This is a genomic window from Paenibacillus sp. J22P51 (assembly GCF_059692215.1).
The window spans coordinates 403,700-865,072 of the sequence record NZ_JCAUAZ010000001.1 but is presented as its reverse complement, the minus strand read 5'-3'; the positions used below and the strand labels follow the sequence as shown (position 1 = coordinate 865,072).

389 protein-coding genes, 2 tRNA genes, 1 other RNA gene, 4 pseudogenes and 2 riboswitches (2 of these 398 only partly in view) are annotated in these 461,373 nt (G+C 44.6%); of the genes and pseudogenes, 268 read left to right on the top strand and 128 right to left on the bottom strand.

Annotated elements, in window-relative coordinates:
- The 4 genes from AC58QC_RS03345 to AC58QC_RS03330 all read right to left on the bottom strand — a co-directional run.
- Window positions 1-421, bottom strand: the 5' end (the start) of a protein-coding gene (locus AC58QC_RS03345) for a Ger(x)C family spore germination protein (protein ID WP_497413776.1). Its footprint begins 686 nt before the window's first position; the window shows 421 of its 1,107 coding nt (coding positions 1-421); the start codon lies at window positions 419-421; its stop codon lies beyond the left edge, outside the window.
- Complete coding sequence (locus tag AC58QC_RS03340; RefSeq protein ID WP_497413775.1) at window positions 418-1,524, bottom strand: GerAB/ArcD/ProY family transporter; 1,107 nt, start codon at window positions 1,522-1,524, stop codon at window positions 418-420. The genes AC58QC_RS03345 and AC58QC_RS03340 overlap by 4 nt, the downstream gene beginning before the upstream one ends.
- Complete coding sequence (locus AC58QC_RS03335; RefSeq protein ID WP_497413774.1) at window positions 1,521-2,852, bottom strand: spore germination protein; 1,332 nt, start codon at window positions 2,850-2,852, stop codon at window positions 1,521-1,523. Before AC58QC_RS03335 ends, AC58QC_RS03340 begins: the two co-directional genes overlap by 4 nt.
- A 193-nt stretch (window positions 2,853-3,045) precedes the next feature.
- A complete protein-coding gene (locus tag AC58QC_RS03330) occupies window positions 3,046-3,867 on the bottom strand; it encodes a helix-turn-helix domain-containing protein (RefSeq protein ID WP_497413773.1) in 822 nt (273 codons plus the stop codon).
- Window positions 3,868-4,028: 161 nt separating this feature from the next.
- Between AC58QC_RS03330 and AC58QC_RS03325 the strand changes: the two genes are divergently transcribed.
- Window positions 4,029-5,315: a Gfo/Idh/MocA family oxidoreductase gene (locus AC58QC_RS03325; protein ID WP_497413772.1), complete on the top strand. Its 1,287-nt coding sequence runs from the start codon at window positions 4,029-4,031 to the stop codon at window positions 5,313-5,315.
- A gap of 21 nt (window positions 5,316-5,336) precedes the next feature.
- Window positions 5,337-6,377, top strand: a complete 1,041-nt coding sequence (locus tag AC58QC_RS03320) for a dienelactone hydrolase family protein (RefSeq protein WP_497413771.1) — start codon at window positions 5,337-5,339, stop codon at window positions 6,375-6,377.
- Between the two features lie 79 nt (window positions 6,378-6,456).
- Here AC58QC_RS03320 and AC58QC_RS03315 read toward each other — a convergent pair whose 3' ends face one another.
- Entirely contained in the window at window positions 6,457-6,834 is a 378-nt protein-coding gene (locus AC58QC_RS03315) for a YmaF family protein (protein ID WP_497413770.1), read from the bottom strand.
- A gap of 206 nt (window positions 6,835-7,040) precedes the next feature.
- Between AC58QC_RS03315 and AC58QC_RS03310 the strand changes: the two genes are divergently transcribed.
- From AC58QC_RS03310 to AC58QC_RS03285, 6 genes are all read left to right on the top strand, one after another.
- A complete protein-coding gene (locus tag AC58QC_RS03310) occupies window positions 7,041-7,670 on the top strand; it encodes an SLOG family protein (RefSeq protein WP_497413769.1) in 630 nt (209 codons plus the stop codon).
- Between the two features lie 1,156 nt (window positions 7,671-8,826).
- Entirely contained in the window at window positions 8,827-10,896 is a 2,070-nt protein-coding gene (locus AC58QC_RS03305) for a bifunctional aldolase/short-chain dehydrogenase (RefSeq protein WP_497413768.1), read from the top strand.
- Window positions 10,897-10,922: 26 nt separating this feature from the next.
- A complete protein-coding gene (rhaI, locus tag AC58QC_RS03300; protein ID WP_497413767.1) occupies window positions 10,923-12,143 on the top strand; it encodes an L-rhamnose isomerase in 1,221 nt (406 codons plus the stop codon).
- Window positions 12,137-13,639 (top strand): rhamnulokinase, encoded by a 1,503-nt coding sequence (gene rhaB / locus AC58QC_RS03295; RefSeq protein WP_497414065.1) that lies wholly within the window; start codon window positions 12,137-12,139, stop codon window positions 13,637-13,639. Before rhaI ends, rhaB begins: the two co-directional genes overlap by 7 nt.
- 9 nt (window positions 13,640-13,648) lie before the next feature.
- Window positions 13,649-14,410, top strand: a complete 762-nt coding sequence (locus AC58QC_RS03290; protein ID WP_497413766.1) for a DeoR/GlpR family DNA-binding transcription regulator — start codon at window positions 13,649-13,651, stop codon at window positions 14,408-14,410.
- Between the two features lie 140 nt (window positions 14,411-14,550).
- On the top strand, window positions 14,551-15,048 hold the full coding sequence (locus tag AC58QC_RS03285) for a metallophosphoesterase family protein (RefSeq protein ID WP_497413765.1): 498 nt from the start codon (window positions 14,551-14,553) through the stop codon (window positions 15,046-15,048).
- Window positions 15,049-15,125: 77 nt separating this feature from the next.
- On the opposite strand, the gene AC58QC_RS03280 is transcribed toward AC58QC_RS03285, so the two are convergent.
- Window positions 15,126-15,989 carry an aldo/keto reductase gene (locus AC58QC_RS03280; protein WP_497413764.1) on the bottom strand — a complete coding sequence of 288 codons (864 nt, stop codon included), beginning with the start codon at window positions 15,987-15,989 and terminating at the stop codon, window positions 15,126-15,128.
- Window positions 15,990-16,357: 368 nt separating this feature from the next.
- Between AC58QC_RS03280 and motA the strand changes: the two genes are divergently transcribed.
- Window positions 16,358-17,155, top strand: a complete 798-nt coding sequence (gene motA / locus AC58QC_RS03275; protein ID WP_497413763.1) for a flagellar motor stator protein MotA — start codon at window positions 16,358-16,360, stop codon at window positions 17,153-17,155.
- On the top strand, window positions 17,152-17,958 hold the full coding sequence (motB, locus tag AC58QC_RS03270; protein WP_497413762.1) for a flagellar motor protein MotB: 807 nt from the start codon (window positions 17,152-17,154) through the stop codon (window positions 17,956-17,958). The genes motA and motB overlap by 4 nt, the downstream gene beginning before the upstream one ends.
- A 359-nt stretch (window positions 17,959-18,317) precedes the next feature.
- On the opposite strand, the gene AC58QC_RS03265 is transcribed toward motB, so the two are convergent.
- Window positions 18,318-20,231, bottom strand: a complete 1,914-nt coding sequence (locus AC58QC_RS03265) for a methyl-accepting chemotaxis protein (RefSeq protein ID WP_497413761.1) — start codon at window positions 20,229-20,231, stop codon at window positions 18,318-18,320.
- A gap of 259 nt (window positions 20,232-20,490) precedes the next feature.
- Here AC58QC_RS03265 and AC58QC_RS03260 point away from each other — a divergent pair, with 259 nt between their 5' ends.
- The 5 genes from AC58QC_RS03260 (at window position 20,491) to phoU (ending at window position 24,814) form a co-directional block, all read left to right on the top strand.
- On the top strand, window positions 20,491-21,411 hold the full coding sequence (locus AC58QC_RS03260) for a phosphate ABC transporter substrate-binding protein (RefSeq protein ID WP_497413760.1): 921 nt from the start codon (window positions 20,491-20,493) through the stop codon (window positions 21,409-21,411).
- 156 nt (window positions 21,412-21,567) lie between these two features.
- Window positions 21,568-22,506, top strand: a complete 939-nt coding sequence (pstC, locus tag AC58QC_RS03255) for a phosphate ABC transporter permease subunit PstC (RefSeq protein WP_497413759.1) — start codon at window positions 21,568-21,570, stop codon at window positions 22,504-22,506.
- Window positions 22,503-23,360, top strand: coding sequence for a phosphate ABC transporter permease PstA (pstA, locus tag AC58QC_RS03250; protein ID WP_497413758.1), 858 nt, complete (start codon window positions 22,503-22,505; stop codon window positions 23,358-23,360). Before pstC ends, pstA begins: the two co-directional genes overlap by 4 nt.
- Window positions 23,361-23,363: 3 nt before the next feature.
- Window positions 23,364-24,131, top strand: coding sequence for a phosphate ABC transporter ATP-binding protein PstB (gene pstB, locus AC58QC_RS03245; RefSeq protein WP_497413757.1), 768 nt, complete (start codon window positions 23,364-23,366; stop codon window positions 24,129-24,131).
- A gap of 23 nt (window positions 24,132-24,154) precedes the next feature.
- Entirely contained in the window at window positions 24,155-24,814 is a 660-nt protein-coding gene (gene phoU / locus AC58QC_RS03240; RefSeq protein ID WP_171633934.1) for a phosphate signaling complex protein PhoU, read from the top strand.
- Between the two features lie 70 nt (window positions 24,815-24,884).
- Here phoU and AC58QC_RS03235 read toward each other — a convergent pair whose 3' ends face one another.
- Window positions 24,885-26,453 carry an ATP-binding response regulator gene (locus AC58QC_RS03235; RefSeq protein ID WP_497413756.1) on the bottom strand — a complete coding sequence of 523 codons (1,569 nt, stop codon included), beginning with the start codon at window positions 26,451-26,453 and terminating at the stop codon, window positions 24,885-24,887.
- Window positions 26,454-26,642: 189 nt separating this feature from the next.
- On the opposite strand from AC58QC_RS03235, the gene AC58QC_RS03230 reads away from it, so the two are divergent.
- Window positions 26,643-28,385 (top strand): GGDEF domain-containing protein, encoded by a 1,743-nt coding sequence (locus tag AC58QC_RS03230; protein WP_497413755.1) that lies wholly within the window; start codon window positions 26,643-26,645, stop codon window positions 28,383-28,385.
- A gap of 39 nt (window positions 28,386-28,424) precedes the next feature.
- Here the strand turns inward: AC58QC_RS03230 and AC58QC_RS03225 are convergent, their stop codons facing one another.
- Window positions 28,425-29,174, bottom strand: coding sequence for an HAD family hydrolase (locus tag AC58QC_RS03225; RefSeq protein WP_497413754.1), 750 nt, complete (start codon window positions 29,172-29,174; stop codon window positions 28,425-28,427).
- A gap of 561 nt (window positions 29,175-29,735) precedes the next feature.
- Between AC58QC_RS03225 and polA the strand changes: the two genes are divergently transcribed.
- The 5 genes from polA (at window position 29,736) to AC58QC_RS03200 (ending at window position 35,362) form a co-directional block, all read left to right on the top strand.
- On the top strand, window positions 29,736-32,399 hold the full coding sequence (gene polA, locus AC58QC_RS03220; protein ID WP_497413753.1) for a DNA polymerase I: 2,664 nt from the start codon (window positions 29,736-29,738) through the stop codon (window positions 32,397-32,399).
- 53 nt (window positions 32,400-32,452) lie between these two features.
- Window positions 32,453-33,313: a DNA-formamidopyrimidine glycosylase gene (gene mutM / locus AC58QC_RS03215; protein WP_497413752.1), complete on the top strand. Its 861-nt coding sequence runs from the start codon at window positions 32,453-32,455 to the stop codon at window positions 33,311-33,313.
- Between the two features lie 99 nt (window positions 33,314-33,412).
- The gene (locus tag AC58QC_RS03210) at window positions 33,413-34,153 is read left to right on the top strand and encodes an MntP/YtaF family protein (RefSeq protein ID WP_497413751.1); all 741 of its coding nucleotides are present in this window, start codon (window positions 33,413-33,415) and stop codon (window positions 34,151-34,153) included.
- 34 nt (window positions 34,154-34,187) lie between these two features.
- Window positions 34,188-34,784 (top strand): dephospho-CoA kinase, encoded by a 597-nt coding sequence (coaE, locus tag AC58QC_RS03205; RefSeq protein ID WP_497413750.1) that lies wholly within the window; start codon window positions 34,188-34,190, stop codon window positions 34,782-34,784.
- Entirely contained in the window at window positions 34,781-35,362 is a 582-nt protein-coding gene (locus AC58QC_RS03200) for a lytic transglycosylase domain-containing protein (protein WP_497413749.1), read from the top strand. The genes coaE and AC58QC_RS03200 overlap by 4 nt, the downstream gene beginning before the upstream one ends.
- 102 nt (window positions 35,363-35,464) lie before the next feature.
- Here the strand turns inward: AC58QC_RS03200 and AC58QC_RS03195 are convergent, their stop codons facing one another.
- Window positions 35,465-35,674, bottom strand: a complete 210-nt coding sequence (locus tag AC58QC_RS03195) for an alpha/beta-type small acid-soluble spore protein (protein WP_497241099.1) — start codon at window positions 35,672-35,674, stop codon at window positions 35,465-35,467.
- Between the two features lie 111 nt (window positions 35,675-35,785).
- Here AC58QC_RS03195 and nrdR point away from each other — a divergent pair, with 111 nt between their 5' ends.
- On the top strand, window positions 35,786-36,265 hold the full coding sequence (gene nrdR, locus AC58QC_RS03190; protein WP_497264749.1) for a transcriptional regulator NrdR: 480 nt from the start codon (window positions 35,786-35,788) through the stop codon (window positions 36,263-36,265).
- Window positions 36,266-36,548: 283 nt separating this feature from the next.
- On the opposite strand, the gene AC58QC_RS03185 is transcribed toward nrdR, so the two are convergent.
- Window positions 36,549-36,737: a hypothetical protein gene (locus tag AC58QC_RS03185; protein WP_497413748.1), complete on the bottom strand. Its 189-nt coding sequence runs from the start codon at window positions 36,735-36,737 to the stop codon at window positions 36,549-36,551.
- Between the two features lie 42 nt (window positions 36,738-36,779).
- Window positions 36,780-36,878, bottom strand: a riboswitch (cyclic di-GMP riboswitch).
- An 84-nt stretch (window positions 36,879-36,962) separates the two neighbouring features.
- Between AC58QC_RS03185 and AC58QC_RS03180 the strand changes: the two genes are divergently transcribed.
- Window positions 36,963-37,136, top strand: coding sequence for a hypothetical protein (locus AC58QC_RS03180; RefSeq protein WP_497413747.1), 174 nt, complete (start codon window positions 36,963-36,965; stop codon window positions 37,134-37,136).
- Window positions 37,137-37,189: 53 nt separating this feature from the next.
- Here the strand turns inward: AC58QC_RS03180 and htpG are convergent, their stop codons facing one another.
- Together htpG and AC58QC_RS03170 are read right to left on the bottom strand one after the other, a co-directional pair.
- Window positions 37,190-39,070, bottom strand: a complete 1,881-nt coding sequence (gene htpG / locus AC58QC_RS03175; RefSeq protein WP_497413746.1) for a molecular chaperone HtpG — start codon at window positions 39,068-39,070, stop codon at window positions 37,190-37,192.
- A 778-nt stretch (window positions 39,071-39,848) separates the two neighbouring features.
- The gene (locus AC58QC_RS03170; protein ID WP_497413745.1) at window positions 39,849-40,520 is read right to left on the bottom strand and encodes a DUF559 domain-containing protein; all 672 of its coding nucleotides are present in this window, start codon (window positions 40,518-40,520) and stop codon (window positions 39,849-39,851) included.
- A gap of 179 nt (window positions 40,521-40,699) precedes the next feature.
- Here AC58QC_RS03170 and AC58QC_RS03165 point away from each other — a divergent pair, with 179 nt between their 5' ends.
- Genes AC58QC_RS03165 through AC58QC_RS03155 form a run of 3 tightly spaced genes read left to right on the top strand, consistent with a single transcriptional unit; the run spans window position 40,700 to window position 44,854 of the window.
- The gene (locus tag AC58QC_RS03165) at window positions 40,700-41,455 is read left to right on the top strand and encodes a PIG-L deacetylase family protein (RefSeq protein ID WP_497413744.1); all 756 of its coding nucleotides are present in this window, start codon (window positions 40,700-40,702) and stop codon (window positions 41,453-41,455) included.
- 31 nt (window positions 41,456-41,486) lie between these two features.
- The gene (locus tag AC58QC_RS03160) at window positions 41,487-42,773 is read left to right on the top strand and encodes an MFS transporter (protein ID WP_497413743.1); all 1,287 of its coding nucleotides are present in this window, start codon (window positions 41,487-41,489) and stop codon (window positions 42,771-42,773) included.
- Between the two features lie 17 nt (window positions 42,774-42,790).
- Window positions 42,791-44,854 carry an amylo-alpha-1,6-glucosidase gene (locus AC58QC_RS03155; protein WP_497413742.1) on the top strand — a complete coding sequence of 688 codons (2,064 nt, stop codon included), beginning with the start codon at window positions 42,791-42,793 and terminating at the stop codon, window positions 44,852-44,854.
- A gap of 350 nt (window positions 44,855-45,204) precedes the next feature.
- Here AC58QC_RS03155 and AC58QC_RS03150 read toward each other — a convergent pair whose 3' ends face one another.
- The 4 genes from AC58QC_RS03150 to AC58QC_RS03135 all read right to left on the bottom strand — a co-directional run bounded on the left by AC58QC_RS03150 (window position 45,205) and on the right by AC58QC_RS03135 (window position 48,180).
- A complete protein-coding gene (locus AC58QC_RS03150; protein ID WP_497413741.1) occupies window positions 45,205-45,657 on the bottom strand; it encodes a GNAT family N-acetyltransferase in 453 nt (150 codons plus the stop codon).
- A gap of 4 nt (window positions 45,658-45,661) precedes the next feature.
- A complete protein-coding gene (locus tag AC58QC_RS03145) occupies window positions 45,662-46,330 on the bottom strand; it encodes an NAD-dependent epimerase/dehydratase family protein (RefSeq protein WP_497413740.1) in 669 nt (222 codons plus the stop codon).
- A 150-nt stretch (window positions 46,331-46,480) separates the two neighbouring features.
- Window positions 46,481-47,293: an efflux permease Rv1217c-related protein gene (locus AC58QC_RS03140; RefSeq protein WP_497413739.1), complete on the bottom strand. Its 813-nt coding sequence runs from the start codon at window positions 47,291-47,293 to the stop codon at window positions 46,481-46,483.
- Window positions 47,290-48,180, bottom strand: a complete 891-nt coding sequence (locus tag AC58QC_RS03135) for an ABC transporter ATP-binding protein (protein WP_497413738.1) — start codon at window positions 48,178-48,180, stop codon at window positions 47,290-47,292. Before AC58QC_RS03135 ends, AC58QC_RS03140 begins: the two co-directional genes overlap by 4 nt.
- Window positions 48,181-48,338: 158 nt before the next feature.
- Between AC58QC_RS03135 and AC58QC_RS03130 the strand changes: the two genes are divergently transcribed.
- Complete coding sequence (locus AC58QC_RS03130) at window positions 48,339-48,926, top strand: TetR/AcrR family transcriptional regulator (protein ID WP_497413737.1); 588 nt, start codon at window positions 48,339-48,341, stop codon at window positions 48,924-48,926.
- Here AC58QC_RS03130 and AC58QC_RS03125 read toward each other — a convergent pair whose 3' ends face one another.
- A complete protein-coding gene (locus tag AC58QC_RS03125; RefSeq protein ID WP_497413736.1) occupies window positions 48,927-49,760 on the bottom strand; it encodes a helix-turn-helix domain-containing protein in 834 nt (277 codons plus the stop codon). It lies immediately after the preceding gene.
- A gap of 190 nt (window positions 49,761-49,950) precedes the next feature.
- Here AC58QC_RS03125 and AC58QC_RS03120 point away from each other — a divergent pair, with 190 nt between their 5' ends.
- Window positions 49,951-52,203, top strand: a complete 2,253-nt coding sequence (locus tag AC58QC_RS03120; RefSeq protein ID WP_497413735.1) for an FAD-dependent oxidoreductase — start codon at window positions 49,951-49,953, stop codon at window positions 52,201-52,203.
- Between the two features lie 445 nt (window positions 52,204-52,648).
- Window positions 52,649-53,839: pseudogene (locus AC58QC_RS03115) on the top strand (oxalate decarboxylase family bicupin).
- A gap of 66 nt (window positions 53,840-53,905) precedes the next feature.
- Here the strand turns inward: AC58QC_RS03115 and AC58QC_RS03110 are convergent.
- From AC58QC_RS03110 to AC58QC_RS03070, 9 genes are all read right to left on the bottom strand, one after another.
- On the bottom strand, window positions 53,906-56,332 hold the full coding sequence (locus AC58QC_RS03110; protein ID WP_497413734.1) for a 3-keto-alpha-glucoside-1,2-lyase-like domain-containing protein: 2,427 nt from the start codon (window positions 56,330-56,332) through the stop codon (window positions 53,906-53,908).
- A gap of 25 nt (window positions 56,333-56,357) precedes the next feature.
- A complete protein-coding gene (locus AC58QC_RS03105) occupies window positions 56,358-57,239 on the bottom strand; it encodes a carbohydrate ABC transporter permease (protein ID WP_497413733.1) in 882 nt (293 codons plus the stop codon).
- 21 nt (window positions 57,240-57,260) lie between these two features.
- Window positions 57,261-58,166, bottom strand: coding sequence for a carbohydrate ABC transporter permease (locus AC58QC_RS03100; protein ID WP_497413732.1), 906 nt, complete (start codon window positions 58,164-58,166; stop codon window positions 57,261-57,263).
- Between the two features lie 157 nt (window positions 58,167-58,323).
- On the bottom strand, window positions 58,324-59,700 hold the full coding sequence (locus AC58QC_RS03095) for an ABC transporter substrate-binding protein (RefSeq protein WP_497413731.1): 1,377 nt from the start codon (window positions 59,698-59,700) through the stop codon (window positions 58,324-58,326).
- A gap of 89 nt (window positions 59,701-59,789) precedes the next feature.
- A complete protein-coding gene (locus AC58QC_RS03090) occupies window positions 59,790-61,391 on the bottom strand; it encodes a response regulator (RefSeq protein WP_497413730.1) in 1,602 nt (533 codons plus the stop codon).
- Window positions 61,369-63,159, bottom strand: a complete 1,791-nt coding sequence (locus AC58QC_RS03085; RefSeq protein ID WP_497413729.1) for a sensor histidine kinase — start codon at window positions 63,157-63,159, stop codon at window positions 61,369-61,371. The genes AC58QC_RS03090 and AC58QC_RS03085 overlap by 23 nt, the downstream gene beginning before the upstream one ends.
- A gap of 477 nt (window positions 63,160-63,636) precedes the next feature.
- Window positions 63,637-64,050, bottom strand: coding sequence for a VOC family protein (locus tag AC58QC_RS03080; RefSeq protein ID WP_497413728.1), 414 nt, complete (start codon window positions 64,048-64,050; stop codon window positions 63,637-63,639).
- Window positions 64,051-64,133: 83 nt separating this feature from the next.
- Window positions 64,134-64,589, bottom strand: a complete 456-nt coding sequence (locus AC58QC_RS03075; RefSeq protein WP_497413727.1) for a VOC family protein — start codon at window positions 64,587-64,589, stop codon at window positions 64,134-64,136.
- A 112-nt stretch (window positions 64,590-64,701) separates the two neighbouring features.
- On the bottom strand, window positions 64,702-65,151 hold the full coding sequence (locus AC58QC_RS03070) for a DoxX family protein (protein ID WP_497413726.1): 450 nt from the start codon (window positions 65,149-65,151) through the stop codon (window positions 64,702-64,704).
- A 240-nt stretch (window positions 65,152-65,391) separates the two neighbouring features.
- Here AC58QC_RS03070 and AC58QC_RS03065 point away from each other — a divergent pair, with 240 nt between their 5' ends.
- The gene (locus AC58QC_RS03065; RefSeq protein WP_497413725.1) at window positions 65,392-65,823 is read left to right on the top strand and encodes a VanZ family protein; all 432 of its coding nucleotides are present in this window, start codon (window positions 65,392-65,394) and stop codon (window positions 65,821-65,823) included.
- A 296-nt stretch (window positions 65,824-66,119) separates the two neighbouring features.
- Window positions 66,120-66,329: pseudogene (locus tag AC58QC_RS03060) on the top strand (SDR family oxidoreductase); the annotation flags it as partial.
- A gap of 138 nt (window positions 66,330-66,467) precedes the next feature.
- Here AC58QC_RS03060 and AC58QC_RS03055 read toward each other — a convergent pair.
- Window positions 66,468-67,622, bottom strand: coding sequence for a PQQ-dependent sugar dehydrogenase (locus AC58QC_RS03055; protein WP_497413724.1), 1,155 nt, complete (start codon window positions 67,620-67,622; stop codon window positions 66,468-66,470).
- A 107-nt stretch (window positions 67,623-67,729) separates the two neighbouring features.
- Here AC58QC_RS03055 and AC58QC_RS03050 point away from each other — a divergent pair, with 107 nt between their 5' ends.
- The gene (locus AC58QC_RS03050; RefSeq protein ID WP_497413723.1) at window positions 67,730-67,993 is read left to right on the top strand and encodes a hypothetical protein; all 264 of its coding nucleotides are present in this window, start codon (window positions 67,730-67,732) and stop codon (window positions 67,991-67,993) included.
- A 17-nt stretch (window positions 67,994-68,010) separates the two neighbouring features.
- Here AC58QC_RS03050 and AC58QC_RS03045 read toward each other — a convergent pair whose 3' ends face one another.
- From AC58QC_RS03045 to AC58QC_RS03035, 3 genes are all read right to left on the bottom strand, one after another.
- Window positions 68,011-69,828 (bottom strand): ABC transporter substrate-binding protein, encoded by a 1,818-nt coding sequence (locus tag AC58QC_RS03045; RefSeq protein ID WP_497413722.1) that lies wholly within the window; start codon window positions 69,826-69,828, stop codon window positions 68,011-68,013.
- 242 nt (window positions 69,829-70,070) lie between these two features.
- Window positions 70,071-70,589: a VanZ family protein gene (locus AC58QC_RS03040; RefSeq protein WP_497413721.1), complete on the bottom strand. Its 519-nt coding sequence runs from the start codon at window positions 70,587-70,589 to the stop codon at window positions 70,071-70,073.
- 15 nt (window positions 70,590-70,604) lie between these two features.
- Window positions 70,605-70,892: a hypothetical protein gene (locus AC58QC_RS03035; RefSeq protein WP_497413720.1), complete on the bottom strand. Its 288-nt coding sequence runs from the start codon at window positions 70,890-70,892 to the stop codon at window positions 70,605-70,607.
- A 210-nt stretch (window positions 70,893-71,102) separates the two neighbouring features.
- On the opposite strand from AC58QC_RS03035, the gene AC58QC_RS03030 reads away from it, so the two are divergent.
- Window positions 71,103-71,175: transfer RNA gene (locus AC58QC_RS03030), tRNA-Ala, on the top strand.
- Between the two features lie 257 nt (window positions 71,176-71,432).
- On the opposite strand, the gene AC58QC_RS03025 is transcribed toward AC58QC_RS03030, so the two are convergent.
- The 4 genes from AC58QC_RS03025 to AC58QC_RS03010 form a co-directional block, all read right to left on the bottom strand.
- On the bottom strand, window positions 71,433-72,575 hold the full coding sequence (locus AC58QC_RS03025; protein ID WP_497414064.1) for a Ger(x)C family spore germination protein: 1,143 nt from the start codon (window positions 72,573-72,575) through the stop codon (window positions 71,433-71,435).
- A gap of 2 nt (window positions 72,576-72,577) precedes the next feature.
- The gene (locus tag AC58QC_RS03020) at window positions 72,578-74,050 is read right to left on the bottom strand and encodes a spore germination protein (RefSeq protein WP_497413719.1); all 1,473 of its coding nucleotides are present in this window, start codon (window positions 74,048-74,050) and stop codon (window positions 72,578-72,580) included.
- Window positions 74,047-75,135 (bottom strand): GerAB/ArcD/ProY family transporter, encoded by a 1,089-nt coding sequence (locus tag AC58QC_RS03015; RefSeq protein ID WP_497413718.1) that lies wholly within the window; start codon window positions 75,133-75,135, stop codon window positions 74,047-74,049. The genes AC58QC_RS03020 and AC58QC_RS03015 overlap by 4 nt, the downstream gene beginning before the upstream one ends.
- 172 nt (window positions 75,136-75,307) lie before the next feature.
- Window positions 75,308-76,069: a metallophosphoesterase gene (locus AC58QC_RS03010; RefSeq protein ID WP_497413717.1), complete on the bottom strand. Its 762-nt coding sequence runs from the start codon at window positions 76,067-76,069 to the stop codon at window positions 75,308-75,310.
- Between the two features lie 351 nt (window positions 76,070-76,420).
- Between AC58QC_RS03010 and AC58QC_RS03005 the strand changes: the two genes are divergently transcribed.
- The 6 genes from AC58QC_RS03005 to AC58QC_RS02980 all read left to right on the top strand — a co-directional run bounded on the left by AC58QC_RS03005 (window position 76,421) and on the right by AC58QC_RS02980 (window position 80,805).
- Complete coding sequence (locus AC58QC_RS03005; RefSeq protein ID WP_497413716.1) at window positions 76,421-77,473, top strand: YncE family protein; 1,053 nt, start codon at window positions 76,421-76,423, stop codon at window positions 77,471-77,473.
- Between the two features lie 268 nt (window positions 77,474-77,741).
- Window positions 77,742-78,110 (top strand): DoxX family protein, encoded by a 369-nt coding sequence (locus AC58QC_RS03000; RefSeq protein WP_497413715.1) that lies wholly within the window; start codon window positions 77,742-77,744, stop codon window positions 78,108-78,110.
- A gap of 117 nt (window positions 78,111-78,227) precedes the next feature.
- On the top strand, window positions 78,228-78,557 hold the full coding sequence (locus tag AC58QC_RS02995; protein ID WP_497413714.1) for an ArsR/SmtB family transcription factor: 330 nt from the start codon (window positions 78,228-78,230) through the stop codon (window positions 78,555-78,557).
- On the top strand, window positions 78,554-78,949 hold the full coding sequence (locus tag AC58QC_RS02990) for an SRPBCC family protein (RefSeq protein WP_497413713.1): 396 nt from the start codon (window positions 78,554-78,556) through the stop codon (window positions 78,947-78,949). The genes AC58QC_RS02995 and AC58QC_RS02990 overlap by 4 nt, the downstream gene beginning before the upstream one ends.
- A gap of 195 nt (window positions 78,950-79,144) precedes the next feature.
- Window positions 79,145-79,966 carry a glycoside hydrolase family 16 protein gene (locus AC58QC_RS02985; RefSeq protein ID WP_497413712.1) on the top strand — a complete coding sequence of 274 codons (822 nt, stop codon included), beginning with the start codon at window positions 79,145-79,147 and terminating at the stop codon, window positions 79,964-79,966.
- Between the two features lie 173 nt (window positions 79,967-80,139).
- Window positions 80,140-80,805, top strand: a complete 666-nt coding sequence (locus tag AC58QC_RS02980; protein ID WP_497413711.1) for a tetratricopeptide repeat protein — start codon at window positions 80,140-80,142, stop codon at window positions 80,803-80,805.
- Window positions 80,806-80,816: 11 nt separating this feature from the next.
- On the opposite strand, the gene AC58QC_RS02975 is transcribed toward AC58QC_RS02980, so the two are convergent.
- Complete coding sequence (locus AC58QC_RS02975) at window positions 80,817-81,878, bottom strand: acyltransferase (RefSeq protein ID WP_497413710.1); 1,062 nt, start codon at window positions 81,876-81,878, stop codon at window positions 80,817-80,819.
- A gap of 272 nt (window positions 81,879-82,150) precedes the next feature.
- Between AC58QC_RS02975 and AC58QC_RS02970 the strand changes: the two genes are divergently transcribed.
- The 3 genes from AC58QC_RS02970 (at window position 82,151) to AC58QC_RS02960 (ending at window position 84,997) form a co-directional block, all read left to right on the top strand.
- The gene (locus AC58QC_RS02970; RefSeq protein WP_497413709.1) at window positions 82,151-82,582 is read left to right on the top strand and encodes a DUF86 domain-containing protein; all 432 of its coding nucleotides are present in this window, start codon (window positions 82,151-82,153) and stop codon (window positions 82,580-82,582) included.
- A gap of 83 nt (window positions 82,583-82,665) precedes the next feature.
- Complete coding sequence (locus AC58QC_RS02965; protein ID WP_497413708.1) at window positions 82,666-83,298, top strand: helix-turn-helix transcriptional regulator; 633 nt, start codon at window positions 82,666-82,668, stop codon at window positions 83,296-83,298.
- A 445-nt stretch (window positions 83,299-83,743) separates the two neighbouring features.
- Window positions 83,744-84,997: a S1C family serine protease gene (locus AC58QC_RS02960; RefSeq protein ID WP_497413707.1), complete on the top strand. Its 1,254-nt coding sequence runs from the start codon at window positions 83,744-83,746 to the stop codon at window positions 84,995-84,997.
- Window positions 84,998-85,093: 96 nt separating this feature from the next.
- On the opposite strand, the gene AC58QC_RS02955 is transcribed toward AC58QC_RS02960, so the two are convergent.
- Window positions 85,094-85,729, bottom strand: coding sequence for a bifunctional 4-hydroxy-2-oxoglutarate aldolase/2-dehydro-3-deoxy-phosphogluconate aldolase (locus AC58QC_RS02955; RefSeq protein WP_497413706.1), 636 nt, complete (start codon window positions 85,727-85,729; stop codon window positions 85,094-85,096).
- A gap of 178 nt (window positions 85,730-85,907) precedes the next feature.
- On the opposite strand from AC58QC_RS02955, the gene AC58QC_RS02950 reads away from it, so the two are divergent.
- The gene (locus AC58QC_RS02950) at window positions 85,908-86,354 is read left to right on the top strand and encodes a DUF948 domain-containing protein (protein WP_497413705.1); all 447 of its coding nucleotides are present in this window, start codon (window positions 85,908-85,910) and stop codon (window positions 86,352-86,354) included.
- Between the two features lie 14 nt (window positions 86,355-86,368).
- A complete protein-coding gene (locus AC58QC_RS02945) occupies window positions 86,369-86,734 on the top strand; it encodes a YtxH domain-containing protein (RefSeq protein ID WP_497413704.1) in 366 nt (121 codons plus the stop codon).
- Between the two features lie 55 nt (window positions 86,735-86,789).
- Here the strand turns inward: AC58QC_RS02945 and AC58QC_RS02940 are convergent, their stop codons facing one another.
- Window positions 86,790-87,911: a phosphodiester glycosidase family protein gene (locus AC58QC_RS02940; RefSeq protein WP_497413703.1), complete on the bottom strand. Its 1,122-nt coding sequence runs from the start codon at window positions 87,909-87,911 to the stop codon at window positions 86,790-86,792.
- 117 nt (window positions 87,912-88,028) lie between these two features.
- Window positions 88,029-88,691, bottom strand: coding sequence for a helix-turn-helix domain-containing protein (locus AC58QC_RS02935; RefSeq protein ID WP_497413702.1), 663 nt, complete (start codon window positions 88,689-88,691; stop codon window positions 88,029-88,031).
- 208 nt (window positions 88,692-88,899) lie between these two features.
- On the opposite strand from AC58QC_RS02935, the gene AC58QC_RS02930 reads away from it, so the two are divergent.
- The 5 genes from AC58QC_RS02930 (at window position 88,900) to AC58QC_RS02910 (ending at window position 92,668) form a co-directional block, all read left to right on the top strand.
- Complete coding sequence (locus AC58QC_RS02930; RefSeq protein WP_497413701.1) at window positions 88,900-89,319, top strand: disulfide oxidoreductase; 420 nt, start codon at window positions 88,900-88,902, stop codon at window positions 89,317-89,319.
- Between the two features lie 90 nt (window positions 89,320-89,409).
- Complete coding sequence (locus AC58QC_RS02925; protein WP_497413700.1) at window positions 89,410-90,417, top strand: polysaccharide deacetylase family protein; 1,008 nt, start codon at window positions 89,410-89,412, stop codon at window positions 90,415-90,417.
- Window positions 90,418-90,528: 111 nt separating this feature from the next.
- Entirely contained in the window at window positions 90,529-91,338 is an 810-nt protein-coding gene (gene racE / locus AC58QC_RS02920) for a glutamate racemase (protein WP_497413699.1), read from the top strand.
- 127 nt (window positions 91,339-91,465) lie between these two features.
- The gene (locus AC58QC_RS02915; RefSeq protein ID WP_497413698.1) at window positions 91,466-92,341 is read left to right on the top strand and encodes a M14 family metallopeptidase; all 876 of its coding nucleotides are present in this window, start codon (window positions 91,466-91,468) and stop codon (window positions 92,339-92,341) included.
- 114 nt (window positions 92,342-92,455) lie between these two features.
- A complete protein-coding gene (locus tag AC58QC_RS02910; protein WP_497413697.1) occupies window positions 92,456-92,668 on the top strand; it encodes a hypothetical protein in 213 nt (70 codons plus the stop codon).
- 514 nt (window positions 92,669-93,182) lie between these two features.
- On the opposite strand, the gene AC58QC_RS02905 is transcribed toward AC58QC_RS02910, so the two are convergent.
- Both AC58QC_RS02905 and AC58QC_RS02900 read right to left on the bottom strand, forming a co-directional pair.
- Window positions 93,183-93,362, bottom strand: coding sequence for a hypothetical protein (locus AC58QC_RS02905; RefSeq protein WP_497413696.1), 180 nt, complete (start codon window positions 93,360-93,362; stop codon window positions 93,183-93,185).
- A gap of 263 nt (window positions 93,363-93,625) precedes the next feature.
- Window positions 93,626-95,872 (bottom strand): FAD-dependent oxidoreductase, encoded by a 2,247-nt coding sequence (locus AC58QC_RS02900; protein WP_497413695.1) that lies wholly within the window; start codon window positions 95,870-95,872, stop codon window positions 93,626-93,628.
- 123 nt (window positions 95,873-95,995) lie between these two features.
- On the opposite strand from AC58QC_RS02900, the gene AC58QC_RS02895 reads away from it, so the two are divergent.
- Entirely contained in the window at window positions 95,996-96,775 is a 780-nt protein-coding gene (locus AC58QC_RS02895; protein ID WP_497413694.1) for an AraC family transcriptional regulator, read from the top strand.
- A 60-nt stretch (window positions 96,776-96,835) separates the two neighbouring features.
- Here the strand turns inward: AC58QC_RS02895 and ytvI are convergent, their stop codons facing one another.
- Genes ytvI through AC58QC_RS02880 form a run of 3 tightly spaced genes read right to left on the bottom strand, consistent with a single transcriptional unit; the run spans window position 96,836 to window position 99,111 of the window.
- On the bottom strand, window positions 96,836-97,948 hold the full coding sequence (gene ytvI, locus AC58QC_RS02890) for a sporulation integral membrane protein YtvI (RefSeq protein ID WP_497413693.1): 1,113 nt from the start codon (window positions 97,946-97,948) through the stop codon (window positions 96,836-96,838).
- Window positions 97,949-97,967: 19 nt separating this feature from the next.
- A complete protein-coding gene (gene map / locus AC58QC_RS02885) occupies window positions 97,968-98,714 on the bottom strand; it encodes a type I methionyl aminopeptidase (protein ID WP_497413692.1) in 747 nt (248 codons plus the stop codon).
- A 37-nt stretch (window positions 98,715-98,751) separates the two neighbouring features.
- Window positions 98,752-99,111 (bottom strand): winged helix-turn-helix transcriptional regulator, encoded by a 360-nt coding sequence (locus tag AC58QC_RS02880; RefSeq protein ID WP_497413691.1) that lies wholly within the window; start codon window positions 99,109-99,111, stop codon window positions 98,752-98,754.
- Window positions 99,112-99,326: 215 nt separating this feature from the next.
- Between AC58QC_RS02880 and AC58QC_RS02875 the strand changes: the two genes are divergently transcribed.
- Together AC58QC_RS02875 and AC58QC_RS02870 are read left to right on the top strand one after the other, a co-directional pair.
- Window positions 99,327-99,629, top strand: a complete 303-nt coding sequence (locus AC58QC_RS02875) for an iron-sulfur cluster assembly accessory protein (RefSeq protein WP_497413690.1) — start codon at window positions 99,327-99,329, stop codon at window positions 99,627-99,629.
- Complete coding sequence (locus tag AC58QC_RS02870; protein ID WP_171633994.1) at window positions 99,629-99,850, top strand: YuzB family protein; 222 nt, start codon at window positions 99,629-99,631, stop codon at window positions 99,848-99,850. Before AC58QC_RS02875 ends, AC58QC_RS02870 begins: the two co-directional genes overlap by 1 nt.
- 57 nt (window positions 99,851-99,907) lie before the next feature.
- Here the strand turns inward: AC58QC_RS02870 and AC58QC_RS02865 are convergent, their stop codons facing one another.
- Together AC58QC_RS02865 and AC58QC_RS02860 are read right to left on the bottom strand one after the other, a co-directional pair.
- Complete coding sequence (locus AC58QC_RS02865; protein ID WP_497413689.1) at window positions 99,908-100,402, bottom strand: glutathione peroxidase; 495 nt, start codon at window positions 100,400-100,402, stop codon at window positions 99,908-99,910.
- Window positions 100,403-100,472: 70 nt separating this feature from the next.
- A complete protein-coding gene (locus tag AC58QC_RS02860) occupies window positions 100,473-101,363 on the bottom strand; it encodes a TIGR01777 family oxidoreductase (RefSeq protein ID WP_497413688.1) in 891 nt (296 codons plus the stop codon).
- Window positions 101,364-101,555: 192 nt separating this feature from the next.
- Between AC58QC_RS02860 and AC58QC_RS02855 the strand changes: the two genes are divergently transcribed.
- The 4 genes from AC58QC_RS02855 (at window position 101,556) to gloA2 (ending at window position 104,189) form a co-directional block, all read left to right on the top strand.
- The gene (locus AC58QC_RS02855) at window positions 101,556-102,779 is read left to right on the top strand and encodes an MDR family MFS transporter (RefSeq protein ID WP_497413687.1); all 1,224 of its coding nucleotides are present in this window, start codon (window positions 101,556-101,558) and stop codon (window positions 102,777-102,779) included.
- Window positions 102,780-102,895: 116 nt separating this feature from the next.
- Window positions 102,896-102,988: riboswitch (cyclic di-GMP riboswitch) on the top strand.
- Window positions 102,989-103,099: 111 nt separating this feature from the next.
- Window positions 103,100-103,405 (top strand): hypothetical protein, encoded by a 306-nt coding sequence (locus AC58QC_RS02850; protein WP_497413686.1) that lies wholly within the window; start codon window positions 103,100-103,102, stop codon window positions 103,403-103,405.
- A 139-nt stretch (window positions 103,406-103,544) separates the two neighbouring features.
- A complete protein-coding gene (locus AC58QC_RS02845) occupies window positions 103,545-103,724 on the top strand; it encodes a hypothetical protein (protein WP_497413685.1) in 180 nt (59 codons plus the stop codon).
- 69 nt (window positions 103,725-103,793) lie between these two features.
- Complete coding sequence (gloA2, locus tag AC58QC_RS02840) at window positions 103,794-104,189, top strand: SMU1112c/YaeR family gloxylase I-like metalloprotein (RefSeq protein ID WP_497413684.1); 396 nt, start codon at window positions 103,794-103,796, stop codon at window positions 104,187-104,189.
- Window positions 104,190-104,437: 248 nt separating this feature from the next.
- Here gloA2 and AC58QC_RS02835 read toward each other — a convergent pair whose 3' ends face one another.
- From AC58QC_RS02835 to AC58QC_RS02820, 4 genes are all read right to left on the bottom strand, one after another.
- Window positions 104,438-105,541 (bottom strand): Ger(x)C family spore germination protein, encoded by a 1,104-nt coding sequence (locus AC58QC_RS02835; protein ID WP_497413683.1) that lies wholly within the window; start codon window positions 105,539-105,541, stop codon window positions 104,438-104,440.
- Window positions 105,538-106,638 carry a GerAB/ArcD/ProY family transporter gene (locus AC58QC_RS02830; protein ID WP_497413682.1) on the bottom strand — a complete coding sequence of 367 codons (1,101 nt, stop codon included), beginning with the start codon at window positions 106,636-106,638 and terminating at the stop codon, window positions 105,538-105,540. The genes AC58QC_RS02835 and AC58QC_RS02830 overlap by 4 nt, the downstream gene beginning before the upstream one ends.
- Window positions 106,635-108,074, bottom strand: coding sequence for a spore germination protein (locus tag AC58QC_RS02825; protein WP_497413681.1), 1,440 nt, complete (start codon window positions 108,072-108,074; stop codon window positions 106,635-106,637). The genes AC58QC_RS02830 and AC58QC_RS02825 overlap by 4 nt, the downstream gene beginning before the upstream one ends.
- A gap of 163 nt (window positions 108,075-108,237) precedes the next feature.
- Window positions 108,238-109,383 (bottom strand): THUMP domain-containing class I SAM-dependent RNA methyltransferase, encoded by a 1,146-nt coding sequence (locus AC58QC_RS02820; protein WP_497413680.1) that lies wholly within the window; start codon window positions 109,381-109,383, stop codon window positions 108,238-108,240.
- A gap of 136 nt (window positions 109,384-109,519) precedes the next feature.
- On the opposite strand from AC58QC_RS02820, the gene AC58QC_RS02815 reads away from it, so the two are divergent.
- On the top strand, window positions 109,520-110,155 hold the full coding sequence (locus tag AC58QC_RS02815) for an O-methyltransferase (protein WP_497413679.1): 636 nt from the start codon (window positions 109,520-109,522) through the stop codon (window positions 110,153-110,155).
- Between the two features lie 755 nt (window positions 110,156-110,910).
- On the opposite strand, the gene AC58QC_RS02810 is transcribed toward AC58QC_RS02815, so the two are convergent.
- Window positions 110,911-111,744 (bottom strand): metallophosphoesterase family protein, encoded by an 834-nt coding sequence (locus AC58QC_RS02810; protein WP_497413678.1) that lies wholly within the window; start codon window positions 111,742-111,744, stop codon window positions 110,911-110,913.
- A gap of 139 nt (window positions 111,745-111,883) precedes the next feature.
- Between AC58QC_RS02810 and AC58QC_RS02805 the strand changes: the two genes are divergently transcribed.
- Together AC58QC_RS02805 and AC58QC_RS02800 are read left to right on the top strand one after the other, a co-directional pair.
- Window positions 111,884-113,152: a CapA family protein gene (locus AC58QC_RS02805; RefSeq protein WP_497413677.1), complete on the top strand. Its 1,269-nt coding sequence runs from the start codon at window positions 111,884-111,886 to the stop codon at window positions 113,150-113,152.
- A gap of 18 nt (window positions 113,153-113,170) precedes the next feature.
- Window positions 113,171-113,797: a fumarylacetoacetate hydrolase family protein gene (locus AC58QC_RS02800; protein WP_497413676.1), complete on the top strand. Its 627-nt coding sequence runs from the start codon at window positions 113,171-113,173 to the stop codon at window positions 113,795-113,797.
- Between the two features lie 76 nt (window positions 113,798-113,873).
- Here the strand turns inward: AC58QC_RS02800 and AC58QC_RS02795 are convergent, their stop codons facing one another.
- Window positions 113,874-115,061, bottom strand: a complete 1,188-nt coding sequence (locus AC58QC_RS02795) for an HD domain-containing phosphohydrolase (RefSeq protein WP_497413675.1) — start codon at window positions 115,059-115,061, stop codon at window positions 113,874-113,876.
- Window positions 115,062-115,259: 198 nt separating this feature from the next.
- Here AC58QC_RS02795 and AC58QC_RS02790 point away from each other — a divergent pair, with 198 nt between their 5' ends.
- A complete protein-coding gene (locus AC58QC_RS02790) occupies window positions 115,260-116,081 on the top strand; it encodes a DUF92 domain-containing protein (protein ID WP_497413674.1) in 822 nt (273 codons plus the stop codon).
- Here the strand turns inward: AC58QC_RS02790 and AC58QC_RS02785 are convergent.
- The 5 genes and pseudogenes from AC58QC_RS02785 to AC58QC_RS02765 form a co-directional block, all read right to left on the bottom strand.
- A complete protein-coding gene (locus AC58QC_RS02785; RefSeq protein ID WP_497413673.1) occupies window positions 116,071-116,376 on the bottom strand; it encodes a LapA family protein in 306 nt (101 codons plus the stop codon). The genes AC58QC_RS02790 and AC58QC_RS02785 overlap by 11 nt on opposite strands.
- Window positions 116,377-116,494: 118 nt before the next feature.
- Window positions 116,495-118,285 carry an oligoendopeptidase F gene (gene pepF / locus AC58QC_RS02780; protein ID WP_497413672.1) on the bottom strand — a complete coding sequence of 597 codons (1,791 nt, stop codon included), beginning with the start codon at window positions 118,283-118,285 and terminating at the stop codon, window positions 116,495-116,497.
- Window positions 118,286-118,533: 248 nt separating this feature from the next.
- Window positions 118,534-118,716: a hypothetical protein gene (locus AC58QC_RS02775; RefSeq protein ID WP_497413671.1), complete on the bottom strand. Its 183-nt coding sequence runs from the start codon at window positions 118,714-118,716 to the stop codon at window positions 118,534-118,536.
- Between the two features lie 276 nt (window positions 118,717-118,992).
- Window positions 118,993-119,634: pseudogene (locus tag AC58QC_RS02770) on the bottom strand (TerC family protein); the annotation flags it as partial.
- A gap of 263 nt (window positions 119,635-119,897) precedes the next feature.
- A complete protein-coding gene (locus AC58QC_RS02765; RefSeq protein ID WP_497413670.1) occupies window positions 119,898-120,143 on the bottom strand; it encodes a hypothetical protein in 246 nt (81 codons plus the stop codon).
- A gap of 196 nt (window positions 120,144-120,339) precedes the next feature.
- Here AC58QC_RS02765 and AC58QC_RS02760 point away from each other — a divergent pair, with 196 nt between their 5' ends.
- Together AC58QC_RS02760 and AC58QC_RS02755 are read left to right on the top strand one after the other, a co-directional pair.
- Entirely contained in the window at window positions 120,340-121,056 is a 717-nt protein-coding gene (locus tag AC58QC_RS02760) for a class I SAM-dependent methyltransferase (RefSeq protein WP_497413669.1), read from the top strand.
- 127 nt (window positions 121,057-121,183) lie between these two features.
- Window positions 121,184-121,381, top strand: a complete 198-nt coding sequence (locus AC58QC_RS02755) for a cold shock domain-containing protein (RefSeq protein ID WP_028556542.1) — start codon at window positions 121,184-121,186, stop codon at window positions 121,379-121,381.
- A gap of 174 nt (window positions 121,382-121,555) precedes the next feature.
- Here AC58QC_RS02755 and AC58QC_RS02750 read toward each other — a convergent pair whose 3' ends face one another.
- Window positions 121,556-122,176 carry a TetR/AcrR family transcriptional regulator gene (locus AC58QC_RS02750; protein WP_497413668.1) on the bottom strand — a complete coding sequence of 207 codons (621 nt, stop codon included), beginning with the start codon at window positions 122,174-122,176 and terminating at the stop codon, window positions 121,556-121,558.
- 126 nt (window positions 122,177-122,302) lie between these two features.
- On the opposite strand from AC58QC_RS02750, the gene AC58QC_RS02745 reads away from it, so the two are divergent.
- Window positions 122,303-124,534 carry an MMPL family transporter gene (locus tag AC58QC_RS02745; RefSeq protein WP_497413667.1) on the top strand — a complete coding sequence of 744 codons (2,232 nt, stop codon included), beginning with the start codon at window positions 122,303-122,305 and terminating at the stop codon, window positions 124,532-124,534.
- Between the two features lie 392 nt (window positions 124,535-124,926).
- Here AC58QC_RS02745 and AC58QC_RS02740 read toward each other — a convergent pair whose 3' ends face one another.
- The 3 genes from AC58QC_RS02740 to AC58QC_RS02730 all read right to left on the bottom strand — a co-directional run bounded on the left by AC58QC_RS02740 (window position 124,927) and on the right by AC58QC_RS02730 (window position 128,259).
- Window positions 124,927-125,574: a nitroreductase family protein gene (locus AC58QC_RS02740; protein ID WP_497414063.1), complete on the bottom strand. Its 648-nt coding sequence runs from the start codon at window positions 125,572-125,574 to the stop codon at window positions 124,927-124,929.
- Between the two features lie 151 nt (window positions 125,575-125,725).
- Window positions 125,726-126,904 (bottom strand): MFS transporter, encoded by a 1,179-nt coding sequence (locus tag AC58QC_RS02735; RefSeq protein WP_497413666.1) that lies wholly within the window; start codon window positions 126,902-126,904, stop codon window positions 125,726-125,728.
- A 20-nt stretch (window positions 126,905-126,924) separates the two neighbouring features.
- Entirely contained in the window at window positions 126,925-128,259 is a 1,335-nt protein-coding gene (locus AC58QC_RS02730; protein ID WP_497413665.1) for a multi antimicrobial extrusion protein MatE, read from the bottom strand.
- Between the two features lie 171 nt (window positions 128,260-128,430).
- On the opposite strand from AC58QC_RS02730, the gene AC58QC_RS02725 reads away from it, so the two are divergent.
- From AC58QC_RS02725 to serS, 5 genes are all read left to right on the top strand, one after another.
- A complete protein-coding gene (locus AC58QC_RS02725; protein ID WP_497413664.1) occupies window positions 128,431-128,745 on the top strand; it encodes a hypothetical protein in 315 nt (104 codons plus the stop codon).
- Window positions 128,746-128,773: 28 nt separating this feature from the next.
- A complete protein-coding gene (locus AC58QC_RS02720) occupies window positions 128,774-129,406 on the top strand; it encodes a hypothetical protein (RefSeq protein WP_497413663.1) in 633 nt (210 codons plus the stop codon).
- Between the two features lie 49 nt (window positions 129,407-129,455).
- Window positions 129,456-130,481, top strand: coding sequence for a tetraprenyl-beta-curcumene synthase family protein (locus AC58QC_RS02715; protein ID WP_497414062.1), 1,026 nt, complete (start codon window positions 129,456-129,458; stop codon window positions 130,479-130,481).
- Between the two features lie 37 nt (window positions 130,482-130,518).
- Window positions 130,519-131,487, top strand: coding sequence for a 6-phosphofructokinase (pfkA, locus tag AC58QC_RS02710; protein ID WP_497413662.1), 969 nt, complete (start codon window positions 130,519-130,521; stop codon window positions 131,485-131,487).
- Between the two features lie 302 nt (window positions 131,488-131,789).
- Window positions 131,790-133,073 carry a serine--tRNA ligase gene (gene serS, locus AC58QC_RS02705; protein ID WP_497413661.1) on the top strand — a complete coding sequence of 428 codons (1,284 nt, stop codon included), beginning with the start codon at window positions 131,790-131,792 and terminating at the stop codon, window positions 133,071-133,073.
- Between the two features lie 329 nt (window positions 133,074-133,402).
- Here the strand turns inward: serS and AC58QC_RS02700 are convergent, their stop codons facing one another.
- From AC58QC_RS02700 to AC58QC_RS02670, 7 genes are all read right to left on the bottom strand, one after another.
- Complete coding sequence (locus tag AC58QC_RS02700) at window positions 133,403-134,359, bottom strand: D-2-hydroxyacid dehydrogenase (protein ID WP_497413660.1); 957 nt, start codon at window positions 134,357-134,359, stop codon at window positions 133,403-133,405.
- Between the two features lie 123 nt (window positions 134,360-134,482).
- On the bottom strand, window positions 134,483-135,676 hold the full coding sequence (locus AC58QC_RS02695; protein WP_497413659.1) for a putative glycoside hydrolase: 1,194 nt from the start codon (window positions 135,674-135,676) through the stop codon (window positions 134,483-134,485).
- 183 nt (window positions 135,677-135,859) lie between these two features.
- Window positions 135,860-136,093 carry a Sec-independent protein translocase subunit TatA/TatB gene (locus AC58QC_RS02690; protein WP_497413658.1) on the bottom strand — a complete coding sequence of 78 codons (234 nt, stop codon included), beginning with the start codon at window positions 136,091-136,093 and terminating at the stop codon, window positions 135,860-135,862.
- Window positions 136,094-136,216: 123 nt separating this feature from the next.
- Window positions 136,217-136,411, bottom strand: coding sequence for a hypothetical protein (locus AC58QC_RS02685; protein WP_056616326.1), 195 nt, complete (start codon window positions 136,409-136,411; stop codon window positions 136,217-136,219).
- A gap of 130 nt (window positions 136,412-136,541) precedes the next feature.
- The gene (locus AC58QC_RS02680; protein ID WP_497264858.1) at window positions 136,542-137,363 is read right to left on the bottom strand and encodes a YitT family protein; all 822 of its coding nucleotides are present in this window, start codon (window positions 137,361-137,363) and stop codon (window positions 136,542-136,544) included.
- 149 nt (window positions 137,364-137,512) lie between these two features.
- The gene (locus tag AC58QC_RS02675; protein ID WP_497413657.1) at window positions 137,513-138,196 is read right to left on the bottom strand and encodes a DUF4247 domain-containing protein; all 684 of its coding nucleotides are present in this window, start codon (window positions 138,194-138,196) and stop codon (window positions 137,513-137,515) included.
- Between the two features lie 79 nt (window positions 138,197-138,275).
- Complete coding sequence (locus AC58QC_RS02670; protein ID WP_497413656.1) at window positions 138,276-138,809, bottom strand: DUF4178 domain-containing protein; 534 nt, start codon at window positions 138,807-138,809, stop codon at window positions 138,276-138,278.
- Window positions 138,810-139,095: 286 nt separating this feature from the next.
- Here AC58QC_RS02670 and cshA point away from each other — a divergent pair, with 286 nt between their 5' ends.
- Complete coding sequence (gene cshA, locus AC58QC_RS02665) at window positions 139,096-140,715, top strand: degradosome RNA helicase CshA (protein ID WP_497413655.1); 1,620 nt, start codon at window positions 139,096-139,098, stop codon at window positions 140,713-140,715.
- A 65-nt stretch (window positions 140,716-140,780) separates the two neighbouring features.
- On the opposite strand, the gene AC58QC_RS02660 is transcribed toward cshA, so the two are convergent.
- Entirely contained in the window at window positions 140,781-140,867 is an 87-nt protein-coding gene (locus AC58QC_RS02660) for a YjcZ family sporulation protein (protein ID WP_497414061.1), read from the bottom strand.
- A gap of 208 nt (window positions 140,868-141,075) precedes the next feature.
- On the opposite strand from AC58QC_RS02660, the gene AC58QC_RS02655 reads away from it, so the two are divergent.
- Both AC58QC_RS02655 and ssrS read left to right on the top strand, forming a co-directional pair.
- A complete protein-coding gene (locus tag AC58QC_RS02655) occupies window positions 141,076-141,912 on the top strand; it encodes a YesL family protein (protein ID WP_497413654.1) in 837 nt (278 codons plus the stop codon).
- A 49-nt stretch (window positions 141,913-141,961) separates the two neighbouring features.
- Window positions 141,962-142,143, top strand: a non-coding RNA gene (ssrS, locus tag AC58QC_RS02650) — 6S RNA.
- A gap of 56 nt (window positions 142,144-142,199) precedes the next feature.
- Here ssrS and xylB read toward each other — a convergent pair.
- Complete coding sequence (gene xylB, locus AC58QC_RS02645; protein ID WP_497414060.1) at window positions 142,200-143,726, bottom strand: xylulokinase; 1,527 nt, start codon at window positions 143,724-143,726, stop codon at window positions 142,200-142,202.
- Between the two features lie 326 nt (window positions 143,727-144,052).
- Here xylB and AC58QC_RS02640 point away from each other — a divergent pair, with 326 nt between their 5' ends.
- Together AC58QC_RS02640 and AC58QC_RS02635 are read left to right on the top strand one after the other, a co-directional pair.
- Window positions 144,053-145,399: an Nramp family divalent metal transporter gene (locus AC58QC_RS02640; RefSeq protein WP_497413653.1), complete on the top strand. Its 1,347-nt coding sequence runs from the start codon at window positions 144,053-144,055 to the stop codon at window positions 145,397-145,399.
- A gap of 146 nt (window positions 145,400-145,545) precedes the next feature.
- Window positions 145,546-145,935: a DUF1499 domain-containing protein gene (locus AC58QC_RS02635; RefSeq protein WP_477592161.1), complete on the top strand. Its 390-nt coding sequence runs from the start codon at window positions 145,546-145,548 to the stop codon at window positions 145,933-145,935.
- A gap of 50 nt (window positions 145,936-145,985) precedes the next feature.
- Here AC58QC_RS02635 and tpx read toward each other — a convergent pair whose 3' ends face one another.
- Window positions 145,986-146,504: a thiol peroxidase gene (gene tpx / locus AC58QC_RS02630; protein WP_497413652.1), complete on the bottom strand. Its 519-nt coding sequence runs from the start codon at window positions 146,502-146,504 to the stop codon at window positions 145,986-145,988.
- A 157-nt stretch (window positions 146,505-146,661) separates the two neighbouring features.
- Between tpx and gltC the strand changes: the two genes are divergently transcribed.
- Entirely contained in the window at window positions 146,662-147,546 is an 885-nt protein-coding gene (gene gltC / locus AC58QC_RS02625; protein WP_497413651.1) for a glutamate biosynthesis transcriptional regulator GltC, read from the top strand.
- A gap of 53 nt (window positions 147,547-147,599) precedes the next feature.
- On the opposite strand, the gene AC58QC_RS02620 is transcribed toward gltC, so the two are convergent.
- Both AC58QC_RS02620 and AC58QC_RS02615 read right to left on the bottom strand, forming a co-directional pair.
- A complete protein-coding gene (locus tag AC58QC_RS02620) occupies window positions 147,600-148,289 on the bottom strand; it encodes a zinc metallopeptidase (protein ID WP_497413650.1) in 690 nt (229 codons plus the stop codon).
- A 22-nt stretch (window positions 148,290-148,311) separates the two neighbouring features.
- Complete coding sequence (locus AC58QC_RS02615; RefSeq protein WP_497413649.1) at window positions 148,312-148,752, bottom strand: MerR family transcriptional regulator; 441 nt, start codon at window positions 148,750-148,752, stop codon at window positions 148,312-148,314.
- A 306-nt stretch (window positions 148,753-149,058) separates the two neighbouring features.
- Here AC58QC_RS02615 and AC58QC_RS02610 point away from each other — a divergent pair, with 306 nt between their 5' ends.
- Genes AC58QC_RS02610 through AC58QC_RS02600 form a run of 3 tightly spaced genes read left to right on the top strand, consistent with a single transcriptional unit; the run spans window position 149,059 to window position 152,336 of the window.
- Window positions 149,059-150,444, top strand: coding sequence for an ammonium transporter (locus tag AC58QC_RS02610; protein WP_497413648.1), 1,386 nt, complete (start codon window positions 149,059-149,061; stop codon window positions 150,442-150,444).
- 39 nt (window positions 150,445-150,483) lie between these two features.
- Window positions 150,484-151,566 carry a DUF294 nucleotidyltransferase-like domain-containing protein gene (locus AC58QC_RS02605; RefSeq protein WP_497413647.1) on the top strand — a complete coding sequence of 361 codons (1,083 nt, stop codon included), beginning with the start codon at window positions 150,484-150,486 and terminating at the stop codon, window positions 151,564-151,566.
- Window positions 151,567-151,601: 35 nt separating this feature from the next.
- Complete coding sequence (locus AC58QC_RS02600) at window positions 151,602-152,336, top strand: exonuclease domain-containing protein (protein WP_497413646.1); 735 nt, start codon at window positions 151,602-151,604, stop codon at window positions 152,334-152,336.
- On the opposite strand, the gene AC58QC_RS02595 is transcribed toward AC58QC_RS02600, so the two are convergent.
- Window positions 152,333-152,755, bottom strand: a complete 423-nt coding sequence (locus AC58QC_RS02595; RefSeq protein WP_497413645.1) for a M67 family metallopeptidase — start codon at window positions 152,753-152,755, stop codon at window positions 152,333-152,335. The two genes, AC58QC_RS02600 and AC58QC_RS02595, sit on opposite strands and share 4 nt — an antisense overlap.
- Window positions 152,756-152,797: 42 nt before the next feature.
- Window positions 152,798-154,057 (bottom strand): MFS transporter, encoded by a 1,260-nt coding sequence (locus AC58QC_RS02590; protein WP_497414059.1) that lies wholly within the window; start codon window positions 154,055-154,057, stop codon window positions 152,798-152,800.
- Window positions 154,058-154,233: 176 nt separating this feature from the next.
- Here AC58QC_RS02590 and AC58QC_RS02585 point away from each other — a divergent pair, with 176 nt between their 5' ends.
- Window positions 154,234-154,770, top strand: a complete 537-nt coding sequence (locus AC58QC_RS02585; RefSeq protein WP_497413644.1) for a TlpA family protein disulfide reductase — start codon at window positions 154,234-154,236, stop codon at window positions 154,768-154,770.
- A gap of 57 nt (window positions 154,771-154,827) precedes the next feature.
- On the opposite strand, the gene cimA is transcribed toward AC58QC_RS02585, so the two are convergent.
- The gene (cimA, locus tag AC58QC_RS02580; protein ID WP_497413643.1) at window positions 154,828-156,447 is read right to left on the bottom strand and encodes a citramalate synthase; all 1,620 of its coding nucleotides are present in this window, start codon (window positions 156,445-156,447) and stop codon (window positions 154,828-154,830) included.
- A gap of 238 nt (window positions 156,448-156,685) precedes the next feature.
- Here cimA and AC58QC_RS02575 point away from each other — a divergent pair, with 238 nt between their 5' ends.
- The 7 genes from AC58QC_RS02575 (at window position 156,686) to AC58QC_RS02545 (ending at window position 166,036) form a co-directional block, all read left to right on the top strand.
- Window positions 156,686-157,987 (top strand): DNA polymerase IV, encoded by a 1,302-nt coding sequence (locus tag AC58QC_RS02575; protein ID WP_497413642.1) that lies wholly within the window; start codon window positions 156,686-156,688, stop codon window positions 157,985-157,987.
- Window positions 157,988-157,991: 4 nt separating this feature from the next.
- Window positions 157,992-158,495 (top strand): molybdopterin-guanine dinucleotide biosynthesis protein B, encoded by a 504-nt coding sequence (mobB, locus tag AC58QC_RS02570; protein ID WP_497413641.1) that lies wholly within the window; start codon window positions 157,992-157,994, stop codon window positions 158,493-158,495.
- 67 nt (window positions 158,496-158,562) lie between these two features.
- Window positions 158,563-158,796 carry a ferredoxin gene (locus tag AC58QC_RS02565; protein WP_028556576.1) on the top strand — a complete coding sequence of 78 codons (234 nt, stop codon included), beginning with the start codon at window positions 158,563-158,565 and terminating at the stop codon, window positions 158,794-158,796.
- A 170-nt stretch (window positions 158,797-158,966) separates the two neighbouring features.
- Window positions 158,967-160,814, top strand: a complete 1,848-nt coding sequence (locus tag AC58QC_RS02560; protein WP_497413640.1) for a CHASE2 domain-containing protein — start codon at window positions 158,967-158,969, stop codon at window positions 160,812-160,814.
- A 31-nt stretch (window positions 160,815-160,845) separates the two neighbouring features.
- Window positions 160,846-162,729 carry a FecR family protein gene (locus AC58QC_RS02555; protein WP_497414058.1) on the top strand — a complete coding sequence of 628 codons (1,884 nt, stop codon included), beginning with the start codon at window positions 160,846-160,848 and terminating at the stop codon, window positions 162,727-162,729.
- Between the two features lie 27 nt (window positions 162,730-162,756).
- Complete coding sequence (locus AC58QC_RS02550; protein ID WP_497413639.1) at window positions 162,757-164,379, top strand: NHL domain-containing protein; 1,623 nt, start codon at window positions 162,757-162,759, stop codon at window positions 164,377-164,379.
- 130 nt (window positions 164,380-164,509) lie between these two features.
- A complete protein-coding gene (locus AC58QC_RS02545) occupies window positions 164,510-166,036 on the top strand; it encodes a L,D-transpeptidase (protein WP_497413638.1) in 1,527 nt (508 codons plus the stop codon).
- 160 nt (window positions 166,037-166,196) lie between these two features.
- On the opposite strand, the gene AC58QC_RS02540 is transcribed toward AC58QC_RS02545, so the two are convergent.
- Window positions 166,197-166,331 (bottom strand): hypothetical protein, encoded by a 135-nt coding sequence (locus tag AC58QC_RS02540; protein WP_497413637.1) that lies wholly within the window; start codon window positions 166,329-166,331, stop codon window positions 166,197-166,199.
- A gap of 372 nt (window positions 166,332-166,703) precedes the next feature.
- On the opposite strand from AC58QC_RS02540, the gene AC58QC_RS02535 reads away from it, so the two are divergent.
- The 8 genes from AC58QC_RS02535 (at window position 166,704) to AC58QC_RS02500 (ending at window position 174,871) form a co-directional block, all read left to right on the top strand.
- Complete coding sequence (locus AC58QC_RS02535) at window positions 166,704-168,059, top strand: ABC transporter substrate-binding protein (RefSeq protein ID WP_497413636.1); 1,356 nt, start codon at window positions 166,704-166,706, stop codon at window positions 168,057-168,059.
- 88 nt (window positions 168,060-168,147) lie between these two features.
- Window positions 168,148-169,053, top strand: coding sequence for a carbohydrate ABC transporter permease (locus AC58QC_RS02530; protein ID WP_497413635.1), 906 nt, complete (start codon window positions 168,148-168,150; stop codon window positions 169,051-169,053).
- Between the two features lie 40 nt (window positions 169,054-169,093).
- Complete coding sequence (locus AC58QC_RS02525) at window positions 169,094-169,933, top strand: carbohydrate ABC transporter permease (protein WP_497413634.1); 840 nt, start codon at window positions 169,094-169,096, stop codon at window positions 169,931-169,933.
- A gap of 146 nt (window positions 169,934-170,079) precedes the next feature.
- A complete protein-coding gene (locus AC58QC_RS02520) occupies window positions 170,080-171,504 on the top strand; it encodes a PTS transporter subunit EIIC (protein ID WP_497414057.1) in 1,425 nt (474 codons plus the stop codon).
- Between the two features lie 32 nt (window positions 171,505-171,536).
- Complete coding sequence (locus tag AC58QC_RS02515) at window positions 171,537-172,370, top strand: PRD domain-containing protein (protein ID WP_497264883.1); 834 nt, start codon at window positions 171,537-171,539, stop codon at window positions 172,368-172,370.
- Window positions 172,371-172,526: 156 nt separating this feature from the next.
- Window positions 172,527-173,624 (top strand): quinone-dependent dihydroorotate dehydrogenase, encoded by a 1,098-nt coding sequence (locus AC58QC_RS02510; RefSeq protein WP_497413633.1) that lies wholly within the window; start codon window positions 172,527-172,529, stop codon window positions 173,622-173,624.
- Window positions 173,625-173,650: 26 nt separating this feature from the next.
- The gene (gene yjbM / locus AC58QC_RS02505) at window positions 173,651-174,448 is read left to right on the top strand and encodes a GTP diphosphokinase (RefSeq protein ID WP_497413632.1); all 798 of its coding nucleotides are present in this window, start codon (window positions 173,651-173,653) and stop codon (window positions 174,446-174,448) included.
- A 3-nt stretch (window positions 174,449-174,451) separates the two neighbouring features.
- Window positions 174,452-174,871: a DUF309 domain-containing protein gene (locus AC58QC_RS02500; protein ID WP_497413631.1), complete on the top strand. Its 420-nt coding sequence runs from the start codon at window positions 174,452-174,454 to the stop codon at window positions 174,869-174,871.
- 66 nt (window positions 174,872-174,937) lie between these two features.
- On the opposite strand, the gene AC58QC_RS02495 is transcribed toward AC58QC_RS02500, so the two are convergent.
- On the bottom strand, window positions 174,938-175,447 hold the full coding sequence (locus tag AC58QC_RS02495; RefSeq protein ID WP_497413630.1) for a thioredoxin family protein: 510 nt from the start codon (window positions 175,445-175,447) through the stop codon (window positions 174,938-174,940).
- Window positions 175,448-175,622: 175 nt separating this feature from the next.
- Here AC58QC_RS02495 and AC58QC_RS02490 point away from each other — a divergent pair, with 175 nt between their 5' ends.
- The 8 genes from AC58QC_RS02490 (at window position 175,623) to AC58QC_RS02455 (ending at window position 191,858) form a co-directional block, all read left to right on the top strand.
- Entirely contained in the window at window positions 175,623-177,155 is a 1,533-nt protein-coding gene (locus AC58QC_RS02490) for an RsmB/NOP family class I SAM-dependent RNA methyltransferase (RefSeq protein WP_497413629.1), read from the top strand.
- A 5-nt stretch (window positions 177,156-177,160) separates the two neighbouring features.
- Window positions 177,161-177,913: a pseudouridine synthase gene (locus AC58QC_RS02485; protein WP_497413628.1), complete on the top strand. Its 753-nt coding sequence runs from the start codon at window positions 177,161-177,163 to the stop codon at window positions 177,911-177,913.
- Window positions 177,914-178,151: 238 nt separating this feature from the next.
- Window positions 178,152-179,360, top strand: a complete 1,209-nt coding sequence (locus AC58QC_RS02480; protein WP_497413627.1) for an S-layer homology domain-containing protein — start codon at window positions 178,152-178,154, stop codon at window positions 179,358-179,360.
- A 249-nt stretch (window positions 179,361-179,609) separates the two neighbouring features.
- Window positions 179,610-186,179 (top strand): PKD domain-containing protein, encoded by a 6,570-nt coding sequence (locus AC58QC_RS02475; protein WP_497413626.1) that lies wholly within the window; start codon window positions 179,610-179,612, stop codon window positions 186,177-186,179.
- A gap of 110 nt (window positions 186,180-186,289) precedes the next feature.
- The gene (locus tag AC58QC_RS02470; protein ID WP_497413625.1) at window positions 186,290-187,090 is read left to right on the top strand and encodes a Cof-type HAD-IIB family hydrolase; all 801 of its coding nucleotides are present in this window, start codon (window positions 186,290-186,292) and stop codon (window positions 187,088-187,090) included.
- Between the two features lie 116 nt (window positions 187,091-187,206).
- Window positions 187,207-189,021, top strand: a complete 1,815-nt coding sequence (locus tag AC58QC_RS02465) for a hypothetical protein (protein WP_497413624.1) — start codon at window positions 187,207-187,209, stop codon at window positions 189,019-189,021.
- A complete protein-coding gene (locus AC58QC_RS02460; RefSeq protein ID WP_497413623.1) occupies window positions 188,990-190,471 on the top strand; it encodes a glycosyltransferase in 1,482 nt (493 codons plus the stop codon). Before AC58QC_RS02465 ends, AC58QC_RS02460 begins: the two co-directional genes overlap by 32 nt.
- A gap of 301 nt (window positions 190,472-190,772) precedes the next feature.
- Window positions 190,773-191,858 (top strand): hypothetical protein, encoded by a 1,086-nt coding sequence (locus tag AC58QC_RS02455; RefSeq protein ID WP_497413622.1) that lies wholly within the window; start codon window positions 190,773-190,775, stop codon window positions 191,856-191,858.
- Between the two features lie 69 nt (window positions 191,859-191,927).
- Here the strand turns inward: AC58QC_RS02455 and AC58QC_RS02450 are convergent, their stop codons facing one another.
- Window positions 191,928-192,557 carry a nitroreductase family protein gene (locus AC58QC_RS02450; RefSeq protein ID WP_497413621.1) on the bottom strand — a complete coding sequence of 210 codons (630 nt, stop codon included), beginning with the start codon at window positions 192,555-192,557 and terminating at the stop codon, window positions 191,928-191,930.
- Between the two features lie 212 nt (window positions 192,558-192,769).
- Here AC58QC_RS02450 and AC58QC_RS02445 point away from each other — a divergent pair, with 212 nt between their 5' ends.
- The 9 genes from AC58QC_RS02445 to AC58QC_RS02405 all read left to right on the top strand — a co-directional run bounded on the left by AC58QC_RS02445 (window position 192,770) and on the right by AC58QC_RS02405 (window position 203,410).
- Window positions 192,770-193,051 carry a hypothetical protein gene (locus AC58QC_RS02445; protein ID WP_497413620.1) on the top strand — a complete coding sequence of 94 codons (282 nt, stop codon included), beginning with the start codon at window positions 192,770-192,772 and terminating at the stop codon, window positions 193,049-193,051.
- 71 nt (window positions 193,052-193,122) lie between these two features.
- The gene (gene queD / locus AC58QC_RS02440) at window positions 193,123-193,596 is read left to right on the top strand and encodes a 6-carboxytetrahydropterin synthase QueD (protein WP_497413619.1); all 474 of its coding nucleotides are present in this window, start codon (window positions 193,123-193,125) and stop codon (window positions 193,594-193,596) included.
- Window positions 193,596-194,276 carry a 7-carboxy-7-deazaguanine synthase QueE gene (locus AC58QC_RS02435; protein ID WP_497413618.1) on the top strand — a complete coding sequence of 227 codons (681 nt, stop codon included), beginning with the start codon at window positions 193,596-193,598 and terminating at the stop codon, window positions 194,274-194,276. Before queD ends, AC58QC_RS02435 begins: the two co-directional genes overlap by 1 nt.
- Window positions 194,277-194,341: 65 nt before the next feature.
- Window positions 194,342-195,037, top strand: a complete 696-nt coding sequence (queC, locus tag AC58QC_RS02430) for a 7-cyano-7-deazaguanine synthase QueC (protein ID WP_497413617.1) — start codon at window positions 194,342-194,344, stop codon at window positions 195,035-195,037.
- Window positions 195,038-195,066: 29 nt separating this feature from the next.
- Window positions 195,067-195,744: a response regulator transcription factor gene (locus AC58QC_RS02425; RefSeq protein WP_497413616.1), complete on the top strand. Its 678-nt coding sequence runs from the start codon at window positions 195,067-195,069 to the stop codon at window positions 195,742-195,744.
- Window positions 195,741-197,135 carry a sensor histidine kinase gene (locus tag AC58QC_RS02420; protein ID WP_497413615.1) on the top strand — a complete coding sequence of 465 codons (1,395 nt, stop codon included), beginning with the start codon at window positions 195,741-195,743 and terminating at the stop codon, window positions 197,133-197,135. The genes AC58QC_RS02425 and AC58QC_RS02420 overlap by 4 nt, the downstream gene beginning before the upstream one ends.
- 105 nt (window positions 197,136-197,240) lie before the next feature.
- Window positions 197,241-200,354 (top strand): efflux RND transporter permease subunit, encoded by a 3,114-nt coding sequence (locus AC58QC_RS02415; protein WP_497413614.1) that lies wholly within the window; start codon window positions 197,241-197,243, stop codon window positions 200,352-200,354.
- 12 nt (window positions 200,355-200,366) lie between these two features.
- Window positions 200,367-201,665: an efflux RND transporter periplasmic adaptor subunit gene (locus tag AC58QC_RS02410; protein WP_497413613.1), complete on the top strand. Its 1,299-nt coding sequence runs from the start codon at window positions 200,367-200,369 to the stop codon at window positions 201,663-201,665.
- Window positions 201,666-201,700: 35 nt separating this feature from the next.
- On the top strand, window positions 201,701-203,410 hold the full coding sequence (locus AC58QC_RS02405) for a hypothetical protein (RefSeq protein ID WP_497413612.1): 1,710 nt from the start codon (window positions 201,701-201,703) through the stop codon (window positions 203,408-203,410).
- A gap of 68 nt (window positions 203,411-203,478) precedes the next feature.
- Here AC58QC_RS02405 and AC58QC_RS02400 read toward each other — a convergent pair whose 3' ends face one another.
- Complete coding sequence (locus AC58QC_RS02400) at window positions 203,479-204,387, bottom strand: helix-turn-helix domain-containing protein (protein WP_497413611.1); 909 nt, start codon at window positions 204,385-204,387, stop codon at window positions 203,479-203,481.
- A gap of 151 nt (window positions 204,388-204,538) precedes the next feature.
- Here AC58QC_RS02400 and AC58QC_RS02395 point away from each other — a divergent pair, with 151 nt between their 5' ends.
- The 4 genes from AC58QC_RS02395 (at window position 204,539) to AC58QC_RS02380 (ending at window position 208,976) form a co-directional block, all read left to right on the top strand.
- A complete protein-coding gene (locus tag AC58QC_RS02395; protein ID WP_497413610.1) occupies window positions 204,539-205,381 on the top strand; it encodes a sugar phosphate isomerase/epimerase family protein in 843 nt (280 codons plus the stop codon).
- Between the two features lie 2 nt (window positions 205,382-205,383).
- Window positions 205,384-206,403 (top strand): Gfo/Idh/MocA family protein, encoded by a 1,020-nt coding sequence (locus tag AC58QC_RS02390; protein ID WP_497413609.1) that lies wholly within the window; start codon window positions 205,384-205,386, stop codon window positions 206,401-206,403.
- Window positions 206,404-206,589: 186 nt separating this feature from the next.
- On the top strand, window positions 206,590-207,258 hold the full coding sequence (locus tag AC58QC_RS02385) for a hypothetical protein (protein WP_497413608.1): 669 nt from the start codon (window positions 206,590-206,592) through the stop codon (window positions 207,256-207,258).
- A 335-nt stretch (window positions 207,259-207,593) separates the two neighbouring features.
- Window positions 207,594-208,976: an MATE family efflux transporter gene (locus AC58QC_RS02380; RefSeq protein WP_497413607.1), complete on the top strand. Its 1,383-nt coding sequence runs from the start codon at window positions 207,594-207,596 to the stop codon at window positions 208,974-208,976.
- A 162-nt stretch (window positions 208,977-209,138) separates the two neighbouring features.
- Here the strand turns inward: AC58QC_RS02380 and AC58QC_RS02375 are convergent, their stop codons facing one another.
- The 3 genes from AC58QC_RS02375 to AC58QC_RS02365 form a co-directional block, all read right to left on the bottom strand.
- Window positions 209,139-209,900, bottom strand: a complete 762-nt coding sequence (locus tag AC58QC_RS02375; RefSeq protein WP_497413606.1) for a MerR family transcriptional regulator — start codon at window positions 209,898-209,900, stop codon at window positions 209,139-209,141.
- 49 nt (window positions 209,901-209,949) lie between these two features.
- Window positions 209,950-211,293: an amino acid permease gene (locus tag AC58QC_RS02370; protein WP_497413605.1), complete on the bottom strand. Its 1,344-nt coding sequence runs from the start codon at window positions 211,291-211,293 to the stop codon at window positions 209,950-209,952.
- A gap of 73 nt (window positions 211,294-211,366) precedes the next feature.
- Entirely contained in the window at window positions 211,367-211,666 is a 300-nt protein-coding gene (locus AC58QC_RS02365; RefSeq protein WP_497413604.1) for a Rieske (2Fe-2S) protein, read from the bottom strand.
- 109 nt (window positions 211,667-211,775) lie between these two features.
- Here AC58QC_RS02365 and AC58QC_RS02360 point away from each other — a divergent pair, with 109 nt between their 5' ends.
- On the top strand, window positions 211,776-212,867 hold the full coding sequence (locus AC58QC_RS02360) for a threonine aldolase family protein (RefSeq protein WP_497413603.1): 1,092 nt from the start codon (window positions 211,776-211,778) through the stop codon (window positions 212,865-212,867).
- Window positions 212,868-212,994: 127 nt separating this feature from the next.
- On the opposite strand, the gene AC58QC_RS02355 is transcribed toward AC58QC_RS02360, so the two are convergent.
- The gene (locus tag AC58QC_RS02355) at window positions 212,995-213,222 is read right to left on the bottom strand and encodes a hypothetical protein (protein ID WP_497413602.1); all 228 of its coding nucleotides are present in this window, start codon (window positions 213,220-213,222) and stop codon (window positions 212,995-212,997) included.
- A 633-nt stretch (window positions 213,223-213,855) separates the two neighbouring features.
- Here AC58QC_RS02355 and AC58QC_RS02350 point away from each other — a divergent pair.
- The 7 genes from AC58QC_RS02350 (at window position 213,856) to AC58QC_RS02320 (ending at window position 222,692) form a co-directional block, all read left to right on the top strand.
- Window positions 213,856-215,175, top strand: coding sequence for an ABC transporter substrate-binding protein (locus AC58QC_RS02350; RefSeq protein ID WP_497413601.1), 1,320 nt, complete (start codon window positions 213,856-213,858; stop codon window positions 215,173-215,175).
- Between the two features lie 86 nt (window positions 215,176-215,261).
- Complete coding sequence (locus tag AC58QC_RS02345; protein ID WP_497413600.1) at window positions 215,262-216,182, top strand: carbohydrate ABC transporter permease; 921 nt, start codon at window positions 215,262-215,264, stop codon at window positions 216,180-216,182.
- 12 nt (window positions 216,183-216,194) lie between these two features.
- Window positions 216,195-217,007 carry a carbohydrate ABC transporter permease gene (locus tag AC58QC_RS02340; protein WP_497413599.1) on the top strand — a complete coding sequence of 271 codons (813 nt, stop codon included), beginning with the start codon at window positions 216,195-216,197 and terminating at the stop codon, window positions 217,005-217,007.
- A gap of 55 nt (window positions 217,008-217,062) precedes the next feature.
- A complete protein-coding gene (locus tag AC58QC_RS02335) occupies window positions 217,063-218,904 on the top strand; it encodes a cache domain-containing sensor histidine kinase (RefSeq protein ID WP_497413598.1) in 1,842 nt (613 codons plus the stop codon).
- A gap of 9 nt (window positions 218,905-218,913) precedes the next feature.
- A complete protein-coding gene (locus tag AC58QC_RS02330) occupies window positions 218,914-220,503 on the top strand; it encodes a response regulator (RefSeq protein ID WP_497413597.1) in 1,590 nt (529 codons plus the stop codon).
- A 76-nt stretch (window positions 220,504-220,579) separates the two neighbouring features.
- Entirely contained in the window at window positions 220,580-221,881 is a 1,302-nt protein-coding gene (locus AC58QC_RS02325; protein WP_497413596.1) for an ABC transporter substrate-binding protein, read from the top strand.
- Between the two features lie 121 nt (window positions 221,882-222,002).
- The gene (locus AC58QC_RS02320) at window positions 222,003-222,692 is read left to right on the top strand and encodes a metal-dependent hydrolase (protein ID WP_497413595.1); all 690 of its coding nucleotides are present in this window, start codon (window positions 222,003-222,005) and stop codon (window positions 222,690-222,692) included.
- A gap of 30 nt (window positions 222,693-222,722) precedes the next feature.
- Here AC58QC_RS02320 and AC58QC_RS02315 read toward each other — a convergent pair whose 3' ends face one another.
- Window positions 222,723-223,112, bottom strand: coding sequence for a helix-turn-helix domain-containing protein (locus tag AC58QC_RS02315; RefSeq protein ID WP_497413594.1), 390 nt, complete (start codon window positions 223,110-223,112; stop codon window positions 222,723-222,725).
- A 215-nt stretch (window positions 223,113-223,327) separates the two neighbouring features.
- Between AC58QC_RS02315 and AC58QC_RS02310 the strand changes: the two genes are divergently transcribed.
- Entirely contained in the window at window positions 223,328-223,546 is a 219-nt protein-coding gene (locus AC58QC_RS02310; protein WP_497413593.1) for a helix-turn-helix domain-containing protein, read from the top strand.
- A 234-nt stretch (window positions 223,547-223,780) separates the two neighbouring features.
- On the opposite strand, the gene AC58QC_RS02305 is transcribed toward AC58QC_RS02310, so the two are convergent.
- Together AC58QC_RS02305 and AC58QC_RS02300 are read right to left on the bottom strand one after the other, a co-directional pair.
- Window positions 223,781-228,001, bottom strand: a complete 4,221-nt coding sequence (locus AC58QC_RS02305; protein WP_497413592.1) for a S8 family serine peptidase — start codon at window positions 227,999-228,001, stop codon at window positions 223,781-223,783.
- A 45-nt stretch (window positions 228,002-228,046) separates the two neighbouring features.
- Complete coding sequence (locus AC58QC_RS02300; protein WP_497413591.1) at window positions 228,047-231,331, bottom strand: S8 family serine peptidase; 3,285 nt, start codon at window positions 231,329-231,331, stop codon at window positions 228,047-228,049.
- A gap of 281 nt (window positions 231,332-231,612) precedes the next feature.
- On the opposite strand from AC58QC_RS02300, the gene AC58QC_RS02295 reads away from it, so the two are divergent.
- From AC58QC_RS02295 to AC58QC_RS02245, 11 genes are all read left to right on the top strand, one after another.
- The gene (locus AC58QC_RS02295; RefSeq protein ID WP_497413590.1) at window positions 231,613-233,418 is read left to right on the top strand and encodes a cache domain-containing sensor histidine kinase; all 1,806 of its coding nucleotides are present in this window, start codon (window positions 231,613-231,615) and stop codon (window positions 233,416-233,418) included.
- On the top strand, window positions 233,411-235,000 hold the full coding sequence (locus AC58QC_RS02290) for a response regulator (RefSeq protein WP_497413589.1): 1,590 nt from the start codon (window positions 233,411-233,413) through the stop codon (window positions 234,998-235,000). The genes AC58QC_RS02295 and AC58QC_RS02290 overlap by 8 nt, the downstream gene beginning before the upstream one ends.
- Window positions 235,001-235,133: 133 nt before the next feature.
- Window positions 235,134-236,486, top strand: a complete 1,353-nt coding sequence (locus AC58QC_RS02285) for an ABC transporter substrate-binding protein (protein ID WP_497413588.1) — start codon at window positions 235,134-235,136, stop codon at window positions 236,484-236,486.
- Window positions 236,487-236,559: 73 nt separating this feature from the next.
- The gene (locus tag AC58QC_RS02280) at window positions 236,560-237,450 is read left to right on the top strand and encodes a carbohydrate ABC transporter permease (protein ID WP_497413587.1); all 891 of its coding nucleotides are present in this window, start codon (window positions 236,560-236,562) and stop codon (window positions 237,448-237,450) included.
- Between the two features lie 14 nt (window positions 237,451-237,464).
- Window positions 237,465-238,292: a carbohydrate ABC transporter permease gene (locus AC58QC_RS02275; RefSeq protein WP_497413586.1), complete on the top strand. Its 828-nt coding sequence runs from the start codon at window positions 237,465-237,467 to the stop codon at window positions 238,290-238,292.
- A gap of 85 nt (window positions 238,293-238,377) precedes the next feature.
- The gene (locus tag AC58QC_RS02270) at window positions 238,378-242,259 is read left to right on the top strand and encodes a carbohydrate-binding protein (protein WP_497413585.1); all 3,882 of its coding nucleotides are present in this window, start codon (window positions 238,378-238,380) and stop codon (window positions 242,257-242,259) included.
- A 328-nt stretch (window positions 242,260-242,587) separates the two neighbouring features.
- The gene (locus AC58QC_RS02265) at window positions 242,588-243,268 is read left to right on the top strand and encodes a response regulator transcription factor (RefSeq protein WP_497413584.1); all 681 of its coding nucleotides are present in this window, start codon (window positions 242,588-242,590) and stop codon (window positions 243,266-243,268) included.
- Window positions 243,265-245,121, top strand: coding sequence for a sensor histidine kinase (locus AC58QC_RS02260; protein ID WP_497413583.1), 1,857 nt, complete (start codon window positions 243,265-243,267; stop codon window positions 245,119-245,121). The genes AC58QC_RS02265 and AC58QC_RS02260 overlap by 4 nt, the downstream gene beginning before the upstream one ends.
- Window positions 245,122-245,830: 709 nt before the next feature.
- Window positions 245,831-246,190, top strand: a complete 360-nt coding sequence (locus tag AC58QC_RS02255; protein WP_497413582.1) for a MarR family winged helix-turn-helix transcriptional regulator — start codon at window positions 245,831-245,833, stop codon at window positions 246,188-246,190.
- A 191-nt stretch (window positions 246,191-246,381) separates the two neighbouring features.
- Complete coding sequence (locus AC58QC_RS02250; protein ID WP_497413581.1) at window positions 246,382-246,600, top strand: hypothetical protein; 219 nt, start codon at window positions 246,382-246,384, stop codon at window positions 246,598-246,600.
- Between the two features lie 24 nt (window positions 246,601-246,624).
- Entirely contained in the window at window positions 246,625-247,287 is a 663-nt protein-coding gene (locus AC58QC_RS02245) for a YjgB family protein (protein WP_497413580.1), read from the top strand.
- A gap of 45 nt (window positions 247,288-247,332) precedes the next feature.
- Here the strand turns inward: AC58QC_RS02245 and AC58QC_RS02240 are convergent, their stop codons facing one another.
- The 5 genes from AC58QC_RS02240 to AC58QC_RS02220 form a co-directional block, all read right to left on the bottom strand.
- On the bottom strand, window positions 247,333-248,451 hold the full coding sequence (locus tag AC58QC_RS02240) for a GerAB/ArcD/ProY family transporter (protein WP_497413579.1): 1,119 nt from the start codon (window positions 248,449-248,451) through the stop codon (window positions 247,333-247,335).
- On the bottom strand, window positions 248,451-248,774 hold the full coding sequence (locus AC58QC_RS02235; protein WP_497413578.1) for a Ger(x)C family spore germination C-terminal domain-containing protein: 324 nt from the start codon (window positions 248,772-248,774) through the stop codon (window positions 248,451-248,453). Before AC58QC_RS02235 ends, AC58QC_RS02240 begins: the two co-directional genes overlap by 1 nt.
- Complete coding sequence (locus AC58QC_RS02230; RefSeq protein WP_497413577.1) at window positions 248,771-249,511, bottom strand: Ger(x)C family spore germination protein; 741 nt, start codon at window positions 249,509-249,511, stop codon at window positions 248,771-248,773. Before AC58QC_RS02230 ends, AC58QC_RS02235 begins: the two co-directional genes overlap by 4 nt.
- A gap of 26 nt (window positions 249,512-249,537) precedes the next feature.
- Window positions 249,538-251,019: a spore germination protein gene (locus AC58QC_RS02225; protein WP_497413576.1), complete on the bottom strand. Its 1,482-nt coding sequence runs from the start codon at window positions 251,017-251,019 to the stop codon at window positions 249,538-249,540.
- A 436-nt stretch (window positions 251,020-251,455) separates the two neighbouring features.
- The gene (locus AC58QC_RS02220; protein WP_497413575.1) at window positions 251,456-252,028 is read right to left on the bottom strand and encodes a TetR/AcrR family transcriptional regulator; all 573 of its coding nucleotides are present in this window, start codon (window positions 252,026-252,028) and stop codon (window positions 251,456-251,458) included.
- 251 nt (window positions 252,029-252,279) lie between these two features.
- On the opposite strand from AC58QC_RS02220, the gene AC58QC_RS02215 reads away from it, so the two are divergent.
- The 3 genes and pseudogenes from AC58QC_RS02215 to AC58QC_RS02205 form a co-directional block, all read left to right on the top strand.
- Window positions 252,280-253,452 (top strand): MFS transporter, encoded by a 1,173-nt coding sequence (locus AC58QC_RS02215; protein WP_497413574.1) that lies wholly within the window; start codon window positions 252,280-252,282, stop codon window positions 253,450-253,452.
- Between the two features lie 33 nt (window positions 253,453-253,485).
- On the top strand, window positions 253,486-253,920 hold the full coding sequence (sufU, locus tag AC58QC_RS02210; protein WP_497413573.1) for a Fe-S cluster assembly sulfur transfer protein SufU: 435 nt from the start codon (window positions 253,486-253,488) through the stop codon (window positions 253,918-253,920).
- Between the two features lie 242 nt (window positions 253,921-254,162).
- A pseudogene (locus AC58QC_RS02205) lies at window positions 254,163-254,291 on the top strand (IS110 family RNA-guided transposase); the annotation flags it as partial.
- Here AC58QC_RS02205 and AC58QC_RS02200 read toward each other — a convergent pair.
- Window positions 254,237-254,509, bottom strand: coding sequence for a hypothetical protein (locus tag AC58QC_RS02200; protein ID WP_497413572.1), 273 nt, complete (start codon window positions 254,507-254,509; stop codon window positions 254,237-254,239). The pseudogene AC58QC_RS02205 and the gene AC58QC_RS02200 overlap by 55 nt on opposite strands.
- Before the next feature lie 416 nt (window positions 254,510-254,925).
- Here AC58QC_RS02200 and AC58QC_RS02195 point away from each other — a divergent pair, with 416 nt between their 5' ends.
- The 12 genes from AC58QC_RS02195 (at window position 254,926) to AC58QC_RS02140 (ending at window position 266,949) form a co-directional block, all read left to right on the top strand.
- Entirely contained in the window at window positions 254,926-255,945 is a 1,020-nt protein-coding gene (locus AC58QC_RS02195; RefSeq protein ID WP_497413571.1) for a LacI family DNA-binding transcriptional regulator, read from the top strand.
- A 40-nt stretch (window positions 255,946-255,985) separates the two neighbouring features.
- Complete coding sequence (locus AC58QC_RS02190) at window positions 255,986-256,810, top strand: ABC transporter permease (RefSeq protein ID WP_497413570.1); 825 nt, start codon at window positions 255,986-255,988, stop codon at window positions 256,808-256,810.
- Between the two features lie 35 nt (window positions 256,811-256,845).
- Window positions 256,846-257,877: an ABC transporter ATP-binding protein gene (locus AC58QC_RS02185; protein ID WP_497413569.1), complete on the top strand. Its 1,032-nt coding sequence runs from the start codon at window positions 256,846-256,848 to the stop codon at window positions 257,875-257,877.
- Between the two features lie 24 nt (window positions 257,878-257,901).
- Window positions 257,902-259,047, top strand: a complete 1,146-nt coding sequence (locus AC58QC_RS02180) for an extracellular solute-binding protein (protein WP_497413568.1) — start codon at window positions 257,902-257,904, stop codon at window positions 259,045-259,047.
- On the top strand, window positions 259,044-259,889 hold the full coding sequence (locus AC58QC_RS02175) for an ABC transporter permease (RefSeq protein ID WP_497413567.1): 846 nt from the start codon (window positions 259,044-259,046) through the stop codon (window positions 259,887-259,889). The genes AC58QC_RS02180 and AC58QC_RS02175 overlap by 4 nt, the downstream gene beginning before the upstream one ends.
- A complete protein-coding gene (locus tag AC58QC_RS02170; RefSeq protein WP_497413566.1) occupies window positions 259,886-260,035 on the top strand; it encodes a hypothetical protein in 150 nt (49 codons plus the stop codon). Before AC58QC_RS02175 ends, AC58QC_RS02170 begins: the two co-directional genes overlap by 4 nt.
- Window positions 260,036-260,051: 16 nt before the next feature.
- Window positions 260,052-260,816: a glycerophosphodiester phosphodiesterase gene (locus tag AC58QC_RS02165; RefSeq protein ID WP_497413565.1), complete on the top strand. Its 765-nt coding sequence runs from the start codon at window positions 260,052-260,054 to the stop codon at window positions 260,814-260,816.
- A gap of 4 nt (window positions 260,817-260,820) precedes the next feature.
- Window positions 260,821-261,636, top strand: coding sequence for an inositol monophosphatase family protein (locus AC58QC_RS02160; RefSeq protein WP_497413564.1), 816 nt, complete (start codon window positions 260,821-260,823; stop codon window positions 261,634-261,636).
- Between the two features lie 88 nt (window positions 261,637-261,724).
- A complete protein-coding gene (locus AC58QC_RS02155) occupies window positions 261,725-262,591 on the top strand; it encodes a DUF6454 family protein (protein ID WP_497413563.1) in 867 nt (288 codons plus the stop codon).
- Between the two features lie 402 nt (window positions 262,592-262,993).
- Entirely contained in the window at window positions 262,994-265,138 is a 2,145-nt protein-coding gene (locus AC58QC_RS02150) for a helix-turn-helix transcriptional regulator (protein WP_497413562.1), read from the top strand.
- Window positions 265,139-265,204: 66 nt separating this feature from the next.
- Complete coding sequence (locus tag AC58QC_RS02145) at window positions 265,205-265,864, top strand: DUF4386 domain-containing protein (RefSeq protein ID WP_497413561.1); 660 nt, start codon at window positions 265,205-265,207, stop codon at window positions 265,862-265,864.
- Window positions 265,865-266,190: 326 nt separating this feature from the next.
- Entirely contained in the window at window positions 266,191-266,949 is a 759-nt protein-coding gene (locus AC58QC_RS02140) for a polysaccharide deacetylase family protein (protein WP_497413560.1), read from the top strand.
- 3 nt (window positions 266,950-266,952) lie between these two features.
- Here AC58QC_RS02140 and AC58QC_RS02135 read toward each other — a convergent pair whose 3' ends face one another.
- The 5 genes from AC58QC_RS02135 to AC58QC_RS02115 all read right to left on the bottom strand — a co-directional run bounded on the left by AC58QC_RS02135 (window position 266,953) and on the right by AC58QC_RS02115 (window position 272,014).
- Complete coding sequence (locus AC58QC_RS02135) at window positions 266,953-267,357, bottom strand: phosphodiester glycosidase family protein (RefSeq protein ID WP_497413559.1); 405 nt, start codon at window positions 267,355-267,357, stop codon at window positions 266,953-266,955.
- Complete coding sequence (locus tag AC58QC_RS02130; RefSeq protein ID WP_497413558.1) at window positions 267,351-267,986, bottom strand: peptide-methionine (S)-S-oxide reductase MsrA; 636 nt, start codon at window positions 267,984-267,986, stop codon at window positions 267,351-267,353. Before AC58QC_RS02130 ends, AC58QC_RS02135 begins: the two co-directional genes overlap by 7 nt.
- Window positions 267,987-268,249: 263 nt before the next feature.
- Window positions 268,250-269,353 (bottom strand): GerAB/ArcD/ProY family transporter, encoded by a 1,104-nt coding sequence (locus tag AC58QC_RS02125; RefSeq protein WP_497413557.1) that lies wholly within the window; start codon window positions 269,351-269,353, stop codon window positions 268,250-268,252.
- 17 nt (window positions 269,354-269,370) lie between these two features.
- The gene (locus AC58QC_RS02120) at window positions 269,371-270,522 is read right to left on the bottom strand and encodes a Ger(x)C family spore germination protein (RefSeq protein WP_497413556.1); all 1,152 of its coding nucleotides are present in this window, start codon (window positions 270,520-270,522) and stop codon (window positions 269,371-269,373) included.
- Between the two features lies 1 nt (window position 270,523).
- Complete coding sequence (locus tag AC58QC_RS02115; protein ID WP_497413555.1) at window positions 270,524-272,014, bottom strand: spore germination protein; 1,491 nt, start codon at window positions 272,012-272,014, stop codon at window positions 270,524-270,526.
- Between the two features lie 458 nt (window positions 272,015-272,472).
- Here AC58QC_RS02115 and poxB point away from each other — a divergent pair, with 458 nt between their 5' ends.
- Window positions 272,473-274,194 carry a ubiquinone-dependent pyruvate dehydrogenase gene (gene poxB, locus AC58QC_RS02110; RefSeq protein WP_497413554.1) on the top strand — a complete coding sequence of 574 codons (1,722 nt, stop codon included), beginning with the start codon at window positions 272,473-272,475 and terminating at the stop codon, window positions 274,192-274,194.
- Window positions 274,195-274,514: 320 nt separating this feature from the next.
- The gene (locus tag AC58QC_RS02105; RefSeq protein ID WP_497413553.1) at window positions 274,515-274,760 is read left to right on the top strand and encodes a hypothetical protein; all 246 of its coding nucleotides are present in this window, start codon (window positions 274,515-274,517) and stop codon (window positions 274,758-274,760) included.
- Window positions 274,761-274,939: 179 nt separating this feature from the next.
- Here the strand turns inward: AC58QC_RS02105 and AC58QC_RS02100 are convergent, their stop codons facing one another.
- Window positions 274,940-275,101 (bottom strand): hypothetical protein, encoded by a 162-nt coding sequence (locus tag AC58QC_RS02100; RefSeq protein WP_497413552.1) that lies wholly within the window; start codon window positions 275,099-275,101, stop codon window positions 274,940-274,942.
- Window positions 275,102-275,459: 358 nt separating this feature from the next.
- On the opposite strand from AC58QC_RS02100, the gene AC58QC_RS02095 reads away from it, so the two are divergent.
- Both AC58QC_RS02095 and AC58QC_RS02090 read left to right on the top strand, forming a co-directional pair.
- A complete protein-coding gene (locus AC58QC_RS02095) occupies window positions 275,460-275,612 on the top strand; it encodes a hypothetical protein (RefSeq protein ID WP_497413551.1) in 153 nt (50 codons plus the stop codon).
- 65 nt (window positions 275,613-275,677) lie between these two features.
- Window positions 275,678-276,220, top strand: a complete 543-nt coding sequence (locus AC58QC_RS02090) for a hypothetical protein (protein ID WP_497413550.1) — start codon at window positions 275,678-275,680, stop codon at window positions 276,218-276,220.
- Between the two features lie 237 nt (window positions 276,221-276,457).
- Here AC58QC_RS02090 and AC58QC_RS02085 read toward each other — a convergent pair whose 3' ends face one another.
- Entirely contained in the window at window positions 276,458-277,030 is a 573-nt protein-coding gene (locus tag AC58QC_RS02085) for a TetR/AcrR family transcriptional regulator (protein WP_497413549.1), read from the bottom strand.
- A gap of 251 nt (window positions 277,031-277,281) precedes the next feature.
- On the opposite strand from AC58QC_RS02085, the gene AC58QC_RS02080 reads away from it, so the two are divergent.
- The 3 genes from AC58QC_RS02080 to AC58QC_RS02070 all read left to right on the top strand — a co-directional run bounded on the left by AC58QC_RS02080 (window position 277,282) and on the right by AC58QC_RS02070 (window position 280,542).
- Window positions 277,282-278,454 (top strand): MFS transporter, encoded by a 1,173-nt coding sequence (locus tag AC58QC_RS02080; RefSeq protein WP_497413548.1) that lies wholly within the window; start codon window positions 277,282-277,284, stop codon window positions 278,452-278,454.
- 34 nt (window positions 278,455-278,488) lie between these two features.
- Window positions 278,489-278,920, top strand: a complete 432-nt coding sequence (gene sufU, locus AC58QC_RS02075) for a Fe-S cluster assembly sulfur transfer protein SufU (RefSeq protein WP_497413547.1) — start codon at window positions 278,489-278,491, stop codon at window positions 278,918-278,920.
- A 689-nt stretch (window positions 278,921-279,609) separates the two neighbouring features.
- Window positions 279,610-280,542: a D-2-hydroxyacid dehydrogenase gene (locus tag AC58QC_RS02070; protein WP_497413546.1), complete on the top strand. Its 933-nt coding sequence runs from the start codon at window positions 279,610-279,612 to the stop codon at window positions 280,540-280,542.
- A gap of 306 nt (window positions 280,543-280,848) precedes the next feature.
- On the opposite strand, the gene AC58QC_RS02065 is transcribed toward AC58QC_RS02070, so the two are convergent.
- Both AC58QC_RS02065 and AC58QC_RS02060 read right to left on the bottom strand, forming a co-directional pair.
- Window positions 280,849-281,772 (bottom strand): response regulator, encoded by a 924-nt coding sequence (locus AC58QC_RS02065; RefSeq protein ID WP_497413545.1) that lies wholly within the window; start codon window positions 281,770-281,772, stop codon window positions 280,849-280,851.
- A gap of 4 nt (window positions 281,773-281,776) precedes the next feature.
- Entirely contained in the window at window positions 281,777-283,048 is a 1,272-nt protein-coding gene (locus AC58QC_RS02060; protein ID WP_497413544.1) for a sensor histidine kinase, read from the bottom strand.
- A 211-nt stretch (window positions 283,049-283,259) separates the two neighbouring features.
- Here AC58QC_RS02060 and AC58QC_RS02055 point away from each other — a divergent pair, with 211 nt between their 5' ends.
- The 33 genes from AC58QC_RS02055 to AC58QC_RS01895 all read left to right on the top strand — a co-directional run bounded on the left by AC58QC_RS02055 (window position 283,260) and on the right by AC58QC_RS01895 (window position 327,619).
- Window positions 283,260-284,525 (top strand): cation:dicarboxylate symporter family transporter, encoded by a 1,266-nt coding sequence (locus tag AC58QC_RS02055; RefSeq protein ID WP_497413543.1) that lies wholly within the window; start codon window positions 283,260-283,262, stop codon window positions 284,523-284,525.
- Window positions 284,526-284,549: 24 nt separating this feature from the next.
- Window positions 284,550-285,974: an aspartate ammonia-lyase gene (gene aspA, locus AC58QC_RS02050; protein ID WP_497413542.1), complete on the top strand. Its 1,425-nt coding sequence runs from the start codon at window positions 284,550-284,552 to the stop codon at window positions 285,972-285,974.
- A gap of 172 nt (window positions 285,975-286,146) precedes the next feature.
- Entirely contained in the window at window positions 286,147-287,721 is a 1,575-nt protein-coding gene (gene pckA / locus AC58QC_RS02045) for a phosphoenolpyruvate carboxykinase (ATP) (protein WP_497413541.1), read from the top strand.
- A gap of 215 nt (window positions 287,722-287,936) precedes the next feature.
- Window positions 287,937-289,730: a sensor histidine kinase gene (locus AC58QC_RS02040; RefSeq protein WP_497413540.1), complete on the top strand. Its 1,794-nt coding sequence runs from the start codon at window positions 287,937-287,939 to the stop codon at window positions 289,728-289,730.
- 1 nt (window position 289,731) lies between these two features.
- The gene (locus AC58QC_RS02035) at window positions 289,732-291,288 is read left to right on the top strand and encodes a response regulator transcription factor (protein ID WP_497413539.1); all 1,557 of its coding nucleotides are present in this window, start codon (window positions 289,732-289,734) and stop codon (window positions 291,286-291,288) included.
- 155 nt (window positions 291,289-291,443) lie between these two features.
- Window positions 291,444-293,309, top strand: a complete 1,866-nt coding sequence (gene iolD, locus AC58QC_RS02030) for a 3D-(3,5/4)-trihydroxycyclohexane-1,2-dione acylhydrolase (decyclizing) (protein ID WP_497413538.1) — start codon at window positions 291,444-291,446, stop codon at window positions 293,307-293,309.
- 21 nt (window positions 293,310-293,330) lie between these two features.
- Entirely contained in the window at window positions 293,331-294,239 is a 909-nt protein-coding gene (gene iolE, locus AC58QC_RS02025; RefSeq protein ID WP_497413537.1) for a myo-inosose-2 dehydratase, read from the top strand.
- 7 nt (window positions 294,240-294,246) lie between these two features.
- A complete protein-coding gene (gene iolC / locus AC58QC_RS02020) occupies window positions 294,247-295,257 on the top strand; it encodes a 5-dehydro-2-deoxygluconokinase (RefSeq protein WP_497413536.1) in 1,011 nt (336 codons plus the stop codon).
- Window positions 295,258-295,287: 30 nt separating this feature from the next.
- A complete protein-coding gene (locus tag AC58QC_RS02015) occupies window positions 295,288-296,733 on the top strand; it encodes a CoA-acylating methylmalonate-semialdehyde dehydrogenase (protein ID WP_497413535.1) in 1,446 nt (481 codons plus the stop codon).
- Between the two features lie 32 nt (window positions 296,734-296,765).
- Window positions 296,766-297,644 carry a class II fructose-1,6-bisphosphate aldolase gene (gene fba, locus AC58QC_RS02010; RefSeq protein WP_497413534.1) on the top strand — a complete coding sequence of 293 codons (879 nt, stop codon included), beginning with the start codon at window positions 296,766-296,768 and terminating at the stop codon, window positions 297,642-297,644.
- Complete coding sequence (iolG, locus tag AC58QC_RS02005; RefSeq protein WP_497413533.1) at window positions 297,641-298,681, top strand: inositol 2-dehydrogenase; 1,041 nt, start codon at window positions 297,641-297,643, stop codon at window positions 298,679-298,681. The genes fba and iolG overlap by 4 nt, the downstream gene beginning before the upstream one ends.
- A gap of 19 nt (window positions 298,682-298,700) precedes the next feature.
- Window positions 298,701-299,519, top strand: coding sequence for a 5-deoxy-glucuronate isomerase (gene iolB / locus AC58QC_RS02000; protein WP_497413532.1), 819 nt, complete (start codon window positions 298,701-298,703; stop codon window positions 299,517-299,519).
- Between the two features lie 75 nt (window positions 299,520-299,594).
- Window positions 299,595-300,608: a LacI family DNA-binding transcriptional regulator gene (locus AC58QC_RS01995; protein WP_497413531.1), complete on the top strand. Its 1,014-nt coding sequence runs from the start codon at window positions 299,595-299,597 to the stop codon at window positions 300,606-300,608.
- Between the two features lie 307 nt (window positions 300,609-300,915).
- A complete protein-coding gene (locus tag AC58QC_RS01990; protein ID WP_497413530.1) occupies window positions 300,916-303,312 on the top strand; it encodes a glycoside hydrolase family 95 protein in 2,397 nt (798 codons plus the stop codon).
- Window positions 303,313-303,581: 269 nt separating this feature from the next.
- On the top strand, window positions 303,582-304,547 hold the full coding sequence (locus AC58QC_RS01985; RefSeq protein ID WP_497413529.1) for an ABC transporter permease: 966 nt from the start codon (window positions 303,582-303,584) through the stop codon (window positions 304,545-304,547).
- Between the two features lie 45 nt (window positions 304,548-304,592).
- Window positions 304,593-305,465, top strand: a complete 873-nt coding sequence (locus AC58QC_RS01980) for a carbohydrate ABC transporter permease (RefSeq protein WP_497413528.1) — start codon at window positions 304,593-304,595, stop codon at window positions 305,463-305,465.
- A gap of 60 nt (window positions 305,466-305,525) precedes the next feature.
- Window positions 305,526-307,193 carry a type 2 periplasmic-binding domain-containing protein gene (locus AC58QC_RS01975; RefSeq protein WP_497413527.1) on the top strand — a complete coding sequence of 556 codons (1,668 nt, stop codon included), beginning with the start codon at window positions 305,526-305,528 and terminating at the stop codon, window positions 307,191-307,193.
- Window positions 307,194-307,313: 120 nt separating this feature from the next.
- Window positions 307,314-308,393: a Gfo/Idh/MocA family protein gene (locus tag AC58QC_RS01970; RefSeq protein ID WP_497413526.1), complete on the top strand. Its 1,080-nt coding sequence runs from the start codon at window positions 307,314-307,316 to the stop codon at window positions 308,391-308,393.
- A 26-nt stretch (window positions 308,394-308,419) separates the two neighbouring features.
- On the top strand, window positions 308,420-309,439 hold the full coding sequence (locus AC58QC_RS01965) for a Gfo/Idh/MocA family protein (protein ID WP_497413525.1): 1,020 nt from the start codon (window positions 308,420-308,422) through the stop codon (window positions 309,437-309,439).
- A gap of 138 nt (window positions 309,440-309,577) precedes the next feature.
- Window positions 309,578-310,525, top strand: a complete 948-nt coding sequence (locus tag AC58QC_RS01960; RefSeq protein WP_497413524.1) for a sugar phosphate isomerase/epimerase family protein — start codon at window positions 309,578-309,580, stop codon at window positions 310,523-310,525.
- Window positions 310,526-310,534: 9 nt separating this feature from the next.
- Entirely contained in the window at window positions 310,535-312,277 is a 1,743-nt protein-coding gene (locus AC58QC_RS01955) for a hypothetical protein (RefSeq protein ID WP_497413523.1), read from the top strand.
- Window positions 312,278-312,291: 14 nt separating this feature from the next.
- Window positions 312,292-314,535 carry a glycoside hydrolase family 88/105 protein gene (locus AC58QC_RS01950; protein ID WP_497413522.1) on the top strand — a complete coding sequence of 748 codons (2,244 nt, stop codon included), beginning with the start codon at window positions 312,292-312,294 and terminating at the stop codon, window positions 314,533-314,535.
- Complete coding sequence (locus tag AC58QC_RS01945) at window positions 314,529-315,284, top strand: MgtC/SapB family protein (RefSeq protein ID WP_497413521.1); 756 nt, start codon at window positions 314,529-314,531, stop codon at window positions 315,282-315,284. Before AC58QC_RS01950 ends, AC58QC_RS01945 begins: the two co-directional genes overlap by 7 nt.
- A 106-nt stretch (window positions 315,285-315,390) precedes the next feature.
- Window positions 315,391-316,236 carry a glycoside hydrolase family 43 protein gene (locus tag AC58QC_RS01940; RefSeq protein ID WP_497413520.1) on the top strand — a complete coding sequence of 282 codons (846 nt, stop codon included), beginning with the start codon at window positions 315,391-315,393 and terminating at the stop codon, window positions 316,234-316,236.
- Window positions 316,237-316,968: 732 nt separating this feature from the next.
- The gene (locus AC58QC_RS01935; RefSeq protein ID WP_497413519.1) at window positions 316,969-317,616 is read left to right on the top strand and encodes a chromate transporter; all 648 of its coding nucleotides are present in this window, start codon (window positions 316,969-316,971) and stop codon (window positions 317,614-317,616) included.
- A gap of 17 nt (window positions 317,617-317,633) precedes the next feature.
- Window positions 317,634-318,170: a chromate transporter gene (locus tag AC58QC_RS01930; protein ID WP_497413518.1), complete on the top strand. Its 537-nt coding sequence runs from the start codon at window positions 317,634-317,636 to the stop codon at window positions 318,168-318,170.
- Window positions 318,171-318,212: 42 nt separating this feature from the next.
- Window positions 318,213-319,187 (top strand): formylglycine-generating enzyme family protein, encoded by a 975-nt coding sequence (locus AC58QC_RS01925; RefSeq protein ID WP_497413517.1) that lies wholly within the window; start codon window positions 318,213-318,215, stop codon window positions 319,185-319,187.
- 222 nt (window positions 319,188-319,409) lie between these two features.
- On the top strand, window positions 319,410-321,434 hold the full coding sequence (locus tag AC58QC_RS01920; RefSeq protein WP_497413516.1) for a glycoside hydrolase family 13 protein: 2,025 nt from the start codon (window positions 319,410-319,412) through the stop codon (window positions 321,432-321,434).
- Window positions 321,435-321,727: 293 nt separating this feature from the next.
- Complete coding sequence (locus tag AC58QC_RS01915) at window positions 321,728-323,230, top strand: extracellular solute-binding protein (RefSeq protein WP_497413515.1); 1,503 nt, start codon at window positions 321,728-321,730, stop codon at window positions 323,228-323,230.
- Window positions 323,231-323,310: 80 nt separating this feature from the next.
- On the top strand, window positions 323,311-324,267 hold the full coding sequence (locus AC58QC_RS01910) for an ABC transporter permease (protein ID WP_497413514.1): 957 nt from the start codon (window positions 323,311-323,313) through the stop codon (window positions 324,265-324,267).
- Window positions 324,268-324,294: 27 nt separating this feature from the next.
- Window positions 324,295-325,173 (top strand): carbohydrate ABC transporter permease, encoded by an 879-nt coding sequence (locus AC58QC_RS01905; RefSeq protein ID WP_497413513.1) that lies wholly within the window; start codon window positions 324,295-324,297, stop codon window positions 325,171-325,173.
- Between the two features lie 46 nt (window positions 325,174-325,219).
- Window positions 325,220-326,239 carry a Gfo/Idh/MocA family protein gene (locus AC58QC_RS01900; RefSeq protein ID WP_497413512.1) on the top strand — a complete coding sequence of 340 codons (1,020 nt, stop codon included), beginning with the start codon at window positions 325,220-325,222 and terminating at the stop codon, window positions 326,237-326,239.
- Between the two features lie 78 nt (window positions 326,240-326,317).
- Window positions 326,318-327,619 carry a glycoside hydrolase family 28 protein gene (locus tag AC58QC_RS01895; protein ID WP_497413511.1) on the top strand — a complete coding sequence of 434 codons (1,302 nt, stop codon included), beginning with the start codon at window positions 326,318-326,320 and terminating at the stop codon, window positions 327,617-327,619.
- Window positions 327,620-327,697: 78 nt separating this feature from the next.
- Here the strand turns inward: AC58QC_RS01895 and AC58QC_RS01890 are convergent, their stop codons facing one another.
- The 3 genes from AC58QC_RS01890 to modA form a co-directional block, all read right to left on the bottom strand.
- Window positions 327,698-328,576 carry an AraC family transcriptional regulator gene (locus tag AC58QC_RS01890; protein WP_497413510.1) on the bottom strand — a complete coding sequence of 293 codons (879 nt, stop codon included), beginning with the start codon at window positions 328,574-328,576 and terminating at the stop codon, window positions 327,698-327,700.
- 254 nt (window positions 328,577-328,830) lie between these two features.
- Window positions 328,831-329,508 (bottom strand): molybdate ABC transporter permease subunit, encoded by a 678-nt coding sequence (gene modB, locus AC58QC_RS01885; protein ID WP_497413509.1) that lies wholly within the window; start codon window positions 329,506-329,508, stop codon window positions 328,831-328,833.
- Window positions 329,509-329,510: 2 nt separating this feature from the next.
- Window positions 329,511-330,272 (bottom strand): molybdate ABC transporter substrate-binding protein, encoded by a 762-nt coding sequence (gene modA, locus AC58QC_RS01880; protein WP_497414056.1) that lies wholly within the window; start codon window positions 330,270-330,272, stop codon window positions 329,511-329,513.
- A 193-nt stretch (window positions 330,273-330,465) separates the two neighbouring features.
- On the opposite strand from modA, the gene AC58QC_RS01875 reads away from it, so the two are divergent.
- From AC58QC_RS01875 to AC58QC_RS01865, 3 genes are all read left to right on the top strand, one after another.
- Complete coding sequence (locus AC58QC_RS01875; RefSeq protein ID WP_497413508.1) at window positions 330,466-331,419, top strand: helix-turn-helix transcriptional regulator; 954 nt, start codon at window positions 330,466-330,468, stop codon at window positions 331,417-331,419.
- Between the two features lie 12 nt (window positions 331,420-331,431).
- Window positions 331,432-331,707, top strand: a complete 276-nt coding sequence (locus AC58QC_RS01870; protein WP_497413507.1) for a transporter suffix domain-containing protein — start codon at window positions 331,432-331,434, stop codon at window positions 331,705-331,707.
- 226 nt (window positions 331,708-331,933) lie between these two features.
- Window positions 331,934-332,230: a DUF6509 family protein gene (locus tag AC58QC_RS01865; RefSeq protein WP_068669800.1), complete on the top strand. Its 297-nt coding sequence runs from the start codon at window positions 331,934-331,936 to the stop codon at window positions 332,228-332,230.
- A 396-nt stretch (window positions 332,231-332,626) separates the two neighbouring features.
- Here AC58QC_RS01865 and AC58QC_RS01860 read toward each other — a convergent pair whose 3' ends face one another.
- Both AC58QC_RS01860 and AC58QC_RS01855 read right to left on the bottom strand, forming a co-directional pair.
- Window positions 332,627-333,568 carry an aldo/keto reductase family protein gene (locus AC58QC_RS01860; protein ID WP_497413506.1) on the bottom strand — a complete coding sequence of 314 codons (942 nt, stop codon included), beginning with the start codon at window positions 333,566-333,568 and terminating at the stop codon, window positions 332,627-332,629.
- Window positions 333,569-333,711: 143 nt separating this feature from the next.
- Window positions 333,712-334,848 carry a GGDEF domain-containing protein gene (locus tag AC58QC_RS01855; RefSeq protein ID WP_497413505.1) on the bottom strand — a complete coding sequence of 379 codons (1,137 nt, stop codon included), beginning with the start codon at window positions 334,846-334,848 and terminating at the stop codon, window positions 333,712-333,714.
- A gap of 167 nt (window positions 334,849-335,015) precedes the next feature.
- Here AC58QC_RS01855 and AC58QC_RS01850 point away from each other — a divergent pair, with 167 nt between their 5' ends.
- Genes AC58QC_RS01850 through AC58QC_RS01830 form a run of 5 tightly spaced genes read left to right on the top strand, consistent with a single transcriptional unit; the run spans window position 335,016 to window position 341,458 of the window.
- Complete coding sequence (locus AC58QC_RS01850) at window positions 335,016-336,164, top strand: glycosyltransferase family 4 protein (RefSeq protein ID WP_497413504.1); 1,149 nt, start codon at window positions 335,016-335,018, stop codon at window positions 336,162-336,164.
- A 27-nt stretch (window positions 336,165-336,191) separates the two neighbouring features.
- On the top strand, window positions 336,192-337,469 hold the full coding sequence (locus tag AC58QC_RS01845; protein ID WP_497413503.1) for a metallophosphoesterase family protein: 1,278 nt from the start codon (window positions 336,192-336,194) through the stop codon (window positions 337,467-337,469).
- On the top strand, window positions 337,466-340,690 hold the full coding sequence (locus AC58QC_RS01840; RefSeq protein WP_497413502.1) for an AAA family ATPase: 3,225 nt from the start codon (window positions 337,466-337,468) through the stop codon (window positions 340,688-340,690). Before AC58QC_RS01845 ends, AC58QC_RS01840 begins: the two co-directional genes overlap by 4 nt.
- A 25-nt stretch (window positions 340,691-340,715) precedes the next feature.
- A complete protein-coding gene (locus AC58QC_RS01835) occupies window positions 340,716-340,991 on the top strand; it encodes a hypothetical protein (RefSeq protein WP_497413501.1) in 276 nt (91 codons plus the stop codon).
- A gap of 29 nt (window positions 340,992-341,020) precedes the next feature.
- On the top strand, window positions 341,021-341,458 hold the full coding sequence (locus AC58QC_RS01830; RefSeq protein ID WP_497413500.1) for a hypothetical protein: 438 nt from the start codon (window positions 341,021-341,023) through the stop codon (window positions 341,456-341,458).
- Here the strand turns inward: AC58QC_RS01830 and AC58QC_RS01825 are convergent.
- Window positions 341,390-342,430, bottom strand: a complete 1,041-nt coding sequence (locus AC58QC_RS01825) for a YkvI family membrane protein (RefSeq protein ID WP_497413499.1) — start codon at window positions 342,428-342,430, stop codon at window positions 341,390-341,392. The genes AC58QC_RS01830 and AC58QC_RS01825 overlap by 69 nt on opposite strands.
- A 144-nt stretch (window positions 342,431-342,574) precedes the next feature.
- Between AC58QC_RS01825 and AC58QC_RS01820 the strand changes: the two genes are divergently transcribed.
- Window positions 342,575-343,210: a DedA family protein gene (locus AC58QC_RS01820; protein WP_497413498.1), complete on the top strand. Its 636-nt coding sequence runs from the start codon at window positions 342,575-342,577 to the stop codon at window positions 343,208-343,210.
- A gap of 352 nt (window positions 343,211-343,562) precedes the next feature.
- Here AC58QC_RS01820 and AC58QC_RS01815 read toward each other — a convergent pair whose 3' ends face one another.
- Complete coding sequence (locus AC58QC_RS01815) at window positions 343,563-344,279, bottom strand: DUF4309 domain-containing protein (RefSeq protein WP_497413497.1); 717 nt, start codon at window positions 344,277-344,279, stop codon at window positions 343,563-343,565.
- A 266-nt stretch (window positions 344,280-344,545) separates the two neighbouring features.
- Between AC58QC_RS01815 and AC58QC_RS01810 the strand changes: the two genes are divergently transcribed.
- Both AC58QC_RS01810 and AC58QC_RS01805 read left to right on the top strand, forming a co-directional pair.
- Entirely contained in the window at window positions 344,546-345,115 is a 570-nt protein-coding gene (locus AC58QC_RS01810; protein ID WP_497413496.1) for a xanthine phosphoribosyltransferase, read from the top strand.
- Between the two features lie 80 nt (window positions 345,116-345,195).
- Complete coding sequence (locus tag AC58QC_RS01805; RefSeq protein ID WP_056615938.1) at window positions 345,196-345,522, top strand: hypothetical protein; 327 nt, start codon at window positions 345,196-345,198, stop codon at window positions 345,520-345,522.
- An 81-nt stretch (window positions 345,523-345,603) separates the two neighbouring features.
- Here the strand turns inward: AC58QC_RS01805 and AC58QC_RS01800 are convergent, their stop codons facing one another.
- Window positions 345,604-345,921, bottom strand: coding sequence for a hypothetical protein (locus AC58QC_RS01800; RefSeq protein WP_057309825.1), 318 nt, complete (start codon window positions 345,919-345,921; stop codon window positions 345,604-345,606).
- Between the two features lie 175 nt (window positions 345,922-346,096).
- On the opposite strand from AC58QC_RS01800, the gene AC58QC_RS01795 reads away from it, so the two are divergent.
- Entirely contained in the window at window positions 346,097-346,360 is a 264-nt protein-coding gene (locus AC58QC_RS01795; RefSeq protein ID WP_497413495.1) for a hypothetical protein, read from the top strand.
- Window positions 346,347-347,135 (top strand): adenosylcobinamide amidohydrolase, encoded by a 789-nt coding sequence (locus AC58QC_RS01790; protein ID WP_497413494.1) that lies wholly within the window; start codon window positions 346,347-346,349, stop codon window positions 347,133-347,135. The genes AC58QC_RS01795 and AC58QC_RS01790 overlap by 14 nt, the downstream gene beginning before the upstream one ends.
- 68 nt (window positions 347,136-347,203) lie before the next feature.
- On the opposite strand, the gene AC58QC_RS01785 is transcribed toward AC58QC_RS01790, so the two are convergent.
- Window positions 347,204-347,386, bottom strand: a complete 183-nt coding sequence (locus AC58QC_RS01785; RefSeq protein ID WP_497413493.1) for a hypothetical protein — start codon at window positions 347,384-347,386, stop codon at window positions 347,204-347,206.
- A 113-nt stretch (window positions 347,387-347,499) separates the two neighbouring features.
- Here AC58QC_RS01785 and AC58QC_RS01780 point away from each other — a divergent pair.
- Window positions 347,500-347,583, top strand: a tRNA-Leu gene (locus AC58QC_RS01780).
- A gap of 141 nt (window positions 347,584-347,724) precedes the next feature.
- Entirely contained in the window at window positions 347,725-348,378 is a 654-nt protein-coding gene (locus AC58QC_RS01775) for a Bax inhibitor-1/YccA family protein (protein WP_497413492.1), read from the top strand.
- Between the two features lie 87 nt (window positions 348,379-348,465).
- Here AC58QC_RS01775 and AC58QC_RS01770 read toward each other — a convergent pair whose 3' ends face one another.
- A complete protein-coding gene (locus tag AC58QC_RS01770) occupies window positions 348,466-348,690 on the bottom strand; it encodes a hypothetical protein (RefSeq protein ID WP_497413491.1) in 225 nt (74 codons plus the stop codon).
- A 167-nt stretch (window positions 348,691-348,857) separates the two neighbouring features.
- Between AC58QC_RS01770 and AC58QC_RS01765 the strand changes: the two genes are divergently transcribed.
- Window positions 348,858-349,139, top strand: a complete 282-nt coding sequence (locus tag AC58QC_RS01765) for a hypothetical protein (RefSeq protein WP_497413490.1) — start codon at window positions 348,858-348,860, stop codon at window positions 349,137-349,139.
- Between the two features lie 91 nt (window positions 349,140-349,230).
- Window positions 349,231-349,422, top strand: coding sequence for a YqzE family protein (locus AC58QC_RS01760; protein WP_497413489.1), 192 nt, complete (start codon window positions 349,231-349,233; stop codon window positions 349,420-349,422).
- Window positions 349,423-349,713: 291 nt separating this feature from the next.
- Here AC58QC_RS01760 and AC58QC_RS01755 read toward each other — a convergent pair whose 3' ends face one another.
- From AC58QC_RS01755 to AC58QC_RS01745, 3 genes are all read right to left on the bottom strand, one after another.
- On the bottom strand, window positions 349,714-350,658 hold the full coding sequence (locus tag AC58QC_RS01755; RefSeq protein WP_497413488.1) for a hypothetical protein: 945 nt from the start codon (window positions 350,656-350,658) through the stop codon (window positions 349,714-349,716).
- Window positions 350,659-350,774: 116 nt separating this feature from the next.
- On the bottom strand, window positions 350,775-351,779 hold the full coding sequence (locus AC58QC_RS01750; RefSeq protein WP_497413487.1) for a YqhG family protein: 1,005 nt from the start codon (window positions 351,777-351,779) through the stop codon (window positions 350,775-350,777).
- The gene (locus tag AC58QC_RS01745) at window positions 351,776-353,566 is read right to left on the bottom strand and encodes a DEAD/DEAH box helicase (protein ID WP_497413486.1); all 1,791 of its coding nucleotides are present in this window, start codon (window positions 353,564-353,566) and stop codon (window positions 351,776-351,778) included. Before AC58QC_RS01745 ends, AC58QC_RS01750 begins: the two co-directional genes overlap by 4 nt.
- 217 nt (window positions 353,567-353,783) lie before the next feature.
- Here AC58QC_RS01745 and AC58QC_RS01740 point away from each other — a divergent pair, with 217 nt between their 5' ends.
- Window positions 353,784-354,623 (top strand): lipoate--protein ligase family protein, encoded by an 840-nt coding sequence (locus tag AC58QC_RS01740; protein ID WP_497413485.1) that lies wholly within the window; start codon window positions 353,784-353,786, stop codon window positions 354,621-354,623.
- Between the two features lie 122 nt (window positions 354,624-354,745).
- Here the strand turns inward: AC58QC_RS01740 and AC58QC_RS01735 are convergent, their stop codons facing one another.
- The 4 genes from AC58QC_RS01735 to dat all read right to left on the bottom strand — a co-directional run bounded on the left by AC58QC_RS01735 (window position 354,746) and on the right by dat (window position 358,692).
- A complete protein-coding gene (locus tag AC58QC_RS01735; RefSeq protein ID WP_497413484.1) occupies window positions 354,746-355,540 on the bottom strand; it encodes an ABC transporter ATP-binding protein in 795 nt (264 codons plus the stop codon).
- Window positions 355,540-356,454, bottom strand: coding sequence for an ABC transporter permease (locus tag AC58QC_RS01730; RefSeq protein WP_497413483.1), 915 nt, complete (start codon window positions 356,452-356,454; stop codon window positions 355,540-355,542). The genes AC58QC_RS01735 and AC58QC_RS01730 overlap by 1 nt, the downstream gene beginning before the upstream one ends.
- Before the next feature lie 78 nt (window positions 356,455-356,532).
- Window positions 356,533-357,588, bottom strand: a complete 1,056-nt coding sequence (locus tag AC58QC_RS01725) for an ABC transporter substrate-binding protein (RefSeq protein WP_497413482.1) — start codon at window positions 357,586-357,588, stop codon at window positions 356,533-356,535.
- Between the two features lie 273 nt (window positions 357,589-357,861).
- Entirely contained in the window at window positions 357,862-358,692 is an 831-nt protein-coding gene (gene dat, locus AC58QC_RS01720; RefSeq protein ID WP_497413481.1) for a D-amino-acid transaminase, read from the bottom strand.
- Between the two features lie 289 nt (window positions 358,693-358,981).
- Between dat and AC58QC_RS01715 the strand changes: the two genes are divergently transcribed.
- From AC58QC_RS01715 to AC58QC_RS01705, 3 genes are all read left to right on the top strand, one after another.
- On the top strand, window positions 358,982-361,615 hold the full coding sequence (locus tag AC58QC_RS01715) for an adenosylcobalamin-dependent ribonucleoside-diphosphate reductase (protein ID WP_497413480.1): 2,634 nt from the start codon (window positions 358,982-358,984) through the stop codon (window positions 361,613-361,615).
- Window positions 361,616-361,856: 241 nt separating this feature from the next.
- Window positions 361,857-362,201: a restriction endonuclease gene (locus AC58QC_RS01710; protein WP_497413479.1), complete on the top strand. Its 345-nt coding sequence runs from the start codon at window positions 361,857-361,859 to the stop codon at window positions 362,199-362,201.
- A gap of 512 nt (window positions 362,202-362,713) precedes the next feature.
- On the top strand, window positions 362,714-363,019 hold the full coding sequence (locus tag AC58QC_RS01705) for a hypothetical protein (RefSeq protein ID WP_497413478.1): 306 nt from the start codon (window positions 362,714-362,716) through the stop codon (window positions 363,017-363,019).
- 339 nt (window positions 363,020-363,358) lie between these two features.
- Here the strand turns inward: AC58QC_RS01705 and AC58QC_RS01700 are convergent, their stop codons facing one another.
- Complete coding sequence (locus tag AC58QC_RS01700) at window positions 363,359-364,051, bottom strand: DUF559 domain-containing protein (protein WP_497413477.1); 693 nt, start codon at window positions 364,049-364,051, stop codon at window positions 363,359-363,361.
- 79 nt (window positions 364,052-364,130) lie between these two features.
- On the opposite strand from AC58QC_RS01700, the gene AC58QC_RS01695 reads away from it, so the two are divergent.
- From AC58QC_RS01695 to AC58QC_RS01600, 20 genes are all read left to right on the top strand, one after another.
- Window positions 364,131-365,108: a PDDEXK-like endonuclease domain-containing protein gene (locus AC58QC_RS01695; protein ID WP_497414055.1), complete on the top strand. Its 978-nt coding sequence runs from the start codon at window positions 364,131-364,133 to the stop codon at window positions 365,106-365,108.
- Window positions 365,109-365,276: 168 nt separating this feature from the next.
- On the top strand, window positions 365,277-365,435 hold the full coding sequence (locus AC58QC_RS01690) for a hypothetical protein (protein WP_497413476.1): 159 nt from the start codon (window positions 365,277-365,279) through the stop codon (window positions 365,433-365,435).
- A 771-nt stretch (window positions 365,436-366,206) separates the two neighbouring features.
- The gene (locus tag AC58QC_RS01685) at window positions 366,207-370,874 is read left to right on the top strand and encodes an OmpL47-type beta-barrel domain-containing protein (RefSeq protein WP_497413475.1); all 4,668 of its coding nucleotides are present in this window, start codon (window positions 366,207-366,209) and stop codon (window positions 370,872-370,874) included.
- 249 nt (window positions 370,875-371,123) lie between these two features.
- Window positions 371,124-372,077 (top strand): ABC transporter permease, encoded by a 954-nt coding sequence (locus AC58QC_RS01680; protein WP_497413474.1) that lies wholly within the window; start codon window positions 371,124-371,126, stop codon window positions 372,075-372,077.
- Window positions 372,077-372,973, top strand: coding sequence for a carbohydrate ABC transporter permease (locus AC58QC_RS01675; protein ID WP_497413473.1), 897 nt, complete (start codon window positions 372,077-372,079; stop codon window positions 372,971-372,973). Before AC58QC_RS01680 ends, AC58QC_RS01675 begins: the two co-directional genes overlap by 1 nt.
- A 136-nt stretch (window positions 372,974-373,109) precedes the next feature.
- Window positions 373,110-374,663 carry a response regulator gene (locus tag AC58QC_RS01670; RefSeq protein WP_497413472.1) on the top strand — a complete coding sequence of 518 codons (1,554 nt, stop codon included), beginning with the start codon at window positions 373,110-373,112 and terminating at the stop codon, window positions 374,661-374,663.
- Window positions 374,660-376,468, top strand: coding sequence for a cache domain-containing sensor histidine kinase (locus AC58QC_RS01665; RefSeq protein ID WP_497413471.1), 1,809 nt, complete (start codon window positions 374,660-374,662; stop codon window positions 376,466-376,468). The genes AC58QC_RS01670 and AC58QC_RS01665 overlap by 4 nt, the downstream gene beginning before the upstream one ends.
- A gap of 104 nt (window positions 376,469-376,572) precedes the next feature.
- Window positions 376,573-378,075, top strand: coding sequence for an extracellular solute-binding protein (locus tag AC58QC_RS01660; protein WP_497413470.1), 1,503 nt, complete (start codon window positions 376,573-376,575; stop codon window positions 378,073-378,075).
- A 248-nt stretch (window positions 378,076-378,323) separates the two neighbouring features.
- Complete coding sequence (locus tag AC58QC_RS01655; protein WP_497413469.1) at window positions 378,324-379,256, top strand: helix-turn-helix domain-containing protein; 933 nt, start codon at window positions 378,324-378,326, stop codon at window positions 379,254-379,256.
- Between the two features lie 84 nt (window positions 379,257-379,340).
- The gene (locus AC58QC_RS01650; protein ID WP_497413468.1) at window positions 379,341-380,897 is read left to right on the top strand and encodes a glycoside hydrolase family 3 protein; all 1,557 of its coding nucleotides are present in this window, start codon (window positions 379,341-379,343) and stop codon (window positions 380,895-380,897) included.
- Window positions 380,894-382,468 (top strand): FAD-dependent oxidoreductase, encoded by a 1,575-nt coding sequence (locus AC58QC_RS01645; RefSeq protein ID WP_497413467.1) that lies wholly within the window; start codon window positions 380,894-380,896, stop codon window positions 382,466-382,468. The genes AC58QC_RS01650 and AC58QC_RS01645 overlap by 4 nt, the downstream gene beginning before the upstream one ends.
- Before the next feature lie 68 nt (window positions 382,469-382,536).
- Entirely contained in the window at window positions 382,537-384,402 is a 1,866-nt protein-coding gene (locus AC58QC_RS01640) for a hypothetical protein (protein WP_497413466.1), read from the top strand.
- A 21-nt stretch (window positions 384,403-384,423) separates the two neighbouring features.
- A complete protein-coding gene (locus AC58QC_RS01635; protein WP_497413465.1) occupies window positions 384,424-385,104 on the top strand; it encodes an N-acetylmannosamine-6-phosphate 2-epimerase in 681 nt (226 codons plus the stop codon).
- Window positions 385,105-385,107: 3 nt separating this feature from the next.
- Window positions 385,108-386,049, top strand: a complete 942-nt coding sequence (locus AC58QC_RS01630) for an ROK family protein (protein ID WP_497413464.1) — start codon at window positions 385,108-385,110, stop codon at window positions 386,047-386,049.
- Window positions 386,050-386,294: 245 nt separating this feature from the next.
- A complete protein-coding gene (locus AC58QC_RS01625; RefSeq protein ID WP_497413463.1) occupies window positions 386,295-387,905 on the top strand; it encodes an extracellular solute-binding protein in 1,611 nt (536 codons plus the stop codon).
- Window positions 387,906-387,987: 82 nt separating this feature from the next.
- Window positions 387,988-388,956, top strand: a complete 969-nt coding sequence (locus AC58QC_RS01620; RefSeq protein ID WP_497413462.1) for an ABC transporter permease — start codon at window positions 387,988-387,990, stop codon at window positions 388,954-388,956.
- Window positions 388,950-389,825, top strand: coding sequence for a carbohydrate ABC transporter permease (locus AC58QC_RS01615; RefSeq protein ID WP_497413461.1), 876 nt, complete (start codon window positions 388,950-388,952; stop codon window positions 389,823-389,825). Before AC58QC_RS01620 ends, AC58QC_RS01615 begins: the two co-directional genes overlap by 7 nt.
- Window positions 389,826-389,865: 40 nt before the next feature.
- The gene (locus AC58QC_RS01610; protein WP_497413460.1) at window positions 389,866-392,139 is read left to right on the top strand and encodes a helix-turn-helix domain-containing protein; all 2,274 of its coding nucleotides are present in this window, start codon (window positions 389,866-389,868) and stop codon (window positions 392,137-392,139) included.
- A complete protein-coding gene (locus AC58QC_RS01605) occupies window positions 392,139-393,143 on the top strand; it encodes a zinc-dependent alcohol dehydrogenase (RefSeq protein WP_497413459.1) in 1,005 nt (334 codons plus the stop codon). Before AC58QC_RS01610 ends, AC58QC_RS01605 begins: the two co-directional genes overlap by 1 nt.
- A gap of 30 nt (window positions 393,144-393,173) precedes the next feature.
- The gene (locus AC58QC_RS01600) at window positions 393,174-393,518 is read left to right on the top strand and encodes a LacI family DNA-binding transcriptional regulator (RefSeq protein ID WP_497414054.1); all 345 of its coding nucleotides are present in this window, start codon (window positions 393,174-393,176) and stop codon (window positions 393,516-393,518) included.
- Between the two features lie 110 nt (window positions 393,519-393,628).
- Here the strand turns inward: AC58QC_RS01600 and AC58QC_RS01595 are convergent, their stop codons facing one another.
- The 3 genes from AC58QC_RS01595 to AC58QC_RS01585 are packed head-to-tail and all read right to left on the bottom strand — an operon-like array spanning window position 393,629 to window position 397,306.
- Complete coding sequence (locus AC58QC_RS01595) at window positions 393,629-394,693, bottom strand: Ger(x)C family spore germination protein (protein WP_497414053.1); 1,065 nt, start codon at window positions 394,691-394,693, stop codon at window positions 393,629-393,631.
- 23 nt (window positions 394,694-394,716) lie between these two features.
- The gene (locus tag AC58QC_RS01590) at window positions 394,717-395,826 is read right to left on the bottom strand and encodes a GerAB/ArcD/ProY family transporter (RefSeq protein ID WP_497359679.1); all 1,110 of its coding nucleotides are present in this window, start codon (window positions 395,824-395,826) and stop codon (window positions 394,717-394,719) included.
- 1 nt (window position 395,827) lies between these two features.
- Entirely contained in the window at window positions 395,828-397,306 is a 1,479-nt protein-coding gene (locus tag AC58QC_RS01585; protein ID WP_497413458.1) for a spore germination protein, read from the bottom strand.
- A gap of 465 nt (window positions 397,307-397,771) precedes the next feature.
- Here AC58QC_RS01585 and AC58QC_RS01580 point away from each other — a divergent pair, with 465 nt between their 5' ends.
- The 8 genes from AC58QC_RS01580 to AC58QC_RS01545 all read left to right on the top strand — a co-directional run bounded on the left by AC58QC_RS01580 (window position 397,772) and on the right by AC58QC_RS01545 (window position 407,215).
- The gene (locus AC58QC_RS01580; RefSeq protein ID WP_497413457.1) at window positions 397,772-397,993 is read left to right on the top strand and encodes a helix-turn-helix domain-containing protein; all 222 of its coding nucleotides are present in this window, start codon (window positions 397,772-397,774) and stop codon (window positions 397,991-397,993) included.
- A 1,013-nt stretch (window positions 397,994-399,006) separates the two neighbouring features.
- Window positions 399,007-400,305 carry an ABC transporter substrate-binding protein gene (locus tag AC58QC_RS01575; protein ID WP_497414052.1) on the top strand — a complete coding sequence of 433 codons (1,299 nt, stop codon included), beginning with the start codon at window positions 399,007-399,009 and terminating at the stop codon, window positions 400,303-400,305.
- Window positions 400,306-400,406: 101 nt separating this feature from the next.
- Window positions 400,407-401,291: a carbohydrate ABC transporter permease gene (locus tag AC58QC_RS01570; protein WP_497414051.1), complete on the top strand. Its 885-nt coding sequence runs from the start codon at window positions 400,407-400,409 to the stop codon at window positions 401,289-401,291.
- Window positions 401,288-402,133, top strand: a complete 846-nt coding sequence (locus AC58QC_RS01565) for a carbohydrate ABC transporter permease (RefSeq protein ID WP_497413456.1) — start codon at window positions 401,288-401,290, stop codon at window positions 402,131-402,133. Before AC58QC_RS01570 ends, AC58QC_RS01565 begins: the two co-directional genes overlap by 4 nt.
- A 19-nt stretch (window positions 402,134-402,152) precedes the next feature.
- Window positions 402,153-404,261 (top strand): alpha-N-acetylglucosaminidase, encoded by a 2,109-nt coding sequence (locus AC58QC_RS01560; RefSeq protein ID WP_497413455.1) that lies wholly within the window; start codon window positions 402,153-402,155, stop codon window positions 404,259-404,261.
- Between the two features lie 63 nt (window positions 404,262-404,324).
- Window positions 404,325-405,149 carry a response regulator transcription factor gene (locus AC58QC_RS01555; RefSeq protein ID WP_497413454.1) on the top strand — a complete coding sequence of 275 codons (825 nt, stop codon included), beginning with the start codon at window positions 404,325-404,327 and terminating at the stop codon, window positions 405,147-405,149.
- On the top strand, window positions 405,146-406,849 hold the full coding sequence (locus tag AC58QC_RS01550) for a sensor histidine kinase (RefSeq protein ID WP_497413453.1): 1,704 nt from the start codon (window positions 405,146-405,148) through the stop codon (window positions 406,847-406,849). The genes AC58QC_RS01555 and AC58QC_RS01550 overlap by 4 nt, the downstream gene beginning before the upstream one ends.
- 48 nt (window positions 406,850-406,897) lie before the next feature.
- Window positions 406,898-407,215: a hypothetical protein gene (locus AC58QC_RS01545; protein WP_497413452.1), complete on the top strand. Its 318-nt coding sequence runs from the start codon at window positions 406,898-406,900 to the stop codon at window positions 407,213-407,215.
- A gap of 309 nt (window positions 407,216-407,524) precedes the next feature.
- Here AC58QC_RS01545 and AC58QC_RS01540 read toward each other — a convergent pair whose 3' ends face one another.
- On the bottom strand, window positions 407,525-408,424 hold the full coding sequence (locus tag AC58QC_RS01540) for an AraC family transcriptional regulator (protein WP_497413451.1): 900 nt from the start codon (window positions 408,422-408,424) through the stop codon (window positions 407,525-407,527).
- Between the two features lie 142 nt (window positions 408,425-408,566).
- On the opposite strand from AC58QC_RS01540, the gene AC58QC_RS01535 reads away from it, so the two are divergent.
- From AC58QC_RS01535 to AC58QC_RS01490, 10 genes are all read left to right on the top strand, one after another.
- A complete protein-coding gene (locus AC58QC_RS01535) occupies window positions 408,567-409,919 on the top strand; it encodes a hypothetical protein (protein WP_497413450.1) in 1,353 nt (450 codons plus the stop codon).
- Complete coding sequence (locus AC58QC_RS01530; RefSeq protein WP_497413449.1) at window positions 409,906-410,052, top strand: hypothetical protein; 147 nt, start codon at window positions 409,906-409,908, stop codon at window positions 410,050-410,052. The genes AC58QC_RS01535 and AC58QC_RS01530 overlap by 14 nt, the downstream gene beginning before the upstream one ends.
- Before the next feature lie 341 nt (window positions 410,053-410,393).
- A complete protein-coding gene (locus AC58QC_RS01525) occupies window positions 410,394-412,757 on the top strand; it encodes an AraC family transcriptional regulator (RefSeq protein ID WP_497413448.1) in 2,364 nt (787 codons plus the stop codon).
- Between the two features lie 214 nt (window positions 412,758-412,971).
- The gene (locus AC58QC_RS01520; RefSeq protein WP_497413447.1) at window positions 412,972-414,603 is read left to right on the top strand and encodes an extracellular solute-binding protein; all 1,632 of its coding nucleotides are present in this window, start codon (window positions 412,972-412,974) and stop codon (window positions 414,601-414,603) included.
- Window positions 414,604-414,673: 70 nt separating this feature from the next.
- On the top strand, window positions 414,674-415,633 hold the full coding sequence (locus tag AC58QC_RS01515) for an ABC transporter permease (RefSeq protein ID WP_497413446.1): 960 nt from the start codon (window positions 414,674-414,676) through the stop codon (window positions 415,631-415,633).
- A 13-nt stretch (window positions 415,634-415,646) separates the two neighbouring features.
- Window positions 415,647-416,525, top strand: a complete 879-nt coding sequence (locus AC58QC_RS01510) for a carbohydrate ABC transporter permease (RefSeq protein ID WP_497413445.1) — start codon at window positions 415,647-415,649, stop codon at window positions 416,523-416,525.
- Window positions 416,526-416,676: 151 nt separating this feature from the next.
- Window positions 416,677-418,083: an alpha-L-fucosidase gene (locus AC58QC_RS01505; RefSeq protein ID WP_497413444.1), complete on the top strand. Its 1,407-nt coding sequence runs from the start codon at window positions 416,677-416,679 to the stop codon at window positions 418,081-418,083.
- Window positions 418,084-418,119: 36 nt separating this feature from the next.
- Complete coding sequence (locus AC58QC_RS01500; protein ID WP_497413443.1) at window positions 418,120-419,271, top strand: SGNH/GDSL hydrolase family protein; 1,152 nt, start codon at window positions 418,120-418,122, stop codon at window positions 419,269-419,271.
- Window positions 419,268-420,644 carry an SGNH/GDSL hydrolase family protein gene (locus tag AC58QC_RS01495; protein WP_497413442.1) on the top strand — a complete coding sequence of 459 codons (1,377 nt, stop codon included), beginning with the start codon at window positions 419,268-419,270 and terminating at the stop codon, window positions 420,642-420,644. Before AC58QC_RS01500 ends, AC58QC_RS01495 begins: the two co-directional genes overlap by 4 nt.
- 282 nt (window positions 420,645-420,926) lie before the next feature.
- Window positions 420,927-422,705, top strand: a complete 1,779-nt coding sequence (locus AC58QC_RS01490) for a hypothetical protein (protein WP_497413441.1) — start codon at window positions 420,927-420,929, stop codon at window positions 422,703-422,705.
- A 162-nt stretch (window positions 422,706-422,867) separates the two neighbouring features.
- Here AC58QC_RS01490 and AC58QC_RS01485 read toward each other — a convergent pair whose 3' ends face one another.
- The gene (locus tag AC58QC_RS01485; protein WP_497413440.1) at window positions 422,868-423,755 is read right to left on the bottom strand and encodes an AraC family transcriptional regulator; all 888 of its coding nucleotides are present in this window, start codon (window positions 423,753-423,755) and stop codon (window positions 422,868-422,870) included.
- Window positions 423,756-423,912: 157 nt separating this feature from the next.
- On the opposite strand from AC58QC_RS01485, the gene AC58QC_RS01480 reads away from it, so the two are divergent.
- Together AC58QC_RS01480 and AC58QC_RS01475 are read left to right on the top strand one after the other, a co-directional pair.
- On the top strand, window positions 423,913-426,270 hold the full coding sequence (locus AC58QC_RS01480) for a glycoside hydrolase family 38 N-terminal domain-containing protein (RefSeq protein WP_497413439.1): 2,358 nt from the start codon (window positions 423,913-423,915) through the stop codon (window positions 426,268-426,270).
- A gap of 34 nt (window positions 426,271-426,304) precedes the next feature.
- The gene (locus tag AC58QC_RS01475) at window positions 426,305-428,761 is read left to right on the top strand and encodes a glycoside hydrolase family 38 N-terminal domain-containing protein (protein ID WP_497413438.1); all 2,457 of its coding nucleotides are present in this window, start codon (window positions 426,305-426,307) and stop codon (window positions 428,759-428,761) included.
- A gap of 177 nt (window positions 428,762-428,938) precedes the next feature.
- On the opposite strand, the gene AC58QC_RS01470 is transcribed toward AC58QC_RS01475, so the two are convergent.
- Window positions 428,939-429,838 (bottom strand): helix-turn-helix domain-containing protein, encoded by a 900-nt coding sequence (locus AC58QC_RS01470; protein WP_497413437.1) that lies wholly within the window; start codon window positions 429,836-429,838, stop codon window positions 428,939-428,941.
- Window positions 429,839-430,001: 163 nt separating this feature from the next.
- Between AC58QC_RS01470 and AC58QC_RS01465 the strand changes: the two genes are divergently transcribed.
- From AC58QC_RS01465 to AC58QC_RS01410, 12 genes are all read left to right on the top strand, one after another.
- A complete protein-coding gene (locus tag AC58QC_RS01465) occupies window positions 430,002-432,599 on the top strand; it encodes a glycoside hydrolase family 38 N-terminal domain-containing protein (RefSeq protein ID WP_497413436.1) in 2,598 nt (865 codons plus the stop codon).
- A gap of 282 nt (window positions 432,600-432,881) precedes the next feature.
- Window positions 432,882-435,173, top strand: coding sequence for a helix-turn-helix domain-containing protein (locus AC58QC_RS01460; RefSeq protein WP_497413435.1), 2,292 nt, complete (start codon window positions 432,882-432,884; stop codon window positions 435,171-435,173).
- A gap of 168 nt (window positions 435,174-435,341) precedes the next feature.
- Entirely contained in the window at window positions 435,342-436,301 is a 960-nt protein-coding gene (locus tag AC58QC_RS01455; protein ID WP_497413434.1) for an ABC transporter permease subunit, read from the top strand.
- Window positions 436,302-436,316: 15 nt separating this feature from the next.
- Window positions 436,317-437,210, top strand: coding sequence for a carbohydrate ABC transporter permease (locus AC58QC_RS01450; RefSeq protein ID WP_497413433.1), 894 nt, complete (start codon window positions 436,317-436,319; stop codon window positions 437,208-437,210).
- A 58-nt stretch (window positions 437,211-437,268) separates the two neighbouring features.
- Window positions 437,269-438,801, top strand: coding sequence for an ABC transporter substrate-binding protein (locus AC58QC_RS01445; protein WP_497413432.1), 1,533 nt, complete (start codon window positions 437,269-437,271; stop codon window positions 438,799-438,801).
- Window positions 438,802-438,987: 186 nt separating this feature from the next.
- A complete protein-coding gene (locus tag AC58QC_RS01440) occupies window positions 438,988-445,761 on the top strand; it encodes an OmpL47-type beta-barrel domain-containing protein (protein WP_497413431.1) in 6,774 nt (2,257 codons plus the stop codon).
- Between the two features lie 111 nt (window positions 445,762-445,872).
- The gene (locus AC58QC_RS01435; protein WP_497413430.1) at window positions 445,873-446,184 is read left to right on the top strand and encodes a hypothetical protein; all 312 of its coding nucleotides are present in this window, start codon (window positions 445,873-445,875) and stop codon (window positions 446,182-446,184) included.
- Between the two features lie 289 nt (window positions 446,185-446,473).
- Window positions 446,474-448,054: a glycoside hydrolase family 43 protein gene (locus tag AC58QC_RS01430; RefSeq protein WP_497413429.1), complete on the top strand. Its 1,581-nt coding sequence runs from the start codon at window positions 446,474-446,476 to the stop codon at window positions 448,052-448,054.
- A 7-nt stretch (window positions 448,055-448,061) separates the two neighbouring features.
- Window positions 448,062-449,876, top strand: a complete 1,815-nt coding sequence (locus tag AC58QC_RS01425; RefSeq protein WP_497413428.1) for a hypothetical protein — start codon at window positions 448,062-448,064, stop codon at window positions 449,874-449,876.
- Window positions 449,876-450,949, top strand: a complete 1,074-nt coding sequence (gene bglB, locus AC58QC_RS01420) for a beta-galactosidase BglB (RefSeq protein WP_497413427.1) — start codon at window positions 449,876-449,878, stop codon at window positions 450,947-450,949. The genes AC58QC_RS01425 and bglB overlap by 1 nt, the downstream gene beginning before the upstream one ends.
- A gap of 54 nt (window positions 450,950-451,003) precedes the next feature.
- Entirely contained in the window at window positions 451,004-452,935 is a 1,932-nt protein-coding gene (locus AC58QC_RS01415) for a DUF8769 domain-containing protein (RefSeq protein WP_497413426.1), read from the top strand.
- A 37-nt stretch (window positions 452,936-452,972) separates the two neighbouring features.
- Window positions 452,973-453,581, top strand: coding sequence for an SGNH/GDSL hydrolase family protein (locus AC58QC_RS01410; protein ID WP_497413425.1), 609 nt, complete (start codon window positions 452,973-452,975; stop codon window positions 453,579-453,581).
- On the opposite strand, the gene AC58QC_RS01405 is transcribed toward AC58QC_RS01410, so the two are convergent.
- Window positions 453,574-454,464: a helix-turn-helix domain-containing protein gene (locus tag AC58QC_RS01405; protein ID WP_497413424.1), complete on the bottom strand. Its 891-nt coding sequence runs from the start codon at window positions 454,462-454,464 to the stop codon at window positions 453,574-453,576. The genes AC58QC_RS01410 and AC58QC_RS01405 overlap by 8 nt on opposite strands.
- A 131-nt stretch (window positions 454,465-454,595) precedes the next feature.
- Between AC58QC_RS01405 and AC58QC_RS01400 the strand changes: the two genes are divergently transcribed.
- The 4 genes from AC58QC_RS01400 (at window position 454,596) to AC58QC_RS01385 (ending at window position 458,990) form a co-directional block, all read left to right on the top strand.
- A complete protein-coding gene (locus AC58QC_RS01400; RefSeq protein WP_497413423.1) occupies window positions 454,596-455,966 on the top strand; it encodes a hypothetical protein in 1,371 nt (456 codons plus the stop codon).
- Window positions 455,966-456,703: an SDR family oxidoreductase gene (locus tag AC58QC_RS01395; RefSeq protein WP_497413422.1), complete on the top strand. Its 738-nt coding sequence runs from the start codon at window positions 455,966-455,968 to the stop codon at window positions 456,701-456,703. Before AC58QC_RS01400 ends, AC58QC_RS01395 begins: the two co-directional genes overlap by 1 nt.
- Window positions 456,700-457,491, top strand: coding sequence for an alpha/beta hydrolase (locus AC58QC_RS01390; protein ID WP_497413421.1), 792 nt, complete (start codon window positions 456,700-456,702; stop codon window positions 457,489-457,491). The genes AC58QC_RS01395 and AC58QC_RS01390 overlap by 4 nt, the downstream gene beginning before the upstream one ends.
- Before the next feature lie 335 nt (window positions 457,492-457,826).
- Window positions 457,827-458,990, top strand: a complete 1,164-nt coding sequence (locus tag AC58QC_RS01385) for a DUF4317 domain-containing protein (RefSeq protein ID WP_497413420.1) — start codon at window positions 457,827-457,829, stop codon at window positions 458,988-458,990.
- A 214-nt stretch (window positions 458,991-459,204) separates the two neighbouring features.
- On the opposite strand, the gene AC58QC_RS01380 is transcribed toward AC58QC_RS01385, so the two are convergent.
- Entirely contained in the window at window positions 459,205-460,071 is an 867-nt protein-coding gene (locus tag AC58QC_RS01380) for a MurR/RpiR family transcriptional regulator (RefSeq protein WP_497413419.1), read from the bottom strand.
- Between the two features lie 247 nt (window positions 460,072-460,318).
- Between AC58QC_RS01380 and AC58QC_RS01375 the strand changes: the two genes are divergently transcribed.
- Window positions 460,319-461,185: a MurR/RpiR family transcriptional regulator gene (locus AC58QC_RS01375; RefSeq protein WP_497413418.1), complete on the top strand. Its 867-nt coding sequence runs from the start codon at window positions 460,319-460,321 to the stop codon at window positions 461,183-461,185.
- Between the two features lie 18 nt (window positions 461,186-461,203).
- Window positions 461,204-461,373 carry the beginning of an N-acetylmannosamine-6-phosphate 2-epimerase gene (locus AC58QC_RS01370; protein WP_497413417.1) on the top strand. It continues 499 nt past the right edge of the window, so 170 of the gene's 669 nt are visible here — the first part of the coding sequence; it begins with the start codon at window positions 461,204-461,206; its stop codon lies beyond the right edge, outside the window.

Genomic DNA, 461,373 nt, shown 5'->3' with positions numbered 1-461,373 from the left:
GCAGCAACTTGCTTGCGGAATCATCCACGATGGCCAGTTTGACATTGATCGGACTATGGGCTTCTCGGTAATACGACTCCAGCGCGGGATACAAGCTTTTTCGTGCCAATCGTTTGTTGATGAGTATGAGGCGTGTTTTCCCGAAATCCAGATTTTGGGAAGCCGTTTTCTTAATTTCCATGTAAGCCTCGTTGATCGTCCTTCCTTCAGCGCCGATGATTGGCACAATGACTTCGGATTGGGCTTGTTTCTTTAACTTAATGCTCGGAAGGGATATAGAAAACAGAATCTTGCCGTTTTCGAGCAAGTCGAAGGCTTCTGCATCCTCGGTCCGTATTTCCTTCAATTCACGTTGGTCCCAGCACCCGGTCAACCCTGGAAGGAGGAGAACCAGGAGCAAGCTTACTATGTACGGCTTCATGTTCGAACTTTCCCCCCTGATAGCCATCTTTTAAGGTAGATCATCATCAACATCATTGCCGGGATCCCTAATGCCGCTACTGGCCCATAAAGGGAGACGAAGCTTTGGAAGCGGGATATTTGCGAGATATCCAGCTCCCGTTGGCCAAGCACGATCAAGACAAGCGCGCTCACGAGCAGCGCCGGAAGTTTGATTCCCTTCTTGGGACTTGCGATGGCAGTCACCGAGGACACGAACAGTAACAGATATGTAGATAATGTAGTGATAATAAACAGGATCCAAACAGCCATCACGATGATATCCGTTCGCTCGATGAGCTTAAACGATATCGTTTTGAACTGAAACAGCAGCGGATGTCGGATGAAACTGATCATTTCGGAATTGAAGATGACCGTCGAAGAGAACACGCAGAGCATATAGATGGCTGTGATTGTGATATTGCAGAAAATTGCAGTACGCAAGACGGATTTAGACGGCATCTGAAAACAAGGCGAAAGAACCATAAGAATTTCTAAGCCTATAAACGATATCATACTATGCCAAGTGCTGTAGCCGATTTTTACTAAGCCGGAAGAAAATAGAGGCATCACAAAGTGCAAATCGGCATCCTTGAGCGTATAGCAGATCAGCCCGATGAACAATGGAACGATCGCTGTGGCGAACACGGCGAAGCGGGCGAAAACACGTAGCGGATTGGAAACGAGATAGGTGCATCCGCCTATGAGCAGCAGCGCAATCATCCAAGCTGGAGTTTTCTCGTAAGCCCATAAATGCGTTATAAAAACCCAACTCGCAAGGGCTTCATAACATATGGTAAACGAATAGACGGCAAACGCCAGAATGAATAAGCGTCCTAAGTACGGACCGAGCCGCTGTAATAGCATCTGGAACACGGTTTTGCTCCTGTCTTGCTCGCTAAGCATCCAGACCAGGATCAATAGAATGGTATTCAACAGGCCGCCGAACAGGCAGGCAATCCAGCCGTCTGGCCCGGCATCGGCGTTAACCGCATGCGGGAGAGATAAGACCCCAAGACCGAATTGCGTTTGGAACAGCAGGCAGAACAACTGAATGGGACCGATGGGTATATTCACAGTCTTCATCGTTTGATGCTCCTGACCGGCAAGCTGTACGGGACGCCGTATGGTTCCAGGGCAAGGAAGTGGATGAGGATGATGACAAACACGAACATAATACCGTAAAAGCCCATGATTGTTGCCCCGATAATAAGCGCGAACTGCATTATCGTCGTTGAGGAGCGTAACTCCGTCGATGGAACCACAAACTTCGCAATCGTCGTAAGCGCGATGATAACAATGAGGATGTTGGACACGAAACCAATTTGGACGAGTGCCTCACTGATGGTGATACCGCCGACGATACCTGTCATCTGGGCAAGCGTCGAGGGCAGACGGAGAGTGGCCTCGGCAATGAGCTGGAAAATTATAATCATGAGTAAGACTTCAACTATCGGGGGGTAGGGTACGTTTTCCAGGGAGCTCTTGATGGTGTTAACCATGGAGAACGGAAGGACTTCATAATTGAAGCCGACAATCGTGATATAAAGACTTGGCAGAATTAGGCCGAACAGCAACCCAACTACTCTGACCATCCTCATCAATAACGAGGGCAAATTGCCTTGTATAAGATCGTCCGGCGTCAACATGAACGTATAGAAAGAAACGGGCAGAATAAGGCATGTACTGCTTCGGTCGCAAAGCACGCAGATTCTTCCGCGGGCCAGCAGAGCGGCCGCAAAATCGACGCGTTCCGTACTGAGGGTTTGCGGAAAGAGGGAATACTTGCTTTCCCGCAGATTCTTCCGAATAAGGCCGGGGTGCAAGTCGTGGGATGATGACATTGATGATATACGGTTAGCTGCGATATTTACAATCCCTGTATCGGCTGTTCCATCCAACCATACCATAGCGACTAGACGCTTGGCGTTCGTGCCCAGCTTGAAATAGCGCACTCTGAGTTCACCAGTGGACAGATGTTTACGAATCAGATTCAGATTTGTCTGCAAATGCTCAACGAAACCGTCTCGATTGCCCGCTAAGGAGCGCTCATTCTCTGGCTCCTCTGGGGAGCGGCTGTTTTGCTGACTGACATCGAAGCTGTAGCAGAGACCCGCTGCTTCGCTGCAGATTATGGCGCTGCCTTCGAGCAGAGCGTCAACAGCATCTTGCACCGAGAGGCAGGGCTGTACTTTAGCAGCGGTCAGCAGTTCTTCCATGCGCATTGCTACTTGCCCATCATTGGATTCACGCTGCAACTGCTTAAGAAGGCTAAGTTCAATTTTTGCCTTGTCGCACATCGTTTCCAAATAGAGAAGCACGGCTTTGTCTTCGCCCATATTCAGCTCTCGAACGATAAAATCGTCGGTATGACATAGGGCTTCTTGAATCGAAGCGATATCAACGGTTGGCATTATTTGTCCCTCCTTCTTGGCTTATGATGACCAGAATTTAGGAATTCATTCACTGAGAGGCGTACGCTGCTAAAACGAAAAAAACCCTTGATGATCATCAAGGGTTTAATCTGAACCAGATATCTGTCGCTAGCTGCCTTCAAGACGTTCAAGTCGCTCAAACAGATGACGCCGACGGCGTATCGGAAAATGGTTACAGCCCGAGATGCATCATCTTCCGGCATTCCAATGGAGTTTGCGAAGTAACTTGCTTGAAAACCCGCCCAAAGTGAGCGACATTATCAAACCCAGCTTGCTCGGAAATGTGAATGACCTTCAGCTTCGTCTCCCTCAGCAGCCGTTGTGCTTCACGAATACGGACGTTGTTCAAATATTCAACGAAGGAGAAGCCGGTCGTTTCCTTGAAGGAACGACAGAAATAACTGGGACTTATATGGAATTTCTCTGAAATGGACGCTAAGTTGAGTCGCTCTTGGAAATGTTCATTGATGAAGGTGGCAATCTCAAAAATTTTGGGATTATGAGCCTGTGGGTGCTCCTCCGATGGGCTTTGCTGATCAATCAGCCGCGTGCAGAAGACGAGCAATTGCGTAAGCAGCGCTTTACTATTGAGCTCCCAGCCGCTCTGTTCTTGCTGTTTTTCGCGCAATAAGCTAAATAGCAGGTTCTCGACGAGCGTCCGATTCGCCCCTGATAGTGAGAAGATAATCTGTTTTTGCCGAAAAGGAGTCAGTAGAAGCGCATGCGCATCTTTCCCCATCGTACTTATCCAGGCGTCGTTGAAGCTCACTAAGATGCGTTCGTGTGGAAGAGCGTTAGCATCGAGCGTTTTGTGAAGCTTATTTTTATCAATAAAAACAAGATCACCCTCTTGCATGGAAAAGGAGCGGTCTTGAATGAAATAGTGGCGTTTACCGCTGAGTAAATAATAAATTTCGTAATGGTCATGAAAATGATTCACTGTCATAGAGAAGGTTTGCTCTCTGCGCAGTCTTTCAATCTCGTACTGAATCAACCTGGACACCTCTCTAATTCTCAATCTTCTCTCTATTTTACAGCAATATATGCAAGGAAATAAAGTGATTAAGTAATATTTGATTAGAAACACAACAAATATTGTATTAATCTTGCAATATGAGATGTTAAGGTTTGTAATCGAGAGGGGCTTATTGACAAATGAAAAAAACACGTTATGCGATTGTAGGTACTGGCGGACGCGCTGAATTCTTCTATGGTTCCATGGTAAAGGATTTTCGAGATACATCAGAGCTAGTTGCGATTTGTGATATTAATCAAACACGCATGAATTTTACGAATGATTTGCTTGCTAAGAAGTATGAATATCATGCTGTTCCTACGTATAAGGCTGACCAATTCGAAGAAATGATTCGTCAAGAGAAGCCGGACGCGATTATTGTAACAACGGTTGACCGTACGCATCATACGTACATTATCAAAGCGATGGAGCTCGGCTGTGATGTTATTTCAGAGAAGCCGATGACGGTTGATGAAGAGAAATGCCAAGAAATTCTCGATGCCATCAAACGGACAGGTCGTCAGCTTCGCGTGACCTTTAACTACCGTTATGCGCCGCACAATACGAAAATTCGTGAGTTAATTATGGATGGAACGATTGGCGATGTTCATTCCGTACATTTTGAGTGGTTGCTGAATACGGAGCATGGCGCAGATTATTTCCGCAGATGGCATCGCGACAAACGCAATGGCGGCGGCTTGCTCGTGCATAAGTCAACTCACCATTTTGATCTCGTCAACTTCTGGTTAGGGACACAGCCGGAAACAGTTTTTGCCATGGGAGACTTGATGTTCTACGGGAAAGCGAATGCCGAGAAGCGCGGAGAAACGAAGTTTTACCAACGTGCAACTGGGAATGCGTATGCCAAAGAGGATCCTTTTGCCTTGCATTTAGATAGCAATCCGAATCTGAAAGGATTATATTTGGATGCTGAGCATGAAGATGGATATCAACGTGATCAAAGTGTTTTTGGTGACGGAATCTCGATTGAAGATACAATGGGTGTGATGGTGCGTTATAAAAATAAAGCCATTCTAACTTATTCCTTGAATGCGTATTTACCGTGGGAAGGCTTCAATGTGAATATCAATGGAAGCAAAGGCCGAATTGAAATGAAAGTTGTCGAGAAGTCTTACGTGAATTCTGGCGGAGACAAGGCGGATGAGGGTGCGTTGCAATCGAAAACGATTACCGTATTCCCGATGTTCGCAGCACCTTATCAAGTAGAGCTTGAAGAAGGGGTTGGCGGCCACGGCGGCGGAGATCCTGTGTTGTTGAAAGATATCTTCGATAAGCCATCCGATGATCGTTTCAATCGTGCGGCTTCACACGTGGATGGGGCGATGTCCATTCTAACTGGTATTGCTGGCAATATTTCACTTCGAACAGGGCAGCCAGTTGCCGTTGATAAGCTCGTTAAATTTTAATATTTGACGGAGGGTAGAAGTATGTGGAATCCAGACGCCAGCATGGAAAATCTATATCGTACCTTCGAATTGAAACGTGTGCAGCAGCGTGCTGAATGGGCCGAATTCACGAAGGAACAATTGAAAAAGCGTTTGGCGAGCACTTTATCGGTGCCGATGGAAGGACAGGACGAGCTTCGTCCTGTTCTTCTTGAACGTGTGGAGCTCGAAGATCATATCCGTGAACGAATTGAATTCGGCACCCTATGGGGGTTTCGAGTTCCCTGTTATGTGCTGCTGCCTAAGGGCTTGTCTACAAAGTCTGCAGCCGTGCTGGCTCTGCATGGACATGGCTTTGGGAGTAGACAGATCGTTGGTTTGAACGCAGATGGAACTGAGCATACAGGGGAACCGGATCTTCACGGAAACTATGCCTTAGAGATGGTAAGACGCGGCTTCGTGGTCGTCGTTCCCGAAGTCCTTGGATTCGGTGATCGGCGATTGGAAGCTGACCAACGAGATGGGCAGGTCGGCAATTCTTCATGCCAGACGCTGGCTTCTCATCTTTTGCTATATGGCATCTCCCTGGCTGGACTGCGCGTACAAGAAGCTATTCGGGCATTGGATTACATGGCGTCACGCGAGGATATTGATGCTAGTCGTATCGGTTGTTTCGGCTTCTCTGGAGGCGGACTTCTTGCTGCTTATACCGCTGCTGTTGATGAACGTATTCAGGCTACGGTATTATGTGCATTCACGAATACATTCAAAGGCAGCATCATGGGGATTCGGCATTGCATCGATAACTATGTGCCAGGTGTGCTCGACTTTGCGGAGCTTCCTGAATTAATCGGCTTGCTTGCCCCTCGCCCTGTGTTTATTGCTTCGGGTAGACAGGATCCGATCTTCCCCATTGAAACAGTGGAAGCAGCCGTTTCCTATTTGGAACGCGTTTACGCGGAGGCTGGTGTTAGTGAACGAATAGGCGTTCATCTCTATGAGGGTGTTCATGAGGTTAACGGGAGTCAGGCATATCCATGGTTGGTTGAGGTTTTAAAAGGGGAAATGGAAAAAGAAGCTTGAAATGAAAAGACTACTGAGATCACTCAGTAGTCTTTTATTTTTCGCGCTAAGATGTATGTGGGTAGCTAGGGTGCCGAATTTACTTCACATGCTGACGAACGATACTCTCAATGATCAATTTGTGCCCAACCACGACACCTAGACGAATGACACCTGTTGTTCTGCCGGAAATGATGTGGCGATGCCCATTTGCGATATTTGTTAAAATTTGAAAACGATGAAAATGGTTTGGCCCTACACCGATGTTGAGGCCTGTGCGACCGGAATACGAATGACGATGTCCGTCAGCTGTTGTCGTGATACCTTGGAATGTGTGACGATGTCTGCCATCCTCAGGGATAACAATATCTGATAAATTGCCGAATGAATGCCGATGATTCTGAACACGTGACGTCAAGCCCTCCATTCGATGTCTGAATTGTACGGACCCGCCTGATCCTTGTTTCATTCTTGCCATTATTCTATCATCCTTTCTAGAAGAGATGATATTATAGTATGCAATTCAGAGTGGACTGGCTTGGTCGTATGGCTAGAGTGAAGTTAAAATGAGTGCGTCTTTTTCAAGATTTGATAGTCATTATGTTAAAGGCATATTTAGCAGTTCTTCCTAATTAGATCCAACTATGCTAACCTGTTAGGATGATCAACAAGGGGGTGAGTTTCTTGAAACGAGTACTAATTACAGGGTACAAAGCGAATGAGTTGGGTATTTTCTCATTGAAGCATCCTGGCATTCCGATTATAAAAAAAGCGATTCAAAAACGACTCATCGCCTTGTTGGATGACGGACTTGAATGGGTTGTTGTAAGTGGTCAATGGGGCGTTGAACTATGGGCGGCAGAGGCCGTGCTTGATCTGAGGGAGAGCACCCATCCTGAGCTGAAACTGGCTGTGATCACGCCATTTCTGGAGCAGGAAGAGAAGTGGAGCGATGATAAGAAGGGCTGCTATTCTAGCGTCATGCAGCGCGCCAATTACGTGAACAGCATAACGAAGACCAAATACGAGGGGCCCTGGCAGTTCAAAGAACGAGACAAGTTTCTACTCCGTAATTCGGACGGTATCCTGCTTGTCTATGACGAAGAGACAGAAGGCTCACCGAAGTTTATGAAGCTGCAGGCAGCTCAAATCGCGGCGCATCATGTGTATCCGATCATGACGATCAATGCCTTTGATTTGCAAAATGTAGCCGAAGATGAGCAGGGAGATTACGCTGGCGATATGCAGGATGACATGACTGGAGAATCGAGCGGTAGTGGCAGAGATAAATGGCATTTCGATGATGATATTTAACGCGAATGGGACGTTCGTCAGGTCAATTGATCTGACGAACGTCTTTTTATTTTTAGTAGTTAGTCGATAAAATCGACTAACTTATGTGCAAGAGAGGCAGTAGGAGTCAAGTTAGTCGATAAAATCGACTAATTCATGTGCTAGCGTGGCAGTAGGAGTGGAGTTAGTCGATAAAATCGACTAATTCATGTGTGAGAGAGGCAGTAGGAGTGGAGTTAGTCGATAAAATCGACTAACTCATGTGCGAGAGAGGCAGTATGAGTCAAGTTAGTCGATAAAATCGACTAATTAAATCGACTAATTCATGTGCGAGAGAGGCAGTAGGAGTGGAGTTAGTCGATAAAATCGACTAACTCATGTGCGAGAGTGGCAGTATGAGTCAAGTTAGTCGATAAAATCGACTAACTCGTGTGCGAGAGAGGCAGTATGAGTCCAGTTAGTCGATAAAATCGACTAACTCATGTGCGAGAGAGGCAGTATGAGTGGAGTTAGTCGATAAAATCGACTAATTCATGTGCGAGAGAGGTAGTATGAGTGGAGTTAGTCGATAAAATCGACTAACTCATGTGCAAGCGTGGCAGTATGAGTCAAGTTAGTCGATAAAATCGACTAATTCATGTGTGAGAGAGGCAGTAGGAGTGGAGTTAGTCGATAAAATCGACTAACTCATGTGCGAGAGGAGCAGTATGAGTGGAGTTAGTCGATAAAATCGACTAACTCATGTGCGAGAGAGGCAGTATGAGTGGAGTTAGTCGATAAAATCGACTAACTCATGTGCAAGCGTGGCAGTATGAGTCAAGTTAGTCGATAAAATCGACTAATTCATGTGCGAGAGAGGCAGTAGGAGTGGAGTTAGTCGATAATATCGACTAACTCATGTGCGACCGTGGCGATAAGAGTGAAGTTAGTCTGTTTACTGATTCAAAAAAGAAAAGGAAGAAAAACAAAAAGAAACACAATCAAAACAATAACGGAACAGATTCGACTCATCAATACTCCTTTCTTTTATATACGACACGCGAAACGAACTGATTCTATTTCATATAAAACAAAGACAAAAATAATGATTCAAAAACAAACAAAGATGTGTTACGATGAAACCATCAAAAACAAACACATAATCATGGGATGTTAAACTTAGGAGGGTACTGAAATTATGGTTGCGAATTTATGGGAAGCATCAAAAGCGAATGCAGTCTCAAAAGGTGTAGAAGAGCTTGTATATCGTTCTAATCTACTAGGAACGGACCGTGCAGTTGCTAACTGGGGTGGCGGTAACACTTCTTACAAAACGATTGAGAAGGATTTCCGTGGCCGCGATGTAGAGGTTATGTATGTGAAAGGAAGCGGTTCTGACCTTGCTACGATGAAAGCAAAGAATTTCACAGGTCTTCGCATGGAAGATATTCGTCCATTAATCGAGCGTGACGAAATGTCCGATGAAGAAATGGTTGCTTACCTTGCAAACTGTATGATCGACAGCAAACATCCACGTGCTTCCATTGAGACGCTTTTACATGCGTTCTTACCATTCAAAAACGTTGACCACACGCATCCAGATGCGATTATCGCACTTTGCTGCGCACACAACGGACGTGAGCTTGCGAAAGAGATTTACGGCGACCGTTTCGTGTGGGTACCTTATGTTCGTCCTGGTTTTACACTTTCCAAAATGATCGCTGAAGGCGTTCGCAACAATCCAAAAGCAGAGCTTGTTCTTATGGAGAAACATGGTCTAGTGACTTGGGGCGAAACGTCCGAAGAGAGCTACCTCAAAACACTTGCGATCATTAATGAAGCAGAAAGCTTCATCGAAGCTCGTGTGAACGAAGAGAATCTATATGGCGGTTCCAAATTCGAAACGCTTAGCGTCGAAGCTCGCAACGAGCTATTGGCTCAAGTTCTGCCGATCGTACGCGGTGCAGTAAGCAACGAAAAGAAAATGATCCTCACAATTGACAGTGCAGACGATGTACTTCAATTTGTAAATAGCCGCGAAGCTGCTGTTCTTTCTCAAGTTGGTGCAGCTTGTCCGGATCACCTTGTTCATACGAAAATGAAGCCTTTATATATTGATTGGAACCCTACAACGGGTGACGCGGCTTCCTTAACTGAAGCACTTAAAGCAGGCATCGAAGAGTACAAAGAAGAGTACAAAGCTTATTTTAACCGTAACAAAAATGAAGGCGACGTTATCAATGAAGCAGCTCCTCGTGTTATTCTTATTCCTGGTATCGGGATGATCAACACAGGCAAAAGCTGGGCAATGGCGCAAGTAAGCGGCGCACTTTACCACCGTGCGATTTCCGTTATGAGAGGCGCTACAGCGCTTGGAACGTTCGTATCCCTAAGCGAAAATGAATCTTATAACGTTGAGTACTGGCCTCTTGAACTTTATAAATTAACATTGGCTCCTGCAGAAGCTGAATTCTCCCGCCAAATTGCTTTCATCACTGGTGGAGCTGGCGGAATAGGAAGCGTCACGGCTCGTCAATTCCTCAAAGATGGCGCGCATGTTGTATTGGCTGACCTGAACCTGGAAGGTGCACAGAAGCTTGCAACTGAATTGAACGAACAATACGGCGAAAACAGAGCGATTGCTGTTCGCATGGACGTAACGAAAGAAGAAGAAGTAGAAGCAGCGTTCCGTGAATCCATTCTTAGCTACGGCGGGATCGATATTATCGTAAATAACGCAGGTCTTGCGACTTCCAGTCCTTTTGACGAAACATCCCTTAAAGAGTGGAACCTGAACATGAACGTGCTTAGCACAGGGTATTTCCTTGTAGCAAGAGAAGCGTTTAAAATTATGAAAAAGCAAACAATCGGCGGCAGCATGGTATTCGTAGGCTCCAAGAACTCCGTATTTGCTGGTAAAAATGCTTCGGCCTACTCCACTGCAAAAGCGGCAGAGATTCACTTGGCTCGTTGCATCGCGGCAGAAGGCGGCGAATTCGGAATTCGCGTGAACTCCGTATTGCCAGATGCGATTCTTCAAGGCTCCGCGATTTGGAACTCCAACTGGCGCAATGAGCGTGCTGCAGCTTACGGAATTGAACCAGATCAACTGGAAGAGCACTACCGTAAGAGAACGACGCTGCTCGTTAACATTTTCCCGAAAGATGTGGCAGAAGCTATCGTATACTTCGCATCATCCAAAGCAGCTAAAACAACAGGTTGCATGATCACTGTTGATGGTGGCGTACCAGCTGCCTTCACACGCTAATTCATCTACTAGGAGGCAACAAACCAATGAGCGATAAAGCCTACGCGTTGTTCGAAGAGCAACAAGCCCTCAGAGGCATTGATATTGCAGCTGTAAAAGCGAAGCTGAAAGCCCTGAAAGTTGAGACGCCTTCATGGGGCTACGGGGATTCAGGGACGCGCTTCAAAGTCTACAAACAAACAGGAGTGCCGCGTAATCCCTTCGAGAAATTCGAAGATGCGGCACAAGTGCACAAGCTGACGGGTGTTTGCCCGTCGGTTGCGATCCACATCCCGTGGGATAAAGTGGATGACTACGCAAAGCTGAAGCAGCATGCTTCTGATCTAGGTGTATCCATCGGTGCGGTAAACCCGAACCTTTTCCAAGAAGATGATTACATCTTCGGAAGTGTTACGAACTCGAACGCAGCGATTCGCCGCAAAGCGACGGACCACCTGTTAGAGTGCGTGGACATTGCCAAAACTGTGGGCTCTGACGTGTTGAGCTTGTGGTTTGCAGATGGCTCCAACTACCCAGGTCAAGTGGATATCCGCGCGCGTAAAGCATGGATGTACGAGTCACTGAAAGAAATGTACAATGCAATGACACCTAGCATGCGTATGTTGATCGAATACAAGTTCTATGAGCCAGCGTTCTATCACACAGATCTTGCTGACTGGGGCATGGCATTCAATTTGGCTAACAAATTGGGTCCGCAAGCAGAAGTGCTTGTTGATACAGGACATCACCCGCAAGGAACGAACATTGAGCACATCGTGACGTACTTGTTGGATGAAAATAAATTAGGCGGCTTCCACTTCAACTCCCGTAAATACGGAGATGATGATCTGATCGTTGGATCTGTGAATCCGTATGAATTGTTCTTGATTTTCTACCAAATCATTGATGCAGCGAATGACAAGAACCCACGAATTCGTCAGGCTGCTGACAATATTGCTTATATGATCGACCAGAGTCATAACATTGAGCGTAAAATCCCAGCGATGCTGCGTTCTGTACTTAACGTACAAACCCAGTATGCAAAAGCTTTGCTGATTAACCTTGAAGAAGTTAGAACAGCGCAAGAGAATCAAGATGTTTTGGGCGCAGAGGATGCGGTTCGTAAAGCATTTGAATTCGATGTAACGCCTCTACTTCAAGCGGTTCGTGAGGACATGGGAGTGGCAACCGACCCAATGAAAGCTTACTTAGAAAGCGGCTACGACGAGAAAATTAATGCGCGTGGCAAGGGCGGTGCAAGCTGGTGAGTACACCATCGACAGTTCTAGCCTTCGATTTGGGAGCAAGCAGCGGCAGAGCGATCGTCGGACGTCTTGATTCTGAAGCGGGCCGGATCACGATCGAGGAAATTCATCGCTTTTCGAATGATCCGGTGAGGGTGGGTAACCACCTTCACTGGGACATTTTACGGTTGCTTCATGAGCTGAAGCAAGGCATTTTACAAACAAAGCATTTGGGCTATTCGAATATTGAAAGCTTAGCTATTGATTCGTGGGCGGTTGATTTCGGGTTGCTTGCTACGGGCGGCGAGCTGTTGGGAAATCCCTACCACTATCGTGATCATCAAACAGACGGCATCATGGGGCATGTTATGGATATCGTTGGTCGTGAAAAGCTGTATGCCGCAACCGGGCTGCAATTTTTGCAATTCAACTCCATTTTTCAACTCTATGCCATTAAGCAAAACAATCCCGAATTGCTGAACCGAGCAGCTACATTTCTGATGATTCCGGACCTGCTGCGTTACTTCCTAACGGGTGAAAAGCATAGCGAATATACCAACGCCACAACAACGCAGTTGTTTAATGCAACAAGCTTAACGTGGGACACATCACTGCTCGAACAGCTTGGGCTTCCGGAACAGATCTTCTTGAATCCTGTTGCTTCAGGAACACGAGTAGGTTCATTGAGCCCAGCCGTCTGTGAAGAACTGGATGTTCCTTCCATACCGGTTATCGCTGTTGGCGAGCATGATACAGCCTCCGCAGTCGTAGCCGTTCCTGCTCTTGATGATGACTTCGCATTCCTCAGCTGTGGAACGTGGTCATTGTTAGGCACAGAGACGAGTGCACCTGATCTCACTGAACAAGCGTTAGCCTGGAATTTCACGAATGAAGGCGGCGTGTACGGCACGAATCGCTTATTAAAGAACATCATGGGGCTATGGCTAATTCAGGAATGCAAACGTGCATGGGAAAAAGAGGGTAAAACGGCCAGTTTTGCTGAGCTTGTTAAACAAGCGGAAGCCGTAAAGCCATTCCAATTCTTCATCGATCCGGATGACGATATGTTCCTAAATCCTGCTCATATGCCGAAGCAGATCCAGCAATACTGTCGTGACACCCAGCAGACTGTGCCTCAAACCGATGGTGAGATTGTGCGCTGCATAATGGAAAGCTTAGCGCTGAAATACCGCTTTATTTTGGAGCGTACGGAGCAGCTTTCAGGCAAAACGTATCGCGGTCTTCACATCGTTGGCGGTGGAATTCAGAACGAGCTGCTTTGCCAATTTACATCAAATGCGACACAGCGTGAGGTGTGGGCGGGTCCAGTAGAGGGTAGTGCCTTAGGAAACCTTGTAGTACAATGGATAGCACTAGGGTATATCGCGAATTTGCGCGAAGCCAGGAAGCTGATTCGGAATTCGTTCCCGGTCAAAACGTATCGTCCAGAGGATGGCGCGGGTTGGCAGGCAGCGTATGCAGTGTTTTGTCAGGTGGCCTCCCGATCGACGGTGAAATGAGGGGTAACGATGCTGGTAGCGGAAAGATGGCAGAGAATCGTTCAATTGGTGAATGAAAGAGGAAGCATTCGGGTGACCGAGCTAAGCGAGTTGTGTCAGGTTACGGAAGAAACGATTCGACGTGACTTGGATCGCTTAGAAGCCGAAGGCAAGCTCATGCGCAGCCATGGCGGTGCGGTGAGCGTGAAGGAAGCGCAGACCGAAGTTCCTTTCATGGAACGGGAGACGGCTCACGCGGATTTCAAGAACAGCATTGCGAAGGAAGCTGTTTCACATATTCAGGAGGGGGACCGCATCATTCTCGACGCGAGTACCACGGCTTGGTATATGGCGAAAATGATTCCAGATATGGCAATTACCATCATCACCAACTCGATGAAGGTTGCACTTGAGGTAAGCGGCAAAGAGAAGATTCAAGTCATCTCCACGGGCGGCTTGCTTTCTCCGAAGTCTTTATCCTACGTGGGTCCTTTATCGGAGAGATCCTTGGATATGTACCATGCGCATAAGCTATTCCTCTCATGCAAAGGGGTTCACGTGCAGCGTGGGATCAGCGAATCGAATGAGCTTCAAGCATTGATTAAGCGCAAAATGATCAGTATCGCAGACGAGACCTATCTGCTGGCTGACCATAGTAAATTCGGCACGCAAGCTTTAACGCAAGTGGCAGGTTGGTCTGATATTCAACATGTCATTACGGATCGCATGACAAGTAAGGATGCGCTGGAGCGCATTCGTGATAAAGGTGTGCAAGTGCGTCAGTTGGATTAATATAAATGGCAACAGCCGTCCCACGTTGGGGCGGCTGTTTGTATGTTGACTCACTGATCCCAATAACTTATTTGCATTCCTACTTTTTCATGACTAGTATATCCTTAACGACTAATTGATGTTAGAAGGAGTAAATGGCGATGCGAATAGGTGTTATAGCAGATACTCATTTATCTTACCATGCACAGAAGCTGCCCGATGCTCTTATAGCGGGATTACAAGGTGTCGATCTTATTATTCATGCAGGTGATTGGGTGAGTAAGCATGTCATTGAGCTTGTCGAGCAAATTGCGCCGTGTGAGTCCGTGGCTGGTAATAACGATGGTGAAGACATTGTGGAGAGGTTTGGGAAGAAGAAACTATTAACCTTAGGTAATTTCCGCGTAGGACTTATCCATGGGGATGGCTTCCGGAAAACGACAGAAGTAAGAGCGCGTGAGTCATTCGAAGCTGAGCGGCCTGATATGGTCATTTTTGGACACTCGCATATCCCGTTTCTACAAAATGTTCAAGGGACGATCATGTTCAATCCAGGTTCACCTACGGATAAAAGAAGACAGCCTCGCTACTCGTATGGCATTCTCCAATTAGGGGAGCAATGGAAGGCTGAGCATTTCTTTTTCGATTCTAAACAATAGTCTATTGTGACGCGTTGGTTACCCAGTAAAACAAAAGCCCGATAGGCTCATCTGAGCTTATTGGGCTTTCACAGTTTCTACCGCACATACCACTCGCCGGAAACCCAATCCGTGGTTTTCCATTTGAGAACATCCGGGTTCGCAAGATGCATGATTTCCTTGAGAAATTCGAGCTGCTCCAGATCGGTCATAGGTGTAAAATTTTTAGCAATGGCTAGATTCTGTTCGAGCTGTTCCATAGACTCCATGCCAACAATAGCAGTTGAGATTGGCAAGGATAGTGTGTAACGGAGAGCTTTTTCGTACCAAGGTGCTAATTTACCGAGCGCCATGACCTTCATCCCGATGATGGCGATGCCTTTCTCATTGGCCTTCGGCAGAAATTCATGAGCGAAGCTATATACGAGGTGATCAGCAGCAGAGAGTGCGACGAGCGCACTATCGAACGGATAGCGATCAATAGCCTCAACTTGGACCTGGGGATTCGTATGACCACTGATCGAGATATGCTTGATCATGCCTTGTTCCTTCGCCTCAATCAGGGCTTCAAGAGCACCGCCTTTGGCGAAACACTGCTCCAGCTCTTCCATTTTCATAATATTATGCAGGCGCCACTCCTCTACATGATCCGTCTGCAGACGCTTCAGACTAGCTTCAAGTAGTCGTAAGGAACCGTCTCGGGTGCGGTCATTTGTTTTCGTCGCAATCCAAACCTCATCCCTGCGTTTATGCAGCGCTAATGCTTTACCGAGACGTTCTTCGGATTGCCCTTTTGAGTAGCTAGGCGCTGTATCAAAATAAGTAATTCCCTCATCAATCGCACGGTTCACAATTTGAATCGCTTGTTCCTCCGTGCAGTTATGTTCATCCACAATACGCTGAGCGCCAAAGCTTAAAAGTGGGAAATGTGCACCCGTCCGGCCAAAAGGTCTTTTCTCCAATTCAATCATTCCTCCTACAATGGCATGTTGATGTTATTCTGTCCTATCGTTCCCTAATTGAATACCAAGACATACCAATTTTACCACGCAAGAATTGATTTCCGAAGAGAGAGCGAATTAAGCAGGAATAGCTGCCATCGACATGTAACTTTATAGATAGAGGGAATTGTCAATATTCGACCAAATTTGATCGAATTTATGAACAACAGGGACTTTAGTCCTACTTTTTTTAATGAAAAAGGATTGTGGTAGCGCCCAAATAAACTTATTATGAATATAGAACTCATTTATTGTCGAAAAGCTTGATTGAACAAGTTCTTGTACATAACGAATGACAAGTAGATTACACGTAAAGAGGTGCTTGAAGGATGGAGAAATCAACAATCATTGGTGTTGTGTTGGCGGCAGTATCGATCGGTGTTGGCATGGTACTAAAAGGGGCAAGTCTAGCGGCCTTATTGAATCCAGCGGCAGCTTTAATTATTTTCGGTGGAACAGCAGCGGCGTTGTTCAATGCTTTTGCACTCGAAGAGATTAAGAAAATACCTAGCTTAATAAAAATAATTTTCACTGAACAGAATCATGTGCCCAAAAAAGAGTTGATTGAGATGTTCATAAATTGGGTGAGCATTACGCGCCGCGAGGGGTTGCTGTCCCTAGAGAAGCAAGCGGAAGAGCTTTCGGATCCTTTTATGAAAAGCGGCATGCGTCTGATTATCGATGGCAATGACCCTGATTTCGTACGGGATGTTCTTCTTGAGGATATTGCGGAAATGGAAACCAGACATAAGAAATTTGCTAGTATTTTTTCACAAGCAGGAACATACGCGCCAACACTTGGAGTACTAGGTGCCGTAGTCGGACTTATTGCGGCTCTTGGTAACTTGAGTGAAATTGAGAAATTAGGACACTTGATCTCAGCGGCGTTCGTTGCCACCATGTTCGGCATTTTCTTAGGTTATGTTGTGTTCCACCCCTTTGCAAACAAGCTCAAGCAGAAGTCCAAGAAAGAGGTTGAAATCAAGCTTATGGTGGTTGAGGGCTTGCTTTCCATTCAATCTGGCGTTTCTGCGAATTCCGTGAAGCAAAAAATGATGATTTTCGTTCCGAATAAAGAACGTGAGTCCTTTGAAGAAGGAGCGGAGGGGGGGGCATCCGTACGGTGAGTAAAAAAAAGAAGCATGAGGATCATGAAGAACATATCGATGAAACCTGGCTCATTCCCTATGCGGATTTATTAACTTTACTACTTGCCCTTTTTATTATTCTATTTGCTTCAACACAGGTTGATCAGAAGAAATATGACACGATCATGCGCTCATTAAACAGTGCTTTCACTGGTGGCGAAGCACCCTTCGCGATGTCGAATTTAATCCCCATTAACGACACGGCGAATACTTCGAAAAATACGGAAAAGAGCCAGAGTCCACCTAGCAAAGAAGAGAGTAAGACCGAAAGTGGGTTAGCGGCTAAGCTTCAGAAGGAAGAAAAGGATCTAACAGAATTGAAGATGAGCATGGATGCTTATATTAAAGAAAATAAGTTGAATGAGCAGCTGACAACCAAGCTGGATAATGAGAAGCTAACCATCACGATTAGTGATCGTGCGCTATTCGATTCGGGTTCGGCTACAATTAAGCAAGAGTCCCAAATGCTTGCCGAATCGATATCGAATTTATTGGGGCAATATCCTGGCTATCAAGTTGAGGTGGCTGGCCATACCGATAATATTCCGATTCATAGGGCGGATTTTGAAACAAACTGGGATTTAAGCGCCAAGCGTGCCGTGAATTTTATGAAAATATTACTCATCAACACGAAGATTCAGCCTGCGTCTTATTCCTCCGTGGGGTATGGCGAGTATCGTCCTATTTCTGAGAATACGACGACGGATGGCAGAGCGAAGAACCGTCGAGTTGAAGTGAGCATCCTTCGCAACATCAAGGCAACAGATGAGATAGCGAAATAAAGAGATCTTCGATCGACAGAAATTATTGAAAGCAAAGGAGCTAAGCGGCTTAAAAACGCTTAGCTCCTTTGTTTTTGGTCTGCTCTGCTGCCTTCTTCAGTAACTTTAGCCTTCGCTGAAAGCTGCGTTAGTCCGATATTTCCGAATATAAACGAGGATTCCTTTTTAAAAAGGACCAATAGTCAGATTCTGCCGATTTATCTACCCATTTTCCTTGCGTGAGGGTTGTTTGGGTTGATTTAGTTGGGCTATTTAGGACTAACTAAGAATTAATGACGCGGACAGTGAGATTAATTAGACAATTTCGGACTAATGAGTGCTGGGGGAGGAATCCGACCGGAGTTAGTTGTTTGCATTCGTTATTTGATCCCAACCAACTCTTTCTTCTCTATAAGCACTTCCAATTTCTCTTTCTTGATTTCATGACGTGTTGTTTGATCACGGTGTTCGAAAGCGGGCTCTAAGCTCATTTCCTCTTCAATGGCAGCAACTTGTTCCACGACGTTCTCTCCAACTATATCGCTATGTATAACCTCATCCTCAATGTCGGCTTCGGTAATTTGGAACTTACTAATTTCTGCAAATAGCTGCCGAGCAAGCTCAAGAATATCATCCGATTCTTCGGCAATACGTCGAATCGAAGCGTCCTGTTGGATGCTGGTCGAATTGACCTCTTCAACGCCAGCAGCAGTTTCCTGCGCAATGGCGGCAACAAACTGAACGGAATCGACGAGGTGGTCGTTTTTCGATTGGGCTTGCTCGATTTTCTGATGAATCTGCACAATCTGCTCTCGGATGACTAACGTCGACTTCTCAATTCTATTGAAGGAGCCGAATGTTTCCTCCACGTGGCTGCTCTGCGTCAGCGCAGATTCACGCGCATCGCTCAAGGAAAGCTGCAGCTCTTGAATCTGAGCTTGCAGCGTCCCAATGATTCCACTGATCGTCTTCGACGATCCGTTCGTTTGCAGGGACAGATCGCGCACTTCGTCCGCGATCACGGAGAAGCCGCGGCCATGCACGCCGGCTCTGGCCGCTTCGATCGCGGCATTCAACGCAAGCACATTCGTCTGCGTTGAAATTTCCATGATCGAGCGCACGATGGCGCCGATCTGCTTCGAGCTGGCGCTGAGCGTCTGCATCGCCGCGTCCACCTTCTGCAGCAGGAGCTGCGACTCTGCTGTCGATGCTTTCAGCGCCTGCACCGATGCGGTGCCTTGCTGTGTACCGACTGCAGCTTCGTCACTGCTGCGTTTCATTTCATTGGTATACGCGCTGATGTCGCGGATCTCCGCTTCCAGCTCGGCAATGAGTATCGAGCTGATCTCTGTTTTCATCGCTTGCTCATCGGCGCCTGTGGAAATCTCATGGATCGCCTTGAGGATGTCTGTATTCGCTGAAGCTGTCAGCTGCGAGAAGCGATGAAACTCATGGGAGTGAGCCGATAAAGAAGAAGCGATGCCCTTGGTAGCGCCAAGCATGAGACGAACTTGCTTAATCATTTGGTCGAAGCTGTTGCTTAACTGCCCCAGTTCATCTTTGGCGGTGGAGTTAATGGTGTGGGTCAAATCACCGGCAGCAATGCGTGCGACTGCTTTTTGCAGAACAGATATCGGACGCGTAAACGATGTAATTATAAGAAATGCAATGGCCATAGTAAGGAAAAAGACGAAGGCAGAAGCAACCAACATAATCGTACGGCTATCATTGAGTGCCTTGGAGGAGCTGGCAATAGCCTGGGCTGCACCATCCGCATAAGTGATATAAAACTTATCAACTAATCCAAAGATGTTATCTTTCAACTCTTGGGATTCACTATATAAGTACAACAGATTGATCTGGAGATCGGTTGCTTTCATATTTGGATCCTGAACCATTTTGGCCGCAGTATCGAAATTGTTAATGTAATCAACGGAGGCTTGAATTAATTGGCTTCGCCACTTTTGTTGATCAGGGGTGCTAGCCGTATTGCCGATCTTGTGAATGAAATCATTGTAGGGCTGTCGTTTACTATTGTACTTCTCGATGAATTCCGGTTTCTTGGAAATCTCAAGTCCAGAAGCAATGATGTTCATTTCCTGAACCATATTCTTAAGCTCTAGGGCCATGACCTTCAGATCTACTTTATCGTTCTGATTGGTCATATGCTGCTTAATTTGCGTCACCTGATGTAGATTGAACAGGGCCACGGCCAAGAAAATGATCAGCACGCCGCTGAAGCTTGCGATTAATTTTGCACGCATAGAGAAGTTGGACAACATCATTTTACCCATATGTATTCCTCCTATATATAGACAAGCTTAGACACCATGCGTCTAATTACTTATTAATATAGGGGGCTTCTATTAACTAAAGCGTCGAACTATGTAAACGATTTGTAAATTAAAAGTTTTACATTACGTTAACGTTTCGTGGGTTTGTATTTTACATTCGCTTGTTACCATATGGAAGTAAGGTCGTTCGACACACAAGAAGATGGGGATCGAACTTAACCAAATCCAGAACATACATTCAAAGGAGGACATGTTAACTATGTTTAACTTCATGTCGAAAAAAGGAATTACATTTACACTATCCGCGGTATTAATGATGGGGACTTTGGTTGGTTGCGGTGCAAAAACAGAGACGAACAATGCAGCAGCAACAACGGCAGCAACGACAGCGGCTTCAGCTTCTGCAAAACCGAGCGATGCTCCTAAAACAGAATTGAGCGGTACGATAACAGCTTCTGGATCCAGCGCACTTCTTCCATTAGTTAAGCAAGCAGCAACAGAGTTTATGGAAAAGAACCCGAAGGTAACGGTTAACGTAACAGCTGGTGGTTCAGGTACAGGAATTAAGAACGTAGCAGACGGAACATCCGACATCGGTAACTCCGACGTAGAACCTGCTGCTGAATATAAGGATAAAGGTCTTGTTGATCACCAAGTAGCTATCGCACCTTTCGCATTGATCGTAAACAAAGATGTGAAAGTAGACAACGTAACGAAACAACAAGCAGCTGACATCTACATGGGTAAAATCACGAACTGGAAAGAAGTTGGCGGTAATGATGCTAAAATCGTCCTTGTTCACCGTCCAGATAGCTCGGGTTCCCGTACACTTGTAAAGAATATCATTCTTGATGGTAAAGAATTTACAAAAGATGGTATTACACAAGAAAACAGTGGTGCAATGAAAACAGCAGTAGTTGGTCAATCCGGTTCCATCGGTTATGTGGATACACCGTATATCGATGACACAGTAAAAGCATTGAAACTTGATGGCGTAGCTTTCACTGAGGATAATATCAAGAACGGCACTTACAAATTGTTTGGTGTTGAACATATGTATACAAAAGGTGAAGCAAAAGATCCAGCTAAAGCATTCATCGCATACATCTCTAGCAAAGAATTCCAAGCGAAGCAAGTTCGTGAGTTGAAGTTCTTGCCAGCTGACTTGTTGAAAAAATAAGGATCCACACGAGGAGCGTCTGCATAAACATGCAGCGCTCTTTTTCTATTCATAAAAACAAAACTTTTACATTCCCTTAACAATTCATTTACGATCCAATGACATTCATATTCTATGATAATAGTGTGTTACTTGCAGAGAAAGGGGAATCACGAAGTGAATTCCATAGTAGATCAACTAACCAGCGCCAAAGCGGATGTGAAGAATCGCCCAGTCATCACCAAATGGACCCAAAGACAGCATAGACAGGATAAAATAATGAGGTGGTTGTTTGTAGGTAGTGCTGCTTTAGTTTCTGCCATAATTTTCTCTATCATTGTTTTCGTAGGTATGCAAGGCATTAAAACTTTTCAAGGTGTTAGTCCTCTTGAGTTTTTCTTCTCAACAGATTGGACGCCTGGTCAAAATAAATTCGGAGCGTTTCCTTTCCTATACAGCACACTGCTCATGACATTGGTGGCTGTCGTCATCTCCGTACCGCTAGCCTTATCCGGTGCCTTGTTTATGGCTAAAATTGCACCAAAATGGATGCGTGAGATCATGCGTCCTGCGACAGATTTATTCGTCGGGATTCCATCCGTTGTGTATGGATTGATCGGGATGACCGTCATTGTGCCTGCACTTGGCAAAATAACAGGCGGAGTGGGCTACGGTATTTTACCAGCAGCTATTATCTTAGCCATTATGATACTCCCTACTATTCTGTCCATTTCTGAAGATGCGATTCGTTCGCTTCCAGGTCGTTTGGAAGAAGCTTCTCTGGCCTTGGGAGCAACACGGTGGCAAACGATGTGGCGGGTACTCTTGCCAGCGGCTAGACCTGGTATTCTGACAGCAATCATCCTAGGTATGGGCCGCGCGATTGGCGAAACGATGGCGGTATTCATGGTTATCGGAAACTCACCTCAAATGCCAAAATCGCTTCTCGACTCTACAACAGTGTTAACAACAGCGATCGTTAAAGATATGGGGAATACGAATTACGGGTCAACTTGGAACAATGCGCTTTATTTGATGGCACTGCTTCTACTTGTCATCTCCTTATCTCTCATTCTCATTATTCGTATTGTAGCCAAGAGGAGTGAACTCAAATGACAAGTAAAACAACAGACCGTATCGCAACCATATATTTTTGGTCATCCGGCATACTCATTATCGGGATTCTGGCATGGTTTCTCGTTCGCATACTAGGTGATGGTATCCCACACCTGTCCTGGCATTTCATATTCGGTAAGCCAGAAGAAATCAAAGCTGGCGGTGGGGTAGGACCACAGCTTTTCAACTCTTTCTATGTATTGTTCTTGTCACTCGTGATTTCGATTCCTATCGGCTTATTTTCAGGCATTTACTTAGCTATTTATGCGCAAAAGAACTGGTTCACAGACCTCGTCAGAATTTCTGTTGAGGCACTTTCTTCTGTACCATCCATTGTTTTTGGTCTTTTCGGATTTCTATTATTCGCTAATTTACTAGGGCTTAAATTTTCAATCATTGGTGGCGCGGCCACCGTTGCACTGCTGAATTTACCTGTCATGGTGCGGGTTACGGAGGAAGCCATTCGCACTGTGCCTGAGTCCTATTGGGAAGCTAGCTTAGCGCTTGGTTCGACGAAATGGCAGGCTATCCGTAAAGTACTCATTCCAGCTGCTTTACCAAGCTTGATTACTGGAATTACTTTAATCGCCGGTCGTGCACTTGGCGAATCAGCGATTCTCATTTACACAGCTGGGTTGTCCGTTTCACGCTTTTTTCCGGATTTCAATCCGCTCAAGATGGGAGAGACACTTTCTGTCCATCTCTGGTATATCGGTGCAGAGTCACTTGTTCCGGATGCGAAAGAAATCGCTAAAGGAAGTGCTGCACTCCTTCTAATCGTTGTCCTAATCTTCAATCTTCTGGTTTCGATACCAAGTCGAATCTTACAAAAAAGACTATCCGGGGGGAAATAACACATGGCTATTGCGACGAAGTATAAGATTAAAGCAGAGAAATTAAATTTGTTTTATGGAGATAATCAGGCGCTTCACGACGTAGATTTAAGTATTGAGACAGGATCAATTTCTGCGTTGATCGGACCATCAGGCTGTGGGAAATCTACGTTCCTACGTACTTTGAACCGGATGAATGATCTCATTGATAGTGTACGAATCACAGGTAACGTGGCCGTGGATGGACACAATATCTATGGCTCCGACTCTGACGTTGTTTCTCTACGTAAGCGTGTGGGCATGGTGTTCCAACGTCCAAATCCATTCCCAATGAGCATCTATGATAACATCGCTTATGGTCCGCGTATTCATGGCATCAAGAAGAAGGCAGTGTTAGATGAAATTGTAGAACGCAGTCTCGTACAAGCTGCACTTTGGGACGAAGTCAAAGATCGACTGAATAAGTCTGCAATGGGATTATCTGGTGGTCAGCAGCAACGGTTATGTATTGCCCGTCTCCTGGCGGTTGAGCCTGATGTCCTGCTGATGGATGAGCCAACCTCGGCCTTGGATCCTATTTCTACATTGAAAGTTGAAGAACTAACACAAACCTTAAAAGAGAAGTATACGATCATCATCGTGACGCACAACATGCAGCAAGCAGCAAGAATATCAGATATGACGTCTTTCTTCCTTAACGGTTATTTAGTTGAAACAGATCAAACCGATAAGATCTTCACTAATCCGAATGATCAACGTACGGAAGATTACATTACGGGACGATTCGGCTAAAACACACAAAGGGAGAGATTCACATGGACGCAAGACCGGGGTTTCATCAATCGTTGGCACTACTGCAAAAAGAATTACAGCAAATGGGAGAAAGTGTAGAGGATTTAATATATAAATCTGTGGAGTCGCTCGCAAAACTGGATGAAAAGGCAGCACAGCAAGTCATCCAGAAGGATGATCTCATCGATGATTATTTAACGACCATCGATGAGCTGTGTCTACGATTAATTGCCTTACAACAGCCGATGGCGAGTGATCTGCGCATTATCGGAACGGCGCTCAAAATTGCAACGGACTTGGAACGTATCGCGGACCATGCTGTTGATATTGCCAAGATTACAATTCGTTTCGCGGGTGAAGAGCTCGTGAAGCCGCTTGAAGTGATTCCGCAGATGGCTGAAATTGCGATCGAAATGCTGCACGAGAGCCTTCTATCCTATACGGAACGTGATGTACATAGGGCGGCATCACTTGCCGAGAAGGATGACCGTGTAGATAAATTATATAGCACGGTCATGCAGGAACTAATGGGGATGATGGGAACGGATTATCATCGGAATCGTCAATTGACACATCTGCTATTTGTCGCGCACTTCTTGGAGCGTGTGGCAGATCATACTACGAATATCGGCGAAGGCGTCATTTACATGGTTACAGGGAAACGGAAAGATTTGAACGTGTAAGTTAGAAATTGAATAAGAAGGGCCGCCTCCAAAAGTAGTTCAATCTACTTTGGAGGCGGCCCTTTCATTATTATTGTGGAGGAAGCGGGAAGCGAATCAAGAAGGATGTCCCATTCGGGCTTGAGCTCACTTCGATGGTGGCATGATGCCTAGAAGCAATACTGTAGCAAATAGCTAAGCCTAGCCCGGTTCCTTCATCCTTCGTGGTGAAGAAAGGTCGACCTAGCTTTTCCAAATGCTCTGTCTTGATGCCGCTGCCCTGATCTGCAATCAGGAGAACGACATGCTCAGGCTCTTGATAGGTTTCAATCGTCAATGTTCCACCAATACTCATGGCTTCAAGTCCGTTCATACACATGTTCAGGATAAGCTGACGCATTTCTTTATCGTCAAGTAATATCTCTGGACAGTAGCCGAATTGTCCATGGACGTGCTTGCCTGACATCACAGCTTCTGCTTGAATCAGAGGAAGCAAGCTTTCGATAATACGGTTAATATTCTCAGGCCGCTGGTAAGACTGTTTATTTTTGGCGAGAGAGAGGTATTCCGTAATGATATCGTTCGCTCTATCCAATTCTTCTAACATGATGGGAATATACTCTTTTTGCATATGACGGTCATTCTCTTGAAATAATTGCAGGAAGCCGCGAATGGTCGTCATGGGATTACGAATCTCATGGGCAATACCTGCAGCCATTTCCCCAACAAGATTCAATTGGGCTAAGCGGGCCATTTCTGATTCAAATCGTAGGCTCTCCGTAATATCAACGGCTACTTGAAGTAAACAGTTTTCACCTTCAATATCGATGAACTCCGTGGAAAGGAGGGCGGTTCGAATTTCACCTGCTTTTGTTTCATAGCGGACCTTCTCATTACGAACGATGTCACCGTTATTCGTAGTATTGCCTACATTCTGCATCAGATCCATTGATACACCAATAACTTCGTCCCCATAGCCTGTATGCTGCTTCCAGCTCTCATTGACATCGATATAGACAAGATCAGGCAGACGCCGGATGGCCATCAGGGAAGGGGAGAGGATGAACATTTTTTTGAAATGCTCTTGCGAGTTCATAAGCTTCTCATGCGCATCAACCAGCTCTGAAGTTCTCTCTTCTACCCATTTCTCAAGAAGTACGTTCTGCTCTATTAATTTCTCCTCGGCTTCTGCGAGTTTGCGGTTCGTTTCTTCTAGATCTAGGGTGCGTTTATGTAAAAGCTCACTCTGAGCCTTCAGCTTCTGATGGTTCAGATGCATATTTACGAAGCCATCGACCTTCATGCGAAGCATTTTGGGATGGACAGGTTTAAATAAATAATCAATAGATCCCACATGATAGCCTCTCAACACATGCTCAATCGAGGTACTGAGGGCAGTTAAGAAAATGATGGGGATATCCTGACAAGCTTTCCGTTGTTTAATGAGTTCTACGGTTTCAAATCCGCTAAGCCCTGGCATCTGCACATCCATCAAAATAACTGCGATATGATCGGCAGGTTCTTTTAATAAATATCGAAGTGCTTCCTCCCCTGATTGTAAAGAAATAACGTCATAGGAAGAAGAGGCCAGAATACTATTCAGAGCCAGCAAGTTTTCATAGCGGTCATCTACCGCCAAGATTTTTACTTGATGTTCCATCTCTTGTCCTTTCCGCACATGATCTGCTGTATGCACCTAACAATCCATACCACACCTTTTCGAGGAAAAAGTGTAATTCCCTCTTTTTTTTTGAAAGTCTTTACATACATTTTACATAAGGTTAATCAAGCCTATCATTTGGTTTGATAGACTGTGTATACATGCAGAAATAGATGAGGGATGATGGACATGAATGCTCAGGCAGACGTTGCAGTACAGTTCCAAAAGCTGATAGAGGAACAGCGTATCTCTTCCGTATATCAGCCGATTGTTTCGTTACGAGATGGTCAAGTTATGGGATATGAAGCCTTAACGCGCGGACCCGTCGATACTCCGTTTCATTCCCCGTTAGGATTGTTTCAATATGCGGAACAACAGGGCGAGCTGTATCGTCTAGAACAGTTGGCACGTGAGAAGGCCATCCAAGGTTCCATTTTGGAGCATAGGGAGCAGCTGCTATTTATCAATATTTCATCACACGTATTAGAAGATCCCGGATTTGTACCAGGTAAAACATTGGATATCTTACAGAAATATGGGCTTAGCCCTAGTAATGTGGTATTTGAAATTACAGAAAGAAGCTCAATCGAGGACTTCTCTCTTGCCAAGAAAATTCTGGCACATTATCGGACGCAAGGCTACCGGATTGCGATCGATGACGCGGGAGCAGGGTATTCTTCTCTCCAAGCGATTGCCGAGCTGCAGCCGGATTTTATTAAAATTGATCGTTCTCTGATTGAGGATATCCATCAGAATAAAGTGAAAGCGTATATTCTTGAAACCTTCGTTACGTTTGCCAATAAAATGAATATCTCTTTGATTGCTGAGGGCATTGAGCAAATAGAGGAGCTGGCCAAATTAACTCAAATGGGTGTGCATTTTGCGCAAGGTTACCTGCTCGGAAGGCCTTCTACATCACCAACGCGGGTGCAGGACACGCATAAAATGATGATTTGGCAGTATCGCAATGTACAAGGAGGAAATATGACTTGGCATATCGGCGGGCTAAAAACACCTGTAGGTGTATTTCATACCCATGGAATGATTTCAGAGGTTGCGGATTACTTCAAGAAGAATCAAGAAGCGGTCGGGGTGGTCATCGTACATGAGGAGAGACCAGTGGGACTAGTGATGAGAGATCGTTTGTTTCAGCACTTGGCGGGACAATATTCCTACTCCTTGTACTGGAATCGGACGATTGATAGTGTAATGGATGCTACGCCATTGATTGTTGACGAACAGATGGCTGTTGAGCAAGTGTCCCTTCTGGCAACATCACGTGCAATCCACCATCTATACGATCTTGTCATTATCACGAGTAATGGCAAAATGGCGGGTACCGCGTCCATACGAACGATTCTTGAAAGTATAACGAGTGTTAGGATGGAATCCGCTCGTGTGGCCAATCCGCTGACAGGTCTTCCAGGTAATTTGCAAATTAATCGGGAACTAAACAAGCGAATTTGTGAGAAAGAGCCTTTTCATGTCATCTATGCAGATTTGGATTATTTCAAATGGTTTAATGATCGATTTGGCTTTCAAAAAGGGGACCAACTCATCCAGTACACAGCGGATGTGATGCAGCAATCGATCGCATTTTATGGGACGCCGCACGATTTTGTAGGGCATGTTGGGGGAGACGATTTTATCGCAATCTCTACGAGCTTATCGCCGAAGCTGCTTTGTCAGGAAATCATTAATCGCTTTGAAGCGGGTGTAAGGCTGTTCTATGAGGGAGAAGAATGGGAGCATGTAGTGGATCGGAGCGGTACTCAGGTGAAGAGCGAGGGGGTCACGTTGTCGCTGTCGTTAGTCATTTGCAGTTGTGAGTCCCCCATTGCACTTGAGCACATTTCGCAAACAGCTGCCCAACTGAAGAAGCAAGCGAAGGCGCATCAAGGCAGTATTTATTTTTTCCAGGCCATAGGCTAGTGTAATATCCTACATACATAACGATGCTTTAACCATCAATCAGAAGGTATAAATCAATTGTTTGAAGGAACGAACAATGATTACCTTCTGTTTCCCAATTCGCCTCTCCGAAATTTTCTTAATATTCGCAGGATGTATCCAGACTGCGTCCATTCCCGCTGTAGCTGCGCCTACCACATCGTTACGCCACGAATTTCCGACCATCACACTTTGGCCTGCAGCCGTGTTCATCGATTTCAGAGCTTGCTCAAAAATCGCCGGATGCGGTTTCCGCGGACCATCATTCTCAGTAGTAAACAACCGCTCTTGATCAAACCACGAGGTCAGCTTCATTTTCTCCAAATTGCGCTGTAGTCGTTTCCGATTCCCGTTACTAATAATGGCTAGCTTATATTGGCGAGACAGCGCTTCTAATGTATCTTCTACCCCTGGAAACAAAGCAACGAAATTGTCCTCTCGTTCTTCAACTTGATTGAAAAAGGTTCTAGTTAAAGCCGTATTTACTTGCATAGGAAATGGATGGAGTGCTTTGATTAAACAAATGTGCCGCAGCTCGTCAGGCGAGATGGGGCTTCGGATGGGTGTTTTACGATGGCGGCTCCACTCGGACTTATAGCTAAGCAGTGCCTCTTGCGCGGTCAGTTTTGTATCCTCTGTTTCCCACCTTGCCGTGAAATCCTGCATGACTTCAAGAAAAGCCGAATCGAAGCATTGTCTACGATCTAGGATCGTATTATTCATATCAAAAAATATAACCTTTTTACGTGTGGGTGAGAAAAAAGGACTCATACGGAGAACCTCCTTCTGAAGACCGGACCAATCTAACGATCTGATAAACGCTCCTGTCCAAGAAAGACAGAGTAACCGTTTATTATACTAAACACATATCACCCCATCCGCCGCAGTCTAGGCTGCCCCTCAACGATCTTCCCTTCCGTCACTCCACCGACATTCCTGGCAACCGTCAGCTCCGAGTTACGGAACGAGGTTCCCCTATTCAAGTAGTTGTGGGTGAATTCGCATAGTTACGGAACATGAGGACGCTATTTCGTCCAAAAAGGTTAAAATGACCTCGGTTATTCCTGATTAGCGGAACCACGTTCCGCAACTTTCTCATTTGTGTCGTTTTGAGGAAGATAGCGGAACTGCGTTCCGTAACTTTTTCAAAATATAAGAAAGTATAAGTTTCACTCTATACAATTCTTATATTTCTCCATAAACGCTCCTGTCCAAGAAGGGCAGTGTATTCGTTTATTTCGTTTCCTTACATGTTTATGTAGGGAACCGTTTTTTTATTTTAATTTCGTATGCTATGATGAAGAAAGTATGTCTAAAATTGGGGTGGAACTTATGGATAAGCTTATAATTATTGATGGGAACTCAATTGCGTTTCGTGCCTTCTATGCGTTGCCGCTGCTCAGCAATTCAAGCGGTTTACATACCAATGCGGTATATGGCTTTACGACGATGCTGCTGAAATTAATTGAAGAAGAAAAGCCAACCCATTTTCTCGTTGCCTTCGATGCGGGGAAAATTACGTTTCGACATAAAGAATACACCGAATATAAAGGCGGCCGTGCAAAAACGCCGACAGAGCTTTCCGAACAATTTCCTTTGATCAAGGAACTGCTGAAAGCGTTCAAAATCCCGCAATTCGAGCTCTCCGGTTATGAAGCGGATGATATTATCGGTACCTTGACGAAAGCAGCGGATGCCAAAGGGGAGAAGGTTCTTCTCGTATCTGGGGATAAGGATATGCTCCAGCTGGCTTCCGAGCAGGTTACGGTTGCAATTACCCGCAAGGGGATCAGTGAAATGGATCGATTCAATCCTGAAGCGATTAAAGAAAAATACGGCCTGACGCCGAATCAAATTATCGATTTGAAGGGCCTCATGGGCGATACGTCTGATAATATCCCGGGCATTCCCGGCGTAGGCGAGAAGACGGCTCTTAAAATGCTGCACGACTTTGGCTCTGTCGAGGAAGTGTTAGCGAACACAGCAAGTCTGAAAGGTAAGATGAAAGAGAAAGTGGAAGAGCATGCACAGAGTGCCATCATGAGCAAGGAGCTGGCCACCATCTACCGTGAGGTTCCGATGGAAACAACTTGGGATTCGTTCCGTTATGATGGTTTTGACGGACAAGCTTTGTCCGGTATGTTCCGTAAGTTGGAGTTCAAGTCGCTGCTGGAGAAAATGGATTTCGGATCCGTTACGGTGGAGGCCGAGGATCTCGTTGTCGAGAGTCTGGAAGCTGTTGCGGTTACAGAGGCCAACGTTGATACGTTGATTGCTAAATTGGATGACCATGCAGCTATCCATGTGGAAGCCGTTGGTGAAAACCCTCATCAAGCCATCATGGTTGGGGTTGTCTGGTTTATTGACGATGGTGCTGGCAACACCTCGTATTATGTACCGTTTGCCCTGCTGCAGAGCGAAGCGGGCAAGCCGCTGCGCGATTGGCTCAGCGATGCTTCCAAGAAGAAGCAGCTCTTTGACCTGCACCGTGCGCAGCTGGCGCTGGCTTGGCAGGGCATCCACCTCGCAGGGGTGGATTTCGACGTGCTGCTGGCCGCCTATCTCCTCGATCCGACAGAATCGAATCTCACCTTGTGCGGCCTGTCTGTGAAGTATGGTCTGCCTTGCGTGAAGGCAGACGAGGATGTGTTCGGCAAGGGCGCGAAGTTTCGCCTGCCGGAACTCGCTGCGCTTAGCGACCACTTGGGTCGCAAAGCGATGGCGATGGCGCGCATGGTTCCCGTGCTGCGCGATGAATTAGAGAAGGGCGAGATGCATCGCCTCTTCTACGAGCTTGAGCTGCCCCTCTCCGGCGTTCTTGCGGAGATGGAGATGCGCGGCATCGCGGTGGATGCCGAAGGGCTCAAAACGCTCGGCGCGGAGCTTGGTAAGCAGCTGGACACGATCATGTCCAGCATCTACAAGCTCGCCGGCGTCGAATTCAACATCAACTCACCGAAGCAGCTCGGTGAGATTCTGTTCGAGAAGCTGGGGTTGCCAGCTTCGAAGAAGACCAAGACCGGCTACTCGACGGATGCCGAGGTGCTGGAACGTCTTGCGCCCTACAACGAAGTCGTCGGGCAGATCCTGCACTACCGTTCGCTCGCGAAGCTGCAATCGACGTACGTCGAGGGGCTGCTCAAAGAGGTGCGGCCAGAAACCGGTAAAGTGCACACCTATTACCGGCAGACGATTGCCGCGACGGGACGTCTCAGCAGCCAGTTCCCGAACCTCCAGAACATTCCGATTCGTCTGGAGGAGGGCCGTAAGATCCGCAAGGTCTTCGTCCCATCCGAGCCTGGATGGTACATTCTTGCTGCGGATTACTCGCAAATCGAGCTGCGCGTGCTAGCGCACATCTCGCAGGATGAGAAGCTGACCGAAGCATTCCTTCAGAATATGGACATTCATACGAAGACAGCGATGGACGTCTTCGGCGTAGAGGAAAGCGCTGTGGATAGCAATATGCGTCGTCAAGCGAAAGCCGTTAATTTCGGCATCGTGTATGGCATCAGCGAGTACGGATTGTCTCAGAACTTAGATATTTCCCGTAAAGAAGCAGGGCAGTTCATTGAACAGTATTTCGCCGTGTTCCAAGGGGTTCGCCGATATATGGATGAAATAGTAAAGGATGCTCGCAGAGACGGATATGTCACAACATTGCTGCAGCGTCGCCGTTATTTGCCTGAAATTACTGCATCGAACTTTAATATACGTTCATTTGCGGAACGTACTGCGATGAACACACCGATTCAAGGGACAGCCGCGGATATCATTAAGCTCGCTATGGTTCAAATGGCGGACAGACTGGTAAAAGAAGGGCTGAAGAGCCGCATGCTGCTTCAAGTACACGATGAGCTCGTATTCGAAGTGCCGGCAGATGAGCTGGAAACGATGCGTCTGCTCGTACCTGAAGTTATGGCTGATGCACTTAAGCTGGACGTTCCTCTACGTGCAGACGTCGATTTCGGACTTACTTGGTATGATGCTAAGTAACCGTGATTCCAGCTGCGTGCGCCGCACTCAACATCTAGAAAGAGGTGAACACCTTGCCAGAACTACCCGAGGTTGAAACCGTCAAACGAACGTTAAACGAGTTAATTACTGGGAAAACGATCGCCCATGTTAAGGTCAGGTTACCTCGCATTATTCAAAAGCCTGACGATATTCAGCAATTCGAAACGCTGCTCCAAGGGCAAACAATTGAAACAATTGAACGAAGAGGCAAGTTTCTACGCTTCGTGCTCACGGACTACGTGATGGTTTCCCATCTACGCATGGAAGGCCGCTATGGTTTATATGCTGGCGATGATCCGCTCGAACCGCACACGCATGTGTTGTTTCGTTTTACGGATGAGAGTGAGCTTCGGTACAAGGATGTGCGGCAATTCGGAACGATGCATCTATTCCCGAAGGGCGAGGAGCTTTCCCAGCCTCCGTTGGTAAAGCTCGGTCTTGAGCCGTTAGATGAAGCGTTCACCTTAGATGCGTTTCAAGAGGTGATTGCTCATCGTTCGACGAAGATCAAGCCGCTGCTGCTCAATCAAGCATATATCGTAGGCATCGGGAATATTTATGTAGACGAGTCCCTCTTCTTGGCGGGAATCCATCCTGAACGGGAAGCTTCCTCACTTAGCAAGAAGGAGCTTGGTTTGTTGCATGAGTCGATAATTCGCACCCTGCAAGATTCGGTAGAGGTAGGCGGCTCATCGATTAAATCGTATGTCAATGGACAAGGTGAAATCGGCCTTTTCCAGCACCAATTGAACATTTATGGCCGACAATCTCAGCCTTGTAAAACTTGCGGAAATGAGATCGTGAAGACGGTTGTGGGAGGCAGAGGGACGCACATTTGTCTCTCTTGTCAACCTTTGAAGCCCAAGCGGTCACGAAAGAAGTCTGAGAAATAGGCACGTGAAGCATACCCTCTCCATATGATATGGAGTACTTAGCCTAGATAAACAGCTCGCTGAGCTCGTTATATCGGTAAAACGCTTAGGAGGGTTTGTATGCTTCCTGTCATTTCTCTGCTCATTTTGGCATTTGCGGTTTCTTTGGACGGTTTCGGTGTGGGTGTGATGTATGGGTTACGCAAAATCCGAATACCACTCATATCAATTGGGATTATATCGCTATGGTCTGGTATCATCATTTTCACTTCGATGCAGATCGGCGTTCTTATGTCTTCCTTCATGTCCCCCTCGTTTGCGAAACGAATTGGCGCCATGATATTAATCGGTATTGGTGTTTGGGCTCTGATCCAAATGAGACAAGGGCAGAAAAACCAAGCGCAGCAAGATCAAACAGCTGCTTCACTTGATCAAGCGGTTGTCAGCAGTATACCTTACGCGGATATTCGCAACTCAGGTTATGTAGAGCCTGTAACTTTCGACACCTTGCAGAGAACGAAAGAGATCCTCAATATTGAACTGAAGCGCTTTGGTCTTGTGATTCAAATATTACGAACGCCATCCATTGCGGATGTGGATAAGTCAGGAAATATTTCAGCCTCTGAGGCTACTTTGCTCGGATTAGCTCTATCCTTGGATGCCTTCGGAGCGGGAATTGGTGCCGCCCTTATCGGCTTTGTGCCATTATTAACAGCATCAGTTATTTCACTTTCTAGCGGATCCTTACTTGCCGTTGGCTTGCGTATTGGTTTTCGTTATGCCGAAATGAACTGGATGAAGAAGCTGTCTATCCTTCCAGGATGTGTACTTATTATCATGGGACTTTTGAAAATGCTATAGTCCATCATCAATGGACGTTAGGAGAGAAGAGCTTATGAATATCGGCTTAACAGGAGGCATTGCCTGTGGAAAAAGCACGGTTAGCCTCATGCTAGTTAGCCGCGGCGCCCTTTTAATCGATGCCGATCAGATCGCTCGCGATGTAGTCGAGCCTGGCAGCCCTGTTCTTGAACAGGTTGCCGCACATTTTGGACAAGCTGTAATAGGAACAGATGGATCTCTGCAACGCAAGAAACTAGGTGAAATCATTTTCGGATCCCCTGAAGCACGAAAGCAGTTAGAAGGATTGCTTCATCCCCCTATTCGCGCAAGGATGCGTGAACAAATGACAGCGTATGAACAGGAATATCCGGGCAAGCTGGTTGTGGTTGATGTTCCTTTACTTATAGAATCGAATTTGGTCTCCATGTTCCAAGAGATTATGGTCGTGTATATTCCGCGGCACCTGCAATTGGAACGATTGATGAAGCGAGACGGCTTGTCAGCAGAGACAGCACAGCTTCGGCTCGATGCTCAAATGTCAATCGAAGAGAAGCGAAAGCTAGCGGATATTGTCATTGACAATAGCGGTACTTGGGAAGAAACCAACATGAGGGTAGAGCGGTTCTGGATAGGGAAGGGATTAGCATGACGTTCTTTCGGAAAAAGCGCATGTTTGCTCTTTTACTCATCGGATTTGTTATGATCCTCTTCATGAATAGCGCAATTATAGGAAGAAAGCTATACCCGATCTACTTTCAGCAGGAGATTAGACAGAGCGCGGCGAAACACAATATAGATCCGTTCCTAATTGCAGCCATTATTCGGGTGGAAACGAATTATCAATATCATTTAGAATCGAGAAAAGGGGCATTAGGGCTCATGCAGCTTATGCCTGACACTGCCGATTGGATTGTAGAATCTTCAAATTTAGGGCCTCATACGCAAGAAGATTTGCTTCGTGTGGATATTAACATTTATTTAGGGTCATGGTATGTGAATTGGTTGATCAAGCATTATAATGGGAATTTAGTCTATGCAATTGCGGCTTATAATGCTGGTCAAGGCAATGTGAATAAATGGAAAAACAATGGTGTTTGGGACGGTTCAGAAGCGAATATCAGCGATATTCCATTTGGTGAAACTCGTCATTATGTACAGCGAGTCCTTTATTACTATGAAAAGTATACGAAGCTTTACACGGAGCAATGGCATGGTGAGGTTGCCTAATGGTTTCCCAGATAAAACAAAGAAGCATTGGACTAGCTCCCGGGGGAGCGAAGAGTCCAATACTTCCTGTTGGGCAGAATCACGAGCTGGGTTGGTTCAAGATTACTTGAATTGACCTGCTAGAGATTGTTCTGCGATTTGTACCAGGCGACGAGTAATGCTACCACCAATAGAGCCAGTGTCACGAGAAGTCATGTTGCCATAGTAGCCATCTTGTGGGATAGCAATACCAAGCTCTTGAGCTACTTCGTATTTCAACTGATCCAAGGCTGCATTAGCTTGTGGAACGACTAAAGTATTGTTTGAACTCATGTCTGTTCACCTCCTTGTCGGTTGGTAAATCTATTGTGTGCAGAACATCAAAGTTCAAGACATGTAACATCTGGTAAAGGTATTTCCAAGAGAGAAAGGAGATGAAAGCGAATGAAATGTCCGTTCTGTGACCATTCCGGTACGAAAGTGCTTGATTCCAGATCTGCCAATGAGAATAAATCCATTCGTCGGCGCCGTGAATGCGAGAAATGCGCAAGAAGATTTACGACCTTTGAAATGGTAGAAGAAACACCGTTAATTGTGATTAAAAAAGATGGAAGTCGGGAAGAATTTAGTCGTGAGAAAATTTTACGGGGCTTAATTCGCGCTTGTGAAAAAAGACCTGTTTCCATGGAGCGGCTAGAGATGCTCGTCTCCGAAGTCGAAATGCAGCTGCGTACAACGGCTCATGCCGAAGTCGATAGCCTTGGCATTGGTGAAATTGTGATGGAGCAATTGTACCCTGTCGATGAAGTGGCCTACATTCGCTTCGCCTCTGTATATAGGCAGTTCAAGGACATCAACATGTTTTTGAAGGAGTTAACGCAAATATTGGGAAAGCATGACGCCGGCCTACTCCGGGATAAATAAGTAGCACCTGATCGAAAACAAAAGCCGTTTCGCCTCGTAAATGGATCATGAGGCGAAGCGGCTTTCTATGTTTTACTTTTTAGAAATTCAGATGGTGACACAAATTGCTTTGTTTTTTTTCGAAATGTGACAAAAAATAAACAAAAGACAGAGGAGATCCCGCTGTCTTTTGCTGCTTCATGACGGAGAAGTCAATAAACACGCCACCTCACGACTTTTGAAAAAAAATTAATCGCATGACATCAACCGACTGTATTTTTGAGAGCGATAAGGCATAATTCGTTTATTGAGTGCGTTTGTCCAGTTCACTTCGAAGAAACTGAATAAACCGGATGGCTTCCTCAGGTGTTAATACGTTGTTATCAAATGAAAAGGAGAACATGTCCAAAAGTTCGCTCTCAGGGAGATGCAAATTATCGATTAATTGCTTCACGTCTAAACTCATATTGCCGTCAATAACCATTTTATTCACGATTTATATTCCTCCTTTGTGATACTGTAATTATCGGATGGAGGCGGTATCTGGCTGACATATTGGCGAATAGGTAGTAATACCAAATTAGTCCCTCTAGCTTTGCGTCACCACTTTTCAGTGGTTTTGCCTTTATCATGCCGATAAACGTTTATATGAAAACTATATCATAGGTTAGGTTTGACTTGCTATTAATTACATTAATTCGAAGGATGGTTGAAGCATATGTCCGTCAATAGCCCACAATCCAGTAAAAATATTTATGAATTGGATATTGTTAAGGTTGCGGAGGCGCTTGGTATTGATCAAGCTCGCTTACTCGCTTATGTTTATTCTCGACCAGAAGCCATTCACGCCTATGTGGAAACTGAACCTGTATCCCCTTCGGATCCTACCTAACCGTAAATAAAAAGCACCGCAACCATGAAGTTGCAGTGCCTGCATACATAAAATTAAACCATTATTTTACAAATGTCGTTCGTGAATTCAACTGGATCCTGCAACGGCAGACCTTCGATTAGGAGGGCTTGATTGTACAAAAGCGCAGTGTACAGGTTCAACTTCTCTTTATCTTTCTCGAAGGCGTCCTTCAAGGAAGCGAAAACATCATGATTGATGTTGATCTCTAAGACTTTCTCTGCCTTGACATTCGGATTGTTCGGCATGGCATTCAAGATTTTTTCCATCTCGATGGTGACATCGCCATCTGTGGATAAGCATACTGGATGCTTTCTCAGACGCTTGGAAGCTTTGACGCTCGTTACTTTACCAGCCAGTAATCCGTTCATGTAGTCGAACAGATCTTGGTTTTCCTTTTTATCAGACTCGGAATCGTTTTGGTTATCCTCTACATCAATACCTAGATCCCCGCTTGAAACAGATCTAAATTCCTTCTCTTTGTAGGCCATAATCATTTTGATTGCGAACTCATCAATATCATCCGTAAAGTACAGAATCTCGTAGCCTTTATCTGTGACAAGCTCAGTTTGCGGAAGTTTATCGATTCTTTCCATTGACTCACCGGAAGCATAGTAAATATACTTCTGGTCTTCCGGCATTCTCGATACATACTCGTCCAATGTGACGAGCTTTTTCTCCTTGGAGGAGGAGAACATCAATAGATCCTGCAGAAGCTCTTTATGCGTACCGTAGTCGCTGTAAACACCGAATTTAAGCTGTCTGCCGAAGGACTTGTAGAATTGCTCGTATTTCTCTCTCTCGTCCTTCAGGAGGCTTTGCAGTGAGCCTTTAATTTTGCTCGAAATGTTCTTAGCAATTAATTTGAGCTGACGATCGTGCTGCAGCATCTCGCGGGAGATGTTAAGCGATAGACTTTCGGAATCAACCATCCCTTTGACGAAGCTGAAATAGTCAGGAAGCAGATCCGCACATTTGTTCATAATGAGAACGCCGTTCGCGTAAAGCTCCAAGCCTTTCTCATACTCTTTGGAATAGTAGTCATAAGGCATGTTTTCAGGGATAAAGAGGATCGCTTGGTACACAACCGCGCCATCTGCACTCACATGAATATGCTTAAGCGGCTTGTCGAAGCCGTAGTGCTTCTCATGGTAGAACTTCTCATAATCCTCAGGTGTAAGCTCGCTTTTGTTTTTGCGCCAGATCGGCACCATGCTGTTCACGTGCTGCTCTTCTTGATAATCCTCGAATTCGCTCTCGCTGCCTTCTTTCAGACGCTTGCCGGTAATGTCCATTTTAATAGGGTAACGGATGAAATCGGAGTATTTCTTAATGATGGCTTTCAGGCGATACTCGTCCAAGTATTCGTCGTAGTTATCATCTTCGGTATTCGCTTTGATCGAAAGTACAATCTCCGTACCGACGGAATCCTTCTCTGCTGGGGCAATCGTGTACCCGTCTGCGCCGTCGGATTCCCATTTGTAAGCTGTGTCGCTGCCTAAGGCCTTACTTGTTACTGCGATGTGGTCAGCGACCATGAATGCGGAATAGAAGCCTACTCCGAACTGACCGATGATGTTGTGGCCGTCTTTGCTTTCGTTCTCTTTCTTAAAAGCAAGAGATCCACTCTTCGCGATAATCCCCAAGTTGTTCTCAAGATCTTCTTTGGTCATCCCGATACCCGTATCTCGGATCGTTAAAATACGATTTTCTTTATCGGCTGTAATTTTGATGAAGTAACTATCTTTGTCAAAAACGAGCGAGTCGTCTGTTAGCGCTTTGTAGTAAATTTTGTCAATCGCATCGCTGGAGTTGGAGATAAGCTCTCTTAGAAAGATCTCACGTTGGGTGTAAATCGAGTTGATCATCATTTCCAAAAGTCGCTTGGATTCGGCTTGAAACTGTTTCTTTTCCACGGATAGATCTCCTTTCGATATGTAGCAGGGTTTATTAATAATTAGCACTCTCACGCTGTGAGTGCTATACACTAACTTTATAACATCCCTGAAATTTAATGTCAATTGGAAAGGGGAGAATTATGTGATGTTGCAGGGCGTTACACCTTGTCATGGCGTTTGAAGCCATGATATGTGGGTGAGGAGGTATGATGTGGCGTGAGGGAGTGGAAGGGGAATGAGAAGTAGGTATAGTAGAAGGAGTAGGAGTAGGAGTGCAGGAGTGCAGGAGTGAGTGGTGAGTGGTGGCGTTGCGTTGAGCAGCTAGATAGCACTGTCAAAACTGCAAAAGTGCAAAAGTGCAGTTCTGACAGTGGTTTCCCCTCATGTTTAGGAAATTGATGCAAAAAGGCAACAATTCGGAGCATTTCGAGGAGATATGCTTGAAAATCGCTAAAAAGGATGCCTATTTGCACGCATTTGCTAACTTAGAGGCTCAATGAGCAGAAAAGGTTGCCTATTTGCACTTCTCAAGGATGAAGTTACTCACCCAGCCCCAACTCACCTTCCAATTCCCACACCAACTCACCTTCCACCCATGAATCCACCAATCCCACCACCTAATTACCAATCAAATACCCGCGATCCCACTACTTATCACCCATTCACCTATCCACTTATCAATCTACGACCTCCCATCATCATCTTAGCCACCATCTCAGCACCACCAACACACCCACCACCAACATACCCATCATCAACTCAGCAACCCCCCCCCCTTCATACCTTCCACTCACAATCACCACATGCGAATGTGATCCCTTTTCACAAGCTCATAGCGAAGAATATGTTTTCCTTCAGCACCGGTGTGCGGGATAAACCAGCCTTTGTCGCATAGGGATTGGAGCACTCGAGCGGCTGAGCGGTAGTTAATATCCAGATGTGTTCTGACATCGATTGGGCGCAGAGGCTGAGCAAGCGTAAAAGCGAGCCGAACGATTTCCCGTTCCATCACTCGGGTTGGGCTGACAGGTGATGAGATTGCCTGAAATCGGCTAATCAACATACGTAACAGCGTAATACAAAGCTCTGGTCGAGAGGCAACATCGTCATAGGAAAATGAAATCACTTGATACCCCATTGCGGCCAAAAAAGTTTCCCGGTTCAGCTCATTGCAGTATTTTTGCCTGTCCATATCCCGTACGTGAGGACCGAATCCTTTGATTTCTATTATCAAATTCACCGACTTCGTCAGCCATGCGAAATCGCAGAAATACGATAATCCCCGCCAATCCAGCACCTCGAATTCTGGGTGCAATTCATCGAAATTTCCTCTCAGTACCCACCAAATGTTACGGCAAAACAGCATTTCAGCCTGCCGATGCCCACGCTCTAACCGACCTCTTCGTTCACCATTTCGCCTCTGAAGATGGTTTTGGATCCATTCTATGTGATTTTTCTCGAAAATCATGTGGTCTTCTCCTCCTTTAAAATGAGAAAAACGCCCCTGTTCCATTAATGAAAAAATGGACAGGGACGTTCTTCGTCTCTTGGAAATAAGTATAAGGGAAATGACTTCATTTAACTAGGGAACATTTCGACATTTCTCTGCCTAATATGATAGAATGTGACATATTGGAGGGATGTCACATGGATATTAGACGAATATTAGGTCTGCCTGAGCTGTTGGATGTCAAGAAAGTCGTATGCGTGCAACCGCACCCAGATGATAACGAAGTTGGGGCAGCTGGGACGTTATACGAACTTGCACAGCGTGGTTGTGAAATCGTTTACATTACGGTAACCGATGGTAGAGGCAGTGGTTCAACTGGCGAAGTGGAGCCAGAAGCGATCGCAGCGATCCGCCGTGCAGAGCGAATGGCCGCTGGGGATATTTTAGGCGTGACCAAGCAAATTGCACTTGATTATCCAGACATGGGGAGCTATACCGAAGAGGAACTGCTTGCCAAGCTCATTCCGATTATCCGCGAAGAGAAACCCGACTTGCTGATGACGGTAGATCCTTGGATGCCGTATGAAGCTCATCCTGATCATATCAAAACAGGCAAAGCTGTAGCGTCAGCCATGCTCTTTTCTTCGAATGAGATACTTTTCCCGGGCTCAAAGCCGCATGAAGTGCCGCAAATTGCATTCTATGCAACTTCGCATCCGAATACCTTCATTGATGTTTCGGCACATTGGGAAACGAAAATCGCGTCCATCCTGGCCCATAAGAGTCAATTTGTTAACGTTAATTGGCCCTTGGTTAAGGGATATTTTGACTATCAAGCCGCCCAATTGTATGGCAAGTTGAAGCAAGATCCAGAAGCAAGAGGCTATGCTGAAGCTTTTAAATTACTTACCTCTCATCAGCTGCATTTCTTCCCATCCGCACTATACAGCTAGCAGCTACATATGACTAAGGAGGCAAGTCCAAATGGTATCTCTATCCCAAAAAATCGCCTACAGCTCGAATCAAGTTGGACTTAGCGTCTTGTGGCAAGCTTTTAGTGCCATTGCTGTTTTTTATTATGTTACGGTATTGAATGTTTCCGGCACGTCGATTTCCATCGGGATGATCATTTATGGTTTCCTGAATGCCATATTTAATTTGGTTGCAGGTTATGTGAGTGACCGTACGAAAACACGCTTCGGCAGACGCATTCCGTATATCCTGTTCGGAAGCTTGCCGTTTGGTGTGCTTTTCTTCTTCCTGTTTAATCCGCCTGCGGGCAGCACGACCATGTTGTTAATTTACTTTTTCACGTTAACGTTCTTTTTTGATTTGATCTATTCGTTCATTGGACTTAACACAGGTGCGTTATTTCCAGAAATGTATCAGACCAAGAAGGATCGCTATCAAGTGTCTGCCTTCCAGCAAATGTTCAGCATCATTGGGATGATCATTGGTATTGCGCTTGCGAAGTCCTTAGGACTTTCCTTAGGTTGGGGTCTCATGGCAGGGATATTTTCGATCATTGCGGTGATTTCCTTATATGTATCCCTGTATGGTTCTTTCGAGAATCCTGCTGCGAGTAAGTCGGAACCCCTTCATTTCAAGGAAGCAACGGTCCAGACGTTTAAAAATAAGCTATTTAATTCCTACGTCGTAGCCAATTTACTTATCCAGTTGACAACGACGATGTTCGTTTCGTTAACCGCTTTTTATACCAAATACGTCGTAGTGTTAAATGGTACGCAAAACTCACTGTTCCTAGGAGCCGTGTTTATCGTGGCGATCCCGATGTCATTCATATGGTCGAAAAGCGGTGCGCGTCTATCGACTGTAAAGGTAGCGATGATTTCATCGGTGTTGTACGCGATTATCTCGCTCGGTTTCCTTTTTGCACATTCGTCCGTAACGGTTATTATCATTGGTGCCCTATTGGGGATTCCGGTTTCAGGCTTCATGCTTTCCCTGCACGTTCTACTTTCCGATGTTGTTGATTTCGATGCACAGCAAACGGGTCGTCGTCGTGAGGGCATGTATTATGGCGTGAACGGCTTTATCATTCGAATCGGAATGTCCATTCAATATGGCATTATGGGAATTTTCTTTGCAACGAGCGGATTTGATGCGGATACGGAAGTTCAGGTCACAAGCGCCATTCAAGGCTTCCGGTTCCTCATAGGAGGCTTGCCAGTTTTGATTTTAGTGATTGCATTCATTTGTCTGAGAAAATATCAGTCCTCCGAGAAGAAGCTTAGAGGCGCGAACAGTTAGGAGGAGCCCAGAGAGATATGAAGCATGTACCGATTTGGGGAGGCTCCTGCTCGGAAGGGGATAGCAGCCTGCCTGTAACGTATGATATCGCCAACGATCAGTTAATGGGCCAATTCGATGGTGTTGGGGGTATCAGTAAATATTCCGTGGCAGGTAAGTGGAAGATTGTGAAGGAAGGTTCTTGGTATGCGGGTTGGACGATCAATGGTCAACCCATGCCGCTAACCTCGAAGAAGCAAGTCGTTTGTATCGGGAAAAAGCAGCTAATCACGTACGAAGCTTTTGATGATACTCGAATGTGTGTTGAGCTGTTTAGTCATCCGAGTGAGAATGTTCTTTTTGTTGTATATGATGTTCAAAATGAAGGCACAAAGGCGACTCAGCTGGACTTGCATGTCGGCTTTGAAGTGGATATGATCTCGTATCATATGGAGAAGCTGAGACAACGCGGAGAGACTAGACAGGTTGAGGCGGCGTTCCGTGCCGTGGATAGAAAGTATTATGAGTTTCAATTGGCTGAGGATTTCATTGTTCATGTGGCAAGTAACGAAGAGACTTCCTTCGCGCTCAATGAGGAAAATCGCTTGAATTTGCATCATGAGATCACGATCCAGCCAGGAGAGACACGGCAAATCGTCTGGTTGCTTAGTGCTGCAAGTGTTGGGTACGATCGCGCTGCAGCAGAAGTCGATTTGGCGGGATGGAAAGCGTACGCTGCTGAAGTCGATAAGGCAAATGCGTGGTTGAAGGAAACCTTTCACTCAGAGGATGGCGAGTTGAATGCTTTATATGGCTATAGCTTGAATGCGTCCATTTCCTCTTATAAACAATTGGGGGAGGGCTTTACTGGGTATTTTGCAGGGATCGACTATCAAAGTCCGCCGCGGACCTATTTCCGTGATGGGTATTGGACATTACTTCCGAGTTTACCGTACCATCCGGAGCGTGTAAGAGGGCAGATCTTGACCTTGGCACAAGGGATTGGTACAGACGGCGAATGCCCGAGTGCAGTGATCTACCATCAGGAGAGCGGGAGGTATGAGCCGTTTTGGCCGGACCATTTTGACTCGCCATCCTTCTTCGTTCTAATGATCCATGATTATTTGGCTTGGACGCATGACTTCGAGCTGTTGGATGAAAGCGTGAATGGCAGAACCGTTATTGCGCATATGGAAAATAGCATCGCCTATTTACTTCAACATACGGAAGACAATGAAGGATCGTCCTTGACGAAGAAGCCGGATAATCGTCGAGACTGGGTTGACAACGTATATCGCGAAGGCGATGTACTGTATGATTCGGCGCTATATTGTCGTGCGTTGTTCGCTGAGGAGAAGATTTTTCGGGTACTTGGCGATACGACTAAAGCTGCGCAATATGGTGCTTTGTATCACGCTGCCAAAGAAAGTTTACAGAAGCTGATCCGTGAGCATGGCTATTTTAACTATAGAAATAGTAATGGCTTCGTGGAACCGAATATGTCGATCGAGCTGAGCTTATTGATTGTTTTCGATTTGTTGGATACCGCGGATAAGGCGGAGCTGCTTGAGCAGATGGCCGCACAGCTGGAAACACGAAATAATGAAGAGCAGCAGTACGGTGACTGGGGCGTCATGACGGTATTCCCGTTTTATCGCCAGGTGCACCATCAGGTGGAGAAAAGCATGGCACCCTACCGTTATCACAACGGCGGCGATTGGCCGTACTGGGATGGCATTTATGCACTTGCCAAGCTAATGAGCGGCGATGCCGAGTGGCGCTACCCGTTGACGCGCTGGTTCCAGGTTTCCATGCAAAATGGCTGGCTGACTCCTGTGGAGTATTATGGTCCAACGTATGGCAAAGGTTCCAATCTGCAAGGGTGGAGCTCCATGTCAGCAGCGGCGATGCTAATGGGAGGCCTTGGGCTGATTCCTAGCTTAGACGCGGAGAAGGTTCATCTGAAGGTTCCACCTTGGGGGAACTTCACGATGAAGCATATCCACTTCCGCGGAAGTGTGTACCACATTGCTTACCAGGATGGGGTGTGGACGATCCAGTCGGAGGGTGGGGCGAGTGAGCATCCATTTGTGGTGGGGTAGCGAGTGTGTGGTGCGCGAAGCAATGCCGAAGCAGTGGCCAAAGAAAGCCGGCGGCACTGCCCCCACGATTAACTGGAAAATATCCAGTTAATTTTGCTGATTTTCCAGCTTTTCGTGAATTAACTGGAAAATATGTAGCTATTTCAGCTAGTCTTGAGCATTCTGCAACGAATTGCCACAATTAACTGTAGGAAATACAGTTATTGTTCAGATACAACCCATTTCAGCTAAATTACCTGTAGGAAATCCATCTATTTTTACGTGCAACCTTCCTGGCTGTGAAGTGGGGATGTAATCCTAAGAAAAACCAAAAAAGCAGTGATCACATCAATGTGGTTCACTGCTTTTTATCAATTCGGAACACGTAAATCAAGATAATGAGAGGCTTTCCCCATACTTGAACAGCTGCTGAACCCAAGATTTCGATAGAACGCATCTGCTACGGGGTTATCTGTAAAAAGAATTAATGCTTTGTAATGGCTTTGTGCCTCTTGGATAATAGCTGTCATCAAAGTAATTCCAACGCCAATTCTTCGGTATGCCTTCAAAACATAGAGTCTCCGCACGCGGCCAACTTGCTCTCCATTATCGACATTAGCTCGATTGAGGCCGCATACACCTACCAATTTCCCATCAACCATAGCGGCTAAAAGTATTTCCCCACTAGCTCGAAATTGATTCTCGCCACTTTGATATTCGCGAACTAACTTCTGAATATGCCGATGTCCTTCCGCTATACTCATCTCTTCTAAGTAAAGTAATCTTTCATCGAATTCTTTCAACTCTATGATGGAGAGCCCCAACCCACTATCTCCCCGACGCATCGCGAATATCTGCGCTCTCCAGAATGGATTTTGGATATCCAGCTCGTGCGACGGAGATCATGGCGCGGCCAATCTGCTCGGAGTCAATGACGGCATTCGGGAACCGTTTTTGTAAAAGGGGGAAAATCGGGCTCAAGATGACAATAAAGGTCTGGTATAGCTTAGTTTTGGATTTGACCCCATTCTTCGGCAGAATAGCGCCTGGACGGAACATATAGGCCGACTTGAAAGGCAGCTTGAGGAGGGCATTTTCCGTTTTGCCTTTTACACGTGCCCACATGCTGCTGCCTTGCTCGGTACTATCGGTACTGGCACCTGTCACGTAGACGAAGGTCATCTTGGGCTGGATTTTGACTAACGTGGTGGCTATGTTCATGGTCAGATCGTAGGTGATCGCGTGATACTTCTCCTCGCTCATACCCACAGACGAAACGCCGAGGCAGAAGAAGCAAGCATCTATGCTGGAAAGCTCATCCGTAAGAGCTGATAAATCGGTGATATCCTTGAGGACATGGTCACGGAACTTCGGCCCAGACTGATGCGTAGCGCTGCGACCGATAGATACTACGTTGTTAACCTGAGGATCGAGCAGACATTCACGCAGGACGCTTTGTCCGACCATACCCGTTGCTCCAAAAATTAGAACGTTCATAGATAGGGTGCCACCTTTCGTAAATATTTTTCTAGTTGTGATGCTAGTATCATACTAATTTTAGGGCACTTCGTATAGGCTCTCTAGCAAAAAAACCGCCCCAGTAACAGCGTTTCGCTGCTATCAGAACGGTTTCTTACTGAACTAGCTTTACAGAGGTAAATCTCGTTTACGGAAAAGCACGATTGCCGCTGCGTAGGTAACGATGCCAATTACAGCCAATGACAACCAAGGGGAGGTCAGACTTGCCTGGCCGCCAATCACACCACTGGGATCATACAAGGAGAAATAGCTCAAGTTGCGCATCCAATCGATTTTGTCACTGAGCTTTCCGAGAAAATCAAGGCTGAAAAATCCGAACGTCAGCACCGCCGAAATCCCCAAAGCTTTTTTCTCGTCATTAGCGAGGGAAGAGACTAGAAAGGCGATCCCGCCGACTGCGAAGAAGAGCAGGAAGGCTGCAATGTTCATCTCAACGTAAGCTCCTCCGTGAAAGTCACTTAACTCTCCGATGAAAATAGCATAGCCCGCAAAGCCGCACAATGTCGTAACTGACATAATCAGAATTAGCCCAGTCACAAAAACAACGGCTTGTGTCAGCGCTACTTTCGCACGGGTCGTTGGAACGACGAGTAAGTAGGCCATTGCGCCTTGATCCACGAGCTTCGACATCAACTGTGTGGTGAATAAAATACTAAAAATGGAGAGGATGAGAACGAGTAACAAGCCATAATATTCGCCTGAAATGAAAGCTTCCACCGTTCCGAAGCCGCTGCCCAAGTTGAAGGCGTTCGTCAGTCCTTGCGGTAAATTCTTGATCATCTCATCGAGAGCCGCGTTATTACTAGCGAAGCTTGGAAATAGCCAGAACATGAGCAGAATATAGAAGGCGGAGCCGAACGCATAGTTCATCATCAATTTGATATGAATACTCATCATATGCTTATAGAGAGCTTTATTCATGCGATCGTCCCCTTCCGGTCGTAGTAGTTCATGAACACATCTTCGAGGCTTTGCGTGAACACATCCAGGTTACGGATCGCATATTGGGACGTAGCAGCTAGAAAGTGTGTGTACTCCCCTTGCACAGCCACTCTCACTCGACTGCCATCTCGCGATTCGATGGCGATACCAGAGGATTTCACAAATGTCTCCGCATCTTCTACTCGTTCGAACGTGACTTCGAAAAGCTTGCGCTGCATCGACTGCAGCTCGTGAATATCCTTCACGGTGATGATGCGCCCGTCCTTAATAATCGCAGCCCGATCGCAAGTCCGCTCGATCTCTTGGAAGCTGTGGGAGGACATCAGGAAAGTTGTACCCCGTGCTTTCTCCTCAAGGACCAAGTTGATAAATACCTTCTGCATCAGCGGATCTAATCCCGAGGTTGGTTCATCCAAAATAATAACCTCAGGTTGATGCATGAATGCGGCGACGATGCCGACCTTCTGCTTCATACCTTTGGACATTTTGCGAATCGGTGTTTTGACGTCAAATTGGAAGCGCTCGATGAGCTCCTCCCGCCACGCGGTTTGCTTCATCCCCTGTAATTCAGACATGAAATTTAGAAAGGAAAGGCCAGTCATGCCTTCAATAAATGCAATTTCACCAGGCAAATAACCGAGATAACGCTGTACGGTGCCTTGCTCGGTCCAAGTATCGAGGCCCGCAACCTGTACGGTCCCTTTCTCGGGTTTCATAAAGCCCATAATGTGCCGAATGGTTGTCGATTTACCGGCACCGTTCGGCCCGAGGAATCCGAACACTTCCCCCTTTTTAACCGAGAAAGAAACATCGAAAATACCTTTCCCATTCGGAAAGGTTTTGGTCAACTGATGAACAGTCAACATAAGCGGCCACCTCCATAATGAAAGCAATGGAACTAAGTTTTGAAATATAAATGTTTTAATATTTCAAAACCAATGTTACTCCTGAATATTCAGGCCGTCAATACTTATGAAATATATTTGTGTTATAATTTCATTATTCTAATAATCAGGTGATGCAAATGAACGGCTACGAAAAAAGAGCGCAGCAAAAAAAAGATAAAATCATGGCGGCAACCCTAGAGCTCCTGCGAACGGCAAACTCTCAGACCATGCGAATTGCAGATATTGCTGCTGCGGCAGGCGTATCCCAGGTGACGATCTATAATTATTTTGGCAGCAAAGAAGTTCTAGTGCGCGAGGTGTACGTCGCTTATATAAGAAAGACGATTATGGAGTTTGAGGCGTTCCTGACCGCTGAGCATTCTTTGAAGGAGAAGATCGAATTTATCATTTTCCAGAAGAAGGAGTCGTCACGAACGTTTGGACTTCAGATGATGAAACAGGTTTGGCAGGAGGATCCTGAACTTGCGAAATTCATCCAAGGGGAGTATATGACAAAGGGTATTCCATTGGTTGTCAAGCTCATTGAAGATGGGAAGAAGGCAGGAGAGATTTCCGAGGCGATCTCCACGTCAACGATCATGATGTACATGCAAATGATGTCTAATCAGGCAGAGACGATGATCGCCTATGCCGAGCAGCGTGGCAACATGGAAACGGTTATCGAGGAAATGGTACACTTGTTTTTCTATGGCGTACGGTCATAGTCATAGGCGGTGCATCTTGCGATAGGAGGAAGGCGTTACATGCATGCGTTTTTTGAACACACGGCTCAAATAAAATTCATTTTCAAAGCCGCATTGTCCAGCAATATGCTGTAAAGTCATATCACTATCCAGCAGCAGCTTCTGCACCTTCTGCAGACGCAGCGTGGTTAAGTAATCGATCGGCAGCATGCCGGTCGATTTTTTGAATCTGCGGGTAAATTGCACCTGTGTCAAACCCAGTTCCCTAGCAATATCTTTCATGATGCAGGTGGATGCCGCTTGATCATGCAGGCGTTGAGTGGCCACTTGAATAAGGGCATCCGTACTATTTTGGACATTGGGTGTCCAAGGAGAGCCCGCCTCCGGACTAGCCGAATAAGTCTCCTCGACAACTTGCATCCATAGGTCGGAGAGCACATGTTGACGCAGGGATGAGGCGACGGTTCCCGCATGTTGGTACCATTTTTTTAAATAGACATAATTAGAAGACAGCCGATTGAGATCCTGAATCGAGCTTTTTCCCGCAGGGATGGTGTTGTTTTCGAGGGACAGTGGACGTCCTGCCTCATCTACCCATTGCAGCAGCATGACATGAAACGATAAGGGCTGAACGATTTCTCTCCGAAAAATGACCCCTGGTGGACAGAGCACAAGATCTCCGAAAGCAGCCGTTCCCTTGTGCTCTTGGATCTGGTAGGTAAAGCTCCCATTTTCCACAGCAAATATGACCCAAAATTCATTCGAATCCTCATGGAGTTGGAAGACCGTCTTTTCCTTCCAGTACATATGGCTGAGCAGCTGTGGTTTCACCCGTGCTGCATCTTGTGGTTGCATAGCCTGCCATCCTCTCGTAGTCCGAATCAAATTATCAATGAAATATCTCCTTTAATCATAGTGGATATGCCTAGTAGAAGGAAGCTTAATATTGAAATTTTGTATAAGTTCTTGTTAAAAGCGTGCATGGATAAAAGCGCTGCCAAACCTTTAAAATTAGGGTAATCACAGATTTCATGGAGGTTATGCAATGAGAGAAGAAGTGGTAAAAAGGGATATCACGGTCATCGGCGGAGGACTCTCGGGTGTGTGTGCTGCGATTGCTGCTGCTAGACTAGGTCAGACGGTGGCTCTGATTCAAAATAGACCCGTGCTCGGTGGAAATTCATCCAGTGAGGTTCGCGTGTGGGTTTGCGGAGCAACTTCGCACGGTATTAATCGCTATGCACGAGAAACAGGAATCATGGGCGAGCTGTTCGTGGAGAATCAGTTCCAGAACCCAGATGGAAATCCATATATTTGGGATATTGTTGTACTTGAGGCCGTACGTGCTGAGGCGAATATTCAGCTTTTCCTCAACACAGATGTGCATGAGGTGGAAGCGGATGGGGATGAGAACAACCGTGTCATTCACTCTGTGACAGGTTGGATGATGGGTTCCGAGCGACGTATTCGTTTCGAAAGCGATGTCTTCCTGGATTGTACAGGAGATGGACTTATTGGGTTTTTGGCAGGTGCTAAATTTCGCATCGGTCGAGAGGCACGGGAAGAGTTTCAAGAGGAGTGGGCGCCCGAAATTGCGGATGACATCACGCTAGGGAGTACGATTTTATTTTATACCAAAGACGTGGGTCACCCGGTTAACTATCATCCGCCGAGCTTCGCCAAGGACATTACAACAACATCGATTCCGATCAAACGAGTGATCCGAAGCGGCGACTCAGGCTGCCATTATTGGTGGATCGAGTGGGGCGGCGAGTTGGACACTGTTCATGAGAACGAGCGCATTCGGGACGAATTATGGTCGGTTATATATGGGATTTGGGATTATATCAAAAATTCGGGACAATTCGATTCAGCGAACATGACGCTAGAATGGGTTGGAGCTCTACCAGGCAAAAGAGAATACCGCCGTTTCATCGGAGATTATATACTTAACCAGAATGACATTCTGGCTCAGACGCGGTTCGAGGATACCATTGCCTTCGGCGGGTGGTCCATTGATTTGCACCCGCCGCAGGGGATGTATTCGACAGAAAGTGGTTCAAAACATTTGCATGCGGACGGCATCTATCATATTCCGTTTCGCAGCTTGTACTCCGTTAATGTGTCTAACATGTTGATGGCAGGACGAAATATTAGCGCTTCTCATGTAGCCTTTGGAACGACGCGGGTCATGGCGACCTGCGCGGTTATTGGAGAGGCTGCAGGAACCGGCGCGGCACTATGTGTTCAGAAGCAAGTGACACCGCGTGAGCTGTATCAGAAGCATTGTAAGGAGCTGCAGCAGGTGCTGCTCAGGCAGGATGCATCCTTGATCGGTGTACGCAATGAGGATGAGCAGGATCTCGGACGGATGGCTCGGGTCGAAGCGTCGACTACACTAAAGCAGTTAAGTGTGTCACGTACTGTGGAACCTAGGCGATTGATCGACGATGTGGCTGTGTTGTTCCCAGTTGCACCGCAGCTGAATGGCTTTGAGCTGCTTGCCGATGTAAGCGAAGCAACGATTATTCAGGTTGAGCTGTGGGACACGGGCAGAGCGGAGAACTACGTGCCGAAGAGGATGATCCTGCAGTCTGAGGCAGCTGTGCAGGCTGGCGAACGGCAGTGGATTAGCTTTCCAGTGAGCTGGCAGCCCGACGTGGAGCAGAATGCTTTCGTCATCGTAAAGGCGAATGAGCATGTGGTTGTATACCACTCCGATCAACAACACACTGGAGCGATCGCCTTTGTTCGGGGCGCGAAGCCGATTGTTGATCCGAAGCTGGAGAATCATCAACCGGATCAGCCAGTTGTGCAGTGGAGCATGAAAAATGGCGTAGATCGCAAGCCAATATGCTTCCGGCTCACAGCAGAAACGGGTGCCTTCTCTGCGGAGAAGGTGACGAATGGCTACTTGCGTCCTTATGGTTCTCCACATCAGTGGATGTCAGAGCCAATGACTTCAGCGGGAGAAGAGTGGCTGGAGTTAAGATGGGACGAAACACACATTCTGCGACATATACAAGTGACATTTAATGATAATGTGCATGAGGACTTAATTAATCTGCACGCGTTTAGAACGAGTGATGAAGTAAGACCTGAGTTGGTGAAGGACTACCGCTTGGAGGCTTGGGTCGATGGAGATTGGGCGGTGCTGCAGCGTGTATTGAACAATCGCAAGCGTACAAGGAAGTTGCAGTTGGAGGCAGCCGTTTTCACCGATCGTTTGCGGCTTGTTGTGGAAGCGACGAACGGTTGCCCATGTGCGGAAGTGGTGGAGGTACGAGTTTATGGGTAGGTGAGCGTACTATATTTCCCTCTACTCGTGGGTGTCCCTTGGGGCATCCACTTTTTCAGTCACGCATAACTCGATTTATTCGACTTACGCACTCCATTTGCCTTGTCCGCCACGCGTAACTCGATTTATTCGACTTACGCAACTCCATTTGCCTTGTCCGTCACGCGTAACTCGATTTATTCGACTTACGCAACTCCATTTGCCTTGTCCGCCACGCGTAACTCGATTTATTCGACTTACGCAGCTCCAATAGCCTTGTCCGTCACGCGTAACTCGATTTATTCGACTTACGCAACTCCATTTGCCTTGTCCGCCATGCGTAACTCGATTTTTTCACTTGCATGGCGGTATCCACTATCCCTTATGCAGTTGCAGGTAATGAACACAGATACAGTCTCATATATCATGTAGAATAAGCAACTAACTGATGAGAGGAGACTACGGAATGGAATCTCCGAGACGGAATCAGGGTGTGTTCGGAAATGTGCCACAGCCCATCCGAAACGATGGCGCCGGCGGGATGGATACGGGGCCCCGGGATATTATGCGGGATATCGAAAACCCAGACATGTTAGTTCCACCTATAACGGATTCTGGCTTGCTTCCAAATTAGAAATTTTCGTTTTCAGACACGGCTATGAAATTAAATTACGGGGGCTGGTCACGGGAAATTACCGCCAGAGAGTTGCCCATTGCGACCACACTTGCGGGTGTAAATATGAGTCTGACTCCTGGCGGTGTCCGCGAATTACATTGGCATACACAAGCAGAATGGTCCTATATGATCTTAGGTCGCGCACGTATTACGTCAATCGACCAAGATGGTCGGAATTTTATTGCAGATGTAGGTCCAGGCGATCTTTGGTACTTTCCTCCAGGACTCCCACACTCCATTCAGGGGTTAGAACACTGCGAATTCTTGCTTGTTTTCGATGATGGTAACTTTTCTGATCTTAACACGATTTCCATCTCGGATTGGTTTTCAAGAACGCCAAAAGATGTGCTGTCTGCCAATTTCGGAGTACCCGTGAGTGCTTTTAACAACATTCCTTCTGAGCAGGTTTATATTTATCAAGACAAAGTGCCCGGTCCACTGGAAAGTCAGAAGGTACAATCCCCATATGGAACCATTCCCCTAAGCTTTAAGCATCAACTGCTCTCGCAAACACCTATTAAAACCCCTGGCGGCAGCGTACGAATCGTAGACTCTTCTAATTTTCCTATTTCCAAAAATATTGCAGCGGCGCTAGTTGAAATTGAACCTGGCGGTATGAGGGAACTGCATTGGCACCCGAATAACGACGAGTGGCAGTATTACCTGACCGGGCAGGGACGCATGACGGTTTTTACTGGTAATGGCAACGCACGTACATTTGATTATAGAGCTGGTGATGTCGGCTATGTGCCATTTGCGACTGGACACTATATTCAGAACACCGGTACTCAAACGCTATGGTTTTTGGAGATGTTCAAGAGTGATCGATTTGAAGATGTGTCGTTAAACCAATGGATGGCGCTTACTCCTCGGGACCTTGTAAGCACCAATTTGCATGTTGGGCCCGAACTATTGGATGCGCTGCACAAGGAAAAGTGGCCTGTTGTCAAATATCCGGGATTTTCCTACTATCCGAAATAACAAAAAATAAGGCTATCCCAAGTAGAATATCTACATGAGGTAGCCTTTTCGCATTTTAACCACAACTTAATTCACCAATACCTCATCAAAGCTTGCCGTTTGCTTATACGTTCGGAAACCAATCTTCCCACTGGTGAACGTACTATCCGTCACAGAAACGAGCTGCGTACCATTCACATAGCCAGTCAGTGTACTACCCGTCATGGCAAGTTTGAGCGTGTATGCGGTGTTCGTATTCACCGTCAGGGGGACTTCTTGGAGCAGGGTAAAGTTTCCCCCTGATTTCTTGTACAGCTGAGCTGATCCAGCGGTAATCAATCGGAATAAGTAATAGTTGTTATCGTCCACATACCGGCCAATGATGCCGCTGGCATTGAAGGAGAGCGCGTCATACATTTTGAGCTTCGCTTGAAGGGTGTAATTGGTCCAGCTCGCGTTGCCAGTAACAGTGACGGCCTCGCCGGATGTCGAGGTCTGCTTTAAGACTTTGGTTCCGTCGGTGACAACGCTCCAGACCCCAGTCGAAGGGATCCAGGAAGAGGCCTCGCTGTCTTCGTACAAATCGCCGTAAGGTAAGCTCTGCACGACCGAAACATTATCAATACTTGCAGTTTGATTGTAGGCTCGGAAGCCAATTTTGCCTGCGGAGATCGTGCTATCGGTTGCAGATACCTTCAACACCCCGCCAACATAGCCGGATAATGAAGTACCATCCATGACGAGCTTTAACGTATAAGCCGTATTGGTGCTTACTGTCATTGAAGCTTCTTGGAGAAGTGTAAAGGTTCCGCCTGACTTCTTATACAGCTGTACTTTTCCGGCTGTAGCCAATCTCAATAAGTAATAATTGTTATTGTCCGCATATCGTCCGACAAGACCAGAAGCATTGTTGGCGATCGCGTCATACAGTTTCACTGTTGCCTCGTAACTATAATTGCTCCATGCTGAGGTATCACCAGCTAAGGAGAGCGCTTCACCCGAAGTAGCGGTTTGTTTATAAACCTTACTGCCATCTGTGACGACATTCCATGTGCCATTAACCGGTGCCCAACCTGTTGACGTGCCATCTTCGAAGGTATAACTAAATGGATTCACTGGATCTGGATTAGGTGGAGGTGCTGAATAGGTTTCGTTGGTTAGAACGTATTTATTTTGCTTCACGATCCACTTGGTCAAATAATCTCGACCAGCGAACTGGGCGACCCATTCTTCTCTTCCCGCATAGGTGTCTTCGGAAGTAGCTTCATAGGTGTGTCCATCGGTGTGACCCGTGCGATTCTGCATATCCAGCACCATTTGGGCATGATAGGGTTCCCAATAGCTGCCCTTCTGGCTGGCTAACGTATCGAACCCGAAAGCAGATGCGGCAGCATCCATATAGGCAAAATGCATACGCCGCTTCGTTCCCCAGTCATTCCCCTGTGGATAGTAGGCATTCGCGCTGCCATCGATATAAATCGTTCCGCCAGGCGCAGCGTAAGGTGGATTGGTGAAATTGAGATCTACCAGCGAATCATACACAATATCGGCATTAAAGAGCGCTGCCTCAGGTGTTGTTTGACCTGCCAGTGTGTATAAAAGAGGGGCGTTCAAGAGTTGGGTGATGGAATTCATATAATCGGGATGAATGATACTATGGTTCACAACAGTGCCATCTTCATTCGCATTGGAGCCATGTAACCAGTCAGCTACGGTTTGGCCATGAAGGACGCGTGTGCTTGTCGTATCTGATGGGCGAGAGTAAGCGGAGATCATCAGTTCGATGTTTTTGTTCATCCATAGGCTCCAATTGGGGTGATCGGGCATCATGGCGGTTGCAAGTTGGAGCAAGGAGGAGTTCCAGGCATTTTCTTCAGCTTTCGTATCGCCAGCTGAGATGATAGTTCCGGCTTCATTGCGATAATAAGGGACAGTGTAGCTGTTAAAACGATTTGCTTCATACTCGACCATTTTGCGGACATACTCGCGATCGGTCACGGAGAGGTCATCCCAGAGCAGGTAACCAGCAGTTCCAGCAAGATAAGCCCAAAAAGCCGTCTGCCAGCCATTGCCCCAACCTGAAGTCGTATTGATTCGATGTTGGTACGCTAACGAAGCTGTAAGCTTTGTTGCAAGCGTCATCGCATTCGTTTGCGTGACACCTGTTTCTGCTGCATCATACGCACCAGTTTTTAACGAAATCGCCAACGCTAAAGCTTCACTGGCTGGGGGCCTAATATTCGGCTCATCGACACCGCCGAAGGTGAGATAGCTGCCGGTTTGTGCGGCAAAGCCTTTGTTCGTCCACCATGTGCTAAGTGCGTACTTGTTCGTATTCAGTAGAATGTCCAATACCCGTAAGGAATTGGCGTCTGTCGGGTTGCCTGCTGTGAATGAACTCCAAGCAATAGGGACAACTGCTGTGCTAGACGCTTCCGCACGACCTGTGGGAAAGGCGCCTAGAACAAGCAGGGCAGAGAAGAGAAGCGGTAACCATTTTCGTAAGGAAAGCATTGTGAAGCCTCCTTTTTTTTATAGGTTAGCCTTTCAATCCTGAGTTTGCAAATCCCTCAACAAACCATTTTTGACATATAATCACAACGATAAGAAGTGGCACAAGACCAGATACGGAAGCAGCCATCGTAAGTACATAATTGGTTCCAAATTCTTCAACGTAGCTCGTTAATCCTAATGGAATTGTAAACAAGTGCTTCTCGCGAAGCATGATGAGCGGGGTTTCATATTCACTCCAATGCCATGTAAAGGAGAGAATCAATAGCGTAACGATCGCTGGCTTGATTAGCGGCAAACTGATTTGCCAGAACGTCCGCCAGTAGCCAGCTCCATCAACACGGCCTGCCTCCAAAAGCTCGTTTGGAAGACTGCTGAAAAACTGACGCATTAAGAAGGTACCGAATACGGTGAATAAGCCTGGTAAAATAATGGAGGCATGTGTATTGATCAGATGCAGCTGATCGAACAAGATGAAGCGGGGAAGAAGTAATACTTGGCCCGGAATCATCATCGTTGATAAATAGAGCAGAAACAGGAAGTTACGTCCTTTGAAACGGATTTTTGCGAAGGCGTAGCCAGCCATGGCACTTGTGAGCAGGTTACCAGCGACAGTGATTCCCGTAATTTTGATTGAATTCCAATAGAATAAATAGAACGGATCAGTACCGGACCATACTTTCTTATAATTCTCAAAATGCCATGTATTCGGGATCCAATCGATCGGATATTTGAACACCTCGCCATTAATCTTGAATGAAGTGGATATCATCCAAAGAAAAGGAAGTATCATGACGATAGAGATAGCCGCCATAATGAGTGAAATGAAAATCTTGAGCCATATACTTCCCACGCTTGCTCTGTCAATCGAAGTTTTTCGAGTTGTTTCAATAGGTATCCTAGTTTCCATGGGGTGTAAGCTCCTTTACAATTAGAAGTGCTGTTGCCAACGTTTTTGGCTCTGCCATTGAATGATCGTGACAACGAAGATGATGGCGAATAGCACCCACGAAACGGTAGCTGCATAGCCCATTTTGTAGAAACGAAAGGCAAGTAAATAGATGTGATAGGATAATACCATCGTTGAATCAATGGGTCCGCCCTGCGTCATAATATTAATCGGTCCGAAAATCTGGAAGGACCCGATAATGAGTGTAATGGCGACGAGAAAGGTTGTTGGCGTGAGCATAGGAACGGTGATTTGGAAAAACTGGCGAATTTTCGAAGCCCCATCTATCTCCGATGCCTCATATAAATCCTTCGAGATCCCTTGTAGACCAGCAAGGTAAATGACCATCGAATACCCAATTGTCACCCATACCTGCATGATAATTATAGCGAATAGAGCAGAATTAGGGCTGGATAACCAACCAGGCGGATGTGCAATGCCGATCGTCTTGAGAGCTTGGTTTATCGGTCCATCGGAGGCACGGTACATAATGCTCCAAATAACGGATACAGCAACAAGTGAAGAAGCATATGGGAGGAAAATAAGTGTTCGCAAAGTTTGTTTAAAGAATACATATTTATTAAGAACAATTGCAAACAGCAGTCCAATGATGATGGAAGCGGGCACACTGACAAGTGTGAAAATCATATTATTTTTCAGCGCTTTCACGAATTTCGGATCATTGCCCAGCGCTTTGAAATTATCTAAGCCGACCCATTCGATGCCTGCGAACCCTTTGAGATATTCCCAATCCACGAAGACGAGGTAGAGGCTGAATAAGATGGGAAGCAATATGAAGATAAAGTACCCAGAGAAGTTGGGCAAAATGAACAGGTAGCCTGCAAGGTTTTCCCTGAATTTCGCGTTATGCCAGAAATGTCGTTTCATTCGTAAGACACCCTTTCGAATTCATGTGTTAGGCTAACTTTACCAAGTACAGAAGCGAATTCACATAGCGTGAACGTGACCTTTTCTGTAGTTTGATTGAAAAAACCTCCAGCAAGAATCTGCCGGAGGTTTCGATGAAGCCCGTATGAATTTACTCTTACTTTTTGGCACCTTTAATCGTCGTATCGGCACGCGTTTTCATCGTTTCCAAAGCCTTGTCAATCGGTTGAGCACCAAGCAGGTATTTTTCCATCTCATCTTTAAAGATGGCGCGTAATTCCGTTGGTACTGGTACGTTGTAAGAAGTAGGGAATGTGTAATTGCCAGCTAAAAGTGCCTTCAAGGAAGCTTCATCGATCAGATCTTTCGCATCACCAATAAGGATTGAAGCGATCTTAGCAGGATCTGCTTTTTTGCTAGTTGGGATCCGGCCGCCTGGCACCATCGCCATATTACCTTCTTGCAAATACCAAGAGATGAATTTAAAAGCAGTTTCTTTGTTTTTACTGTTTTTATTAATGGACATATAGTCGCCCATACCGCCGCCTGGATTAATGTTGCTGCCTGCAGTGAATTGCGGATAAGGAGCGAATGCGACTTTGAAATCATGCGGGAAGCTCTTGATATCCTTGATATAACGGATGATGTAAATTTGGGAAGCCATCATAGCAGCTTTACCCGTCAGAAGCTCATTTTGCACAGTAATTTTACCGGCAACAGCTTCGGAATATTTCATCATAACGCCCTTGTCTTCCAAACTCTTCTGCATTTCCAAGCCTTTCTTCATAGCTGGGCTATTGAAGTTGGATGTGCCGTCTGCAGCGATTACCCAGTCTTGAGGTTTGGCCGTTTGCAGAACCGTATCACCAAACCAACCCAAAGCTGGATCTAGCATTGTACCCTTCATAGCCCCTTTGTTAAGTTTGGTGGCCATTGCACTGAAATCGTCCCATGTCCAAGCGGTTGGGAGCTTCTCGCCGGCTCCTTCTAAAGCTTTCATATTGAAAAGCACAGCGCCCAAGTTTTTATTTGCAGGGAGATAATAATATTTGCCGTCTGCGAATTTTTTGATATTCGAGGCTCCGATAATACCCTCAACGTCAAAGCCTGCTTTGGCAATCAGATCGTCCAAAGGTTCTGCCATGCCAGCAGCTTGTCGCTTCGTCATATACGCATCACCGTAGTTCATGTAGATGTCGGGTGCGTCTGTATTCGAGAGCAAGGCTGTTTCCAGCTTCAGGTTACCTGGATCGTCGTTCACATACCGCGTATATTCAACCTTAATGTTAGGGTTGGCTTTATTCCATGCGTCAACCGCGTCTTGCGGTCCACTTTCTGGTGGTACACCACCCCAGAATTTAAGTGTAACTGGTTTCTGTTCAGGTGTGGGTGCAGGTGTAGCCGCTGCTGCTGTTGCAGCAGGTGCGACGGACGCAGCTGCGGAAGGTGAAGCTTCTGGTGCTTTGGAGCAGCCTGTTACGAGAACGCTTACAGCAAGTGCGATTGATGCTCCCATGCCTAGTACTTTTTTCATTTGTTCATCCCCTTTTCTTTTGGTAATTAAATCGTAATGCAATTTATCCCAAAAAGACACGGAGTATTCTTTACGAAGTAAGCATTATTCTATGATGTTCGATGACCGAAGACGAGCTTGCGAAACTCGGTCGGATACATGCCTTCCATTTGCTTAAAGCTGCGGCTGAAATGATTGGGGTCGGCATACCCGATGAGCTCAGAAATTTCGAATATTTTATAATCAGGATTCTTGAGCAGCTCGCGTGCATTTTTCATCCGGACATTCGTCATATAATCGGTAATCGTTTTACCTGTTTCTTTTTTGAACAAGATACTCAAATAATTTTCTGTGTAGCCGACGGTGCTAGCTAGATCAGCTACTTTAAGAGGCAGATTATACTTCTCCATGATTTGACGAATTACCATTTGAATCTCAGGGCGAAACTTCTCTTTCCCATGCTCTCGCTTATACGCCAAGAAGACGGGAAGCCAGCCAATGAACCAGTTGGATAAAGCCTGTAAAGTTTCGGCATTACGAATGACATGGTACGGATACTGCTGTTCGTGCAGGGTGACAGAGTAAATGTCGCCGCCCTCGGCCTTCAAGCAACGCGCAAAAATATGGAGCAGACTGAGCCACTGCTCTCGCAAGATCGCAGGAGGCACATTCTTATGATGACAGATTTCCTCCGTCCACGTGAGAATCTTCTTTTGCAGACCGGCTTCGTCGCCTTCCTCAATGCGTTTAATCCATTCCTCTTCATTCCATGGCTCCGAGAGTGTAGGCGCTGATAAGTTTAATTGATCATAGTAAACGATACATGCCTCGCCATAATAAAACCGGTAGCTTAACGCATGCTCTGCTTTCTCATAGGCTTGATGTAAGGCCAACGTGTCCTCACAGGTGGGGGATACACCCACAGCGAGCGAAATTTTCAGGAAAGCTTGAACCGCGCTTTGCATTTCTAACATCATATTGGAGTTCAATTGGCCTGTGAGTACACAAAACTTTCCAGCTGCAATCTCAACTAGCTCCCCATTACCGTACTTTTTCAGAATCTCATTAAGGACATTTTTCACCGTATAGGTCAATAGACGATCGCTTTGGAAACGGTTATTCTGCGTTAATTCCTCATACGCTACGATTTGGATCACCGCAGCGGATAGGGGAGCAGGGAAGGGTTCTAATTGAAACTCCCGCCAAGCCTGCTCAATCTCCCTTCGTGAAACGTGGCTTAACAGGAGTTCGCGCAGCCGTTTTTCCTTTACCTCGTTGCTATATTGATTCACCTTCTGTTCTAGCTGAGTTCTCGCGTGCTGGCCTTGCCTCTCAATGTTGAGCTGATTCCTGATGGCACGCAGCTTCTCCATGAGCTCGGAGGGATTGATTTCTAATTTCGTGACGTATTCGATAGCCCCTAGCCGTAGTGCTTGTTGCACATAGTTGAAGTCGTGATGATTGGATAAAATGAGACATTTGATATTCGGCCAGCGTTCACGGATTTGTTTCAGTAAGGCTAATCCATCCATCTCCGGCATTCGAATATCCGTGAGTACGACGTCACAGACCTGCGATTCTAATATTTTCAGCGCTTCCAACCCATTGGCTGCTTCGCCTATGACTTGGAATTCCTCGTTATCTCTTGGAATGATCGTTTTTAAGCCAATGCGCACAAGGATTTCATCATCAACGATCAAAATTCTCAACATCTGTATTCCTCCTTTTCAAAGGCTGCACCAGTTGTAGTCGGACGCCTTCGCCCTCCACACTCGAGATTTGCATGCCATACTGCGTCCCGAAGTGAAGCTTGATGCGTTCGTTGACATTACGTATGCCTATACCGCTGAACTTGGCGTGAGGCTGATTCAAGGATGATTCAACCTGTTGAATCATCTCGACGCTCATGCCAACTCCGTTGTCTTGCATGACAATATGTAGCTTCCCATTGATTTCTTCAGCTTGAAGATCGATGAGAAGCGGGAACCGATTGCCATGAATAATACTGTTCTCGACGGCAGGCTGCAGCGTGAATTTTAACACTTCACAGTCGAGCAGAGCTTCTGGAATGTTAGAAGTAAATGTGATTTGATCATGATAGCGAATTTCCTGCAGGGAAAGGTAGACCTGTAAATATTCCAGTTCTTCTTGTAACGTGACGAATTCTTGTTCATTCCGCATAGTGAAATTAAGTAGCTTACCTAGCTTCGTAATCATTTCACTGATATGATCAGCCCCGGAGAGCAGCGCCATCCATTTGATGGAATTGAGTGTATTTAGCAGAAAATGTGGATTAATTTGCGCTTGCAGCGCTTGGAATTGTGCTTTCTGCTTGCGTCGCTGTTCGTCATATAAATCGGAGATGAGATCTTGCAGATGAAGCACCATGCGATTGAAGTAATTGCCAAGCATGGCAATCTCGTCTTCACCTTTTATCGTGACTAATGTATTAAATTCCCCTTTACCAACCTTCGTCATGGATTTCGCAAGTTGTTTGAAAGGACTCGTCACACGAAGCATGAGAACAATGAACGCAATGGCAAAAAGTAGGAACCAGGCGACAACCCAGGTGATCGATTTGTCTTTTTCCCGACTGAGCTGTGTGGCAAAATCCTTCTGATTCATGAATTGAACAAGCCGCCATCCGAGCTGTGGGACATAAGCATCATTTAAGAAATAGACTTGGTCATTGACTTTAACTTCCTTAATCCCATTCACATTGGTACGAACGTTCAGAAGTGCTTGGCTAGCCAATAGATCTGCACCAGCATGATCACCAACTAAGAGCTTCTGGTCTTGATCGACGAGAACAGAGGTGATGCCTGAAGCTTGCTGCTTGCGAAGCTCGGTGTTCGGATAGAAGAAGACTGTGATCGGCACGCTGATGAAAAAAACACCATAATTACTCGTGTATTCCCCATTTATTTGTCTCGTCATAACAATCAGATCTTGATTATTGTTCGGTGAGGGGAGTGAGTAGGGAACCGTCCAGTAGGGAAATCCATTGCGCCCCAGGGTAGGCTCGTACCAGCTTTCCTTATAGAACGATTGGACATTCGTTGGTGTGACGGCCGACCATGTCGTATGGGTATACCCTCTATTGTCAAATAATCCAAGCTGAGTCGTGCTGTCGAGCAGAAGATCCTTGACGTTGGACATTTTTTTTTGCAGGCTCGTGAGCTTAATGAAGGAGAGGTAGTTGTTAGACCAATCTGCAGGCTCTTTCAAAAATTTTTCCGTCTCCGGATCATTAATAATTAGACTTGAAGCCGTGATCATACGAACAGCCATATCGTTCATGGCAGTGGCTTTCTGGGACACGGCGGCTTGATTGGATTGGTTAAGCTGAATTTGCACAATATCTTCAGAAGATTTATAGAAGCGGTATAGGATGATAACAACTGGGAGAATGATTAGGAAAAATAAGGAGATCAGAATCTTGCCGCGTAATGTCTTTATTGGACTGCGCAGTATTCTCATAGAGGTCACACCATGCCCTCATCTACTAGGATTATGAATCTCTTCTATCATACAACGATGAATCTTATCCTGCTAGAGAGAGTGGGGGCAAGCTTACGATTTCAAAGAATATGCCGTATAAAACAAAGAATATGCATGGTTGTGATGGTGCGATTAAAGGGTACGAAATCAACTTCTGATTCATCTTTCCTGGCTAACGGACTGGAGTGACGTTAATCGCGGAAAAAGATGGAATTTTATAATCTAATGGACTCGACGGCCGTTAATGTACCTCAAATTGTTAAAACAAGATAGATTGAAGCCGAATAACGGCGCTGAAGTCCGTAATCTCGGAATTATCGCTCCAACTAGCAATTAACGGCATCTAGGTCCGTAAAAAGTCTATTTCAGGTTGGTTTCATTATCTGTGTAAGTTATTAGGTCAATCGTAGCAAAAAAAAGAACGGCGAGAATATCTCTCACCGCCTCATGAAAAACTTATTGATTGACTGCTTTCGGATCCATCCAGAACAGTTCCCACTGATGTCCGTCAATATCTTGGAAAGTACGTGTATACATGAAACCGTGATCCATCGGTTCATTGTAGACGCTCCCGCCAGCAGCAATAGCCTTATCAACGAGTGTGTCCACTTCTTCTCTGCTTGAGAAGCTTAAAGCGACGAGCACTTCAGTCGTTTTCGTTGCATCGGCAATTTCTTTCTTCGTAAAGGTTTGGAAAAACGGCTCGACCAATAGCATGGCGAAAATGTGTTCACTGATAATCATGCAGGTTGCATTCTCATTCGTAAACTGCGGATTGAAATCAAATCCAATAGCACGAAAGAAAGCGATGGACTTGTCCAAATCTTTTACAGGTAAATTCACAAAAATTTTATCCGCTTGAACCGCCATGAATGGATCACCTCATTGAGTTATTTGTACTACTCTATGATAATTGAAAGCAAATCTGGTAGTCAAATGTGAGTGGGTCCTACTTATCCTTCGTATGCTTGCTTAAGCGCGGCAATATCGATCTTTTGCATGCCCAGCATCGCATTCATGACACGGCTCGATTTCGCAGGATCCTTGGTGTAGAGCAATTCCCCCAACGTGGTGGGAATGATTTGCCACGACAAGCCAAATTTGTCCTGTACCCAACCGCAGCGTTGAGGTTCTCCGCCTTCAGATAGCTTTTCCCACAGGAAGTCGACCTCTTCCTGCGTCTCGCAATTTACGAACAAGGAGAGGGCTGGTGTGAATTTGAATAGTGGCCCGCCATTTAATACCATAAACCGCTGCCCGTTGAGCAGAAACGTACCAGAGATGACCTTACCTTCGGGGCCAGAGCGATTAACACTTTCAATCTTGGAATCGTTGAATATCGACGTGTAGAAGTTCATTGCCTCTTCGGCATTACCGTCGAACCACAGGAATGGATTGATTTTTTGCATGTCAGCAGCTCCTAATTTTTTATTATCATTGTATCACAAATGTTGATGAGTTCATTTCATGACCATATGTCTCGAGATCGATGTCCGCAATAAGCGTAGCATTCGCAAGGCATTATCCTCCAAACATCGGCGACGCCAACACTACAGCGCCAATAAAAACAACTTGCAGCGCAATCCGAACCGATAACCGTGGCACAGGGCTGCCGCCAATCGTCAAGTTATTGCGAGCGGCATAGACGTTCGCGGGGAACATTGCAAGCAGCATTAGGATTAAACCAATAGATGCAGCTAGTGACGTCGCTGGTATCAGTATCCCGATAGCACCAGCGATTTCCAAATATCCTGTCATCGATACGATCCACGCGGGTCGCGGGAAAATAGGAGGGACCATCCGAATCAGATCTGGGCGTCTTCGGCCCCAGTGAGCGGAGGCTGTGAGCACAAACATGACAGCAACGGCGCCTTGCAACGCGGATTGCCAATCATCGAAGAAGGTCCATCCAAGAAAACCAACTCCCCGAAACAAGAGTAAAGATGAAATAAGCGCAATAAAGGGTGCCATGCGAAGACCTCCTTGTGATTTTGTTTATTCGGATGGGACTTTCAAATCGTAGATGGGGTATACCATCGCTATCCTGATTATAGTCGCAAACAAGGAGGAAATCATCTTGAAATCGAAACTACAGGAATCACTCCCTCGCGCATGAACATCAACGTGTTTGGGATATTTTGTAATTGGGAAAGATATAATATAGTTTAGTTAGGTCTTATGTATTCAAAAAGTATGATGGAGAGTAATCGTATGAGGGTATTACTGGTTATCATCTGGGCGCTAATTCTAATTGTTTGTCTATGTAATTTCAATCTGGGACAGCTTGTACGGAATCATGTCATGTACTTCGATGTTGACCAAAATCCTGATTTCTCCGAGATGCTCAAACTTTTCGATATCAGAAGTATTCATTCTCATTGGGTGATCGTAAAAATAGGACATTTCCTAGGATTCGGCATGATGTATTTACTTCTATTTAATCTATTGCAGAACGTGAAGTCGTCGATTGTCTTGTCCATTTTGTTTGCAGGAGCAACAGAAGTTCTCCAATTGTATTTCCATCGGGATGGCAGGCTGTATGACATTGCAATTGATTCTGTTGGCGTATTATTTACGAGTTTTTTCAATTCGAGGGTTTATGGATATACCGATCATAGGAATGATAAAATGTCGCTCAAGTGAGTGGCATTTTTTTGTGCATGCACACATTCGATGGGGGCTCCGCAAGAAGTGCTTCGAACCATGCCTTGGCAAAAGTAGAGGGTTAACGGACATAGGAGACACTATTTGAATGAATTCAGCCTTTCTTGTTGGCTAATGGACACAGGAGTCCCTATTGAGCTGTTTGCACGCATTTATCAAGTAATCATGATCATTTAACGTCTCTCGCGTCCGTTAGGTCTACACAAGGAAATGGTTGGAGAATTAACATCTCTGGTGTCCGTTAGGTCAAAAAGGATAGCAAGAGTATGGCTGAAGCGGTGGCACCAGGTCCCATATGGACACCATTAATCGTTTCCAGCTATTCAGCTGATTATGTGAAAACCTTCGGATTAGAAACGCCTATGAAGCGAGCCGGTCAGCCGTTCGAACTGGCTCCAACCTATATTTATCTAGCCTCAGACGACTCCTCATTCGTTACTGGTCAAGTTCTGCATGTTAATGGAGGCATCATGACGGAGACCTAACAACGTGAAAATCGACTTGAAGAGTTGGCTAAAACCCTCATGATTTCATGGGGGTTCGGAGCGAACTATTTTTATGGAGGATTCCAGCCTGTTGGGATTCTTCTAGGTAAGCCATGTGCTGGCATCCCTTACAGTCAACTAAACGATTTTCATTATTTTTCCATCCTGTGTGCATAAGTACAACTCGCCAGCTGCGTCCGTTCCGAAGGAAGCAATATGCAAGCCGGATTCGAGTAAAGTTTTGTTTTTGACAGTTCCGTCACTAGATTGAGCCAATGCCCAAATGTTACCCGAACCATAATCCGCGTATACATACCAGCCTTGAAGCTCTGGCAGCTTTAAGCCCCTGTACACATAGCCTCCTGTTACGGAGACGCCTTGATCACGACCATAGGTAAACAGCGGCTGCTCTAAGCCAGTTTTATTGCAGCCTACCTTTGGTTCGTAGCATTCGAACCCTTCTTGAATACGCCAACCATAGTTTTTGCCTTTTTCCACGATATCAATTTCTTCGAATTTGTTTTGGCCAACATCTGCTGCCCAGATCTTTCCAGTAACGGTATCGAAACTGAATCGCCAAGGATTCCGCAGTCCATAGGCATAGATTTCCTTAGCCCCTTTGATGATAAAAGGATTGTCAGCGGGGATTGCATAGAGGAGCCCATTTGCTTGTTTGTCTACATCGATACGTAAAATTTTCCCTAGTAAAGACTGCAAGTTCTGGCTGTTATTCTGGGGATCGCCGCTGCTGCCGCCATCACCAGTTGCTATGTATAAATAGCCATCCGGCCCAAATGCTAATTGTCCACCATTGTGGTTGGGGTATGGCTGCTTAAAGGTAAGCAGCACCTGTTCACTCTTCGGATCCAGAAGCGCAGGGTTAGTGGAATCAGTGTCATAACGCGCGATTATCGTATGTGTTTCCGTTGTATAATTCACATAAGCCTGACTCGGATGCTTCGGGTGGAAGGCTAATCCAAGCAAACCTTGCTCATTTCCACTATCGTTGACACGACCGGTAATATCTAAGACGAGTGTCGGCTTTTCCTTCGGCTTATTGATATTCACGCTCATGATCCGACCGGGCTGCTCGACGATATACAACAGATCCGGTTTGCCAACGCGATGCTCTAGCCCTACGGGGCGCTCAAAGGTATGCGGTTCGAAAATATGACTTAGCGAAATGCCGTTCGTTGTTGTAGAGGAAGAAGGCTCTGTATCCTTCGACCAAAAGCAAGCTGTAAGGATAACCATCAATAATAGACTCATTGAAACAAGGCTATAACGCTTCATCAGTAACAACCTCCTTAACAAGCTTAACTTATAGGAATGTCTGGCAGCTATCATTCGAGATTTTTCGCCAGCAGTGCTATACTAGAAAGAAAAAAGGGAGCTTCTACATGAAAGATTCGCATAAAGCAGTATGGCTCAAGAGAAAGCAACTAGGTCGGTCCAAATATTTGATTATGTTCGGAATCGTTCCTTGGGGAATCGGAGCAGCGCTCCTAACGACCCTCTTTGAATGGATAGCATTCCAATCTATTAATTCTGTTTGGATTCCTATTCGACTGCTGGTTTTCGCGTTCGTCGGCTTTTTCGTTGCTAACGGACGTTGGATGACGATGGAAAACCGCTTTGACCCGCCTGCACCAAGACGACCGTAAGGTCGTTTTTTCTTTTTTTAAACACTTGGCGTAAACCAAATTTCCCTGAAATCAATCCACCCTAAGTCATTGATCGTCACACCTTTAATCGAGTCATGATACGTCGTTTGTTGCGAGCGATGTAGGACGAACAGGAACGACTTCTCCGTTTGAAGCTCATCAATCAATGCATGCAAACCCGCAATTCGCTCATCGAGACTAGGATTACTAAGAATCCCCTCCATTTTCAAATCTACCCATGCCGATCGCTCTCTATTCAAATGCGCACGAACATAACTGTTACTTTGTTTCAACGTCTGAATGATATGAAGGTCATAATTGCTTTCCATACAAATGTGATACAAAATAAGATCCGCTTCATCAATCGTAGCCATTTGCATCATGTCAGACTCACTCCGAATCGTGATCTCAATGGGGATACCAATCTGAGCACACTGCCGACAAATCCACATGGCATCTTCATTGTTATTCCGATAGACATACATGTGAAGTGTTTCGCCTTTGTAGCCCATTTCATCTAGTAGTCGCTTCGCCTCTGAGATATCCGTTCTGGACTTCGCAAGTGGATCCATACTAGGCAAAAAGCTGCTTGCAGGTGCTTCTCGAAAACCGCCAAGCTCTTTAATCATAAGCTCTCGATCAATAACGAGATCAACGGCTTTGCGGAAGTTTGCATGGCACTGTGGACCTCTTTTATTTCGATTAAACGTCAACAAGCTGCAGCCCATAATCGTCTGTTCAATCTGATGCCATTCCGAATCTTTATCAATCGCTCCTACGGGATTATGAGAATTCGCTCCGCCGCGGAATACTTGAACCTTATCCCAGCTTGGCGTTGCTTCTTTCAGATCAGAAGGTAAGAGCCAAATTTCAATGAGATCCATATGTGGTCGCACGCCAAAATAATGATCAAAAGCACGCAGCTTACAAATGTAATCATCGTTTCGTTCCAGCCTGAACGGACCTGTGCCAATGGGCATTCGCCCAAAAATAGACTCATTATCCCGGCAAATTTCTTCAGGGACAATCGCCATAGACATATGCGCTAGCTGCTGAAGAAAGAGCACATTAGGCTGACTTAACTCGATAGCTACTGCACTTCGATTCAGCACCGTAATCGTCTCAATGCTCTCGGTCATCCAGCCTTGCGTGGCGGCCTGACCCAGCTTCCTTAATCGCGATAGGGAGTAGCTTACATCATGCGCTGTCATCTCTCTGCCGTGATGGAACAGCACGCCTTTTCGCAAATAAAAAGTATAATGCAATCCATCTTCGCTGATTTCCCAGTAGTGTGCAAGATGCGGCTCGATCACCTTCGTTTGTGAATTATAACGTATGAGGGTATCGAAAATTTGACTAACCAGATGAAAATCAAAGGCAAAAAAAGATTGAGCCGGATCCAGTGTCACCAGCCATTTGTAAACAGGAATGCGAAGTGTATCCTTGAAACGCTCCTCGTCTTCAACCGTCCGGTAGCCAAAAAAGCTGAACAACCACTCGATGAAGGAGTCTTGTAACGCTTCTCCTTTACCGAGTTGATGAATCAGCTCGATCGTACCTAAATAATCCCCCCGACTTGCAAGCGACATTGCTTGTTTCGAGATCATATCTTCTGATGAGACCAAAAATGTAAGCTCGGAAATATTTCCTCTGCCGCGACCTGGTTTCCAGGAAATCCAATTTTGTTCGCTCATTTTTTTTAATAAAATCTTCACATTTCGTGTTGAGCAATACAATCTTTCCGCTAATTCTTCTAACGTTATTGGCTGCGGCTTATGCTCAACACCATGCTCAAAGCCCGCACGAAGCTCTAGAAAATGAGTCAGTAGCTGCATCTTCAACGTCCTTTCTATAAAAGGGGAAATCATTGAAGTGAATTATACTCTTTTTGTTCCCCTTATTCCAGCGTAAACTAAGGGTATCAGGAAAAGAAAGGAAAGTGAACCGCATATGCAACCAACAGACCTCTATGTTTCAGAGAAATTAATGGAGTGGCAGCAGCAAGATCTGGAAAGCCAGTCCCGCGAACATTGGAAATGGAAATCCGTTCGCAAAAGAAAAGTCTACATTCTTCTAACTAGCTTGTTTTTCTCGATTTAATTCGTTTTCTTATTGCAACCACCAACACAACCAGAATGAGCGCACACAGTATACCAACTCCGTCGACGATCACATCGATGCCGTGCCCCGTTCGGTCCTTCACGAACGACTGATGCCATTCATCCGTCATTGCGTACAGCAATGAAATCAGGAAGGAGCTGAACAAAGCTATGTTCATTCTGACAGGCTTCGCTAGTAATGCTATCGACCAAAGCAGGGCAAGCACAGCGTATTCGCTAACGTGCCCTGCTTTTCTTATGAAGAATTCTATCAAATTAATGGGATCTTGCCATGAAACCACCTGATGATCGTAAGTGAACTCCACTTTGGGGATATGCTCTTTCAACTTTTCAGTGGAAAACTTCGATTCCAAGAATGGCTTCAAGCTCTGCTGCTGATACGGCTCGGCAGACTTCATATAGATGAAAGCCATCCATAGAATCGCTGCAACTAGGAACACGTAGAATACCGTCTTCGATCGTGTTAACTTCGGCATAACGGCCCCTTTCGCTCACGGATTCAATTTTTTGCGAATACTGAACAAAGCAAAGAATTCAATAACCATTAAATTCACTGCGGATACGCCATAGAAAGCCATCCCGAACATCATTTGGAACTGATCCGTCGTTACCGACTTCCACCAGAAGGCTGCTAGTGCAGTCATCACAATATTCAGCGCCGTCGTGATCCAAAACGAGAAGCCTAAGCGGTTCGTTTTCCACATCAGAACAACACCAATGACGAACGGCACCACGAAAGCGATACCCAAGAAAATCCAATACAACACTGCGTTTGACACTCTAACGTCACTCCCAAACGTTCTACTAGTTTATGCTACTAGGTTAGCATGAAAATGCGCATGAAAACAACGTTTGTGCCCCTATTGCAACAGAATCGACAAACTGCTGGATGGAAATATTTTCAAATGTAAAATCCGATGAAGCAGGTATTGCCTGACTCCACAAATTCATGTATAATACAAAAAGTCGACGCTTGTAAGCGACATCACGGGGCCTTAGCTCAGCTGGGAGAGCGCATCGCTGGCAGCGATGAGGTCAGGGGTTCGATCCCCCTAGGCTCCATACAATAGAAACGCGATCCTTCGGGATCGCGTTTTTTGTAAGGTTCCGGGGGTGAGAACCCCTCAGGGTTCGCCCGCGCGGACGGAGCACGGCTGAATCTACCGCTAAAAGTCCTCGTCGAGTAAACTTCGTCAGCCATTCAAATCAGGATTCGGACATCCCTTGTTGGGGGCACGCCCTAATTGCCCGTTAACGGAACTAAAAAAGCACGCGTATTACGCGGACTTGCTTCGGACGATGTTTGTCTCCGACACAGCCTATTTTTTAATAATTTTAGATATCCCCACATCAACTAAACCTACATTCACATCAATCTCTCCTAAAGATTCAGGCGTTAATGGTAGTGAGCCATCTTTCTTCAAGCGGTGCCATTCCTTAGGGTTGGATCGGTAGAGCGCATTGGAAAGACCAAGAAGATCCGCGCCTGATTTAAGCCCTATCAGATACGTTTTCTGAATTTGCTTTCTTATTTCTGAAGTAGCGAGATCTATTAGTTCTTTCTCCGTAGCAGGCTTTTCCTGTTCCGTAATCGAAGCTTGCGCTTTGACCTTAATTTGAAATGTTAGTTTTTCGTCTGACAGCTTGAATTCGATGGAAGGTTTAATTTTTGAGACAACCATCATCGCCAACGGCTCTTGATCAATCTGAAGCTGTAATGGGGTACGTACCGTTTTTTTCTCCATCCAACGCAGGCCTGTAATATCGTCAAGTTTAAAACATCCCTTCAATTTTTTATTTTGAATGGCGCATACCCCATATTGTTGAAGCTGTGGTGTCGACTTCTTGTTCTCTACCCAGCTATCTTCATTGATACTTAATTCGGGAAGGAGCAATATCTGTCCGTCTTCCTCCCATTTCCAAATGAATTTGTACAAATATAGAGGGGCAACCATCGAGCTTTGAGAATATCGGTCAAGCGGGTTATTTAATTGCGTATAAAGGGTAGACATGCCTTGGATAGGGGATACGCTAAACAAATCCTCGATCGGACCCCGGGTTGCCATCGTCCAAATGGTGTACCGAAACTCGAAATATCTGTCCGTTTGATCTAAAATACTATGAATGACATTTTGTCGCAGCGCTGCTTCTGTAAACACTATGGTTTTCACGTGGCTCCAGGATAGTCTTTGCTGCGCCGATTTGTAGAGATTAAAGACAGCCTCATCCACTGTCTTTCCTTCACCCTTGCCAATGGAAATCAGCTCCTTGTTAGTTCCTGCCCCGGCTTCTTTCTTGGCAATATTAGCAAAACTAATCGTTTTGGTATAAAATACGACTTTGCCTTTCACGTAATCAATTCCGATCGAATTGACATATGCAAGATGTTCAATTTCTTTTGCTCCCCAACATCCAGTAAGCATTAGAGAGACTAGTCCAAAAATCAGTAATTGTCGTATCATCCTCACGGTTGATCATCTCCAGTTTTTCTGGTGAGTTCTGGTATGCCCTCCTTCTTCCCCCAAGGCATTCGAAATAAAATCTTGGAAAGGTCACGGAAACTGATCGGAGCTATAGGACTTAAATATTTAACGCCAAACGATTGCAGATTGACTATATAAATGGCTATAAATAAAATACATATCAATAATCCGAACAATCCTAATACACCGCTAATCAGTAATACGGCTAAGCGCAGCAGACTAACTAGGCCTACCATGTTTTGATTCACCATGGTAAACGACGCTAATACCGAGATGGCTACAACCACAAGACTGCCTGGTGCCGTCATTCCCGCACTAATCGCCGCTTGTCCGACTATTAATCCGCCCACAACGGATACAGTCTGTCCGATAGTGGATGGCAAGCGCATGCCTGCTTCACGAAACAATTCAAAAAGTAAAATCATGACAACGGCTTCGAGAGTCGCCGGCAACGGAACACCTTGTCTTGACATAACAAGTGTTCCTAGCAAAGTGAACGGAAGTTGATCCTGATGATAGGTAAGCAGCGCGATCCAAAATCCGGGAAGAAATACAGAAAGAAAGATACCTAATAGCCTTATAATTCGTGTAAACATGACAAACAAATTAATTGTATAGGCATCTTCCGAAGTATTAAACAAAAAGGTAAGGTTAATTGGCCCAATGATCGCCGTTGGAGAACCTTCGACGAGAATGACAAACCTACCGTGCATGAGTGAGTTCGCCGCAAAATCCGGTCTGCCCGTATACGCAAACTTCGAGAATAAGGTATTACCGATTAGCAGCTCCTCCAGTTGTGTACTGCTGATCAGACCTTTTACCTTCACATTGGCAAGCTTGGATTGAATCTCCTCTACAACGACTGGATTAATGGCATCTTTCAGATATAGTAGCATTGTTTTCGTCTGTGTCTGCGTACCGAGTGTATATTCTTCAACTGCCAGAGCATTCGTCTTTAACCTTTTTCTAATTAATGCGACATTGGTCTTCGCTTCTTCAATAAAACCATCTCGAGGACCTTTTACCGAAATCTCCGCATTCGTTTCCTCGGTTTTCCTTTGAGGTGCATTGGCCAGATTCCATGCAAACATGGAGGCTGTGTCATAAAAACAAACGATTAATTCACCATTAAATATTTTACTCATGATAAAATCAGCATCTGGATCTTGCGGTAAGGAGCTAAGTTGGAATGGCAAGTGCTGCCTGAGTTCAGCGTCATCGGAAATGACATGGTTTTTAAACATTTCAATCAGGTGGGGAATAAAAAACTCATTAATCCGAGTAACGTCGCACAACCCCTCGCAATATACCAGGAGTAAAGTGGATGAAGTTCCATTCTTATGCGGAACAATCAGCTTATTCGTGTGTACATCGCTACAGTCTTTGAACAGTTGCCGAAATGTTTGAAATGTGTCATCATTCATAGAATCCAGCTGATCTAACGTATTGGTCATGATTTTATTTTTCTCCATCTGTTTCCGAAATGAATTAATCCAATGACAACTAGGAAATAGCACGACATCACCCAAAATATAGCGGGTACCAAAATTTCTGTTATCAGGTTGATAAATTTAGGATCGCTAAAGGGCAAACTAATCGCTATTAACTGGATTGCACATATAAGGAAAAGAAAAAACAGCTTTTTCCCTTTTTTCACAATGTTCAGAATATCGTTAATCATAAAAAGAGTCAGAGAAATTCTCAGGAATGCCCCGCTGAACCACTGGTAAATACTTAAAAAATCCATGTGTTCAATAAAATGGCCAATCGTCACGAGTCTCCACTCTTCATAGGCAGGGAACCTTAAATGTGAAGCTTGCTTAGGACCAAATTCGATGATAGCTCCGACAAGAGGACCAAGTGTAAGAACTAAAAGTATCAAGGCCAGATACACAAGCGACTTGAATGAAATGCGAGTACGAATGTGATGCTGCATAAATAATAGCAATGATAATTCGATTAGTCCTGCTTCAACATAAATAACACCATGCCAAACTGGCATCATGCCATGCTCCAAATATGGCTTAAGCAAGGAGTAATCCTTATTCGGGTAATTAGCTGTCATCACATAAAATCCAAGAATTACAACTAAGGGTAAAAAGATTGCTGCTGTATTGGCTATAGATTCGATCCCTTTATAAGCATTGAAAGCGCAAACAATCAACAAAGCAACCGCTAAAACTAAAGTTGGCGTGTTAGTTGAAATAGAGAGATGGATCCAGGTAACGGTTTCTTTTAACGTAATCGTAGATAAAGTAAGAAGGTACAAACAAGCAATCCCTCCCAGTAGGTAGGATAGCGTTGCACCGTAGGTAAGCTTTACCCATTGAAAAAAACGAATCTCTCGATTTTTAGAAATAGCCGAATAAAGCAGAACGACCCAAATCGTAAAAAAAGCGCCTGCAAGCAGCACGGAGATCCAGCTGTCGCGTTGTGCTTTATCTAACACCAACGGAATGATAATGACATGGTTTAGTAATCCAACAGAAAGCATAAACATCATGCTTGTTTGCAAGAACGTTATGGAACCATTTTTCATTTAAACCTCCGATGGTATTAGTAAATTGTTCCTGTAGTATGTCGCACTTTCTTGGATTTATACAGTTTCCCTGCAATGTAGGCTCCATATCGAACGAAAAAAAGAACATGTAACTGGACATGTTCTTTTTCGTTCTTGACCCCATTGGGGAGAAACCCCACAGGGTTTTAAGTTATAAATAGTGCATAGTTATCTCACTTCTAACTAAAAATCTTGCATTAATACCCGTCTGCCCAATTCCTTTAGATATGTAGTAAGCCCCATATTGATTTTTATGTAGACCCTTATATATCCCCATCCGAGGCAATTTACCCGAGTCTTTTATTCTAAACAAAAATGGAATATTAAATTGTTTGCCATGTAAATGTCCAGCCATTAAATATCCGTAGTATTTGTTTAAATGTAGAACGATGTTAGGATCGTGCGTAATAATGACTTTAGTTCTAGTATGATCAACATTTTGAAACGATGTTTCTATGTTGCTCTTACCTGAATCAAAATCATCTATTCCAACTAACTCAAATTGATCTAAATGTACCGATTCATTTCTTAATACATGTAATCCATACTTCTTCAATAGATTGATTAAATCCATGACATTCTTTTGCTTATAATCATGGTTTCCGAGAACACAATAAATAGGTACATGACCAATAGTCATAGCTCTTAGATACTTTTCTAGTTTGGATAGCCTTTTACGATGTTTGGTAAAATCACCTGTAATAAATATAAGGTTTGGTTTTTCATCATTGATAATAGTGGCTATTTTTGTAGGACTTATCCTTAATCGTTCTATATGCAAATCACTAATTTGTAGGATTTTTAAATTTAAATCCAGAGGATATTTAATCCGTTCAATTTTTAGCCATTGTGTAGGTAAGATAAAACTTATATAAAACAAGAGTATTAGAATCACTATGTATAAATAGATCACTTCACCATTCTCCTCACATAGAAGATTCATTTTGTTGAAGTAATATGTATTCTTGATAAATCTGGCATATCCCTTTTATGAGTAAGCTAAATTTAGGAATCCTATTACCTGAACATCAGAATCTGGTTAATTTTGGAAAAATAGAGGCGAAAATCAATCATCTTGACGAAAAATTTCGACGAGTTTTATAGGGGAATTCATAAATGCGATTCTTCGGGATCGTGTTTTTTTGTATGGATCGTGGTGGTGAGAACGGCAGCACATGCCGTTTTTTTCTTAGCGTGCAACAACGTACAAACTTCTAAGCTTAGCTCTCCATATCCTAATAGAAAGCGAGAGAGGGAGGGGTTTGTGATAAGTAAAATAAAAGTCATCGCGACGATCCAAGTGGGGAGCAAACCGTCGGATATCGCATTAAACAAAAGGACGAATTTGTTGTATGTGCCGAATAACGGAAGCAGTAGTTTATCCGTGATCAGCAGCCGATCGAATCGCGTAATCGCGACAATCGAAGGGCTCAATGGGGCCGTCGCCGCGGCTATCAACCCGCGAACGAATCAGGTTTATGTTGCCAGCTTGTCAGGTAAGCTTTTCATCATTGACGGCAAGAAGAATAAGCTGACTCATACTTTCGACGTTGGTGGAGGTTTTGCTTCCATCGCGGTAAATATCAAGTCGAATAAGGTGTACGCGGCTAATCTTGATAGAAATACGGTCACGGTCATTAATGGCAATAAGAAAAAAGTTGTTGCGACAGTTGGGGTAGGGGAACAGAATCCGAGCTTCGCGGCTCCTCATACGGTTGCCGTCAATCCGTTCACGAATCGTATTTATATCCTGAATCCGGGAGAGGATACTGCTACCGTTATCAACGGCCGCATGGATCGGGTGATGGCCACGATCCAATTAGGGCAGGGACCATCTTCGCTCGCATTTAATTTACGCACGAATCGCCTATATATCGCGATCGCAGAGAATAAAAGCGTCTCCATCGTTAATGGGCGAACGAACAAGTTGATCAAAACCATTCAGAATGTCGGCGATATCGATACGTTTGCAGTTAATCCTACAACGAACCGCCTCTATGCGCCGGACGATACGACGCAGAGCTTTAAGATCACCGTCATTTCGGGGAAAACCAATAAGATCATCGACACGATCCAAGACGGCGAGTCGCCGCGCATTCCAGTTGTCAACAGCAAGCTGAACCGAATCTACGTTGCAACAGCGGGAGAGGAAACTCCGCCAAGCAGGGCAAGTGTTATTAACGGAGCGAATAATAAAACCATTAAAGCGAACCTCCCTCTCGGGCTAGGCGTATCGGCAGGCGTTGCCAACGAGAACAACAATCGTGTCTACTTTGCCAACGGGGCTGAAGATACGATAACCGTACTTTCGGGATAGCCCCATAAAGTAAGAAGCCTTTAAACACAAGGAGTTGCGTGTGTTTAAAGGCTTTTTCTATGATCGCAAAAAGTCTTCCTCGAGTAAGCTTCGTCAGCCATTTAATTCAAGATCGGACATCCCTTAAAGCTCCCCTCCACCTATTGGTGAAGGTTTCCACCAAATACATCGTAATAATTGCTTTACAGGACACCTTATGGTGTTATATTATGAAATAGGACACTGAACGGTGTCGGATAATAATAAAATGAAAAGGAAGAGGATCCAAATGCATATTCTAACCATTGTTATTCAAAGCTGGCTGCTGTTCTCCATGGGGTTCTTTGGCGTTAGCAAGGTTGCAGGAGCAAAGCATCAGGTCGATTTGTTTGATTCAATTAAACTTCCTCAATGGTTCCGTGTTATTACGGGCTACGTACAAATTCTTGGATGCATAGGACTCATTATTGGCTATTGGTATCCGCTGATTGCCGCATGGACCGGAATATTGATCGGCATTATGATGCTATTGGCGTGCATCTCGCATCTCAGAGTGAAACATCAGATCGGCAAAATGATACCGGCCTTATTAAATCTCGTGATAGCTATTGCAGTCGTATTCTTATTTGCAGACGAACTGCCCCATCTTTTTGGGTAATATCAAAGTAGTGAAACACCAAATGGTTGCCAATAATAAAAGTGTCACTAAATGGTGTCTAATTAGGCTCTGAAATTAACGGTTATCCCTTGGTAATAATATTTTAGGGGGGGTGTTGTGAGCGAGAACAACCAGTTGCGGGATGTGTATGACGCGATCGCAGATCCAACCAGGCGTCGACTTATTCGTCTGTTAGCAGAGGCAGAGGAGATACCGCTTCATGATTTAACGGCACAGTTTCAAATGGGACGTACCGCGGTATCCAAGCATTTGACAATCCTTAAAGAGGCCGGACTAGTACTTGACCGAAAAGTCGGCAGAGAAACGCGATATAGGCTAAACGCCTCTCCCCTCAGAGAAGTTCAAGATTGGGTGGCTTTTTACAGTAAATTATGGAATACGAATATGTTTCGCTTGAACCAACTATTAGAGGAGGAAATAGAATGAGTTTAACATTATCTTTAGATTTTCAGTTCACGACATCGATCGAGAAGCTTTGGTCCGCATTAACCGAATCCAACAAGCTAGCGAAGTGGATCATGGCGAATGATTTTAAAGCCGAAGTAGGTCACCGTTTTCAATTTCGCACGCAGGCAACCGAATACTGGAATGGCGTTATTGAGGGCGAAGTGCTTATCGTAGACGCACCTACCCGGTTGTCCTATACATTTGCCGGCGGAGAGGTTCACACAGTTACTTGGACGCTGCAGGATTTAGGGGAGGGGAAGGTTAACCTTCATCTCGAACAAACAGGTATCTCCAATGCTCAGGCATTGGGAGGGGCTAAGTATGGCTGGACGAACTGGTGCGGCGAGCTTGAAAAGCTGTTGGAACAATAAGCGCATTCGGAATTAAACGAACGGTATCCATAAACTGCAACTAATCAACTTTCGTTGAGCTCCCCGATGTCATTCGGGGAGTTTTTTCATTTCTAGTCAAGTAACTTAATGGGAACTTTTGTTCTTGTTTATTGGGAGTGAAATGGTATAATTAATCCAAATGCACGATGGAATCTGGAATGGGGGTAGTGGTCGATGATACCTAGCGGCTTTCCAAGAAATGATTTGGAAAAACAGGGCTATACATTGGTGTTTAATGATGATTTTGATTCGAATGAACTCGACCGCAGCAAGTGGCTTCCGTACTATTTGCCTCAATGGAGCAATCGGGAGCTCGCTGAAGCAAACTACAGAATCATGGATAGTCAATTAATACTGCAAATAAAAGAAAACCAATTGCCATGGTGTCCTGAATTTAATGGTGGCGTAAAAGTAAGCAACCTCCAAACAGGCGTTTTTTCTGGACCTTTAGGAAGTGAATATGGTCAACATAAATTCGCAAGTCACTGTCTTGTTCGAGAAGAGCAAACTGTTGAAAAGCTGTTTACCCCGCAGTATGGGTATTTTGAATTGCGAGCAAAAGGAACCGATAATCCCAATAATGTTTGTGCGTTTTGGATGATTGGATTCGAGGAGCTCCCGCATCAGTCAGCTGAAATTTGCCCATTTGAATTAAAGGGATGGCATGTTGATAAGGATATCTGTACGCTAGGGTTTGGTATTCATCCTTTTGGTGATCCAACCATGAGCGAAGAATTTTTTGAAAAAGAATTCTCAATAGACCCTACCGAGTTTCATATTTATGGTGTTGATTGGACAGAGAGTGGAGTCGATTTTTATATCGACAACAAACGTATTCATAGTTCCAAGCAATCACCACAATATCCAATGCAGCTGATGCTGAACATTTATGAAATCCCCCAGCTAGAGAGCGGTTCAAGAACTTCACCCGTATATCCAAGTGAGTTTACTATTGATTATATTCGTTGTTATCAGAAGGATTTGGTTAGCCGATAGTTTGAGTAAAGAAATATAGCTTACAACAAGCTGTCGTCGGTACTTATCCGGAGGCAGCTTGTTTTGATTCCTCCTATGTAATCTTCTTTGTATATGGAATTATTATTGGCTTGCAGATGAACAATCACCGCATAATATGGTAGTATAAGGAAGTTGAAAAGGGGGAATAGACGTTGCTTATCAAATTATTAGTATTTGGCTTACTTTGGCGAATCGTTGGTAATCCATTTCTTGCACTGCTCATCTTACTCGTTATTCTGTATGTATTGGACAGAAGATATGTTGGCATCATGCCGAATATTTGGCGGCCGTATCAATTAAGTCGGAAGGCATCTCGCTTGCGATCTGACCTTCATGCCAACCCGCACAATACGTCAGCGAAGCTGGACTTGGCGCGAATCCTGATTGAACGCAAAAAGTATCAAGAAGCACTGCCCTACTTGGAGCAAACATTACCGATCATGCAGGAATCTGCTGACGTTCACTATGAAATTGGATTGTGTCAGCTTAAGCTAGGGCGAATTGCCGAAGGGGAAACCTTTATGCTGAAAGCAGTCGAGCTTAATCCACGTGTAAAATATGGCGAAGCCTACCTGCGCCTCGGTGAGGCTCTGGCTCCCCTTGCGCCGGAGCGAGCGGCGCAGTTTATCGAACACTTCCGCGACCTGCACTCTTCGTCGGTCGAGGCTTACTACAGGCTCGGCCAGCTGTATCAGCAGCTAGGCCGCCAGGAGGATGCCAAGCGCGCGTATCGCGAAGCGCTGGACATCTATCGCGGCTTGCCACGCTACAGCCGCAGACAGCAGCGGCGCTGGGCTTGGCTGGCGCGCATGAAATAAAAAGGTTCCGCTCATCTGCGAGCGGAACCTTTTTTAACGACTCGAGCGTAGCCGCGCGCGAGCAGCCAAGAGCCTAGCAGCCCGATGACTACGGCTGCCACGGTGTGCAAATCATAGAGCCAGACGCGCCCTTGCGCTGGCTCCGGTGTAACGCGATCCCACAAGGTGAGGATCGCGGGATGCACGAGATAGATGCCGAAGGAGGCTGCGCCTAAGGCAGATAAGAAGGCACCGCAGCGTGAGCCGCGTGCCAGCAGTTTGCGCGCCCACGGCACGCAGAGGAGTGGGATGGTCATGCAGTAGGTGAGAAGCGCGAGCTCGAACCATGTATTATCGATATCAGCGCGACCATATTGCTGAAGCAGGAGCATGCCCACGAAAGCTCCCCCGGCAAGGAGGACGGCACTCCAGATCCACTTTTTGAAACGGGAAGCCCATATCACCATCGAATTATAGTAGATGCCCATGAAAGCACCGAAGCTGAAGGTAGCTGTATAGCCAAGGAATAAGGAAGTGTATTCCGGAAGCGGAAATAACCAGTGATTTAAGGTATAGGAAGCGGCTTGAAAGCCGATACCTAGAGGAATCAGGCCTCGACGCAGCCAACTGAATCGCTTGACCGCAGTTAGCAAGAATGGGAATAGCACATAAAATTGGACAATAATGACGATGTAATACAGATGATAGCTCGCATTGCCAGATAGAAGCAGTTTCAGCAGATAGAAAGCATCAAAATGCATGGTGCCATGAAACATGAATTGGTTATACCCATAATAAAATAGCGACCATAGGACATAAGGAATAAGAATCTTTTGCAGCCTTTTTGTCCAAAAAACACGCGCCATCCCTGGCTCCCACCGGTCATAGTATGAGTAAAACAACACGAGCCCGCTTATCCAGATGAAGAGGGGGACGGTGAACAAGCTTGCTTTGTTAAGGATGAAAAAGAATGTCTGAGAGCCTGTTCCTAAGGGAAGCTGAGTCGCACCGGAAGTACCATGAATGAGGACGACAGCCATAATGGCAATCGCGCGTACAATATCGATTTCTGATAGTTTAGGTTTGGATGACATGTCGAAAATTCTCCTTCTTTTCTCTCCGTTCACTGTATCATGATCCTTGGAGGAGGGCAATGACTCTATTAATGAAGCCCGCGTAAGCTTGACGCTCACATCTACGAGAGATAAACTGTTGATAGCATGTACAATGAGAACAATCAAGAGGGTGAATGAACGTGAGTTATGAATATCTGATGCAGGCAGTTTTGCTCATATTTTTGGTGATAATCACTTTTTTTGCTATGTTGGTATGGACGAAATGGCGAAAAAGAGGACGGAGATAGATCATGTATTTTATTAATCATGAACAAATTGATGGGCGTATTCAGTTTCTGGCCGTTTTGGCTGAGGCAAGTGAGCAGTTAGAAGCTCAGTGGGCAGAGGGCCGCAAGGATCTCGTATGGCAGCTAGCTCAAGAACGTGTATTGCATTTAGCGATTGAAACCGTGACGGACATAGGTAGCTTGCTCATTGATGCTTTTATTTTACGAGATGCAAGCAGCTATGAAGACATTGTGGAAATCGTGCATGGAGAAGGGGCCTATTCGGAGTCTTTGACCGAGACGCTGCTGCAATTAGTAAAGCTTAGAAAACCGCTAGTTCAGGATTATGCGGATTGGAATCGCGAGTCGTTACATCCGTTAATTCCGAAAATCCCAGCGGCTTTTGAGGAATTTACTGTGAGTGTACGGGCATTCATTAAGAGCGAATTGGCATAACATACATAAGTGTTTCATAATTTACTTATTGCTTGTGATGCTGTAAAATGAGTCCTAAATGAGGTCCGAGGGTAGGTGAGAGCGTGAATCAAACACTAGAGACATCAACACGTAAAGTGATTCTTTCCATGCTCAAAACGCAAGGACCGTTAAGTGTTCAGGATTTGGCTAAACAGCTTGGGATCACGGAGATGGCCGTTAGAAGACATATTCATTCGATGGAAAAGGATGATTTGCTCGAGGCTAAGCTCGTTAGGCAAGCAATGGGGCGTCCAACAAGCGTGTATACCCTTGCACCGCAGGCGGACGAATTATTTCCGAAGAAATATTCGCAGTTAACGTTGGATTTATTAGACGAGCTATTAGAAGACGAAGGCCATGAGAAAATTGAACGGCTGTTTGAAGGCAGGCAGGGTAAGCTCGAAGCTCGTTATCAATCGAGGATGCAAGGCAAAAGCTTAGAAGATCGTGTGGCTGAATTAGCGCTCATTCAGAATGAGAATGGCTATATGGTTGATTGGTCTCCGCAGGGAGAAGACGCTTATATTTTCAATGAGCATAACTGTCCAATTGCGATGGTGGCCAACACGTTTCAGCAGGCCTGCCAGTGTGAGCTATCCCTATTCCGTAATTTGCTAGATGCAGATGTAGAGCGTACAGAGTGTCTTGCCAAAGGTGCTAACAAATGTGTGTATATCATACGTCAAAATAAATAGCTTTTAATAAGGAGTTAAGCAGAATGAAATCTGCTTAACTCCTTTTTTTTTTTGCCGTTCGGAGCCAGAGGGGCCACCTTCATGATCTGTAAGCCTGAAAAACATCACTACAGAAGCATAAACCCCGTCCGCGAACTCTGTAACGTTGAAATACATCACTACAGATCACCATACACACAACCACAGCCCCTTTCACACTCTGTAAGCGTGAAAAACAACACTACAGCGCCAAATCCTCCATCCGGGCACGCTGTAACGTTGAAATACATCACTACAACCCTTCCCCGTCCCCTCACACTTCCCAATTCCCGACAAACCTTCAGTAAACTTTCAGCTCACATTCATACCGCTATCAGCCCAGTTTAAGTAACACTTCAGGTTAGCGTTCTATACTTGATCTATCAACAAGAAAACAATTTGAAGGCAAACGAGAGGCGGTAATCGTATGAATGAAGATATGAACAATAACATGAATGTGAATGATATAAAGGTTGAAAGCAAACCAAACAGCTCCAGAGTGAAGCCCATTTTTGCGGCATTTATGGCAGGTGCTGTAGTTGTAGGCGGTTTGATGTTTACTTCGGATAAGTTAAACCTTTTTGGCTACGATGCTCAAACAGTACAGTCAAATGTCACAGCTGCTTCCGGAGCTAACACGGCGGCTGCCGGTGTCCAAACAGCATCGCTAAACAGCTCGGGTACAAATAGCATTCCACAAATTACGAAAGCGTCGAGCCCAGCCATTGTGAAAATTGAAACGAAAGTCAAACAGACGAACACATCAGGGACGCGAAGAAATCCTCTTCAGCAGGGAACGGAAACGGGTGACACCGTCCAAAATGGTATCGGATCGGGCTTCATCTTTGAAGATAGCGGCTATATTTTAACAAATGAGCATGTCATTGACGGTGCTGACGAAATCGAAGTTTACGTACAAGGCTATGATACCCCATTTTCAGCAACGCTACTTGGGAGCAGCTATGATTTAGATTTGGCTGTGCTCAAAATTCAGGGAGACAAAGCATTTCCAGCTCTGAAAATTGGAAATTCAGACAATGCGGAAGTAGGAGAATGGGTGGTTGCGATTGGCAACCCATATGACTTCGATTACTCGGTAACGACGGGCGTTCTTAGCGCTAAGGAACGGACGATCAGCATTGATGATGAGCAGGGCACACGCAATTACAAGCATTTATTACAAACAGATACGGCCATTAATCCAGGTAATTCCGGCGGTCCTCTTTTGAATTTAAACGGTGAGGTCATTGGAATCAATACGGCTGTAAACGCTGAAGCGCAAGGGATGGGCTTTGCGATTCCGGCAAGCACAATTAGTTCTGTCGTGGAAAAGCTGAAGAATAACGAAGAGATTTCGAAAGATCCAGCCCCTTATATTGGCGTAGCTTTGCAGAATATTTCAGATGACATGCTGCAAGACTTGAAAATTAACAGTACAAATGGTGCTGTTGTTGCTGAGGTGCAGCAGGGCTCACCAGCGTTCGAAGCTGGCATCCGCCAGTATGATGTCATTTTGGAAGTGAACGGTGGCGCGATAACTAGCACTGCGGACTTAACCAAAGCTGTGCAAGCAGCGGTAGTGGGAGATGATCTGAAAGTGAAAATATCGCGTGATGGTCAAACGAAGGACGTGTCCGTTAAAGTCGGAGATAAAAACATCGTGCCAAGCTATCAAGGTTAATGAATGACTTGAATTCACAGCGTCATACAATCTTATCACGTAAAACAAAAACGGAGTCGCGAAAGTTCGCGAGCTCCGTTTTCTTTTTTTTACAGCTTAAGCTCGCGAAGCCGCAAGCAATTGAACCGCTTTGTCCGTGATCCAGCAGAAATTCCCTGCTTCGATCTCTTTCAGGTTGATCAGTGAGCCGCCAATGCCTAAGCCATAGCAGCCGATGCTCAGAAATTGCTTGATGTTGCCCTCTGTAACGCCCCCAACAGCCATCATCGGGATGTTGTCCAGAGGTCCCATCAGTTCCTTGATGTAAGGCAAGCCTAAGCTTGCGCTTGGGAATATTTTAACGGCCGTAGCCCCGGCTTTCCAGGCTTTCACAACTTCGGTCGGAGTCATAGCACCAGGGAAGATCGGAATTCCTTCCTGCCGCGACCAGCGAATGACCTCTTCATCCAAGTTCGGTGTGACGAGGAATGCAGCTCCAGCGAGAACAGCTTGTTTGGCATCCTCCAGATCCAAGACTGTGCCAGCTCCGATGAACATCTGATCTCCCCATTGTTTCTGGAGATTACCGATCATGGTCAGCGCGCCTGGTGTATTTAAGGTGACTTCCATAACGGTGACGCCGCCTTTGTGAAGGGCTTCAGCAACAGGGAGGATATGTGCCTCCTGTACGCCGCGGACGATCGCGATAATACGTGTACGCTCAATTTCTTGTAGGCCTTGTTCTCGGTTCATTTCTAGATTCCCCCAACTTTGATCCATGCTTTTGATGTTTATTATGACAGGTTCCAGAAATTTTTCCAGTCAGTTTGTGTCAAAACAAGCCCTACCTATCTATACTGTAGTAATTCATAGGCATTCGTCTAGAAGCCCCATCAGCCCTCACAGCTTTCGCTCACAGGAGGTGACCCGCATGACGTGGAGTGAGATCAGTATCGTCAGCTTGGCTGTAGCTTGTTTAGTGCTCATTGCGTTTACCGTTCGTATGTTCATCACGGCTACACGAACTCTCCGCTTGTTAGGGGACACGGTTGTTGAAGTTAAACAGCAGATTGGTCATACTACAGAACAAGCGGAGAATCTAATGAAGCAATTAGGGCAGCTTACGGAAGAGGTACATTTACAACTCCTTGCGTTAGAGCCAAGTATCCAATCGGTTGAAAAGGCAGGGGTTGCTGTCGGGGAAGTCGCTTCCTCGCTGCGCAAGGCCTCACGTATGATGAACGAGTCAATACTTGGTGCGGAAAAGGTCGTACATACGCACCAGAAGCGTATCCACGACGTCATGGAATGGGCAACGACAGGGTTTGAGCTGTGGCAGAGATGGCAGGCGCATCGGAATGCGAAATCAGATCATTAAGGAGTGGATATCACATGTCCAATGGAAAAAAAGGGAAAGATCTTCTTATCGGGGCTGTCGTAGGTGGTTTAGTTGGAGCTGCAGCAGCATTGTTGTTTGCACCGAAATCCGGTCGTGAGTTGCGCAGTGACATTGCTGAAGGAGCGACAGTGGTTAGCGATAAAACAGTTCAATTAGCAAGCGCGGTGAGTCAAAAAACGCAAGCAGCTGCCAAAACAGTGAGTTCCACAACAACGGAACTTGTTGGTAAAGCCAAAGACACGGCAGCAAGTGTTGTCGAGACGGTTCGCTCTTGGAAGGATTCGCAATCAGGCGATGAGCTCCTTGATGATATCGCAGCTTCAGAAGCCGCTGAAGACTTAGTCATCGTAGGCCGCTAATCTCCTATACAAAGAAGCCGAGCGCTCCAATATGGAGCACTCGGCTTCTTATTTGTTACCATTTGGACGGATCAATTTTGCTGATATCCAGCCCTTCCCATACGTTCTTAATGACTGCCGTTTCTGGGTTATCGAAGAGGAGCCATGCAGTAGGAAGGTATCTTTCTCCGTATTCACTCGAAGGTTTATTGATGATGGCATTATTATGGACAAGCACCGTTGAAGCGCCCCCATCTAGGTTCGCCGCGGTGATCGCCCCGTGGGCTAAGAAAATTTCCTGAATATCATATAGCGTTGCACCTATACTGTGCGTTTGTCTGCCGTCGATAATAGCAAACAAAATAGAACCGTCCTTGGTTTGAGCCATGCACGTACGCGGAGCAATGCCCCAGCCGTCCGCTTGACCTTTGATTTGCCCAACACCGTTAACGATGAATCGAGGGCTAAAGGAAACAGCTTCCTGTACGCCCATCTCGAGCAGCTCGGATACTTTGTATTTCCCAGAAATCATTCGGCCTTGCTTATCAATTCCGACGATCTGTACGGTGCCGTTCATGCCTTTGTCATTATAAAAGATTTTACCTCCAGAAATCACAACACCTTCCGGCTGAAAGCCATTGCCTTCCCAATTCGGGTCGATAAATCCGCCGCCGTTAACGCCTAGGATAGCGCCGGTACGTTTGACCATCGAGGAAACCTTCTCCCCTTTACCCGCTTTCTCCGGCACGGCAATACGAAGTTTCGTAGGGTCAGTAATCGTAACGAGCTTGCCTTTGAAGTTGGGACCGGAAATGTTCTCTATCGTCACTAAATCTTTCTTGATGGGCACTTCAACGGGAGTATAGGATGGAATAGGTGCAATTTCAACGAGTCCAAGGTCCTTCTCTGTACCCATTTCATCAAATTTTTTCGAGTAAGCAGCAACCCGTTTTTGTAATTCGGACGTACCAATCAAATATTTGGCCCAATCCCGATGCTGAGTTGTGATAATGGTATCTGCCATCATGAAGCGCAGACTCGAACCAGAGGCAGTTAGGAAAAACCATCCTAAACCTATGGTTGAAAGTATGGTAAGACTAAGGATGGTAACCATCATAAATCGCATTCCCGCAGATCGTTTGTGCTTCACGCGCGCTTGCCTGGTTGTCTGTGGGGTAATTGTTTGTTGAACCGCCATGGTAAGGCATCTATCCTCTCTAACGCAATTCAAGCCATACTGTTATCTATTAAGACGAAAAGAAAGGAGAATAAGTTTCAGATTTCCCTGAATTATTCTCCTTTCTTTGTAAAATGTTTAATTATGTCGTTGGACGGTTGAAAAACGAGTGTCCCCCATCCGGTTTTTATCATAGTAAAATTCAAGATCGTTCCCTGAATGTTTGGCTACACTGCGAACGATGAGATCATGGTATTTCTTTTGTCGGAAAGCCGCAATGGTTACACATAGACTCACACCAAGCGGGTCAAAATAAAGCTTACCTTCATGTGCATCATACTTATTAACGTGAGACAGATTGACGAATAAATCCGTATCCATTTTCTTAAAGCCGTGCTCTTCTAACTGATCTAGGAAATGACTGAAATCCAGCAGTGACTGCATAGGGATCCTGCGCTTACCGATCCGCGTATGATACATCATTTCGGTGGAACCAATTTCTATAAAAAGGATGTCTGTGAGTGGAAGAGTCAAGGTTGTAGTTTGACTATCCTGGCTCTCTTTTTCAAGATAGCCAGCTTTCTCCATGAGATCTGTATACGAGAACTTATAGGCGTCCGACAGTTTCTTTAAAGTGACAGGGGATGGTTTGATCTTTTCATTCGTTGAACGATTTCTTTCTAATTCGAGATCTCGAATATAAGCATGGGATAGTCCACTCTTGTTAGCTGCTTCACGTAAGGACATTTTCCCTCGCAAGCTCTCCAAAAATTTACCGAATCCTTCAAATTGCTTCATCATAGGAATCCCTCCATATGTTAATTGTAATAGAATTGACCGGAAATAGAAACGTTAATAGCTCTTAATGGTACTAATTACCTGAGTTGTTAGCAGACTTCTTATACTGTTCGTAAGCAATTTGCTATTTTAGTAGGTCGAGAGAATCAATCCCGTGACTTCTTTCTTCTATTTTTTTATAATAGGGAATTAGAAAGGGGGCGATATTAACATGTCAAAAAAATGGCTGCGAGATAACGGCATGCATCTATCTTGGTTCATCGCCTTAGTTGCCACGCTAGGAAGCTTATATTTTTCGGAAATCATGCATCTGGCACCTTGTAAACTATGCTGGTATCAGCGCATTCTTATGTACCCATTGGTCATTTTTCTAGGTATTGCAGCTGTCCGTAGAGATTACAAATTAACGATTTATGTGCTGCCTTTAACGATTTGGGGCGCGTGCATCTCGATTTATCACGTGTTATTACAAATGGGTGTTTTCAAAGAAACAGGTACAGGTTGTGGTCCAATTGCCTGTGATACCGATTATTTAAACTGGCTGGGTTTTATTACGATTCCCATGCTAGCTGGAACTGCGTTCATCCTGATTACCATTTTACAATTCTTAACCTATCGAGCTACAAAATAACCCCCATACACCAATGTTTAGGCAGGTAATTTGTCATTCACTGTCGAATAGGCATGGTAGAAGAATCCAATCCTATCCGAGGTGTAACTCATGACAAAACGTACCCATAAAGCTGCATTTCTGATCATTCTGAGCGTCACCTTGGTCGGTTGTGCAGACATAAGCCTGACAGCCCCTGTAGGCAATGAAGCTGCTTCCAAAGTGATGCCTTCAACTTCCGCTAAAGCTTCTCCAACACCAACACCTACCCAATTGCCAACACCATCACCAACGATAATACCCAAAGCTACACACACAACGACGCTGCCAAGCGCGACACCAAGTACGTCTGCCGCCACTGCGGCGCCAAGTGCAACACCCAAACCTGTATTGACGGCTGATGCTTCCAAACCCAAAGCGTTGCCTACGGATCGGACGCCATATTCTTGGTACTATATGAAGAAGAAAACAGGCCAGGTTCCTGATTTTCCGAAAGAGACCAAATCCTTTAGCAATGACCAGAAGGCAGTCTGGGTCGGAACGGGGAAAAAGGTTTATTTAACGATTGACGCAGGAGGACCTTTAATCGAGGTTGATCTCATGTTGAAATCACTCAAAGAAAATAATGTCAAAGCAAATTTCTTTATCACTGGAAACAACATCAAGAAGAACCCGGACTATTTAAAAAGAATCGTGGCAGACGGTCATTATGTAGCGAACCATACGATGACACATACGGATTTTAATGAGTTGTCCGACGATCAGATTCGTAAGGAAATTACGGATTTTGAAGTCGTATATAAGCAAATAACCGGGAAAGAAGTTGGGAACTATTTCCGTTTTCCTTACGGTCACTATAATCCTCATAATTTAAGCTTGGTATCTGAGATGGGCTATACCTCTGTGTTCTGGTCTACGGCAATGCGTGACTGGGAGCCCAGAGCGAATGGCGCTGAGGATCCATACAACGATATTATGAATAACCTGCATGAGGGTAACGTGATTTTGATGCATCAGGGGTCCATTGAGAACATGCAGGCGCTTGATCGTATTTGTAAAGAAATCAAGAAGAGAGGCTACGAATTCGGGCTCGTGACGGAGCTGCAGCCTAAGAAGTAACGAAGATTTGGTCTAAAACTGTGTGGTACTCTTGGTACCTTTAAGCTTGGCCGCACATATCCTAACCATGTGGTTTATGAATTCATCAACCGGCAAAGGAAGCGGATATGTGTGCAGCAAGCGATAGCCGTACTGGACTCCGGAGTCGGAGGATTAACTGTTGTAAAAGAAATTATGAGACAGCTGCCGCATGAGAAAGTCATCTATTTTGGAGATACGGCAAGGAGTCCATACGGACCCCGACCTGCGAATGAAGTGCGTCACTTTACTCGTCAAATCGTAGATTACCTACTTCAATTTAATCCCAAAATGATTGTGATTGCCTGTAATACGGCCACTGCTGTCGCGATAGAAGACATTCGTGCTCGTGTCTCAATTCCTGTTGTAGGTGTGATTTCACCGGGGGCTAGAGCAGCAATCAAAACGACTCGAAGCGGTATGATCGGTGTCATAGGCACTGATGGGACCATACGCAGTCAAGCCTATGAAACGGCGTTGAAGCAGATTTCGCCGGACATCCATGTCTATAGTGAGGCTTGTCCGTTACTAGCTCCATTTGTGGAGAGAGGACTTTTTAGTAGTGATAGTGCGCATACCGTTGTGGAAAAATCCTTGAGTCCATTAAAAGGGAAGCCTATCGATTGCTTAATCTTGGGCTGTACCCATTATCCTTTTCTCATGGAATCTATTTCTAAGGTCATGGGTCCGGCAGTAACTTTGATTTCTTCGGCAGAAGAGACGGCCAGAGATATTAGTACGATCCTGTTTCAGAGAGGGATGGAATCCATATCCCAAGAAATGCCCGTTCATCAGTTTTTCTGCAGCGGCGCGCCTACGATATTCCGGCAGATTGCCGAGAACTGGCTCAAGGAATATATTTCCTTTATGCCTGTTGTGTGGCAGGTACCGACTATTATCTAAGCGATTCAAATAGACCCGTTTGGGTCTATTTTTATTTCCCTTGCTGTAGCCGAGATACCGCATGATTCCCGCAACCTAATCATAAGATTAGCCATACGAAAGAAGTAAATGGCTGTGAGGTGGTCTTGTGTTAGGGTATGGGTATGAGACATTGGGGAACGAGCTGAATCGTTTAGGCAAAATATATCCCTTTTTGCAAATCGCTTGTATCGGCGAAAGTGTGATGGGAAGGGACATACTTGCGCTTCGAATCGGTCACGGCTCGAAGGAAATCCATTTCAATGCGGCTATGCATGCGAACGAGTGGATAACTGCACCGCTGCTGATGCAATTTGTTGAAGATCTAGCATGCTCCTATGCCAGAGGGACGGCTTGGCAGGGTCGCAATATAAGGCGTATTTTATCGGAGTACTCGCTGTGGGTCGTGCCCATGGTCAATCCGGACGGTGTAGAGCTTGTGCTGCACGGGCTGCCTGAAGAGCATCCTCATCGAGAAGCTTTAGTGGCATGGAATCAAGGTTCATTGTCTTTTTTGAACTGGAAGGCGAATATACGAGGAGTGGATCTCAATGATCAATTCCCTGCACATTGGGAAGAAGAAAAGTTGAGAAGAGAGCAGGAGGGACCTGGCGAGCGCGATTATGGCGGAGAAGCGCCGTTATCTGAACCGGAAGCCGTGGCGCTAGCTCAATTTACCGAGAGCCACGACTTCGAGCTCGTCGTTGCTCTACATACACAAGGTAGAGAAATTTATTGGAATTATCGAGACTATGAGCCTGCTGAATCCGAAGCACTTGCAGAGCGCTTGGCCTTAGCCAGCGATTACGCGGCGGTGAAACTTTCGGGTAGTGATGCGGGGTACAAGGATTGGTTTATTCAGCAATTTCGGAGACCTGGCTTTACCGTCGAGGTTGGGTTAGGCGTAAATCCGCTGCCCGTAGAAACGTTTGCTTCCCTTTATGAGGAAGTAGTTCCTATTCTTTTGACAGCCTTGGAATTGTAAAAAGGGATCGTAGAGATCTTAAGACAAGTTACGCCAACTTGCATGTGCTCGCCACGAACCGATTAGCCCAGACTTCATATACTGAAGTAAGGAAGCTGTTGGGGAGGCGTGAATATGGCACCACCTAAAGGTAAAGGCAAGGTTGTTAAGAAGAAAAAGGAACTTTCGTCCCGTGCGCAATACACCATGAGAATGGTCGAATCGGCCACGTGTGCGGTGTGCAAAACACCTTGCGCAAGGGGAATGCGCTATTTAGAAATGATGTCTAAGCCTGGCGCAGTGGGAAGAGGAGTTCCGTGTATATTGACCCGTAGGAAAATCAATTAAATAGGACCCGAAGTTCCGCTCCCATTTTGAGGGGGCGGACTTTTTGTTCGCAGCTCATAAGGCCCGAAAAGGGCCTTAAGGAGGAGCCAGAGCATCTTTGCGCAGCTTTAACGCCCCAAAAGGGCGTTAAAGCCAAAGAATTCAGCTCTGGCAGGCAAAAGATCAGCTCATAAGGCCCGAAAAGGGCCTTAAGGAGGAGCCAGAGCATCTTTGCGCAGCTTTAACGCCCCAGAAGGGCGTTAAAACCAAAGAACGCAGCTCTGGCAGGCAAATGATCAACTCATAAGGCCCAAAAAGGGCCTTAAGGAGGAGCCAGAGCATCTTTGCGCAGCTTTAACGCCCCAAAAGGGCGTTAAAACCAAAGAACGCAGCTCTGGCAGGCAAATGTGTAGACGCAACGCTCCAAATGAGTATCACGCGAGATCGGCCCCTCAATAGTTACCTCGCTCGATCCACCAGGACACAAAATAAAAAGCCCCGCGAGCTTAACTCGCAGGGCCAATATGTGTATGAATTAATGGTGAGGTGTGAGCAATTTATCTGCTAAGGATTGTTTAAGCTTCTTGATTGCGTCTGTTTCCAATTTGTGGTTTTGATTGAATTTCGTGCCTGTCAGTGCAAGCGCTTCCTTTACCGTCATTTCAACACGAATCAATTCTTCACCATGCGGAATTTGTACGAAATTGTTGGACATTTTCATCACTCCTATGTCAGCTTTTAAAAGCGGAAACCTTGATTCTACGCACTTTTAATATAACACACCATGTAAGGTTAAGCAAGGGGAATCGGCACCTATTTTTCAAATAATTAGGGGGGGCATGTCCTAGCTTCTATTTACTTTGACAAGCAGTCAAAAGGGGATAGACAGCAAGTTTTTTTCCATACTAGCAAGAGCAAAAAGAACCGATTAACCACGAATGACGTGGCCGTATCGGTTCTCTCCATATACGTACAATTTTAACGATAACAACGTAACTCTACGATCTCAGCACGCCCTGAGCCATTCGTTGATTCAACTACAACACGCAGACGGTTCGTTAATACGCTGCTGTTTAACACATGAACATGATGCCGTGTATGATTGTTCAGCACCTCAGCAATCGTTGACCACGCTTCACCAACCCAAGCTTGCAATGTATAATCTTTGACTAATTCAGGAATGATCTCGAATTCGGTACGATGGTGATGCAAATTAATTAGATCCTCGTTTACATCATCATTGAACGTCACATGCACTTGCCCAATGCTCTGAACCTCAGACCAGCTGGCTTCTAGCCATTCCTCAGTACCACTGTCTCCAACGGAAGACCACAGATGCGGACTGCCATAAGGCCGTTTGTATCCATCTCCTGCTTTCTCAGCCGCATAGGCGGAAGTAGGAGAGAGGAGTCGGAAGCAAATTGGCTTCCGAAGGAAGTTTTTTGGACTCCAGTCAATCACCGGCTGATGATGGTACATATCCCCGAAATCTACGGTATCCGCTGAAGCCGCATCATGCTTAAATGATAGCACGCCAGATTGCGGACGATCCGACAGATGAACGGACAAAGCAGGGTTGCTTCTAAGAATGATGAAAGCATTCTGTGCATGCTCAGGCTCCCATTTCAATGAAGCCGTGACCCATTGCTCAGCTCCCTCACCTACAGGCACTACAACAGACGTTACAAGCGTATGAGGAACGTAGTTCTGAGGCTTACCTGTGTGCCAAAGCTCGACAGTAAGCTCTGTAGCGGCACTGGCATCCAATAATAGCTCTATGCCATCAATAAACGGATCTACAGGCACTAGAAGCGCTACATGCGTCTTCAAAGGGTAAACACCAGCCGACTGCTCCAAAGCAAGCTCTGTCAGCGTGCTGGAGGCCGTCAAAGCCGCGCTGCGCACGAGATCAGCCTCGTCTCTATTTGCCACGCCGAGAATCGACGCATCCTGCCGCAACAGCGTCTGCTGCAGCTCGCTCAAGTGCTGGCTATGCAGCTCCCGCGGCGAGATCCCTTTCGCTGCGCAAAGCGCGGCGCCTGTACCTGCGGCTTCGCCAATGACCGCACATGTCGCCATGACACGTGTCGTACCGAAAGCAACGTGGGACGCGCTGATATTGCGTCCACCCATGAGCATATTCGACACATTGGTCGAATAGAGGGAACGGAATGGAATATGGTAGGAACCATCCATATGCATATGTTTGGAGCCTTTGGCAGTCGCATACATGCCTTGCGGCGGATGCAAATCAATCGACCAACCGCCGAAGGCGACGCGGTCCTCGAACAGCTCCTGCGCAATCACATCATTTTGATTCAGCACGTAATCCCCGACGAAACGGCGATACTCCCTTTTCCCTGGAATCGACCCAATCCATTCCAAGGTTAAATTGGCGCTGTCAAATTTCCCAGAGTTTTTGATATAGTCCCAAATCCCATAGATAACCGAAGAAAGCTCATCACGAATTCGCTCATTATCATGAACAGTGTCATGCTCGCCACCCCATTCAATCCACCAGTATGAGCAGCCATTATCGCCACTGCGAATGACTCGCTTCATAGGAATCGACGTTTGTGTGATATCTTTAGCGAAGCTTGGCGCTATATATTTGACTGGGCGGCCAGCATCCTTGGTGTAGAAGAGAAGCGTGCTTCCCAGCGTGATATCATCCGAGACAAGAGGCGCCCATTCCTCGTTAAATTCCTCATGAGCTTCGCGACCGATACGGAACTTAGCACCAGCAAGAAAGCCCACTAGACCATCCCCCGTACAATCGAGGAAAACACGACTCTCAAAACGAATTCGTCGTTCAGAGCCCATCATCCAGCCTGTAACCGCATGAATGGTACGATTATCGTCATCACCTGACGCATCGACCTCGTGCACATCGGTGTTCAGGAATAACGTAATATTCGGCTCGGCTTTTACCTTCTCAAGTACAACCAAATCCCAAATATATGGATTGCCATCGATATTCCGATATTGATTCTCTACGAAAAGTTCTCCCATGATGCCGGTTTCTCGGGCATTGCGATGGACACCATGTGAAGTGGCGCCGCACACCCATACACGTATTTCACTGCTTGCATTTCCGCCAAGTACAGGGCGATTTTGGACAAGTGAGACAGTTTGACCCAATCGTGCTGCAGCGACAGCTGCACATACACCAGCCAAGCCTCCGCCAACGACAGTAATATCGGATGTCACGATTTCATGTTTCATTTATGAGCACCTCACTAGGAATGGAATATCTCTGTTTTCATCGTATAATAGCTGATATCCATTTAACATACAGTGAGTTACAATGAGCATACACTTTATTTCAAATATTTTGGAGGTGAAACAATGACGTATCGCGATCCTGCCTTGAAGCTTTTATCTCATGTGTATTGGCATCAGAAGAAAGAGTTTATGTTCGAGCGAGATGACTATGCTTGCTGGACTTTGTTTGCTGTTGAAGAGGGCAGCTTCTTCTATGAAATCGGGGAGGAGAAAGGAGAGGCGAGATTCGGAGATCTTGTCCTATGCCCCCCGCGTCTCGGGTTTCGAAGAAAAACGCTGGAGCCGCTTACCTTTCACTTTATACAGTTTATTGGGGAGCCCCATATCGAACACGATGTTAACTGGCAGGGAAAGCTGTCGTTACTAGATCTACCGCGCCTTTCATCCAATTATCGCTACTTGCGAACCTTGCAAGGTTGGGATGAAGAGAGCACCCAGCATAAGCTGCATCTTGTGAATGATCTAATGCGCATGGTGTACATGGACCAAAATATCCGAGACAGACTCTCGCCCACTGTCATAGATGAGAAGATGGAGCAAGCACGAAACTATCTGACGGATCATGCTTTTGGCCAGCTTTCCATGTTGAAATTGGCCAAGTCACTTGGCGTGACACCTGTTCAATTTACCCGCAGGTTTCGTAAAGCCTTTACCCAAACGCCAACGGAGTTTATTAACGACCTGCGTCTTACACGAGCTAGACATCTATTAGAAACCACGACTTTAACTTTGGATGTGATTGCGTTACAATGCGGGTATGAGAATGGCTTCTATTTGAGCCGCGTGTTTACTCACAAAATCGGCAAGGCCCCTTCCATTTATCGCAGCATGTATCGGGTATAGCATAGCAAAAGCCCCCGCTCTTGATAGAAGAGTGGGGGCTCTGTTCTTTACATAATTCAGCTATTTGCCGGTATACGGCAGCTTTCCTTCGGTATATTCGTTCTCAGGCTTACGAATCCAGCGCTGTAAATATCCTTGTGTATGTAAGGCCTTAATTAGAATGATCAGAACCGGCGACAGGATAACCCCTGCAACACCAAAGAGTGAAAGGGAAACGATCATGAATGCTAAGGTTGTAAAAGCCGATACACCCAATGATTCACCTGTGATTTTGGGCTCCATAATTTGTCTAACAAGAATAACAACAAGGAGCAGTGCACTTAGCCAAATCGCTAGTGTCGTATTGCCAACGATGAACAAGTAGATAATCCACGGTATGAATAAGGTGGAAACACCGAGCAATGGCAGGACATCGAAGATCGCAGATAGAAGCGCGATAGAGAATGCATTGTTCACATTTAGTACAAGCAAAGCAATAAAAACAACGATGAAGGTCAATGTGATGAGCTTGGCCTGTGCTTTTATGTAAGAAACAATACCCTTAACGACATTTTCTTTTAAGAAAAAGAAAGCTGATTTAAAGGTATTTGGCGTTTGTTCACTTGCGATCCGTTTCCAAGATTCAATTTCGATGCTTAAGAAGTATGCGAGAATGATGCCGACGATGAAATTGAACATGAACGTGGAGAAAGAGGTCAGGGAAGCGACCAATCCAGATAAAAAGGCAACAAGGAAGGTAGAAGCTTTTCCGGCAAATTGTCCAGCATAATCTTTCGCTTTGCCCGTTACATCATCAGGTAAAGCTTGGAAGCGATCATTCAGCTCAGCTATTCGATTAATGATCTGGTCATTAAATACCGCAGCATAATCATCGATTTTATCAACAAGACTCATGATCTGACTTGTGAAAATGACGACGGCCCCTGCTAATGCCCCAAGAATGATTAGGACGAACACCAAGGTTGATATCGCGGAAGCTAATGATTTGCTCATCCCTTTGCGATTCAAGAAGCGGGCCAGAGGCTCGATCATCATGAAAATAATCAAGGCCAGAAAGATTGGCGTGGCGATAGCGTACAAATAACTGAATAACAGCATGAATAAGTAGACGGTTAATGCGATGAGCCCAATGTCAAATACCGTTCGCCAATATTTCTTGTAAAAAGAAAGCATCCCTGTTCCTCCAGAAAAGTTATTGTTCAGTTAGAATAATCGGTCCATTGCTTGTAATCGCAATCGTATGCTCGTACTGTGCAGATAAGCTGCCATCGTACGTTCTAGCTGTCCATCCATCCTGGTCTACTTTGGAATGATACTTACCGACATTGAGCATCGGTTCAATGGTGAATACCATGCCTTCCTTAATGCGCGGCCCTTTGCCAGCAGGTCCATAGTGAGGCACTTGCGGTTCCTCGTGCATCTCGGATCCAATACCATGACCAATGAAATCTCTAACAACGGAGAAGCCTTGAGATTCCGCATAGACTTGAATAGCGTGAGAAACATCTCCGATTCGGTTACCGATTACGGCCTTTTCAATCCCTTTATAAAGGGATTCCTTCGTAACTTGGAGCAGCTTTTCAGCGACGGGAGAAATGTTGCCGACCGCGTATGACCAAGCGGAATCGGCTAACCAGCCATCGATGCGAACAACCATATCTATCGTCACAATGTCACCATCATTCAAAGGCTCCTTCTTCGGGAAGCCATGGCAAATGACGTCATTAACCGATGCACAGGTTGCATACGGGTAGCCATGATAACCTTTCTGCTCTGGAGTTGCACCATGTTTAGCCAAAAAGCCTTCAACGAATTGATCGATTTCCCATGAAGTAATGCCTGGGCGAATCATTTTTGCAATTTCTTTATGGCAATCGGCAAGGATACGGCCTGCTTTCCCCATGGCTTCAATTTGTTCTTTTGTTTTGATTGTAATCATCAAGTTCCTCTCCTCTACAAGTATCCCTAATTAGTCATTATGTCCATTTTGCTGACCAAAGCTTCATCTCTTTTATAATTTGATGCAAATCCTGCCCTTTTGGTGTCAACGTATACTCGACGGTAACAGGAACGGTTGGGAATGCCATGCGCTCCAGAACCCCATGCTCTTCAAGATGGCGCAAAATATCCGTGAGGGATTTCGGACTAATACCCGTAATTTGACGCTGCAGTTCGCCGAAACGCTTCGTTCCACAGAACAATTCACGAAGGACTAGAAATGCCCATTTACCGCCAATGACCTCCAGTGTTCTTTCCACCGAACATTCGATTTCTTTAGGGATTTTGGGAATATAATTGCTGAGCGGAGTTATTTTTTCATTTTCAAGAGTTGACACGAGATCGCTTCCTTTCATCAAAATCGAGTAGGATACTTACTTTTAGGTTAGTAAGTTAACATTTTGTAATAAGGGATGATTAGTCATACTACTATGTATTTTAAAGTTCCTTATGGAATTTGGCAATAGAATGGCAGGTTTAGGACAAGGTTGATTTCGTGCCGTAGATTCTTTACAATAGAATTAAAATTTATTGTTTCAGGAGATGTGTACATATGAAAGTCAAAATTTCACGCAATGCAGCAAAAGTACTTCAATTGGAGCTTAATAAAGAAGAAAACAAAGATTTGTTGGTTCGTGTACAAGTGACACACAAGCATGGTGACCATGCTCACTATGGTTTGGGTCTTGACGATAAAACGGCAAATGATGTTGTAATTAGTACTGACAAAGGAATTGATGTTTTGTTAGATCAAACAGAGCCGCTTCTAGACGGTATTCGTATTGACTACTTCTACACACCAGAAGAAGGCTTCATGATTACGAATCCAAGCAAGGGGAACCACGGAGACCACTAATGCGGAATGATATTCGCATTTGTGATAAATGCAAACACATGAAGGTGAAATCGGCGCTTGCCAAAATAAGTGCCATTGCACCGGACACCGAAGTCAAGGTTGCGTGCAAATCGTATTGCGGTCCATGTTCACGGTTCGCATTTATATTTATTAATGGCCGTTATATTACAGGCGCAACGGAAGACGAAGCCATCGACAAAGCCAAGAAATATGTGAAATAACCAAAAAGCATCCGTCCAATTGGACAGGATGCTTTTTTTCACCTTGGAAAGCCAAAATTAAGCGTGAACTGGGGAGTGCTCTAGTAGTTTTTGGATCTGACGTTCAATTTTGCGCGGCGACGTAGTTGGGGAGTAGCGTTTGATCACATTGCCGTCTTGATCCACGAGGAACTTGGTGAAATTCCACTTAATGCCTGAACCGAATAGACCAGATGCCTTGCTCTTCAAATATCGGTATAGCGGATGAGCATCCGCGCCATTCACGTCGATCTTGGAGAACAGCGGGAAGTTGACTCCGAAATTAATCTGACATGCCTGTTCAACCTGTGCGTCATCACCAGGCTCCTGATCCTTGAATTGGTTGCATGGGAAGCCAAGAACGCTGAAACCTTGATCTTTATAGGTGTCATGAAGTTCTTGCAGTCCTTTGAATTGAGGCGCAAATCCGCATTTCGTTGCTGTATTGACAATGAGCAGGACTTGGTTTTTGTACGAGGCAAGGGATTTATCTTCACCGCGAATCGTCTTCACTTGAAACTGATGTATGCTCATAAGGTCACAACCCTTTAATGTTATTATTTTACACAATTTAATTTTACACAATTTTAATTCAAAAAGGAAGCTATTTTTTCAACAGATTGCCAAGTGCGCCTGCAAGCAAAGGAAAGCGCCATTCAAATCCATGCCGCTGCAGTACGCGAGGAATCACCTTCTGACCTTCTAGAAGCAGAACAGACAGCTCACCGAAAATAAGCTTCATCATGAAAGCGGGAACGGGGAATAGATTCGGTCTTCGCATAACCGTCGCAATCGCGCGTCCGAAATCTTTATTCGTGACAGGATGTGGTGCGGTGGCATTTACGGGACCTGAAATGGTATCATTTTGAACGCAAAAGTCGATCAACCTCACCATATCTTCGATGTGAATCCACGAAAGCCATTGCCTGCCACTCCCGACTGTTCCGCCTACACCAAGCTTATAGGGGAGCGCCATCTTGGGGAATGCGCCTTCTTTATTATCCAAAACAAGTCCAACCCGAACCTTCACGACACGTGTGCCTTGGATAAGATCAGCAGCTTCCTCCCACTGCTTGACGACAGAAGCTAAGAAGTCTGTATTACGATAGGGACTCTCCTCATCAAAGGTTTCCGTTTCTGAAATACCGTAATACGACATGCCAGAAGCATTCACAACAACCCTAGGCTTAGAGTCTAGCTTCGCAACAAGCTTGGCTACACGCTCTGCTGCCTGTAGTCGGGATTGAACAATCCGCTTCTTGGCCGCGGCTGTCCAGCGTTGACTGATAGATTCACCAGCCAAATTCACAATGGCATCAACACCTTTAAGGAGCTCCGTATTTCGCTCTAACTCGTCCCATGTTATCGTTCTGACACCTGGTACCTGCTTCGAGGATGAGCGTGATATATTTATGAGTTCATGTCCTTGTCCCATCCAGAAAGCAATTAAACGTTTTCCAATAAAGCCGCTGCCGCCTGTGATCGCTATTTTCATTGCAAGCACCTCCATATCGCCATTATAAAACCTTCACCCAATAAATACCATCTGAGCGCAGGGATAGTTAATAAGGGAAAGTTCCCAGTTCGAAATTACGACACGTTTCCTCCATTTCGTGTATAATTGGAATTCGGTGTCTATTAATTAACCATAGGGTAATTCGTTTATCTGCGAGAGGAGTCATCGACTATGAATCGTATACGTTATTTTTTACAATCCTATCATCCTATCGTACATACGCTACTCTTAGGTACGGTCATGGCTCGGGCAGCGTCCTCCATGAGTTTACCTTTCCTAGCGATCTATTTGGCTAAGCACTCGAACATGAGCCCAGGGCTCATTGGGATCGTCATTGGCATGGGGGCTCTAGCTGGTACATTCGGCGGGTTTGTCGGAGGCACCTTGTCAGACCGTTTTGGACGTCGCGTAATTATGCTCGCGGCACTCTTCGGGTGGGGATTCGTATTCCTCGGCTTCGGAGTAGTGAAGTTACCCGTCCTATTTATGCTGCTTAATATGTTGAATGGACTTTGCCGCTCGTTCTATGAGCCTGTGTCGCAAGCCTTAATGGCAGATCTAACAGAGCTGTCCAAGAGGCGTCAGGTATTTTCACTTCGGTACATGGCGATTAACGTGGGTGTAGCTGTAGGACCCTTGCTGGGAGCATTTTTTGCTACGATGAACGGAGCCCTGCCATTCCTGCTAACCGGGATTATTTATTTAATCTATGGAGTGACACTCTACGCTCTTCTCATTAAGTTCGGCATTAAAAAAATCGAAGGCGAGAAGAAAGCGATCGTTACTTTCCGTTCGGCATGGGACGTTATTCGTAAGGATATGACCTTCCGTTTGTACATTATCGGTGGAATTATCGGAGCTATCGGATATTCTCAAGTTATGGTGACTTTGTCACAGTATCTTCAGAGGGATTTTGCCGACGGGGGCAAAATGTTTGCGATTCTCATGAGCGCCAATGCCATTGTCGTCATCGCCATGCAGATTCCGCTGGGGAAATGGGCGGAGAAGTATTCACCATTAACAGCCATTGTTGTTGGAAATTTGATGTTTGCATTAGGGGATATTGGCTTCGCTTTCTCGCACTCGCTTATATGGCTCATTATTTCGATGGGGATCTTCACGTTCGGTGAAATTCTGAATTATCCTGCAGCGAATATGCTGATTGATAAGCTGGCGCCTGAACAAATGCGAGGATCCTATTACGGTGCTCAAACGTTAACGAACATTGGTCACTTTATGGGACCGTGGATTGGCGGCTTTTTGCTAGTCTCCTATGGGGGTACTACGTTGTTCCTCATCATCGCCATTTTATCGTTAGTTGGATCTATTTTCTATTGGAAAGGCACAAAACGTCAAAATATGGTGAAAATTTCGTCGAAAATGCAAACTTTTTGATGGATTTCGTAAAAATAGTTCCTCCGCACTATTCGATTTCAAATCATCATCCCTTATTCTTGAGAGTATAGGATATACCGTTTAATCATCAACAACTACACAGATCCTGCACGTCATCTCGACAAAGGCAAAGCTGGCGAAAGCCAGTGACGCAAAGCTACAGGGGCTTACTTCTCCTGCAAAGGACAAGCAGCCAGCCAGCCGCCGAACGATTGGGAAATTCACTTTAGAACCCCTCTAGTCGGTTCACTACAGTGGGGTTTTTTCTCTGTCATAGCGAAACAAAATTGAACAAATTGCACTAAGGAGGCCCTAGCGGCATGAAATCGGACAATCAATTGAATGAGGAACAGAAAGCAACTTCATTATGCGGCAACCATGTTGCACGTTTGGTGCCATCCACGGATGGTCCTAAGCTCATGATAAACCGTGAAGAATATGCACTAAACGAAGCGTGTTGGGATGTCGAAATGTTTCACGGAAGAAACAATAGTATTCTCATTTTCTACTGGAAAGGCGAAGTTAAGCTTTCTGTGAAAATGCCCCCAATGGCACAAATCGAAGGCTTTTTAACAAGACTTTTCCAATGTTTATCATCCAAATTGAGAGCGGTTCAACCTATCTAGGTGAATTGCTCTTTTTTTTACCTTCGGAAATAATTAAAAGGCCTTGGTTAGTGATTTTCTCATTGCTGCCAATCGACACTATCTGACATAATATCTCCATCTTTAGTTCTTTAGGGCTATATATAGGGAGATGCATAGCATGAGATTGATCACACGTTCTGATTTCTATGGCAATCGTACAGCACAAACGAACATTGGCGATCTTATGCTCCAAAATGGTGGAGGCGGGCACCACGCCGCAGGAACTTGCCAAGTGGAATATGCGCAAGCGGATGAAGTTCTAAACAAAATTGTTGAAACGATGCAAGCAGCAGGATAAAATAAGAAGATAAGCCGCAGGATGGGAGCAGCCCAGCATGCGGTTTTTCTTTGTAGGAGGTGTCATCGAATGGAACTAAAGCAGATTCATCACGTTGCGATTATTTGTTCGAATTACGAGCGTTCTAAGCATTTCTATGTTGATTTACTTGGACTCACTGTCATTCAGGAAACGTATCGCACCGAAAGAGACTCGTATAAATTGGATTTGCGCATTGGTCAAACGGATCAAGAAATTGAATTGTTTTCATTTCCGAATCCGCCATTACGTGTCAATCAGCCTGAAGCGCGTGGCTTACGTCATTTGGCCTTTGTTGTTGCTGACATGGAGCAAAGTGTACAAGAACTAGAAAGTAAGGGTATCGTGGTTGAGCCCGTGCGAATTGATCCAATCACGGGAAATCGTTACACGTTTTTCGCCGATCCCGATGAGTTGCCGTTGGAGTTGGTGGAAATTGTGGAATAATGGCCGGTTCCAGCGGACAGAAGAGGAACCCAAGCTAGCTATGGCCAAAGGGTGCCTCTGGAGCGTTCTACTGTCTATTCCCTTGTGGGCGCTGTTAATTTATGTAATTTGGAAACAATAAATCCCTCAAAGTGCTCGGTCTGACTGCGAATGAACGGCAGAGAGATGAGTGGTACTTATGAGGGATTTTGTTTGCTTAGGTTGAGCTACGCAGAGGCAGATACGGGTACGTGGTGATACTTAAGTTGTTAGTCCAATACGCCGGTGTTTAGAATATTGATCTTAATGTCTGGCTTGATAGTAATCTTCGGATATTGCTCGCGCCACCAGTCCTTGCCTTTAAACAGCTTCGGATGAAAGGCAGCAACCTCTTGCCCAAGCTGTAAGCTATCGCAATTGGCCTTCTGCATGGTTGCAATCATGTTAGATGTCTTCGCGGTTAGATCATCTGCAATTTCCTTCTCCAACTCCGTGAGCATCTTGTTCGTGTGTTTCTTCACTTCAGATCCATCTTCGATTAATTTAAGATCTAGTTTTAACGAGATGTTAATTTCGCTAAGACCGTCATCATGATGGATAATATGGGCTTTCTTTTTGGCACGCTTGACCAGAGCCGTATAACGCTTTCCGCCAATGTTACCAACGAGTGGCTGGGATCTGCCCCATTCGCGATAAATCAGAACGGCTAGCTGTGTTTCCTCATTATTCAGATTGACGCCTGTATACTTTCCGTCTTTAAACAAAGCGGTACCTGCAAGGCGAGCACCGTTCCCATAAGGCTCGAACCGGTTGAGTGCGAAGTCGTCCATGAACCGCCCTCCCCCAAGTATATAATCGAGTAAATAGTTTGTAGGGATTATTCCTCTCTTTTGCTCATCTTCCATTAAGCCTACTAAAAAATCCGCTGCGGTCAGATCTTCTTTGAATTTTTTCGTAGCCAGCAGCTTGGAAAGATCGCCGTCATACACCGCTAGATAGCCGTATAACGGATTGTTTCTAAATTGACCAGTAATATTCAGATAGCTCAACGGCTGATCTTTGGCGAATTGGGTGCTGATTAGAAACAACCTGGTCTCAAGTACAGAAAGGATGCCAGGCATTTCTCTGTTTGTATTATTCACGGCGTCATAGATGTTATCGCCTCTTGACGCAAGGTATAAGTTATTCGCGGAGCCTCCTCCCTGAGATACATTTCGAAGCGAGGAAATAACAAAACTTACCTTGAGCTGCTTGCCGTCACCATCGTAATCGAGCCCGATAATGTCGGCAAAAAGCTGCTTCTTCAGTTGAGTCTGATCCCAGCATCCTGTCAGCAGCAAGCAAAGGATTAGTGCTGCAGTCACTCTCTTCATATCTCGCTCCTCCCAGCGCCTCGTAGTCTAGAAATCAAGAGCAGTACGGCAGGCAGAACAACGATCATAATGATAGAAATTACATCCTGAATCGAGCCGAATTTCAAAATGGATAAACGTTTTATCAGGAAGAAACTTCCTATGAAACAGACGCATACAATAGCCCATACCCAAATATGCTGCTTACCAAAGCCCTTACTGCGTAGATGCAGGAATGCTTTAGCCGCCATAAAGAAATATACATAGATCGTTGCCGATACAACGCATACATAGAAGATGAGGAACAAAATATCAATACTCTGTAAGATGTCAATCTTATAGTTCTTTAGAATAAAAACGATAGGCTCCGGAATAACGGAGAGCTGTTCCAAGCTGAACTTCATTGAGCAGATCAGGCAAACCCCAACATAGAACACGGCAGTGCTGGCGTTCGCCAATATCATCACAAGAAGCAGCTTCTTTTTGCTTGATGTCTGCACGTACGGGTAGGCATACAGAAGCAGATCATAGCCTATATAAGCGCTAAATGCGGTATAGACTCCCTTCATTACCGGTAACCAGCCGCCAGGTAAAACTGGCAGCAAATTTTTCACGTTAAGTCCGTAGATTCCGGATAAAACGATAAGCAAAAAACTGATGTAAGCGAAGATCATAAAGGTTTGCGATACATGAGCAAGCTGCTTTAGCGATGATGTTGCCGCATAGCCGCACACGATTAGAAGCATTAGAACGATGATCCATCTAGGCGTCTCCACAAACAGCCATCTTCTTAATATGTCGGCATAAAGCACTGTCAACAAGAGTCCAGAAAGGGCGTAATAGATTCCATATACCAAATTGATGCAAGATCCGATCGGTTTGCCGACAATAAGCGGGATATAGGCAAACAAGTTACGTGCCGGATATCGGCTGCCAAGCCACCAGATCAGCACGATGCCTACCTCTGCGACCAGTCCGCTTAGCAATACCGCCAGCCAAGTATCATGACCGGCCGTTCCAGCCAACACATGGGGGAGGGATATTACTTCGGTTCCGAGCTGAGCCATGATCACGAGCGAGATCAGCTGTCTTCCAGTGATGGTTTCTTCCTTCCTCAACGCTTCCAACTCCTTGGATTCCGTATCCTTGTTCGATTGTTCGGCGCCGTTCCTCCTGGCCGGTTGCGCAGGCTCCAAAGAGGAGCACGAAACAGCGTATCCTTCATATCACTAAAGGAGAAGGGCGGCGTATAGTAAGGGAGCCCCATCGTAGTCATTTGGCATATGTGTATACAAATCATCATGATGAAGAAGGCGAGACCAAATAAGCCGAACAACGAGGATAGTAGGAGTGCAGGATAGCTTAGCAGGCGAACTGCGCTGCTCATCTCGTACGATGGCAGGACGAAGGAGGCCATTCCGGTTAAAGCAGCAACGATAACCATAGTATTGGACACCAAATTGGCCTGAACGACCACCGTTCCGAGGACAATACCGCCAACTACGCCGATGGTTTGAGCGACGGGACTCGACAGCCGAATCGTCGCTTCTCTTAAAATTTCAAGCACGAGCATCATCACAAGCGCCTCTAAGACTGGCGGAAATGTGACGTATTTCAGCGAGCTCTGCAGCGTATTGACGAAATTGATCGGCAGCAGCTGGGGATTAAAGGCACTGACCCCCACATACAGGGCAGGCGCCGCAAGTGTTATTAAAAAGCAGCAGATTCGCAATAGTCGAAAGAAGGTGCCTAACAGCCAACTGACTTGGTAATCATCTGGACTTTGGAAAAAAGACCAGAACGATACCGGCAGGATGATCGTATCCGGTGAACCTGCCGTGCCAATGACGACCTTCCCCTCCATGAGATAGGCACGCGCACGGTCAGGCCGTTCCGTAATGAGCAGTTGTGGAAACAGGCTGAATTCCTTCTCACGGATCATTTCATCGATAAATCCTGGCGCTTCGACATAATCAATGTCAATGCTTCTAAGCCTTCTGTCCACTTCCTCATAGAACTCTGTCTTAGCAATAGATTTTATGTACATGACAGCTACCTTCGTCTGCGAGAGTCGTCCTAATGTATACGTTTTTACGATGAAATCCTTAGAGTTGATCAGCTTGCGCATCAGGTTGATGTTGGTATCTAAATTCTCAATGAACGCTTCGTTCGCACCGCGTAAAACCCGCTCATTGGTCGGAATATTGATGGAGCGCTCCTTCTTTAAATCCACCCCTAACAGGTAAAGTTTCTTCTCGCCCCCGCGATACAGCACAACTTTACCGTACATAATGGCTTGAACCGCTTCCTCCATTTGTTCGCTTTCGGCATAGTCTAGAATCGAAACGACGTCGCGGATCGCGTCCTGAGGACGGAGGAGTAGTGGTTTCAGAATAAAATCTTGTACGAGGGAGGTATCGATCAACGTGTCGAAATAAAACAACCTGTGCTCCGTTCCCCCAAAGATCAGCTTTTTCGATTGAAAGTCGCTTTGTTCGGAGAATAGCTGGTTGAAATAGTGATCTATCACTTCAATCGATGAATTTGTTTTCATATGGTGTCCTCCCTTCATAACCGATGTCTTACTTTTACCCAGAATTTTCAAAATTATGTAAGGGTCATGTGGGAACGAGTACGAAGTTCCAAATAGTGGCTAAAAAAATCCCCTAAGCAGATTAACTGCTTAGGGGATTTTTTATAATAGTTTAAATTTCAATTTATTGCTGTCTACGTGGAGGTAAAGGACCCAGGTACTGGAACAAATTACATTCGATCCGACCGTTAAATAACTTGCGCTTCTTATCAGCGCGGCGGTTCATATAATGCTCGAGCTGGGTGCTCGGGCTGAGTATAAACAGACTCCACGACGGCATCGGTCGTGTTAATGCACCGAGCTCACGCAGCGCCAGCTCGACATCCGGTGCTTCACCAAGACGCTCGCCGTACGGCGGGTTGGTGATCAAGCAGCCATAGTCGCCGCGCGGGCGCGCCTTGGCGATCGGCTCAACCTTCAGCTGGAATTGCTTCGTCAATCCAGCTGCCTTGGCGGCCGCCTCCGCCACTTCGATGGCGGCAGGGTCAATATCGCTGCCGACGATGTGCAGCGGCACGTTGTCTTTCACCGCGTCGAAGGCTTCGTCGCGGGCTTTGTCCCACAGCTTGCGGGGAATGTTCCCCCAAGCTTCACTAGGGAAGCTGCGCCGCAGGCCTGGCGCAATGTTCCAGCCGATCATCGCGGCCTCGATCGGGATGGTTCCCGACCCGCAGAACGGGTCGTAGAGCGGCCGATCAACGTTCCATCGGCTCAGCAGAATCAATGCTGCCGCCATGGTTTCCTTCAGCGGCGCTTCGGTCACGAGCTTGCGATAGCCGCGCTTGTGCAGGCTGGGACCGGTCGTGTCGATCGTTAATGTCGCGATATCGTTCAGAAGGGCGACTTCAATCACGTAGCGTGCCCCATTCTCGGGGAACCACTCGGTACCGTAGCGTTGCTTCATCTTTTCAACGACAGCCTTCTTGGCGATTCCTTGACAAGCTGGAACGCTCGATAGCTGTGACTTATGGGAGCGACCCTCGACAGGGAATTCGGCATCGTTCGGGATCCAGTCTGGCCAAGCGAGAGCTTTGGTGCCTTCGAATAGCTCATCGAAGGTAGTTGCTTTGAATTGCCCCATAAGCACGAGGACGCGATCTGCCGTACGCAGCCAAAGATTGGTGCGACAGATAGCCAATTCGTCACCAAAGAAGCGGACTCGTCCATTCTCGACGGTCATTTCCTCATAGCCGAGGTCACGGATTTCACGGGCAACGATTGCCTCAAGTCCCATCGGGCAAGTGGCGATTAGTTCAATTTTTTGTGGCATAGGTATAGTCCTTCCATCCGGGTTGTACAACGCTCAGAAAACTCATACAATTAACAAGTATAGGACAAATAGGTTACACTTACAAACGGGTAATGCAAAGACCATACATTTGCTGCGAATTTAGGAGGACAAATACATGGAAACTATTACAGCAGAAAGCTATATGGAAGGGTTATATGAAGAAGATGCCGTACTTGCAAGGGTCAAGGAAGTCATCGTCGCTCATAATATGCCTGAAATCTCCATCGCGCCAGGTTATGGCAGACTATTGACGATGCTGGTCACTATGATTGGCGCGAAGCGGGTGCTAGAGATTGGTGCGTTAGGCGGATACAGTGGAATTTGCTTGGCGAGAGGGTTAAAAGAGGGCGGCAAGCTCATTTCTCTGGAGCTTAAGCAGGATTTCGCCGATGTAGCGAAGCAAAACGTGACCGAAGCTGGACTTGGCGAATTCGTTGAATATCGCATAGGCGAAGCACTTGATCACTTGAATGATCTGCTGGAGCGGGGAGAGCGCTTCGATTTCTTCTTTATTGATGCGGATAAGGTGAATTATCCGAACTATTTGGAACTAGCGATCAAGCTGGCGAACCCTGGCGCAATTATTGCGGGAGATAACACGCTGATGCGCGGCAAAGTCGTTGATGAGAAGCAAACCAAGGCTTCCGTTCAAGCGATGAGAACGTTTAATCAGCGGATCGCGACAGATGAAAGGTTGGAGAGCACAATCCTCCCGGCGTACGACGGGTTGGCTCTAGCTCGCGTGAAATAGAACGTTTTGTGAAAAAAGAGCGATCGACTGCTGGGCAGCTGATCGCTCTTTCTCTCGTGTTAGGATGCTTTTTCGCGAATATGTAATTCTGACTCTATTTTTATTTGTGGTTTAACCTGCGAGATTGGTAACTGATCTTGTTGAGTGGGGGAGAGTCGGGTCGTTTGTTGTTTCTTGAAGCTCATTGTGCTTAGGCTGTTCCAATAGATAAACAAACACTCAGCACACACGATAATCAGTATGATTTTACGCCAGTTTAGCTTCATTCGTTACCATGCCTCACTTTCCATCATTCACCTATATTAGCATGAAGTGGAATTAATTTCCATCATTATTCATCCAAAGGTAAAATAGTGCTGAAGCGATTGGCCGACCGATTGAAAGCGTAGACTGAATTCATAGAACCGATTGATACCCCAGAGCCAATTGAAATCGCATCACCGATCAAATAAATGGAAAAAGTCCATCTAATCTCACTGATTTTGAACTGAAATAAGGAATAAATGGAAAAAATCCATCTAATTTTCATGCTTTTCGCGTAACGGGGAGTTGAGGGGAAATTAGCTACATAAAATCCAGTTAGTTGAGCAAATGAGAGGTTTTCGCTGAAATTAACTGGATATTTTCCATTTATCTGCGGTGGCGTACTGTGAAGTGGTGCGTGTGACCCCCAAACAAATTCCAACAATAGTCAGTTAAAGCACGTCCTGCTAATACACTCGAATCCTAGCCTCGCCACGCATCTGCCAATAAACTCAATTCCCCAAATGCACTAAACCTGTTGTAATCTCCAACTCGTACCTTCGACTATCCGGCATCTGTACTTCATAGGCCATTTGTACAGCTCTCGCGACATCATATGGTACACGCACGAATTGAAGTGCAAACCCTGATGGAATCAAGGGGGCCGCCTCACCTTCGATTACACAGTAACAAGCCTGAGGTATGCCATCATATGGAACACCGACGCTCCCTACGTTGAACAGCAGCAGCCCACTGCGCTCCGCAATACTTGCACTCTGCACAGCCTGGTCATTCTGCAGAAGCCCTGCACTTCCCCCATCACTGGCATTCCTCTCCGATGGATTGTTCAGAGTCAGCATATACGGGATATGAATATCCCCATAACCAACAATATCAGGCTCATTCCCATCAGCGGGAGTTCCGGTCATTTCCGTATTTACAAACATCGCTAATCGCTCTTTCTTGGAAGCTTCACGCTTCAAACGATGAAAAACACTTTGTGCTGACGCGTGGAACAACCGAACATGCTTCCCGCTGAGCTTCATATCGATTGAGAAAGGAAGCTGCTTCAAATAGGCTAGACGCTCATCGCCTAACGATTGCTGCTGCCACAACCCAGCAGGCAGCTCCTGGGGAAGCGTAATGCCTAAATCCCAGTTGCCTTGTACTACAGCTTCACAGGTTTGCATAATGAGGTCTACCACTTCAGCTGAGCTAGGCCCTTTGCCAACAAGATCGCCTAAACAGAAGATACGTGTGATGCCTCTGCGCTTAACATCGTGGAGTACTGCTTCTAAAGCAGGTAGGTTTCCGTGAATATCTGAAATAATGGCGATTTTCTCCAAGCGACTCGTTTCCTCTCTTTTCCTATGCAATGCTTCTGTTATACCACAAGGTAGACAATCTGAAAATGTGAGTCTCTCCCTATTACCCAACGATGTCGACATCTGTTATAATTTGTAGGGGGAAAGGGGAATGTTTTAATTGGAATCCAGACAAGAACGTCACGGTAAATCGAAAAAAGATTCAAACCCGAGCAAAAAGCCTTCACTTAAAGTGTTGGGTGGCTTCACAGTTGCAGCGGTTGCTTGTTTTGCCATTGGAATCGGGGCTTCCTATTGGACCTCCAATTATAATAATGGGGAAGAAGACGGAGCTGCTTCAACACCTATGGCGATCATTTCGCCAAAACCAACGACGTCCACTCCGAATGGCAATTCGGCTGTGCAGGTTAGTCCCAAGGCTACTACCGACGTTACCTCGACACCAACACCTTCTGCAAATGCAACAGCGGTTAATCAAGAGGGAACAGGCGCACAAGTGAAGTTAACTTTTGTGGGTGATGTAATTATGGCCTCCAAAGTGGAAGATATCCTAAAGCAAAAAGGCTATGATTACCCGTATACGAATGTAAAAGATTTCTTAACTAAAGCTGATTTTACAATTGCAAATTTGGAATCACCGATAACGACTCGAGGAACTGTTCAGAGCAAAGAGTATGTGTATCGTTCTTCGCCTGAGGCGCTGCCACCGCTTAAACAAGCTGGGGTCGACATTGTTAACTTAGCCAATAACCATGTGATGGATTATGGGACTGAAGGCTTGTTGGATACGATGAAAGCACTGGACCAAGAAGGCATTAAGCGGGTGGGAGCCGGCAAGGATAATCTAGAAGCCTATCAACCTGTGATCGTGGAAAAAGACGGCCTGAAGATTGCTGTGTTTGGTTTCAGTCGAGTTGTTCCAGAAGCTTCTTGGAAAGCTGCTCCTGGCCATCCTGGCGTTGCAGAAACTTACAGTTACAAGCTGCCTGTTGAAGCGATTCAGAAAGCCAAAGCATCCGCTGATCTTGTAGTTGTTGTGGCTCATTGGGGTGTAGAACGCGATGACAATCCGGATAAAAATCAAAAGGAGCTCGCGCATAGGTACATCGATGCAGGTGCTGATCTGATTATCGGCGGACATCCGCATGTTCTGCAAGGCTTTGAGCAGTACAAAGGCAAATGGATTGCTTACAGTTTAGGCAACTTCATCTTTACGACAAATGACACCCCAAAAACCTGGGAAACTGTCATTTTGGAAGCTGCCTGCACGAAGGATAAGTCCTGCTATATTCACCTTGTACCGATTTTGACCAAATCAGCACTGCCGACTCCGATGAATGCTGAAGATGGAGCCAAGCTTTTTCAACGTTTAAGTCAAATCTCAATTGGTGCGCAAGTGGATGCTCAAGGAAATTTGATTAAGAAATAGAATAGGAGTTCATCTAACATGACAGCTACGATCCGAAATATTTATTGCGTGGGACGCAACTACCGCGCACATGCCGCAGAGCTTGGGAACGATGTTCCTGATCAACCGATGATTTTTACGAAACCAACACACGCGTTAGCAGATATTGATGGCAGCGCCATATCTCTACCTAGTGACCAAGGTGAGATTCACTTTGAAACTGAACTCGTCCTACATATTGCGAAGCCGTATACTGAAGGTATTAAAGTCGATGAGATCGTGGATCAATACGCACTTGGGATTGATTTCACACTCCGTGATGTACAGAATGTGATTAAGAAAAAAGGCCAACCTTGGCTGCCTGCCAAAGGCTTTCTGAAGTCCGCGCCAATCACGGCTTTCCGTCCGTTCCCAGGAGCTTCCGAATTAACGAAGTCGAACTTCCAGCTTCGTCAGAACGGGCAGGTTGTTCAAGATGGCAACATCTCGCTCATGATCTTTGATCTTCAGACGATCATCGACTACATTGCGAAGCACTATGGATTGGGTCCTGGCGATATCATCTACACAGGAACGCCTGAAGGTGTAGGTCCTGTCAAAGACGGCGACCGGTTGGAGCTATTCTGGGATGAAGAGCAATTCGGAGCTTTTACCGTTAACGTATAGCAAAAAAAGGGCAGTCTCCAAGGTCGCCATCGACCTGAGAGAACTGCTCTTTTTCCTTTGTACATTATGTACTATGTTATGTTTCAACTGGATTGGCCAAGGCAGCATCCGAGTATTGCTCTCTTACACGGAGAATTGCCGGTAATTGTTTGAAAAAGGCATCAACCACATCAGGATCGAAATGCTCTCCGCGTTCCTCTTGAAACAATTGCAGGATCCGATCGAGCTCCCAAGCTTTCTTGTAGACACGATCACTGCCCAACGCATCGAAGACATCGGCAATGGCTGTAATACGTCCGTAAATATGGATCTCATCCCCTTTAATGCCGCGGGGGTAACCACGCCCGTTCCATTTCTCATGATGTTCATAGGCAACAATAGCTGCTGTTTTGAGAACATGACGGGTCGAATTCCGGAGTAGATTATAGCCGATCAACGTGTGATTTTTCATGAGCTTGAACTCTTCATCCGTCAGCTTGCCGGGCTTATTGAGCACTGCGTCAGGAATAGCTACCTTGCCGATATCGTGCATTGGAGAGGCGATTTTCAATAGCTCTGCTTCTTCTTGATTCATGCCTAACTCAAGCGCTAGCAAATAAGAATACTCAGCAACACGCTTCACATGATTTCCTGTTTCCTTAGAGCGACTTTCGCCAATTTCGCCCATACGGAAAATAATTTCTTTCTGCGTTTCTTCAATTTCCATGGTTAGCAAGGCAGATTCTAGTGATTTTCCTGCGTATGAGGATGCTAGTGTTAAATATTCCATGTCTTTATCGGAAAACTGCTCGCTCGCCGTTAGCTTATTAATCGCTTGATAGGCCCCCATAATCTCACCTTGACTATTCTTGAAAGGAATAACCATCAAGGCTTTTGTGCGGTATCCTGTTTGTTGATCCGTGCTCAAGGCGCCATTTTGCAGATAAGATTTATATTCCTCATTGGTATAAGCATCATGAATGAAAACAGCTTGATCATTGGTCACCGCGTAGCCGACAAGGCCGGCTGAGCTTGGAATCCGAATTTCATCCAGCCCATGAGCCACTTTGGACCAAAGCTCATTCTTTTGTGTATCGAGCAGCCAGACGGTACAACGATCGGAGACAATCATCTCACGGCCCATATCCGCCATCAGCATAAGTACATGTTCAAGAACTCGTTCATTCGCAATTTTGGAAGCGTAGTCGAAAATGACACGCAGCATTTCTTCGGGCTCCAGGTCTCTTTTGAAACGGGAATGGGGTATGAATTGTTCTTGCTCCATGTCAGCCTCCTATCGCTTATCCCTTTCATAGTATCATATAATTGGTTGTTTATGGTTAAGAATCTGCAGAAATAACCGAATGTTGTCGAATTTAGATTACAAAGTAGGACAATAAAGAGATTTAAGTGGTCTATGATACAATATACATAATAATTTTTGCGCAAAAAAAAAGAGAAATGAAAGGGGAGAATCCTGATTATGCCGTGGGTTTATGGATTTGCTGGAAGCGTGATTATAGCAGGCGCAGCCTATTGGAAAAGATCCTTATCCTTATCCGGGCTGATTGCAGCAGTGCTGCTGGGAACGACGATGTATGCGCTCGGCAGCCTAGCGTGGTTCGGCACACTTATCGCTTTTTTCATTTCATCCAGCTTGCTGTCGAAGCTGGGGCATCAGCGTAAAGAGGCAGCGGAAAGCGGCTATGCCAAGGGTGGAAGACGAGATGCAGGACAAGTCGCTGCTAATGGGGGCCTTGGTTTACTTCTATGTATCGGAAATGCCATCTGGCCAAATCCTGTCTGGTGGTTTATATATTTGGGCGTTATGGCAACAGTCAACGCGGATACATGGGCAACAGAAATTGGTGGGATGAGTAAGTCAATTCCCCGGTCTATCTTGAGCGGGAAGCGGGTAGTTGCAGGAACTTCAGGCGGGATTACGGGACTAGGATTGATAGCCTCCTTGCTCGGTGGGGCGTTTATTGGTCTTGTTGGGGGTATTTTCAACCAGCTTGCGGAGTCACCTGAGGTGAATAGCTCTATTTTTATTCTGGTCTTGCTGGGTGCAATTGCTGGATTAGGAGGTTCACTCTTCGATTCCTGGCTCGGGGCAACGCTGCAGGTTATGTTTCAGTGTGAGGTTTGCGGTAAAACGATTGAGAAGCAAGAGCACTGTAACCGCAAAGCAAGGCAAATCCGTGGTCTCCGAGGGATGAGTAATGATGTGGTTAACGCGGGATCCTCATTCATCGGAGGGTTAATTTGCCTGACTTTAAGTATTTTACTAACGTCTATACACTAGGCTCGTTCTGTTCTAGGTTTGATCCCGGAGACGGTACGGCTGCCGGATGTAGAGCTTCTTGAAGCTGCTTCTCCAGTTGCTTTACTTTCCGCTGTAGCTTGTATTGGCGAACCATACCGAAGAGACCTACAATTAATCCGCCTAATAAGGTTGAGGTTAAAATGACGAGAATGAGAGGCGTGGATGTCGTCGTGAACATAAAGTTCACTTGTACGGGGTCCACATTGACGACAGCAAAAACCGCAGTAATTAGAGCAAACACTAAAGCACTGATTAGAATCCATTGCATCTTCATGTAGCCATCATCCTCTCTTGTTTAAGAAAAAGGTTGAAAGCCTCTGCTTTCAACCTTTTTCTTTACTTGCTATCCGCCCTCGACTTTCAGTTGGAGGGAGGTTTCTATCCTTGTATCGCTACTTCGTAAGCTCTTCCATTTGATCCAGCAACGAGCTGAATACGCTCATAGCTTGTTTGATCGGCTCAGGTGTCGACATATCCACACCGGCCTTTTTGAGAATGTTCAGCGAGTAGTCACTGCCGCCGCTCTTAAGGAAGCCGAGATAGCGATCAACCGCAGGCTGGCCTTCATCCAAAATCTGCTTCGCAAAGGAGGTAGCAGCAGAGAAGCCTGTCGCATATTTATACACATAGAAGCTGTTGTAGAAGTGAGGAATACGAGCCCATTCCATCTCGATATCTTGATCCACGACCATATCGTTGCCATGGTATAGCTTATTCAAGCCATAGTAGATTTCACTGAACTCTTGTGGTGTTAGGGAATCACCTTGTTCGGATTTCTCGTGTGTAATCATTTCGAATTCAGCGAACATGGTTTGACGGAATACCGTCGTCCGGAACTGATCTGCATAGTAGGTAAGCAAATACATTTTTTCCTTCGGATCGGTTACACGTTTCAATAGATAATCCATGAGCAGGGCTTCATTCAGCGTTGACGCGACTTCAGCTAAGAAAATCGTGTATTGTGCATAACGATATTCTTGGTTCTCATCCGACAAATAGGAATGAATCGCGTGACCCATCTCATGTGTCAACGTAAACATGCTGTTTAAGTTGTCTTTATGGTTCAACAGCACGTAAGGATGAGTGCCGTAAGCGCCCCAGCTGTAAGCGCCGTTTCGCTTATTCTTGTTCTCATACACATCGATCCAGTGGTTGTCGAAGCCGTCTTGAAGAATTTTCAAATAATTTTCGCCTAGTGGAGCTAAGCTTTTCTTGATTTCTTCTTTCGCTTGCTGGTAGGTAATATCCATTTTGAACTCTTCAACAAGCGGTGCAAATAGGTCATACATATGTAACTCATCGACCTTGAGCAGCTTTTTACGGAGTTTGAGATACCGCTGCAGCTGTGGTAAGGATTCGTGAATGGTAGAAATTAAGTTCGTATAGACTTCTTTCTTAATATTATCCCCGAACAGCGATGATTCAAGAACAGAAGGGTAATGACGTGCTTTCGCATAAAAAATGTTTTTGTTGATGTTCGCGCTTAGTGTAGCGCCAATCGTATTGCGATTGTTGCGATACGTTTCATAAACGGCTTTGAACGCATTTTTTCGAACCTCAGGATCCCGGCTTTCTAAGAACTGAATATAGCTGCCGTGGGTAAGTTCGACTTCTTCACCTTTTTCGTTCTTCACCTTCGGGAACTTCAAATCTGCATTGTTCAGCATGCCGAAAATGGTGCTAGGCGCTCCAGCCATCGTACCCGCTTGAGCAAGAAGAGCTTCTTGTTCTTTGGATAACGTATGTGGCTTCTGACGAATCATTTCTTCGAGTGTATCTTTATAAAAAGATAAGGAAGGATCACTCACAAGCTGCTGAAGCTTCTCGTCTGATAGGCTTAGAATTTCAGGAGAAATAAAGGAAGCCGCTTCGCCTACCTCGACACTGAGTTTCTTTGCTTTTTCCGATAAGGCCTGATAAACAGGTTCTGCTGTATCTTCATGATGCTTCATGTTGGAATAGACATATAATCTTTCCATTTTCACAGAGAGTTCATCTTCCAATTGGAAAATTTGCTTCACGGAAGCAGCATCGTTAAGTTTTCCTTGGAAGGCACTGACTTTGCTAAGCGAGCTTTTCACTTCTTGAAATTCCTGATCCCAAGCCTTCTGATCGGCAAATAAATCCTCCAACTGCCAACGGTGCTCGGCCGGTACTTGCTTGCGTTCCAATAATTGAGTCATCGGAGCCCTCCTGTCCTTGTTCTGAGATTGGGGTAAGCTGGTATCCTTTGCGTGTAAATCAGCTATGGGGATTGAGCTTAGAAGAATTCCCATTGCAGCCGTTACATAAATCCAACGCATTGCGGTCACGCTCCCGGCATGTTCCCATGAGGGACGTTCTAACTGAAATCCCATATCATGGTTTTCACCTAGTATGACCGATTGCGTGTTCAATTATGATTATATGAAAAAGCTGGAAGGAAGTAAATTCAAGTTCCTGCTCGGAAGAAGCTAAGCAAGATCAGAACGAAGGATATGGAGACCATAACAATCGCCAGTAAGGCCAGATAGCGTTTCATTTGTGCCGGAAGGCTGTCTTTTTTTATAATCAAAATGATCGCCAGGCAAAAGGATACAATTACAAATGTGAGAATAGATCCAGAATCGGTCATCGAAAATCATCCTTTTTCCTATAGAGTATGATACTTGCTTCGTATCATACTAATTTTCGCTACGATGGGTCAAACACCTTTTTATCCGGCATGCTGCATAGTGTCTCTCGTCGTCTCCTCATCTTCCTCTTTAACGAGAATGAACTTGCCGCGCGAATCCATTTTGACAGTGTAGCGATCCTCTGGGGATATCTGTGCTTCTTCACTAAGCTCCTTGGGAAGTGTTAATTGTCCGCTATCTCCGACGTGCACCTGATAACCAATCATTTTCGACCATTTGCCTGCTCCAAGCACAATAACGATGAGTAGACCAATGAATAACCATTTGCCTAACGGGTTGGACTCGAAGAAGGGGGATAAGAACTTTTCTCCCGTAATCATTTTTCCTGCGGTAAGTGCAAGTACACCCGCACCGATATAAATAATGGATGGAAACCTTTCGATCCACTTAATGAATAAGGTGCTGCCCCAGACGACGATAGGGACACTGATGAGCAGACCGATGATCACAAGCAGGAAATTTCCATGTGCCGCACCAGCGACTGCGATGACATTATCTAACCCCATGACGGCATCTGCGATAATAATGGTTCGTATAGCCGCCCACATGCTGTCCTTCGCTTGCATATTCTCATGATTTTTCTTCTCGCTTAGAAGTTTATACGAAATCCATAGCAGCAGGATCCCCCCGATTAGCAGCAGGCCGGGTATTTTGAGCAGTGTGACAACAATCAGCGTGGCAAGTGCACGAATAATAATGGCACCGACCGTTCCCCAGAGAATGACCTTCTTTTGTGTTTCCTTTTTTAAATTACGTGCAGCCATCCCGATCACAATTGCGTTGTCCCCTGCCAGCACCAAGTCAATCAGAATAATGCTAAGCAATGAGATGAAAAAGCCTGTTGATAACCAATCCATACGCGAACACACTCCTTCAGGGTTTTTGGATGCAAAAAGAGCCCAGCACCTTTTGACCGGTGAAGGCTCTAATTCATCAAAAAAGACCTTCACCAATGAACATGGCAAAGGTCTTGCTAACAACGTTGTCGTTGCCAATAAAGCCGGGATCTGATGAGGATCCGAATTGACGACTTTACTGTATCAGCTACTCCCCTTTGGAGTGTTACTATTAGATTATACGTTTATTATATGCTTAGCGTTTCAAAATAGACCTCATTTTTTTATACGTTTTTAAACGCATCCATGATCGCTTGCCATTCTTCTTCGGTGCCATCGAACTTATCTTTGGCAAAACGCTCGTTGGCCCAGTGCAACATGGCAGGTCGTCCAATAAATGTGTGACATTCTTCGCCCCATTGGTCGGTGATTTCGGTCAAGACGATTTTCGTACCTTGAACCTCGACATTGAGCATATTCCATTTATCTTTTTTATAAATCGTATGTCTTTTGAAAGGTTGATGTGACATAGCTGTTCCTCGTTTCTGTAATAAGCTTATAGATGTCTTTAATCGTATCATAAAATGCTGTTATTTCCAAACAGGCCTACCGTTTTTTCGTTGTATTACGTTATTTTCATATTGCGGTACAGAAACCCTCATGTTAGAATTTTCCTAATCCTTTCCAGAGGGAACGGGTTATGAGCTGAGATGAGGAGAGATGAGCATGGAACAGAAGCGTGTTTATGAGCAAGTTGGGGTTGCTATGACCTCGAGATCGTATGTGGAATACGAGAAAATGTTTATGTTACAGACAGCCGATTTAATTGGAAAACGTGTATTGGATGTCGCCGGTGGCGCATCGTCGTTTACAACAGAAGCAAGGCAGCTTGGTATCGACGCAGAAGCGGTTGATCCGTTATATGAGAAGTCGCCAAGTGCAATTGCTGAGCATGGTCGGCTAGAGATTGAACTTGTCGCTGAGAAGATGGCGAAATTAGTAAATGTCTATGACTGGACGTTTTATGGTTCTGTCGAGCAGCATAAAGCAGGACGCATACATGCTTTACAGCGATTTATTGAAGATTATTCAAGCCCGGAAGGGGCAGCAAGATATCATCAAGCTTCTTTACCTTCGCTACCGTTCGAAGCGGAGAGCTTCGACCTCGTGATGTGCAGCCATTTTTTATTTCTATATGAAGAGCAATTTGATTTTGCATTTCATTTGGCAGCAATTAGAGAATTGCTTCGTGTGTGCAAACCAGGCGGCGAGGTTAGATTATATCCGCTGCTTAGTTTCCGACAAGTGGAATATGCTCAGCTCCATGTCCTAGTCAGCGAATTGGAAAGGGACAGATTTACCGTTCAGAAGAGAGAAGCTAGTCTACCTTTTCTACCGAATTCTCATCAATATTTAAGCATAAAAAAAGAGCCCACTGCATAGTGGAAAACCTTGGTACATCAACAAATTTCAGCTTATCCACCTCGGAATTTCCGTTGATTTTTCACCATGCAAATGGTATAATTTCCTTATTCGTCATAGATGGCGATATTTTTAGGAGGTTGTTCATTTGAAGGGTACAGTGAAATGGTTTAACGCAGAAAAAGGGTACGGTTTTATTTCTGTTGATGGAGGCGACGATGTATTCGTTCACTTCTCCGCAATTCAGGGCGAAGGATTCAAAACATTAGAAGAAGGCCAATCCGTTGAGTTTGATATTACTCAAGGTAACCGTGGTCCTCAAGCAGCTAACGTCACCAAATTATAAGATACTGGGATTCCCTACTTATAAATAGTGTCATAGCACAAGCAATAAAGACAGTTCTCGGGTTCACTCGGGGCTGTCTTTTTTGTTCCCTTTAAATGGAATCATTCATGAAAGAAGCAAGCTCAGCAATGCCTTGACAGGGAGATTGCATAGGATTGCTTCTTTAACGTTGACTCATTTCGGCGGGTATAAGCCGTGCCATAGAATGTCGATAATTTGCTTAGCGGCTTGCCCCTCATGAGGAAACATTTTATCTCCATCTCCGTCGCGCGCATGGCCCATCATGAGGAGCGAGGTATAGGCGCGAGCTATCACGCGAGGATCTACAGGACCGATTTCACCGGACTCGATCGATTTCCTGAATTCATTCTCCAGCGCATCCAAGATGCCCTGCTCGGATTTACGCATGGCCTTCATTTGCTCCTCGGAAAGTGTAGCTTCCATTTTGCGCATGAAGGAATGCAGATCAAAATCGATCGCTTTCAGATGTCCTTCTGTAATTCCGAGCAGCCGTTCACGAAGCGATACGGGCTCGCTTAATCGTTGGATCGTAACGCGTTTTACATTATCCATCAATAGGACCATTGAGGCTGTAAGCAGGTCCGATTTGGAAGGGAAATAATAATAGACCGATGCTTTTGTAACCTGGCACTCTTTGGCGATATCGTCCATAGAGACAGACTCGAAGCCACGAGATAGGAATAGTGGAATGGCTGTCATTAAAATTTTTTGATTAAGAGGGATTTCTCCCTGTGAAACGCGGGGTCTGCCAAGTGGTTTTGATTTTTTCACCATAAGTTTGTGTCACTCCTGAGACGAATCTAAATAAAACTTGATTAATTAACTATGTAGTATATATAATTAATTCGGTTACAAGAATAATTATATCACTATTTCACATTTTGGGAGAGAGGCTACACGATGCATGAAAATCCTTTATTCAGTAGAATTGGCAGTATAGTTGCAGGTCGCCGCAGCAAATGGGTGACATTGGCCATTTGGATTTTACTTACAGGCATTTTATCTGTCTTTCTACCTAACGTCAACTCACAAGAAAATAATACTGCTCGGCAACTGCCAACGGATTCGTGGTCGCTTGAAGCCGCTGCCCTGGTGAAGGAGCAGTTTCCAAGTAATGAAGGCGTTCCTGCTCTAGTTGTTTGGTATCGTGGAACAGGTTTGATCGATTTGGATTTGGCTGCTGTTCAAAAGGTTGCCAAGCAGCTAACAGATGCCCCGTTAGTCGGGCAGAAGGGATTGCCTCCGCTGCATACCATGCCGGTGCCAGTGCTAAAAAGCATGGTATCCAAGGACGGTAAGCTCCTGGTTCTACCGATTTCATTCAACGAAGGAACGGAAACGGAAGTCCTCCAGGAAAGCATGGTCAAGCTGGAAGAGGTCACGGTCAGTCAATTAGGGAGTGATCCCTTCGAGGCTAACGTAGACGAAGACGGACTGCATGCCCGAATTACGGGGCCGGTCGGCATTCAAACGGACGCAACGGCGCTTTTCAAAGGAGCAGACTTTACGCTGTTGTTAGCAACGGTACTGCTTGTACTGCTGCTGCTCATTTTACTGTATCGCTCGCCAATTCTGGCCATCATTCCATTAGTAGGCGTAGGATTTGCCTATGGGGTTATTTCACCTCTACTTGGATTTATGGCTAAGCAAGGTTGGATCACGATAGACGCACAATCGATCTCGATTATGACAGTACTGCTCTTTGGTGCAGGAACGGATTATTGCCTCTTCTTCGTTGCCCGTTACCGACAAGCGCTACTGGAGGAGAACAACAAGTATAACGCACTTCGTACATCATTCGGAGGTTCAACCGGCGCGATTGGGATGAGTGGACTTACCGTTATTGTTTCCTTGCTCGGCTTGTTATTTGCACACTATGGTTCGAATCACCGCTTCGCGATTCCGTTCAGTGTCGCCATCTTCATCATGGCATTAGCCAGTCTTACACTGGTTCCAGCGCTGCTTGCCATCATCGGCCGCGTGTCGTTCTTCCCATTCATTCCATTGACGGACGAAATGAGAGCAGAGAAAGAAGCGCGCAAAGGGAAGCGCATTCGTGAGCAAAAGCCTGTTGGTGCAATGAATGCCGCGCTTGGACGTGTGGTCACAGAAAAACCAAAAAGTGTGCTGGTCATTTCTTTAATCATTCTTATTGCGCTTGCTGCTTTTGCCCCACAGATGAAGTTCACGTATAACATTTTGGAATCGTTCCCCTCCACGATGCCGTCACGAGAAGGCTTTACCTTACTATCGGAGCATGTTTCACCAGGCTCACTAGCTCCTGTTAAAGTGATAGTGAATACGGAAGGCAAGAATGTAGATGTTCAAGGAGCACTTGCGAATCTGTCTTTTGTAGAATCGGTAAGTAAACCAGAGGCAAGTAAGAAGGACACCAACTACAAGGCATATGAGTTGATTTTCAAACAAGATCCCTATGATCTGGAGGTTATCAATCGGATTCCTGAGATTCGGAGCACCTCGGAACAGAAGCTGATAGAGGCGGGCGTAGCTTCACCGCAGGTGTGGGTTGGTGGTGAAACGGCTACGCAATATGATACGAAAACTGTTGTAGAGCGCGATACGAAGATTGTCATTCCTATTGTTATCTCCGTGATTGGGATACTCTTACTTGTATATCTACGTTCTATTGTTGCAACCGTCTATCTAATCGCAACCGTGTTGCTTTCCTATTACTCGGCTTTAGGTGCAGGATGGCTCATTTTGCACTATTTCATGGATACGGCGGCTATCCAAGGATTAATTCCGCTGTATGCGTTCGTCTTCCTCGTAGCCTTAGGAGAGGACTATAATATTTTCATGATTTCGAGCATTTGGCAGGCAAGGAATCGGTTGAAACTAAAAGACGCCATTCGATTGGGCGTAAGCTCAACGAGCAGCGTTATTACTTCAGCAGGTTTGATTTTGGCAGGCACATTTGCGGTTCTAGCCTCGCTGCCGATTCAAGTGCTTGTGCAGTTCGGAGTTATCTGTGCCGTTGGTGTCATTCTAGATACGTTCATTGTAAGGCCGTTCCTCGTACCTTCGATTACCATGCTGCTTGGGGATGCTGTTTTCTGGCCAAGTAAAGTGAAGAGAGGGTCACAAGAAGCTTTATCCGACAATTCATTTTAGGTAAAAAAAGAGGGTTTCCCAAAAGCCGTGTGTTTGGCTAGGGCCCTCTTTTAGCAATTATTCCCCTTGTAGTTGTGAATACACGATGAGTCTTGAAAAATGCAAAAGTGCATCCTTTTTTATCGAAGTAACCTCTCAATCTGGAATGGATGCAAAAGTGCAACAATTTTTCCCGGGGCTCCTCAATTTGGCACCTTGTCGGCCCTAAAGGATGCGCTTTCGCACTAATTTATAGATGTTCGGCCGATTTCCACGAAAATAAGTGTATTTTAGCATCATTGATCAATTTGCGCTTACACAAGTCGTATTTACGATTTGCAATAAACAAAGGAGCTAAGCGTAAACACGCATTAGCTCCTTTTCCGTTCAAATATTAGCTTTTCCAGATAAGGTTAGTCGATAATTTGAAGAATATCGTCAACTTCCTTGCGGGCCATTTTCCCTGGTCTTTCCTTCGGATAGCCAAGAGAAATCACCATGTTGATTTGATATTCAGCCGGAATCTCCAGATATGCTCTGATTTGATCCTGTGCTAACAGCACGGGGCCTGTCATAGGGCATGTTGCTAGGCCTCTAGCGTGAGCGGCAAGCATCAGGTTCTGAGAAGCTAGGCAGGAACTCTTGATGCCTTCTTCAGCCCAAACATGGTCATCAACCAATTGAATGGGGTCGAAGATACGATCACGGAACTTGGATTCATACGGTGTCGCCAAGCAAATGATGAGAACAGGCGCATCCGAGAAGGCCGTCGCGTAAGGTCCGAAGGATCTCACGAGCATGCGTGCTTCTCTGGATAGCCCCTTCTCCTCAGCGTCCGCGGCACGCAGATGGAGCTGATCCCAGGTCAATTGCTCAATATGTTTGATCTTTTCTGTATTTCGAATGGCGATAAATTTCCACGTTTGGGAATTCGTATCACTAGGAGCGTACCGCGCACAGTCGATTATTTCTCGAATATCTTCAACTGCGACTTCTTGCTCTGTAAAATTACGAATGCTGCGTCGTTCAAGAACGATGGCTTTGAAATCTTCATACATCATAGTAAATGTGTACCTACCTTTGCTGCTCATATTATTCTGTGTGATTTTATTACTTGGTACTAAGACTATATCATTATAGGGGAGATCAGCTGGGAGTACAACTACCGCGACACCGAAGCTAGTAAAGCTGTTAGAAGTGACGACTTCTTTATCATCGACTAGGAAGGGCATCCTCATTCTTTTGAAACAGATATGTACACAGAAAACCGATGGCTGACGTAGTCGATAAGCAAGCGGCTATTAGATAAACGGTACTGCCGCCAGTCTCATTATAGATCCAACCGCCTGCCATGCCGCTTATCAAGCCAGCGATACTGGACCAGGCAACTGCGAATATGGCTTGGCCAGAGGAACGATACTCATCCGGAATAATTTGGCTCAAATATCGATTCGCTGTGAATAAGAAAACGCCGAAAGTTAAGCTGTGGAGAAGCTGAATGCCTATGATCCAAGTAGGATCTTGGATAATGCTCATCATCACGAAGCGGAAGGCGTAAATCACACCAGCAAAGGCAAGTAAGGGAAGCTCCTTAAAGCGATGCCCATGCTTGCTCAGATAGAAAAATACAGGAATCTCGCTAAGTGCCGATGTCATCCAAGCATAGCCAATGAGCGAATCGGAAGCGCCTAACTGACGCATATAGAGTGCTAAGAATCCATCATTGAACCGATGGGAAACCGACATGATGATCACGAGTGTAAGGAACCAGATGAATTTTTTGGAGCGGATGATTTTCACCATACCTCCGAAGGCCATCTTCTTGCCGCCTTGACGCGTATCTTTCAATAGAAAAAGTATGATCAATGTACAGCCTATCGTGATAAAAAGCAGGACAGGTGTCAGTCCGGTGCCATATGCTCGCAGTAATAAGCCGAAGCCGCCAGCAGCAAGCGCGAAGCCGATAGAGCCGTACGCGCGGAAGGAGGCGTAGCTTTTCCCGCTGGAGCGGATATGCAGCATAACTTGGCTGTCATTCAAGGAGTTAACCGGCTGCTGGAAGAAGAAAAAAGCCGCCAAGCAGACATAGAGCAAGGAGAACCAGCCTGCTGTAAATACCAGGACCGCCGTTACTAGCTGACCAAGGATCAGAATGATCATGATCTTCTTTACGGTTTGATACCTATCGCTCAGGAAACCCCAGAGCAGGTTGGTTGCTATACCAATCAACGGCCCGATGGCATATAACAATCCGATTTGGATTTTGGAATATCCTTTGTAATCGAAATAAAGCGGGAAAAAGGTAACAACAATTCCCATCGTCATAAAAAAAGAAAGAGTAAACATTTTAAGCAATCGATCATTCATATCGATCGAATTTGATTTGGACAAGCGTAATCATCACCATTTCATTACTTATTTTCTTGAGGTTGGCCAGGTTGCTGGACGTCAGCAGTTCGTTTGAGGACATAGATAACGACAAGCAGCTCTGCTAGCATGCCCATCGATTGCGCTAGCGCGCCAATCATTCCGTTCCAGTCTGGAACAGTTGCAATGGCAACGAATAAAGTGAATACCGTAATAGTAGCATTCGCAGATTGCGAGAAAACCATGATTTTTGTTTGGCCCCGCAGCATGATAATGCCATTCATATAATCAAGCCAAGGAAATACAATCGTCATAATCATGAAAATTCGCATGGCGCTCAGGCTGGCTTGTCTTAACTCGGCATTCACACCCATGACATGTGTCATAAACCAAGGGCCGATCGGAGTATAGGCCAGTATGGCAATGAGTGTTCCTGGAATGAAGCTCAGCAGGAGAATGAATTTTTTTACTCGTTCAGCATCCTTGCGATAAAAATTTAGAACGATTTGATGTATGTACGAGAAAAAACTCATCACTAATTGAGTTAAGGATCCAGCGATCGCAAAGGACGAGATGGCGAGATGGATATGTGTTGTTTTGCCTAACATAGCATTAATAGATGGCCCAATAATAACGGCAATAACAGATGAATATAATAGCGGTTTATAAAAGCTGAAAATTTGCTGCTTCGTCTCAATCGGATGGTTGGGTGCTTTCTCTGGAATGACACGCTTCAGTAAGCTTGTACCTTCCCAGATAGCAACAGTAGCCTCAATGATCATACCGACTAGGAAAATAATAGCACCAACGCGGCCGCTCGACACATTATCCGTCATGATGAAATATAAGGATAGTAAGTACATTGCGATAATCCTGACACCCATACCGATCGTTAGCCATTTGGTACGCATGTTGAAAATAATAATCCCGTGAAATAAACAACGCAGCCCGGAGAAGATGCTAACGTACATGAGAATGCGATATACACTGAGAGTAGCGGCAAGTATTTCGCGTTCCACACCGAAAAAATAAAGAAACACCCATTGGCCAACCGGTGTATAACAGAGTATGAGACCAAGTAATATGATACAGGCAAATACATAAGAGCTGACAACGCCCATGGCGCGGAACGAAACCCGATCCCTGACGAGTGCAGAGCAAGCTTGTCGTAGCAATACAACGGGTCTCTCAGTCAGTCCTAGAAGACTTAGGGGAATGGCATAGGTGGCGATGACGAGCTCGGGATTATCCGCCCTAGCCAAAGTACTATTGATAATAACATGCGAGAGGGTTACAAGCGTTGCAGACAGTCCGAGGGGGAGGAAAAAGGAGATGAGCTGTTGCCATGTGATCGTTTCTTTTAATGCCTTAGCGGTCATCCAAATCGCACTCCTTCGTATATTGCAAAACATTTCTTAAGTATATCAGAAAATGAAATCAGGTTGACATACAATTTTAACTGGAAACCCAAGGTTTGAAGTGATACATTTAAAGGTAGAATGTTTCTTGAACAAGACAGACTGTTTTGCCTGCAAGGAGGTACATAAGGAATGAACAGTTATTTTCAGTATGATGAGAGGCTTGGTATCGAGATTCCCGTTTTGGAATTGGAATGGGAAATGTATGATGCTGCCGTTCGCATCAATCTCTTGTTACGGTGGGAGCAAATAAGAGGCATTATCCCAGATCGTATTATGAAATTGGAAGCACAAATAATTGAAAAGCAAAATAAACTCGATAAGGAAGACGATTTTGTAACATCCTGTTGTTTGAATTCCGATATTGCTGACTTGGCTTCAATCATAAATGATCTTCATCTCTGGTTCCGTACTAATCAGGATTTGGAATCAAAAACCCACCATTAATGGTTGTCAATGAAGGGAGAATGACTGCATGCATAGCAATAAAGATGGGATTAACTGGCTTGGGACGATAGCAAAACCTCTTCTGGAGCATCTCCCAGCGCTTTATCCGATTGAAGAGTGGGATGTCGCGATGGATTCACGTATAGAAGCACTCTCAGCTGCGCTAATTACAGAAGGAAGTCCTGAGCAGCTGCCCTATGGTCAAGCCATAAAAGCAGGTCTCTTTCTCCTAAATGAAAGTCTGGATAAATCGCATGATATTTCGCAGGAAATTACGAATGCTACGGGAAGCTACTGGCATGCGCTTATGCATCGAATGGAAGGCGACTATAGTAATGCGAAATACTGGTTTAATGATGTTGGCCATCATCCTATTTTTTCTAATCTTATCCAATGTGTAAGAGATAATTTATCGCTCAAGGATTTTGTTGAATTGGAAAATGATGCTCTTCGTCATAAGCTTGAAGTGCTTGTAACATCGCCAGTTTGGAATCCATATGTATTTATTGATGTCATTGAAATCCAAGTGTCACTCGTGCAGAATCCTACAGTGGACAGTTGGTTACGTCACATACAGCGAGCTGAAATGCAGCTATTACTTCAATTCTGCTATGAACAAAGTTGTGGAGGAAGTTTGCTTGAAGCAATTGGACAGAAGTAGGATAAGGATTAGGAGCCATGCGAAGGTTCCGCAAGGACCTATTCGGTTGATGATCAGTGTGTATCGCTATATTTTACCAGATGTCAATGAACAGCTGATCCGCTGGAAAAGTAAAGCTGCGAATATTCCCGATGAAGAGCTTCGTACTCAAGCATTAGCAAGCATTGCTGCGAAGCAATTCCATTGTCAAGGAGGAGCTGTGTATGCAGCTGCTCATTTATCGATGCGTCATGTGCTCATTCCACTTATCGTAGCTTTCCAATCCATTAGCGACTATTTAGATAATTTATGTGATCGCAGTACGTCACTGGATCCATTGGATTTCCGCCAATTACATCAATCGATGCTAGATGCGGTTGATCCAGCGAAGCCTCAGCATGATTACTATGCTTACAGAGATGAGAAGGATGACGATGGATATTTAACTGAGCTTGTCCAGCAATGTCAGACTTCGATAAGTCAGATGCCATCGTATTTGAAGGTAGCTGACCAAGTGAAAGAGTTCGTTGGCTTATACTGTGATTTGCAGGTGTACAAGCATATACGTAAGGATTTGCGTGAAGCTCAGCTGCATCAATGGTGGAATAACCATCACCATAAGTTTCGTCAAATTGATTGGAATGAGTTTGCTGCTGCTACGGGCTCAACCTTAGGCATGTTTATGTTGTTTTTGGCTGCGTGTGATCCCATTCTGACGGACAAGCAGGTGGATTCCATTCGGGAAGCTTATTTCCCTTATGTTTGTGGTCTACATATCCTGCTTGATTATCTGATTGATCAGGAAGAAGACAGGGAAGGCGGCGACCTGAATTTCTGTACCTACTATGACTCATTGGATACAACCGTAGAGCGAATCGCTTTCATTGTGCAAGAGGCGAGGAGTAAAATTTTGTTCTTGGAACATCCGAGATTTCATCGTATGATAATCGAAGGTTTGCTTGCTCTCTATTTATCTGACCCTAAGGTCAACAGTCAACACCAAGTGAAGAAAATTTCAAAGCGTCTGATGAAAAATAGTCCTTTAACAAGGCTCTTTTTCTGGATAAATAGCATGTATATCCGTACGACATCATGAGTGTCATTCACAAGAATTAAGAAGGAGGAAATTAAAAATGTCTGCAGTAAAATCAATTGCCGTTTTAACCAGTGGAGGAGATTCTCAGGGGATGAATGCAGCCGTTCGGGCGGTTGTTCGAAGTGCATTATTCCATGGGCTCGAAGTGTATGCTGTTCAACGTGGGTATCAAGGTCTTATTAATGATGATATCCGTAAAATGGACTTGCGTAGTGTAGGTGACATCATTCAACGCGGAGGGACGATCCTTCAAACGGCTCGTTGCAAAGAATTTATGACACCTGAAGGACAACAAATCGGAGCGGATAACCTGCGTAAACGCGGAATTGACGGCCTAGTTGTCATCGGTGGGGATGGTTCCTATCAAGGAGCGAACAAGCTAAGTAAGTTGGGGATCAAAACGATGGGTCTCCCAGGCACCATTGACAACGACATCCCTTTCACTGACTTTACAATTGGATTTGATACAGCAGTTAGCATCGTTGTGGATGCGATTAACAAACTACGCGATACTATGACATCACATGAGCGTTCATCTGTTGTTGAGGTTATGGGGCGACATTGTGGTGAAATCGCGCTTTATGCGGGACTTGCCAGCGGTGCTGAAACCATTATTGTGCCTGAGGTGGATGTGGATATCACAGAGGTAGCTAATCGGATGAAGGATAATTTCAACCATGGTAAGCGTCACAGTATTATCCTTGTGGCTGAAGGGGCAGGAACTGGCGAAGGAATTGCCAAGAAAATCACGGAAACGAACGGTATTGAGCCTCGTGTTACCGTTCTTGGTCATATTCAACGCGGTGGAGCACCTACGCACAACGACCGTATTTTGGCAAGCCGTCTAGGTGATTTCGCTGTTCGTAAACTCATGGATGGTGATTCTTCCAAAGCTTGCGGCATCATCAAAGGTGAACTAGTGGCAACGGATATCGATCTAGTTGTGAACACGAAACGTACCTTTAACATGGAGCTTTATGAATTGGCTAGCCGTTTGTCACAATAAGCCTAATTTCATCAATGAGTGTTGATCTTCATTCGAATTTCGGCTATAATTGCGAACAACATATACATCGACATCATGTCTATGAAGAGCATCCAACTCGGAGACGTTCATGATCGGAAAGGTCTTAAGGTCTTTCTCTAAATAAACCGGCACCGCCCGTTATCGCGGAACCAAGCGGATGAATGGCAGATCATGTCATCATCAAGTTGGGTGGCACCGCGAGCAGAACGCTCCTCGTCCCAATCGGACTGAGGGCGTTCTTTGTCTTTTTCACACAATCGAAAAGGAAGCGGTGACGGGAAATGTTGGATATCAAATGGATTCGTAACAACCAAGAGCAAGTGAAAACAGCAGCTACTCACAAAGGAGTAGCATGCCACGTTGAGGAACTGCTCATCGTCGATGAGAAGAAAAGAGAATTGATGGGGCAAGTAGATCAGCTTCGAGCAGAGCGCAATCGTGCCTCGGAGCAGATTGCGACCTATATGTCGCAGCGGAAGGCTTTAGAAGCAGAAAGCTTAAAGGAGCAAGTTCGCGGCTGGAATCAGAGCTTAACGGCTTTGGAAGCGGAACTGAACGAATATGAACAAAGGTTCAAGGAGCTCATGCTGAAGATTCCAAATCTTGCTTCGCCGGACACGCCAATAGGGGCGAACGATCAAGAGAACGTAGAGATGAAGGTCGTTGGTGTAAAGCCGACTTTTGAATTCGAGATGAAAGATCACCTACAGCTTGGTGAAGCGCTAAATATGATCGATGTCGTTCGTGGTGTCAAGGTTGCAGGCAGCCGAAATTACTATCTCAAAGGAATGGGGCTTTATTTGCACAGGGCTGTCCAACAGCTTGCTATAGACCTGCTAACAGATCGCGGTTTCACAGTGATGGATGTACCACTCATGGTGCGGGAGGAAACCCTGCTGAATGCCGCATTCTTTCCAGCAGGAAAAGATCAGACCTATGAGCTTCATGATGACAATGCATGGTTAGTTGGAACTTCGGAAGGTCCATTGGTTTCGTATTATGCTGGGGAGATTGTCGATCTAGCGGAGGGACCGATTCAGTTAGCCGCGGTGTCGAATTGCTTCCGCAAAGAAGCGGGTTCGGCTGGCAGAGATGTGAGAGGACTCTATCGTGTTCATCAATTCGCTAAAGTGGAACAAGTGATCCTCTGCGAGAATAACGCAGAGGAGGCTGATCGCATGCTGCAGCAGATTACACAAAATGCGGAAGATTTACTTGCTCTTCTGGAACTACCGTATCGTGTTGTAGCGGTGTGTTCGGGGGACATGGGGGCCAAAAACTACAAGCAATTCGACATTGAAACTTGGATGCCCAGCCGCGGGGCTTATGGCGAAACACACTCGTCGTCGAGCCTGCTGGACTTTCAAGCAAGGCGGAGTAATCTACGCTATCGGGATAAGGACGGCGTGTTGCGCTATTGCTACACGCTTAATAATACAGCCGTTGCATCGCCGCGTATCTTAATTCCATTGCTTGAAAATCATCAACAGGCGGATGGTTCGATTTATTTGCCACCTGCGCTGCGACCGTATATGCGGGGACTCACTGCAATTACGGCTCTATAATTGAAAAGCACCTTATCCTAAGTAGTACAGTAGGATAAGGTGCTTTTTGTTGATGGCGGCGACTTTGCGTTGTGAGCGTGAAAACAAGAATCAGGACTAACCGGGCTAATGGGATGAGGGACTATCGGACATAGGAGACGCAATTTGGAAAATTGTGAGGTTTTGAAAATCTAACGGACACCGATGATGCTATTCAGCTGAATTGGCTTTTCATTAGCGTTATTTTGCAACAGTAACGGCGATCGTGTCCGTTAGATCAAGAAATTTTCAATTTGAGTAGAAATAACGTCCATCGTGTCCGTTAGAGGATTCAAGCGCCCTCCATCAATCTAATAACCTTCCGTCAAGTCCACGACATTGATCATATTTCCACCATCCAGCATCGCGCGCAAATTGTGATAAAAGATTAAGGATACGCGATCTGTATAATGTTCGGATGACCCCGCGATATGAGGGGTTAGGATCACATTCTTCATGTCCCATAATGGAGAAGTGGAGGGTAACGGCTCTTGCTCAAAAACATCCAAAGCTGCGCCAGCAAGCTTACCTTCCTGCAAGGCTTGGATCAATGCTGCTTCATCGAGGACATCCCCGCGAGCTAAATTAATGAAAAAGGCACTCGGCTTCATAAGCGCTAGATGCTCTTTTTGCAAGAAGCCCCGCGTTTTCAATGTACTTGGAAGCAGGACGACGATGAAATCGCTTTGTGACAGCAGCAGCTGAAGACCATCCTCACCGTGAACGGTTGTATCGAAGGCGGCTTGTGGTGTGCCCGAACGATTCAGGCCGATGACCGACATATCAAATGCTTTGGCTTTACGAGCTACCGCTTCGCCGATGGCACCAGCCCCGATAATGCCTATCGTCTTGCCGTGCAGCTCTCCAAAGCGGACTTGATTGTCCCACACGTGCTGCTGCTGGTTATCGTGAAGTAAATTAGCTTTCCGAACCCATTGCAGCATGAGGCTCAGCGCGAATTCACTCATTTGAATGGTATGTACACCCCTGGCATTCGTGACAATAACCTGACGTTGATCCAGCTCCGCGAGAGGTAGTTTATCAACGCCAGCAGATATGGTTTGCACCCATTTCAGCTTGGTTGCTCGCGTGACGATGTCAGGGTGTAAGCGACCTGCTGTGATAATTACATCAGCATCAGGAATCAAGTCTCCAGCATCCTTAGAAGATGAAAACCAATGAAACTGTGAACGTTCCTTCAAGTCTTGCGGCATTTGCTCTTGCATAGAAGTTAAATTCATGCCTGTAATAGCTACAATTTTCAGCACAGCAACACATCCTAACTAATTTTCAAAATGAATACTACAATGATAAATGAAATGGAAAGGGAAAGTAAACTCTGACCAAATGTAAAAATACCCTGAAAGCGAAATGCGCTCTCAGGGTGACTATTAATAGCTTACATTGGCGGTATAGTTATTGTTGGCATTCCATAATAGATACTCATTAATGCCGTTTTCTTTCAGTGCACGAATTTGCTCATCTAATTCATGTTTGCCATATTTAATATAACCAGGCACCCATGATGCGGTGAAATCCTGTATCCAAGGACGGATAACCGGCTTCCAGCCCTTCTTATCAATCTCTTCAAGCTTCTTATTCGTATCCTTGGAAGCGCCATTGATGGTGGCGTATGGTGCTGCATCGGGAACTTTGGAACCGAACCAGCCCGTGCTGTAATGACTTGGATAAATCATTGGAGCAATAACATCGACATTCTGCGAGATTTTCTCGAAATCTTGACCAATACCTTCGGCAGCAGGGACAGAAGCCGCATAGCCAAATATATCGACTGAAACGCGAACGCCAAGCGGTGTTAATTGTTCTCTTGCATATTTCACGAAAGAAGAGACAGCATCAATCCGTGAACGCTCATCTTTGGTGTATTTGAGAATATCCGCCCTTTTCTCGAAGCCTTCCGGGAAACGAACATAATCAAATTGAATTTCTTTGAAGCCAGCTTTAACAGCTTCTTTGGCAACGGCGATATTGTAGTCCCATACCTCTTTGCTGTACGGATTAACGAAGCTATCAGGAGGGTTTTTTCCGTTCCCCCACAATGTGCCATCTGGATTAATGAAAGATATTTCCGGTTTCTTCTTGGCAAGAATCGTGTCTTTGAAGACGACAATACGTGCAATTGGATAAATGTTATGTTCTTGTAGTGTAGTCATGAGGCTAGGCATATTACCAATGATTTTCTGGGTTGTTCCCATTGCATCAAGCTCGGCATTTCCAGTTTCCCATGTGATGTAACCCCAGTCATCTTTCACATCGATAACCATCGCATTCAAATCCGTATCATCAAGTAGCTTTACAAGCGTATTGAGTCGCGAACCGCCTGCACTATGGGCAGTTGCGTAGATCCCTTTCACAACAGGGGCATCTTTCTGTGGATCTTGCTTGTTGACAGGAGCGAGTGGATCCGTTGGGTCAGTAGGTGTTGCAGGCGTTACGGGTTGAACAATAGCAACAGCATTCTTCGCATCAAGCGAAGCCTGCACAAGCTGTTCAAAGCTTGCCTCGGGGTTTGCGGCTGTAACATTACCCCAAATGAGGGCAAGTGAAGCGAGTAATATTTCCATGATGTATAAGTCCACTCCAATCATTGTTTCTAGCTTTCATTATAAGGCAAGCGGGAAACTACGCACAGAGGAAATTTGTAGGCTTTTGTAGAAGCTTGTATGAGTATTTTGACGCATGAGGAACACGGCCTTTTGTAGGAAATAAGAAAAACACTCAGAAGCTGAGCCTCCGAGTGTTTAGATTTACTTATTAACTTGTCCCGACTCACTATTCGTGACTTCAGGGTTAATTTCTTTCCGTGCGATAGTAGGTTGATCATCCGTGGATGAGTTGTTACCGTTCCCATTCGTTGCATCTTTGAATTCGCGGAACATTTTGCCGAAACCACGTCCAAGTTCAGGCAATTTATTTGGCCCAAACAAGAGTAGGGCAACGATCGCAATAAGAATGATGTGCCAAGGAGATAAAGCTCCCATACCAGACACCTCCAGTAAAGTTTATGTAGCTTTATTATATCATGGACTTATCATAACCTATATAGCTTAATTATTACAATTTTAATAATATTGACAATGGATGCGATGCAAAAAAAGACACCCTTAATGGTACAGGGTGTCCTTATGATGTTCCGAAATGCTGAATTGAATAATTTCCATGACATCTTCCGCTGCGAGTGCCTCTATACCGAACCGTAGCACGATCTCGGATTCCAACTCATTGCTGGTTAAAGAGGGATACAACTCGGGCGTTAATTTCATTACAATCCTGGATAATTTGACTGTCTCCACAAGCATCACCCTTCCAATCAGAAGATTAGAATAAGAACTACGCCTGAACCTACCATCGATGAAAACCAGAACTATATGAAATTACATTCATTATAACACAATTAAAACTGGAATAAAGGGGCAGTTGGCTGATTTATTACTTGGGCTTTCGAAATTCCCCAACAACACCGACTGTTTCCACAATATTCACGAACGCTTTCGGATCAATCTCTTTAATAATTCGCTTTAATTCTACGAGCTCAAATCGCGTCGTAACCGTCATGAGCATATCATGCTGCTGTTTCGTATAAGCGCCTTCTGTTTTAATCAAGGTAACACCTCTGGGAATCATAAGCAGCTTATTAATAATAGCATCCTTATGTTTGGTGACAATGAACGCGGTCACTTTAATATGTGGGATATGTATCATATCGACAGTTTTCCCGCTAATGAAAATAGCTAACATAGAAAATAAGGCGAGATCCCAATTATCTTTAAAATAGCCGAGCGCGACGATGACGATTCCGTTCATTGAAGAAAGGATGGTCCCAAGAGGGAAGTCGTATTTCCGGGTTAAGATCAGGCCAACAATGTCAAATCCGCCGCTGGAGCCCCCAATACGAAGCGTGATCCCACTCCCGATACCGATAAGTACACCGCCAAACACAGCGCCTAACATCGAATCTTTGGCAACGAAGTTCATGGGAATAACTTGCATCAACCACGTTGTTAATACGACAGATACCACGCTGATCATGATAAAACGTTTCCCAATGGAAACGAGACCCCAGATCATTAATGGCATGTTAAATAATAAATAAAGAAATCCAATATTGTAGTCTGTGAAATAACCAATAATCATGGCAATTCCTGAAACGCCCCCGCTAAGCAGCTGATGGGGAATAAGGAACATATTGAAGCCGACTGCGACAAGCAGTGCGCCAACTAGAATGATTAGAACATCAAGCGCCTTTTTCAAAACAAATCACCTCTAAAATAGTATGCAGCATATTGCAAGTATAATTCATTCTTATAAAACTGCAATCATTATTTAACCAGTGTTCGAATGAATGAAAACGCATGAAAAAAGCTGTATCCAAGTTATGGACAACAGCTTTATATGAGATCTTAACGGCGCTTGAAGGAGCCCGTTTTTTTGGTCGTGCTTGGCTTGCTTGTTGTTGGCTTCGTTACTTTGTTTGGCGTTGAGCCATCATTCTTACGGGTATTTGAAGAGCTGCCAGAGCTCGGATTCGCTGCGCCACTCGTGAAGCCTCCCGTTCGATCAGACGTAGTTGGCTTCGTTTCTTTAGAAGTACCCGTAGCTGGCGTTGTGGCTTTTCCTGACTTGTAATACGGTGTTTGCGTATAGCCGCGATAATCATAGGACCCTCTATTGTTATACCAGCTTCCACCAAATAAGGATTGAAGCAATGTGGCAGTTAAGTAGCCTTGTAAGAATGAGGAGTCATAATGGCTCTTGGCATATTCGATACTATCTAGCTGAACTAATGTATTTTTATTATCATTTGGATCCTTCTGGATGTTGATTACCTTGTCCTTATACACAAGGAACATCTGATCCTCAGATTCCTTACTCTTCTCAGTAGGTGTTTCTTTGGCAGCTAGTTCACTCGCGACTGTAGGCACGTTCTTGCCTTCAACAGAGTAAACCTTGGACATATTGCTTCCCTTGCCATCAACGCTTACTAACGGATATTCATCTTTAATATAACGTCCAGCATCAGCGCCACATGCGGTTAGAAGAGCAATAATGATGATGAAAGAAAGCCATGAAGTCCATCTCTTCATTTTCTAGTAGTCCTCCTTTCAGGGTACATCGGAAACCTGCTTCAATGATAACATAGGTTCATCGTCATCAGTGTCAATTTCAAAAATTTTTCAAAAATTTGATTTGATTGCCTGGTGTGCGCTCTCCCTCGAGGGCTACAAATTTACCATCCTGCCATTGTAGGAAAAAGAAGCGCTGGTCCGGTCCAAAATAACGCCAGAAGATGATATCATCTCCACTTCGGAAGTCCGTGTTTCCTTCTGTGCGTGAGACATCATTACGATGAAATTCCAAATCGAAAGTGACATCTCCATCCAACTCTAATCGTGTAGGTACATCATTGGGGTCATCTAATGCCCCTTCAATAAAGCTGCACAAGAAGCAGTCATAGGTTCTGCCTTTTTCCACAATCAAACACTGAATATTTTTGCCGCTTTGTAGATAATAAGCATAACGATGTGGAGCAAAGCCGCGGTCAAAATATATGACTTTACCGGAAATCACATATTCCTCCAAGTCTACATTAACAATATCGCCAACACGTGCATCTTCAAGCGGATTGCCGAGAGATGCGGTTGAAGGTACTTGCTTTTGACTGCGAAGAATGTTGCTGACACGTTTGAAAATAGACATAAGAAACTCTCCTCTGTACGATTCCGTTTTATTGTTCTCCCCATTAATACGAGTTACTTATTCATTCGGTTTCGTTGGATTGTTTAAAAGTAGCCACTGGCAATGTGTACATCACTTGTGCTATAATATTTTAGATGTTCTTAAGGGCGGCCAGTTGGATCATGGAAGATGACGAATCGAAAGTGTATTCCACCAAGAAACTATAGAGACGGATAGGAAGTCGTACTTAAGGGTAAAAAAGATACAAGGCATTAGCCTGCCCTGTACAAAAGGAGATTGAATTTATTTGAAAACATTTCAGGAGTTTGGTTTAGACGCATCGGTATTACGTGCGATTACGGAAATGGGCTTTGAAGAGTCCACACCAATTCAAGAGAAAACAATACCATTGGCCATGGAAGGCCGTGATTTGATCGGGCAAGCACAAACAGGAACTGGGAAAACAGCAGCGTTCGGTATTCCACTAGTTAACAAAATCAATGTAAAAGAAGAGCGCATTTCGGCTTTAATCATGTGTCCAACACGGGAACTTGCCATTCAGGTTGCGGAAGAGATTGAAAAACTCGGTCGTTTCAAAGGCATTCGTTCTTTGCCAATTTACGGTGGACAGGATATCGTGAAACAAATCCGCGCTTTGAAAAAGAAACCACAAATCATTATCGGAACGCCTGGACGTCTTCTTGACCATATTAACCGCAAAACAATCAAGCTTGATGATGTTCAAACGGTTATTTTGGATGAAGCGGATGAAATGCTTGACATGGGCTTCATGGATGATATCCAATCCATTCTTAAACTAGTTCCAGCTGAGCGTCACACGATGTTGTTCTCTGCAACAATGCCGACAAACATTCAAAAATTGGCTCAACAGTTCCTTACGAACCCAGAGCACGTATCCGTAATTCCTAAACAAGTAAGTGCTCCTTTGATCGAGCAAGCTTACATTGAATTGCATGAGAAACAAAAGTTTGAAGCACTTAGCCGTTTGATTGACATGGAAGCACCAGACCTAGCTATTATCTTCGGACGCACGAAGCGTCGGGTAGATGAGTTGGCAGAAGCTCTACAAAAAAGAGGTTATGCTGCTGAAGGTCTTCACGGTGACTTGTCCCAGAATCAACGTGATAACGTAATGAGAAAATTCCGTGATGGCAGTATTGATGTGCTTGTTGCAACTGACGTTGCTGCACGCGGACTAGATGTATCTGGTGTAACACACGTTATTAACTTTGACCTTCCGCAAGATCCAGAAAGCTACGTTCACCGTATCGGCCGTACAGGTCGTGCAGGAAAAGAAGGTACAGCTTGGACTTTCGTAACGCCAAGAGAAATCGATCACCTTCACTTTATCGAGAAGGTTACACGTCATAAAATCAACAAAAAACCTTTGCCAAGCGTAGCAGAAGCTGTTGAAGGCAAACAAAAAATGACAGCTGAGCGTATTTTGGATATGCTTCAAAAAGAAGAACATTCCGAATTCAAAGGCCTAGCTATTCAAATGCTTGAGCAATATGATTCCGTAAACTTGCTTGCAGCTGCGATGAAGCTTCTTACAGGTGACAAGAAAGATCTAAATATCGAATTGACACCAGAAGATCCGATTCGTGCAAGAAAGAAAAAATTCGATGTTCGCAGCTCAGGTAGACGTGTTGGCGGTGGATACGGTTCAGGATCAGGTTCAAGCGATCGTCGTCAAGGCGGCGGTGGATATGCTGGATCAGGTTCAGGCAATTCCTCCAGTGGTGGCTCGCGTTACCCACGTAAGGATAGCAGAGACTATGGTTCAAACAGAGAAGGCGGAAGCAGTTCAACTTCGAGAAACCGTGAGTACGGAAGCAATAACTCCGGAAACCGTGATCGTTCCAGAGCGCCGCGCAAAAGTGAAGATACACTTGTAAACAAATAAAATATGCTACTTAAAAAGGCGAAGATCCTCAGGATCTCCGCCTTTTTTTTCAATTTGTATATAGATTAGATTATGAAAGAGCTAGTGATGATAACTAACAAGATAAATAGCACCAAAATTGCACCTGCGGATGTTCCAACTTGATGAGACATAGTATCAACCTCCTGAATAAAGATATGGGGGTGGTGCGATTAGACAATACTATATTATGTAAAAGAACCTATAACGACTAGACGTCTACCTATATGAACCAAAATAGGCTATAATTAAGTACATATACAAATAAGACATGTTTATCGTCATGTCAGCAGCAAACAACGTAGAAAGTTTCCAGATGGAAACGCTAAGGAGGAAGCAGTTTTGGAGTTTAAGGGAGTTATGGGAGGACTGTACAGAATATCGGAGTGGATTATGCGGTTCTCCGTTATTAATTTGCTTTGGATGCTTTGCTCGATTCCGGTATTCTTTTTCCTCTTTATGGGGTTGGTAAGTCAAACGCCGGACGCGTTGAAAGCAACGCTGCCGATTCTTGCTATTTTGGCACCGTTTACTTTATTTCCCGCAACGACCGCTATGTTTGCAGTAGCTAGGAAATGGGTGACCGGAGAAGAAGATGTACCGTTGTTAAAAACATTTTTCCGCGGATACAAAGAAAACTACTTGCAAAGCATGCTAGGCGGTATATTTTTTGTGTTAATCTTCGTCATTATCGCGGTAAACTATTTCTTTTACTTGAAGCAAGGAAGCTCGTTGAAAGTACTAGCCGTTCTTTTTATTGCCTTCACGGTTATTATGATCATTGCCTTGTTTAATTTCTTCTCGATTATTGTTCATTTGCACATGAAAATCTTTCAAATTATTAAGAATTCAATCTTAATTACAATTGGTAACCCAATCAATTCGATTGTTTTGCTCATTTGTAATGGCGTTATTGTTTACATTTGCTTAACGAAATTCAATTTCTTCTTAGTTGTTTTCTTCATGGGAGCTATTGTTGCAACGTTCTCGTTCTGGCAGTTTAACCGAAGCTTTACAAAGCTTCAGACGAAACAACAGGAGTTGGAAGAGAAGGAACAACAGAGACTGGCTGAAGCGGAAGCAGCTGAAGCTGGAAATGATGATGAAGACGAGAGAGTAGAATCCAATTCTCCGATTAGCTTGCATAAAAAAGATGGAAATGACAAGACTAAAGACTAATCCTACCAGTTGATAATCAGCGAGGTTGGATCTATAATAAGAAAACAGAAGAAATCTGCGATGCTCGTAACGGTTTTAAGTTGTTTTAAACCAATGACTGTTTCTAGGGAGACCTATATTGAAGTGTGGCTGACATGCCCTCGAAAGGGGACCTCAAATACACCTCTGCGGACACCCACCTGCGAGAGCGGGTTTGAAGCACCAAAACCGGACGGCATAGGCGGGTTTCTTCGAATAAAAAAGAGGTTGAACAGGTATTCCATGCCTGCTCAACCTCTTTTTTTATTTCACTTATCAGATTGCTCAGCAAGATCCGTTAACTGATGGAAGGTGCTTTGCAGTGTAGGGTAAAGGCTGCGATACACGTGATAATACGCTTCATATTTCTGCTGGTTAGTTGGATTAGGTTCTACGCGATCTGTGATTTCAATCCAATCTTCGCATAATTTCGTAATATCTACGTTCAGAACGCCTGAGGCAGCCATAATCGCTGCACCATAGGCAGGTCCATCAGTTGAATTAACGGTAACGACCGGTATGCCGAAGATATCAGCAATCATTTGACGCCAGAAGCGGCTCCTAGCTCCTCCGCCGTTAACACGAAGCTCTGTCACTTCAATGCCTGATTCCCGAATCAATTCCATGGAATCACGAAGACCGAAGGTAATGCCTTCGAGAACAGCGCGGGTTAAATGTGCTTTCTCATGTCTTAGATTGAGTCCGATAAATGCACCGCGTGCCTTCGGATCGGGATATGGCGTTCGCTCACCTGATAAATAAGGGAGGAACAACAAACCTTCGCTGCCGAGTGGTGCCGTAGCCGCATCAGCTGTCAATATTTCATAGACGTCTTTGCCTTCTTGCTGCGCGCGTTCAAGCTCTTCACTGGCAAAGTGGTTACGCCACCATTGGAACGAGCCGCCGGCTGCCAACATAACGCCCATGCGGTGCCACTTGCCTGGCACGCCATGACAGAAGGAATGAAGGCGGTACGCTTCATCCACTTGATAAGTTTCGTCGTGGACGAAGACGACACCGGAAGTGCCGAGCGCCACCGAGGCGATGCCTTGGCGGACGACGCCAACACCAACGGCGCCGCAGGCTTGGTCGCCGCCACCGACAACGATCGGCGTGCCTGGGGCTAAGCCGGTTAGCGCTGCTGCTTCAGGCAGCAGGTGCCCGGCAATGTCGCCGGACTCATAGAGCGGCGGCAGCCATTCGAGCGGGATCTCTAACCGCTCCGCGACGGTTTGCGACCAGCTGCGATTGGCTACATCGAGCAGCAGCGTGCCGCTGGCGTCGGCCATGTCCATGCCGAACGCCCCCGTCAGGCGCAGTCTGACGTAATCCTTCGGCAGCAGGAGATGCCGAACGCGGGCGTAGTTCTCCGGCTCATGCTGCCGGAGCCAGAGGAGCTTGGGCGCGGTGAAGCCGGTCAGCGCCCGATTGCCTGTGAGGCGGCCGAGCTCGGCTTCGCCGACGGTCGCCTCGATGTAAGCGCACTGCTCCGCGGTGCGCTGATCGCACCAGAGCAGCGCAGGCCGGATGACCTGCTGCGCCTCGTCAAGAAAGACTGAGCCGTGCATCTGGCCAGAGAAGCCTATGCCTGCTACGGCATCAGATGATACGCCCGTGCTGGCTAAGAGCCCTTGAATGCCTGCGATGGTGGCGTTCCACCAATCTTCAGGATGCTGCTCAGCCCAACCTGGATGTGGTTGTTGCAGCGAGTATGGAGCAGAATGTGAACCGACGACAGTACCGGCCTCATCCACTAGAATGCATTTAATTGCAGATGTGCCTAAATCCAAACCCATAAAATAAGACATGAGGATCACCCTTTTATAATGAAGTATGTCATTGCTTCGATATTCTTTGTTTGTTTATTGAATATACAAAGGTAACTGATTTATTGTATTCGTCCCAAGCCTTCAAATATCCTTCTTTTCTCTTCATTTTTCTGATGAATTTTTGATGAGTAGTACTTGACTGTGAAAACTTGTCTAAAAACTTTCCTGAGGGAAAAACAATTTCATAGGAACATAAATGTTTACCTGTAGCATAAGATGAGGATGTGTAGTATAATTCAATTAAAAGTTTCCCTAGAACAACATTATTGGTCTTGTGAAAGAAGGGTAAAGCGATGGAGATTGCAATGAAAAAACCAGATCAGGAACCAAGTGGGTGGCGTAAGGATGCCTCCATGCCAAGTCTACCTGAAGTTCATCATAGTATGAAAGTACCTAAAAAGGCGGGATTCTTCCGAAAGCTTTTAGCCTTCGTAGGACCTGGATATCTCGTAGCTGTCGGTTATATGGATCCTGGAAACTGGGCGACGGATTTGGCGGGCGGTTCACAATTTGGATATACACTGCTTTCAGTTATTTTAATTTCTAATTTAATGGCCATTCTCTTGCAGGCTTTGTCTGGTCGTTTAGGCATCGTGACAGGTCGAGATTTAGCGCAAGCGTGCCGTGATCATTATAGTAAGCCAGTCTCTTATGCGCTTTGGTTTTTATGCGAACTTGCCATTGCTGCATGTGACTTAGCAGAAGTCATTGGGGCCGCGATTGCGTTGCAATTATTATTCGGGTTACCGCTCATCTATGGCGTGATTCTGACTGCGTTAGATGTTATCCTGGTGCTTATGCTCCAGAAGAAAGGCTTCCGTTACATTGAAGCGATGGTTATTAGCTTGATTGCGCTTATTATGGTTTGTTTTATTATGGAGCTTATTTTCTCCCAACCTGAATTTGCAGCTGTCGCTGCAGGCTTTATTCCAACTACTGAGATCGTAACGAATCCGGCTATGTTATATATTGCACTTGGAATTCTGGGTGCGACTGTCATGCCGCATAATTTGTATTTGCACTCATCCATTGTTCAGACACGTAAAATTGAACCAACGATCGAAGGAAAACGCGAAGCGATTAAATTCTCGACCATCGATTCAACAGTTGCCTTAATGCTCGCTTTATTCGTTAATGCAGCGATCCTCATTCTCTCAGCGGCAGCCTTTCATTCAGCTGGGAAAGAAGTTGCGGAAATTCAAGATGCTTATCATCTTCTTGGGCCTATGTTAGGCACGGGAGCAGCAAGTATATTATTTGCAGTTGCACTCTTAGCATCCGGTCAAAACTCAACACTAACAGGGACACTTGCCGGACAGATCGTCATGGAAGGCTTCCTGAACATCCGATTGACGCCTTGGCTGCGTCGATTAATTACACGTTTAATTGCGATCATTCCCGCGGTTATCGTGATTGGTATATATGGGGAAAGCGGAGCGACGGATTTGCTTATTCTCAGCCAAGTTATTTTATCCTTACAGCTGTCTTTTGCAGTGATACCGCTTGTTACCTTCACATCGGATCGGAAAAAGATGGGCGAACTCGTTATACCGAAGTGGATGGCGGTTTTGAGTTGGTTTGTAGCCATTTTAATCGCTGGATTAAACGCATATCTGCTGTATAGTACTTTTTTTGGATAAAATTGTATAGGATCGTTCTAAATCGGGAGAGAGATCTCCTGATTTTTAATTTCCTCTTTTTCTAAAGCCTAATCAATGGTATTATAGAGAATAGTGTTGAAATGGCAAGTGGTCTACATGCACTTCATTGAAGGGGGAAAGGGCTTTTGCTAAAGAGAACTTTAATCGGATTAGTACGTAGTCATGAAACGACAGGGGAAAAAGCTAGAGATCCTTTACTTAAAACTAGATATTTCAAACTGCCGAAAGAGCAAGTTTGGGAAGAGGTAACGGCTGTTTTGAAGAAAACACCAGGTTACAAGCTGCTTCACGAGGTTCCGAATGTAGGAGAAATCCTTGCTGAACGTAGAACGGTGACAGGGAGAACCCAAGACGTAACATTGACATTGTTTGCCATCAATCCTGTGAAAACGGCAGTTGATATTTATTCAGCTTCACGTGGTTCCATGGGTGATCTTGGCTCCAATTATCGTACAATTCTAGATATTTATAAACAATTAGACCGTAAGCTTGCTTCATATAAAATCGATGGATAACAAAAACAGCAGGGAAGCTTGGCCTCCTTGCTGTTTTATTTTGTGGTATATTAAACTAATTTCTTAACAGCTTCTACAGCTGCTTCGTAGTTCGGGTGAGCTGTCATTTCGCCAAGGTACTCAACGTATTGAACAGTGTCATTGGCGTCGATAACGAAAATAGCACGCATATCCAATTGAAGTTCTTTGATCAATACGCCATAAGCTTCGCCAAAGGATTTTGTTTTATAATCAGACAACGTGATCACTTTGTCGATACCTGCAGCGCCACACCAGCGAGCTTGTGCGAAAGGAAGATCAACACTGATTGTTAGAACAGTAACATTGTCGCCTAGGCTTGCTGCTTCTTCATTGAAACGACGAGTTTGTGCGTCACAAACGCCTGTATCCAAGGAAGGAACTACGGAGATCAATTTCACTTTACCTGCATAATCAGCAAGTGTAACTTGTGTTACTAGATCTTTATTAACTGTGAAATTAGGGGCTTTGTCACCCACTTTGATTTCGGGTCCTACTAATGTGATAGGATTGCTTTTCAGGGTAGCTACACCAGTACGTTCTTGTGCCATTGAATTATTTCCTCCTTTATTATCCATGCTAAATAACAACTCACTTATTATAAGCTTTTTGCTGATAAGTTGTCCAATGGTTGCTATAGAGCAATAATCGGAGTCATCGAAGGAGTTCGTTTCGTCATTAAGTAGTTAAGTCGGGGGATTTACTTACGTGGAATTAAGACAATTGCAATATTTTGTGAAGGTAGCTAGGAAACAACATGTGACACAAGCAGCGGAGGAGCTACATGTGGCACAGTCTGCGGTAAGCAGACAAATCCATTTGCTCGAAGAAGAGTTAGGTGTTGATTTATTTGTGCAAAAGGGGCGGAATTTACATTTAACCTCTGTTGGGCATTTATTTCTAAGTCGAGTTGAAGGCATCCTAACTGACTTGGAGCGTGCAGTGGGTGAAGTCCGCGAATTACTCGATCCAGAAGCAGGCGAGATTCGTATTGGTTTCCCGCATAGCTTAGTCATCAATTTACTTCCTGCGGTTGTTGCGGCTTTTAAGAAAAATCATCCGAATGTGAAGTTTAGATTGCGTCAAGGTACATACACCTCATTGATTCGTGATGTATCGAGAGGGGAGATTGATCTCGCCTTTATTTCACCCTTCCCAGAATCGCACGAGCATGTGACAGGTGAGATTTTATTAACAGAAGAGCTGTACGCCATTATTCCTTCTAATCATATTCTGGCAGACTATACGTCGATTAGACTCGAACAGTTGAAGAATGAGCCCTTTGTCATGTTTAGTGAAGAATACACGCTACGAACGATTGTGATGGAGGCTTGTCACAAGGCAGGATTCGTCCCAAAGATTGAATTTGAGGGCGAAGAGACGGATACGATTCGAGGTCTTGTTGCCGCGGGGATGGGCGTCAGCTTGCTTCCGGCGATGGCTTTATTGGAAAGTGGTCAAATGCAGCCTGTCAAGATTCGTGTGACGGATCCGCAGGTTACAAGGACGGTTGGATTAATTTGTCGCAAGGATGTGAAGCTGCCGCTGGTGGCTGAAGTGTTTCGACGTTTTCTATATGACTATTTCAAATGAGAAAAGCTCTCCCTACAGGTGCCGAAGCAACCGTGTAGGGAGAGCTTTTACTTTTAATCATCGTTATTGCGACCATTGAATATCATAATGTATTTCAGAAGCTCAAGAACGGAGATCAACGCAGCCGCCACATAAGTTAGCGCGGCGGCATTCAAGACTTTTGCCACGCCGCGTTCTTCTTCATTAGAGATAAACCCTTGCGCAACCATCTCATTACGTGCTCTGGTACTGGCGTTAAATTCAACAGGTAACGTAACTAATTGAAAAGCTACGGCTACAGCGAAGAAAATAATACCGACTTCCAGTAACCAAGGGATACTTTGAAAAAAGAACCCAGCAAGAATAAGGATTGGAGCCACGCCTGAAGCGAAATTAACAACTGGGAACATCTTGTGTCTAGCAACAAGCATTGGATAATGGACTTGATGTTGGATAGCATGACCTACTTCGTGACACGCAACAGAAACAGCGGAAATGGAGCTTTGAAAGTAGACGGGTTCCGATAATCGTACTGTTCGAGCCATTGGATCGTAGTGGTCTGTCAGCGTTCCGGGAACAGCTTCAACCGGTACATCATATAGGCCGTTAGCATCTAACATTCGTCTTGCGGCTTCAGCTCCCGTCATGCGAGAGTAGACGGGTACATTGGACCATTTGTTGAAGGTTCCTCGCACTCGAAATGACGCCCACATGGAAAGGCCGAATGCAATGATAATTAGAAAATCCATCGGGTGAAAAAACATAGGGCACTCCTCCGTAATTCATTTATGAGAACGGATTTTTACCTAGAAGAACAATAAGTGCTTCGATGCAGGCAGCGGTCGGTTGTGTCAGGATGTGATACAGCTTTTTTAGCTGTTTAGGCTTCAATTGCTGGACGAGCGGGCTAAGCTCTTTGGCTTCCTTCATTAATTGCTCAAGGTGCAATTGGAGGGATGTGAGCTTATCTGTCACCGTTTCATCGGAGGACACTTTACTCCATTGTTGTAAATTTACTTTGATTTCCTCTAAGGTATATTTCTCATTCTTCATTGATTCAATACGTTTGAGTCGATGCAAGGTTTCATCGCTGTATAGGCGGTAATTCGTGTCCGATCTTTTCTCGGGTTCAATTAAGCTCAGCTTGGTGTAGTAATCAATGGTACGAGGGCTGATTTCGGCAAGCTTCGCAAGCTCTCCGATTTTATAAAGCTTCTCATTCCCCATGCTAAATTCACCTCTACTTCACTGGTTTGAGTTTCTTTCTTCTATATATAAACATGATAACTGATTATAAACCGTACAGTCAAACGTGATGCTTCTCAAACCTGACATTGGATTTTGATGTAAATAGCATGTTTTTTGAACGTCTATGAGCCGAAACACGAATTATGCCTGTTTGATGTCAGGTTATTTTTCGCTTTTATCAATTTTTCGAAGAAAATCCTATTGTCAAACCCAAATAACCTGTATATAATGACATTAAGAGTTTCATTACATGTTACTTAATCTAACATTAAAGGAAGTGGTCGTATGGTTAAGAAATTGTTGTTAGCTTTCGGCGTTATGTCATTATTGTTCCCTACACTCGCATTTGCAGCGGATGAGGCGACAGTACCTCAACTTCAGAGTGCTATTGATGCAGTTTGGGTTATGTTGGCAGCAATCTTAGTCATTTTCATGCAAGCTGGTTTTGCACTTTTAGAAGCGGGGTCAACTAGAATGAAAAATGCCGGTCACGTAGCCGGTAAAACGATTTTAACTTTCGGACTATGTGCCATTGCTTTCTGGGCTGTAGGCTTCGGTTTCGCCTTCGGTGATGGAAATGCATTCTTCGGAGAAACGGGCTTCTTCGTAACAGGATTAGAAGATCAAGCTTCTGCAGCGTTCGCTTCTCTATCCTTCTCTGATGTTCCGATCGGTATTAAATTCTTGTTCCAACTAGCTTTCGCTGGCGTATCCCTTGCGATTGCTTGGGGTGGATTCGCAGAAAGAGCGAAGCTTCCAGTGTACTTTATCTTCGGAATTTTGTTCACTGTAGTTATTTATCCAATCGTAGCGCACTGGGTATGGGGCGGCGGCTGGTTGAGCAAATTGGGTATGCAAGATTTCGCAGGTTCAACTGTTGTTCACTTACAAGGTGCAACTGCAGCATTAGTAGCAACGATCTTGCTTAAACCTCGTATTGGCAAATATAATAAAGATAAAACGCCAAACTTGATTCCTGGTCACAACCAAGTATTGTCTGTTCTCGGTGTAATCATCCTTTGGATCGGTTGGTTCGGTTTTAACCCTGGTAGTACACTAAGTGCAATGGGTGATGGGTTCTTCGGTTATATCGCATTGACAACGAATATGGCTGCTGCGGCAGGTGCTGTAGCTGCACTTATTATCTCTTGGATGTACTTCGGTAAAGCGGATATTCCTAGCATGTTGAATGGTGTTCTGGCTGCACTTGTTGCCATCACTGCAGCATGTGCGTTCGTAGACGCTTGGGCCGCTCTTGTAATCGGTGCGGTGGCAGGTATCGTAACATTCTTCACAGCACAATGGTTCGAAAGAGCTGGAATCGACGATCCAATCTATGCTTTCTCTGTACACGGTATCGCTGGTATCTGGGGAACACTTTCGACTGGTTTATTCGCAACGCCTGAGCTTTCTGCTAAAGTAGGTATCGGCGGTGCAGGTTTATTCTACGGCGGTGGCTTCCACCAACTAGGTATTCAAGCGCTTGGCGTATTCGGAGCTCTTGCATTCGTACTTGTTCTTTCCTTCATTATCCTAGGTATTCTTAAAGCTACAATCGGTCTTCGTGTTACAGAAGAAGAAGAAATCATTGGTCTGGATCTATCCGAACATGGTTCTTATGGATATCCAGAGCAAATGAAAAAAGCAGCTCAAAACGGCGTGTCCGTTTAATAACACATATACTTTCTACTAGAGCAAAGGGGATGCAACATGAATCATCTCTCAATGGAACGGATCCTGGAACGCATCTATCAGTCGGAGCAATTCGATGAGATGCGAATAACCAGAGATCAGGTGCATGAGATGTTTCGGGAGCATCTCCTTTTTTCCTATACTTCGGAACTAGGGCAGCAAATCAATCAAGTTCATGACGCGTTGATACAGAGAACGGCTCAGATTGCTGAACATTTACTTGAGGATGAAGGGTACGGGAAACCGCCTGTTGCCTATGCATTTATCTTATTAGGCAGTGGAGGTAGAAGGGAACAGACACTTTGGAGTGATCAGGATAATGGACTTATTTATGGACATAGCGTAACGCATACGCAAGATGAGTTAGATGCTTATTTTGATAAGCTTACCTCGTATATTCTTCGCGGCTTGGATGTGTTGGGTTACCCCCCTTGTGAAGGGAATGTCATTTCGAGCAATCCACAATGGCGTAAGTCACTGCAGGGTTACACGGAGATGATGATTGGCTGGTTTAAGGAACCGGATTGGGAAAATGTGCGTTACCTGCTCATTATGGCGGATATGCGCTGTATTCATGGTTCTGAGGCATTGGTGACGAAGCTGAAGCAATCTTTTCTGACTTATATCCAAGAGCATCCAGAGCTATTGAAATATTTGCTATCGAATACGTTGCATCACAAAATTTCTTTAGGTGTATTTGGACATTTGATTACAGAAAGATATGGCGAAGATGCGGGTGGATTTGATATCAAATATGGCGCTTATATTCCGATTGTAAATGGGATTCGGCTGCTAGCTATTCAAGCTGGTATTCTAGTCAATTCTACCTTAGAGCGAATTAAACAGCTTAAGGCGCAAGGGATTGTTTCTGAGCAGTTAGCCAGTGATTGGGAAATCGCGTTTTCTATTGCACTAAAGCTGAGGGATAGTACGCCATTCCAATTAGATGAGGAGAAGTACACGACTAGAGGTAAACTTACTGCTGATCAACTTAACAAGGAAACTCGCTCGCGATTAAAGCGATGTCTGCGGACAGGAATTGATTTGCAGAAATATGTCAGTAAATCCATAGGATCACACATAGAGAGAGAAAAAGGTTAGAAAATCGGAATCGAAAATAGGGAGAGGTGACTTGCGTGAAAGATATGCGTCCAGCAGGTCGGATGTGGCATTTATATAAAATGGGTGGATTAACACCTGCCCTAACCTCGATGTTTGATGCACAAAGTGCGCAGCAAATGGCCTTCATTCGGTCGATGCTGAAGGAGCAGCGGAAGGATTCTTTGTTTGAGATTCCTCTGCATTCGATGGAAATAGTGGTGTTTGATCTGGAAACGACGGGCTTCTCTCCTTATAACGGTGATGAAATTATTTCATTCGGCGCTGTCTCCGTTATTGGCGGCGAAGTGCAGACGCAAGAAACCTTTTATAAAATGGTGAACCCCAAGCGTAAAATTCCAGATGAAATCGTGAAACTCACCGGAATTACAAATGAAATGGCGAGTGATGCGCCAGATTTAATAGGTGTTTTAAGTGATTTCTTAGAATTCGTCCAGCAGAAAATCTTAGTTGCACATGCCATAGGACATGATAAAAACTTTTTGAACTCGGCCTTGTGGCGTACGTCCAAAGTAAGCTTATCCCATCGTGTGCTAGATATTATGATGATTGCGAAATGGCTCATGCCAAAGCGAAAAAACTTGAGCTTGGACTCCCTTCTTCATGCGTATGATATTCCTGTTACCGTTCGTCACCACGCGCTGGAAGATGCGCTCATGACAGCGCAGTTATGGTCGCGTTTCATGGAAGAAATAAGAGCTAGAGATGTGGATACACTCGGCGATTTATATGCTTTACTAAGCCATCATTAACCGATGACAAACGAAAGTTTGTGATATGCGGTAGTGGTGGTTTTTTTTAACTGATAGACCTGAAGATCAGGACTTCCTGGGCGTTGCAACGATGAGATCCAGTAGGTTGGAATTGTGTGCCAGAGCGTAAGGAGATCCTCGGTTGAAGGGACGGGGGAGGCTGTTGGATGTGAATGAAAGATACCCACGATTGAACGACTGCTATCTTTGAGATATGGGAGCATGTCGATTGGATTAATGGCGAATTGCCGTGTAGGATGTAGGGCGTGATTGTTTAGAGGGATAAATGTGTGTATTTGAAGCTCATTTATCTGCAATGAGGCTTCTCCTAGAAGGATCCCGCATGCTTCATTGGGGAGCGAGCGCAAACTGTGCGAGATCATTTCATCATATAAAATCTTAGTTAAATGTATGCTCACCGGCGATCCCTCCCTCACTTCGCATCGAATGAGGTTAGTATATCACGTTTGTTCTTTCAATTCTGCTTTAGGTTTAATGAAGAAAAATACTAAGGCAAGCATGAGAATAGACAATGAAGCGACGGTAATGAAGAGTGTCTTGTGCGATATGCTCATGAGCCAACCGAATAATGGGGGGCCGAAGGCGACTCCGATAAACCGTAAGCTATTATATAACGAAGTGATCATGCCGCGTTGCTCGCGCTCGACCGACCCGGTTATGAGTGTATTCAGGCAGGGGAGAAGGAGTCCTGTCCCTATCCCGCTGAGGGATAGTAAGCCAATGAAGACAAACAGGTTCCCATTTAGGAATGTAGCCAATGCGAGAGAAACGAACATGAACATGAGACCGATATTCATGAGCCAACGCATGAGCTTGCCGTTTTGTTTGATTTTAGCTCCCGTGGTATAAGAAGTAATGACAAGGCAAAGTAAAGGGATGGCTAGGACGAATCCTTTACGTAAGCCTTCGATATTGTAGGGCTTCTCTTCTAAGATCTGTGAGAGGTAAAAGAGTACGCCGAATAAAATAAATAAGCTGATTGAGCCGGCGACAAAAGCGGGTATCAGCCAGTGACCTTTGCTCCCCAGAATGGTTTTAATTTGTTTCAAATATTGTTTTAGGGGTTCGGCTTCTTTCTCTTTGGCAGGTTCTTTGATCATAAAAATAACGGCGAGCAGAGCAAGCAAGCAAAAAAGTGGGAAAGCAAAAAAAGGCGCGAACCAAATAATTAACGCGAATAAGGAACCTAAAATGGGACTAACAACCTTTCCGATTCCGTTGGAGGCTTCGATGAGGCCGAGTGCTTTGCTGGCTTGGGGTCCCTTGTAGATGTCTCTAACTAGAGCCATGGCTATAGAGGCTGTACCTGCCGCTCCAAAGCCTTGTATAGCTCGGGCAGCTATAAGTATAGGGTACGAGTTCCACACAGCGCCAAGTCCTGCGAGAACTCCAGCAGCGCCGTACACAATGAGTGATGGGATAATAACAGCCTTACGGGTGAAACGATCGGATAAATAACCGGATACCGGGATGATGATACCAGCTGTAAGCGAAAATAAGGTGATGACGAGCGAGCTCTGGAAGCGAGAGATGCTCATTTTCTCTTGCAAATCGGGCAGGATTGGGACAAGCATGGAATTGCCAAGTACAAGTACTAAGGGGATGGACGCAAGTGCGAGATATTGCCATACGCTTCCTTTTTCGCTGGAGTCTTGCTTTTTTTGGTTATCGGAAACCCCTTCGTGTTCGTACATATTCATTTTCTTTACCGGTGCTTTACCTTTATGTTTGATAGCAGCTTGCTTCATTCGAACATTTCCTTTCATCGCAAAGAGTAGGATTACTTTTCCCAAATTGGATGAAAGCATACTAACGGATTGTATGTTGGAATTTTCGCTAATTTGGAGATAATATAGAGGGAGTGGAGGTTGATGCTGTGAAGAAGAATCTCATCGTGATCGCTTTCGTCGTGTTATTGGCGGGCTTTGCGATTTATCAAAATGTGCGGAATGAAGATAAACAAACGCTGATGCCAAGCGAGCAAGCGGCAAAGGTGAATTTCTTAGCTCCTTCTTTTACCTTGCAAGGATTGGATGGGAAGGATTATTCCGTCGGCGGACCTCGTGAAAAGCCGATGTTCGTGAATTTCTGGGCTTCTTGGTGTGGTCCATGCGAGGAAGAAGCGCCTGATCTCGTGAATTTGTATAAGAAATATGAAGGAAAATTTGATCTTTATGCGGTGAATGTGACGCCTGGGGATAAAATGGACAATATTAAAAAATTTGTGGACACGTATCAGTTTCCATTCCCAGTTTTGCTTGATAAACAAGGGACGAATGCCGATACCTACAATGTTATTGCGATTCCTACAAGCTTTCTTATCGATAAAAATGGCGTGATTCGGGACATTATCCATGTGCTTTCCCCGAAGGAGCTGGATAAGAAGATGGCGAGTCTTCTGAAGGAAGAATGAGTATACATGCAAAAAGCTGCAAGAGCTAATATGCCCTTGCAGCTTTTTCACATTGGATCAATGATTTACTAAGCCTAATCGTTCTTGTTGTTCTGTTTTTGCAGGCTCTACACGTTGTCTGCTGATTAATGCGTAGCGCAAGCTGTCTACGAGTGCGTACCAACTTGCCTCGATAATGTTGCTCGATACACCTAATGTATTCCAAGTGGTGTTAAAGTCTGTGGATTCCATCAAGACACGAACCTTACCTGCTGTCGCGCCTTTCTCATCCAATACACGCACTTTGTAATCGGAAAGATGAACATTCTTAATATCCGGATAGTACTGAATGAGTGCTTTCCGTAAGGCATTATCAAGTGCATTGACGGGTCCATTGCCTTCAGCCGCGGTATAGATCGTTTCGCCATGTACTTTCACTTTGACGATAGCTTCTGAAACGACGGCGTGATTGGCAGTTTTCTCAACGAGCATTTTGAATGATTCAAGGGTGAAAATTTCTTCAAGACCTTCGAATGCTTCGCGCAGCAAGAGTTCAAGCGTTGCATCTGCGCCTTCGAATTGATAGCCTTGATGCTCCATGTCCTTGATTTTCTCGATCACTTCTTTGGTCTTCTGGTGTTCTTTGTTGAAATCCAAGTTAAGTTCTTGTGCCTTGACAAGTACGTTGCTTTGACCTGCGAGCTCGGAAACGAGCACGCGTTGTTTATTTCCTACAAGCTCAGGCTTCGTATGCTCATACGTACTTGCATCCTTTAGGATCGCAGAGACATGGATGCCGCCTTTGTGAGCGAATGCCGCATTCCCAACATAAGGTTGGTTGACAGGCATATGCATGTTGGCAATTTCGCTGATATATCTTGAAACGGATGTAAGTGATTTTAATTGATCGGTGGAAATAACATCATAGCCCAGCTTCAATTGCAAGTTAGGGATAATTGAGCTCAGGTTAGCATTACCACAGCGTTCTCCGTAGCCGTTGATCGTTCCTTGAACTTGTCTAGCGCCGGCTTGTACGGCAGCAAGTGAGTTCGCTACGCCTAATTCACAATCATTATGGGCGTGAATACCTACTGGTGTAGATACGTGCTGTGTAACTGTTGTTACGATCTCTGTAATTTCGTTAGGTAAGGATCCACCATTCGTATCACACAGTGTAATCCAATCAGCTCCAGCGTCCTGCGCCTTTTTGATGGTTTGCAACGCATAGGTAGGGTTGTTTTTGTAGCCGTCGAAGAAATGCTCGGCATCATAGATGACTTCCATCCCGCTGCTTTTTAGAAACAGAACAGAGTCATAAATCATATTCAAGTTTTCTTCAAGCGTTGTTTGGATGGCCGTAGTCACATGAAAGTCCCATGACTTACCGAAAATCGTAGCGACTTGAGCGCCTGATTCAACCAGTCGGTTTAAGTTAATGTCATCAGCGGCAAGCGAATCTTTCCGTCTTGTGCTGCCAAACGCAGTGATTTTGGCATTCTTGAAAGTCATTGTACGAGCCCGCTCAAAGAATTCAATGTCTTTGCTGTTGCTGCCCGGCCATCCGCCTTCAATATAATGAACCCCAAGCTCATCGAGCTTACGGGCAATTTTGATTTTATCCTCGACGGATAGGGAGATTCCTTCTCCTTGCGTTCCGTCTCGTAGGGTGGTGTCGAAGATTTTGACTGATGTTGGCATGGGTTCCTCCTTCAAAAGCTAGCAAAGTGACTTCGGTATTAAGAGTTGTGAGTAGTTTCGCTTGCTTTAAAGCGCTAATGTATAATTTACGATTATAACATAAATGTACAGCTAAAGACATCATAACGTAAAATTACGTTAGCTTGAATGATTATTTTTTTGACATCTCAAGATGTATATGTTTCACTCGAGTAGACGGCTCTGAAATCTCAATCAATCACACTGGGAGGTAATCAATATGGTGTCCATAGAACATCATTATCCCAAGCAAGGCAGAGTCATTTTACATATAGATATGAATGCTTTCTATTGCTCGGTTCATGAAGCGGTAGAGCCTGACTTATACAAAGGGAAGCCTCTTGCTGTTGCTGGGAGTGTAGAGCTGCGTAAGGGGATTATCGTTACTTCATCATATGCAGCACGCAAGCTAGGGATCAAGACAGGGATGCAAGTTAGGCAGGCGTTGAAGATTTGTCCCGATCTCATCTTAATTAGACCTGACTTTGATCTCTATCGTAATTTCTCGAGGCGGTTTATGCAGATAGTCTATGGATATTCACCGATGGTAGAATCTATGTCTATTGATGAATGTTTTGTAGATATCACAGGATCCAAACAGTTCGGAACGCCACTTGAAATTGCTAATAGTATTCAAAGTAGAATAATGAAAGAATTGAAGTTGCCCTGCTCCATCGGAGTTGCCCCGAATAAGCTCCTGGCGAAGATGGGCTCAGATATGAAGAAGCCGAATGGAATTACGGTTTTGCGGCTTCGGGATGTACAATCAGTGTTTTGGGACAAGCCTTGTAATTACTTATATGGTATTGGCAAAAAAACAGCGGAAAAGCTTTCTAGGCTTGGTATCCATACCTTAGGGCAGTTAGCAGTGGGGGACGACGCCCTGTTAAGTAAGCACTTTGGCGTGATGGGCGCGCACTTGAAGCGTTCTGCCAATGGGATTGACCCATCGGCGGTGAATCCAGAACAAGAGCAGAGTAAGTCAATTGGACATACGACGACATTGCCGCGTGATTACACGGATCGCATCGACATTCATCGGGTCCTGCTGAATTTAGCTGATCAGGTAGCAAGGAGGCTGCGTAAGCAAGCGCTCATGACTTCAACGATTCAGATAACGATCCGTGATCCTGAGATGAGGACGATTACGAGATCCCTTACGTTGCCAACGCCAACTGAGCATATGGACGATATTTATCGGACCTCATGCCAGCTATATGATCATCAATGGGAAGACGGAAATCCAGTGCGACTCTTAGGGATTACACTGCAGAATTTGATTGCCAAGGAAGAATCTTACGTTCAGCTTGATTTATTCGATTACGAGAAACAGCCGCGCAGAGAGAATCTGAATAAAGTTATGGACGGACTACGTGATAAATTTGGTGAAGGTGTGATTCTTACAGCGGGGATGATGAGTGACGATCCGTCTTCCTTAATTCGAAATCATAAAGTGAGAGGAACATCCTTGCAGATGGATCATTTGCGAAATAATCCTCTTCATAAAGACATGGAGGAGTGAGGTAGTGGCTCATTGTTTGGGCTTTGCTGGATATTCCAATAGTGGGAAAACAACGCTGGTAGCTAATCTTATTATTGAAATGAAGCATCGCGGCTACCGAATCGCAGTAATGAAACATGATGCACATGGACACTATAAAGAAGCGAAAGGAGCGGACTCCACTGTTTTCACCGAGTCTGGCGCTGAAGTCGTAGTTACACTTTCTCCAGATGCGATTCACGTTTATGAGAAAAAGGAGTCACCGAGCCTAGAGGAGCAATTACTAGCGTATGCCCATCTTGATTATATTTTTATCGAAGGATTCAAGAGGGAAAAGCATCCAAAGATTGCTGTTTATCGTACAATAGAACAGAGAGAAATGATCAAAGCGCTAGCTCCTTTTCCGATAGCTGCTGCGACAGATTTAGCCTTGCAAGAAGATGATGTTAATTATCCGCTGTTCAATTTGAATGATATTAGCGGAATTGCAGACTTTATTGAGCAGTATTTTGTTGATTGTCAATTTTAAGGTTTGAACTTTGTCCGTATTTATATTATATTTTACAGTGAGGATAATTTGAGGAGGAGTAGAAAACATGGCAAAGTATACATTCGTTGATAAAGATACCTGCATCGCTTGCGGCGCTTGCGGAGCTACAGCTCCAGATATCTATGATTACGATGATGAGGGTCTGGCAGAAGTGATTTTTGATGGAGATGGAAACAAAGGGGTTACTGAAATTCCTGAAGATCTATTTGATGATCTACAAGATGCTCAAGATGGCTGCCCAACAGACTCCATTAAAGTTGCGGATTCACCTTTTAGCTAATCATAAGTTAAGTTTCATTTTGTGGAAATATCACGAAATGTCGAAAGAGCTCGTTTCCTGAAAAGGAACGGGCTCTTTTTTTTGATGAAAAACGGTGAAATTTGTAACAATTTATTGCCAATTCCTACATAGCAACTTACAATGAGACTAGTAAACTCGGGGAGGATTATATGGGTAAGAAGAAATGGATTAAGACTTTAGTAGTAGGACTTTTGTTGATGGTATTTTCGACATATTTCTACACCGTGAACTCGAGTGGTTTGTTTTACTTTGTTGAAGGTCCTCTCCAAGATATTTTGCGTGGTGCAAAATCGGTCGATGAGCGTCAGCCGGATGATCGAATCAAGATTGTTAAAATCGATGAGAAATCACTTTCAGCCATCGGGAAGTTTCCGTGGGATCGAAGTACATATGCGCAAGTCATAGAGAAGTTGGAGCAATCCGGTGCCGCGGCTATTGGGATAGACGTTGTGCTTGCAGAGCCTTCGAAGAACCCAGCTGATGATAAAGCATTAGCTGATGTGCTAGCGAAGTACTCCAATATTATATTACCAGTACAAATCAATTACCCCTCTAAACAACAGTCAGCAGGAGAACTAGTTCCTGAAAGAATTGATTACCCCTCCACAACCCTAACGACCAAAAGAGATCAGATGGCACACATCAATGTGTTTGTTGATAAGGATGGCAAAGCTCGTAAGCTGCCGGTCGGTTTGCCTGATGAGAAAGGTGCATACATACCCGCGTTCAGTGTTGCTCTTGCTAATTTAGTTTTGGATGATATTGAAAAGGTTAAGCGTGATCCAGGCACTGGAGAATGGATGCGCGGAACTGAAGTCGTGCCAACCAACGAAAGAAATCAGGTGACGACAGAGTTCTTTACGCTGCCTAGACAAAAAGTGGATGCAACGACTGGATATGAATTGTTGTCATTCGTTGATGTTCTTAATAGTACAAAACCGTTGCCTCTGAAGGGAAGCATTGTGCTGGTGGGTCCATTTGTAACAGCCATGCAGGATGAATACCCGACACCAATCTCTTCTGTCAAAATGTTCGGAATTGAAATTCATGCCAATATGATTCAAACCTTGTTAGAAAGTGTTTTCTATAGAGATGCTTCAAAGACAGCTGGTATCGCTATTATTCTACTTATTTCGTTGCTTGCCATATTCTTATTTGAAAAATTCAATGGGAAGACTGCGCTATTCATTTTCCTAGGCATGTTCGTGTTCTATGGCCTTATTTGGTTAGGGTTCTATAGCATTGGCTCATTGTTCTTGCCGCTGGTATATCCGCAATTTGCGCTGGTTACCATCTATGTGTGGTCATTGGTTAGCCATTACTTGGAAGAGCGAAAGGAACGTAATCGGGTAACGGGTATTTTCGGGCGATTCGTTTCCAAAACGGTTGTGGACGAGCTCCTTCAATCCGGTGAAGATGTGAAGCTAGGTGGAAGCCGTAAGGATATTTCATTGATATTTGTTGATATTCGCGGATTTACACCGATGTCAGAACGATTAGAGCCAGAACAAGTTATTCAGGTGCTAAATGAGTATCTGGATGTATGTACGAAAGCAATCTTCAAGTTCAATGGAACGCTGGATAAATTCATTGGTGATGGCGTTATGGCGATGTTTGGGGCGCCAATTGAATATGATAATCACCCTGAAATGGCCGTACGCGCTGCGATCGAGATGAAGTCTCAGGCAGACCTTCTCGAGCAGAAGTTGATTAAGAATTATGGTATTGGTGTGAAATTTGGATTGGGAATCAATAGTGGCCCAGCGGTTGTAGGTAATATTGGGTCCGAGGATCTTCGATTAGATTATACCGCCATCGGGGACACCGTTAATTTGTCGGCACGTCTTGAATCCAATGCGAAGCCAGGACAAATTTTAATTAGTGAACAGACATATGAGCGAGTCAAAGGATTATTCGAGATCGAATCCATTGGTGAGATCAAAGTAAAAGGGAAAGAAAAACCGGTTGCTGTCTACGAAGTTATCGGGCATTTGTAAATAGAGTTGCTGGGAGGCATGCAGAGTGGGAATGACAAAGAAATCATATATTTCAATATTATTAAGCTTTAGTTTGGTGTTTAGTTTAGTGTCATTGCTGTTAGTTAAGCCGGTGGATGCGAAAACGGTCCGCGTTGCCATTATTTCGGCATTATCTGGAGACGTGACGATTAAAAAGGGCGGCGGCTCTAAAACGTATGATGCTTATGAGAACATGAGTTTAAACCAAGGTGACACGGTTTATACAGGGGATAGCTCTTCGGTAACACTGAACTTAGCCAGTGGTGACGCCGATGTTACATTAGGTGACAATGCTGAGCTGAATGTATCAGATCTCAATTCTTCAAATGGAAATAAGAAATCCAAGCTTAAGGTTTGGGCGGGCTCCATGTGGGTCAAAGTAAAATCGTTGGCCGGGGCGGATGATGAATTTGAGGTTGAAACGCCAACTGCTGTAATGGGTGTACGTGGAACACAATTCTATGTTTTTGTTGATCCAGTAAGTGGAAAGACGAAAATGGCTGTAGGGTCAGGTAAAGTATCTGCTTCGACGGTTACGTCAAATCCTGATAACACGCAGACGACAAACATTACATATTTGAATCCGACGCAACAAATTTCGTTGGATAAGCGCGATGAAACAACTGATTTGGAATTGAAAGTGGAGTTTTTGGATCTAGAAGATTTTATCAAACAGGCTTCTCCGGAAATTATTAAAGAGTTAATTCTAAATAAAGCTGAGATTGATAAAGAAAACGATGAGTTTATCACGAAGAAGCAAAAAGAAATTGATGCGGGGCTTGTTGTGGGTGATCAAACTTCTCTGAGCATCAAAAATCAATCTGACTTAGATAAAGTCAAACAAAACTTAAATAATTTGATCGGTAACATTGCGAAAGAAGCATTGGCTGAAAATAAAATAAATAAAGATTCGCTCAATAAAGTGATTGAAGAGGCAAATAAAAAGATTGATCAAACAGAAAGGAAGCTGGATCTAGATAAAGTTAAACCACTTGATAAAACAGCTGGTGTTGATCCAGAGTTAGAGAAAAAGAAACAAGAAGAGTTGAAAAAGCTAGAAGAACAGAAGTTGAAAGCGAAGCTGGAAAGCGAAAAAAAATTAGAAGAAGCTAAGCAAAAGCTAGCTGCAGCATTGAAAAAGTTAGAAGAAGAAAAGAAGAGGATTGAAGAAGATAAGAAAGCTGCTGAAGCGAAAGCGAAGGCAGATGCGGAAGCTCTGTTGAAGAAAGAGATGACGGAACTAGAGAGGAATAAATATGATGCAGATGCGAATCCGAAGGGGAATACGCCACCTGCGAACACAGGAGGTGGTTCGGATTCGGGAAGTTCAAATCCGGAAGCACCAAAGCCAACTGTAAGTTTGGATATAGAAGAGGTTGACTTTGAAGATCTAGTCACACCACTAACGCTGATTAATCCGGAAGTACCAAATATGACGCCAATTAATTCGATATTTTATTATCTAAATATTAATCTAGCTAACTTTACTGAGTTAAATAATAGTGATATTTATGCTGTAGAGGTTCATTTGCTATACGGTTCTCAAACAAACCATTTTGCCTATTCACCTCTAAAAAATAAAAATATATTCCACACAACAACTGAAGGTGGAACGAGTGCTGATTATATCAAGGCATATGTGTCGGAGTATGCAAGTGAAGGCAGTAATGAACTCGTTTATGCTGTTACCAATTTTGGGGATGCCAAGAATGTTCCAGTCTCCGCAAAAACGAAACTAGTAAGTATTCCGATGGTAACCCATGGAGATGATCAGATCAGTGTGGGTAAAATTGTGATTGTTAGGAAGAATGGTCAATCCGTCGAGAAGATTAGTATCAACAAAGATGAGATTGACTCAGCATTCATTGACGGACCTGAGCTTCCAGAAGGCTAATGTCTAATAGATAAAAAGGAGATTCCAATGAAACCATTACAACAGATATTTGTTTCAAGTATAATCGTTGCTACCTTGCTTGGAGGCTCTTCGGCTATGGCTGCTGGTTTAGAAGTGGATGCTTTGAAATCCAGTACGGGTCAGATTCTCTCGGATGTGTCGACCTTAGCAGGTATTGGCGAATTTGAAGATATTAACGGGGCTGCTTTACAAGCGGGATTCCGTGCTCCTGGTAGTGTGCTTCAGCTTGCTGATGGAAGTCTGCTGATTGCGGATACACGGAATCACGTCATTCGGAAATTGAAGGATGGCCAAATAACCACATTTGCAGGTCCTGAGATCGCGGTATTGAAGAATAACCAAGGCTTCCCGATAGGTGGACTCCTTGATGGGAAAGCATCTGAAGCCTTTTTTAATGAGCCGACGGGGCTTGCCTTGGATGCCAAAGGGAATGTCTATGTAGCGGATGCTGGCAATCACGCGATTCGTAAAATAGATGTGAACGGGATTGTTTCGACAATTGCAGGTAATGGCGTACCTGGAAACAAAGACGGGAAAGGTGCAGAAGCTAGCTTCAATCATCCAAGTGATATTGCAATTGCTGCAGATGGTTCCGTTTATGTGGCGGATTCACTCAATCATGCTATACGTAAAATCGCTGTGGATGGACGGGTGACGACGCTGTCAGCACCTGTTACTCGCGTTATTCAAGTGCGTCCAGGTGAAGCTTCATTCGCAGGAGATTATCGCGACGGTAGCCTTTCTACGGCTTCATTCAATGAGCCTACAGGACTAGCGCTAGATAGCAAAGGAAATCTTTATGTAAGCGATACGGGGAATCAACGTATCCGTCATATTGACTTTGCAACAGGTCTTGTATCAACGATTGCGGGATCAACTCCAACTGTTAGTACTTCGACGATTTATGGGAAAAATGAGTTGTATGCAGAAGGTGATTTTGCAGATGGTGAGGCCTTGAAAGCGAAGTTTGATTTCCCTAAAGGAATTGCTGTGACCTCCGAGGGTGGTCTGTTAATCGCGGATAGCTTGAATCATTCGGTTCGTTATTTGTTGAATGGCCAAGTAACAACTATCACAGGTACACTCCAAACAGGTGAAGCTGATGGGGTAGAGCAGTCGGCTGAATTCTATAATCCTACGGATGTGCTTGAGACATCGCAAGGTAATTTAGTCGTAGCGGATGCTTCAAATAACAAAATTCGTAAAATAGCGCCATATCAATTGCCTGCGAATGTATCAAATGATGGGCAAGTGAAGGTAGTTAGTGGCAACAAGCTAATTAGCTTTGATGCTCAACCTGAAATTCAAGATGGGCGTACAATGGTGCCTGTTCGTGCGATCAGTGAAATGTTTGGTTATAAGGTAACCTATGCCCAGCATGCTGGTAAATCAATTGTACAGCTGTCCAAAGGTGATTTGACTGTGGAGTTGACGATTGGTGAAACCGGTATTGTTCGTAAGCAAGCTGGCGTGCCAGATCGTAAGCTAGAGACGGATGCAGCGCCTTACGTGAAGCAAGATCGTACTTATGTCCCAATTCGTTTCTTCGCTGAACAGATCGGGTTGGATGTACAGTGGGATGCTTCGCGTCAAACGGCCATTTTACGTGTGAAATCCTACTTGAAATAGGTTTGTAATCCAGTAAGGCTTGGCAGGGATAAACCCTTGTCCAAGCCTTTTTCTTATTTGACTTCAGCTTTGTGCTTCTATTGCCGATAAAAAACGGAGAGTAGTATGAAGCGGATTGGGGGGCTGAAGTTTGAAGTCGAATAATCGAAACGATCAATTGGAGCGATTTTTCCAACATAATCCGATCGAGGATCCTCAGTATCTCAAGAAATATGTCAAAGAGCATCCTGATCATAAAATGGCTTGGTATTTGCTTGGCAGAGAATACACAGCTCAAGGCAAAACGGGAAAGGCAGCGTATTGTTTTGCACAGGCTGGTGAAATATATGAAGCTTTCGAGGAGCGAAAAATAGTGTTGGATGGGCCTGTGCCTACCAGCTTAGCAGCGTCTTTTTTAAACAAAGGGGTAGCGCCTGTAGAACGTCAATCCAAATCACGTGGTAGACGGAGATGGCTGCTATACCTTGTCATGTTTGTTCTGCTGGCTCTTCCTGCGGGAATGGATCTAGCGAAGTCGGATGTGACGGAGGGGGTGGCGGCAGAGCAGCCAGTTGTCGAAGAAGTGGCGGTAATCACGAGCATTCAGGATGAGAACCCTGGCTTAAAGTTGTTTTTCTCCGATGGAGATTGGGGGAAGAAGCTGCAACAGATTTTACTGCCTCCTGTTAGAGGGGCAGGAGAATCTGTCATCATGGATGTTCCTACAAGTAAAGATGGGCAATGGAATGAATGGCATCGATCGGTTAGTCCGCTTCTTAGTGTTGAGCATACAGGAACTAGTGGCAATGAGGCCGTTTTGAAGTATTATCAGTCTCAAATTTGCTCCTGTCAGGTTACGGATAGTTCCAAGCTGGTTCCTATCATTTCCGCGTGGATGCATGAACGTGAAGAAGCCATTATTTTGCAAAGTGCGATTCAGGCTTACCAAACCAAAACGGGGGTATTACCGGAGAAGGCACCGCAATTGACGAAGCCTTATCCTGATAATCTATTGCCAGGACTTACACCACAAATGAAAGAAGCTTTCCCTGAAGCCTTGCGACGAGTGGCCGAGCTTACGAAAGTAGGAACTGCACAAGTACCGAAACAGTCTGGGAGTACGAAGGGTGAGCAAACAACACAGCCGAATGAAGAGAAGGCAATTGCTGCGAGCAGCTCTCAATCCATAGCCTCATCTGAACCGTTCGTAGAGCCTCTCAGGATTATCATTGATAGCGAACAGCATCAACTGGCTGTAGTGAGTGGGGATTTTATTCTAAGACGCTATCCGGTTGGTTTGGGAGGCGCTAAGACACCGCAAGGTGATTTTATTATCAGTGAAAAAGTGCGTAACCCGAACGGCAGATCGAATGGTGAGTTTGGCAGCCGCGGGATGACTTTGTCCAATACGCTCTATGCGATTCATGGGACGAATAAGCCAAAGAGCATTGGCAAAGATGAATCTCATGGCTGTGTTCGAATGCTGCAGGCGGATGTGGAAGAGTTATATAATATGGTCCCTCAACAAACGAAGGTGACGATTGGGAAGGGCGTGTTACCACCTTCAGGAACTGGTGAAGGAATTGGAGTTGGGGGCGGCAAACCTCAGCAAGCGATCGGCTTGCCATTGGAGACGAAGGATAATAATCCTGGTAAGGTGTATAGATGGTTGGATTAAAAAGGAGAGGGCCAGTACGAAACTGGCCCTCTCCTTTTTGTGTTTTTCTTGAAATCAGTGGTATGTAAGTCATTTGATGAAACTGCAAGATTTCTTCTTGACAAGATTGCCGAAAGCGATTACAATTCGAAATGTGAAGTTTTCAATCACTTTAATTCAATCATTTGTTCAAAATGAGCAGTAAAGTCATTAAGAGGATAACAACTAAGAAAATCGATCCTGTCCAGTAGATGGCTTTCATATTCACTTCATTTTTTTGTTTGCGAGAAGCGGCTACTGGTTTGCGTTTGGCCATAAGAATCACCTTTTCCATTAGGATTAAACGAGATGATTCTATCATATCATAAGTAAGCGCATTCAACGAATAAGAAAAAATGAGCGATTTTTTTAAAAAAAGAAGTATTGACGTACATGTCATTTTATTGTAAGATTTAATCACACAGAATACCTAAAATAATTGAATATGTCAGTTTTAATAACATGTTACCGCAAGGGCATTAGTTATTAGAAGAAATGCAAGTCTTCTTCTATAACTATGCCCTTTTTATTTTGCCAATTTATGAATTATGAAAGGGGTTGGTAGCGCAACTATTGGCAAGTTAAACTATCGGGTACACGCTTCACCAATAAATAACTAGATGAATTAAAAAAGGGAGAAGATGATCACATGGACATGAAGAAATGGTCAACGATGGGCTTAGCAGCATCAATGGTACTCGTAGCAGCAGGTTGTGGCAAAGCAACTCCAACTGAAACAACAAAACCAGCTGCGTCTGTGGCTCCAACTGCAGCAGCTTCTGCAGCTCCGACTGCAGCGGCAGCGAAAAAACTAACTGGTGATTTTGAAATTCAATACTTCGTCGGCGGATATGGCGACAAATGGTGGAAAACAGCTATTGCTGACTTCCAAGCAGCAAACCCTGATTTGAAAATTAAAGAAAGTGCGGGGCCGAAAATCAACGAGCAAATGAAACCCCGTTGGATCGCAGGTAACCCACCTGATTTCGTATACATCGATGGACCTGAATTGTTCGACCGTCAATTGGTTACTGATGGCCAACTAGATGATTTGACAGACTGGCTCAAAGACGCTAAAAACGTTGATGGCGAGAAAATCATAGATTTGCTTGCACAAAAACCACAAGAATTTGATGGCAAAATGTATAACATTCCTTTCGTAATGAGCGCATGGGGTATTTTCTACGATAAAGCCCTGTTCAAAGAAAAAGGATGGGCTGAGCCAAAAGACTTCGAAGAATTCCTAGCTGTAAGTGAGAAAATTAAAGGTGCTGGCATTAATCCTTTCATCCACACTGGTAAATATCCATACTACATTAATGGTGGAGTGCTTTATCCAGCTATCGTTTCTGCAAACAATAATGACTACAAATTGCTGCAAGATATGTCCACAAACAATCTTGAGGCTTGGAAAAACCCAGCAATTATCAAAGGTCTGAACAAAATCGTTCAAATGCGTGATAAAGGCTACATCGACAAAGCATCCGTACAAATCAACCACACGGATTCCCAATCCTTGTTCCTTCAACACAAAGATGCATTCATCCCGAACGGTCTATGGTTACCAAACGAAATGGCGAAAGACGTTCCAGGCGGCTTTGACTTCGGATTCATTCCATCCATCACGCAAGATAAAGGTGGAAAAGTTGTAGCTAACACGTCCACAGCTACTTTCGCTATTCCGAAAAAAGCGAAAAACAAAGATGCTGCTAAAGCATTCATGCAATTCGTATTCTCCAAAAAACAAGCTTCCCAATGGGCTGAGCTAAGTGGCGCTCCTTCCAACGTTAAAGGTGACATTTCTTCTTCCAAAGCTCCTAACTTCGTTAAGGATGCTGCGAAATTCTTGTCTTCCCCTGACACTGTAGTTGTACCAACGGTTTCCTTCGCTGCTGACGTTGATAAAGCCATGCAAGATGCGACAGTTGCTTTGACAATCGGAACAATTACACCAGAACAATGGGTTACACGTGTAACTGAAGTTGTTGCTAAACAAAAGAAATAGGAACTGAATGAAGCAGTGCGGAGAACATCATAGGCAAAGTTGCCTTTGGCGTTCTCCGCCATTTTAATAATAGGACGGTGACGATAGAATGAAGACCAACGCGAAAAAACTGAAACGGAATTTGTTCATCGCTTCATTCATCATTCCGACTTTTCTATTCTTCTGCGTATTTACGATTTACCCCGTTATACAGGCTTTACAGAAGTCGTTCTATGATTGGTCAGGAATGTCTGAAAATAGCGAGTTTATTGGGTTTGACAATTACGTTGAACTTTTCAAAGATCCGATAATACTAAGAGCAATTGGCAATGACTACTTCCTAGTTGTAGGTAAAGTAATTGGGATTATGATCCTGGCGACTTTCTTCGCCGTAGCCTTAACGAGATTTAATTTGAAGGGTTCAGGTTTCTTCCGGGCCATCTTCTTTATCCCGAATGTCATTTCGGTCGTTGTTATCGGCGTGCTTTGGAATTTCATTTACAATCCGCAAATCGGTTTCTTGAATGCATTTCTGTCTCTTTTTACCGAGAAAAAAGTTGATATTACTTGGTTAGGATTTCCACAGCATACGATCTGGATGCTACTACCACCTACAATTTGGGCTGGTATCGGCTTCTACATGATCCTCATGATTGCTGCAATCGTGAATATTCCTGCTTCCTACTATGAGGCAGCTAATATAGACGGGGCCGGTCAATGGTCGCAATTCCGCCATATCACCATGCCACTCATTTGGGAGCAGATTAAGGTTTCCATTGTTAACATCGTAATTACTACACTCAACGGATCCTTCGTTATTGTTCAGTTAATGACTAACGGCGGACAACCGGATAACACAACGCAAGTTATGGGTTCTTATCTGTATCGGATGGCTTTTCAACAGTATCATTTCGGTTATGGAGCTGCCATTGGTGTCATGATTCTCATCGTGTCACTTATTACAACACTTATCTTGCAACGTATAATGCGCCAAGAGTCAATCGAAATGTCTTAAAGTCATCATAGACAAAGATACTGAAGGAGGGAACCGTCGTATGACTATCAAAAATCCATTAGCTAAAATGCTAGTTTGGATCATTCTAATCATATGGAGTGTTGCCGTGCTTTATCCCCTTATGTGGACACTGCTCGATGCGCTCAAAAATAATGAACAATTCTTCTTAAATGCCCCATGGGCATTGCCTAAATTCCCATTACTATGGTCGAATTTCTCCTACGTATGGAGTAAATACAATTTCAGTACATACTTCCTAAACTCTATTGTGGTTACGGTAGGAAGTACGTTGCTCGGGATGATTCTTGCCGCGATGACCGCATATATTTTGGCGAGATATGATTTTAAAGGTAATAAAATTATCTTTTCGATCTATGTCTCCTCCATGATGATTCCATTTGCGCTTGCCTTAATTCCATTATTCTTCTTGTTGAATGATCTGCATCTCATCAATACATGGTTGGGATTAATACTTGTCTACGCGGCACTCAACTTGCCTTTCGGAATCTTTTTGTTAGTTGGCTTCTACAAGTCGCTTCCTAAAGAAATTGAAGAAGCTGCGATTATTGATGGAACTTCTCACTATGGCACGTTCTTCCGTGTTATGTTACCATTGTCACAGCCAGGTCTAATCACGGTTATGATTACGAACATGCTGAACAACTGGAATGAATACTTCCTTGGGGTTGTTCTAACGAACGAACCTACGAAGTATACACTGCCGATTGGTTTGGCTGTCATGCAAGCTGAAATGCAATATCGTGTTGAGTGGGGTCCATTGTTCGCGGGATTACTGATCACAACATTACCAACTTTGATCGTGTATATTATATATCAACGCCAAATTGCAACTGGTATTACGGCTGGAGCTGTGAAATAACTGTATATGGAAATGCATAGAAAAAACACCTTAACCAAGAGGAATTTATCCTTTCGGGGGGGTGTTCTTTCTAATATAATGGGGATAGGTAAAAGCAAACAAGGAACGGCCAAACTTGTGGGCTATAGGTGAATCAGATGAGTGTAATGTACGCATTTCAGAAGATGGGGAGATCATTAATGATCCCTATTGCGGTGCTGCCGGCAGCATCCATACTTCTTCGAATTGGTAAAATGTCGTTTAATGATCCTTTCCTCGTTCATGTAGCTCAGATATTTGAACTTGGAGGAAGTGCCATTTTTGATAATTTGCCTCTTATATTTGCCATTGGCATTGCCATTGGGCTTACATCAGGGGATGGCATTGCAGCGCTAGCTGCTGCAGTAGGTTATTTGGTTTTTGACAATGTACTTAAACATTTCCAAGCCGGTTCAGGTGGATCAGATCCACTGGATACGGGCGTACTTGGAGGCATGCTGGTAGGGATGCTTTCAGCCACTTTCTTCAATCGATTTCAACATATCCGATTGCCGAAGGCGCTTGGATTTTTCGGTGGAAAGCGATTTGTTCCACTCGTTACATCGTTAGTTATGGTGTTCCTTGGTGTATTGATTGGGTTTATATGGCCTCCTGTGCAGCGAGGGATCAGTGTTATCGGGATGTGGATTGTCGACAACGGAAACATCGGAGTTTTCATTTACGGGGTGATGAATCGCCTGCTTATTCCAACAGGGCTTCATCATGTCATTAATAATATCGCTTGGTTTCAAATTGGAGATTTCGTCACACCTGCAGGCAAAGTGGTACATGGGGATATCACGCGATTCTTCGCTGGGGATTTATCAGCCGGGATGTTTATGACAGGGTTTTATCCTGTGATCATGTTCGGTCTGCCAGCAGCTGCCCTTGCCGTTGTTCGCAGCAGCTCTTCAACCACAAGGAAATTTGTAGCACCTGTGATGCTAAGCGCAGCACTGACAAGTTTCCTAACCGGAATTACAGAACCAATTGAATTCGCATTTATGTTTGTAGCCCCTGGACTTTATATTATTCATGCCGTATTAACCGGCTTTTCGATGCTGATCATGAATATCCTACAAGTCAAAATGGGATTTGGCTTTTCGGCTGGATTTATTGATTTCGTATTAAACTGGCATTTGGCTACGAATCCATTTTGGATACTTCTTATCGGTGCAGGGTACTTTATTTTATATTTTGTAACCTTCCGCGCGTATCTACATTTCTTCCCAATGAAAGTTTCTAGTAAGGACGATGTTGAACAATCGGAAACAGTAGAAACTGAGGTTAACAATACGATAAAAGAAGATCGACCTTCAAGCATTCTCAAGTATATCGGCGGAGCTTCTAATATTATATCCATTGATGCATGTATTACACGACTGAGATTACTTGTGAAAGAAGAGTTCCTCGTCAAAGATGGAGAGTTGAAGGAACTTGGTGCCATTGGTGTTATCCGGCTAGGAAAAGGCAATGTACATGTTGTTTTTGGGACGGAGTCGGAACAAATTCGTGAAAGCATTAAACCTTTGCTAGGTACAAAAGAGAAATAATCAGGACAAGCCTAAGAACGCGGAGGTGTCTTATGATTGATCGGACGATCATACATGTTCTATCCCATAACGTCGTGATGGCGCATTTGAGCTCAGGGAAAAATTCCATCGCATTTGGAAAGGGAATTGGATTCAAGAAAACGCCGGGCATGATGATTAATGAAGGTGAAATTACACAAGAGTTCTTGCTACATACATCCGAAGTGTTGAAAAACTATGAACAAATTCTCAATGCCGTTGACGTGAAAATTATCGGAATTACCGAGGAAGTTATTGCTTACGCGCAAAGTATGCTGGAGGGGGATTTCTCGGAAACGATCCATGCATCGCTCGTAGATCATATTAACTTTGCTGTTGAGCGGCAGAAACGTGGGATTTTCATTACGAACCCATTTGCCTATGAAATTGGTTACATGTATCCCGAGGAATATAAGGTCGCGAAGAAAGCCGTTGAATTCCTAAATGAGCATCTGGATGTGAAATTACCGGAAGATGAGGTTGCCTTCTTGACAATGCATTTCAACAGTGCGCGTAAGAAAGAGCAAGCTTCTGATTCTCTCGCGGTGGTTAGAGTGGTTTCTCAAACGATTGAGTCAGCGAAGGAGCTGGGTTTTAACTTCGATGATTCATTCTCAACGCTTCGTTTTATCAGCCACTTAAAAGGGGTAATTGAACGGGTCAAGCAAAAGAAAACACTTCAAAATTCACTCCTTTCCAAAATTAAAGAAGAGTACGGCGATACGTATGTGAAAGCTAAGGTTTTGTCGTTAATGCTGAGTGACGCATTACAATTAGAAGTACCTGACGATGAGACTGGATACTTAACGATGCATTTGGAACGCTTGCTGCAACGTACCGAAGTGTAGGCAGAAATAAATAAGCTTGAAGTATTCCCTTGCAACCTTTGTGGAGCAGGGATTTTTTGTGTGAATACGAGGTTAAAGACCTCGAGTGGATTGCATATTTCTACATTGTCAGCTAAACTGACTGTTAGAGTACTTAGAGAACGGAGTGCATAGGACATGCTGTATAAGAAGTTAGCCAAGCCCTTTTTGTTCCGAATGGATCCGGAAAAAGCGCATCATTTGACGATTGACGGCCTGAGTGTTGTAGGGAATTTACCAGGTGGAAAGCAATTACTGAAATCCATGTATGGGGTGCCAGATGCACCGGAATTAACACAGGAATTATGGGGATTACACTTTGGTAATCCAGTAGGCCTTGCTGCAGGGCTTGATAAAAATGCGAAAGCAGTAAAAGGATTTACACAGTTAGGCTTTGGTTTTATGGAAGTGGGTACGATTACGCCTAAGCCACAGCCAGGAAATGAATTGCCACGCTTGTTTCGTCTTCCTGAGGACAAAGCACTCATTAATCGAATGGGTTTTAACAATGTAGGTACAGCTGAGATGGCACACAACCTGGAGAAAACAGGTAAACGTGCGATTCCAGTAGCCGTAAACATAGGTAAAAATAAATCAACGCCAAACGAGCAGGCCGAGGAAGATTATCGGGCTTGTATTGGAGCGTTATATACATACGGTGATTTCTTTGTTGTCAACATAAGCTCACCAAATACACCTGATTTGCGTAATTTACAACATGGTGATGATTTGAAACGCTTGTTGTCTACAGTGCGAGATGAAATGCAAGTGCAGCACAAGAAGCATGGCGGTGCCGCGAAACCGGTGCTTGTCAAAATAGCCCCAGATCTGTCGGACGATGAGCTTGTTCTTACCGTGCAGATCATTAAGGAAAGCGGTATTTCAGGAATCATCGCAACGAATACCACATTGAGCAGAGAAGGCCTACGTCACGCCAATCGCGAGCAAGCGGGTGGTCTGAGTGGGTTACCATTAACACAACGCTCAACGGATGTCATTCGACGTGTATATCAATTGACGGAGGGCAAGCTGCCGATTATTGGGGCTGGTGGGATTTTTACCGCGCAGGATGCATATGACAAAATCCGTGCCGGGGCAAGCCTTGTTGAGGTATATACGGCATTAATTTACGAGGGACCGGGTCTGTTAGGTCGCATAAATAAAGGGCTTCAAGAGTTGCTGAAGAAAGATGGCTTCACACATATTTCCCAGGCAATAGGGGTAGATTCGCACTAACTTCATTCTGGATGGAGGATACATGGATGGATGGACGAGACTGGAAGAAATTTCTACTGCCTTATGAGCAAGCAGTGGAAGAGTTGAAAGTAAAGTTCAAAACATTACGTGGCGAGCTCAAAAGTCGTGAAGAGTACGCACCGATTGAATTTGTAACGGGACGTGTCAAGAAAATATCAAGCGTGCTGGAGAAAGCGAAGCGTTTGAGCGTACCTATGGATCAGTTAGAGTCAGGCATTGAAGATATCGCCGGTATTCGTATTATGTGCCAATTCGTAGAAGATACCGAAACACTTGCTGAACTCATCCGCAGCAGACAAGATATGAGTGTTGTCTACGAGAAGGATTATATTACGAATAAAAAGCCAAGCGGTTATCGAAGCTTTCATATAATTATTGAGTATCCCGTTCAAACCGGATTAGGCATGAAGAAAATTCTCGCAGAAGTGCAGATCCGGACGCTGGCTATGAATTTCTGGGCGACGATTGAGCATTCTTTGAATTATAAATATAAAGAGCAATTACCTGTTGAGGTTCGGGCAAGATTGAGTAAAGCAGCAGAGGCGGCTTATCTATTGGATCAGGAAATGTCTAGTATTCGAGGCGAGATTATGGCCTCCCAACGGATGTTTGAAGATAATTCAAATCTAATCAACCGTGTTCTGAGCAATATACAAGAATTATATTTCTATCATCGTGTACGAGAAGCCGCCCAATTTCAATTGCGCTTCAACGAAATTTGGGAGACGGAAGAAGGGCTCAGTGATTTATCTGCCGATATTGAGGCTGCCATTGCAAGGGCCAAAAAAGGAGATAATAGCTAATCTATGAGCGAATATGACCGATTGTATGTCGCTTTTCTGTACTATTTTAACGATCAGCGAGATTATTTCGAATGTCATGAGGTCATGGAGGAACTTTGGCTGGAAGAAGGCCGAAATCCGCTATATCAAGGCCTGCTGCAACTTGCAGTAGGCCTTTATCATCATTCGAATGGAAATGCGAGCGGTTCAATCAAACTGTTTAGCGCGGGATTAGATAAGCTGTCTCCTTACCCTGAACAAGTGCTAGGTATTGATCTTGGTCTCTTAGTGAAGGACAGTCAGGTATATTTGGAGAAGCTTCTGAGATTGAAAGAGGAGCCGTTTCTCCCTTATGATTTGGACATCACGATTCTTGATCAAGAGCTTATGGATCTTCTGGATGAGTTGAGGTTGGATCCACCGCGTAGTGATGATCACGATTGATATGAAAAAAGGACTTCTCACCAAATGGTGAAGAAGTCCTTTTGTGGCTGAGATTAATTAACTACATTAACCTTTATATTTTTGGAAAAAGGCTTTGAATACTTCTGGGGTATTGCCGACTGTAGATCCAGCTTCTGGAACTCCGCCAACAATGCTGTCAACTTTTACACCATTTTTGTAATATACAAGGGTTGGAGTTGATTCAATCCCGTACTTCTGCCAACCGTCTTTGAACTCTTCCAAATTAAACTGCTTAACGTCGATACCGAGTTCTTTCTGTATGGGAACTAGAACTGGTGTTGTTACTTTGCAATGTGGGCAAGTTGATGCATAAAAGTACTGGAAGAATGTTTCTTTGTTCTTCAATCTTGCATCCAAATCTTTTGGTAAAATCAAGTTCTGATAGTTGGGGTCGTTTAACTGTTTCACAGTCTCTGGATTTAACTTGGATGCGGCAACACCGTAGGGATTACCTGCATTCGCTTTATCCGAAGATTTGGTAGATTGCTGATTTACGAAGTATAACCCACCGAAAAGAATGACTACAATGCCTAAATAAATAAGCAGCTTCTTCATGCATGCACCTCTTTATTATGTCTACTTTCTACTATCTTCTATAAAAAGTATAGCATATCCTGTAGGATTTCGTAAAAAAATTGGCTGTTTCGTGACAACTCAGCTATAATACCGTTAAATTGAATTACATAACCGCCTGATCATAAGGATTATATATAGAAAGCGAAGATGTCGAATGGCGAAGCAGCTACCTCCCCTTTTTAGGGAGAAAATGATTGATTTACTGGGTGAAGAGGAATTTGAGCAATTTCTTGCTTCCTATGAGGAACCACGAGTATTCGGATTAAGGCTAAATACAGGGAAGGTGGAGCGCGCTGATTTCATTGAGATGAGCCCTTTCAACCTTAGTCAAATACCATGGGTGCCTGAGGGGTTTTATTATCAAGAAGGTGAACGTCCAGGCAAACATCCCTATTACCATGCTGGGCTTTACTACATTCAAGAGCCGAGTGCGATGGCACCAGTGGAGCTGCTAGGAGTAAAACCAGGGGAGCGCGTTCTTGATTTATGCGCAGCGCCTGGGGGGAAATCGACGCAAATTGCCGCGAAGCTGCAAGGCGAAGGTGTGCTCGTAGTGAACGATATCCATTCAGATCGGGTCAAAGCTTTGGTTAAAAATCTCGAACTGCTCGGTGTAAGAAATGCCGTTGTTTTGAATGAAAAGCCAGAACGCATGTTGGCCGTGTTCGAGGGCTATTTTGATAAAATATTAATTGATGCGCCTTGCTCGGGTGAAGGGATGTTCCGCAAGGAAGAAGAAATGATGGGACAGTGGGAGCGACATTCTGTTCAGGAGTTTGCCGCTATGCAGCGGGAATTGCTGGGACAAGCCGCGGTTATGTTAGCCCCAGGAGGCAGAATCGTGTACTCGACGTGTACATTCTCGCCGGAGGAAAATGAGGCGCAGATTGCGGAGTTTTTGGACAAGCATCCTGCTTTTGAAGTCGTGCCTATTGATGGATTCAGTCCAGGTAGGCCGGATTGGTTGCGGGAACCTTGGTGTGAGACTGATGCATATAGTTCAAGGGCAAAGGCTGCGGTGGCGGGGACGGCGAGGTTATGGCCGCATCGGTTGCGGGGTGAGGGGCATTTTGTTGCGGTTTTGGGGTTGAGTGTTGGGGGAAGTGCGGGTGTGGATGCAGGGGAAAGAGCAGGTGCAAAGGCGGGGGCTGCCGACTTTGTGGCGGCAGCTGGAAAGCGTAGCGGCCGTCAGGCGCTACGCGGGAAGGGCCGTGCTGAGGCACCGCCTAGCACGGGGGTGAGCTTGGAGCCGCTGGAGGCGTTCTCCGGTGAGCTGCTGCGCAGCGAGCCTTTCGCCCAGAGGCGGCTTGTCTGTTACGGCGAGCACGCGTATGCTTCGCCGGCGGGCTTGCCCGAGCTGCACGGACTGAAAGTCGTGCGGCCAGGCTGGTACATCGGCGCGCTGCACCGCGGCCGATTCGAACCGTCCCATGCGCTAGCCATGGGACTGCGTTTGCGCGAAGCCAAGCGAGCGCTGAGCTTGGCTTCGAGCGACGAGCGAGCCCTTCGGTACCTGAAGGGCGAGACGCTCGAAGTCGCGGAGAGCGAGATACTCCGCGATCCGGAAGAGACCAAGGCAGCCAAAGGCTACTGCCTGGTCTGCATTGACGACCATCCCGTCGGCTGGGGCAAGTGGCTCGACGGGATGCTGAAAAATGAATATCCGCCAGGTTGGAGGTGGACCTAACGGTCATGAAACAAACACAACGACTCGATAAAATACTCGCCCATGTTGGCGTTGGCACACGTTCTGAACTTAAGCGCCTCGCCAAAGAAGGCGCCATCTATGTAAACGGTGTAAAAGTAAAAGACAGCGGTATGCAAGTGAATCCGGAATCTGACAACATTACAGTGAACGGTGAAGTAGTCACTTACCGTGAGTTTGTTTATCTCATGATGAACAAACCACAGGGGGTTGTTTCGGCAACCGAAGATAATCGGGACCGCACGGTTGTTGATCTTTTGGACGAGGCCTATGCACCGTTCGAAGTGTTCCCTGTGGGACGATTAGATAAGGACACAGAGGGCTTTCTTTTGCTTACCAATGACGGTAAACTAGCCCATAACCTGCTCTCCCCGCGCAAGCATGTCCCCAAAACCTACTTCGCCAAAGTCGAGTGGGAGGTTACCGAGGCGGATCGCGAAGCATTTGCCCAAGGGGTTACTTTGGACGATGGATACGAGACGCAGCCAGGGATATTACAGATTTTAAAAACAGGAAATGAAGCCTCTGGAATCCCATCCGAAATTGAATTAACCATTATGGAAGGTAAGTTCCATCAGGTGAAACGAATGTTTCAAGCCGTTGGCAAGCAAGTTGTCTTTCTGAAAAGAATTTCAATGGGCCCACTTGCGCTGGATCCTGATTTGGACTTGGGTCAAGTGAGAGAATTGAGTGCGGATGAACTACAATTATTACGTAGTGCACATGAATTCCAAAAATAACGATATGCAAAAATACTAGAATATGGTATTTTAATAATTAGTTTATAGATGTGAGCGGAAGAACCGCCCAGGTATTGCTCTTTGAGAGCGATGTTTGGGTGGTTTTTGCTGTTTTTAGTGTAAATAGGTAGACATTTACAAATGTGAAATGGGATACTACCAATAATTGGATTTTAGCATTAAAGGGTAACTATTAAGAGAGGTATTTATATGCATTTTTAAAAAGGGGAGATTTATTTTGAAAAAATCTTTTATTCTACTTTCAACTGTATTTTTATTCACCGCTTGCCAGTCCTCAACTTCTGCTGCTGATTCACCGTTACCAACTCCGAGCGCGGTTACAGCGATGAAATTAAACGACGTTTCTGATCATTGGGCTAAGTCTGCAATAGAAGGTGCCGTTAAAAAAGGATATGTTGATGGATATGAGGACTTCACATTTAGGCCAGAGAATAATGTTTCTCGCGCTGAATTTGTCAAAATGGTCATAACCGCGATAAAAGAGCCTGTAAAAAGTGTTTCATCAGGATCGGATTGGTCATCTCCCTATGTAACTGCTGCCCTAAACAAAGGCATCCTTAGAGAATCGGATTTCTCTTTAGATAAAGTAAATGAACCAATTTCCCGTTTAGAAATGTCTCGTATTGCACTACGTGCCACTGATGCGTCTCTTCAGAATAAAGCAATCCAAATGGATAATGATTCAGTTATGTATAACGCCACACAAAAGGGACTTATCCAAGGTATGGCAAATGGGGCCTTAGAACCAGATAACTCGACTACACGTGCTCAGTCAGTGACTATAATTGAGCGTATACTTAAACTGAATCAAGGCGGGACGCTTGAAGTTGATAAATATGCAGTTGGAAATGCTGAACTAGAACTTAAACACACTAATATATTTACGGTAATGCCTCAAATATTCGGTGGGGAACAGATAGAAAAATGGAATCCTGCAAATCTTACACTTGAAACTGGTGATGGTCTGTACAAAGGAACCATGGATCAGATTGTGGCCATCGATCTTGAAGATCCGAATGATCCAAACTTATATCTACTCGGAGATATTAGTAAATTAAAATGGCATAATTTAATGAGCGTAAAAACTAGTAAATATGTAAAAGACGGATACATGAAAAGCTATGTACTTTATTTCAAGGGGCATGTTGATTACAACAAGGATCCATCCATCTATAAAGAGAAACCTCAGCCAAATTATGGACTATATGGATTTATAAATGGTGATCCGCAATTGATGATAGATGGGGAACTGAATACTCCTACCCATTTGTTTATTAATCAATTAGGCGATATACCTGCGATGATTATATCCAAAGATAAGAGTGTAACAGATACCCACGCTGGGTTATCTCTTAGTGCTCCGGCAATACCGCCTTCGCCAAACTATAATAAGAAGATTTTCTTTGGCTTGATCCCCAAAAAATAACCAAATGAATCTATAATACAAAATGGACACCCGTTATCAGATTAGGATAGTAGACTTAATGAGGAAGTTCACATGAGGGAATCATTTATAGTTGCGATAGGTCGCAACTCCCGATAAGGTCTGCCAACTGAAGCATCTCTTGAAAGAGATACAACGTGAATTGGTTGAAAAGATCGCCGCACTGCAGATACCGAAGAAGAGCTTGTGTTCGACACATCCTCGATAGTGAATAGAAAATGGTGATAAAAAATGCGCTGTAAAGTAAAGCATATAAGCATACTTATGCTAATACTGTTAACAATCCAGACAATACCGATTCAATATATTGATTTTATTTGGCCTTCTGCAAATGCAGCGACCCCAGATGAAACAAGGGACATGACATACACGGGAAACTCGCAAGCTGGGTTTCAAGCTGTATATAGCGATGCTAATAGTACAAATACAAATCCTTTTTCTGTAACAGCACCTGCTGGCAAAGTTATCAAAGAAATAGGTTTTTACATAAATGGGGAAACACAACCTGTAAAGAAAATAGATTCTGCTATAGGTCTAAAAAGTTGGGGTACATCAGGGATAAATTTTACAGGGATCCCTGTAGTTGTTGAATCCAAAGCAAATGATTCTGCTCAAGGGTATTTCGCGTGGTATCGTTATTCCCCAGGTAGTTCGGGAAAAACATTAGATTGGTATCAAGATGGAGCACTCGGCTGTGACACTCACTCAGGACGAGACTACACTGATAACGTTAATGGATCTATGATGCCCAAAAGTCCAAATTGCGTGGGAGCAGGTTTAACTCTAACAGCAAATAGAACAGAAGGTTATACGATAGTTGGTAGCGGAACTCCAATACCTTCAACGGTAGTTAATACTTCTGATATTACAGGTACAGCAACAATAATTAATGACTCTGTTCCAGGTCCTGAAGGAGTTCCTGATGGTGTAACTGTTGCAGCTAAAACGAATTATAATAGAACAGAAGGTATAACAGGAGATCCAGATCATTTTGTGGTTTTTTATAACCAAGACTTAAACTACGAATCTGACTTTGTGAAACAATTGGGATTACCTGGTGCAAAAGTAATGGTATATTATGCTGCTTTTACAGTTAATTTAAAATCCAAGACATATAAATACCCAGATCATATTGGGATTACTTATGAAACTGCAACTGGTCCTCCTAATTTGGGCAATATTTTCCTTGATGAAGAAGGACAATGTATTGAAGCAAACAAATCAACAAATTTCCACTTCTCATTTACAAATGCAGGTGGGACGGATGTTTCAACTTCATTTAATGTTAAAGTCTTGGTTGACGGGGCGATGTTTCAGACCTTAAATTACTCAGGTATCAACGCAGGTGAGAAAAAGACTGGCACGTTTACCAAGTCTTTTGCTGGAACTTCTCCCTACGCAATCGGTATCGTTATCGATACTGTATCCGGTGAGACAATAACCTCCGACAACAGCAAAACCATTATGGTTACACCCCAAGCTACCTGCGCAATAACCCCTCCAACAGAAGTAATTTCTGCCAATTTCAAAATTGAAAAACCCTCAATAGAATTCGGATCATATAACGGCATTATAGCAGATGCGATTTCCGTTACTGGCGGAAATGGATGTGGAGTTCAAGAGATCGCCTATACGGTCTCTCAAAATGGAAACTCAAAGGTGTATTCTTCTACCAGTGCTTTTTCATTCAATGTTGGCGGTCTACCACCAGACCCAGGTTGGATGTCAACGGGGTCTTCTGTCAGTGTCACACTGAAAGTTACATCTACATGTGGCGGACAAGCAGCGGCAGGACCGAAGACATTTCAAGTGACTGCACCAGCATCTTGCACATCATCAAATAACCCGCCAGTGGTACATGTGGGCTGGTTCCATGCATATGACTCTGCAGGGTTTACGCCTGAGAATATGTTCGCTGTAAATGATCGTGTTTGGTTACGAGTAATTCAAAAACCATCCATTTATCCAGGAGATCATGACGAACCATATGACCCTGATGGTGATCCTTACTTTCTTACATGGGATTTCTCAGGCAGCACTAGCTCTTGGGTAAAACAACTAGCAACCGATTACGGTTTATGGAATCACGAACCTGACGGATGGACTTATAATTTCAATGCCAACGTCCTTGGTAATCATAGTATAAAGGTAACTGCAACGGATAAATGCGGTAATCAGTCAGAAACTTCGGCAATCATGAGTGTTGTGCCTCCGAATCCAGTGCCAATTATTACGCTGCCACCTAAAGTAGTAGAAGGGCGTTCGTATACGCCTGCCATTGATGGATCAAGAAGTTATAGTCCTCTAAAACGATCCATTGTTAATTACAATTGGTATGGAACTGTTTTGCCAATCTACCCGAGCGCGGGGGATTACAATATTAAATTGGATGTTACAGATAGTGGTGGGTTAACTTCACTACAACCAGCAGTTTCCGTGTTACATGTGCTTGAAGACGTAGCCCCAATAGCAAGTTTAAGCTATGCCAATGTTGCGATCAGAGGCATTTCGATGAATTTTACAGATCAGTCGTATTCTCCTGATAATGATCCCATTATTGAACATACCGTAAAGTACATATGTGATAGAAACAACAACAGTTCGTATAGTGACGATACGTATATAGACGTCACTCTGGATGCTGCCGGAAAATTTGTTCTTAATCCTACACAAGTCGGGAAATGCAGCGTCAATATTCATATTAGAGAAGGTCTTGGACTCAAGAGGTCAACAGATAAAGATTTTCCATTCGAAGTTGTAAATATTATGCCAGAAGTCGATTACTCAGCTGTAGGTTTACAACCGCAACCAGCAAATATTATAACGGATGCTCCAACCTCAGCAGACCTTATGAGTCCAGCTTGGGGAGTAACCACACTAGCATCAACCAATGGTTATAAGAATTATGATATCAATGCTATTGATGGATCTTTGGAGACCTCTGGTGGTGGTACAACCGAGCCATACAAGGGGCTTACAGCCAATAACATTGTTACTTCAACTGTTAATCAAAGTGAGAGTTACTGTCCAAATTGTGGTAATACCAATTGGGGATTTTACGTGCCATTTGCATACACGCAAAACGAAAGGGTTGGCAAGCATCAGTGGGTTAACAGCGCTAGCGGATTTGGTGCTGTTGCTTTAAATGAGGACAGGCCAACTGATCCTTTTTCGCAACTTGATCTCATTGGTCCTACGTCGATCAATGTTGCAACAAATCAAATCTACGTAAGACAGGAACCTTATTATCGAAGTGTTGTAAATAATTTCGCATTTAAAGATAATCTCTACCGAATTACAGACTTAATCAACGCCCCAACAGGGGCTTGGTATGATTTAATGCGAAAGGCAACACCTTACTCTACAAACACACAATATGCACAAGGTACATATAGTTCAGGTGAAGGGCTCTACTTGGCTCCACCTAGTAGTTCTATACCACCACCACCTGGGTATACGGCTCCTGCACCAATAAACAACACTTCAATTCCAGTTATCGGTAATGGCAGCTATACAAAGATTCCCTCTTCTTTCAATAAAGATAGGTTAGGGAATTACTTTAAGGAAATTTGCGGCACCGAATACATGGACTCTTGTCGGTTAGTCAAGTTTAATACGAACGGACAAGTGTTATGGGACATCGATTTCGGAGACTATGCAAATAATCTAGGTACCATGTGGATAGTTAGTGCTATCTCCAAAGATAATTCAAAATTGATAGTATCTACGATGGTTGGGAATTATTTGCGTCATTTTAATTTCCTAGTAGATAATGCGACTGGATCAGTCATTAAAAGCTTTGTGTCAACCGATAGCTATTACCAGAACTTCGCTGTCCAAGATAATATAGATTTTTATTTGGGAGCCTATGATGACACAATCGCTTACGTACATCAAACACTTGTTGGTTCAAGTCCAATGGCTTATCAAATTTCTTGGAATTTAATATTTTATGACATGAAGACTGGAGTCTCGACAGACACTGGTCAAATTAAGAATTATAAGGCATATACTGCATATAATTACAGCTGTAATTGTGAGCCTAGTTATGACTACACCACTGTTATGTATGCAAAGCCAAAGGCGGTCGTTTCCGATGATGGGAAGATAATTATAGCGAATTACTTCTCTAATGTGTTGGTGTATGACATGCTAACGCATAACCTCATAGTTAATATTGCTAGAAAACATCCGAATGGAATGCCTGTTGATGATCCATACAACAATTATGGCGATACATCGAGTCAATCTACTTTAGGTACTATGCATTTAACAGAAGATGGGAAAGTCAAGATAGAATACATGAGTTATTGGGGAGGTGATGGTTGGGATAAAGGTTCCCGTGTATTGACTATCTCATCTGACCCAGATCTAGCCTCTACCTATTCTAGTTATGGCCAATTTACCAGTTCACGAACAATGGCCGAAGGAGATGTTTCCGAAAAGATTAAATTTAATACGAATACGTATAGCTATGGAAGTTCTGGATTTGCATTCAGAATCAAAGATAATCTAAATATGTATCGAACAGAACTTACACCATCCTCACTAAGTTTAGTAAAAATCGTTAATGGCATACCAACCGTTTTGCAGAAAATTACAAGAGATCAAACCATCGGTCAGTATTATGATCTTAAGACCCGAGTCCGCGGGAATCATATTGTGGTCTATATGGATGGGGTTCCGCTTATTGATGCCTATGATAACGAATTTACCGAAGGCAAATATGGACCTTATACCGAGGTTCCCTATGTTTCATTCAAGAATTTTAAAGCAACGATTTACGAAAGCGATACGCGTTTAGTAGCTAATCAGGCTATTGTAAATATGCTTATCACGTATAACACAAGTTATACAGATGTTGAGAATGATCCAGCTATTACGGATAAAGCAACGTGGACATTTACGAACATCTCACCGTATAAATTTTTAGATGCAGGCGATGGTGCTTCGGAACCGTTTGGAACGAACACGTATAACGGAGTTATCCTTCAAACGCCAAGTCCAAGTTTATCGAGAGTGGGATTATATAAAGTAGATTTCCAAGAACCCGATGATCCTGCTCCTGCTGGATTCAAGTATCCATCTCCTGTCTTTGCGATGTACCAGAAAATGTCTGATCCTGCTACACACACAATCGTTGTTCATCGTGTACCCATTGAACAGTTTGTAATATCAGAGAACCCCGATCACACCATTAATTGGGTTGAGACTGGTTATGATCCAGACAGATGGCTTAGCTCGACGAATTATTCAACCGAAGATACTGGTTTGGATTACAAAAATACGCGAGGTATATTTAACAACAGGTATAACTATACAACACCAAGTGGAGTCACCCGATTAGGAAAGCTCACACGACCTACTGAAACAGGTGTATATACCGTCAGAGCTGCTGTAGCAGACGAATATGGGGCCTGGAGCGATTGGGCAGAACAATCGATCAATATTACGATTCCGTTGCCAAATCTACCACCCGTAGTCTTGCTTACATTCCCTAATGGGACGCAAGCAAGTCCTAGTTACGTGAATACGCTGCAACCTACAATTACTTGGAATCAAACGGATCCGGATATAGGCACAACCTTTGCCGCTTTCCAAGTCGTAATCAAAGATGAGTCTGGCAATTTCGTTGTTGACAGTGGTATAAAACCACAAGGAACTTCTGCAACCGTACAGGAATGGATTACATCTCAAGCACTAGCTCAGGGACAAAAGTTCCAAGTACAAGTAAGGGCTTCGGATGGAACCGACTGGTCACCATGGTCGAACATTGGTTGGTTTATTACTAACTGTCCACCAGTCGCAACGATGACGCTCCCTATTGGAACTCAAGCTGTACCAACTTTATTCAATACACAGACACCAATCTTACAATGGAGTCAGACTGATCTAGACCCAGGAACAATATTTCAATATTTTCAAGTTCAAATTACGAATGAAGCTAATAACATCATGATCTTGGACTCGGGTCAACACTGGCAAGGGACGACCTCGACAACAGGGAGTTGGCAAGTCAATACAAATTTGCCTGCAGGACAAAAGTTAAGAGCTCGGGTTCGCATATTCGATGGATTTATTTGGTCCGACTACTCACCGCAAACATGGATGTACATCAATCGAGCGCCTATTGCCGATTTTAATTGGAGTCCAAAACCCGTCTGGGAAGGTGATGAGGTGAGAAGCATAAATACTTCAACCGATCCGGATGGCGATGAGCTTTCTTATTTTTGGACTATTGAAGGACCAGATGGGTTTACGAAGTCTTTTACAACAATTAACTTCACACAAAAATTTGCTGAGCCTGGCGAATACAAAGTGACGCTCTCGGTTAATGATGGGATTCTTACATCATCGGTGATCAAAATGATTACCGTGTTGCCCCTAACCATACGCTCTGATGTGACTTACACAGATCAATGGTTGATTGTGCATAGCCAGAAGGGACACCAAACACAGACAATACCCAAACAATTTTACTCTGGGGAAATTTTAAAAGTGAAAAGTCAAAGTGCTCCAGCCCCAGTGGAGGAAGTGATCGCTTGGATCGACACGATTGGTTTAGACGGTCAGACCCTATTTGTCTCGGAAAAGTTATTACCTCAATTAGATGATCACACCATGTTTAGTGGTGAGCTATTCGACAGCCAATTCCAATCTCTCAGGGAGGGGTTACCTCGAGGCGAACAAATCATTCATTTTCAGATGCGATATAGCAATGGCATTGTTAAAAAAGAAGATATACCAATTGAAATCATTGGGAATGCTCTGCAGTCTGTCGGTGTACATAGGGTGCAATAGAGTGGAGCGTTTATCTTTGATAACTGTCTTTTTCTTGTAAAAGCGATGAACTAGAAGTGCTCCTATGGTACAATTAGTCGATAAAAAGCGAACAAGGGAGAGAGAACACCTTGAACTATCGATTAATCGCATTGGATGTTGATGGAACACTTCTGAATGATGATCACGAATTAACGGATCAAACGATTGAAACCATTCAAGAGGTTCATGATCAAGGCTGTCATATTGTGCTTTGTACGGGGAGAGCACCTGTCAGTACGTTGCCTATTCTTGAGCAATTGGGCTTAGAAGGAACGATGATCACACACAATGGGGCAGTAACCGTTCATGCAGATGAGCGCGGGCAGTCGTTGGTGAACGAGTTTACATTTGAGTTATCTGAAATAGAGCCAATGTTGGCCTATGCCCGCCGAGACGGGATCCACTTTGATGTGTGTACCGCATTTAATATGTATATCGAACGTGTAGGGGAGTATGAGAAGATGATGTACAAGAAGTTTCTCATCAACCCTAAACTCGTGACTTCGGTCTCAGAGCTTGGCGTGCCGATCGTCAAATTTACGCTTTTTGCACAACCCGAGGTGTTGGATCGTGTTCAGCGCGATTGGGAGGAGCAGAAGCTTTACGGACATTTGCGGATGATTCGCAGCGGTGATTTGTTCATCGATGTGATGAGCCCATTAGCAAATAAGGGGAATGCTTTGAAGGCGTTGGCTGCTTCTTTAGAGATTGAATCCCCAGAGATTCTAGCAATTGGGAATTACTATAATGATCTAGAAATGATGGCATTTGCCGGGTTAGGGATCGCAGTTGAGAACTCGCCGAACGATGTGAAAGATGCCGCAGATGCCGTTACTTCTTCTAATAATGATGAAGGCGTACATCAAGCAATTCGGAAGTATTGTTTATAAAATAAAATTCAGATAAAACGCCTCGATATTTGAGGTTTTTTGTCGTTTCAGGGGTTTTTAGTACAAATTACCTATGGTAGAATGAGAGAAAGAATAATAGACGATGGTGGTGTGAGATGGGGAATAGTAAAGGATTCAGAGGAAAAGAGAAATTGATCGGAACGATTGCTGGTATTACAGCGATTGCTGCGCCATTAATTTTGGTTCCGGGACATCCTAGTTATGCTAAGCCAGGTGAGGAAATTGAAATTGAGCCAACAGATACGATACATACGATTGTATTGCCACAGAATGGTAAGAAATATATTGATCTAAGAGCACTTTACGGCGGATATTATTTGGATGTTATTTCATCAGGTACAAGTGCAGAAGGTAAGTTTACATTTGAGTATGATGGAATCTATGAAATAAATGCAAGTAATCTTGTTACTGGTACTTCTACTTTCACTGTGAAGAACAGCTATGAAGCACAGTCCATCATCGATACATTTGATGTTGTTGTGGTAGAAAATTCTGGAGATCCGGATGAATACGAATTTGACATTTATAATGCGAGTAAATTAATAACTCAAACTACACATACAAAAGATCAGGCTACTGAATTGCTTAAAAATATTAGCCCACAGACGGTTAAAAACACGGATCCGTTTTCTTACAATAATGGGAACACCGCGCCGTATCAGGTATATCCATCTTCTTCGCTGCTCCAAGGTGAAGTTGGAGTACCTATCGAGATCATGTCCATTCAGGATCAAATTAATACTTATTTTAAAGACGATGATGATGTAGAAGAAGGTGAGGGTGATTACATCTCACTAGTCTCGGTCGAGAGCAATGCGAAAATAAGTGTATCTCCGAAATACGAGGGTGAAGTCATTGTGGGAGAAGAAATAGTACCCCTCGTTGAAGGAGATGCTTTTCTTGATGTTGTAGTTACAGACCATCATGGCGGTTTCACGAAGGGACATATTCCTATTCATATTGACCCGTATAATTCACCTCCACTACTCAAAGCCAATAGTGTGATCGCTAATCATTTTGAAGCATGGAGTCAGGTACCTTCAACGCATGTCTTAAATCTATCGGAAAATTCTGAAATTGATCTAAAAGAGATTTTCTATGATCCTGAAAATGATCAAATGACGTATCAGGTATTTGTTGAATACAATGGAACACCTACGACACTAAATCTGGATTCATCAGGAACATTTACATGGGACACGTTGGATAGTTTATTGCATCAGAATGTGTTAAGAGTTAAGCAACTTATTGCCTTTGATGCTAATAATCCAAACGAAGAAACGATACTTAATGTTAATATTCAACTCTCATCGTATGAACCATTCCCTGCATCTTTAGATTTGTATAAATCGATAGGAGCAAATACGAGTAGTTATATTTTGGATTATACGAGTGAATATGGTTTTGGCGTAAATAATTCAACAATTACTAAAGCTGATATCCAAAATTCAACTTCTGTGACGGCTTCAGTTTATGAGACCCATTTTCTTAAATTTGATGTCAATGATACACCAAACAGTTCAATTTCTAAAATTAAAATATTGGCACATCAAAATGGTAATTCCAATGTCTTATACCAGGATGACTTTAACTTTAGAGTAATTTCATCGGAGTCGACACCAAATCCTTATGGGAAAGCAGCGATCAGTCCTCGTCCTTTATATCCATACTATAATAATGATGGATATGGAGGTAACAATTACTGGGCTGGAAATGCTATGTCGTATTTCAATAATGTAACCGTTACGCCTGAGGAGTTTACTAATTATTGGACGTTTGAGACATCAGCATCAGTAACTATGTACTTAACTAGCCAAGTACCTATAAGTACTTTGGTTACTTTTAAAATTGATCCGAATAATGGGAAGCGTGTTTTCCTTGTGCCATTCGTTCAACCGGCAGATGTATAAGTACCAGAAGGCTGATCATAACCACATTATCACCCTCATCCAATCCCAAAAACTCCAAGAAGCGGAAACCGAGCTCTTCCAAGCTATTCGCCAGAAGCCGCTCGAAGCACAGCTGTGGGTAATGCTAGGGGAAACGCTGCTCTTGCAACATCAAGCGGGTGCAGCGAAGCGGGTCTTCGACCGCGCTTGGCTACTGGATCCTCAAGCCAAGTGGGTTAATCACATCTACCAGCACATGCAGGAGATGCCGCTTGGCGAGCCGAGACCAGACATCGAGGATCTCTTGCATGTTCCCAAGGTGACGGTGACCGCGGCGATTTTATCGCATAACGAAGCTGCGAACATTGCGAAGTGTATCGTTGCCCTGCAAGGGGCTGTCGATGAAATCCTGCTTGTGGATTCATCGACGGATGATACACGCAGGATAGCTATGCAGTATCCGAAGGTAAGGGTTGTCCCGATCGTGTGGGAAGACAACTTTGGGGCCGCACGTAATATCGGTCTTCAGCATGTCCAAACGGACTGGGTCATCTGGATTGATGCCGATGAGGTCCTGATCGCGGAGGATGTTAATGCAATTCGAGAAGTTGCAGGAGTATTCAACCGGTTGAACACCGTACCAGCCCTCCATGTCTGGCATTTGAACCAGGTGAAGGGAACGATTCAGCATGATTTCTCGCAGGTGAGGATGTTCCCTGCACAAAGAGGACTTCGCTACTTTGGACGCATCCATGAACAAATAGGCACGGATAAAGGGATTTATCAGCTCGATACGTTTCGAAGAGCTGTTAAGATCCGATTAGATCATCACGGGTATGAACCAGCAGTCCTACAAAGCAAAGGTAAGCTAGAACGTAACCTTCGGTTGCTTAAGCTAATGATAGAGGAAGACCCCGGGAATCCAGGTCATTGGTTATTCTATGGTCGTGAATCGCTGGGGTTAGGACTCGAAGAGCAAGCACTAACCGCTCTACTTGAAGCCGAACGCTTAGGCCAACAGACTGCATTATTTGGCAGGATGCCTGAGATCTACCGACTTCTGATTCAAATCATGCTGCAACGCAAAAACTATACGGAAGCGGAAGCCTTCTGCCACAAAGCACTCGCGAAGTCTCCTGATTTCCCAGACGCGCATTACTTGCTCGCGCAAGTGCGCATGAGGCAAGCGGACGAGCTGCTGCGACAAGCGGAGGCGAGCATTAAGCAATCGCTGACTTGCTTACCGAATTACCGCGGCAGCGTGAGCGCCGATTACCACATTGGCGAATGGAAGGCGGCAACGTCGCTAGGCGAACTAGCCATGCGCTCGGGGAAGCTGGCTAGAGCGGAAGAGATTTTTCACAAGCTCAAGGACAAGCCAGGAGCTAAGGAAATCATCTCAGCGAAGCTCGCCTCGATTGAAACAGAGCGTCAGCGCTTGATACAATCGCAACAGCAACCACCCAAATAATAAAGACGATCACCATGCCTCAATGGGCTGGTGATCGTCTTTTTGTTTTTACATCAATTATTAAATAACGAATGCACTTGTGATAATGACAAGAAGGATAAAAAGAACTAATACCGCAGCTGCTGAGTTACCTACAACTCCTGACATGGACATTACCTCCTTTCGTGTTGAGTGTTATAAGATAAGATATGTAAGCTGGGGCACAAGTGTATAGACGAATATCCTGATTACTCATATTTTGGTCGATAATGGGCATGCTACAGAAGAATGACACAAGATCTGTAGAGGAGGCGAGTAAGTCGTGGCCGATATTATGCTAAGACCCGACCTGAAAACAGCAGGCGGCGAAGTCTGCGATATTATGTACAATGGGGAGTTTGTCGGTACGTTAACGCTAGTCTACAGGGAATCGGATCGTCTCAAAGGCGCGATTCATCTGGAGAAGCAATCCATTACGATTGTGAATAAGCAGGCAGTCTATGATTTTTCTCAGTCCTATATTCAAGATGTGATTGATGCGCTAGGCATTGTGGAGTGTGAGGTTACAGTTAGTTATAGTGATTATGATTTTGTGATCGCAACGGATCATGCGATTCAGCCGTCAACGTTTCAGGAGGATTTTATCGGAAGTGTAGATCTCCTGCATGATGATGAACTGGACTATTCGTGGTTAAGAGAAGATATTAGCTTGGATGATCGGGAGTCGGAACTGCCTACAGAACAGCAGGATATGTTGGAGGAGCGAAAGCAAGAAAAAGGATACGAGCTCGTTATTGTTAGCGAAAATAGGAGCAGTGTAGAGTACCAGGTGTATGACAAGGAGGCAGAGTTGATCGCTGAAGCAGTCTTGCACATTTACGGATCTGAGGTTATCGGAGACATTACTTGGAGATTTGATCCTTTTGATGAAGAAATGGATATTGTCACTGAACTGATGGTGGCGGACTTCAATGAAGAGCAAACGGATTCGTTCGTGTTTCACATGATCTATAATGGTGAAACGGTCGATACGGTGGAGTTAACACATATCGATATGCTGGATTTGGTCGAAGACATTCAATCTGAAGATGATATGTGGATACCAACAAGTGATGACTATTCCATTGTTTTGGTCAGAGACGATTTGGATACGTTATCTTATGAGATTTATCAGCAGTCCTATGGTGGATTACCGATCGGGACCGCAACGGTGGATATCAGCTCACGGCAGCTGACTGGGTTTATCGATTTCCGTGAGCCTGGCGACTCCGATGATCGGGAATTAATTGCGACGCTGCTGCTGGATGAGCTGGATAAGGAGAAGGAATACGAAACCTTCAATTTATCTATGCTTTATCGGAATAAGCTCATCGACGAAATTATGTTCGAAACGGAACAATTCCACTAATCAAAAGCGTACAAAAAAGGCATGATCTCTCATCCTAACATGAGAGTCATGCCTTTCATTCATTTATATTTAGAAGGAGTTGGAAACTGTGATTTGATCTAATGGAAAACGGCCAGCCGAACGTGCTGGAGTAGCAGCCAAACCAACGCTGATCAACATAACAGGCACATAACGAGCTGGAACGTTGAAAGCTTCTACGAATTTACCAGCATCATAGCCACCCATCGGGCAAGTATCATAGCCAAGTGCTTTCGCTGCAAGCATCAAGTTCATAGCTGCCAAGGAACCGTTACGAATCGCTTCATCACGAGCAACTTGTGGGTATTGGTAAGCACCTTCGATTTGTGCTACAAGTGTATCCATCACTGCTTGCGGAAGGAAGCCGCCAGCAACAGCAGGACCGAATACGGCTTGCGCATTTTTGTTAGCTTCGAGATCACCTAGAACAGCGATTACGACGGAGCTTTCAACGATTTGCTTTTGACCGTAAGCGATTGGAAGTAGTTTTTCTTTTTGTGCTTGGTCGTCAATAACAAGAAGCTTCCAATGTTGAAGGTTCCAAGAAGATGGTGCCAAGGAAGCGGAAGTCAAAATTTGCTCAAGATCAGCTTGTGGCATCGTGTGCCCAGCTTGATATTGTTTAACGGAATGACGGTCTTCAATCACTTTCAAAACTTCATTTTGTACTTGTGTGTTCATTACGGATCCCTCCAAGGATTAGAATAAGTTCTTTATATTGTTGTTCATCCATCCAAAAGCATGTGTGTAAGTAGTTGGTAATCGATCGATGAACTGTAAACAACTTTGTAACACATTACTGTAATCATAAATGTTATAGTTGTTGTTGTCAAGAGAGTCTTTCCCGTTGTCGTAAAATGTTGGATAATGGAAAAAGAAAGGGGTTGTTCCTCTTGAAATTAACGCAAAAAGAGTTGAATCATCTTGTTTTTTTGAGCGAAGTCGTATTGACAGGGAAAAAGAAAAGTCTAATGGACGAAACGCTGCAATGCTTACTTTATATTGTGAAATCTCTCGAAGAAGTAGAGCTTCCAGATTCAGTTGTTGGACAGATTGAGCGGTTGACTGCTTTAATTGAAGCTGACTTGCGTGAGGAGAATGAACGCATGCAAGAGATCCGCGGCCATCTGGATTGGATACAGAAGAAGGAGCGAAATTCTTCCATGCCAAGCTAGCAAGGTGACAAACTGTCTATTTATGATATAATGTAGAGTACTGTTTTTTTTGAATATACGAGGTGATAATAATGAGCTATGAAATCCCAAGAAATGTGCAAGAGTTGGGGCGCGACATCCAAGAGAACCAATTGAAATATCACCATAAATCCGTTTTGATTTCCAAAGAGTTTACGTTTGACAGTGCGCATCATCTGCATTGTTATGAGGGAAAATGTAAAAGTCTACATGGCCACACTTATAAGCTGCAAGTAATTATGCGGGGGAAAGTGGATAGCCGAGGGATCGCAATAGATTTTGGAGATATTAAACGAATAACGAAAGAACGCGTGATTGATCGGTTGGACCACCGCTATTTGAACGACGTACTCCCGCCGATGAATACGACTGCTGAGAATATGGTGGTTTGGATATACGAAGAAATTCACCAAGCACTGCTTGATGAACAGCTGTATCCCGCGATTACACTAGACGAGATTCGCCTATGGGAAACGCCGACTAGCTATGCAGCCATCACTCGCTCGATGATGGAGGAGGATGTGTAATGCGCGATATTCGCATTCCCATGGTCGAGATTTTCGAGACGGTTGAAGGGGAGGGAACCCGTGCCGGTTTCCCGACGATCTTCGTCCGTCTTTTTGGTTGCAACCTACGCTGCACATGGTGTGACACCACGTACAGCTACCCGCCAGCGGAAGCCGAGAACGTCATGACCATTGCTGAAATTATCAGCAAGGTCCAGACGTTCCGCTCCCGGCATATTTGCCTCACAGGCGGCGAGCCGCTTCTGTACGGCGACAAATCACTCGCGCTGATCGAAGCGCTCGCCGAGCTGGAGCAGGTCGATGACCTGCACATCGAAACGAATGGTGCAATTGACCTTGCACCGTTCGTAGCTGGGGTCACATCACCGAAAGTGCGCTATGTGATGGACTTCAAGCTGCCTGATTCAGGTGAAATGGATCAGATGATCTACAGCAATTTCGAGCTGCTGCGCGAGCAAGATGAGCTGAAGTTCGTAATCGGAAGCGATCTCGACTTCCGTACAGCAGTCAGCGTATTACAGAAGTATCCGACCAAAGCGCTGCCGATGTTCAGTCCCGTGTGGGAAACGATGCCGCCGCGCAAGCTGGTTGATCTGATGCTGGCTGAAGGACTATCGAAGGTAAAGCTGAATATGCAGCTGCATAAGATTATTTGGGACCCAGCGATGCGAGGCGTCTAGCCTGCATTGTACTTTCCATGCGTACAATGCCATTTTCAAATTATAAGGAAGAGGTACTGATGACCATGAGTGAAAATAAAAAAAGAGCGGTTATTATTCTCAGCGGCGGATTAGATAGTACGACTTGTATGGGACTAGCCCAGGAGGCTGGCTATGACTTATTTCCGATTTCTTTTGACTATGGACAGCGCCACAAGATCGAAATCGAGAATGCCAAGCAAGTTGCTGAGCATTATGGGGTAAGTTCGAGGCACAAAATCATCAAGTTGGATTTCCTGCGTGATTTCGGTGGCAGTGCGCTCACGGATGATTCCATTGATGTACCGAACGTGATGGACGGTGCTGAGCTTGAAGAAATCCCGGTAACCTATGTGCCAGGACGGAATCTATTATTTCTCTCCATTGCAACATCCTATGCAGAAGTAACGGGCTCTCAAGCTATTTATATCGGTGTGAATGCCCTAGATTACAGCGGATATCCGGATTGCCGTCCAGAATTCATTCATAAGGTGGAAGAGGTTATTGCTCTGGCTACTAAGGTGGGCGTGGAAGGTAAAGGCATCACGATTGAAACGCCGTTGATCAACTGGACGAAAGCGAAGATCGTAGAGGAAGGTTTGAAAATCGGCGTTCCTTATGAGCTGACAACGTCTTGCTATAATGGAAAAGCAGAAGCTTGTGGCCAGTGTGATAGCTGTCGTCTGCGCTTGAAAGGCTTTGAAGAAGCGGGCTCCAAGGATCCAATCCCTTATCTAGCATAGCTGAATGGTTGGAGAAAGGCGGTGCAAGCATGACCCGTATTATGGTTGTTGATGATGACGCGGATATCAGAGAATTGATTCGCGTTTATTTGGCAGGGGAAGGCCTAACGGTTGTGCAAGCCAGCAATGGGCGAGAGGCACTAAGCCTCATGGATACAACGCCAGCTGACTTAGTCGTGCTGGATGTCATGATGCCTTTGATGGATGGCTGGGAGCTGTGCCGCGAATTGCGCAAGAATTACCCAGAGCTCCCCTTGCTGATGGTCACCGCGAAAAGCGAGTCAGTACATAAAGTGAAGGGCTTCCAGCTCGGTACCGACGATTATTTAGTAAAGCCTTTTGATCCAGTAGAATTGGTGATGAGAGTCAAGGCACTGCTCAAGCGATACCGAATTCATTCTTCTCAGGTAATCCTCATCGGGGGGATGACCATTGATCGCACAACGTATGAAGTTCGCTATCTAGATCATCGTATTACGCTGCCGTTGAAGGAATTTGAGCTTTTATATAAATTCGCTAGCCATGTTGGTCAAATTTTCACCCGTACGCAGTTGATTGAGCAAATATGGGGGATGGATTATGAAGGCGATGAACGTACGGTGGATGTCCACATCAAACGGTTGCGGGAACGCTTTGAGCCATACTCGGAGGGCTTTCAAATTACAACGATTCGCGGATTAGGGTACAGGCTCGAGGTGAAGGTATGATCAAATCGCTTTATTTGCGCGTGGTTGTAACCTTTCTAGCGATCGTAGTGGTCAGTGTGCTTGTCGCTTTTCCTTTGGCCATGTACTTTTTTACGAATATGATTTCAACGCAATTTCAATCAGAGATGCTAGCTGTTGGACGTCAAATTGTCACTTTAAGCAATGAAGTGCAGCCGAAGAACTTGGATTCCTTTGTAGCCGGAAGCAATCGACTGAACGAAAGTTATTTATTTACTTTAATTGATTCTAGTGGCGAATCATTAGAGCAGATCCCTGTGGATGCCAAGGGGAGGCCGCGGATACAACCTTCCGAGGTTGCAGATGTTTTAAAGGGACATATTTATAAAAGCTTAGACTCTAGCGCACCATTACATGGGATTAACTCGATCAAAGTCGGCATGCCGCTAACCGTTGGTAATCAGAGCTATGCTTTATTCATACATACGAACTTCACAGATGCTGCACGCAACCAAATTCAGACCTTGATCGTATTTGTTCTAGCCATTGTCCTGATCGTGGGGAGCATGCTTATTCTGATCGCTTCGCGATATTTGGTGAATCCCTTGAAAAAGCTGACCCTAGCAACTGAGAAGCTGGCACGAGGCAATTTTAATGTCAATGTGAACGTGAATAACAAGGACGAGCTTGGCAAACTCGCAGAGAGCTTCAATCATATGGCTGGAGAGCTCAAGCAGCTTGAGTTAATGCGGCAGGATTTCGTCTCAAATGTCTCACATGAAATTCAATCACCGCTGACGTCCATTCGCGGCTTTTCCAAAGCTCTGCGTGATTCTGATATAGCAGAAAATGACCGTAACAAGTATTTAGAGATTATTGAGCGTGAGAGCGAACGCTTATCGCGTCTGAGTGACAATTTGCTGAAGCTGGCTTCGTTAGAGTCAGAACATCATCCTTTTCATCCTTCGATATATGATTTGGATGAGCAGCTGCGACGTATTGTTGTATTCTATGAGCCCCAATGGTCAGCGAAAGAATTGGATATGGATCTGGCCCTGCCTCGTGTGAAAATCTTCGCGGATGCGGATCAGCTAAGTCAAGTGTGGATGAATGTGATTGGCAATGCCATCAAATTCACACCTGCGGGAGGTCATATTTATATCAAGCTTGTTCCCTTGCGAGACCGGGTTCAAGTATGGATTCAAGATAATGGGATAGGCATTCCGGTAGACGAGCAGGGGCGTATTTTTGACCGATTCTATAAGGTTGATCAGGCGAGACAGCGCGATAGCGGCAGCGGCCTTGGACTTGCTATTGTTAGAAAAATCATTGATATGCATGATGGAACGATTGAGGTTCAAAGTGAGGAAGGCAAAGGTACGCTATTCCTAATTGTTTTACCGACAACCCATTCGCCAACTAAAAAGAGTTAAGAAGAAACTTGGGAATGTTCACCAAGTTTTTTTATTTTGTTCATATTGAGTTCATATTGAACCTGTATCTTTAACTCACAATCATTAGTTGAGGGGAGTACAGGAATGAATCGACTCACACATTTTTCGATGAAAAACGTTTCCGCGTTATTCATCATCATGATCATGCTTTTTGTAGGCGGCTTGTATTCAGCAACACAGCTTAAGGAAGAGAACATGCCTAACGTTTCCTTCCCTGTTGTGGCCGTTACAACGACCTACACGGGCGCGCCAAAAGACGTTATGGATGAAATTACGGTACCCATTGAGAAGAAGCTGGCGAATCTAGAAGATTTAGACTCCATGCAGTCCACTTCCAGCGATAATTTCTCCATGGTTATTATTTTCTTCAAGCAGAATGTCGATATCGACAAGAAGAAGCAGGCTGTACAGGATGCCCTGTCTACCGTTTCCTTACCTGCTACAGCAGGTGCGCCGAAAGCTTCAACCTTCGGTGCGGCATCGTTCCCTTCGAACTATTTAGTCGCATATGCGAACGAGGGAGTAAGCCAAACAGAGCTTGATAAAACGTTCAAAGATACGATTAAACCAGGGCTTGAAGGAATCAAAGGGATCGACCATATGGACATTATCGGTGCCAGGGATACTTCCCTCGATATCGAGCTAGATGCAGCGGCCCTTGATGTCTATGGATTGTCACCAGGAATGGTGAGCAATGCCATTAATACAGCTGCGACGAAAACGCCAATCGGTTCTGTTGAAATCGATGGGAATAGCAAAATGGCTAGAGTAACAGGCAACTTATCCAGCTTGTTTGATCTACAAAAAGTAGAGATTACAACGCCGAAGGGAACCATCGTTACATTGGATCAAGTTTCCAAAGTAAAGGCCATCACCGAATCGGATTTCAATGGGCGATTAGATGGCAAGCCAGCTATTGGTATGATTTTATATAAAGCTGGCAGTGCGAACGCGGTTGAATTCTCAGAAGAAATTGAGAAGAACATTTCGGATTGGAAAACAACCTTACCGAACATTACGTTCAAAAGCACCTTTGATAGTGCTGATCAAATCAAAGAATCGATCTCAGGACTTGTTCGTGAAGGTATTGTCGGTGCAGTCCTTGCATCACTTATGATTCTAGTCTTCTTACGCAATGTACGAATGACGTTAATCGTTCTAGTTTCGATTCCACTTTCCATTTTGATCACATTATTATTAATGTCGCAATTAGATCTGACACTCAACACGATGACGCTCGGTGGCATATTTATCGCCGTAGGACGGGTTGTCGATGATTCGATTGTTGTAATTGAGAATATTTATGCATCCTTGGAAAAAGCGCAGGAACGTAAAGAATCCGTAATTGCCTTAGCAACGAAGCAAGTTTCGATGGCGATTACGTCCTCGACCTTGGCAACCGTTGGGGTATTTGCTCCACTTGCTTTGGTAACTGGGGTTGTAGGTGGATTCTTCCGACCATTCGCTTTAACGATTGCATGTGCGCTTCTTTCTTCCCTAATCGTTGCGTTAACAGTTATTCCGATGCTTTCGAAATTACTCGTATTGCGCAGTAAACCAGGTAAGGTGCAGCATGATGAGTCGGCGCCGACGAAGATGACGATGTTCTATGAAAAAGCACTGACTTGGAGCTTGAAAAATAGAATTAAAACGTTACTCATCGCTTTAGTTATGCTAGTCGGAACGATGGCTGGAACGATACCTTTCTTATCCGTATCATTTTTACCTGCCTCAGCGGCATCTCATATCATGTATTTCCAATTAAAATTGCCATATTCCACGTCATTTGATGCAACAGATAGCAAAACGAAAGAAATTGAAACGGTCTTACTAGACCTGAAGGATTCGAATGGTGAGCCCGTATTTAAGTTTGTTGAAGCACTAGTAGGTTACGCAGGCAAGGATGATGAGCGAATCCCTTATGCGTCTCAGATTTTCCTTGAAGTCAATGAACATGTGGATCCGAAACAAGTTCAGGAGCAAACAACAGCTTATATTTTATCCGAGCTGCCGAATGGTTCTGAAGTTGAGCCTAAGTCCATGGAAGGTGATTTCGGGGTATCGAGTACAGACTTTGCCTACACCCTGCAAGGTGATGATCAGCTTCAATTAGAGAAAGCCGCAAGAATGGTTAAAGAGAAATTGAACACATTCCCTGAGCTTGCTGAAGTTGAAGATAATTTGAGTGATGCCAAAACAGAAATTGAAATTGCTGTTGATCAGAAAAAGGCTAGAGCCTATGGCTTAAGCGCTGCATCCGTTCGAGATGCGGCACGCACATGGATTCAAAAGCAAAATCTAGGCGATATGAAATTCGATAATATTGTATATACAACAACTGTTTCATTGGAAAAAACGGACAAAGATTCCCTAGAGAAGCTGGGCAATATTCCGTTAACGGCTCAGAATGGCTCGATCATTCTTTTGAAGGAAGTCGCTAAAATCAATGAAACGAAAGGCGCCGCCTCCCTTGCCAGAGAGAATCAGTCGCAGCTCGTGAAAGTTTCTGCCAAAATCAATTCAGACGATAAAACGGCTGTAAGTGCGAAGCTAAGTACGGCTCTGAAGGAGCTTGAGCTTCCTGAGGGTGTTACACCGAAAATTACTGGCGTATCCGAGGATGTTAACGAAAGCTTTACCCAGTTGTTCGTTGCTATGGCCGCTGCCATTTTCGTTGTCTACTTGATCATGGTACTGGCGTTCGGGAATGCAAGTGCACCATTTGCGATTCTATTCTCACTGCCTCTAGCTGTCATTGGCGGGCTCTTAGGACTCGTCATTGCTAGAGAACCATTAACCGTAACTTCCCTAATCGGGTTCCTCATGTTGATCGGTATCGTCGTCACGAATGCGATTGTATTGATCGACCGTGCACAACAGCTGCGTGAAGAAGGATATACCGTTCGTCATGCTCTTATTGAAGCGGGGAAAATAAGACTTCGTCCAATTATTATGACAGCTGGTGCTACCATTATGGCGTTAATGCCATTAGCACTCGGTATTTCAGCCGAAGGCGGTCTTATCGGTAAAGGTCTTGGTGTTGTTGTTATTGGCGGTTTGATTACCTCTACGCTCTTGACGCTAGTTGTTGTACCTATCATTTACGAGTTGATTGAGAGTATGAAAAACCGTGTTAGCCGTATATTTAATCGAAAAAAAAGCAACGAAAAAATGACAACGAGTTCGTTAGAGGTATAAGGAGGCACATCGATGATTAACGAAGGTTCACGAAGAGGACATAGCAAGTATCGCTGGATGGGGGTCATCACGCTGTTAACCGCAGCGACCGTACTGGCGACCGCCTGCTCAGCACCAGGAGCTAAGGATGCGGCAACTGTACAGTTAACGCCTAAAGCAGTTAAAACAGAAGCCATTAAGCTTCAGAAAATAAGTAATCCCATTGAGCAGGTTGCCGATGTTGCAGCCGGAACAACGCTCGATGTCATGTCGAAAGTGAATGGTGAAGTTACTGAAGTTCTGAAGAAACGAGGCGAATATGTAACGAAAGGCGATGTCCTCTTCGTTATTGATAACAAAGACGCCCTATCTGCTAAACGCAAGAGTGAGCTTCAAGTGAAAAGCGCACAGGATTCTTTACAACAAGCTAGAGATAGCAAAGTGAATAATCGGAAGGACTTGGCTGATAACGTAGCTCGCACGCAAACGGCGTTGAAGAACGCCCAGCAGGATTACAACAAAATTAGAAATGATTTTGAAGCGGGAGTTGCCGTACAACGTCAAGTGGATCAAGTAAAGCAAGCGTTGGATAACGCACAAATGAGCTTTGATTCTGCCCAGAATAAGCTAACCGCCTTCGATAATACGGATTCGATCTCTGCGATCGAAACCCAAGCTGCATCTGCGAGTCTTTCGTTAGAGGATGCAACGCGCTCTTTGGAGAATTATGAAGTTAAAGCTCCAGGCAGCGGTATTTTGACAGACTTCACTGTGGTGGTTGGACAAACGGCCTCAGCTGCGGCAGGTAAGGTTGGTCAAGTTCAGCAGATCGATCCGATTAAAATCAAAACGGAGCTCGCTGAGACGAACTATCAGCTTGTGAAAAATAAGAAAGAACTTGTGTACTATAGTCCGAATACCCCTGATAAGAAAGGAACAGCCAAGATTAGTTATTTAGCGCCAATCATGAGTGCTGCTTCCAAAACGTATACGTTGGAATTAGAAGTCCCGAATCCAGATCGTACAATTCAGCCAGGTGGACGCTACTTAGTACAACTGACAACGGAATCTGAGGAGAAAGTTGCTGTTGTACCTACACTGAGTATCATTCGTGAGGAATCCGATACGTTCGTATTCGTACAGCAAGGCGATCAATATATGAAACGAAAAGTGAAGCTTGGGCGCATTAATGGTGAGTTCCAGGAAGTGCTAGATGGCGTGAAGGAAGGCGAACAGTTGGTCGTCAGTGGCCAGAACACGTTGAAAGATGGCCAAAAGGTGAATAGCCCAGCTGCTTCTGCTGGGCCAACTGCAACTCCAGCTGCCAAGTAACATCTTTGAAATTCATAATGAGGGAGAAGTTATAGATGAAAAAAAGACCATGGAAATCTAGTTTGACAGCTATCATGCTGGGAGCAATGATCGCTCAAGGAGGTACCGCAGCATGGGCTGCGGAGCCTTCAACACCTACTGTAGCCGCTCCATCAGTGAATTATGGCTTAACTAAGGATATTCGGGCTGCTGTTAAAAGCGTGTCTGAAACACCTACAGCGACAGGCTCACAGCTTGCTGTAACGGTACGTTTGTACAATGGTGGCACGACGCTTAATCGTGTACCAGAGCACGAGCTTCGCGTTCAAACTTCCGGCGGGATCTCTTACACGCTGAAACCAAGTGCAAGCAATAAAGCATCGCTGCAGCCGAAGGAAATTGCGGAACTTGTCTATTTCGCTTCGATCGATTCGAAGGAAATCGGCACGATTCAAGGGCTTTCTTTCGTGAATGTGGATATGTATGCCTATCCGAAAGTGGAGACTACTCTGCTTACAATGCCAACTAATCAAGTCTGGTACGGAGGCACAGGCAGTGCAGCGCTTGAAAGCATCGCTAACGTACAATGGAATCAAGCCTTCACCATTCCTGGTGTGAACTCAGGGCTTACGTATGCAACCGTTGAAGCTTCGATCCAGAACTCGCAAACAGGTCGCGTAGCCGTGGTTACTGTGCTTGTGAACAATTCGGGAGCGGGTCGTGAAACAGTTCCTTCTTTCAGAATTGATGCGCAGTCCGAGACGAAGAATTACGAGGGAAAACGTACGGAAACAGCTCCAGTTGTTGTGGGCCCAGGGGAGAATACCTTAATCCATTACGCTATCCCTGTTGAGAATGGTGTGACACTAACGAATTTGCTAGTGCTCTCGACAGATACGTTTGTCTCGAAAGAGGGAGGACAACCTACGGAGCTTGCCACAGGTAAATTGGGTATCAATTGGCCAGTGGATGGAAGTCCAGCGGCAGCAACGTATACGATCGGTCAACCAATTCCATTCAATGCGTCTGCGAAATCAATTAATAAGTTAATGCAAGCGTCTTTGATGGAGCTTCATCTGCATGAGAATCCAGGTGAGGGGTATAAGACAGCTGTAGCGAAGTTCAAATTAACGAACACAAGCACAGCTCCAATCGCTACACCAGCGTTCCTATCGGAATTAGCTAATAAGCAAGGTGTTACGTATCAAGGTGCTCGTCAAACGACCGTGACGAACTTGATGAATCCTGGCTTAAGTTATGTTGTCAGCTATTCTTATATTGTTCCTCAGTCTGAGGATGGCGAAAGCTTCACTTTGAAAATATTAGATGGTCAGACTGCAGCTCCGTATACGACAACGATTGCCGCGTTGACTACGGATGTCCAGACTGAAGTATCAGATGCTACAATTTCTTTGTACCCGTTTGACTTGAAAATTAATGATATCTCGACCAGTATGCAAACTAGTCCACAGTTAACTTACACCTACAAGCTGAGAATGGACCTAAGCATCACCCAGCAGGAAAATGTGGTAGTTGACAACAACTTCTCGAAATTAAGATTTGAAGTGGTCGACCCTGCAGGACGTATTGTTGGCACGAAGGATGCATCTTTCGCTGGCCCTAATAAATTAGTTAATGGTGTCCAGACATTGGATGCAACGAATATCACAACAGATCAATTCAGCTATCCATTCACGATTAACGTGTACGAGACGGTTGAAACACAGAACGGCACAGCTAAGCGTTTGCTTAAAACTATTAAATAATTGTTTCATAACGAAGGGCAGTCTCTCTAGTAGAATTCATCTACTTGAGGGACTGCCCTTTCTTATATTCATTGATGTACTCTTGCTTTCACGGATTTCGCATAATCAGTAGGTGACATGCCGACAGTCTTCTTAAAGTCTCTAGAAAAATAATGGATGCTTGTATAGCCTAATAGGCTCGCAATTTCGGTGATGTTGTAAGGCCCTTCGCGCATATAAGTTTTGGCTTGTTCGATTTTGAGCGATTTGAAGGCTTCCATGACGCCCATCCCCTTCTGGGATAGGAATAGCTCCTTCATTCGGCTTTTACCTAGATGGAAGGCTTGACAGAGGTCATCTAGTGTAAATGAATCAGCAAGATGATCCTGCAAATAATCGATAATTTGCCCAACCAGATTTTGCTCATCTCTCTCTTTTTGCAAAGAGGATTGCTTTAATCTCTGAGCTTCCTTCATGGTTGCCCCAGCTTCTTGTTTACGGATGAGGGTGATGAGAAGAACCTCTAAATAAGCTTTGATGAGCTGTTCACTTGCAAACGGCGCTCCACCATGCCTTTCAAGCAGATGAACGGATGGAGAGTCGAAGGGAGGGAGAAAGGCATGAAACCCCTCTTGCATAATGATCGAGAGGATATTGCGTTCGCGATCACCGAGTGAAACAACTTTATTGGCAAGACGAGACATAGCTTCAGAATGACAAGCGAAGGCGATGACGATGAGATTTGGCGGCTTATGCGCGTGTCTGACATGAACGGTATGGAACTCCTCAGGCTTGTGAAAGATCATGTTGCCCTGCCCGAGGGTATGGATGACATCATCAGCTCGAACCTCGACTTCTCCCTTGTCCACGTAGAGAATTTCCCAGAAGTCATGCTGCTCCCCGTCGAATACAAAGCCTTTGGCATATTCAAAATAGTGAAAGGAAATGAGAGCTTCAATCGAAAGTGATTCCTGTAAATAAATTCTTGGGAAATCCATGCTGTCTGTCCTCTCTAGGGGGATTTTCTTCCCGATTATTTCTTATTTTAACATATTGAATTTCGCTAAAGTGCAAATAATTCGGCTTAATAGATAAATCTTATGTGACGGCCCTCTTTTATAATTAAGGAAAGAAGCGGAGGAGATAACAATGAAAAAAGGGATTAATATTTGGTCATTTCCAGGCTCCATGAGTGTAAAGGAATGCATCACAACTGCGAAAAAGGCCGGCTTTGACGGCATTGAGTTAGCTCTGAATGAAACGGGCGAGCTGAGTCTTGAAAGCACTGAAAGTGAAGTTCGTGCGTACCGTCAGCATGCCGATGATACAGGAATTGAAGTAAGCAGCTTAGCAACAGGCTTATTCTGGTCCTATTCGTTGACAAGCAGTCAGCCTCAAATACGTCAGAAGGCCAAAGATATCGTTAAGAAGCAGCTAGAGCATGCCGCGGCACTTGGTGTTGATACGATTCTAGTCGTGCCAGGCGCGGTAGGCGTTGATTTCATCCCTGATTCTGAAGTAGTACCGTATGATCAAGCCTATGATTACTCCTTAGAAGCGATTCAGGAGCTATCGGGAGTAGCCGAGTCCTTGAAGGTTTCGATTGGGATCGAGAATGTATGGAACAAATTCTTATTATCACCGCTGGAAATGCGAGATTTCATAGATAAAGTTAATTCCCCGTACGTTGGTGCCTATTTCGATGTAGGGAATGTGATTTTCTCAGGGTATCCGGAGCATTGGATTTCTATTTTGAGTCATCGTATCAAAAAAGTGCATTTCAAGGATTATCGCCGCGCAGCTGGCGGCTTACATGGGTTTGTTGACCTCCTTGCAGGTGATGTGAATTATCCGGAAGTGATGAAAGCACTTCAAACCATTGGGTATGAAGATTATGTGATCGCGGAAATGATTCCTGGCTATACGCATCATGGCGTGCAAATCGTATATAACACATCAGGTGCTATGGATGCAATTTTGGGGAGGAAGTAATCATGTTAAGAATCGGACTCGTTGGATTAGGTTTCATGGGAAGAACGCATCTGGAGAATTACGTTCGACTGGAAGCAGAAGGTCTTGCTATTAAAGTCGTAGCACTATGTGATATCGACCCAGAGAAGTTAGAAGGCAACGCGGTTGCCGGTAATATTGATACTGGTGATTCCGCGATCGATTTTAGTCTATATGCGAAGTATACAAGTGTGTCCGAGATGATCGAGAAAGAACAGTTGGATTACGTGGATCTTGCGCTCCCAACGTATCTGCACCGTGACATAACAATTGAATGCCTAAATAAAGGTCTTCACGTGCTGTGTGAGAAGCCAATGGCTTCGAATTCACAAGAGTGCGAAGAGATGATTGAGGCAGCCAAAGCGAATGGTAAGCAGCTGATGATCGGTCAGTGTCTACGTTTTTGGCCGGCTTATGTGTACTTGAAAGAAATTGTAGAGAAGGGGACTTTCGGCAAAGTGACAAGCGGTTATTTCTACCGGGGTGGCGCAACTCCGACTTGGGGACCTTGGCTAATCGACAAAGAGAAGAGCGGCGGAGCCTTATTGGATATGCATGTTCATGATATCGACATGGTCAACTGGCTGTTCGGTAAACCAGAATCGGTTTCTTGTTTGGCACGAAATGTGGTTCCGGGCAGCGGCTATGATGTTGTGTCTACGAACTATTTGTACGGAGACGGCAAAGTCATCAATGCGCAAGCGGACTGGACATTGGAAGGCGATTATGGCTTCGAAATGCTATACCGCGTTAACTTTGAGAAAGCTAATATGATTTTCAACGCGAGCGGTTTAAAAGTAAACCCGAATGACGCGCCTGGTTTCAACCCGGAGATTTCACCAGAGATGGGCTATTATCTGGAGCTGAAATATTTCGTGGAGACGCTTCTCTCAGGGCAAGCGGTGACGACAGCAACACCTGAAAGTACAATGGGCACGATCGATATTGCTGTGGCTGAGATGGCATCTGCAGACAAGCAGGGCGCTTGGGTACAGGTGAAATAAGAAAAACACACGCTAATCTCTACTTTTCACGATTTTCTTGCACGACGGAAGAATGGAATTTATTTTGCTAAGTGACAAGAATTTTGGTATCGTGAGTATATGAATGATTTAAAAGCGTGAAGCACACGCCGCTAGCTCCCTTTGTTGGAGCTAGCGGCGTTTTATTTTGTTTAGGAGGCGGTTGGCGTGTTTGAGAAGGAATATAAAAACTTTTGGCAGGAGCAAATTCGGAGTGCTAGCGGGCAGAGGCTGGAGATGCTGCAAAGGGATTTGACGGGAACAAAGTTACTTATGGAGGAGGTACTTCTGCCTGTTATGGGTTCATTCGAGGGATTGGTGCTAGAATACGAAATGATGAGTTTGTCAGGCGTGAAGATATATGGTGATGTATTTCATCCTAATCTGCGGATCGTGTTCGAGGAGGACAGCTTTGTAACCCACGCAGAGAAAATTACGAGAGACCGATTCTCATTCGAGAGGGCACGTGCACGTTCAGTTGCGATACTTGGGTACACTTACTTCCCATATAGCCGAGATGAGCTTGAGAAAAAACCGAGCTTCTGTCAAAGGAACCTATATGAATTGATTGGTAGAATTGGTAATGCGGAGGGTACTGGGTTGCACAAGTTGCCCGTTTACGAGCGGGAGGTCTTGCGCTTCTCTTTGTTTTGTAATAAACCTTTCCGATTGACTGATGTATGTGTGTGGCTTCAACTTAAGAGCGAGACTTGCAGAAAAGTATTGAGAGATTTGGAATCCAAAAGATTGATTGATTCAATCGGCGGTGGCTCGATGAGATGCCATAAATTCATGATTACTGAAAAGGCTGTTGCTCTCTTGCATCGTAACAACTAATGAGGTAGAGTTAGTCGAAAAAATCGACTAACTGGCTTGAGGAAGCGCCCCGCCAGGTAGAGTTAGTCGAAAAAATCGACTAACTGACTTGAGGAAGCGCCCCTCGAGGTGGAGTTAGTCGAAAAAATCGACTAACTGGCTTAAGGGAGCGCCCCGCGAGGTAGAGTTAGTCGAAAAAATCGACTAACTGGGTTGAGGAAGCGCCCCGCGAGGTGGAGTTACTCGAAAAATTCGAGTAACTGGGCCGTGACCTGGGAGTTAATTATTTTCATTTGACTGCAATCGCTTACGTATTCTATGCTAGTTGCATTTGCAATAACTAGAGGTGAATACGAATGAAAGACAAAGATTCAACAGCGTCTTGGCAAAAGCTTAGTCTATTCGCAGTCACTTGGCCGATTTTTATTGACTCCGTGCTACGTATGATGTTAGGAACAGCGGATGTGTTCATGCTAAGCCGAATCTCAGATGAAGTGACCGGAGCCGTAGGCTTGGCGAATGAGCTGATTATGTTCTGTATTCTAATGTTTGGATTTGTTGGTATTGGAACGAGTGTAGCCGTTGCGCAGCATCTAGGTGCAGGCCAGGTAAAGGAAGCCAGTCGAATTTCCGCGCTAGCGATTACCATAAACCTGATTTTTGGAGTCATCGTGAGTATTGCATTGGTCGTTTTTGGTGAGCCATTGATGCAGCTCATGCATTTGGCGCCTGAGCAAATTGGGATTGCCAAAACGTATTTGAATTTGATCTCGGCCTTTATTTGGATCGAAGCCCTGTCATATGCGATTTCTTCAGTATTGCGTTCCAACGGACAGACAAGAGACGTTATGTTCGTAACATTGGGAGTCAATGTGATCCACGTCTTGGGGAACTCGCTCTTGATTTTCGGTAACTTGGGATTCCCAGAATGGGGGGTAACAGGTGCGGCTGTTTCAACGATCGTAAGTCGATTGATTGGTCTCATTATCCTTGTTGTCATCCTATACCGCCGTCTACAAGTACCGATCCTGCTCAAGCACTATGTGAGCTTCAATTCTCGTATCGTTAAGCAAATCCTCAGCATCGGATTACCATCAGCTGGTGAGCATATTTCTTGGCAGTCACATTATTTGATGATCTTCAGCTTCATCAATATTATCGGGGCTACAGCGTTAAGCGCCCATGTATACGTGATGAATATCACCAATTATTTTATAGCTTTAGGCATGGCGATTGGGATGGGAACAGAAATTATAGTGGGACATATGGTTGGTGCGGGGGCTTTTCAAGCGGCGTATCATAAATTAATTAGAAGTTTAAAGTTTACTTTTGTATTAACTTTTGTTGTCGTCGGTATCTCCTCGATTTTCCGTAAAGAGCTGTTAGGGCTCTTCACAGATAATCCAGATATCATCGTGATGGGATCGACGATTCTACTTCTTTCTATCATTTTGGAACCAGGGCGAACCTTTAACTTAGTTGTCATCAATTCCTTGCGTGCCGCGGGTGATGCTAGATTCCCAGTCATGATGGGGGTTGTCTCCATGTGGGGGATTGCGGTACCACTATCCTATTGGCTAGGGATACATCTGGAGATGGGCCTACTCGGTGTATGGATTGCTTTTACAGTGGATGAGTGGACGAGGGGCTTGCTGATGTATCTGCGTTGGCGAAGCCGCGTATGGCAAAGTAAATCACTGGTTAGACCAAGCGGTGAATCAGTGCCCACACCGGTTTAATCTTAAAATGGAAGAAGCCTAAAACTCTCTTTGAGAGAGTCTTGGGCTTCTTTTGCATATGAAAAAGGGAGACATGAAGGATGTGGCTGGCGGCTGGTAATTATACTATATTCAGTTTCTTGTAAAAGAATTGGATGTTTGTAGGAAATAATAGAAAACGTGCTAGTGTCCCCCTGTATAAATGTGAATCGCATCTCTCAAAAACTCAGCCGTACCTGGTTGCTTCTCGTCATAATAAGCTTTGAACCGCTCATCATCCACATACATTTGGGCTAGCCCAGCATGAGCCTCTTTGCTATATTCATTCCAATAGTAGCAAAGCCATTGTCTGTGTAAATCTGCTGCTTTTTGAGCCAATTCACTGGCTGGATCACCTTGCTCGAAAGCCTCCGCTAACGTAGCGGTTACTTCTTCAGCCAAACGTGTAACTTCCTCGTGCTGATCTTGCGTCATGTTTTTTACCTTTTGATTGCTTTTATTCACTTGCTCATCGCCATATTTCTCGCGAATTTCTTTCCCGTATTTCTTCTCGTTATCATCTATCAGCTTTTGTTTGAAGCCTTCAAATTTCTGTTTATTGGACATGGTAAGTCTCCCTTCTTTAGAAGCAATGGTCTGCTCTACATTGGCAATGAGTACATCCAATTGCCGCCGCTTGTCAAGAAGCTGCTCACGATGGTCTCTCAGCGCACGGGTTCCGTCGAACGTAGGCGAAGTTATGATTTCTTTGATCTGTTCTAGCGGAATACCAAGCTCCCGGTAAAATAATATTTGCTGAAGTCGATCTACCTCCGCTTGCCCATAAATGCGATATCCGGATGAGTTGATTCTTGCCGGCATAAGAAGCTCAATCTCATCATAATAGCGAAGTGTACGGGTGCTGATTCCTGCCAACTTCCCCAAGTGCTGTACCGTGTATTCCATCTGCTCACCTCCTGACAACTTAACTGTAAAGCTTTACGCAGCGTTAATGTCAATACTTTTTTTTGCGGTTAGTAGGCCAGGTGAAGTGCATGATGTAGGTAATGAGCGCAATGAGCAGGATAAAAAGCAGGCTAACAAAAAAGCCTGGACGCGTAGTTGGGTGTAAAGATGCCCCTGTAATGGCACAGAGGATGAGTATAATACCAGCCCAACGTTTGTACATACGAGAAGGCGAGTGGGCTAATAAGCGACCTGAAGATAGCAAGATCAGTAACCAGATGAAGAGCAAAGTGAGACCTGCTGCAGTGGACATATAGGTATAAAGCTCCTGGGGTAAAAGCAGGGAAAGGACAACAGCCGCAGCCATTCCTCCGGTAGTTAAAGCAAGCGCAGGGTAAGGAATCTGTCTCTTTCCGCTTGTTGTCCGGGTAAAGATCAGCGGGGCATCATGATCCTTCGCTAGTGCGACCAGAATTGCAGTAACAGCGAATAAGGAAGCAACCATCGTGGAGAAAGCGGCAATAATGAGGATGGCGTTAAACACATGCGGAACATAGGGAAGCGGGTAGCTTTCCAAGCTAACCTGGAAGGGGCTTTTTTGGTCATGAAGGGCATGTAAAGGAAGTAGGGTTAGGACTAGGAAGAGGGAGACGATGTATAGGATAGCTAATAGGAGGAGCATCATGGAGCCAGCTTTGTGAGCTTCGCTCGATTTCTTTAGGCGCATAGCGAAAAGACCCATCATTTCTGTGCCGCCGAAGGCGTAGAAGGCATAGATGAGGGATGACCAAGAGCCCTTGAGCCCTGATGGCAAAAAGGTTTCGCCCGAGATCGGAAATGAAAGCGGATGAAGGCCACCCGAGATCCAGCCTATTACCGCGGCACCTGCAAGGAGGAGGAAGATCAAGAGCGCAGATACTTTGATGAGTGCGAAAATATGCTCCGATCGCTCGAACGCTCTAGCCCCGAGCAAGATAACACCAACACCGAGACCGGCATAGATCATAGCGAATAGCCACATGGGAATCGTGGGAAACCAGAATCGCGTAAACAGGGAGAGAGCGGCTAATTGACTCCCCATGATCATCAATTGGGAGCCCCAATAAATCCAGCCGCAGCTGAAACCGGCCCAGTGTCCATAAGCCAATTTGGCATAGGAGCGGAATGAGCCTTGCTGTGGATTCTCACCAATCATTTGAAGCAATGCGTCGAGTACGATATAAGTGCCTATTGCTGCTAAAATGAACAAAAAGAGCATCGAAGCGCCACCCATCGTTAGGCCGATACCGACTCCGAGAAAATAGCCAGTTCCTAACGTACAGGCGACGCCGAGCAGCGATAACTGCCACCAAGTCATTGTGCCGTTCTTCGTTGGGATTGCTTTTGTGGACATGCAGCCTCCTAAGCTGTTCAAAAGAGATTGACAACAGCCCATAGTATAGCTTGTCCATTGGTAAAATATACTTTTAGATGAGGTCCATCCGTACGAAAAGCTGCGATTCTCTTTCGATGACTTCATAGGGTTGAAGTCGCGCATTTGGGACATTATGGCACCGACCCGTGTGTACCTCAAAGGTCCAGCCATGCAGCGGACATTCAAGCTCGCCATTTTCTAGTTCAACTTCATAGCCGGCGTGGGGGCAACGACTGGAGAGCAACGTGTAGATACCATCCGCTTCCGTTAGGAAGAATCGCTTGCCATTTACTTTCACTTCGGACGGGTTTGCAGTAAACTGATCCTTAGAACCAATAAGGATTTCATTCATGGGAATGCTCCTTTTCAAAGGGATTTCTTGTGAGTACATAACCACATTATAAGCCAAAAGACAGCAAAGATCTCTATGTATCTGGCAAAAACAAAGGAGCACAATTCATATGAGCACATTATCACCATTAGCCGCAGCCTTTCGCCAAACCTCCTATCCAGTGGGTGGGCACGGTCGCAGACAGATTCAAATTTTAAAAGATGCCTTGGATGAGCTTGATGGTCATCTTGAGAGTGATAATTATGGAACAGGCGAAGGCATAGAGAGCTTTCAGGCGGAAATGGCTGCGTATCTAGGGAAGGAGAAGGCTGTATTTTTCCCGAGCGGGACCATGGCTCAGCAAATCGCCCTCCGTATTTGGTGTGATGAAAAAGGGATCCGTAAGGTGGCCTATCATCCGTTAAGCCATTTGGAAATCCATGAAGAGGATGGCCTGAAGGAACTGCATCAGATTGAATCGATATTACTAGGCGAGACGGATCGATTGATTCGCTTGGATGAGATTCTTGAGCTGAAAGAAGAAATAGCCTGTTTGTTGATCGAGCTGCCACAGCGTGAAATTGGCGGACAGTTGCCTCCGTATGAAGAGCTTGTTGCGATATCGGCGCATTGTCGTGCTAAGGGGATCAAGCTTCATCTGGATGGAGCGAGATTGTACGAGGTGCTTCCGTATTATCAGAAGTCTGCAGCAGAGTTATGTGCGCTCTTCGACAGTGTATATATCTCCTTCTACAAAGGGATCGGCGGGCTAGCAGGTGCTATTCTGGCTGGTGATGAGGCATTTACCGTGAAATCGAAAGTGTGGAAAAGGCGGCATGGCGGCGATTTGATCAGCCTCTATCCGTATTATCTAAGCGCCAGCTACTATTTCAAGCAGCGCGAATCCAAGATGGGGCAATACTATGAGGAAGCGTTGGAGCTCGCTGCGCTGTACAATAGCTGCCATCTTGTAAGTACGTTGCCGCAGGTACCCGTGACGAATATGTTCCACGTTCATATTGCGATGCCGAAAGAGAAGCTAGAGCCGCTCCTTGTCGCGTTGTACGAGGAGACGGGGGTAGGGTTGATCCATTATCTGCGAGAGTCGAGTGATGGGATTTGTTCGTTTGAGGTGAGCATAGGCGATGCTTACGCGAAGATTCCGAAGGATGATCTGAAGCGGACGTTTGTGCGTTTGGATGCGAGCTTGCAGGAGGTATAGCTGCTGGCAATGCGATAAGTAGTGGCGAATAGCGCCCCGAGGTTCCTCGTCTCTGTGAGATGTGGAACGTCAGGGCGCTATTTGGCATTTTTTGCGCAGAAACCAAAAGTTGCGGAACGTGGTTCCGCTATCTCGTGCAATTTGCATCAAAATGGCAACCTTGTAGCTCAATAGCGGACTGACGTTCCGCAAGTTGGAAGAAGGGGCAAATTTCCGGGAAATAGGGGAACGTCGTTCCATATCTAGTTCGATTTATACTCGTGGATGCGTGTCTGGCATGCTGATAGCCGCCAATCGTAACTTTGTACGCCACCAGATGTCCTTCCATGTCTGAAATCGCCATAAATCGTAACATTAGTCACCTCAGTTCGTCAGATTGTGGGTGTTGATGCAGGCGTACAATCGGTATACTTCAAAAAGTAAGCCCTTACATTTTGGGCTTTGACAATATTTCGGTTAACTAACTAGTTCGTAAATTAAAGAAGTTGAAAAAGAGCCTTTGGGCTCTTTTTTTCTTTAGGAGTAGTTAATTGCAGCAGCTCCGACGAAATAGATGGATTTCCTGTATCTAATTTGATCACTTCGGGGCTTATTTGACAAATAACTGGAATTCCTCCAGTTGTTATCTTCGAATTACGAGTCATTGAGTGAAAACGTGGGAATTAACTGTATATTTTCCATTTATTCTTAGGTAATCGATATTTCCACTCGAATTAACTGTACATTTTCCAGTTAAATGGAATCGCCCCCCACGACTCGGTCATCTGAGCATCCTACGTAAGATTTCCCCCTCCAATCGTAACATCATCACATTTTATCCATAACGCAAGTCGATGAATTCTTACGTTTGTTCCCTAAAGTTGAGGGTTTTATCGGTTTAGCCTAGAGACGATTCCCTGTAAAGTTAGAACTAAGGAAAGCCCTTACATCCGAGTGAAAGGGCTTTCGAAGAAAACATAAACCGAATGAGAGAGGGTTGTTTATCACTATGAAAAAGAAATTTACGAGCTTACTTACCGCAAGTATTGCGCTTGCTATGGTAGCGACAGGCTGTTCGAGCACAAAAGAAAGTGATACCAAAACAGCTGCTGCGACAACAGCTTCAGCGACAACGAAAGCGGGAGAGACCACCAAATCAGCGAGTCCCGTAGAGATTACCTTTTGGAATATGTTCGGCGGTGGCGAGGGGGATTTCGTAGATCAAATCGTTAAAGGCTATAACGATTCCCAAAAGGAAGTCATCGTGAAACAGCTGCGCCTAGAATCCAACGAGTACTATGCGAAGCTAAGCACGGCGCTGTCTTCTTCGAAAGGGCCTGATGTTGCCGTCGCTCACGTGGATCGGATTTCTCCTTTCGTCAAAGCCAAGCAAATTTTACCTCTGGATGGGCTTGCCAGCAAGGTTGGTTTTGATCTGAAACAAGTCTCAGATTCCAATATCAAAAGCGTGTCCTATGACGGAAAGCCGTACGCAGTACCGTTAGATACCCATTTCCATATGTTCTACTACAACAAGGATCTACTAAAGAAAGCTGAGCTGTTGAACGACGATGGAACGCCGAAGTTGGGGGATCTTACGCCAGATGGATTTAAGAAAACATTAGCGCAAATTCAAGCGAAAGTACCTGGTGTGCAGGCGTTAGCTGTTAATACACCTTATTTCCAAGAGCCATTCCTGAATTTGTACTATGAAGCAGGCGGCGACATCTTGAATGGTGATATGACGAAATCCGCGATCAACAATGAGAAAGCATTGAATGTCCTTAAGTTTTACATGGATCTATACAAGAACAAATACAGTGATTTGAACGATAAAACGCCTTGGGATTCATTCCACAGCGGTAAAGCTGCACTATGGTTCGGTGGGGTATGGGAAGCGGGACTCTTACTAAACGACAAGAACCTAAATGTAGGTGCGATGCCATTGCCTGCCATCTTCGGCAGCCAAACGCATTGGGGAAGCTCACATTTGCTTGTAGTTCCTTCCTATGTAACGACAGAGAAGCAAGAAGCTTCAGCGAAATTTATGAAGTACTTCTCTGAGGTTGGAGGCAAAACGTGGGGTCAGGCAGGACACGTACCAACGAACAGTGCTGTAACGACAAGTGACGAGTACAAGAAGCTTCCATATCGCAATTTCTTTATTGAAGCACAAAAAACAGTGAAATTTGCACCGAAAACAGATAAATACACAACGATCATTACAACGGTGTCGGAGTCGCTGCAAAACATTCTTTTCGGGAAACAAACGCCAGAAGAAGGCTTGAAAACGATGGATAAGCAGATCAATGATATTTTAAGTAACTAATTGTCCGATTGAATCGGGTGGAGCTTCTTAGAAAGCTATTGGGGCTCCACCCGAACTTATATAGAAAGTAACAAGGAGAAGAGACAATGGAGACTAAAGTGAGTGAGCGTGATCGGACTTGGGTCCTCCGCGATCGTAAACCGTTACGAATAGCCTTGGAAATGAAGGCATTGCTGTATGTGCTGCCGTTTCTGATCCCTTTTGCCATCTTCTATCTGTGGCCAGTGGGGCGAGGCGCTTGGATGAGTTTGCACGTATGGAACATTCAGGGGATGCAGCGATATGTTGGCTTTACGAATTATAAAAAGATTTTTACGGATAGCAATTTTTATCTCTATGTATGGCACTCGATTTACTTTGTTATCCTCTGTACACCGACCATTATCGTGCTTGGTCTAGGTTTAGCGCTGCTGATTAATCAAAATCTCCGCTTCCGAACGCTTATCCGTTCTATTTTTTTCCTGCCTTACGTGCTATCCGTCTCGGTTATCAGTTTCATCTGGCTTCGCCTTTTCGACTCGAAATATGGCCCGATTAACGCGTTCTTGAAACTTATTGGTTTACCTAGTGACATTCATTGGCTGACAGATAAACATTTTGCTTGGTGGGCGATTACCCTTGCAACCGATTGGTGGACAGTAGGTTTTGTAATGGTATTGTTCCTAGCTGGCTTACAAGAAATTCCCACGGATCATTATGAAGCTGCGAAAATAGATGGCGCTGGCGCTTGGAAGCAATTCATTCATATTACGCTTCCCGGACTGTCGAGAGTCATGCAAATACAAATATTTTATCAAATCATTTCGTGCTTAAAGCTGTTTGGGCAAGTGCAGATTATGACGGGCGGAGGTCCAGGGGACGCCACGAACACAATGATTCGCTACATCTACGTCACCGGGTTCAAAAAGGATATGTTCGGACTAGCTTCGGCCCAATCCATCGTATTCTGCATCCTCATGCTGCTCATCGCAGTGATTCAGTTTAAATTAACAGACAGAAAAGATTGACGGAGGTTGAACATGAAACAACTCACAATCAACATCATCGCCGTGGTGCTGGCGCTCCTATTTATTTTTCCACTGATTTGGATGCTGGTTGTATCCCTCAAACCGGATGGCGTAAACGTCATCTCCATTCAAGACTGGTTCAATTTCTCGAATTTGAATTTGAATAATTATACAAAGGTTATCCAAGATTCTCAGATTCTCAGATGGACGTGGAACAGCGCAGTAATCGGTGTACTGACAACGGTCATTTCACTCATCTTCAGCTCCTTAGCGGCCTTCTCCTTCTCGAAGCTGCCCTTCAAATCTAGAGGCGTGTTCTACGTTCTAATCGTTTCAGGTTTGTTAATCCCAACGGAAGCGATTTTGATTCCACTCTATGAAACGACACTTCATTTGAAGCTGATTGATAACATGTGGGCGATCATTCTACCTGGACTTACGAATCCAATTGGGATCCTGCTTCTGAAGCAGTTCATGGATGGCGTCCCGAAAGATTATATCGAGGCTGCGCAGATTGACGGTTGTAAAAACTTTGGACTCTGGTACCGAATCTGTCTTCCCCTAACTCGATCTGCGATGTTTTCTGTCGGTATTTTCTACTTCATCTTATCGTGGAACAATTTCTTATGGCCGTACCTGACGATTACGTCGCAAGAGAACATGATCTTATCAGCAGGACTACCGACGTTCTTGTCGAATAATATCATGTCCTTGAATATGATCATGGCAGCAAGTGCAATTGCGGCAATACCAACGATTCTGGTGTTCGCTGTGCTGCAGCGTCAAATTGTGCAAGGCGTGGCGATGTCCGGTATTAAAGGTTAATAATCTTGGATTTCTACGAGTCAGATTCTCTTCCCAGAAAGGGTTGTTCCAACTTTTGACCCAGACATCAGATGTTGTGACGAAACAGCGACACAAACGAATTCCTTCATGGATGTATACATGGACGAGCAGCATTCGCTATAAGTGGATGCTGTTGCTATTCCTCTTTTCTCTAACGCCCCTGCTTGCCTTGGGGTTTATTTCGTATTCGATATCGAAATCAACAATAAACAATAAAGTAACGGAATACTCGGAACAGCTCTTGAAACAGACAGCGGAGAATATCGACACTAGACTTGGGATCTACAAAGATTTGATGATGCAGGTTGTAAATAACAACGAAATTGTCACGATGCTGCGGACTTTGGATCGTACGGATCCCTCTCAATATGATCTGGATAGTCTATCCCTAACAACGAAGCTATCCACCATTATTGCGATTAATCAGGACTTACAGTCGATTTCATTCCTTTCACCGCACCATTTTATCAAGGGAATATACAGATGGAACGATCGCTCTGCCCCTAAAGTATCCCCATTCCTGCAGACCTTGGACGATGGGAGCAATTTTCGCTGGTTTTCCACGCGCTTGGGAACGTATGTCGATAGTCTGAACACGCAAAATGTTCACGTCTTTTCACTGGCCAAACAAATCTATAAGATGTCCGATGATAGTCCTGTTGGGATCATTGCTGTACTGGATATTCGCGAGGATGTGCTGAAAGAGATTGGTGCTCGAACGACCAAGAGTAATATGGATATTGAAAGTTTTGTGATTGATGGCAAGGGTCAGATCATTTCGTATCCGGATAGTCAATTTCTGGGGAAAAGTGTAAAAGAAGTGCTAGGCGAAGACGGCTTCACAGAGATGTTTCGTTTGGCTGCGGATGAATCGGTGTTTCCATTGAAATATCAAGGTGAACGACTGATCGTGAATTATAAAAAGCTGCATACCAACGACTGGATCGTCGTCAATGTGATTTCAGAGGCTTCGCTGTACAAAGATTCTAATCGGTTATTGCAAATTATTATCGTGATCGCTTTCATTTGCATCCTATTCTCCATCCTGACGGCTATGCTGCTGGCGAACTCGATTTCTAAGCCGATTCTGAAGATGATTCGATTGATGCGGCAAGTGATGTCGGGTGACCTGACCGTCCGCTTCAAAGCGAAACGGCGTAATGATGAATTCGATATTTTGGGCGAAAACTTTAATTACATGGTTACTCGGATAGACGGACTTTTGGAGACCGTATATGAGGAACAGAATCATAAACGCGTGGCGGAATTGAAGGCGTTACAAGCGCAAATTAACCCGCATTTCCTCTATAATACCCTGGATATTATTAAATGGACGGCACTTTTGCAGAAAGCTAATCACGCTGCCGAAATGGTCAGTCTGCTTTCCCGGTTATTGCGCATCAGCTTGGGGAAAGGTGAAGAAACGGTCACCATCGAAGAAGAAATCGAGCATGTTCAGTGTTATCTGGGTATTCAAAAATTCAGATTCAACTTTAATATCGATACGTTTGTTCATCTGGATGAGGAGGTCCGTTTGTACCGCACGCCGAAGCTGATCCTACAGCCTATCGTGGAGAATGCCATACTTCATGCATTTACAGATAGGGAAACAGGCGAAATTCATATTCGGTGCGGCGTTCATCCGGATGGCGGAATACGTTTCGAGGTCGTGGATAATGGCCGAGGCATGGATGCAAGCCTTGTTCAGAGCCTAAATAGGTATGAAGCGCCCTCCGTTGATAAAGTAAGCGGGATTGGCTTAGCAAATGTAGATGAACGAATTAAACTCATTTGTGGGAAGCCCTATGGTTTGGACATTCAAAGTGAACCTGGAGCAGGTACACACATTACGATCAGACTTCCAGAAATGAAGTAGGTGAAGATCATGTTTCGAGTTGTGATTGTGGAAGATGAGTATATCGTGAGGTTCGGAATTCGGTCCATGATTGATTGGGAAAAGTTAGGCTTAACCGTGAGCGGTGAGGCAGCCAATGGGCAAGAAGCGTTGGACCTGATCCGCGAAAACCCGCCTGATATTCTGATCACAGATATCAAAATGCCTGTTATGGATGGCATCACGCTAATTTCGGAAGTACGTAAATGTCATCCCCTTATGAAAATTGTCATTCTTAGCAACTTGGAGGATTTCCAATATGCGAAGGAAGCCATTCGTAATGGGGTTTCCGAATATATGATCAAATCGGATATGATGCCGCGTGACCTTGAGGGGACGCTGCTTCGTGTGAGAGATTCGATCAAAGCGGAGTCACCAAGCAGCGAGCAGAAGCTTTCGCTAAGTGACGCCAACCCAATCGTGAGAGAAAAACGGATGCTGGAGCTTCTAGAAGAGATGGACCCTGCCCACAGACAGCAAATCGTAATAAGCTTGAGGCTATCTGAGGTTAAATTACCCTTCTATGTCCTTCATATCGCGAAGAATATGTGGGCTCAGAGTGTGGAGGAGGGCCAAGCGTTAATTCGCAAAGCGATTGCTGAAGTATTGACGACTTCCTCGGAGGATGTCTATGAAGCTTTCCCAGATCGGCAAGGGGAAATGAACGTTTTTCTTTTTACAAGGAAGATGGCAACTATGGGCGTTGCTGAGTTGAAGTCATTGGCACAGTCCATACTTCACTATCTGAAGGACCAATATACGATGTCGTGTACGATAGGCATTAGTATGAGCACGTCCAGTTGGGCTGATCTCCACCAAGCCTACGAGCAAGCGATAGCTGCAGCGAAATATAAAATGTTCATAGGCAGTGAGCGAGCCATTCTGTATGGTGTTGATTATGTGCCTGTAACCAGTCAGCTGGCAGATAATATTAAAGTTAGCACAAATCATATCCATACGATGGTGTATGCCTTTCAAACCAAAGAGCTGCAAGCATACTTGGAAGATATTTTCGAACAGCTTACGGCACGCAAGGACTATGATCTCGTGGAAATTATTTCTTTGGAGCTGCTCATTCTTCTCACGACCCTATGGTCGGAGGTTGCAAGTGATCAGCAAAGCATTCTGCAACTAAAGAAGAAGTACTATGAGCAATTGTCCAAGTTAGAGACGATCCAGATGAGCAAGGTCTGGTTCTTGAACGCGTTTGAAGAACTTGCCCAGCATATGATTGGTGTGTATAACAGTGATCGCAATGGCATAATTAAAGCTGCGCAATATATCGGGCAATATTATCAACAAGAGATTTCACTTCAGTCCATTAGCAATCTGGTGCACTTAAGTAAAAACTATTTTGCCAACCTGTTCAAAAAGGAAATGGGCGAGAGCTTCCTGGAGTATCTGACGAGGATTCGCATCGAGAAAGCCAAGGTACTTCTGACAAGCGACCTTAAGACTGCGGATATTGGCCATTTGGTTGGTATTCCAGATCCCAAATATTTCTCCAAAGTATTTAAAAAAATTACGGGCTCGTCCCCATCGGAATATCGAAATCGAGTAAGGGAGGACAAATCAACCTAAGTATTCTCGTGCTGGCATGCAAGCGCTTACCGAGGAGCTAGTAGTTGATATGCTTTTGGATGAAGGGGGTATTAGAATGCTAGATAAAAAAAGAATGAAACAATGCGTTGGAATTGGATCTGTGCTCATACTCGTGCTAACGGGATGTACGATCCTGTCTACGGGTGACAAGCATGTAGCGGAAAATAAGAAAACAGTAGAGAGCGTGGAGACACGCGTGGAAATTTCGTTCTGGAATCCCTTCGGCGGTGGAGAAGGAGAGTTCGTGGAACGTATCGTGCAAAACTTCAATAACTCGCAGAAGGCCGTATATGTGAAGCAGCTTCGATTAGAATCCAACGAATATTATGTGAAACTGAGTACGGCTCTTTCCTCAGGAAAAGGTCCGGATGTGGCCGTCGCTCATGTAGACCGAATGTCACCTTTCGTTAAGGCAAAGCAAATTGTACCGCTGGACGGCTTGGCCAGAGAGATTGGATTTGACTTCAAAGACTTGGAGGAGAGCAACGTACAAAGTGTGAGCTTCCTGAATAAGCCGTATGCGATGCCGTTGGACACGCATTTTCACATGCTGTACTACAATAAAGCGATTCTGAAAAAAGCGGGTTTGTTAAATGACGATGACACGCCAAAGTTGAGCATGTCAACGCCGGAGGCATTTATCCTAATGCTGCAACAGATTCAAGCGAAAGTACCGAATGTTCAGCCATTTGCTGTGAATACGCCTTATTTCCAAGAACCATTCCTGAATATGTATGATCAAGCGGGTGGGGAATTATTGGATGGCAGCATGCTGAAATCGAACATCCATAATGATAAGGCACTCCGTGTTTTGAAGTTTTATCAACAACTCTATGCAAGCAAGCTCGCGGATGTTAACGATAAAACGCCATGGGATACGTTCCACAATGGCAAAGCCGCACTTTGGATGGGGGGTGTCTGGGAAGCGGGCTACCATCTAAATGAACCCTCTCTTCCCGTTGGTATCATGCCTCTTCCCGTTCTTTTTGGCAGTTCCATGCAGTGGGGGAGCTCGCATACACTTGTCATTCCGACATACGTATCCATGGAAAAACAACGCGCAGCCATGATATTTATGTCCTATTTCTCGAAAGTAGGGTCACTCTTATGGGGCCAAGCCGGACATGTACCTGCCAACCGAGCTGTTCTTCAGAGTCAAGAATACCTCCAGCTGCCCTACCGTAAGCTCTTCATCGAGGCACAGCATCACGTCAAATTTGCACCCCAAACAGATAAGTATGCGACAATCTTTACAACGCTCTCAGAAGAACTTCAAAGTATTGTCATGGGAGGGTTGGATCCGGATGAGGGGCTTGCCATACTAGAGAAAAAAATGAATAGTCTTCTGGCTAATTAGGCTTCACAAATGTCCTCTTTCGGAACTTTCCGGAAGGGGATTTTATATAGTCTGGAAGAATTTTAAATCGCAGAGGCACCTATGATAAAATAAACATATAAACGCAAAGGAGCTGAAATAAGTGAACATTATTTTCCATGGACAAAGCTGCGTCGAAATTCGATTGAAGGAACACACCTTGATTATTGACCCTTTCTTAACGGGTAATCCGCAAGCAACGGTCAAAGCGGAAGACATCAAGACGGATTACATCCTCGTTACACACGGCCATGGTGATCATGTTGGAGACACATTATCCATTGCGGAGCGTAATAACGCGACAGTGATTGCTCCTAATGATTTAGCCAGATATTTAGGCTCCCAAGGGGCTAAGACACATGGGATGGGAATCGGCGGCGCATTTGAGTTTCCTTTTGGCAGAGTGAAATTGACGCTAGCTCTGCATGATTCTTCTTATAATCCGCCAGGAACGAAAGAAAATATTTATACAGGCATGGCGAGCGGATTCTTGCTTATGGTAGAGGGGAAAACCATTTATCACGCAGGGGACACGGGGCTATTTAAAGATATGAAGCTGATCGGCAAATTGAACGAAATTGATCTAGCCTTCCTGCCGATAGGTGATAATTACACGATGGGACCGGATGATGCCGTGATTGCCGCGGAATATTTGAAGGCCAAAACCGTTGTGCCCATGCACTATAATACCTTCCCGGTGATCGAACAAGATCCAAACAAGTTTGTAGCAAGCTTGGCTGAGGAAGACATCAAAGGCTTAGTGATGGCGCCAGGTCAACAAATAACACTTTAAAAGTGCGTGAATACTTTTAAATGCGGAGGATTAACTTTCGGAGTTTTTGGTAGACTGTCGATCCTTCCAGAATAAGACGGTTAGCATGCGCTCGACCCATTCCTTGTCCTCGGCGGTCAACACGAAGCCATCAAACATTAACTCATTTTCACGAAGAAACCGCCGTAAGTTAACAGGATCGCTTTGGAATTGTTGGTTCGTGTGTGTGGATTCGAGATAACCGGCAATATCCATCAGCTCCGAATATGACGTATTAAGTCCTTCAGACAATTTCATCAAGACGTCGGGTGAAGGAATTCCGCGGTTTCCATTCTCCAACTGTGAAATATAGGCCGCGGATACACCGGAGCGATCAGCTAGCTCGCGAATTGTGAAGCCTTTCATTTTACGCATATCTCTTAATTTATCGTAGAAGTACATATCTGCTCACCCTCCCCATCTTAGTAAACATTAGTAAACGATTTAATACTAACAGTTTACTAAAGTAATTACAATCACCATGTTCATAGGGTATTTTTGGCATTCGGTGTCCACTAGTTTGATTACTAAAGTAAACTTTAGTGGTTGCATTAGTGAATGTGTGCGAGGTATACTTCTAATAGGACGAAGTGAGGATGGGGGTCTGAACGACAAAGATGCATATACGAATTATGGCCAAAACGGATACTTTCATCAAAGCGAGAGTGACGAAAGGTTACTCGCAACGAGAGCTAGCGCGGCACACAGGCTTAAGCCATGCGTACATAAGCTTGCTTGAGCGGTCGATTAAATCTGTGGGGCCCTCAACCGCTAAGCGACTAAGCGACGTGCTAGAGATCGAATTGGAGGAGCTTTTTCACATCAGTATTGCGTAAAAAGGAAGCCAATCCAATGTATGGGCGAGGATCACACTTAAGGTGTGGTCTTTTTTTTTCCTAAGTTTGCTAATTTGCTCTCCATATATGGAATGGGTTTATTACCGCAGCAATGAAAACCTATTTAAAATGGCTCGGACCTGGAATCCCAGGTCCGGCTTTGTCTATTCATTTATCTGCTGATCAGGTGCTTTCGCCAGGCTTCTAAAAGTGTCCTACTCATGAGGAGCATCATTAGTTTATACGCTTAGCGGCTTGAAGAAGGCGATACAGTACTTTAGCTGCAGCTTCACGAGTTGTTGCATGAGCTGGTTCGAAGTAGAAGCTTCCTTCAGACTCTACACCTTCCATAAGCCCAGCAGCTGTTACGATTTGAATGCTTTCTTGTGCATAATCGCTGAACTGTGCAGCGTCAGCATAGGAGCGAAGGACTGGCTTACTCGGTTTCTGCAGGTTGACTAATTTAAACGCTCTAGCAAGCATAACAGTCAAATCCTGACGAGTAATGGTGGCGTTCGGCATGAATTGGCCAGCCGAGCCTGTCACAAGTCCAGCATCATAAGCTGCCGTCACTGCGTCCGCAAACCAGTCGCTGCTGCTCACATCGCTGAATGGGATTAACGATGCTTGTTTTTGCAGTCCTAGTGCTCTTACAAGCATTGAAGCAAACTGAGCCCGAGTGACGTTGCTTTCTGGCGAGTACGTATGCTCCGAAGTGCCGTTCAGAATGAATTTGTCTGCAAGCGATTGGATTTGATCTTTCGCCCAAGACTTGTCGATATCGCCGAACGTCATATGTCGTTTTGCAGCTGCATAAGTTGAGAAGCCTGGTCGACTAATGGTTACAATGGAAGCACCGTTGCTTGCAGGTGTAATTTTGGCTGGTATAGGGTAGACCTTAACGCCGTTGAAGAACAAGGCACCAGCTGAGCTTGTATCAATGCCTTTTTCCACAAGGAAGGATCTTGTAAACACCTGATCAGCTTTCAGCTTAAGCGATGTTGCAACACCATTGCTCAAACTGCTTGCTTCGAAGGCATAAGGTGTTCCAAGGATAGAAGCATCTTCAACCTGCTTTGTGAATTCGGATTTACTGCCTTCATCCTTCTTGATCGTTATTACATAGTCTTCACCATCAGGTACTTGCTCAAGTGCAGAGAGAGGCGATGCAATGGATGCATCGTTCCAAGAGAAGGCGATCGAACTGCCCGCTGGAGCTTCTTTTAACAACTTCACCTGTGCAGCTGTTAATTTCAACTGTGCATCAGTTGAATCTTTGGAAGCTGCGCCGATGACAAAAACAGTTGGCGTTTGTTTCGCTTCAGTGAGCGCTTTTTGAAGGCTACTGTCTGTAATAGAAATGGATAATTGCGTTCCTTGCACGCTCGTTTCTGTCTTAATCGCGATGCTTGCTTGCCCTTCTGTGAGAGCTGCAGCTACTTCTTTGTTGTACGCAGCTTCATTTGGCAAAACAGGCCCAGGTCCTGAAGCAGGCGAATCATAAGGCGGGTTAGGTATTGGGCTAGGCTCGGTTCCAACAGATTCACCTTTTACGTAGAACGTTTTTAAGGCTATTCCTTGTTTAATCACTTCAAATTTTTCGTTATATTTAGTACCAAGTAACGCCAGCTTGTATCTGCCTTCAGGCAGTTGAGCATTTGCTTTATTGCCATCATTCGAATAGATGCCAATGTTATAGCTGCCATCAAATTCAGGGATAATAACATGCTCTGGTAGTGTGTTAAGTAGCTCCTTGTCTTCATCAAGGTCATAAATTTCAGAGATTATTCCTACAGTCTCACCATTCATATCTGTGATAAAAGCATATAAATGATTCATTTCCCCAGTTGGGAGTGAAGCTGTAATATCGATTGGTGAATCTTTCGTCACAGTTGGACTGCTTAATACCACGTTTTGAATAGGGAAGTCATTATTGGTGGACTCTTTGCCTATGTGAATAACGAATGGCAGATGCAGGGTCGGACGTCCTGTGCTTTCCAACACAACTTCACCCTCGTATACGCCATGCTTCGCTTCTGTAGTTTTCGGTTTGGCTGTTAGGTTAAAATCATAATTATCTCTTGCATTCAATGTGATTTGGTTGGAGGCAACACCTTCAAGACCAACTTCAATAGCACTGCTATCAGGAGTAGGGATAGGGATTGTATCACTTGGATCGGAAGTTACCTTATCATGCATGGTTACTCTTGTTGTATAAGTGACAGGCTTATCCGACAAGTTCTTGACGCGAAGAGGCTTCTTCTCTGTCACATTAGAGCTTGGATCTATCATACCGAAGCTCACACTGCTTGCTTCACTAGGAATAATAGTAGGATTCATCTGCTCGTCGTAAATTGTAATTTCGTCTAATGACTCTACAATGGCAGGTGTATCAATCGCGTTCATAACGTTTACCCGACCTGCTCCTTGCGAATAGACATCATAGAGTGTACCGTCCTTATCGCTAAGCGTTGTCGATGTATTAGCTAATGCTGCGCGAATGTCAGTTGGAGACCACTCAGGATGAGCTTGCTTGAGCAGCAAAGCAAGTCCTGCAACATGCGGGGAAGCCATACTTGTTCCGCTCAGCCTTGCATATGCTTTATCGTAGCTGACTCCATCGCCGTAGTATTTGCCATAGGCAGGTACGGATGAATAGATCATGACACCAGGAGCGCTCAAATCCGGCTTAATACTATAGTTGCCATCTGAATTGGGACCTCTGGAACTGAATTCTGCAATACGGTCGCCTGCAACGGTTGTTACCTCGAAGTCGTTGCTAACGTTGAACTGCAAGGTTCGATCGGGGTTCGTCAGCAGTTCTCTGGCTAGGGCGCGTCCCATCTTGCCGGGCATATCAAATGTCGGTATTAAATCGTAGCCGTCACCAAGGAATGCAGGAGGGCCAATAGGACCATCACGGAATTCAATGTGCTCTGACAGGTCCGCCTCATAAATATCAGGATGAATACTATTTCCGTTGAACAAGATCGCAGCCTTTGCACCATGTTTGGCAGCAATCTTAACTTTTTCATCAAAGGGAACGATTCCTCGGGAGATAAAGACAATTTTATCAGCTAAGTATGCAGGTTCAAGGCCTTCATAATCGTTTTCAACGCCCAGACCGACGTAGACGCCTTTAAAAGGGCCGTTTCCAAAAACGGTGCTAACATCCGTGTCTGTCTCCCAGCTAATAAGATTTAGTTTCTCTGCATAGGTTGCATAGGTTACAGATGTTACGGATGATGATACGGAACTGTTAACCGTTGCTGAAATAGGATGACTTGTGCTCGTAGCCGCAGCTACAGAAATAGCCAATTGCGAGGATGCTGGCGATCCCATGGAATAATAGTAATGCTCACCACTGCCGTCGTTACCATTCGCTACAACTGCAACGACTCCTGCCAATACAGCGTTATTAACCGCGATGGCGTCAGGCGAGTTAGGATCCTTCTCTGAACCGCTTCCTAGTGAAAGGTTGATCACATCCATGCCATCTTCGACGGCATGCTCAATACCGTCGATAACTTGTGCGGAGGTTCCGCCCTCTGGACCGAGAACCTTATAGGAATATAGCTTCGATTCATAGGCAACACCCTTCTGAACATTGACAGCTAAGGGATTAGAGCCTGTGCCGACAATGGTGCCGGATACATGAGTTCCGTGGTGAGATCCTCCAGAGCCATCTTGATTCGGTGCATCCTCGTACGGATCATCGTCTTTATTAATCGAATCATAGCCGCCTGCGACATAATTACCTTTGATATCCGGATGTAAATAATCGATTCCTGTATCGAGTACGCCTACTTTCAGGCCCTTTCCAGTAAAACCTTTTTTCCAGGCCTCAAGGACACCGATTTGCGCAAGAGGCACCTGATCAAAAGAAGACAGGCCTGCTGCGACTTGATAAGTTTCGGACTCTTCAATCGGATAGTAAATGGAATTTTTATGAATCGATTTCACATTCGCGAGTCTAGCAAGCTGTGGAATTTGATCAGCTCTAACGGTAATTTCCATACCATTAAGAACGGTATTGAACTGGTAGTTAATTGTGAAAGGGATTTTTTCTGAATGCGCACTTCTTAGAAAGGATTCCTGTTCAGCTTGCACGGCGAACTCGTTTGCTTCCGCAGCAAGTTTGCGGTTGCCAAGTCTAGCTGCATACCTGCTAACGGCTGCTGGCTGACTGCGCAGTTGAACAATAACATTGATCTCTTTAGTGGAAGATGTATCAATGTCATTTGCGATGTACGCTTGATCCGTATTCGCACTTATTCCGACCATACTTGAAGATTCCTGTAATAGACGCTTAATAGATTGCAGTCTATCGTTGTCAACGAAGGTCTTCACTCGTGAAGCGGCATTCACCGCAGGCATACTTTGAGCGACTAGGCCCCCTAATAAGACAGAGAGCGTCACGAGTGATAATGATTTTTTGAGAAGTGATTTGTTCACGTTCATTTACCCCATTTCAGATCAGAATAGTAGCAGCCTCGCATGCTAGTTTAAGTTCAATACGTCCAGGCCATCGATTGCAACAATGCTGTCAGTAGACTTGGCATTTGCTTCTCCTGCATGCACAATTTTAATTTTGTGAACGCCATTAGCTAGATCTCCTGAAGTGAAGACAGGTACTTGATATTGCAGTTTTTCACTATACAAATCAATAGGTTCGGATGTAACAGATCGTCCATCGATATAAATGTTCACTTTGCCACGGTTGCTGCCAGTGGTGGACCAAAGCGTAGCCCTTGTTCCAATAAAAGTAAATTCAACAGAACTGTTCGGTATTGTTGTGTAGGTCTGCACACCATCCGCATATCTCATGCCATAACGGGTTGTCCAAGGGCCAGAGTAGTTAGCAGAAGGATGAGTCGGCGAAACTAGACTAGTAAAGACAAATGCATCCACGTTGATGTCGCCTTTTTGATCTGTACTGCCTATCCTTTCAATACGGACGTTATGATGCCCATTAGGCAGTACATACTTGAACAACGATTGCCTCGATAAAGGAGTTTTGCTGTACAAATTAGCGTACCCCATTGGCAATCCGTCAATATAGACGACAGCTAGTCCTTGCTTGTCATCCTTGGTACCAATCCATTCAAATACGTTTCCTCTAAAACCGAATTCAACGTAACCCTCCCCGTTTAGCTGCTTCAAGCTTCCGTTGGAATAGGAAGAGCCTCTGAGCGTAGACCAGGAACCGTTGTAGACGAGCGATGGATCATTATCTTCGATTAATCCTGACGTATTTCCATAATGCACATCTAATGTGTAAGTTCCTTTTCCCTTATAAGCAAAAATATTAATGTAGTAAGTTCCAGTCTCGGTTGCTCTATAAGTAATAGATTCATCTGACGTGCCGGGAGTCTCGGAATAAGCTAAAGCCCCGTCCTTGCTTGCAACCGTCGCAGCAGAAGGGTCATACAGGATGAGATCGAAGTCAGATCCCTTGCTGCCTTTTAGAGAGAAGGTAACTTCCTCTCCAGCATGCATCTCAACGGAATACACATGATTGGGATCGTTTACGTTATCGAGGCTGTTAGAAATAGATGAATCAAGTAGCGACATGCCAGGAATATCTTTATTCCATAGCGCGCGATACGCACTAATCAATTTTCCACTAACCGTTTTGCTTTTTAATGAATCAAGGGATTTACCGCTGTTCACTACCCGTTGTTTGATCTCCTGGGCGCTCATGTCTGGATTCTGGCTAAGCACCAGTGCAGCAACACCTGCGGCATATGCGGCAGCGTTCGATGTTCCCTGAGAATAAAAATATTTGCCGTTGCTATTCCTCAGATTGACCTTGGTCATTTCGGGCTTATTGCTTATCACAGTGTCATAAAACAAGGAAAAATCACGTAGCTTGTATTCTTTGCCTTGATATATGGTGCCGGGTACACCCCATGTTTTGAATACATATCCACCTTCTTTGACGAGCGTAAGGCCTAAATCATTTTGTACAAAAGGAGAGGTTGGGATTTGGTCAATAGCATCTTGTCCGGTCAGCATTAAATGGCCTCCGCCATTGAGATAGCTGGATAAATTGGCTTGATCTTTATCGGTAATCAGTTTGTGGCCATCAGTAGTTCCTAAGTACCCAGTTGACCAGATGACGAGCCCGTAATCTTGCAATTTACTCAACGATGGGCCATCTTTTGTTTCATCCAGGGTCGTTACAAGATCATAGGTATACTTTGCTGAAGCAAGAAGTTCTTTATAAGTTTCCATGCTAGAATCATAAGCAAGTGGGCCAATTTCGCCGCCGTCTGAATAGCTTCGGAGGCTATCTTGAACTAGTAGAATTCTCGGATTAACACTTGATTTTAGAAAATCCATTGCCCGGTTAAACATATCTTGCCGCTCCACTGGATCAGGTACTTCCTCGAAGCCTATCCCATGATAGTAAGCTTTGTATTTGCCATTATCGATCTCGGCAGCATATCCTGCATTAACATCAGCTATTGTCGAAATGATGAGCTCTGATGGAGCTGCGACATCAACTGATGTTTGTCCGATAGCAGCGCCTAACGATGGATCACCAAGAATATTTACCCCAGTTACTGAAAGCATGTTCTGACTTGGATATGCAGCTGGATACATAGGGGTAATATCTGTATTCAGAGTTGCGTCATATTGATCTCCTGCTGCAGCAACAAACAACATGTTAGAGCTGTTAATAGCATCTTCAATCAGCTTGCTTCTATAGCCGTATAGAAGCCCAAGTGAGGCAATTTTGGCGCCATTCTTCTCAGCATATTTGATTCCATCTACAATATCTGTGTAGTAACCGCCGTTCTTAGAAACAACCTTAAGCGGCATGATGGTTACATTAGGAGCAACTCCGGCAATACCTTCTTTATTGTCCATGGAGGCGGCGATATGGCCGGCATTCATTGTGCCGTAGGAGTCATTGAGCCCGTCAATCGTGTCGAACAAGGAGTTATCGTCATAGGCGAAATCCCATCCATTCACATCGTCTTTAAATCCATTATTATCGTCGTCTTTGCCGTTATTCGGAATTTCCCCCTTATTTACCCATATCTGGCCTACTAAATCGGGAATATTGATTTTAACCCCGTTTCCTATAACCGCTACGATAACATCCTTACTTCCTTTGGTAATTTCCCAGGCTTCAGGCAAATCCATGTCGATATCTTTCTTACCGCCAGGCACTGTACCCTCATTTAAAACTTGTCCAGTGTTGTGGAGCCCCCATTGTTCATCGAACAGCGGGTCATTAGGTATATACTGGGAAGCAGCTGCAGAGTAAGATGATGCTTTATCTGTAGTTTCTACAGGACGGAACGTCTGCGGATTTATCGATGAGTACACCTTGTAATCAGGCTCTGCATAGAGAACATTCGGGTCCTTAAGAAGTTCTTCGATCACGCTGCTCACACTAGTGCCAGCTAAAAGATTCAACAACTCGGCATTGGTAACAGGAAGTTGGCGGGTGTCTGCAATTTGGCTTGAGAGAGATTTGGAAAGCCTCGAAGCAGATTTTGATTTGTATTTGACAATGACTCGGTCAGCAGCGTACTCAGCCTTTTCTGGCAGTATATTTGCGAAAACGGGCTGTTTACTAGAATCTTGCTGGGCAAGGTTCACTCTCGGTTCGTTTGGAATGCTTTCATCTAGGAGGGGGGGGGCAACAGTCCATTGGCTTTTTCTCGGATTCTCCTGCTTTGTTTCCATGGCTAAAGCAGATGTAATAGTTCCAAATGTTAGAATCATAGAAAAAAGGGCAAATACATACTTCTTGTTTTTCCTAGTCAAGCCTGGTCACTTCCTTTACTAATTTTAATTTGTCTAAACTTTCGAAATTATTTAAAAGTAACAGGTCCCCCCTCCAAATTTAATTTAAATTAACATCATGTAGTTTGTGTGTATTAATCGTTATTTTTTTACTAAAAGAAAATAAAGCATCTTCTCTTCTAGGAATTGTACACACTGAAGCTAACTGAGGGAGTACACAGGAAATACACATCCGTCAAATAAAATCAATTTTGAATATGCAAATTTACCATTAAATGAGTATGCTAAGCGGCGGTGAAGCGATGAGACATTTATGGACGCTAAGAGAATGGTTTCACAACCAAAGAATCAAAAAGAAAATCATGATCATTTTTATTCCGTTGGTTTCATTCCCCCTCATTGTGTTGGCTTATGCTTTCAATTACGTGTTTACAAATTCAGTTATTGAAAAAACAGTCGCAAATGTAGCAAGCGAATCGCAGTTGATTGTGACTCGGATTCAAGAGTCGATTCTGAATGCCGAAAACTGTGCGAATATTATGACAGTAAATATAAATAAAATTGTACCGGTCAATCAGAATGCGTTCCAGGATGAATTAACAGAAAAGAATCTGATTACCCAAGTTAATAATCAGCTGTATTTAGATTTGATGTTTTTCCCGGATATAGAGGCGGCAGCATTTCTTGATATGAACAACCAGCTGTATACGACAAATAATGTAATGGAAAAGGGGCTTCAAAAAGCTTTCCACAGTACGATCCTGGAACAAATCGACAAAACAAGCGGTGAGAACATTTGGTTTATTATGGAGGCTCGCGATTTTTTAACTACGAATACGGGTTCTCCTGTCCTAACCTTAGGGAAGAAAATCCTCAGTATTGACAACGGTGACCAACTCGGAACCTTAATCTTAATTATTAAGGAAAGCTCGTTTTCGGCTATTTATCGAAGCGGTGGTCAAAACCAAGGCCGAAACTATATGATCGTCGACTCCAGGGGGCTAGTTATCTCTTCCTTGGATAAACCCGATCTTATGAAGAAGCCAGCCATAAGCTCCGTAACAAATATTTGGTTACATGAAAAGCCGACGACAGATATTGTTACTTGGAAAGGCAAAAAGTTTTTAATTTCCAGCGTGCCGTTTGAAAAAATGAACTGGAAGCTTGTCAGTCAGATCCCCATCAGTGTTCTTACCGACGATTCACGTAAAGTTACCTGGCTTATTGTAGCTCTGGGAATTTTCGGGATTATATTCGCATTTTTTGGAGCGGAACAGCTTTCTAGAATTATCGCAAACCCATTGATTCGTTTGACGAAAACGATGCTGAAAGTCAAAGAAGGGGATTTATTTATCTTTTTTGATGTCAATACCTCAGATGAAATAGGGTATCTTGCCAGCGGTTTCAATAAAATGCTTGTGCAAATTCGTGAACTCATTGGGCAAGTGAGCAAAGAGCAGAAGCAAAAGCGCCATTATGAGCTTGCTTTATTTCAGTCGCAGATCAAACCGCATTTTTTATACAATACACTTGATCTGGTGTATGTACTTTGCTCCATGCAAAGGGTTACAGAAGCTAAGGATGCAACCAAAGCATTGGCTGATTTTTATCGGATTGCTTTAAGCAGCGGCAAAGAGGTTATTTCAATCGGCGATGAAATTGATAATGTCAGTAACTATTTAGCCATTCAAAGAATTCGTTATAGGGATGTTTTTGATTTTTCGTTGGAAGTGGACGAGCAGATACTGAATCATCAAATTCTGAAGCTAACGATTCAGCCTCTAGTAGAGAATGCTATTTATCATGGATTGAAGCCTAATGGCTCAGGCGGGAAGCTGCATATTAAGGGGAGCCGTCACGAAAATGAGATTCTGATTACCGTTTCGGATAATGGCGTTGGGATGGGTCCGGAAACACGAAATCAACTTCTGGATACGCAACTAAGAGATCCCTTGAACAAATCGTTCGGAATGTTAAATGTCCATGAACGGATTCAATTGTTTTTTGGCCATGAATATGGCATCTCCATACAGAGCCGGTTAGGGGAAGGTACGAGGATTGAAGTGAAACTTCCCAAAGATGTAAAGGGGGATAGTAGTCATGTTTAAGGTGCTGATTGTTGACGATGAACTCTTATTTCGCGAGTATTTGCGAACAATAATAGATTGGGAGACTTATGGATTTGTGATCTGCGGCGAAGCGAAAAATGGACAGGAAGCATTGCAAATCGCTAATGAAACATTTCCCGACCTTGCTTTAGTGGATATTAATATGCCGATCATGGATGGATTGACGCTTTCTAAACAATTAAAGCAGCGTTATCCGGATATTGCAGTCGTAATGGTGACAGGGCATGGAGAATTTGAATACGCACGCAATGCATTAAAAATTGGCGTAGAGGATTACATACTGAAACCATTCGATCTGGACGAATTGTTCTTGACCCTTGTTAAAATCAAAAATCAGATTCAAAAAATAGTCGAAAATAGAACAGTTCATCGAAAGCAGTCGGAGTGGCTGAAGGAGCAGTTTCTTTCTATGCTGATCAGCCAGGATATCACCTTAAATCATCATGAAATTACAGCAGAGCTTGAACAATTGGGTTTCTCCAGCGAATCCGATCGATATGTAATTATTGTCGCAGAGATCGATAACATATATCAACTTTGGAAGAACCATAAAGAAATATTGCTCTGGAAAAATACCATTTCGAATATTTTACATGAAATTCTTACTCTGGAAAGCTCATGCCTCGTTTTTTTCGGCCCGGAAGATCGTATCGTTTCATTGTGCCAGTTATCCTTGAATACCTATCATTTCTTGAATGAACCCAGTAGTTTGCAACGGTTGTGCGATATGGTGAAAAAACATTTTAAATTGACTGTCACCCTTGGTGTGGGAAGACCAAAACGTGGATTTAGCGGGATACGAGAATCGTATATGGAGGCTCTTGCTGCACTGCAAGGCAAAATAACTGTTGGGAACTGTCGAATAATTAGCTACAATGCTTCGGACACAAGGTACCAAGGATTTTACTCCAGTGTCATCAACGAAAAAATGATGCTGGCTTTGCGATTAAATGATTACACAGAAATCAGAAAGCATCTGGATGATGTATTTCAGTTTATTCGTAGTCAGAAGTTAACGGCTGAAATGACTTATACAATGGTGATCGGCTTGGCTTCCTTGTGCTTGTCACATATTGTGGCCAGCGGGTATGAAATTGCGACGGTGTTGGGAGCGGATTTTTCGCCTTATCAGGAAATTAAACGACAAGAAAATCTCGATAACACTTACACCTGGCTTGAAGAGATTTTTCACAAAACATTAAAATTGAATGCCGAAAAAAATAAGCTTTCTCGTTCAAAGCAAATTTTCGAAGAGACTAAACTGCTGATCGAGCAAAATTATCAAAATTCAAGTCTGAACGTGGAAGAAATCACGAAAATAGCTTTTATCAATGGCAGTTATCTACGGAAAATATTCAATAGAGAAGCAAACATGTCCATCTCCGACTATATTACCCATGTTCGTATGCAGCGAGCCAAGGAAATCATTCAAATGAAAAAAGCCAATATTGCAACAGTCTCAGAAATGGTGGGATATAACGATCCGGGCTACTTCAGCAAATGCTTCAAAAAATATTACGGACTTACTCCAAGTGAATATGAAAATCAAATCGGATGCTGAAACAGGCGCGATTATTACTGTATTTAGAAGCGATTCGTTCATTTAATGGGCTATATCGATGCTCTATAATGAATTCATGGTTCAATGTAAGCGCTATTATAACCTAAAATTATTATTGGGGGGCATTGGCAAAATGAAGATGTGGAAGAATTTAAGCAGCATTACACTCGCATCAATCATGACAGTTTCACTTACAGCGTGTGGATCGGAAACGAAGAATGACGCAAGCTCAAAAACACCTGCAGCAACAACTCCTGCTGCAACCGTAGCAGCAACTCCTGCTGCAACTGCAGCGGCAACTCCAGCAGATCCTGTTGTTAAGCTTAGCGTTTTTACCAATCATTTCGACGATGATACTTCCAAGCCTTACGATTACGCGGTCGCCGAGCTGAAAAAAGATATGCCGAACGTAGAAGTAACCTTGGTGCCCGGACTGCAAGATAACGGCCAGAAAATCAAAACGCAAATGGCGACAGGCGACTTGCCGGATATCATCGATATCGGTTGGGATATTATGCAGATCGGCGCCAAGTCGAACAATATTTTGACGTTGGATAACGCCCCGGAAACGGCTCAATTCAAAAAAGATTTGAACAAAGGCAACGAAGGCAAATTGATTGCGCCAGACGGTCACGTATACGGCTATCCATATGCAGGCACTGAATTTATCATCTTGTATTACAACAAGAAGCTGTTTGCGGATGCAGGCGTACAGGCGCCGATCAAAACGATCGATCAATTGAAGGATGCCGCTAAAAAATTCAATGCCAAGGGAATCATCCCGCTTGCGATCTTCTCGAAAGAAAAATGGATTGGCAACTCACTATTGCAAGGATTCATGACTCGCGAGGAGCCGAAAGGCTACGGTGCCCTCACTGGCGCAATGGAGACGCCGGCTGCCCTGAAGCTTGCCGCTAAGCAGGTGGAAGAGCTGACAGCCGCAGGATTGTTCGCGAAAAACGCGACCCAGACGAACTACGATCAAGCTTCCTCGCTGTTCTACCAAGGCAAGGCAGCCATGTTCGTCAATGGCCAATGGGAAATCGCCAGCTCGCAAAAAAATCTGGGCGACAACGTAGATTTCATGAACTTCCCGGCGAAAGACGAAGCTACCTATGAGAAAGCCAAGTTTGCTTTGAATGGAGCGGGTAATCCAGGGGGCTTCGCGGTTTCCGCAAAAACGAAAAACAAAGAAGTCGCAACGAAAGTAGCCGCGTACTTGGCGCACAAATATGCCGAGTATAAATACACGCAAACGGGCACGCCGATCGTATCGGTCAAGGTCGACAAGCCAATTACTGCGCAAGTGCCTGCTATGCTGACGCGTCTCGGAAAAGAAGTGCTTCCGAACACAACGAGCTTTGCGATTGTGCAGAGCGATACGAACGTTACTCTGGCTATCGACGATAACTCGCAGAACTTGATAGTGTCTGGATTTACTGCGGATCAATTCGTAACGAATCTCAATAAAACGCTGAAGAAATAAATCCCTTCAGTACCTTATGACTCACATCGACTGTAAGTCGGTGTGAGTTTTTTTAAAGAAAGGGAGCATGGAGATGAATCAATACCTAGGAAACAAACGGGTAATCTTAATCTTTTTATTACCGGCGCTTGTTCTATATAGCGTGATCGTGTTTTATCCAATTCTTCAGGCAGTTTACCGCAGTTTTTTTGAATGGGATGGCCTTAGCGAAGCGACTTTTATTGGCTTCAGAAATTATATCGATCTTGCCCAAGATTATTTATTGACCACTTCACTCCGGAATGGATTTTTATTCGCCCTTGTTCTGGTCGTTTTCCAAATCGGTCTAGGCACGATGTTGGCGCTTATATGCTCGGACACGACGGTGAAAGGCCGGAAGGTGCTGAAAACCGCTTATTTTATTCCCGTTGTGCTTTCGGTCACGGTCGTGTGCCAACTTTGGCTTTCCATGTATGACCCGGTTAACGGACTCATCAATAAATTGTTTCAAGCACTCGGGATGGATTACCGACAAGACTGGCTGAACTCACCAAGCATATCGATTATTGCGATTGCTTTTGTCAACGCTTGGCAATATATGGGGTTTCAGTTTGCCTTGCTCTATGCCGGTGTGAAATCCGTTCCTGAGCATTATACGGAAGCAGCTCGAATTGACGGGGCGAGTAAATGGAAGGCGCATTGGCACATCACGCTCCCGCTCATGAAGGAAACGTTCAAATTTTGTTATATTATTGCCATTACAGCGGGGATAGGTGCTTATGTGCAAATGGCAATTATGACGAATGGCGGCCCAGGCACGACAAACTATACGATTACGTTCATGATCATCCGGAACGCATTTTCGGGCAATCAATACGGGTATGCTTGTGCCATTTCGGTAGTGTTGATTGTCATTAGCCTAATCGTCACCATTATTATCAACAAAGTGTTTGATAGCAGAGAAACCGGATTGGAACAGGGGTAAAGGAGAGTCATCGTATGAACAAAATCGTCGGAATCGTCCTACAGTCCTTTTTATGGATCTATTTCGTGATTTCCGTATATCCGTTAATTTGGATGGTCTTCTATTCGTTGAAAAACAACGATGAAATCTTCGTAACCAATCCTTTCGGAATACCGACGCACTTCAGATTCGAGAATTACGTGAATGCCTGGAATAAATTCAGTGTCCCTACCTATATCGCCAATAGTGTAGTTGTCTCTACGATTACGACGATCTGTGTTATCCTCTTCGCCGTCATGTTTGCATATGCCATTGCCAGGCTTCGGTGGAAATTTCGAGAAGCGGTGCGGATTTACATGATTATCGGCATGTTTATTCCGATTCAGGTCATCATCATTCCCTTGGCGATTATCGTGAAAGATTTTCACTTGACGAATACGTACGGCGCTTTATTGATCCCTTACGTGGCGTTCGGGCTGCCGTTTGCATCGATGGTATTTTACGGCTTCTTACGAGGGATTCCGCAAGAGCTGGAAGAATCGGCTTGTATGGATGGCGCCTCGATTTATCTCGCTTTCTTTCGTATCATTGTGCCGATTCTCACTCCAGCAGTTGCAACCATTGCGATTCTTCAGTTTATGGGGACGTGGAATGAGTTTTTTTTGGCGTCGATCTTGATTACAAAAGAGCAATTAATGACCTTGCCGATTGGGCTCATCTACTTTCAAGGCCTTCATGCGACCGACTGGGGCGGAATGGGCGCTGTCATGACGATCGCGAGCTTGCCAATGGTCGTGTTATACCTGATTTTCACCGAACAAGTAGAAAGCGCTTTGACGGTCAGTTCTGCCGTGAAGGGTTGAATAGACAAATTCGCACTATCAGTAAGCTTGATTGGAGGCCCGTTATCTGGGTTCATATCAAAAATACGATAATAGGAGGCAATTTATGTCGAAAAGGTTTTTGGGAATGTTACTGAGTCTTATGCTCTTGACTCTCGTGTTCGCGTCGGGGTGGCCGGTCGGAAATCGGGTTTACGCAGATGAAGCTGGCATATATGAAGCTGAAGCAGCTGCAAATGCGCTCACCGGCAACGCATCCGTGAACGATTGCGGAGCGTGCTCGGGTGGAAAGAAGGTAGGCGGCCTTTACCAAGGCGCATCTTTAAAGATCAGCAATGTTACCGCTCCAGTCAGCGGAAATTTCAAGGTAACCGTTTATTATATTTCCGGGGATCCCCGTTCGGCGAATATTAGCGTCAACGACGGGGCTAAGGAATATGTCAATTTTCCGGCAACCGCGGATTGGCATACAGTCGGAAGCTACGATGTGACGTTAGCTTTGAAAGCCGGCAGCAATACGATCCTGTTCGACGATAACAACTGGTACGCACCTGATATCGATCGAATTGTCGTGGGAGGACTCGTAGGACAAAACCCGGCGGGTGGCGTCTACGAAGCCGAAGCGGCAGGGAACACGCTCACCGGTAACGCCTCCGTGAACGATTGCGGAGCGTGCTCGGGTGGAAAGAAGGTAGGCGGACTTTACCAAGGAGCATCTTTAAAGATCAGCAATGTTAGCGCTTCCGCCAGCGGAAACTACAAGGTAACCGTTTATTATATTTCTGGGGATCCCCGTTCTGCCAATATCAGCGTCAACGGCGGTTCAAAGGAATATGTTAATTTTCCGGCAACCGCGGATTGGAATACGATTGGAAGCTACGATGTGACGTTAGCTTTGAACGCCGGCAGCAATACAATTTTGTTAGACGACAACAACGGGTACGCCCCTGATATCGACCGAATCGTCGTGGGAGGACTGGATAGCGTCTTCGAAGCCGAAGCGTCAGGCAACACACTCAATGGAAACGCCTCCGTGGGTGGTTGCGGAGCATGCTCGGGTGGAAAGAAGGTAGGCAATCTTTACCAAGGATCCTCCTTGCGGTTTAACGATGTTACCGCTATCACGAGCGGAAATTACAAAGTAACGGTTTATTATATTTCCGGGGATACCCGTTCGGCTAATATCAGCGTTAACGGCGGGGCAAAAGAATATTTTAATTTTCCGGCAACTACAGATTGGAATACAGTCGGAAGCTACGATGTGATGTTACCTTTGAACGCCGGCAGTAATACGATCTTGATTGACGATAATAACTGGTATGCGCCTGACTTCGATCGAATCGTCGTGCATGCTGCAGATAACGGAACCGGGAATCCTGGAGACGATGAAGGTAATATCGGAAATCCGCTCAATCCCGTCAACTTTGGGACGATAACCGTTACCCCGTATACGGCAGGCATGCTGATTTCCAATGGACAGTACAGTGTTACCTATCATTCGGGGACCGGGTATACGGATTATCAATGGAATAACGGCCAGCAGCTAAAAGGTGTGTACGGAAAAATTAAGCTGAACGGCGAGGAATTGAATACGATAGATTACGAGTCTCATTCGCTCGCTATAGAGCAGATTACTCCGCTCAATGACCATTTCGGTACAGGGATTGAGGTTATCTTTACACATAGGAAGGAAGGAAAGCCGACACTTAGACAAGTGTATGATTTCTATGAAGGTAAGCATTATTTCCTCTCCAGGCTTGATGCGGTCAGCGGACAAACGATCAGCACCAACTATATGGCGCCGGCAGCTGTAAAACGGGCTGGAGGCGTGACGACCGGTCAAACGGCCGATAACCGTATATTAGTTGTACCGTTTGATAACGACATGTGGATTCGCTATGCAGCCCAGACACTGAACCGTACCGATACCAGTTATGAAGTCACGGCGATTTACGACAATGCGTCACGTCAGGGGCTGATTCTCGGATCTGTCACGCATGACCATTGGAAAACGGGCATCGGTTGGAGCGGGTTGAATAATCAACTCAATCAGTTGACCGTATATGGGGGAGCGTCCTCCAGTATTACCCACGATTCGCAGCCGCATGGCAGCTTGACTGGAAAAGAGCTTTCCTCTCCGACCATTCTAATTGGCGGTTATGCCGATTATCGCGAAGGGTTAGAAGAGTATGGGCGTGCAAATGCTATTATCGCCCCAGCAAGAAAGTTGGACAGCGCATTACCGCAAGGCGTGCCGGTAGGATGGAATAGCTGGGGAGGAATAGGTTGGACCTTAACTTATCAGGACATTATAGATACTTCGAACTATTTTAAACATCATCTGCCTATTTTTAATAATAACGGCGCCGTTTATATCAATACGGATGCTCACGGGGTTCAATTGACGGAGGAACAAAAGGAACAGGCGATTGCCGTCATTCACGCCAACGGCCAGCAAGCGGGCGGTTACTGGGCTCCGTTCGCTTTCTGGGGAGACAATTTGAATCAGCCGGTTGAAGGCACGAATAACCAGTATACATACTTGGATATTCTGCTTAGGGATAGTTCCGGCAATCTGCTGCCGAAACTAGACGGTGCATATGCGATCGATGTGACACATCCGGGTGCGAAACGAATGTTCGCTTTTAATATAGAGCACTTCAAACAAATTGGTTATTCTTATTTGAAGATGGATTTTCTTTCGCATGGGGCATTGGAAGGCAAGCATGCGGATCCTAACTTCACGACGGGTATCCAAGCATATAATGAAGGCATGCGATATATCAATGAGGTATTGGATGGCAAGCTTTTCGTAAGCGAGTCGATTGCACCGCTCTTCCCGTCTCAATACGCGAATAGCAGACGCATCGCTACCGATACGTTCGGTTCGATCCACGATTCCGAATACGAGCTCAACGCGTTGACCTACGGTTGGTGGCAGAATGCGACGATCTATAATTTTACAGACCCGGATCATATCGCGCTCACTCGCGCAGGTTCCTTGACGGAAGCGCGCAGCCGCTTGAATTCAGCGGTCATTTCCGGTACGGTGCTCTTGGATGGGGATAATGTCAATAATCCGATAGCACAAGAGTATATGTCAAAGCTGTATTCGAATCCGAAAGTCATTCAGCTCGCATTGAAAGGGAAAGCATTTAGACCGGTCGAAGGAAATACATGGGGGAATGCGGCTGATACATTCGTGTTGAAGGATGGCAATGATCATTATTTGGCCGTCTTTAACTATAGCGGTAACGCATCAGCTATGAAGACATTAGATCTTGCGCGTGCCGGACTTCCGTCCGGAATAACTTATAGCCTTGAGGATTTGTGGACTGGCGATGTTTCCGATGTAAGCGGAACGAAGGAGCTTATGCTTCAGCCTGCCGAATCCAAACTGTTCAAGCTTACGAAGGAGACTGCTCCGACGGCGACGGTCAGTTACAGCCAAACCGGTCCGACAAACCAGAATGTGACGGCAACGATCACGCCAAGTAAAGCGGTAACCATTACCAATAACGGCGGCTCGCCCAACTACACTTTCACAGCAAACGGCAGCTTCACCTTTGAGTTTGTGGACGCAGCCGGTTATACCGGGAGCGCGGTGGCGACCGTAAGCAATATCGACCGAGTCGCGCCAACGCTCCATCTCTTGAGCGATAAGCCTATATTAGAGGGAAATAACCATAAAATGGTGACGGTCACCATTAGCGTTTATGCGGATGGAACCGGCTCCGATATCGCATCTGTCGTGCTTACCTCGATAACATCGAATGAGCCTGATAATGGTCTTGGTGACGGCGATACGGTGAATGACATACAGGATGCAGCAATCGGAACATACGACACATCGTTCAGCCTCCGCGCGGAGCGATCTGGTAACGGCAATGGCAGAATTTATACGATCACGTATACGGCCATCGATCTGGCTGGAAACATAACAGTCGCGTCCACTCAGGTGGCTGTTCCTAAAAAGAAGGACAAATGAATGTAAGAACAACGGCAGCTCTCCAGTGGAGGGCTGCCGTTTATAAATCAAAGGATACTTCCGCATCCACAAGGACGCGGAGGTATTCTTGTACATCCCGACTCGGCACGCCTTTCCTCCGTGATGGCGTCGACGATCCAGTCGTCCGCGGAGTCCGGTTTTTTATTTACAAGAAATTAATATTCCGCATTAATGTGACCTAGCAACATAAGCGCACTTTAACCCGTCTATGAATTTGTCACATTTAACACCAGTAAGAGGTACTCTATGTGAACAGTATGTTAGTAGCGTAGGTTATCTCTTGAGAATGAAAGTGAGGTCGTTGAACATGAATAAAAACATCCTTTTAGTTGAGGATGATATACGAATGAGAGAGATCGTAGTAGACTATTTTTCGAAAGAAGATTTTCGAGTTATTGTAGCTGAGAATGGTAGAGAAGCGATGGAGCTTTTTGAAATAGAGGCAATAGATTTGATCTTACTAGACATTATGATACCAGAGCTAGATGGTTGGTCGGTATGTAAAAGGTTAAGGAAAATTTCGGACGTACCTATCATCATGTTAACAGCGCGAGCAGAAGAAGAGGACAAATTAATGGGATATGACCTGGGTGCAGATGACTATGTAACCAAGCCCTTTAGCCCAAGGGTATTGGTAGCCAAGGCCAAAACACTTCTAAAAAGGGCGGAGGGCTCAATCGGTCAAACGGATGGTTTTATTGCGTACAAAGGCATAGAAATAAACAGACTCTCCCGTACCGCAAAGATGGACAATGAAAAAATCGATCTTGCACCAAAGGAATACGAGCTGCTAGTTTATTTAATGGAGAACAAAGGGATTGTATTAACAAGAGAAAGCATTATGAGCAGGGTTTGGGGCTACGACTTTATTGGTGATTTAAGAGCTGTTGATACCCATATTAAGAAGCTTAGGAACAAGCTTAAGGATAAATCAATCTACATCACCACCGTAATAGGATCTGGCTATAAGTTCGAGGTAAATAGGTGATAAAACGAAGCGTTACTTTTAAACTATTTATTATTACTCTGTTATCTTATTCCTTGTTCTTAGGTATCTTCATGGTAGGACAGACTCTATTCTATAAAAGCTTTTATTTATATATGAAAAAATCCAATTTAGAAAATAGTATTGAGAAATTCAGCATGATGTATGAACATGAAAAATGGGATAGCGAAGCTAGTACTCGAAACGTTAACAAATTTGCTGTCCAAAACAATTCTCAGATCGCTATATTGGATGAAAATGAGGACATAAAGTTTAGTCCTTCTTATGGAATCGTTGTGGAAACGATGGATAAGACGAGACTAAAGATTCTCCTAAACAATATTGTTTACCTGGAGGGCTTTCAAAACTTAAAGCTCACTATGGGTTCGCAAATAGAGGTAGAGGGTATTTTTCATGATAAGCTAAATCAAATCATTTACCTTTCTAGTATAAAAAATGATACTGATAAGTGGAGAAATTCTAATTTAGAGATGGCTAATGACACAACAGGTGCTCTAATTGAAGGTACTTTAACAAGCGCAAGTCAAACAGAAATGAGTGAGTTGCTTTCTCTTAAGAAAATTAGCGGGAAAATAATTGCTTTGGATATCCCAACTCAAATTTCACAAATGGGCAGTTACAGCAGAGGATTGTTGGGGTCATCGATTGACTATTGGAAGGGACTCCAACTGCTGAATAAAATTAAAATAGAGCCTGGAAAAACCAATCAGTTTCACTATACGAACCCTTCAAATGGCATGGATAATATCGTGTTTGTTAGGCCTGTAAGCAAAGAAAATGGAACTTCGCCGGAATATGTATTTGCGATAACTTCACTTCAGCCTGTTGGAGAAGCTGTTGATGTGATAAAAGATTACTATTTTTATGCGTTTCTAGTTGCTTTATTATTTATTGCAGTGATGGCTTTACTTTTTTCCAAAATCCTCTCGAAGCCATTCATTAAGATGAATCAAGTTGCTACCAGAATGGCGAATTTGGATTTTTCGGAAGAGGTTCCTGTAAAATCTATGGACGAATTTGGAAATATGGCGATTAGCTTAAATCGTTTATCTAAAAATCTCGGTACTAGTCTAAATGAATTGAAGATTGCCAATGAACAGCTCCAACGTGATATCGAAAAAGAAAAACTGCTTGAAGTTATGCGCAAAGAATTCGTGGCCAGTGTCTCTCATGAACTTAAAACACCTCTGGGAATCATCAAGGGATTTGCCGAAGGGGTTAAGGATCATATAGCGGAGCATAAAAGAGAGCATTACATTGATGTAATACTTGATGAGATTGATAATATGAATGAATTGGTGCTGGATTTACTGGACTTGGCCGAGCTTGAATCCAAATCTTACAAGTTGGATTTGGGTTGCTTTCCTATCTTGGATCTTATTCATAATGTGAAAGATAGGTTTACCAACCCAATTAACGAGAAAAAGCTAGAATTAAAGCTTGAAAATAAAGGAGAAGATCTTAAAGTCTTTGGGGATTTAAGAAGACTGGAGCAGGTTGTAACAAACATTTTGAGTAATGCGATCAGACATACCTATTACGAAGGATTTATTGAAATAAATGTGCAACAAATACAAAATTCAGTTTGTATCTCTGTGGAAAATAGCGGAAAGCAAATTGGAGATGACGATCTACAATTAATCTGGGATCGATTCTACAGGGCAGAAAAATCACGAGATCGGAAAACAGGGGGCACCGGACTCGGCTTATCCATCGTAAAGAATATACTTGAGATGCACGGAAGTGAGTTTGGTGTTGAAAATACAAAGCATGGTGTTCGGTTCTATTTCACTTTGACAAGTCCTTCATTTACCTCTTTAGACTTGCAGAAGTAAGTAAATCTGGTCTTCGGATAACTATCCCAAATTTATTATATCTACTCTGCACGCTTTCTCTATGCAGCCATTGGAGATTTTCGCTCCCATTGAAGCAACAGTTTGGGACTTATAAGAAAGCCGCGAGTCATATTATATGTTATTTTTACATGTTTTTCGCACTGAATGGGTAAAACAAGAAGGATTTCTTTCAATTTTCGCTCAGTACAGGTTAGAAGTGAAACCCCACAAAGCGTGCAAACATTACAGAAATCTTTGATGGTACTGCCGGATTCAAAGGACAAGGTGGCATTTATTACCGGAGCAAGACCGGTATTGGACGGGCAGCTGCCGTGCTGTTGGGGCAACAAGGAATGAAAGTATGCCTTGTGGATTTGAACGACAACCGACTAAATACGCTTCAACGCCATCTGCCCGGGGTCAATTAAGACCAAAGAGTCACTACTGTAACTTTCCCATTTGTCACCAAAAAAAATTATTGGTTGACAAAATGTTTTGAAATTGTTGTCAATATAGTAAATAGATAATAAAATTCCCCACTTGCATTTACGGGCATATGAGACTAATATAGTTTTCAACACCGAAAACTTAAGGTGATAATGATGATGGTGGTGAGAAAATAGCCATAGATATTAACATCCCAGCAATATGCAATTGTACGAAGTTAAGACGAGCTCAACGCCATATTACACGACTATATGATACCTGTTTGGCAGAATCGGGGGCAGGGCTTAAAGCAACGCAATACTCCATACTAGGGTTTCTTAAGAATGAAGGGCCAAAGGCTATGATGGAGCTCGCTCATCTGATAACTATGGATCGTGCTACGATTGGACACAATCTCAGGCCGCTTGAGCGGGATAGTTTAGTGGAGATTAAGGTGAGTGAGTCGGATCGGCGTGCACGTATCGTTTCTATAACCGATGAAGGTCTGCACCGGCTTGAAATCGGAAGACCTGGATGGGCTAAGGCTCAAAATGAATTTGAAAAGCAGTTCGGCACTGAACATGCAAAGTCATTGAGGGATATGATGGATGACATCATTAACCTTTCTTTTTCTAACGAATGAACATTTGATGAATATCGACGGTTACATACATCGTCGATTTATTATAACCAATACGGGCATATGAGACTAATTATATTTTATATTTGTTCCTCTATTGAAGGACATACTAATTCAAACAGAAACCAAGAAAGTCGCGGCGATCATGTTAGGAAATGAGTAAAGGAGAGTTTGCATACGGAAAATGCTTTTAGTTGTTGCCGAAGCCGGAAGAACGACCGCGTGTCATCTCAGCATTTTATTTGTGCGCCTACGCCGGATTTGTTGTTCCTCCGGTTGCGGTAGGCTTGCTGACACAATTTTTTGATTTAGATGTGTCACTGGTCATTATTAATTTGTTTGCCGTAATGACTGTTATCTATATGTTGGTTTATTCCTTTTCGTTCCAGCGCTTTTATGCGAAACGAAACTAAAGCATACAGGAGAGAAGGCATATTATGAAAAGCTATAGTAAAAAAGCAGCAGCGGTATATCCAATGTTAATTGCGAGTATGCTTATGTTCTCAGCATGTACATCAACTGAAAAACCAGCAGCCAGCGCAGCTGCTCCAATAGTTAGCACTACGCCTAGTCCAGTAGTTGAACCTTCATCAACGCCTTCAGCTGTACCTAGTGCAACTCCTAGTGGCAACATCCATGTAAAACCAGTATCATCAGAAACAACTTCCGTTACTAAGCAAATTAAAGATATGCTTGAACTAGCGAAGATAGGTAGGGTGGCTGGCATAGAGTTTGCTGCAGAAACAAGATTCTTCGAAGATGTGGAGAAAGCATGGGGGACTGCGGATCATAAAGAAGCGGTGGGAAGCGGAATATATGCGAACTACACCAAGAAAAATGCAGTCATTGGTTTCAATAAGGGAGATCAAATCATTGATATACGTTCCAGCGATCCAAAGCTGCAAACACTAACATTGAATCAAATTGAACAAGCGATAGGAAAGCCAGTGGATACGAAGGTAAACGGAGATGACATGATTTATGTTTATAAAGCATCCGATGTGTTTCAACTTAAATTTATAATTCCCAAATCAAGCGGAAAAGTGCATCACATTTCTGTTTTTGATACCAAGCACTCAGTTAATAACATGGCTGGCTAAACAATAAATCAAAGGGGTGAACCCCTTTGATTTTTTTGTGTACGCTCAAGCATCCGGTTGTTGTATTGTCTTTAATTTCTTTTGTGAGATTTTGCTGCGAATCAAATAAAGGATAAATAATAGGGGGATATAACCATAAATAAAATAGAACCCAATCTCAACAACATTTTTTCCTAACCAGTCAATCTTAACGCGATCGTTGAATGGAAGAGAGGTCAGGAAGAGTGCAATAAGGATAAGGATTAGTGAGAATGTGGGTTTAAAATTCGTAACTCTTTTAATAATCCTTGTACAACTCCAAATGGAGAGACAAAGCATAGGGATAATAATCAGAAGCCAGATGCATATGAAAATAAATTCAATTCTTGCAATAAGTGAAAACTCAATGACTTTGATCATGACCAAGGTTGGCCAGTAGGTATGCCATAATAGCCCCTGACTAAAATATAAAATGGTTACAAAAACTAGTACGGAGTACTTGAGTGTGACTAAAAATAAACCGAGATGAGCCCATTTTACATTTTTCTCGGGGGCTTTGATAAATGGAAAATAAATGAGTAAACTTTCGAATCCCATAAACATGATGCCTGAGTTTTTAGAAGACGTGAACAAATCATTTAGAGAATAATTAAACAAAGGCAATACATTAATAAAGTGTCCATATTTAATATTGAAGTACAATAACAATGGCAGCAGAGAAGAGAAAATGACCCCAAAAAAGCAATAGCCCGCTAATACACGGAATCCTCCAGAGACGATGTAATAGATAATACAAATGAGTAGGAAGGCAAGAATCCACGTTCTAAGGGTTGGAAACATCCAAATTTGTATGATTTCAATGTAGCCGCGAAAGACCGTTAAAGCTAATATAAAATAGTATCCGACCATAACTAAGGAAACCGCACTCCCTAGGAATTTACCAAAAAGGATGCGATGTAAGTCGATGACATCTTTGGCTGGATTGCCGAGCATCTTAAATATCATCCAAATAATGACATGAAGGCTTAACCCCATTATAAGAACCGAGATCCAAGCATCGTTGCCTGCATATACAAAAATAAAATGTTGAAAATTTAAGGTGCCAACCCCGACAAAAGAAGCATGGATGAGGAAAAATACAAAGAAACCGGAGATTAAGTAGTTTTCCTTTACCACATTCTGCACTAATGCCCAACTCCCAATGATAATATTCTAACTTCTGTCTGAACATCAAATTTTATGTTTGGGTAAATTTGAGCAGTAAATTTCTGCTCATTCCAATCCCTTTGGCGAGTACTATGAAGATTACCTATCCCAATTGGATCGACAAGATTCTTTTGGAAATCTTCCAGCATGGCTTTAATTTCGGCTGTTAATTTATTTTCGATTTGTTTCTTTAAATCAAGCATATCGTTGTTGTTTTCAAAAATATTTAAGGTTGTTGGATACTCTCCAAGGTTAATATCTAGCTTAAGTGAAACTGAGGCTTTTTCATTTTCTACGATCATTTTTTTTTTGAGTAAATAATTTTAAATTGAATTTGTTCGTCTTGATCATTCTTGAAGTTATATGTGCTTGATTGGATGTCGATTTTATCATCTTTAAGGAGTTTAATAAATAAACCTATTTCATTTGTCAGCAGAAGCTTTAATTTATCACCATGAAAAACACCTACACCATCCATTTGCAAAATATCTTTGGGGCCTTTAATCAAAATGGGCAAAAAAACATCTTGTCCTTTTCCAAAGTATTGATCAAGAAATATATGGCCATTTGAGGAAGGTGTATTCCCGTTCTCCATATTTTGTTTGATCAGATTTGACAAATAGATGGGTGGATGTTTTAAAGTTTCAGCTAAGATATCACTAGGCTGATCTGTTGTTATTACAAGCGTAGCACGATTACTAATAAGGGGATCTCGCACAATGGTGCTAGCAAGCTCTGAAATGCCTTTTCTTGCTAATTTTTCACTAATTACTAATGTCCGTAATTGACCGACTGCAATAGGGTGATCCGATTGCGAAGTGAAAGGTGTAAGTATCTCATTAAACGATTTAACTTCTCCATGGAGCAAAAACAATCCCTTACTCTTTTCATATGCACGATAAGTACCGCTAACCTTTAATGTATCTCCTTGCAAGTCGCAGCCAATACTTTGTATGATTTTAATCCGATCTATGATCTGTTCTTTTGCGCATCCGGATAGTATGAAGCAAAAGAAAAGGAGAGTGACATATCTTTTCATTGATACTAATTCCCTTACTTAGAAATTTATTCGTTATTGTATTCATTACTAGTATCTTTTGAGTTACTTACCGTATACCTTTTCTGCTTGAGAGGGCGCAAAAAACTTGGTCGATTAGAAGTAAGGCTTAACGAAGATCGAATAAAACTATCTGTGAAATTACGCGGACGAAATGGGTACAAAGGAACTAGGTAGGGAGTACCTAAAGATTTTAATCGCAACAAATGGCCTAAAAGGATCACTATCCCAATCGTAATCCCTAACAACCCCCATGCTGCCGCCAAGAAAATCAATGGAAACCTTAAAAAACGGATCGTATTAGCCATTTTGAAAATAGGGGTGGCAAATGAAGGGAGGGCAGAAAGTGAGACAATGATAATTAAGATGTTGCTAGTGAGCGCGGCTTGCACGGCTGCTGTACCGAGTACAATACCGCCAACGATCCCCAACGTTTGTCCGACTTTCGTAGGTAATCTGGCCCCAGCTTCGCGTAACATCTCGACTGTAAATTCCATAAGCAATACTTCAAGAAAGGGTGCAAAGGGAACGTTTGTTCTTGATTCGATGATCGGGCCTAGAAGAGATTGCGGTATGACGGAATAATGAAAGGTTAATATGGCTACATAGGAGGGAGATGCAAGAATAGAAAAGATAACTCCCAAATACCTTATGCACCTAAAGAAAGAACCCAAAATCCATGGCAGATAATAATCTTCCGGTGAGACGAAAAAATCAAATAATGTGGTAGGTCCGGCAATGAAATATGGAGACCCACCGCTTAATATGACCACTTGGCCGTTTAACACACTATATTTAGCCCTGTCTACGCGTTCCGAAGAAATAAATAAAGGAAATGGTGAATTTGCATTATCCGCTATGATCTGGTCAAGAATAGAACTATCAAATAACACGTCAAAATTAGCATCTACTATTCTTTGTCTTACTGTATTTATATGCTGGGGGTTGCAAACATCATCCATATAAACAATCGCTACTCTTGTTTGTGAAGTTGTACCTACGATGTACTCCTCAAATCGTAAATTCTTAGAGATAAGCTCTTTACGTAGTAAATTTAGATTGGTATCGAGATCTTCGACAAAACCGACTTTCGGGCCAATGACACTGTATTCGTTATCGGCTTCATTATTACTCCGATACCCGCGTTTTAGATCCGCAATATTAATTAAAAGCCCTTCATTCAAATCAGGTTCCAGCTGAACATAAATGAAGCCTTTTATCAAACATTGTAAAACCTCGTCCACATTGGATGAGAACGTGATATTCTCTAGCGGAATCAAATTTTTTAAAGCATGAAGATGATTAATTTCTGTTTCTGAGATTTGAATCCGGTGCAATAATTCGTGGTTAATAAGTTCCTGATCTACAATGGCTTTGTAATATGTAAAGTGAATCCGTTTATCCTGGATAGTATGCACGGATTGCACAAAATCATTCGATTTGATGGTATCTTTCAAAACCGTGTAAATATTTTCTGGAATTGGAAACACACCTCTCAGTAATAATTACACCTTATTATGAGCATGGATATGTATTACTATACCCAATCCATGTTTGAGCAAGGAGGGAGTCTTCAATTTCATTAAGGAGAGGAGATACTATTGAAGATTTGGTCCGCAGGGTATGACTTAATTGGTCTTGAGAAGTTTGTGACGCAGCATTCACCGCCGCGATGACGTCACGCCCCTCGATCGGTCATACAAGGATTGGGCTGTTGAATACGACGTTTTCAGCAAGCAACTCTCTCACCTGTGCGGGATTTGATTCTGGCTGGATGGCTCAATTGACTGGCAAGCTGACCATTCCAGATGAATACTGAACCAGCTCAGCACAGGTAAGCGTCGGCTAATCAATTACTTGAACGTTGATATTGCGATGATTACATCTTCCCCTCGATCATTATAGGCTCCAAAGACAGTTCACTTCTTAGGCGCTAGTGAGCTGGGCTTGAATTAATATCATCGCCGCGTCATAAAAATTGTTGCTATCATTTTCAGGTTTGAAGAGATAGGTATCCACGACAGCACCACTGTACAGCATTTCCAACTGAGCTGCCAATGCTTCAGGATTTCTGGCCCCAGCTTTGCGTGCAATTTGTGCGATCACACCTTCTTTTTCCATGCGGCACTTCAAAGCCGCCTGGTGTCCAGAATGCGTGGCATCGGGGAACTCAAGCAGCGTATTCGTAAAGGGACATCCACGAAAATCTTGTTTCCTTATGCCCTCCGACAACCTTTTAACTAACTGATATAACTGTTCGACAGGCTCATCCGGGTTCTGCTTTTTTATTTCTTCGAGTCTAGTTAGCATTCGATGATGACGAAGTTCCAGAAATGCAACTACAAGGTCATCCTTTGTTGCAAAGTTACGGTAAAAACTGGCTTTGGCAACCCCGGACACAGCAATAATCCGATCTATTCCTACAGCACGTATTCCTTCGGAGTAAAATAATTTGGAAGCAACTTGTAAAATCCGTACTTTAGCGGATTCTTTTTGCATGTTAGCAACCTTCTCCCTCTTAGTATATTCTAGTGTGTTGACACGAGACAGATCTGTCTGTATCATGTGTACATGAATAGATACAGACCTGTCTCTTTCATTCTATTGAAGAGTTCAGAGGCTGTCAATTTTTGAAACAAATATCGATGGGTGGGGGAACTACACAATAAGATCTTCAAGGTAGGAAAAAGGAGAAGAATCACTTATCTTATGATTCTTAATTTATATTACTTTTACAAAGGAGACCTGATATGAAAAGAATGCTTTGGATTGTTCTTATGATGTCCTGCGGAGCGACTTATATTTCATCGTTGTTCCCTCTGTATGGGAAGAATTATCAAATGAGCAGTCTGGAAATCACTATTTTGTTTGCTATTTATGCTGCTATCTTATTGCCGACTCTGCTGATCGTGGGAGCCAAAGGGAGCTCCTGGGGTTTGAAAAGGGTGCTTCGAATAAGTATATGGATTTCTATCGCGTCGACACTGCTCTTTATCGCGAGCCAAAACGTCTGGATGCTCTATGCAGCAAGGATATTGGAAGGCATAGCTTATGGCGCCTTTACAGGTACAGCTACTGCTTTTTTATTAAAACAAACCTCAACCAATAAAATGGGTACTGCACTCAAGTTCTCAGGCGTAGCTGTAAATGTTGGTTTCGGCATGGGCCCGGCCATTTCCGGCTTAGTCGTGCAATATGTGCATATTCAGCCACTTCGGATGCCATTTTGGTTTTTACTCTTCATGCTATTGAGTTCCTTGGTATTGCTGGAAATGTTACCGAAGCTCGAAGGTGCACAGAAACCGGCAAGTGCTAAGATTTCGCTCGGAGTTCCCGACAATATTCGTTTCCATTTCTGGTCATTTATCGGACTTCCGGCGTTTACTTTTTTCATGTTAGGCGGAATTGTGTTATCTTTGATTCCATCTTTCGTCAAAACCGTCATTCACTCTTCCAATCTCTCTACAGCAGGATTGTTAATGTTCATGCTGTTAGGCGTGGCTGCCTTGATGCAGTTCTTTCCTTGGGTGCAAAATCCCGTTGCACGGATGCGCATAGGCATCGTATTTCTGGCGATTGGGCCGTGGATCATTGTCTCTTCGGGGCAGACAGGGAATCTATTTTTGCTCTGTGCTGGCATGCTCATTCAAGGAATCGGTGCCGGATGGACGTTTCAAGCTTCTTTAAGGTTTGCCGGTCAATTGCCGAAACCGGAAGAACGTCCGCGAGTTATTTCTGCATTTTACTTATGCGCTTATGCTGGATTCATTATTCCTCCTATCGGCGTCGGTGTTTTAACGCAGTTCTTTAGTTTGAACTTTTCATTGGTTCTGTTAAATTCTTTTGCTGCTCTGGTCGTTATCTATATTTTGATTTATTCAGTCAAATTTAAAAAATATTATACAAAACTTACGCCACAATAAGTGGACTATCTTACACAAAGGAGTGCTTCGGTCATGCAATTGGATGATTTATACCGCAGAGTAATTATGGATCATTATAAAAATCCACGCAATCGCGGGCAACTCGATCCCGAAGCGGTGGTGACGATCAATCTCAATAACCCAACCTGCGGCGATAAAATTTCGCTGCAAATGCAAATTGAGGACAACGTTGTTAGGAACGTGAAATATTTTGGCGAAGGCTGCTCGATCAGCCTGTCCTCCGCTTCGATGATGACAGATGCCATCAAAGGCAAAACACTTCAAGAAGCGCTCAAAACTGCTGAGAACTTTTCAAGCCTGATGAAAGGCGAGCACTCCGTGTTTGAATACGAGGATATCGAAGCATTGTCTGGCGTCACCAAATTCCCAGCCAGAATCAAATGCGCAACCCTTGCCTGGAACGCAATGCGCAAAGGGGTAGAGCAGATGCAAAAGACAGGGGAGTAGGGCAACCCCATTAATTACCAATCTACTGCACGCATTCTCTACGCCGCCCCTGGAGGTTTTCACTCCCATGTCTCAACGGGTCTGAGCCCTTTTATTGAATCCATCCGGTACTCCGTGCTTTCTTATATTTTAATTAAAATGTTGGCGGGACCCTAAATAGGACTTATATAATTTTTTTCGTTAAGTTGAGCGAAGGCTACCGACTGTTTCGGTAGCCTTCGCTCATAGTTCATTAGATTATTAGGCGTATTGAAATGGCGACCATGAGTATGGTGATGACGAATTCGGAGTTCCAATCGATGCATTCGTACAATGTTCATGTGAAGAAGATGAAGAAAATGAGGTCCATTATGAAATTGTGCAGCAAGCTGGGCGGTTCAAACATCATATTGTTTAACTGGGTTACAAAAATACCTTCGTTCGGGCCCGGGTTATTTCGAAACATTTTCGCTTCTTCCACTATAACCTCGTCCGCATCCGTACCAAGTACCTGAATCGTTTCTTCAATGAATGATGCTAGTAGCATAGAACTCGGATCGTTATTGGAATCCGTTTGAACCCCTGGCGGCGCAATTTCCAGGACTTTCACCGATGTGTCTTTTTACATGTACCTCTGCAGCACTTTGCAGGCCGGAAAAAAGGGAATATGAAAAACACGGAGGAAGCACTTCCGCAGATTATCACCTTTTTGAAGCAAAAAGGATATTCCTTAGTAACGGTGCCAGAGCTTATTTCTAAAAGAAACCTTAAGAGAGGCTTGTTGACTCAATTTCCCCTAACAGCATCAAAGTAAAATCGCCCTATATGTCTAAGTTCACCGTATCATTCTAAAGGCGAATTCTATCGTTGGATATGCCTCTCTATTTACTTAGAACAATTTACAATGTCTTCATACATAGTTAATTGTCTTCAAACAATTCATCAGTAGAATAATGTTATAAGAAATTTTAAATTACTAGTCGGAGATGTGGGAACCTTCCCACATGAAAAGAGGTGTTTTATTTATTGAATTACACGATCAAAGACATTGCAAATATTTCGGGGGTATCGAAGTCAACCGTTTCACGCGTGATATCCAATACAGGCTATGTAGGTTCGGATGCTCGTGAAAAAGTGCTCCTTGCCATTGAGAAACTGCAGTATAAACCCAATGCTATAGCCCGTGCCATGGTTTCCCGCCACACCAAAAATATCGGCGTTATTATTTACCGACAGCATCATCCGATTGCCTCCCATCCATTTTATGGGAAAATATTGGATGCTATACTGGAAAAGGCATCGGAATTAGGGTACTCGATATTTGTCATGACGGATAAAGAAATAACTAGCAGGTCAGCGGATTTTTTGCTAGAGAAACGGGTGGATGGGCTTATACTGATAAGCCGGCTGAATCAGGAATTGGTTTATTATTTTAAGAACTCACAAATTCCGTTTGTTATGGTTAACGGGACATCCGATGACATTGACGTGATTCACCTCGTCAATGATGATGAGCAAGGCGGAGAGCTGGCAGCAGAACACATGCTGTCTATCGGACTGACAAGAATTGCCGTCATAGCCGGACCTCAGGAGCACCGCAGTCACTTTTTAAGGTTACAAGGCTTTCGGAAGACATATAACCAAAACGGTATTGAATTAGATGAAAATCAAATTTACTACGCTGATTCCTCGCAATTTGAAGAAGGTTACAAAGCTTTTCAAACTTTATGGGAACGTTCCCATAATTTCCAAGCCATTTTTGCAACAAACGACATGATTGCACTGGGAGCAATAAAGGCCATTTACGAAAAAGGGCTGCTAGTCCCCAAAGACATTGAAGTCGTAGGGTTTGACGATATTGATTATGCGGCGATGTCCAATCCATCTTTAACTACCGTTCACAGCGCCAAAACAAGAATGGGCCATGAGGCGGTATTGATGCTAGACGAATGTATACATGGACATACCAGACAGACCAAAATGCAAGTGTTTTCTGCTGTACTTAAAATCAGAAATTCTACAAAAGCAAAAATATTGGAGGATTAATCATAAATAAATCTTTTCATCTGAAAGAAGTGAATTCCTTATGCGTTGGTATTTAAAAGGGCTAGGTCCTCGTAAAATTATTGAATTTATCGTTCTTGTAGTATTTATTATCTTCTTCTTAGGACCTCTGCTGAATTTGGCCATTTTGGCCTTCACCGGCACATGGAACTATCCAGATGTACTTCCGCACCAATGGTCTTTGAAATGGTGGACGTTTGTACTCCATCAGGAGGATATCGCTAAATCGATTGGATTGTCGTTTCTTATTGCTTCGATCGTGACTGCATTGTCTATTGTACTCTGTATTCCGGCCGCCTACGCGTTCGCCCGAATCCGTTTCCCGCTCAGCCGCTTCTTCCTGTTTTCCTTTCTGCTCACGCACGCATTTCCGAAAATGGGGCTGTATGTGTCGATTGCGGTTCTGTTCTACAAGCTTGGTTTAATGAACACTTTGGTAGGCGTCGTATTGATTCATATGATTAACGTGCTCATGTTCATGACCTGGATTCCGACGGCCGCGTTCCGTAACGTTCATGCTGCCCAAGAAGAGTCAGCTAGGGATGTGGGAGCAAGTCCATTTCGAGTATTTCGCAGCATCACGCTTCCAATGGCAATGCCGGGCATTATTGTAGCTTCGATCTTTACGTTTTTGAATTCGCTCGATGAGGCGCAAGGCACATTCCTGGTTGGCATCCCTCATTATAAAACGATGCCGGTCGTCATGTATTCGATCATCGCCGACTATCCTGCATATGCCGGAGCTGTATTCTCGATCATTTTAACGGCGCCAACGATCATTCTGCTGCTCGTCGCGCAGCGATTCGTCAGCGCGGATATTATGTCCAGCGGATTTCAAATCAAATGACAGCGACAACGGATCAGATAAAAAAGGTGGTTAATATGGATATTCAACTTTCAGTACAAAAACTGACAAAACGCTATAAAACCGGAGAAGGTGTATCCGAGATCTCGCTCGATGTTCTTAAAGGCGAGTTGATCACGCTGCTTGGTCCGTCCGGCTGCGGCAAAACGACGGTGCTGCGCAGCATAGGCGGGTTTCTCGACCCGGATTCAGGCGACATTCTCATTGAAGGCAAAAGCGTTCTGCAGGCTCCTCCGGAAAAACGCCCGACTTCAATGGTATTCCAGGGCTATAATCTTTGGCCGCATATGACCGTTTACGAAAATTTGGCGTTCGGCTTAAAATTACGAAAAATGAAGAAGGCCGAAATCGATCAAGCGATATCCGAAGTGCTGAAGCTCGTCCGATTGCCTGGGTCGGAGCACAAATATCCGTCTCAGCTTTCCGGCGGTCAACAGCAGCGGATCGCAGTTGCCAGATCGCTGCTGTTGAAACCCGCCGTTCTGCTGCTGGATGAGCCCTTCTCCGCACTCGACGCCAAACTTCGGCACGAGATGAGAGAAGAATTGCGTGAAATCCAGGCCATTGCAGGTCTGACCATGGTGTTTGTCACCCATGATCAGGAGGAGGCGCTGTCGATCTCTGATCGCATCGTCGTCATGAACCATGGACACATCGAGCAAATTGCGTCGCCGCAGCATATTTATGATGAGCCCAATTCGCTCTTCGTCGCGCAATTTATCGGTAAAATGAATTTTGTTAAGGGGGTAGTAGCAGGCGATCGGGTGAGCGTTGGGCAACAGTCATTCCCGAATTACAAACAGCTTTCCGGAAATGTGAAACTGGCAATTCGTCCTGAAGATGTAATCGTAAATGGCAATGAAGGACAAGGCCTTTCAGGAACGATCAAGCAGATTATGGTACTGGGGCATTATGCTGAAGTATCAATTCATTTGAGGGATCACGGAACTATTCGAGCCTTTCAACCGCGTCATAACGTCAAAGAACTTCATACTGGCCAAGAAGTAAATGTAATCTTTGCAAAAGTAATAGCTTTTCCGGAATCCTAACTATTATTAAGGAGGAATTTATCCATGTTTAACAAGAAAACCGCCATTATGCTTACGACTCTATTCACCATCACCGGTACTGTATTAGCAGGCTGCGGCATGAAAGAGACCCCTGCAAGCTCCAAGCCTGCTGCACAGCCTGTAGAAATTTCGCTTTATGTGACAAGCTCGCAAAACGTTAAGGATTTCTGGAATGCAGTCATTCCTAAATTCGAGAAACAAGTACCGGATGTGAAAGTAAATTTGGTATTCACTGCATCCGGCACAGGATCCCAACCGACATATGACCGCATTCTTGCTGCCAAGCAAGCGAATAAAGGCTCAGGCGATATCGATATCCTTGAAGACTCCTTGGCAGCTGTGACGCGCGGCCAAAAAGACGGTCTTTGGGAGACAGTAAGCACCGATAAAATTTCGAACTTGGGCAAGGTTGATCCTTCGACGATGAAAGATATTTCCAATATGGCTGTTCCATATCGTTCATCCGCTGTCGTGTTGGCTTATAACAGCGACAAAGTAAAAAAACCTCCGGCCAACTTGGACGAATTGTACGCTTGGATCAAAGCGAATCCGCAAAAATTCGCTTATAACGACCCGTCCACCGGCGGTTCCGGCAGCTCTTTTGTAACGACGTCAATTTATAAATCATTGCCGACTGAAGCGATTCACAGTTCCGATCCAAGCATTCTGAAGCAATGGGACCAAGGTTTTGCGATGCTGAAGGATCTCGGAAAATATGTGTACGGCAAAGGCATATATCCGAAGAAAAATCAAGGAACGCTTGATTTGCTCACTAGCGGAGAAGTTGACATGATTCCGGCATGGTCCGATATGGTTCTCGATCAAACCGCTAAAGGCCAACTGCCAAAATCGACAAAAATGACGCAAATTACGCCAGGGTTTAACGGAGGACCTGCCTATTTGATGGTACCTCAGCTTTCCACGAAAAAAGAGGCTGTATATAAATTCCTGAACTACGTCATGTCTCCGGAAGCACAAGCCGTCGTCGTCGATAACTTGCACGGCTTCCCGGGCATCCAGCTTTCAAGTATGCCGCAAGACGTTCAAGACGCTTTCAAAGGTGCTGCAGCAGGATTCCGTTCTTTCAATATCGGCGAACTGGACAAAGAGATAAATAAACGTTGGCAAAGTGAAGTTGCTGCCCAATGAGCAAACAGGTAAAAATGGGGTTATTGGGATTACTTATGGTAATCCCCTCTTTTTTATTGCTGTTCGTCACCGTTGTCATTCCGATTGTCATTTCGTTTAAGGAAAGCTTAACCAACAAGGCCGGCGGCTACGATTTGTCCAATTATCAATATTTATTTACAAATAAGCTGATGCGGTCAAACATCATTTTCACACTGGAAGTTACGATCATTTCCGTCATTCTCGTGCTGATCATCAGCTATGCGCTGGCCGTATATATGAGATTCAATACCGGAGTATTGGCTGGCTTGATTCGCAAAACGTACATGATTCCCATCTTTATTCCGTCCGTTATCGCTACGTACGGTTTAATCCAGCTGCTGGGCAACCATGGTTGGATCGCCCGCATTTTGGAGACGGCGCATGCGGGACCGCTGCCGCGCATCATTTTCGATATGAAAGGGATCATTATCGCCCAATTGTGGTTTAATATTCCGTTTACGACCATGCTGCTCGGTTCCGCCTTATCCGGAGTCCCGAACTCGGTTATCGAAAGCGCGAAGGACGTTGGAGCCGGCGGCTTGCGAATCTTTTTCCGATTTGTGCTGCCTCTTACCTTTAAAACCACGCTCGTTGCGGTCACCTTTGCATTTATGGGCGTTCTCGGTTCGTTTACGGCTCCCTTTCTGCTTGGACCCAACGCACCGCAAATGCTGGGTGTATCGATGGAGCAGATTTTCAACGTATTCCAGGAAAGACAACTGGCTGCAGCGACTGCTTTCTTTACGTTCCTGCTATGCTCCGTGATGGGGTATTTTTATATCCGGAGCATGATTAAAGAAGAGAACGCGAAACTATCATGAGACGAATCATACTTGATGTACATGGGCTAGTGACGCCTGATATATCCGGTGACGGGCTTCTATGGCTTCAAGCAGAGTTGTGGGGAACGGTTCGCGGCGTTCACGCACTGATAGCTTTTACGAACGCTATTTACTTTGATCGGTGAAAGGAGGTTCATACGAATGACCTATCCATTTCCACTTATTACTGCCCACAGCGGAAGTATGAATACGATTGATAACACCTTGATGTCCGTTGAAATCGGGCTCAAGCTCGGAGCGGACATCGTTGAAGAAGACGTGCGAGTAACGAAGGACGGTATTCCGGTACTGGCCCATGATGATGTTTGGAATATATCGGACAATCGAAAGTGCCATATTTCTCAAATGACCTACAAAGAGCTAAGCGAGCTGCAGTTTCAAGTCTCCCATGAAAATTACAGTGAAACCACTCGCCTGTTCAAGCTGGAAGAGATGCTGCCCCTGATCCACGCTTCCGGCAAAATCGCGAATTTGGACCTGAAAGTCGATGAAAGCATCGAACCTGTGGCTGCTTTGGTGAAAAAACATAATCTCTTGGATCAAGTTTTTTTGTCAGGTTGCGAGAAAGATCGGGCGATGAAGGCTCAGAGATCGAATCCGGAAATACGAAAACTGCTTAATGTCGATGCACGTCTTTTTTTATCATTGGAATACAAGAATTTGGTAGAGCAAATTTGTCAGGACGCGCTGACCGCTGCTTGCTTTGGCATCAATATTGCTTACAAGTTTGTTCGCCCGGAACTGCTGGATTATACCACATCCAAAGGACTGCCAGTTTACGTTTGGACTGTGAATGAAGAACACTTGATGAAGCAGTATGCAGATATGGGAGTTGCTTCGATTACGACTAGGAATGTTAAGGCGCTGGTTCAATTAAAACAAAGTATGCTAGTTGAAAAAGGATGAATGAATGATGAATCAAGCAAGTGAACAAACCTTACTACAGTCAGCAATAGCGTATGCCAAACAAGCAGGGGATCTTATTCGCGGGCGAGTGGGCAATTTAGGAGACATTCAGGAGAAAAAGAACGGTTCCGATTTAGTAACTAAAGTGGATATGCTCAGCGAATCATTATTGCGGAATCATATTTTAAAGGATTACAGCGACCATTGGATTTTGTCGGAAGAAGATAACGGTACGGTGAATTCCTATGAAGCCTTGCAGAAAAAGGGATCAGGCTTAGGCTGGATTATTGATCCGATCGATGGGACCACCAATTTTATCCACGGAATTCCCCATTTTGCCGTATCGATAGGCATTGTTCAGGATCAGGAGCCTTTCATCGGTGTCGTTTATAACCCGTTGACGGATGAATTATTCCATGCCAGAAAACATTTTGGAGCTTTCCGCAACGGTGAGCCCATCCAAGCGGGAAAAGAAAAACGATTAGGCGAATCTTTGCTTGCCGCAGGCTTCCAGGCTGAGGAATGGGGACCTAATTCTGTTCTTTTGAAGCAGATGGACAAGCTGGCGGGAAACTGCCGCAATCTGCGGATGAACGGGGCAGCCAGTCTCGATTTGTGCTGGGTCGCCATGGGGAGGTTGACCGGCTTCTGGCATAGTGGTCTACATCCCTGGGATAATGCGGCGGGAGTGTTGATTGTTCGTGAAGCAGGAGGTCAAGTAACCGACAATCACGGTAATCCGTATCAGCTGCATCATGACACACTGGTTGCTTCAAACGGAAAGATTCATTCTGAATTTCTATCCGGGATAGAGCTTTAAGGGGTTTCCCTGTTGAAAAATTTTGAACTTTCAAGATACAAAAGCACAATCAATAGAACCCAGTCTAACTGTGGAAGGACAAGCACATATGGATAACCAGAAACTCATCACTCAGTTCCGAAATCTTACACGTAACACGAAATGGGAGCAAAAAGATAAGATTGATCTACAATTTAACAACTATCACTCACAAGGAATGGTTCGAATCGGGGACCTCTTTTATTTGTCCTCGGTTGAACTTATCGAAAAGCCAGTAAAATATGACCAGCCCCAGCACGGTTATGACCGTACTCATGGAAAGGGAATCGGTCACCTGTTTGTTATTGATAAACAGGGGAAGCTTGTGAATGATATGCCCTTGGGTGAAGGGAACATCTATCACCCAGGCGGTATTGATTTCGATGGTAATCATATATGGGTACCTGTCGCCGAATACCGACCCAACAGCCAATCTATTGTTTACAAAGTAGATCCTAAGACTATGAAAGCAGAAGAATCGTTCCGAGTCCATGATCATATCGGAGGATTGGTCCGTGACGGTCAAAATGGAAAGCTTATTGGTAACAGCTGGGGTTCGCGCAAGTTCTATGAATGGAACCAAAATGGGCAGCAGCTGCTTATAAAAGAAAACTCGAGTCACTTTGTGGATTATCAAGATGGTCATTATGTAGGCGAAGGGAAAATGATTTTGAGCGGTATCTCTGAGCTGGTCAATCCTGCAAGTCGTAATTCCAAGCCGTACGAGCTGGGTGGATTAGCCTTGATAGACACGAAAACGTTGGATATGATTCATGAAGTACCCATCACTGAGTTTTCTCAGCAAGGACACGTAATTACCCGTAATCCGGTGTTCGTGGAGAACGCCGGTCAAGAGCTGCGTCTTTATGCTGTACCGGATGACGACCATGGGTCTATTCTGATATATGAAACAAGTAATTTGAATAGTAAACTATAATCTTGCAGTAGGACATCTGGCTCTGGTGACAACAATTAAAACTGTTCAAAGATATCCATGATATGTGGTTTGATTATTCTGTCAAACCAAACAATTTATTGATTAATTCAACTTCAGACAGGGCAGACGAATGATTGCATTCGACCTGCCATTTTTCTTATCATATGCATTTTGACGCTTTACGAAAAGAGATGATTGGAGTTTATAGACCTTCTTCACCCAGCCATAGTAGAAGTATTGACAGATTTTATCCATTTTCATCCTCTGTGGTGCAGCGCTGGTCTTGCGCTGCATGAACGGCTAACGGGGGGAGGATTGTTGAGAATCAGTGTTGAATTACTCCTTATATATGGCTAACGTTACCCATTCGATGATGGAAATTGGCGGTGGTAAGTTAAAATTATGTATACACCCATTATGACCACCAAATTTTTTATCCCCCCGCCGCGACCGAAAGCGGTTCTCCGCCGGCGATTGACCGATAGGCTGAGCAAGGGTTTTCATCGCAAATTGACCCTTATCTCTGCACCTGCGGGCTATGGCAAAACTACATTAGTTTGTGAATGGCTCGCAGACTGCGGGCGGCATGCGGCATGGCTGTCGCTCGAAGAAGGGGACAATGAACTTCACCGTTTTTTAACCTGTATGATCTCCTCTCTACAAACACTTGCGGAGAATATAGGACAAGACGTACTTGCTGTGCTTCAATCTCCTCAACCGCTGCCGATCGAGTCGATTCTGACAGCTCTTCTTAATGAAATTGCGGCCATTCCAGCTCCTTTCTTACTCGTCCTTGACGATTATCACTCGGCGAGTTCTAAGCCGGTCGACGATGCTGTGTCCTTTCTGCTTGACCATCTACCCACGCAGATGCACGTTGTCATGACGACCCGCGAGGATCCACGCATTCCGCTGGCTCGATTGCGGGTTCGTGACCAATTGACCGAGTTGCGCGCAGCCGACATGAGATTTACTCTATACGAAGCAGAAGGATTTCTGAACAGAGTAATGGGCCTAAATCTGTCCATGGATAAAATAGCTGCGTTGGAATCACGCACTGAAGGTTGGGTTGCGGGCCTGCACTTGGCTGCGCTCTCCATACAGGGAGATCACGGTGATGATCAATTCATTCAGTCTTTCACCGGAGGACATCATTTCGTGCTGGATTATCTAGTGGAAGAAGTCCTGCAACGGCAACCCGAAGCAATACAGACCTTTTTACTGTGCACATCGATTCTCGACAGCCTGTGCGGTTCTCTTTGCGATGAAGTTATGCTCGATCCCACGATTTCCGGTAAGGAAACCTTAATCTATCTTGAACGCAAGAACTTGTTCGTCATTCCCTTGGACAATGAACGACGTTGGTATCGTTATCACCATTTGTTTGCCGATTTACTCCGCAGACGGCTGCAGGAAAGTCTGGACGGGAGCAATATCGCGGAATTGCATAAACGAGCAAGTGTCTGGTATGAAGACAATGACCTCGAGATAGAATCGTTTCGCCATGCCGTGGAATCCTGTGACATCGAGCGCGCCGCACGACTGCTTGAAGGGGAAGGGATGCCGCTGCATCTTCGGGGGGCTACGGGCACTACATTGAACTGGTTAGAGTCGATACCTGCCGTGGAACTAGACGCTAGACCCGCGTTATGGGTGATGTATGGTTCAGCTCTACTGATTGCGGGCAAGCCGACGGGTGTTGAACACAAACTTCGAGCGGCAGAGGCTGCTCTGAAAGGCGTGGAACAGGACGTCAGCATCAGAAACCTGATCGGACTGATTGCTGCGACCCGGGCTACATTGGCATCGTTGACGATGGCCGGTAATCCTGATGGTGCCGATCTAGAATTACAGGTAGCCGAAGCGGCCATGCGAAGCACGGAGCCAGAAGACAAGACCGATGAAATTGTCGGACTCATTGCCCCTGCAAGGGATACTTGGATTGGCGGTAAATACGAGATAGACAACGTTATTGCCCAGTCACGCCGTGCATTGGAGTATTTGCGTCCGGATAATCTCCCTATTCGGACGGCAGCCGCTTGGATGCTGGGTGTCGCATGCCAACGGCTAGGAGACCATGCCGGAGCTCGTGAGGCCTATAACGAAACCATCTCGAACAGCCAAACGATGGGTCATCAATTGATGGCTATAATGGCCATTATCGGACTAGGTCAAATACAGGAAGCGGAAAATCAGCCCGATTTGGCTGCGCAAAGTTACCAAAGAGCTCAGCGGCTGGCCGGCGATCTGCCGCTTCCGGCACTCCGTGAAGCGCAACTCGGTCTCGAGCGTGTACGCTTGGTCCTGGAACACGGAATGAAGGAACGCCTGTTCGAGCCGCTCAGCCAACGCGAAATCGAGGTGCTTGGGCTCATCGCCAAGGGACTCTCGAACCGGGAGATTGGCGAGAAACTCTTCTTGGCCTTAGACACGGTCAAGGGGCACAATCGCAGGATTTTCGAAAAATTACAGGTGCAAAGACGCACGGAAGCGATCGCCCGTGCCAGTGAGCTGAATTTGTTCCCGAACAACCATAAACCACACTAAAGTGTCTACAGTCCCCAGTCCTCTTCAAGGTATACTGCTTTTAAAAAGAGCCAAGAGGAGATAAACATGATAAAGATTGCAAGATTGATAGGGGTATTGTTTCTGGTGGCGACGGGTGCATTCATGATAGGCAACGGGCTTCTGGATCCAGTTCTACATCGGCCGGATTTTCTCGCCGGTTTGTATCAGGACCGAACAAACGTGTTTGTTGGATTGTTTTTGGAGTTCATAAACGCTGTGGCGGTTGTTGGGGTTGCCATGCTTCTTTATCCCATTTTAAAGAAGCATAACGAAGCGTTTGCGCTGGGGTACTTCGGCTCTCGGATCATCGAATCTTCTTTGCTCATCATAAGTTTAATGGGCCCACTTGTACTCATCGTGCTGAGCAAAGATTTCATTGCCGCAGGAACTGCCGGTGATTCTTACTTTCAAACAATAGGTAATTTAGCAGTAGAAGCTCATTTTATGTTCTTTGAGATGGCCATGACCGTGCTGAGCTTGGGCAGCTTATTATTTTGTTATATCCTCTATCGATCGAAGTTGGTTCCACGATTTTTGTCCGTCATCGGTTTTATCGGCTATGTGGCATTGTTGGCAAGCAGCTGTCTGGCGATCACCGGCCAAGATATCGGACCCGTTTTGTATATTCCAGGAGCGATATTCGAAATCATTTTTCCCGTTTGGCTTATGGTTAAAGGATTTGATCTGCAATCGGAGGAATCCTGAAGCTTATGCACACGGGATGAAGATTACATTTGGAACGGTCTTTTAACTTCGTTGAACTCTAACGATGAACGATAGTTAAATAAAACAGCGACAGTCTAAGACTTTATTTTCTAGTCCAAGGCTGTCGCTGCTTCGATTTTCGGGGTCAGTCTAATACCTAAGCTTTCCATTAGTTAAAATAAGTGTGCAAAAATACGCGATCTCCTAAGGGATAATAATCTGTCTTTTTTAAATTCCATCTTATCATTCGAAACCCATTAAAAGGAAGACTCGACAACTTCCTAATCAATCATACTAGGATCAAATCCTTTTAAGGGGATGTGTCCATGTATAAGATATTTTTAAAATTCAAGTCGATTGTAGCTTTCCTTATTTTAACAACACTTACTAGTTGTCAGTCTTCAACAAATCAAGCCATACATGTTTCTCAGCCTGTTATGTCTATTTCCCAAGGGCTCAAACATGCCTATTTAACCTTTGATGATGGGCCGTCTGAGAATACAGAACGAATCTTACATATTTTACGCAAATATGGCATCCATGCAACATTTTTTGTGATCGGAGATTCATCTACCGAAGGAAAACGGTTATATCGACTTATCCATGCAGAGGGTCATGTTATTGGCAACCATACCTATACACATAATTATCATTCACTTTACGCATCAGTTCGGGCTTTCTCCGAAGATACAGAGCGACTTGAAAAACTGTTGGAGCAAACAATCGGTGTAAGGCCAACCTTGCTCCGTTATCCGGGTGGATCCAATAATCAAGTTAGCCGACATTTTGGGGGCAGAGGTATCATGCCTCGTATTATTCATGAAATGAGCAGAGAGGGCTACAATTATATGGATTGGAACGTGAGCTCCACAGATGCAGCCAGGACTGTTCAGCCAAAGAATGAAATCATCGATGCCGTACTAAGTGCTTGTAAAAATAAAAAAGAAGCAATCATCTTAATGCATGATGTAAAAGTAAAAAGGACAACGGTTGAAGCTCTACCTACCATTATTGAAGGTTTACTTAAGCAAGGTTTTCAATTTAATGTGCTAGGTAAGGATTCATTCCATTATCATTTTGAGTGAAGCTTACTCATTCTTATGATTATGTTCCGCAAGGTAACCTGGATTATCATAAGCACCACCCGGATCAATGTGTGTCACACCTTCCCAAATGTTCGGCACTTCAACCTGATCAGGATGTTCAAAAATAAGGAGACCTGATGGCAGTCTTCTTTCACCATAGCGGCTCGATGGGTGGGTGATAAGATCACCCCCGACTACCATTTCAGAGGAAGCACCACCGTCTAGGAAACCGGCATTGATGCATTCTTCTTTCAGCAAAAGATCCTGAACATCTTTTAGTGAAGCTCCAATGCTCTTGGTTTGACGACCGTCAATAACGACAATGACAATGACACCATCTGCGCGTTGATCGATAGCTGTCCGCGGGTTAAGGCCAAAAAAGGCAACCACGGGGCTGCCTTTTACCATTTTATCCGCTTGATTAATTGAATGATTTCTTCTTGTTCCTCTCTGCTAATCTGCCAAGTGCGGATCTCAGTTACTATTTTCTCCAAATTGGTATAACCTTTGGCTAATCCATTTAAGCGTGCAGCTAAGGTCGCGTTCGTCAGTTCTTCATCGGTTGGAAAGAGGGTTCTCAGCTTGTCTATCGCATCTGGAAACCGTTTCAAATAATATTTCTGATGTCTATCCTCGGCAGGATAAAAACCGGTATAAGGAGCAACCTCGGAGTCCAATATTTCATTTCCTTGTTCCTCGCTGTATTGCATGACTTCTCGAATTACACGTTGCTGTATCGGGTCGCGATATAATACCAAAGATCTGTACTGCCGACCTTTGTAATCATTGATATTTACAGGTTTATGGGAGCTCCAGAATACATCTAGAATGGACTCCAAATTCACGATGCTTGAATCGTAATCTACTTCGACTGTCTCCGTGTGATCTCCAATAAGTCGGTAAGTCGGATTATCTGTAGTTCCTCCAGCAAAGCCTACTCGCGTTCTCGAGACACCTGTTAGTTGTCCAAACAAAGCGTCAGGGCTCCAGAAGCAACCCATACCAACTGTTATCGTTTGGTAGTCGCTATGACTCATCTCGGTCACCTCCATAATGATCATATCATGCTTCGCACTTCAGGGTAGCGTAGAACCTCCCTTATAAAATAACTTTAAAAAGGAGGCGGTTATATGGCAAAACATTTTGCCGGATAAGACTCGACTTATGTAGAGCCTTTATCAACGTTATTTTTAGGATACTTGTGAGGCTAACGAACAAGGAGTAATTTTGCGAATAAATTGCTTGTGTTGATTGCAAAAGATGACAGGTATCGGTCTTGAAAGAAAAGCAAAAGCCCCCGTCAAGGGGCTTTTGGCTGTTCGGATCGTATCATCCGATTTCGGGCGCTACCGATCATCCATAGCAGTAGCGGGATACCGACTAGGAAAATCGGGAAGGCGAGATCGTTCCAGAAGAGGGGGAGAGTCACTTGGGATTCGTCTACGTTTCTTGGGTACAGGGCGACGGCGAAGACGAGAATGCCGATGATCCAAAGCATGTTCCGCCATTTCTGGACATGAAACAATTGAGCCGTTCCATAGCTCGTCATGAATATGTATAGGCATACTTTGATGAAAATGCTGAAGCTCGTACCGACGACCAGCAAAATATCGAGGTTTTGAATAAATTCCATAAAGGAAATGTATTGACTGACGGTATATACGGGGTATTGCAGTTTGGCAGGAACGGTGTTGCCCAGCATCATCAACACGTCGGCGACGCCGTTCAAAAGGATGAACCCGGCGATTCCAACCCCCCACAAAGCGGAGGGTAGCGCCTTCCTTTTATCCGCAAGAAAGGCGACCAGCATTACGATCATAAACGATTCGCTCATGAAAGAAGCCGCTGGTACGCTCCCTTTTAATACCTGCATCCAGCCCGCGGTGGGCATAAGCGGAAGCAGACGCTCGGGGTGTAAATCTTTAATACTTAGGAACCTAAACAATAGGATGTTAAAGACGAGAATAGGTCCGATGACTTCGCTGCAACGTCCGACGATATGGATGCCTCCGTGCACCGCGTATATAATGACTAACAACATGAACAGGACGATAACCCATAAAGGAGTCGCCGAGAACAAGGCTAAATGAACGAAATCCGCATATTGGCGCAGGATGATGCCTGCTACGGCAATCCACAGAAGCAGGTACGCGAAGATGATCGTCTTGCCCAACCATTTGCCTAAAATTTTCGGGACGTATTCGATGAACGTTTCTTCTGGATAGAGAAGGCTTAGCTTGGTCGCGATATAGGTAACCAGTAAGGACACCACACCAGCCAAAAGCAATGCCATCGGTGCGCCTTGTTTGGCTTCATTGAACGTCGGGCCGATCGTTAACATTAAAGTCATACCAATCTCCATTGAAAACAATAGCCAAAACAATTGATATTTCGTCAGCTTCATTTCAAGCTCCTTACGGTTTATTCTTTGTGGGGAGTCTGCCCATGGAGTCCAATTCTTCTGATCTTCACGTCCGAACGAACGGTAATTTTTGCATCAGAAAAGGCTTGCTCCCATCGGGAATTCAAATCTGCCCACTCTCCGGGATGCTGTCGATTGATCGATTGTCCGAAATGGAACACATCGACTTTGAACTGCTTTTGCGCTTTTTGAATCACGTTCAAAGTGGCTGTCTCGACATGGCGGTTCAACTCGGCTTCATATTTTCGCAGATGATCGATATTTCGAGGATCTAATGTCGTATTGCTCTCCAGAACGCTGGCATTGCCTTTCAATTCGACGTCAATTTCCACTCGGCCGCCTTCGACTTTGGTCTGCACCTTGCATCCCGGTTGTTTGATAGTGACGCTGAACGCTCCTTTTCCGTTCGACATGGACGTCGTGATCTGTAAGGTTTCCGTTTCACCAACTACCCATAACCGATAAGCGGATTCCAACCGATCATAATAGCCGGCCAATTGCTGCTTACGGTTAAGAATCGCGCGACCGTAAATATGAAACGTTTTTTTTCGGAGTTTCGCATCATTTTGGATTTCGACGGCAGGAAGTGTTGAACCGCTTCCTTCAACGTTTTGCTCTACTAATAATTCCAATAACGAATTGCCGGTTTGCTTGCCGATAATTCGCCTTAATTTTGAAAGGGCAATAACGGGCATATTCTCGAGCGGATAGGACATTTGCATAAACTCGAGGGCGGTCCCCCCTTTCACGACCCAAATATCCGATTTGAGCCGGCTGTCGGGATCCCGGGTCGTCGAGTCTATTAGGTTCGAGATGCCGTCCTTCGCCATCACTTCTCCTAAGTAGATGTTGTGGCGATGCCCACGGGTTATTCTTCGCGACAACTTGATCTGCAAGTCTACGAGGCAGTCAGACACAGTCTTTCCGATCCCAGTCTCGATAAAGTATGTTTTTTTCTCTCCGCCGCTTGCTTCTCCGGATTTCGTCGGAATCATGAATTGTCCGATCAACAATAATTTTCCGTCCTCGAGCCAATCGACACCGGAACCCAACTCGAATGCTCGATCGTTCAATTCGCGGCGATCCCAGCATCCGGTTAACAAAAGCAGGATAAGGATGGCCGCCAGCAAGCCAGGTCGTTTGCTTCGCATATTACCTCCGTGTAGGCCTTCTGATAATCGAGAACTTAAATGAAATCATTTTCCGCCAGGGAGCGCGAATGATAACGTCCTTGATTTGGTCCGGTTGGAATGGTGCGATAGGAGTTAAATAAGGGACACCGAACGACTCCAACTTGGCCATGTGGATCAAGATGAGAATCGCCCCCATGGCGATTCCGAACAAGCCAAGTGCTCCCGAAATAAGAAGAAGCGGAAACCGAAGAATGCGGAACGCGATGCTCATGTTGTAACGGGGGATGGCAAAGGACGCGATCCCGGTTATCGAGACGATAATGACCATCGGCGCAGACACGATTCCCGCCTGGACCGCGGCTTCCCCGATGACCAGGGCGCCGACGATGCTTACAGCGGACCCGACGGCTTTCGGCAGGCGTACTCCCGCTTCGCGCAAGCCTTCGAACATAAACTCCATCAAAAAGGCTTCGATGACGCCCGGAAACGGAACGCCTTCGCGAGCCGACGTGATGCTCAGTAAAAAGTTCGTCGGAAGCAGCTGCGGATGGAAAGTTGTAATCGCTACATACATGGAAGGCAGGAACAAGGACATGGAGAACAGAATAAACCGGGTCCACTTAACCAGTGTGGCATATAGAAACCGCTCGTAATAATCCTCGACGGCTTGAAATGCCGTCCAGAACGTCATCGGAACGAGCAGGGCTTGAGGCGAGCCGTCAGTCAAAATCGCGACCTTCCCTTCCATCAGGTTGGCCGACACGATATCGGGGCGCTCGGTATTCATGACTTGAGGGAAAGGGCTGAATGATTTGTCTTCAATGAATTCTTCGATATATCCGGAATCCAGCACAATATCCATTCGAATGCCGGACATCCGTTGTTTGACGAGCTCGACTAAGTCCGAACGCGCTTGTCCCTCCACGTAAGCGATGACGACTTTCGTCTTGGAAAACGTACCGAGAACAACAGGTTCAAGCTTTAGTTTTGGCGTTTGAATTCTTCGGCGAATGAGACTCGTATTGGTTTGAAGTGTCTCGGTAAAGCTCTCTCTGGGCCCACGAATGGCCACCTCGGAGGCCGGCTCTTCGACTCCCCGGTGCTCCCAGCCGGACGTTTCCAAAAGAATCGCTTCCGGTTCACCATCGACGAATACAGCAAGGAATGCTCCCAAGATTGATTCGGTGATTTCCTGCAACCGGCTTTCGTTTCGGATTGGCCGCACGACCGCAAAATGCTCTTTCAAGATCGGATAGTCGACCGTTTCTTTGTCGCCCGCGCCGGTTTTCTCCACTAGCCATGATTGAAACAATGGCGATTTGAATACGTTCTTATCGATCATTCCGTCGACGTAGACCATGAGAATTGCACATTCGTCCGACAAATCGACACGTTGAAAGACGATGTCGAAACAATGCTCGAATATTTGCCGAAGCAACACTTCATTCTCGGCCAAGTCGGCGCTGATCGTTTCCCGGGGATAGGAAACGGGACTCCGCGAGGATATCAAGATCATTCATCTCCCGAACTTTTTCCTTTATTATCCTTTGGATGGCTCTTTTTTATGCAAGAAGAGAGAAATACGGAAATGTGAACCGTTTAGTCCAAGGCCGCGATCGTGGGATTCGTGCAAATTCGTCCTGAGCATAAAAATGGAAGCGTCTTGTCAAACTAATTTCAATTAGCGACAACTTTATTGTAAATAATTGAGCTAAAACGAGAGGGTACCCGTTACATTGGCTCGACACAAATTCAACAAAATATTAGGTTTATGGAAAACCGCAAAACGGCTGCCGCGTAGCAGCCGTTATTTCGTTATCGGGCAGCATATCTATAATAAGGAATGAAATTACCGAAATGTGACTACTTAATTTAAGATTAAAGCCCAACAAACCCGAATCGTAGTGAAATCAAGAATATACTGCTCATATTATGGCAAAATAATAAAAACAATAAGGAGAGATTCCCTTGAAAAGAACGATAGCTGATTCCATCGTGGAATCCCTTCTGAACGCCGGCGTGAAGCGAATTTACGGCATTATCGGCGATTCGCTTAATGCCTTGCTCGATGCGATCCGTCGTTCCGGAAAAATAGAATGGATCCATGTCCGCCACGAAGAGGTTGCAGCGTTTGCGGCTGGCGCGGATGCCACCCTCAGCGGAGGAATCGCCGTTTGTGCGGGTAGCAGCGGACCTGGTAATTTACATCTCATTAACGGATTATACGATTGCCATCGAAACCGGGTGCCAGTACTTGCGATTGCCGCTCATATTCCGAGCAGTGAAATTGGCAGCGGCTTTTTTCAAGAGACTCGTCCGGACATGTTGTTTCAGGAATGCAGCTTCTTTTGTGAAGTCGTAACCGGACCGAGGCAAATACCTCGAGCGGTTACGATGGCGATGCAAACCGCGACGGCAAGGTCTGGAGTGTCTGTCTTAGTTCTTCCTGGTGATGTAGCCGCTTTCGAATACGACGAAAGCCCGGTTCCAGAACGCGTCATCCATTTAACCCAGCCAATTGTCTGCCCTTCTACAGACGAATTGAAGACGCTTGCCGACTACTTAGACAAAGGCAAGAGGATCACCTTGCTGTGCGGTGCTGGCTGCTCGGGAGCTCATGCTTCGCTCATGAAGCTGTGCGAGAAACTCCAATCCCCGATGGTCATAGCGCTGCGAGGAAAAGAATATCTGGAATATGACAACCCGTATTCCGTCGGATTAACCGGCCTCATCGGATATTCATCAGGATACCACGCTATGATGGAATGCGATGTCTTACTCATGCTGGGTACCGATTTTCCATACCGGCAATTTTATCCGCAAGAAGCGACCATCCTTCAGGTTGATTTGGATTCCTCCCGACTAGGCCGGCGAACGCCGCTCGCATACGGGGTGTGCGGAGACGTAAAGACGACGGTCGACATGCTGTTACCCCTTTTAATGGAACCGCACTCCCCTGATCACCTGCAGCACTTTGCAGCACATTATGCCAAAGTCCGCGAGGAACTGGACAACCTTGCAGCTCCTGGTCGAGCTCCTATTCATCCGCAATTCCTGATGAAGGTAATCAGCGATCTCGCAGATGAGGATGCCGTTTTGACTTGCGATGTTGGGACGCCGACTGTGTGGGCTGCCCGATACTTGAGCATGAATGGAAAAAGAAGGCTACTTGGCTCGTTTAACCACGGGACAATGGCGAACGCCATGCCCCAGGCGATTGGGGCGCAGGTTGCGCAACCGGGACGCCAGGTCATATCGCTGTCTGGGGACGGGGGACTCACTATGCTGCTCGGAGATCTATTGACCCTTCGTCAGCATAAGCTCCCGATCAAGATCGTTGTCTTTAATAATGGCGCGCTTGGATTCGTGGAATTAGAAATGAAAGCAGCTGGCTTTTTAGAATTCGGAACGGAACTCGACAATCCAAACTTTGCGGCACTTGCTCAAGCCATGGGAATCGAAGGAATTCGCGTCGAGGATCCGAATGACTTGGAAAGCGCCGTTCGCCGAGCCCTCGAACACAGCGGTCCGGTAGTGCTGGATGTCGTAGTCAATCGTCAGGAGCTGGCGATGCCGCCGAAAATCAACCTCGAGCAGGCTCGCGGATTTACGATGTGGATGCTGAAAGCCGTTTTGAACGGGCAAGGCAACGAAGTCATCGAACTGGCGAAAACCAATCTCCTTCGGTAATAAATAGGAGTACTTGGACTCCTACAACTGACTGGTCACACTGCCTAAGTCGCAAGTTTAAAATAGCCCCCATCTGATTGCCAGATGAGGGCTATTACGCTTACGTTAATACAAAAAGAATTACAGCCGGTTACATCGCAATTATCTCTAGTATGTATCGAAATTTATTCGATTTGGTGCCTATGTCCGATTAATGAGGTAGAGAACTTTGAGCAATCGGCAGCTCTTTAAACTACGGGCAGAATATCGGAGCAGGGATTGAAACTTTCACTTTCGAAAAACGCACAAAATTGTAAGAATTTTCAAAGGCAGGTGAATAAGTGAGCATAGAATTTGATGAATTACAGATGGAGATTTCAAGACAACTTGAAAATGTATATGCCTCTTTACCAGAAATTATTGAAAAAGCAAAGCAAGACACAACTGTTATAAATCATGACATGGCTATTGCTGTAAGTGGTATTCAGTCCAGTGCGCTTGTTCTCCTAAAAGTCATGTTTCAATACGATAAATCCATTAATAACCGCTTAGGAATATTAGAAAAGCAAATAAACAACGGAGCATGATAGTTGATTCACTAACGGAGAACTATAGCTCAATAAACATCAGGAGAAGGCGCCGAAATCATTGATCGGCAGCCTTCTCAGCTAACGGGCAGCATACTTACAATAAGTGTGACGCCAAATTATGGAGAAGCTAATTGGCGCGTTTGAATACTGAAATTCATGATTAACGAATATCCCCGTTAATTAAATAAATACGCAAAAGCTACAATCGCTACTGAAGCATTGAAAAAGAAATCTAACAATTTCCAAGTGCTCACTGAACTTACGGCTCTATAAGCAGAAATAACAAAAATGATGAGCACCGCAATTTGAATCAAGAAATGGGAGATATAGACATGCACGGTGATCTCCTCCTTATATCAAATGTTATAAGGCAGTCTATTCAAGTTGGTTTAAATATGTTTGTACGGGCTTTTACTAGTATTAAGTAATTTGAGGATGGTTTCTATGAAAGAGGTAATCGCTGGCCGGATATCCGTTATAGCTAACTGGAATTGTTATTTAAATAAGTTCATGGAGCAGACGCCATTGCGGCAGCTGGTCCATTTCTCATTAAGTTAAAGGCAGAAGAACGTGGTGATAGCTTGTGTTAAAGCTACCACTTTTTTTAGCTGTTTGGGAGTGATACACAACTATCAATGCCTTTGAAGGGAGAACGATAGCTTCACAATGACAAGTTTAAAAGGAGTTGTGTATTTTATGCAAAAAGCAATAATTGTTAGTTACTTGACCGAGAAAAAGAATAATTTAGAGGAACTAAATGAATTGTTAACTCAGGGATGGAAAGTAGTTAGTCAAAGTTCTATGGGAGGCGGAGGAATTAATACGGTCTATTCCCTCGTAAGTAGTTGAGTTAATATGGAAACGGGACTAAAGTTACTACATACATGAATAACAATTACTTCTGGAGGATTTTAGTGAGGAAGGTAGCTTATTTTTGCTTCATGTTTGTACTTTTAATATTTTTAGTTGCTTGTGAGAAAGTAGTTCATACCAAAAAAAATGTAGATTGTAACTCTGTTGAGCCGCCAAATACTTTAAACTCTACAGTTCCAGTGTGGGAAATAAGACCCAATATGCTGCTTTACGAAGCCAAGCAGAACAAACCGTTATCTATTGTTTCTTATGAGGTAATTTTAAAAAATCTTGGTACGGAGGCGGCAAGAAACATACATGTATACATCGGAAACCAACTGTTTGGTTGGGAACGTATGAACTTTGATTCTAAATCAGAATTGGCATGTTCAGAATTACAGACTAATCAATTCAATATTTGGGTATGGTCACATGGTAGGGACACTCACCTTGACCCGTCATGGCGCTCTACGATGGAACAAACTGCACAGTTGCGTTTCGTGTGGGAGGACTCCAAAGGATGGCATCAGGTTCAAGGACATTTGCCAAATCAGTATTACAGCCAAAGTTTCATGGCAAAGGATTTAAGCCCTTTATCCGAATAGTGTAAACAATAAGCCGTTAGTTCAAAAGTCTGCCACCAGAAATGGGTTGCACAAGGGTTTGAAGTCATATTCGAACAAACTTGAAATTACTTGGCTAGACTGTAAGCCAATACAAATCGGTGAAACGGAAGCCTCGGGGGAATTACTCCGAGGCTTATTCAATTGCCTCTAACATGCGGCAACCGTGTTGAACTATTCCGGTTACAGGGCGGACCGAGCCTATAGACTCACCACTTCTTAGGCGCTAGTGAGCTGGGCTTGAATCAATATCATCGCCGCGTCATAAAAATTGTTGCTATCATATTCAGGTTTGCGGATATAGGTATCCGCGATAGCACCACTGTACAGCATTTCCAACTGAGCTGCCAATGCTTCAGGATTTCTGGCCCCAGCTTTGCGTGCAATTTGTGCGATCACACCTTCTTTTTCGATGCGGCACTTCAAAGCCGCCTGGTGTCCGGGATGCATGGTATCGGGGAACTCAAGCAGCGTATTCGTAAAGGGACATCCACGAAAATTTGGTTTCCTTATGCCCTCCGACAACCTGTTAACTAAGTGATATAACTGTTTGACAGGCTCATCCGGGTACTGCTTTTTGGTTTCTTCGAGCCTAGTTAGCATTCGATGATGACGAAGTTCCAGAAATGTCACTACAAGGTCATCCTTTGTTGCAAAGTTTCGGTAAAAGCTGGCTTTGGCAACCCCGGACTCAGCAATAATCCGATCTATTCCTACAGCACGTATTCCTTCGGAGTAAAATAATTCGGAGGCAACTTGTAAAATCCGTTCTTTAGCGGATTCTTTTTGCATGTTAGCAACCTTCTCCCTCTTAGTTTTATTTTCTAGAGTGTTGACACGGAACAGATCTGTCTGTATCATGTGAACATGAGTGATACAGACCTGTCTCTTTCATTCTAATGAAGAGTTCAGAGGCTGTCAATTTTTGAATCTAATATCGATTGGTGGGGAAACTATACAAAAGATCTTTAAGGTAGGAAAAAGAAGAAGAATCACTTATCTTATGATTCTTAATTCATATTACTTTTACAAGGAGAACTGATATGAAAAGAATGCTTTGGGTTGTTCTTATGATGTCCTGCGGAGCGACTTATATTTCATCGTTGTTCCCTGTATATGGGAAGAATTATCAAATGAGCAGCCTGGAAATCACTATTTTGTTTGCTGTTTATGCTGCTATCTTATTTCCGACTCTGCTGATCGTGGGAGCCAAAGGGAGCTCCTGGGGTTTGAAGAGGGTGCTTCGAATAAGTATATGGATTTCTATCGCGTCGACACTGCTCTTTATCGCGAGCCAAAACGTCTGGATGCTCTATGCAGCAAGGATATTGGAAGGCATCGCATATGGCGCCTTTACAGGTACAGCTACTGCTTTTTTATTAAAACAAACCTCACCCAATAAAATGGGTACTGCACTCAAGTTCTCAGGCGTAGCTGTAAATTTTGGTTTCGGCATGGGCCCGGCCATATCCGGTTTAGTCGTGCAATATGTGCATATTCAGCCACTTCGGATGCCATTTTGGTTTTTACTCTTCATGCTATTGAGTTCCTTGGTAATGCTGGAAATGTTACCGAAGCTCGAAGATGCACAGAAACCGGCAAGTGCTAAGATTTCGCTCGGTGTTCCCGACAATATTCGTTTCCATTTCTGGTCATTTATCGGACTTCCGCCGTTTACAATGTTCATGTTAGGCGGAATTGTGTTATCTTTGATTCCATCTTTCGTAAGAAACGTCATTCACTCTTCCAATCTCTCTACAGCAGGATTGTTAATGTTCATGCTGTTAGGCGTGGCTGCCTTGATGCCGTTATTTCCTTGGGTGCAAAATCCCGTTGCACGGATGCGCATAGGCATCGTATTTCTGGCGATTGGGCCGTGGATCATTGTCTCATCGGGACAGACAGGGAATCTATTCTTGCTCTGTGCTGGCATGCTCATTCAAGGAATCGGTGCCGGATGGACGTTTCAAGCTTCTTTAAGGTTTGCCGGTCAGTTGCCGAAACCGGAAGAACGTCCGCGAGTTATTTCTGCATTTTATTTATGCGCTTATGCTGGATTCATTATTCCTCCTATCGGAGTCGGCGTTTTAACACAGTTCTTTAGTTTGAACTTCTCATTGGTTCTGTTAAATTCTTTTGCTGCTCTGGTCGTTATCTATATTTTGATTTATTCAGTCAAATTTAAAAAATATTATACAAAACTTACATCACAATAAGTGGACTTATCTTATACAAAGGAGTGCTTCGGTCATGCAATTGGATGATTTATACCGCAGAGTGATTATTGATCATTATAAAAATCCACGCAATCGCGGGCAACTCGATCCCGAAGCGGCGGTGACGATCAACCTCAATAACCCAACCTGCGGCGATAAAATTTCGCTTCAAATGCAAATTGAGGACAACGTTGTTAGGAACGTGAAATATTTTGGCGAAGGCTGCTCGATCAGCCTGTCCTCCGCTTCGATGATGACAGATGCCATCAAAGGCAGGACGCTTCAAGAAGCGCTCAAAACGGCTGAGAACTTTTCAAGCCTTATGAAAGGCGAGCACCCAGTGTTTGAATACGAGGAAATCGAAGCATTGTCTGGCGTCACCAAATTCCCAGCCAGAATCAAATGCGCAACCCTTGCCTGGAACGCACTGCGCAAAGGGGTGGAGCAGATACAAAAGAACGGATAAGAGGCGCGTATTTTGACTTGAAACAAAGAATGAATTTAACACTGAATCGGAATTTGACTGAACATGAGAACCAATTGCTACGGGGGCGAAAAAGCGGCATATGGATTCCACAATTGAATTAACGAGGAACAAGAGCTCAAAGGATGTTGACTGCCTCGCATTCATTACCTTCATGACATTAGGTATTCGTATTGCGCTTAATCAGAACGATAGTTAAAATAGGCTGACAACCGCGGCAACTTTCTTTATGAGTCAATCAGATCTTAAACTTTGGTTCAATATATGTAACGACATTGAAATCTTATTTTCATGTGACATTAATGATTCAAGCTTATAATAAAAGTCGACCCCCCTTTAAAATATAAAACTTAGACCCGCAGCCCGACGCTGTGGGTCTCTTTTTGCTATTGAACTATGGGCAGGAACAGGGAGAAACGCTTGAAGAAGCTGACCTTTTAATAGTGTCAGGTCAGGAATCAAATTAGTTGGAGGATATGAACCTTTTACAAAAGTAAACATCACTAACGAACTCTATTTTCCACTTTCACCTCACTACCTTTGAAAAAGTCCTTTAAGTAACTAACGAACTTTATTTTCATGAATCAATCAATTAAAAAAGCGAACCTACCGTGGTACAATAGGTTACTATACTATCGCAGTGTTTTTAGGATTCTGAGGGGGCATGACTGATGGATATTAAAAAAATTATAGTGACCGGACGGATGTACAAAGACCTAGAGAAGCTAGCCTTGCTGGATACTAAGAGGGAGTATATGTTTCTTCCAGAGGCGGAGGTAAGCCCGAATCACTTCGAATGGGCTGATGGTTATGTGGCATTTAAACCGACGGAGTCGTTTCATTTCGGTAGGTTGCAGTGGGTTCATGCGCTTGGAGCTGGCGTTGATGCATTCTTATTTAATCGTGAATGGAAAAAGGATGTATTATTAACACGGACTGTCGGCAGCTTTGGACGAAAAATAGGTGAATATTGCTTAAGTTATATTCTTGCCGATGTACAGCGTCATGAAAATTTTCAACAGTATCAGACCGAACGACGATGGCTGCCTTCACAGCAGAAGCTTCTGCAGCAGCTGAACATCGTCATTTTTGGTACTGGAACGATTGGCGAGGAAGTGGCAAGGATGCTTAGAACATTCGGTGTAACCGTATACGGAGTATCTCGCAGCGGCGCATCGAACAGTCATTTTAATAGGGTTCTTCCGATTACCGAGGTGCACGCGTTGTTAACACAGGCCGACTGGGTTATTAACACGCTCCCATTAACACCATCCACCGAACGATTATTCGAAATGCGCTTACTTTCCTGCATGCACGGTGCAGGCTTTATTAATGTGGGCCGGGGAGCTTCGGTGGATGAAAACGCACTGATTGAGGCAATTGAACGAGGTCAGGTGCGCAGAGCTGTACTTGATGTATTTATAGAAGAACCTCTGCCCGCACAATCGCCGATGTGGGATCATCCGAACGTAGTCATTACCCCGCATATTTCTGCCGTTACCGGGCTGGATGAAGCGATGGACGGCTTGCTCGCAGTGCTAAGAGAAATTGATATCGGACAAGAACGAATTAGCCATTCGGTAGACGTAAACAGAGGATATTAGATCAGATTATTCGGAGGCGATTAGTAATCACTTGTTAGGATGAACTAAGGAACAACGCCAGCAAGCTCTTGACCGAGGTGTATATCAGTATTACCTGCACCTGCTAGCCACAATTATTCTGCTGATACTGGCTGTAATTGGAAGAGTGCGTCAAGTGAGAATGTATAATTAATCTCTTATATTAAAAGGTTGCGTTCGTTACATTAACCAGAGAACGATAGTGAAGGAGCATGCAGTGATGCAGCTCCTTCTTTTCATTAAAGTAACGGGCAGCATCCCTTGTTATAAATTTCAATGTGATTTTCATCAACTCATTAACTTTTTTGATTCTAAATAAAGGACCTGAATAAACTTTTTTGTGTTTTGCCGGATTAAGCCGAGAGCAGAAGGGTCATCATTTTCTAGTACTTTCATTTTTTTTCGGATATCACTCAGGTCAAAAAACTTTGTAGAGTACTGTTCAAACTTGGGATTCGAATAATCGATCAATCCAAGGGATGACAAGTGGGTTAGTGCTTGATTTACGGCTCGTCGCACCCGTTGTTCGGCCGCTTTGATCTCTTTTTTCAAGTCGATAGTCGAAGCGGAGGGGCCTAATTTTTTCAAGGCAATTTGATGGTATATTTCATGAAGCTGCGGAAAGCCCTGTTCTTGTGAGTGATCGGCCTCATAACGGTATAAATAATCAAGCATCTCCAGCAAGTCTTTACTGCCGGCTTCCCCAATCAGTCCCAGATCTGATAACATATAGTTTCCACATGTAATGATATTTTTTTCAATGGAAGAAGGCTCTTTCACCGTTAATTCGCCGCTGAAGCCGACAGCACGGAGAGATTTTTGAATATTTCGAAAGGATTGGTGGATGAGCAGCAATTCAGAAACCTTTCTAATAACGGCAATAACTTCCAAACGGTTTATGGGCTTGGTGATATAATATTCAATTCCGCAGGCATACGCCTGGATGATCATTTCCTTCGACTCCACTTGGGAAATCATAATGATTTTCCCTTCAAAGCTCCCGGATAGTTTGCGAACGGTCTCAATGCCGTCACGAACGGGCATTAGTAAATCGATAAGCATGATGTCTACTTGCTTGAGTTCGAGCAAAGTAATATCAACATGCGCCCCGTCAGGAGCTTCGCCTACCACACTTCCTAAATCCTCATCTTCGATAATTTGTTCCAGCATGGAACGGATAGCCGGATCGTCATCGATAATAAAAAAACGCATTGCGCTACTCTTCCTTTCCTATTTGGCTAATCGGCAATGTGATGGTGAAAACAGTACCTGCGCCTTCGGTGTTGTCTTGAACCTTTACGTTTCCAAGCAAACGCTCTGTTTCCTGTTTCACATAAACCAGACCGATTCCCGTTGACGGATTACCAGCTTTATCGAACTTGCTCGTATAGCCGGGCATGAAGATTTTCTCTCGATACTTCGGCGCAATACCTGGGCCATTATCGGCGACACTGAATACAATAACATCTTTTTCTCGTTTAACCCATATTCGGATAATGCCCTGTTCCTCAAACGATTCTACAGCATTAACAACTAAGTTATTGAACAAAGACAAAACTGTATACACATGACATAAAGGAAAGTTTCCTTCGGTTTGCAGCGTGAATTCGATCTTCTTACCAAGTGACTGGGCATATTTCTGATTGGAGCGCAGAACGATATCGGCCAATTCTTCCACCGGCATATAATCGCTGTCGTGCGAAATCAGGCTGGATAGACCCGCATATATCCGTTGATTGTCCTTTTTTATCTCATGAACCTCACCGGCGATCCGGAGAGCTTTTTGTGCTAGATCTTCATGAAATACATGCTGTAAATCAGTTAACGATCGATACAGTTCGTAGCTGTCACGGGCGATATTTTCTGCGTTATGCATCGTTTTCTTCAATTGAATGGTTTCCTCGTAAAGCTCAGAAATAAAGATGAGCATCTTCTCGTTTTCTTTACGCTTCTGATCTTCGGCTGCTTTCGACTGCCTCAATTTGACCAAATTGAAAAAACCAAGAACGAAAAAACTTCGAAAAAATGCTATGAGAACAATCTGATTCCAGGTTGCAAAAGTGGCCGTTTGCTCTGTTGCCGAATAACGCAGCAAAAGCTCTACCAACGTCGCGGCGATTTCACAAGCCACACCAAGTGCTCCAACCAGAAGTGGTCGGTGATGACGACGGTTCATTCGAACTGCCGCGAAGGCAATCGCATAAGTCAAATAGTAAAAGAATGCCGGAAAATGATGCTGAAAAGCGGCTCCCCAGTTCCAATGCGGTTCGAGTGCCAACTCAAGCCCCGTGCGAAAGATCGTAACCGAGCTGCCGACAAGTAATCCAGAGATAAGCGGCGAGGGATAACGGATCCAGAGTAGGAATAGAAAAAAGGCAGGTGTGCCCAAACTTACACGAAAATCAGTTTGAAACGGGTGAAAATTCAATTCGCCCGCGATCGGAACCGAAATGACCATTAGTATTAATAGAAGCCATTTTTCTTTCAATGCAGTTTTCCAGCCTCCTTTCTTAACATACTCCTTCATTATTCCAAAAACCAGATGAATAATTCGACGAAGGATGGACCAAAGAATTTTTTCTCACTATGTAGATTCATATAGATTGATGTAGATTCCCCATACAATAAACTCATTCAAGACATTTTAAATTTATATGCAAAAGAAAGCGCTTTACATTTTTGGGAAAAGGGGAATTATTATGAAAAAATTTGGCTTGGCTTTTCAAATCTTGCTTGGACTACTATTAGGAGTTATCGTCGGGGCCATTTTTTATGGGAACCCAACTATCGAAAGTTACTTGAAGCCAGCGGGAGACATTTTCATTCGTTTGATTAAAATGATCGTCGTTCCCATTGTCGTTTCCTCTCTCATTGTCGGAGTAGCGGGAGTAGGAGATATTAAAAAGCTAGGAAGACTTGGCGGGAAAACGCTTCTATATTTTGAAATCGTGACGACGATTGCTATTATTTTCGGCCTGGTCATTGCGAATATCTTTCAGCCTGGAGCTGGAATCAATATGGCTGGACTAGCTAAATCGGATATTACGAAATATGTTGAAGCGACCGAAAAGGTGACCAGTCACAGCTTCGCCGACACATTTGTCAATATTGTTCCCAAAAACATTTTCGAATCATTAGTAGCCGGTGACATGCTGGCCATCATTTTCTTCTCTGTATTATTTGGTTTGGGCGTTGCCGCGATTGGTGACAAAGGAAAGCCGGTTTTATCATTTTTTCAGGGCGTTGCCGATTCGATGTTCTGGGTGACGAACCAAATTATGAAATTTGCGCCAATCGGTGTATTCGGATTGATTGGCATAACCGTTTCCAAATTCGGTGTCGGTTCTTTGATTCCTTTGGGGAAATTGGTGCTTGCCGTGTACGTCGGTATGTTCCTATTTGTAGTTATCGTGCTTGGTTTGATTGCGAAGCTTTGCGGTACCAGCCTATTGGCGATTATTCGCATATTAAAAGATGAACTCATTCTGGCTTTCTCAACAGCAAGCTCCGAAACAGCACTTCCTAAGATGATGGAAAAGATGGAGAAGTTCGGCGTACCAAAAGCAATCACGTCATTTGTCGTCCCTATTGGATATTCGTTTAATTTGGACGGGTCCACGTTATATCAAGCGATAGCCGCATTATTTATTGCACAAATGTATGGGATCCATATGCCGATTAGCTCTCAAATCATGCTGGTGCTTGTCTTGATGCTCACTTCAAAGGGAATTGCTGGCGTGCCAGGCGCTTCGTTTGTCGTCCTGCTTGCCACACTCGGAACTGTCGGGATTCCGCTCGAAGGTCTAGCTTTTATCGCAGGTATTGATCGTATTCTGGATATGGCCCGGACAGTAGTCAATGTTATCGGCAATTCTATGGCCGCGGTGGTCATGGCGAAATGGGAAGGCCAGTACGACAAGAACAAAGGAAAGAAATATTTAGAGTCCGTCAAGCAGGCTGCGTAAGACAATACCGAGGGGGAAACAACCATGACAACAGCTGGACAAAGAGTGGAAAAAGATTTTCTTGGCTCTAAGGAAGTGCCGTCCGATGCCTATTATGGCATTCAAACACTGCGTGCAGTAGAAAATTTCCCAATTACCGGCTACCGTATTCACGAAGAATTGATACGTGCGATGGCGACCGTTAAACATGCGGCTGCTGCAGCGAACATGGAAATTAGGCAGTTGAATCCACAGATTGGGCAGGCAGTTGTGCAAGCGGCACAGGAAATTATGGACGGTAAATGGCATGATCAATTTATCGTCGATCCAATACAAGGCGGAGCAGGTACGTCCATCAACATGAATGCCAATGAGGTCATCGCCAACCGGGCGATCGAGATTCTCGGGGGAATTAAAGGCGATTATTTTAAAGTAAGTCCCAATTCGCATGTGAATATGGCCCAATCGACCAACGATGCTTTTCCGACGGCGATTCATATTGCAACACTTTCATTAATTGAGAAGCTGCTAGTGACGATGGAGGAGATGCTCACCGCATTTCGTAAAAAAGCCGTGCAATTCGACGGGGTTATCAAAATGGGGCGGACGCATCTTCAGGATGGCGTGCCGATCCGACTCGGGCAGGAATTTGAGGCCTACAGCAGAGTACTCGAGCGCGATATAAAGAGGATCAAGCAAACCCGCGGCCATCTGTACGAAGTCAACATGGGGGCAACAGCCGTCGGAACCGGCCTGAATGCCGATCCCCGCTACATTAAGAGGGTTGTGGAATTGCTCGCTGAGCTCAGCGGGCTGCCGCTTACCAATGCTGATCACCTGGTGGACGCAACTCAAAATACAGATGCCTATACCGAAGTGTCAGCAGCATTGAAAGTTTGCATGATCAACATGTCTAAGATTGCAAATGACTTACGATTGCTCGCCTCCGGACCGCGTACTGGGCTCGGGGAGCTAAATCTGCCTGCACGGCAACCCGGTTCGTCGATTATGCCAGGCAAGGTCAATCCGGTCATGGCTGAGGTCGTCAATCAGGTAGCGTTCCAGGTTATCGGGAATGACCATACGATTTGTCTTGCCTCCGAAGCGGGGCAGCTCGAGCTTAATGTGATGGAGCCTGTGCTTGTGTTCAATTTGCTTCAATCGCTCAGTATGATGAATCAAGCCTTCAAAGTTTTCCGTATACATTGTTTGGAAGATATCGAAGCAAACGTAGAGCGCTGCAAAGAGTATGTGGAGAAAAGTGTTGGGGTCATTACCGCGCTCAACCCGCATCTGGGCTATGAAGTCGTAGCAAGGATCGCGCGTGAAGCTATTCTAACGGGGCGTCCAGTTCGGGAGCTATGCCTTTTATATAATGTCTTAACGGAAGAGGAGCTCCAAATTATTCTCGATCCTTATGAAATGACGAACCCAGGTATCGCAGGATCGGAGCTATTGGGCAGGAACTAAAAAGGAACAGTACTTATATGATATTTCGGCTTCAAATGTCGGATATTAATGTAGTAGTGAACAGTATCGGTGCAGCGGGCATCGCACTTCTCTTAGCGTGGATTAGCCGTGACTACTTATGACTCGGACTGAAAAGAGCAGCAATGTTTGGATAACACAACGAAGGGAATTGATGAGTTTGGAAGGCATGTTGCAGCAGTTGAAAATAGGTAAAATAAGAAATAATTTGCCCGTATCCCAGCTGGTCGAAATTGCATTAGAACGGAAGGAAGGGGTTCTTGCTTCCTCAGGAGCCTTACAAGTAAACACAGGGAAATATACCGGACGTTCCCCAAAAGATAAGTTCATTGTCCAAGAACCTTCCGTAGTGGAACACATTGATTGGGGGGCTGTGAATCAACCCATCTCACAGCTTCAGTTCGAGCGGCTCTACCAAAAAGCACAAGACTATATGTCGGATAAGGATTTGTTTGTATTCGACGGCTATGCCGGTGCGGACTCGGAGTACAGGTTACCCATTCGCTTCGTGAATGAATATGCGTGGCATAATTTATTTGTCCAGCAGCTTTTTGTTCGTCCAACACAGGAAGAATTGCAAACCCATTGTGCAGAGTTCACCGTGATCGCATTGCCGGGCTTAAAAGCTGATCCGGAAGTGGACGGTACGCGCTCTGAAACGTTTATCTGCCTTTCCTTTGAAAGGAAATTGGTTCTTATCGGAGGGACCGAGTACGCAGGAGAGATGAAAAAATCGATTTTTAGCGTTCTGAATTATTTGCTCCCTTTCCGGGACGTTTTTCCGATGCATTGTTCAGCTAATGTGGGCGAGAAAGACGATGTTGCTTTATTCTTCGGGTTATCCGGAACAGGAAAAACGACGCTTTCCGCTGATACAAGCCGCCGCTTGATTGGTGACGATGAACATGGTTGGACCGATCAAGGGGTCTATAACTTTGAAGGCGGATGTTATGCCAAATGTGCGAATCTATCCGAAGAAAAGGAACCTCAAATTTGGCAGGCTATACGTTATGGTTCGGTATTAGAAAATGTCGTTCTGGATCCAGAGACAGGCAGAGCGGACTATAACGATACTCGGACGACTGAAAATACGCGAGCCGCTTATCCAATTGATATAATTCCTGGTGCAGTCATCCCAGGGAAGGCGGGTCATCCGAACGTCATCATTTTCTTAACAGCGGATGCTTTCGGCGTGCTGCCTCCTATTTCGAAGCTGACGAAGGAACAGGCGATGTATCACTTTTTGTCAGGGTATACTTCGAAGTTGGCAGGAACCGAAAGAGGAGTAACGGAACCTGAGGCGACATTTTCCGCTTGCTTTGGAGCGCCTTTCCTTCCGCTCCATCCAACTGTGTATGCAAGACAACTTGGAGATAAAATTGATGAGCACCAAGTTAAAGTGTATTTGGTTAATACTGGGTGGTCCGGCGGTCCCTACGGTGTAGGAAAGAGGATGAACTTAACTTTCACCCGTGCGATGGTAACCGCTGCTTTGAATGGAAGTATCGAGCAAGCAACGTTTACGGCCGATCCGATCTTTGGAGTACTCTGCCCCGACTTTGTTGAGGGTGTTCCAAGCAATATTCTTGTTCCCCGTCATACTTGGCAGGATCAAGATGCGTATAAGAAGGCCGCTCTGGATTTGGCTGAACAGTTTACGCGCAATTTTGAGAAATTTTCCAATATGGAAAAAGAAAATATTACTTTATTAACTAATGGAAAACAATAGTTGAACAAATGAAGGGCTGCCGCGTGGCAGCCCTTCGTAAAAAAGGAAGTCAATCCAATCTATGGGCGAGGATCACACTTAAGGTGTGGTCTTTTTTTTTACCTAAATTTGCTACTATGCTCTCCATACCTAAAAAAATAGCGGGAATACGAATATTGTTGTTATAATATCGTCAAAGGATCGATCAATGATAAATAAACAAAGGGGTAAATGAGATGCTATCCTGGATTCGAAGTATAGTAGGGATTAATCGTAGCTTCAGGGTAAAGCTTATTCTCAGTTTATCCGTCATTATTTTATTAGCGTTTTGCTTGACGGGTTATTTAACTTATCGCTATAACTTAACGCTGTTTGAAGAAGAAATCAGTAAGCAGTTCACCAGCACGAATGATGAAGCACTGGCGAAGTTGGATCTCAAGGTGCAAGAGGTTGTTCGAGTTTCACAGACAGTGGTGTTTAATCCAGCCATAGAAAAGGTAATTTCTCGCCTTAATTTGAATGAAGACTCCGATGCCTTTAATCGCTATTATGATAGAAAGCTAATCGAGGATCAGATTTATCAACTCAAATCGGATGCTCCTTATATTACGGGGATGTATTTATACGACTTGACGGGGAAACCATCGTATTTCAGCTATACGACCTCCGCGATTAATGTGCCAGATGAGAAGGTGTACAAGGTGATTCGCGATAAGCTTAGCGACACTTCTGGTGATCTTGTGTGGATTAGCGTACCGATGGCTTCCTCTATTGAGCCAAGTGGGTTTAGAAATACAATTATTGTGTCAAGGTTTATGAAAAATAGTAATTTAACGACATATGGCGTACTTGTCATGGCTTTTGATGAATCCTTCTTCTCAGGTTCTCTCAAGGAACTGACGAAGGCAGGGCAGGGTATTGTTTATCTGTTTAATAAAAATAACGAGCTGCTATTTACGAATTCTCCCGTACAAGTTGATCAATTAGAACTGCTGCGAAATATGAATCATACGCAGCTATTGGAGAATCATTTGTATGTACAGAAACAATCTGAAGTGACTAATTTCAAACTAGTTAGTGGCACCTCGCTAACGGAGATTCAATCGCGGAGCCGAGATTTATTCAAGATGATCGTTTACTCTGGTTTGATTAGCATTCTGCTTGCTAGTGTATTAATTGTACTTTCCACGGGGATTTTTCTTCGTCCGCTCAAGGATTTACTGTTAGGTCTGCGCAAGGTGAGGTCTGGTGATTTTGATACACGTATCGAAGTCCGAACCCATGATGAATTGGCTTATATGGGGGAGAGCTTCAACGCAATGGCCGAGCAGGTCGGACGCTTAATTAAGGAAGTGTATTTGACGCAGTTAAGTGAGAAAGAGGCAGAGCTTAAAGCGCTGCAAGCCCAATTAAATCCCCACTTTCTGCACAATATGTTCAATGAAATTTATTGGAAGCTCTATTTGCAAGATGAAACAGAAACGGCAGCATTAATCGCTGCGATATCGGAAATGCTGAAATACTCGCTGATGCCTGTCCGAACACTGACTACAGTGAAAGAAGAGTTCCAGCAGGTTCGTAACTATTTGAAAATACAGAAAGAACTGTTCGAAACGGATTTGGAGACCATCATTCAAGTTGATGATGATGTTGCGGACGTTCAGGTAATGCGGTCGCTGCTCCAACCTTTAGTAGAAAATGTGTTTATGCATGCTTTTCGCAATATGGTGTCCCATAAGGTATTGCTCATCAAAGCAAGCAGCCGCGATGAATTTCTAGAAATTGATGTAACAGATAATGGCTGTGGGATGAATGAGAAGGCGATTTCTCAAATCTTGGGGGTTCAAGGTTCTTCATTGCCCCATCGTTCGGATGGACGAGAAAGTCTGGGTGTACGGAGTGTTGTGAGAAGGATCGAGCTGGTGTATGGAGCACCGTTCCGATTGGAAATTACAAGCATGCTGGGAAGTGGGACAACGATGCGTCTTATTTTGCCTCTTCTTCCTAATAACGAGAAAGGAGAACACTAGGATGAGAAGCGGACGAGTATTGATTGTAGAAGATCAATTGAATTTTCGAAAAGGACTTATTAAGATGCTGCAGGGTGGAGGCTTGGGCTGGCAAGTGGTCGGTGAGGCTGGCAATGGGCAGGATGCCTTGGCGATGTTAGAGGAGCTTCAGCCTGATTTGGTCCTTACGGATATTCGCATGCCCATCATGGATGGTATCGAATTCGTAGGACATTTACGTAAGAATTATCCCGATATGATTGTGATCATTCTGACAGGATACAAAAACTTCGAGTATGCGCAAGCAGCTGTTCGGCTGGGTGCGTTGGATATTCTAATTAAGCCATGCACCGAAGACGATGTACGCCAGATTATGAATAAAGCCTCCGAACGGTTTTATGAGCAATATGCGCACCAGCAGAAGCAGCACATGCAAGTGCAGCTGCAGCAAGACCAGGAGCTGCGCGCGGTATTGCTGGACCTCCCTTATGAGATGAGCACGCTAGCAAGGATAAACGGCGCATTGGCCGGTAAAGAATTATGGCTGCTGCACATGAATAATGAAGATTTGGCGCAAAAAGCGAATGGCAAAAGAGACATGAGCTTGTTTCAATTTGCTTTCTCCAATATTGTCGAAGAGCTGATGAAGAGAGCAGGACTGGATGCGCGGCTCTTATTAGTGGAACATGACACCTTCCTATTGGTGACGGGACTGCATCAGGTTGAAGAGAGTCTGCAAGATGCCATTCCAACGGCTTCCTTTGAATATTTGAAGATTCGCGCAGGTATGATATCCATGGGAATTGCTCCTTCGGCTAGTGAATTGGCAGAATTATATCTATTGACGAAGGGGGCGGTCTCCGACCCGATTGGCCTTCCAGCCGTGAGTGGAGGTGAGGCGGGATCCGGTGTTATGCTCTCACTGAATCAAGCGAAGGTTCGAGAGATGGAAGTTGGGCTCGTGTCGGCCATTCTCGTCGGTCAAGAGGATAGCTTACATGTCCTGTTGAATCGTGTCCTCGAGGACTTAAGAATCACTTCGCCGGAGGAAATGCGAATTGGCGCGTTGTCACTTTCAATTGCACTGCATGGGACCATACAGAAGCAATTCAATCCGGAGGATAACAACGCGTTAGCTAGACTTCCGAATGAAATGCCGCAGATTCATTGGACCACCAAGGAGGTAATGGATTGGGCGGCTGAGCAAGTGAAGCACTTCCTGCTCCAATTCAATCTGTGGCAAGCTTCCAAAAGTGATAATGTCATCGAGAGAGCCATTAAATACATCGAGGAACATTACAATGAGGAATGCCGATTGACGGATGTCGCGACGCATATTCATTTAAACCCAAGCTACTTCAGTGTCGTATTTAAGAAGGCTACTGGCGAAAGCTTTACACGCTTCGTTACCCGTGTTCGAATGGATAAGGCGGCATTGCTGCTTCGGAATACAGATATGAAAATATTTGAAATTGCCTGTGCCATTGGCTTTGACGAGCCAAACTATTTTACGAATGTTTTCAAACAGCAGTTCCAGATGTCGCCCAAGGAGTACAGGAGTGGCAAGACAACGCCTTAAGGGGACTTTTCTCTGAGGAATAACGAATTGAAAAAAGGCATTGCGAGTAAAAAGAAAATGTTGTATGATCGGATTAAGCGCTTAACCCTTAAAATGGGTGAGCGTTTAAAAATGAAAGATTAAGCGCTTAACCTCTGGTTGGAAGGGAGATTTACATGCGTACAATTCGACTTACAATGGCACAAGCACTACTTCGCTTTCTGGATCAACAGTACATTTCCATCGATGGACTTGAGACTAAATTCGTTAAAGGTGTCATGGGGATTTTTGGACATGGCAATGTAACTGGGATTGGAGAAGCGTTGGAGTATAGCGCAGGTGACCTTACGTATATACAAGGCAAGAATGAGCAGGGAATGGTCCACGCTGCAACCGCTTACGCTAAGCAAAAGAACCGTCAGCAAATCTATGCCTGCACAACCTCAATTGGGCCAGGCGCACTAAACATGGTGACGGCAGCAGCGACTGCGACTGTTAACCGTATTCCGGTTCTACTGCTGCCGGGAGATAATTTTTCTTCCAGACAGCCAGACCCTGTGCTGCAGCAGCTTGAGTACGTTGGCGATTACACAGTATCAGCAACGGACCCTTTCAAAGCAGTGAGCAAATACTGGGATCGGATCGTTCGTCCAGAACAATTGATTACAGCAGCTACACAAGCGATGCGAGTGTTAATGGATCCAGCCGAAACTGGGGCAGTCACGCTAGCCCTGCCGCAAGATGTTCAGGCAGAGGCCTACGATTATCCGGAAGCCTTTTTCGATAAGAAAGTTCACTATATGGATCGCCGCCCAGCGGCGAAGGAAGCTATCAAACGAGCAACAGCGTTATTCGTCGGCAAGAAGCGCCCGTTAATTATTGCTGGCGGTGGCGTTCTTTATGCGGAAGCGACGAACGAGCTAGCGGAGTTTGCAGAAGCATTCGGCATTCCCGTGGCAGAAACGCAAGCAGGGAAAAGCTCGTTGCCTTGGAATCATGTGATGCACGTCGGCGCAATTGGCGTGACAGGAGCATTGGCGGCGAACAAGCTGGCGAAACAAGCGGATTTGATCATCGGCGTGGGGACGCGGTATTCCGACTTTACCACCGCATCCAAATCAGCCTTTGCGAATGACGATGTGCAATTCATTAATATCAATATCAGCGGCTTCGATTCTTCGAAGCTAGGCGGTATCTCCATTACCGCTGATGCGAAAGAAGCGCTCAACTTACTGCGCGAAGCATTGACATCACAAGAGTATGCCTGCGGCTACGAAAAAGGTTACATAGCTGCTTTGAAAGATGAATGGGACCGTGAAGTGGACCGCTTATACCAAGCGGAATGTGCAGAGGGCTTTGCTCAAACACACGCGCTTGGTGTGATCAATGAAACGATTGACCCTTCCTCGGTTGTTGTTTGCGCTGCGGGAAGTTTACCTGGCGATTTACACCGTTTATGGCGTTCAACAGAACCCAAAACGTACCATATGGAATACGGCTTCTCTTGTATGGGATATGAAGTAAGCGGTGCCTTTGGAGCTGCATTAGCAGAACCGAAACGTGAGGTCTATGCAATTGTCGGAGATGGCAGCTACTTAATGCTTCACTCGGAATTAGTGACAAGCTTGCAAGAGGGTCAGAAATTCACAATCCTGCTGTTCGATAATCACGGCTTCCAATGCATTCATAATCTGCAGCGCAGTCAAGGAAGCGAAGGCTTCGGGAATGAATTCCGTTATCGGGAAGCGGGTACTCGAAAGCTGACAGGTGGCTATATGCCGATTGATTTCGCAGCACATGCGCGCAGCTTGGGAGCGAAGTCGTACAAAGCGAGCAATCCGGAAGAGCTCAAGTCCGCACTGCTTCAGGCGAGTAAAGAAACGGTGACGACCTTAATCGAAATTCCTGTCGTACCTGGAACGAACACAGGCGGCTATGAGTCCTGGTGGCAGGTTGGCGTACCTGAGGTTTCGGAGAGTGCCAAAGTGCTGGCAGCACATGAAGAAATGAAGAAAAACATTCAAGCGGCTAAACCCATCTAACGAAGAAAAGGTGATCTCACAATGGAAGAACTTCCGTTTAAGCTAGGCATTCATCCTATTAATTGGGTGGGAGAGGACGTCAAGGAACATGGCGCTGATACCACATTTGAACAGATCGTTGATGATATTCAGAAGCTAGGATTGACTGGAACAGAGATGGGGCGTAAATATCCGACTGATATTGACGAACTGAAGAAAGAGCTATCGGAACGGGGCATTAGTCTTGTGTCCCAATGGAAATCCGTCCTGTTCTCAGATCCTGCCTATAGAGAGCAAGAACTGGAGGCTTACCGCAAGCATGCGCAATTTCTAAAAGAAATGGGCAGCACGGTGATCTCTACCGCGGAAGTCGGGGGTTCGCTCCATTTTGACCCACGCCGCACACCGAATGAGAAAGAAGTGCTTCGCCTCGATGAAGCAGGCTGGCAGAGCTTAGCTGAAGGGCTGAATCGCGCTGGAGCTATCGCCCAAGAGTATGGTCTGAAGCTGACCTATCACCATCATGGTGGAACCGTTGTTGAATCACCGGAAGAAATCGATCGATTGATGGAGCTGACTGATCCTTCCTTGGTCTACCTGCTATTTGATACAGGACACACCTACTACGGCGGTGGAGATCCGTTGACCGTATTGCGCAAACATTACAACCGAATTGCTTATATCCATTTGAAAGACATTCGTCAAGTCGTACTTGATGAAGCACGCGCCGAGCAAGTTGATTTCGTAACCTGTATCCGCAAAGGTGTGTTTACAGTACCTGGGGATGGATGCCTTGATTTTGCACCGATTTTCAAAGAATTATTGGCTCGTGAATATACAGGATGGGCGATGCTCGAAGGCGAGCAAGACCCAGCAACACATAATCCTTACGAATATGCGAAAAATGCACTGAACTATATCCATTCATTACTAATTAAAGAAAGCAGGTAATAGGGCCATGACCTATGTGACTTTTCCGCAAGCGAAATCACTTGATTTTGTAGCAATCGGCAGATTATGTATCGATTTGAATGCGAATGAAATTCATCGTCCAATGGAAGAGACGATGACGTTCACGAAGTATGTTGGCGGGTCGCCAGCGAACATTACGATCGGCATGTCCCGTTTAGGAATGAAAACAGCTTTTATCGGCAAAATCGCTAATGATCAAATGGGTCGTTTCATTGCTACCTATTTGGAGCGTAACGCGATTGACACAAGCAATGTAGTAACAGATCGCACAGGCGCTGTGACAGGTCTAGCTTTTACCGAGATCAAAAGTCCGACAGATTGCAGTATCCTGATGTATCGCGATAACGTGGCTGATTTGAAGTTAACGCCTGATGAGGTTCAGGAATCCCTGATCGCAGGTGCGAAAGTATTGTTGATTTCCGGTACGGCTCTAGCTCAAAGTCCATCACGTGAAGCGGTGTTTCAAGCACTGAATTATGCGAAGAAGCATGGGGCAGTCATCGTATTTGATTTAGATTATCGTCCATACACATGGACATCGCCGGAAGAGACGGCTGTGTACTATAATCTAGCTGCTGAGAAATGCGATATCATTCTGGGTACTCGCGAAGAGTTCGATATGATGGAGAAATTTGAACATAATCCGGAAAAGGATGATCATATCACAGCTGCAAAATGGTTTGACTATTCAGCGAAGATTGTCATTATCAAGCATGGAAAAGATGGTTCTATCGCCTATACACCAGATGGTGTCGGTCATCGCGCGAAGAGCTTTCCAGCGAAGGTAGTTAAGACATTTGGAGCTGGTGATTCTTATGCTGCAGGATTTATCTATGGGGTTATGCAAGGTTGGACACTGGAGAAAAGTATGGAATACGGAAGCGCTGCTGCATGTATCGTAATTTCCAGCCATAGCTGCTCGGATGCCATGCCAACTGCTGCAGCAGTGGATGATTATATTGAACGTTGCAATCGCGGTGAAATTACGGCCTCGTAATAACTACTAAACATTAAAGGAGCAATAGATATGACACAGACATTGAAAAACTGGATTGGCGGCGAATGGGTCGCATCATCCTCAGCACAAACGGAGCCTGTTTATAATCCTGCAACAGAAGAGATTCTAGCTTATATTCCAATTTCCACAAAAGAAGAAGTAGATCAAGCGGTTCGTAATTCACAAGAAGCCTTTCAATCATGGAGCCGCACACCTGTACCGAAGAGAGCACGCGTATTATTCAAATACCAACAGCTCCTAGTTGATCACTGGGAAGAGCTTGCTCGCATCGTTACCAAAGAAAACGGCAAAAGCTACACGGAAGCTTATGGTGAAGTGCTTCGTGGTATCGAGTGTGTTGAGTTCGCCGCTGGTGCACCTACACTCATGATGGGCAAACAGCTTCCGGATATTGCTTCCAATCTTGAATCCGGTATGTATCGTTATCCAATCGGTGTTATCGGTGGAATCACGCCGTTCAACTTCCCGATGATGGTGCCTTGCTGGATGTTCCCGCTTGCGATTGCTTGCGGCAATACATTCGTATTGAAGCCATCGGAGCGTACACCTCACTTGGCTAATCGTTTGGCGGAATTGTTCCACGAAGCTGGTTTACCAGCGGGTGTTCTTAACATTGTTCATGGGGCACATGATGTGGTTAATGGTCTTCTTGAGCACAAAGATATTAAAGCTATTTCGTTCGTTGGTTCCCAGCCAGTAGCTGAGTATGTATACAAAACAGCTGCAGCTAACGGGAAACGCGTTCAAGCTCTTGCAGGCGCGAAAAATCACTCCATCGTCATGCCAGATGCGAATTTATCCATTGCGGTGAAGGAAATCACGAACGCTGCTTTCGGTTCTGCGGGCGAGCGCTGTATGGCATGCTCCGTCGTGGTAGCGGTTGGCGACGTAGCGGATACACTTGTAAGCAAGCTGCTTGAAGCGGCTGATGCGATTACGATTGGTAACGGAAATGATGAAGGTGTGTTCTTAGGTCCTGTTATTCGTGGCTCGCACAAGGAACGTACATTGAAATATATTGAAATTGGTGAAAATGAAGGCGCCATTATGGTTCGCGATGGTCGTAAAGACACTGTGATTGGTGGAGCTGGCTACTTCGTCGGACCAACGATTTTCGATCAAGTGCAATGCGAGATGAAAATTTGGGAAGATGAAATTTTTGCTCCCGTGCTTTCCATCGTTCGTGTTGAAACACTCGAGGAAGCCATTGAGCTTTCCAACCGTTCCGAGTTCGCGAACGGCGCATGCCTCTTCACGCAAGACGGCAGCAATGTACGTCAATTCCGTGAAAACATTGAAGCTGGTATGCTTGGCGTAAATCTAGGTGTACCTGCGCCTATGGCATTCTTCCCATTCTCTGGCTGGAAAAAATCATTCTACGGCGATTTGCACGCTAACGGTACAGATGGCGTGGAATTCTATACACGTAAAAAGATGGTAACGGCTCGCTGGTAACAGCGAGTTTCTTCCAGAAAGGAGAGAAGTTCATGGCTTTGGTCTCGATGAAAGATATGCTGCAGACGGCGTTAGAAGGTAAATATGCCGTTGGGCAATTTAATTTGAATAATCTTGAATTCACACAGGCGATCTTACAAGCGGCACAACTCGAACAAGCACCCGTGATTCTTGGTGTTAGTGAGGCTTACATCCCCTATATGGGTGGACTGCCTTGCATCGCAGGCATGGTGAAAGCATTGATCGAGCATTATGGCATTACAGTGCCAGTTGCCCTTCATTTGGACCATGGCAGCTCATATGAAGTATGTATCAAAGCGATTCACGCTGGCTTTACCTCGGTGATGATCGATGCTTCTCATCATTCGCTTGAGCATAATATCGAAGTTACGCGTCAAGTGACGCAAGCTGCGCATGTGCTTGGTGTTTCCGTGGAGTCAGAGCTAGGTCGAATCACAGGACGTGAAGATGATCTGGTTGTGGATGATGCAGATGGAATGTATGCGGTAGCTGATGACTGTATGAAAATGGTTCAGGAAACTGGCATCGATTGCTTAGCCCCTGCGCTTGGATCAGTTCACGGTCCTTATCGTGGACAGCCTAAGCTCGGTTTTGACCGGATGGCTGAAATCAGAGAACTGACGGGACTGCCGCTCGTGCTTCATGGGGGAAGCGGTCTGCCAGATGACGAAATTCGTCAAGCGATTGCGTGCGGTACAGCCAAAATCAATGTAAATACAGACAATCAGATCGCTTGTACAGCGACGATTCGTACTTTTTTGAATGACCATCCAGATGCCTATGATCCTAGGAATTATTTAATTCCAGCTCGGGAAGCCATCATTGCATCAGTGAGAGCCAAAATCCAGTTATTCGGAAGTGCAGGTAAAGCGGGAGGGAACGTAGGATGAAAAAGATCAGAATCGGTATTATCGGCACAGGCCGTATTGGTAAAATCCACGCAGACAATCTATTGCGGACGCCGCAAGTTGAAATTGTCGCGGTGAGTGATTTGTTTGCAGGTCCTGAATTAGAAGAATGGGCAGCTGCCCGCAACATCGCTATGGTTACAAAAGATAGCAACGAACTTATTAATCATCCAGATATCGATGCCATTTTCATTTGTTCTTCTACAGATACACACGTGCCTTTGATTCAACAAGCAGCGCGTGCGGGTAAACATATTTTCTGCGAAAAACCGATCTCTATGGATATAACGAAAACAGAATCAGCGATTGATGAAGTTAAAAAAGCAGGCGTGAAGCTGCAAATTGGTTTTAATCGTCGATTTGATCATAATTTCAAGCGTGTGCAAGAAGTGGTGCAAGGCGGGGGGATCGGCGATCCTCACATCATTAAAATTACTTCACGCGACCCGAATCCGCCTCATATCGATTATGTAAAGGTTTCTGGCGGCATCTTCATGGACATGATGATTCATGATTTTGATATGGCTCGATTCGTTTCAGGCAGCGAGGTTGAAGAAGTTTATGCGGTTGGGAATGTGCTGATCAACCCGGATTTTGCCCAACACGGCGATGTGGATACAGCGGTTGTGACGCTGCGATTCGCAAATGGCGCGCTTGGTGTGATTGATAACAGCCGTCAAGCTGTTTATGGCTATGACCAGCGTGTTGAAGTTTTTGGCTCCAAGGGCAGTGTCGTAGTTGCGAATGATCATCCGAATACAGCTGTGATTTCCACGGCTGACTCTATTGTGAGTGATAAACCTCTGCATTTCTTCCTCGAGCGCTATCAAGCGGCTTACGTTGAAGAAACGCAAATGTTCATTGATGCAATTTTGAATGATAAGTGTGTGCCTGTTAGTGGTGATGACGGCGTTCAAGCAGAACGGATCGCATTAGCTGCGAAGCTATCATCCCGATTGGGTCGGCCGGTGAAGGTGAGCGAGGCATTGGAGCTGCTTACACAAACCTCAATATCCTAGTAAGGGGAGGGACGAAACCATGTCCAAATTGATTGTAACGCCGGCAACTTCCCCGAATGCGGAAGGCAGCATCTTACAAGTGACGCCGGAATCGGCAGGCTGGCAATATGTTGGTTTTGAAGTTGTTAGGTTGGCTGAAGGAGAAACCTTGAGACGTGATACCGCTGATCAAGAAGTTTGCCTCGTTTTATTGAGTGGGAAAGCCGATGTTCGTACAAAAGAAGAGCAATGGCAGGGGATTGGCCAGCGCATGAGCGTGTTTGAGCAAATTCCTCCCTATTCTGTCTATGTTGCGAATAACGATAGCTACGAAGTGACTGCTGTTACCCCCCTAGAGATCGCTGTATGCGCTGCACCTGGTGCTGGGAATCATCGTACGCGGTTAATTGCTCCTGCGCAAGTAGGTGTGGAAACGCGCGGCTATGGTAATATCGAGCGTTTCATCCATAATATATTACCTGAAAGCGAGCCAGCGGATAGCCTGCTAGTTGTTGAAGTGTTTACACCGAATGGTCATTGGTCCAGTTATCCGCCGCACAAGCATGATCGTGACGCGCTTCCAGACGAATCCTTATTGGAAGAAACCTATTATTTCCGCGTTCAGCCCGAGCATGGCTTTGCCGTTCAAAGAGTGTACACGGATGATCGGTCACTGGATGAGACGTTAATTGTCAAAAATGGCGAAGCTGTGCTAGTGCCGCGCGGCTACCATCCGGTATCTGCACCTCCGGGCTATGATGTGTACTATTTGAATGTCATGGCTGGACCTACGCGGACATGGAAATTCCATAATGATCCAGACCATGCTTGGATCATGACCAAGCCAAGCGAGAAGTAAGTCGGTTGCAAGTTCCCGATAGCCCCGTCATAATGGGGGAATAACTGTATTCTTCAAGAAAAATGGGGTAGTAGGATGAAGGCAACCATTTACGATGTGGCAAGAGAAGCCGGTGTGTCGATTGCGGCGGTTTCCCAAGTCATGAACGGTAAAGGGAAAATAAGTGAAGAACGGCGCACTGAAATTCTGAAAGTGATGGAGAAGCTCAATTATCAGCCTAGTGTTATCGCTTCTGCACTTACGGGGAAAAAGACATATACGCTAGGACTGCTAGTCCCTGATATATCTAATCCGTTCTTTGCAGAGATCGCAAGAGCTGTTGAGGATCAAGGTCACAATTTGGGATACAGTCTTGTCATATGCAGCACAGATAATAAAGACGAACGCGTAGAACGTTACTTGTCCTTACTCCAACAGAAAAGTGTGGACGGCATGATTATCGGTACGGGGATGGACAATAAGGATATGTTCACTCCACTCATGGAGCGTGCGATTCCCGTTGTCATGATTGCCAGAGAGATGCCGGATTTCGCTGTGCATACCGTCGTTGTAGACGATTTTGTTGGAGGCACACTAGCCGCTAAGCATCTATTGGAGTTAGGTCATACACGGATGGCGATACTTGCGGAGCACGCCAAAGTTACCAGTAGCCGTGAACGGGTCAGGGGCTTCATTACCACATTGGAGGAAGCCGATATTCAGCTGCCTGAAGCACGAGTGCGTCATTGTCGATACACGGTTGAGGACGGTAAACGTGAAGCAATTGAACTTCTTGAGAAGCCTGTTGCCGAAAGACCTACAGCACTTTTCTGTTGTAATGATATGCTCGCGATTGGCGCCTTGCAGGCTGCGAAGCAATTAAAGCTTCGTGTTCCCGAGGATATATCTGTCATAGGATTCGATAATACAATTCTAGCTTCTGTGACAGATCCACCGCTAACAACTATCGCACAGCCGATTGAGCCTATGGGTAAGCAAGTAGTTGATCTGCTTATTCTGGAGCTGAAGAAGAAATCGCAAGCCAAGCAACGCATCGTGATGCGCCCGGAACTCGTCATCAGGCAATCCACAGCTGCTCCGGCAAGGTGATGTTTATTGAAGCGAAGACTGCTTCCCTTTTGGGGAGGCAGTTTTTTATCTTATAATTAGAAAGTTTAGGATTACGTTTCCGAAAACGTTAGTCCCTGCCACTCATATTTATGTTTCCACTGAATTGGATGCTGATTGTATCCCTCAAAAATTTGTTACTATTCTCCATCATGAAAATAGCTTAATATTGTGCAAATACATCGTATTAATAGACATATCCATTCGCATTTCCGCATTTTACAATAGGTAGGTAAATCATGAGGAGTAAATTTTATTAATAAAAAAGTAATTGAAGGGTTGAGGCGAAATGAGGCTTTTATATCAAAGTCCGGCAAAGGAATGGACTGATGCGCTACCAATTGGCAACGGTCGAATTGGTGCCATGATTTTCGGCGGAATCGAAGTAGAAAAAATTCAACTAAATGAAGATACGCTCTGGTCGGGGGGGCCGAAAAATTGGAATAACCCTCGTGCCAAAGAAGTGCTGCCGGAGGTGCGTCGTCTCTTGGAGGAAGGCAGATATGCGGATGCCGACCGAATGTGTAAGGAGATGTTGGGGCCATACACGCAATCATATTTGCCGTTAGGCGATCTCTCCATTGTATTTGAGCATGGGGACATCGCGCATTCGTATCGCCGAGAGCTGGATTTGCAGGAAGGGGTAACCCGCGTCGAGTACCAGGTCGGTAATGTTTTGTACACGCGAGAGATGTTCGCTTCCTATCCCAGTCAGGTTATCGCTGTGCGTCTGCATTCCAGTCAAGTCGGATCGCTAAATTTTACCGCGCGTCTGGATAGCCAACTGCGTGTTAGTATGGTCCATGAGAACGGTCAATGGATCATTCGTGGAAAGGCGCCGGTGCAGGTGGCGCCAAGCTATTATCGTGTTGACCAACCGATTGTATACGAAGATCAAGAGGACGGAGAGGCGATGTCTTTCGAAGGTCGGATCGCGGTTGTTTCGGACGACGGTTATATGCATGCAGACCAAGCCGGTTTGCATGTTCGTGGAGCCACGAGTGTGACGCTTTACTTCAGTGCGGCTACGAGCTTTAATGGCTTTAATCGTTCTCCAGGCAGAGAGGGCAAGGATCCGGGAGCGATCACGAAAGCTTACCTAGCAGAGGCGATGCAGCATTCTTATCGCGAGCTTCGCGATGATCATGTCAACGACTATCGCAGCTTGTTCGATAGAGTCAGCATTCATCTGGGGAAGACCATCAGCCCTGCAGATCTGCCGACAGATAAACGGATTTCTGAGTTTGGTGCTCAGGATCCGGGCTTAGTAGAACTATTATTTCAGTATGGCCGGTATTTGATGATCGCCAGCTCACGCGAGGGTACGCAGCCAGCTAACCTGCAGGGGATTTGGAATAAAGAGACACGGCCACCGTGGAGCAGCAATTATACATTGAACATCAATACCGAGATGAACTATTGGCTCGCAGAAACCTGCAATCTACCTGAATGCCATCAGCCGCTGATCGAATTTATCGAAAATTTGTCAGTTAATGGAAAGATGACCGCGGAGATCAATTACGGTGCTCGCGGATGGACGGCGCATCACAACTCAGACATTTGGGCTCAAAGCGCACCCGTAGGCGATTATGGACACGGCGACCCGGTTTGGGCATACTGGCCAATGGGCGGCGTCTGGCTTTGCCAGCATCTGTGGGAACATTACGCGTTTGGCAGAGATAAGGCGTATCTTAGCGAGAAGGCGTATCCGATCATGAAGGAAGCCGCTCTGTTTTGTTTGGATTGGCTGATTCAGGATCAGGATGGATATCTTGTCACAGCCCCTTCCACGTCGCCGGAACATAAATTTGTCGCTAGCGACGGTAAGAAAGCTTCTGTAAGCGCAGCATCGACGATGGACTTATCATTGATCTGGGATTTGTTTACGAATTGCCTCGAAGCGGCTGAAATTCTTCGTGTAGATGAGGCTTTCAGGTCCGAGCTCAAGTTGGCGAGAAGTAGGCTGCTCCCTCTGCAAATTGGACGACACGGCCAGCTTCAGGAATGGTATCGGGATTTCGAGGAAGAGGACTTGAATCACCGTCACGTCTCTCATTTGTTCGGGGTGTATCCGGGCCGCCAAATTAATGAGGAGGTCACGCCTGATTTGTTAGCGGCGGCGCGAACGACTTTAGAGCGGCGCGGGGACGAGGGGACGGGCTGGAGTCTCGGCTGGAAAATAGGATTATGGGCCCGTCTCCAAGACGGCGATCGCGCGCTTCGGCTAATCTCCAACATGTTGCAACTCGTGAAGACGGACAACTGGAGACCGCAGAAGGGCGGCGTTTACGCTAATATGTTTGGTGCGCACCCGCCTTTCCAAATCGACGGCAATTTTGCCGCTACAGCCAGCATATCGGAATTGCTGCTGCAGTCGCATAAAGGGTTTCTGCACTTGCTGCCAGCGCTTCCCGAAACGTGGACTTCCGGCACTGTGACCGGGTTGCGAGCGCGCGGAGGGTTCACGGTCAGTCTGCGGTGGGACAGCGGCAGTCTGAGCGAAGCGGGGATCGTTTCTTTGAACGGCGAACTGTGTACGGTTTATTCTCAAATGCCGGTGCAGGTTTTGGATGAGGACGGCCGACAAGTTACTATTAATTCATTGGAACACTCAGGTTGCATTACGTTCGCAACATTTGCTGGATCTAGGTACAAGATCGTACCCCAATCGGGTTCCAACGATTGAGAATAGTTACTATTATTAAAGCAGTTTGTCTGAGGTTTACATGCTTGAGGTAAAGGCGAACTCCCCTAAGAGGTATCGGGGGAGTTCGCCTTTTGTGCGCTTGGCAGCGCGAGGACAAATTCTAAAGCAGGTTTGTGAGACTTTTATGTGGGAAAATCAGTTAGTAATAACCCAATGAATTTATAGTTTCTTCTATAATATTTTAAGGGTTTTTCCTATGAAAACTTATATTATAGGTTTATATCATTGAAGTGAGGAGTGAAGCAAACATGAATGGGAATATTATTAAAACTCCTGACATCCAGCTTAACAAAAGCGAACTAGATGCCTTGCGATTAAAACGACGAAGAAGGCTGAAACAGAACATTCCTTTGTTTATCATGCTGGTTCCTGTAATTGCTTACTATATTCTATTCAAATACTGGCCTATGGGCGGACTTGTTATCGCTTTCAAAAACTATAACTTCGCAGACGGAATTTTAAACAGTCCTTGGGTGGGACTGAAGAACTTCAAGATTTTATTCTCTAGCTCCAATACGCTCCAAATTATGTGGAATACGTTTTGGTTGAGTTTTCTGAGTTTGATCTTTGGATTCCCAATGCCGATATTCCTTGCTATTTTGCTGAATGAGGTTAGGAAATCTTGGTTTAAACGATGGGTACAAACGATCGTTTATCTCCCTCATTTTTTTTCTTGGGTTATTGTTTCCGGAATTGTCTTATCTCTATTCGCAACGGATTACGGTTCGATTAATAAGGTGCTTGCCTTATTCGGTATTGAACCAATTAACTTCCTCTACGAGTCCCAATCATGGTTAGCCATTTTCGTGGGATCGGGAATTTGGAAAGAAATGGGATTCAGCACCATCATTTACTTAGCAGCACTAACGACCATTGACCCCTCGCTTTACGAATCGGCTGCCATGGATGGGGCTGCAAAGTGGCGGCAAATGTGGCACGTAACGATTCCAGGCATTCGGCACACGATCATCTTATTGCTCATCTTAGCGATGGGTAAGATTATGGAAGTAGGATTTGACCAAGTATATAACCTACAGAACGCTGGGGTTTCGGATGTGTCGGAAGTTATAAGTACTTATATTTATAAAATTGGTTTGGGCAATGCACAGTTTAGTTTAACAACAGCAATGGGATTTTTTGAATCTATCATTAGTTGTAGTCTAGTACTTATAGCTAATCGGATCGCGAAGAAATTCGATCAAGCTCTCTTCTAGAATCATGTATACATCAAGTTCAACATCGGTGGAAGGAGGATTTGTATGAAAGCGACAAACGGAGAAAAAATATTTTATGCAATCAATTATTTAGTACTCGGATTAATCGCCTTAACTTGCGTTCTGCCATTTATTCATATCATAGCCCTGTCGCTAAGTGAGCGATCGGCAGTTGAATCGGGTCATGTCTTCTTCTGGCCTGTGGGATTAGAGCTAACAGCATATAAAATTTTCTTCCTCGCCAGCCCGGCTTGGAGTGCTTTTAAAAATAGTGTGATCATCACGGTGGTTGGTGTGGGGTTAAGTTTATTAGGTACCATATTAGCTGCGTATCCGTTATCAAGATCTTATTTGATAGGTAGACGCTATCTGGTTCTGGGCATGGTGTTCACCATGCTGTTCTCGGGAGGGTTGATTCCCACATATCTCGTGATTAAGAACATGCACCTAATTGACTCCTACTGGGCTTTATGGCTTTCCGGATTCATCAGTACTTACAACATGCTTCTTATGAAAAGTTATTTCGAGAATATCCCATATGAAGTGCAGGAAGCTGCACGGATTGATGGATGTAACGATACTTCGCTACTTATTCGTATCATCTTGCCTCTATCGCTTCCGATGTTGGCTACGCTCGCTTTGTTCTATGGGATTGGCTTCTGGAATTCGTTTATGAACGTTCTCATGTACATCAATAAAAGTGAGATGATGAACTTAACTGTTGTTGTCCAAGGGATGCTGTCGAAGAATGATTTGTTGAACTCTCCTACGCTTAATTTGGAGGAACAAGCATCCGTTGCAACGGAGATGGTGAAAGCTGTCGGTGTTGTTGTCATGGTTGTACCAATGCTGGTAGTATATCCATTCTTGCAAAAATATTTTGTCAAGGGCGTTATGCTAGGCTCGGTTAAAGGGTAATGAAACAGGTGTTCCCGTTTTTCAAAACGTTATTATAAAATTTGTAGGGGGAAAATGCACATGAAAAACAAGAAACTCGTGCTTGGAATGTCAGTAGGCGTAGTCGCATTAGGTGCAACATTAGTTGGTTGCAGCAACGACAAGAAAGAAGTAGCATCATCATCAACAAAGCCTGCCGCTGAAGCACCAGCTAAACGCGGAGAAGTTTCGGTCTCCATCTATGATCGTGGAGGCGTACCGGCTTCGGAAGGCACTTATGAAGAGAATCGTTGGACCAAGTTCATTAACCAAAGTGGACCAGAGAATGTGAAGTTCGTCCCAATTCTTCGAAGCGATTCTACGAAAAAAATGAACGTTCTGTTTGCTTCCGGTTCCGCTCCGGATATTATCAATGAGTATAATACTCCGTTTAGAGGCAGTTTGTACGATCAAAAACAATTAATGCCGATTGACAACATCTTGAAATATATGCCTGAATACCAGAAATTATTGACCCAATATCCGCAATTGAAAAAAGTGGGAACAAAACCAGATGGCAAGCTTTACGAGATTGGTAAGGTAAAAGAAGCGACCCCTGCGCATGTACTTTACATTCGTACCGATTGGTTGAAAAAGCTGAATCTAAATATGCCGACAACAACGGACGAATTATATAATGTGGCGAAAGCGTTTGTAGAACAAGATCCGGATGGCAATGGCAAGAAAGATACGTACGGCATGAATATGAGTACGTATTCGGAGCAAGCCATTAATGAGATATTCGGCGAAAGTTCTTCATTAACTTTGCTGGCTTGGGATATTAAGGACGGCAAAGTTGTCCGTGCGTGGGACAAAGAACAGGCGTCCCTCACGTTTAAGAAGAAACTTTATGATGGTGGCATTATCGATAAAGACTATATCAATGATAAAGACGGCAATAAGGCGAAACAGGACTTTCTTAATGGTAAAATCGGAATTTATGTCCAATTTTCTGGCAGTATCGGTGGTCTAGACTTACCTACATTGAAGAAAAATGTACCAGGAGTGGAAATTGCTCCATTAGGCTATCCAAAATCACCGATGGGAACATTCACTGGCGCCATCGATAATCCGATTCAGATGACAACTGTTGTGAACGCAAAAGCGAAGGATCCAGAAGCAGTTGGTCGCTATCTTGACTTTATGATGAAGCCGGACAATGCTCGGAAAATGATCTTCGGAGAAGAAGGAACTCACTGGAAGAAAGCAGCAAACGGTTGCCCGCAAGTCATAAATGCAGATAAGTCGAAAAATGAGGTTTCTTACGCACTAGACTATGCAATGTTCTTCTCATCAGGAGTAGACAAATGTAACTATACCTTGAGTGGGATTAGTAATCCTGATGTGAAGCCTGATGATAAGATTAACATGGAAATGTATAAAGTTGTCCAACAGATTTACTTCGATCCAGCAAGAGAGTATCCAGGGATTACGCTAGGGGATCATATGCCAGTGTATCCTGCTGATCTTCAAGTCATTAATACAACAATTCTTAAAGAGAAGAATGATCTCTTCGTTAAAGCCATCCTTAGCGGTGCTAAATACACGCCAGAGCAAGCAGTTACCGACGCAAAAGCGGCTTGGGATAAAGCAAACGGCAAACAGCTTGAAGATTTCATGAACAAATGGTATGCAGAGAATAAAAATACAGCTTTCCTAGCTAAAGATGCGAAAGAAATCGTAAAACAACAAATGGAGTTTGTGAAGTAATAGTACCTTTGAGAAGCTGGATATCGATTACGGTTGCCTGCGTATGCAGGTAGCTCATCGACATCCAGCATCTTCTTTAAATACGTAGATAATAGCTTTACATCATGGGAGGAACTTACAGTGAACAAAGTAAAAGTAGCCATCATCGGATGTGGCGGAATTGCAACAGGGAAACATTTGCCTAGTTTGAGCAAAATTGAGCAAGTCGAAATTATCGGTTTTTTTGATATTTTTCCTGCAAGTGCACATAAAGCAGCAGAGAAGTTTGGCGCACCTGGAGCCAAGGTATATGACGATTACCGCGAATTACTCGCAGATCCAACAATTGATGTCGTTCACGTTTGTACACCTAATGATACACATGCAGAAATCTCAATTGCTGCTTTGGAAGCAGGCAAGCATGTGATGTGTGAAAAACCGATGGCCAAAACAGCGGCAGATGCACGCCGTATGGTAGAAGTAGCAAAACGTACAGGTAAGAAACTAACGATTGGCTATAACAATCGTTTCCGTGCAGACAGTCAACATTTGAAACGAGTTATTGAAGATGGCGATTTAGGTGAAATTTATTTTGCAAAAGCGCACGCTATTCGCAGACGTGGCGTTCCCACATGGGGAGTTTTCTTGGATGAAGAGAAACAAGGCGGCGGGCCGCTGATCGATATTGGTACACATGCGCTCGATCTAACGCTATGGTTAATGAATAACTATGAACCTAAGGTGGTGCTCGGCACCGCTTATCATAAACTTTCACGTAAGGAAAATGCGGCAAACTCTTGGGGTCCTTGGGATCCAGCGAAATTTAAAGTGGAAGACTCCGCCTTTGCCATGATCGTCATGAAGAATGGCGCAACGATTATGGTGGAAGCGAGCTGGGCACTGAATACCCTGGATACCAAAGAAGCGAAAACGACGCTTTGCGGTACCGAAGGCGGAGCCGATATGCAGGATGGCTTACGCATTAATGGCGAAAAGCATAGCCGCCTCTATGTGAATCAAATGCAGTTTGAGGCGAAAGGCGCTGATTTCTACGAAGGTAAGAAAGAAACGATGCAAGATAAAGAAATTCGTTTGTGGATCAATGCCATTATCAATGATACAGAGCCAGTCGTAACACCAGAACAATCCTGTGTCGTTTCGGAAATTCTTGAAGCTATTTATGAATCGAATAGAACCGGTAAAGCTGTCTATTTCGACTAATTCCTATGAAAAGAGGCAGTTGAATCATGATTAAAGTAGCGATGTTGAGCTTTTGGCACGTCCATGCCAAAGATTATGCACGTCTAGCTGCCGAACACGCAGAGACCGAAATTGTAGCGGTTTGGGATGAAGACCAGCAACGAGGACGAGAAAAGGCCGAGGAACTCGGGGTCATCTTTTACGCAAACTTAGATGCGCTTTTGAGCAATCCTGAAATTGATGCTGTTATCGTGGGTACACCGACGAATAGACACCATGAAGTTATTATTGCAGCTGCTAAAGCGGGTAAGCATATATTCACGGAAAAAGTCGTGGCTACCACCACGAAAGAATGCCGGGAAATACTTGCCGTCGTTGAGGAAACAGGAGTCAAGCTAACGGTATCTTTACCGCGTCTGTACATGGGCTTTACACAAGCAGCGCTAACTTATATCCGTGAAGGTTATCTGGGCACTTTAACAACGGTTCGTATTCGACTTGCTCATAATGGAGCGCTGCGAACAGAGAAAAATCCAGATGGTGCACTCCCATCCCACTTCTTTAACTTAGAACAAACCGGTGGAGGAGCCCTCATGGATCTAGGTTGTCATCCAATGTACTTGGCCCGGTTATTTCTCGGCTTACCGGAAAGTGTTAGTGCCAGCTTCGGCTATATAACTGGGCGTGAGGTTGAAGATAGTGCAGTGGCTACTTTGCGTTATCCTAACGGTGCATTAGGTATTGTTGAAGCTGGTTTTGTGAACAGCTATTCACAGTTTGATATTGAAGTCCAGGGAACAGAGGGTAACCTTATGTATTCCCGAACGGATGATAAATTACGCATTCGCAGTTCCAAAATGACAGGTGAAGCGGCAACAGGCTGGCAAGTCGTAACTGATTTACCTAAACTGCCGTCTGCCTTCGAGCAATGGGTATCCCATATTCAGCATGGAACGACTGCCACAGAGAACATTGAGCTCGCCTTTGATTTAACTCAATTGATGGAAGCATCGACCCTTTCAGCACGTTATGGTGCTGCTATTAAACTGATTGACCTTTCAGAATAACACAGTTTCCCCAAGGAAAGGCCAGAGCATCCCCTTCAATGAAGTAAGGGAATTCTGACCTTTCTTTCATACATGTAGAACATAGCTTATGCTTACGATGCGAGTTTTTCTAGCGAAAAACTTTTAGGAGGAAGAGACATGATCGATAAAGGGGAGTATTCCTTTTCAACTTGTTGGAATATCAAGAAGCATACCGTAGGACGGGGTATGATTGAGGAAATTAAAGAGCTTGGCTTTCGCAATGTCGAGCTTAACTATAATGTGACTGAAGAGATGATGACAACGATTGAGCCCATGATTGAGAAAGGCGAAATCGGCGTCTCCAGCGTGCACAACGTTTTTCCATTCATCAATGATAAGGATTATGATACGGACTCCGTCATGTTGGGCTTCGATGATGAAGCGAAGCGTAAGCGTTCCGTGGAGCTGCTCATCAGGTCTATGGAATATGCAAACCGCTATGGAGCCAAAGCCGTGGTCGTACATCCAGGTGAAGTACCTTTTGACTATAACATTGATATAGATTTGAAGAAGCTCTATAGAGATCACGGAAAGGATTCTCCGGAGTATCAGAAACTTTGGAGTGTCATGATCGAAAGACGGGATCGCTTGAGCCCGCTGTATACACAAAGGATTCAAGAAAGCTTGGAGATAGTAAGCGAGCATGCAGCCAAAAAAGGCTGGAATGTCGCTATCGGAATTGAAACTCGCTCCAGATCGTATCAGATGCCTTCCTTGATGGAAGCCAAGACGATCTGCGAAAACCTGGCAGGCAGCCCAGTGTACTTATGGTACGATATCGGCCACGCGATGATGATGGATAGAATGGGTCTGTACGATAATCTCAAAGAACTGCAAGAAGTGAAGAAATATATCTATGGTGTTCATATCCATGAAACGCTGGAACTTGCCGACCACTGGTGTCCTTATGTTCACAGTAAAGATTTGCACTATTTCGATCATTTCCTTGAAGCCATTGATTATGCCAAAGTTAAAGTATATGAGCTGAAAGCGCTGTGTGAGCCTAATGAGATTCATGAAAGTCACAACCTCATCACCAGTAAAATTGCAGCTATGAAAGGGTAGGTGACCTACGTGGACGCTATTTATAATCGCTTAGTAACCCTGAATGATGAACTGACCGAAGCTACACTCTTAAAGCAAATTCTTGATCCTCAATCCAAATATTACGGTGGCATTCAGGATGAAACGGGCATTGCCCGAGCTAATCACATGAGCACGCCGCGTATGATCGCTGGGTGGACGTCTGCTTTAGTAAATCCAGATTCTCGTTACTATCATGATAACTTTCTTTTGAACGCGTTGGAGAAAGCTGTTGCTTTCATGCTGAACAGACAGCACGCAGACGGTACGATTTCACTGGGTTCAACGAATTATAATTCTCCTCCTGATACGGCGTTCGTAATAGGTGGTGTCACACAGATATACCAACTGCTTAACAAACATGACTGGGCAGAAGTGGCTCCTGTTGCAGATAAGCTGAAACTATTCCTAGAGCGCACGATTCCAGCCATGTTGACTGGCGGTTGTCATACACCGAATCATCGTTGGGTCATTACCGCTGCACTTTGTTTACTGTATGAGATTTTTCCGCTGCCTGAGCTTTTGGCACGAGCGGAAGACTGGCTGGCTGAAGGCTTGGACATTACCGAGGATGGTGAATGGACAGAGCGCAGCAATGGGATTTACAACGCGGTTAGCGATATAGCGCTCTATCATACGGGTCGTTTGATGAACCGTCCTGAATTACTCGAATGTGTACGTAGCAATCTACGTATGATGATGTACTTAATTCACCCGTCAGGCGAAGTTGTCACGGATTACTCAGGTCGACAAGATTTCGGTCAGACGGCTACTATGGCGAACTACTTTCCGGTTTACCGCTTAATGGCGGCGCATGATAAGGACCCTATATTTGCCGCTATGGCCGATTATGCAGGATCCTTCATCACAGGCTTCCATGAAGGCGTGAACAACCATCCTCTGATGAATATGCTTGTGTACCCGGAAGCGGATATTTCTCAGTTGGAACGAGCACCGCTGCTTGATCGTTATGTGAAAGTATTAAATGCACAGCATCCGATCAAGGAACATTTGCAACAAATTGATGCAGTAGGGCATCACATGCAAATCCAGCATAGCAGTATGCACCTCACTTTCGGAGCTCCGCTGGTTCGTATCCGTGACCTGGATCAAAGTGTAACGATCATGTCGCAGACGCCGTCTTTCTTCTCTCTTCGTCACGGGAAAGCAAGGCTGCTGGGTATTAAACTGTCAACTTCGTTCTCGCCAGGCATTGTGAAGTTCGCGGATCTGACAGCGAATGAAGGCGTATATAAGCTTGAAACGGTCCTGGAAAAAGGTTACAACGGCCCTATCCCGCGTCATTTGCTGCCTGAGTCATTGGAAGGCTCGACGCTCAGCCCTTGGTATTTGCTGCCGCATCAGCATCGCCCTATGACTCATCTTCAGAAGCTCGCGCTGCAAGCGGAAATCATGCAATCTGGAGATTCCGAATGGACAATCCGCGTATCTTCAGACGAGCGTGAAGATGTCTTTACGCAGTTGACCTTCATTTTTGGTAACGAGGGTACGATTCATGGCGATGATTTGCTCGCAGGTGAAGAAGGCAAGTTCTTCCTCAAAAGCGGTGCAATGAAGTATGAGGTCGAAGGGGATGTTATGGAAATTTCATCTGGCGCCTATGAACATTTCCTGCCAATCGTTCGTGAAGATCAGCATCCATCCGGATGTCAATATGTTCATGTCAACTTGGTTACACCTTATGATCGGACATTCAAGATCCGTCTACTGTAGAAAGGAAGTTTGTTATGACGATCTATTTTAATGAACAAGAGAGTATACAAACCCGTTTAGGGAATGACGATAAACGAACATTGAAAGTACTTGCTGATCGCTACATTGGTGCTAATCCTCCTGTACCTTTTGCGTTTCGAGCTTTTAGCCGAGCAGGTATTCTGCAAAATGGAAAAGGGATGTTTGATCTCGATTTGGGTCGCAGATTTCCTGAGGCAAAGCCTGGTCAATTTTCGTATGCGTATGCCTTAGTGTGGAGCGATGGCGAACGTAATTTGGATGTATTACTCAATTGCTTGGGTCCGATTCAGTTTTATTTCAACGATGAATTGACGTATCGTTCCAATGTCATTGACGAGATCAAGCAGGATGCCACTGTGAAGTTAAATGTGGACTTCGTGAAAGGCTGGAATCGTCTCTTCATCAAAGCGAATCATACCGCCGCTGGTTTCGGCTGCTTATTCGGTTCCGATGAAGCCAAGGTTCGCATTCTGAATGTGCTAGCGCCGTTTACAGAACGTCAAGGACAAGCGGGTTGGGTATTTTCTAAGCCAGTTGACATCGATATTTTCGAGGGGCGTTCCTTACCAGATGCGATGTCCTCAGAGACGAATAACGGTTTGAGTTGGCTGCCGACCTTAGAGTGGAACGAGGTTGAGAACTCGAAACCTGCCTGCGAGCGACTATATGGTATCCAGCCAGGTAAGCAGGCTTATGCGTGGACGAAGCTGAACAAGGTTAGCGCCCAGCAAGAAGCTGTCTTACTGCGTGGGCATGCAGCGGGTTCACTAACCATGTGGCTGGATGGCAAGCAGATTCTTGAGCATGCAGAAGAAGGCAGTTTTCAGGTAGAGGTTCCGCTATCCTATGGTCAACATGATCTTGTAATCCGGAGTGTTTGCGAAGATATCACGTGGGGCTATATGTTACAGGCGCAATTCGGAGGCGAGGCTGTCACATTAAGCGCGCCGTTGCAAGTACATGGCTCAGCAGATCCTTGGTTGTACCTAGGACCTCTGGACGCCAATGTTTCCTTAACATACGAAGATTTGGTGCGAACAGATCGCGTGTATGCGATGGACATCAATTCCGAAGCGAAGACCTACTGGCGCTTGGATCGTCCCGACACGTGGATTCGTCCTTACTATGAGAATGCCATGCTGAGCAATAAATGGACAGTTGGCAATGTAACGAATTATGCGCGTTGGGATTACCCGCTCGGCGTTACGATTTATGGACTGTTGCAAACAGGCCGTTTATTAGAGCGTTCTGACATTACCCAATATGCACTGGATCATGTTCAAAGCTGTACCGATATGTTCGCGTATTCCCTATGGGATCGTGAGCAGTATGGCTTCCCAGCGATCAATCAACAATTGGTTATGATGAAAATGCTGGATAACTGTGGCTCATTCGGCTCTGCGATGCTAGAGGCGTATCAGGAAGAGAAGGATCAAGGATTCATGGTCATTGCGGATCGTATTGCACATTTCATCCAGCATGGCTTGGAACGCAAGGAAGATGGCGCTTTTTATCGGATATGTCAGGATGAATATTCGGAAAATACGATGTGGGCTGATGATCTCTACATGAGCACACCGTTCCTGTGCCGCTATGCGAAAATAACTGGAATTAGTGAAGCGCTTGATGAAGCGGCGAAGCAGTTTCTGCTATTTCGCAAGTATTTGTATATGCCGGAAGAACGCATTATGTCGCACGTATTCGACTTTAAATATGGCATGCCAACGGGAATACCTTGGGGGCGTGGCAATGGGTGGACACTCTTCTCGTTGACAGAGGTGTTGGAAGCATTGCCAGCTACGCATGAAGCGCGGCCAGAGCTAATCGACTTCTTTAATGATCTGTGCGGGGGTTATGCAGATCTTCAAGCAGATAGCGGCCTTTGGCATCAAGTGTTAAACGATCCAGATGCTTATGAAGAAGCTTCGTGTACAGCGATGTTCGCCTATGCATTTGCGCGAGGTGTACGTTTTGGCTGGCTCAAGGAGCCGCAGCGGTTCATTGGAGCGGCATTGAAGGCGTGGGACGGTCTGACCAGAATCGCAATCGATGCGCAAGGGAACGTGCACGGTGTATGCAGCGGTTCTAGGTATGCGTTTACGGCAGATTATTATAAGAAGGATCTGCTTACCGTCAAGAATGACAATCATGGGGTTGGCATTATGATGCTTGCAGGTTCAGAAGTTGTGAAGTTGAACCAATGGCTCGCAGAACCGATTGAGGTTACGCAATGGTAATTGCTGCGAGTAGTGTATGGCAAATCAGTCACTTGGATCTCATCATTCGAATGGTATTGGCGGTCGTCCTAGGTGGTTTGATCGGTCTTGAGCGGGAATGGAACAATCATGCGGCGGGCTTTCGAACGCACATTTTAGTCTGTTTAGGTTCCGCGACCATCATGCTGCTGTCGGTGTACGGATTTTCCGATTTTGTGAATGAACCAAATGTCCGTATAGATCCCTCTCGGTTGGCTGCACAGGTTGTCAGCGGTATTGGTTTTCTGGGTGCTGGCGCCATATTACGAAATGGCAGTGTTATTAAAGGATTGACGACCGCCGCATCCGTGTGGCTGGTCGCCGCAATTGGTCTAAGCGTCGGTGCAGGTTTTATTACCGGAGCGATAGTCTGTACATGTTTAGTACTCATCAGTCTGTACGTCTTGAATAAATTGGAGAAACACATCCTTAGGCACCGTCGTACACATGAAGTGGAAATTATGATTAATGAACAACCTGGCTTCCTGAGTTCCCTGACCTCTCGCTTTGGGGAACAGGGTATACAGGTGACGAATCTCAAAATGATGCCAGACAGTGCTCCCTCACATGTAGCCGAGAAGGCTGGGAGTATCCCAGTGATGCATTTGGTGTTTAGCTTAAGATGTCGAAAGTATGAGAAGCTGATCACGGCATATGAGCATATTTCGGCTATGGATATTGTCGTCAGTATAGAAGCTAACAACTTCGTCTTTCATAAACAAGCGGCTTAAGTAAAATCCCGCTCTAGTCATGCGGCTAGAGCGGGATTCTTCAAGATAAAGCGCAGATATGTCTAGGAGTCCGCTAATTTATTCCACCGAAGGAGCATGAGCGAGTGTGTATGTATTCAGCTATTTTACAGAAAATGAAGAGAAATTATTTCTGGCTAAGAGTGAAGACGGATACCAATGGCGTGTAATGAACGGTGGAGTCCCTGTCTGGGAGTCACCGATTGGTACAGGGCAGCTGCGCGATCCCTTCATTCTGCAAGATGCTGAAGGCAAGTTCCACCTCCTGTGGACGGATGGTTGGAAGAGCAAAAGTTTAGGCTATGCATGGTCCCAAGATCTTGTCCAATGGCAGGATGCCAAGCTTATTCCCGTCATGGAGCATCTGCCTGAGACTCAGAATGCGTGGGCTCCGGAAGCTTTCTACGATAACGTCAAGAAGGCATACCGGATTATATGGTCCTCGACGATTGGAGCAGGAGCGAGAAATCATCGAATCTGGTCTGTGACAACGACGGATTTTAAGGTTTTCTCGGAAGCGCAGCTCTTTTTTGATCCAGGCTACAACGTCATCGATGCTACACTTACAGATCTTGATGATCATTATCTCATGTTGTTTAAAGATGAACGCGGACTGAACGGGAAGGGAACAGCGAACAAAGCGATTCGTTCCTGCATCGTGGCAAAAGAGTCGAGTGATACTCCAACAGTGACAGGTATATCCGAGTTAATAACTCCAGCGCTAACGGAGGGACCGACGCTATATCCTGTGGAGAGGGATGGGAGCAGGGAATGGATTCTACTCGTAGACGGATTCCAGGAGCATTATTATGGGGCCTTCCGCTCGAATGAACTCAGCACGTGGGACGATATTTCGGACCAGGTGCATGTGCCCAAGGGAGCTAGGCATGGTTCGGTGTTGAAGCTATGCAATAGTCATATTGACCTGACGTGAATCGTCAAATGTAAAGCCAAGCAATGGTTGCCCATCGCTTGGCTTTTTGTACCAGGATAATTGCCAAGCGGCTAGTTGCGAGAATGAGAATTGGATGGATAATTTGACTAATTGAGGCGCGGGAGTGGTGTTAGGGGTTTAGTTAGTCGAAGAAATCGACTAACTTGGGGCGCGTCGGTGACTCTAAGGGGCAAGTTAGTCGAAGAAACCGACTAACTTGGGCGCGACAGCGGCTCTAAGGGGCGAGTTAGTCGAAGAAATCGACTAATTCGGGCGCGACAGCGGCTCTAAGGGTTGAGTTAGTCGAAGAAATCGACTAATTCGGGCGCGTCGGCGGTTCTAGTGGGTGAGTTAGTCGAAGAAACCGACTAACTCGGGCTTGACAGTGGCTCTAAGTGGAGAGTTAGTCGAAGATATCGACTAACTTGATCGTGACAGTGGCTCTAAGTGGAGAGTTAGTCGAAGATATCGACTAACTTGGGGCAATGGATTAAAGAGGTCGAGCTGGACTCGCCTAGAGCAATCAAAATCCCCCCAATCGCTACCTTTATCTATCACTTAATATCAATTTGAATTAAACTAAGTGAAGCGATCGGATTAATGGAGTTAAATTTAGATGATTACCGCAGTTATAATTTCGAATAGGCCATCAGAGTGAAAATGTTTATTCCATTTTGAAGTAAAGTGAAGTATAATTGACTTACCATACAAATGGACAAAGGAGGAATCCATGTGCGAAAGCAACAACTACATCATTGTTTGGATATATTCTGGACATTTCTCAAAATCGGACCTTCCACGTTTGGCGGGGGATATGCGATGATTCCCGTCATTGAAAGAGAAGTGGTAGAAAAACGAGCATGGTTTGCTAAAGAAGAAGTATCCGATATCGTGGCAATAGCAAGCTCGGCGCCCGGCGGAATTGGCGTTAATGCATCAGCCTTTATCGGCTATCGCAAGGCAGGCATACCTGGAGCAGCGGCAGCCGTCATCGGCATAGCTCTCCCGACCTTTCTGATCGCTTTAGCAATCAGCATTTTCTTGATGTTCATGCAGTCTGAACCGAAGGTTGTGGCCGCATTCAAAGGCATTCATGGCGCCATTATCGGTCTCATCGTGTTGGCTGCGTACAACATGGCGCGCTCGGCTATTTTTGATAAAACAACGCTCGTAACGGCAGTTGGAACCGTAGCGGTCCTATTGCTGCTTCCAATTAATCCACTCTTTATAATTCTCATTGGTTTGTTTATCGGATTTGTTTTTGTCAAAGTGAAAGAAACGTTCGGATTCCAAATTAGATTGGAAAAGGACAAAGCACCTGTGCACACGTCCTACAACGGCTATACCTACTACGATTACTATATCGCGGATGGTATATAAGAGAGGTGGGGATGTAGATGTTGTGGGAGCTTTTTATTACGTTTTTGAAAATAGGATTCATGTCTTTCGGCGGCGGTTATGCGATGATTCCCATCATTCAACACGAAGTTGAACAGCATGACTGGATGTCTACTGAGCTTTTTGAGCAAAGTGTGGCCGTGGCCGGGATGGCTCCAGGTCCCATAGCTACCAATATAGCAACTCTGATTGGCTATCGAGCAGATGGGATTCTAGGCGCTGTATTTTCAACAATTGGCATGGTTCTACCGTCACTAGTTATTGTTCTTATTATTTCTTCTTTTTTTTATAAAATAGTTCAAAGCCGAGCGGTACACACGACATTTTATGGTCTGAGACCGGTCGTAACGGGGTTAATCGTCTACGCGGCTATTCATTTTGGTTTTTCGGACCGTATGCAAAATATCTTTACATGGCAGGTGTTATTCACCGTTTTGATCGCCGCTGGCGTATTTGTCGTTGTACACAAGTACAAATGGCATCCACTAGCAACGATTGTGTTGTCGGCGCTGGTCGGAATTGCTATATTTAGTTAATAGCATGCAATCTGATAGAACGAAAGTGAGAGGACGCCAGTTATGGAAACGAATAAACCAACCTGCTGTTCCGCCAGCCGTGCGTCATCCGAGCAGCCATCGACTCATTCAGATGTGTCAATATCAGTAGAGATACCTACGGCGGCGGGTTCAAAAGGCAAAGAAGGCATGGTGCTGATTCCTGGTGGTAAATTCCTTATGGGAACTGACGACCGAGAAGGCTTCCCAGCTGATGGTGAGGGGCCAGTACGTGAGATTACCTTAAAGCCTTACTATATAGACCCTTGCGCCGTAACGAATGCGGATTTCAAGCAATTTGTTGATGCTACGAGTTACAAAACGGAGGCGGAGTCCTTCGGTTGGTCGTTCGTTTTTCATTTGTTCGTGTCCGAAGCGACGGCGAAGCGTGTACAGAATACTGTACAGCAAACTCCGTGGTGGTGGGTGGTTGAGGGAGCAGATTGGCTGCACCCCGAAGGGCCAGACTCGCATGTAGAGGACCGCTGGGATCACCCGGTTATTCATGTTTCATGGTCGGATGCGATGGCCTATTGCAAATGGGCTGGCAAACGACTTCCAACGGAAGCCGAATGGGAATTTGCCGCGCGTGGAGGACTATCTCAGAAGCGCTACCCCTGGGGGGACGAGCTTAAGCCAGGCGGACGACATATGTGTAACATTTGGCAGGGCAAGTTTCCGGACAAAAACAACCAAAGTGATGGCTACGCGGGCACTGCGCCTGTCCAAGCATTCGAGCCGAATGCTTATGGCTTGTATAACGTATCAGGCAACGTGTGGGAATGGTGCTCTGACTGGTTCAGCCCGAACTACCATGTGAAGGGCAAAAGGGACAACCCGATTGGCCCTCCATCTGGAGATACGCGAGTCCTTCGCGGCGGTTCGTACTTGTGCCACCGTTCGTACTGCAATCGCTATCGCGTCGCAGCACGCAGTAAAAACACACCTGACAGCTCAACAGGCAATATCGGATTCCGCTGTGCGGCGGATGTAGAGTAGCGTGTAGGATTAAGCTGTAGTCATATAAAAGCCTCCTTTTCCGTTGGAAAGGGGGGCTTTTTGCATGTACCATCAAGGCACGGTTCGGATAAGGTGGGAGATAAAAAAGACAGATTAGAGTGATTTCGTGACAGTTCTGTGACTGTAAAGTAATCCCAAAATGCGATTATACTATATAATGTAAGCGCTAACATAAAGCTCATTTTGAAAGGAGTGTTGTTTATGAAAATCAGCAGAACGGGTCCAATCAAGCGTCTAAAAGCGCTGTCAATCTGTTTGTGCACATTGACTGTATTCGGTAGTTGTCTTATGTCAACAAAAGTGGTGAACGCTGCTGCCCAGGATAACAACGTCATGTGGAGTGGTTTATTTCATGACCAAGGACCTGTTTTTGACAATAATCTGGAGCCAACGAGTACACAGAGCGTAACTTTGAAGTTCCGTACGTTCGTCAACGACATCACATCCGCTAATATTCGTTACTTTGATTCGTCGGACAGTACATATCATTGGGTTGCCATGTCAAAAGTATCCAACGACGCCACAGGGATCTACGAATTTTGGCAGGGAACCGTGCCTGCTAGTAGTTCGACCAAACATTATCATTTTCAGATCAATGATGGTTCCAAAACAGTGTGGTACGATGCCAAGGGACCATCGGATACCGAATCTACCAATCGAGATTTCTTTATTATTCCCAATTTTAAGACACCTGATTGGATGAAGAATGGTGTTATGTACCAGATATTCCCGGATCGTTTCTATAACGGAGACACGACGAATGATGTACAAACAGGCACTAATCAGTATAATGGTAATCTTGCTGAGAAGAAGACATGGGGGAGCAGTGTTACTGCGGGGGCTGGTTATAGCAATAATCTGGTGTTCTTCGGTGGGGATTTGAGCGGAATCAATCAAAAACTCAGCTATATCAAGCAAACGCTTGGCGCTAATATCGTTTATATGAACCCCATCTTTCAAGCTCCAACCAATCATAAATACGATACAGAGGACTATTATTCGGTAGATCCTGCATTCGGAACGAATGCTCTCCTGCAAACGCTCATCTCTAACATCCACAGCTCAGCGAACGGCCCCCAGGGGTATGTGGTATTAGATGGTGTTTTCAACCATACCGGCGATACGAACCAATGGTTCGATAAGTATAACAAATGGCCGACACTGGGAGCTTATGAGTCACAATCGAGTACTTGGTCCAATTATTATAATTTCCAAACTTGGCCGACCACTTTCTCCACTTTCCTCACATCTTCTCGATTACCGAAATTGAATTTTGGCTCGACAGGTTCGGCCGTTCGCAATGCTTTATATAATAATAGCAATTCTGTTGCCAAAACCTATCTAGGGGCACCATACAGTATCGACGGATGGCGATTAGATGCTCCTCAATATGCCGATAAAGATGGAGGGAATGGAAATAATTCCACTAATCATACGATTTGGAAGGAATTCCGCAGCGCAGTAAAATCAATAAATCCTAACGCTAATATCTTAGGAGAATACTGGGGGAATGCGTCATCTTGGACTGCGGACGGCGATCAGTGGGATGGAGCTACGAATTTTGATGGGTTTACTCAACCAGTATCTCAATGGATAACGGGGAAAGATTACAGCAATAATACAGCATCCATTCCAACCTCTCAGTTCGACAGTTGGCTGCTAGGCACCCGTGCCAATTACCCAACCAATGTGCAGCAGGTGATGAGCAACCATTTGGGCAATCATGACATTACCCGATTCGGAACGAGGGCAGGAGGAGATATCTGGAAAACATATCTGGCGTTGTTTTTCCAAATGACGTATGTAGGGACACCAACTATTTATTACGGGGATGAGTATGGCATGCAGGGTGGTGCTGATCCTGACAATCGTCGTACGTTTGATTGGTCACAAGGCACGACTTCTAATGCGGCCGTTTCCTTAACGCAACAATTAATTGGAATTCGTAATCAGTATCCTGCCTTAAGAACGGGTTCTTTTATGACATTGTTGACGGATGATTCTGCTAAAATGTATTCTTTTGGTCGATTTGACAATACGAATCGGATTGCCGTTGCATTAAACAACGATTCTGCTCGAAAATCAGTTACGATTCCAGTCTCGAAACTTAGTGTTGTGGATGGAAGTACAATGACAGATCTAATTACAGGAACGCAATACACTGTTCAAAATGGTTCCGTAATCGTCTCTGTGAATGGACATTACGGTGCGATCCTCGCGCAATAAGTGTTTCAACCTAGTTCTCAATGACAGTTTTGTGTGATTATTCACCAGTTCTGTGTCTAGAAAATGGGCTCATTTTGGCTTAGTATTATAGTTGTAGTTAGGGTGGTTAATGAAAAAAGAAAACGACAATTTGGAAAATGATCATAACGTGAGAGGTGATGACTGATCCATTTGTTAATATCGAAAAAACTATTTTTTATAAACTGCCTTTAATGTAAGCGTGTTCAAATCCTGTTAGGTGCAATTCATGAATCTAATTCTTAATCATTTATTAAATTTAGGGGGTACACGAATTGACGAAAACCAGCGTACGTTTGGTACAAACATTGGCAGTAACCTCATTACTATCTGCATCACTAATTGGTTGTTCTTCTGCCGAGAAAGCGGCTTCCTCAACAAAAGCTCCAATGGACTTGAGCGTTATGTTTTACACATCAGCTAATATCCAGATTACGCCTAACGATAATGATGCTATCAAATTTTTAGAAAAAAAGTTTAACGTTAAGCTGACTATTATGGACACCCCAATCAATGATTACACGACAAAGCAAAACACAATTGTTGCTTCTGGCAGCATACCTGATGTGATGGTTTGGAACGCATTTCCCGATGCAGCGTTAAGCGGGTATTTAAAGCAAGGTGCATTTATGCAATTAGATAAATATATTGAAAAAGCGCCTAATTTGAAAAAATACCCACAAATGATTTGGGACAATGTGAAAGTAGACGGGCATTTCTATATGATACCGAGAGTGAGGCCGATTGTGCGTACAGGCGTCCTTATTCGTAAAGATTGGTTGGATAAACTTAATCTGCCTATTCCGAAAACGACAGATGACTTGGCCAAAGTCGCAATTGCGTTCACCAAAAATGATCCTGACGGCGACGGTAAAGAAGATACATATGGGATTGCCACGGATCCCAAACTATCCAATTTGAATCCACTGTTTGCAGCGTTCGGAACAGGAAACGGTTGGCTGAAACAAACAGACGGAACACTAGTAAACTCATTTGTTACACCAGGAATGAATCAGTCGCTTCAATTTTTACGTAATTTATACGCACAAGGAGCGCTAAGTAAAGACTTCCCAGTTCAGCAAGGAAACACTAGAAAAGAATTGCAGAGTGGGAAAGCGGGAATCCTCCTTGAAAGCTATATCATTGACTACGCCCAAGACATTGCCGCACTGAAGAAAGTAGATCCCAAGGCAGAACTTATCTATATCGATCCTCCTGTAGGACCTACTGGAACTAGCGGATACTTTGCAGGTAGCGGCAACGCTGCTGGATGGGTCATACCAGCAACTGCCAAACCTGAAAAAGTTGAAAAGATATTGGAGATTATGAACTGGGAAGCCAGTGATGAAGGCTACCATTTCAATAAATACGGTATAGATGGTATCCACAACACTAAGAATGCGGACGGTACGTTTACTACGAATGAGAAGTACATTAAGGATGACCTTAAAGAACTGATTATGGTTTCACCATATGACGTCTATAGCTATTCCGATAGCGGTGCGCCTTTGGAAGTCCAAAAGGTTCAACGAGATGCCCTTGATAAGGTTAAAGATAAGGGAATTGCCCCACCTATTACATCCTACATTTCGCCAACTCAAATACAGAAGAACGAAGAAATCAACAATAAGCTTAGGTATGATTACTTCACAAGAATTATTACGGGGCAGTTGCCAGCTAATGCTTTCGATGAGTTTGTCGCTAAATGGAAATCCGGTGGAGGCGACCAAATCACGAAGGAAACAAATGAGTTCTATAAATCGCAGGGGAATAAATAACGCTAAGTTAGCATCCTTTTCTGTTTCTCTTGCCGCCTAATGTGCGGCAAGAGAACTAGTATCATTGGGGGACGAAACCTATGAAGCCAATTTCAGGGCAATCCAGCTTGAATCAAGTGATAACGAATAAAACAACGAAACGGAGATTTACCTCCTTGTTTCAGGATTGGGATCTTTATCTGCTCGCTCTTCCTGGGATATTATTTTTTGTTCTATTCAAATACCTGCCGATGTGGGGAATTCTCATTTCATTTCAAGATTATAGTCCCTTTTTGGGGTTTTGGAAAAGTGATTGGGTAGGCTTGAAACAATTCAAGGAACTTTTTGCTTATGATCATTTTTGGGATTTGATGAGAAACACATTGTTGATTAGTTTTTATCAGCTTATCTTTTTCTTTCCAGTTCCAATCATTATTGCCTTAATGTTGCACGAAGTAAGTAAAACAGTCTTTAAGAAGCTGATACAGACAGTCATTTATCTACCTCACTTTATTTCTTGGGTTGTTATAGCCTCGATAACTTTTGTCTTGTTATCTGGCGGGGGAGTTGTCAATCATATCATTGAAGCGATGGGCGGCAAAACCATCAATTTCTTGTCTGAACCGGCCATCTTTCGAACCTTGATTGTTTCACAAGATATTTGGAAAGAAGCGGGCTGGGGGACTATCATTTATTTAGCGGCACTTGCAGGTGTCGATCCGCAAATGTATGAAGCAGCCGTCATGGACGGAGCGAACCGTTGGAAACAGTTATGGCATATTACACTCCCTGCGATTCGCAGCACGATTATCATTTTGTTCCTCTTGCGTCTAGGTCATATCATGGATGTTGGGTTTGAGCAAATTTTCCTTATGTTAAACAGTTTAGTGCGGAATGTGGGAGATGTTTTTGAAACTTTTGTGTATCAAAAGGGATTAGTCGAAGGACAATTAAGCTTCTCCACAGCTGTTGGACTTTTTAAATCAATTATCAGCCTAGTTGTTGTAGCTGTTGCGAATTGGTTGGTTAAAAAGGCTGGCGAAGATGGAGTTTATTGAACTGGGAAGGATAAGGAGGAGTACAGCATGATTCGAAATAGAGGGGTAGGCAGTCGGATTTTTGATAGTGCAAACTATCTCATATTATTCTTTGTAGCGCTAGTAACCTTTATTCCCTTTTATTATGTCATTGTCGCATCAGTATCACCAATCAAACAGGTACTTACTGAAAGCATTATTTTATGGCCGGAGAAGTTTACCTTTACGTCATACCATATGATTCTTACTACCCCGTCGTTTGTAAGAGCATTATTATTTACGATCTTTATTACTGTAGTAGGGACAGCCATTAATATGCTGTTTACCTCAACATTAGGCTACTCCTTATCAAAGAAGCGTTTTCGTGCTCGCAGGACTATTTTGATGTTAATCGTGTTTTCGATGATGTTTAGCGGTGGTCTTATCCCAACTTATCTAGTCGTTAAACAATTGGGAATGATCAATAGCTTTTGGGCTTTAATGTTACCTGGCGCCATCTCTGCGTTTAATCTGATAGTTTTGAAAAATTTTTTTGCAAGTATTCCAGAAGCGCTCGAAGACTCGGCGAGAATTGACGGCTGCAGCAACTTTGGCATTTTTATCCGAATCGCATTACCCTTGTCTCTGCCTGCACTTGCGTCATTTACGCTATTTTATGCAGTTGGAAATTGGAATCAATTTTTCGCGGCAATTATGTATATGAATAATTCTCGTTATTGGACGCTGCAGGTTGTTCTAAGGCAGCTTGTCATTATTGGCGACTCCACAGGCTACGGTCAGGTCCTTGATGATGCAAGTAAAACTGCGTTTCCTGAAACATTGAAATATGCTGCTATTGTGGTCGCCACATTGCCCATTTTGATGGTGTATCCATTTCTGCAAAAATATTTTGTTAAAGGGGTACTCATGGGTTCGGTAAAAGAATAGGAAGAACAAAAACAACAGATTGGTAGGATCCACAGGAGGGAAGCATATGTTTAAGTTGGGCTTGATGGGATGCGGAGTTGTTGCAAATTATGGGCATATTCCCTCGATAATAAATTCGTCAAAATTAGAATTGGTTGCTATTTATGAACCTGTTGTTTCCCGAAAAGAAGAGCTGCAGAAGAAACATAATGTGCAAGTATTTAGCGACGTAGAACCTTTTTTTGAATCAGGAATAGATGCGGTCGTTATTACATCTCCAGCACCCTTTCATTATCAAAATGTACGCGATGCCGCACGTTATGGAAAGCATGTTCTATGCGAGAAACCATTGGCTATGGATGATAAAGAAGCGGCAGAGATGATCAGGATTATGGAAGAAGCGGGTTTAATGTTGTTTACAGCCTTCGATTATAGATTTAGCCCAATCGCCCAAAAAATTAAAACAATCGTTGAAAATAAAACCATAGGTGATATTCGATCACTGAGGTTAAGCTATATTTGGAATAATCATGGTAAATATGTAAATCATGATCAAGAAGCTCAACAATTAAACGTAAGACGCGCAAATCGAATGATAGAAGGCGGACCCATGGTTGACTGTGGTGTGCATCAGATAGACCTTGCAAGATGGTGGCTAAATTCCGATGTGCAACTTCAGCATTCTGAGGGAGCATGGGTGGACGAGTATGAAGCTCCAGATCATATGTATCTCCATATGACGCATGAGAATGAAGTCCATACGATGTTAGAAATTAGTTATTCCTATTGTTTTACAGCCAAAGAGCCTGTTTCACATTTTATTTATGAACTCATTGGAACGGATGGCGTTATCAGATACGATCGTGAAGCTAAGCTCTTTGAGATGCGAACCTCGACGGGCACAACGCGTTTCCCATTTACTAGAGAAAAGAATTTTAATGGGATGTACGATGCTTTTGCTATATCATTAGAAACCGGTTTAACCGGTGATATGCCCACTGGACTCGACGGGCTCATCGCAACACGCATCGCTAGAACGGCAACAAATGAACTCATTCAGAAACATGACACTATTCGAAAAATTTAGTGTAAAAGCGCACAAAATGGGTCTGCATGGGTCACATTCTCATAGAGCAATCAAATATTTAATGAGAAGGAGATTGTTATGGGATTTGATGTAAAACAATTTGGAGCCATTGGCGATGGCAAAACGTTAGATCATGAAGCCATCCAATCAGCCATTGATGCATGCAGTCAGCTTGGTGGTGGCATGGTTGTTATTCCACTGGGAACTTATCTATGCGGAACAATTCACATGCGTTCAAATGTATGTGTTCATTTGGAGATGGGAGCGGTTATTCTTGGGGCTGATGATCCCTTGCTATATCCTGAAATTTGCAAGACACCATACGGAAATTTACCTGGTCAGATTCAAGCTTTGCTCTGGGCCGATAACGTGGAGAACATAGCGATCATCGGACAAGGAACCATTGATGGCGGTGGTGCGAGTCCACTGTCTCCCTCAGAAGCTGCAGGAGTGAATTTTCGTCCGGCTCTGGTCTTTTTCCGTGACTGTAAAAATGTGAAGTTTCTGGATATTAACTTGCAGTATTCTTGTTTTTGGACATTACATTTGCTGAGGTGTGAGGATGTAATGGTTAGAGGGGTTACAATTCTTACTAATATGGATCGTATTAATACGGACGGTATTGATCCTGACGGTTGTAAAAACGTCATCATTAGCGATTGTAACATGAAGACTGGTGATGATTGCATCGTGATAAAGAGCACAGAGGGAGACGTATGCGAAAATATTGTTGTAACTAATTGTATACTTAGCTCCCGTCATGCTGCCTTGAAAATTGGTACGGAAGCAATCGGACCGATCAGAAATATAACGTTCACCAACTGTATGATACATAATACAAATGTTGCGCTTGCACTTTACATGAAGGATGGAAGCATCTATGAAAATATGGTGTTCAGCAACATGGTTATAGAAGCGTATAATGAATTCCCAATTCTGATAGATATTTCTCCGCGATATTATAGAGAACCCAAGCTTGGCTATATTCGAAATATTACCTTTGATAATATAATTATGACGACTCAAGGGCGATGTTATATCGAAGGGGTGCCTGGGCAGGCTATTGAGAATGTTCAATTTCGTAATATAACTTGGAATATCACCGGTTCTCATGACATGACGAATCCCATCAAGCCTCAGGGAGCCCGTCGCGTTGAGATCGATCCATTGCGAGTTAATTACGCCATACATCCTTACCAATTCATAGCTGTGCATGTGGATGGTTTGCTCTTAAGTGATATTCGGATTCGAAGCGGGCATCAGGTAAGTCATCCGGGAAGAGGGACTTTGTACGGAGATCATGTCACCAACTTGGCGCTGGAACGCATAGATTCACGGGTCGTACCAGAGGGAATGGAACCGGTCATTATACTTTCATGAAAATAAGGTGGGTAAATAAAAAGTGTTTTTCCATTTTCGGAAGAACACTTTTATTGTAGTTATGTAGGAGTGAGAAAACTAGACCAAAATAGGTTTTTGTATTCGTTTTTTTCGGAATTCTGAAGGCGTAAACGCATTATAACGCTTGAAAATACGGATGAACTGATTGACATTAGGAAATCCGGATTGAACGCCTACATCTGCAATACTAAGTGTTTCAGTGAGCAACAAATGCTCGGCCTTTTTGATTCGCCTTAAATGAAGATAGTCGACAAACGACATTCCAATACATTGTTGAAAGTATTTAATGAAATAATGATATTCTAAATGCACGAGATGAAGTACATCATGAATCCGAATAGGATTCACATATTGAGATTCAACATAATCTAATACAGGTTTTAGACGTTGCCAATCTGCAGGTGATATGGGAGATGAAGAGGGGGCATGGCGAATGAATAGGGAAAGCAGCTGTTTGAAGGCGCCGCTTATCGCCAACTCGTAGCCTGGTTCCATCTGGCTTGCTTCTTGGTATATTTGGACTAATAATTGAAACATTGCCTCTTTGACGGGTTTGTTGATAGATAGAACCTCGTTAACACGATCCAACGGTTCAGACAATTCCAACAAAATAGGTGAGAAGTCTTTGGTGTACTGATCTAATTGAGCTAATATATCTAGCTGAAGTACAATTTGTTTAACTAGCGTATGTCTTCGGGTGCGATGTAACCGGGACGATCCGATAATCAACAAGTCTTGACCTTGTAACTCATAAATTGTATCAACGGTTTCAACTTGCATCGAACCTTCTAATAACAAAATGATTTCTACCTCTTTATGATAATGCCAAGTGTTCCAAGGTAAAGAAGAAATGGGTTCCATCGTAATGTCCCATATCTTGTAACGCAGCAGTGGATGATGATAATTGACATGTTCATTTCTTATGTTTTCTTCCACATTTCTGCCTCCCTCGGGTTTCTATTTAAGTACGTGTATAGCTATCAAAATAATGAATGGATGAAATTAAGTAAGCGTTAACATAATTATTTTATCATACTTTGAGTCCATATACGTAAAAAGCTCACATGTAGGAAGGTCATTCTACATGTGAGCTTTTTTTTCACTTTTAAGAACAAATACTTCGCCGAGATATTTAGGTCGAAACGCAACGGACTGAGGATAGCCCTCGTTTTTGAGTGTCTCATCACTCATCACTCCTCGCCCCTCGCTTTCCGATTCGCGAGTAGCAAAAATACGAACGAAATGGCGATGATCGCACCCGCCCAGCACCAAGCAAGCGTGTGATTACCTGCCTCGACCGCAATGTAGATGGCGGTGGGTAAGGTTTGGGTGCGATGCGGAATATTCCCCGCGATCATCAGTGTGGCGCCGAATTCGCCGAGGCCACGCGCAAAGCCGAGGATGTACGCCGAGCGTACGGAACGCCAAGCCAGTGGCAGCGTAATGTAGGCTAGCACCTGCCACTCGTTAGCTCCTGCGGAGCGAGCGGCGTTCTCTAGATCTGATGTGACCGAGGCGAAGCCGGTCTTCATCGTTTGATAAACGAGGGGAAAAGCGACAACGATCGATGCGATCACCGCAGCCCCCCAAGTGAAAATGATCGATTGATGGAACCATGTGTCCATCACGGTGCCGATCCAACTCTTTTTGCCAAGCAGCACGAGCAGAATGAAACCGACAACAGTTGGCGGCAGTACCAATGGCAGCATAAAAGCAGTTTCGATCAAGGACTTTCCGCGAAAACTCTGTCGATTCATTTGCCATGCCGCATACCCACCAAGAAGGAGTACGAAGATGCTGGCAACCAAGGCAACCTTTAGCGAGAGTAAGATGGGTGAAGCAAACTCACTCCATGTGATGTTGTCCATAGCTATTGTGGAATCGTGAAGCCAAATTTCACGAATACGTCCTGTGCGTCTTTGCTCTTCAGATACGTGTAGAATTCAGAAGCTTCTTTGCTGTGTTTGCTCGCTTTGACTATGCCTGCAGGATATTCAATCGGTTTGTACGATTTAGGATCAACAGTGAGGGCGACCTTCACTTTCGTAGAGGTTAAGGCATCCGTTTTATACACAAAACCTGCCTCAGCATTCCCTGACTCCACATAGGTGAGGACTTGACGGACATCTTTGCCTTGCACGATTTTGGCTTGCAGCGGGTCCCATAGCTTAGCGTTTGTTAATGCTTCTTTCGCATAGCTGCCAGCAGGAACAGTCTGGGGTTCGCCAACAGCGATATGAGTGACGCCGGCGGCAGATAGATCTTCAAGCTTTTGCACATTCAATTTGCCATCTGCGGGAACGATGACCACCAAGCCATTGAGCAGCAAATTACTTTGCTGTGAAGCATCGATCAACGATTTATCGACGAGTTCTTTCATGTTTTTGCTTGCCGCAGACAGGAAGACATCAGCAGGTGCGCCTTGCTCAATTTGCTGCTGCAGGGCGCCGGAAGCACCGAAATTAAACTGAAGTTTAATGTGTATATGTTTCTTTTCATAGTTGGTTTGAATTTCTTTCATGGCATCCGTCAAGCTTGCAGCTGCAGATATGGTTAGCTCTACATGGGTCTGTTCGACTTGCTTGGAACACCCTGATAATACAATCGATACGAGAATAAGAAGAAAAAACATAGAACGAAACATCACTTTTTTCAGCACAATAACCCCTCCAGGACTAAATTATCTATCTATTTTGATATAAGTAATATGATTTAGATATAAATGATTATAGTTGAACGTCGCCATTTCGTAAATAACTAAAGTTTGAATTACACAGAAGTTGCGCTTATGATAGAAGAAGACATTCCATGCATGGAGGAAAATGATGACAACGGACATCTCGTATACAACGGAAGACATCGCCAAGCTTTTGAAAATCTCCAAGCTGACGGTCTATGATTTGATCAAAAAAGGTGATCTCCCCGCCTACCGAGTTGGCAAGCAAATGCGAGTAGATGCGGCCGATCTGGAGGCATATAAAGCACGAGCCAAAAGTGGGAGAGGGCATGCGGTCAAGTCCGAGCCCATAGAAACAGCCCCAACCCAACATGTCCCAAGTAATTCCATGTCTCAACAATCGCTCGTCATTACTGGACAGGATGTTAGTTTGGACATTTTAGCGAAGCATATTGAGAAAAAAGCCCCGCAAATCAGACCACTTCGCTCCTACGTAGGAAGCTTGGACAGCCTAGTTGCCATGTATAAGGGAGAATCGGACATCGTGAGCACGCATTTATTGGACGGAGATACCGGTGAATATAACATTCCCTATATACGGAAATTACTGATCGGATCCTCTTATGTCGTCATTAATCTCGTCTCACGGGCTGCAGGCTTATATGTTCAAAAGGGGAACCCCAAGCAGCTTCATGGCTGGGCGGATCTCCAGCAACCCGGCCTGCTGCTTGCCAATCGTGAGAAAGGTTCGGGGGCTCGCGTTCTCCTCGATGAGCAGCTCAGGCTGCACGGTATCCCTTATCATCAGATGAAGGGTTATGAACAGGAAGAATCCAACCACATGGGAGTCGCGGGCAAAGTTGCGCTTGGTGAAGCGGATTACGGGGTTGGGATAGAGAAAGCAGCTTATATGGTCGGCGGCGTTGATTTCATTCCGCTCATTCAAGAGCGGGTTGATCTTGTTATGCTCAAGAAGCCTGAGAATCTCGCATGGATCGAGGGAGTCAAACAGGTGCTGCAATCGGAGGCTTTCCATCATGAGCTGCGACCAATTCAAGGCTACGATATATCGCAAACTGGGCATGTTTTATTTGAAACATAAGGGGGAATTTACGTGGCCAAAAAGCTGGGCATCAGCTTGTTAATTCTATCGACAATCGCTTTCTTAAGTGCTTTTACAATTCCATTTTTCGTACATACGGGAGGCGGTATGGCAAGGTGGATTACGGGGCTGCTTATTTTCAGCGAGGTTACATTCTGGACGGGTGGCATCCTACTAGGCAAAGAGGTTGCCAAAAAATATAGAAGCTACCTTAACCCGAAAAACTGGAAGCGTAAGAATGTGCCAGACAATCCAGATAAGGTGTCCATTAAACAAGACGAGATATGAAAAAGCAGTATTCCTCAACAGGAATGCTGCTTTTTTTATCATGAGGCAGTCACCGTACTCCTCAGCTCCTTGCGGAAAATCTCAACGAGCTTCCCATCGCTTGCCTTATACATTGCGGAATCGGCGTTGCCATTTAAGGTATCTCTCAGGATGATTGGGAGATGTTTTTTTCTTTTGCTCACTTTTCGGGTATACTAACAGGTGCAGAAGAGAAAGGGGCGTTACGATGTTTACAATTACAACTTACACAGTGGAATTGGTCAGGGATCCTTTTGGGATTTTGACAGGGCAACGATATGAATTTATCATCGATATTGAAGTTGAAGAAGATGATGAGCTATATTCCGAGAGCGGCTTATATATCAGAGCAATTTACAATGTGACCGAAGAAACGTCAGCACTTATGAAATATGAGCTATACGAGAAAACCACGGAACTATATCTGGATTTCGATCTAGAGGACGATGAAGTCGCGGTTGTGGAAGCGTTCTGTAAAGAGCATTATTTAGAAGGTAATGAATAGGGAAGAGGAGCGCTTTTGCTCCTCTTTTTTGTTTGCGGCAGGGAAATTCCTTGAGAATCCAATGCTTGCGGCGAATAGATGGATTATTTACAGTTAATTCTTCTGAAATACCGTGAAATCAATGAATAAATGGATTTTATACAGTAAATTTTAGGGATTTTCGCCAAAATGAGCATATATGGGAGAATTAACTACATAATTTCCATCGAATTTTCGGGGAGTTTTCTCCGGAATAGCTGTATATTTTCCAGTTATTTCTTGTTGATCTGCTCAGAATCAGCTACTCTGCCAAGCCCAACTCTTCAGCTACTCCAGAAAACGCCAAATATAGCGAAAAACCTGCACGAGGGCAGGTTTCGCATTTCACTCACTTTTCAATTGTAACAGTTACCTTTATTACCCTTGCAGTATAGTCTCAATGCTGCTAAGCACATCATCCGTCAACCGAATGCCGCTTGCATTGCAATTCTCAACAACTTGCTCCGGCCGGCTAGCGCCAACAAGGGCGCTTGCTACGTTGTTTTGACGTAGAATCCAAGCGATCGCTAGCTGGGATACTTTGATGCCTAATTCATCCGCAATGCCGGATAATTGAGCAACTTTATGAAGAGAAACTTCGTTGAGCTGCTTTTCATCCCAGTTTTTGCTGCTTGCACGGCTATCTGCGGCGATTGGCTGCCCTGCACGGTATTTGCCTGTTAGAAGGCCCTGTGCGAGAGGAGAGAACACAACTTGGCCGAAGCCTTTTGTTTCGCCGAGCGGGATGATATCTTTTTCAATGTAACGATTAAACATATTGTAAACAGGCTGATTCACGATCAGCTTATCAAGTAGCAGCTTATCAGCGAGAGCGTAGGCTTCCACAATTTGTGCCGGCGTCCATTCACTAACACCAATGTAGAGCACTTTGCCTTGGGTAACAAGATCGTCAAGAGCACGAAGGGTTTCTTCCAGCGGCGTTTCTGTATCAAAACGGTGACAATAATAGATGTCAATGTAGTCCGCATTTAAGCGTCGTAGACTTGCTTCGGCCTGTTCTCTAATATGTTTGCGAGAGAGTCCGCGATCGTTGGGGCCTTCGCCCATTTTACCAAAAACTTTCGTTGCTAGAACGTATGATTCCCGAGGATAAGCGGATAGGACTTTGCCCATCACCTGCTCGGCTTCACCGCGTTCATACACATTGGCTGTATCGAAAAAGTTAACACCTAGATCATAAGCTTGCTCAATGGAACGCACAGCAGGGTCTTCCCCTACATAACCGCCATAGGTAAGCCAACTGCCTAGACTAATTTCACTCACTTTGAGACCGCTATTACCGAGCTTACGATATTGCATTGTGTATTGCCTCCTGCTTTAACATAATATTTGTACGGGAATGTATGTACATGTCTATTATAAAGAATTAATCAGCATGACGTAAGAACTGAAAAGCAGGTAAGTTACTTACCTCCAGGTGCGGGACCTGATGTACCAGCAAATTAGGCGAATTTTACAACCTTATTCTTTCCTGTTGTTTTGGCACGATACATCGCTTCATCTGCTTGTTTAATAAGCTCTTCGGCGCTCAAACCATTCTTATATTTGCTATAACCGATACTTGCGGTTACGATGGTTTCTTTCTCGATTCGACTGCGAATTCGTTCAGCAAAAGCGTCCATTTTCACGCTGGGATCGGAAACCATGATAACCATTTCTTCACCGCCGTAACGGCCGGCAATCCCGCATTCATCCGCTTCGTCCTTCATAATTTGCGCCACTTGCTTAAGAACATTGTCCCCCATCTGATGTCCCTGCGTATCGTTCAATTTCTTGAAATTATCGATATCACTGAACAAAACATAGACAGGTATATGACGCTGCACGTGTTGTGTAACGCGATTGTAGAAAAATTTGCGATTATAAAGCCGTGTAAGACCGTCTGTAATAGAAGAATTATAGATGGCTTGCATGAGCTCAACGACACGTTCAAAGAGAATCATAAACAAGAGAAAATAATAAATGATGGGCAGTAAATTGGCAGCGAAGGTCAGCACGGGCTGAGCACTCTCATACATATAGGTATTCAGAAGATGAACCGACTGAAAGAAGAAGTAAATCGTCAACGCCAGTTGGTATTTCATTTGCTGACCTATGTAGGGCGGAATCATATAGAAGCAGAGAAAGATAAGCACGAATACGTAAAGCTCTAGACCAATATCTTGCAGAAGTCGAACCTGATTCTCTGTTCCGCTATACATAGTTGGTACAATGAAATGGAGCGTAGAAACGACAAAGCCCATGATGATTAAGCCGTAGAAAAATATATACTGCTTGCGGTTCGTGCGATTATATAATTGATAAATCCCCATATTTATAAGTACAAATGAAATAATTTTGAGCATATGCTGCAAATAACCTGTGATACTTGTATCGATACTGTAAAGTGTTAAATATAATTGAAGCAAACAATGGAGACCGACAAAAATGAGCGATATCGTCATGGACATATACGCTTTTTTGCGTCGGTCTAGAAACAAACGAAGCGATATGACAAACATGAGAGCAACCATGACAAAGATCATCGCTTGCGACATAAATGAGGCTAATTCTCCGTAAAACAGATCCATGACGTTCATATGTTCCTCCAAGAAGACTTATTTTTGTAGGTAGACTCTATTATAAAGGAAAATGTGGTGGAGGGATAGAACATTTGTGCTGTTATGGTTGTGTTCTCTTTTCTATTCGTCCGACACAAGTTACAATAAGAAGGTAAGCTCAAGGATTTGGGAGAGGGGCTCATGCAATGAACATATTGCAAGCATTGTTTTTCCCCCCGGAACAACCGGGTGGGGTGTCATCCATGGTTCCCTATATTTTGGAACGATTTAATAAAAAAGGTTGGGAAATGGAACTATTTTCGCTGCCTAAGCGGATTCGCGGCAAAGGGACTGAAGACGTGAGTTTCGCTACTTTCGATTGGAGAAAGTATGCCGGAAACCCGATCATCGATAAATACATTCAGACCTATAAAGATTATGTATGGTGGACGAAGCTCAGAATTTCGAAGAAATTTGATATTATACATGCCCATCATCCCATTGCTGCACTGGTTATGAAACAGGTTTTTCCAGATACACCCGTGATTCTGACGATCCATTCCAGCTTTGAGCGAGAGCTTATTCTCAATGGACGCATTGCTGAGAATGGGGTCGAGCATCAATTTCTTACCCAGATCTATGGGGAGCTGGAAGCGAAGGTAGATCAGATTATTACGGTTTCTAATTCGTTTAAGCAGTACATGGCTGAATACGTGCAGGATAGTGAACGCATTGGGGTCATTCCTAATGGCTTTGATGAGAAGCGATTCCGACCAATTTCACATGAAAATCAAGTGACACAATTCATCACAGTCTGCCGTTTAGTGCCCGCCAAAGGCTTGGATACGCTGCTTATTGCCTGCGGCGAGCTGAAAAAGCGCGGTCATCCCTTTGTTCTACATATTATTGGCGATGGTCCAAGTCGTGAAGAGCTGGAGAAATTAGCGATCGAGCAAAATATTTATGAAGATACCATTTTTTATGGGTATATGCTCCATCCGGAAGAATTCATGCCATTCTTCGACGTGTTCGTTCTGCCATCTCGTGCAGAGGCCTTCGGGTCCGTGTTCGCTGAAGCAGCACTGTGCTGGCTAGCACTGATCGGTACGAATGTTGGCGGGATTGCGGAGCAAATCGAGCATGGTCACAACGGTTTGTTAGTTCCTGTAGGGGATGCTATGGCGCTGAGCCATGCACTGGAGAAAGTCGTTATTGACCCTAGCTTCCGCTATAATCTAGCGCGTGCGGCTTGGGAAAAAGCGAAAAAAACCTACTCGTTGAATCGTGTTCTTCGCCAATTGAAAAGTGTTTATGAACGCTATCAAGTAACGGAGCAAGCAGGTCCACAGGAATAATAGTTCACTAAGGAAGGCGTTAGAGCCATGAAACGACTGCGGTTTATACATGCTGCCGATTTGCACTTAGATAGCCCATTTAAAGGCATGTCGGCGCTTCCTGAGCGGGTTCGAGAGCGAGTTCGCGAATCGACGTTCGAAGCGTTGAAGAAGCTTGTGGCGCTTGCCATACAAGAACGAGTGGATTTTGTGGTGATTAGCGGGGATGTCTATGATGTGTCGGATCGTTCACTGCGTGCGCAAATTCGCTTTCAAAAAGCTGTGGAACAATTAGCCGCTGGAGGCATTCCAGCTTATATCATACACGGTAATCATGACCCCGAGGATGGACGTGCTGCGAAGCTGGTTTGGCCGGCAGACGTTCATTTTTTTGCGTCTGAGAAGGTGGAGACCTTCCAGGTAGTGAAGCCAGATCGCGGCATGATTGCCGAGATTCATGGGATTTCGTATGGGAGCTCAGCGGTAACGGAGAATCTTGCCTTACAATTTAACAGAGGACAAGCACACGTGTGCCAGATCGGTCTTTTACATACGAATGTTGATGGAGACCCGCATCACGATAACTATGCGCCATGTAGTAAACAGGATTTATTGGATGCGGGTATGCATTATTGGGCTCTCGGCCATGTGCATACAAGAGATATTTTGAACGAACAGCCAGCCATTGTGTACCCAGGAAACATCCAAGGCCGAAGTATTCGGGAAACGGGACCCCGCGGCTGTTATTTGGTAGACATTGATGAAAATGGTCGTGCAGAGCTTGTTTTTCATGCATTAGACACGGTTCGTTGGTTTCAAGAAAAACTATCTGTGACCCATATTCGGGCGGAGCAGGTATTGAAAGATCGTTTTGGAGAGCTTTTGGATCGGCTGCGTCAAGAAGGCGAAGGCCGAGATGTGATTGTGCGTATTGTCTTGGAAGGTCGCAGCGAGATTCATGAACGGCTGCGTAAAGGACGTGCCCTACAAGAGTTGATGGATGAATTGAGAGAAGAAGAGTTGGAGCGCAGCTGCTTCGTGTGGATCGAATCGATCGAGGATCGAACGGCAAGTGAGCTTGATCTGTCAGTTATACTGGAAGAGAAGAGCTTCTTAGGTGATCTGTTAAGGTTTGCAGCAACACTGCAAAGTGACGAGGCCTCTCTGGATAGCTTCGCAAGAGAGGCACTTGCTGCGCTGCAGGGATTGCCGCAATCCGCTGGGAATCCAGCGGCTGCAACGCCAGATCAGCTGCGCGATTGGCTGCGTTCCGCGGAAGTACTTGTCGCGGATCTACTTACCGCGGATGGAGGGAACGCTGGATGAGAATCATAGCCATCCAAGTCGATGGTTTTGGCAGCTTGCGTGATCGTCACCTGACTATGGACAGTAATCTGGCCGTTATCTATGGCGCCAACGAAGCGGGCAAGAGCACGCTCATGGGATTCGTCCGCGCGGTGCTGTTCGGCTTCCCAACGCGAACGAATCGCGTGGAGCGCTACGAGCCGCTGGGCGGCGGCGCCCACGGGGGCGCCCTAACCCTGCTCGATGAGCAGGGTCAGCGCATCCGCGTCGAGCGCTACGACGCGCCCGCCACAGGCGGCAAACGAGCCTCTGCGGGGCTCGTGAAGGTCACGCTCGCCGATGGCACCACCGGCGGCGAAGACCTGCTGAACACGCTGCTAGGCGGCCTCTCGGCCGACCTCTATCGCAGCTTGTTCGCTTTTGGTTTAACCGAGCTGCAGGAGCTTCGCACCCTGCAGACGGACGAGCTCAGCGGCTATCTGTATAGCGCTGGGCTTGGTGTAAGCGGTTCGGCCATCATGGAGGCCGAACGCAAGCTGACGGCGCAGGCCGACGGCCTGTACAGACCCCGCGGACGCAATCAGGAGATGAACCGTCTCCTGAAGGAGCTCGAGGGTCTGGAGCAGTCGCTGCGCCGCAGCCGTGATGGAGCAGCCGACTACGATCGGCTGCAGGAAGAGCGCCGCGCCGCGGAGGCGCGCGCTGCTGCCCTGGAGGGGCAGCAGGAGGCGCTGCGCGCGGAGCTGCACAAGCTCGGGCTGGCCGGCAAGGCGCGCAGCGGATGGCTCCGCTTGCGGCAGATCGGCCGCGAGCTGGAGGGCCTGCCTGCCCGGCCGGGCTTCCCGGAGCAGGCCACAGCAAGGCTGGAGGCGCTTGAGGCCGAGCAGGAGCGCCTGCAAGCGGAGCGCGACAAGCTGCAGCTGCGGCTGCAGAGCTTGCGCAGAGAGCTTGCTGCGCTCCGGGTGGAGCCGAAGGTGCTCGCGTATCAAGTCGAGCTGAACCACTTGCTGGAGCAATCGGCTAGCTACGAGGAGAATAAACGCCAGATCGAGCAGCTTCAGGTAGAGCTTGCGCACCAACGTGTGCAAGTGGATAGACTGTTATCCAACTTGGATGTGCAATGGGATGAAACTGATGTCTCCTCGTTCGCTGTAACGATTTCACTTCGTGAACAGATACGTACGTATAAAGAGCAGTTCCGAAATAGATCAGAAACTGAGCTGCGAATGCAGACAGAGCTGGAGAGCTTACAGGCACAGGTTTCTCGCGGACAAGAGCAGGTAGCGGGGCTAGAAGCAGCATGTAGAGGCATTCAAACGGTCGATGGGACGCTTGACTCCGATCCAACTTCGTTCTTGCAGAAGCTGGCTTCTGATTATGCGCGTTGGCAGCTAGTAACAAGTCAATTCGCACATCACCAAGAGCGTCAAGCTGAGCAAAAGCTGCACCTCCAGGGCCTCGAAGAAGTTGCTAAGGCTGGGAGAGATTCTGCTCGTACATTGCGTCAACGCATGGTGATGGCAGCAGGTCTATTAGCACTCATCACACCGTTCATATTCGTCTGGCAGGGCCAATGGCTTGCAGCCGTATGCACTTTCCTTATCTTTGCTTGTGTTTCTTGTTATATCTGGTTTACGGGTCGCCAAACGCATGGAAGCAGAGCATCCCGCGTGACACCCCCCGCTATAGCGCAAGATCATCGCTTGGAGCAGGAGCTACAGCAGCTGGAAGGCCATATTCAAGAGCAAATACAGCATTACCAGCGCCAGCAGCTGCAACAGGTGAGCTATCAAGAAGCTGCTGCATCGGCGGAATTTAAGAGCTTTGATCGAAGCCCAAATAATCCGAATGTGTCGCTTCAAGCACTTCAACCTCATCTGGATGCTTGGTTCCGTGAAGCGGAGAAGAATAAGCATCAGCATAGCGAACAGCTCCGTAAGATGGAGAAATTAAAGGATGCTAGGGAGAATCTACACACACTTGGACAGCATTATGAACACCGACACCAGTATGCAGAGGAAGTCCATGCGGAGACTATAAAGCTTCAATCTGTCTGGCAAGAATGGTTGCAAGAATTAGGGTTAGGCGCACATTTGTCCACAGATGCCTTGTTAGAAACGATTCAGATCATCGAGCAGGCACAAGAGGGACTGCGTCAACTTCACAAAATGGCCTCCAAGCTAGACATGTTAAATGAAAACGTCCATACATATGAAGAAAAGGTAAGTAAGCTGCTTGATTTGCCACCTTCCAGTCAGGATGCTTTGTTTGCTTTGAAGCGCTGGAAAGAAGATGAGCAGCGGCAGTTAGTACTTATCGCGGAACAAAAGCAGAACGAGCATTTGCACGAAGAAGCTGAACAAGAACTCTTGCTAGTTGACCAACATGCGGATCGGACACAAGTGCGTCTTCAACAGCTCTTAGAGGAAGGATCTGCTTTAGACGGTGAGCACCTGCGAATATTGGAACGGGAGCAGCTAGAACGCAGAAGGCTCGAAGACGAAAGAACGGTGCTGGAAGCCGCCCTTGAATCGTTATTAAGCCTTACTTTAATGGCGGGCATTATGGAGTTGTTGGAATCACAGGGAGAAGAAGATGTAACGCTGTTAACCGTCTCTCTTCAACAGAAGCTGACGGAAACGATCTCCCAGACGAATGAGCTCAGAGAGGGCGTTGGAAAGCTTACGGGTCAGATCGAGAAGCTGGAGCAGGGGGCGGAAGCAGCGAATCAACGCTTGCAGGTGGAATCGATTCGAACATCGCTATCTCAGCACGTGAATCAGTATGCGATTGCATCATTCGCAGCTCTCTTACTCAAGAAAGCTCGCGATGTATATGAACAGGAACGACAACCTGGTGTACTGCTGCAGGCTTCATCTTATTTTGCAAAGATGACGAATGGCGCGTTCGTGGCCGTCAAAGCACCCTTTGGCGAGCAACGATTGCTTGCTGTAAGAGCTAACGGACAGACAGTAGATACGAACCAGCTAAGTCGTGGAACCGCCGAGCAGCTGTACTTATCTATGCGTTTTGCTCTTGCCCAGGAGTATGGCGGGAAAGCGATTTTACCGTTGGTTTTGGACGATATTCTCGTGAATTTCGATGAGGAACGGATGGAAAGCTGTTTACGCGTTCTAGCGGACTTGAGTAAGCGCCATCAGGTGCTGCTATTTACATGTCATGGTCATGTGCGCGATGCGGCTGCCAGAGTCATTCCTGGTCACCTTTATATTCACCTATAGCAGCAAATGGATGGGAGGCAAACACGTGGAAGGAAACGAAAAGAGGAAGGATCACCGAGAAATTTCCTATCAGGTCGGATGGAAAAAAGGTAAGATCCAGTGGAATGAGGGAGCGACTGACGCGTTTCGAGCTCACAAGGGAGAATCTGATGAGGGTACGGTCGAAAGGAAGCGTCTACAGCTGCTGTGGTTTCCTGCGATGAAGCTTCCTCATGTGATGTTGCTTCCACTGCTTTATGCCATTCCGGTCATTAGCTTTGGCTGTACGTTGCTACTCATCTACGGCTTGCGTCAGCACTAGCCTCAGGAAGAAGAAGGGAGGGTCCCGACATGAACTTATTTTTAGCTATAATAGGTGCGGTAGTTGGACTTTTTGTAACAGGAGCTGGTATCTATACCGCATGGACGGTACAACAGCTCTGGCGGCAGCAAGCTGCTTCGCCCAGAGCAGTAAGCCAAGTGGAGATTGCGGTTACGTATTTCTCCAGATGGACGATTATTGATTATTCCGTTGTTGGTTTATTTATCATAGGACTTTTATTACTGGTAGCAGAGCTTGTAGCCGTTGGACGCGCTCATACAGAAAGTGCTAATTTCCATTGGGCGTATTTGCTAACTGGTATTATCATTTCCGCAATGGGCATGCTGTTGTTGTTCATCCGTTTGATCGTCGTGCTCAGCTTCCCTCCAGGGAGTACCCTACAACGTACTTCGGCGGTTGCGCCAGATCATCAACACGAGCCAAACGACACTAATCACGCCAAATAGCGGATATAAAGCGGATAATAATGTTTTAAAACCAATGTGACTGATCGCATAGCTGAGAAGTAAGATGCCGATGAGAAGTACCTTCGGGTGAACCTTGATACGTTGCTGAAGCTGCATGGATAACCCATAAGCATCGCCGATGAAGGTCGTGAAAATCTCGCCATAAATAACGAGCAAATAAGCGACTTGCGGGAGATAGCCTAATCTCGTCATGATATTTCCCATCGGAATTTCAAATTGTGCGATTCCGGGCATTTGTGCGGATAAGGCATAGTGTGCAGCTAACAGCAGCATGCCAATACCGGCCCCTCCAAGCAATCCACCCCAAAAGAGTACGGAACGATCGCGAATCGCGCCACCCATCGGAACTAGTACCGCCTGTGCCATAGCCAAATTAAATGCCGTATAGAGAAATGGTGCAAACCAGATTTGAGCCAGATGATCATCGCTTGTGATCCGCAGCCAGTTGTTAGAAGCAGGCGAGTTCCAGGTATAGGCAACAATGACGAAGCTGAACAACAGCATAATGGGAACAACAATGGTGTTAACGGTCATGATGGCTTTGATCCCGCGTGTCAAAATGATATAGGCCAGTACAAGTGTGACGAGGAGTCCTGTTGTGTAGGAGAGATGGAGCTGTTCTTCGAAAACAGTGCCAGCACCTGCAAGCATGACGGTAGTTATGCCAAAAAGTACAACCATCATAAACAAACTGATCCATTTTCCGACTTTGTCTCCAAAAAGAACCTTATTCAAATCCTCATAGGATTCTGCTTTCAAGTCATGTGCCATAAGCATAAGTTGAATGCCTATCCAAATGAAAATCAGGGTGGATAATGCGATCGTTAAAGTTGCTAGCGAGCCATAGCGAGTGAAGAATTGAAGGATTTCCTGTCCGGATGCAAAACCAGCTCCAACGACGGTTCCGATGTAGGTGAAGGCGACACGGACAATCTGTGCACCATTTCGCATATATTGCCTCGCTTTCTTTCGTTTGATATAGTACAAGGTATGTTTGTGTGTAAGCTTGCATGACTGGAACTTAGGGCAAGCCCCTGCAATGTCCTATTACACGAAGCTGGGCAGTTGAAGGTTTAACTCGGGAGTGTGTTGGTAGTGAAGGAAGTTCTGTTTGATTTTATTAGCCATTATGGCTATGTTGCCTTATATCTCTTGTTATCCGCTGGTATGGTTGGCGTACCGATTCCTGATGAAACACTGATGGTGTTCATCGGCTCATTGACCACGCAGGGTGGCCCCTTTGAATTCGGCCCAACATTAGCCGTTATTTATGCAGGGACAATGACAGGGATGACGGTTAGCTATATAATCGGTCATCGTGTGGGGAAGCCCTTTCTCAATCGGTATGGCAAATGGGTGAAGTTGACCCCGAGCCGAATCGAGAGAGCGGAAGGCTGGTTTAAGAAGTACGGGCTGTGGACGGTGTTCTTCGGTTATTTCGTACCGGGCGTTCGTCACTTTACTTGTTATTTGTGTGGCGTAAGCGGTGTGAAGTTTTATAAATATATTTTGTATGCGGGCACGGGAGCGCTGCTCTGGTGTACAACCTTTCTGACCCTGGGCCGATTTATTGGCGATAATTGGGAAGAATTTTTACATTTGATGCATACCTATATGGGAATTTCACTCTTCGTACTGGTCATTCTTACTGCCATCGGCGTGCTGATCTACCTTCGTTTTCGGAAACATCACATTGTTATACTGAAACGAAAATCCAAAAAAAGACCATGAGATTCAACCTCTAGGGGTGAATTCATGGTCATTTTTAGGTTTTGGAACTCAAGGAGATCTAACGGACATAAGAGTCGCAATAGGGGCCAATTGTGAGGATTTTCCTAATCTAACGGACATAGAGGCTGTTATTCTAATGGAAACTGGCGATATTGGGGTTTTCAAACTAGAATAACGGCTATGATGTCCGTTAGCTACTGAAAAGCGTATATCCGACGGAAATAACGTCCACTATGTCCGTTAGCAGTGGTTAGTGGATCCTTGTGTGAGACGGAGAGCATTAGCGTTCCTGTCATACAAGAAAAAGCAGAGGATCCATGGTGGATTCTCTGCTTTTTATCATTACGATCCGTTACGAATTTGCAAAAAGCTTAATGGATTGAATCGTATTGTCATGCGGATCAATATCGATCTTGAGCAAGGTGCCTTGCGCTTTATAAGATAACACATAGGTTGAGTTCGTATCAGGCTTGCCTAGGATGGCAATCGCATCTTGTACGCTCTGACCTAATCGCAGTCCATGCAAACCAGGGTCAATATCTATGGAGTGGACATCTACGAATTCAAGATTTCCTTTGCTATTAAAACCAACGGAAAAGTCGGTGAAGTCGTACACTTCCAGGTTATCTTCTTCCATGACGAATTGCTTCTTCACTTTGCCAAAACGCTCCAGTACTGCCGCTTTCGCAGTTCCAAGCTTTAATCCCATCAAGGTGGGCTTTTCTTGTTGGTAAGCATCCTCTGCTTTGACCTTCGGTTTGGCAGTTGGCTTCGGACTCGTGAAGGATTGGGTGTGGGAGAGATCCCCTTGATCGACTTTGGTAATGCCGGCAACTTGCGCTTCATGCTTTATGCTATCGTCAACCGCAGGTGTGGCAGTCGGGGCCGTGACAACGATTGAAGGCGCAGGTTCTTGCTGCGGCTGGGATGGTGTATACGTTGTTGATACGTCTATGGTAGCCTTTGGAGCAGGAGCAGATGATTCTTGGCATCCAGCCACCAAGAATGATGCAATTGCAACAGGCATACAGCCTACAAGGATGGGTCTAATTAGGTTGTTCATTGCCATCTTTCCTTTCCTCCGAGGAGTAGTTGAAGTGAAAAATATAAGTAAGATTAATGATACTGTTTTATCGAAGGTTTTCAATGCATCTTCTTGCCCAAATGTGAGCAATTCTAGAACGAATTCCATTTGAATGAAATCCTCTTATATATATAGACACTCTAGAAGCCCAAAAAGTTTCAGTGTTTTTTGTTATTTTCGAAATGGACTTGAAACAGGCAGGAGCAATATGGTAACTTACTCATAATAGACAGCTATAGGGGGCCGATTTCATGGAGTTATTAAAAAAGCGGATCTTAGAGGTTGGCATCGTTGCTTCGGATCAAGTACTTAAACTAGATGCTATTTTGAACCATCAGGTAGATCCTGTTCTCATTATGGAGATGGGGAAAGAATTTGCAAGATTGTTTAGAGAAACGAAGCCAGACAAAGTGTTAACGGTGGAATCATCTGGTATTCCTATTGCTTATACAACGGCTTTGCAACTTGGTGTTCCTATGGTATTTGCTCGCCGCAAGAAAACATTGACAATGGATCAAGATACGTATAGCGAACGCGTTCCGTCTTTTACCAAAGGAATTGTTACGGATATTATGGTATCATCACATTTGCTTACAAAAGGTGAACGTATCCTGCTGATCGACGATTTTATTGCGAATGGGGACGCAGCACGCGGCTTAATTCGAATTGTGGAGAAAGCCGAAGCAGAGCTCGTTGGTGTTGGAATTGTTGTTGAGAAATCTTTTCAAAATGGCGGAAAATCCATTCGCGAACGCGGAATTCGCGTAGAGTCACTCGCTCGTATAGCTTCACTTGCAAACGGGCAGATCACTTTTGACTGATTTTACATTTAGGGTATGGCTTCCCTGAAACCGATTTATCCATTATAATGATTACAAGGTAAGAGAGGAGGCTGACATCTATGGGTATCGAAAATGGTTCCATTGACTATTTTATGACAAAGCTTGGGGAAGCAAAGACTCACTTTGAACGTGCGCTTGATTGTAAACATACAGAGTTTGATGACCTGTATCCGTATATGATTGAACACCCTCAATTTTTCTGGTATAAGCGCTATGTGGCCTGGTCCGAGTTGTTAACGATCGTGAAGCTTTGTACGGAGCTAACAATCGAGTGGGAGCAGCAGTTCTCTGTTGCACAATCGGATTATATTAAGAAACGTGTGATGTCAAGCAAAGTCCTTGATTTCTGGTTTGAAACGAATGATTCGAAAGAGCATGTAAGCTAATAAATCCCATATATGAAAAAAGGCCAATGAATTCCAAATGGATTCTTGGCCTTTTTTATTTGTATCTATATTTCAAATAATTCAAATGCCATTTTCCAAAACGTTCATCGTTTCGATATGCCTCTTGGTCTGTTCAGAACCTAATCGGTGCAGTGTGCGATACACTTCCGTTAAATAGTAATCATATTCCTGATTCGTTTCATTCGAGTAGTATACTTTCCAAGGGAGCCAAGAGGTCGCGTAGCTGCCCTGAGAAGAATTGTCGGTTTCTTCAAAAAGCTCTTGCAGCTTGGCGATGTCATCCTCCGTTGCAGATATTTCAAATTCGTAATCAAGTGCTGTGCTGTCTTCGAGTACTTCTCCCGTGCCTACATTGATGTAGTACGTTCTCTTCTCCATTGTAATGTCCTCCCTTTCGGTAGGCATGAGATTGCCTGTGCCTTGTCGCGTGTCTCGTCCTCGTTAAGGTAACCGAAGATGAATGGATTTATGTAAAGTTTCACCGAATCGCGAATTGGTGTATGCTTAGGAAGAATAGTTGATTTGCGATACTTATAATGGAGGTGCTAAATAGATGATTTCGGAAGAACAATTGGATCAATATCGCGTAGATAGCACACTGCTGCGGGTGATTAGAGATGTCAGTCCCGCGAACGATGTGCGTGGTATTGTTGTAGCTTGGGATGATGAGACGGTTCTTATTCGCAAAAAAAACCGTAGAGTCGTAAAGCTTGCCCGTGGATACGTGTATCAGCCTTATGAGAACGAAAGGCCACCAGCGTTCATGCTGCCTCAGGAAACGATAGCGCCGGATGATCTGTCCGATGATGCAGAGTGAGAGTACTTCCGCGATTAGTTTAATTGCTGGTGTAGGGATGAGACAGGTACAATCGCCGCACGGACGTTACTTGCAGATCACAAGTGAAACCCCATTGCGAACGCTGAATTCTTCTCCATGGGGCGGTGGATTTGGATCTCATCGTGTTTTGATGAATCGCCAAGTGGACAAGACCTACAATGAGATCGACCCTTTGGTTGAGATGGAGGCTTTCATCGCAAGGGAAGGGCTTGAACCTCAAGATACGGCTGGCATGCTCACCGCGGCGTGGGTAAAGGATGTTGGATTCAAGGAGCTTACTTGGCCGATAGAGGACGAGCGTAGTGAGCAGTCTGTAGACGCGGTAAATGAGGAGGAATCGCTTCGTGTTGCCGCTTGGGTGACCGTTGGGCTCGGGAATAAAGCACGAGCAGGTGCGATACTGCCAGCTACCTCGCTCTACCCTGGTACGATTAACACCATCATCGTCATTGAAGGTAATTTGACGGATGCGGCCATGGTGAATGCGGTAATTACCGCTACCGAAGCCAAAGCTGCCGCGCTTCAAGAGTTGAACACCATGATCAATGGTCAAATAGCAACAGGTACGTCAACAGATGCGGTGTTGATTGCCGCGACGGGCAGAGGATCGACGTACCGATACGCTGGTACAGCGACAACTGTGGGCTATCTTATTGGCAGAACAGTTTATGAAGCTATTCTGTCATCCGGACAGTTGTATGAACTTGAAATGAGCAAACGCGCTGCTGCAGCTTCAACAGGAACGATAGGATGATGTTGAGCCGAACAGCGTAGTAAAAGACCTCCTATCCATCTCTGGAAGGGAGGTCTTATGCGATTTATCTACGTTCTGCGGTATACGCCGTAAGCGAGTCCAATCGCAAGGGCGTCGATGTCAGAGATATCTTCATCATCTTCGCTTGTGAAGTTCGGATCGTGGACGATAGCTTGTGCCTCGCCCTCGGTTAAATGACGCTGATTGCCGGTGTACTTTGGCTCCAGTGCTTTGATTTCTTCCTCATCCATAGCTCATGCCTCCTTTGTGAATAGGGTTAGAATCAGGTCGGAGAATTATACACAAGAGGCAAAAGTTTCATTGACGAGCTTTCGCGTCACATGGTATATTATTTTTTGTAAACGCGATCATGGCGGAATTGGCAGACGCGCACGGTTCAGGTCCGTGTGGGCTTACCCCCGTGGAGGTTCGAGTCCTCTTGATCGCATACCTGAAACACCCTTTTCTGAGATATCAGAAAAGGGTGTTTTTGTGTCAAACCGCTGCCCTGTAGCGATTTTCATGAAATGCAGGTATAATACATAGCATAGATTGTACATCTTTATTTACTAAAGGAGCTGAATTTTTCATGGATAGAACAGTTTCGATAACACAATCCGGAAGCTTTGCGCATGTGCTTCAAACGTTTGCCATCTCACTGTTGGTTTCATTTATCGGGACTTTGATCGGCGCGATGGTAGTACCGCCATCCATGGTCATGCTCTTCGTTATTGCCGAGGTTGTCATGCTGGTAGCCGCCATCGTCATCCGAATTCGCGGCAAGCATATTGGCTATGGCTTTCTCTACGCATTTACAGCCATTTCTGGCGTGACGCTATATCCTGTTATCATGGCTTATGGCGGCCAGCTTGGGGCTAGCGTGGTTTCAGGTGCTTTCTTCGCAACGGCAGCGATTTTTGGGTCATTGGCCTTCTACGCACACCGTTCACAGCGCGATTTTAGTTTCTTAGGCGGATTCTTGTTTGCAGGAACGATTGGACTTGTGCTGATGAGTGTGCTTGGCATGTTCCTACATTTCGGTTCCCTGATGAATTTGGTATGGTCCATGGTTGGGATTCTGATCTTCAGCGGTTGGGTGCTGTATGATGTAGCCCAGTATCGCAATGGTGTCGAGCCACAAGCTGTGCCGCTCGCTGCGCTGAATATTTATCTTGATTTTATTAACTTGTTCCTATACATTTTGCGGTTTATCGCTTCAATTGCAGGAATCAACAGAAACTAAACGTGCGGTCAACGCATGAAAAAAAAGCACGATGGCTCCAATCCACGGGAATGTGGGGGAGTCCATCGTGCTTTTTTTGCTGAGAGGCTAGAGCTTGAATGGCAGCTTTTTCGTATGAAAGAAAGGAATATCTCCTCGAAAGCTTCGATTGATTTCCAGAAGGGTATGGATTAACTGGGTCAGATCTGTATGATTCATGCGAATTGTGAATGGAGCTAAAGTATTGTCTGTTTTTATGCGGATCTCAAGCCTAAGATTTACTTCATCCATATAAATGTCAAGCTGCTCGGTTGCAAGCATTAGTTCCCACATTCAAACCAACACCTCTTTCTCTCTCTAGTTACTCTAGCTTATGTGGGTTGGACGAGATTAGAAGTAGAAACAACGAACCGGATGGATGCTTTTTATGGAAATAAGCACGATTTCAGCTCATGCCTCATACAATTTAATGATCCTAATAGAAAGAGGTGAGAAGACCTATGGCAACTTGCAGCACATGGACGTATAAAGGGATTTCGCCTTCGGTATTCAGAGCGTTGCAGCAGGTGGGCAGGAGGCAAGGATTTGCTATTCCTAACACAGCATCAGGCAAATTTACAATTTCAGTGGTCAGCATGAATGTTGGCTTCCAATATGCCTGGGATACGAATGCACAAACCTTATTGTTGCAGTGTGATAATAAGCCAATGCTGTTAGGCTGCGGCACGATTAAATCCTTCGCAGATAAAATTATTGCAGAGAGCGGCGGCAGGCCAGGATGAACGCCTGTGTGTAGGCGGTCAGCCACCTGTCTTTGCGAAGTTTAAAGCCTTATTGCTCTGGTTAGAATAAGGGTAAAAGGCAGGTGGACGTATGGCAAAAAGCGATGATCTGGTGAAGTACATAACACAACAAGTCGTCACCTATATTGACACGCCGAAGGAAGTTCGAAAGCAAGCCAAAGCGTCGATCAAACAACAACGCGAAGGCTGGCAAACACGCTGGTTTGGGATGCTGCCGTTGGCTGCGCGGATGATGTTCGGACGGACGAAATCGAGAAAATGAGTTGCGGAACGTGAGGACGCTATTTGACTCGAAATCTCCGTTTTTCAAGAGATACGGAACGTGAGGGCGCTATTTTTGTGAAAATCGCTCGATTCAACGTTTGTGAGTGAAAATAGCGGAACCACGTTCCGTAATTATTGAAAGTGGCACGTTTTCCAACAAATAGCGGAACCACGTTCCGTATGAAGACCCGTAGTAATCCGAACCGATGTAGTTCCACTTAATCGAGTAAAGGGTTAATACACCAAAAAGGCAAACCAGAAAATACTGGTTTGCCTTTTGTTTTTCAACCTAAGGATAAATCTCCCCTAGACCAAGAGATGCATCTAATAGCACATAACGCGGGCCTTCATGCTCCAATACAAGATAGTTATCCCCATGTACCCATTGTTGATAACCGAGTACGGCTAACGGCATCGTCACCTGATCATCGTACAGTTCAGTGACGTAGGTGAGCGTGCCCTGCTGCTCCAGAGCAATCTGAAGCTCAGGCAAGGATGTGACAGGCAGCGGGGTGCCTTCAATCCATGGCAGTTGCTCATATGGATCAAATGCGGGACGTACGAAAGTTTGCGAACCCTGCGATAAATCAGTCGCGGTGACTATGGCATCTGTCATTCGAGGCGTTGGATCTTCCGTGAGCGGAAGCAATTCGCCCGATTTGGCATCGAGATAATAGGTCTCATCATCCAGCGCTATTTTCCAAACAGAAGTAAGGGTATCCATATATAAGCGGTCTTCAATGATCGTTTCATTTTGCACAAAATCGTCGTATAAGGTTGTAGAAGGAATGAGTTCCTGTTGTATCAAGGAGCGATACAACGTGGCCAAGCTAAATAGCGGAGATTTGCCTGTCCCATATTCGGTCAATCGGAACCCGCCGCTATCTACGGCATGAACAATCATATAGCCCACCTCTTGCCCTTGATCAGTCAAGATGATGACCCATCCATGGGTGCCAGGTCCGAGCGGATAGCTGTTCCAACGTGCTTGCTGCCAGCCTTCAAAGCCGGCCTCCTTCGCTAGTGTGGATTGCCACTTACTGATTGTTGAACCGAATGATGACGTACTCGTCAAGTCAGGCTTTGAGGTTGCTGTTGCTTTGCTTGGTTCTTTTACTTGGGCCTGCGTATGGCTTGTCCCTTCTAAGTTGTCGACGGCCGAGGTGTGTAAGGGCATGAAGCCAATACTGCACAAAATAATACAAGTGGCTGTCCAAGTGGTCCACGACTTCATCTTCGTTCACCTGCCTCTCGCTAACCTCTTAGTGTATGTGACTATTGTAATTCTTATGCTTTGAAAAGAATGTTAGAACCTGTTGCGTGTTATTTGCGAGGTTTTAGCGACTTGCGTCAGTTTCTGGATGATAATCGACTCGCATTGAGGTGAAACAAACCGCCATTAATGACGGATACAGCGATCCGTGGCTTATGTTGCCAATCGATTTCCTCCAGCCGATTCCGACACTGGATTTCGATTTCGTCTCTTTTGTCGGGTTCTGCTGCCAGCAAAAGCCCGTTGTAATAGCCTTCCACACGATCGATTTCACTACGGTGCTGAGCATTCGCTTCATCGGCCCATCGGTGGTCGTAGGTACTGATTTTGCGCTCAAGCGTCATCTCTAAGGCATTGATCGCCTTCGGAATTGAAATCGTATCCGGTAAGATGTGACTATTGGCAGGGAGCTTCGGTGAAAGACTTTTGGTTAACATATGCTTGTGAAAATGCTCACGAATTTCCCCGCTATTGAGCTGAATCGCTAAGGAATGAATTTCAGTCCGCTTCCGGTCGCAGAGAAGCTCAACCTTGTAGTTCACACAGAGCCACGTATTATAAACGAGGGAAGCGTGATGCGTCGCCCCCGTCGGGAAGGGCTCTTCGAATAAGTGTATGAATCGCCCGCGTTCGCGAACGATGCCAAAGATCTGGTCAAGTCGTCGGCTGCCGAAGGTTACGTCATCTTGTGGAACTCGCGTGGTGATGGTCGTCGGAACAAAGCCGAAATAACGGCCGAGAATGCTATCCGGCGCACTACCCGCTAGTGGATTCGCAGCAGCTCCGCTTGAACCCGATGGTCCGTAGCCGGTTGAGGGAGGACTTTGGACTGCGGTAGCAGCAGCTTTCGGCTTCGCTTCAAGCTTCATTTGCTCCGGGTCGATCACGAATTTATAGGTCATCGTTTCTGCTGCTGCACCTGTCCGCTCAATGAAGCTCCAATAGTAAGGACGGCCGGTCATTTCCCGATCTGCTTCGGGAGAGAGCTTAGCCGTAACATAGGCAGGCGTTTTCTCCAGTATCGTGCAGTCGTAAGCTTCCAGAAAGCGCATCACGAACGAGTGAATGTTTCGTTTATTCATGGGCCAACCTCCACGCTCTGGGATCCGCCTACGGCATCAAGGATATCTTGGAACTTGGCGCCATACTGCGGATTTTGCTCGATCTCCTGCCGCACCTCGCTGATGGAATGCCCAAGCTCATCGATTTTTCGGCGGATTTCCTCGCCTGAGCCAGCTTCCATCACCATGCGGAAGAGGGATGTTTCAAGCGAGCCGCGTTTCTCGATTTTCTCCAGAATCGTATCTAGCTGCCCGATGACCAATTCGAACATATTGATTTTCTCGTGCAATAACGAGAGGATATGTTCTTCAATGGTATTCCTTGTGGATAAGTTGTAGATGTTAACGTCATGGGTTTGCCCGAGTCGATGGACACGGCCGATCCGTTGTTCCACGCGCATAGGGTTCCATGGCAGATCGAAGTTGATCATGTTGTGGCAAAATTGGAGATTGATCCCCTCGCCACCCGCCTCGGTTGCAATCAGTACTTGAACGCGATTGCGGAATAGATCCATCATCCAGTCTTTTTTGCCCCGATTCATGCCTCCGCGATAGGGGACAGCTGTAATCTTGCGTTCTTTGAGGTAGTTCAATAAATATTCTTGGGAAGCTCGATACTCGGTGAAAATGATCACTTTATCGTTGATATCTTGTATGAGGCGCATCGTTGTTTCGGCTTTGCTATTCGACTTGATGCTGCGAATAAGCTCAACTAGCTCCCATATCTTAGGACGTATCGGCGAGTCTTCGGCTGTCTTTTTAAATAAATTCACCAACGTAATAAACACAGCATCTCGAGAGCTGCACACCTCACGTTGGAGGGTAATCATGGATAGCATCGAGCTGAGATCGCCGCCACTCTCGGAATAGCGAGATCGCACGAAATTCGTGACGCCATCATAGAGCGCTTGCTCGTCATCTGAGAGGGTGAGGGGGATATTCCGCACAATACGTTTCGTATAGTGAACGCCTCCATCGCCTCGACGGTTGCGGATCATCACCTTGGACAGCTCCTGCTGCAGCTGAATTTCATTCTTCGGCGTACGCTTACCAACAACAAAGTTGGACTTGAAGCTGTTCTGACCGCCTAGCTGGCCTGGCTTTAGCAAGGTGATCAGGTTGTAGAGCTCTTTGAGATCGTTCTGCACAGGCGTAGCTGTGAGGAGCAGGCAGTATTTTTTGCGCAGCTCGTTGACGAAGGTGTAGTTGGTCGTTTTTTTATTCTTAAGCTTGTGCGCTTCATCGACGATGAGCATATCGTATTCAAGGCCCATCACAATTTCGCGGTGCGGGTCCCTTTTCGCAGTATCCATCGAGGCTACGATAATGTCGGCTTGCTGCCACATATAAGCCTTCTTATGCGCAACGGCGGGGATGCCGAATTTGGTATTCAATTCCCGAACCCATTGCAGGACAAGGGAAGCGGGTACAAGGATGAGCGTTTTGCGGACAAGCCCGCGGATCATGTATTCTTTTAAAATTAAACCGGCTTCAATCGTTTTCCCGAGTCCAACCTCGTCGGCTAGAATGGCGCGTCCACGCATCTCATTCAACACTCGCTTAGCCGTATCAATCTGATGCGCCATTGGCTCTAGAGTCCCCAAATGCGCGAGGCATTGCATATTATCAAACGTAGAAATAAGCCCCGACTCTTCCGATTCGTAGGCAAGCTGATAGAGGGTCCAGTCGTCCCAAGGACCTCCTCCACGTACACGATTGTCCAGCTCGGTAAACCAGTCCCTCTCAAAATGCATATCCAGCTGTTTATGAATGGGGCGAATGTTCTCTTGCTGATCATGTTGACGCATGGCTGTGCCCTCCTAAACGTTCTGATTTTGCGTTGGCCCTTGCAAACGTCGAATACATGTTAGTATGTCCAGAGAAGAATCTTTCATAACTTTTCCCATGTAAGAGTTTTACTATGGCTGCTTGGCTCGGAGGTCGAATGAGGAACATGAATATGCTATGATAGAGGTTGGTTTATGGAAAAAGGTGACGCTGTACAGGAAAGGATGACGAATTGAGATGACAGCTTGGCGATTTATACATACAGGAGATCGTTCTCCTGCTGAAAATATGGCTTTAGATGAAGCGATTCTAACCGCTCATAGTGAAGGCAAGGTTCCTCCGACAGTGCGTTTCTATGGATGGAATCCAGCAACCTTATCAATCGGTTATTTTCAAAAGGCCGCAGAAGTGGATCAGGAAGCGGTGGCGAGCGAAGGTATCGGATTTGTTAGACGCCCCACTGGCGGAAGAGCTGTGCTGCATGATAAAGAGCTGACGTACAGTATCATCGTGGCTGAGGATTACCCGGGCATTCCGCGCAATGTAACGGAAGCTTATCGCGTGTTAAGCGAGGGGCTGCTGCAAGGATTTCGAGCGCTAGGACTTGAAGCGGAGATGGTGCAGCTGGCGAGCGATGAGGAAAAAGAGAAATATGCGTCCGCAGGTTCTGCGGCTTGCTTCGATTCACCATCGTGGTACGAGCTGGTTGTTGAAGGTCGCAAAGTGGCAGGTAGCGCGCAGGTTCGGCAGAAAAATGTCGTGCTGCAGCACGGCTCTATCCTGCTTGACATGGATACGGATCAATTATTTCGGATGCTGCGCTTTTCCAATGAGAAGGTGGCAGATCGCATGAAACAGAGCTTCCTTAAGAAAGCGGTGGCGATTAATGAATTGCTGCGGGCGCAAGGGAAGAAGGAAGTCACGCTGGGGGAAGTGGAGGAAGCGTTTCGACGTGAAATTGCGCTAGGACTTGGTGTTGAACTCGTAGAGTCGTCCTTGACGGACTATGAGGTTGAACTTACGGAGCGATTAGTGAACGAGAAATATGGGACGGATGAGTGGAATTTAAGGCGTTAATTGAAGAGATGATTATAGAACGCAACGCCCCAACTAGAATTGGAAGAAATTTACACAGTGTAAGAAAAATAGGGCAGTCCTAGAAACCATGAAAGATGGCTTCTGGGACTGCCCTTTTGTGTTTATCCGAGTACCACTCGGTCATCTGCTAGCTTATTGCCGCTGATCTGCTCAAACTCACCGAGCAGCTGCGCTACCGTGAGGTCCTTCTTCCGTTCCTCGCTTACATCGAGGATGATACGGCCCTTGTCCATCATGATCAGGCGATTGCCAAGACGAATCGCTTGCTCCATATTGTGCGTGACCATGAGCGTGGTTAGCTTCATTTCTCGCACGATTTCCTCGGTCAATCGTGTGATCAGCTCAGCTCGCGCAGGATCCAAGGCTGCGGTGTGCTCATCAAGCAGCAGAATCTGCGGCTTGGTGAACGTCGCCATCAGCAAGCTGAGAGCTTGACGCTCTCCGCCGGAGAGCAGTCCGACCTTCGCGCGCAGTCGGCCTTCCAGGCCGATGCCTAGGCGCTGCAGCTGTTCCAGGAACAGCGCGCGCTTACGCGCGTTGACGCCGAAGCTCAGCCCGCGCTTCTTGCCGCGGGCATAAGCCATGGCGAGATTCTCCTCGATGGTCATTCGAGGAGCCGTCCCCGCCATGGGGTCTTGAAAGACGCGGCCGATCCAGCGGCTGCGCTCGTACTCAGGCAGATGGTGGATCACCTCACCATCGATGCGCACTTCGCCAGCATCCGGCGTCATAACGCCGGAGATGATGTTCATCAGCGTCGATTTACCGGCGCCGTTACTCCCAATGACCGTGACGAAGTCACCGGGCTTCAGGGTTAAGTTAATGCCGATTAGCGCGATTTTCTCATCCGCTGAACCGGGGTTAAATAGCTTAGAAACATTCGAGAGCTGAAGCATTATCGCTCACCTCCATTGTTCAATTGCATCGCGCGAGCGATGAGCTCAGCGGAACGCCGCTTAGCCGTCGCTTTTTGCTTAATGGCTCGCTGCACCGAAGGCAGTACGAGCGCGATAATAACGATGATCGCGGTAATTAACTTCAAGTCGGAAGCTTTAAGCCACTCCACTCTAAGGGCTAAAGCGACCACAATCCGGTACACAATGGAACCAAGCACAGCAGCTAATGTCGCCTGAAACACCGTTCTAGCGCCAAAAATCGCTTCACCAATAATGACAGAAGCTAGTCCAACGACGATCATACCGATACCCATCGATATGTCAGCAAAGCCCGACTGCTGTGCGATGAGTCCTCCGGATAACGCCACTAACCCGTTCGACAAGCTCAAGCCTAGAATCGTTGTATTGTCTGTATTTGCGCCAAAACTGCGAATCATTCGCGCATTGTCTCCTGTTGCTCTGAGGGAAAGTCCCAGATCAGTATGCAGGAAAGCATCAAGCAATAATTTGAACACAATCACAATGATGAGCACAACCGCAATTGGCGACATTGAGGTGAACAAAGTATCTGCACCTAGTAACGAAATGTTCGGCTTGCCCATAATGCGCATATTAATCGAATACAAGGCAATCATCATGAGAATTCCGGAGAGAAGCCCATTAATTTTACCTTTTGTATGAAGCAGTCCCGTACAAGCTCCAGCGATAAGCCCGCCTGCAAAAGCGGCTAAACAAGCCAGCAAAGGCGAGTAGCCATGCGCAATCAGAATCGCTGCAATGGCACCGCCTGTTGTAAAGCTTCCATCCACCGTTAGATCCGGGAAATCGAGAATTCGAAACGTAATATAAACACCAAGCGCCATCAACGCATAGAGAAGACCTAGCTCGAAGGCACCATTGATTGAAGCCAACATAATCATTTTCCTCCTTACTTTGTGAAAAAAAGGGGCGAACGAAAGCGACGTTCACCCCTTGTGTGTCTTTCATTCTTCTTACTGAATAATGTTTTTCTCTTTATCTTTTACTGCAGCTTTCATAGCATCCGTTACTTCGATGCCTTGAGCTTTGGCTGCTTTCAAGTTGAGGATGAGATCCATTTTGTCAGGCACAGTTACTTTCATGTCTGCCGGTTTTTTACCATTCTTGAGAATGTCGACAGCCATTTGACCTACTTGGTAGCCATGATCATAATATTTGAAGCCAACTGTTGCGAATGCTCCTTTTTCCACGGTATCGCGGTCACTGGAGAAGAAAGGGATTTTCTTTTCGTTTGCGACTTGAATGATACCATCCACACCGCTAACTACTGTGTTATCCAATGTAATCAAGAAAGCATCTGCACGGCCAACAAGGGATTGCGCAGCTTGTTTTACTTCAGATGTATTCGTTACTGGCGCTTTAACGAGTTTAATTCCGTGCTTGGATAAAGATTGCTCGGCATTTTTGGCCATAATAACCGCATTTGGTTCCCCTTCATTGATGACAAGGCCAACCGTCTTCACCTTTGGCATGTTTGCAGCAACGAAGTCCATCAATTGGGCAACGGCCATAGGGTTTGTGTCTGAAGCGCCGGATACATTACCGCCTGGCTTGTCCACATTGGTCACGATTTTCGCTGCAAGCGGGTCAGTTACAGCTGCGAAAAGAATCGGAGCCTTCTTCACTTGCTGTACAATTGCTTGTGCGGATGGTGTTGCAATACCCAACACGAGATCGTTGTCTGCTGAAGCAATTTTTTGAGCGATGGATAAGTTATTAGGTTGATCGCCTTGCGCATTGTTGAAGTCAACTTTCAAATTCGTTCCTTCTACGATACCAGCATCTTTCAACGCAGCCAAGAAGCCTTGACGTGTGGCATCCAAAGACGGATGCTCAACAATTTGTGAAATGGCGATTTTGTACGTTTTTGATGCGGCTGCTGAGGCTGCCGGAGTTGCTGAAGCCGTACCTCCTGCTGCCGGTGTTGGATCAGCCTTTTGTCCACAACCTGCTACGACCATAAGTGCTGCTGATAATACGAATGATACGAGTGCTTTCTTTTTCAACATTATTACCCCTCTCGAAGTTCCTAGTTGCTGCTTGGACGCATTGCTCTCGCACCACTTTAACGCTTTTGTTCAGCAAAGTATAAGGATACGGAGCGTCCAGGCTCTTTTATAATTAACCATAGTTTAAATGGCTGAGTAGGTTCCGTCAATTGTTTTATAAGTATTTGTGATATTTTTGTAAACATCGTCGTGAAAATGAAAGAGGACATCCCTCACAACCATGCGAGATGGCCGAGGGCTGCCCGTTTGACGTTGAAAATGGGGGGCTTCCTTCTAGTTAAGGAAGGTTCTTTCAAATTCGGCTTGAAGCTTCTGGGTAATTGGCCCAGGTGTACCTGTACCGATGGCTTGACCATCGATTTGTAAGAGCGGTGTGATTTCCACGGTCGTACCTGTGATGAAAGCTTCATCCGCTTGCAGCAGCTGCTCAGTAGTGAAGGTTTCTTCTTTAATAGGAAGATTGAGTGAATGCGCTATGCGCAATACGACAGCTCGAGTAATGCCGTGTAGAATTAGATGATTGGCCGGATGGGTGTAAAGAATTTCATCCTTGACGATCATCAGATTCGAGGCACTGCATTCTGTCACCGTTCCTTCACGATGCAGCACGACTTCTTGCACGCCATGATCAAGCGCAGCTTGCTTTGCAAGGACATTGGGGAGCAGATTCAGCGTTTTGAGATCGCATCTTAGCCAGCGAATATCCAGTTGTGTGATGGCTTTGATGCCATTTTGAATCGTAGCTAGCGGACGTTTTACTTCTGAACAGTATGCCAGCAGAATCGGGTCAGCCTGAGCAGGGAAGGGATGAGCACGTGGCGCCTCTCCTCGGGTGATTTGCAAATAAACTGTGCCTTCGATGAGGTTATTATGCTGGATAAGCTTGCTCAGAATGTCTATGATTTCATCACTCGTATACGGTAAAGGTAAGCGAACTTCGCTGGCAGTTCTTTGGAGACGTTGCATATGGGCGTCAGTTTCATAGAGGTGTCCATTGTAGACGCGAAAAACCTCATATATCCCATCACCGAAATAATACCCGCGATCGTCGGGCGAAATCAGTACGTCCTTTTTATGTACGAATTCATTTTTATAAAAATACATGTGGGTGCGCTCCTTTGAAAAAAATATTAATGGAACATATGTTCTAAAAAATGGCTTCATGTGGTATCCTACTTATAGGTTAACAAAGGAAGAGTTGCGCGTCAAAGCTAGCAAATTTGGTTTTAGATTAGGAATTCGTATTTTTAGGACTTTTGCCAATGGTTGAACCATATCTTGTGTAGTATAATGTTTTGGTAATACCAGATATTGTGAATTGTAGGCTATCATTTCTTGCAGTTCGTATCTTAATTGCAGCTGAAAATGCAGTTTATTGGGAGGCTTATGAATCATGGGGAAAGTTTACGAGAGTAAGAAATTGGATGGTTTGAGTGAGAAAATCTTTTTGGATCGGTACGCACTAAAAAATGCGGATACGAGCCACGCAAAAGTAGGGGACACGGTCCTTGTTCTAACGAAGGATGATCCCAAATTCCCTGCCAAAGAGGTTGGCGAAATTATTAGTCGTGATGGTAATATCGTGAAAGTTCGAACTCGCAGTGGGGAAACAGTTGAATCTGCAGTTGAGAAGCTAACGTTAAATATGGAGAAAACGCCGGAAGAAATGTGGGATCGCTTGGCAGGCGCTATGGCATCTGTTGAGAAAACACCGGAAAAGCGTCAAGAATGGACGGATAAATTCAGATACATTCTGAATGACTGGAAGCTTGTACCAGGGGGGCGTATTGCTGCTGGTGCTGATGCAAGTGATGAATTAACGCTATTTAACTGTTACGTTATTCCTTCACCGAAGGATAGTCGTGGTGGCATTATGAGCACGTTGAGTGAAATGACGGAAATTATGTCGCGTGGTGGCGGCGTAGGGATTAACCTATCGTCCCTTCGTCCGAGACGTTCCGTTGTTAAGGGAGTAAACGGGTCTTCTAGCGGTGCTGTTTCTTGGGGTGGGCTTTTTAGCTATACAACTGGCCTGATCGAGCAAGGGGGAAGTCGTCGTGGCGCATTGATGCTGATGATCAATGATTGGCATCCTGATTTGGAGGATTTCATTACTGTGAAGTCCACGATGGGGCAAATTACGAACGCGAACCTATCCGTGTGCGTAAGCAACGGCTTCATGAAAGCTGTGAAGGAGGATTTGGAGTGGGAACTTGTTTTCCCAGATACGACAGATCCTGAGTACAATGAGTTATGGGACGGCAATTTAGATGCTTGGAAAAAGTTGGGCAAGGCTGTTAAGCCATATCGTACTGTACGTGCTCGGGAAGTATGGCACTCGATCATTGAATCCGCTTGGAAATCAGCTGAGCCTGGTGTTGTCTTCTTGGAATATTACAATCAAATGTCCAACAGTTGGTATTTCAATCCTATTATTTGTACGAATCCATGTGGGGAACAGGGGCTTCCAGCTTGGGGCGTTTGCAACCTGTCTGCAATCAATCTTTCTAAGTTCTATGATGCCGAGAACCACGATGTTGATTGGAAAGAATTGGCTACAGTCGTACGCTATTCCACGCGTTTTCTTGATAATGTCATTGATAAAACACCTTATCATTTTGAAGAGAATCGGGCGAATCAACAAAACGAACGTCGTGTAGGTCTTGGTACTATGGGACTTGCTGAACTGATGATCCTATTGAAAATTCGTTACGGCAGTCCAGAATCATTAGCATTCTTGGATAAGATTTATGGTTTCATGGCCAGAGAAGCTTATCTTGCTTCAGCTGAGATTGCGGGTGAGAAGGGATCCTTCCAAGCTTTCATTGAAGATAAATTTATGGAAAGCGGCTTTATGAAGAAGATGACCAGCGTCTATCCGGAAGTTGGCGAAGCGATTCGTCAGCATGGGATGCGTAACGTCACTGTGATTACACAGGCGCCAACGGGAAGTACAGGGACGATGGTTGGCACATCGACGGGAATCGAGCCATACTTTGCATTCGAATACTATCGTCAGAGCCGTCTTGGTTTCGATAAACAATATGTGCCGATTGCGCAGAATTGGAAGGATGCGAATCCAGATCAGGAACTGCCGGATTACTTCGTTACATCGATGAGCTTGTCCGCCGAAGATCATATTCGTGCGCAAGCAGCGATTCAAACTTGGGTAGACAGCTCGATTTCGAAGACGGCTAATTGTCCTGCTGATTTCACCGTTGAAGAAACGAAGCGACTCTATGAACTGGCGTATGATCTAGGCTGTAAAGGTGTGACCATCTATCGCGATGGAAGTCGTGATGTCCAGGTGTTGAGCACGAGCTCGGATAAGAAGGATGAAGTGAAAGTTGAGGCTCAGCCGGAAGTAGCTCCAGTAGCTGTCGCGGCAGAGGCTGTTGTGGAAAAGGAAAGCTTCGCTTCTATTTCTGGCAAACTAGCAGTGAACGTGGACGCCAAGACGGAACAAGTCTTCGATAAGCAATACAAGCGCCGTCCGCAAATTCTGCGTGGCGCGACTTATAAAGTGAATACCCCATTCGGTATGGCGTATATCACCATCAATGATATGAATGGAACGCCAAGTGAGATTTTCCTTAACGTAGGAAAAGCAGGGTCTGACGTATTCGCGATGTCCGAAGCACTCGGTCGCGTGTGCTCTCTGTTCTTGCGTTATGGCGATCACGGTGACAAAGTGAAGCTGCTCGTGAAGCACTTGAAAGGCATTGGCGGCTCCGGCGCTATTGGTTTCGGTAACAACCGCGTTGAGTCAATCGCGGACGCGGTTGCCAAAGCGCTCGAGCAGCACGACGAAGTGATGAGCGAGCCAGACGACGCGCGGAACTACGTGACCGCGACGAGTGAAGTGATTGAGGCTGCGCCAGCGACAGCGGCAGGCGGTGCAGGGTCTCATGGGCACGCAGCTCCGAGCGCGGCGAAGGACCTGTGCACGTCTTGTGGATCTGCTTCGCTGGTGAACAGCGAAGGGTGTAAGAATTGTATCAACTGCGGCTATAGCAGATGTTCGTAGGAGAGAGCCAGGGCGGGGTGCCCTGGCTCCTCCTTATTTTTGTTTTTTCAAAAAGTGTAGGTTCTCATAAAGTTTAAGATTCGATCGTTAAGTTTAAGATTCGATCGTTAAGTTTGAGACAATGATCAAAAAGTTTATGATGGAAAACACACCGATTATGCTATGCGATTAGATAATTATCACAAAGTGTAAGACAACGAGTTTGATTAATTATACTGTAGTAATATAGGTCGCAAAGGACGTGAATCAGAGTGAAGCAATTGTAACTATTGGGTCGGGTGATTTCGGTGTTGATATTGAAGAAATACGTGGTGATGGGTTGTATCTTGGGCAAATAAAATGTTATGCAGACTATAACCCAGTGTCTTTTGACCCGATTGCGATTATTCACTCGCAAATGATAAAACAAAATGCTAAAGGTGGTTATGTAATTACCACAAGCACTTTTACCCCAAATGCAAGGGCTTATGCAGAGGGATTAAATATAAGACTAATTGAAGGGCGAGAATTAATTGATTTGTGGGTGAGAAGTTTGGAGCATAAAAATGCTTCATCAAAATTCATTTTCAATCCTTCTATTGCTTGAATTAAAAGGGAGTCCGCCTAAGCAAGAGTGGACTCCCTTTTAATTATCAGCATGCGTTAATCAAACCGTTCTTTACAAATTGATGTTTGTAATGATCGTTCGACTAGCATTCTTTAAACCACGAATGAATCTAAACGGTGTCCACCTTTTAGTAGCACGCCATAAATACTTACCTCGTTCTTAGGAATTGACAAGTTTCCTTCGAATATTTCTCACCATTACTGTCAGTAACGATTTTATTATCGTGAGTTTGTATGAGAATATTGCTTCCCATCAGTTCTCTATTTAAAAAGATTGAAATGGGTTGATGGAATACGCGCATCCGTTCAAAATCTGAGTGTTCGATGAGTTGCCGTTGTTTTGCCATGTTGCGCTCCTCTAAAGAAAAATGATATGCACTATTATTACATATATAGGGTGTTATTTACAGACGTTTTTGTATTGTGTTGATAATATTGAAATCACTCCATATAATATAAGAACTAATGTTCTTATTCGGTGGTGAAGCAAACTTGGACTCAACTCAGAAATTAACTGCTACGGATGTTTCACAATATTTAAGCGATAGTTTTGGATTGGAAATAAGTCCTGATGATCTATTACGAAAATATCCATGGCACAGGATTGTTTGGTATCACTTTTTTGCATTGGCATATTACAAAAAAGGTGATTTCTATGAAAGTTGGGATGATGTGCCTGATCCAATTGAAGGCATGACGGCATATATCATCTCCTTGGAGGTATTGGATCGATTTCAGTATAGAAAAGGAGTGTGGTATGATCTCGGATCTGCCACAGCGGATTGTTGGAAGGAATAATGAATATTAACTTTACGTTATATTATTGTATTGCAATCTTGCACTCTTACGGATGGAAAGTGTTAAGTAAAATAATAATAATTAAATATTATTTTCATCTGGAATTAATAAATCACACTTATAATAAAAGCCACCCCCCCTTTAAAATATAACTTAGACCCTCAGCCCGTTGCTGAGGGTCTCTCTTTGTTAATTAAACGAACAACACATAAGCGGTTCAAAATCTGTATCATAATTAATGCCTAAATATGAGACACACATTGTTGAAATTATGGCATACCTTCTATTGTTATTCAAAGTAAAATATCAGAATGAGTCATTAACTATTCGAACATTATCCTAAACCCCCATAGTTTCTTCCCTTAACAATTTACCTAAGTCTGAAGTTCTTTTATGAATAGCAGTTTTGATTTTTAAATCTGGTACATCTTCATAATCTAAGTCTAAAATGGCAAGTTCATTTTTATATTTTTCAGTAATCAAATATCTTTTTGAAACATAATGGTAAGTTCTTTTTATAGTGTTGGCAACTTGAATTCGATTTTCCCTGATTTCTTTACTTGAAATTCGTAATAAATTAGTCTGTGGCAATACAGCTAATATAATTGCCTCCCTCTCTGCATCAGTATATGTTTGATTTTCATGCTGCTTCCCATCTAACTCGATATAAAGTATCGGGTGATTATTTAGATATAAAACTTGGTCTAATCTGAATAGCCCTGTACTATCATCAAGTGGTCTTTCTAAAAGATCTTCATTTACAACATCTTTAAGTAGCGGATTAACCATAGGGCTTAATCCGATTTTTACAACTTCATTAAACACTATAGCTTCTAAGTCGCTTTCAACCTTTTCGTGCCAATTATCGAAACTATTTATAAACATTCCCACTTCTTCTATAGAAGTGAGTAAGCAAAGTGGGTGTTTACGAAACTTATTAAATATCATTGAATGGTACTCTTCATTTTCTATCTCTGTATTGTCTTCGTATGTGATCGAATTAACCCTATGATTTTTCCAGTATACAGTCAAACTAACCGCTCCCTTAGAATGATTTTTTATAGACCATTTTTAATTATACATTGTTCTGTTAACTGGAAACTATAGCTAAATAAACAATGATAGTAAGGGAAGCGCAGCAAAGCCTTTTGAATTTATTTCAGTTGAAGGACGTTGGGAAAATCAATCAAATCGAGTTGAAGCAGAGAAAACGGTTGATATAGTCTTGGATATCCTTCAGAAAGATGTGAGCAAACCAACACTTGGAATCATCACTTTTAACAAGAAGCAAGCTGACCTTATCAATGATGTTTTGGAAGAAAGGATTGCAAGTAATCCCGAAGTTCAAATATTAATTGAAGCAGCGAAAGCTCGTAAGAATGGAGAAGAAAATGTCGGTCTCTTTGTGAAAAACATTGAAAATGTTCAAGGGGATGAACGAGATGTTATTTTGTTCTCAATTGGTTATGCAAAAGACATTTCTGGTAAAATGGTTAGTCAATTTGGACCATTAGCAAGGGATGGAGGGGAAAACCGACTAAATGTTGCAATTTCCCGTGCTAAAATCAAAGTTTACATTGTATGTTCATTTGAACCGAGCGAATGGACGAGAGTTGAAACTTATGCAAAGGGTGTAAGATTATTCAAACGTTATCTGGAGTACGGTAAAGCTATTTCTGATGGTAACTTTGAACTTGCTCAATCGATTCTAAACGGTCTTATTGATGCGACTAACGTTCAAGAATTTAGTAACCAATTGATTTTCGATAGTGTGTTTGAGGAAGAGGTTTGCCAGGCTTTGCGAGCATGTGGTTATGAAGTTCACACTCAAGTTGGTTTTTCAGGTTATCGGATTGATTTAGCGATATTAGATCCCATGACTAAAGAGAGATACATTTTAGGTGTTGAATGTGATGGGGCAGCGTATCATTCCTCGAAAGTTGCTCGTGAAAGGGATTTGTATAGACAAAGGTTCCTAGAGAGTAGGAAAATACACAGGATATGGAGTCGTAATTGGTGGTTATCTAAAAATAAAGAGATTGAAAAAATTCAAGCTCATATTACTCGATTATCCAATTTAAATACTTAAAAAAGAGGTGAGTTCAATGGGGAAAAGTATAAAGAAATTAGTATTGCTTTGTAGTTTGTTTTTATTATTTACATTGAGTTATAGCCATATTACGAATGCCGAAAGCACATTAATTGAAGATCCTACCCTGGAAATAGCATCATCAAACAGCGTTGGCCAGATGTCAAAGTGATCATACTGACCACGTTTCAGGATACCGATAATGCAGCGGAAGCGATCTCGCTCGGAGCTGAGGGATATCTGCTGAAAAGCGTCCAGCCTAAGCATTTTTTTCATGTGATTAAATTTGATCCCAGAGCTGAAGATGATATTGAGAATGATGTTTAGCTGTTTAAAAACTCAGCAAAATTGTTGATGGACAAGGATATCAGAGCACTATCGACAAACAAGGAAGCGGGGAAAGAAACGATGGAATGGATGTTAGAAGATGTTGAAAAAGCTCTTCTGTTATCACCAAATTCATTTTTCATTCCTTCTCTAAATGAACGAAATGTGCAAAAAAAGGAGGACCTTATAAGGCTAAATTTCATTATTAATAATCCAGAAGAAGACAGAGTCCAAGGGGGGTACTTGCTTCCGGCGGTGTGCTGTCGCTTCGCATTTACTTACCGACGGACGTCGGAAGCCCTGAAGATATCAGTTACGGCTCCAGGGAGCATTCGATTATTGAGAATAGGCTTCTCATTTAAAAAGAAAATGGGATGTAACCCAAGCGAGTACCGTTTGCGGATACGTGGCAATTGAATCGTCTGAAAGATAAGGCTACCGCAAAGGTAGCCTTTTTAATCAACAAACGGGAGTATAGCAAATTCATTCCAAACGATAACCCTGCTCACCTTTGCTAACTAACCTTCTTATATTCATCGATTGCTCATTTTCCACATGGAACAATACCACTGTAATAGCATTTTACACACATATGCTTACTTCATATGTAGAAATTGGAACTATCCTAGAAAATAATATCTTTAATAAAATATTAGCAAATGTATACTTACTTTTGACGGATGATCTGGATTGTCTCACAGGAATATGTTTGTGTGTTTGATTGTAAGCGCAATCATTAAGTGTGAATTTTGATTAAGAGGAGCTGAGAAAATGTTATCAAAACAGATTGTAAAGAAGTCACGTAAAATGATGACAAGTATGCTTATCGCTATTCTGGGAATATCATTATTCGTTCCCATCCTGCCGCAAACAACTGTAAAGGCGGCGTCATCTCCCGTAGTTCCGTTGCTATTCTCTCCACCAGAAGATATTGGTCCAATGGTCACCTCACCTAAAGCGTCAGATGCTGTTTTTGGTGTAGAGGATGGCAAACAGGTTATGTACACAACCGTAACAGGTGATCCGGGATTATTTAGCGTAGTGGATATGAAAAATTACAGCTTGATCCGCACGGTTCCGTTACCGCAAGGAGGAAGTTCAAACAGTAATGTGATCGATTCTATAGGGCAAGTATATCTGGGTTCAAACAATGGACTATACCGATACTCCCCTGTCACTAAACAAGTAGAGAGACTAGCAGGCATTGCAGGTGCAAGTGAACTATACGGACTCACAGTTGATGAACATGACAATATTTACGGAGGTACATTTCCGACAGGCAGTATTTTTAAATATGAAGCTACCTTAAACAAGCTCACCGTTTTTGATCGGCTTTCAGCGGGCAAGGATTATATAAGAGCGGTAGCTTACTATAATGGGTATCTATATGCAGGCACTGGAGCCGTCGGTGAATTGTATAAAGTAAACCCGAATGACGGCAGTAAAGTACTCATTCCGTTTCCAAACGTTCCCAAGTATACAGAAGAAAAAGTTATGCAACTTTATTCGTTTAGTATCGTGCGAAATTATATGTTTATTCTATTGAGTTCACAGAGATTGCTCATTTATGATTTGGATGCTCAAGCTTGGCTGCCCGAGTGGTCATCGGTGGAAGATCTCGATAGATATTATCGAGGGATGCACGTCTCACCAGAGCTGGATGGAAAAGTGTATTTAGGCATGGAAGGGAAAATTCAGATATTCGATCTGGAAACGCGAGAAATTACACCGACCAATCTTGAGTTCTCTACGTACCTTCGCCAACCGGGATGGGTTGAGATGAATGATCCTGAACTTCCAGGTAAATCCCTTGTTACGGTTTTAACGAATGGAGGGATTTCCGCATTGAACTTTACGAGCAATATTGTAAAAACTTTTGAACCCGTTGTACCTGGAACACCCGTATCTATACAATCCTTGGAGTTAGGTCCTGAAGGCTTGTTATACAGTTCTGGTTATCTGGGTTCTTACGGAGCACGTTACAACATTGAGACCGGTAACAAAGAGTTGTTCAGTATGGGGCAGGCTGAGGGAATGGCTCCATATGGCAACAAAATGATGTTTGGCGTATACCCGGCTAGTTTTATACATGAGCTAGATACAACTCTTCCACTTGAACGGAATCTGAATCCGAAGATCATTCATCAGATAGGTGAGCAACAAGATCGTCCATTCGTGATGGTAACGGGTGATGAGTTGTTATTCAATGGAACCATCCCGAAACTGGGTGAATTAGGTGGTGCTCTTACGATCTACGACGGTTCGACCTGGGAAACTTATCGAAATGTCGTACAGAACCAGAGTATCATGGGACTTGCGTACCGAAAGGGTGCGGTCAAAGGCGAGGGATTACTATATGGATCTACCTCGGTATGGGGTGGCTTAGGAATAGAACCAAGCGAGACAGAAGCAAAAATGTTTGTTTGGGATGTTAAAACCAAGAAAGTAATAAAAGAATTTACTCCAGCTATTCAGCAGGCAGGCGGAGTAAAGCCAAAGGCGATAGGCGGATTGTCGTTCGGTCCGGATGGATTATTATGGGGGGCTGCCTACGGTACCCTGTTCGCAATGAATCCAGATACTTATGAAATCGTTAAACAGAAAGAGATTCATTCAACCAATTGGGTATTCGGTCACTATTGGGTTCCGGTGAAACTGCGTTGGGACAAAGATGGCTTCTTGTACACGACTCTCGGCAGCACCGTAACGGTTGTGGATCCCAAAACAATGGCATATGTAACCATTCCTGGAACCAAGACCAACCTCATGGTCGTAGGAAATGATGGAAACATTTACTACAATGAAGCAGCCATTTTGAAAAAAATTACTGTAACTCCAGGTAATCCACCAACTTACAATGATGTGAAAATTCCTATTGTGAACGGCAACTTCGAGGAAGTCAATCAAAATGGAACAATTCCTGGCTGGGAACAGCATGCATCCAGAACGAGTGTTGCTAATTATGAAGTTACGAATGAGAAGTTTAACGAAGGTACACGCAGCTTGAAGATCACGGATACTTCGATTGAAGCAGAAACGGGTGTTATTTCTATTCCGTTCCCAGTCACTCCGGGTCTGCCGTATACGGGGAAAGCTGACATTCACCTGAACAGCGGGCGAACTATTTTCTCAATGAACTATTACGATTCGGACGGCAAGGAAATCAAAGTAACCCCAGCACCGGCGAATTACTTCTCATCTCCAAACGGGCAATGGGCCCATGCAGAATTTAGCTCGATAGCTCCAGAAGGCGCGGTGACAGGTAGACTCGTCTTATTCTGCTCGCTAACTTGGGTAGGAACAGCCTATTTTGACGATGTGAAAGTATTTAAGAAGATGGTAACGGAAACTCCACCAGCGGGTCCTATAACACAAGAGCTGGATGTAACGAATGCCGGCTTTGAGCAGTCACTGAATGCGAACGGTACGATCCCGGGCTGGTCTATCCGCAAGCCAGAGACTCACGTTGGCAAGCAAGCCGCTATTGAAGTTTCAACGGATCAGGCGAAGAGCGGGAGCAACAGCCTGCGGCTGTTTGATAATGAGACTGCTCTGGAGGTAGCGGTAGATTCTGGATTAGTTCCCGTGATTGGAGGGAGAACGTATACTTCATCCATGGATGTATTCCGTACCAGTAATCCTCCAGGCCGCTCTTCCAATCGTCCTATTCTACAAGTTCGTTACCATGATGTAACGGGTAAAGAGATGGCAGTCGTTGGGGGGGTTACGATGAGCAAGGAAGTAACGACAACGATCAATCAATGGGATAACGTGTCTCTTACGACTCCAGCGCCTGCTGGTGCAAAATTTATTCGATTGATCATGGTTGGAGCTGCATCTTTTGTTGCATCCGTCTATATGGACAACGCATCTGTAGCTACTGTAGTTTCCCCTGAGGAAAGAACAGTACTTACTATGAGAGAAGAACCGCTTTCGAATGCAGTGGGGGGGGCGGATATAACATTCAAAGTGGCCGCAACTAACGGTTCGACAATTGTCGTTAAAGAGGGAGACCTTATAGTAGCACAAACGATCGGAGCGGGTGAGGATACACCAGTAACCGTGACGATTCCAGCTCCAGCAGCAGGTGCACATACCTTTAAAGTTTATGCCCATATAACCGGTCTCGGTAAAAGCACAGTTATTGAATTACCTCCTGTAATTGTGCAGTCAGATGTAACAACTCCAACGATTACTATATACGGGTTGGCAGAGGGTGAAGATTATACAGACACTGTTAGTCCGACTGTAACTGTATCCGATCAAGGCAGCGGATTGAAACAGTTGTCTGTAAAACTAGATGGAGAACCGTGGACGGAAGGTTCTGCAATAACAGCAGCTGGCAATCATACATTTACTGTTACGGCCGTGGACAAAGCAGGTAATATTGCTACGAATGAAACACATTTTAGCTTATATTCCAGCACAGTTCTTACCGTCGATAACGCTATAGGAGTATACAGCGACATTACTCCGCTTAAAGCCAAGTTAGTGGATAGAAGCGGTGCCCCTATAGTCGAAGAAACAATCACGTTCCAAGTGAACGGAGAGGTTGTGGGAACGGCACAAACAGATGCGCAAGGGCAGGCAACTGCAATGTACACTGTGGCAATCGGTACAACTAACTCTAGCAACTGGTATAACGACATCAGTGCTGTGCATATGCAGAATGATAGCAAATTCCTGCGTGGTGCAAGTAACACAGCACTATTAACAGTGAATAAGGAAAATGCAGCAGTAGCCTATACGGGTAACCGACAGGCAGTTGAGTCACATCCTCATCTCCTGGCTGCACAAGTGCAGCAGGAGCAGGATGGAAGTCTTGGCAAGCTTGGGGGATTGCCGATACGGTTCATGATTCAGTCCATTGGGATGGACGGTTCAAGAACGCCTGTTGTAGTGCCGGGTCTTCAGGAAATATATACAACCGACAATCAAGGTAATGTATCCGCCAATGTGGTGTTGCCTGCAGGGTTGTACGATATTCGTACGGAGCTTGCGGAGAACGGGAACTATATGAACGCGTCTACGGTTACCGATTTGTCAGTAAGTAATCAGACCGACAAAGAAGTGAAGATTAATGGCTTTATCCATTTACCGACTGACAATCTGTTTGGGCGCATTGGCAACAAACTACACTTAGATGTAAAGCTGAGCGGCGATAATAAAGATAAATGGAGAATGCACGTTGAGCCGAATGGTTATGATGTGGATATGGCATCTGTGGATTGGGCAATTGTCTCTGAAGATAACGCGTATCTGCAAGGCAAGAAGACGATTGACGGGGAAAATTATACTGTACGGTTGATAGTAGCGAAGGCTGCAAAAAAACAAAAAGAAGTAGTGTCCATCCAGTTATGGAAGGGAAATGAACCTATTGGAAGTCCTCTGATTAATCTAACAGCGGAGCTATCTGGAGAAATTAAAATCGGAAAGTAATTTTTTGCGAGAAGTTAAATGCTAAATAGCTACTAAAAAAGAGCGGGATACTTGGTAAAAACAAGCATCCTGCTCTTTTTTGTGTACCAGCAGCTCTTTAATCCACAACTGTTCCAGATATCGGGGATTATTTCTGAAATACCATAAGATTTTCTCCCTAATCATAAGATTAAGATATTAAAAAAGCGTTTCCATTCCAATTAAAATAAGAATATACGAATAAAACTTGTTCAGGAAAGGATGGCGCGTATGCAATTACAAGTGGAGGTTGCACCGAATCCATGGCCCGTCAAAAAAGGGAATAGGGTTTTTGTGGATATTATGAAGGATTGGGATTTGTACCTTTTGCTCGTGCCGGGACTGTTGTTTCTGGCCATCTTTAAGTACACCCCAATGTATGGGTTGATTATATCCTTCAAGGATTTCAATATTTTCAATGGGATTTCCGAGAGTCCATGGGTCGGGCTTAAGCATTTTAAGCGGCTGTTCGTCAATGACCAGTTCCTCAGTGTATTATCGAATACCTTGATTATTAGTGTGATGAAACTCATCTTTCTGTTCCCGGCTCCTATCATCTTGGCCATTCTTTTGAATGAGGTTCGGAAGATGGCTTTTAAAAGAATTGTACAATCTGTCATTTACCTTCCCCATTTTATCTCATGGGTCATTGTGGGAGGTTTGTTCATCAATATGTTCTCAGTCAATGGTGGCATTATTAATGCCGCTATCGTTAAGCTCGGCGGTGATCCCATCCCGTTCTTCATGCACGCCGGATATTTCAGGCCACTACTCGTATTGTCAGAGGGTTGGAGAGAGGTGGGGTGGGGAACTATTATCTATCTTGCCGCAATTGCCGGGGTTGATCCGCAGTTATATGAAGCTGCAAAAATGGACGGGGCTAATAAACTCAAGCAGATGCTCCATGTGACTATGCCAGGCCTGATCCCCACGATCACGTTAATGTTTATCCTTAAAATGGGTCAACTACTGGAAGCTGGTACAGAACAAATTCTAGTGATGTACAATCCCGTGGTGTATAGTGTTGCAGACACGATTGGGACGTATGTTTACCGTGTAGGGATAGGAACATCTGACTACAGCTTTTCGACTGCTGTCGGGTTTTTCGAATCGGTAACTGCCTTCCTCCTTGTGATTCTTGGTAACACCTTATGCAAAAAATATTTGGGAAGGAGCATCTGGTGATGGCAAAAGCGCCTTCGATCAAAGCATCTACAGGTGAGCGTATCTTCTATATCAGCAACTACCTGTTCTTCATCCTATTAGGCATGGCCACGCTATTCCCATTCCTAAACGTGCTCGCTAAATCCTTCAGCAGCGAAGCGGCAGTCATCTCTGGACTGGTCACAATCTTCCCCGTAGATTTCCAAATCGGAACGTACGAATTGGTTCTTGGGAACAGTCAATTTATGAACAGCTTCCGGATAACCATATTTATTACAGTAACCTATACAGCACTCTCGCTCATTATGACCACGATGGCGGCTTATCCGCTCTCTAAGCCCGGGCTTAAAGGAAGAAAGGCTATCCTGCTGCTGTACGTGTTCACTATGCTTTTCCATGGAGGGTTGATACCCAATTATCTACTTATGCAAAATTTGGGTCTGATCAACTCAATATGGTCACTGATTTTACCGGGTATGATCCAAGTTTTTTATATGCTGTTGATCAAGAATTACTTCGAAGGTTTGCCGGATAGTCTAGAGGAATCGGCCAAATTGGATGGAGCCTCCAACATGAGAATTCTTTGGAGCATTGTGCTCCCGTTGTCGATGCCAGTGTTAGCGACTGTTGCTCTCTTCTATGCGGTTCTGATCTGGAACAGTTACTTTAACGCCATGGTTTACATTAGCCGTCCGGACTTAAAACCAATGCAGTTGTATCTCAAGGAATTGATCGCAGCCACCAATGATGTGCTTGGCCAGTCGGGAATGATCGACATCAGCAAGGATCTTAACCGAAGTCCGGAGGCTGTTCAAGCCGCATCTATCATTACGGCTACCGTTCCAATCTTGGCTGTATACCCATTCCTGCAAAAATATTTCGTAAAGGGTGTACTTGTAGGATCAGTAAAAGGTTGATTTTTTTAATAAAGTGTAAATCATTAACTAATTTGATAAAATAGATGGATATGAGGGAGTGCCTGATAGGGGCACCCCCTTTGCCTGTTCCGCAGACATCATACGACGACATAACAGGAAAGGAAAGAGGCCAGTTATGCTAAAAGTGCTGATTGTAGATGACGAAGAGATTACCCGGGAGGGTCTTACATCTTGTATCCCTTGGAAAGAGCTGGGGATGGAAGTTGTGGCGGAAGCAGAGGATGGCCTTGAAGGGCTCGAGGCAGCTGTGAGGCTCCAGCCGGATATCGCCTTGTGCGATATTAGAATGCCCCATCTCGATGGGATTGGATTGGCTAAAGGAATTAAAGTCAAGGTGCCAGGCTGTAAGATCATATTTCTAAGCGGATATTCGGACGTAGAATATTTGAGATCTGCGATTCAACTTCAAGCCATTGATTATGTGGAAAAGCCTGTTGACTTGGATAAGCTTCAGGAGGTATTGGTTAAAACAGCGGAGGCTTGCAGACAAGAGCGTTTGAATCGAGAGCGGCTGGAGGACATGGAACAGCAAATGATTAAGTCTAGGCCATTCTTAACAGGGAAGGCCTTACAAGCCTTACTTGCAGGCACCGGTTCAGTTATAGAGTTGGAGAAAGAATGGCTTGCCGTCCACGCTATCGGTACCAACGATGCTCGCTATGTATGCTGCAAGATTATGGGTGAAGACCGCAGGATGAACATGACTCTAATAGGGAAACTCGAAGAAATGTTTCGTGCTTACGGGTTAGAAGGCTTGTGTTGCGAATATGATCACCTACTTGCTGCAGTATTTAAATTGACGGATGGGAAGGAAAATGAAACCATCGTCTTGATGATGAATTCGTTATCGATATTTGCTCGGAATGTGCTTCATACCCGACTTTCCATAGGTGTAGGAGGAACGGTAGGGAGCTTTGAAGCTATTATGGACTCGGTGCAGCAAGCTTCAGAGGCGCTTCAGTTTAGCTTCTATAGGGGTTGGAATTCGACAATTCTTCATGAGCGTACAGGTCGGGGCGCGAAGCCGAAGCTTATTCATGAGAAGATCACCTTTCTCCGATTCGAGAAGCATCTCCAACGTCAGGAATTTGAGTTTGCGTCCGAACTGCTACAGGAAGTAGTTCGCGAGCTGAGAAGGTTGGAATCACCTTCAATTGAAGCGATTCGCAAACGACTTTTTAAATTGTATATCATCCTATCCAAAGTGTTTTTGGAAGCAATCACAGAGCAGGATAACGCTGAATTATGGGAATTATTTGCAAATGGACAGCTCGAGTCGATAGCCCATTTTCTCCAAGGCCAATTAGAAGAGATTCGAGATGGGTTAGCTCATCTCGGGACTCAGCCAGACAAGGCAGTCATACGCGAAGCTGTAGCTTTCATTCATAATCATTATCATGAAGAATTATCCATCGATATGATATCCAAGCAAGTTTTTTTAACACCGACCTACTTTTGTCTGATTTTCAAAAAAGAGCTAGGGATTGCTGTTAATGAGTACATTACGCAAGTCAGGATAGAGAAGGCCAAGCAATTGGTTAAGGATAGAAGCCTAAAGTTATACGAGATTGCTCTGAAGGTCGGATATTCAGATCCGAATTATTTTGCAAAGGTATTCCGCAAGCTTACAGGCTTCAAGCCTTCTGAGTATAGGGAAGTTGCGCCATGAAACTTAATAAAATGCTTCGGGCGGGATATTTACGGAACCTGAGAATTAAGTATAAACTCCTTCTCTCATACATGCTGCTGATATCTATCACCATTGCAGCCGTTACATGGTTCTCCTATAATAAGACGACTAAAATGATAGAGCGGCAGGTCGCAGAATCAACGCATCGAGCTTTCGAGCAGGCTAACGAATTCATTTCTTATAAGCTTAATAATGTGAAGGATGTCTCTAGCATGCTGTTTATGAATAAAGAGCTGCTGCAAATTTTGCTGAAGTCCCCTAACAACTATCCTTTGGTCGACCAGATAGACGATTACAACCGGCTCCTGGATATGATCCGTTCAGCTCAAAACAGCAGAGAAATTTTCAGTATCCGTTTGTTTGTTAACGATTCGGGAATATTCGCCAAGGAAAATAGCACGATTTTTAATATGAAGAATTTCAAGGATAACTGGTGGTTTAAGCTGGTGCTGGAGCAAAATGGTGGTCTTTACTGCCGCTCTACGTATAACCATGACTATCAGGATCAGAGGGGTTCTCAACACATTATCTCTTGTATGCGCACCCTGCAAACGCAAGGCTTCTTTGGGGACGTCCTTGGTCTCGTCTCTTTAGATATTCTAGAGGATAGTATCTATCGCATCATCAAGCAAACGGAAATCACGGATGGTGGAGAGGTATACTTGGTTGATCGTGAAGGAAATGTCATCTCGGGTTTGGACAGAAATACGATCGGTCAAAGTTTGTCTTCAACGATATATTTCCAGGAGATTATGAAGACGAGCGGAGACAGAGGCTATCAGAACCTAGAGGTTAATGGTAAAGCATCCCTCGTTACTTACAAGAAGGTGGAAGGGACGGATTGGCAGCTTATAGCGATTATTCCACATAAGGAAATAATGCAATACAGCGACCAAATAGCCAGCTATATGTTGTTACTGTTTATCTTGTCAATAATTAGCGCGACTATAATGGCCTTCTTCATGTCTGGAGGGATTACAAGAAGAATCAGCCTTCTCATCAAGCAGATGAAGAGGATCGAAGTGGAAAAGTGGGACATGCATATTCCCGTGGATAGTAAGGATGAGATAGGTATTCTACAGTTAAATTTCAACCGGATGACGGACAATATCAAGCGTCTTATCATGGAGAAATATGAGGAAGAGGTCCGAAAGAAGAATGCCGAGCTTAAAGCTTTGCAAGCTCAGATTAACCCACACTTCTTATACAATACTCTGGATATGATTCATTGGTTGGCAATGAAGCATAAGGCCCAGGACATCAGCTACCTTGTTGGAGGATTGGCAAAGTTTTTCCGATTAAGTTTGAGTAAGGGGAAGGATGTGATCTCCATTGAAGATGAGCTAGCTCATGTTCAAATTTATCTAGATATTCAAAACAAAAGGTTTTCTGGCAGTATTGAAGTATCCGTAGAGGTGGAGCAACAGATCCTGGAGATGACGACAGTGAAGCTTGTGCTTCAACCAATTGTGGAAAATGCTATTCTACATGGAATTCGGGAGAAGGCAAACAAAAAGGGTCTGATTCGAATCTCTGGTCAAATTTGCTCAGATCTGATTCTATTTACCGTGGAAGATGACGGGGTTGGAATGACGGAGGAAAAGATGAAAAGACTGCTTTCAGGTGACCAAGGTGGAGGCTATGGTATCAAGAACGTCAATGAGAAGCTCAAACTTTATTTCGGGGATTCATTTGGATTGTCTTATGAAAGCGAAGTGGGTCAAGGTACGAAGGTGACGATTCGATTCCCTGCCATGAAACATCCATCAGAAGGCGTATCCTGACAACATAGTCAGCATCTTCTGACAAATACCTAAGAATGGACCAGTGGTATAGTGAACGAAGAGAGGTTATTTCCTCTCAAGTATTCGTATCCGGGGGAGTTTAGATGAAGAAACTAATTTCCATGTCAATATGTGTTTCGTTAGCTGTTACAGTACTAGCTGGCTGTGGTGCTAATAATGGAAGCTCAGGTACTGGGGCAACAGGGACAAGCCCAAGCGCATCTGCCAAGGTGGATGCTCCTAAACCCGAGCTAAGACAGCTTGGTTTCCAACGAAACTTTGACACTAATCAAGATCCTGTTGCGAAGATGTTGGAGGAAAAGACGGGGTACAAGGTAAAATATGAAACACTGCCCTTGGAAAATCCTGACGACAAGCTGAACCTGCTGATGGCAAATAAAGAGCCTTACGATATTCTTAAACTATCTGCTTCCCAGTATCGGAAGCTGGCCACTCAAGGGGCACTTGAACCTTTAGACGATCTCCTGAAGAACTATGGACAGACACTTGCGAAGATTAATACGCCGGAGTCCTTCGAAGCGGCCAAGGTTGATGGTAAGATCTACGGGATTCCTGAAAGACATCCAAGAGGCTTTGTTGGCAGCTCGCTAGCGATACGCCAAGATGTCCTTGATGAACTAGGTATGAAGGTGCCAACAAGTCTTGATGAATTTTATCAGCTACTGAAGACTATCAAAGAGAAGAAAAAGGACATGATTCCGTTTGCGGGATTTGAGAGTGTGATCACAGAAATCTCCGGCGCCTTTGGCATTGCGACACAGTGGATAGAGAAGGATGGAAAGCTGGTTAACCGCCTTGACGATCCGGGGATGAAGGAATACCTGGCGTTTATGAGTAAGCTTTACAGCGAGGGGCTGTTGGATCCGGAATGGCCTGTGAACAAGGCAGCAACCGTACAACAGAAATTCTCTAGCGGCAAAGCAGCAGTCATTCCTTACGGCTGGGGAATGGCCCCGGCAGTAACAACAGCGACATTGAAAAACTTCCCTGCAGCTAAGATCACGCTCATACCGGGACTTAAGGGCAAGGACGGAACACAAGCTCAAATGATTCAAGGTGGAGGAATCAGCTGGTATATTGCTATACCTAAGGTTTCTAAAAACAAGCAAGAGGCAATGAAATACATGGATTTAAAGGTTCAACCTGAGTTGTTCCAAAATTTATCTATCGGTGAGGAAGGCGTTCATTTCAAGAAAGAGGACGGGAAGATGTTCCCTATTCTTCCGAAATTTAATGATGACCGCGGCAACGCGGATTGGTTCTTAACCTCTACGAATCCGGAAGTGTTCAAAGATCTGTGGCTTCTGAGGGTGCGTAAGGATCCGGTCCTGTATGCAACCTTCGAGGAAATTCAGAAGCAGATGTCCTTTGGCAAGAATGATCCTTTAATTTTCGCGCCACCGCTTCCTCTACTCGGTACAAATATCCAAAAACTCACTAAATCCGAGAATGACTACATTATCAAAGTTTTCGCAGGAGCGGAAAAGTTAGACAGCTACGATAACTTCTTGAAGCAGTGGAAGTCTGATGGCGGCAGCGAAGTGATTAAGGAACTAACAGATTGGTACGCAACATCTAAAAAATAAATAAATTCGGAATGGGGCAGTCCCCGGAGCGCATGCATTTGCGGTTCGGGGGCTGCCCCTTTTTGCAAGAGGAACCAGGAAAGTTGAGAGTGGGTTGTCTGGAACTGAAGAAACCGATTTCACAATACCGTAAGATTTTCTTGTTTATCATAAGATTGCATCATTTCAATAGAGCCCGGTTTTTACGAAAATAAGAGATAGATCAGAGTGAGCCATCACCTATGTAAAGTCATGAGGGAGGGAACAAAATGGCATACCAGTTGTTTACAGTTCGGCATAACAAGACCTTACCGGAAGCAGCATGGTTGAAGAAACCTTTTATTTACGATTTTTTCACCCTCCATCAAGTTGGGGAGCGTCGGTTATTTCGAGATACAGTCGGGTTTCAAGGTCCTCATGAGGATTGGTTTTGGGATATAGGGTATGTGACTGAGGGATCAGGTGTTATCTCTATGCATGGTAGCGTATACCAGATTCGGAAAGGTGACTGCTTGGTTAGAATGCCGGGTCATACTTGCATGATCTCCTCAAAAGATACAGATGAGCTGCAGATCTGTTACATCCGGGTTGAGCTTCATGATTCAGAGAGCGGTGAGCATCCTTTCGCTTGTATGAATAGCATGTTACTGGAGAAGAAAGATCCGGTTCGCAAGGCCCACTGGGGGTTAGCGGACTTATTCGATCAATTACTTAGAGAGATTCGGTACGAAAATCGTCACCTGCTGTTGATGACGGGAAGCTATGTAAATCAGATATTGGTAGCGACATATCGCAATTACTTGGGACAAGTTGAGCGTAATATCGATAAGCCTGAGCATATCTCTCCAGCCATTGGGGGCAAAAGGGAACTTGCTGAGCTTGCGGTTCAATATATGAATGAACGAGTTTTGGAGCTGAAAGATCTTAGTAAGGTTGCTGATGCGCTTGGCTACAGCTATTCTTATCTATCCCATGTATTTAGAGAAGAGATGGGAACCAGTCTTCAGGCATACTGCTCGAAGAGACGGATATTAACAGCTATCCAGTTTCTCCATGATGAGGGTAACACAGTAACCCGCGTGGCTGAATTACTATGCTATCAATCGATCCACTCGTTCAGCAAGGCTTTCAAAAAGCAGACAGGGCAATCGCCTTCTGAATATCAGCTTCGATATGCGAATGGGAAAAAAAAGCAAGTTTAAATGAAACCGTTTACCTTCAAGATTCGGCACTAATCTGCAGGGAAAGTATGTAAAACAAGCAAGAAGTGAAGGAGAGCAAAAGGAATGTGGAGGCAAACAGAGATAGTCGGAATGTTGGCAAGAATGAGTTTGGAGGAGAAGGTAGGACAGTTGTTCACTCTGACCAACCGAGGGACTGAGCTTTCTGAGCGGACAAGGCGATTGGTAGTGGAACGCAAGATTGGGGGGATTTTTCTGGATATGGACAGCTTGGTTGATCCAGAGCAGGTTCGAACCCTAACAAATGGGCTTCAACATGCCGCTTTAGGGGCAGGGCGGGGCATTCCCCTATTCATCTCCGCGGATTATATAGCAGGAGCAGGCTGCAAGCTTCAGGGCGGGGCCGTTCATTTTCCGAAAAATAAAGCGCTTGGGGTGTCGAAAGACGTGCATCTTGCTTATGAATCGGGACGAATAACGGCCGAGGAATCATTAGCTATGGGAGTTAACTTCAACTACAGTCCGGTGGTGGACATCAATAACAATCCGGATAACCCGGTCATCGGGACCCACTCCTTCGGGGAAGATCGTGACCTAGTTGCTGAACTGGCATGTTCTGTTATCGAAGGGTACCAAGACCACGGTTTGATTGCGACGGCAAAGCATTTCCCCGGGCATGGAGACACGAATGTAGATTCACACTTGGCGTTACCTGTGCTTTCTTTCCAGTCTGAAAGACTAGAAAGCTTCGAGCTTGCTCCCTTCCGAGAGGCCATTCGCGCGGGGGTAGACGCTGTCATGGTGGGCCATATCGCTGTTCCTGCTTGGGACGCCTCCCTTCGTCCTGCTTCTCTGTCGAGGGAGATTACAACGGGGTGGTTGCGAAATAAACTAGGTTTCCAGGGACTAATCGTAACAGACGGCCTATCCATGAAAGGGGTAACAGCCAACTATTCCTTGCCAGATGCATGTATCCTTGCTATTGAAGCGGGAGCTGATATCCTGCTCGCGACAGGGGAAACCCCTGATGAGGAAGACGCTATGGTGGAAGCAGTGATTAATGCTGTAAAAATAGGGCGTATCTCGATAGAGAGAATCGAGAAATCCGTTGCCCGCATTTTGGAGGCTAAACAGAAATATGACCTGAATCGTGAGAAGATGGAGTCAAAGCTGATAACAGATGCTGAGCGTTTTGTGGCGAACCCCCACCATGAAGAAGTCAGCCTTAAGCTGGCCAAGAAGGCGGTTACACCTGTCCATGGCATGAAACCAATCTTCACTGCCCAGCGAGACCGTACGAAGGACTGGTGTTTATTGTGGGATCGGCAGACTGAGCTTTTTCGTAACCAACTGTGTATGGATGAGGTCTTTGCCATGGAAAAGAGAATGGAGAGTTACGAGGATATAGTAGAAACGATGAATTCATGTGGATCGGGACCTTTACTTATCTCTCTCACTTACAATAAATTAATGAATTCTGAGGTGTTATCCGAGGTCAATCGAATTGCTAGAGAGAGGAAGAACGTGATTCTCGTTCACTTCGGTTCTAATTATGACCTGCAGCATCTTCCAGATGTACCTACGCTCTTGATGTACGATCGAGCACCTTCTTTACAGCAAGCTGCAGTTGACTACTTAATGGGTAAGGAGCTGGGAATATGAGAAATGAAATTAAGGCAGACATTGTCATTATCGGTGGAGGAACAGGGGGCTGCGCAGCAGCACTTGCGGCAGCACGTGCCGGCAAGAAGGTCATTATGACGGAGGAGACAGACTGGATTGGTGGTCAACTAACGAATCAGGCAGTACCTCCTGATGAGCATCCGTGGGTGGAACAGTTTGGCTGTACAGCTACGTATAGGGAGTTTAGGAACCGAATCCGTGATTATTATAAGCGTAATTTCCCTATAGCGGCGGGTTCATCTTCAGCTGTGCTCTTCAACCCAGGAAATGCTATAGTCAGCAGCATCGCTCATGAACCCAGAGCAGCATTGGCAGTCCTTAGGGATATGTTGGCCCCTTATGTGCATAGTGGGCGGCTGGAAATTCTCGTGGGGCATCTCCCAATTCACGTGGAAACGGAAGGAGACCGCATTACAGCCGTCCATGTGAGAGAGCTGATCAAAGGTGGAGAGATTATTCTCCAAGCCCCTTTTTTCTTGGATGCTACAGAAACAGGTGAGCTCCTGCCATTAAGTGGAACTGAATACGTAACAGGGGCTGAATCCGTAGAACAGACAGGAGAGCCACATGCTTTATCGGGGGCACCCGATCCTATGGATATGCAAGCTTTCACTTATTGCTATGCAGTGGACCATATAGAAGGTCAGGACTTTACCATTGCAAAGCCAGAGCAATACGACTTTTGGCGGGGCTATCAAGCTGATTTCTGGCCGGATCGCCAGTTAAGCTGGATGGGTCTAGTCCCGCATACCTTGGAGCCTATCCGATACAGTTTTTTTCCGGATGGAAAGTCGTTCTCCTTATGGAAGTATAGAAGAATCATTGACAAAATGAATTTCGCCGAAGGCACTTTCGACAGTGACGTGACGTTGGTTAATTGGCCGCAGAATGACTATTGGCTAGGTTCGATCATTGATGTTTCTGAAGAGGAACGGGCAAAGCACCTTCACGGCGCCAAACAACTTAGCCTTTCTTTACTCTATTGGATGCAGACAGAGGCTCCGCGCCCGGATGGCGGGCAAGGGTATCCTGGGCTTAGACTTCGGAAAGATGTAGTGGGAACTGAGGATGGCTTAGCCAAATCCCCTTATATCAGGGAATCCAGGCGGATTCGAGCGGAGACGACTGTTCTGGAGCAGCATCTAAGCCCAGCTTTCAGAGGAACAGGGGGCGCGGAGATCTACAAGGATTCTGTTGGAGTTGGCTGTTATCGAATCGATCTTCATCCGAGTACGGGTCTGCGCTCTTATATCGATGTTTCCAGCTATCCTTTCCACATTCCCTTGGGAGCTCTGCTGCCGATTCGAATGCGGAACCTGCTGGCAGCAGGCAAAAATATAGGGACGACTCATATAACGAATGGCTGCTACAGACTGCATCCCGTTGAATGGAATATCGGAGAGGCAGCAGGGTGGTTGGCGGCGTATGCTTTGGACCGGGGTCTAGAGCCGCATCAAGTTCGCAGCCAAGAGAAAGAACTGGCCGCTTTCCAAGAACTGCTGAAGAAAGCGGGAGTAGAGCTAGCTTGGCCTTCCATTCATTCAGTGTGACTTATCAGGTTCAATTTACCGTCTTGGCGGGTATATAGAATTTTTATTTAAATGGAAGGAGGCTTTCTATGAAAATTGCAATTTGTTCCAAACATCCTCTCGATTATATCCCGTGTCAAGGTGCTGAATTGTTCCCGTGGGCGGAACTAGAATCCATAAATATCGAGGAATACGGTGCGCTAATGCTTATCGGATCATCCCGTATAGACGAGCCTTCGGTTATTCCCGCTTTTATAGTGTCCCGCCTATGGCGTTATGTGGATGACGGAGGTTTGCTGTTTGCGGAGCTGGTAGAGGCTTTTGATTTCCCCAATTCCAGGCTGCTCGGGTGGAAACAGGATTTTCCCAAGACTCGCAGAACCCTCGAAAAATTAAAAGTAGTTCGAGCAAACGAGAAGTCAGTGGTCGAACAAGGCGCGCTGCTGGAATGGAATGGAGCTTATGCAATGGGCTTCCCTATGCCAGACGAACCGAATAATTCTTGGCTGGAGTTTGGCACGTTTCACGGGACTCACTTTGCGGAAGAGCAAGTGTCATCCGCTGCGCATCCCGGTTTATCCATAAGACGTTTAGGTGCCGGCAAGATAGTGCACTGCTCATTCTCTCTCTATTCCAGTGAGATGAAGGAAGCATTTAGGCCTTATTATCGTTGGAAAAGGATCATAGAGGCATTGGCAGAAGAGACTAAGCTCCCTTTGAGCGTTTGGCCGCAAGTCATCAAGACTTCAAATGGGACTTCTCCGAACGAGGCCGTGGAAGCCAGCAACAGATGGTTTGCTGCATCCGGCATTCTGCCTGAATTGGACGGGAGCGCAGGTGTACTCGAGAACATTCATTCCGTAACGGGCGCCCTCTCTATGGACCGCAGACCCGACTGTACGGCGCATGCGGCTCTGTTCTTCTATTTGTATGGTACGTGGAAGAAGGATCCTAGCTCACTAGAAAAATCTCATCAAATGTTGAATTACTTGTTTGAGAACAGGTATCAGGACCTGGAGAAGGGCTCTCCATCCTATGGTTTTTTTAAGTGGTACGATTTTCCTGGACATTACCCAGAACAGATGTTCACAGACGATAATGCCTGGGTATGTTTCGTCCTACTCTATTTACACAGAAAAACCGGCAGATCTGTTTATCTTGAGCGGGGACTGCCACTTGCTGAAGCTCTTCTATCCACCCAGGATCAGAATGGGGTCAGACCTAACGTATTAATCCGCAGCCAAATAGTGGAATTAGGCCGCGCTGGAATTGAGGATCAACCTCCCAGCTTAAATCCACATTTTGAAAGCATTGCACATGCCGCATTCATCCAAGCTTACTTGGTGACAGGAAAACAGGAATACGTAGATACAGCGTTAAAAGGAAGCTTGTACTTGGCCTCTCGGATGAATGATCTCTCTTTCATGTATAGCCGAACTTCGGGGTACAGCAGATTTGTACTACCTCTCGGGTTTTTAGGACGATTCGATGAGAGCGGGGAGACACTTTCCACACTGGAGCGAATAGTCGAATATCTACTTTCTCATCAGAGTCGTCTTGGAGGGATCGAAGAAGCAGACAATCCGGATCCGGACAGGTTCGGGAAGGAAGATGCCGGCGTATTCATCCATAATGGGGAAGGTATTGCCGACCAGCTGTACACAAATAATTTTCTCTTGATGAACATGTGGGAGGCTTGGAAGGCGACTGGGCATACCCGATATAAGAGGCTATATGACGATTTGTCTTCTTATATATGTCACATTCAAATTAACAGTGAGGATGCCCGTTATCATGGAGGGTGGATGCGCGCTTATGATTTGAAAATCGATGAATACTTCGGCAACAACGGAGATACGGGTTGGGGGCCCTATTGCATGGAAAGCGGCTGGACCCAGGCAATCACCTCGTCGGGATTATTATTAGGACTTTTGAATGAGTCACTCTTTGATTGATGACTTAGAGGAGAGAAGAGAATGAAACTGACCAGTATGATTACTAAAGGTGGACTTGTGGTATCCTGCCAGGCCTTACAGCACGAACCGCTATATGGTTCTCAGCATATGGCGGTTATGGCGAAGGCTGCTTTTGAAGGGGGAGCTCAGGGAATCCGAGCTAACAGTCCTGAAGACATAAGAGCAATTCGTCAGGCTGTAGACCTGCCTATCATGGGACTATGGAAGAAAGATTATGAAGGCTTCGACATCTACATTACACCGACTGTTGCCGATGCAGTCGCCGTCTATGAGGCAGGTGCAAATATTGTAGCCTTGGACGCCACTTCGCGTCCCAGACCAGATGGACTTGATCTGTCCCAAGTGATCCAAGAGCTGAAGAAGTTGGGAATCCCTGTAATGGCGGATATTTCTACCTATGAAGAAGGAGTGAATGCAGCCAAATGGGGAGCGGACTACGTGTCAACAACTCTTTCTGGCTATACCCCTTACAGCAAGACCGCTCTTCCGAATTTGGATTTAGTGAAACGATTGTCGCAGACGCTGGAAGTTCCTACAGTGGCTGAGGGTGGGGTATCGACACCGCAGGAAGCCAAATTAGCACTGGATTATGGCGCCCATTTCGTCGTGGTTGGGTCGGCAATTACTCGTCCTCAGTGGATTACTGCGCAATATTTTTCCGCGATGCAGGAAGGCAGTTGACGTATGACGGAGAATTCAGCTCATTTTATTGGTGTTGATTTGGGGGGGACCTCTATAAAAGGAGGTCTGTTGACCTTAGACGGAATAGTTAAATCCGAAATCGTCAAACGTACGCCGGCGGAGGAAGGCCAGGAAGGCATTCTTCGAGAGCTTTTTACACTAATCGAGGAATTGTTGTTAGAAGTCTCCGCCAGCGAGCATGTGAGGGCAATTGGAATCGGTTCTGCAGGTAGAATTGATCCTGTGGCTGGATCCGTTCTATATGCGACAAACAATCTTCCAGGGTGGACGGGGACCCCTTTGAAGGATTTGTTAGAAGGTCGCTTTGGACTCCCTGCTTTTGTCGATAATGATGTGAATGTTGCAGCCATCGGAGAGACTTGGATGGGTTTGAGAGACACCGTCATGACTGGTTCCATTATGTTTATTTCCCTTGGGACGGGCGTCGGCGGTGCTATCGTACATAAGGGGGAAATTATTCATGGAGCAAATGGAGGTGCGGGCGAGGTTGGCCATATCCTGCTCGTACCGGGAGGACATCCTTGCAATTGCGGTCAGAATGGCTGTCTAGAGCAGTATGCTTCCGGAACAGCTCTCAACCGGATAGCAAGGAGTATCGATCCCGAATGGAATAGTCACATTCTTCTAGAGCAGTGTATGGAAGGGGAACCACGGGCAATCCGAGCAGTTGAAGGCTTTGCTGCTGATCTAGCTGCCGGTATCATTAGTATTCGCAATATGATGGACCCCCACAAGTTTATTATGGGGGGGGGGATGGTCGAATCCCACGATGTTTGGTGGGACTATTTGAGGGCAAAACTGGATGCCCTATCAGGGCAGCAGACGGTAGTGGAAGTGGCCCAGTTGGGTAATCGGGCCGGACTAATCGGAGCCGCCAAATTGGCAATGGATGAAATAGCAAGGATAAGCGGGACTAGGAAATAAAGCGAATATGACCATTTTCTACAGTATTATGATTTTCCACACGCTACAAACCCACTATGTATAAGCTTTTTTTGAAAATAGGAGGGTATGCGTATGAAAAATAAAAAGCATCTGAAAACGTATTGTTTACGTCGATTGAAAGCGCTTTTACACTAATCTTACACAGCACGGTGTTACATTGGCTTATGTATTGGGCAAGTAGCTGTTTGCTGTTAGTCTCAGAAATTAAAGGGAGGAAGAAAAAAATGAAAAGAAAGAAAGTTGCATTACTCTCATCACTATCGCTGGTTGCTTTGCTTGTCGCTGGATGTGGCAGCGATAATCCCAAGGATACTACCGCTTCAGCTTCAGCGACATCAGCACCGGCATCCGCAGCACCAACTCCGAATTATGGCGATACTGGAGGAATAAAGCTTCCTATTGTCGATAAGCCGACTACGCTAACTTGGATGCTCGTAAGCGAAAACCCGAATTTAGCCGACTCATTGGTCGTTAAAGAGATCGAAAAACGAACTGGCATTAAACTGGACATTCAAGCCTATTCACCGGGTACCTACAAAGACAAGTTGAAGGTTGTTGTTGCATCTGGGAAGCTTCCCGATATTTTCCACGGACAGACTTTACCCGAGGTTAATAAGATGGGTGGACAAGGAGCTCTTGCACCTATCAATCAATACTTGAAGGACCTTCCGAACTTCAAAAAGCTTTATGTCGATGACAAAGAAAACAATTGGATCATGAAATCATGGTCTGACGACAAAAATAACTTGTATGCTTGGCCGATCTACGGCTTGAATCGTGATGTCAATCACGGCTTCCTTTACCGCAAAGATATTTTCGACAAAGTCGGTATTAAGGAATGGACCAATACAGAGGAATTTTATCAAGCGCTCAAAAAGCTGAAGGAAGCCTACCCACAATCCTATCCATTAGCTTCCAAGACCAAGGAACTCATTTTCCGTGATTGGTCCTACGGCTGGGGAATTGGCGGATCCGCCACACCTGCTTATTATGATGAAAAAACCAAATCTTGGAAGCTTGCCATGATACAGCCTGAGTACAAGAATATGATTGATTTTATGAAAAAGCTGTATAACGAAGGTCTCTTGGATCCTGAGTTTATGACCGATACTGATGCTTCCTGGACGGCGAAAATGACCACAAGCGATAAATCGTTCGTCACTTTTGACTGGATTGGCAGATTAGATGCTTTCGCGAACCAAGTAAAAGCACAGAATCCAACATATAACCTGCGTTACGCGAATCCAGTTGGACCTACAGGAAACATTAGAACGCTGCCGAAGATCGATATTAACTTCGGAATCGTTGTTCCCAACAACCCTAATAAGGAAGCAGCTTTAAAGCTGCTTGATTACTTGACCAGTCCTTCCGGTTCCTCGCTTGTTACAATGGGTATTGAGGGTGAGACCTTCAAGATGGAGAACGGCAAAGCTGTATATCCGGAACTGAAGGATGTAGCCAATGTGGATATCAAAGCGCTGGAGAAGAAATACGGCTTATGGCTAGAAGGCATGTACCTTCGTCCTGATAAGCGCAGCGTATACTACAGCTTTACCGAGAAAGAGAAGGAAGCTCAAGATAAAATAGTGAGTGCTAAGAAGTTTGAGCCTGCAGATCCTATATTGAAGTTTACCGATGAGGAAACTAAGATCATAGCTGAGACTAAGGCTGGGCTTGAGAAGGCGGCCAACGAATTTAGCTCCAAGTACGTCATGAAAAAAGAGTTTGGGGATGCTCAGTGGACTGAATGGCAGCAAAACGCCGAGAAATTAGGCGCATCCAAGATTATCAATGCTTACAACGCGGCGCAAAAACGTTATGACGAAGCGAAATAATACAGTAAATTAATGATGTAGGAAGCGGCACCCGGGTGGAGAACTATCCGGGTGCTCTATCCTTACGATAGGAGGAAATCCCATGCAAGCGACAACACAACCAGAGATTTCGCAGCGTAAAAGTAACCGCATACCTAGTTCTCGACTCAGCTCCACTTGGCGTCATATCAAGCGTGATCGTCAGCTTCTAATTTTATTTATTCCTTGTATCGTCTTCTTCATTCTATTTAGATATGGCCCTCTCTACGGCTTAATTATCGCTTTTAAGGACTACAGTGTGTATCAAGGGATTCTGGGTAGTGAGTGGGTCGGGTTGAAGCACTTCCGACATTTTTTTGACAGTCCGGATTTCTTTCTGTTATTTAAAAACACACTGCTGCTCGGGATGTTTACCCTGCTTTGGGCATTTCCTTTTCCAATTATTTTTGCCGTATTGTTAAATGAAGTTCGAAATGCAAGGTTCAAAAAAACGGTGCAGACATTCAGTTACCTGCCGGCTTTTTTGTCGGTCGTGATCGTCAGCAGCATGATTATCGACTTTCTTTCACCGAATAATGGGCTTTTGAATACAGTCATTAAATCACTAGGCTTCGAGGGAATCTATTTCTTAGTTGCACCGGAATGGTTTCGGACCATCTATGTTTCCACTGAAATCTGGCAGCACATGGGCTACGAGGCGATCATCTATTTGGCGGCAATTGCCAGTATTGATCCAACCATTTACGAAGCCGGTAAGGTGGACGGGGCCTCGCGCTTTCAAATGATGCGCTATATCACTATTCCAAGCATCATGCCTACCATCCTCATTTTGTTCATTATCAAAACCGGGTCGATGTTTCGAATCGGTTATGAGAAGGTGCTCTTGCTTTACAACCCTTTGACATATGAGGTCGGCGATGTGTTTTCGACTTATGTGTATCGAAAGGGACTGCTGGAAACCAACTATAGCTATGCCGCTGCGGTAGGGATTTTTGAAGCGATTATTGCCCTCCTGATGCTGTTGTTTTCCAACATTGTGAGCAAAAAGGCCGGAGGGAAAGGGCTATGGTAAAAAGCAAAGCATTTCAAAATAAATGGACGCTGTTCGATACCATTCTTACCTTGATCATGTGTTTTATAGCCTTAGTAACGGTTTACCCGGTTATTTATATCGTGGCCATCTCGTTTAGTGATACAGCGAGTATTGTGCAGAACCAGGTTTTCCTATGGCCAAAGGGATTTAATTTGGACGCGTACAAGGAGATTCTGTCAAGCCCCAAAATTCCCAGAGCTTATATGAATACGATCCTTTATACAGGGGTTGGTACGGCCATCAACTTAATCATGACGGCAGTTGCCGCTTATCCTTTATCAAGGTCCGGCTTCTTCGGCAGAAAATACTTTATGATAGCTATCGTGCTGACTATGTTCTTAAACGGAGGTATGATTCCGACTTTTCTTATCGTGCAGAAACTTCATCTTATTGATTCCATCTGGGCGCTTGTCATCCCAAATGCAATTTGGACGATTGAGCTTCTGATCTTGAAAAGCTTCTACGAATCAATGTCGAGCTCGCTTCGTGAATCGGCTGTCATCGACGGTGCTTCCGAATACCGGATTCTTTACAGCATTATTATTCCATTATCCAAGCCGGCACTTGCTTCCATTGGATTATTTTATTTCATGGGGCATTGGAACAGCTTTTTTCTTCCGATGATTTATTTGAATGATGTGAAAATGTATCCTTTGCAAGTCGTATTGCGTGACATGCTGTTCTTTGACATGTCGAGAGAAACAGGTTTGATTGATCAAGTGGCACTTGCACCTCAGGCCGTGAAAAATGCGACTATTTTTGTCTCTATGATACCGGTTCTCTTGATTTATCCGTTTGCCCAGAAGTATTTTGCCAAAGGAATTATGCTCGGTTCAGAGAAGGGATAAGCCCCGCAACATAGAAACTACCTAGTTGGGGGGGGCATGGATGGAAAAAATGAAAATGATTGCCAATAAGGGATTTCTACGAATTTTTACCGCGCTTATTTTGATGGTAATCCTTATGTTTATATCTAATTATTTGGTTTATAAAAACTCACTCACTAGCGTTTATAACCAAGTCAGTGAAAACAACAAGCTGGTTGTCAAGAACATGATCCGCTCCTTTGACGACAGCTTCAAAGATATCAACGACATTATTTATGCGATTCAGCAGCTGCCTTATCATTCCTGGGATAAGGGCGATGACGGGATCCTCAACATGCACGAAGTGTATCTATCTCAGAAAGACATTCGTTCGCTAGGTTCCTCCATTGATTATATCGAAGAAGTTGTCGTATTTACTAATAATTCCAATCTTGCCATAACTAAAGCAGGTACGATACATATGCAAGACCTTTTTCGGCAAAAGTACAGCAACAAAACATATAACGCCGATTATTGGAAATCCACTGCTGGAACTACGCATCCGCTTCGGGTGTTTCCAGCCGAGAGGTACTCGGAGATAGGGGCTACCGGGGCCGGGGATACCATCAGGAAGCTTCTTGTCGTTCTGGGAAGTAATCAATTGTCTAATCAGAATGTTTTGGTTTTTTTAAATACGGATAAGCTGCTGGAGCATGTCAATCAAATGGCCATGATGCAGGGAACTTCACTGATTGTCATGGACCAAAATCGGAACGTGATCCTGAACACGGAGGAGAAATGGGATCTCGTTGAAATTCTGAATGATCTTAATGTCGGAGAGGGTCCTGAAGCAACGCTGAAGAAAAAGAATTACGAATACAATCTTTTTAAATCGGACTATAACGACTTTATGTATATTAACAAGGCTCCCTACAAATTTACGAATATGAAATCAGTGGGGGATGCTAATCTACAAATTATCATCATTGCCATCTTGTGCGCTGTCCTACTTTCCGCTCTGCTCAGCATGTACTTGTATAAGCCGGTGCGAAATATTCTCAAGCTAGTAGGGGGATGGGATCAAGGAAGAGCGGACTTTCGGAACATTTTTACGGGGATTGCCAAAATTCAGCAAGAGAACGAATCCTTCAAAACCCAGATAGATGTCATTTACTCAGAAATGCGTAAAGGCGCTTTCCTGAATGCACTAGGGGATGGTTACCATTTAAGGGAAACCGAGCAGCGACTGCAGCGTTATTTTGCTGAATTTTTTCAGAATAAATATTTTATTATAGCCGCTATTCATCTCCATCCCAATTCGGGTAAAGTGGCATTTAACATCGAAGAACATACCCAAGCTATTCAGAACGGTCTACGTGAGCAACCGGGAAAGGCGATTGTTTTTCATCAATCAAATCTGAGGTTTGTGGTGTTGATAGGAATTGGGCAGCAGGCCGAGCGCGAGCTAGCTGTTAAACAACTACGCGCTTATGTGCTGCAGGAGAAGACAGAGTCGTGGAAAGATTGCTTCGTCTTGACTGCGGTCAGCCGACTTTATCCATCTTTAACGGAGAACTGCCATAAGGCATATCAGGATTTATCACATTGCCTTGTTTATCGAAACATCCATTCGGCGGATCCAATTATCGACTATGATTCTATCCGATTTACGTGGAAGGTTTATTATCCTCTTGATGAGATTGAGAAATCTTCCAACTTTCTTGTAAGCGGCAATGTTGCCGAATGTATTAGGATTATCAATGAGATCTTTGCTTTAAATATAGAACGGAGAATTCACCATTACCAGTTGGTGCCGGTTGCGAAAACGATGTTTTACTATTTACTGAAGCATCTTGAAATGAGCAATATCGAAACGAAAGCCATCCTTGCGTTGGAATTGGAATTTAATACGCAAGTGGAAGCCGCCTACCATTATGAGGGTATTCAAAGCACCCTAATCCAAGCGGTTAAGGTCATTGCAGACAAGATCAAGAACGGACAAAGAAGCAAGCTGAATCCTACTTTCGTTGCCCAGTATATAGAAGAGCATTATATGAGCAATTTACATTTGGACCACATGGCCGAAAAAATGGAGACATCTCCGAAGTATTTCTCCAATTATTTCAAGAAAACATTCGGGGTCAACTTTGTTGATTATTTGAACAAGGTAAGGTTGTCACATGCCAAGGAATTGTTGAAGAACACCGAAATGCCGGTCTCCGAGATCGGTGGAAAAACCGGCTATTTGAATTCCTCTACATTTACCAGCACATTCAAGAAATATTTCGGTTCCTCGCCGAGCGAATATCGCAAGAGCACCTCAATTGACCAATTCCTACCTGGGAGGAAAAAATGATGAAAGCTATCGTCGCTAGAGAAGGATCCATCGTAAAGATCGACGTAGAAGAGCCCGAGCTTCTTGCTGGGCATGTCCTCATTCGTACCGAATATTCCGCTATCAGTCCCGGTACGGAATTGACTATGGCAAACAGATCAAAGGACATACCAGTCGGACTAGGCTACAGCGCCGTAGGCATAATAGAAAAAGTGGGCAAAGCTGTGACTGCTCTGCATCCGGGTCAAAGGGTCGCTTGTTATGGCGGCCCCTATGTTCGGCATGCGGAGCTGCTGGCTGTGCCGGTTAACCTGACTGCGGTTGTACCCGAACATGTCAGTCCGGAAGAAGCAGCCTTCGCTGGACTTGGAGCCATTGCCATTCATGCTTTACGGACGGCTGATCTGAGATTTGGAGAGTCAGCGGTCGTTATCGGTCTAGGCATACTGGGGAATATTACCGCTCAAATTGCGGCTGCCGCTGCTTTTCCCACCCTTGGTTATGACTTGAATGCCGAGCGTGTGGCGTTCCTTAGGCAGTGCGGAGTAAGCCGTGCTTATGAAAAGCAAGAGGACTTGGAAGTAGGTCTCGCGGAAGCTACAGGAGGGAGTGGCGCAGACAGTGTCCTCTTATGTGCAAGCGGGAACGGTGAAGAACTTTTGAATAGTTCGTTTAATTGGATTCGTGATCGTGGGAAGGTGGTGGTTGTCGGGGATTTAACCACTGAATTCTCAAGAGGAAAGATGTTTGGGAAAGAAGCTCAGGTGCTCATATCTCGGGCGGGAGGCCCCGGCCGTTATGACACCCAGTATGAACGGGAAAATATGGACTATCCATTAGGTTATGTACGTTGGACGGAGGGCCGTAACACAAGGGAATACATACGGCTGCTCGCTGAGAATCGCATCTGTATTCGGCCGCTAATTAGCGGCATATATCCGATTGACCGTGTAGAGGAGGCCTATGAAAGCTACTTGACGCCATCAACGATGGGGACGTTGATTCGGTACGGATCAGGTGGCTAAAAGGCGAAAAAGGCGTGTTGGAGCGCTCCCATTATAGGAGATAAAGATGAAACACACACTGGAATCAATTGCAGATTTTTAGCGGGAGTTTCAAGAGGCACTGTTTCTCGAGTAATCAACGATCAACCGGGAGTAAAACTGAAAGTGCGGAAGAAAGTGCTGGAGATTATTGAACAGACCGGTTATGTTCCTCATCCGCAAGCAAGAAGTTTGGCCGGAGGCAAGACAGGTAATCTCGGGGTTCTGGTATTTGGGCCGAAACCGGATTTTTTGACGCATCATATCTTCTATGAGGCTCTTCAGGGCTTTCAATTTGAATCAGAGTTTGAACGTGTCTATTACGTACAATCAAAACAACTTAAATATTCCATATAGCAAACTAACTGGCAGAATAGTTCAACAAGAATGCCAGCATGCCTGCATTGGAAAATATCACAGAACGAGAACCGTTAAGAAGATGGTTCTCGTTCTGTGTTTGTGCAAGCTTATTTTCGCACATTCGTCAAAGGTTGAATATGAAGCTCATATGTAACGTTAAATTTCACGTTCGCCCAGAGAGTAGACCATTCATCCTCGCTCATGGGCTTCGAAAAAGGACCTAGTGTAAGAGTACCTATTTCCAGAGGGTCCACTTCCGACTTTTGCATTTTCTTTAGCAGCTCTGTTGTTTGTTTTTCGAAAAGCGATTTTATCTGTTGATGAATAACCGCTAATTGATCAAGGTTGTCTATATCTCCCTTTCCACGGTACTCTTCAATTCGACCTTTGAGCTCGACGTTTAGAGATAATGTTGAGTAGTCGAGATTTAATTTCATCTTTGTCTCGGAAGTGACATGCCCCATCGTTATTGATAACTCTGGGATGGTAAGGACTTTAAGGTGATGATTATGATCAATCAGTTGGAATATTTGTTCATTTCTCTTATTAATGTTCGTTTGCAGTTTATCGTTTTTGAAGAAGGCAGTTCCTTCGTAGAAAAAATGTTCTTTATCGACCTTGAAAATAGGTGCGACTGGATCGGAGTATGGTGAATAGTACCTTTTCATAAATTGATGTAGATTTACAATAGTCATATCTCCTTGTTTCTTATTTTCATAGTGTTTAAGCAAACGATAAAGTAAATAGCCGGGAATGTCTTGTGTTTTTATTTGATTTTTAATGAAATCATCAAAGCTTCCATTGACGATGACGATATAAAGGCGTTGAGAAATATCAGGGTCCGTAAATAAAGTGTTCATAAGTGATGTAATGCCTTTTTTCGCCAGTTCTTGTTCAATAAATACCATACGAAGTTGTCCCGATTTTATTTCCCGATAATAGCTTAAATTAAAATCCTTTCCTCCCTCCTTCAATAGATCGACTTCTTGGGTAAGCATTTTTTTTGGTTCAGAATATATGGGTGGTACCAGTGTGCTTATTCTTAGCTTCCCTTCTGCACCCTCAGTAATCGACCACCAAATCACAGGGGAGATTTCTTCGATCTGATTGTTATCTACAAATGGGGAGCATCCAATCATCCATAGCATACTGCTCATTATGACGAGGGACATCGTATGTTTAAACAGCCTCAATGCTAGATAAGCCCCTTTCGTTTGCAAGCAATCAGAAGGAAGGTTGGGATGAACAAGTAGGTAAATGCCCGTAACCAAATCTGTAGGTTCATCAAAGGGTTCTGTTCAGTTTCATCAAACCACTTGTCTAGAATAATCGTACTTATTAAAATCATGATCCAACAGGTTATAAAACCAATTCGATTGCTCTGTTCGTTTAATCTTCCTGAAACTATTCGAATAGCCCCGTAGAACCATAAGAAATAAAGGGAAATGGCCCACACATAATAAAACATTTGCAGGCAAATTAAAATGATATCAATTCGCTCAAAAACAGGAGTTTGCAGATAACGAATAAGGTCCGTTACCGGAAATCTGCTTTTGTTCAAGTATTGGGAACTAAAAAATAATAAGGAAACAACAAACATAATCAAATACTCAAAGACAGACGCGGTATTAGCAAATGTCAAATATTTCAACATCTTTTGTTTTTGGTTTAACCACGGCCCAATAAAGACCAAGTACTCCGGTCCCGAGAACGCTTGCCAGATGAATAAAAGATTCTTCCAGGAGACTGTCGACCAGTCTGCGGGGATCAAGGGATATAAATCGTGAAGTGACGCCATCGATGGGAAGAAGAAAGGAATAAAACATAAAATCATCCAAGCGGAACCAAAAAAGGCAATAACGACAAAGCGTATCGCATTCGTCATTCCTCGAGAGGCCGCGTACAAACAAATCCCAAAGAGAAATAAAATCAACCACAAAGGATTCATGGAAGGGAAGATGATACTATTAATCACTTCCACAGTCCCCAGTGTACTTACATATATTTTAGCAAAAATGAAAAACAGACCAACGAAGGCCAAAACACGAACCGTCCGCTTTCCAAATAGTTGAACGAATCCTTGATATCCTTTGGTGGAAATGTCTGATGAAAACCATTTTGCAATCAAGATCATATTCAATTGTGATAAAATCCCCACGGCAATTAATGCCCAAATCATATAGGGATAAACCAATTTGGAAGGAGTGACTAAGACGAAATATAGCATTTGACTTCGGTTGACCATGAAAAAGACATAGATCCCGCCAAACGTGGCCGTTCTCTCATATAAGGAAGATGCCTTCACATTATTTTCTCCTTTGACTGGTTCGCCATTTCTGTAGGGTATGTAAATATTCAGGACGTTCCTTCATCCAATGGAAAGGACCCCGAATGAAAAGATCTAACCAATCCCTCCAGTAAAGAGGAGCTAAGGGGGCAAAATAAGGTTGTTTCAAAGATGTGATACTATTCAAATGGACAAGAATAACAATTATCCCGAATACTATCCCTAACATTCCGATATAGTTGGCAAGGAAAAGGAAAGCGAATTGAAGCAGTGTGTTTGATTTGGTCACGAGATAATTAGGGACTAGAAACGAAGCGATAGCCGTAACACCTACTAAAACAATTAATATTTTGCTTGCAAAACCGGCTTCAACGGAAGCTTGTCCTACGACAATGCCACCGATCACGCCTAGTACTTGACCCGACTTTGTGGGCATCCTAAGACTTGCTTCTTTGATGATCTCCAGGGTAAGCAGCATTAAAAATGCTTCCCAAAATGGCGTAAACGGCAATTTGGTTCTAGATTCTAATAATACAAAAAGAACTTGCATCGGGAGCATCTGATAATGATGCGTGGCTAACGCAACATAGATCGGGACTAATATTAACGAAAGTACATAGCTTACATATCGCAGCAGCCGCAAAAAACTGGCAACCAGCCAGCGATTAATGTAATCCTCTGGAGATTGAAATAGATGAAAAAATGTGATGGGAGCCGTTAACGCAAATGGTGTATTGGCTACTAAAAAAGTAATTTTTCCCATCGATAAAGTGAAAGCGCATAGATCCGGGCGGTCGCTTTGTTGAAATTGCGGGAATATACTATGATAATGATCTTCCATGAATGCCGCAACATGGGACGAATCCATAAAAACATCAAAATCAATGGTAGATAGTTTACTTCTTGCAATGGAAATAAATTCGGGATTGGTCACCCCTTCCATATACATCATGACAACCTCTGTTTTACTTACAGAACCGACAGAAAACCTTTCTGATTTTAAAGATGTCGATGGAAGCCGTCTGCGAATCAATGTCACATTTTGATCGATTTGCTCACTGAAGCTGTCCTTGGGTCCAAATATAATGGTTTCGGTTTCCGATGTTTCGATGGCGCGAGTCAATGGATTTGGAAGAAGTGCTGCCCACCACTGATTCTTCATAGGTTCATAGAGAAGGATGGATCCCGTTAATAGTTTCTGCTGACCTTCCTCCATCGTGACAATTCTGGATACCTTAGCTGTGGCTATGCATTCATTTATTTCTTTAAGATCACAGTGGAGCAGCGGTTCGATAACGGATTCATTTAAGCGTTCTTGGTCAATTAATGTTCTTATGTAGAGAAACATCACCATTTGATCATTATTGGTCCTGCGTTCGATGATTTCTGCATCGTCCATGTTGGCCAAAATTTGTCTAAATGAATCTATCGTTAGGACGGTATTCTGAGGTTCAGGTTTCTCAAAATGGTGTCCAATCTTAAGCTTCTTCCAAAACATAAACACCATCCTTACAAAGTGGGTAGTAAAAATTGAAAATATTGGTTATGCCTTTATAATTTATCCATGACTGGATCATTTATACCCTTAGGGTTCGTCTGTATGAGAATTGTTTCATGAGGTGCATGCGGATACATCAGTATTAAGTCTACAGGGTTTAACAAGTCATAGGATAAACTTTTCAAAAAATATACACGAAAAAGCAGAGCTGCTTGTAGGGATTAACAACTTATACAAAAAATTATGCTTGAAGCTAAAGGGTTTTCTTGGAGGGTTAGAGAAAGATAGGGCAACCAGAGGTAATAGAAGTGTTGGGATTATTTGAAAATGCCGGGTAGTTAATCTAACGAAGAACTATAGCTTAATTAACAAAAGGGCTGCCGCGTGATATTATCCCCTTATGGTAGACAACGAAAAAAGATCATCTGTTATGATGAACTTATGTTGTTTACTGGAGGGGGTTTTTTGAGTTCGGAAAAAAGAAAGAACAAGGTATATTCAGAGGAGATTAAAGCGGAAGTGGTCAGACTTCATTTAGAGGAGGGGATTAACCCCTACCGAACTGCGGAAGTGTTTGACATTCGAAGCAAAACGCAGGTACAAAAGTGGATTAAAAAGCATCTGGAGGGTCCTATAGAGGACAAACGGGAGAAAACAGCTTGGAGAAAAGGAAAGCCAAGAACTTGAATTATCGTAATGGGATACTTGGTCATGTTAAATTGGATATTATCTATTGTATCGATAGAGAAATATCTGGTTACACAAACTACTTGACGTTACCAAAACCAAAGAAGTGTTAAATAGATTGCCTTAAAAATAATACGTGAGAATAATTTAAAACAAAACACCCGGTAGCTTTTTTTTAAATTAGCTACTGGGTGTTTTGTTTTTATTTAGAGCTGTGAAATGAAAATATTTGGTTAATGTATACAATACATTTATTCTTTGCGGATAGTCTCATGAATTATGAAAATATCATTTAGAAAATTCAGCAGTTTGTAGGCTATCGTCCTTAAATGTATTTGTTAGAAAGGTTGTGAATATTTATGCATACAATGAATAACTACAAATTTACTATTACAAATAATTTTGAAACAGTGGGCTCAAATTGTATTATATAGAATTTTTTATAAATGTATTTTGAAACAAAACAAACGGAGCGCCGCGGGTTTGCGGGCTCCGTTTTATAGTTATTTATGAAACATCACACTCCTCCTTGTAAATGTTTCAAATTTTGTTGTAGTTTTTGTTTCAAAAAGTGAACATGCATAAAAATGTATAAGTATACATCCTGTTTTATTCATTGAAAAGTAAGGCTAGAGATTCCTTATCTCTGGCCTTTTTGTGTTTAAATTACATTAAGTTTCTGAATTCGGACCGTCCCCCTATATGCCTAAGCTGCCATATACCAATCAGACTGTAATCGATCTGTGGGACGTTTGTTTATGGATGTCACGATATCTAAAAGACAGGTTTCCGGCTTGGATCGAGTAACTCATACTTGTGGAAGGTGTTCCAACAAAGGAACGCCTTCTTTTTTCTTTGTTAATGTATCTAAAAAAACTAAACCGTTTTTTCATATCATTCCAAAGAATCTTAGATTTTTAACAAGTGAAACGTAGGGTATAGTAAGTATCAGAACCGGTTCAAGCTTGTGACATATCGTAGACAACAATTAGGAGGGGTTTCTTTTGAAAAGAATGTCGACAGTACTTGTTTCCATGGGGTTGGTTGCATCCATGGCGCTTACGGGTTGTGCTAGTAATAATGCAAGCGATTCCACGCCTGCTTCTCAGGCAACACAGGCCCCAAAAACGGAAACACCAGCAGCTAAGCAAGAGAAGGTTAAAGTAAGAATGGCTTACTGGAATAAAGAAGAAAGCATAAAAACACTGCTTGATTTGGTCAAGCAAAAGCTTCCTAATGTTGAATTGGAATATCAATTTATTGATAACAAACAGTATGACAATATCATTTCTACACAGCTGGCTGCACAATCTGGACCTGACATTGTTTCTGTAAGTCCTTCAAACAGTGCGAAGTATGCAAAACTGGGTTATTTGACGGAGCTTTCCTCACTAGCGGACCGCTATAATGATGCAGGAAAAAATGTGTACTCTGTAGACGGTAAATTGTATGCGTTACCAGGCATTAGTTGGTTTGAGGGAATTTTCTATAATAAAGATATTTTTGCTAAATACGGTTTGAAGCCGCCGACAACGTTTGAAGAAGAACTGCAACTCCATGAAACTTTGAAGAAAAATGGGGTTAAGCCGCAAGCGATGGGTGCGAAATCATGGGAACCGATGATGAAATCCTCAATGGGTTTTGTGATGAATGACTTCCTTTCCAAACCAGAAAATAAAACGTTCGATTTCCAATATGGTCAAGGGCAAAAAACGTTGGAAGGCAGCTGGAATAGTGCGGTTGAGAAGTGGTCGGAACTCATCAAACGCGGTTACATTACCTCGGATATGCTAGGCGTAGACTACGATCAGGCGTTGGATGAATTTGCAACGGGCAAAGCAGCAATGTGGGAGTCCGGACCTTGGGCGATGGAAACGATTAAAAAGAAAAATCCGAACTTGAAAGTAGATATGTTCCCATTCTACGGATCCCAACCTGGAGCTGGCTGGCTCATCGGAGGTCCTGGAGTAGGCTTTGCAGCAAATAGCAAGTCCAAAAACTTGGATGCGGTTAAACAAGTCCTTAATCTTATTTCAACGCCTGAGGGACAAAAAGCGTTCTGGCAAGACAACCAAGGCGGCAGCAGTTATTTAAAAGGTGTTGAGTTCGAAATGCCAGCTGAATATCAAGGTGTCAAGGCTACTTTCCAAGCAGGCAACGTGTATGCGCCTTGGAACAATTGGGGAGATACGGCAGGGGCAATTATTGAAGACTACGGCAAGCATCTCCAAGAACTGCTAGGCGGCAAAAGTGATATCAGCCAAGCTTTGAAGGCAACGGATAAGAAGACGGCCGAATTAGTTAAAAAGTAACGAATAGCAAGTGTATTAAAGAAAACCTTGGCAGTTTTTGGTGGCAGAACGTGCTGCTAAGAGCTGCCGAGTGTTTATAAGAGAGGTTGAGAAGCGTGCGAATGAAGCTGCTGCGTCGTGAACTGAATTATTTTTCCTTAATAGTGCCTGCGCTTCTGTTTTATCTATTGTTTGCAGTGTATCCGTTTGTTTCCATGTTTTACTACAGTGTAACCGATTACTCCGTTTCCAAGATGACAAATTTAAGCTTCGTAGGCTTCAAAAATTATAAAGCTTTGTTACAAAACGACCTTCTGATTGCAGGCTTTAAAAACTCATTGATTTATGCGGCACTCATGACAGTTTTCCAAACTGCTTTCGGTTTAGTGCTTGCTGTGTTTCTGGATCGTAAACTTGTGACCCGTAATATCCTTCGTTCGGTCTTCTTTCTGCCAGCGGTGTTCAGTCCGCTCATTATTGGGTTCTTGTGGAATTATTTGATGTCCACCTCAGATTTTGGCTTGATTAATAAGGGGATAACAGCGCTAGGCTTCTCGAAAATTAATTTCCTGGGAGATGCCGATCTTGCCCTCTATTCGGTTGTCCTGACGCAGTTATGGCAGTGGACAGGATGGGCCATGGTCATTTTCCTAGCGAACCTGCAAAACATTCCTAAGGATTTGTATGAAGCGGCTAGTATAGACGGCGCATCAACGTCTACGCAGTTCTGGAGGATCACACTCCCACTAATGCAACCATCGGTCAATGTAGTTGCTGTTACGGCGATGATCGGCGGACTCAAAGTATTCGATATTATTCTTGCCCTTACGGACGGCGGGCCGGGTAATGCAACGCAGACGATTATGACGGCTTATATGAAGACGTCTTTCAATGAAGGCTTTTATAGTAAAGGTGCAGCATCAGGTGTTGTGTTTTTCCTCGTCGTGATGGTGATTACAGTCGCAATGACCCGCGTTCTTGGGAAGTGGAGGGATCGCATCCAATGAGATTCAATGTTGTATGGAAGAAGCATGCTGTCCAATTATCAATGGAAACGATAATGATCTTGATTGCCGCATTGTTTTTTATCCCTGTATATTATTTGATTGTTACCACATTCAAAGCACCGGATGAAGCGACTTTACATCCGTTAGCTTTACCGAGCAGCTTACAGTTTGACAACTATGTCGTCGCTTGGAAAGCGATGAAGTATCCGCAGGTGTTCCTGAATACGTTGTTCATTACGGGTACTTCTGTAGTCGGCATTATCGTTGTCTCTTCGATGGCGGCTTATAGTTTGGCCCGAAGAACACATCTGTTGAACACCATTATTTTCTACTTGTTCTTAGCGGGCATGATGGTTCCGTTTCAGATGGGTTTGGTCAGCTTGTACAAATTGATCAATAAACTTGGGCTTATGGACCATCTCTTCGCTGTCGTACTGGTGAATATCGCCAATAATAGTGTCATTGCCATATTTCTGTTTTACAGTTTCATAAGCTCATCCGTACCTATTGAGCTGGAAGAGGCAGCTTTTATGGATGGATGTTCGGTTCACGGCGTATTCTGGCGCGTTGCATTTCCATTGCTGACGCCGGTTATTGCCAGCGTTGCGATTATTACAACGTTGAACGTGTGGAATGATTTTATGAACCCGCTGCTCTTCCTTCAGTCCAGAGAGAATAATGTCATTTTGCTCGAGGTATTCCGAAATATCGGTCAATTTTCTGTGGATTGGACCAGTTTGTTCCCGATGCTGCTGTTGGGAGTGGCACCGTTACTCTTGTTCTATCTATTCATGCAGAAGTACATGATTAAAGGTGTTGCCGCTGGAGCTTTAAAGGGATAGTTGTGGGGGAGGAAACGAAATGAGTTTATCTGCTGTTGAAACTCTGATTGTCAGAGTGGCGGGTCATAAGACGGCTTCTCAAATTCAGTTAGAATGGCTGTCAGGTGAGGAAGCGGACGTATTTGAAATTACGGATAGTCGAGAGGGTATTCTGATTAAGGGATCCTCGGAGAGTGCTTTGACTTCGGGCTTTCATTGGTACTTAAAGCATGTGTGCAACTTTCATTGGTCATGGTGCGGCAGCAATCGTCATATTCCGGAACAACTGCCGCGGGTTGGAGAGCCGATTAGGCAGGTAACGCCTTATAAATATCGATATAACTTGAATTATTGTACGTATTCCTATTCCATGCCATTCTGGGATTGGGAGCGCTGGGAGCAAGAGCTTGACTGGATGGCACTGAACGGCATCAACTTGGTGCTGAGCTTAATTGGACAGGAAGAGGTATGGCGCAGAACGTTAATTCAGATGGGATATACGGATCATGAAGTCTCCGATTTTATATGCGGACCTGCATTCTTCTCTTGGCAATGGATGCAAAATATGACCTCGTGGGGCGGTCCGCTGCCAGATTGGTGGTATGAAGATCGAACCGATCTTGCGAATAAGATTCACGCCCGGATGCAAGAACTTGGCATATTTCCGATCCTACAAGGATACAGCGGTATGGTGCCGAGAGACTTCAAGCTCAAATTTCCTGGATCTTCACCGGTAGAACAAGGCAAATGGTGTTTCTTTGATCGCCCGTCCTTGTTGTTACCAAGTGATCCTATGTACAAGCTAGTTGCGGATACGTTTTACGATGTACAGAAGAAGGTGTTTGGCGAAGGGATTCATTACTACAGCATGGATCCATTCCATGAAGGCGGCAATACAGAGGGCATCGATCTGGCCAGTTATGCAGTTCAAGTGCAGCAAACGATGCTGCAGCATGATCCGAAGGCGGTATGGGTATTCCAAGCTTGGGAAGGAAATCCGAAACGTGGCATTTTGGAAGCCGTTGATCCTGCACATGCGATGGTTCTTGATCTTTGGTGTGAGTCAAAGCCAGCTTGGAAAACCACGGAGGCTTTCTACGGCAACCGCTGGGTATGGTGTATGATTCAAAATTACGGGGGTAAAAATGGATTATTCGGCAATCTGAAGACGATTGCGCATGAGCCGCTAGCTGCTATGAATCATGGAGCAGCGGGTAATATGATAGGAATCGGTATGGCAATGGAGGGCATAAATACGAATCCGGTTATGTACGATCTCCTCACGGACATGATTTGGCGTCAGGAGGAACCGGAACTTGATGATTGGTTAGCGCATTACATGATGAGAAGATATGGAAAGGCGCCTGCTGCAGCGAGACAGGCTTGGATGCTATTGAAGAGCAGCGTGTACGACTGCGAAATCGAGCAGCAAGGAGCCGTAGAGTCGCTCATTTGTGCAAGACCTTCCCTGGAGATCATGAACGTTTCCAATTGGGGGCCAACGGGGTATCCTTATCAGGTAGAAGATGTACGCCAAGCAGCACTAGCATTGTATGCGTGCTACGACGAATGCAGTCATGCTGACGGCTATCTCTATGATCTTGTTGATGTGACCCGTCAAGCGCTGGCAGACTTGTCTCGCACGTTGCACGGTCAGATGGTTGAAGCGTATCGGCTAAGGGATCTCGTAGCTTTCGATGCTTGTGCAGTTCGATTCTTGGGACTGATCGACGCGCAGGAGCGGCTGCTTCGTACACGTCCAGAGTTCAAACTGAGCGAGTGGTTGAATTCTGCACGGGCCATGGGGCGCACCTCGGAGGAGAAGGACTGGTTCGAATGGAATGCGCGCACACTGATCACGGTGTGGGGGCCTGAATCTTCGGCCCAAGTGCTTCGAGACTATTCGCATCGGGAATGGTCTGGTTTAATCGAAAGCTTTTATAAGCCACGCTGGCAGATGTTTATCGAATCGCTTCGAACGTCATTAGAGACAGGTGAAGCGCCTGTGATGATCGACTGGTATGACTGGGAACAGCAATGGACACGAAGGACGGATGTAAACCATGACGAAGAGGAATACGTCCTGTCTGGAATCATTGAAGATATCTTTGCTCAATATTTGCATGACAGCAACAGTTTTCAATCGTAAGATTGAAAACTGTTTTCCGTTTCTATTGTTCATTTGCTAAAATGGGAGCAGGAGGGATATCGCATGTATAAAATCTTAATTGCAGATGATGACAAAATCGAACGTGACGGTATTAAGTTCCTCTTGGACAAGCACGCTTTTCCTTTAGTAATCATGGAAGCCAAGCATGGAAGAGCTGCAGTGGATATTCTTAAGGAGCAGCGTATGGATATCCTGCTCACCGATATTAAAATGCCTTTCATGGACGGTCTACAGCTGAGCAAAGCGGCAAGGGAGCTGCAACCACATCTCAAAATTATTATTTTGAGCGGACATGGTGAATTTGAATATGCGAAGACTGCGATTTCATTAAAGGTTACCGAATATATGCTTAAACCCGTAGAGCCTGACAATTTCTATAGTGTTCTTGCTGCGGTCATTCTACAATTAGATGAGGAACGAACTGCGCAGCTTTTGCAGCAAGAATGGCAGCAAGCCTATGAAGCAGGACTAATGTACCGTCAAGGGAAGGACATTCAACTGGTTTATGAGAATCCGATGGATGATGCTGATCTAGACTCGCGGAAACGTGCCGTTGAAGATGTGCTGCGAATTATCGATAAGGAGTTCGACCAAGATTTAAGTCTGGAGTATCTGTCCAAGAGAGTACATTTATCTTCTAGCTACCTCAGCCATACCTTTAAGAAAGCGATCGGAATCAGCGTTGTTAAATATATCAATCAATTTCGTCTGGAGAAAGCCAAAGGCTTACTCGATCAAAGTAACTATAAAATCAATGATGTGTACAAAATGGTCGGATTTTCCGATATGTCCTATTTCGGTATGTCATTCAAACAATATTATGGCGTGACACCGACACAATACAGAGAAAAGGTGCGATCGACGTGAAGCCGCTTATCGCCTTTTTCAGCAATCGCAGTGTTCGTCAAAAGCTGATTATTACCTACCTTTTCGTCGTCATCATCCCGATCTTGGCGCTCGGCACCTACACCTATCAATCTTCTAAAGGGTATTTAAAAAAACAAATTATGATTGGCATGAATAACACTGTCAGTCAAACCGCGCTTAATCTGAATCAAAACATGGAGAGAATCGGACATTTCATTTCTTTCATGGCCTTTAATCCCATAGTAAAACGTGTCACTGGCTATGAGCTGCCGGATATGTTTAGCTACACCAAAGAACTGAATGAAAACATTGAGCCTACCATTTGGTACTACATTAATATTGAACGAGAGTTAAAGGAAATCTTTTTTTACTCCGACTATGCAAGTACGCAAATTGGGAATTTCGTGTATCCGAGCCAAACGGTTCGCGATGCGAAGTGGTACGAAGCGGCCAAGAAAGCGAACAAAACACAATGGTATTATGATCATGAGAAGCAGGTCCTTTATGCGACACACAGTATTCTGAAAAGTGATAACAGTACATTCGCCGGCGCCTTATATGTCAAAATTGATTATGAATTGCTATTCGAGAAGTTCAATCAGGTTTTTGACGGGCCGTACGGGATATTAATTACCGACAGCGAACGAAACGTCGTATACGCAGCGGGGGAAGCCGAGACGCTGACTACATCTGCGAGACAATCGTTTGTCAGTCAACCTGAGGGACAGTTTCGGATGCACGGCAATGAATATATGATATCGAGAAGCCTTCTGTCCAATTCGGATTGGACCGTTACTTATTTTATGCCGACAGCAGGAATTATTGTAGATACTTATGATATCTTAAAAGCGACCGCTTCCATTATCCTGTTATGTGTCATCGTGTTAATCTTCATGATTTGGATGTTTTCGCGTACCCTTGTTCAGCCTATTCTCGCATTGAAGAAGAAGATTAGTATCGTCGAGAATGGCAATTTCGATGTTCCTATTATCGCAAATGGAAGGGATGAGATTAGCGATTTGACACGCAGCTTTGCCGATATGGTCAAGAAGGTTCAAGATTCGATTCAAGAAACCGTTCAAGCCAGAATACTGGAGAAGGAAGCAGAAATGAAGGCGCTACAAGCGCAAATTTCACCGCATTTTCTATATAACACGTTGTCCATCATTAACTGGAAAGCTATTCAAATTAACGCTGGAGACATTAGCAAAGTAGCAAATGCGCTGTCCAAGTTTTATCGAACAAGCTTGAATAAAGGGAAGCATTTGATCCGTATTCAAGATGAAATTAGCAACATACAGGCGTATTTGGACATTCAATTGATCATGCACGACCACGAGTTCGATGTAGTTTACGAAATTGACGAAGCGACGAAGCACTACGAAACGGTGAATTTTATTTTGCAGCCTATAGTGGAGAACGCCATTATTCACGGGATCGACGAGAAGGAAGAAGGAAGGGGCCAACTCCTTATTCGAGCGACAGTGGAGGCGGACAACATTCATTTCATCGTGCGTGATAATGGCAAAGGAATGGAGGCGTCCCAGCAAGCTGGCTTGTTGCAATCAGGCGGCTATGGACTGCGTAATGTGCAGCAACGAATAGAGCTCTATTGTGGCCAGGAATATGGTATCACGATTGAAAGTGAAATTGGAGTTGGAACAACTGTTCATGTCAGGATTCCATTGATTCAAGAGTAACTCAGCGAAAGTTTTGCAGCGCATCAACCCGTTCGTGAGCTTGCTTTTTTGCTCGATACGCCATTTACGACAATTAATTCGCCGGTGGTCATTCTGGACGATCAAGATTCACCTTTTTTCAAACAGTTTAAAGGAACAATAACGGATAAAACGAAAGAATTGAACGATTTTGTAATATCATTAAAAGTAAGCAGCAAAATCATCGCACGACAACAGTTGAACGAAACTCCGGATATTACGATTAAGGTAAACATGAATATATATGCAACTGAACAGAAAAGGACGCATTCTCCTATCGGAGTTCGCGTCCTTTTATTTTATTTGATACATGTCTTGATTAAATATTCCTATATTCGCCAGGAGTAATTTGGTGGTCACAATGTTCATGGACTTACTCATTTCTCCGAGTGTATCGATAACGGAGTGGATAATTTCTAAACTCATCAAGGAAAATAAAGTTCGTTAGTGGGTGTTCACTTTTGTGAATACCTACTTTTTTATTATTTGAGGTTTGTTATTAGTAATTAGTATTAGTTAATCAGGATACCGTGAAAAAATAGGTTATGTTGGCGTTCATCCATTGTGTACAAACAGGCTCAAAACTACACCATTTCATAAGTGGTTACATGACAATTACCCAATAGATTTGGTAACAGGTCACGGTGATGGTGATGATTAAGAGTTCGGATCCCGGTATTTTGAGCTGTATTGCTTTTTATATTGAAAAGGTGATACACCTACATTCTTCTTAAAGATTTTGCAAAAATGCGAGGTATTAGTTAACCCTAGCTTCGCAGCGATTTCCTGTATCTGCAAGTTGGTATTCAACAGCCATTTACGCGCTAGATTCATTCTTCGAATTCCAATATATTCCCGAATGGAACAACCGATTTCCTGTTGAAATAATGTAGATATATAGTTCGAGTGAAGATGGAGTGCGTTTGATAGATCCTCCATTCTCCATTCTTCTGCAATGCGACTCTCGATCCATTCCAATGCACGTTCAATATGAGAGCTTCCTCTAGCCTGCACTTGAACATTTCCGTCTTTTAATGGTTGACAATGCTGGAGCCAGTGCACCATCGCCGATACCGTCGCCGTACAAAACTCCATTTTCAAATTCCATGTCTCTGAGGCATCTCCGATCATGATATTAATCAGTCGTATACCTTGAATTAATGGGTGATTCTCGTGCAGCTCCGTCAAGAATGGCATTGGAACAGGTGAATCGAGAAGGCTTCGTAAATAACGATCCGCATGCGGGAAGGTTGTAAGAAGGGAGCGTAATGCTAACGGCTCGAACAATAAATAAGACCGAACACAGCCTTCGCGATGAAAGCGCATACGATGGAGCTGAAAAGGTTGAAATATATACAACGTACCTGGTATTAGCTCTATCTGAGACCCTTCACATATTAAGTTACCTGAGCCTTCATGTATATAAAAGAGTTCGAGTCCTTGATGGGAATGGAAAATATCGTCCTGGTAATCAATGTTTCTCCGATAGGCGGCTTGAAATGGGAATTGGTTCAGTCCAAAGTGTTGAATATGCTTGGGTCTAATTTGAAAAGTCAATTATGATACCTCCCTATGCGTGCAATGATCTGAGAAACGCGTCATTTTACCTCATATCAGGATCACTTCTATTTGTATTATAGCATTATTATATTGAGTGTAAGGATTATTGTTATTTAAAGTAATCAGGGAGGATTTTATTATGGAAACGCCACAAACGCATGAAGAACAATTTGAAATCGATATTGATCGTACAGAGCTTCCGAAAGATATTACCGCGTGCGGAGGGAAACTGCTGCGTCCCGTAGAGACGAACCGCCGTTTGTTAACGCTCTTTTGGCTGGAGTTTGAATTATCAAGGCTGACAATGGGATGGGTTCCCTGTTTCCCGGACTGGGATATTAAAGGAGAACTGATGCGTATGTCTTATTTGCACACGCTGCATATGAAAGCAATTATGGATCGTGTGCAAGAATTGCCGGGACCAGGGCTCAACGATAGATCTCGAACACCGGTTGTTATTCGCGAAGGATTTGAAGTGCTTTCTCTTGCACCGGGCCTTGCAGAATTTGCTCAAACCTATGGATTGTTACTTAGTGCTGTTTATGGCTTATACGACAAGCTACGGCAAGATATGGACTCGATCCTAGATGCACCTTCGTTCGATGCGTTGCGATCCGCGGAAGCGAATCGCCAGCAACTTGTCGAATGGGCAAAAGCGTATATACGGAAAGAGGAAGCGTCCGAAATCAATATAGAACGTTTCGAGAGATGGAATACGTATTGCAAAAAAAATATTGCCATTATGCTTTCGAACACAGAATCCAAAGAGGTGATTTGGATAAATCCACCTAGCGACCAGTCAATGGGTCCCGTTCCGATTATTGCGGCCCCAGATAAACGATTTCCACTGTTTCAAGGGGAAGGGAATTTGCTTCGTCATCCGAGCAGCCCGGTTAATGACAGCGTAAAGCAGATGGTTTACATTAACGCAACTGAAATGACATCTGCGGAATCGTTGGCTTATTTATATTACGGTGTTCAAGGCATGCCGATCAATTTTTACCTAGACGTTGCCCGACATACGTGGGACGAAGCCCGGCATAGCCAGATGGGTGTCAGGCGTTTGCGGCAATGGGGCTACGAGACGGAGCAGTTTTTTTGGGCCGGGACGCAGTCACTTACAAAAGATAATTTAAATACCGTTTTCCCCGAATTTTATGCAGGTCTAACTATGATTGCTGAACCTTGCTCATTTTTTAAGAAACGCAAATCAATTGATGCGTTCTGGAAGTTTGGTGATGCGGAATCGGCCATTCAGTCGGAGTTCGATATCGCCGATGAAAGGATGCATGTAGATTTTGGTCAGAAGTGGGGAGCGAAGCTCTTCGAGCATATGAACGACTTTCAAACTGCTCAATCGGTGCAGGAAAAAGTTCGTGCTCGTCGGCTTCAAACGCTTGGCATAGAGGATGAAGAGATCGCACACTTGCTGAAGCATTTCCCAGAAATGTGCGGTTTTACAACAAAGGAGCTCGTATATGACAAATACTAATAAAGTGCCTTTCTCGACAATTCCTAGAAGCGTTGAAGAGGTATCGCGTTTAGGCTTCGGCGCGATGGGACTTTCTGGTATGTTCGGGACTCCACAATTTGAAGTTCGGATTTTGAATACAGAGATTGAATGATGAATTGGAAAAATGAACAAGCTGGAGAAATGACACTTAGTCAGTGTTGTTTCTCTTTTTTTGTAAGTATGGATAGTTTTCTTTAAATCGTACAGTTGTTAAAACAAGAAAATGGAATTGAACAGTAGTGGAATTGGGCGCGAGGCGAGATAATCAATTTACGAAGCTTAGATTAGTTTAGGAAACTTGTCTATAAAATATGGACATTGGTCCATAACAATCCCATTATCCCATAGAGGCGTAAACAAGAATAATCGTATGATATCGTATTATAAGATATAATTTAGAAAGGACAGTAAATATCGTCAGACAGTCTTACAGAATTAGGAGTGTGTGTCTAGGTGATCAAGAGCATTTGGCAGAAGAGAAGAAGTGTTATCATAACATGGCTCTTGTCATACTTGGCGGTCTTGTTACTGCCGATCTTGATAAGCGTATTTGTATATCAAGAATCTAATAATGCCCTTGAAGGTGAAATTCACAGAGCCAATGAAGCGTTGTTGAAACAGGTTCGAGAAAACATAGATAAGGAATTTGCTAATATTACAAGATTAAATTCAGAGATCACCTGGAACACCAAAATTCAAGATCTCATGTTTACGGATAAAATGGCAAAAAATGATTATCAATTCTCACTGTTTCAAATCGTTCAGGATTTGAAAGTGTTCAGAACTTCATATGCTCAAGTTACTAATTACTATGTCTATTACTTACCAGGTGATGTCGTTCTATTGCCAGGGCTAGTACGAAGTAGCAAGGACATGTATGAAGAAAACTATAAGAGTCCTGAACTTAGCTACGATGCTTGGATGGCTTTGTTAACTCAAAATAAGCGTGCTGTTTTTATTCCATTGACATATAGGAGCGAAACGGGAAGTATTCATCCGTCTATTACCTATATGAGTCACCTTTCTTCTAGCGAAGATGCGAAGCCAGAAGGAACGGTTGTCATCTATATAGACAGTAAGAAATTATTGGATGCTGTTCAAAACGTGCAATTGTTTAACGGTGGTGAGGTGCTGCTGCTGAATCAAGATAATCAGATTCTGTTGTCCAGTAAGGGAACCAGTCATTTTCCAGCTTTTAAGAATCATGCTTTTACAGAAGAATATGGCTCTTTTCATGAGACATACAACGGTCAGGATTCTGAGATCTATCATATCAACTCTACTATCCCTGGCCTCAAATATGTGACAATTGTGCCTAGCAATTTAGTATTGCAAAAAGCAAATAAAATAAGAAACTATACATTTATCAGCATTGCCTTAAGTATTCTTGGGGGGAGTTTGTTGGCGTATTTCTTTTTGAGAAGAAACTATACGCCCGTTTCACGACTAATACATTCTTTTGCCGATGAATCTTATGGAAAATTGGCTACTGGACATAATGAGTTTCAATTTATTCAACACATGATCTCGAATACGTTAAGTGAAAAAGAACAGGTAAAGGTTCGCCTTACGCAGCAAAATTATTTATTACGATCTAATTTTATGACCAGGCTGTTAAAGGGGAGGTTAGACAATCAGATATCGATTGAGGATTCACTAACAACTTACGAGATGCACTTTGTTAGTGAACAATTTGCGGTCCTTTTGTTTTATGTAGAAGCCAATGATTTGTTTTTTGAAAGTATAAAAGGAGAACACGGCGGTGCCGATAAGCTGAAGTTGCTCCAATTTATTGTGACAAACGTTGTCGAGGAAATGATAAATTCCAAGCATATTGGCTATATGACGGAGATTGATGACATGTTAGCCTGCCTCGTCAATCTCAGAAGCATGGAAGAAGGATCTCCTGAACTTCGTGAGATTGCATGCGAAGCGCAACAGTTTTTAAAAGATAAATTTAAAATAGATCTAACGATTTCGATCAGCAATGTGCATACTTCGCTTGCCAGCATAACGAGCGCTTATAAAGAGTCTGTTGATGTGATGGAATATAAGCTTATATTGGGCGATAAGGATATTATTTCTTTCGATGAGATTCAAAGGGAAGCTCTTGCCGAAATCCCGCACGGCTACTATTATCCACTTCAACTTGAGCAGCATCTTATTAATTTCATGAAGGTTGGAGATTATGATAAAGCCAATGAAACCTTGGATGACATCATTGAAAGGAATTTAAAAATGAATCCGATCTCATTGTCGCTTACTCGCTGCTTGATGTTTGACCTAGTTAGCACAATGGTGAAAGCGCTACATGAAATTGGTGACATGCTGGATGTTTCACATGTAGTGAGTGTAGAGGAGATCGAAAAACTTACAAAGTGCGAGACCATTCAAGATGTACATCTGCAGTTGACACAAATGTTGAAGGACGTTTGCGACATTACGTTTGATAAAAGGAAATTAAATCAACTTCAATCGAGACAAAATGACTTAAGTGAGTTGTCGCAGGATATTATAAGTTATATTCAGCATCAATTTGATGATGTGAATTTAAATATTACCATGATCGGTCAGCAATTTCAGATGAGACCCACCTACTTATCTAAATTATTTAAAGAGCAGACCGGTGAGGGGCTACTTGATTTTATTAATAAGGTCCGTATTGAGAAAGCTAAAGAATTATTAACCAATCATAAGCTTACCATGAATGAAATTTCTAGCATGGTTGGATTTAATGAAATAAACAATTTTATTCGAATATTTAAAAAGCATGAGGGCACTACGCCTGGGAAATACAGGGAAACGTATGTTAAATAAAGGGGAGAGGTCGTTATAAAGGCCTTCTCCCTTTATTTTTGCCACGGATAGCGAAAAAAGTAGATGAAATTGCACGAAAAGTTGATCGTGATTCATTTTTTGTTGATGCTTTTGCAGGTTCTTTTTATATTTTTTTCGTAGCCGCTTAGTCATAATGAAGATGCAAGCAGGGAAAACAAACGAAATATAAACAATTATTCAGGAGGGTTAAAAAATGAAAAAGAAAATGAAATTAGTTTCAACAATCGTATCTATAGCTGTACTGAGTACGACGTTGATCGCTTGCGGCAAACAACAAGATAAGCAAGAAGCATCTCCATCCGCTTCTACTTCAACACAATCAACTGCAGTGACTTATCCACTTAAGTCAGATGTAAAGCTTTCTTATTGGACAGATGCGTATAGTCCAATGCTGCAACTCAAGCCAAGCATACAAGATATTCCTTTTTATCAAGAATGGCAAAAGAAAACGGGACTGAATATTAATTTCCAAGGTCCTGCTGCTAATCAAACAAAAGAACAATTAAATGTTATGTTAGCATCAGGTGAATTGCCAGATATGATCGAATATACTTGGCTGGACTATCCAGGTGGTCCTGAAAAGGCGATCAAAGATGGCGCCATTTTGAAATTGAATGATGTTATCGATAAATTTGCTCCGAATTTAAAGAAATATTTGAAAGATCACCCTGAAATCGACAAAATGGTAAAAACAGATTCTGGCTCCTATTTTGCTTTTCCGTTTGTCCGTGGTGATGAATACTTAGCTGTTTACCAAGGCCCCATCTTAAGAAAAGATTATTTGGATGAATTAGGCCTGCAAGTGCCGACTACCATTGATGAGTGGTACACTGTTCTGAAAACATTGAAGGAGAAAAAAGGACTAGAAGCGCCATTATCGTTCCTTGGTACACCTCGACCGCTCGCCGGAGTTAATGAAGGGGCATTTATTGGTGCTTACGGTATTAATAACTCCTTCTTTGTGGACAACGGTAAAGTGAAATACGGGCCTGCTCAACCTGCATATAAAGATTACTTAACAACAATGCGTAAATGGTATGCAGAAGGTTTGCTCGATAAAAATATATCAACTGTGGATGGAAAAGCGCTGGATACGAATATTACATCTGGCAAATCTGGGGCAACTATCGGCAATGCAGGTGGGGGAATCGGCAAATGGATTGGAGCTGTAGCTGGCAAGGATGCGAAGTTCGATTTAGTGGGGGCTCCGTATCCAGTTCTGAAAAAAGGCGATAAGCCAATGTTCGGGCAAAAAGACTTCCCATTCGTGAATGGTGGAATGGTTGCTATTACGGGGAAAAGTAAAAATGTGGAACTTGCTGCGAAATTTCTTGATTACGGTTACAGTGAAGCTGGTCATAACTTCTTCAACTTCGGTACCGAAGGTGTTAGCTACACGATGGTTAACGGAAAACCAACGTATTCAGATTTGATTATGAAAAATCCTGAAAAACTTACTATCGCGCAAGCTATGTTGTTAAATATTAAAGGAAATTCAAGTGGACCTTTCGTTCAAGATAAAGGTTATGCGGAACAATACAACCAACTGAAACAGCAAAAAGATGCGATATCGACCTGGCAAAATACAGACATCATGAAATATAAAATGCCTCTAGTTTCGCCTACACCGGAAGAAAGTTCGGAATTTGCTAAAATAATGAATCAAATCAATACCTTGGTGGATGAAACAACGCTCAAAATTATTTTAGGCGCGGATCCTATAGATAGCTTTGATAAATACTTAGAAAAATTAAAGTCGTTGAATGTTGACCGGGCCATCGCTATACAACAAGCTGCATTGGAACGTTATAACAATCGTAAATAGTTATGCGAAAGAATAGGGGAACGTTAGTTTCCCCTATTTCTCTTCAAACAAACCGAAAGCAGGGAATTCTATGGAAAACGGACTTTCCAAAAGTTATTTGCAACCCAAAATAAAAAAGAGAACACTGAAAAATATACTCGCTCAAGACTTTCTTCTAAACAAATCGCTTTATCTTATGATGCTTCCAGTTATTGCTTTTTATGTGGTTTTTCATTATTTGCCTATGTATGGAGCAATTATTGCCTTTAAGGACTATGTTCCTATTAAAGGTATAGCGGATAGCGAGTGGGTAGGATTTCAAAACTTTCAAAATTTTCTGAGTGGATTTTATTTTTGGCGCATACTCAAGAACACAGTAATTATTAGTGCTTATTCTATATTTTTTGAGTTCCCGGCGCCTATTCTACTTGCTCTACTGCTTAATGAGTTGAAAAATAAAACGTTTAGAAAAGTTGTACAGTCGGTTTCCTACATGCCGTACTTTATATCCATGGTCGTCATCTGCGGTATAATTACAGATTTCACAAATAGCGGCGGCGTAATCAACTCCATCGTTACTCATTTCGGCGGAGATGGTCAAGCTATGCTGCAGAAGCCTGAGTTATTCCGTCCTATTTACATCTTGTCTGAGATATGGCAAAAGGTAGGATGGGAGTCCATTATTTATGTAGCTGCTTTAATGGGTATTGATCAGGAGCAGTATGAGGCGGCAAGGATGGATGGGGCAAGTCGTTGGAAACAGATGCTTTACGTTACATTGCCTGGCCTTGCTCCTACTATTACGATTATGTTCATTTTACGCATGGGTAATTTGCTCAATGTCGGATTTGAGAAAGTGATTCTACTGTATACTCCGATTACGTATAGCACTGCGGATATCATATCGTCATTCGTGTATCGCAGCGGTTTATTGGAATTTGACTGGGGATTCAGTACAGCAGTTGGCCTGTTCAATTCCGTTATTAACTTGATCTTACTCATTCTTGCAAATCAAATCAGCCGTAAAGTTAGTCAAAACGGATTGTGGTAAAGAGGTGTCATACATGCAGAAGCCTAGTTTGTCAGAAAAAATATTTGATATCGTTCTCGTTCTCATTATGTTGATGTTTATTGCTATTACAATATACCCATTAGTATACGTTGCATTAGCTTCTATTAGTGAAGCAAGCCAGTTGATTGCACATAATGGTTTTCTTTACAAATCGTTAGGGTTTAATCTTGATGCGTATAAGCGTGTATTCACTAATCATCATATTCTAACCGGTTATGTAAACACAATCATTGTTGTAGTTGGTGGAACATCTGTGAGCTTACTCCTCACTTCACTTGGCGCTTATGTGTTGTCACGGAAAAACGTATTCTGGAATCGTGTATTTATCTTTATTATTTTATTTACCATGTTTTTCACTGGTGGTCTAATTCCCCTATATTTAATTGTAAAAGGGGTAGGACTTTATAATTCTTTATTTGCGGTAACTCTTCCATTTGCGATTAATACATTTAATTTAATAATTATGAGAACTTCATTCAGTGCGATACCAGAAAGTTTAGAGGAATCAGCCAAAATTGACGGAGCGAATCATTTTATTATTTTGTTCAGAATTATCATTCCGTTATCCATGCCAGTCATTGCTGTGATGATCTTGTATTATGCCGTGGAAAGGTGGAACGGCTGGTTTTATGCATCCATCTTTATACAAAACAGAACATTATTCCCATTACAATTAGTGTTGCGTGAAATATTACTTTCCAATTCGACAGATGGTATGTCAAGCGGAAGCGATTTGGCTGAGGGACTTCAAATTGCGGAAACAATTAAATATGCCACTATTATGGTAGCTACTTTGCCTGTTCTACTGATCTACCCGGCTATTCAGAAGTACTTTGTTAAAGGCGCTATGGTGGGAGCGTTAAAAGGATAGTAATGTAATTCGATAACAGTGCAGTGGATTGATGAATGGATTGATTTTGGCCAGGAATCTGAATAGGGATTTGTTCAGTCAAATGAACAATCCCATTTTCAATATAATTTTGTTACCGTGAACACTTCGTCATTTGAGAGGGGCAAAAGAAATGAGTAAAACTGAAGAGCAAATTTACAATCAAGAGGAAAGGCAAGAGGTATATCAAGGAATTCATGACTACACAGCTGAATCCGAGTGGATTAAACCAGATAATCAGCTTCTTTTGGAACAACTAGAATGGTTCAAGGATCAAAAGATTGGATTCATGATTCATTGGGGTCCTTACTCTCAACTTGGTCTTGATGCATCTTGGTCTCTAAGCGATGAAGATGCGGTGTGGTCCAGGGAGAACATCGATTGGGAGGATAACGAGGATTCGTTTAGAGATCAGTATTTTAATTTGAATCGAACATTTAATCCGATACGATTTCAACCTGAGTTATGGGCAGAATTGGCACACGAAAGCGGGTTCAAATATCTAATTTTTACTACGAAGCATCATGACGGCTTTTGCATGTGGGATACAAGGACGACAGAATATCGAATTACAGGCTCGGAAACCCCATTCCATACTCATCGATATGCGAATATTGTCAAGCATGTATTCGATGCGTTTCGCGAAAAGGGTATGGCGATTGCAGCTTACTTTTCCAAAGCGGACTGGCACTCCCCCTATTATTGGGCACCTGGAATGGAAAGTAGTCGATCAACTTGGCGTGGACCGTCCTATGATCCGAAACAGTATCCATGGTTATGGGAGAAGTTTGTCAAGTTCACGCATGAGCAAATTGAGGAACTGACGACCAATTACGGCAGAATCGATGTCCTATGGCTAGATGCTGGTTGGGTAAGTGCCAAAAAATACGGTCAAGATATTCGTATCGGCGAGGCAATTGAAAAAGCGCGCGAGCATCAACCATGGATGCTAGCTGCAGATCGAACGGTTGGCGGACTCTATGAAAATTTTATAACACCTGAACAATTAACTCCTGACAAACCACTGAATGTTCCATGGGAAAGCTGCATAACGCTGGGAAAATCATGGGGATACCAATTTGAAGATCATAAGAACTACATGTCCACACGTCAGATTGTCCACACGCTTCTTGAAATAGTAGCCAAAGGTGGAAATCTAGCTCTAAATGTAGGGGTTCAACCTGATGGAAGAATACCGGAGGATGCTGTTCATCGGATGAAGGAGCTGGGCGCGTGGCTGAAAACATATGGTGAGGCAATCTATGGCACAAGAATATGCGCGCCTTATTATATGGAGAACTGCGCATTTACTGTAAAAGCAGAGACAGTATATTGTACTTATTTGTATGATTCGAAAGACGCGCAGGTTAAGGACGTGATTAGTATTCCTTATAAGGAACGAATATCGAACGTTGAGTTGGTTGGAACCAATGAGAAGCTTAATTTCAAAGAAACGGATAATGGTTTGAGCGTATGGCTTCCGAGCTCTGAAATCACAGAAGAGGCACCAATCGCACATGTATTTCGAATAATGAAGTGACAAATTTATAATTACGATATTTGAGGTGATTGTAACATGCTACCTATCAAAGCAGGGTTTCCTAATTATTTCATTCGGAGTGGTTTAAAGAGAATAGTGGATAAGCTAGAAAACAGTCGTATAGCGAACATCGCTTTCATTGGGGGATCTGTGACGTTAGGATCTAGATCTTCAGAACAAGAGCAAACAAGTTACCGGGCACTGACGTACCGATATTTTGAGCGTCGCTTTCCCGATGTAGCAATCAAGTTCATCAATGCAGCAATTGGCGGAACCGATTCTACTTACGGTGCATTTCGGTTCGAGGACCATATCATCAAACTTGGGGCTGTCGATCTTTTATTCATAGAGTTTGCGGTAAACGATGCTGGAAACCGGAACGAGTCCATCCGGGCAATGGAGGGAATCGTACGCCATACCAAAAGATTCAATCCCCATGTGGACATTTGTTTCCTTTATACAGCCAATCAATCTGGCTCCGAAAGCTATTCGGCGAATGGTAGATTTCAGGAAAACATTTATAAACATGAAGAGGTTGCCGAATATTACCAACTTCCTTCCATAAACATGGCTGCTGACATCTATAGCAGAATCGAATCGGGAGATCTGAAATGGGAAGATTTCAGTGCGGATACTGTACATCCGAACGACTACGGACACGCCATATATGCCCAGTCACTCGAAGTTTTCTTGGATGAGGCGATTTGTACAGACAAAGTGAAATCAAATGATAAAATGGAGCTTCCTTTGCCGATGGATCCATTTTGTTACGAGTCAGGCAAGCAATTAGATCCTCTTACGACCAAGATTAGCTCTGGTTGGCAAATGATCGATGGCTGGACTACCGAGAAAACTTGCAATTGGACGCCACCAGCAGATATCTTCATGGCGGAGACCCCTGGCTCTGAATTTATGTTCCGTTTCACTGGAATTGCAGTCGGCATTTCTATGCTGGCTGGTATGGACACCGGAGATATCGAGGTTTCAATTGACGGTGAATCATTTCGTCAGATATCGCTATTTGACAAATACTGTCCGATGTTCTATAGACCGAAGACCGTTATGTTTGCCGATGAGCTTGAATGTGGGGAGCATATTGTAAAAGTTCGAATATCTACAGAAAAGCACGAACAAAGTGAAGGCCATGCAGTCAGAATTTTGAAGCTGCTTGTGAATGGAGAGCTATGACAAAGATAAAGAGGCAACGTGGTATCCAAGGCATTAAAGTTCATGGATTAGATGTTATTTTACCAAGAAAAATATACATTCTAAAAGGTGATACCCTTAATAAGGAACAATTGAATCTGTTTTTCAAAAATTTAATCTTAGCTAACTCGTCTTATGATTATAAAAATATAATCATTGACGTAATCGGGAGCTATGGGAGACAGTATGACGGATTTTGGAGAATGGAATCAGATAGTTCAGCATCAGGGTACTCAGTGCCAAGCACTCCGTTCACTTTAATCATAAATGTTATGGATAGAGCCTTAAAGACCGTATTTACAAAAGCCTGCACGGTGGAGTTAGTTGATAAATCTAATTCTACAGCGGTACGTCTATTAGCAATCGGTGACAGCATTACAAGGGATGGCTCCTATTTGAGGCAATTCTTAAAATTAAGTAATAGTAGTACTCAAGGTACAAGAACTTATGATACTATGGATGATCCTGTTAATCGCGAAGGACGGGGTGGTTGGACACTAAGGAATTATATGTCTAACATCGGAACGACAGCAGGTGATAGTCCATTTGTTTTCCCTACTACGGTTAGTGGAAGTGCCTACAAGGGTAACACGGATTTTTGGAAGAAAGTCTGTTATACAAATTCTAACGATTACGATTATCAAGGATTCCAAAAGATCGCAAGAGGTTGGAACCGTTCGAGTTACCTCTACGATGCAAATGGTTATTATACAGAGCCTAGTGTTGGTGATGTTATGGTTGACCCTTCGAAATCAGAAGGACAGCAATGGGTTCAATGGAATGGAAGCCAGTGGGCGGTAATGACCCCGCAACCTAGTACATTTGGGGTCGATTTTTCGAAATACATCCAAAGATTTTCTGCTGCTTTCCCTGATGGTACGCCTACTCATGTCTCTATTTTACTCGGGGCAAATGACTTCCAATTAACAACAGGTGTAACTGATATCGATGTATTTATTTCTAATTTGAACACGTTAATAAATTCGATCCATGCTTATAATAGTGAAATCAAAGTGATTATTAATTTACCAACGCTTGGAGCAGGTCAAGATGCTTGGGGTATTCAATTAGGATCAGGTGCAATCCAAGAAAATTATGACCGAAATATGAAGCTGGAAGCACAGAGGCTACTGTCCGAGTTTGATACCGATACGGCAATTTCGAAACATATTTATATTTGTCCAATGGGGCAATGCTTAGATACTGTATATGGGTTCGATTACACAATTGAAAACGCGAACATTTATTCAACCGTGCAAGTGACCCGTTTTAACAATTGGGTTCATCCGAATACTACCGTGGGACATAAACAAATGGGAGATGCACTTATAGCATTAGTTCAGAAGACTAGATAGTGAACAAATGACTTTCTTTATCATTACTCAATTACGATGACGTACAGGCGAATGTCTATGACTTCGCCTGGTTTATTTGGGGCTCAGCACAACGGAGATTATGAAGAGAACAGGAGAAATGACACTCAGACAGTGTTGTTTCTCTTTTTTTGATTTTGGACAGTTTTCTTTAAATCGTACAGTCGTTAATACAAGAAAATGGAATCGAACAGTGGTGGAATTGGGTGCGAGGCGAGATAATCAATATTAATCGCTTACATTTTTGATGGGAGAGTTATGAATATGCAGACGTTACGTATTTTGGAGCTGTGGTGGGAGAAATGCGGTTCCCTCCTTAAAGTGAATGAGGGGCTAGTAAGTCATGGCGGGCCGGGTCATACGATTGAAGCTTCCAAGGTTCAGGAAGCGCACGAAGGCCGTAGCACTGCCAACTATTACGCAATCGGCACCGCGAGTGGCATGCTAAGTGAAGCAGAAGGATCGACAATTTTGAAAGCTCTATCAGAGCTGCAGATCACCGACGAGTCAAGTCCGTATTACGGAGCTTTTCGCTGGTATCGAGAAGAGACGCAGGTCAACGATTCGAATGCGGCTTTTTTCACTCTTTTTCCGCTCGTCGTATTGCGACTTTGTTTGAATGAACGCATCCCCGCAGCGCATCGTGAGCAGCTCGATCTCATGTTTGAACGGGGTGCAGCTTGGTTTGAGCACGAGCTCAAGATGCCGATTTTATATTATACGAACAAGATTGTAAGCGATGGCGCAGTATTGCTGGCCATTTCACACATATGCGGGTTGGAGAAATACAAGCAAGCAGCAACGGACTTTTTTAAACGCTGGCTTACTTATACGGCTGAGCGCGGATGGGGCTGGGGTGAGAATGCAAGTCTAATTTATACCAGTGTAACCTTGAGTTCGCTCAAGCTTGCCTGCTTGTCCTTGCCCGAGGAAAATGATGGGCTTCTGAAAGAACTGCAGGATGTAATGGGTGGCTTGCTCGATTACTTTCAATTTCATGGCGGATATGAGTTCGTACCAACGATACGTAGCTACAACGTAGAAGGAAAAATCAAAATAAACAGTTTTTTCTGGTGGATAACTGGCATTGAAAGCAAGCAATCCCCGGAAGAGATGAAAAATGAGGATCTTGCGGGTGGGTTAAACTTTCTGCTGTTTGAAAAGGAGCTGCAGACGGATAAACCCATTGTTGAACTGCCGGTTCCACGCAACCGAACCGAACGAATTATGGATTCGAGCTATGCGAACACCTGGATTGGCGTTACTGGCCGAATTGGCAGCGTTGATAGATTCCCGGTCATCGCTGGATCCTATCAATGGCCGACTTGGGGTCTGGCTTGGCAATCGTATCCGGTATCGCTGGCGGTGGAAGGGCACCAGATCTCCTACCTGCGCTGGTATGCCCATGACGGTGAGAATGTAAGAATGCATCCGGCTGCTTTCCAAAAGGCGTATCTAGGACCAGCGCTGTTCAAGGAATCGTGGTACCCAGATACCCAGCTCAGGTCGGTTCAGCAGAACCATGCTCTATTGGTTGTGCGCAGCATGAGCCGAATTCATAACGAGGCAAGCGAGCTTGCCGATGAGTGGGTTGTGCCTCGCTGGTCAGGCGAGATGCAGACGGCTCTGGGCGCAGACGGCCGAGCATGGACCATCCTGCAATATCCACATTCGGCAGTTTTAATCGCACCGCTGCAGGGCATTTCATATGGCGAGACTGCTCGCCAAGCACCTGTGATTCATCCCGTTCTGGACGGCGATATACTCCGATTAAGACAGATGTTCTACGCAGGAGAAACGAAGCTGCTGCAGCAGGCAAGGTTGGAAGCTGGCTGGGCGATTTACTATGCTGAAGGTATAAGCAGTTTATGTGAAGCCACAGCAGTTGTAGCTCGATTAAGCCTTGTAGAGGCATCTTATAAAGACGGAGAAGTTCCACGAGAAAGCTATATGGAAATCAGACATACAACGTTGTTTGAAGGAGACACGAAGCTGGCAGAGCTGGTTGTTGATCCCCATAAAATAGAATGCGGTGAAGCGTAAGGAACGGAACGATGGAGCATAACAAAATGGAGACGCACGCACTTATTGAAAAAGCACCCGATGAGGGTGCTTTTCTTTTTAGATGACGAATGAATCGCCTTCATATCAACAGTGACAGCTTCATGATGGTTTCGTTTCATCGTTTCATCAAGTAAACCTCCGTTAAAAGATTCGGAGCTCCGTTCGATACTGGGATGGATTTTTTCCAACTGTGCGGGTAAAGCTTTTCGAAAAACTGTGTACGCTTGCAAAACCGAAATGTTCAGCGATTTCAGTTATGGACATTTGGGTATTACGCAGCAACTCTTTGGCTTCATTCATTCTGCACCAATTCCAATACTCCTTGGGAGTAAATCCAGTTCCCGACTTGAATAGGGAGAAAAACTGACTTCGATTTAACCCCGTCACTATTTGCCAATCCATTAAATGTGCACCATCACGACCAAAGCGATCCTCCCTTAATAGTTTTATCACTTTGGCGATACGCGGATCTGTAAAATCTACTTCATTCCGAATTCCCTCTAATACTTCATCCAGGAAAATGAGAAAGTGTCCCTGGAATTTTAATACCTGCATATCATTACTGTGATTTATCACCTCAAAGATCGATTGGAGACGATTAAACCTCTCCGTCCATGTTTTCGTGATCGTGGGTTTTGTGCAGACCAGCAGCTCTAAATGAATCGGGGGGTGGAGCAACTCTGGCCGGAATTCGTCTCCAGGATCGCAGTAATAGTCCAAAATATTAGAAAGCTCGGTTTCTGGACGACGGGACCATTCGAAGTAAACAAATTTAAATGTTAACGGATGTTTAAAGTCAAGCAGCCAAGTGTGCTGTTTACCATGTTCGATATAAATCTGCATCCCAGGAACCAAGTCATAGGTTTTTTCTTCTATGATTAATTGACCCTTTCCACTCTCAATATAATACAGAGATGGAACATAGCAGATTCTTGGGCCATATACGTGCTTCTTCTGCTTTGATGTATCAAATATACCGGAATATCGGAGAAAGGGTGAAACTAGAGTTTCTTCCTCTGCTAACGCCATGTACGTACCCCTTTCATCGATCAATCCACTCCAATTGGTTATGAACTTATTGGACTTTCGGATAACAATCGGAATATAGATCGAATACCATTACGATGTATTATTTTATAATACGTATAGGATTTACAATGTCAAGAGAATAGGATGAGGGGTTCCAATGTCCAAAAAACCGTTTACTTTATTTATTATTCAGCACTCCCATATTGATATCGGGTACACAGAGCGCCAAGAAGTGATTACGGAATATCAGAAACAATTTATTAATCAAGCGGTCAACATGGCGCTATCACCTGCACAGCAAACGCGAGATGAGAATTCTCGGTTCAAATTTATGTGCGAAGGATTCTGGGCTGTAGAGCAGTACTTAAAAAAATACGGCGAGGATGGAAAAAAACGCTTGGTAGAAGCGCTTAAAAATGGTTCCTTGGAATTAAGCGCAACTTACTTACATATGAGTGAGCTTCTCGATGAAGGGCACCAGCATGATTTATTTAATCCAGCAATAGAGTTCGCGCGACAAGAAGGCGTACCTCTGCATAGTGCTATGTCATGCGATGTAACTGGCTTTTCTTGGGGAATGGCGGATGCCCTATATGACGCTGGTATTAAGTATTTATCCACGCACATTAACAGTCATCACGCCAGTATCCCTTTCGGCAAACCAAATGTTCCGTTCTATTGGGAATCGCCTAAAGGAAACAGCGTCCTGGTATGGAGCGGATTAACCTACCATAAAGCGAATTTGCTTGGTCTTATTCCCGGATATAACTTAATAGGCGATCCCATGATTTCAGGATTCGAGTACGATGGGGGGCCTGGACGTTATGAAGACGTGCAGGATATCTCCTATGCGGAGCAAGTCCTTTTCAAGCTTGTCGATGGGCTCCAGAAGTCAGGCTATGAATATAACTTCTTACCAGTAAATGCAGGCGCTTTATACACCGACAATAATCCCCCAACCGATGATTACTGTGAATTAATCAAGCAATGGAACGATAAACATGGGGACGAAATTTTAGTTCGTACGGCAAACTTAACGGAATTCTTCCAATATCTCCAACAGGAAGTGACCGAAATACCGGTCTATCGAGGAGATTGGAACGATTGGTGGACAGACGGGACGATCTCTACGGCTCTCGAAACGACCCTTTTTCGTAACGGTCAGCGCATGAAGCGAATAGCTGAAAGACTGGACCCGGATGGAAAATATGTTTCGGCAGAGGAATGGAAACCTGTAACCGATGCGTTGATTCTATATGCCGAGCACACTTGGGGGCACTCTGCTTCTTTGGCAAAGGCAAGCGACTTCCGAGTCCAGCAGCTGCTTGCACGCAAAATCAAGTACGCCACCCTAGCAGATGAGCTAGCATGTTCCGCATTGGACGAAGTGCTTTATGGGAGAGGACAGAGCGAATTTACCGCACGCAGATCGTTTACCTATAAAGTCATCAACCCGTCTTTGCAGAAGAAAAGCTCGGTTGCCTATTTGTCATTGGATTATTGGGAAGATCCTATTTTTAATCACCAGCTGCTTGTTGTAGACGCTGAGGGACGCGAGTATGAATTCGATCGTGTGAGAAACTCGCTTCGCGGGCAGGAACTGGCTGTTATTCTGGAATTAGGGCCATTAGAAGAAAAAAAATTATCGATTATTCAGAACACGATGGAGAAGCCTGCTGATACTTCGACTAAGCAAACGAAAGCTTCAGACCGATTCGAAAATACGCATATGCTAGTGGAATGGTGTGAGAAGAAAGGCATTCATCGAATCCTCCATAAGCCAACCGGAAAATCTTTATTAAGCGAAGGGGCCGAAGGCTTAGCTTCCCCGGTATACCAGATTTTCGAAGGCGCGAATCGCGCAGAGCCCGCGGGCTTCGGCTATTCGGCGCGCAAGATTCCGAACGATCAGATTTTCCGAGGTGAGTTGAAGGCGGTAACGAACACGTCCAATACGCTTCACTATGAAATTTGGGAATTTGAGTACCAAGTCAGAGGTGCGCATTCGTATGTAGCGGAATTTAAGTTTTACCGCGAACTCTCACGATTCGATGTCTCCATCAAATTGAATAAAGAGAATATTCTTGACCCGGACGGGATGTATGTCGCGTTTCCGTTCCACACGGAGGAAGGCGTATGGCATCTCGATAAGGCGGGGGCTGTCGTCCGCCCTGGAATGGATCGACTGCCGGGAACGTGTATCGATTATTTCACAGTTCAAGCTGGTGCAGTCTTGGCAGGGAAAGAAGTCGGAGTCGCTTTGAGTACCTTGGATGCGCCGATGGTTCACATCGGAAAGCTTCGTTTATGGGATTATGCGGACCACATCGATCCTACTGGTACACTCTATTCATGGTTAACCAACAATAAATGGGAAACGAATTTTAAAGCTTCATGCGGAGGTATGTATGAATTCCGGTACACGGTCGCTATCGATTCGGGTTACTGCGAACCGGCAACGGCTATTCTAGCCTGTCAGGAAAATCAGTTTGACTTCATAGCCATCCGTACTTAAATAGTATTATCCAGCTTCATAGGGAGGACTTTTTGTGCAAACAAGAAAAAAATGGAAAATATATGCGATACATCATTCTCATACAGACATTGGTTATACGGAACGACAAGAGAAAATTGAACAATTTCATGTGGATTATATAAAGCAAGCAGTTGCGATTTCGAATGCTGCTCATAGTGGGCTTCAAAACGATTGGACTGGTTACAAATGGACCTGCGAAACGTTCTGGGCGGTAGAGCGCTTTCTAGAGCAATCGACAGAAGAAGAACGGGAGCAATTTGTTACCGTTTTACGTAGAGGCGATATCGAACTGTCGGGTACTTATCTGAACTTGGGCGAACTTGCGGATTACGAATTGTTAAGAAAAATGCTGTTAAAAGCGGGGGATTATGCCCGTGAAATCAAGCTCGACTCACCGGTCAAATCAGCCATGACAGCTGACATTACTGGATACAGCTGGGGGTACTCGCAAGCGATGGCGGATGCCGGCATCGAAAACCTGCTATCTTGCGTACATACGCATCACAGCATGTTCCCGATTGGTCGGAAGCAGTTTCCATTCTATTGGGAGACGCCTAATGGAGATCAGATCCTCGTATGGAACGGCGAGCATTATATGTTCGGCAATGATTTAGGGTTAAATCCGGATGCTGTTCTGTCCTACACCATTAATGAAGATGAGCACTTCGTATGGGGGATTTCGGACAATCATTGGAAATTAGCGGAGGATCGTATTACCCGGTATATCAACCAGCTGGAGAAGGAGCAATATCCATACGATTTCCTATTGGTCAACGTCATGGGACTCTTAAACGACAATGCGTCACCTAATCCAAAAATTATTACCTTTATTAAAGAGTGGAACGAGAAATACGGCGATCAAGTTGAAATAGAAATGACGACGTTAAACCAGTATTTCGATCTTGTACGCGCTCAGTCATTCGACATTCCGGTATACCGCGGCGATTGGCCAGACTATTGGAGTGATGGAGCAAGTTCTACACCCATGCATACACAAATTTTCCGCGATGCTCAACGAATGCTGGGTGTTGTTCGTAAGTTGGAGCCTAATGTGGACATGCTGCAAGGTGAGCGGATCCGTGAAGCAGAGCATCAGTTGATGATGTTCGCCGAGCATACATGGGGCTATCATTCTTCCATTAAAGAACCGTGGCACATGATGGTACAGCAGCTTGGTGTTCGAAAAGAAGCCTATGCGGCCAACGCCAGTCGATCCGTTTACACGGCCCTGGATGAGGTGTTGAAGCAGCAAGGTGAGGTCATGCTTCGTCATGATCGAAAGTTATCTTATCGAGTAGTTAATCCATACGACTATCCAATCGAAGATATAGCTCACTTCTACCTCGACAGCTATTCAGAGCTGGATCGGTTTAAGGAAGGATTAGAAGTTGTAGAAGAGAGTACCGGGCGCGTAATTCCACATCAACTAGAAAGAGTGAGCAGAGGTAACCAAATCGAGATCGTGGCGAAATTGGAAGCCAAGGAAACAAAGTCATATTTTATACGTCATGCCCAGGAAGCAAAGCTGAAGACAACAAGAAGTACCTACCTAATTGGTCAGGATCGCGTTTATGATGTAAAGGACCTGATTAATTTGGATGAGATATCATCAAAGCCACAGATCCTATTCGCAGAGCACTATGTGGAGACCTCCTTTGTTCGGATTGCATGGGCAGAAAGTGATGGCATCATTTCTTGGTACGACAAAAGTAACGGCAAGGAATGGATCGCTTCCAACAGACTTGCAGGTGCATTCACACCCATTTACGAAAAGACGCCAGTAAGCGAAATCAGTCAAATGGTCAAAGTTAGAAGCACCATGGGCAGAAACCGAAAAGGGCTTGATGTTCAAAGATCCATTGGAAAGCTTGCAGGCGTTAAAAAGATTACCGAAGGTGACGTTTATGGCATTGTTGAGTTGACGTTTACGGTTGAAGGGATGAGCTACTATTCGGTTTTCTTGAAGGTTTATAAGGAGATTGCCCGAGTGGACGTCTCTGTTCGGATTCATAAGGATAGTGTTTGGGAGCCCGAAAATGTGTTTATTTCCCTGCCATTTGCACAGGAAGGAAGCGAGCTATGGCTAGATAAGCCAGGAGTCCCAATTCGTCCAGGCAAGGATCAACTTCCAGGGACTTTAATCGATTATTACTGTATTCAGGAAGGATTCACCTTATTGTCCCCTGGGGGCAGTTTGGTTGTGGCAACGCCGGATACGCCATTGTTACAAACCGGATCAATTATGCATCAGCCACGAATTCTCAATGGACAACAGGATGAGGAAATCAAGGAACCGCTCTATTCATGGCCTCTTTCAAACTATTGGGAGACGAATTTTAAAGCGACCTTAGGTGGCTTTTATGAATTCCGGTATTTCATTCAGCTTGGTGAGAATTGGGAAACGCCTGAACGACCTATCCAGATTTGCCATGCCATAAACACAGGAACTGTTGCGTATCGTACGACATAAAGATTGGAATTTCTGAACGTTTGAAGAAGGGTTACGACTGCTCTGCAGGCGTGATCCTTCTGTTGTTTAATTTACTGCTTCTGTTTGACGGTTGTTTTTTCAGCTGGCACGGGCAAGATTATGAAGCCTCGGGAGTTATGGCAGAAAATTATAAAATATGACAACGAGCTCTGACACTTACTTCTTGTTGAATTTATCTATAAATCTTCTTGGTGTTATTTCCATAATCTCGGAAAAGACTCTCGTAAAATAATGAACGTTTTCAAAACCTGTTTCCTCCGAGATTTGTTTAATCGATTTTTTCGTCGAAGTAAGCAGGAGGGTAGCTTGTCTTACACGTTCCTTTCGAACATAATCCGTAAAAGATTGTCCTAGCTCTTCTTTAAATACACGTGAAAAATGGCGTCCTGATAGGTGCAAAAAATTGGCTACTTCGACTAATGATAAGCTTGGGTTTGCAAGGTTATCGCGTATATACAATTTGGATTGGGAAATGACCATTCTAGCTCCAAGCTTCTCTCTCTTTCGTTTCTTTGCATCTTGTTGTTCGATGTTGTCAGTGAAAATGTGAGTAAAAGAGGTTAACAATGCGCAGGAAAGTGCTAGTACACTCTCTTGAAAAAGCGGGCCTTCTTGAAAGGATTGCTGCAGCAGCGCTTCCCAAATGCGGATGGCAGGTAGGTTAGAGCCATCAGGAATGAAGAAGTTGTTTGTTTTGCTCAGTCGACTGAACATCTCCACTGCCGCGGAGGATGACTCATTGGCTACGATTTCAAATGCGACAAAAATAAAGAAAAATGAGCTGGCAGTATGAATGTTGTGTTTTGTATAAGGCCTAGTTAAGAACATACTGTTTTTTTGTAGCGTATAGTCGGCGCCAGATTCCGTATAAGTCGCATTGCCATCAAGTACATAACAGATTTCAAAGAACGAATGTTGATGGATGGGTGGATGGACATGATCGCGAATCCCTCCCCAGTAATGGACGCGAAAAACGGCATCTTTACTTTGCAATGTATGCGCCATCAAATTTAAATTGACTGTTCCATCGACGTAAATAGACTGAGGTAAAGTCATCTTTCTCAAACCATCCTAACTGAATTAATGTCCTTAAAGTATAAAAAAGTAGTCAGCATATTGCAAATACATTTGGTGTTCCGAATCTTATGATTATTGATATGAAAGCGATGTCTTTCGAATTGGCATGTGAGAACATGACAAGTCATTGGAGGAGAAGGAAATGTCAAAAATCAAAGAAATTCTCGTATATCACCACAGTCATTTGGATATTGGCTATACCCATACACAGCCTATGCTTATGGAGCTACAAAACACATATATCGATCAGGTTCTTGATCTTTGTGAGCAAACCCAGCACGATGCAGAAGAAAACAGATTCTACTGGACTTGCGAAGCTACCTTGCCAGTGATGAGATGGTTGGAAACAACTAGCAGCAGCCAAGTGGAACGATTCAGCAAGTTCCTAAACAATGGTCAAATTTGTATCTCGGCTTTAAGCATGCACACAAGTCCGTTATGTAACGCGGAGCAATTGGCGCGATTGCTTTATCCAGTTAAAGAGCTGCGAGACAAATTTCATGTACCGATCCGTACTGCGATTAATCATGATATTAACGGTCAGCCTTGGACGATTGCACAGGCCATGCTGGATGCGGGAGTCGAACTGTATACAACAGGAATTAACATCCATTTAGGCGGTCTTCCTTTAGAGAGACCAAGAGCATTCAAGTGGGTTGCGCCTGACGGTCGAGAATTGCTTACATTTAATGGCGAGCATTATTCACTGTTTACGCAATGGTGCCAATTGGAAGAGGAAAGCACCGAGCTCATGAAAAAGGGACTTGATCGTTATATGTCTCGGATTGAACGTGATGGTTATCCTTATGATTTCATCTATTTATCGGCAACGAATGTACCGCATTACGATAATACGCCTCCGGACCAAACATTGCTCGCCATGATTCGCAAATGGAATGCGGAAGGACACGAGCAGCGAATGAGAATGGTGACGCCTGAAATGCTGCTGCAAAGGTTAAAAGAGCAGCCGGCAGAAACGATTCAAACTTATCGGGGTGATTGGACGGATTTCTGGAATTTTGGAGCCGCAAGTTCCGCCGTAGAAACTAGATTAAATCGTCGAAGTAAAGTTAGTTTGAAGAATGCTGAGTTCCTTTCGGCTGTCCAACATAACAACTTCTCAGGCAATCGTCACCTCTTTCAAGAGGCATGGGATCAAGCGCAACTGTATGATGAGCATACCTGGGGAGCCAACATTTCCACTACGCATCCTGACGAAATGTTTACGAAAATTCAATGGATGCACAAGGCGCATTTTGCTTATAAGGCAAATAGTCTGTCAGGTTACGTGCTAAATCAGCAGTTGGAAGAGCTTGCAGGCAATCCGCTCCAGTCTGGACCGCCTCAGGGAGTCATGTTAGTGAATCCGACACACGTCGAGCAGGTATGCGACCTGCATATTCCAGATTATTATCTACACGGAGACAGACATACTTCTGCCGCAAGATTCTCTTATATCCAGAATAATTACGATATCGATTGGAAGACACCTTCGTATGGTTTGATTAAGATGCCTCCATTTAGCTATAAGGTGCTTCCGCTGCCCGCACCAATTACTGTGGAAGAGACTGCAAGCAATATCGACATAACGGATAACTCAATTGATACGCCTTATTATCGCATTACGTTTGACAAAGAAATCGGCAGAATCCACGAGTTGATAGACAAATCAACCGGCTGGCAAATGATCGATCAAAGCAGCGAATGGACATTGTTCCAATTCGTTCATGAGTCTCCTGATCCTTTAAGAAATAAGCTGGATCGGACAACCATTCACGACCGCGTGCTGGATGATTGCAATAACAATATTAGCTGTTGGAATAATGAATGGGAAGCGGTGCGAAGAGGAGCCGATAAATTAATTTCTTTCCAAGTTGAAAGGCATTCCTCCGGCGTTACCTTAACAATGGAGTGGACAGCTCCTGGAGTTAAGCGTTTAGAGCAAAGGATGACTTTCTTTGCCAACCGTCCGGATATTGAATTGTCCGCTGCCATTGATAAGCTTGATATCCGTGAGCCTGAATCCATCTATTTTGCGTTCCCTCTTCAATTAAAGGAGAACTGGAAATCGGTATTTGACAGTGCGGGCACCTTCGCAGCCTTAGACGAAGATCAGCTTCCAACGGTTTGTAAAGAGTGGGTAACCGTTGATCAAACCGTTTCCATATATGATGACAAGCATGGCATCACATTGGCTTGTCCGGATGCGCCATTAGTGCAGATTGGTGATTTCCATTTTGGTAAAGAACAGAAATCGATCCAGCGGAATGAGAATCCAATTCTATTAGCATGGCCGCTCAACAATTACTGGGATACTAACTTTAGAGCGAGTCAGCCTGGTCTCATCGAAGTGAGATACGTGTTATCGACATTTCATAAATTTGAAGCTGAAGAAGTGATGAAAAAAGGGGTAGAAGCGTCCCAACCGGTGCAAATTTTCCCGGTCATGCATGGCTCCGCTGAAAAAGAAGGTCAACTTTTGGAAGTAACGGGCAACGGCGTTGTACCAACGTATATCAAACCGGCAATGGATGATGACGGATTCATTATTCGTTTGAGAAACTTGAAAGACGTTCCATCCGAAGCTAAAGTGAAAATTCCAGGATTTGAGATTGCTCGGTCATTTAAGACTAATATTTTGGAAGAAAATGAACAAGAGCTTGCAATTACTAACGGTGAGCTGAATGTAACGATCGGTGCAAGACAGTGGTTCCACATTCGTGTTATTAGGACTTTTTGAGTGGTGATCCTACAGCCGCGGTCAATAAAAATGAGTGGAAAAGCAACATCATAGTGAACGCAGAGGGAACTGATAGCTATTATCGGTTCCCTTGCGTTTTGTGTGTACATGAAGTCCAACGCGGCTTGGTATGATAAGGATGTCGCTGACGATCTTGATGCTGACCGTGTTTGTGAGAATTTTATAGCCATGTGCATGCCATGATTGTATAATGAAACTCGACAATTCTGCTCTGCATGATGGCGGGCTAGTACATGATGGGTTAAGGGGAGAATGCATGACATGTTTAAATGGAGTATCAGTCGGACGTTCGTTAACATCGTAGTATTGCTTTCACTGCTGCTCCTAGTCGTGCTTGGGGGGTTCTCAATTACTGCATTCAAAAGTTTTGAGGGCATCGTTAAGCAGCGGACCTATGAAGAGAATAGCAAGGAGCTGCGCATTATCAGTAATACGATCAAGCGAATGAATGAGGATGTGAGGGCGTTTACGTTCCGCCAGCTAGACGATCCTGCTCTTGCCGTATTATTTGAGAAGAAGCAACTCGATTATTTCGAAATGTTCAGGTACATGGAGTTAATCAGTAAATCGTTTGAAATCAATCCTATCTTTCACTCGGATACGCTCTACAGCGGAACAACAGGAAATTACTATTCGACGCTTGGTTCCATGGTACAGAAGGATACTTTCTTTGTGAACGCGGTTCAAAATTACAGGAACACGGCAGTCTTGACACCGATACCCAGAGTGCTTCCCCTAGAGGCTTATAATACTAGTGCAACAGTGTTTACGTATTTTTATTTTCAAACTGACAGTGACAACAAATTATCCAAAGCGCTCGGCGTCAATATTGACGCAGCTTGGTTATGCGACACCTTAAGTAAGCTTAAGGGTCAGAATAATAAAGCTTATATAATTGATAAAACGAGCCGTACACTCATTGACGATTCCAAGCAAATTCGCAATCTGGATGTACTCAACACCGAACTGGTTCACAAAATTATGGAGACGAATCAAGAAGCCGGCAGCTTTGAGACCGGAGCGAAAAAAGATCAAAAAATCATTACTTATCTCTGGATGCCCGAAACCAACTGGGTGCTTGTGGTGGAAGAATCCAATGAGTTTCTATACCAATCGCTGCAATTCGTGCGTAAAGTCGTGCTGCAGATTACGCTGGGCATAGCGCTTTTTGCCCTCGCCGCTGCAGGCTTCATCGCTTATCGCATCTACCTCCCCTTCGGCCGAGTGTTTCGCGAAGTCATTGGGCCTAGGGGCAAAGATGAGAATAAGGGGCCGCTCATTGACGAGGTCAAGCTTCTTTCGGATGTGTTTCAAAAAAATAAAGGCTTGCTGAATGACTATAACAGCTATAAACAGTCAGCGGACACGATTTTGCTGGAAAACTATATTAAAGCGGTGTTGATGGAGAATAACTCCATTGCTAATCAGCTGACCGGCGAATTTTCTTCTGTGTTCGGCAATATGCTCGATCGCGAAATGATGCTGATTCTGCTGAAGATTGATCGGCGGGAGCAGTTCGAGACCATGGACGCCGACCGCAAAAAGGCTTATCGGTTTATTATGATGAATGTAGCCGAGGAGGTTCTTGATTGTGGCCAAACGGCAAAGGCCATCTATATCGGGGAAGGGCAGTTTATTTTGCTTGTCTTCCTTCCAGATGGAAGGCCCGACATCTCCTGGGATGAGAAAATTAGATTGCTGCAAAACACAGTGAAAGGGTATACAGGCATTACTCTCTCCGCCTTCCTAGGCGGTTATGTACAAGGTGTCGAAGCGCTCATTCATTCGTACCGTACGGCATCACTTTTGCTGAAATATAGTGTGATCTACAGTCGTGAAGCGATTCTGGATCCTGCTGTGTTGGATCTTCATGAGCAAATGACGGTTACCTATGACGAGAAGCTGGAAGAACGAATTTTGGAGTCGATTCGCGCAGGAGATGGTGATGAAGCCAAATCGCTGTTCGATCAGTTCATTGAAGTGTCGTCCAAAGGAGACATCGAAAGTTTCATGCTTTCTATTACACGCTTTTCCTTGGCGCTGGGCAAGGCGTTCGATATACTGAATAAAACAAGAATTGAGAAAATTCAAATCTCCATGAAAGATTTTTATATGCGGATGGCTGCCTTTGAATCCATTGATGATCTCAAGAGCAAATTTTATGCGGATATTATGAAAATTGCGGATCAGAAGCCGCTTGTGGAAACGCGTCACGATGCTTTGGTTGAATCGATTAAACGCTACGTTCAAGTTCATTTTACAGAAGATCTGAGCTTGAAAGGTATCGCGGTAGAATTCAAGCTTTCCCAAGGCTATCTGGGTACCATCTTTAAAGAATCGGTTGGTTGGTCTGTCATGGACTTTATTCATAATGTTCGACTGGACAAGTCAGCCGAGTTGCTGCTTGCGACGGAGCTCAGCATCACCGAGATTATGGAGAGAACCGGCTTCAACAATGAAAGCAGCTTCTATAAACTGTTTAAACGCAGGTTCGGCACCACGCCTAAAGCCTATCGCGTAGACATAGAAATCATGAACAAACTGGAGAAATGACACTCAAAAGGTGTTGTTTTTCTTTTTTTTGTGGGAATAGACAGTTTTCTTGAAATCGTACAGTCGTTAAAACAAGAATATGGAATTGAACAGTAGTAGGATTGAGCGCATGACGAGATAATCAATTTGCAGAACTACAGCATAGAAGACGAGGAGGAGGTGTAACAAATGAAAACGACCGCAATATCCAAAACGGTGCCGAACGTGAAGAAGGTGTCTCGCAAGAGTGCCCTGCGAAAAAATGTAGACTTTACGTTGTTGGCGCTTCCGGCATTGGTACTTCTTCTTGTATTTAATTTTATACCGATGCCTGGCGCTGTACTTGCCTTTAAAAACTACAATTTTGTCGACGGTATTTTTGGCAGCCCCTGGATCGGACTTAAAAACTTTACGTTTATTTTTTCAACGTCCGATGCCGTGTTAGCACTCAAAAACACGCTTGTCTACAACGCCGTTTTTATTATTACGGGAATTGGCGGAAGTGTCCTGCTGGCGATTCTGTTAAATGAAGTAGTGAGCAGGAAAATATTGAAAGTGTATCAAACCGCCATATTTTTGCCGTATTTTCTTTCTTGGACGATTGTTACTTATATTGTGGTTGCCCTGCTGGATAACAGTAAAGGACTAGTGAACATCATTTTGCATGAGTTGGGATTTTCTGGAGTTGAATGGTATTTTGAACCGCAATACTGGTTCTGGATTCATGTTATTTTACACTTCTGGAAAACGATGGGCTATGCTGTGTTGCTGAATTACGCTTACATCTTATCTATAGATCCCGCGTATTATGAAGCGGCTTCCATCGACGGAGCGAGTAGGTTTCAGATGGCGTTGAAAATTACAGTTCCAGCTTTGCGGCCCATTATTCTGATCAATTTTCTCGGTGCGTTGGGTCGAATTTTCAATGCGGATTTCGGGCAATTCTTCCTGGTACCTTTGGAATCACCGTCGCTGCTGAGTGTCTCGTCAGTTCTGGATACCTATGTATACAGCGCGTTGCGCGGGGCGGCAGATTTAGGAATGGGCGCTGCAGCAGGTTTATTTCAATCGATCGCCGGATTCGTACTCGTATTGGGTGCCAACTTTTTCATCCGGTACAGATATGGCCGGGACAGGGCCATGTTCTAGAAAGGGGAAAAGAGAATGGAAACAGCAGTAAAAAAGCGTGGACTACGCCTAAACAACTGGATTACACACATCGTATTTACACTTCTGGCGTTAAGTTGCATCATACCAATGCTGCTGGTGGTGGTGATCTCCGTCAGCGATGCGAAAAGTATCGTGGAACGTGGGTACAGTCTGTTCCCAAGCATCTGGAGTTCAGCCGCGTTTCGATTTATTTTCCAATCGCCTAAGCTTATTCTTACCTCCTATGGCACGACGTTGTTCGTCACGGTTGTCGGAACTGTTGTAGGATTGCTGTTAACGGCGATGATCGCTTATTCACTTTCCCGTAAGGAGTATAAGCTTGCTGGCGTAATCGGCTTTCTGGTATTCTTCTCGATGCTGTTCAATGCGGGATTGATTCCAAGTTATATTGTTTATACTAAATATTATTTTCTTAAGGACACCTACTGGATTCTCATTCTTCCGGGTCTCATCTCCGCATGGAATATCATCCTGCTGCGCACATTTTTCTTCGATTTGCCGCAGGAAGTGCTGGAGTCGGCGAGTATCGACGGATGCAGTGAAATGCGCATTTTCTGGCAAATCGTTCTCCCGATGTCCAAGCCGGCGCTCGCAACAATTGGCCTGATGATGACGCTTGGTTACTGGAACGAGTGGACCCGTTCGATGATCTACATTGATACAGAGAGCAAATTTATGCTGCAGTTCTTGCTGTATAAAATTTTGCAAAATGCCGAAATCATGATGAAAGACGCACAAAATGGGTTAACCCTCGGGTCTCAAGAATTCCCTTCCGACAGCGCGAAAATGGCGATGGCCGTCATTGCAGCAGGTCCGATGATGTTCGTATTCCCTTTCTTTCAAAAATATTTTGTCAGAGGCATTACAGCTGGAGCAGTCAAAGGGTAATTGTAACCATTTGACTTCGAAAGCCGATATCATAAAAAAATCAGGGGAGTTGTTCAGGATGAGAATGTTGAAAACACTGACGATAATGACAGTAGTAATGGTAGCGGCAACTAGTTTGGCGGGTTGTGCAAAAGATAGTAAGAGTGAGGCGACGACTACACCGTCTTCGTCTACTAAAGTCGCAGCGACGCCGACTACAGCAGCGCTAGAGCCGGTTAAGCTCAAGTGGGTGCTTCGCATTCCAGCACAAAAAGAGAGCGAAACGGTATTGGCCGAGATTAATAAGATTTTGAAAGACAAGATTAATGCTACGCTCGAGATTCAGTTTATTGAGGCTGCAGCTTATGCGGAGAAAACAAAGCTGATGATCGCCGCAGGAGAGAATTTCGATATCATGTTTACATCCCCAGGCTACGCGTTTTATGAGAACGTTGCCAAAGGCGCCTTCCTTCCGATGGACGAATTGCTGACGAAATATGCGCCAAAAGCAAATGCTCAAGTTCCAGCCTACTTCTGGAACGCGATGAAAGTTAACAATAAAGTGTACGGTTTCCCTAACTACCAAATCGCAGCTCGTCAGTCCGTCGTTACTTTCAGGAAAGATATTGTCGATAAATATGCCATCGACGTCAACGCAATTAAGAAAATGGAAGATCTGGAACCTACTTTAGCCAAATTGAAGGCCAGCGAAGGCGCAGACAAATTTATTTTTCAGCCCCTTGGTCTTGGTCTCACCGGTATTGATGCCATGAATTATTTGAAAATGGAAACGTTAGGCACAGAGGGATCGCCAGGAGCGATTGAAGCCTCAGGCTCCGATTTAAAAGTCGTCAATCAATACGAACAACCGTCGTTCGTAAACTTCGTGAAATTGATGAAAACTTGGGCGGACAAAGGCTATATCAATAAAGATTTGGCTTTGGTGAAAGACGCAACTGAACTTAACAAAAGCGGCAAAATTCTTCTTGGTGGGTTGACGACTTACAAACCTGGCGTAGAAGCCGAAATGAAAGCTCGCAATGGTTACGACCCTGCGTTTGCGACTTTGACAGAGCCATTCGTTACCACAAGTTCTGTAACGGGCACCATGCAGGCGATCAGCCGCACCTCCAAAAATCCAGAGCGTGCTATGATGTTCTTAGAGCTTATGAATACCGATAAGCAACTTTACAACATGGTCACCTATGGACTTGAAGGTAAGCAATACAAGAAAACGGGAGATAATTCAATCGAATTGATTCCGGATTCCGGATATGCCACGAATGTTCCGTGGATGCTTGGGAACACGTTGAACGCTTATCTGTTGCCAGGTGTTGCTGCGGATATCCCACAGAAGACAGATCAATTAAACAAGAGCGCGAAAGCTTCGAAAATCATTGGTTTCTCATTCGATGCAGAGCCAGTTAAAGCGGAGATTGCACAGGCTAAAACCGTTACAGATAAGTATATTCTTAGCTTGTCTTACGGCATGACAGATGTAGACACTATGCTGGCTACGATGAATAAAGAGTTGAAAGCGGCAGGTATGGATAAAATCATCGCTGAGAAGCAGAAGCAGTTAGACGCTTGGGCAGCAGCAAATAAGAAGTAAGCGAGCAGTTTAAATAATAATAAATTAAGCGGCCTTTGTCCTGGGTTCCATGGGCAGAGGCCGTTTAAATGACGGGAATCGTTTCTATGAAAATTCGCCCAAATAAATGCTTACAAACATCATTTCGACTGGAATCTTGTAACCGTTTGCATAATTTGACTTATTCCTATGAAGGAGATTGAAATTATGAAAAGACTGCTTTCGAGCATTATGGCGATTATATTGGCAGTATATGTAAGTATCCCACTTGCTTTCGCAACAAATGAGGCTTCCGTTGTTACCACAAATTCGGTTTCAGGAACTTCAATTTATGTTTCTCCAAGTGGAAATGACAGTAATCCTGGAACATTTGACCTGCCACTTAAAACCGTTACTGCTGCCCGCAACAAGGTCAGAACCATGAATGACAACATGAGCAGTGACATTACTGTTTACTTGCGAGCTGGGACATACTACCAAGACCAGACCTTAACATTTACGAAAGAAGATTCTGCGACAAATGGATTCACAATCAGTTATACGCCTTTTAATAACGAGTCTGTTACCATCAGCGGCGGACGTGAACTGACTGGTTGGACGCTTTTTGATGCTGGAAAGGGCATCTATAAAGCAACGTTTGGCAGCCCTGTTGATACTCGTGAGCTTTATGTTAATGGCAATGTGGCTACGCGCGCCCGTAGTGTTGGAGGTCTTCAAGGAGGCGCTTCAGATAAAGCAAAAGGTGCTTATACCACTGATATGAGCATGCTTACTTGGAAGAATCAAAGCAGTATAGAGCTTGTCTTCTTTGCTTTGTGGACATCACCCCGTACGATCGTGGATCACATTTCGGTTGACCCCAATAATGCATCAAGACTATTACTAACCATGTCTCAACCAAACTGGAATAACGCCACCAATAAAGGCGCTTCCTCCGCAAGCGGCGCTCCGAAGTGGATTGAAAATGCTTATGAACTCCTTGATTCTCCTGGTGAATGGTACTTAGACAAAACAGGAGCGATCGGCGGAGATGCCTATTCCTTCTATTACAAGCCACTTAATGGCGAAGATATATCCACCGCGAAAGTAGTTGTTCCTGTTCTTGAAACCCTCATGAAGATTGAGAGTGACAATATTGATCAACCAGTTAGAGATATTAAATTCGAAGGTATAACATTTAGTGATGCCACATGGTTAAGACCCAATACATTCGGTATCGCAGATGCGCAGAATAACTACACACGTGAAGACGGTGACAGAGCAACGGGAGGAAATATTTATCTCAACGCAACTCAGCACATCGTTTTCGACTCCTGTGAATTTAAGCAATTCGGAAATGCAGCTGTTTACATGCATCAAGGAAACAAAGACAATTTAATTGTCGGCAGCCATTTTTATAATATTGGCGCACAAGCCATTCAAATCGGTGATGTTAACTTAAAAGACCCTAAAAACTTCTATCTACCGCACACCGCATGGGCTGGAAACCCTGCATATCCGTCTTATACATCGGCAGCGTGGGACTTTAGATATGTTCAGTCCAATAACGATATTATCAACAACACCATTCATGATATTGGACTTCAATACTTTTCTGCTGCAGCAATTGGCGCTGCTACAATCACGGAAACCGATGTTTCTCATAACGAAATCTTTAATATCCCCTATGCAGGTTTGCACATGGGATACGGTTGGGGAATGTGGTCAAACTTAACTGGTTCCCCAATGGGCAACAACAGATATCAGTACAACTACATTCATGACTGCATGGAAGTATTAATCGATGCAGGCGCGATCTATACCCTTGGCAGTCAGTCTCAGGACAGCGGTGCTGGTGGTTGGGCTAAACCGACAATCATAAGCGACAACTATATATTGGACCAAAAGAAAGAGTATGGTTCGCTTTATTTCGATGAAGGCTCCAACTACTATGATGTGTATAATAACGTAGTGCAAAATACACCGAGATTTCTACTTGTTAAAAATGTACAAAATAAAATCCATAACAACTACTCAAACCAAACGATTATCTCAAACAACCCTGATATAAACGAACCTGGCTTAGCGTATGTACAGGATAACACCTATGTAACAGGCTCTAATTATCCACCAGAGGCACTTGAGATTATGAAAAATGCCGGCGTGCAGGAAAACTACAGACACAGTCGTTTTGATTGCCCGCTTGTCCATGGTGAGCTACGTGTATCGGATTCTGCAGATAAAGACTATCCTTTGGCCATTAAAACTTCTAAGCTAGCTGATGTAAAAAACGACGACTACGTTCAACTCTATATCGAGGGCAGCGGTCTGGCTGGCAAGCAGATTTCGGTAAAATGGAACGCTCAAGTCATTTCTGGAACGGCTGACTCTCAAGGCAAGGTATATTTAGGTTTGCCCAAACAGGTTCAGGAGACACCAGAACTGTTAACGGATGATGGACTTACTGTATACAGTAACCTTCCGAAAAAGCTTGATAAATCAGTTATTGGAAAGCTGACCTATTCGATAGGCTGGGAAAAGGTTATTAGTGGTGTCAAGCATCCTCTGATTTCTACGCCATGGTCCTATTATGTACTATATGACGCGTATAAAATGGATTTGAATAAGTATGAATTTGGACAGGTAACACAAAGTTCAAACAATCCGGACAACGCGACAATAACTATCGATGCTTCAAAAGCAAAAATCGAGGTCGTTGACGATGGAACCGGAACCGGTGAAAAGGCACTTAAACTGAGCAAAACCGCTGCCGCATCTGTTAACACAGGCTTTAAGGTACCTGTTTCAACGAATCCTAGTGATCTGATTGAGGTCAGCGCAGATGTAAAACAGCCAAATTCAGAAATCTTAGCATATACTTTAAATCCAATCAGTGGCGCGAATCAAATGGCTCAAGCTTTTCATAATTTAGGACAGATTGCCTATTATCCAGTTGGCTCGGGTACACTATCCAATGTATTGCCGTATCCAGTAAACGAATGGCACAATCTCAAGATCATTATGAATACGCAAAAACAGACATACGATATCTATGTGAATGGGTTAATGTATGCCGAGGGTCTCGCTTTTTCAACAGCTGTCAATATGAATACTTTAACAGATATTAGCATTGGGCAAGCTAGATTTGCTACTACTCCTACTACTGCTACAAGTTTTTACATTAAGAATATCGTTGTAAGAACATCCGCTCCAGCACGAGCTAACAAGGCGCAGCTTCAAGCAAAAATTACAACGGCGCAGTCACTCGTTTCGACCGATTATACGGCTGGAACTTGGGCAAATGTAACGAGTGCTCTTGCAAATGCACAGAATGTGAATAGCAATCCAAACGCAACACAGATCGAAGTCGATTCTGCTACTGCAACGCTTACTAACGCAATAAACGGACTCGTCATAGCATCGACTGTTGTTGATAAAACCGAACTTGAAACTGCGATTACAACTGCAGTTTCATTTCAGAAGACAAACTGGAAGGGTAATTATGTGCTCGCATCTTGGGATGCCTTCACAAATGCCCTAACCAGTGCAAAGAATGTTGATAAAAATGCAAGTGCAAGACAGTCGGATGTAAATAGCGCTTTGGCAAACCTACAAAGCGCACAGTCAAGTCTTGTATTAACAGCTACTCCATATACCGGGTTTGAACTTAATTTGAAGAAATATCAGCTTGGAGCGGTAACATCAACCCCAAACACAAACAATCCAGACGGTGCGACCATTTCTTCCACTACAAGCGACAAAATTTCGATTGTTGAAGAAACTACTGGTGGACTACGCAATATTAAGTTTACAAAAGCTTCGGCAGGTACTTCTACAGGCACAAGTATTGATTTCCCGATGGATATCTCAGGTAATAAAATCGAGGTTAGCTTTAATGCTAAGGCATCTGCCAATTCGTCGTTTGTTGCCTATAATACAATTCTTAGTGGAACGTACCAATTAGCTCAGACTAATTTTAATAATACGTCAAAATTTGCATACTTTAAGCCTGGCGCTGGCACTCAAACGGATACAACAAAAACCTATGCCGCCAACACTTGGTATAACATTAGGATGATTATTGATACTGTCAACAAAAAATTCGATTCTTATGTTGATGGTCAACAGATAATCAGCAATGCAGATTATCCAACTAGTGGATTTACTGGAAATAATATTACCAAGGTATCTTTGCTGCTAAATAGATTTTCAACAGCTACAAAAGATTACTACGTTAAAGATCTAAAAGTAAAAACTTCTTCAGTTCAGTATGCCGATAAGGTCGTTTTCCAACAGTCGCTTGATACTGCTTTGGCGACACACTCTCAGGCGGATTACACCCCTGAAACATGGGCGCCGTTCAATCAGGCTTTAATTGATGCAACCAGCCTGACAAGCCTTACTAATATTCCGCAAGCAGATGCGGGTCTCGCTTTACAAAAACTCGACATTGCAACAAGCGAACTCGTGCGTATCACAAATATGCAAACACTTGATGGTCTGATTACAGATTCGGCGAACTACAGTTCAAGCAGCTATACCCCAGCAAGCTGGGCGCCATTCCAAAGTGCAATCGATAATGTAAATGCTGTAAGAAGCAACTATGTACAGGCTGATGCAGTAGCTGCGGTTCAAACGTATAACACCGCAAAGGCAGGACTTGTGCTTTTGGCAAACAAAACGGCTCTACAAACCGCAATTTCAGTTTTAGGGACATTGATTCCTTCTGACTACACGACGGCTAGCTGGACAGCTTATCAAAATGCTGTAACGAATGGACAAAGTGTCAATGCTAACAGTAACGCATTGCAATCCGAAGTAGATGCTGCGACAGCAGCAATAAATACTGCGAAGGCAGGTCTTCTACGTTTAGCTAACAAGACTGCACTGCTTGCGGCGATTTCAGATGCATCAACTTTAACAGCTAGCAACTACACCACCTCCAGTTGGGCCATGTATCAGACTGCTATATCCAACGGGATGGTTGTTGCTAATAACCCGTCTGCAACACAAGCTGAAGCTGATGCCAAAGTAACAGCAATCAATAACACGAAAGTGGCACTTGTACCAGCTTCTGACAAGACTGCGCTAATAACTGCACTTAATGCGATTCCTGTGCTCACACAAAGTGACTACACCCCTGCAAGCTGGGAGGCATTTGCAACAGCCAAAGCGTATGCAACTACTGTCAAGAACGATGGAGATGCCAAACCTGCTGTAATCACTTTCAAAGTTTCGGAACTAAATAGAACCAAAAACGCACTTTTGCTTGTTGCTAATAGGACTTCCCTACAAGTATCAATTAGCAGTGGAGAAGCACTCTTAAATAATCGATACACCCATGTTACACTTTTACCGTTCCAGAAAGCTCTGGCGGATGCAAAGTATGTTAACAGAAACTTAGATGCAGTACAGCAAAAAGTAGATAATGCTAAAGTGTCTCTTGATAACTCAATTCTATCTCTTGTGGATATTACTGCTTTAAGTGCTGCGATTGATTCGACGAAATCACTCATACAAACCGACTACACAGCAACAAGTTGGGCGGCTTTCCAAACAGCGCTTGATAATGCAAATGCCGTTCTTAATGACGCAATTGCTACTCAGGCTGATGTAGATAGTAAGATGTCCGATCTTACTGCTGCACAATATGCACTTGTACAACAGGACAGGACACCACCTGTGACGACGGACAATGCTCCAACAGATTGGGTAAATTATGACGTATCTGTATCGCTGACGGCAACCGATGCGGACTCCGGTGTAGCAAACACATTCTATACACTAGATGGTGCAACTGCACAAAGTGGCAATGTCGTGTCCATTCAAGGCGACGGATCGCATGTTCTCACTTATTGGAGTGTGGATAAGAAAGGGAATATCGAAAAACAACATACAGTGACGATCAACATTGATAAGACTGCACCTATTACCTCTGGAGCTGTCACAGGAACGGCCGGAGCAGGCGACTGGTATACATCGGACGTAACGGTTTCGCTCCAAGCAATGGATGCTGCTTCCGGTGTCGCCTCGACCGAATATGCAATAACCGTTGTGCAGAGCGTATACGGCATGCAATCGACAAACGGCTTCGTCCCATACGCTTCACCGATTGTGCTTAGCGACGGGATTTATCAAATTCAATATCGCTCGACGGATCAAGCAGGGAATGTGGAAGCAGTAAAATCTATTACCGTCAAGTCCGATAAGGAGGTGCCGGTTACATCTGGAGCTGTCACAGGAACGGCCGGAACTGGCGACTGGTATACATCGGACGTAACGGTTTCGCTCTCTGATGTTACAGGCAGCGCTTCGACCGAATATGCGATAACCGGCGCTCAATCGACAAACGGCTTCGTTCTGTATACTTTGCCTTTTGTACTTGGCGAAGGGATTTATGAAGTGCAATATCGTTCGACGGATCAAGCAGGGAATGTAGAGGCAGTTAAATCTTTAACCATCAAGTCCGATAAAACGGCACCGACGTTCACGGTATCGGCGAACGGTAGTCCACTGACGGAAGCAGCCACATTCAACGATAGTCAATCGGTTAAGTTTGATTTGCAAAGCGCGGACAACCTATCCGGTGTTGCTTCTGAGTCCGTAACGGTGGATGGAAAGCCTTATACGCCAGGAACAGTTTTGATTTGGGCCGGTCAGCTCGGTGACCATCTCATTCAAGTTACCGTAAAGGATCAAGCAGGCAACTCGAGAACATGGAAGTCGAGCGTAACCGTGACGACAAACGTCAATTCCATGCAGACCTTATTGACGGCATTCACTGATAACGGCAGTGTGAACGGACCGATGCAGACTCAGCTTTCCAGCAGCTTGACGCAAGCTCAGGACCAGCTGGCAAAAGGACATAAAGATCAAGCGGTTAAACATATGCAGGATGTTCTTAAGCATATGGACCTAGCACCGCAAGGGTCAATATCCAACAATGCAAAGCAAGTTTTCACGACAGATGCGATTACAGTAATTGCTTCTTGGAAGAAATAAATAGGAAAAGTCCATAAAAACAAGTAAGACAAGATTTAATAGAAAGCCACAAGGCGACTCATCATCGTGTTGTGGCTTTTGAAATAACATTACTTTATCTAAATATGTTAGATGGGTCAGAATCAATTATCGATTTCTTCAGAACAACTTACGATGAATGTACCGGCTGATCTCCTCAAGCAACTGGCTGATAAGTCTGCGGATCCGAAGGATAGTAAAATTGTTGTCAAAGTAGAACCATTGAATGATATTGAGTCTCAAGATTTGTTTGCGAAAGGCAAGATTTCCAAGCAAGAGCAAGTGAAGACTGGCGGTCAAGTGTTTGATTTAAAATTGTTGCTTGTCTCGCAGACGGGGCTGAAAGAAATTAACCGAATTCAACAAACCGATTACAATTCGTTTAAAAGTAAGTCCTACAGCTAAACCGAATTTAAGCGGCATTTACTACATTGGCGATAACAGCAAACTTGAATTTATTGGCGGAAAATATGGCACTTATCCTGACTATTTCTTGGACAAACTGGAGAAATGACACGCAAACGGTGTTGTTTCTCTTTTTTTTGTGAATATAGACACTTTTCTTTAAATCGTACAGTCATTACAACAAGAAAATGGAATTGAATAGTGGTGAAATTGGGGGCTAGACGAGATAATTAGTTTGCAGAGTTGCAGCAAAGAAAACGAGGAGAAGGTATATTCGGAGGCCAGCGCTATGAGAAATATACAAAATCCAATTCTAAGGGGCTTTAATCCAGACCCTTCCATTGTGAGGGTAGGCAGCGATTATTATATTGCAACCTCCACATTCGAGTGGTTTCCAGGTGTACAAATCCATCATTCAAAAGATCTGGTCCATTGGAAGTTGATCGCGCATCCATTAAATCGGATTTCACAGCTCGATATGAAAGGAACTCAGAGTTCGGGCGGGGTGTGGGCGCCGTGTCTGAGCTATAACAATGGGATTTTCTATCTCATTTATACGAATGTGAGAACCGATAATGGCGCTTACAAAGATACGCATAATTATCTTGTAACGACGGACGATATAACCGGTGAATGGTCAGAGCCCGTGTATTTGAATAGTACGGGCTTTGATCCTTCCCTTTTTCATGATGAGGATGGTCGTAAGTGGCTGGTGAATATGGTGTTCGATCATCGGAGAGGAAGGAACCGTTTTGGCGGTATCCTTCTGCAAGAATATTCAGTGGAAGAGCAATGTCTCTTCGGTCCTGTTCATAACATTTTCAAAGGTACTTCACTAGGGTTTACGGAAGGAGCGCATTTGTTCAAACGGAACGGCTACTATTATCTGCTTACAGCGGAAGGCGGCACGGGCTTGAATCATGCCGTAACGATGGCTCGTTCTCGCGAATTAACCGGACCGTATGAGGTTGATCCGCAAAATCCGATCCTAACTTCACGATTTGACCCTAGGCTGGAGCTGCAAAAGGCCGGTCACGGTGATCTCGTGGAAACTCCTGATGGTGAATGGTATATGGTGCATTTATGCGGAAGACCAATTCCGAATAGCGGCAGATGCACGTTGGGCAGGGAGACGTCGATTCAGAAAATGGTTTGGACGGAAGATCACTGGCTGAGGTTAGAAGCCGGAGGGAACGAACCACAGGTGCTTGTACCTGCGCCTGATCTGCCTGAGCATGTGTGGGAATCCGAACCGAGCAGAGACGATTTTGATCATGAGGCCCTAAACCTTCACTTTCAAACCTTACGGATCCCGCTTGGAGAGGAAACCTTGTCATTGAAGGAGCGCCCCGGCTATTTACGATTGAAGGGCAAGGAATCTATAAGCTCGAAGCATCATCAGGCTCTGGTGGCGCGGCGTCAGCAGTCTTTTGCCTATACAGCTTCCGTATGTCTGGAATTCGATCCGGAATCCTATCGACAGGCTGCTGGACTGATTTGCCTGTATGATATTCAGAATTATTTCTACTTGTACGTTTCCCGCGACGAGGAGCAAGGCAAATGCCTGGGCATTCTGCATAGCGATAACAACCAGCTCGTCTATCCGCTTCTGCAAGATATTAGCATAGAAGGGTGTAACCGCTGCTATCTGCGAGTTCTCGTGGAATACAATAAACTGCAGTTTTATTATTCGAAGGATGATAAAGAATGGTTCGCAATTGGCCCTGTCATGGATGCCAGCAAGTTGTCGGACGAATATTGCAATGAAGGACGTTATACCGGCGCTTTTGTAGGGATGTGCTGCCAGGATCTCTCGGGTAAAAATGGTTACGCGGATTTCGATTATTTCGAATATGTAGAAAATCAGTAGAAGAGAAATGAACCGGATTGGAGATGATGACCTCAATATGCACACGCAAACAGAACAGATTTGGCAGTCGATGTGGGAGCAATATGGCAGCAAGCTGAAGATAGAGGACGGTCTAGTGAACACTGGCAAGCCAGGACATACGGCCGAAGCTTCCAAGGCGCAAGAGGCGCATTGCGGTAGAACAACTGCAGCTTATTATGTTGTGGGTACAGCTATAGGCGTGCTGGATGAGAAGCAAGGCTTGCAAATTCTTCAAGCACTTGCAGAATTGCAATTTACCGACAAGCAGGATCCGCATTATGGAGCCTTTCGCTGGTATCGGGAAGAGACGCGGGTCAACGATTCGAATGCCGCTTTCTTTATTCTCATGCCGCTTGTCGTGCTAAGGCTTTACTTGGAAGAACGTGTGCCTGCGGCTCATCGGGAGCTTCTGGATCAAATGATGGATCACGGTGCAGCCTGGTTCGAGCATGAGTTAAAGGATCCGATCTTCTATTATACGAACAAAATCGTGAGCGACGGCGCGCTGTTGCTGGCGATTGCGCGTATTCGCAGCTTGCCGCATTACGCTCAAGCAGGCATAGCTTTCTTCGAGCAATGGCTCGATTATACGCATCGAAGAGGATGGGGCTGGGGAGAGAATATCAGCCTGATTTATATTCAGATCACCTTGAATGCATTGCGCATTGCAAGTGTTTCCTTGCAAGCTGATAACCCCGAATTACAGGAGAGAATTCAATCAGTGATGGAAGGCTTAGTGGATTATGTTCGTTTCCATGAGGGCTTCGAATTTGTTCCTGCGATCCGCAGCTATAATACGCAAGGCGAGCTGCATCCGAGCAGCTTGATGTGGAGAATCGCTGGGATGGGAATGCCATCCTCGATGGAAGCGGAGACAGGCGGGAGTCTATGGAACGGTCTGTCCTATCTGTTGTTCGAGGAGGAGCTGCAGAAGGAGAGCGAGGTCTCGAAGCTGCCGTCTCCACGAAGTCGCGCAGAACGAATCATGGATTCGAGCTATGCCAACACTTGGATCGGCGTTACTGGCCGACTTGGAAGTGTGAACCGGTTCCCGGTTATCGCTGGATCTTATCAATGGCCGACCTGGGGTCTGGCTTGGCAATCATATCCGGTATCGTTGGCAGTGGAAGGGCACCAGGTCTCCTACCTGCGCTGGTATACGCATGATGGAGAACGTGAAAGAATCCATCCGGCTGATTACCAGAAGGCGTATTTAGGACCAGCGTTATTCAAGGAATCGTGGTACCCCGATACCCAGCTCAGGTCGACTCAGCAGAACCACGCGGTATTAGTTATGCGCAGCATGAGCCGAGTTCATAACGAAGCAAGCGAGCTTGCCGATGAGTGGGTTGTGCATCGCTGGTCAGGGGAAGTGAACACAGTTGCTGGAGCTGATGGACGCCAATGGACCATCCTCCAATATCCGCATTCGGCCGTACTGATCGCACCACTTCAAGGCATTGCTTATGGCGAGACTGCTCGCCAAGTACCCGTGATTCATCCCGTTCTGTCTGGGGATACGCTCCGCTTAAGGCAGATGTTATATGCAGCTGAAACGAAGCTGTTACAGCAGGCAAGGTTGGAAGTAGGTTGGGCGATATATTATGCAGATGGCGTTAATAGCATAAGTAAAGCAACGGCAGTTGCAGCTCGATTAAAGCTTGTAGAGGCTTCTTATAAAGACGGAGAAGTTCCACGAGACAGTTACATGGAAATCAGAAGTACAACGTTATTTGAAGGAGACACGAAGCTGGCAGAGCTTGTAGTCGACCCCCATAAAATTGAAAGCGGTGAAGCGTAATGCATACAACGATCGAACTTAACAAAATGGAAACCCACGCAATCATTGAGAAAGTAATTGGGCAGCTCAAGCATTTACAAGGCGGCGCTGTAGAAGAAACGTGCCCGATCGGTATTATTTCCATGGAGAACTGGGAGTGGCCGCAGGGTGTGGGGTTATTCTCCCTTTACTTATATTATCGCAAGACAACCAGACAGGACATCAAGCAGTATTTGATCGACTGGTTTGATCGCAGAATTGCCGAAGGGTTGCCTTCCAAAAATGTCAATACCATGTGTCCAATGCTGACGCTAAGCTTTCTTGCCGAAGAAACGGGGCGCGACGATTACATGGCGCTCTGCCGTGAATGGGCTGAATATGCGGTGAAGGAAATGCCAAGAACGGAAGAAGGCGGCATTCAGCACGTTGTCTCGGGTCAGTTGAATGAAGGAGAAGTCTGGGACGATACGTTATACATGACCGTGCTGTTCGTTTGCCGCATGGGTCTGCTGCTGAATGAGGAATCATTTATCGACGAAAGCGTGTATCAATTCCTGATGCATCTCAAATATTTGACCGACCGCCGCACGGGACTGCTGTTCCACGGCTGGACCTTTAACGGCCGTCATCACTTTGCCGATGCGCTGTGGGCGCGCGGTAATTCCTGGTACACGGCAGGGCTCGTCGATTATCTGGAAATGGTGGAGCTTCCAAAGCCGGTTGAACGTCTGCTGCTCTCCGCGCTGGAACAGCAAGCGGCGAAGCTTGCCGAGCTGCAAGCCGCAGACGGCATGTGGCACACGCTTCTCGACGATCCAAACTCCTATACGGAAACATCGGCCACGGCTGCTTTTGCCTACGGCATCTTGAAAGCAGTAAGAAAGGGCTACCTGCCTGAGTCCTACAGAGCAGTGGGCTCCAAAGCGTATGCCGCAGTTGTTTCCCAAATTGATGCCGAAGGCGTCGTGAACGGCGTTTCCTACGGCACAGGAATGGGGCGCACGCTTCAGGAATATCGTGACATTCCAATTTGCCCGATGCCTTACGGTCAATCCATGACGCTGCTTATGCTGACTGAGGGATTGGAACATTAAAGCAGACGTTAATCCCGCGCTTGCGTCTGTTAATGGATAGAGGAAGGTGTATACATGGAAAAGGCATATTATGACTTACAAGGACAAAAGGAGAGAGCAGACCTGATTCTAGGTCTGCTCGTCCGCTATCATTTGCACGATTTCAATGCGGATGGCCAGTATACAGGCATGGAGCCAATCGGTGGAATCAGGGAGAAATTATGGTTTGCTTACGCTTTTCTGGCTGAGGGATCGGAGCGCGCCTGCCTGATCGGAAACGCCATTATTGAGTTAAGCCAATATCAACATTGCCATTTTTCTCCTAAGATCGCGATACAAATTATTATGAAATGCGATAGGATGCTAACCGACGGAGCAAGAAGTAGGCTGTACGCATATGTGGAGGAATCCATCGACGAATGTGCCTTGGAAGAGATGGACTTTGTTGGCGTCAATGACAATTTTCCTTGTATGAGCACCTTCACGACGCTGCTCGGTGGCAAGCTTCTTTCGCGCCCTGATATGATCGAAATTGGCATCAAACGCTTGCATCAATTAAAACAAATGCTTACTCGCAGGGGCTTTGTCAGCGAATTTAACAGCCCTACTTATACGGTGATTCAGCTTGAAACATTGGCGGATATAGCAAATTTAGTGGACGATGCGGAGTTAAGAGAAATTGCCTTGCAATGCGAGGAACGCATCTGGGCAGATCAATTCTCCCGCTGGCATCCCTCTACTTCTCAAATAGCAGGACCCTATTCTCGTGCTTACACGGCTGATTCCACAGGACATACACAGCAAGCAGCGATCTATACGGTACTTGGCGATCTGATGCCTGTCAATCCTTACAATACATTATTTGCTTCCAAAGATGGCGTGGAGGGATTTGAGATCCATCACAATATGGCGTTTCAACATATGGCTGTTGCAAGTATTGTGAATACGGCCTTCCATTGCCCGGTAGAGATTGTTGAGCATGCTTTGAACAAGTCTTATCCATACGAAGTTACGGGTACAGTGGAATTCTCTTCCTCTTCGGATGAACACGCATGGGAATCTCCTCAGGACCCGGTATTAGCGGATGACATGGTCGAATATCCAGCCGGTGTTGGCAGCAATACAACCTATATGACGGAAGATTACGCGCTGGGTACATCGACGCATGAGTTTCATAACGGGGTGCAGACCGACTCTTTTCACTTGCTGCTGCGCCGTAATTCTCATGCACAGCCTTCGCTGCGCAACGCCCGAGCGGTATACGCCAAGTTTACCGTGAATGAGAAAAAGCCCGGACAGACGAATACGTATGAACGGATGTCATGTACTTCGCCGGAGTATTCGTTGTGGGATGAAGGACGAAAGCTGGCTTTCCAGCACAAGCAGACAGCAATGGTTCTTTATAAGCCGAAACGCTTTGGCCGATTGCAGGTGACGAGCCTGAAGCTAACCGTCCTTATGCCATGCAAATACAGCGAGCCTGACGAAATCTGGCTGGGGGATCGGAAGCTGGAAGATTTGACGGGAGAAAATCTGGAGCCTTGTCCAGTCTATGTCAAAGACGGCGCTGTTTATATGGTGTTTCATCCGCTGTTGCTTACCAATCATGGCAGAGAGGCTGCTGTCCGAGTAGAAAGAGTGAATGGTTATCTGGCGTTGTCCTTCTACAACTATGAAGGCGACGCCCGGGATTTCGATCCGAAAACATTTGTGTTAACGGGCAACGGTTTCGTCATTCAAGTTTCGAGCGAAGACGAGTCTGGGGGCTTTGAAGCGTTTCGTGAGAGGACTAGTCAAGCACGGATTGAAGATAAAAACTTGTCAAGCCCGCACTCTCGCCGTACAGTGCTGAGACGTACTACGTACCAGTCAGAAGGTGTAACACTTGCTTGTGAATATAGCCCGATTAGCGAAGGAATCCGCTATATGGAGGTGAACGGCCAGGCGCTTGCGAATGAGAAGCTTGCCATTACCGGGTACGATGTGAGCCGACTGCCATTTATGTAATCAGTTGAAAAATTCGAAGAACAAAGGAGTTTTATACATGCATGCTTTGAAGACGATTGCTAATCTTGAAGCTGGCAAAAGCCAGTGTATCGTTACTTATGGAACTAGCTTGACCGATGGAGCAGCCTGGGTGGAGGATATGAATGCTCAGCTACAGGAACGTTATCCTGGACTTGCTACAGTCATCAACAGCGCGAAAGCCGCCATGTGGTCACAATGGGCGATCGACAACTTGTCGGAAAAGGTGCTCGCTCATAAGCCCGATATGGTTTTTATCGAATTTGCCATTAACGACGCTTATTTGCCGTATGAAACGACTATTGATCAATGCAGAACCCGTTTGGAATCTATGATTAACCAAATTCTTGAAATTAATTCTGTCTGTGAAATCGTACTGATGACCATGAATCCTCCAGTAGGAGTTTCGCTGGATTCAAGACCTGTTTTTAATGATTACTACGATGTATACCGTTTGGTTGCCAAGGAACGGAATTTGCCTTTGATCGATCTTTATGAACAATGGAATGCGATTTTACAGCACAATCCGGAACAGTTTCATCAATGGGTACCGGATAGCATTCATCCGATTCCTGAAGGCAGTCTGGCCGTGACGGCAAAAGGGGTCCGTGAATTGTTATTCAAGTAGATTGCTTTTTCCTGAATTGGCCTGGCGTCATCCTCGTTATTTTCTTAAATGTATTCGTGAAATGAGGCACATCGGTGAAGCCGCAAAACTGTGTGATATCCTCCATCGTGTAATCGCCTTGCTTGAGCAGTTCCTGGGCATGCTGGATCCTTAAATGCAAAAAATATTGATGCGGGGAAACACCGAATTTGTTTTTGAAAAGTGCGGAAAAGCGCGACGGAGACAGTCGCGCTCGCTTCGCCATGTCTTGAAGCGATAACGGCTCGGAAAGATGAATAGAGAAGTACGATGTAATCCAGTTCAAGGATTGTGGTTTGTGCGAGTGGTCATCTTGCTGAAGATCACTAAATTGTTTCAGAAGTCCGATGATCAATTCCTCGAGCAAATGATTAGCTTCCAGCTGGCTGATGACATCGCCGTTTTGCCAAAGTCCAATCATTTTTAACAAGGATTCTTTATAGCTGGAAATGTGCTGGAGTCGAAACTTAACAGGAATCGAGATATTCGCAAAGTCGTTCAGACGCGGCTGTAAAAGATGCTGGTATTCAGTTAGATCAATCAGTCCTGGCTTCGTAGCGAAACTATGCTCCCGCTGTGCCTGAAAAAAAAGATCGAAATGTGCAAACGGTGTAATCGTACGAGTAATTCCTTTTAAAGAACACAATACATCAGGTTGAATGAGACAAAAATCGCCCTCCACACATTCATAGATTACACCGTCGATTTCAAATTCGCAGATGCCTTCCTGTATATAGATCAGTAAGTAATCGAGTAGTTTCCGGTTTGGGACGGTCCACCCAGGCTGCCTGATAGCATAGTCAGATTCTCGGATATAGGGAACGATTGGTTGTTCTTTGATCAGATCAAGGAATGTATGTTTCATGATAGGATCTCCTTTTTGCTAGTGAGTATAAGAAGATTTTACAAGAAATCAGTAAGGTTTCACAATGCCTTTTCAGCATGATTCCTTTATAATTAAGATAATTCTTGAAGTTAAGAAATGGAGGATTAACGTTGACTAGAGTAAATAATAACAATTTAGGGTTGATCCCTCTTGCAGGTGTTTGCAGTTATGAAGACGCTTGCAAGGTCGGCTATGACATCGATCATAACGTGAATTTACTAAGAAGATATCTGTATTCCGAATCGCAATTGACTAAAATTTTTGCAGCACATATTTCCAATACCCCAGAGTGGGAAGTGAAGGGTGCTTTCGGATTGCACATTTGGCTTGATGCTGAGCATAGTGCCGCACTTCGGAAAAGGGTTACCGAGATGAGGGAACCGCCTTTGCATTTGGATAAAGTTCCCGATGCGCAGCTCGAGGCATTCTTTGGCGAAGTGATACGCGCAGAAACTACGTTGGAGCTACTGGTGGGCATTTATCGTGTAGCTAAACGGGATTTGGTACGTTCCTTGAAAAAACATATATTGGAAACTAATCCGCTAGTTGATCAGCCAACCTGTCGTGCCTTGAAGTTGATTTTAGTGGAAGAGGAAGAGATGGTTCCATGGGGAGAAGCGGCTATTCAAGCACTGATCCGTACGGAAGAAGATCAGCAGGCCGCATTAAAGTGGCAAATGCATCTCGAGTCCTTCCTATATGCTGCTGGAGGCATTTCTGGAGATTTGACGAAGCCAGCAGATTGGCAATTATCAGTTCCACGATCAGATGGGCAGCCATTTGAAATGAAAGTGGAGCCTCGTCGTGATGCGAGATTTACAGATAGCTATAATTCAACAGCTAATTTCGATCACTATTATTTTGATGAAAATCGTCCTGCTGACGAAAGAACGTATGCACTCCTCTTTAAACGTCTCCGTGAGATGGACGTACCCGAGTGGATGGGTCCCATTATTTATAAAACGACTGGGAAGCCATGGGAATACTATCAAGACTTAAGTAGACAATTATGGGACGAGGCTAGGCATTCGATGATGGGTGAAGTAGGGCTATACCAGGATGCTGTTGAGTTTTACAAGTACCCAGTAGAATTTTTAACAACAATGGCATTGAACAATACAGCAACGCCACTAGAAGCGCATCTTGTTCTTTGGTACATTGAGCAGGGGTTAATGCCGAAAGATACCGGGAAACATTTTGAATGGGCGGTCGCCAAAGAATCGGATAACGATCTTGCCAAAACGTTTCAGGATTACGACTGGGCGGATGAGGTCTTGCATGCGCAAATCGGCAGGAAATGGTTAGTTCCTGAATTCAAAGATATGGGGGAACTTAAACAGCAAGCGGAAAGCGTCATGAATCGGAACCTAGCAGAGAAAGTTAGATTGAGCCAGAGATCTGAGCAGAAAGAATGGTGGCCAGATTTTCTTGCGGAAATTCGTGCAGGAAGAGAAAGAACTCGCGGAGGGGTGATTGCCTAATGAATTTACAGGATAAAGTATGTGTGGTCACAGGCGCTGCCAGAGGGATTGGCTTCTCTTTAGCAAAACAGCTTCATGCTGCAGGAGCGAAGGTAATGCTGACCGATGCGGATGAGAAAGCATTAGATGAAGCTGTAGCATTGCTTGCTTCCGATCGTGTTAGCGGGGTGAAGGCGGATGTGCGTTCAGAGTCCGATATTGCAGCATTGACGGAGAAGACTGAGGCTCAACTAGGTCCAATTGCCGTTTGGATTAATAATGCAGGTGTCGCCAGACATAAGCTGATCACCGAATATACGGAAGCTGATATCGACTGGATGATGGACGTTAATTATAAAGGCACAATTCTTGGCTGCAAGTATGCGCTTCGTAGTATGCAAGAGCAACGTGCAGGCCATATTATCAATATCATTTCAACAGCGGGATTAACTGGAGTGCCTACGGAATCCGTCTATTGTGGTACGAAATTCGCTGTTCGAGGATTTACGCAAGCACTTCAAGAGGAAGCTGCGCAATTTAACATTCGAGTTTCAGGTATTTACCCTGGGGGTGTCAATACGGGTTTCTGGGATATCGCGCGCGAGCAAAAATCTCCTGTTGAGAAATATTTGACACCTGACGATGTGGCAAGCGCCATTGTCTCCGTCATTCAAATGGACGATAACTGTGTCACACATGAGATTGTGCTCCGTTCGATGAAAGATGCCAATTTTACCTTGCAGGAATTAAATCAATGAAGCTGCGATTATATTCCGATATCATTCAATCTGAATCGTTAGGCTCACGTCGTGTCTACCGACTCTTAATGCCAGAACCGCGTCCAGTCGGTCGACTGCCCTTATTGATTTTACTGCATGGGGTACATGGTTCCGAGATTGATTGGACGGAACAAGGTCACGTCATGCAAACGATGCAAGATTTGCTTGATGAGAAGGAACTGGAGCCGATGGCGGTTCTTATGCCGTCGGATGGATTGACAACCATCGGAACTGGGTATTTGAATTGGGATAGCGGAGGACCACATCGTTATGAAGATTATTTGTTGGAAGAATTGATTCCGCATATTGAAGAGAAGTGGAATGTAGGCGGAAGCAGAACAACAAGGGCGATCAGCGGGTTGTCGATGGGCGGATATGCATCTATTCGGATGGCTATGTCTCATTCGGAGCAATTTGCCTCTGCATCCAGCTTAAGCGGATTTTTCCATGTTATCGAGCTTGGCGAACTGATTGGTTCCGAAGATTACTCGCACATTTTTCAAGCAGATGGGAATCGAACGGAGGAGGTATCCCCCTTAACCATGTCCATTCCTCCCTCTAAGGACCTTCCTAAGCTTAAATTTGATTGCGGTGTAGAAGATCGTTATATTCAAATGAATAGGCAGTTGCATGAACGGTTGGCAGGGTTGGATATTCCTCATTTATACGAAGAGCATCTAGGTGCTCATACCTGGGATTATTGGCGAGAGCATATTAAAGAACATTTGATTTTTCATTCCAATGCGATGAAAGAGTCCTCTTCTTGAGGTCTCTTTTTTTAGTTTAATAATTAGATTGATTTACAGACGAAATCGCCAATCCGGAGATTTTTTTATTTCCAAAATAAATAGTTTGATGTTATAACATTTGTTATAATAGAAAAAAAGAACATGAGTTCGTTTTTGTGTGGTTTTGCATTTTAAAACCGACATATTTAAGAATTAACTTAATAAACGACATTTCAAGTTACAATTCACACTCTTCTCTTCTTTTTATTATTTTTTTTAGATAAATCCTCAAAATTGTTGAGAAATCTATATTTATGAACTAACATACAGAAAGTGTTCGGAAATAAAACTTCTTAGGAGTTGACTGACGGATCATGATTAAGAAAGAAATCGCACATATTCGCAAGCAATTTAAATTGGATCACGAAATGCTGACTATTTCCGAGATTTTAAATGTGTATATCATGAAGCAAAGCAACGAGATCTACCATTACGAGCGTCAACCGTTCGTCTTATTGGACAGGGAGAAGCAGGAATTATATATGGCCAATTTCAAAAAACTGTTGACCGGCGAATTAGATCAGAAGATGTTCGAGTTAAAGTTTCAGGAGGAAGCGGAGCAACCTACACAGGTGCTTCTCCATCAAGGTTTGGTGACGGGTGATTCGGAAGAATGGCAAGATCTGATGCTCTTGTTAGTAGAGAAAATGTTGGTGGATACTAACTACGAACAGGATACGGTGATTACTTTCGTCCGCGGACAATATTCCCGACCAACCAAGGCGAGGAACGAAGAAGCCGAGGTGAGTGAAAAGGATGAAATGTTCGCGAATCTGTTCATTTTGTGCAGCGTGAATTCCACGGAACAACAGCGGAAAACGCTCATGTTTGATTATGTTGAGAGGGAATTTAAGTATAATTTCTTCGTAGATCCGATCATCAAATTGAACTTACCGGAGCAAGGTTTTTTCTATCCTAGCGTGACGGACAACTATTCTAACATGAATCGCATTTTGTATTGCGCGGGGAAAGCGAATGAACCGAATCTGCATTTCATCGAGCAAGTCTTAAATGCCGAGAAGACCGTGACGGCGCTGGAAGAGAGAGCCATTTTTGATGACATCGTGAAGGAAGTGGCAGGCGAACAACTTGATGCCGCTACGATCGCACATGTGTACGAGGAAATTCATCGGATCATCGAGTCCAATGAGGAGGAAGAGCCCCCGAAGCTGGATTATAAAGATGTGGAACGTATGCTGACGGTGAGCGGCGTGGAGGACGTGACGAAGGAAAAGGTGGAACGAGCGTTTCAAACAATCGTCGACGACAAAAACTATGAAATTAAAGCGAGCAGCGTCATTCCGAAGTTCACTTCGAAATCGATTAAGATTGATACAAAAGTAGCTACGATTACAGTCAGTCCGCAAGATTTAAAGTTCGTGAGACAGGTGAATTATCACGGAAAACGATGTATCTTGATCGAGGTTGACGAAGACGTCATTATCGAAGGATTTACGCTCAGTACGGAGACGTTGTAGCTTATAGTTTTATTGGTTTGGAATTCATGTATATTTATGCATGCCCGGTTAAAAAGTTAACATATTTTTTCTATCGAATTCTGCAACAAATACTCATTTTAGCCGATGGCTAGTTTAGAATCTAATCATTTATGAAACAAAAAAACGGAGCACCGCGGGTTTGCGGGCTCCGTTTTCTAATTAATTATGGAATATCACTTTTCTTCTTCTTTTTTTAATATAACTTATTAAGGATAGATTCCGTGGTTTTCCAAGCATCCGCTCCTGAACTATTTTCAGATAAATATAGCGTAAGGCTTATAGTTATTAATTCAATGATATAGAGAATGGAGACTTTACTTTTTAAGTCGTTCTCAAAAACAGAAACATCCTTACTTAAACAGACAAGACGAGTATCGGCTACCTCGGTGATCGGTGATCGGCCATGACCGGTGATACAAATCGTATGAGCTCCACTGGATCGAGCTTTTTTTAATGCCTCAACAACGTCAGTGGTGCTACCAATCTGGGAAATGCCAATTGCGACATCTTTTGTATTTAAATGCGCAGCGCTAATCAGTTGGAGGTGAACATCGATATGTGCATCAGCCATAAATCCCATGCCGAGTAGTTTCATTTTTAATAAAACAGCTAGGGGACCAGATTCGCCTAGTCCGAAGATGATAATTTTTCTGGCTTGCATAATCTTTATAACGGAATTCTGCAGCTCTTCTAAATCGAGTACTTTCAGCGTTTCCTGTAGATTGCTTATGCTTATATGGGCAAGCCTTTGTGGAAGGTTCATTTTGCCCTCATTCGTATCGGGTCTTATCCCACTATCCATGTCTCTGGCAAGTTTGATTTTTAGTTCTTGATAACCCCTTAAGCCAATAGATTTGCAAAAACGAGTGATCGTCGACTGTGCCACCTCAAGTTCGTCTGCGACTTGTGTAACGGAGGAATAGATGACTTTGCTGGGGAACTCCATGACAAAGGCAGCGATTCTCTGCTCTGTTGAAGAAAGGTGAGCATAGGAACTGTTCAGCTTAGATTTAATGGTAAATTCGCTAGCATCTTCGTTTGTGTTATTTTCTAATCGCATGCAGGGTTCTCCTTTGAACTATGATAATCAGCTTAACTCGACCAATATCATAAGTATACAATGAATTGGCAAATTGCGAAAACGAATCGATTTCACAACAGTATCCATCAATATCCTCTGTCATTTGTCGAAAAAATAATTATTGCAAATCATAAAATATCGATAAAATAATTATTTACAATTCAAATATTCGCGATTATAATCAACTCATAAGGCACATTAGAGAGAGGAGTTTAGGGAAATTATTGTGGAGAAATTACAAGATGTCCATATGCCAGATTTGGATCAAACTATAAATTCTAAGCTAAACAGCTCCTATGCGCACTTGTCTGTTACAGAACAAAGAATTGGTGAGTTTGTCATGAAATATCCAGAGAAAGTGATGTATTACTCAGTGACTCAAATAGCTGATGAACTTGGCGTTGCACAATCGACGGTTACCCGTTTTTGCAGGTCAATTGGATTAAGAGGCTATCAGGAATTAAAAATTAAGTTGGCAAGGGATATGGATAGTGGTATTCGGAATGAAGCCACCGATGGCAAGATGAATCTTCCACAAAGACTTGCTCACATCAATATCAACAATATCCAAGAAACGTTAAAGATTATTGATCTTGAGGAATTGCAAAAAGCAATCGTAAAAATGATGCAGGCTCACAAAATAATTATTTACGGTTTAGGTGAATCGGGCCCAATCGCTGAGCTACTTAAGATGAAGTTAATAGGGTTAGGCTTATCGGTGGATGCACATATGGATGTACATTTGCAATTAATTAGTGCAGCTCATCTAACTAGTGATGATGTGGCAATTGGCATATCCCAAATGGGTAGCACGAAAGATGTAGTTCTTGCTTTGAAAAAGGCGAGATCCAGTGGTGCATTAACAATCTGCATTACAGGACATGGCCGTTCTCCAATAACAGAAGTTTCTGATATTCGCCTAGTTTGTTTAGGTAAAGGAATTTCGGTGCGTGAGAATGATTTAAAAAGTAAGGCTTCTATCTTATTCTTAATTGAATTGATTGCCATCAGCATTTCCCTATACATGTCTGAAAAAGGCAATAGTTTGGAGCCCTCGAAAACGACTGAATCCATTTTAGATAAACTGTTTTGATACTTGGAGGGAAGCACATTGATTGAACAAATTAAAGGACGTCTAATCGTTTCATGTCAAGCATGGGTAGATACCCCGTTTTATGGACCTCATTATATGAGAGCTATGGCGGAAAGTGCTCAAATGGCAGGGGCAGGAGGGATTCGGGCAAACAGCCCAGAAGATATTCAGGAAATAAAAAAAACAGT

Excerpts from the sequence above, each read along its gene's own strand:
- AC58QC_RS02350 (WP_497413601.1), top strand. The coding sequence starts at position 213,856 with ATGAAAAAGAAATTTACGAGCTTACTTACCGCAAGTATTGCGCTTGCT.
- sufU (WP_497413573.1), top strand. The coding sequence starts at position 253,486 with ATGCAATTGGATGATTTATACCGCAGAGTAATTATGGATCATTATAAA.
- pepF (WP_497413672.1), bottom strand. The coding sequence starts at position 118,285 with ATGACTCAATTATTGGAACGCAAGCAAGTACCGGCCGAGCACCGTTGG.
- AC58QC_RS01385 (WP_497413420.1), top strand. The coding sequence starts at position 457,827 with ATGATTAAGAAAGAAATCGCACATATTCGCAAGCAATTTAAATTGGAT.
- AC58QC_RS02035 (WP_497413539.1), top strand. The coding sequence starts at position 289,732 with ATGAGAAGCGGACGAGTATTGATTGTAGAAGATCAATTGAATTTTCGA.
- AC58QC_RS01430 (WP_497413429.1), top strand. The coding sequence starts at position 446,474 with ATGAGAAATATACAAAATCCAATTCTAAGGGGCTTTAATCCAGACCCT.
- AC58QC_RS01645 (WP_497413467.1), top strand. The coding sequence starts at position 380,894 with ATGAGAAATGAAATTAAGGCAGACATTGTCATTATCGGTGGAGGAACA.
- AC58QC_RS01665 (WP_497413471.1), top strand. The coding sequence starts at position 374,660 with ATGAAACTTAATAAAATGCTTCGGGCGGGATATTTACGGAACCTGAGA.
- AC58QC_RS02315 (WP_497413594.1), bottom strand. The coding sequence starts at position 223,112 with ATGTACTTCTACGATAAATTAAGAGATATGCGTAAAATGAAAGGCTTC.
- AC58QC_RS01725 (WP_497413482.1), bottom strand. The coding sequence starts at position 357,588 with ATGTTGAAAAAGAAAGCACTCGTATCATTCGTATTATCAGCAGCACTT.
- AC58QC_RS02420 (WP_497413615.1), top strand. The coding sequence starts at position 195,741 with ATGATCAAATCGCTTTATTTGCGCGTGGTTGTAACCTTTCTAGCGATC.
- AC58QC_RS03095 (WP_497413731.1), bottom strand. The coding sequence starts at position 59,700 with ATGAAAAAAGTACTAGGCATGGGAGCATCAATCGCACTTGCTGTAAGC.
- AC58QC_RS02855 (WP_497413687.1), top strand. The coding sequence starts at position 101,556 with ATGAATCGTATACGTTATTTTTTACAATCCTATCATCCTATCGTACAT.
- AC58QC_RS03180 (WP_497413747.1), top strand. The coding sequence starts at position 36,963 with ATGTCCGTCAATAGCCCACAATCCAGTAAAAATATTTATGAATTGGAT.
- AC58QC_RS02785 (WP_497413673.1), bottom strand. The coding sequence starts at position 116,376 with ATGAAGATGCAATGGATTCTAATCAGTGCTTTAGTGTTTGCTCTAATT.
- AC58QC_RS02960 (WP_497413707.1), top strand. The coding sequence starts at position 83,744 with ATGAATGAAGATATGAACAATAACATGAATGTGAATGATATAAAGGTT.
- pfkA (WP_497413662.1), top strand. The coding sequence starts at position 130,519 with ATGTCTGCAGTAAAATCAATTGCCGTTTTAACCAGTGGAGGAGATTCT.
- AC58QC_RS02180 (WP_497413568.1), top strand. The coding sequence starts at position 257,902 with ATGTTTAACAAGAAAACCGCCATTATGCTTACGACTCTATTCACCATC.
- AC58QC_RS01900 (WP_497413512.1), top strand. The coding sequence starts at position 325,220 with ATGTTTAAGTTGGGCTTGATGGGATGCGGAGTTGTTGCAAATTATGGG.
- AC58QC_RS02860 (WP_497413688.1), bottom strand. The coding sequence starts at position 101,363 with ATGAAAATAGCGATCACAGGCGGCAGCGGCTTTATTGGAAAACGTTTA.
- AC58QC_RS02435 (WP_497413618.1), top strand. The coding sequence starts at position 193,596 with ATGCGCGATATTCGCATTCCCATGGTCGAGATTTTCGAGACGGTTGAA.
- AC58QC_RS02720 (WP_497413663.1), top strand. The coding sequence starts at position 128,774 with ATGCATAGCAATAAAGATGGGATTAACTGGCTTGGGACGATAGCAAAA.
- AC58QC_RS01755 (WP_497413488.1), bottom strand. The coding sequence starts at position 350,658 with ATGAAGTCGTGGACCACTTGGACAGCCACTTGTATTATTTTGTGCAGT.
- AC58QC_RS02930 (WP_497413701.1), top strand. The coding sequence starts at position 88,900 with ATGTCAAAAAAATGGCTGCGAGATAACGGCATGCATCTATCTTGGTTC.
- AC58QC_RS02065 (WP_497413545.1), bottom strand. The coding sequence starts at position 281,772 with ATGCGTTTTTTTATTATCGATGACGATCCGGCTATCCGTTCCATGCTG.
- AC58QC_RS01785 (WP_497413493.1), bottom strand. The coding sequence starts at position 347,386 with ATGGATGAGGAAGAAATCAAAGCACTGGAGCCAAAGTACACCGGCAAT.
- AC58QC_RS01930 (WP_497413518.1), top strand. The coding sequence starts at position 317,634 with ATGTTGTGGGAGCTTTTTATTACGTTTTTGAAAATAGGATTCATGTCT.
- motA (WP_497413763.1), top strand. The coding sequence starts at position 16,358 with ATGGAGAAATCAACAATCATTGGTGTTGTGTTGGCGGCAGTATCGATC.
- AC58QC_RS01840 (WP_497413502.1), top strand. The coding sequence starts at position 337,466 with ATGAGAATCATAGCCATCCAAGTCGATGGTTTTGGCAGCTTGCGTGAT.
- AC58QC_RS03160 (WP_497413743.1), top strand. The coding sequence starts at position 41,487 with ATGGTATCTCTATCCCAAAAAATCGCCTACAGCTCGAATCAAGTTGGA.
- AC58QC_RS02640 (WP_497413653.1), top strand. The coding sequence starts at position 144,053 with ATGGAGATTGCAATGAAAAAACCAGATCAGGAACCAAGTGGGTGGCGT.
- AC58QC_RS02235 (WP_497413578.1), bottom strand. The coding sequence starts at position 248,774 with ATGATCGTAGAAAATGAAAAAGCCTCAGTTTCACTTAAGCTAGATATT.
- AC58QC_RS02905 (WP_497413696.1), bottom strand. The coding sequence starts at position 93,362 with ATGTCCAACAATTTCGTACAAATTCCGCATGGTGAAGAATTGATTCGT.
- AC58QC_RS02040 (WP_497413540.1), top strand. The coding sequence starts at position 287,937 with ATGCTATCCTGGATTCGAAGTATAGTAGGGATTAATCGTAGCTTCAGG.
- polA (WP_497413753.1), top strand. The coding sequence starts at position 29,736 with ATGGATAAGCTTATAATTATTGATGGGAACTCAATTGCGTTTCGTGCC.
- AC58QC_RS02550 (WP_497413639.1), top strand. The coding sequence starts at position 162,757 with ATGAAACCATTACAACAGATATTTGTTTCAAGTATAATCGTTGCTACC.
- AC58QC_RS02500 (WP_497413631.1), top strand. The coding sequence starts at position 174,452 with ATGAGCGAATATGACCGATTGTATGTCGCTTTTCTGTACTATTTTAAC.
- AC58QC_RS01825 (WP_497413499.1), bottom strand. The coding sequence starts at position 342,430 with ATGCGAAATGGTGCACAGATTGTCCGTGTCGCCTTCACCTACATCGGA.
- AC58QC_RS03120 (WP_497413735.1), top strand. The coding sequence starts at position 49,951 with ATGAGAGAAGAAGTGGTAAAAAGGGATATCACGGTCATCGGCGGAGGA.
- AC58QC_RS03105 (WP_497413733.1), bottom strand. The coding sequence starts at position 57,239 with ATGGAAACTAGGATACCTATTGAAACAACTCGAAAAACTTCGATTGAC.
- AC58QC_RS01920 (WP_497413516.1), top strand. The coding sequence starts at position 319,410 with ATGAAAATCAGCAGAACGGGTCCAATCAAGCGTCTAAAAGCGCTGTCA.
- AC58QC_RS03320 (WP_497413771.1), top strand. The coding sequence starts at position 5,337 with ATGTGGAATCCAGACGCCAGCATGGAAAATCTATATCGTACCTTCGAA.
- AC58QC_RS02540 (WP_497413637.1), bottom strand. The coding sequence starts at position 166,331 with ATGGCCAAACGCAAACCAGTAGCCGCTTCTCGCAAACAAAAAAATGAA.
- AC58QC_RS02820 (WP_497413680.1), bottom strand. The coding sequence starts at position 109,383 with ATGCCACAAAAAATTGAACTAATCGCCACTTGCCCGATGGGACTTGAG.
- AC58QC_RS03065 (WP_497413725.1), top strand. The coding sequence starts at position 65,392 with ATGAGGGTATTACTGGTTATCATCTGGGCGCTAATTCTAATTGTTTGT.
- AC58QC_RS02330 (WP_497413597.1), top strand. The coding sequence starts at position 218,914 with ATGTTTCGAGTTGTGATTGTGGAAGATGAGTATATCGTGAGGTTCGGA.
- AC58QC_RS02285 (WP_497413588.1), top strand. The coding sequence starts at position 235,134 with ATGAAGATGTGGAAGAATTTAAGCAGCATTACACTCGCATCAATCATG.
- AC58QC_RS01655 (WP_497413469.1), top strand. The coding sequence starts at position 378,324 with ATGGCATACCAGTTGTTTACAGTTCGGCATAACAAGACCTTACCGGAA.
- AC58QC_RS01745 (WP_497413486.1), bottom strand. The coding sequence starts at position 353,566 with ATGCGTCAACATGATCAGCAAGAGAACATTCGCCCCATTCATAAACAG.
- AC58QC_RS02790 (WP_497413674.1), top strand. The coding sequence starts at position 115,260 with ATGCCGTGGGTTTATGGATTTGCTGGAAGCGTGATTATAGCAGGCGCA.
- AC58QC_RS02015 (WP_497413535.1), top strand. The coding sequence starts at position 295,288 with ATGACACAGACATTGAAAAACTGGATTGGCGGCGAATGGGTCGCATCA.
- dat (WP_497413481.1), bottom strand. The coding sequence starts at position 358,692 with ATGTATTTTTATAAAAATGAATTCGTACATAAAAAGGACGTACTGATT.
- AC58QC_RS01575 (WP_497414052.1), top strand. The coding sequence starts at position 399,007 with ATGTCGACAGTACTTGTTTCCATGGGGTTGGTTGCATCCATGGCGCTT.
- AC58QC_RS02055 (WP_497413543.1), top strand. The coding sequence starts at position 283,260 with ATGAAAAAATTTGGCTTGGCTTTTCAAATCTTGCTTGGACTACTATTA.
- AC58QC_RS01805 (WP_056615938.1), top strand. The coding sequence starts at position 345,196 with ATGGGTATCGAAAATGGTTCCATTGACTATTTTATGACAAAGCTTGGG.
- pstA (WP_497413758.1), top strand. The coding sequence starts at position 22,503 with ATGACAAGTAAAACAACAGACCGTATCGCAACCATATATTTTTGGTCA.
- AC58QC_RS01565 (WP_497413456.1), top strand. The coding sequence starts at position 401,288 with ATGAGATTCAATGTTGTATGGAAGAAGCATGCTGTCCAATTATCAATG.
- AC58QC_RS03020 (WP_497413719.1), bottom strand. The coding sequence starts at position 74,050 with ATGACCAATACGTTAGATCAGCTGGATTCTATGAATGATGACACATTT.
- AC58QC_RS02835 (WP_497413683.1), bottom strand. The coding sequence starts at position 105,541 with ATGAAGAGAGTGACTGCAGCACTAATCCTTTGCTTGCTGCTGACAGGA.
- AC58QC_RS01740 (WP_497413485.1), top strand. The coding sequence starts at position 353,784 with ATGACAGCTTGGCGATTTATACATACAGGAGATCGTTCTCCTGCTGAA.
- queD (WP_497413619.1), top strand. The coding sequence starts at position 193,123 with ATGAGCTATGAAATCCCAAGAAATGTGCAAGAGTTGGGGCGCGACATC.
- AC58QC_RS01865 (WP_068669800.1), top strand. The coding sequence starts at position 331,934 with ATGTTTACAATTACAACTTACACAGTGGAATTGGTCAGGGATCCTTTT.
- AC58QC_RS02535 (WP_497413636.1), top strand. The coding sequence starts at position 166,704 with ATGGACATGAAGAAATGGTCAACGATGGGCTTAGCAGCATCAATGGTA.
- AC58QC_RS02925 (WP_497413700.1), top strand. The coding sequence starts at position 89,410 with ATGACAAAACGTACCCATAAAGCTGCATTTCTGATCATTCTGAGCGTC.
- modA (WP_497414056.1), bottom strand. The coding sequence starts at position 330,272 with ATGTTTTTTCTTCTTATTCTCGTATCGATTGTATTATCAGGGTGTTCC.
- AC58QC_RS01425 (WP_497413428.1), top strand. The coding sequence starts at position 448,062 with ATGAACCGGATTGGAGATGATGACCTCAATATGCACACGCAAACAGAA.
- AC58QC_RS01675 (WP_497413473.1), top strand. The coding sequence starts at position 372,077 with ATGGCAAAAGCGCCTTCGATCAAAGCATCTACAGGTGAGCGTATCTTC.
- AC58QC_RS01625 (WP_497413463.1), top strand. The coding sequence starts at position 386,295 with ATGAAAAGAAAGAAAGTTGCATTACTCTCATCACTATCGCTGGTTGCT.
- AC58QC_RS01845 (WP_497413503.1), top strand. The coding sequence starts at position 336,192 with ATGAAACGACTGCGGTTTATACATGCTGCCGATTTGCACTTAGATAGC.
- AC58QC_RS02125 (WP_497413557.1), bottom strand. The coding sequence starts at position 269,353 with ATGAAGCTGACGAAATATCAATTGTTTTGGCTATTGTTTTCAATGGAG.
- AC58QC_RS02975 (WP_497413710.1), bottom strand. The coding sequence starts at position 81,878 with ATGTCATCCAAACCTAAACTATCAGAAATCGATATTGTACGCGCGATT.
- AC58QC_RS02170 (WP_497413566.1), top strand. The coding sequence starts at position 259,886 with ATGAGACGAATCATACTTGATGTACATGGGCTAGTGACGCCTGATATA.
- AC58QC_RS01635 (WP_497413465.1), top strand. The coding sequence starts at position 384,424 with ATGAAACTGACCAGTATGATTACTAAAGGTGGACTTGTGGTATCCTGC.
- AC58QC_RS02900 (WP_497413695.1), bottom strand. The coding sequence starts at position 95,872 with ATGAAACATGAAATCGTGACATCCGATATTACTGTCGTTGGCGGAGGC.
- AC58QC_RS02450 (WP_497413621.1), bottom strand. The coding sequence starts at position 192,557 with ATGAACACACAAGTACAAAATGAAGTTTTGAAAGTGATTGAAGACCGT.
- AC58QC_RS02990 (WP_497413713.1), top strand. The coding sequence starts at position 78,554 with ATGAGTTTAACATTATCTTTAGATTTTCAGTTCACGACATCGATCGAG.
- AC58QC_RS02085 (WP_497413549.1), bottom strand. The coding sequence starts at position 277,030 with ATGCAAAAAGAATCCGCTAAAGAACGGATTTTACAAGTTGCCTCCGAA.
- AC58QC_RS03110 (WP_497413734.1), bottom strand. The coding sequence starts at position 56,332 with ATGCTTTCCTTACGAAAATGGTTACCGCTTCTCTTCTCTGCCCTGCTT.
- tpx (WP_497413652.1), bottom strand. The coding sequence starts at position 146,504 with ATGGCACAAGAACGTACTGGTGTAGCTACCCTGAAAAGCAATCCTATC.
- AC58QC_RS03085 (WP_497413729.1), bottom strand. The coding sequence starts at position 63,159 with ATGAGAATACTGCGCAGTCCAATAAAGACATTACGCGGCAAGATTCTG.
- AC58QC_RS02845 (WP_497413685.1), top strand. The coding sequence starts at position 103,545 with ATGAGATTGATCACACGTTCTGATTTCTATGGCAATCGTACAGCACAA.
- AC58QC_RS02865 (WP_497413689.1), bottom strand. The coding sequence starts at position 100,402 with ATGAGCATACATCAGTTTCAAGTGAAGACGATTCGCGGTGAAGATAAA.
- AC58QC_RS01500 (WP_497413443.1), top strand. The coding sequence starts at position 418,120 with ATGCTACCTATCAAAGCAGGGTTTCCTAATTATTTCATTCGGAGTGGT.
- AC58QC_RS01390 (WP_497413421.1), top strand. The coding sequence starts at position 456,700 with ATGAAGCTGCGATTATATTCCGATATCATTCAATCTGAATCGTTAGGC.
- AC58QC_RS01735 (WP_497413484.1), bottom strand. The coding sequence starts at position 355,540 with ATGCTTCAGCTCTCGAATGTTTCTAAGCTATTTAACCCCGGTTCAGCG.
- AC58QC_RS03090 (WP_497413730.1), bottom strand. The coding sequence starts at position 61,391 with ATGTTGAGAATTTTGATCGTTGATGATGAAATCCTTGTGCGCATTGGC.
- aspA (WP_497413542.1), top strand. The coding sequence starts at position 284,550 with ATGACAACAGCTGGACAAAGAGTGGAAAAAGATTTTCTTGGCTCTAAG.
- bglB (WP_497413427.1), top strand. The coding sequence starts at position 449,876 with ATGCATACAACGATCGAACTTAACAAAATGGAAACCCACGCAATCATT.
- AC58QC_RS01790 (WP_497413494.1), top strand. The coding sequence starts at position 346,347 with ATGATGCAGAGTGAGAGTACTTCCGCGATTAGTTTAATTGCTGGTGTA.
- AC58QC_RS01965 (WP_497413525.1), top strand. The coding sequence starts at position 308,420 with ATGATTAAAGTAGCGATGTTGAGCTTTTGGCACGTCCATGCCAAAGAT.
- AC58QC_RS03325 (WP_497413772.1), top strand. The coding sequence starts at position 4,029 with ATGAAAAAAACACGTTATGCGATTGTAGGTACTGGCGGACGCGCTGAA.
- AC58QC_RS02415 (WP_497413614.1), top strand. The coding sequence starts at position 197,241 with ATGAATCGACTCACACATTTTTCGATGAAAAACGTTTCCGCGTTATTC.
- AC58QC_RS02740 (WP_497414063.1), bottom strand. The coding sequence starts at position 125,574 with ATGATGTATGAAGATTTCAAAGCCATCGTTCTTGAACGACGCAGCATT.
- AC58QC_RS03290 (WP_497413766.1), top strand. The coding sequence starts at position 13,649 with ATGCTGGTAGCGGAAAGATGGCAGAGAATCGTTCAATTGGTGAATGAA.
- AC58QC_RS01905 (WP_497413513.1), top strand. The coding sequence starts at position 324,295 with ATGATTCGAAATAGAGGGGTAGGCAGTCGGATTTTTGATAGTGCAAAC.
- AC58QC_RS01670 (WP_497413472.1), top strand. The coding sequence starts at position 373,110 with ATGCTAAAAGTGCTGATTGTAGATGACGAAGAGATTACCCGGGAGGGT.
- AC58QC_RS03225 (WP_497413754.1), bottom strand. The coding sequence starts at position 29,174 with ATGAGTCCTTTTTTCTCACCCACACGTAAAAAGGTTATATTTTTTGAT.
- AC58QC_RS02565 (WP_028556576.1), top strand. The coding sequence starts at position 158,563 with ATGGCAAAGTATACATTCGTTGATAAAGATACCTGCATCGCTTGCGGC.
- sufU (WP_497413547.1), top strand. The coding sequence starts at position 278,489 with ATGCAATTGGATGATTTATACCGCAGAGTGATTATTGATCATTATAAA.
- AC58QC_RS03155 (WP_497413742.1), top strand. The coding sequence starts at position 42,791 with ATGAAGCATGTACCGATTTGGGGAGGCTCCTGCTCGGAAGGGGATAGC.
- AC58QC_RS02410 (WP_497413613.1), top strand. The coding sequence starts at position 200,367 with ATGATTAACGAAGGTTCACGAAGAGGACATAGCAAGTATCGCTGGATG.
- AC58QC_RS01480 (WP_497413439.1), top strand. The coding sequence starts at position 423,913 with ATGTCCAAAAAACCGTTTACTTTATTTATTATTCAGCACTCCCATATT.
- AC58QC_RS01895 (WP_497413511.1), top strand. The coding sequence starts at position 326,318 with ATGGGATTTGATGTAAAACAATTTGGAGCCATTGGCGATGGCAAAACG.
- AC58QC_RS01990 (WP_497413530.1), top strand. The coding sequence starts at position 300,916 with ATGAGGCTTTTATATCAAAGTCCGGCAAAGGAATGGACTGATGCGCTA.
- AC58QC_RS01925 (WP_497413517.1), top strand. The coding sequence starts at position 318,213 with ATGGAAACGAATAAACCAACCTGCTGTTCCGCCAGCCGTGCGTCATCC.
- AC58QC_RS02910 (WP_497413697.1), top strand. The coding sequence starts at position 92,456 with ATGGCACCACCTAAAGGTAAAGGCAAGGTTGTTAAGAAGAAAAAGGAA.
- AC58QC_RS03235 (WP_497413756.1), bottom strand. The coding sequence starts at position 26,453 with ATGGAACATCAAGTAAAAATCTTGGCGGTAGATGACCGCTATGAAAAC.
- AC58QC_RS01530 (WP_497413449.1), top strand. The coding sequence starts at position 409,906 with ATGACAAATACTAATAAAGTGCCTTTCTCGACAATTCCTAGAAGCGTT.
- iolD (WP_497413538.1), top strand. The coding sequence starts at position 291,444 with ATGCGTACAATTCGACTTACAATGGCACAAGCACTACTTCGCTTTCTG.
- AC58QC_RS01595 (WP_497414053.1), bottom strand. The coding sequence starts at position 394,693 with ATGTCCCTCGTCATAATGAGCAGTATGCTATGGATGATTGGATGCTCC.
- AC58QC_RS03285 (WP_497413765.1), top strand. The coding sequence starts at position 14,551 with ATGCGAATAGGTGTTATAGCAGATACTCATTTATCTTACCATGCACAG.
- AC58QC_RS01605 (WP_497413459.1), top strand. The coding sequence starts at position 392,139 with ATGAAAGCTATCGTCGCTAGAGAAGGATCCATCGTAAAGATCGACGTA.
- AC58QC_RS02825 (WP_497413681.1), bottom strand. The coding sequence starts at position 108,074 with ATGAAAACAAATTCATCGATTGAAGTGATAGATCACTATTTCAACCAG.
- AC58QC_RS01760 (WP_497413489.1), top strand. The coding sequence starts at position 349,231 with ATGGCAAAAAGCGATGATCTGGTGAAGTACATAACACAACAAGTCGTC.
- iolG (WP_497413533.1), top strand. The coding sequence starts at position 297,641 with ATGAAAAAGATCAGAATCGGTATTATCGGCACAGGCCGTATTGGTAAA.
- AC58QC_RS02160 (WP_497413564.1), top strand. The coding sequence starts at position 260,821 with ATGATGAATCAAGCAAGTGAACAAACCTTACTACAGTCAGCAATAGCG.
- AC58QC_RS03000 (WP_497413715.1), top strand. The coding sequence starts at position 77,742 with ATGCATATTCTAACCATTGTTATTCAAAGCTGGCTGCTGTTCTCCATG.
- AC58QC_RS02715 (WP_497414062.1), top strand. The coding sequence starts at position 129,456 with ATGATCAGTGTGTATCGCTATATTTTACCAGATGTCAATGAACAGCTG.
- AC58QC_RS02875 (WP_497413690.1), top strand. The coding sequence starts at position 99,327 with ATGAAAGTCAAAATTTCACGCAATGCAGCAAAAGTACTTCAATTGGAG.
- AC58QC_RS01875 (WP_497413508.1), top strand. The coding sequence starts at position 330,466 with ATGACAACGGACATCTCGTATACAACGGAAGACATCGCCAAGCTTTTG.
- AC58QC_RS02575 (WP_497413642.1), top strand. The coding sequence starts at position 156,686 with ATGGTGTCCATAGAACATCATTATCCCAAGCAAGGCAGAGTCATTTTA.
- AC58QC_RS02895 (WP_497413694.1), top strand. The coding sequence starts at position 95,996 with ATGACGTATCGCGATCCTGCCTTGAAGCTTTTATCTCATGTGTATTGG.
- AC58QC_RS02940 (WP_497413703.1), bottom strand. The coding sequence starts at position 87,911 with ATGGCGGTTCAACAAACAATTACCCCACAGACAACCAGGCAAGCGCGC.
- AC58QC_RS02340 (WP_497413599.1), top strand. The coding sequence starts at position 216,195 with ATGAAACAACTCACAATCAACATCATCGCCGTGGTGCTGGCGCTCCTA.
- AC58QC_RS03125 (WP_497413736.1), bottom strand. The coding sequence starts at position 49,760 with ATGCAACCACAAGATGCAGCACGGGTGAAACCACAGCTGCTCAGCCAT.
- AC58QC_RS02345 (WP_497413600.1), top strand. The coding sequence starts at position 215,262 with ATGGAGACTAAAGTGAGTGAGCGTGATCGGACTTGGGTCCTCCGCGAT.
- iolC (WP_497413536.1), top strand. The coding sequence starts at position 294,247 with ATGACCTATGTGACTTTTCCGCAAGCGAAATCACTTGATTTTGTAGCA.
- AC58QC_RS01380 (WP_497413419.1), bottom strand. The coding sequence starts at position 460,071 with ATGCGATTAGAAAATAACACAAACGAAGATGCTAGCGAATTTACCATT.
- AC58QC_RS03195 (WP_497241099.1), bottom strand. The coding sequence starts at position 35,674 with ATGAGTTCAAACAATACTTTAGTCGTTCCACAAGCTAATGCAGCCTTG.
- xylB (WP_497414060.1), bottom strand. The coding sequence starts at position 143,726 with ATGGGTTTGGATTTAGGCACATCTGCAATTAAATGCATTCTAGTGGAT.
- AC58QC_RS01800 (WP_057309825.1), bottom strand. The coding sequence starts at position 345,921 with ATGGAGAAGAGAACGTACTACATCAATGTAGGCACGGGAGAAGTACTC.
- AC58QC_RS02850 (WP_497413686.1), top strand. The coding sequence starts at position 103,100 with ATGAAATCGGACAATCAATTGAATGAGGAACAGAAAGCAACTTCATTA.
- AC58QC_RS01510 (WP_497413445.1), top strand. The coding sequence starts at position 415,647 with ATGCAGAAGCCTAGTTTGTCAGAAAAAATATTTGATATCGTTCTCGTT.
- AC58QC_RS02290 (WP_497413589.1), top strand. The coding sequence starts at position 233,411 with ATGTTTAAGGTGCTGATTGTTGACGATGAACTCTTATTTCGCGAGTAT.
- pckA (WP_497413541.1), top strand. The coding sequence starts at position 286,147 with ATGAGTTTGGAAGGCATGTTGCAGCAGTTGAAAATAGGTAAAATAAGA.
- AC58QC_RS02660 (WP_497414061.1), bottom strand. The coding sequence starts at position 140,867 with ATGTCTCATCAAGTTGGAACATCCGCAGGTGCAATTTTGGTGCTATTT.
- gloA2 (WP_497413684.1), top strand. The coding sequence starts at position 103,794 with ATGGAACTAAAGCAGATTCATCACGTTGCGATTATTTGTTCGAATTAC.
- AC58QC_RS02760 (WP_497413669.1), top strand. The coding sequence starts at position 120,340 with ATGGAACAGAAGCGTGTTTATGAGCAAGTTGGGGTTGCTATGACCTCG.
- AC58QC_RS02355 (WP_497413602.1), bottom strand. The coding sequence starts at position 213,222 with ATGTTACGATTTATGGCGATTTCAGACATGGAAGGACATCTGGTGGCG.
- AC58QC_RS03170 (WP_497413745.1), bottom strand. The coding sequence starts at position 40,520 with ATGATTTTCGAGAAAAATCACATAGAATGGATCCAAAACCATCTTCAG.
- AC58QC_RS01555 (WP_497413454.1), top strand. The coding sequence starts at position 404,325 with ATGTATAAAATCTTAATTGCAGATGATGACAAAATCGAACGTGACGGT.
- AC58QC_RS02730 (WP_497413665.1), bottom strand. The coding sequence starts at position 128,259 with ATGACCGCTAAGGCATTAAAAGAAACGATCACATGGCAACAGCTCATC.
- AC58QC_RS02515 (WP_497264883.1), top strand. The coding sequence starts at position 171,537 with ATGATTGATCGGACGATCATACATGTTCTATCCCATAACGTCGTGATG.
- AC58QC_RS03200 (WP_497413749.1), top strand. The coding sequence starts at position 34,781 with ATGACGTTCTTTCGGAAAAAGCGCATGTTTGCTCTTTTACTCATCGGA.
- AC58QC_RS03075 (WP_497413727.1), bottom strand. The coding sequence starts at position 64,589 with ATGCAAAAAATCAATCCATTCCTGTGGTTCGACGGTAATGCCGAAGAG.
- AC58QC_RS02120 (WP_497413556.1), bottom strand. The coding sequence starts at position 270,522 with ATGCGAAGCAAACGACCTGGCTTGCTGGCGGCCATCCTTATCCTGCTT.
- AC58QC_RS03025 (WP_497414064.1), bottom strand. The coding sequence starts at position 72,575 with ATGATACGACAATTACTGATTTTTGGACTAGTCTCTCTAATGCTTACT.
- AC58QC_RS02745 (WP_497413667.1), top strand. The coding sequence starts at position 122,303 with ATGCATGAAAATCCTTTATTCAGTAGAATTGGCAGTATAGTTGCAGGT.
- AC58QC_RS02530 (WP_497413635.1), top strand. The coding sequence starts at position 168,148 with ATGAAGACCAACGCGAAAAAACTGAAACGGAATTTGTTCATCGCTTCA.
- AC58QC_RS01960 (WP_497413524.1), top strand. The coding sequence starts at position 309,578 with ATGATCGATAAAGGGGAGTATTCCTTTTCAACTTGTTGGAATATCAAG.
- AC58QC_RS01490 (WP_497413441.1), top strand. The coding sequence starts at position 420,927 with ATGCAGACGTTACGTATTTTGGAGCTGTGGTGGGAGAAATGCGGTTCC.
- AC58QC_RS02265 (WP_497413584.1), top strand. The coding sequence starts at position 242,588 with ATGAATAAAAACATCCTTTTAGTTGAGGATGATATACGAATGAGAGAG.
- AC58QC_RS02360 (WP_497413603.1), top strand. The coding sequence starts at position 211,776 with ATGAGCACATTATCACCATTAGCCGCAGCCTTTCGCCAAACCTCCTAT.
- AC58QC_RS02395 (WP_497413610.1), top strand. The coding sequence starts at position 204,539 with ATGAAAAAAGGGATTAATATTTGGTCATTTCCAGGCTCCATGAGTGTA.
- AC58QC_RS02970 (WP_497413709.1), top strand. The coding sequence starts at position 82,151 with ATGTATTTTATTAATCATGAACAAATTGATGGGCGTATTCAGTTTCTG.
- AC58QC_RS02140 (WP_497413560.1), top strand. The coding sequence starts at position 266,191 with ATGTATAAGATATTTTTAAAATTCAAGTCGATTGTAGCTTTCCTTATT.
- AC58QC_RS01945 (WP_497413521.1), top strand. The coding sequence starts at position 314,529 with ATGGTAATTGCTGCGAGTAGTGTATGGCAAATCAGTCACTTGGATCTC.
- AC58QC_RS02465 (WP_497413624.1), top strand. The coding sequence starts at position 187,207 with ATGGGGAATAGTAAAGGATTCAGAGGAAAAGAGAAATTGATCGGAACG.
- map (WP_497413692.1), bottom strand. The coding sequence starts at position 98,714 with ATGATTACAATCAAAACAAAAGAACAAATTGAAGCCATGGGGAAAGCA.
- AC58QC_RS02080 (WP_497413548.1), top strand. The coding sequence starts at position 277,282 with ATGAAAAGAATGCTTTGGGTTGTTCTTATGATGTCCTGCGGAGCGACT.
- AC58QC_RS02095 (WP_497413551.1), top strand. The coding sequence starts at position 275,460 with ATGCAAAAAGCAATAATTGTTAGTTACTTGACCGAGAAAAAGAATAAT.
- AC58QC_RS02165 (WP_497413565.1), top strand. The coding sequence starts at position 260,052 with ATGACCTATCCATTTCCACTTATTACTGCCCACAGCGGAAGTATGAAT.
- AC58QC_RS01630 (WP_497413464.1), top strand. The coding sequence starts at position 385,108 with ATGACGGAGAATTCAGCTCATTTTATTGGTGTTGATTTGGGGGGGACC.
- AC58QC_RS03070 (WP_497413726.1), bottom strand. The coding sequence starts at position 65,151 with ATGGCACCCTTTATTGCGCTTATTTCATCTTTACTCTTGTTTCGGGGA.
- AC58QC_RS01995 (WP_497413531.1), top strand. The coding sequence starts at position 299,595 with ATGAAGGCAACCATTTACGATGTGGCAAGAGAAGCCGGTGTGTCGATT.
- AC58QC_RS02510 (WP_497413633.1), top strand. The coding sequence starts at position 172,527 with ATGCTGTATAAGAAGTTAGCCAAGCCCTTTTTGTTCCGAATGGATCCG.
- AC58QC_RS01445 (WP_497413432.1), top strand. The coding sequence starts at position 437,269 with ATGAGAATGTTGAAAACACTGACGATAATGACAGTAGTAATGGTAGCG.
- AC58QC_RS02945 (WP_497413704.1), top strand. The coding sequence starts at position 86,369 with ATGTCCAATGGAAAAAAAGGGAAAGATCTTCTTATCGGGGCTGTCGTA.
- AC58QC_RS01770 (WP_497413491.1), bottom strand. The coding sequence starts at position 348,690 with ATGTGGGAACTAATGCTTGCAACCGAGCAGCTTGACATTTATATGGAT.
- AC58QC_RS01850 (WP_497413504.1), top strand. The coding sequence starts at position 335,016 with ATGAACATATTGCAAGCATTGTTTTTCCCCCCGGAACAACCGGGTGGG.
- serS (WP_497413661.1), top strand. The coding sequence starts at position 131,790 with ATGTTGGATATCAAATGGATTCGTAACAACCAAGAGCAAGTGAAAACA.
- AC58QC_RS03230 (WP_497413755.1), top strand. The coding sequence starts at position 26,643 with ATGAATGCTCAGGCAGACGTTGCAGTACAGTTCCAAAAGCTGATAGAG.
- AC58QC_RS02135 (WP_497413559.1), bottom strand. The coding sequence starts at position 267,357 with ATGGTAAAAGGCAGCCCCGTGGTTGCCTTTTTTGGCCTTAACCCGCGG.
- AC58QC_RS02425 (WP_497413616.1), top strand. The coding sequence starts at position 195,067 with ATGACCCGTATTATGGTTGTTGATGATGACGCGGATATCAGAGAATTG.
- rhaI (WP_497413767.1), top strand. The coding sequence starts at position 10,923 with ATGAGCGATAAAGCCTACGCGTTGTTCGAAGAGCAACAAGCCCTCAGA.
- AC58QC_RS02795 (WP_497413675.1), bottom strand. The coding sequence starts at position 115,061 with ATGGAGCAAGAACAATTCATACCCCATTCCCGTTTCAAAAGAGACCTG.
- iolB (WP_497413532.1), top strand. The coding sequence starts at position 298,701 with ATGTCCAAATTGATTGTAACGCCGGCAACTTCCCCGAATGCGGAAGGC.
- queC (WP_497413617.1), top strand. The coding sequence starts at position 194,342 with ATGAGTGAAAATAAAAAAAGAGCGGTTATTATTCTCAGCGGCGGATTA.
- AC58QC_RS02725 (WP_497413664.1), top strand. The coding sequence starts at position 128,431 with ATGAACAGTTATTTTCAGTATGATGAGAGGCTTGGTATCGAGATTCCC.
- AC58QC_RS02590 (WP_497414059.1), bottom strand. The coding sequence starts at position 154,057 with ATGAATATGTACGAACACGAAGGGGTTTCCGATAACCAAAAAAAGCAA.
- AC58QC_RS03130 (WP_497413737.1), top strand. The coding sequence starts at position 48,339 with ATGAACGGCTACGAAAAAAGAGCGCAGCAAAAAAAAGATAAAATCATG.
- AC58QC_RS02175 (WP_497413567.1), top strand. The coding sequence starts at position 259,044 with ATGAGCAAACAGGTAAAAATGGGGTTATTGGGATTACTTATGGTAATC.
- AC58QC_RS01495 (WP_497413442.1), top strand. The coding sequence starts at position 419,268 with ATGACAAAGATAAAGAGGCAACGTGGTATCCAAGGCATTAAAGTTCAT.
- AC58QC_RS03045 (WP_497413722.1), bottom strand. The coding sequence starts at position 69,828 with ATGCAGCTACTGACTCATTTTCTAGAGCTTCGTGCGGGCTTTGAGCAT.
- AC58QC_RS02230 (WP_497413577.1), bottom strand. The coding sequence starts at position 249,511 with ATGAAAAGATATGTCACTCTCCTTTTCTTTTGCTTCATACTATCCGGA.
- AC58QC_RS02750 (WP_497413668.1), bottom strand. The coding sequence starts at position 122,176 with ATGGTGAAAAAATCAAAACCACTTGGCAGACCCCGCGTTTCACAGGGA.
- AC58QC_RS02620 (WP_497413650.1), bottom strand. The coding sequence starts at position 148,289 with ATGTTTTTTCACCCGATGGATTTTCTAATTATCATTGCATTCGGCCTT.
- nrdR (WP_497264749.1), top strand. The coding sequence starts at position 35,786 with ATGAAATGTCCGTTCTGTGACCATTCCGGTACGAAAGTGCTTGATTCC.
- AC58QC_RS03335 (WP_497413774.1), bottom strand. The coding sequence starts at position 2,852 with ATGCCAACCGTTGATATCGCTTCGATTCAAGAAGCCCTATGTCATACC.
- AC58QC_RS03260 (WP_497413760.1), top strand. The coding sequence starts at position 20,491 with ATGTTTAACTTCATGTCGAAAAAAGGAATTACATTTACACTATCCGCG.
- AC58QC_RS02765 (WP_497413670.1), bottom strand. The coding sequence starts at position 120,143 with ATGTCACATCAACCTTTCAAAAGACATACGATTTATAAAAAAGATAAA.
- AC58QC_RS01460 (WP_497413435.1), top strand. The coding sequence starts at position 432,882 with ATGTTTAAATGGAGTATCAGTCGGACGTTCGTTAACATCGTAGTATTG.
- AC58QC_RS02220 (WP_497413575.1), bottom strand. The coding sequence starts at position 252,028 with ATGCAAAAAGAATCCGCTAAAGTACGGATTTTACAAGTTGCTTCCAAA.
- AC58QC_RS02955 (WP_497413706.1), bottom strand. The coding sequence starts at position 85,729 with ATGAACCGAGAACAAGGCCTACAAGAAATTGAGCGTACACGTATTATC.
- AC58QC_RS01615 (WP_497413461.1), top strand. The coding sequence starts at position 388,950 with ATGGTAAAAAGCAAAGCATTTCAAAATAAATGGACGCTGTTCGATACC.
- AC58QC_RS02190 (WP_497413570.1), top strand. The coding sequence starts at position 255,986 with ATGCGTTGGTATTTAAAAGGGCTAGGTCCTCGTAAAATTATTGAATTT.
- AC58QC_RS03050 (WP_497413723.1), top strand. The coding sequence starts at position 67,730 with ATGAAAGATTCGCATAAAGCAGTATGGCTCAAGAGAAAGCAACTAGGT.
- AC58QC_RS02295 (WP_497413590.1), top strand. The coding sequence starts at position 231,613 with ATGAGACATTTATGGACGCTAAGAGAATGGTTTCACAACCAAAGAATC.
- AC58QC_RS02495 (WP_497413630.1), bottom strand. The coding sequence starts at position 175,447 with ATGAAGAAGCTGCTTATTTATTTAGGCATTGTAGTCATTCTTTTCGGT.
- AC58QC_RS01640 (WP_497413466.1), top strand. The coding sequence starts at position 382,537 with ATGAAAATTGCAATTTGTTCCAAACATCCTCTCGATTATATCCCGTGT.
- AC58QC_RS02215 (WP_497413574.1), top strand. The coding sequence starts at position 252,280 with ATGAAAAGAATGCTTTGGATTGTTCTTATGATGTCCTGCGGAGCGACT.
- AC58QC_RS02555 (WP_497414058.1), top strand. The coding sequence starts at position 160,846 with ATGACAAAGAAATCATATATTTCAATATTATTAAGCTTTAGTTTGGTG.
- AC58QC_RS02370 (WP_497413605.1), bottom strand. The coding sequence starts at position 211,293 with ATGTCCACAAAAGCAATCCCAACGAAGAACGGCACAATGACTTGGTGG.
- AC58QC_RS03165 (WP_497413744.1), top strand. The coding sequence starts at position 40,700 with ATGGATATTAGACGAATATTAGGTCTGCCTGAGCTGTTGGATGTCAAG.
- AC58QC_RS02475 (WP_497413626.1), top strand. The coding sequence starts at position 179,610 with ATGCGCTGTAAAGTAAAGCATATAAGCATACTTATGCTAATACTGTTA.
- AC58QC_RS03340 (WP_497413775.1), bottom strand. The coding sequence starts at position 1,524 with ATGAAGACTGTGAATATACCCATCGGTCCCATTCAGTTGTTCTGCCTG.
- AC58QC_RS02490 (WP_497413629.1), top strand. The coding sequence starts at position 175,623 with ATGGCGAAGCAGCTACCTCCCCTTTTTAGGGAGAAAATGATTGATTTA.
- AC58QC_RS01465 (WP_497413436.1), top strand. The coding sequence starts at position 430,002 with ATGTCAAAAATCAAAGAAATTCTCGTATATCACCACAGTCATTTGGAT.
- AC58QC_RS03145 (WP_497413740.1), bottom strand. The coding sequence starts at position 46,330 with ATGAACGTTCTAATTTTTGGAGCAACGGGTATGGTCGGACAAAGCGTC.
- AC58QC_RS02525 (WP_497413634.1), top strand. The coding sequence starts at position 169,094 with ATGACTATCAAAAATCCATTAGCTAAAATGCTAGTTTGGATCATTCTA.
- AC58QC_RS02485 (WP_497413628.1), top strand. The coding sequence starts at position 177,161 with ATGAAACAAACACAACGACTCGATAAAATACTCGCCCATGTTGGCGTT.
- coaE (WP_497413750.1), top strand. The coding sequence starts at position 34,188 with ATGAATATCGGCTTAACAGGAGGCATTGCCTGTGGAAAAAGCACGGTT.
- modB (WP_497413509.1), bottom strand. The coding sequence starts at position 329,508 with ATGGACAACATCACATGGAGTGAGTTTGCTTCACCCATCTTACTCTCG.
- AC58QC_RS01810 (WP_497413496.1), top strand. The coding sequence starts at position 344,546 with ATGGAGTTATTAAAAAAGCGGATCTTAGAGGTTGGCATCGTTGCTTCG.
- AC58QC_RS02775 (WP_497413671.1), bottom strand. The coding sequence starts at position 118,716 with ATGACCGATTCTGGATCTATTCTCACATTTGTAATTGTATCCTTTTGC.
- AC58QC_RS02390 (WP_497413609.1), top strand. The coding sequence starts at position 205,384 with ATGTTAAGAATCGGACTCGTTGGATTAGGTTTCATGGGAAGAACGCAT.
- AC58QC_RS02325 (WP_497413596.1), top strand. The coding sequence starts at position 220,580 with ATGCTAGATAAAAAAAGAATGAAACAATGCGTTGGAATTGGATCTGTG.
- ytvI (WP_497413693.1), bottom strand. The coding sequence starts at position 97,948 with ATGCTTTCTTTTTACAAGAAATATTGGCGAACGGTATTTGACATTGGG.
- AC58QC_RS02150 (WP_497413562.1), top strand. The coding sequence starts at position 262,994 with ATGTATACACCCATTATGACCACCAAATTTTTTATCCCCCCGCCGCGA.
- AC58QC_RS02275 (WP_497413586.1), top strand. The coding sequence starts at position 237,465 with ATGAACAAAATCGTCGGAATCGTCCTACAGTCCTTTTTATGGATCTAT.
- AC58QC_RS01560 (WP_497413455.1), top strand. The coding sequence starts at position 402,153 with ATGAGTTTATCTGCTGTTGAAACTCTGATTGTCAGAGTGGCGGGTCAT.
- AC58QC_RS03210 (WP_497413751.1), top strand. The coding sequence starts at position 33,413 with ATGCTTCCTGTCATTTCTCTGCTCATTTTGGCATTTGCGGTTTCTTTG.
- AC58QC_RS01980 (WP_497413528.1), top strand. The coding sequence starts at position 304,593 with ATGAAAGCGACAAACGGAGAAAAAATATTTTATGCAATCAATTATTTA.
- AC58QC_RS03315 (WP_497413770.1), bottom strand. The coding sequence starts at position 6,834 with ATGGCAAGAATGAAACAAGGATCAGGCGGGTCCGTACAATTCAGACAT.
- iolE (WP_497413537.1), top strand. The coding sequence starts at position 293,331 with ATGGAAGAACTTCCGTTTAAGCTAGGCATTCATCCTATTAATTGGGTG.
- AC58QC_RS02935 (WP_497413702.1), bottom strand. The coding sequence starts at position 88,691 with ATGATGAAGCAATTTGAAGGATTCGGTAAATTTTTGGAGAGCTTGCGA.
- AC58QC_RS02155 (WP_497413563.1), top strand. The coding sequence starts at position 261,725 with ATGGATAACCAGAAACTCATCACTCAGTTCCGAAATCTTACACGTAAC.
- fba (WP_497413534.1), top strand. The coding sequence starts at position 296,766 with ATGGCTTTGGTCTCGATGAAAGATATGCTGCAGACGGCGTTAGAAGGT.
- AC58QC_RS03305 (WP_497413768.1), top strand. The coding sequence starts at position 8,827 with ATGGTTGCGAATTTATGGGAAGCATCAAAAGCGAATGCAGTCTCAAAA.
- AC58QC_RS01815 (WP_497413497.1), bottom strand. The coding sequence starts at position 344,279 with ATGGCAATGAACAACCTAATTAGACCCATCCTTGTAGGCTGTATGCCT.
- AC58QC_RS02670 (WP_497413656.1), bottom strand. The coding sequence starts at position 138,809 with ATGTCTATTTTCAAACGTGTCAGCAACATTCTTCGCAGTCAAAAGCAA.
- AC58QC_RS02520 (WP_497414057.1), top strand. The coding sequence starts at position 170,080 with ATGTACGCATTTCAGAAGATGGGGAGATCATTAATGATCCCTATTGCG.
- AC58QC_RS01685 (WP_497413475.1), top strand. The coding sequence starts at position 366,207 with ATGTTATCAAAACAGATTGTAAAGAAGTCACGTAAAATGATGACAAGT.
- AC58QC_RS01650 (WP_497413468.1), top strand. The coding sequence starts at position 379,341 with ATGTGGAGGCAAACAGAGATAGTCGGAATGTTGGCAAGAATGAGTTTG.
- AC58QC_RS02405 (WP_497413612.1), top strand. The coding sequence starts at position 201,701 with ATGAAAAAAAGACCATGGAAATCTAGTTTGACAGCTATCATGCTGGGA.
- AC58QC_RS01985 (WP_497413529.1), top strand. The coding sequence starts at position 303,582 with ATGAATGGGAATATTATTAAAACTCCTGACATCCAGCTTAACAAAAGC.
- AC58QC_RS02185 (WP_497413569.1), top strand. The coding sequence starts at position 256,846 with ATGGATATTCAACTTTCAGTACAAAAACTGACAAAACGCTATAAAACC.
- AC58QC_RS02380 (WP_497413607.1), top strand. The coding sequence starts at position 207,594 with ATGAAAGACAAAGATTCAACAGCGTCTTGGCAAAAGCTTAGTCTATTC.
- AC58QC_RS02675 (WP_497413657.1), bottom strand. The coding sequence starts at position 138,196 with ATGAAGAGATGGACTTCATGGCTTTCTTTCATCATCATTATTGCTCTT.
- AC58QC_RS02280 (WP_497413587.1), top strand. The coding sequence starts at position 236,560 with ATGAATCAATACCTAGGAAACAAACGGGTAATCTTAATCTTTTTATTA.
- AC58QC_RS03135 (WP_497413738.1), bottom strand. The coding sequence starts at position 48,180 with ATGTTGACTGTTCATCAGTTGACCAAAACCTTTCCGAATGGGAAAGGT.
- AC58QC_RS01855 (WP_497413505.1), bottom strand. The coding sequence starts at position 334,848 with ATGAACGTCATGGATCTGTTTTACGGAGAATTAGCCTCATTTATGTCG.
- AC58QC_RS02815 (WP_497413679.1), top strand. The coding sequence starts at position 109,520 with ATGGAAACTATTACAGCAGAAAGCTATATGGAAGGGTTATATGAAGAA.
- AC58QC_RS01715 (WP_497413480.1), top strand. The coding sequence starts at position 358,982 with ATGGGGAAAGTTTACGAGAGTAAGAAATTGGATGGTTTGAGTGAGAAA.
- AC58QC_RS01505 (WP_497413444.1), top strand. The coding sequence starts at position 416,677 with ATGAGTAAAACTGAAGAGCAAATTTACAATCAAGAGGAAAGGCAAGAG.
- AC58QC_RS01485 (WP_497413440.1), bottom strand. The coding sequence starts at position 423,755 with ATGGCGTTAGCAGAGGAAGAAACTCTAGTTTCACCCTTTCTCCGATAT.
- AC58QC_RS02800 (WP_497413676.1), top strand. The coding sequence starts at position 113,171 with ATGACAGCTACGATCCGAAATATTTATTGCGTGGGACGCAACTACCGC.
- AC58QC_RS02375 (WP_497413606.1), bottom strand. The coding sequence starts at position 209,900 with ATGGAATACACGGTACAGCACTTGGGGAAGTTGGCAGGAATCAGCACC.
- AC58QC_RS02365 (WP_497413604.1), bottom strand. The coding sequence starts at position 211,666 with ATGAATGAAATCCTTATTGGTTCTAAGGATCAGTTTACTGCAAACCCG.
- AC58QC_RS01910 (WP_497413514.1), top strand. The coding sequence starts at position 323,311 with ATGAAGCCAATTTCAGGGCAATCCAGCTTGAATCAAGTGATAACGAAT.
- AC58QC_RS01405 (WP_497413424.1), bottom strand. The coding sequence starts at position 454,464 with ATGAAACATACATTCCTTGATCTGATCAAAGAACAACCAATCGTTCCC.
- AC58QC_RS02685 (WP_056616326.1), bottom strand. The coding sequence starts at position 136,411 with ATGCTTGTGGAGACAGTCAAATTATCCAGGATTGTAATGAAATTAACG.
- AC58QC_RS01620 (WP_497413462.1), top strand. The coding sequence starts at position 387,988 with ATGCAAGCGACAACACAACCAGAGATTTCGCAGCGTAAAAGTAACCGC.
- AC58QC_RS02695 (WP_497413659.1), bottom strand. The coding sequence starts at position 135,676 with ATGGAAATATTACTCGCTTCACTTGCCCTCATTTGGGGTAATGTTACA.
- yjbM (WP_497413632.1), top strand. The coding sequence starts at position 173,651 with ATGGATGGACGAGACTGGAAGAAATTTCTACTGCCTTATGAGCAAGCA.
- AC58QC_RS03100 (WP_497413732.1), bottom strand. The coding sequence starts at position 58,166 with ATGAAACGACATTTCTGGCATAACGCGAAATTCAGGGAAAACCTTGCA.
- AC58QC_RS01435 (WP_497413430.1), top strand. The coding sequence starts at position 445,873 with ATGGGTCAGAATCAATTATCGATTTCTTCAGAACAACTTACGATGAAT.
- AC58QC_RS03140 (WP_497413739.1), bottom strand. The coding sequence starts at position 47,293 with ATGAATAAAGCTCTCTATAAGCATATGATGAGTATTCATATCAAATTG.
- AC58QC_RS03015 (WP_497413718.1), bottom strand. The coding sequence starts at position 75,135 with ATGAAAAATGGTTCCATAACGTTCTTGCAAACAAGCATGATGTTTATG.
- AC58QC_RS02310 (WP_497413593.1), top strand. The coding sequence starts at position 223,328 with ATGCATATACGAATTATGGCCAAAACGGATACTTTCATCAAAGCGAGA.
- AC58QC_RS02560 (WP_497413640.1), top strand. The coding sequence starts at position 158,967 with ATGGGTAAGAAGAAATGGATTAAGACTTTAGTAGTAGGACTTTTGTTG.
- AC58QC_RS01860 (WP_497413506.1), bottom strand. The coding sequence starts at position 333,568 with ATGCAATATCGTAAGCTCGGTAATAGCGGTCTCAAAGTGAGTGAAATT.
- AC58QC_RS02245 (WP_497413580.1), top strand. The coding sequence starts at position 246,625 with ATGAAAAGCTATAGTAAAAAAGCAGCAGCGGTATATCCAATGTTAATT.
- AC58QC_RS02145 (WP_497413561.1), top strand. The coding sequence starts at position 265,205 with ATGATAAAGATTGCAAGATTGATAGGGGTATTGTTTCTGGTGGCGACG.
- AC58QC_RS02950 (WP_497413705.1), top strand. The coding sequence starts at position 85,908 with ATGACGTGGAGTGAGATCAGTATCGTCAGCTTGGCTGTAGCTTGTTTA.
- AC58QC_RS01570 (WP_497414051.1), top strand. The coding sequence starts at position 400,407 with ATGAAGCTGCTGCGTCGTGAACTGAATTATTTTTCCTTAATAGTGCCT.
- AC58QC_RS01395 (WP_497413422.1), top strand. The coding sequence starts at position 455,966 with ATGAATTTACAGGATAAAGTATGTGTGGTCACAGGCGCTGCCAGAGGG.
- AC58QC_RS02070 (WP_497413546.1), top strand. The coding sequence starts at position 279,610 with ATGGATATTAAAAAAATTATAGTGACCGGACGGATGTACAAAGACCTA.
- AC58QC_RS01515 (WP_497413446.1), top strand. The coding sequence starts at position 414,674 with ATGGAAAACGGACTTTCCAAAAGTTATTTGCAACCCAAAATAAAAAAG.
- AC58QC_RS01520 (WP_497413447.1), top strand. The coding sequence starts at position 412,972 with ATGAAAAAGAAAATGAAATTAGTTTCAACAATCGTATCTATAGCTGTA.
- AC58QC_RS02130 (WP_497413558.1), bottom strand. The coding sequence starts at position 267,986 with ATGAGTCATAGCGACTACCAAACGATAACAGTTGGTATGGGTTGCTTC.
- AC58QC_RS03265 (WP_497413761.1), bottom strand. The coding sequence starts at position 20,231 with ATGGGTAAAATGATGTTGTCCAACTTCTCTATGCGTGCAAAATTAATC.
- AC58QC_RS02610 (WP_497413648.1), top strand. The coding sequence starts at position 149,059 with ATGGTTAAGAAATTGTTGTTAGCTTTCGGCGTTATGTCATTATTGTTC.
- AC58QC_RS01680 (WP_497413474.1), top strand. The coding sequence starts at position 371,124 with ATGCAATTACAAGTGGAGGTTGCACCGAATCCATGGCCCGTCAAAAAA.
- AC58QC_RS01415 (WP_497413426.1), top strand. The coding sequence starts at position 451,004 with ATGGAAAAGGCATATTATGACTTACAAGGACAAAAGGAGAGAGCAGAC.
- AC58QC_RS02690 (WP_497413658.1), bottom strand. The coding sequence starts at position 136,093 with ATGGGAGCTTTATCTCCTTGGCACATCATTCTTATTGCGATCGTTGCC.
- pstB (WP_497413757.1), top strand. The coding sequence starts at position 23,364 with ATGGCTATTGCGACGAAGTATAAGATTAAAGCAGAGAAATTAAATTTG.
- AC58QC_RS01775 (WP_497413492.1), top strand. The coding sequence starts at position 347,725 with ATGGATAGAACAGTTTCGATAACACAATCCGGAAGCTTTGCGCATGTG.
- AC58QC_RS01585 (WP_497413458.1), bottom strand. The coding sequence starts at position 397,306 with ATGTTTTGGAAGAAGCTTAAGATTGGACACCATTTTGAGAAACCTGAA.
- AC58QC_RS01450 (WP_497413433.1), top strand. The coding sequence starts at position 436,317 with ATGGAAACAGCAGTAAAAAAGCGTGGACTACGCCTAAACAACTGGATT.
- AC58QC_RS01975 (WP_497413527.1), top strand. The coding sequence starts at position 305,526 with ATGAAAAACAAGAAACTCGTGCTTGGAATGTCAGTAGGCGTAGTCGCA.
- AC58QC_RS01830 (WP_497413500.1), top strand. The coding sequence starts at position 341,021 with ATGAACTTATTTTTAGCTATAATAGGTGCGGTAGTTGGACTTTTTGTA.
- AC58QC_RS01795 (WP_497413495.1), top strand. The coding sequence starts at position 346,097 with ATGATTTCGGAAGAACAATTGGATCAATATCGCGTAGATAGCACACTG.
- AC58QC_RS03040 (WP_497413721.1), bottom strand. The coding sequence starts at position 70,589 with ATGCCGAAGTTAACACGATCGAAGACGGTATTCTACGTGTTCCTAGTT.
- AC58QC_RS02985 (WP_497413712.1), top strand. The coding sequence starts at position 79,145 with ATGATACCTAGCGGCTTTCCAAGAAATGATTTGGAAAAACAGGGCTAT.
- AC58QC_RS01470 (WP_497413437.1), bottom strand. The coding sequence starts at position 429,838 with ATGACTTTACCTCAGTCTATTTACGTCGATGGAACAGTCAATTTAAAT.
- AC58QC_RS02605 (WP_497413647.1), top strand. The coding sequence starts at position 150,484 with ATGAATCATCTCTCAATGGAACGGATCCTGGAACGCATCTATCAGTCG.
- AC58QC_RS01750 (WP_497413487.1), bottom strand. The coding sequence starts at position 351,779 with ATGAATAAACGAAACATTCACTCGTTCGTGATGCGCTTTCTGGAAGCT.
- AC58QC_RS02270 (WP_497413585.1), top strand. The coding sequence starts at position 238,378 with ATGTCGAAAAGGTTTTTGGGAATGTTACTGAGTCTTATGCTCTTGACT.
- AC58QC_RS03080 (WP_497413728.1), bottom strand. The coding sequence starts at position 64,050 with ATGGCGGTTCAAGCGGATAAAATTTTTGTGAATTTACCTGTAAAAGAT.
- AC58QC_RS01660 (WP_497413470.1), top strand. The coding sequence starts at position 376,573 with ATGAAGAAACTAATTTCCATGTCAATATGTGTTTCGTTAGCTGTTACA.
- AC58QC_RS02870 (WP_171633994.1), top strand. The coding sequence starts at position 99,629 with ATGCGGAATGATATTCGCATTTGTGATAAATGCAAACACATGAAGGTG.
- AC58QC_RS02615 (WP_497413649.1), bottom strand. The coding sequence starts at position 148,752 with ATGGGGAATGAGAAGCTTTATAAAATCGGAGAGCTTGCGAAGCTTGCC.
- AC58QC_RS01440 (WP_497413431.1), top strand. The coding sequence starts at position 438,988 with ATGAAAAGACTGCTTTCGAGCATTATGGCGATTATATTGGCAGTATAT.
- AC58QC_RS01950 (WP_497413522.1), top strand. The coding sequence starts at position 312,292 with ATGACGATCTATTTTAATGAACAAGAGAGTATACAAACCCGTTTAGGG.
- AC58QC_RS01765 (WP_497413490.1), top strand. The coding sequence starts at position 348,858 with ATGGCAACTTGCAGCACATGGACGTATAAAGGGATTTCGCCTTCGGTA.
- AC58QC_RS01410 (WP_497413425.1), top strand. The coding sequence starts at position 452,973 with ATGCATGCTTTGAAGACGATTGCTAATCTTGAAGCTGGCAAAAGCCAG.
- AC58QC_RS02400 (WP_497413611.1), bottom strand. The coding sequence starts at position 204,387 with ATGGATTTCCCAAGAATTTATTTACAGGAATCACTTTCGATTGAAGCT.
- cimA (WP_497413643.1), bottom strand. The coding sequence starts at position 156,447 with ATGCCAACATCAGTCAAAATCTTCGACACCACCCTACGAGACGGAACG.
- AC58QC_RS03055 (WP_497413724.1), bottom strand. The coding sequence starts at position 67,622 with ATGAAGCGTTATAGCCTTGTTTCAATGAGTCTATTATTGATGGTTATC.
- AC58QC_RS01535 (WP_497413450.1), top strand. The coding sequence starts at position 408,567 with ATGGAAACGCCACAAACGCATGAAGAACAATTTGAAATCGATATTGAT.
- AC58QC_RS01730 (WP_497413483.1), bottom strand. The coding sequence starts at position 356,454 with ATGTTGGCTTCAATCAATGGTGCCTTCGAGCTAGGTCTTCTCTATGCG.
- AC58QC_RS01455 (WP_497413434.1), top strand. The coding sequence starts at position 435,342 with ATGAAAACGACCGCAATATCCAAAACGGTGCCGAACGTGAAGAAGGTG.
- phoU (WP_171633934.1), top strand. The coding sequence starts at position 24,155 with ATGGACGCAAGACCGGGGTTTCATCAATCGTTGGCACTACTGCAAAAA.
- AC58QC_RS01610 (WP_497413460.1), top strand. The coding sequence starts at position 389,866 with ATGGAAAAAATGAAAATGATTGCCAATAAGGGATTTCTACGAATTTTT.